Below are 461,373 nucleotides of genomic sequence, written 5' to 3'. Positions count from 1 at the left end.
GTGCGCCACCGTGATCTTGGAGTACGGCACCGAAGAGCAGAAGGTCGAGCATCTCACCGCCATGATGAAGGGCGAGGAGATCTGGATGCAGATGCTCTCCGAGCCCGGCGGTGGGTCCGATGTGGCCGGCGCCACGACCACCGCAACGCGCGACGGAGACATGTGGGTCGTCAACGGGTCCAAGATCTGGACGACCGGCGCGTGGTGGGCCGACTGGGCTCTCGCCCTGGTTCGTACGAACTGGGACGCGCCGAAGCACCGTGGCCTCTCGGTCTTCCTGATCAAGCTTCATCAGCCGGGCATCGAGATCAACCGGATCGAGATGCTCAACGGTGCCAAGGAGTTCTGTCAGGAATTCATGACGGACCTGCACATCCCTGACACGGACCGGGTCGGCGAAGTCGATGGCGGCTGGACTGTCGGCAGCAGGTGGATGTTCCACGAGAAGAGCCTGGCGATCTCGCGGAACTTCATCCGTCCTGGCGGTAGCCGCAACACGGCGACGACGGCCACCGGCAACCCCGGTATCTCGGCTGCCCGCGCTGCCGGGCGCCTGGAGGACCCAGTGACCCGGCAGCTCATCGGTGAGGGTCACGCGCTGAACCTGGCTGGCAAGGAGGCCTCTGCCCGGATCGGCCGCGCAATCGGCAACAAGCACTTCAGCGATCAGGCCGCCGGTTTGGGCCGGGTGCTCAGCGGTGTCATCTCTACTCATCTCGCCACCATCAACTTCAAACTTGCCGGTTCAACCGGTGTGGTCTGGGACGAGGAAGACCAGGATCTGGGCGATCTCGGCATCGGGTTCCTGATGCGCCAGACCTCACAGATCGGTGGCGGTACGACGGAGATGTCGCGCAACGTCGTTAGCGAGCGTTTTCTTGGGATGCCCGCCGAAGCCAGACGGGACCGCGACATCGCCTTCCGTGAGGTGCCGCGCAGCGCCAGCGCCCGCAAGTAGCTGGATCAGATTCGCCTGTTTGCATCCGGCCAGTACTTGGCGCGGATGACACCCTTACGCAGCTTGCCGTTGGGGTCGCGCTCGAGGGATTCGACGAAGTCGACTCCTTTGGGACATTTGAAGCGGGCAACTCTGGCTTGACAGAACTCGATCAGCTCGGTCTCGAGGTCCGCGGTTCCATCGGAGCCGCGGACTTCGACTACCGCGCGCACCTCTTCACCCCATTCCGCGTTCGGGATTCCGATCACGGCAACGTCGGAAACCGCCGCGTGCTGTAGGAGGATCGCTTCGATCTCGGCGGGGTAGATGTTGACACCACCGGAGTTGATGGTGTTGGCCTGTCGATCGCACAAGAACAGATAGCCGTCATCGTCGAGATAGCCGATATCCCCGACGGTGAACATGCCTGCGCGACGAGATGATTGCGTCTTGTCCGAGTCGTTGTGGTATTCGAAGTCCCAGAGAGTCGGGGTCAGGTAGACGAGCCCTTGTTCTCCAATGGGGCGTTCGTTGCCGTCCTCCCCGATGATCTTTATCTTCACACCAGGACTGGGCCGGCCAACGGTGCCGGGTTTGCGCAGCCATTCCTCGGACGTCACCGTCGTGCCGGCGCCCTCGGTCGCCGAATAGCTCTCGGTGACGATTGGCCCCCACCAGTCGATGATCCGCCGCTTTACGTCCACCGGGCATGGGGCGCCGGCGTGGTTGACGGCGCGCAGCGACGACACATCAGCTGTTCGGCGGACCTCTTCGGGCAGCGCAAGCAGGCGATGCAACATGGTCGGGACGACGGTGGCATCGGTTACCCCGTACCGCTCGACCAGTTGGAGGAACTCCTCCGGCGTCCACTTGTCCATCACCACGACCACGCCCCCGCTGTCCAAGGCGGTCGTGACGCCCGCGATCGGCAGTGCGTGATAGAACGGCCCGGAACTCAGAAAGACCTTGTCGGTGACCGACGCCGGCTGATTCGATGCTCTGCCGATCGCGCCTATGCCACTGGTAAGCGTCAGTTGGTCAGACGCATCAGCCCGAAATGACTTGCGCACACCCTTCGGCCGCCCGGTTGTGCCTGAGGTGAAGAACATGATCTGGCCCGCTGACCGGTCCGGCAAATTCTCGGCCGACTGATCCTCAAGCAGTTCGGTACGGAGTCGCAACCCAGCAGCCTCGTCCACGGCGAAGACGGCTCGGCGGTCGATGTTCGCAGCCGCCGCCGCGTTCACAGCCGCCGCCGCGAACCGGCTCTCGGTGAAGATGACCTTGGCCTTCGAATCGCTGAGGATATAGCTCATCTCGCTGGGATTCAGATGCCAGTTGACCGCAACGAAGAACAGACCAGCCTGGATCGCTGCTCCGTAGCATTCGAGAAACTCCCTCCGGTTGGACAAGATCACGGCAACAGTGTCACCGGGAACCAGTCCGAGGTCGCGGAGTCCTCGGGACGTCTGATTCATCTTCGCGAGCAGGTCGCCGGCTGACCCGGCCGTTCCTGCGGCGTCGATCCAGACTTCCCGATCGGGATATGCGGCCGCGAGCGAGAAGAATCCACCGGCTTCCATCAAGGCTCCTGTCCGAGAGGGGCGGCTGCAGAGTTACACCGCTGCGCTCATCATTGCGAAAGACTCGGGCAGAAGGCGAGTCTGAGTTTCCGGAACTTCATTCTTGCCTAACGGAAGCGGACTCCGCTACGGTGAGGTCGAGGTGCGGTTCGCCCTTGTGATCGAAGATCCGGTGAAAAAGGGAGCTGTTCGCATGGCGTGGGATTTCACTACCGATCCAGAGTTTCAGAAGAAGCTCGATTGGGCAGACCAGTTCGTTCGAGAGAATGTAGAACCCCTCGATCTGCTCTATCCGAAGCTGGCTTTCTCGCCACTGGAGGAACCGCTTCGTAGCCTCGTCAATCAGCTCAAGGACGAGGTCCGCGCCCAGGATCTGTGGGCGGCGCACCTGGATCACGACTTGGGCGGTAAGGGCTACGGCCAACTCAAACTCGCGCTGCTCAACGAGATCCTCGGCCGATCGGGGTGGGCGCCGATCGTGTTCGGCTGCGCCGCGCCCGATACCGGAAATGCCGAGATCATTGCCGCGTATGGCACCGCCGAGCAGAAGGAGCGCTACCTCAAGCCGTTGCTCGAAGGCGAGTGCTTCTCGTCCTACTCGATGACCGAGCCCCAAGGCGGCTCGGACCCCAAGCAGTTCAAGTGCCGAGCGGAGCGCGACGGTGACGAGTGGGTCATCAACGGCGACAAGTTCTTCTCGTCGAACCTGCGGACTGCGCAATTCGCGATCGTCATGGCCGTGACGAACCCCGAGGTGTCGCCGTACCGGGGCATGTCGATGTTCCTGGTACCAACGGACACCCCGGGGATCAACGTGCTCCATCACCTCGGCCTCGGCAATGAGGATTGGCACGAAGGCAGTCACGCGCACGTCCGGTACGAGAACGTCCGGGTTCCGCTGGACAGTCTGCTCGGTGGCGAGGGCCAAGCCTTCGAGGTGGCACAGCGCAGGCTCGGCGGCGGGCGCATCCACCATGCCATGCGATCCATCGCCGGCGCCAAGAAGATGTTCGCGATGATGTGCGAGCGGGCGCTGTCGCGCGAGACCCAGGGATCGCTCTTGGCCGACAAGCAGTCGATCCAGATGTGGATCGCGGACTCCTGGATTCAGATCGAGCAGTTCCGGTTGCTGGTCATGTACACGGCCTGGCAGATCGACAACTCCTCGACTGCGCAGGTCCGCCAGTACGTAGCGGCAACCAAGGTGCTCGCGGCCGAAATCCTCACCGACATCTCGATGAAGACCGCTCACATTCACGGTGCCCTCGGCGTCTCTAACGCGATGTCACTCGGTGGCGGCGGCGCAACCATGGGTCTGGTCGACGGCCCGACCGAAGTCCACAAGTTCACGATCGCCAGGCAGGTCCTGAGGCAATACCAACCACACAAGGACGGTTGGCCGTCGCAGTTCAAGCCGCGCCGGCTGGTGAATGCTCGGCATCGCTTTGAAGAAATGGTCAACGAGCGCTTCGATGATCCCGAGACTCGTACTGCGTTCACGCCGATGCTGCAGCGGTCAGAGGTGCCCGATGATGTGCTTGCCGAGATGGAGGTTTACCTCGACAACATCCTCGGGGCGAACCTCTAAGCCACAATTCGTTCGGCGCAGTAGTGCCGTTGGTGGGCGCAGTAGTGCCGTTGGTGGGCGCAGTAGTGCCGTTGGTGGGCGCTGACATGTCGTCGATGAGGCCTGCAGCGAAGTTGCCCGATACGTTGCGGGCCGCGGTAGCGGCGGAGTTTCTGCGCGCCCGCCGGCCACCATTCGAGATCCCGATCGTGGTCGCATCCAACGGACTGCTCGTGGTGTTGTTCTGGTTCAGCCGGTTCCATTCGATCATGTTCACGCTGCACGGCGGACTGGCTTTTCCGATTGCGCTGGGCAGCTGGATGTATTCCGACGTGCCTGCGACGAACGTGCTGGGCGCGGACGCTCGCCGCGTGCTGGCGGCACTCGATGACATGCCAACGCTGCAACGAATGCTTGCGGCAAAGGCCGCCCTGCTGTGGTTGATGATCGCACCCGGATGCGTCGCACTTGCTGTGATCATCGGTGCCGTCTATGCCCGTCCGATGTCGGCGCTCTGGACCGTGATCGTCATTGCGATCGTCCCGTTGGGTGCTCTGTCGGTCTCTGATTGGGTTGGCATCATCTGGCCTTACCCGCCGCTCAGCCTGCGCACGCGATGGCGGCACCGTCGTGAGATTCGGACTCAACTGCGGTGGCTACTGCTGATCTTCGCACCCTACGCAGTGGTTCCTGCGGTGTTCGTCGCGGTTGCGTTGCCGGCTCTCGGGTGGTGGCGCCACGAGACTGGCGGCGAGGTCAGCCGAATACCGGACGCGCTCTTCGGGCAACTGACCGTAATCTCGGCCGTTACCTCGTTGGTCGTGTTCTTCGCCGGACGGAGCGCCAGCCGCTGGCTGTTGGGTCGACGGCGTTCGCAGCTACGCGCCTTCTTGTCTCAAGCCTCCGAAGACTGAGGCCGACGGACAGTCCTAGTATCGGAGGGTTTGCATGACCGAACACCACAGTGCCGCGTTACACCACAGTGTCGCGTCGGATCTCGCAGGCCGAGCGCTGTCGAGCGACACCGTCGGCATGCTGGAGGGGTTGACGACGACCCGAGCTATCAGGCGTTATCACGACGAACCAGTGCCACCCGAAGTGCTGCGCGACATCTTGTTTGCCGCGACCCGAGCGCCCAGCGGGTCAAATCGACAGCCGTTCCGATTCCTCGTCCTGACTGACGGCCCTAAGGCGATCGAGGCAAAGCGGCTGGTCCAGAGCAGCGCCCAACGGATCTGGGGCAGCAAGAGCGAGCACGATGGTTACACGGTCGGCTCGGGGGCGCGTGACGATTCGCCCAAGGCCCGGATGGATCGAACGATGCGCGAGCATGTCGCCAACCTCGACCGGGTTCCGGCGTTGATTTTTCCGTGCTTGGTCCGCTACCGCGAGCCAGTGGTTACCGAGGGCGCGTCGATCTACCCCGCCTGCCAGAACCTGCTGCTGGCCGCCCGCGCACTCGGGTACGGCGGGGTCATGGCGGGCTGGCATTGGAGTGTCGACGCCGAGTTGAGAGAGTTGCTCGAGATCCCGACCGAGGGCGTTGCAATCTCGGCGACCATCACGCTCGGCCGTCCCGTCGGTAGCCAAGGACCGGTTCGCCGCCGTCCAATGTCTGAGCTCGTGTATGGGGAAACTTGGAACTCGCCGGCCCCTTTCGCCGTCGACCCGCCTGGCACGCGGTTCACGGCCGCCGGGCCGCCCAAGCCGAGGGCCACAACGTGACGGTCGGGCTAGGACTGGACTTCGCCGGTGGCAGCCGAGTCGGGATAGGGCTCGACGAAATTGCTAGAAGCGAATTCCGCGAGTCCACTGAAGAGTTCGGTCGGAGGCGCATCGGTATAAGGGTGTTGTGCTTGCGAGCGCATGATTCCTTCGCGCTGGCGTAACCCGAACATGCTCTCGCGGCGACCCGAATAGGACGCGGGTTGCTGCAGCATCCATAAGATCCCCTCCGCCGCGACCGATGACGGCTCCCAGTTCGCACGGTCGGTGCCGGGAGTGTTCGCCACGAAACCTTCGGAGGCAACGGGGATATCGATGCGGAAGCAGTTTACGGCGATACCGTATTCCTGAACCTGCTTCGCGACATCGATCGTCAGACGTTCCAGCCCCACCTTGGAAATCCCGTACGACATCAAGGAAGGGTGGGGATACAGCGCGGCCACCGATGAGACATTGACGATCGAGCCGATCCGGCGGGCCCTCATCCCTGGCATCACGGTGCGGGTCGCGATCAAAGGTGCACGCAGATTGACCTCCATGATGAGGTCGTGGCGGTGCAGCGGAATGTCCAGGTCGCCGACGAAGGTGATCGCGGCGTTGTTGATGAGGATATCGACTCGGCCGTAAACCTCCTCCGCCCGGCGCACCATGGCGACGACCTCATCTTCCTTCGCCAAGTTAGTCGGAATCGCAATCGCGTCACCACCCGCGGCGCGAACCAGCTCCAGAGTCCGATCGAGGGTTCCGGGCGTTCGTTGCGGCTGATCTGCCGTGGAACGGGCGGCGCACGCGACCGCGCAGCCCGCCTCACCCAACGCCACGGCCACCGCCGCGCCCACGCCCCGGCTCGCGCCGGTCACCAGCGCGACTTTGCCCTGTAATTCCATGTGCGATCCTCTCCGAGGGGTACTGCTCCGAGAACGGTATACCGCCAGGTCGCCATGACCACCTCGCTGTATACGAACCCGCATACTAAGTCGCGCAGCATGGCCCTGTTGGAAAGCGGTATACCGCCAGGTCGCCATGACCACCTCGCTGTATACGAACCCCGCATACGAACCCCGCATACGAACCCGGGCCGCAACGCGTAGGCAATCCGGTCGAGCCATTTCCTCAGGATCGCTCCCCTATTGTATTTATTGGCGACACTCTACGACGAGTGGCGTTTGGTGGGTATTGGGCGTGCTGCGCGCATACGCGGATGATGACCCATTCGATTAATTTGATAAAAACATCAAGCGTCGATTGGGCACGATTCAACACCATTTCCACCCACGTAACACCTTCTTCGAAATGACGCCGGCGCATTTAGTGCCGGGCCATTTACTATCTCTGACCATGCTCGGTCGATCGCCCACATACCGCCCAATATCCCAGCAACTGGTTCATATACGGCGTCGAATTAGCATATTGCCTATCGATGGTTGAACGCGCTACAGTCCGCTTGCCGACTCGGCTCATTGTCGATCCGAATCCGCGTTCTACGGGGGAACGTCGTGTATTTGTGGTGCGCTTTTCGTTCTCCCTAAAAACATTTGCTGAGCAGGCAGATGACCATTCACGGGGAGGAATCGGGCGAATGCGTAGACGACAGCCGCGGCCATTAACAGGCCGCCATCAGGCTATTCCGCCAGGCAACGAAGGGACCTCGCGCAGGTCGCCTGCAGCCGTTAAGGCGAAAAATCGGGGGCATAAGGCATTGGCGTCTTTGGCGGTCATCGTCACGGCGTCATTCGTCTTGCTCGGCTTGCCCGGCGCCGCGAACGCCACTCTCAAGGTGCTCACGCCCAATCCTGCTGCACCGGTGACCTTCGTCGGGCATGGCGGATATTCGGCGGACGGCCTTGGCCAGGAAGGCGTTGGCGGTTTCGTCCGCGCTGACGTTCCGGCAGGTTCAAAGGTCGTCAATGCCTATCTCTACGGAACCTACAACGGCACCGACCTAAATCTCGCGGTCGAGGATCGCACGATCGACTTCGACGGTACGACAGTTGTGCTCGACACCCTGACCAACTCAGAGCTGGGCGATTCAGGCTTGGTCACCGCGCGGACGGACGTGACCGCGCAGGTCGCAGCCAAGGTCGGCACCGGCGGCGCAATCACTAACTTCGCAGTCAATACCGATCCGTCCGATCTCGATGGGGTCGCTCTCGTCGTGGTTTATTCAAATCCCACGAAGCCCTTGGTGACAATCGCGATCCTCGATGGCGGTTCGAAGCAGGCTGGTGACCAGGTCACGTTGAACTTCGCGTCCGCGGTGAACACAGCTACGCCAGGTTTTGCGGCGCAGCTTTCGCTGGGCAGTGGCTTCAGCTACCAGAACGGGCTCGCCGGACACGCCTGTGGCGGTACTCAGTACTCCACGGTGACGGTGAACTCGAGCCTGCTGACCAGTTGTGCGGGTAACTTCGACGATGGCCTCGGCGCGAACGGCTCGCTCATCACCGTAGGCGGGGTCGGAGACAGCCTGGATAACCCGACCGACCCAACAGCAACCGACTCGGGCACGGATGACGAGCTGTACAACCTCACCCCGTTCATCCACACCGGCGACACCTCGCTGGTCTTCCAGACCGCCAACCCCTCCACCGATGACAACCTGTTCCTCGCTGTCGTGGAGATTACGGCTGATGCCACGGTCACGACCGAGAACTGCACGAACGGGATCGATGACGACGGTGACGGCCTGATCGATGCGGCCGATCCTGATTGCAATCACCCGCCGGCAGCAAACGCCCAGTCGGTGACGACGGTTCAGGACACCGCCAAGGCGATCACCTTGACCGGAGCCGACCTTGATGGTGACGCCCTGACGTATGCAACGGCGAGCACGCCGACGCACGGCACTTTGTCGGGAAGTGGCGCGAACCTGACGTACACGCCGGCAGCCGGCTACAGCGGCCCGGATAGTTTTACCTTCACTACCAGTGACGGTAAGGCGACGTCGACACCGGCGACAGTCAGCATCAGGGTGACTCCGGTGGTCGCTCCGGTCAACAACCCGCCGGTCGCCAGCCCACAGTCGGTGACCACGGCTCAAGACACCGCCAAGGCCATCACGCTCGCAGCCAGCGACGCCGATGGTGACGCGTTGACCTACGCCGCAACCACACCAGCACACGGCACCCTCTCGGGCAGTGGCGCGAACCTGACGTACACACCCGCAGCCGGCTACAGCGGACCGGACAGTTTCACCTTCACCGCCAACGACGGTAAAGACACCTCCGCCCCCGCGACCGTAACCATCACAGTTACCCCGACGGTGGTCGTGCCGGTCAACAACCCGCCGGTCGCCAGCCCACAATCGGTGACCACGGCTCAAGACACCGCCAAGGCCATCACGCTCGCAGCCAGCGACGCCGATGGTGACGCGTTGACCTACGCCGCAACCACACCAGCACACGGCACCCTCTCGGGCAGTGGCGCGAACCTGACGTACACACCCGCGGCCGGCTACAGCGGACCGGACAGTTTCACCTTCACCGCCAACGACGGTAAAGACACCTCCGCGCCGGCAACCGTCACCATCACGGTCACCCCGGCCGTCGTGGTTCCTCCGACGTGTGCGACCAACGCGCCGGTGTTGGACAAGTCCGTTTCGGCCGACATCACAAAGGCATCGTCGCAACTGGTGGCACCCAAGTTGACGACAGCGGGAGCGGACGAATTGCTGGTTGCGTTCGTCGAAGCCGATGGGCCGCGTTCTGCGACCCAGCGGGCGACGAGCGTCACCGGCGGCGGATTGACGTGGTCGCTGGCCACCCGATCCAACTCGACCTGGGGTACGACCGAGGTTTGGCAAGCGCATGCCACCTCGACGGTGACCAACGCGGTGGTCACCGCGAAACTCGCCAACTCCGGGTTCGACGGTTCGATCACGGTCGCTGCGTTCAAGGGCGCGGCAGCGCACCTTGGTGCGGCCGCGGGCGGGGCCGGCCTGACCGGTTCACCTAACGCAACGGTGAAGCCGCTGGGCTGCAACTCCCTCGTCTGGGCGGCCGGCCACGACTGGTCGACGGCCAAGACTCCGGTGGCGGCCGCTGGGCAGTCTCTGGTGCACGCGTTCGTTGACAAGCGGGTCCATGACTCGTTCTGGACGCAGAAGGTCACAGCAGCAACGGACTCCAGCCACACGCCGGTCGTCGTCAAGACCACCGGACCGGTTGTCGACCGTTGGACGATGGCCGCAGTCGAGATTCCGTCGGCTGGGTAGCGGCACAGCTAGGCACACCTAGCGCCAGGCACGGGGCCCCGCGATCACCGAGTGGTGATCGTGGGGCCTCTGGCCTGCCGGCTAGAACGTCGTCCGAATCACGATGCCGTCGCCTGGCGGCGCCGGCGCAGGAACTCCTGCTCGGAGGCGTTGGTGGTCAGTGCGAGAGCGGCATCGAAGGCAGCCGTCGCCTCATCGTTCCTGTCCAATCGAAGGAGCAAATCAGCTCGGGTGGCGTGGAAAAGGTAATAGCCATCGAGCTTGAGGCCGTCCAGCGCGGCGAGGGCAACGGTCGGGCCTTCGACTTCGGCGAGCGCGATGCTGCGGTTCAACGCAACCACGTCCGTCGGTGAATACCGCAGCAGCTGGTCATAGAGTCTCAGGATCTGAGGCCAATCGGTCGCGGCAGCAGACGTAGCTGACGTATGGACGGCGTTGATAGCAGCCTGAACCTGATACGGCCCCGGCTGATTTCGTCTCAGGCACGCCCGCACGAGCGAGTGCCCTTCGGCGATCAACGCCTGATCCCATCTCGACCGGTCCTGCTCGCTCAACTGGACCAGCAGGCCGTCCGCCCCGGTCCGGGCGGCGCGCCGTGCGTCGGTTAGCAGCAGCAGGGCGAGCAAGCCAACGGCCTCCGGCTCGTCCGGCATCAGCAGTACCAGCACGCGGCTAAGGCGAATCGCCTCCGAAGATAGATCCTCGCGGACGAGCGAGGCGCCACTCGAGGCGGTATATCCCTCGTTGAACACGAGGTAAATGACGGCCAGGACCCCTCGCAGTCGATCAGGTAACTCGGCCTCGCTCGGGATCCGGTACGGGATGCCCGCCGCGGCGATCTTGCGTTTGGCCCGCACGATTCGCTGCGCCATGGTCGCCTCTGGGACCAGGAACGCACGGGCGATCTCCGGCGTCTGGAGGCCGCCCAACAACCGAAGTGTCAACGCCACCTGGGCATTGCGGGCAAGCGCTGGATGGCAGCACGTGAAGATGAGGCGCAGCCGGTCGTCGTTCACGACGTCGTCCCGGTCAGCCTCGGACGGGGAGTCGTCGCGCAGTAGCAGTGCCTGATTGTGGTGTTCATCGCGAGAGCCCTCCCGACGCAAAAAGTCAATGGCCCGATTGCGGGCGGTGGTGGTGATCCATGCCCCCGGATTCGGCGGTAGGCCCGTTGAGGGCCAACGCTCGACGGCGATCAGGAAGGCACTCTGAACCGCTTCCTCGGCGAGGTTGATGTCGCCGAGAAAGCGGATCAGCGTAGCCAGGCATCGGCCGTATTCCTCACGGAATACCTTTTCGATGTCAAAGCTTTCAGCACCAGCTGTCATCAGGTCAGGCCGGGGCGTCCTCTTGGAAAGGACGAACCTCGACTGGTCCCTGGCAAGCGGCGGAGGCCTTGCCGGCCAGCGCAATCGCCGCGTCGAGGTCTGGAGCCTTGATGACCCAGAAACCACCAATGTGCTCTTTGGCTTCCGCGAACGGGCCGTCGGTGGTCAGGACTTCACCGTTCTCGTTACGAACGACCGTTGCGGTTTCAGGCTCGTACAGCCCGCCACCGAAGATCCAGATATCGTCGGCTTGCAATTGCTGGTTGAACGCCTCGACGTCGGCGTACATGGTCTCCATCGTCTCGGGCGCCGGTGGTTCTTGGCCTTCGACGTAATGGACCGATAACAGGTACTGCTTCATGGCTGTCTCCTTATGTGATGTGTGGACTCCGCCTCTACGTCGGAGCTTTGCTTGCAGGGCGCGTTTTTGTGCTTTCGTTGCCTACTCTGCCAAACCGTCAGCGCTCGTTTGCACTTTTGCGAAACGACGGGATCAGGACGGCGGCTACGGCGACGTGGATGAAGATCAGTGAGGTACGGGTTCCGGCGGTGGCGTGCTCGAGAAAGATCGGCACGATGGACAGTGCAAGAACGCCGACGGCTAGCCCGGTCCAGATGCGGATTGCCCGGGCGCTGAACCGTTCCAGAACGGCCAGCGCGGCCCAGCCAAGCCCGGCGCAGAACAGCGTGAAGCCGATGACGGTCGGCAAGCCGATCACCACCGAGCCCTGCGAGTCGGTGAGCTTGAAGTCGACGCCCGCAGCCTTGGCGACCCCCCATACCGCGCTGGTGGCGACGGCAGCGCAACCGAGGGCATAGGCACGGGCTAGGCGGCGAGTCTTGGGCGACTGGACCGACGCGGCGGAAGGGACAGAAGACGGCGGGACAGAAGACGGCGGGACAGAAGAGGAAGGGCCAAACGTGGTGCCGTGTTCGGTGGCGGTCATGGTGAATGCTCCTTCGTGAGTTCGGGTGAGGTTTGGTGGGCCTCTAACACGGCTACGAAGGCACCCCACCGAAATCGACACTTGCCGGTGAACAGATTTTTCCGAGAGGGCCGCAAGCGAGGCATTGCCCGTCGGCACGCGAAATGTTGGACTGGTTCTTTCCAAACCGCCCGCGCAAAATATCGCGGATTGAGGAGCCGTCATGACGACAGAAACAGCGGAGCAGCCCCAGTCGGACGCCACCGTCTGGCACGTCATGATGTCTTTGGACGGCTATATCGCGGCTCGAGGCGACTCGATGGACTGGGTGGCCGCGCACGGCCCCGCCGGACCCATGGTTGACGAGATCCGCGACACGACAGGCGCCGTCCTGGCCGGTCGGCGCTGGCACGACATCGCGACGCAACGCTTCAACGGCCGAGCCGGCATCTACGGTGGTAAGTGGAGCGGCCCGGTCTTCGTACTCACGCATACCGCGCCGAGCGATCCTCCCGACAAAGAAATAAGGTTCCTGTCCGGCCCGATCGAAGATGTCGTCCACACGGCACGTGAGGCGGCCGGCGGGCGCCGACTGGGAATCTTCGGTGCCGACGTCGCCCGACAGGCCTTGGCTGCCGGGCTGCTCGACGAGATCGCGGTGCACCTGGCGCCCGTGCTGCTGGGCGGCGGAATACGGCTGTACGGCGGTCACGGTGAGATGACCGTCCCGCTCCGGCGAATCGAGGCGACCTTGTCGCCCCAGCTGACCGATCTTCGCTTTCGAGTACTGCGCTAACGCAGCACATGACGGCCCCGTTGCGGGTGAGACGGTCTCAGTCCACGCGTGACCCTTCCTAGGAGGACACTCCGGGACGCTGGCTGTTTAGCGCGCTCCATGGCTGTTTAAGGCCCGAAGCGTCGACCTCCACCGTGCTCTAATTGTGGCAATTGTTCAACCCGACATTTTGGTGTCGCGTCGCTGCACAGTTTGCCCCGACCCAGTAGTGTCGGGTCTGCGATCTTCGTAATCGCCTGTATCGGGGAGACAGCCCCCGCAGCGATCACCAGCCAGCCCTCGAAAAAGCCCGAGGCGGACCTGAGTACGTAGCGAGATGACAGCGCCTCGCCAAGCTGGTTCTGACGACACCACGCCGCGTTTTCCAAACGTATCGCGGCACGTCGCCTCGACAGCTACCCGAAAGCACAGAGAAGGAACCTGTCATGCCTCCACGCCGAAAAGCTGACCAGAGCGCTCCCCGGCCCACCAGCCCGACCGGGACGGCCGAACACAACCTGACCCTGAATGACAGTCGCGCCCAATCCGGCGATTACTTGACCACCGCACAAGGCCTGCGCCTGCCCGACACCGATCACTCGCTCAAGGCCGGCGATCGTGGCCCGACCTTGTTGGAGGATTTCCATCTTCGGGAGAAGATCACCCACTTCGACCACGAGCGGATCCCCGAGCGGGTCGTACATGCGCGCGGTGCGGCGGCACACGGCGTCTTCGAGTCCTACGGGACGGCATCGTCAGTAACCAAAGCGGGCTTCCTGGCCCGGGGCGCCAAGACTGACGTCTTCGTCCGGTTCTCAACCGTTGCCGGCTCACGGGGTTCGGCCGACACGGTGCGCGATGTGCGTGGCTTTGCAGTGAAGTTCTACACCGACGAAGGCGTCTTTGACCTGGTCGGCAACAACATGCCGGTCTTCTTCATCCAGGACGGCATCAAGTTTCCTGATGTCATTCACGCGGCCAAGCCTCAGCCCGACCGTGAGATCCCGCAGGCGCAGACTGCCCATGACACGTTCTGGGACTTCGTCTCCCTGCATACCGAAGCGACTCACCATGTCATGTGGGCGATGAGCGATCGTGGCATCCCGCGTTCCTATCGCACGATGGAGGGTTTTGGCGTACACACCTTCCGTCTCGTGAACGCCACGGGCGAGACCAGTCTGGTGAAGTTCCACTGGAAGCCCGTCGCCGGCGTTCATTCGCTGGTCTGGGAAGAAGCCCAGATCGCCGCCGGGATCGACCCGGACTATCACCGCCGCGACCTGGCCGACGGCATCGAGAACGGCGCGTTCTTCGAATACGAGCTGGGCGTCCAAATCATGCCGGACGACGGAACCGATTCGTTCGAGGGCATCGACCTGTTGGATCCGACGAAACTCGTTCCCGAGGAACTCGCACCGGTGCAACTTATCGGCAAGCTCACCCTCAACCGCAATCCCACGAACTACTTTGCCGAAACGGAGCAGGTGGCATTCCATACCGGCCACCTGGTGCCAGGTATCGAAGTCACCAACGACCCGCTGATGCAGGCCCGACTTTTCTCCTACCTTGACACCCAGATCACTCGCCTCGGCGGCCCGAACTTCGCGCAGCTACCCATCAACAGGCCACACTGTCCGGTCAATGACATGTTGCGCGACGGCATGCACCAGACCGCCATTCACACCGGTCTTGCCCCGTATCACCCCAACAGCGTCGACAACGATCAGCCACTGCTGGCCGGAGAATCCGAGCAGGGATATGTGCAGACCCCGCGACCGATCGAGGGGGCAGCGGTCCGAGCCAACCCGGTATCCTTCGACGACCACTTTTCCCAGGCGACGCTGTTCTTTCGCAGTTTGACGGCAGTCGAACAGGCACACGTCGTGGCCGCATTCACGTTCGAGCTGGGTAAGTGCTACGAGCAGGTGATCAAGGAGCGCGAACTCCAGGTCCTGGCAAACGTGGACGCGGACCTTTGCGCTGAGGTTGCGGCTGGGCTCGGATTGCCTGCGCCAACAGGCACCCCCACCACCGACGTGACGCCATCGGCCGCGTTTACCCAAATCGTCCTCGAGCCTGGGCCGATCGCAGGCCGGAATATCGGAGTCATCGCCGACACAGGCTCTGACCTCGACGGCATCGACAAGCTTCGCCGCGCCGCCAAGAAGCTCGGGGCGACGGTCCACGTGATCGCGCCCGTCGGAGGTGTGCTCTCGGACGGCACGAATACCGAAACTGTCGATCGGACGTTCTTGACCACTCGCTCGATCGAGTTCGACGCCATCGTCGTGGCGGACGGGACCGCGCCCGTCACCGACATCAAACTGGTGCTCCTACTGCAAGAGGCATACCGGCATTGCAAGGCGCTCGCCGCGTGGGGTGCTGGCAGTCAGGTCTTGAGCGCTTGCGCGATCCCACTGGATGCTCCAGGGGTGCTCAGTGCAAAGTCCGTCGCCAAGACGTTCAACGACGATCTTTTCGCAGCCATGGGCCTACACCGTGCCTGGGACCGGGCCGACCTCGTGATGGCGTCGGCGGTTCCGCCGGCAGTCTGATCGCCCTACTGGACGCTCCCGATCACCGCCCGGACGTGCAGCCCGCTAGCCGATTGCTGCTGCGGGTTCGCTCGTCCGGGCGGTAACCGGCAAGCCGAGGAAGCGTCGCGCGTTGTCGCCCATGAAATCGCGGGCTCGGTCTTCTTCCATGCCTTCGGCGTACTTGTAGTAGTCCTTCGGCTCGGCAAGCCCCTCCGGATGCGGGTAGTCCGAGCCGAACATGACCTTGTCCCAGCCGAGAGCGTCCACCACGTCTTCCACCGAGCCTTCCCAGAACGGGCTGACCCAGCAGTTGCGCCGCATGACCTCGACCGGGTGCTCGGCGAAGGCCTGTGGCATCTTGTCGTGCGCAGCAGCAAGGTCATGCAGCAGCGGACGAATCCAGGCGCTGCCGTTCTCGATGCTGGCCACCCGCAGCTTCGGGAACCGGCTGAAGGTGCCGTGGCAGATGAGGCTGGTGACCATGTCAGCGATCTCGCGGTGGCCCAGGGCTACCCACTTGAAAGGGCTGACCTCCTGGAAGTTGTTCGTCTTCGACGGCTCCCACTTCGTGACGTAGTCACTGAGCGGTGGCTGGCTGCCGTGCAGCACGACCGGCATGTTCGCCTGCTGGACGTCATTCCAGAACGGGTCGAACTCCGGCAGTGCAGGTGAACGCCAGCCATGCAGGCCCTTCGCCGGCGCTGGCTTCATCAACACAACCTTGGCGCCGTTCTCGATGACCCAGGCCAGCTCGCGGCGCGCGGCGTCCACCTCGGCGCAGGTGATCACGGGTGTCATGAACAGCCGATCCTGATGGACGAATCCCCACTGCTCTAGCATCCAACGGTTGAGCGCATGGATCACTGCCACGACCAGTTCCGGATCCTCGGCGGCCGAATGCTCGACCAGGTTGGCCAGCGTCGGATAGATCAGCGTCGCCTGCACGCCCTGCTCGTCCAAGGATTCGATCCGAGCGGCCGGCTCGCGAAAGGCTGGGACTGCATCCATCCCGTGGCCGCTCATCTGCCGCAGGGTCTTGCCCTCTGGATTGTTGCCCGAGTAGAACGCCTCGTGAGCGCCCGGGGCGGCCACCCGGTCAAACGTCGGGTTCGGGATGTACTCGGTGATCTTGCCGAGGATGGCGATGCGGGTGTGCCGGCCGACCTGAACGAATTGCACGGCACTCTTGTACTCATCGGGTAAGTACCGCGTCAGGGCGTCAGCAGCCTCGTACATGTGCTGATCGGCGTCAAAGATCGGTGCGTCCATGAACAGGCTCATGCGTTTACCTCCGGTGTGCTCCAGGTCACTCTTGGCGAGCAACGTAAAGCGGGCAGTGCGCACTGTCAAGGCTGGTAGACCTCGTTGTGACTAGCTGGTGCTCGGAGGCGTCCACTCCAGCGGCAGACTCTTCAGTGCAAACATGCCCATCGTGTTGTAACGAAGGCCGTCACGATCTGCCGGCGGCAATGAGTAGTCCGGTACGCGGTCCAACCAGACCTTGATCGCGATAGCAAGTTCCTGCCGGGCAAGGTGGGAACCGACGCACCGGTGCAGGCCGCCGCCGAAGGCCGTGTGCGGATTCTGCTCCCGATGGAAATCGACCTCCATCGAGTGCTCGAAAAGCTCGGAATCGCGGTTGGCCAGGGTGTGGAGCTGCATGATCTCGTCGCCACGCTTCATCTGTACACCGCCGAGCACCGTGTCCTCACGCACTGTGCGCGGCGGATTCACCCAGGCATGCCAGCGAAGCAGCTCCTCCACCGCCTGCGGAATCAGCGCGGGGTCATCGATCAATTCCTGCTTCTTGTCGGGGTGTTCGGCAAGGTAGCGGAATGAATGGGACAAGCCCGAGCTGACCGTGTCCAGGCCGGCGATGAACAAGAGCCACGCCATGTCCTGGATGTCGTCATCCGGCACCGGCGTTCCGTCGTCGAAGCTGATCGCGGCGAGCTTGGAAATAAGGCCTTCGTCGGGGTTGCGACGCTTCTCGCCGATCATCTCGAGATTCATGGCCTCGATCTTCTTGCCTGCGGCCGCCCGTGCCTCGAAGTCCAGATTGTGGAAGAACGTGTCCTCCCACTCCAGGAACTGAGCTTTACGCTCCATCGGATAGCCCATCAAGGCCATGAATACGGTCGCGGGCAGCACGGCTGCGAAGTCATGGGCGAAGTCGCAGCGTCCGTTGGCGATCACCTTGTCCAGCAGCTCGTTGGCAGTCTCGCGGATACCGCTTTCCAGGCGACGCATCTGTGAAGGCGAGAACAACGGGGTCAACAACAACCGGTACTTGCGGTTGTCCGGCGGGTCGAGCTCGAGTGGGATCATCCGCCGCGGCATCGCCTTGGCCGCACCGCCGTAGCCCATGGTCGTGGTGAAGAAGTCACCGTCTTGAAGGGTGCGGCGGATGTCGTCCGGCCTGGTCACGTACCAGACACCCTTACCCGGTCCGTTGAAGGACACCGGGCTGAAAAAGATTGGCGGTGCTTCGGCACGCACCTTTTCATAGGTGCCGAACGGGTCCGAGTCGAAACCATCCGCATAAACCTGATCGAACGTGTAGACGAGCTCAGGCGGGACGTGATCGGGAATCGGTGCAATTTCGGGAGCAGGCATAGCAGACATCAGCATTGACCTCTTTGCTCGCGACGGCAGGTAGCCATACGCTAGCCGCCTGAGACGCGTCTGTCACGCATTCTCAGAGTCGAAACTTTTTGATCAAGAATCGCGCCGGATTTCGCTTTTGACACAGATTTGGCAAGGCAATGCGAACCGATGCACGTCCGGCGGTCCGCATTCCGTCGCATTGAAGACTTAGCCGGATCGGCCATCAGTGGTTATTCGAGAACCTATACGGAGCTTGGATCTTAGAGTAGTTTAGTGAATTGAGATTCAGACACCGGACAAAGACTGAATCAGTCGTATAACGACCCGCGATAATCCGAACAGGGAGGCGCACCCGATGAGCGACGAACCACCCATCGACCGCATCTACACCTTCGACCGCCACGGGCAGGAATACCGCGTGCGCTTCGAGGAGCTTGCTGCGGATATGCAGTCCAAATGTCCGGTGGCGTGGAACGAGACCTACGGCGGTCACTGGTTTGCGGCCGGGAACAAAGAACTCTTCGATATCGCCCGCAGTGCGGACAAGGTCTCCAACGATCTGGACGTACACAACCAGCGGCGCGGCTACAAGGGCATCAGCATCCCCTCGATCGATTCGGGCACGATGGAGGCCTCCTTTCTGACCTTGGATCCGCCCGAGCAGCGGCACTATCGCCAGTCTCTGAATGCGTATCTCTCCCCTGCAGCCGTGAACCGGTGGCGCCCGGTCACCCAGGAGATCACCCGAGCCGCACTGAACGAGGTGATCGAAACTGGCTCCATCGACTTCGTCGACGATCTCGCCAACATCGTGCCGGCAGTGCTGACCCTGGCGATGATGGGTCTGCCGCTGGCGGACTGGGAAGTGTACTGCGAGCCTGCGCACGCACAGGTGTACACCAAGCCCGATTCACCCGATATGCCAAGGGTTATCGAGACTATCTGGGAGATGATGGGGCGCCTGCATGCAGCGGTCGTGGCCACCCGGACGAATCCGAAACCAGGTCTGATCGACGGGCTGGTCAAGGCAACGATCAACGGTCGTAAACCGTCGGACGCTGAGATCACTTCGCAGCTGGGCCTGCTGATCGGCGGTGGCTTCGACACCACGACCGCGCTGACCGCGCACAGCTTGGAGTGGCTTTCCGAGCATCCGGACCAGCGCGAGCGCTTGTCACGCGAGCGCGAGACCCTGCTGGACTCGGCGACGGAGGAGTTTCTGCGCTTCTACACCCCGGCGCCCGGCGACGGACGGACGATCAGCCAGGACTGCACGATGGCGGGTGTGGACTTCAAGGAGGGTCAGCGGCTGTGGTTGTCCTGGGCGATGGCCAACCGTGATCCGAGTGTGTTCCCCAACCCGAACGAGATCATCCCCGACCGTAAGAACAATCGGCACTCCAGCTTCGGCCTCGGCATCCACCGCTGCATAGGTTCGAACGTCGCGCGAATGACCTTCAAGTCCATGATCACCGCCGTGCTCGACCGGATGCCTGACTTCGTCTGCGACCCTGCGGGCGCGGTGCACTACGACACCGTGGGCGTGATCAACGGGATGAAGAAACTTCCGGCCACCTTCACCCCCGGCCCGCGCATCGGTGCCGGACTCGAGGAGACACTGGCCACGCTGCAGAAGCTCTGCGACGAGCAGCAGCTCGCCGAGCCGGTCACGGTGCGCCAAGAGACTGCGCAAGTCGGCTAGCGGGAGGCGAACCGGGGTCGACAGGGAGCGGGACGAAGATGGATTCCGACATGGCTTTGGACATCGAGACCAACGCGCGCGACGACCGCAAGTCAGCCGCGCTGGCCGCTCAGCGGGTGAGAGCCCGAGACGGGGCTCGGGTTGTCGCCGAGTTCGGTCTGGCCCGTGAGGTACTGCGCAGTTCGCCGAACATGGTCCAAGCTGGGCTCGGACACGACGACACGGCGAACGGCGATCCCCAATTCGCCTCGGTCTTCTTCCTCGACGGCGAACCTCATCGGCGTAGACGCACCGCCATCGCCCGGTTCTTCACCCCGAAGGCGATCAGCACACGGCACCGGATCGTCATGGAGGAGACCACAGACCGACTCCTGGCCGAGTTGCAGGCGGCGGGCCATGGTCAGTTGGACGTGATCACCTTCGAGTTGGCGGTGGCCGTTGCCGCCGAGATCGTTGGGCTCAACGACAGTGCCATCGGCCCCCTGTCGCGGCGCATCTCCGCTGCCATGTTCGGTACCCGGCTGCCTGGCATGAACCGGTTCGTCCGCCCGTTCGGAACTGCATGGGCAGCCGCCCACGTCGGTCGGTTCTTCCTTCGCGATGTTCGTCCCGCCATTGCAAGCCGGCGCGCTCAACCACGCGAGGACGTCATCTCACACCTGATCGAGGAGGGTTACCCGGACAAGGCGATCCTGATGGAGTGCCTTACTTATGCCGGTGCCGGTATGGTCACCACCCGCGAATTCATCGTCATGGCCGCCTGGCACCTGTTCGACAACGACCCGCTTCGGCAACGATTTGTTGCCGGCGACGAGCAGACCCAATTCGCCATCCTCGAAGAGCTTCTGAGGCTGGAACCCGTCGCCTCGATGCTGTACCGGCAGGCCGACGCCGACACCACGCTCTCGTCCTGCACGGTCGCCGATGGCGAACTCGTCGCACTCAACCTGCGGGAGTCCAATCTCGACCCCGCGGCTGTTGGCGAATGCCCTTATGCAATCGACCCCGACCGCGCAGCGAAAGCGGGGATCGTCGGGGCGTTCCTCAGCTTCGGCGATGGCAGCCACCGCTGCCCCGGGGCCCAGGTCGCGCTGACCGAGACGCGGGTATTTCTAGACCGGCTCATGCGGGTCCCAGGCATTCGATTGGAGAACCAGCCGCGAATGACGTGGAATCCGTCGCTGGAAAGCTACGAACTGCGTCGTGCCCGGATCCGCTGCGATCGCAGGCAGTCTTAGCTGCTCGTGCCGTTCCGCTCGTCCACCATGTAGTGCGCGTACCAGTCAGGCCAGTCCGGGTCCTCCTTCCCGGTCTCTTCCTCGTGTTTGCCGTGGGCCGCTGCCGCTCGGCGCAGCGCGCCGGCCAGGTCCGCGGCGGAGTCGTAAGCCGGTGCCGCGGCGACCCGGCCCGGTAGTCGGGAGGTGACCTCCTGAATGAACCAGGTGTTGCCGTCAGGGTCGCTGAACGACAGCCACGAGCCATAGCTCTGCCGATCCGAGGACGGCCCCGACACCCGCCCGGTCGTGCCGGCGTGATGGAACACTCCGCCTGCGTCGTGGAAAACCTCACCAACGTCCACGCCTTGGCCGACGAGCTCGGTCCGGGCGGCTTCGATGTCGTCCACCACCAACTGCAGACCGTCCACCGAGCCTGGGGTGGCCGAGGTCAGGCCGGTGCCGAAGATGACCGAGCACGGGGAGCCCGGCGGCGTCAGCTGCACTACCCGGAAGTCCGGACCGGTGACAAAGTCGGCGTCCTCCCGCCACCGGAGTGCGGTGTAAAAGTTCTTCGCTCTGTCTACGTCTGACACTGGCAACACCACAACTTCGAGCTTCATATCCATGCCTATGCTCCTCTGATTGTGTTGCAGGTGGCCCCGGTCAAGGCCACCTGCGCTGTGCATCCATATTCGCGCGGCCCATTCCCGAAGTCCACCTCGCGCTTCTAGGTTGCTAGCATGCTTGCGTGGGCGACGAGGACGTCAAACAGTTCAACGTGTATCTGCCGATCGTGCTGATAAAGCAGGTCAAGCACCATGCCATCGAAGAGGGTATGTCTCTGTCCGCCCTCGTCACTAACGCGCTGCGGACCTATCTAGACCGTCCAAATCACGACCATCCCAGCCCCGACCAACCAAACCCCGATCATCCCAACCGCGACCTTCCCAACCGCGAAGGCGCATACCGGCATAGACGATCTGAGAAGGAGAGCTGACTTTCCCGCAAAGCACCAGTCCGGATAAGGAGAAACCTGATGGCAGACGATGACCCCGCCGAGCCGGAAAGCACGGCGGTGCGAGTCGCGCTGTGGCGGGCGATGCACACCCTCGTCGACCCACCACCACACGTACTCGAAGACGAGATCGGCCTGAGGCTGGCAGCCCCTGACAGCGACTGGCGTTCCCGCCCGGACATGGACGCGGCTGGCACCAGTGGGTTCCGGGCGGCCATCGTGGCCAGGGCTCGCTTCATCGAGGATCTGGTGGTCGAGCAGGCCGATCGCGATGTCGCGCAGTACGTAATTCTGGGCTCTGGCCTGGACACCTTCGCCCAACGCCGGCCAGAAATCGCCAGCCGCCTAAGAGTATTCGAGATTGACCAGCCCGGCCCTCAAGCCTGGAAGCGGCACCGTCTGCTCGAGCTCGGCTACGGCATCCCTGAATGGCTGCGTTTCGTCCCGGTCGACTTCGAGGGCGGTGGGTCTTGGTGGCAGCAATTGGCCGCCGCCGGCTTTGACGCTGGCCGACCCGCGGTCGTCGCCTCGACCGGCGTCACCATGTACCTCACCAGGGAGGCCACCGCAGCCACTCTGCACCAGCTCGCTGAGCTCGCTCCGGGTTCGACCTTGGCGATGACCTTCTTGTTGCCGACCGATCTCATCGACGATGCCGACCGGTCCGGGCTCCAGGAGTCCCAGAAAGGCGCCCGCGCGGCGGGGACCCCATTCGTCAGCTTCTATACCCCCCAGGACATGCTTGCACTCGCTCGCGATGCCGGCTTCCGCAATGTCGAACACGTCTCCGGAATTACCATCGCTGAGCGCTATTTTGCCGACCGGACCGATGGCCTGCGACCATCAAGCGGAGAAGACTTTTTGATCGCCACGACCTGACCCAGTCTTCGAACAGCGGCCGTTGGTCAGTTGCAGGTTTTGTACGCACGTTTACCGCACATGTTCACGAGGGGGTTCGGATGGCCAGGCTTGTCTTCAAAGACGAACTGCTGGACTCACAACTGCTGCGGGCCGTCGGGACTGCGGCCTACGGCGGCGCCGACATCGGCGAGTGCCTGCAGACGGCGCGCGAGATCAGCGAAGGTGACCTCGATTCCTGGCATGACGGCTGGCAGCGGTTGGCTCAGCGCGTACACGAACTCGCGCAAGAAGAGGAACGCGCCGGGCGGCGGGTGAGCGCTTGCGGCGCTTATCTGCGAGCGTGCACTTACTACCGCACGTCCGGGGTGATGCTGCTCGGCACTCCGGTCGACCCGCGCCTGACGCAGTCAAATCTCTTGCAGACAGAGGCATTTCGTTCTGCGACGCGGTTGATGGATGCGCCGGTCGAAACGATTGCGATCCCCTATCGGGACACCACGCTGCCCGGTTACTTCCTCAAACCCGACGAGACGCCGGACCCGCGGCCCACCGTAATCCTTACCGGTGGCTATGACGGCACCTGCGAGGAGCTGTATTTCTTCAATGGCGCCGCTGCGCTGACCCGCGGCTACAACGTCCTTGCCTTTGATGGCCCGGGCCAAGGCGGCGCTCTCCTGCACCAGGGCCTGACGATGCGTCCGGACTGGGAGTCCGTAGTCGCCCCGGTGGTGGACTACGCCACGTCCCGGGCCGATGTCGACCCCAATCGGTTGGCGCTCATCGGGCTGAGCCTCGGCGCCCATCTCGCCCCGCGGGCGGCTGCAAGCGAACACCGGCTCGCCGCGCTGATCGCCGACTGCGGATCCTTCGATCTGCAGGCCGGCTTCCTGGCAAGGCTGCCACCGCCACTCGCCACTCGCTACAAGGCAGGTAAGCGGTCGGCTCGGGTGCTGATCGGCCTCATCCTGCGGATCGTCGCCCGCAAACCTACCGCCGGGTGGGCGCTTCGCCGCGGCCAACTCGTGCACGGCGACCGCAGCCCGATTGGCTATCTCGATGCCTTGGCCGCCTACAACCTCGCCGGCCACGCCGAACAGATCACCTGCCCCACCTGGGTCTGCAACGCCGAAGATGACGACATCGGCGCCAGCGCCCCGGAACTCGTCGCATCGCTGAACTGCGAAAGCGAGTTCGTCCATTTCACTACTGCAGAAGGAGCAGGTGATCACTGCGAGCAGGGTGCCCGTACCCTCTATCACGCGCGATCATTCGCCTGGCTCGATAATCACCTGCGTCCGTAGCCGAATCGAGACCGGCGAAAGCCTCTAACCGCGAGGGAGGGACTGGCGTCATGAGCGTGTGGGCGGCGCTGGGGTGGGGCGCGTTCTCGTCGGCGTCCCTGTACATCGGCCAGGCCCTGGCAGGTCCAATGCGGCACTCCTATCGTGCGACTGGTGAAGTGATGGGCTTCGGCGCCGGGACGATGATCAGCGCCGTGGCGTACGAGCTGATCCCCGAGTCGACCCTGAAGCATGGCCTCGGTATCGGTGTCGGATTCGCACTCGGCGCCCTCACCTACTTCATCGCGGACCGGTTGGTCGACACGAACGGCGGCGCGGATCGCCAGTCAGTCGACCCAGCGAGTCCGAGCAGCTCGGGTGCAGCGATGTTCCTAGGTGCGCTGCTCGACGGCATCCCCGAGGCATTCGTTCTCGGAATCACCCTCGAGCTCGGCGGTGGGATCAGTGTCGCGTTCGTCGCGGCCGTGTTCGTCTCCAATATTCCACAGGGGATCGCGGGCACGACAAGCCTGAAAGACACCGGTTACACCGATCGGCGGATCACCTGGATGTGGACGGCACTCACGGCTGCGTGCGCGTTGATCGCAGCATCGGGTTACTTACTCGCTCACTCCGCACACGTGCAGGGGCTCTACTCACAGGCATTCGCCGCCGGTGCCGTGCTGACCATGTTGGCCAACTCGATGATGCCCGAGGCGTTCGAGCACGGCGGCAAGCGGGTCGGCCTCTACACGGTATTCGGCTACCTCGTCGCGGCGGCGCTGAGCATCGTCAGCTGAGCCGTGCAGTCAGGCAGCCGCAGCCAGGCAACCGCAATCAGGCAATGGGCCCAGCCGGCCCACCCGGCCCGTCGGCCGGAGATCGACGGAGCAGGACGATCGAAGCGACCAGTACCCAGATCACGAACAGAGCGAACGGAAAGAACAGCGTGCCGAGCAACTGAAGCACGGCGACCACGAAGCCCGCGATTGCCAACCAGCTCGGTAGTGTCCCGTCCTGATACGCGAGATAGGACGCAGTCCCGGTGAACGCTCCGGCCGCCAGTGCACCCGAAAGCAGCAAGATCGCGAACCCGACATTGTCGAGTTCAGCGGAGAATCCCCCTGGCTGGACGGCCAGATCGCCGAACTGTTTGCCACCGGCGATCGCGACTCGAATCGAGGCCGAGACAATCCCGAGGCCGGCGAACATCGTGCCAAAGGCAATCGGCAGTAAGCCCCGTGACGCGAAGCGCTGGCCTAGATCGACGACGAACCAGACGAACGCCAGGCAGCCCAACACCATCAGATACGCGCCGATGATCGCCGCCGTACGATGGCTGCTATCGGTCCACCACTGATCCCACTTCTGGGTGTTCTTATTGCTATCGGGCGTAGTGAAGATAAGAAACCCAACTACGAATAGCACGACGAAAACAATGCCCATCCATGGCCCGACACGTTTCGATGATTCAACCGCTCGTCCTGCGCTCATGGCCCCGTCCCCCTAAAGGCATACAGCGACGATGCAAATGAGCAGAGCGTGGCACAGCGAAGGAGCAAGGTCAAGAGTCCAGCCCGTATGCTACATCGATCCGAGTATGCCAGCCGTCGATCGGTGTCGTCAGGCGAAACGGCTGGCCAGGGCTTGCAGCGTCGAGGTTATGCCAACTGCGTTTTTGCTAGGTAGGCCCATCAGCTCCAGCACCTTGGGGGCTTTGGCCGTGCTGTAGTCAAACGTCTCCGTAACCTGGGTGACGCCCGGCTCGCTCTCGCTCAACTCCCAGCGCCACCGATGGCCCATCGGGTGCTGCCATTCGATGAGTTGGTTGTCGGCAAAGGCCGTGACCGTTGACGTGATCTTGTAAGGAAAACCGTACTGCTTCATCGCGACGGTGAACTTCGCGCCCTCACTCAGTCGCTCGGGTCCGGACACGGGACTTTGCCGCAACGTACCCGACCCATCCAGTTCAGGGTGCCGGTGCGGATTGGCAATCAGCGCGAACACGTCCGCGGCAGGCGCCGGTACCACCACTTGACGGCTGACCATCCGTTCGCCTGCGTCTACCTTTGAAACCACTGGGGCTGTCATGCCTATGACCATAACCCGGTGAGGGCGTGGCCCCATGAAGTGACCGTTTCGGCGTCCGGGGTGTTGCTGGCCAACAGGATGATCCCGTCGATACCAGCCTCGAGCCGCTCCCCCACAGCCGTCAGGAGCTCGTCCACGCTCGAGGGCGGTTGGACAACGCAGGTCGCAACGATGTCGGCCCGGTTGCGACCCACGGTCGAACAGTGATCATCCAATACACTCAGCTTGTGACGGATCTGCTCCGCGGTGCCGGATACGTTGCACGCATCGGCGTAGCGCGCGACAGTCCGTAAGGTCCGCTTCTCTCCGCCGCCTGCGACCAAGATCGGCAGTCTGGCCTGGACGGGCCGCGGTGCCGCGATGGCATCAGTAATCGAGAAATACTTTCCAGAGAAAGAAGCAACTGGCTCGGTCAGCAGCAATCGACAGATTTGCACGGCCTCTTCGAGGCGGTCCTGACGCTCCGTCATAGAGGGAAAGTCAAGTCCGTAAGCGGTGTGCTCGCCCGCGTCCCAAGCGGCGCCCATACCGAGCACCGCGCGGCCACCGGAGACGATGTCCAATGTCGTGACGGCCTTGGCCAACAAGGACGGCTGGCGAAAGGTCACCGGCGAGACCAACGCACCGACGCTCACCTTGTTGGTAGCGACGGCGAGTCCACCCAACACTGTGTAAGCCTCAAGCATGGGCGAGTTCGGGCCTCCGCCGATAGCGCCCTGCAGCATATGGTCCGGAACCCAGATGGAGTCGAACCCACTGGCGTCCGCCGCCTGCGCGACAGAGACGAGGTGTGAGAACAGCTCATGAGAGCCAAGGTCATAGCTGACGCTGGCGAAGTGTAGTCCGAGGCGAAGCATGTTTTCTCCTGACGGCGCGCACGATTTACCACTGTGATCATCTGAACCTTAGATCAGCACGCCCGGACGTGAGTTCGAGCCTCAGCCTCAGCCCTGGGCGCGAATACGGATCGGCTGGAACGTGACGACAACGCGTTCTTCGGCAGCTTGCTCAGCCATTGATTCGAGGGTCTGCCCATACATAGCGATGAGCTTCGCCATGAAGGTGCGCTCGGCATCGTCATACGCGATCTCAACGTTTGCCCTTACCTCAAGGGTGTGAAACGGGTTGGTCGGGGAAAGGGAAAAGATCGTCGCGAGCGGCCGGGCGACAAGGTTGCGATACTTCACGCGGTTCGTGGACAGTGACGTACGAAGCAATCCGTCGTCATCCAGAAGCATCCAGACCGCTGTGGTCTGAATGCTGCCGTCGTCGTTGATCGTGGACAGGGCAACAGTCGTCGAGGTGACAAGATCGCGGTGACTTTCCGGAATGATGTTGGTTGCCATGCGTTTCATCCTTTCAGGTTCGGCTTTGCAGGATCGGCTTTGCAGGATCGGCTTTGCAGGATCGGCTTTGTAGCATCGGCTTTGCGCGCCAACCTCGGCGCAACGGGTCGCGCCTCACGTGTCGGCGCTCTCGACGAATTCCAGGGCGGTGCCCAACCTCCACTCCGCGGGACGGAGCAGCCGCTTCGGTTCGCCCGGCTGAGCCGCAGGTAGGTAGGTACAACGAATGCCGGCGACGGCCAGTCGCTCTTCCAGGGCATCGAGGTCGCGGACGGCAATCCGGCTGCTGAACGGTCCAGGGCCCCATTGGTCGAGAAAATCGGCTTCAGCGCTGCCAAAAGCGGGTTCGACGAGCTCGAGCGCGGCACTACGCGGGTAAGGAAAGGCGAATCGTGCCCGCCTCGTCCCGTCCGGGGCTGTCGCGTCGCTGCTCGGACGCCACCCGAGGTTGGCATCGAGGGTGTGCAATGCCGCATTCACATCAGGCAACACGATCGTGCGGGCGACAACGTTGACCGGCAGCCCGCGTGCCGGCAGCGGCGGAACGAATTCGGCATCGAGGGCGGGCATTAGCAAGGGCTCGTGCGGTATGACTTCTAGATGCAGACCAGCATCAGCGCTTGGGTCATAGAGCTCACCGCCGGAGGGCGAGAACCCAACCCAAAGGCGCGGAAAGGGGAAGATCCCGTCCGGCTGATCCAGACGGAACTTCGCACCCGCCGCGGCCAGACGGGCAGCGACAGCGTCCAGATCCGTGGTCGAGAGCACCGTCGAGTGAGTTCGCGAGGGCCGTGTGCCCTGTGCTGCGGCGATTTCGGGGATGAATGCATAACCCACGCCACGCTCAGCTGGTGCGGGCGCCTTGAAGGGAACACCCAGTACCTCCAGGGCAGTTGGCGCCGCCCTGCGGTCTGCCTGCACTCTCGCAAACGTCCACTTGGCACCAAGAGCCGGGGATTCCACAGTCCATTGCGGCCGCTGATCGGGCAGCAGCCACTCTTGCTGGCACTGCCGCAGCGCGGCGTCGTGATCGGGTACGACTGCGTCACCGCTGACCAGCAACTCGAACATGGCTTGCGCTCCTTGAGGTCACGAACGTCCTTCTGATCCTGCATCGTCTCACCTCTGGACTACCCAGCACCGATCGTGGAACCATTCGCCGATGGACAACAACAAGAACACTCAGGCTGGTCAGCAAGCCGCCACCGCACCATGAGCAGGCTCATCAATTCCGCTATCGCCTGCAGCAGCCTCGAAAGGAGTCTCGAGTTCTATCGCGATGGGATCGGGCTGGTCGTCATCTCGAATAACGAATTCCAATCACCGTTTGCCCCCTTGATGGGAGTAACCGATGGCCATCGGCAGCGCCAAGCTCACCTTGCCGACCCACAAGATATCGGCGTGACCCTCGTCGAACTTGTGGAATTCAGGGCGACCTCGGACGAGCCCGTACCGGTCGGCCCACCCTTCCGAGGCCCGTTCTTGCTCGGTTTTCAATGCAACTATGACGAAGTGGTCGCACGGCTGCGGGCGCTGGGCTATGACGACATCCGCGAGTCCACTCTCGAAGGCGGAGCCTCGCTCGACACCGAGGCTCAGAAGATCGGTTTCCTCAAGGATCCGGACGGCACGGTCGTCGAGCTTGTGTCGCAGACCTTTCCCGCCGCATCGATTCGCCTACGCCAGCAGGGATTCGTCCAAGAGCTCAAACCGTGGCCGTAGGCCACGCCGAACAGCACACTAGCTTCCTCATTCTCGGATGCAATGCTTGAGCGCACGGGGAACGGCGGAGTAACCCGCCTTTCCTCGACGGACGATCAAAGCGCCCTGCAGCAACTGAAGATGGCTATACCGAGCGCCAACGACGACGATCAAGGCCAGCAACTCCGGATCCAAAGCTAGGGCCAGCATCACCGGATCGGCCAGGAGCATCGGGCACGTCAGCATGACGATCGCGGCCGAGCCCCACAGCAGCCAGACGTAAACCGGGTGTCCAGCACAGGACCTGAGCAACCATTTGCGCATGCAGATCGGTACTGGCCACAGCCGCCGGACGACCCCGCCGATAGCAGCTGCAAATGCGTTCGTTTTATCCACGACTGCACCGAACACTCTGACGTCGCGTGAGGGTCAAGCGATCACGGCAACCAGGGTCGTGAAGCCGGTCGTCACGGTGTTCCGCAAGATGTCACGCCTGAGGGGTGTCAGCTCACCTATCGATGGAGGACACCATGCCCAGTGCGAATCGAATGTCGACCCCGGTCGAGGTCGACGAGGAACAAATCGAGGGTCGCTACGCCCCTCTCGACAACTACACGGTCAGCTTCGAGACCTTCAAGCAGGACGTCGACCCGGCGCCCTACTTCGTCGGGCTGCCTGAGGATCGATGCCAGTGTGTGCACTGGGGCGTGGTGACCGAGGGCCAGGTCACGTTCCGCTGGCACGATCACGAGGAGACCTACGTGGCCGGCGACGCCTACTACGCTCCGCCCGGGCACCTGCCACTTCTTACCGCCGGCACCAGCATCGTGGAGTTCAGCCCGACAGCCGAGCTGGAGGCGACGATGTCTGTCGTGCAGCGCAACCTGGCCGGAGCAGGAGCCCAGGCATGAGCGCCGCAGCGAAGACCGCGAGCGCCAGCCCGGTGCTCGTGCGCCCGGACAGCAGCGTGGCGGTCGCGAACCTGATCCGGTTCCTGGAGACGGGGACGATTCCCGACGGGCTGTTCGCGCCCGACCTCTTCGCCGATCTTTCTTTGCCGCATTGGCGAATCCAGACCGCGACCGCCGAAGACATCATCGCCGAGCGGGTCGCCGGTCACCCGTTCCCCGGGCAAGTGCGGGTGGAAAGGGTGGAGCAGACCGAGCACGGATTCACCATCGAATTCGAGGAACGCTGGAGCAACGAGGGCCAGCGGTGGTACTGCCGAGAAATGATCCGCGCCGATCTGGTCGGCGACACCATCGTCGAGCTGTCGATCTTCTGCACCGGTGACTGGGACGAGGCGAAACAACGCGAACATGCCGCCGCCGTCCACCTCATTCGTCCCTGAATCGGTGCTGAAAGCCACCGAGAACCCTAAGATGAGGTGTGGTGACGCACCCGTCCAGTGTGCGTGATCTCCTCGACCAGGCCGATGTCGAACGCGCGGCCGGTCGGGGGGATACGGCGGCACGCCTGTACGACGCCGCTGCGACGCGCTGCCGCAGCGCGGACGACCTCGACGGCTGGACTCGGGCGGTGCTCGGCGCGGCCTCGGTCTACCTGTTCGGCGCCGAGCCCGGCAAGCTGCCGGCTCAGCTGTATGACGTGCTCGTCCGGACGACCGACGACGCCACCCGCGCTCGGCTCGGGGCGGCGCTCGCTCGTTGCTGGGCCTACGCCGGGCACTCCAGCCGCGCCGTCCAATTCGCTGACGAGGCGCTGGAGCGTGCACAACGCGCGGACTCCCCCGAGTTGCTGGCCGACTGCCTCGACGCCGCACTCGCCGCGCGGTGGGGCCCTGATGACCTCGGCGTCCGGCGCACCCTCACCGTTCGGCTCGACGACGTCGCCGCGCACGTGCTCGATCCCGAAGCTCGGCTGCGGGCGCATCTGTGGGGCCTGCAGGTTGCCTGCGAGACGCTCGACCTCCAGGCGATCCACCGGCAGATGCGCGCCCTGGAACGCCTCGGCGAAGAATCACCGCGAGCCCTGTTCTTTGCCGCGTCGCGGCGACTGATGCTGGACCTGCTGCGAGGTCGCACCGACACGACGGCACACCTCGTCAGCATCGCTTCGGCGGCGGCCGATCAGGCGTCCCTCGCCGACGCCTGGATGGTGCTCAAAGCCATGGCGTTCTACTCCGCGGCCCAGTCCGGCGATATGACTGTCTGCGCCGACGGTGCAGCAGAGGTCGAGGCGTTCGCGCTCGCAGAGGGCGCGACCGCGATCTGTGCCGAGGCAGCGTTCTTGTGGACGTGCGCGGGCGAACCAGAACGCGCCCGTGCGCTCGTGCACACCTTTCACAGCCCGGTACTCGACGAGCTTCCCCGAGACGTGAATTGGTTGTTGACGCTGCAATGCATTCTCGAAGCGGCACTGTTCGTCGCCGACCGCGAGGTGATTGCCAACGCGGCCCGATTGCTCATGCCGTATGAAGACCGAGCGGTGATCAATGCCGGCGCGGTGATGTTTCACGGCGTCACCGATGACACCCTGGCCCGCGCCGCGGCGTTTCTGGGCGATCCCGACACTGCGACGCGGCTGCGCACCCGCGCGCTGGCGACGTATGAGCGTCTGGGCGCGCAGTGGTGGCGACAGCGGCTGGCGCGGTGGGAGCCGACAGCTGCCAATCCTGGTAACGCTGCTTCGCGAGTGGATGAGCGTCCGGCCCACCTGCACCCGATACCAGGAGGACTCTGGCTAATCGGACGAGACAGCGTCGCGGTTCCCCTGCGAGCCCTACGCGGCTTCAGCTACCTTCGCGAGCTGTTGCGCCGGCCCGGCCAGCCTGTCACGGCGCTCGAGCTGGTCGGAGCAGGCACCGGCGTCGTGGTCGAATCCGGCCTCGGCGAGCTACTCGACAAGCAGGCGCTCGCCGAATATCGCCAGCGGCTCGAAGATCTCGACCGCGAACTCGCCGAAGCCGAAGAATGGGCCGACGTCGGGCGTCTCGAACTGAGGCGCGCCGAACGCGACGCACTCCTGAACGAGCTTGCCCGAGCGGCCGGCCTGAACGGACGGAGCCGAACGGCCGGCTCCAGCAACGAACGTGCTCGCATCGCAGTACAAAAGGCCATCAGCGCAGCGACCGAGCGCATCGCTACTGTCGATGCGCCACTCGGCCAGCACCTGCGGATCAGCGTCCAAACTGGCTTGAGCTGTAGCTACGCGCCCACTGCCAAGGACTCTGTCGACTGGATGTTGGACTGACTCACGGCTTCCGTCCATAAAAACCAGCGAATTGTGTAACGCTCGGCATCGATACGGTGCCGAGCGTTACACGATTCGGTGATGACGGGCTGGTCCGGGTCGCGAATTGACTGATCAGCGGGCCTCTAGGTAAATGCGGGCGAAGTGCAGGTAGTTGCCGGTCACGGCGTTGGAAAGGCGGTCGGCGTCGTTGTCGCGCCGGTAATCGTTGAGCGGCTCTTCCCAGATCGAGCGGCCGACGGCGAAGCCGACGAAGCCTTCGACGGGTGCAGCGACCTGCAACCAATGGTCGAGGGTGGCTTGCGGCGCATCGCGGCCGAGGATGATGCAGTCGGCCGCACGCCCACCGGTTTTCGCGGCCTCGACCACCTGGCGGGCGGCAGAGGCTGTCTCCAGGCCTTCAATTTTCCACAGCGTCGGTTCTACGCCGGCCTGCTGATTAGCCGTGATGACTCGCACCACCAGGTCTGGTCGCAGGTCGCGGTCATAACCTTCCTGACCGCCTGCTTGACTCAGTTGCCCATCGGTCGGTGGCACCAGCAATTCGTATAAGAACGCCCGGTCGAGGCTGTGCAACAGCTCGGACAGTTCGGCCAGGGCGTGCAGTTGGTCCGGGGTGTCTCGTGGGTCGTCATCCGGGTTCATCCGCACGAGAACCTTGACGTAGCTGGGATCGAACTCGGCGATGTGCGCTGCGGTCTCCGCCCCATATTCCAGCGAGAACAGCCGCTGCCCGCTCTTCTCTACGGGCATCGCCAGCGCCAGCCCATCGCTGTGCGCTTGGCGCAGTACGGCCGAACCCAGTTCCTCGTCGACCAGAACGCCCGCTTGGCCAGCGCCGAGTTGGGCGCTGGCCGCGTGCAGTCCGCTGTAGATCAGCCGCTTCGCGCTGCTCATCTGTTCCCGCTGCTCAGAGGTGGCCCGCGCCTCCTCGACGCCGAACTGACGGGCGAAGGAATCGCGGTGGTCCATCGCCAGGATCAGCAGCGGGTTGTCAGCGCTCGGCTTTGTCATACGTCCCATTCTTATCCGTCTCTGTCTCCTGTACGCAGCTGCGGGTCAGCCGGTCGATAACGCCCTCTTCGTCAGCCGGCACCACGACGATCCGCAGGCCAGTTGCGGCGAGGTCCGCGACCGCGTCTGCTGTGCGGTGCGGCTTCGCAGCCGACCGCAGCGGCAGCAACGCCGCGCAGATTCGTGCCCGCACGCCTTCGGCATGTTCACCAATTCCGCCGGTGAATACGAGTGAATCCCACTGTTCGAGGTGGGTAGCGCAGCCGGCGATCATTGCTGCGATGCTGGCGACGAAGATCTCCAACGCCAGAACCGCATTGGCGTCACCTGAGGCGCCCGCAGCTAGCAAGTCACGGACATCGTGACGCCCATCGGCGATGCCGGCTAGGCCTGAGCGATGGTCGAACACCTCACGCAGGCCATCGACGGAGTAGCCGTGTTGCTGAATGAGATAGAGGACGATTTCAGGATCGAGGTCACCCGTTCTGGTGGCCGATACGGTTCCGCCGGTCGGGGTCAGGGACATGGTGGTGTGCCGCGATTTCCCGTCGGCTACGGCAGTGACGCTGCAGCCGCTGCCGAGGTGGGCGATCACGGCGCCACCCAGGTCTGGGCGGGCGTGCAGCACGGATTGGACGGACAGGCCATGAAATCCGTAGCGGCGCACACCGAAGTTGGCGAGCTCTTCGGGCACTGGCAGGCGGCGAGACACATCGGGCAGGTCGTGATGAAAGCCGGTGTCGAAACAGGCGATGTGTTCAGCCGTTGGCCATGTGCGGCGGGCATGCGCAATGGCTTCGAGGTCGCCGGGCAGGTGCAACGGCGCAAGGGGGATGGCGTCATGCAGGTCATTCAGTAGCGAATCGTCAATTACCGTAGGCTGATAGTGCTTCGGGCCACCATGTACCACTCGATGGCCTACCGCGTCCGGTTCCAGGCCTCGGCTGCGTAGTTCGGCGGCGATCGCGGCGATCGCTTCGGTGATTCCACCGGTGAAGGCGCGCTGTTCTTCTGCCTGATCCACCGAGACAGTCAGGTTGGCCTGATCGGTGGCGAGACGTTCGACACCGATCGACAGGACGAGCCCGGCGTCGAAGACCGCGGCTTTCAAAGAGGAAGAACCGGGATTGAGCGTCAGCACGGTCGTACTGCTCACGACGGCCACGTCCAGGTCGCGACCTCGGGCATGTCTTCGAGGTGCTCGCGGACATAGTCGTAGTGTCGACTCAGCTGAGCCTGGCAATAATCGGCGAGTTCGGTGCCATGTTCTGGTGCGCGTCGCGATCGGCGCAATGCCTCGAGAACCAGGTGATAACGGCTCATCCGGTTCAGGACGACCATGTCGAACGGGGTGGTCGTGGTGCCCTGCTCGGAGAATCCCCTTACATGGAAGCGGCTTGCGTTCGCACGTCCGTGCAGCAGCTCATGAACTGCGCGCGGGTAACCGTGAAAGGCGAACACCACATCTGTTTCGGCCGTGAACAGCTGCTCAAACTTCTCGTCGGTGAAGCCGTGTGGATGTTCGGATTGGGGCAGTAACGCCATGAGGTCAACGACATTGACGACCCGGACCCGAAGGTAGGGCAGGTGCTCGCGCAGCAGGGCGGCGGCGGCGAGCGTCTCCAGCGTGGGGACGTCCCCGGCCGCCGCCAGGACGACATCTGGCTCATCCGGATGGCCAGCTACGTCGGTCTCGGTGCCGGCCCAGTCCCACACCGACGCGCCTGCCGCGCAATGTGCTTCGGCATCGACCATGTCGAGGTACTGCAGGTGCGCTTGTTTGTCCACGACGATCAGGTTGACGTGATCGCGACTCTGCAAGCAGTGCCGGGCGATCGACAGCGTCGTGTTGGCGTCCGGCGGCAGCCAGATCCGCACCACGTCCTTCGACAACGGTATTGCGGTGTCGATCAGGCCCGGGCCCTGATGCGAGAAACCGTTATGGTCGTTGCGCCAACAGGTGGAGGTGAGCAGCACGTTCAGCGAGGCCACCGGCGCTCGCCACTCCAGCTCGGCAGCGTGCTGCAACCACTTCGTGTGTTGTACGAGCATGGACGCCGACACCATCGCGAACGCTTCGTAGCTGGCGAACAACCCGTGTCGTCCAGATAGCAGATAGCCTTCCAGCCAGCCCTGGCACAGATGCTCAGATAGCACCTCCATCACCCGTCCGTCGGGTGAGAGATGGTCGTCGGTGTCGAGCACCGGCGCCTGCAGGCATCGGTCGGTGAACTCGAACACCGCCTGCAGCCGATTGCTCGCGGTCTCGTCCGGGCAGAAGAGGCGGAACGTCCCTCCGCCGTCGTCGTTGCCCTCGCTCGACCGGGCGTAGACGTCGCGCAACAGTTGCCCGAGCGGCTCGGTGTTCTCATGCGCCAGCATGCCCGGCCGTTCAACGGCGCAGGCGTAGCTCGCGAGCTCGGGCACGTCCAGCGTCTTGAGCAGCCGACCACCGTTGGCGTACGGCGATGCCGACATGCGCTTGTCGCCCTCAGGGGCCAGTGCTGCAAGCTCCGGCACCAGGCGCCCGTCCTCGTCGAACAGCTCGTCCGGGCGATAGCTTCGCATCCACTCCTCGAGCAGGCGCAGATGGTCTGGATTTTCTCGCACACCTGACAACGGCACCTGGTGCGCGCGGAATGTGCCTTCAACCTGCACGCCGTCCACAACGTCCGGGCCAGTCCAGCCCTTGGGCGTTCGCAGGATGATCGCCGGCCAACGTGGCGTCGATGTCGCTGTTCCGCCGCGAGCTGCTTCTTGGATGGACCGAATCTGTGCGTTGGCGTTGAACAGGGCCTGATGCAGGTCAGCGAACACGGTGGCCGGGTCGTCACCGGCGACGACGACCGGGGCCCAGCCCTGAGATGCGAGCAGACCGATCACGTCGGCGTCGGCGGCTCGCCCAAGCACGGTCGGGCCGGAGATCTTGTAACCATTGAGATGCAGGATCGGCAACACGGCCCCGTCGCGACGGGCGTTGAGGAAGGCCGGGATCTTCCACGATGCCGCCAGCGGCCCGGTTTCGGCCTCACCGTCGCCTACGACGCATGCAACCAGCAGGTCAGGGTGGTCAAACGCCGCCCCCGCAGCGTGCGCCAGGGCGTAACCCAGCTCGCCGCCCTCATGGATGCTGCCCGGCGTCTGGACGCTGACATGGCTGGGGATGCCACCCGGGGTGGAGAACTGCCGGACCAAGCGGACGAGGCCTTCGGCGTCCCTCGACACCGCCGGGTAGACCTCGCTGTAAGTGCCTTCCAGGTAGGTGTTGGCCACCAGCGCCGGACCACCGTGGCCAGGGCCGGTGACATAAATACAATCAGTGTCCGTCGCCCTGATCAGCCTGTTCATCAAGGTGTAGATCATCGACAGGCCAGGGCTGGTGCCCCAATGACCCAACAATCGCGGCTTGATGTCTGCCACCGTCAACGGCGCGCGCAGCAACGGATTTGACCCGAGGTAGATCTGGGCGACGGTCAGGTAATTCGCCGCAGCCCACCACCTCAGATCGAGGTCACGGTCTGTCTCGCTATAGGAAACGCTGTGGGAACCATTGTAGGAAACGGTGCCTGCCATTGGCTGCCTCCCGGGGGGATTCGACGTACCGGCACTGTCCACCATGCCCGTTCGTGCGACATCTATGTCGTGTCGCACGTGAACGGCTGGTGAACTCCGCCAATCCCCGCCGGGCCGGTCACCGCGGCGGTTACCGCCGGCGAGCTTCTACGCGATGTAGAGCAGCCTCTTGTTGACGAACTCGTCCATGCCGAGCGGCCCAAGCTCGCGACCGAAGCCGGATCGCTTGACGCCGCCGAACGGAATCTCCGCGCCCTCGCCCGCGGTCGAGTTTACGTTGGACATACCTACTTCGAGCCGGTTAGCGATCTTCTCCGCCCGGGCGGCATCAGCGCTGAATACCGAGCCGCCGAGCCCGTACTGGGTGTCGTTCGCCAACGCGAGAGCCTCCTCGTCCGATTCGACTTTGTAGACCACAGCAACGGGGCCGAACAGCTCTTCGCGGTAGGCGCGCATCTCTTTGGTGACACCGGTCAGCACGGCCGGGGAGTAGAACGCGGCTGGCCCCTCACCGAGCACACCCCCGGCATGCAGCGTTGCGCCTTTGTTGACCGCGTCGTCAACCTGGGCGGCAAGCGCCTCGGCGGCCGCCCGGGACGACATGGGTGAGAACTCGCCGGTCGCCTGCGCCTTCTCGGTCAGCTTGGCGACAAAGTCGTCGTACAGCCCGTCCATGACAATCATTCGCTTGTTGGAGTTGCAGGCCTGGCCGGTGTTGTACATCCGGAAGTCCCACGCTTTGCCGACAACGTCATCGAGATCGTCGGCGTCGAGCACGACCATCGGGTCCGAGCCGCCCAGTTCGAGCACGCACTTCTTGAGGTTCTTGCCCGCCAGCGCCGCCACGACCGCGCCAGCCCGCTCGGAACCGGTGAGCGAGACACCGTGAACTCGGGGATCAGCAATGATCGTCTCGATCTGGGCGTGCGAGGCGAACACGTTCTGATAGACACCCGCAGGCACACCCGCGTCGACCATGATCTTCTCGACGGCAAGCGCTGAGCGTGGGACGGATTCGGCGTGCTTGAGGATGATGGTGTTGCCCAGCATCAAGTTGGGCGCCGCAAAGCGGGCGATCTGGTAGTACGGAAAGTTCCACGGCATGATCCCCAGCAGCGGACCGATCGGCAACTTTTGGACGACGGCCTTGCCGCCGGAGAACGTCTTGATCGGTTGGTCGGCGGCCAGCGTCGGCCCCTCGGTCGCGAAGTAATCGAAGATCGACTGGCAGAACTCAGCCTCCTCGACGCCCTCCGGTGCGGGCTTACCCATCTCCTGCATCGCAATCTTGGCAAGCTCGTCGGCGCGCTCGGCGAACAACGCCGCGACCTTCTTCACGACCTCCGCACGCTCGCCGATGGGCACGTCCTTCCAGCTGGCGTACGCCGTCGCTGAAGCCGCGAGAACCTGCTCGATCTCGGCGTCCGTGGCGTGGTCGAATGACTCGACAACGTCGCCGGTTGCCGGATCGGTCACCTGGTAAGTGGGGCTGCTCACGAATCCGCTCCTTCAATGAGTCGAGGCTGGACGGGCACTTGAGAGAATATGCCCTGCGTGTACGACACTACGGCGGGAGTTGCTCCAAAGCACGGGCAGATCCTGGGCCGCTATTGCGTCGCGGTTCCGCGGGGAAGGTCGGGAGAAGGTCTGCGGAAGCCGAGCCGGTGACGATTGGCGCATGGACGAAAACCAAGAGGTGGCCCGCCGCACGCGCCGCGTCCGGGCACGCGACATCGAACTGTTCACGGAGATCACCGGCGATCGAAACCCGTTGCACTACGACGCGGAGCTGGCGGCTCGGAGCCGTTTCGGCGGTATCGTCGTCCAGGGCGGCGTAACCAGTGGGCTACTCAATGCTGTGGTCGCTGAGGATCTGCCAGGCCCTGGCAGCGTTTTCCTCAATGTCAATTGGAACTTCCGGGCGGGCGTTCGCCCCGGCGACGTGCTGACCGCCGAGGTTCGGGTGATCGGTCGACACGAGACGAAACCGGTCACCACGCTCGCGACCACGGTGACAAATCAGGACGGGCTCACCGTGCTGGACGGTACGGCGGTTGTCTGGCGCGATGCCGTCGTCGCCTCAGCAACCCGCTGATCTACCTGCGCCACCGACGCCTCGTGCCTCGTGCCCCGTGTCTCAGGACGCGGCAAGTGCTCGGCATCGTTCGGCGTCAAGGGGTTGGCCGGCAGCATGAAAGAGCTCCGCAGCGGCGCGTTGTAGCTGCAGAGCGGCGGGCAGGTCGTGCACCGCTGTGGCGAGGTGTGCCTTGGTTTCCAGGATCGCGGCCTGCCAGGCGGTTCCTTCCCACATTCGCGCCGACGCCTCCGCGCTCCTGAGGTGGCGTTCGGCCTCGTCGAGGTCGCCGACCGCGGCGCAGGCACGGGCCGCTGGCAGAGCCAGCATGATCTCGCAGAACGGGCACTGATCATTGATGCCCAGAGCCGCCTCAGCGTGGTCGACCAGGGCCCTGGCTGCCGCAGGGCTTTCGGCGGCGACAATCATCGTTCCGTAGATACGTTGCAGCAGGTGCTGCGCGACGCTGGTGAACCGGGCCAGCGGCAAGGCACGGCGGAGCAGGGTCATAGCTTCCGAACGGTCCCCAAGCGCGAGCTTCACCTCGGCGTGCCGTTGCAGGCTGTGCGCTTCGCCGGCCGGCGAGCCGATGTCGCGATGCAGATCGGCCGCCTCGTGCAATTCGATGTCGGCGACGCTGAGATCACCCATGAGCAGAGCGGCTTCTCCACGTAGTGCGATGGCGAAGGCGACTGCGCGCAAGACTCCAGAACGCTCCGCGGTGGCTTTGAGCGCGTCAGCGAGTTTGATGACCTCGCGGTACGGGGTGGGGCCGTAGAGCAGGAATTCCGCAACGCAGAGGTGTGAGTCAAAGATCCCGGCCGCAAGTGACGGCCGGCCTGCTCCCGCTCTGAGTTCGGCGGCGAGGCGCTCGAACCATTCCCCTCTGTTGTGTGCGACGAGCCCCTGCAGCCCGATCAGATTGAACGTCTGCCATTCGTCGGTGCCGCCAAGCGTCAGGCGTTTGCGGGCCTCGGTGGCGACTTCGTCGGCAAGGTCAAGGTCGCCGCGCAGCACCGCGATGGTTCCGCGCGCGAGTAGCAATTCGGTGTCGCCTTCGGAGCCGTCGGGAACCAGCCCGTCCAGAGCTATCGTCGCGGTGTCCAAATCGCCGCCGAAGGTCGCTGCCCGTGCCAGTCGAGCGCGCAATCGCAACCGCGCGGTCGCGTCGGTGGTGATTGCCAGCGCGTCCCGGTAGGCGTCGACCGCTCCGGCATCGGCGCTGGCCACGAGCAGATCAGCCCGGAGTGAAAGCAGCCGGGCCAGGTCAGGACCGGTGGCTCGTGATCGAATGTTCTCGAGGGTGGTGAGCGCCTCCTGATTGGCACCCAGCGCTGCCGAGGTCTCAGCACCCCGCAGCATCCACGGCACCGCTGCGTCGTAATCTCCCGCTTGCACAAGGTGATGAGCGATCCGGCTGGGCGAGCGGTTCAGCTGCTGCAACGCGGTTGCTGCCTGCCGGTGCAACTTCCGGGCTTGGGCGGGCGCGAGCTCGCCAAGCAGGGTTTCCCTAAGAATGCTATGGCGAAACTCGTAACCGGTGTCAGTTCTGATGAGCAGACCCTGACTCAGTGCACTGTCGAGGAGGTCGTAGGCCTCGCTCTCCCCCAAGCCCGCGGTTGCAAGAAACTCGTCGGTGTCAAAGCTGAGTCCGAGAATGGCGGCGGCGGCGCAACGTTGCACCTGCTCGTTCGTAAGCGTCGGTGCCGGGGCCCGCCCCGCGGCGATGGCAGCGGACTGCTCGCGGGACTGGGTGCGGGTGAGTTCCACGACCGAGAACGGGAGGCCGCCGGAGGCAGCCCACACAGCGTTCACCACGTCATTCGTGCTGGCGGGTGACGTCTGCCGGATGAGAATTTCGACGTCGTCGTAGGTCAGTGTCTGGAGGTCGTGCGTAGCCGCTGCCGTGTGGCTGTCAAGGCTTTGTCGCACCTGGACGAACTCGGCGGGAACCGAGGGACGGTGCGCGAGGACCAGCAGCACTCGCTCTGAGAAGCTGCTTCGTGCCAGGTAGTGGATCAGGCGCAGGCTCGCGGGATCGAGATGATGTGCATCGTCGATGACCAACATTGCTCCGGAGCCGGCAGCGGCCAGGCGGAGCAATTCAGCGGCTGCGACGAACAGTCGCTGGTGCCCGCTCTGGGCAGTCCAGGCGATCTCGCGTCCGGACAGTCCGTTCTCGATTTCACTTTTGAGTGTGTCGTCCAGGCCGTCGAGCAGCGTCGGATGACGCCGGCACAGATCCCCGAACGCCTCGAGCACAGGCGCGTAAGGCCAGGTCCCTTCGGTATGTGCTGCCACTCCGCTGCCGATGCGCCAACCTCGTTCGGCAACGGTGTGCTCGAGCCAGGCCAGCACAGCTGTCTTGCCTACGCCGGGGGCGCCCGACAGAAACAGCGTGCGCCCGGTTGCTGAGGCGGCAACGTCGACCACGGTGTTCAGGAAAGCTCGCGTCTGCTCCCTGCCGACAAGTACCGGCGCCGGGAACGATCTATTGCGACTCGAGGATGCCGCGCGGCCATTGGTGAGGTGGGATGGTTCGCCGACGGCGGCACGCTGTTCTGAGGCATCGGGGTCAGGCGTCGCGATCCGACCGTCCGCGCTGGCGAGCGCGTTTCTGACCCGGGCGCGTACTTGAACGGCTGCGGCGCTGGGCGACACGCCAAGCTCGGCCCGGAGAGCTCGCTCGAGCCGTTCGAACTGCCGCAAGGCCGAGCGGTGATCGCCGCTGCGCTCCATCTCGGCGATCAATCTCAGATGAGCTTCTTCATCCGTTGGATCGACCGTCGTGAGCGTTGCCCAGCGACCGCTCAGTCGGAGTAGGTCCAGATACAAGAGGTGCAGGCGCTCTCGGTCCTCGTACGTCCACTCGTCGTACCTGTCCTGCGGCAGAAGCTCCCCGGTGTACTGGTCGGCTGCGGCTCCTGCGGCGGCCGGATCACGCGCCGTCAGCGCGACCTGGGCCCGGGCCTCGAAGTCCGAAACGTCGACACGAACGATGCGTTCAGGAAAGAACGCGACGGTTTCTCCCACTAGCACTAGCGACTGCGGATCGTTCAGTGTCCGCCGAGCGAAGTGCGCGGCCTTGTGTAACCGCGGCGCTGCCTCGTCGACTCCCAGCTCCGGCCAGAGGCGGTCCATGACCTGTTCGCGGTGCAACGTATGGCGAGGCGCCAGGGCTAGCACCTTGACGAGCGCGGCCGCCTGGCGCCGCGACCATTCGCGCTCGTCCAGACGTAAGCCATCCACGGTGACGGCGAATCCGCCCAACATGGTGACCGACACGTCCATCGACTTTGCCGCCTTTCGGGTCTCAATAATAATGGACCTTCATGCCCTGATTGGCCCGCGATTTACCGCAGTTCAATCACGAGGCTGCCGATTCAGCCCATGAGAGGGCTTCGACCTCGTCGGTCATGGCTGATGACAGGCTGCGCACCAAGGATCGGACGCGCGGAAGATCCCATTCGTAGGACGCGATCTCGTCGCTGATCTGAAGCATCGGCATCGACAGTTTGTCCCGCATTGCCTGGTAGTTCGAGAGGGACTCGCGCATCTCGACGCTGCCGAGCGGTGCGGCGATAAGTGCTTGCGCCAACAAGGTCGCGTCCCGTAGCGCCCCAGTCATGCCATGGGTGCTCATTGGGTCGAGCCAGTGCCCGGCGTCGCCTACCAGCGCCCACCCGGATCCGTTCGCCTGCCGTAGATATCCCGCCGGTAAGCCGCGCACGAAACGCAATGGTTCGACTTGCGTTGCGGCGGCGAGGCGAGGGTGTAGCCCTGCTGCCGCTGCCAACCGGTCGAAGGTCGCGGGCACGCTACCGCTGTCTCGGACGGCGCTGTCGAGGTCGCTGGGACGAGCGCCCACGAACACGCAGGTGAGACCGCCATTGGTGGGGATGACGCCGGCAGTCAGCCTTGGCCGGTAAACCCATTCGTAGCCGGCTGTGGGCAGACCCGACCAATACCCATACACAAACGAACTGGCATAGCGACCAGTTGCAACCGGTGCTGCCGCGACGTGAGCGGCGACGGTCGAGTTGCGACCATCGGCACCGATCACGATTGGTGCCTGCGCGACCCACGACGTCGGTCGGCGGCGATCCTTGACGATCACGCCGGCAACATTGCCTGCAGCGTCTCGGTGCAATCCGATCACCGATGAACCCCAGTGGAAAGTCGCACCGGCGCGGGTGGCGTGATCGACGAGCAGTGGGTCCAGCACTGTGCGTCGGGGGGCGAGGAGGGACTCAACACCGTGGGACGGTTTGATCGACACGGCGATCGTGTCCTCGGCGTAGTGGAAGATGGTTCGCTGCACACGCGGGGTCGCTGCTTCATACAACGCTTCGCGTAATCCCCATCGTTGAAGTTGCAGCACGCCCGCACGCATCAGGGCATGGGTTGACACGGTGTCACTTCCCGGCCGCGAGCGATCAAGGCACAGGACTCGCAGCCCAGCGCGGGCAAGCAGCATGGCGGTCGAGGCGCCGGCGACGCGGGCACCGACGATGATCACGTCCCACTCGCGGTTCATGACGCCTCCCGTAGCGCCTGCGAGGAACCCAGGACGTCGTTGAGCAGGTGATCGACGACCAGTCTCGCGTCGTGGCCGACGCCATCGATGAACGAGGAATTGCGTCGGGTCTGCCACGCCATCCCGACGACGGCGAGGCCGGTGACCGGGGTGCGGCCAGCGATGTGCCTTATCTCGCCGGCCGCATCCAGAACGGGTAGCTGCAACCAGTCATACCGACGCCGGTATCCGGTCGCCCAGATCACCGTGTAGACAGCATGGGAACCCACCACCAGACGACGAGGCGATGGTTTGACGGCCGGGGGCGTCGCGGCTGGGTGATGAGCGGGTTCGAGTTCGGTCTCCAGACCCGCCCGCACGGCGAACTGATCGATGCGCTGTAGGAGTCGGTGCAGTTTTGCGTCGGCAGCAGCACGGTTTTCGACCAGATCATCGCGCAGCATCAACGCACCGTCGGCATATCCCTCGACGGTGCCGACGATATCGATACCGCGCGTCGCTAGCGATGCTAGGTCGACGTTGCGGCCCGACTCGTCGCCAATGAGTTGCAGGGACCGCTCCGGTGGCCGGGCACCGTAGCTGAGATCGGCCGGCTGCGCCAGGAGATGCATCGAGTCGAGCCACCACATGATGTCTAGCCCCCGGTACCGCCGGGGCATTCTGGTGTGGCGACCCGCCGCGAGCACGACGTCGCGACCCGCGGCACGAAGCTCGTCGGCTAGCTGCACGCCGGTCGCCGACGCACCCACTACCAGCACCCGACCGTCCGGGACGTCGGCCGGATTGCGATAGCGGTCAGGGGTGATCTGCCGTACCGAGCTGTCCAGCTCGGCTGCGTAACCGGGAACCTTCGGTTCGGCGGCATGGCCCGTCGCCACGACAACGGCCTCGGCGCGCCAGGTAGCGGTATCGGTCTCTACCAGGAAGCCCTCGGAGCAGCTGCGCACCGAGCGCACCTCCGTACCTGTCACGACGGGCGCACCGAACGAGTCGGCGTAGGAATCCAGCAGGGTGACCACCGACTCTGCCGACATGAAACCGGTCGGCTGCGTGCCGCGATAAGACCACTGCGGCAGCCGGGTCATCCAATTCGGAGTGAGCAGCCGCAATGAGTCCCAGCGCTGGGATCGCCAGCTCTCCGCGACCCGTCCCCGTTCGAGAAGGACGTGGTCAACCGATGCGGCAGCGAGCAACCTGCTCACCGCCAGCCCGGCCTGGCCGGCGCCGATGATGACGACAGAAGTGCGGTACATGGGATTACCTTCTGGTTGGGTGCGCTCAGGCCGCGGACGGTGTGGTCACGTCGACGACTACGTCGGTGCCGTTTACCAATACGTCGTAGACAGCGGAGCGTCGACGAGACTGTTCGACAATGCCGGCGAGTACTTCGGGTGTCGCATCGCCCTCGATCTCGAAGTGGACCCGAAGCTGGCGATAACCATTGCGAACCTCATCGGACAGGCCAAGGATGCCGAGCAGATCGATATCTCCCTCGACCGTTGAGGTAACGCTGTGCAGCGTGATGCCGCGGGCGGCAGCGATGTTGCCGATGCCGGAGGTGAGGCAGGCAGCAATCGCGTGCAAGAGTGCCTCGACAGCGGTTGCTCCGTTGCCGGTTCCGACCAAGACCGCGGGGTGGTCAGCATCGAAGACGAAAGGCTCGGTGCGACTGACGTCCTCCTGCCCGGCCCCATAGAACCCCTGAATCATGGTGCGGCTTTGGGTTCCGCTGATCCATTGATTCCTGGCCCGAAACTGAAATTGTGCGATCTCGGGTTGCCCCTTGACGGCATCGAGGGTGGCGAACAACGCGGCTACGTCGACGCCATTGTTCGGGCGTCCGGTTTGGGTGCTGGTCATGCTGATCTCCTTGATCGATTGGTGTGGTCGAGCGTTGATTGGTTGCCGTCCGATTGCTCGATTTGTGATCGCTTGTCTGGACGACGGGAACGACGCTAAGCACGACGCCTTCCCTGGACCTTCCCTCGCCGGAGACGTCGCGGAAGCCGTCGTGAGGAGCGTGGAGAAGGGCCGGGGAAGGCCAGGCATCGATGCTGGCTGCATGACTGAATCACTAATCAACCACGCATCAAGCCGAATCCGGCACTACGACCAAATCGGCGTTCTACTCGGAGTTTGGGCCCATCCCGACGACGAGGCCTACCTGAGCGCCGGCCTGATGGCCCAGGTCCGTGAGGCCGGCCATCGGGTCGTCGTGGCGACAGCCACCAAGGGCGAACTGGGCACCCAAGACCCAGAGTCGTTCCCGCCCGAGCGACTCGCAGCGATCCGCGAACGCGAGATTGCGGCGAGTCTTGCCAGCTTGGCGGTCAGCGAACATCACTGGCTGAGCCATCACGACGGCGCGCTCGCTGACGTGCCAGCAGCTCGCGGCGTCCGGCAGGTGCGCCGACTTATCGAGCAGGTCCAACCGGACACGATCGTCACCTTCGGACCTGACGGACTGACCGGGCATTCCGACCACAAGGCGATATCCCGCTGGGTCACCTCCGCATGGGCGCAAACCGGGCGGCGGGCTCGACTCTGGTACGCCACCCTCACCCCCGAGTTCCACCAGGAATGGTCGGAGGTCAACGACGCAGTCGGATTCTGGATGGACGGGGCCTGCCCGCCCTCAGATCGGGCCTCTGACGCCGCCTTCGCCGTCCATTGCGACCAGCCGACCCTCGACCGGAAATATGCGGCTCTGCAAGCACATGCGTCGCAGACCGCGAGCTTGATCGACTACCTCGGGCCCGATCAGTACCGACGTTGGTGGGCGACCGAGACCTTCATCGACGCCCGCCAACGTGTCACCGCCGCGGCTGCCGCCTGAGGATGACCAGCCACGCCACCCGGAAAGCCAGCTATTCCAGAGGAAATCGTTATGTTGAACCATCACTACGTCCAGGCCGCCCTTGCGGCCGATAGGCAAGCCACGTTACGGGCCGAAGCTCGTGCGGCTTCCCTGGCCGGGCAGGCCCGCCGTGACCGACGGGCGGCCAGAATCATGCGGGCCGCGTTTCGAGGAACCGAGTCGATTGACCTCGCCGCTTCGGCGCACGATGTGTTTGATCTGCTCGTCGACCTCGACCGTCTGCCGGTATGGAACGCCCACATCCATCACGTCATCGAGCGTGCCGAGCACCCACTCTGCGTCGGCAACGAGTGGGTGATCCAGATGCGAGCGATGGGACGACGGTGGCCGGCGCGGTCGCAGGCCACGGTAGTCGACCCCGTCGCGCTGAGGTTCGAGCACCGATCACGAACCGACGACGGGAATCCCTCGTACGCCGACTGGGTCTGGCAGGTCGTCAGCCGAGGCTGCGGCTCCACGTTGACCGTGACCTGGGCGGCCTATCCCCGGTCGTTCTGGCGACAGCTGCTGTTCGCACGCGTCCGGCGACCGGTGCTCGCGAACGAGGTACGCGCGTCTCTTACTCAGATCGACGCTGCGCTGGGTGCCGAGCCCGTCTCCGCGATCGGCACCGTGATCGGCCCACTCCAGGAAAGCGTAGGGATGATCAGCGAGTGCCAGCCGGCGACGCCACCGGCGATCACGACACTCACCCGCCCTTCCGGTTTGCCAGGTATCACTGGAGATTCATCGGGATCCCGGCCTCGATTGATCAGCTCGATCTTCTCCCGATGAGACACGAGTTCGATCTCGTAGTGGTCGTTGACCGCGGCCGTGAGCTCATCCTCCAGAGACTGCTTCGTCCAGCCCTCGAGCGAGAAGGCCCGTACGTGCTTGGGCGACAGCACCACGACCGGGGCCCCGGAGTCAGGTGACGGCCCGATTCTGTTGCCCCGCACGTAGTCCATACAACGCTGCAGGATCAGCAGTACCTCGCTCGCCCGCTGCGGTACCTGGTGGTAGTTGACCGGCATCGTGCCGACCGCGGGAAACAAGGTCAGCGTGCTGGCGCCGAGCGGTTGACCATGGGTCACCGACAGCGGCTCCCACGGGCTTTCTTCCTCGAATTCGGCGAACACCATCGACAGCCGCCCGGGCATGCCGTGCTGCACGTCGAACAGGCGCGGCGGTCGGGCATCGAGGGTGTTCATCATGACGAGCCGGACGGCACGCCCGATTGTGGCGTTCGCGCGCGTGGTGAGGCTCAGCATCTCGTGCGATGAGTTGATGCCCAGCTCGTGCCTGATCGCGCCGTTGACCACGAACAGCGGCGCTGCTGGGCTATTGGTGAACATGGCGGCGCCGCCCGCGGTGGCGATCGCTTCTAGCCCCGCCAGTACAACGGAAAAGTAGCTCGGATCGCAGCCCGCCAGCACCGCGTTCGCCGCGATCTGGGCATAGCTCGGCGCCGGCTGCGCCTCCCGTCCGATGAACGCCTCGCCGGTGCCGATCAACGGCCCCACAGTGTCGGGGTCTCGGCCGTCGAGCATCTTGGCCACCCGATCCGGTGTGGGCGGGATGACCGGCAACCCATCGCCCCAGCCACGGGCGAGTATTTCTTCCCACGTCTCGACAATGTCTTGACCGGACGATTTCAGCCGGGTGACACCGTCCGGGTTCAGTCCCGAAAGTTCGAGTGAGCTCACCCGATGGGCCGGGTCAACGCCGCAATGATGTCGTCGAACGTCGTCTCGGCCAGTGCCACGATCGCGTCGTCGTCCATGTCGTCGATGTAGTGCGGCAGCGTCAGAATGCGCAGTTGGGGGTAGCCCTTTGTTCGTGCGGTCGTTCGGGCCACGCCCACCAGGTCCTCGCTGATCAGGGTCACCGTTGGCACCCCGTTACTCTCCAGCTCCAGCGCGTCCATCACAGCCCACGGCGCGCAACCGCCGCACGCGCCGAAGCCGACCAGCGCCCAGTCGACGCTGCGATTGAACTCCTGCCAGGCCTGCAGCACGCGCCCGGTGCGAGGGTGGGTGCCGTCGATCCGTGCCACGCCGGCAACCTTGAACCGATTCTTCAGCAACCCCTCGAACGCCAGCGTGAAGCGGTCGTAGTTGAACCAGAACTCGCGCAGACCTACGACCAGACCGTCGGGGCTGGCTGGCCGCTCGATCAGCGAGCGCTCACTCGTGTGCTGTTTCGTCACCGGGGGGACGACCAGAAGACCTGTAGCCATGACACGCCTCGCTCACTCGGATGGGTTCCACCGCCGAGCCTAAGTCAGCCGCGAGCGTCTCGTCGAGTATCTGCGGGCTGCCGTTCGTGTTCATTCGTCACACCTGACGGGGGCCGGTGAGCTGGCGCGAGCGTTCCTCGGCCGGCACTTTTGGCGTTCGACCCGCTGCGATGGCTGAGGCAGGGCTCGGACTGGACGGTAGGCCGGACGATCACCTCGTTCACTCAGACGTCGGCCGCGTTGGTGAACGCAGAGCCGGGACCGAATGCTTCGGGTGCCTTGGTCCGCTGATCCGAGGCGGCGAGCGCGTCCAGCTGTTGCGCGGTTGATTTGCTTTTCGAATGCCGTGGTCGATAGGGAGCACGTGATCAGAACTGCACCACCCTCGACTCCCTCTCCACAAGGGCTAACTCCTCGAGCACTCGTCGGCGGTATATGCGACGCCATCTGGGCAACTGTGAGCGCCGCGCCCTGGCTTGGAGTCGTGATCGGGTTGCTGATCCTCACGAACGTCACCCGCGTTGTGCGCACAGCGATACATTCGGGTCCCAAGGATCCAATCCGCAGGTTCTCCCGCGCCGATAAGGCCGTAATCCTGTCCCGCGCGGGATATCGATGCGAGCACCACATATGGCTCACCGGCCGTTGCAAAGCCACCGAGCGGCTCGAGGCCGACCACGTACACCCGCATAGTCGTGGTGGATGGACTCGCATCTCAAACGGCCAGATTCTATGCAAGCGTCACAACCAGACTAAGCGCGCTGCTATCCCCTACAACTTTCAGCTCCGAGCACTGGAGAAACGGCGCCTCCAATACTTCCCCGCCGGCACGCCTTCAACAATCACGCGACGACCGAACCGGGGAAAGCCACAATCTGGACGATCCCAATCGGATAAGACCCTCGACAGTGATCGCTAGAAAGTTGCAAGCCGCGCGGAACGACCCGAATGGATAAGAACGAAGCTTCGCGGCACACGCCAAAGGACTTCGAGCTATGCGACGGCCGCAGCGAAGGAGGCGAATAGATCGCCCGGCAGTGGTGTTTGTAGTTTCCACGTTACGGCCATCGGCTTCTCCCCCTCGTGCCCAACGTAGGTGGCCGGTCCCAGGAACCAAAAGGCACGCTCGTCCGCCCGTGCACGCGCAAAGAGCAGGATCGATCGGCTCATCGCCAAATGGTTCTGATAACGGCGACCAGTCGGACTGTCCGCTCGCGTACCCGACTGACTCTCCCAGTGGATCAGTTCGGGCGTTATCGCGTAGTCGCGGTAGCGGGTCGTTGGGGAGAAATCGCCGCTCGTCTTGTCAAGCGTAAAGGCCAAGAGGTCGGCACCCGACACCTTCGAGTCGTAGACGCCCTCGCGCCATTGCGGCGTCTTGGCGCCTGATCCCTCGCCAGCCGCGGCTAGGATCTCGATACGCGTGTATTTCGCGTGCAGCTGAAGCGGAATCCCCGAAACGGCATCGCCATGCATGTGGTCGACACCAGTGCGCAGAACGTCGAGTAAGTCGAGCGACTCAGCGACGATTTGCGGATGCGACCACACCAGATCGACAGCATCCTGCAGGGACCCCTGCCTCCCGATGACCGAGTCAGCCAGGTTTGCCACCAACATCCTCGCCAATCGGCGCTCCACCTCGGTCATCGACTCCACGGCCGGGGCATCAGAGGACTGCAGAAAATTCGAGTAGACACCGATCCGTTGTTCATCATCGACGTGTTGCATTCGCCCGATCCCGCGCCGCAGTGCGACCTCGTGCTCACCGGACGCGGCCACGACGACCCCGGCGGCCTCCTGCAGATCAGACCAGCCGCGGTTACCGGTGTAGACGTCGCCGACGTCGAGGCCGGTCTCGGCAAGGTAGTCGGCAAGGCTGACACGTCCGCGAACGGTCGACAGGGCGCGTAGCTCGGCGACCTTAGCCGGCCATCGGGATGGGATTGCTTCTTGGATGCTGCGAAGCACGATCTCCGATGCGACGCGGTCCAGTTCCATGTGACAACCCGCCGGAAGGAACGGAAACCCGGATTCGACTGCGCGCTCCAGATCTTTGCGGGTGCCCCCGAGTAGTGCGCGGTACCGCAAATCGAATCTGAACTCTTGCCGGTGAGTGCCGACGAAGTCGAGAACCGTACAGACGGTTTTGTTGTATGCGGTCCGCAGACCACGCCCTAGTTGCTGGAGAAACAGTGTCGAGCTCTCCGTTGGCCGCAGCATCAGCACTACGTCAACGGCAGGAACGTCAACGCCTTCGTTGAAGAGATCGACAGAGAACACGACCTGGATCCGTCCGTCTGCTAGCCCGCGTAACGCATCGCGGCGCTCGCCGGCCGGCGTATCGCCCGACACGGCGACGGCAGCCACTCCGAACGCCACGAACTGTCGAGCCATGAACTCCGCATGGGCGACGCTCACGCAGAACCCGAGGCAACGCATAGTTGAGATCTCGTCGACATGGTCGTTCACCTGCTGATACACCAAACGAGCCCACGCGTCATTGGCGGTGTAGACATTGCTGAGAGCCGACACGTCATAGCCCTGGCCGCGCCGCCAGGGAACTGCTTTCAGGTCGATCCCGTCGTGGATTCCGTAGTAAGCGAAAGGCGTGAGTCGATGTTGTTCGATCGCGTCCCATAATCGGAGCTCCGCGGCGATCCGGTCATCGAACCAGTGCAGGATCGGCAAGCCGTCGGCACGCTCCGGGGTTGCGGTCAGGCCAAGTAACTCTCGCGGCGACAGGTGCTCAAGTAACGCTTGGTAGGAGGGGGCGGCAGCGTGATGAAACTCGTCGATAATGACGACGTCGAAATGGTCTGCATCGAGATGCTCCAGGTTTGCCGCGTTGAGGCTCTGAACGGACGCGAAGACGTGATCGAACGTTTCCGGACTTGATCCGCCGACCCATTTCTCTCCGAACGTGTAATCGCGCATCGCGTGCCTGAACGTGGCTCGGCTCTGATCGAGGATCTCCTCACGATGCGCGACGAACAGCAACCTCGCCCTAGGCAGGGTGCTACGAAGTCGGGCGTAGTCGATCGCAGCCATGACGGTCTTGCCCGTCCCGGTCGCTGACACCAGCAGATTGCGATGCCGGCCTTGCGCACGTGACACTGCGATTAGTTCGAGCAATCGTTCCTGGAACGGCTCGAGCCGTATCTCTAACGGACTGAATGCCTGCGACCCGGGATCGTCAGATCGCTTCTCCCGCTCAAGGGCGAGTCGGAACTCTGCCGCGTCGTACGGCTCGAAATCGCTACTTTGCCAGTAGCTCTCGAACACTGCCTCAATCTTGTCGATCACGTCCGGATTGCGGGCTCCGGATACTCGAACGTTCCATTCCATGCCGGCTATCTGCGCTGAATGGGTCAGGTTGGAGGAGCCCACGTAGGCGGTACTGAACGCCGACCGGCGGTGAAAAACCCAGGCCTTTGCGTGCAGGCGGGTGGTCGACAGGTCGTAGGAGATCCTGACCTCCGCCCCGAGATCGCTCAAAAGGTCGAGCGCCTTCCCTTCTGTTGAACCGGTGTAGGTGGTAGTCAGGACGCGCAGTCGCCGGCCCCGATTACAGTGTTCGCGCAACGCATCCGCCAGCGGAAGCAGCCCGCTGCGTCGCACAAAGGCCATCACAACGTCGATGGTGTCCGAGGACTCGATTTCGGCGAGAATTTGCCGCCCCACCCGGGGCTCCCCTGGCGCGTTCGTCAACAACGTTGTGTCCAACAGCGGAATCAACGGTCCCAACGGCATGCGCACCGATCCGTCGGGACGCCAATCGCCGATACCGTATAACGCTTCGCCCGTTGCGAGTGGAGCTCCTTCAGCCGCGTTGCTTTGGGGAATGCTTGTCCCGACCTCACTCAGCAGGCGCCGAACCACGTCGACGCCAACCGCAACCCGATCAGCGTCCGGGACCGAGTCCAGAGCTCGACGGAGCAGCCGTGCGAGGTGCTGGGCAATCCGATCCGAGGCATCCGCCGACCGCAAGCGGCGCCGGTCGATCAGCCGACCGTCGATGCGGGTGAGTCGTTCGTCCAGGGCGGCATCAAGGATGGTCTCGTACAACCCCGGGCTAAGTTCATCGGTCACGACCAGAGTGTGCCGTACGTCCCGTCTGTGACTATCTCGCACGGCCGAGGAAGAACCGGACTTGTTTCCAAACGTGGCAGCCTTTGAACTTAGAGCGAACTAGCCAAAAACGATCTCAGCCTTGTTGTTCTAGCCAGGTCTCCCAGTCCGGGCCACGCAGCAGCGCGTCCGGTCCAGGCAGCATCGACCCATTCGCCATGCTGCTCGGTGCCGCCACAGCCTCGACCGTGACGTCGGATCCGGCACGAGAGACCAGTCGACGAGCCTGGTCGACGAGTTGCTCCTGGCGCGGGCCTGCCAGCTCCACGTCACCCTGGGCGGCTCCGGTCGCGAGGTCGAGAAGCAGCCCGACGATCTCAGCGGTTGCAACTGGTTGCGTCGTTACGTCGATGATCTGAGCGACGCCGTCCTTCGTGCCCCAACCGAGCATCTGGCCTGCGAACTCGTGGAATTGCGTCGCTCGCAACACAACAACGCCTGGCGCGGCAGCCCGGGCGGCACGCTCCTGGGCGAGCTTCGCGACGTAGTAGCCGTAGTCAGGAGTGCGGTCGACACCAACGATCGAGAGCACCACGGTACGAGGTACGCCGGCAGCGGTAGCGGCGCGCCCGAGGTTGCCAGCGACGGTAGTGAAGAAGTCGGTCGCCTCTGTCTCGTCCAGCGATGGGCTCTGGGTGACGTCGACAACCGTGTCGACACCGGCGAGTGCCTCGTCGAGATTGCCCGGCACCAGCAGGTCAAACCCCGTTTGCCGGGCGATCTCGACGACCTCATGACCTTCTTTGCGCGCGAGCGCGGTGAGTTGGGAGCCGATCAGGCCGGTCGAGCCAGCGATAGCGATTTTCACGGTGTCCTCCAAGTGCCCATTGAACGCGGATAATTGATATCCGCGATTGAAGCATAAACGCGGACACTTGTCATCCGACTTCCACGTTAGGATCGGCGACATGAAGATGTCAGGCGGCGTGGAATGGGCTGTGCACTGTTGCGTCGTTCTCAGCCAGGCCAGCGAACCGGTGTCCGCGCAACGACTCGCAGAGTTCCATGGCATCTCGCGGACGTACCTGGCCAAGCATTTGCAGCAGCTCTCTCGCGCGGGCCTCGTCCACACAGTGGAGGGTCGCATCGGCGGTTACACGCTGACGCGCCCGCCTGACGAGGTGACCGTGCTCGACATCGTGCTTGCCATCGAGGGCCCGGCGCCCGCCTTTCGCTGCACCGAGATTCGCCAGAACGGGCCGCTGCCGGCCACCGGCGAAGCCTGCACCCGGCCCTGCGGCGTTGCCCGGGTGATGAAGCAAGCCGAACAGGCGTGGCGAGATTCCCTCGCAGGCGTCACCATCGCCGACCTCGCAGGCATCGTTGAGTCCGACACAGGACCCGGAACGTTCCCCGCGCTGCGCAACTGGCTCGCCGGCGAACCCGCAATCACCGACTAGCGACGGTGGATGTCCTTTGCGGACAGCGTAGTTCGCCGAAGTCTGTCAGCCGGTCGCCTGGAGGTCTGCACGGGCGAGGCAGATGTGCGCAAGGTCGTCGAGGGGCACGACGAGGACGCGAGCCAGTGCTGCAATGGTGGTAAATGCCGGGGTTGGCATCCGGCCGGTCTCGATCTTGCGCAGAGTCTCCGGTGAGATCGCCGCCGCCTGCGCCACCTCGACCAGCGTGCGTTCGCCTCGAGCTTGACGCAGATACGCACCCAGGCGCTGACCGACCACAAGTTGGGCGGGAGTGAGTGGGAGACGCACCATTCGGCCAGCCTACCTGGAGTCGGTATGAAAATACCGGCCTATCGAACTATGGTGGTATTTTCATACCGGTCATGGCAGCGGGTGGGAAGGTATTCCTGTGCTGGAACTGAAGACACCTCGAGAGATCGAAGCGATGCGGGTCACCGGCGTATTCATCGCCGAACTGCTCGACGACCTCGCCCGCCGGGCCAGGCCTGGAGTGAACCTACTCGACCTCGAACACCGCGCCCGCCGGCTGATCGCCCAGCGTGGCGCGCAGTCGTGCTACTGGGATTACGCGCCGTCATTCGGGCGAGGCCCGTTCCGTAACGTTATCTGCCTGTCGGTCAACGATGCAGTGCTGCATGGGCTGCCGCACGACTATGTGCTGCGTGACGCAGACCTACTGAGCATGGATATCGCTGTGTCGATTGATGGGTGGGCCGCCGATTCAGCGCGGAGTTTGATCGTAGGTACCGCGCGAGCTGAGGACGAGCACCTCATCGAAGCCACCGAACGTGCCTTAGCAGCGGGGATTGCCGCTGCGTTGCCCGGTAACCGGCTGGGCGATATCTCCGCGGCGATCGGCGCCGTTGCCGCCGATTACGGGTACCTAGTCAACGCCGAGTTCGGTGGCCACGGAATCGGGCGCACGATGCACGAAGACCCACACGTTTCCAATGTGGGACGGGCGGGACGTGGTCTCAAGTTGCAGCCGGGATTGACAATTGCGATCGAGCCTTGGTTCGCCCGCAGCACCGACAGAATCATCTACGACGATGACGGGTGGACCATCCGCTCCGCCGACGGATCTCGTACCGCTCACAGCGAGCACACCATCGCCATCACCGACGGCGCGCCACTCGTATTGACGCGTTCGGAACACGCGGCGGTATCCGCCGAATCAGCCGCCAATCACAGTGATTCGGTCGACCGAGACTAGCGCTCCGACTTGGTTCATGATCCGGGCCGCCGCGATGCCGGACACTAGTTAGGGTGAGACCGATGGAGACGGACTATGCGCCGCGTGACGCTGTGCGCGTGCATCGCGCGGCGGTTCCGTTGCTCGGCCTCACGGTCGGCTTCGTCCTCGCCGACTCGGCGATCGTCACGTTGGCCCTGCCCGAGATCTTGCGACGACTCGGCGGAACCGTCGGCCAGGTCGCGTGGGTGCTGATCGCGTTCAACCTCGTCCTCGCGCTGGTGGTCGTCCCCGCCGCCTGGGTCTGCACGCGAAGGGCCCCAACCCCACTCTGCGCGGCAGGTATCGCGGTGTTCGCCGCAGCCTCGGTCGCATGTGCGTCGGCCGGATCGATGGAGGTGCTGATCGGGGCTCGCTGCGTGCAGGCGCTCGGCGGAGCCTTCGCGCTCGTTGGCTGCCTTGAGCTTCTGGTGGCGGCAACGGATGAGCGCCGCGGGGTTGCCCGCTGGATCGCGGCCGGCGTCGTCGGAACTGCAGCGGGCCCGGTTGCCGGCGGCCTGCTCACCGAGGCCATTTCCTGGCAGGCGATCTTCGTCGTGCAGGTGCCGGTCGCGGTTCTTGCCGTCCCGGCCGCGCTGAGCATTCGCAGTGAAACCGTCCCGCGATCGGTGATGCATCGCCCGGCGATCGCGCCGAACGTTGCGCTCCTCCTGCTCTCAGCGGCACTGACCGCAACACTCTTCCTGCTGGTGTTGCTGTTGGTCGACGGGTGGCGCCGCTCGCCGGCGATCGCCGCCCTCACCGTTTCAGTGGTCCCAATCGCGGCTTTCGTTGCCACTCCGCTGGCGCGACGGGCTCGTGCCGGTCCGCAAGCGGAGACAGTCGCGGGTTGCCTGCTCGTCGCGGGCGGCCTGGCTGCGCTGGCGTTGCCACCGTCGGCCAATCTTGCCTGGACGATCGCCCCACAGGCTCTCATCGGGTTCGGCCTCGGCCTGACTGTGGACCGTTTGACCCTCGAGGCCTTGCGCGACCGGTTGCCGCGCGCGCTGCACGGCGGCTGGACGATCAGTGCTCGCCACGCCGGCGTCGTGCTCGGGCTGGCGATACTTACCCCTGTGTTCACTGCCGATCTGCGCGACGCCCAGGTGCCGGCCCAGGAGGCCATCACCTCGCTCGTGCTGGATGCCCCGCTGAAGACCCAAGACAAGATCGCGCTTGCCCAGTCGCTCGGCGATCAGCTGACGGCAGAACGCGGCCGGGTGCCCGACTTGCACCCCGCCTTCGCCAAGCTGGAGGTGGCACCGCAGGAGCGTCCCGCGGCGGAGCAACTCGAGCGCGACCTGAACGGTCAGATCCAACGCGCTGCGACCCGAGCGTTTCGGAACTCGTTCTTGATCGCAGCCGTGCTCGCACTGTTGGCCCTCGTGCCGATGATCCCGTTACGCCGTCGGAGAATCACATGACGCCCGCGGTGAACCTGCGCGCGGCTGCCCTCCCCCTCGCCGCGGTGGTCCTCGTCAGCGGTGTCCTCGGCGTGCAGCTGGCCAACGGCGGCGGTGACTTCGCTCCGACAAGGGCTGCCTCGCCGTGTGCCCCGCGGACTGTTACGCCGGTCTCCACCGGCATCGACGCACTCGGCGAACGGCTCGTGCTGCTCGGCCTTGACGGCGCCGCGTGCCGCCTCGGCGTGACCCGCGAGGCGCTCACGCTCCAGCTCGCCGAGCAGAAGACTCCGCCGACCGATGCTCAAGTGGACGCGTTGCGGGCAGGCCTGCTCGAAGCGGTGGATCGCATGAAGGCAGATAACACGCTGCCCCCCGCGTCCGACCTGACCGACGAAGCGCTCGACAGCACGGACCTGAACCCGATCATCAAGGCCACCATCCGCGCTCTGCCCCCTGCGGTGATCAACAGCGTCCTCAAGACCGACGACGTCCTGCGGCGCACAATCAACAACCTCGACCTACGCAAACTGCTCGCCAACCTGAACGACTCGGACGACCTCACCCGTCAGCTCAACGCCGCTGTCACCGCGGCCGTCAAGAGCTCGATCGAGGCGCGCCTGCGTGGGTTGCCCTGATCCCGCGGCATCGTGCGGTTTACCCGACAGCTACAACAGGCCGAGGCTTACCAGGACGGCGCCACCGACAACGCCGGCGCCGGTCATGACACCCGCCTTACCGAGATGCGCCCCGTCAAGCGGACCGACCGGTAGCAGCGTCGAGGCGGACATGATCAACGCCGCCACCGCCCACGACTGGGTGATCGGGGTGTGCAGCCACGCCGATTCGATGAACAGGACGAGGCTGAGCACCGCCATCGTGAGCGGGGCGGCCATCCGCAGAGCACGTTCGTTCCGCTCGGGGCCGTCCGGCTTCACGTCGCGAATCACCGGCAACGGCGCCCACGGCAGCCCTAGCGCGCCGGTCACCAGCCCGAACCCGATGCCAGGCAGCCAGGACGACTGCTTCACCGACACGCCCCGAACCCGGGCTACGGCGTAGCGGGCGGCCGTCGCCGCGCAAGCCAGAACGAGCACGCCGGCCAGGTAAGCGACGGTCTCGGTCGACCCGCTGGCGTGCCTGAGGTCGGCAAGCAGGAAGGTGACGACGGTCGCGGCTAGAGCCCACACCGCACTGGGGTTCCGGGCCAGCAGCCTGACCGACGCAAGCCGGTCGGACAGCGGGTCGAGCCACTTCTCGGCCCAGCCGGACCCGCCACGTCCCGATGCCTTCGTCAGCCCGAACCCGAGAACGACGGCCGCAAGCAGGCCGACCGAGGCGAGGGGCGCAGGTCGCGGTAGCTGCGCGAGACTCCAGTTGGGTGGCAGTGGTTCGGACAGGTCGAGCGCGGTCCGGTACACCGATGCGTCAATGGTCATCTGCTGGCGGCGGTCCTTCAGCGACGAGTCGAGGGTGTAGGCCTTGGCCAGCGCCCCCTGTGAAGCAAGTAGAGCCGTCGGGCCACGATGTGACTCCGCGACTCCGAGGTCGAACCAGCCAAGCGCGTAGCTCGCATTTGCGCCGACGGCTTGGCGCGATGCTGCAACGGCGAGATGACTGTGGTGCGCTCGGGTCAGTTCCACCGCGAGATCGTTGGCGGCCGGGAACGCGCCGGGATCATTCGCCAAGGCCTTCTGGTCGTCGCTGGTGGCATCGGCGATATCACCAGCGCGGTCTGCGATGAAGCCTGCGGTCATGAGAAAAACAGGGTCGGCCGGGTCCGAGGCGAGCGCCCTGTTTTCCAGCGCGGCTGCGGTCGACGTCTGGCCAAGTCCGAGATAGGCCAGGGCGGCATTGTTGTTCAAGACCTCCGGCCTTACGCCCGAGCCTCGCTCGACTTGTGCGGTCCAGCTCAGCGCGGTCGTGTAGTCCTCGACGGCTGCCCGCAACTGGCCGGCGCCGCGTTCGTAATCGGCCAATTGTTCACAGGCGAAGTAGGACACCGACGCAAACGCGACGGCGTCGTCCGCCCCGGTTGGCTGCGAGTTTTGGAAGGCGAATCCCTTTGTCGCCAACGCATCAAGTGGCCTCAGCACCTGCACGCCTTCGGTGGCGCGTCCGGCCGCGAGAAGGTCGGCACCACGGTCCAGCATGGCCTGGTCGACAGCCAGATCGTCGCCCGGCAGTGCGAGGCGCGATACCCGTGCGGCGATGGCGAATTGGGCGGCAGCGTCGTCATATCGACGCATGAGGTAGTCGATCTCGCCGACGCGAAGTGCGGGCGTTGCGTTCTTGTTGCCGGCGGCGGCCTCCCATCGCATTGCGACTGTTCGCGCGCCGACAAGGTTCCCTGACCACCGATACAGGTTCTGGGTGTCATCAGCGATCTGGTCAGCCGTGAAGGAGGCGCGATCCACAGGTTGGCCGGCCTCGGTCCGGGCGACCTGGAGCAATGATCCAGACGTGATGCAGCCGCCGACACCGAGGGAGGTGTTGAATTCCGCCGGCCAGCCCACTAGTGCCTGCGCACCCTGTCCGGTCGCGATCAGGTCCCGCCGCGCTGTCCACGACGCGCAATCCGGCTGTGTCGTGACGTTCACATCCGGCCGATACAACGGCAGGAACGACAGGTCCTGCACCGAGCCACCGGCGCCGCCGCCGCTGACAAGTTCGCTGTTCAGGCCCGTGACTCGGCCGTTTTCGTACGACAGCGGCAGGCTGGCGTCATCAAGCCAACCGACGGACTCCCCTACCGGAGAAGGGATGAACGCGTCGCTGTCGGGGTAGGCGTCCTTTCCGAGCCTGTCGAGGCGAAGTGCTGCGGCCTGGGCCGCACCGAAGTCGTGGGCCGCCTCGTCCGCGGTGATCAGCAATTCGAGCGACGTGTACGGCGCCGCTCCGGATTGGGCGTACGGCTGCACGACCCGAGCTGCCTCGCTTGGCTCGCCCAGCCCGATGAGCGCGCGTGAGACACCGACGGCGGCATCGCGCAGGTCGCCCAGGGCGGCGACGCGGTTGTAGGCGGTGACGGCTGAATCGAGATCTTGCCGTGCGGTAAAGGGTTCGCTGGTGAGTAGATGCGTTCCGGCGTGCAGGTAGCTGTCCGCTAGCCCGGCCGCAATACCGGCATCGTTCGGGTAGGTCGTGCTGAGCTCGCTGAAAGTCCTGGTCGCCACCCGGCCGTTCAGCACATCTTGCGCGCTCAGACCCGTCGCTCCGAGCGCGGCGGGCTGAAGGCGCAGCTGCGCCTGACCGAGCAGCCAGCCCGGCGTCGGATCGTGCGGGCAGGCCGCCTCGGTGCGCGTCGCTTCCTGATTGACCGTCGTGGCCCGGCTCAGGGGGTCCGACGAAACGAGGAGGAGTAGATCCAGTTGTGGTGCGCAGGCACCTGTCTCGCGGGCCCGATCGAGCACTCCGTAGGCGGCGGCCGCAGCGTTGAGACTGACGAACAAGTCCGGCCCCTTCGGAAAGGTGCTGCTTGGCTGAGCACTCAGCACGGTCAGCGCGGCGCCCAACGCCGTAGCGCTGGCAGCGAACTGCGCTGGCGGCGCAGCGTCGAGAACACCTTCGAGCTGCGGATACCGGTACGGATACTGGGGATACAAATACGGGTAGTCGGGGTGATCAGCCTCCCCGATGGCGCTGCTCGGCAGGTCGCGGCTGGACCGAAGCGCGGCCATGAAAGCCGAGGTTTCAACACCGAAAGCGGCTTGGACGTACGGCAGGACATCCTCGGTGGTGCGAATCTTCGCGCCGGCTGGCAACCCGACCGGCACGTCGCGAACCGTCGAGATGTCGGCGCTTCCGGAGGTGTTGACCTCAGGCTGGACGGACGTCGGCATCCGGGGAAGGCCGTGAGCCGTGACCTCCGACAGCGGGGCGAACCCCAGCATCAGGATCAGCCCGACGGCGACGAGGGCGAGCAGTCCGATGCCCACCCGCGACGGCGGGCTGGTTTCGAGCTGCGGACCGGTTTCGGGCGGCGGGCCGGGTTCGGGCGGCGGGCCCGGTTCGGACGGCGGGCCCGGTTCGGACGGCGGGCTGGGGCCATCGTCATGTGCTGACGTTGGCGCACCTGTCATCGTCGGCTCCCCTGTTCAAACCAAGGCTAGCAATGCCTCCCCGGCCCCGTCGCCGGCATTGTGCGGCCCGAAGTTTCGGTTGGCGGCCGATCAACCGAAACTTCGGGCCGCACAATGCGGTTGGCAGCGCGAGCGATCGTCATGCGTCGGCGACCTTGCGCATGAGGGCGATGAACTGGGTCCGCTCGGCCCGACTGAGCGGCGCCAAGAGACTCACCTGGGCCTCGGCCACGACCGGCTCGAGTTCGTCCAGCCTTCGGATTCCGCGCCGAGTCATGGAGATGACGTTGCGTCGCCGGTCTGACGAATCTGCCGTCCGTTCGACGTACCCGTCGTCGGCCAGCTCGTTCACCGCCGCGACCACGTCGCTGCGATCAATGCCAGTCGCCCGGCCGAGTTCGGCCTGACTCGTCGGGCCGTGCTGCTCGATAGCCGCCAGCAGCCGATAGTGGTAGCCGCGCGAGCCCGCTTGTGCGAAGCCATCAGCCAGCAACCGATGCGCGCGCAGGTACAGCTGGTTGATCAGCCAGGTGGGCTTGTCGTCGAGTCGGTTCGGCACCTTCGAATCATACTGCGAAATTCATTGGTCCGTCCAACGAGTCGGGTATATCGTTGGCAGCACCAACGATAATTGGAGGAACAAGATGATCACCTTCGGACCTGAATTGATCGGCCGAACCGAGAAAACCCTCGGTGCGCTGCTCCGGCGCAACCTCGCCGACACCGGGCTCGACGAGCAGCAGTACGTCACCCTCAAGGTCGCAAGCACCCTCACCACGTCGGAAGACCTGACCGAAGCCGTGCGCGGACGAGCGCACTTCGCGGACGCCGCGCAGATCGTCACGGGCTTGACCGACGAAGGGCTGCTGAGCGACGGACGGCTCTCGCCAGCGGGCTCGACGCTGCTCGACCAGATTCTGGCCAGCGCAGCCGCTCAGTCTCAAACGATCTGGACTGAAATACCCGAGGCCGACGTCGCTGCCACTGCGCGGGTGCTGAACACGCTTTTGGCCCGCGCCGAGGCGGTATTGGCTCACTAGCAGCAACGCACCTGGCAGTGTCTACGGATAGCGACTCGCGAGTTAGGGACGTACTGCCCTTACAGACCTACCGGCGGTGGCATAGCGTGGAAGGCGTGATATTTCGTAATGAGGATTCGTGACCCAACAGCGGTCGCCCGTGACCGATCCAGCCAGCAAATACGGGCCGACCGACATCCTCGGCGGATGTGAGTTCAGTGATTGCACGAGCAGGGCACGCTCGGCCTGCCCTAGCTGCAACGGGGAATTTTGCCGAACGCACCTCCCCCATGACGTGCACGACAAGCAGCGAGCCCGGCGGTAACGGCGAAAAGGTCCCGCGGGAGCTGGCGGGATTCGGTTCGACGGCTTACTGACCTCTGCTGATGGGGTCGACGCCGGCGAACCGTAGAAAGTCGCTGATCTGGTAGTCGCTGCCGGTGGCGCCGAGGGTCGGCTGCCAGCGGGGTCGTGCGTTGAGGTAGCTGGCCGGGTCGGCGCGGAGTAGGCCCAGGAACACTTCGGCGACGATACGACCGCCGACTGGCCCTAGGTACTGGCCGTCGTTGACGAGCTGGGCCTCGCGCAGGACGTACAGCCAGAGCGGCGTCGTAGCGTTGAGCCCGTGCCCGAAGCCTGCCAGGTCGGCGAAGTCTGCCCGGTCAAGGACCGGTACCCGCATGCGCCGGGCGACCGACTGCCCGGACGGCAGCGACCAGGTCAGGTGGCGCAGCAGGGTTCGCTGGGGCAGCGCGATCGGGCCTGGATCGCCCGGTATGTGGGCAATCGCGCTCGTCGGCAGTGCGAACAGCGGCGTCGACAGCACGGTGTCGATCACCTTGTTCGGCTTGGTCTGCGCGCTGAACGCGCCGCCGAAATCGAAGAAGGTCTGCCAGCCGATAAACCGGCGAGCCGAACGGAACCCGCCGCGCAGGTCTCCCGGGTCGGCCGCCGGGTTGTGTCCGTCCGGGACCTGCACGTGGGAGTCGAAGATGAGCCCGAAGAACGGGGCGCCGTTGTCGCCGGCGAGGTTGGCACGGTAAGACGGACGAATCATGCTGTGACCGAAGCGGTACGCCGCACCCGAGAACTCGACCGGGATGTACGGGTGCGTGCCCGGGTGATAGAACTGCGGCCCGTTGCGCAGGATGTCATCGACGAGCGGTTGGCCGACGAAGTTGGGCAGTACCCGATTGACGACGAGCCATTGGTAGTGCCAGGTCGTCAGCTGGCGGGCACGCGTGAAGGTATCGATCGGTTCGTCGCCGGCCAGCGCAGCCGTATCGACGGCGTTGTTGTGAAATCTTAAGAAGGCCGCGTGCAGGCCCGAGATGATCAGGTTCGAATCGTTTCGAGGGTCACCGATGATCGCCGAATGATCGGGTCTGCGCGGCAGGTCTTCGAACTGGCCGCCGGATTCCAGCAGGAACTTGATCGGCATCGCCGGGTCATAAAGTTCGGATTGGGTAACCGGTCCCCCGCCGTAGACCGAATCCAGATCAAACCGGGCCGATCGTGAGTTCGGCGAGCTGGACGGGTCGGTGGTCACGCCAAGCTTCGACGAGGCGTCAAAGGTGATGTCGTGATCGATGAACTGGCCGACGAACGTCATGCCGGCGGTGTCGTGAACGTTGTTGCGATTGATCAAGCTCAGCGCCGGATCGGTGATCAAGGTGACCGGACCGCCTCCGGGCCCGTACAGATTGTCCTTCGCGTCGAGCATCCCGCCCGGCTCGGCGACGGCGAGCAGCGCCCTACGCAGTTGCGCCGTGTTGTCAGCGAACGGCGGCAGATCGAAGAGACGACCGAAATTCACCGCTGGCGTGTAACCAACCGCCCCCATCGGACAGCCCGCACCTGCGTGAAGCGGCGCAGCGGCTGCCGACCCGGCCCTGGCGGTGCCGGCCAGGCCAGCGAACGCGGCCACTCCAAGCCCGGTTACCCCCGCCTGCAGGATCCGGCGACGGGTGGGGTCGACAGGCTCGGCGGCGGCATCTGACGGGCCGGCGTGGGCTGCGGGGCTGCGCGAGCGCTTCATGGGACCTGCTCTCCAGGGGATAGCCCCTGATCAGCTTCGTTGAGTGCTATGGGTTGGCGGTCTGGCGGCCGTCCGTACTCGGGATAGGAGGGTGGGCACGCTTCGCTAATACATCCGCCGAACCACGGCATCAGGCCTACCAAGAAGATTCCTTGAGATCTAATCATTAGAGATCTAACATCAGCTCATGAAGATCAGCCTGAGCATCACGAACTTCTCCTGGCCGATCCCGGCGTCTCGGATCGCCGAACGCCTTGCCGCCACGGCGCGGACCGCGGAAGAAGCCGGTCTGGACACTGTCTGGGTCGCCGATCACCTGATCCAGGCGGACCCGTCCGCCCAGCCGGACGACCCGATGCTGGAGGCATACACCACACTCGGATTCCTGGCCGGTCAAACCCGAACGATCCGACTCGGCACGATGGTGAGCGGCGCGACGTTCCGCCCGCCCGCGCTGCTGATCAAGGCCGTCACCACCCTCGATGTGCTTTCCGGCGGTCGCGCCTGGCTCGGCATCGGTGCCGGTTATGCGGGCCTCGAGACCCAGGCGATGGGTCTCGACGAACCGGACTTGACGCGGCGATTCGACACGCTGACCGACACGATCGAGATCGCAGGCCGCATGTGGGGCGGCGATCAGTCAGCCTTCCATGGTCGAATACACACCCTCGAACGACCGATCGGCAGCCCGCTGCCGGTGAGCCAGCCTCGGCCACGGCTGCTGATCGGCGGCACCGGCGAGCGTCGCACACTGCGCCTCGTCGCCGAACACGCCGATGCGTGCAACCTGTTCGACATCCCCGACGGCGGCGTCAGGGTCCGCCGACAGTTGGCCGTCCTCGCCCAGCATTGCGCTGACGTCGGGCGCCCGGTCGATGAGATCGAGAAGACGATCAGCACAGCATTGACAGCTGACGAACCGATATCTCGGTTCGTCGATCGTTGCGGTGCGCTCGGAGAATCTGGTATCGATCACGTCGTGGTGATCACCCGCGGCACCCCGTGGGCGGACGAGAGCCTGGCGACGCTCGGCGCCGCGGCTACCCAACTGCGGGCGGCCTGAATGGAGGTCATCGGCATTCCCGCTCCGCCAGGCCCGCCAACGAAGATGCCGATCGGCGTGCTGATCGCGCGGCTTGGCAAGACTCTCGACCGCGCGTTCGACGATGCGCTGGCCGCTGCAGGCGGAACCCGACCCACCTGGCTGATCCTGCTTGCCGTCAAGGCCGGCGCGGGCGCCACCCAAGCCTCGCTTGCTCGCCACGTGGGCATCTCGGGACCGACGCTGATCCATCACCTCGACCGGCTGGAGGCAACCGGATTAGTCGCCCGCACCCGGGACCCGGCGAATCGTCGTCCCTTCACCATCAGTCTCACCCCAGCGGGAGATGAGATGTTTCTGCGGCTGCGCGAGGCCGCCGTGGCCTTCGACCTACGCTTGCGCAAGGGCATTTCCGATCGCCGGATCGACGAGCTGCGCCGGCTGGCGACTGAACTGAGCGACAACGTCCTCACATTAGACACGTTTGCCCTGTCAGCGAAAGGAGAAACCACATGACAGTCCAGCTCAACCACACCATCGTGCACGTCCGCGACAAGACGATCTCGGCTCCCTTCTATACCGAAATCCTCGGCATCCCCGATGCGCAGCCGTACGGGCACTTCATGGTTGTCGCGTTACCGAACGGCGTCTCACTTGACTTTCTCGACGTGCGTACCGACATCTCAAGGCAGCATTACGCTTTTCTCGTCGACGACTCCGAGTTCGACGCGATCTTCAGCCGCATCAAGGAACGCGGGTTGGACTACTGGGCCGACCCAGGGCACCAGCGACCCCGCGCGCTCAATCACAATGACGGCGGACGAGGCGTCTACTGGTCCGACCCGGACGAGCACAGCCTCGAGATCATCACCCGGCCATACGGCAGCAACTGAAACACGGGCGGCTGAAACACCGTCCTACGACTTTGAAGTCCGAGGGTGGACGAGCCCGGATTGGTATGCGAACACGACAAGTTGCGCGCGGTCACGCGCGCCGAGTTTGGTCATGGCCCGGCTGACGTGGGTTTTCGCGGTGGTTGGGCTGATGACCATGTCGGCGGCGATCTCGTCGTTGCTGAGCCCGTGCGCCACCTGGGCGACGACCTCGCGTTCGCGGTTGGTGAGAATCTCCAGGCCACCCGCGGTCTGCGCGTCCGGTGGCCGGGCGACGAACTCGCCGATCAGTGCACGGGTGACCGCCGGAGACAGGAGTGCAGCACCGTCCGCGACGACCCGGAGCGCCTGCAGCAACTCCTCCGGTTTGCTGTCCTTCAGGACGAAACCGCTCGCACCCGCGCGCAACGCCTGGAACACGTACTCGTCGAGACCGTAATTGGTCAGGATGACGACCCGGGCTGCGGTGAGCCGCTCGTCCCCCGCGATCCGGCGGGTCGCCTCGATGCCGTCCAGGACGGGCATCTGAACGTCCATCAGGACGATGTCTGGCCGTAGCGCGGTGGCCAGTTCTACCCCGGCCTGCCCGTCCGCGGCTTCTCCGACGACTTCGATGTCCTCTTCAGAATCCAGTAGCGCTCGGATGCCGCTTCGGATCAGCGGCTGGTCGTCGACGAGGAGAGTCCTGATCACGGCGCCGTCTGCAGTGGAAGCTCGGCGCGGACGGTGAAGCCGCCGCCCGAACGCGGTTCGGCGCGAACCGTGCCGCCGAGCTCGGCGACCCGTTCGCGCATGCCGATCAAACCCAGGCCGTGGGAGTCCTGGACGGCGGCGGAACCGACACCGTCGTCGTCTACTTGTACGGCAAGCGCCGTCGTCCCATACTGGAGAGCGACGACGGCCGACGCATCCCCGGCGTGCCGGCCGACATTGTTCAACGCCTCCTGCACGATCCGAAACGCCGCCTTGCCGATCGCGGGCGGGACGTTACAGGGCTTGCCAGTGATAGACAGGGTGGTTGGCACGCCGGCGGACCGAGCCCGGTCGACCAGCGCGGGCAGGCGTTCGAGACCCATCTCCACATCGTCGTCGGCACGGAGCATGCCGAGTGTCGCCCGCAGTTCGCGTGAGGCCTCGGTGCTCGCCTCCTGAATCGCCAGCAATGCGGGCGGAATCTCCTCGCCGCGCTTGTGCGCCAGATGCACCTCGACACCGGCCTGGACCGTGATCACCGAGATGCTGTGGGTCAGCGAGTCGTGTAGTTCGCGCGCGATCCGCAGACGTTCTTCGACGGCGCGGCGGCGGGCCACCTCGTCCCGGGTGCGCTCGGCCTCCTCAGCACGTTGTTCGACTTCTTGCAGGTGCAGCTGCCACATCCGGAACACGCCGATGCCGACGCCTGCGGAGAGCAGCCAGCCGGTGGCGTAGAACCGCCGCCAACCCTTATCGGTACGCATGCCACTGAGCCTAAACGTCTATCGGCCGATGCGCGTACGCCCAGTGAAGACAACAGCAACTACTCCCTGGGGAGTAGTTGGTACAACCCGCTGCTTCCCGGCTCGCAGCGGGAAAACGGGCCGCCAGCAGGACGACCCGAGCGCGCTGTTCGCGAAGAGTTGAGCCCATGTTCAACGCAAGCTGTCCAGTTAGAAACGGAGAATGCCCATGACCGCTATCGACATCGCACGTGCGCCCGTCGTGCGTCGCAGTATGCGCCCGGCGCTGACCCTTTTGATCATCGCCGGCGCTCAACTCATGATCGTGCTCGACACCACCATCGTGAACATCGCCCTGCCGCACATGGGCGAGTACTTCCACAAGAACCAGACCGACATGACGTGGGCCATCAACGCCTACACGTTGGCGTTCGGCGGTTTGCTGCTGCTCGGCGGACGGGTCGGCGACATGCTCGGCAGGCGAAGGATGTTCGTCGTCGGACTGGGCCTGTTCTCGTTGGGCAGCCTGCTCGGCGGCCTGGCGACCACGTTCCCGTTACTGCTCGGTGGCCGCGCCATCCAGGGCATCGGCGCCGCGATCGCGTCCCCCACGGCCTTATCGCTCATCACTGTGTCATTCCCGGAAGGCAAAGAGCGCAATCGCGCGTTCGCCGTGTATGCCGCGGTGTCTGGTGCTGGTGGTGCGCTCGGCCTGCTGCTGGGCGGCATCTTGACCGAGTACGCGACGTGGCGATGGGTGCTGTTCGTGAACGTGCCGATCGGCGCGCTGGTCATCATCGGCGCGCTTCGGTACCTGCACGAGAGCGAGCGGCTCAAGGGCGGCTTCGACTTTCTGGGCGCAGCCGTCTCTGTCGGTGGCATGGTGTCGCTGGTCTACGCGTTCATCCACGCGGCCCGTGACGGCTGGAACAATCCGGAGACGTACGTGCTGTTCCCGTTGGCGATCCTGCTGCTAGCAGCGTTCGTGCTCATCGAAGCCTTCGTCGCCGAGCATCCGATGATGCCGATTCGGCTGCTGCGCAACCGTAATCGCGCTGGGGCGTACCTGATCATGCTGATGGTCGGTGCAGGGCTGTTCGGCATGTTCTACTTCTTGACCTTCTTCTTCCAGCAGGTCATGGGGTATAGCGCGCTCAAGTCCGGTGTCGCGTACCTGCCGTTCCCGTTCGTGATCGCGATCGGTTCGCAGGTCGTGGCGCGGCTGCTCCCCCGGGTCGGGCCGAAGGTGATCATCGCAGCCGGCAGCACGCTGATGACCCTGTCGATGCTGTGGCTGTCTCGGGTCGATCCCGGCAGCACCTACTTGGGTAGGTTGCTGCCCGGCATAGTCGTGCTCGCACTCGCCCTGAGCATGCTCTTCGTACCGTTGACGACCACCGCGCTTTCGAACGTGGTCGACACCGACGCCGGTATCGCGTCAGCGTTGCTCAACGTCGGCCAACAAATCGGCGGCTCGATCGGACTGTCCGTGCTGGCCACGGTGTTCGCGACGGCCTCACGCAACACGGCCAAGACCCAAGTCGGCGATCTCGCCGGAAACCCGACGGCGCTCCAGCACCTGCAGCAGCTGAACGTCGAGCACGCCGGTGGGCCGAAGGCGCCTCCCGCCGCCTGGCAGGACTCGACTGCGGTGCACGCGCTGCAGTCGGTCCAATCGCACGGCTCGGCCATGGGGTTCCTGGCAGCGGCGGTGTTCGGCGCGGTCGCGGTCGCGGTGGCGCTCTTGATGATCAAGGTCCCTAGGGGCGGTCAGCCGAAGCAGGAACCGGTCACCGAAGCGCTGGCCGAGCCGATCGCCTCGGCAGCGTAGCGATGCGACGCGGACGGGCCACGGTGGACGATGGCCCGCCCGCGTCCCATCCTTCGGCCTTGATCATCCGTGGGCGTAGTTTGGAGGTGTGACCCGTCTTGGCTACCAGATTCCCAACTTCACCTACCCCGGAGTCGCTCCCGAGCGGCTGTTCGCCACCGTCCGACAGCAAGCGGTCGAAGCTGAAGCGTCGGGCTTCGACACCGTCCTCGTGATGGACCACTTCTACCAACTGGGCGGCCTTGGCCGACCTGAGCAAGAAATGATCGAGTGCTACACACTGCTCTCGGCGCTGGCCCAGCACACCAGTCGGGTGCGGCTGTCTTCACTCGTCACCGGCAACACCTACCGGCAGCCGACCCTGCTTGCGAAGACAGTGACGGCTCTCGACGTCGTCTCCGGCGGGCGCGCTCAGCTCGGCATCGGGGCGGGCTGGTTCGAGCTGGAGCACCACTCGCTCGGTTTTGAGTTCGGCACATTCACCGATCGCTTCGAGCGGCTCGAGGAGTCGCTGCAGATCGTGCTGCCGATGCTGCGCGGGGAGCAGCCGACGCTGGCCGGCAAGTGGTACCAGGTGAACGCGGCGATGAACCATCCCGCACCGCTGAGCCGCATCCCGGTGATGATCGGTGGCGCCGGTGAACGCAAGACACTGCGGATGGCCGCGCAGTACGCCGACGAATCCAACTTGATCTGCGGAGTGAACGAGATCCCGCGCAAGCTGGAGGTGCTGGCCGAGCACTGCGCGAATCTCGGCCGCGATCGTTCGGAGATCACCGTCTCGTACCAGACGAGCGCGTGCATCGCACCAACCCACGAGCAGGCGATCGCGGAATTCGAGGCTTACCTCGCACGCCAGCCCGAAGCCGAGGCGCGACGGGCCACCGCGATCGTCGGCAGCCCGGACGAGGTCGCTGAGCGATACGCGCGGCTGCTCGACACCGGTATCGACGGGATCACCGTCAACGCCCCACCCAATGGCCACATCGAAGGGCGGGTTAGCTTGCTGGGCGAGACGCTCGCACCGCTGTTCACCCGCTGACGTCGACCGATCTCGTCAGCCAGTCGTCGAAGAAGCTCGCGACGAGCTGCGCTTTCTCGTGCGGCAGCGCGTGTCCGGCACCGTCGATGACGGCGTAGGTCGCGTGCGGATAGTCCGGCAGCAGCTCAGCGGAACTGACGTAGCCGGCGGCGGAATCCTGCCGCCCGGTAAGGATCAACGCGGGATGTTGGTACAAAGCATCGTCCTCCGGTCGGCTGCGGAATGCCCAGTTGCCGAAGATCCGCGCTAACCCGGTCTCGTCAGCCAGCGCGACCGCCGGAACGACCGCATCGAGGTAGCGCTGCGCCGTCGCTTGCGTCCGTACGACGAAGTAGTCGTTGAAACCATCGACCGTCTCGGCGGGCAGTACGTCGTAGGCCGCCGGCTCGGTGTAAACCACTTCGTGCGCGGGCACCTCTCCGGAGGATTCCCCAACCGGGCAGACGATTGCCAGTCCGACCGCCTGATCGCGTCGGTTGGCCACGATGGCGCGCGCCAGATACCCACCGTACGAATGACCAACCACCAGGAACGGTTCTTCGAACGCGACGCGGTCGACCAGGCCGAGGAGGAGGCTCACAACGTCGTCATTGCTGGTCAGCCCTTCGCCCGCGGGCGTAAGGCCCATGCCGGGTAGGTCGGGGTAGACGCGGCGATACCCGTCGCGGTGGGCAAAGATCGGCTCCAGCCAGGCCTCGATCTCGCGATGATCGACGCCTGCCCCGTGCAGTGCGAAAACGGGTCTGCCCCGGCCGTGTTCGACGTAGTGCACCTCGTGATCGTCAACGATTACCTGCATAGCTGCACGCTACGACCCCGGTCTGACAAGACGCGGTTTCTATCGCCGCCCTCGTAGCTTTCTTGGTCAAGCGCGCGTCAGCCCGTCGTCCAGGGTCGTAGCTTCTCTGGGTTGCGCATTACCCAGATGTGCTTGATCTGGTCACCGACGACGTCGAACCCGAACACCGTCACCGTAACGCCGTCCTGCTGAGCCACCAGCCCGGGCTGGCCGTTGACCGTCCGCTCGAGCACGGTCATGTTGCCCGTCGCCCGGTTCGCGAGTTCGACCCAGGCACGCGCGATCTGCTCGCCGCCTTCAATGGGATGCAGGAACGTCAGGGCGAGGCCCCCACCGTCGGCGGTGGCTACCGCGTCCGGGTCGAGCAAGCCGATGAGCGCCGTGATGTCTTTTGCCTGCCAGGCCTGCTTGAAGGTGCGGACGATGTCGGCCTGCTGCGAAGTCGGAGTCACCGGAGCCGGCACATCACGCAGCCGCCGCCGGGCCGAACTGGCGAGCTGGCGACAAGCCGCCGGAGTACGGCCGACGATCTCGGCCACTTCAGTGAACGTGTACCGAAAGACATCGTGCAGGATGAACGCCACCCGCTCGGCCGGTGTCATCGATTCGAGGACGATGAGAAAGGCCAGGTTTACCGACTCGTCAAGGGTGACCCGGTCGGCCGGATCGATGGTGCGGTCCGACCGCTGACCGTCGATCCACTCTGTGCGATCGGGTATGGGCTCAGGGATCCAGTCCCCGACGTAGCGTTCCCGCCGCACTCGGGCCGAACCGAGCAGGTTGAGGCAGATGCGGCTGGCGACGGTCGTCAGCCACGCGCCGGGAGACTCTATCGCCGCCTGCTGCGGGCCAGACATGGCGTACCAGCGGACGTAGGTCTCCTGCACGACGTCCTCAGCCTCCGCCAGTGAACCGAGCAGCCGGTAGGCGACATTGATCAGCTGCTGCCGCTCGCTCATCACCGCGTCCAAGTCGTCTGCATGTACGTCGTCTGCGTGTGGCCCGTCTCCTGACTCGGATCGGATGCTCATCGCCTCGCCGGCCTCCCTCCCACGCAGCTGCTTTCACCTTTACGACACGACAGCCCACCAAAGTGTGAGGTGACCTGCCAACCTCACATTGCGCTCGGCTGTCTTGTCGAACTACTGGGACGAGCCAGCTGCGCCTCATTAACCCGCCATCGACGATCAGCCTAGGAGGCTGCAATGACAACCGAAATAATCACAACCCAGATGCCGACAAACTCGTTTGCCGCACCTGCGACGGCAGAAAGCCTGGAGCGGGCGGCCTCGGCGCTGACCGCGCACGGCTTCTCCGTCGAAATCCTCGACGACGCCGCAGCGGCACGCACCCGTATGAAGGATCTGCTACCTGAGGGCGCCAGCGTGTTCACCGGGGCCAGCGAGACCCTTCGCCTTTCCGGTATCGAGGAGGACATCAACAACAGCGGCCAGTACGACGCCCTCAGACCCCGTGGGCTGGCGATGGACCGAGTCACCCAGATGGACGAGATCCGACGAATGCTCGCCAGCCCTGACGTCATCGTGGGCAGCGTCGCGGCAGCCACTGAAACCGGCTCACTTGTCGCTGCGTCGGCCAGCGGGAGCCAACTGACCGGGTACGCCGGCGGCGCCGCGCTCGCGATCTGGGTCGTGGGCGCGCAGAAAGTCGTACCCGACCTGAGCACCGCGCTGCGCCGCGTCGAAGACCATGCCCTGCCGTTGGAAAGCGAGCGAGCCCTGCAGGCTTACGGCGTGCCCAGCGCGGTCAACCGCCTGCTCATCCTCAACGCCGAGCCGCACCCAGGCCGGGGCATCGTTCTGCTGCTCCGCGAAGCCATCGGATTCTGAAGCTCCAAGAGCAATCCGCCAGCTGTCATGGCCAAAGCGCGTAACAGCCACGCCAAAGGTGAGAGTTTGGTTTCATATTGAGGTGAGCAGAACTTCCGGGTTGCCGATCCGCCGTGTCAGTCGGGCTCGCGACGCCGAGATCGAGGACACGCAGTGGCCATCAGCATTGCCCTGCGTACGCCAGATCCTCGATACAGGTCTCGACCTCGCACCGCTGACAATTCTTGTCGGCGAAAACGGTTCCGGTAAGTCGACGCTGATTGAAGGCATCGCTCAGGCGTACGGACTTTCGCCAGAAGGTGGATCGACCGGTGCACGGCACAGCAGCAGGAACACCGAGTCGTCGTTGTGGCGCAGTCTAGAACTCACGCGAGGAATCGGCTCATCGCGATGGGGTTTCTTTCTGCGCGCCGAGACGATGCACGGCTTCTACAGCTACCTCGAACAGAACCCGGGCAGGTCCCCGGAACCGGTGTTTCACGAGATGTCACATGGTGAATCGTTTCTCGATGTCCTGGCCAACCGATTCAACGATCCCGGCCTCTACGTGCTTGATGAACCCGAATCAGCACTCTCATTCACCGGGTCACTGGCGCTGGTTGGCCTGCTGCATCGCATCGCAACCGAAGGGCGCCGGCAGGCCATCGTCGCCACCCACTCGCCGATCATCGCCGCCACCCCGGGCGCGCGAATCCTTGAGATTGGCGAGTGGGGAATGCGAGACACGGAATGGAAAGATCTGGAACTCATCCAGAACTGGAAGGGATTTCTCGAAGCGCCGGACCGGTACCTGCGTTACGTCCTGGAATGATCAAGTTCCTGTTGACGGAACTCCATTGCCAACGGTCTGGATCAGGCCTAGCGTGTCGGTTTGGGACTGCACAGATGCAGCCGCCGAAGCCTCCGCTTCGTTCGGCAAACTCGCTCCGGAGCGGCGTACGCATTCGGGGGGACCGTTGTGAGAGCACTGAAGGTTGTTGCCGTCGTCCTGTTTCTCTTCCTGGGCCTGGTGGTCACCGCTGAAACGGCAGGCGCCTCGCCAGCCCATAGGTCACCTGGCTACACGTGCACGGGCGGCAATATCGGTGCGGGCAGCTATAGCTCAATCCTCGTAAAAGGTTCATGTTTCATGCCAGCCGGCACCATCCGAGTGCGGGGAAACGTCACTATCGCAGCCGGCGCGCTGCTCGATGCGGGCACGCCTGGCGACCCGGCCGGCCCGAATCCCCTGCTCTCAGCGACGTTGCTGGTCGGCGGCAATGTGACCGTCGGTAAGGGCGGTGTGCTCATACTCGGCTGCTCACCGGACAGCGCTTGTCAGACGGCCGTGAATTATGACCGCATCGCGGGCAACCTGACCGGTTTCGGCGCTCTCGGCGTCGTGGTCCACTCGATCTCCATCGGAGGCAACGTCACCCTGATCGGCGGGGGCGGCGGCACCGCGGGACCGCCCGCGTCAGGCGCCTGTTTCGGCGCCCCGACACCCGAGCCGTGGGCATCGGCCCCCTCGCTCGGCGGCAGCATGACCCCGGTCTACAGCGACTTCGAGGACTCCAGCATCGGTGGCAACTTCATCATTGCCGGCCGGCAGTCATGCTTCACCGGAACGTTCCGCAACCAGATCGGCGGCAGCGCCACCTTCGTCGGCAACACTATGGGCGACCCCGACGCGATGGAGGTCACCAGCAACGTTATCGGCGGCAACCTGACGTGCGCGTCCAACCTGCCGGCCGTCCAGTTCGGCGATGCCGGCGGCAGCCCGAACAACGTGGGCGGTCGCGCAACCGGCGAATGCGGTTTCAACGTCGTGCTGCCCAAGACGCCACCGGAAGGCGCGCCTGGAGCCACGGTCAATGCCCATATCGCAGTGCGGAAATCGAGCCTGCACACCTTCATCGGATCGCACGTTCAGACGTCACCGGGCCAGACCCAGACAGTGGGAACATCTGCCTCAGGCGAGACGCTGCTGGCCAGTTTCAATGACATCGTTCTTGCCGGCCGGGGCCTGACCGGGACAGCAACCGTCGACCCGAGCAACCCACCACCGGCGTCCGGCGAGATTGTGCTGACAACCGTGCACAAGGACGGTTCACAATCGTTCTTGGCAGCTGACGCGTGCACCTGCACGTTCCAGGGTAAGACGGGTCCGGTCACCATCGAGGCTTACGGCACGGCCTCCGCACGTGGCCTCACTCAAGGCACGTTCGTCATCAGAAGCGCCGGTGGCGACCTCGCCACGCTGGCAGGCTATGGGACTTTCACCAGCGCCCATCAGCCCGAAGGCAAGCTGCTGCTCGTCGAGCACCTCAGACTCGGCTAACCCGCACCAGGCGATATTCTCGGTATCGGAGTGCAGGCTGGGCGATGATCGGAAGGTTCGACTGGTGGCCACAAGTGGCGAGATCGTGCGCAAAGCATTCGATGATTGGACGGACGGGACGGCATACGTCAGCAGCATCTTCGCCCCTGACATGACATGGGAGATCGTCGGCCACTCGGACGCTTCAGGGAGGTATGCGACCGCCCAAGAGTTTCAGGAGAAAGTGCTGATCCCCTTCGGCCAAAGGTTCAAACCCGATCAGCCGTTCCGCCCGGTCACCATTCGAGGTTTCTTCGTCGACGCCGATTCGGTCATCGTCATCTGGGATGGCGAGGGGACGACGGTGGCAGACACGACCTATCGCAACACCTACGCATGGATCATGACCCTCCGCGATGGCCAGGTCGTCGACGGAATCGCCTTTTACGACAGCATCTCCTTCAACGAACTCTGGAAGATCCAGCCCCGAGCCTCCTGACGCCCGTCTCCGAAGCCCCGATCCGGGACGGTCGCATCGACACCAGGGTCCGCGCCTCACCCTGATTGGGCGAGGCGGCGAGACCAGGTGAGCCATAGCGTCCTGGGATGGCCGAAAGTGTCGTGACGAAACGCCCAAACCTACCTCGCCCCATGATCTGGAGCACCGGAGGTTGTGGGTCGCATGGTGGGTAATCAAGCCACCATGGCTCCGATTGAGTTCGAGCACGTGACGAAGCGCTACGGAAGCCGTACGGTGCTCAATGATCTGAGCTTTACGGTGCCGCACGGGTCGGTGGTGGGCTTGCTCGGCCCGAACGGGGCTGGCAAATCGACCGCTATGCGGGTGTTGTTGGGTCTGCAACGGCCGGAGGGTGGCACGACGCGAATTCTCGGGCATGCCCCGGGTAGTCGTGGGTTCCGGAGCGCTGTTCGGCAGGTTGGGGCGATCATCGAGGCCCCGCCGCTGTATAAGAACGCCTCGCCCTACGTGAACTTGGCCATTCGGGTCGCGGCGCTGGGGCAGGTCGTCAACGACGCCCGCATCCGCTCGTTGATCGAACAGGTTGGGCTCGGTCAGCGAGCCGACGATGCGGTGGGTCGGTTCTCGTTGGGTATGCGTCAGCGGGTCGGGCTAGCGCTCGCGCTGGTAGGCGACCCCAGCATTGCAGTCTTGGACGAGCCGACCAATGGCCTTGATCCAGAGGGATCAGTGGAAATCCGGAATCTGGTCAAGGGCTTGCCTGCACAGGGCACCACGACGCTGATCTGCACCCACCGCCTCGACGAGATCGAAAAGACGTGCGACTACGTCGTCGTCCTACGCGAGGGTCACCTGATCACCGAGGGCTCGTTAGCCGACGTCATCGCGATGGCCGGCAGCCGAGGACATACCGTGCAGGTACGGCCTGACGAGATCGAACGAGCCGTGCAGATCATCGCTACCCTCGGCGTGGGCGAGGTGTCGGTAGCCGACGGCGACATAGTCACCCAGCGGCAACTCGACGATCCGTCACGGATCACGTATGCGCTGGGCATCCAAGGAATCAACCTTCGCGGGCTGCAGACCTCACACGCGAGCCTGGAGGACGCGTTCCTCGAAATCACCCGGACGGAGTCAGCCTGATGCTGCGCGCCGAGGTCGCCAAAGCCCGCTACCTACCGCTGCCCCGCTGGACGGTCGTGATCGTGATGGCCGCGGCCGTGATCACCGGTGCGGCGCTGATCGTGTTCCACCCGCGCAACCCAGATAACTACCTCGACATCAGCTCAACCGCGCTGCAACAGGTCCTCGACATCGCCGCGATGGTGTTCGGCGTATGGGTAGCGGCCCTGGAATTCGGTTCTGGAACGCTGCAGCGCACCCTGACCGCGGAGCCTGATCGCAACCGAGTGCTCAGCTCCAAGATCAGCGTGGTGCTCATCGGCGCCGCGATCGTCGCGGCCGCGGCCGCCGCAACGGTCGGTGGGCTCACCCACCTCGCCGTCATCCGCGCGGACGCACCAGTCGCAGCAAGCGCCCTCGCCAGGGCCGTATTCGCCGTCGTCCCAGACGCTGTCTTCGCCGCGGCAATCGGGTTCGGATTCGGCCTGCTGGCCCGCTCGATGGGCGGCGGGATCACGTTCTCGTTGGCGTTCCTTTACGTCATTTCTGGCGTGCTGTCGTTCGTCCCTGGCTTGAAGAGTCTTGCTTACGGGCAGGCCAGCACCGACCTCGTCAGCGGCATCGCCGACCGTGGCAACACCGTTCACAACGCCGGCATCGCCCTGCTCACCCTGCTCGTCTGGACAATCATCATCGTCATACCGGGGTGGCTGCTCTTTCTGCGCGCCGACCAAAAATAACAACCAGCACAGCGCGACTACGACCGCGCCACCACCCGCATTCGCATCCGTAAGTGGTGCCTAGGCGAGTACCCGAAGGCACCTAGATTGAACGAGGAATACTCGCTACTTTTGGCGGATGTTGATCGGTAGACGCAGTGAGTGCCGGCAGCTACACGAACTTCTCCGCAATGTCCGACAGGGCACCAGCGAAACACTGGTGGTACTGGGCGAACCCGGGATCGGCAAGTCCGCCTTGCTGGAGGACCTGATCGAGCACGCACCCGACTTCCGCGTCGTGCGTGCGGCTGGTGCGCAGGCCGAAGCCGAACTGGCGTTCGCGGGACTACACCAGCTATGCAAGCCATCGCTGGACCGCCTCGACCGCATTCCGGCGCCGCATCGGGATGCACTGGGCACGGTGTTCGGCCTGCAGGCCGGTGGCCCGCCGGACGCGTTCTTCATCGGCCTGGCCGTGCTGAGCCTGCTCGCCGAGGTTTCCGCCGAACGCCCGCTTCTCTGCGTCATCGACGACGCGCAATGGCTCGATCGCGCGTCCGCCGAGACATTATCGTTCGTCGCGCGTCGGCTGGGCGCAGAATCCATTGCCCTCGTCTTCGCGCTGCGCGAGGTTGTCGACGGCGCGCCACTTTCCGGGCCGGCGCAGCTGGTAGTGCACGGGCTGCAAGCTGACGAGGCCCGCGAGTTGCTTGTCGCAGCGATCCCCGGGCCGCTGGACGAGCAGGTGCGAGACCGCATCATCGCCGAGACTCGGGGCAACCCGCTCGCCCTGCTGGAGCTACCCCAAGGGCTTAGCGCCGCAGAGCTCGCGGGCGGCTTCGGCCTCCCTGATACGCAGGAACTCTCCGACCGGATCGAAGACAGCTTCCAGCGCCGGCTCGCGCCGCTGCCGAGCCACGCACGCCAGCTGCTCCTAGTGGCCGCGGTCGACCCGACCGGAGACCCGCTGCTGATCGGCCGGGCGGCTACCCGTCTCGGCCTCGAGGTCGATCCAGCCGAGCTGGACGAGTTCGCGGGCTTGCTCAAATGGGGAAGGACCGTAGTTTTCCGACACCCACTGGCCCGTTCTGCCGTCTACCGGGCGGCGTCGTCGAAGGAGCGTCGGGAGGCGCATCGGGCACTCGCAGAAGTCACCGATCCGGCGTCCGACGTTGATCGCCGTGCCTGGCACCTGGCCCAGGCCGCCAGCGGGCCGGACGATTACGTCGCAGATGAGCTGGAGCGCTCCGCGGGTCGGGCCCGCAGCCGCGGCGGACTCGCCGCCGCTGCGGCGTTCCTCGAGCGCGCCGCCCTACTGACGCCGGACCCGACGCAACGGGCGGGGCGGGCGCTGGCCGCCGCGGGCACGAAGTTTCAGGCCGGAGACTTCGATGCGACCCGAGAGCTGCTGGCCATGGCGGCGGCGGGGCCGCTGGAGGAGCTGGATCAGGCCCGAGTTGACCTCATGCACGGTCAGTTGGCCTGGGTCACCAACCGGGGCGGTAACGCTCCCCTGCTCCTGGTTCAGGCCGCCGAGCGGCTGGCGCCGGTAGCACCTGACCTGTCGCGCGCGACCTATCTGGATTCCCTTTCTGCAGCGATGTTCGCCGGCCTCCTGGCAAGTCCGGGCGGTACCGTGCTGGAGGTCGCTCGCGCGGCCGATGCGGCTCCGCGGCCGACGGACACCCCGCGCACACCCGATCTGCTGCTGGCGGGATTGGTCGCGAACTTCAACGACGGCTATGGCGCGGCGGTGCCCTTCCTTCGTCGGGCGCTCGCCGCCTTTGGCAGCGGCATGTCGCGAGAGGACGAGCTGCGCTGGCTGTGGCTGACAACCGAGGCGGCGCTGCACCTGTGGGATGACGAGCGTTGGAACGTGCTTTCCGACCGCTACGTCCACCTCGCGCGCACGACGGGCGCCCTGACAGAGCTTCCCCTCGCACTCAGTACCCGGGCCATCATGCTGATGTTCACGGGTGACCTCACGACCGCGACCTTGCTCATCGATGAGCAATCGGCGGTGACAGAAGCGACTGGCGGCAACCTGGCGCCGTACAGCGCCATGGCGGTTGCCGCGCTGTCCGGCCGGCACGAGGAAGCATCCGCCCTGATCGAGGCCACCGCCCGCGAGGTGAGCGCACGCGGGGAAGGCATCGGAATAGCCGTAGCTCACTGGGCAAATGCCTTGTTACACAACGGTCTGGGCAAGTATCCGGAGGCGATGGATGCGGCTCAGCAGGCTCTTCGTCACCAGCAATACCCGGACGTGCGTTATCCGGGCGTGGCGCACTGGTCGGCGGCCGAACTGATCGAGGCGGCGGCGCTCAGTGGGGCGATGGAGACGGCAACGGAAGCTTTCGAGTGGATAGCCGCGATGACCAGCGCCAGCCGCACCGGGTGGGCGATGGCGCTCGAGGCACGCTCGCGCGCCCTGATCAGTAGCCCTGATCGCGCCGAACCGCACTTCCGTGAGGCGATCGACCGGCTCAGCGACACCCGGCTTCGTACCGAATTGGCCCGGACCCGGCTGCTTTACGGCGAATGGTTGCGCCGCCGGGGTCGGCGCATCGATGCTCGTGAACAGTTGCGGGTAGCTCACGAGATGCTAGTTGCGATCGGAGCCGATGCATTCGCTGAACGTGCGCGTCGTGAGCTAGTGGCCACCGGTGAGAAGGCCCGCAAGAGGACCGTGACTACCAAGATCCAGCTCACCGGACGAGAGGCCCAGGTCGCCCGCCTTGCGTCCGATGGCCTATCTAATCCCGAGATCGGCACCCGCCTGTTGGTGAGTCCGCGCACCGTCGAATACCACCTGGGCAACGTCTTCCTCAAGCTCGGCATTAACTCACGCCACGAACTGGACCGGGTCCTCGCCGGGGGCGGCCCGTTGGTGTGACGGTTGGTCGACAACGGCGGAGGGCCGCGACTGACTGGAAGGGGCGGACTTAGGTTGGCGAGTGATCTTGCGCTCCGATCGCGGTCTTGCCGGTGTTGTTTGTCCTGGTGTCCTCCACGGGCGGCAACGCGCTCCCGCAGGTAGCGATCGCAAAAGGTACGCAGGCATGCGAGGGTCGGGACATCGCCCCATCCAAAGCCACATCGTCGTCTGATGGCGCACCAGAGCGGCAAACCCGCCGAATTCGATTGCGCGGGTGGGCCTGACGCACGAAACTTGGCGTAGTCCGCGGAGCACGAGGAGAACCGATGAAGTCCATTGCAGAGTTCGCGATTCGTCGACGTTGGTTTGTGATCGTTGGCTGGCTCGTGCTGACTATCGCCTCTCAGGTGATCGCCGGCGCGTTGGGGGGCGCGGCCTACAAGGACACATTCAGCCTTCCGCACACCGAGACGGCCGCCGTGGCCACCCTCCTCAAGGGCGCTGGACTGGACAACCAGAACGGCGCCCAAGGCACCGTCGTCATCAAGAACACCGATAACTCCGCGTTCACCGAGTCTCCGCCGCAGCTGGAGGCCGCCCTGGTCAAGCTATGCACCGCCGGCGATCGCGTGGTGCTCATCTCCACCCCGTGGCAGACAATCGACTGCGCTAACGGCGCCACCGTGACGACGGGAAATCCGAAGCTGCTCAACAGCGCGCGCGGGTCGGACACTGCGTTGATCTCGATCACCTGGCAGGCCGGTCACTTCGATCCTGCCCAGTTCAAGCACGTGTATGACTCGCTCAAGTCGCTTCAGAGTTCGTCGCTTCAGGTTGAGTTCACTGGCGATGCGTTCAACGGCATCGGCCAGAGCCAGGGATCGGGGAGCTCAATCTTCATCGGATTCCTGGCCGCGCTGATCATCCTCGCCCTGGTCTTCCGCACCGTGGCGGCGACCGCCCTGCCGCTGGCCAGCGCCGCCGTCGCCCTCATCAGCGGGCTGGGACTCATCGTCATCCTCAGCCACATCATCAACGTCTCGAACATCACGCCGTATCTGGCTGAGCTAATGGTGATCGGCGTCGGCGTCGACTACGCCCTGTTCATCGTCACCCGACATCGTCGAAATCTGCGGCGGGGTATGCCGATGGCCGAGTCGGTCGTGTCAGCGCTCAACACCTCGGGGCGCGCGGTGCTCTTCGCCGGCACCACCGTCTGCATCGCCATCCTGGGCCTCATCGCGCTCGGCGTGAGCTTCTTCAACGGCATGGCGGTCGCGACCGCACTCGCGGTCGGCCTGACCATGGCGGCCTCACTTACCTTGCTGCCGGCGCTGCTCAGTTTGTTTGGGTCCAAGGTGCTGCCACGTAAGCAGCGAGCCGCTGTCCGCGCCGGTGAGTTCATCACCGACGAGCCGGTCGGCTGGTGGGCCCGTTGGTCGAAGTTCATCGCCCGTCGCCGTATCCCCGTCGCGATCGGGTCGGCGGCCATCATGATCGCCCTGGCGATCCCGTTCTTCGCCTTGCAACTCGGGGCAAGCGACCAGGGCAGCGATCCGACCGGCTCCACGACCCGGGTCGGCTACGACCTCATCAGCTCACAGTTCGGCGTCGGTTACAACTCGACCCTGGAAGCGGTTGTGCACGGTCCGGGCGCTTCCGACCCGGAGTACCTACAGAGGGTGAGCCAGACGCTGGCCAGCACGCCGGGCGTCGACCCGACGAGTGTGAGCACGATAAAACTCAATGACAACATCGCGTTCGTGACGTTCAAGACGACCACCTCGCCGCAATCAGAGGAGACCTACAAGCTGGTCCGCCATCTGCGCAATGACGTCCTCCCACCGCTGTATGAGGGCACGCAGAACCACATCTACACCTACGGCGGCACCGCGATTAACGTCGACTTTGCCAAGGTGCTGGGCCGAAAGATGCCCTTGTTCATCGGCGTCGTCGTGGCTTTGTCGTTCCTCCTCTTGTTGATCGCCTTCCGCAGCATCCTCGTACCGCTAACCGCGGCCGTCATGAACCTGCTGGCCGTCGCCGCCACCTTCGGGTTGGTCGTCGCGATCTTCCAATACGGGTGGGGATCGGATCTCATGGGCGCAGGCCCCGGCGGGCCGATCGACGCCTGGATACCGGTCATGCTCTTCGCGATCCTGTTCGGCCTATCCATGGACTACCAGGTGTTCCTCGTCAGTCGAATGCACGAGGAGTGGGTCCACACAAAGGACAACGAGCAGGCCGTCACCGTCGGTCAGGCAGAGACTGGCGGCATCATCACCGCGGCCGCCCTCATCATGATCGCTGTGTTCCTCGGCTTCCTAGTCAGCCCCGGTCGGCCAATCAAGATCTTCGGCTTCGGGCTGGCCGCGGCCGTCTTCCTCGACGCGTTCATCCTCCGCACCATGCTCGTGCCCTCGCTGATGCACATGTTCGGCCGGGCGAACTGGTACTTCCCCCGGTGGCTGGACCGCATCACCCCGCGGCTGTCCGTCGAACCGCCGGAGGAGTCGCGCCCTGCCGGATCCCCAGAGGCTCCCCCGCCACCTCACGAATACGCCGGCACCTAGGCCCCCAGCCCGCGGAGGCCGCAAGTAGTGCACACGTTCCGTCTGGGTTCAGTTGCGGGGCCCGCGGCGGACTCTAGACCGTGGGCGGTTTGCGGCGATGTGCCGCGACGAGTGCTGTCGCGCCCAGCGCGATCTAGACCTGGCCTCGCCAGGCACCGGTCAATCCGGATGATCAAACCGACAAGGAGAGGCGTGGCAAACCGGCCAGGGCGACTATGAGGGCGACTATGAGGCAGTGTCTGTCATCGCGATCGCCGTCTTCGCGGCAGCCGTGCTGTCGTACGTCGTGTTCTCAGAGGTGCTGGAGCGTGTTCACATCACCGCGCCGATCGTGTTCGTCATCGTCGGCGTCGTTCTCGGCGGCCTGCTCGTGCACCGGCCGAATCCAGACATCGTTCGCGGACTCGCCGAGCTGACGTTGGCGCTGTTGCTGTTCCATGACGCCGCGCAGGTTCAGCCCCGCGATTTGCGCGGCGATGTCGGCGTTTGTGCGCGGCTGCTTCTTGTCGCGTTGCCACTGACCATTGCTGCCGGGTTCGTTGTGGCGCGGGTGTTGTTCGCGGGAACAAGCGCGTGGCTGGCTTTGCTACTCGCGGCTGCCCTCGCGCCGACCGATGCCGGCCTCGGTGCAGCGACCGTGCTCAACCCTGTGGTGCCCGTCCGGGTACGGCGGATACTCAATGTGGAAAGCGGTCTGAACGACGGATTGGCCACTCCGATCGTGCTCTTCGCGCTAGCGGCGAGCTCGGGAGGGATGAAGCACGACCTGGGGACTGCACTGAGTGAGCTAGCGGTCGGTGCGCTCGTGGGTGTCGGCGTCGGGGTCCTCGCCGGGTACGCGCTGTCGTGGGCGAGGAACGCCGGCTTCGTGCAGAGTGGCCTGCTTCCGGTAGGCACCCTCGCCGTACCGCTGCTGTGCTACTACGGGGCCGTCGCCGTGCACGGCAACGGATTCGTTGCGGCCTTCGTTGCGGGCGTAGCGTTCGCGCCGTCCTTGGGCCGTCGCTTCGTCGCGACGACGAACCAGGAGTCCCTGCAAGTGACAGCATGGGTAGGCACCTTGCTCGAGTACGCCGTCTGGTGCCTGTTCGGGGTCATCCTCGTGGCGCACTTCGGCGAGTTCGCTACTTGGCCGGGTGTGCTGTTCGCGCTGCTGTCCCTGACCGTCGTCCGGATGGTCCCGGTCGCGTTTGTCCTGCTTGGTACCGGGTTCGCCCAACCCACCCGATGGTTCATCGGCTGGTTCGGTCCCCGCGGGCTGGCGTCGGTCGTGTTCGCGCTGATTGCGTTGGAGGAGTACCCGGACAACGGTCACGTTGCCCAGGTAATCGGCACGATCGCCCTCACCGTCATGCTGAGTGTCGTCCTGCACGGCGTCACCGCGGACGTCGGGGCCGCCCGCTACGGCGCGTGGGTCACGCGGACCCATTCCAGTGCCGAACTTGGCGCGGCAACCGCCCCTATAGCAGGGCGCGGGGCGCGACGACGGGGCACGGTCAAGGAGTAAACGTGCCATACCCGAGCACTGCGCTGCGAGCAATCCGATTGCGCGCGTCAGGAACCTCAGCGAGGCTCGAGCGATGGAGTTCTTCTGTTATCACCGCGATCGACCTGGATCGACGCCGCTGCGGAACCAGATGGTGGAGCAGCACTGGTCGTATATGGATCAGTTCGCCGCGACGATGATCGCCCGCGGCCCAACCTTTACCAGCGACGGAACTCTGACCGGCAGCGTGCATATCCTCGATCTGCCAGATCCCACCGCGGCCCGCACCTTCGCCTTTGAGGAGCCCGGTTATCAAGCAGGTGCCTACCGCGACGTACTGCTGCGACGGTGGCACAACTCCCTGGGTCGCACGATGTGGGACTTCAGGGGCGGCCGGGCTGACAACAACCGCTACCTCGTCCTCGGGTTCACCTTGGAGCCAGCGGCGGACGCAACCGCAGTGCCGTTCCGCGACGGACTGATCGCGTGTGGGCCGCTGTTGTCCGATGACGGTTCCTTGGTGCTCGGGGCGGCTGTGCTGCTGGAGGCGCCCGGCGCAGACGGCGCGCGGGAAGTCCTTTCCGCTGATCGATACGCCGGAATCGAGGTGCATCAGTGGCAGTTCGGCGGGCGACCGACTGAGACAGACGGCTGATCATGCCGCCGTGAGTGTTATGCCCGAATCGCAGGTGATCGGCCGTCGCCGGCAGCGATCGCTCATGACATGATGCCGCGATGCCCGAACCACGACGCCTATCGGAGGCTCTGTTCGCGAGCGCCGTACTGCTGTTCGGTCTCGCGCTGCTCGCCATCACCATCCCCGCGCTGAACTACGGTCACGCAGCGAGCAAGACGGGCTTCCGGCTCACCGCCGACCAGATGCAAGTCGTGCTTCCTGCCAGACAGCAATACGGCATTTATGTCGAGGACACCGACAACAGCGGCTACGCCGAGAGTTGCACGATCACCGACGCCGACGGACAGCAGGTCCGTCTGCACGATCCCTGGTGGACCGTATCGCGTTCGGCCAACAGGACACTCGACATCGTTTTCAACACAGGCTCAGGAAAACTGAGCATCGCCTGCTCGATCTCTGCTGAACGCGTCACTATCCGGCCAGTGCCGAACCTTAAGGCCGTGCTCGCGGGAATCGCGATCAGCGGTCTTCTCGGGTGTGCAGGAACAGCTCTGATGATCGCGCGGCACCGCACCCGCCGGTCACACCTGTCACCCCCGACGTACGGAAGCCAAAACCACAACGGCTTTCCGAGCGCCACCACGAACCCGCAGTAGCCGATGCATTGGACCTGCTCATTTGTCTGGCACCGGGGTCGCGCCGCACCATCCGCACATGGCCGCGTTGCGGGTGCACGTTTAGCGGTCTTGGCCTTCATCGCGCTGTGGCGGCGGCCTGAACACGCCTTTCGTCCTTCTGGACATGAAAATTCTCAAAGTCGTTTCGCGCTCGATTCCGGGTTCGGAGCCGGCGACGACCGCGTGCGCCTTTCCGCGCAGCGGAATTCGTTGCCGACCTGTCCCGGGAACTAGCCGCCGCCTAGCCGCGTTCGTTGCCCGCGTAGCCGGAATAACGAAAACTCGCGTCGTGCGCAGTCGACTCGCGGTTTCTCGCGCATCGAGCCAGCTCTAACCCACGAAATATCGCACTGGGTGCTACCCCATTGGACAAATACCAAGCTAGCCGCCCACGTCGGCACACAGCACTAGCACGGACATCCGCTCATGCCGCTGACGTGATCCTTTTGCGAGACTCATCTGTCGACGAGCGGTTACCGGGTCTCGATAACTAGAGCACGAGCCGGTCGATCTCGTCCTCTAGCCGGAGTCGTATGCAAGGTGGGTCTAGCGCGCTGCTTCGCTGGGAGGATCGGGTTTGGGGGCGGGGCTGGGGGCGATAAGCAGGCTCAGAACCGTCGGCGGGACGCCTTCGTCCACTGAGCCTCCAAACAGGCGGTGTACGGCCTCGCGCAGCCGGCGGAGGGTGGCGAGCGGGCTACGGTCGGTGTCCTCCGGGCTGGCTGGACCTGTTGGTGGGAGCCCGAGTGGATCATCATCAGGGTTGAGGATCCGCAGGAAGGACGCCGTCTCACCGTCCGGGCCGAAGGATCCGTAGAGCCGCTCGGCGAGATCATGCAATGAGACATTCTCTTCAGTCGTGAACTCGGGATCGTCGTCCGCGCCACCGGTTACGTTCAGGACGACCTGGGCGTTGCCGTCCTCCCCGGCGATCCGGAACAGCTCATCGATTGCCTCCCGCAGCGAGAGCTCAGTGTCCGAGTCGAGGCCTGACCGGTCAAGGGCGACCCGGGGTAGGACGCTGAGAATCGTCAGTCGCTGACCATCCTCGCCGAGCCAGTTGTGCCACCTGGACATCGTCTTCCTCTCTCCGAGGTTGATCGTTCACGCTGGTGGTTGTTGGCGCCCAGAGATGCGCCACTGCCCCGCTATTTCTTGGCGAATATCTCGTAGATTCCGTACGCTACGCCCGCCGCTACGATCAGACCGCAAAACCCGGCCGCGACCAGAGCCGCCATGTTGCGGCGGACCGGCTCACCGGCGGCTGAGCCCTCGTCAATAGCGTGCACGTAGCCCGATTTTGACAACGCGAGCATCCCGACGGAGTAGACGGTGACCAAACCAGCACCAGCGATGATGCTGATCAACAGGATCTTTCCCATCGACCCCCAGTCGACGTACGAACCCGTCGCAAGTACGGTCATCAGACGCCCGCCCCGGCAACCACGGACTCATGGGCGGCGCCCCCGCCCTCATCCCAAGCATCGTTGACGTTGCCCGCGTTGACTGGACTCTTGCGGGAGAGCAGGTAGATCCCGCCGCAGTAGGCCGCTAGCAAGATCGACATGATGATCACTCCCAGGTCGCCGCCTATCCCGTTGACAACGGCGTATGTGAGCGCACCGACGCCTGCCGCAGCTGGCAGGGTCACCACCCACGTTATGACCATTCGCCCGAAGACGACCCAGCGGACCGGCTGAGCCCGGCCCAGCCCTGCGCCGACCACCGAGCCCGAGCAGACCTGTGTCGTGGACAGCGGAATACCAAAGTGCGAGGACGAGAGAATGACGGCCGCCGAGGTCGCCTCGGCAGCGAAACCTTGGGGGGATTCGATCTCGATCAGGCCCTTGCCTAGGGTACGGATAATGCGCCAACCACCGATGTAGGTGCCTAGCGAGATCGCCAGCGCGCAGGTAATTATCACCCAGTCAGGGGTGGACGCCGATTTGTCGATCGTCCCGTTCGCGACCAGCGCCAGGGTCAGGATGCCCATCGTCTTCTGGGCATCGTTGGTGCCGTGGGCGAGTGAGACGAGAGTGGCCGTACCGACCTGCCCCCAGCGAAAGCCCGTCGTGCGAACACCGTCATGGGCCTTGGTGGTCAGCCGGTAGGCTAGCCAGGTCGCTGCGGCGGCGACGATCCCGGCGATGACCGGCGCGAAGATCGCCGGGATGAACACCTTCGAGGCGACCCCTTGCCAGATCACTGCGCTGGACCCGGCATGCACCATGGTTGCGCCGATCACGCCACCAATAAGGGCATGCGACGAACTCGACGGGATTCCGAAGTACCAGGTCGTCACGTTCCAGGCCACCCCGCCAGCCAGCCCAGCGAATACCACCTCGATCGTCACATCGGGTTGGTGCACAATCCCCGACGCGATGGTGGCCGCAACCTCCAGCGAGAGAAAAGCACCCACCAAGTTGGCGGCCGCAGAAATGGCGACAGCGACCTTCGGCTTCAACGCCCCGGTCGCGATCGAGGTAGCCATGGCGTTCGCCGAGTCGTGAAAGCCATTCGTGAAGTCGAAGCTCAACCCGACGATGACCACCATCACCAAGATGAAACTATTCGAATCGTTCACGTACCTGTCCTATCAGAGCCTCGCACCACTGCCACCCCTTCGGACAGAGCGTTCAATCAGACGTAACCACCCGTACACCGTCACCCCGCCGAACTAGCCGCAGACCCAAAACTTGATGCCATCCTTCCTGCCAGTTCTCGCCAACGGGATCCACCGACAAACGTGCTTATTCCTGGCTGGGCTGTATGACGGTCGGGTGCTGGGTGTGGGGCCGGGACAGCACTTCTGCGCTCGCCTGACAGCGCGGCCGCTGAGGCCCGCGGCACGATGTCCCCGCGAGTGACCGCCGGCCCCGCCGACGTCAGCCGACGTCGACGTAGATGACTTCGATGGCATTGTTGCCGTAACCGAGCCGGTTCCACGGTGGAACGTCCGGTTGGACGTTGCCGGCAGCGTCGGTCGCCCGGGCGCGAAGTGTGTGCCTCCCGACCGCGGTCGCGTCCCAGTCGTAGGACCAGTCCTGCCACTGGTACGGGCCGCGGGGCGGCTGGAGCTGCGCCTCGTTCCAGTCGCCCTCGCCGGTGAGGCTGACCTCCACCCGGGTCACCGGCCCGGTTCCGGACCACGCCTTGCCACGCACGATGCAGGCGCCGGCGCGGATGATCGACCCGGCCCCGGGTTCGGTGATCCGCGCGCGCACCCTCATGTGAGCGACCGTCTCCGGAGGCCGGTCGGCCCATTGGTACATGTAGTGCCCAGTCTGGAACTCGCCAGAGAACGGCTCGGTCAGGACGTCGATCCGCTTGAGCCATTTCACCGAGGCGACGCCGTAGTAGTGCGGGACGACGATCCGGAAGGGTGCGCCGTGGTCGGGGCCCAGCTGTTCGCCGTTCATCTCATAGGCGAGCAGGATCTCGGCGCCCGGATCGGTTACGTGCGCCAGCGGAAGCGAACGGACGAAGATCACGTCGGTCCGGCTGGTCTCCGGCAGGACTGGGGTCAGGTGGTACGCGCCGTGGTCGGCGCCCTCGAACCGGACTTCGACGCCGTCCGCTGACGGACGCGCCTGAGCCAGGACCTCGTGCAGAAGTACACCGCCCCACCGCGCGGTGGATACTGCGTAGTCACCCCACGGCTCGCCCGTGGGCAGTGGACGCATCGCCAGGCGCCCGTTGCCGGCGCATTCGAGCGTGACGACACGCTGGACCTTCGGCATGGCCCGGAGGTCGTCGACCGTCAGTCTCAGCGGACGCTCCACCGCGCCGCCGACCTCGACGACCCCGTCGTGCTCGGGCACGACGAAGTTGCTCCGCACGTAGTGCATCCCCGTGGGCGTGAGCTCACCGTCCAGTGCCTCCGGTGGCGCTTCGGCGTTGTACGGCGCCGGGTTGATCATCTGCAGTGCCGCGCGTCGCCGTTGAAGATCGTCCAGGGTCGTCACGTTCGTGCCTCTCGTCGTCAGGTGTCGCGTGCCTTGTCGCCTGTCGGAGATCGTTGCCCGTCCTCGGGGTAGACCGCGCTTGTCGGCCAGCTCAGGACTACCCCGAGCATCGCCGACACGCGGTCCGCGGTCCTCATCCACAATGAATGATTGGAAACTCCGGTCACAGCACATCCGTCGCGCCGTCGCGCGCCTATGTTGAGTGCGGCGATGAGAAGGGTTCTAGAGTCGTTGTCGGCGGGCTCGGGATGTGGCTTTTCCGAAGAACCGATGTCCGGGGTTTGGTCGGTAGCGCTGGATTGCAGAGTCGTCCCCGAGTGCCCAACCGGGTCCGCCGCCTCGCCTCGTTCTGGTCGCCGAGCATCGTGCGTCGACGACGTTGGAGAGGCGTCGTTTCAGTGCGCGCATCGCCATCATTGAGGGCGCGGCTTGACAGTGGCGATCAGTGCCCGGGCCTGCTGGGCTGAGAGGAATTGCTTTGCGCCACCGGGTAAAAGCTCCAGCAACAGGCGGTGCAGCCGATTGACCGTCTGGGTGCGAGCCTGACCGAGCTCGTCACGACGGTGATGGTGAGCAGGGAGGGCGCACCGCTACTTCGAGCACGACAAACCCGTTTCCAGCCTCTCCCTGCGCGTTGTTCGAGGAGGACGCATGCCATGTGAGAGCCACACCAATGACGCCAGCGGGCAGCCGCGATTGGCGAGCGTCTCAGAGCCGGCTCAAGGAGCCGGGTCAAGCTCCGGGAAGGTCCAGGACGAGTTGAGGATCTCGGGACGTGGTTTGTACATCCGGACCGTGTAGTTCCAGCCGTCTTCGAGGGGTAGCGGGTTCACGTCGCGGCTGTTGCCCCCGAAGGTGACCGTGATCGAGCCATCCGGGTTCTTGGTCCCCGAGACGCTGTTGACGCTGTAGGCGTCGAGGTCGTTCTTGTGCAGGAACCCATCCGCGCCGTAGACCGTGATGGACCAGAACGCGTCGACGGGGACGTCCTTCGCGGTGATGGTGTATCTCCCGACCGGGAGTTTCGGTTCGTGGCTCTCGTAGAACGCCTCCTGTTCGGGCAGGCCGCCCCAACCCGCAGCGGTTCCGAGTAGGTGGGTGTGCGGCTCGACGTCGTCCTTCTTGCCAAACATGCCGTGAGTGCCATGGAAGCCTTGCGACGCCTCGGCCAGGACGGACGTCCGGATGGCGGTGAACGACTGCTCGTCGTAGTCGGGAAGCGTCAAGGGCTCGCTAGCAATGGCCTTAAGGACGAAGCCGTCCTGAATCTCGTGGACCTGGCCGACGTCGTAGGGATCCGTCGCGTCAACCAGCACCCGAGCGGCCAGCAGCACATACGGGGTGTCGAACTCGCCAACAGTCAAGGAGTGCTCGCCCGGCTCGGCAAAGACACGGTTGATGTAGTGGTCTTGGTTGACGACCATCACCGTCAGATACCGGCCCCCCGCGTCAGGGACAGTCACCGCCGCGCCGTCGGAGATATTCACCACCGCGAAGCTGTACAAGGTGTCGCGGTTCATCCGGATGACGGTCTGCTCATCGAGCGATGCCGGCTCCCGATTGTGCTTCCAGCGGTTCAGCCCGCCAGCCTGCGCCTGGATGCCAACGAGCATCCGGTTCGTCTCGGCCCGCACGAAGTTGTCCATGTTGACGAGTTCACCAGTCACGGTGCCAATCCTGAGCCCATAACAGCCGTGCCTCGTCATTCCACCAGGGTGAACGGCATCCGGTCATGCCGCGATGACGCTCGTTCACTGGTACTGATCTGCCGATGAGCGCGTGCGGCATGCGACGCGGGAGCGATGTGGGTGGCCGACTAGTCGCCGGGGTGCCAACGAGTGGTGTCGCGGCTCTCGTATGTCCTTGACGCCGTCTGCAACACGGTCGCGCAGTCCACGACCAATCCGCGCTTGTCGGTCCACGGGCTCAGTGTCAGGCGTGCCTCAGTTACGGTGCCGATTGGAACTCCGTCACGTTCGAACCGATCCCGCAACCAGCGGCTGGTTTCTTCCGCGATTTCGAGCGAGGGCGAAAGGGCGCGGCCCGAAACGGTGGACGTTCCGTCTAGGAGGTCGACCGTTATGACCGAGCCTGCGAGTTGCCGTAGCTGTCCGAGATCGCCGTACAGCCTCCATCCGCAAGCAATCTGGGTAGGTGTATTCGCCAGATCCCTCAGCAGCCCACGACGCATGGTTGGACGATAGCGAGATCACGCGTGACGCACGCTCATGCCGCCGACACTGATCGCAGGAATGTCCGACTGACGGTTCGCATCCCCAATGCGTCCGCTATGAGGCCGGGATCGCTCGTCCGATCGCCTCGGCAGGCGGGAACTCCTTCGGCGGCACGTCGGTGACCCACCAGTATTCGAGTCCCGACAGCCGCCCCTCATCCACGATCAGAATTACGCCCCCGCGATAGCCGTCGCCCTCAACGTCGGCCTCAACGGGTACCCGGCCTGGGACGACCGCCGTCGGCAGGGATCGATCGACGACTAGTTCAACGACCAGACCGACGTTAGCCGCCGAGACAGTCTTTGCCTGCGCACGAAGCTCGTCCGCGCCGCCGAACTCGGCTGCGAGCAGTGCGTCTAGGGCCGAGCGCTCCCGATGAGAAAGAGCACGTGTCACGGCTTACATCTTGCCCCAAACGCACTCACATGCCGCCGTCAATGCGCGGTCACGCAGATGAGCGCGAGATCGAAGCGAGCCCTGATAACTTCTGCACGCAACAAGTTCCAGCCGTCGAGTGGAAGGCGTGTGGCGTTGGGAATCCTTGTCATCCTTGCCCTCGTCCTCCTCGTCTTCCTGACCGTCATCCCGCTCTACAACCGCCGCACGGATAGAGTCGCCAAGCTGCTGCCGAGTGGCGCATGGGGGCACGCATGCGTCGACCCGATCGAGCCTCGCCGATGGCGTGTCATCGTCGTGGACTCGAACGGAATCAGAATCCTGGGACGGAGAGGTCAGTCCATTCGAGGTTGGGGGTGGGCGCAAATCGAGTCCGCGACGCCGGGTCCGGTGACAACGACTGGTGCCTTGATGGGGCACACGGGATTGGTGCTCGGTCTTGCGGACGGCTCCACCGTAGGCGCGCTCCTGCCCTCTCGAAGCACGTTTCGGTACCCGCCGGAGGTTCTCAGCGAAGCGCTCAGGGAGATTCGTCGCCGGCAGCCCCATTCAAGCTGACGGCCCATCCGCAATTGCCGCTGACGTGATCGTTTCCCACACACTGCCCTGTCGAATTACGGACGCCGCGCGGCTACGTGTTCGATGGCCAGGCCGGGCGCGGCCCAAGGTCGCGGAGAAGATCGGTCAACCGCATATCGGCGTCGGCAAGGACGTCATCTTGGTCGCGACCCCACCGGCCCTCGATCTCGTCCAGGAGCCCACCAGTGACATCGAGACCGTCGAATCGGTAGAGCGCCATGAGGTCGAGTTCCCGCAGAACAGCACTCGTGGAAATTCGTCCTGCATTCCACGACGTGAGGATCCGCCGCACGTCAAGCCGAGCAGCGTCTTCCCGATCCGGCCTGGTGAATCGCAGCTCGTCGATGAACCGTTCCCATAGTGCCTCCAGAGTCCACGGTTCGTCGGTCGGCGCGCCGCCAAGCTCGCGCAGCGCAGGCGTGTCGCGATCATCTGCCAACCACCAAGCGGCGACGGCAGGCAGATCCGACACGCGGATGGTCCCGGTGACGAGGCCAGCCGAGACCTCTTGAGGCGATAGCCCATCGGCAACCTCGCTCCGCCAGTCTGCTGTTGCCATCCGACGATCATCCACGAGGAACGAACGCACGCACATGCCGCGATGAGTAGGGGCGGAGGGTTACCCTTTGCCCCGTCGTTCCAGTAGAGCGCTTCGTAACTGGGGCTCAGTCCGTGCAGATTTCGTCGTTTGGGGAATCGAAATCGCCGATGCACGCTTGATTGGTGGAGCGCCCGGGATGCGGCAGGGCTTTTGAACAACAACGGGGAGTCGGCAGGCCCCGTCGATGGTGCTCGGACCAATGCCGACGGTACGCATCAAAGTCCGCCTGGCTGGCGCGGAATCAGAAGGACGAGTACCTGACCATCGACGAATTGGAGGCCTGGTTGAACAGCGCCGTGGACTGGTGAGATAGACCCACTCGGCGGCAGGCGCGTGCACGCGAAGCGGCACGCAACCCGGCATGTCCGGTCGAGTTGGTGTGCAACAGGTTGGCGTTAATCACTCGACGAGGCGGCTGGTTTGATCGCGATCAGCTTCGGGCTCGGCGGCACAATTCGACAGAGGTCGTAACGCGGGTACGCGCTCAACTGGCAGAATGTCGGCAAGTGGAGATCCTTCTGCTCAAGTTGTTCTGCGCTCCTGCGCTCGTGGTTGCGGCAACGGTGGCTGGTCGCCGCTGGGGCGCGAGCGTCACCGGCCTCTTGGTCTCGTTGCCCATAGTTGCGGGGCCGATCCTGTTCGTCACCTATCTCCAGCACGGCTCGGCCTTTGCGTCGCGAGCGGCTGGGGCATCGCTGCTCGGGTTGGTCTCGCTGGCCTTGTTCGCGGCCGCTTTCGCATGGTCGTCGCGGCGGCTTGGCTGGCTGCCGACGGTGGCAACTTGCTGGCTGGCAACCCTTTGTGCTGACTTCGGCCTGTCGAGGTTGCACGTCACTGCCGCGCTCGCTCTCGTCTTGACTGTCATAGCGACCCTCGTCGCGCTGGGGTCGATGCCACGTTCTGCGGTTGCCATTGATCCGCTGGCCGCACCTCGGTGGGCTTGGTGGGACCTACCAGGACGAGCTGTCGCCACAGGTTTGCTGGTCCTGACCATCACCTCCGCCGCAGGCACTCTTGGCCCGGACCTGACCGGCGTGCTGGCACCATTCCCGATCGCTACCAGCGTGGTGGCTGCCTTCGTGCTTGCCCAACGAGGTGCGACGACGGCCGCGGCGACCTTGTCGGGAGCGCTCACCGGGCTGTTCGGTTTCGCCGCCTTCTTCTTTTGCGTTGCGATGCTGGTTAACCAGCTGGGCGGCGCCGCGTTCGTCGTGGCTCTCGGCGCCACCGTTGCCGTTCAAGTGCTCGCTGCGCATGCACGCAGATGGCAACAGCGAGCAAAGCCTGCAACACGCGTGGGACCAGTAACGACCCGTGTGCCCGACCAGTAGTCGTCGCCGACGGCCAATCCCGATTCAAGCAAGAACCCAAGGTGGTTACGGAGCCTCACGTGATCATCGACAACGACCGCATCTCGACATGTGCGGATGAACTATTGAGCACGATCGAGCGCCCCGTTCTGACTCCGGTCTGGCTAGGGCTATTCGTCGTTTCCGATCGCGATCTCGTTGCCGACGGGCGCTTTGACGGCGGCAGTTGCGGATGTTGGGTCGTCGGCCTCGCAAGCTTCGATCCTTGTGTTCGGGCCGCGTTCGCGCGCCCTCACCGCGAGCGACCCCGACGATGTGCCTCGCTTGAGCAGCGACTCGCGGGCGGTCGGGACAGCGAGGGCCCCGTCAGGAAACCGAAAGTCGAGCTCTCACTCATTGCATGACATCTAGGCCATTGCGTGCAACGCGTCATAGCGGCGCCTGTACTCGGCTTTGGTGGTCGGGGTGACATCGACATCCGTCGCCAATGCGCGCAACGCGCCGACGGTCGCATCCTCCCTCGAGATGTGCTTAAAGGGGTCCCAGTCGAAGAACCGGATGGCGTTCTCATGGGTGATCATGTTGATCTCCGCGTCCGTACACTTCGCACCGATGAGCTCACCCATCAACTTTTCAGGTGAGAGCGGCCAAGTCGAGTCCGAGTGTGGGTAGTCGCACTCCCACGCGATGGTCTCCACACCGATCCGGTGACGCGAATCCAGCCCACTCGGCTCAGTGATGTAGCAGGCCAGGAAGTTTTTCTTCCACACATCGGTTGCAGTCATGCCAGGAGGCAGGCAGTCCAACCCGGTCCAAGACTGGTTCTCGAGGTGACGCTCGATGCGGTCCAACAGGAAGGACGCCCAACCGACACCGCCCTCGCTCATGGCGATCCGCAGATCCGGGAACTTTTTGATCACACCGCCAAGAAGGATGTCATTCACCGCGATCATCGACACGGTGGTGGATAACACGATGAGATCATCGATTCGCGCTGACTCAGGTCGCTTGATGAGTCCGAAGCCCCCACCGATGTGGAAACAGGCGACCATGTTCGTGTCGACTATCGCCTTGAGCATCGAGTCCCAGTAGCCCGAGGCGTAGTCAGGCAGGCCGACGCCATAGGGAGTTTCGGGAAGAGTGATCGCCCGGCAGCCCATCTTGCCAAGCCGGTAGACCTCTTTAGTCGCCTGTTCCATATCGAAGGTCGGCACCACGCCCATTGGGATGAATCTGCCCGGGTAGGCATTACAGATGTCGCCGACGTAGTAGTCGTTGTAGGCCCTAATTGCGGTGTTGACTAGATTGCGGTCAGGCATCCGCGCGAGGTGGCTGGCGGCAAAGCCGGCAAAGGTCGGAAACTCGAGCTGGGTGAGTAGGCCATTGGCGTTCATGTCACGAACGCGCTCATTCCAGTCGTAGGTACCTGGGCGCATCTCGGCGTGGGAGGTGGGGTCGAAGCCCCATTCTTCCTTTTCCAGCCCCATCACAGCTGAGAGTCCAACGGTACCGATAGCGCTGCCTTGGAACACCCAGGCATCCATATCCGGGTTGGCCGGGTCCACCCCCAGCTTGGGGGCCTGGTCTTTCAGGTGCTCCGGAAAGTACTTAAAGGTGTCGGCTGGTTCGATGGCATGGTCGTCAATACTCACCATGATCATGTCTTCAATGTTCATTAGGATCTCCTCTTCGGCTGCTCGCGACGGATCGCTGACAACGCCTCTGCGGCCGGCGACTTGAAATCAATATGCGTAAGAACTTTTGACTTTCTGAACTGCCAACGACTGTCAATCGGACTAGGGAGTTCAGCTGTTCGCTGCGGTAGCGGTCGATCTGGATAAAACTCGCGGAAGTCGCCTTCGCCCCCACCGAGTCGCGGCGTTGACCGTATCCTTGAACGCAAGCCACACCGCACGTGAGCGTCGCCGACCGCCCACTCCAAGAGGGTTCGACTGCCAAGGCGGCCCAGCCCCGGACCAACCCTGCCAATGCTCCCGGTGGGACTCATCGCAATTCCCTCGTCCAGTCGCGCGTGAAGGCGGTACGGTCCGTTCTTCCCGGACTGTACTTGTTGCGAACGGCGGCGTCTAGTTCGACTTACAAAAAAATGAGGCTGGATTCATTCGGGAATACGAGCAGCCGCAGGCGGCCATTCGAGCCGCTTATCCCTTGGCCGGTCGAACAGGTCGATTGCCGCTGCCGGCCTTGACCTTCGAGAGCCGGCATCGGCGCTCAGCGTCGCAGTCGGATGAAGTCCTCTTTTGGGTCGAAGCGTCCGCCGGCCGCGGTCACCGCCACGCTCGTCGGCGCCATCACCGGCGTTCGCGAGCAGATCGCCGCCCTCGATGCCAGACCGAGACCCAGCTTACCGCTCACCCCGACGCAGCCGTCTTCACCTCGCTCCCCCGGTCGGGCACCGTCCGAGCCGCCCGCATCCTCGCCGAGATCGGCGACGCCCGAGGTGTTACCCCACCCCCCGAAGCACTCACCCGCCTCGCCGGAGCCGCCCCCTCCACCAGGCGATCCGGCAAGGTCAAAATCGTCGCCTTCCGCTGGGCCGTCGACAGACAACTCCGCGGCGCCGTCATCGACTTCGCCGGCAACTCCCACCACGCCAACCCTTTGGCGGCCGACCTCTACGCCAAAGCCAGAGCCCTAGGGCACGACCACCCCGCGCCGTCCGCAACCTCGCCCGCCTGGCTTAACGTCATCTGGCGCCGCTGGCAAGACGGCACGCCCTAGGACCCGGGAACACGACGCCCTGCGAAGGGTCCTCTCACACGCAGCGGCTTGACACAGGGCTACTGATGCCGCGTTAGGGTGCGCTTCGATCCGTGGACGCCTGGGCCGAACCATGTTTCAGGGCGCTGAGGCGCACCTCATTCTGTTAGGACGAGGTCAGCGGGTGTATTCCGGGACTTAACTCGGTATATGCCTAATCGTGCTAGTCGCCGCACCTGGGTCTGCCGCTACTGCCGGGAACTGTGTGAGCACCACACAGGCCGTAGAACGTGTGAACCGTGCGCACCCGGGTGCAAGCTGGACGCCCGGCTACTAATACTGGGCAAAGTGCGCAGGGTGTCGCCATGAACCGCGACACTCAGCCGGCCGCAATTGTCGACGGCTCGAGGCAAGCAGCCGATCGCGTCTCTGACCGACTTGCGCGCGATGCCGCTGAGCGTCGATCCGAACGCGATCTCGCCCTCGCACGGGAACAGCAGGTGGACCTTCGCGCAGCAGAGGCCCTTCTCCACGCCCGCCTACATGGCCCAGAGGACGTCGACGGCGTGGACCGGCCGTGCTGGGGTGAGTTCGTGGAAAGTCGGCTGACTGGGGAAGAACAACACCGGCGCGGCAACTCGGTCTGACAGCTCGGCGGCTAGCAGCGATAGCGTCGCTCCGGTGCAATAACCCCATACCGCGATTCGTTTTGCGTCGACGAAAGCCGATCGGTGCCCGAGACACTCTTCTGCCGCCGTCCGTGCGCGGCCACCGTCCCAAGATGACGTAAGGTGATCAACCCGGCGAGATCGGTTCGCCGCGACGATGATCGCCCGCGGCCCGACCTTTACCAGCGACGGAACTCTGACCGGCAGCGTGCGCCCGGCGCAGACGGCGCGCGGGAAGTCCTTTCCGCTGATCGATACGCCGGAATCGAGGTGCATCAGTGGCGGTTCGGCGGCCGACCGGACTGAGACGGGCCGCTGATCATGCCGCCGTGAGTGTTATGCGCGAATCGCAGGTGATCCAAGGTCTGTCGCGGTCGAGCCGAATGGCAGGGTCGGTCATCAGATCGGGCACACTGATCTCCGCCAGAGCTGTGTTCGATCGTAGAGAATGCTTGGGTCGTAGTCGCACGAAACCGCGATCATCCGGCACCAGTAACGACCTGAGCGCTGACGACCCGGCGTCAAGCTGCTGACCTTTCCCACCGCTGCTCCCTGAGGGCTAGGCGTGAGTCACATGATGGGCTATCGTCCGGGTCGTGCCGCGGCTGATTGAGCGCATGGCCCTTTCCGTGGTCGCCGCGGCGACCTTGGTGGCCTTGGCCGCGCCTCCGGCCGGAGCGGTCGCAGTTCCGACGCCTCCCGGTGCGTCACCGCGCCCAGCCGCCCCGACGCAGATGACGATGTCGGGCACCGGTAACGGTCAAGGCGTCGTCGGTTTCATCGCAAATGCCACCAACCCGTTCGACCCGGTGACCGAGGGTTACCCGCCCTCGAATCCGACAACCGGTTTCACGCCGAAGAACGAAGGCTTCGCCGGGATCATCTTCGGCACCGCGACCGACGGAAGTAACACCCAACTCAAGCTGTACTGCTTCGACATCAACACCGACACCTACCCGGGGATCAACTACGCACTCGGCACATGGGATTCATCCAACGTGCCCAACGTCAACTATGTGGCGCAAGTCCTGGACAACTACTACCCGAAGACGGACGAACCGGCCGCTCTGACCAACCTGAACCAGAAGGCCGCGGCCGTACAGGCTGCGATCTGGTTCTTCTCGGACCGCTACGCGCTCAACACGTCCGATCCGTTGCACGCAACCGTCGCCGCGATCGTGGCCGCGGTGATCGCCAAGGGCCCCGCGCTACCACCGGCCCCGCCATCGGTGAACATCACTCCGGGCACGCTGAGCGGGACCGGGGCGGTGCTCGGTCCGTTCACCGTGACCGCCACCGGACCTGCGACCTCGGCGAGCGTGACCGCGGTCGGCGCGGACATGTTCAGCAATGCCGCGGGGACAATCCCGATAGCTCCGGGTACGACTGTGCCGTCTGGCACCCAGATCTGGCTGAGACAGACCGGGCAGGGTGCTGCGGTGCTGCAGGCGACGGCCAGGGCCACCGTTCCGCAGAACAATGTCTATCTCTACGACGGCACGAACTCGGGCGTCCACGATGCGCAGCGCCTCATTCTGGCGCAGGATGCCACACTGACTACGACGGTGAGTGCGAAGGCGCTGTTCACCGAGACCGGTTCGCTCATTGTGCGGAAGACAATCGCCGGGCCCGCGGCCGGCAAGCAGGGCGCGGTCACGATCAATGTGCGCTGTGGCGGCGTGCTGGTCGGTGATCCGTTCGACATTCCGGCCGGATCAACCGGTACGACCTCGAAGCGCTACGACAACATCCCGGTCGGCACGAGGTGCACGGTCACCGAGATCCACGACGGTCACACCAGCACGGTGACGGTCGATGTCGTCGGCTCCGGCGCCAGTACCACGATCACCGCCCAGGCACAGACGGTCAACATCAGCGACACGTACAGTTTCGTCGAACCAAGCGTCCTGGTGGTGAGAAAGTCGATCCAAGGCCCGGGCGCCGGCCAGCAGGGCCAGGTCGTGATCCAGCCGACCTGTAACGGACAGGTTCTTGATCCGTTCACGATCCCGGTCGGCGCGACCGGGGAACCGTCCAAGTCCTACGAGGTTGCTCCGGGCAGCGTCTGCACGATCGTAGAAACCACCGACGGACATACCGGCACGGTGACGGTCACGGTGGTCGGCAGCGGCCAGACGGTGACCGTGCCGGGCGGAGGCAGTGTCGATGCGGTCATCACCGACACATATCAGCTCGTGCCGGGCTCGCTGACGGTGACCAAGACCATCGCCGGGGCCGCAGCGGGGCAGCAGGGGCCGATCACGATCAGGGTGAGCTGCAACGTGAACGGCACCGACACGCCGCTGCCGGACTTCACCATCCCGGCTGGGGCCGCTGCCGGTTCGACGTCGATGACTTATCCCGGCATCCCGGCCGGGTCGTTCTGCATTGCCACCGAGACCGCGACGGGTGATACCAGTTCGGTGACGACGACGATCACCGGCGACAACGGGCTCCCGGTGAAGATCCCGGCGGCCGGCTCCGCCGCCAGGCAGATCACCGACACCTACGACTTCCTGCCCGGGGAATTGATCGTGCGGAAGTCGATCACGGGGGGCGATCGCCTGCAGGGCCCGATCACTGTCCACCCGGTCTGCAACGGCACCGCCCTGCCGGACTTCACCATCCCGGCCGGCGCCGCCGACGGAATCAGCGAGAAGACGTATGACAACATCCCGACCCCGGCGACCTGCACGATCACCGAAACCGCCAACGGCGCGAACGCGGCGGTTAGCGTCGATGTGACCGGAGGCGGAACGGTGAGCGTGCCCGCCGGCGGCAAGGTGACCTCCACGGTGACGGACACCTTCACGCAAAACCCCGGCTCGCTCGTCGTGAGCAAGACCATCAACGGCCCCGGCGCCGGGCAGCAGGGACCGATCACGATCACCGTGACCTGCGTGCATGACGGGACCACGACCACGCTGACTCCCGTCCTCAACATCCCGGCCGGCGCGACGAGCGTCCCGCCGCACACCTACACCGATATTCCCGCCGGGTCCGTGTGCACGGTGATCGAGGACCCGGACGGCCACACCGCCAGCGTGACTTTGGTCAAGGACGGCAGCGGGCAGCAGATCACGATCCCGCCCGGGGGCAGGGCAACCGCCGAGCTCACTGACACCTATGAAACCGGTTCGCTCGTCGTCAACAAGACGATCACCGGCGACGCAGCCGGCTCCCAGGGTCAGGTCACCATCCATACCGTGTGCAACGGCACGCCGCTGACGCCTGATCTCGTCGTCCCGGCCGGGTCGGACCCAGGAACCTATTCGCAGCCCTATCCGAACGTGATCGCCGGCGCGACCTGCACCGTCACCGAGACCGCGGACGGCAGCTCCAGCACAGTGACCGTCACCACGACGATCACCGGGTCGCCCGTCACGATCGACGCCGACGGAACCGGCGCGGTCGCCGTGTCCGACACCTACACCTTCGTCCCCGGGTCGCTGACCGTGACCAAGACCATCGCCGGACCGGCGGCGGGCCAGCAGGGGCCAGTAACGATCCACATCGACTGCGGCGCCGATGTCCTCGTCACCGACATGAACATCCCAGCGGGCGCCACCTCTGCACCGCCGCAGACGTTCAACGACCTCCCCGCCGGCACATCCTGCACCGTCACCGAGACAGCCGACGGCTCCACCAGCACGGTCGGTGTCACCGTCGACGGCAGCCCGCAGACCGTCAACGTTCCGGCAGGGGGCACCGCAACTGCCGATATCACCGACACCTACGCCCCGGCGCCCGGTTCGCTCACCGTAAGCAAGACGATCGACGGGCAGGCGGCAGGCAGCCAGGGTGAGATCACGATCCACGCGGTGTGCGACGGCACGGCGTTGACGCCGGACATCGTGATCGACGCAGCAACCGCGGCCGGCAAGACATCGCACACCTACGAAGACGTGCCCGCGGGTGCCGCGTGCACGGTGACCGAGACCGTGGACGGATCAACGAGCACCGTCGCTGTCAGCGTCGCGGGCAGCCCGCAAGATGCAACCGTCCCGGCCGGCGGCGTCGCCACCGTTGATCTGTTCGACACCTACACGTTCGTGCCCGGTTCGCTGACCGTGACCAAGACCATCAGCGGCGCGTCAGCGGGCGGCCAGGGTCCGATCACGATTGGTGTCAACTGCGAGGGCCTGCCGCTGCCCGAGTTCACGATCCCCGCCGGCGCGACCGGACCGCAGTCACACACATACCCCGACATCCCGGCCGGACTGACCTGCACCGTCACTGAGGAGGCCGACGGCAGTTCGAGCAGCATCGGCGTAGTCACCACCGGCAGCCCACAGGACGTGAAGATCGGCGCGAATGCCGACGCGAGCGCCGATCTCACCAACACCTACGGGCCGGTGCCCGGGTCCCTCGAGCTGCACAAGACGATCAACGGACCGTCGGCCGGCAGCCAGGGCCCGATCACCATTTCCGTCACCTGCGGCAACGCGACACTGCCGACCTGGACGATCCCCGCCGAGACTGCCGCGACCACGCTGACGCACACCTATACCGACATTGCAGCCGAGTCGGCATGCACCGTTACCGAGACCTCGGACGGGGCCACCACCACCGTCATCGCTACCGTCACCGGCGCTGACCAGACGGTCACGGTGCCCGCGGGCATCACTGCCGTGCTCGGCATCACCGACACGTTCTCCCCGGCGCCCGGTGCCCTGATAATTGTGAAGACACTCACCGGCGAAGGCGCCGGGCAGCAGGACTCCATCGGCATCCTGGTCCTCTGCGATGGAGGAATCCAAGCCTTCGCCCTGGTGATCCCCGCCGGTCATCCGGCCGGTCCGGTACCGCAAGTCCTCAACGACGTCGGCGGCGGCTCAACCTGCCTGATCGCCGAGGTGATCGACGGACACACCAGCGACATCACCGTCCAAGCAACCGGCGCACGTCAGAGCGTGACGGTACCCGCCGACGGCATCGCGAATGTCGACATGACCGACCAGTTCAACGTCGCCGCGCTGACCGCCACCTCGCCACCGCCCGAGCCGGTCACGCTCGCCGCCACCGGCCCGCGCGCGCCGATCGCGCCGCTGATCGGTCTAGCGCTGGCAACGATCCTCGCCGGCGCCGCCATCACGACCGCGCCGCGACGCCGAGACACCTAACAGCCCGCATCCCCTCGTGATCAACCTCTGAGCCGGTCGCTTCGACCCACCCCGCACGGCGATTGCCTGCGTTCGCGTCGGCTCTGGATCGAGCGAAGCCACGACCCTGTCAGCGAGCTATTGCCAAGCATCTCGGTGGTCGTGGTTGAGCCGATGAAACAGGCATCGGATCACAAGCGACCGGAGTCATAGCCGCGCACCACTCGAAAGCGCACTCACCTGCCACTGACGTGACCGTTTCGCGACGCACTGATCTGCCGATGTGCGTGACCTTGCGAGCGCTGGGCTTAGCATCATGGTGTGGGTTTCGGACGCGGCAAGACCGAGCACAGCGGTGCGCGGGATATGGCCCGCAAGGGCGGACATTGGGGCACCACGGAAGAGGCTAAATCGTGGGCCTCACGTGCCCGGCGTCGGTTCGAGCGACGCGACCTGAACCACGCGCGGGCGGATGCTGACCACGAGTCAGGCTTGCCCGACCAGCCTTAAGTCCCCGTCCGCCCCACATCCTCATCTGCCGCGTTGAGCGAACCCGGGCCGATGTCACCGCCGATGACGGACGAGCGAACCGTCGCGTCACCGCGCGCGATGCCCACTCGATCGCCTGGGTGGCGGCGCTCGGGGCCCGGGTGCAAAGCTCATCTGGAGGCGGCTGCTCCGGCCGGCTCAAGCTAGCACCGCCAACCCGATCTGAGGACTCATATGGCCAAGTCCCTGTCCAAGGCTGGGAAGTCGAAGCAGCCCAGCAGTCCCACCACCTCCACACTCAAGAAGTTGGTGTGGCTTGAGGAGCCGGCGGAGCATGACTACCCCTCGGCCGCCTCCTTCTTGAGCCTGGTGGCCCAAGGCGATGAGGTCGAGGCCCTGACCGCGTTGCTGTCGCAGGCGCCGACGGTGCGTCAGGCGGCGAAGGACATCCTGCGGGCGGCGGGGTTGCCGCTGCTTGCCGTTGATGATCCGGAGGTGGCCAAGGACCTGACCCGGGTGGCTGACGGGGTCGCGTTGTCACCGGTCCTGCTTGTGCGTGGCGACATCGACACCGGCCGGAAACTGGTAGTCGCCGATGGCTATCACCGCGTCTGTGCCGCCTACCACCTCGACGAGGACAGCGCGATCCCGTGCCGGATCGTCGGCCTGCCCGCGATGACTGCCTGAGAAACCACACGAAGGAACCCGATTAACTCGGCTCCCGGAACCGTGGCCTGATTCGCAACGCGCCTGCGTGTGTTCGGCGCGAGCTGAGTGGTCTCGCCGAGCTCACAAAATCTGGCGTCGGGCAGATCAATGATCGACTCGCTCACGGCTTCCTATCCGGCAGTCGTGTTCAGGGCCGCCACAATTTCATCGATCGCCGCCTGCTCGGCCGGGCTCACGTCCTGGCCGTGCTCGCGGTGGGCCGCCGCGACTTTGTGCGTCAAGTTGACGATGAACTTGCGGTACTCCTCCACCTCACCTGGCGTGGCCTTGCGCTCAAGCACCTCGACCGATTCGCGCACGTGCTGCAGTCCGTGCTGCTTGAGTTCGTCCGGGGAGTGAAAGTGGGTGTGATCCCGTTCAGGTTTCGCCGATACGATCTCATCGAGCAGCTCGCTTTGACCGTGCTGCTGGCGCGCCTCCGTGTAAGCCTTGGCCATAGCGATGGTCTCGCGGAACATACCGCCGCGTTGGGCGGTGACCACGATCATGGCGGCGCTCGGAGGGGCCTCCAGGATGATCTGCCACTCCTCGGGCGAGAAATCGGACTTCATCGTCATCGCCGCTCCAATCGTCTTTGCACCAGCGACTCTCCTTGCATCTAGCGTAGCGACGGGTATCGCACGCCGCTGGAATGCGGGCATCTGCCCCGCCGTGGTGAGCGCGATCTGAGAGCGGACCGCGCCGGCTGGCGGAGGCGCGGTGGATGGGACCGAGTCAGGCACCCTCCTAGGTCCAGGGCAAGATCGACTGGGCCGCGAGCAATCCATCCAGGTCGAGATCGAGCCTGGAGCCACGTGCCGGCTCGAGCTAGGGCCTCGGTGGTTCCTTCCGTTCGGTCTGCTGTCGGTGTTTCGGCCGAGGCGATATGTTCGTCTCAGGGAGGCTGAGGTCGAGCAGGTGGCCTGAGCTTCGCGGATGGCAGCACTCAACGGGTTCGGAGTTGCGGCGATGAGCGAGGGAACGCTGGTCTCGTACCGGGCGCTGGCGAAGGGCACGCCGATGCTGAATGAGGCAGGTGACTCCTTCAGCACGGTCGAGCACGTCCTACAGGTGTCGGAACTGGACTTGTTTGACGGCATTGTCGTCAAGACCCGGCACGGTCTGAGGTTCGTGGATCGAAACGCGATCAGTTCGATCACGACGACCCAGGTGCGCTGCGACCTGAGCGCTGACGACGTGGAGAACCTCCCGCGCCCCGATGGCGACGAGGTCTACACAACCGACCCCGGCCAGGATGTCGGTGAAGGTCTCACCGCCCGCCTCGGGCAGATGTTTCGCAGAGCGCACTGGACTCAGAAGGACCAGTAGGCAGACTGGCGAACCATCCGCTCATGCCGCGATGACGCTCGTCGCCAAGGCCCAGACGCTAGGCCCTGAGTCTGACTCCGAGAACAGGTCGGAGTAGGTCCCGAACGGTGTCGTGGTAGTTCATTGTGGGAGTCCACACGAAGGTCCGCTTGCCGCCGGTCGCGGTCGTGAGGCTGAGCCAGCCGAAGCCGGCGCTGTTTCGTAGAGCACCTCCCGGATCTCACGTGTCGGTATGAAGCTTGCATCCGGTTGGGTCGTTAGCAGCGCAGGCCGTGAAAGCGCGCGCAGCTCGACGAGTCGGAGCTCTTGGTTTTCTTCCAACGGTGTGCGGCGGCCGTAGGTCAACACAGTCGGAGTCAGCCGGAACAAGGGTCTCGCGAAGTCGAGGACGTGACCGTGGATAAGCAGCAGACCGTCTTCATACACGACTATGTCGAAGGGGCGCGCAGACCACGCGTTCCACACGACTCCGACAAGACGCGGGCCGGGTAAGCCGTCGTCAAGATCATCTCCAACCTTCACACACGCATCCTGCTCTGTCTTGGCCCATGCACACTCATTTGCCGCGGACAGCGCGCAGAACTGCCGATGCCGGTCTAACGCGTTCGTTAGTGTGCTGTTAGGTTTTGGGTATGAGAGAGCGTTCGTTGTGTGCGCGGATCATCGGCGCGGCCTATCTGGGTGTGGTCGCGGTCGCGGCTGGCGTTGCGATCGGTGGTTCTGACGATCGAGCTTTTCTCATGTTGATCATTTTGACGTTGCCGTTCGGGTACTTCGTCAATGTCGCGTCGTTCATTTTTGGAACGTCGCTGGAGTTTATTGCTCCGTGGCGCGGCGTTCAGGCGGCGATCGTGATCGGTGGATACATCGCCGCCGCCGCGATCAATCTGGCGATCCTTCGTTCCGCGTCGCGAAGTTGTCGTTTGCGCCGTTTTGGCCTGCGGGCCAGCTGAAGGCGCTTCACCCGGACATGCCGCCATCACTGCGGTCACTCAGATGAGCGGGAGAGCGCCGGTCACGCCGGCGTGGGAGAGGCGATTAGCGGGATGAAGATGCTCGACCAGATTCTGCCCCAAAAATTAGCCAACACAGCGTCAACATGACGGCGGAGCTGCGTGACTTGAACCCAGAAAGCCCACGTCGCCCGCCTGTCGGGCACCTCGGGTTTGAGAATGGTTGCCCGCGGAGGGGCGCTGGAGATCCTTACGGCGTTGTGCATCCTCTGCATTCCGTTGTTGCGTCTCATGCCGCACGCGGTCTGGTGGTACTGGGCAGGCACCTTCGCCGGGCTTGGAGGGGCCGCGCTGATCTGCGGCGTCGTGCTCGGTTTTGTCGGCTACGGAAAACTCGGGAAGGAACGCGCGCTGGGCTATTCCACATCGCCGCAAGACGCGCGCAAGGACCCTTCGCTATTTCTGCTTCACCCCGTCACGCTTGAGGTCATGCTTCGGCCCAACGAACCTCGCCCTGAGCGCATGGGCAAAGACATCAACGTGCGCGAGCTCCTCTTCTAGGCGATCCTCAACCCGATGATCGGTGGTGGGACTCGTCGCCGGGTATTTAGACAGTCGCAGTGGCTCCAGCGAGCTAGCGGTGACGCTTATTGAACATCCGCATCTGCCGCGTTGAGGCGCTCGGCTAGGAACGGCTCCATGTTTGGGTCGACCCGCCGTTCGGCGGCCGAGGCTATGCCCCAAGGTGGTAGAAATTCGTGACGACGCCTCGAAGGTCAGCGCCAAACTTCTGGTTTAGTCGCTGTCGCGTGATGCCCAATGCCGCGGTCGTCTGGGGGCGCGTTGGTCATCCAACGCATCTGGAGCAAGCTCTGGGGTCCAGGATCGAAACGGCCCTTGGACGAGAGCTGATAGTCCGGGTTGGCCAACGAAAGATCCAGGACAATGAGATCGTCCGGCGCAGTTGGCCAGAAAGTTGACCAAACGACGCGCCGTCACTCTGCGGGAGCGGTTCGGAATCGGTCCGCCGTTTCGCAGCGACAACGGCCCACGGGGTGCCATCGTTCCGGTCCCCCGGTGCGGCGCTCACTCGATGTGCAGGTCGAGGCCCCGCTGCTCAACGGTGCCGCGCGCCAACGGCCAAACCTTCGTCAGCGCTTTGTAGCTTGCGTCCAGGCCGGGAATCTTCGCGAAGACGCCCTGCGGACCGCGGACCATCCGTCCGGTGCTCACGTCGTACTTCGCCTTGTGCCACGGACACACCAGGCAGCCGTCCGTGTCGATGCTGCCGCCAGCGAGGTCAGCGCGCAGGTGGCGGCACCTGCGACCGACTGCAAAGTAGGTGCCGTTGTTGCCTAGGGCGTATTTACCAGCGGCGGTAACGGTTCCTTCGGGAACATCCGCGGCAGGCACGGTCTGGCTCATGAGGACTCCTCCGGGAAGAGGCTATTCATACCCAGCATCAAGCTACTCCCGCGGCAGCACATCGCGGGACTTGTCGGGCCGGCGTGACATGCTTCGGCCTGCCGAACCCCGCATCGTTGCTGAGGGGAGCTGCTTCACTGCGGTCATCAAGTCAGCCGATCCGCGTGAGCCTCATGAACGACCCGGCGAGCACGACAGTGTTGGATGCGTCGCTCGTCTTCTGTGCCCATTCGAGTTCTGTGCCCATTCGAGGCCGAACGTGCGTTTGCCGCGGCGTACTCAGCTTCGGTCACCGCCTCGTGGAAGTCAGTCGTGCCGATTGTGGTCGTGGTGTGCGACATCAGCGTGGTCGAGGTGGCGCCGTGCCAGTGCCGCTCGTTGGGCGCGATCCATATTGGGTCGCCGGCACGTACCCTCTGTGCGCCGCGCAGGGGTCGACTGCCACGGAACTCGCCTTCGCTGCGCTCCACCAAGTCCTTAGTCCGTTGCATGGCGATGTGGACCGGCGACGCCTGGACCGCTCAAACGACCAGCCCCAGCCGTAGGTACACGAGCTGGCCCGACATCGCGGATCACGCGGCAGGTTGCCCGATCCGATTGCGGAAGATCGGCAACCGCTCGGGTGCATTTACTGATGACACGAAGCTGCCTGGACGTGATGCTGATTGTCATGCGCGTTCCTGACGAGTCGTCGGGTCGAGCGTCCTCGCGGCACACCGTGCTCACCTAGCCGGACACCCTGTCGATCAGCGCTGGTGCCGTAGCGCCGAGTTGGCAGCGGAGACAACTACAGGAGGACACCATGACCAACGCCAATCCCGCATCCTTGCCGGCTCTCGGCATCTGCCTGGAGGAATATCAGTATCCCTATCCAGTTCAGTTTCTTCCCATCACCAATGACCTGCAGCCATTGAAGATGGCGTACATGGATATCCCGCCGGACAAGGAGCCGAACGGCAAGACGGTCTTACTCCTCCATGGCAAGGCTTTCGGCGGCTACTACTTCCACAATGTGATCGAGGCGTTGAGGGGATCCGGGTACCGCGTGGTAGCGCCGGACCAGATTGGCTGGGGGAAGTCGGCGAAGCCGGACATTCACTACAGCTTCCAGCTGCTGGCTGCCAACACCGCGGCCCTGCTGGACCACCTGGGAGTGGGGAAGATCGCTGTCCTGGGTCATTCCACCGGCGGCATGACCGCCGTGCGCTTCGCCCTCATGTACCCGGACCGCGTCACACACCTGGTCCTCGAAGATCCGCTCGGCCTGGCTGACTACCGGATCGGCATTCCCCCGCAATCCGAGGAGACCCTGTATCAGCACGAAGTCACCTGGACTGACCCGGCCATGATTTACGCCTATGTCGCCGGGTACTTCGTCCACCCCGAACCCAAGGTGTACGAACCGCTCGCCGAGGTCTTGGTGCGGGTCACCTTGAGCCCGGACTATCCACGGTGGGCCCGTGCTGCAGCACTCACCTTCCAGATGATCTACCAGCAACCCGTCCGCCACGAGTATCAGCTGCTCGCCCCTCCGACGCTGCTCATCGTCGGGGCAGAGGATCACGTCGTCCCACTCGGCCAGTACGCCACACCCGAAGACGCCGCCAGCCTCGGCGACTTCAAATCTCTCACCGAACAAGCCGCGCGTGACATACCCCGCGCCGAACGGGTAGTCATACCCGACTGCGGCCACATCCCACACCTGGAGGCTCCCGACCAATTCTTCGCCGAGTTCCTGCCGTTCCTCGCAACCTGACACCGAGTCACGCTTTTGAGCAACCCGAAGCACTGATCCGTGAGTTTCACAATTGATCGAACTGCTACGAAAGGATAGAGATCGATGTCCACCTCCCCAGAGGTAGCCGCAAGCAGCGCGGGTTCAGCCCAGATCGGTCCGCCTCCGTATTACCACCGGTCGGACTGCCACATCTGCCGGAAGCAGGACGGCCTCAAAACTGGGTCACCGCTCCTGGACGCTCCTATCCCCGGTGGCTACATCGTCGAAGGTAAGCACTTCCTCGTCGAGCACGCCCCGCTGCAGGAGTCCAGCGCCGGAACGGTCATCGTCGTGGCTCGGCGGCATCTGCTGGACTTCGGTGACATGGAGCCCGCCGAGAGTGCCGAATTCGTTTCCCTTCTCCATCGTCTCGTTCCCGCGGTCGAGGTTGCCACCGGAGTCGAGCGCGTCTACTACCTGGCGCTGATGGAGCGATCGGCCCACTTCCATCTCTGGCTCGTGCCCAAGAAGAACGAGGGCGAACTTCAAGGAGTGGCCTACCTGGCACAGCAGCCCCCTCTGACGGCAACGGAAAGCTCGGCAGAAGCGATGGTGCGCGAGGTCCGAGCTCTACTCGAACAATCCTGAGGACGGCGACGCGAAAAGAGCTCCGCGTCCGCGCCGACCGGCTCCGGACCAGAGTCGGTACTCCGTAGGTACCGAAGTTTCCTGACCAGTTTTCCCGAGCTCCTGCCGTTCCCTGCAACCTGACACCGAGTACCTCCGGTGGGCGGGTTGCTCGACCATCCGCCTGTCAGCGCTGCAATCGCCGGCATACGCGCTACCCCTCACGTCCAGGCGCAGCCCAGCCTGAAAATTTATGACCTCGATCATTGGAGATTTTGATGGCAATTCATACCCAGCTGAGTCCCGAGGAAGCCGCCGACCGCCTCGCTATCCGCGAGCTGTTCGACGCTTACGCACACTGCGCCGACCGGCGCGACGCAGAAGGACAGAAGGCGCTATTCACCGTCGACACCCGTTTCGCGGTGTACATGAATGGCCCCGGCACAGAGCCGAGCTACGTCCTCCAAGAACGGGAGGCTCTCTCGCCCGTCTTCGAAGACCTCAATCGCTATCAGGCCACAATGCACTTCAACGGGCAGAGCACAATCGAACTCGACGGCGACCGAGCCACCGGCGAGAGCTACACCATCGCCCACCACCTGTTTACTCAAGACGGATCTCGCATGATGATGGTCGCTTGGCTCCGTTATCTCGACGATTTCGTCAAGATCGACGGCGCCTGGTACTTCGCCGCGCGTGAACTCATCCTCGAATGGAGCGAAACGCGCGAATTAGGTACCGACACGGTTTGACGAGCCGAGAAGCAATCTCCCCTGCTTTGACTGACTGAACTTGTCGCGCGCACCATTGCGCCGGGGTGTTTCGTCAGGCGACGCCGCCTAACCCCTCGATGGCCAGTCGAAGTGCGTGCAGGGTTTGCAGTGCGGCCCGCACAAGCTCTCGGTCCACCGTCTGCTGCGCCGTGTCTTGCACGGCCTGCTCGGGAAGATCATCAGTCACCACCTCGCGGCGGTACCTCGCCGAGCGCCATTCGTCGACGACGAGGTTCCTGGCCACCGCGTACAGCCAGCTTCGCTGCCCCCGCGGTTCGAGTACGGTCGTGCTGCGCCATGCCCGGAGCAGCGTCTCCTGCACGATGTCCTGCGCCCTGGCCCTGTCACCGTTGGTCAGTCCAACGACATATGACAGCAACGGCTGCGCGTGTGCATCGTGCAGCGCACGCGCCAGCACGGAATTCCTCTTTGATCGCATGGAAGAACCGCGCCGATCAGGCCCGAAGGACTTTTAGAATTAGGGGCGATCGGATTCGGTGTCCGGCGCAGCCTTCACCACAGGGGCAGCGAGTTCGCCACCTAGTCGCGGACCGGTCGAATTTTTCGTTCCCAACCTCTTGGCACTCTCCGGTGGCGAGTGCTAAAAAAGTGGTGTGCACGGTGACCGCCCCCAGGGTGGTGGGCGGGCAACGCAAGGAGGTGAGTGCCGTGCTTCGCTTTGACCCGTTCCGAGATGTTGACCGGATGACAGAGCAACTGCTGGGCGTTCCTTCAGGTTCGAGCCGGGCGCCGCGGTTCATGCCGATGGACCTTTACCGTGCAGGCGATCACTATGTGCTGCACGCCGATCTGCCCGGCGTGGACCCCGGGTCGGTCGACCTCGACGTCGAGAACGGCACGCTGACCTTGCGAGCCGAACGCAGCGGCCGTACCGAAGGGGACGTTCAGTGGATCAGCAGCGAACGGTTCACGGGTAAGTACATGCGGCAGTTGGCTTTAGGCGACGGGATCGACACGGACAAGATCGCGGCGACGTATTCCAACGGTGTGCTGACCGTGACGATCCCGGTGGCCGAGCGCGCGAAATCTCGTCGCATCTCTGTCGAGTCCCACGACGATACGACATCTGTCGAGTCCCACGATCACAAGACGTTGGCCGGCTAGCCAGGCAACAGCCATGAGCGCTCCCAATCTCTACCGGCCAGCACATGGTTACGCCGATCTCGTAGAGCGGATGTTCCATGAATTTGAGGATCAACACCAGCTAGTCGTCATCCGCAAAATCGTGGCCGAGTGTCAGTCCGACCTCATGGGCGAAGCCGGTTCACCCGCGCTCCCGGAGCTGCTGGAAAGGCTGGCTCGGCAACGACTCAGCAACCTACCCAGGACCCGAGATCGATAGACCGAGTAGTCGCTCCTGGTCGGCACGGAAGGCCCGTGCCGACCAGGAGGATCTGTCCCGCTCTGCTAGCCGCTGCGGCCTAGCGTTCCAGGGGGCGGCACGGCCGCAAGGCAAGCAGTCATACCGGCATCAGCCCGGTGGGGCATTTCGAGGACGCCGGTTTCCACGACGTCGTAGGCGATATCGATCAGCTTCAGGTGCTCCTGGCTTGGTGGAGCAGAGATTCAACGCGCCCAGCGAATCGCGTCGCCGATCGATCCGGCGTCGTGACCGACTTATCGCTTGATGATGTTGTGTACCTCGACGACCTCTGGCTCGCCTGGGTCTATACCGAGTTCAGCGAGGATCGGGGCGAGGCGCTCGCCGAATGCTGCCATCTGCTCTGGCGAGTCCCAGACCTGACTGACCCGATGTTTGTCGCCCGACCCGAAGCAGATCTCGAACTCGAGTCCGTCAGCGGGTAGGACGCGTTCTTCGTATAGCCGACGCACAGCGTTGTCGTACTGCTCCGCCGTCAGCGACGGGGGAGCGAACCGAATAAGTGTGCTCACGGCTATCCTCCATGTTGGGGTCGTGCCGCCATGTTGGGGTCGTGCTCAACATACGCGCTTCCGTCGGCACGGCAACGGTTCTTGGCGCCATTTCTCGGGGCCTTTGGGAGCAATTAAGACAAGACGTCGGCTATTGAATGCCCTCCCGCGAACATCCGGTCATGTCGCGATCTCCGCGACTGGATCTGCCGATATGCGCGGCCAACCGCGCCGGCAGGGCGCCGTTGGAGCACAGCTACTTCCTCGCCGCCCCTATCTATTCGCCTTGCTTGGGAACAGACTGCGACCCAGTGGCGGCATCGCGCTGTCCGAAGGCCGGCGTCCGGGTGCATCGAAGCCGCGTAGAGGAGAGCACATGAGAATTACATCCGCGAGCCTTCTGCGCTTGGCGGGCGTGTCTGCTGTGTTGGGGGGTTTGTGCTACGTCTTTGTCGGCATCTTCCATCCGGCAAATGTTCCGGCATCGGTGACTACGACTCGTTGGGAAGCGGTCCATATCGTTGCGTGTGCCATGTGCTTCTTCGCGCTACTTGGCTTGGCGGGTATATACGCGCGGCAGGCCGTGAAGTCCGGCTGGCTGGGACTCGCGGGATATGTCTTGTTGAGCCTCTGGCTGGTGCTCATCACGGGCTTCAGCTTTGTCGAGGCTTTCATCTTGCCGCATCTGACGAAAGCCGCGCCGACGCTTGCCGACGGTTGGATGAAGATGTTCAACGGCGGCACCAGCCAGATCGACCTCGGTGTCCTCCCGACGTTGTGGACGCTGTGCGGACCCCTATACATCGGCGGCGGTGTCCTGTTTGGCATCGCCACGTTCCGAGCCCGTATCTTGCCGCGAGGCGCAGCGGTGCTGCTCGTCCTCGGCACGGCGCTAGCTCCTGTCGGTGCGTTGCTCTCCCTTGCGGCGCAGCCGAAAACTGCCATCCCAACAGGACTGGCCATTGCGTGGTTGGGTTACGCGCTGATGACCGAGCGGCAAGAGCCGGCCGTAGCGCGTATTGAGCAACCGATCGCGGCAGCCCTATGAGCCGTGAGGCCGAGTGGCCACATCGACGGATCGCGCTCGCGGCGGGAATCGCTTACGTGCTGACCTTCGTCTCGATACCGACCCTTGCTCTATACACATCCGTGAAGGGCGCGAACTACATTCTCGGCTCCGGCTCCGACACGGCCGCGATCGTCGGGGCACTCCTAGAGATCGTTGTAGCGCTCGCAGGAATCGCCACCGCCGTCATCCTGTTTCCGATGCTCAGGAAACAGAACGAGACCTTCGCGCTCGGTCTCGTCGCCGCCCGCATCCTCGAATCCGGCACCATCTTCGTCGGCGTCGCCTTCATCCTGTCGATCGTGACTCTCCGGCAGGACGGCGCCGGAGCTGGTGCGCTGATTACCAGCCACACGCTCGTCACGCTTTACGATCGCATCTTCCTACTCGGACAAAGCTTCATGCCAGCAATCTGCGATCTGCTCCTGGGATACATGCTGTATCGGTCGCGGCTGGTGCCGCGACGTTTGTCGATCATCGGTTTGGTCGGGGCGCCCCTTCTCGTTGTTGGCTATCTCGCCATCCTGTTCGGCGGGATCGAACAGCACGGCGCTCTTGCCGGTCTGTCCGCCCTTCTTGTCGCCGTTTTCGAGTTCTCCCTCGGCATCTGGCTGATCGTCAAAGGATTCAACCCGGAGGCTGTCGCCGACCTTGAACGCAACGCTCGCCACATCGAGACGGTCAACGCCTGACCGGCGACACAAAGGCGATGAGATCCGACCAGGCAGCCACCCGGGGTCAGCTTCTTATCGTGACGGTGGTGTCGGTGGTGGCCCATTGGTAGAGCCAGGTCATGGCGGCAAGCGGGAGGTGGACGCAGCCGTGGGATCCGTTGGCCTGGTACTGCGGGCCGCCGTAGGGGAAGGTCTGCCATGCGGCGTCGTGGAAGCCGAAGTCGCCATTAAATGGCACCCAGTACCGGACGAAGTCGCTGTATCCGGGGCCGACGAGGTAGCGGTTCGTTTGTTTGTCTTGAACATGCCAGGTGCCAAGCGGGGTACCGTCCCCGACGTTTTCGGCCCCGGTGGTGACCAAAGTCGAATACACCTGCGTCGTGGCCTCGCACATCCAGGCGCGTTGTGCGACGACGCTGACCAGGACCAATCTGGGTTGCTGGTTTGTCGCACAGGGGGTGGTGTCGGCAGCAAGATTGAGGACGGGTGCGGCGAGGTGCTGGTTCGGGTCTGGGGATGCGGGCACGGACCGTGCGAGCGGTGTCGGTTCAGCCGAGCGCAGGGTAGGTGCTTCAGGGGATGCTGCTCTCAGGCTCAGCGCTGCGAAGACCGTAGCCACGATCAGCACAGGCAATGCGTATGCGCGCCATCCGTACCGAGTAGTGAAGGAACGCAACCGGCCCGCGAACTGGAAGTCGCGAATCGTTCTGAGTTCCTCCTGTTCGCTCTGACGCCACCACGCCTGACCAGTGCCGGGGACCGAGCGCAGGAGATCGCGGACGCCACCATCGCCCGCCTTCGGCCATTGGACCTCGACGGGTTGGTGCTCTACGACATCGATGACGAAACCACGCGGAACCCGACGGAGCGCCCGTTTCCGTTCATGCCGACCCTCGACCCGGCCGCGTTTCTCGCCGACAACCTCGCGAGCTGGGCCTCCCCGGTCATCGTCTACCGCGCCGTAGGCAAGTACCCCCGCGCGGAACTACGGAGATGGCTCGCGGAGCAGGACGCTTCGCGCGTGATGCCGGTACTCGTTGGAACCGCGAGCAACAGCATCCGGCCTGAGACGTCGCTGCCGCAGGCCCAAGCGCTCAGCCGGGAAGCAAACCCAGCGTTGGTTCTGGGCGGTGTAGCGATCCCCGAACGACACAGTCGACGTGATGACGAACATCTGCGGCTTCTGGCCAAGCAAGAGGCGGGTTCGCGTTTCTTCGTGACCCAGGTCGTCTACGACGTCAACGCGGCAAAGAACCTGGTCTCGGACTACTACTACGCATGCGCCACACGCGGAACCGCTGCCGCCCCTATCGTGTTCACGTTCTCGGTGTGCGGCTCAATGCGGACGTTCGAGTTCCTCCGTTGGTTGGGCGTCGCCGTCCCACGCTGGATCGAGAATGACCTCAGGCATGCCACAGACACACTGGAAGCGTCATACCAGTTGGCCCTCGCCACGGCGATCGACCTCATCGGCTACTGTCGCAACCTCGGCATTCCCTTCGGCATCAACGTCGAGAGCGTCTCGATCAGGCGGTCGAGATCGAGATGGCGGTCCGCCTCGCAGAACAACTCGGGGCCCAAGCTTCGACCAGCGCGGCAATCACCCTGATCGGGTGAGAATGCGTGTGGCTGACGTTGGGATGGTGGTTGTATGTCGACACCAAAGCCGGTCACCCGGTCAATCGTTCAGCAGCAGGCCAACCTTCGTGACGGTCTTCCGTTCGTTGACACGCAAGACTTCGAGGACGCCAATCGTGGTCTGGTGGCACCGATCGAAGGGCCGGTTACCGGCGAAGACGGCAGGGTGTTGTGGGACAACTCGACGTATTCATTCCTGGCGGGCGACGCGCCGGACAGTGTGAACCCGAGCCTGTGGCGGCAGTCGTCGCTAGTGGCAGTGGGTGGGTTGTTCGAGGTTGTCGAGGGGATATATCAGGTTCGCGGTATGGACCTGTCCAACACATCGTTCATCGAGGGCGACGAAGGTGTAGTCGTTATCGACACGCTGCTTACGAAAGAGACCGGATCAGCAGCGCTGGCCCTCTACCGCAAACATCGTGGTAACCGACCGGTCAAAGCGATCGTCTACACCCACTCGCACGTCGACCACTTCGGGGGCGTGAGAGGTTACGTCACCCAGGAAGAGGTCGACGCCGGACAGGTACCAATCTTCGCCCCGGACGGTTTCGTCGAACATGCGATCTCGGAGAACGTCTATGCCGGCACGGCGATGAGCCGCCGATCTGCGTACATGTACGGCGCCGCTCTCGCTCGCGGCCCTCAAGGCCAGGTCGGTGCCGGACTGGGCCAGACCGTCTCGACCGGCAGCGTGACCCTGATCGCCCCGACTCACCTCATCTCGACAACGGGTCACGAGGAGATCGTCGATGGCGTGCGCATGATGTTCCAGATGGCACCGGACACCGAAGCGCCGTCGGAGATGCTGATCTACCTGCCCGACCATAAAGCCTTGTGCACGGCCGAGGACGCCACCCACAACTTGCACAACCTGCTCACGCTGCGCGGCGCGGTGGTTCGGGACCCGCACGTCTGGTCGCAGTACCTCACTGAGACGATCGACCTGTTCGGCGCGGAGGTCGAGGTGGCCTTCGCCTCGCATCACTGGCCCACCTGGGACAACGAGCGGGTCGTGCGGTTCCTGTCCATCCAGCGTGACCTGTACGGCTACCTGCATGACCAGACGTTGCGCCTGGTGAACAAGGGACTGGTGGGGCCCGAAATCGCCGAAGCGATCCTGCTGCCCCCAGCATTGGAGAACGCCTGGCATACCCGGGGTTATTACGGCTCGGTCAGCCACAACGTCAAGGCAATCTATCAGCGTTACCTTGGCTGGTTTGACGGCAACCCGGCTCACCTGTGGGAGCACGTCCCGGTCGAGAAGGCCAAGCGTTATGTCGAGTTCATGGGTGGTGCGGATGCCGTCGTGGACAAGGCCCGCGCTTCGTTCGACGCGGGTGATTACCGGTGGGTCGCCGAGGTCGTCAATCACGTCGTGTTCGCCCAGCCCGATCACGCCGCCGCCCGAGAGCTGCTCGCCGACACCTACGAACAGCTGGGCTACGGCGCGGAGAACGGCACCTGGCGCGATTTCTACCTCTCCGGTGCCACCGAGCTACGCGATGGCCAGTTCGGTTCGCCGACCGACGCTGCCGCTCCCGACCTCATCGCCCAACTCACCCCGGCCATGCTGTTCGACGCCATCGCCATACAGGTCAATGGGCCCAAGTCCTGGGACGAGAACCTGAGCATCGACGTGATCCTCACCGACACCGACGAGCGATACCGGCTGCGCCTGTCCAACGGCGTTCTCACTTACAGCGGCCATCCGCAGAAAGGCGATGCTGAGGCCACGCTGACGACTACCAAACGAGCGCTGCCCGCCCTTGCCCTCGGCGGACTATCCGCAGACGGCCTCACCAAGGCCGGCATCGAACTCAGTGGCGACGCCTCCGTGCTCGCTCGGCTCTCCGCAGTCCTAGACCCCGGCGACAAGAACTTCGCGATCGTCACGCCGTAGAGCTCCGTCCGCCCGCGATACCGCCATCCAGCAAGACAAGACGTGCCCCGGTCCGTGGTGACGGACCCGACGGACCGGGACAGTGTGCACCGGCGTCAGCAGGTTGCCTTTGAGGCGTCCTCGATCAGATCGGCAACGATTCTCGGGTGACTGATCATCGCCACGTGGGACGAGGTCGGGATTTCGACGACCTTGCGTGCCTTCGCGCGGTCGTACATGAAGCGTTCGCACTCGGGCGGGATCGCCTTATCGCGGCCGGCGACCAGCCCCCAGGACGGGATGGTCTTCCACGCGGCGGCCTGGGTCGGGTAGATGAACGAGTCCGCGTCGAACGGTCGTTGGGTGGCCTGCAGGACGCGGAAGGTTGCTGTCGGGATGTCGGCGGCGAAAGCGGCTTGGCCATCCTTGCTCAGGTATAGGTCCGTTCCGGTGGTGCCGTCTGGCTTGGTGTACGGGACCGGAACGGTCACCGGTTGGACCTCGCTACCGGGGAACTTGGTGATGAGCTCTCCCTGCGTCTCGCCCACATCGGGCACGAACGCTGCGATGTAGACCAGCGCCTTGACGTTGCTCTTTCCGGCGGCCGCGTTGGTGACGACGGTTCCGCCCATCGAGTGTGCGACGAGCACGACCGATCCGGTGATGGAGTCCAGCAGGCTCGCGATGTAGGGCGCGTCGGTCGGGATGCCTCGCAAGGGGTTCGATCCGCAGATCGTGGCGTATCCCTTGTCCTGCAACTCCGCGACGGTGGCATTCCAGCACGATGAATCGGCATAACCACCGTGCACCAAGACGATCGTGGGCTTCATCTTCGACCTCCCTTGTCTATTCCTTTCGTGGCCGCTGCCGCGGCCGAGCTGCATTGGTTTACTTGATCGCCTGCGGATTGATCGGAGAGCCGACGGCCTTACTGATGTTCAATGGTGGTGCGACAAACATGAACTCATAGACGCTATCGGCCGCACAGTCCTCTGCGAGAGTTTCGAGGTCGAACATCTCTCCGATAGTGATTCCGGCATTTACCGTCATAATGGCGTGCAACGGCTGCCACATCTCGGGCAGCGTCTCATTCGGCTGCACCTCGAACCAGCTCGTATCTGTAGCCACAGCGGCGACGTCCAGAGGGCAGAAAAAGTCAGCCGCAGTAACCCCGAGACCCGGAGCGTTCCCGCCGGCGTACTCGTCGCCCCAGCTGCCGCGCTCGCGCACGAAGGCGAGCCGCCCCGATCGCACAAGCACGACGTCACCAGCTCCAATCTCGACGGCTTGACTTTTTGCACATCCCGCGAGGTCTTCGTCGGTGATGGATTCACTGATGTCGAGCCACTGCTTGCCCTTGTACCGCGCGATGTCTAATAGGACACCGCGAGTCACGACCTTGTCCTTCATCGCGGTGATTGAGTTCTTCTGAGCTCCACCACTATCGACCGAGTCTGTGCCGTAGCCGTTGTACATCTTCTCGTCCATGAACACATGTGACAGGGCATCCCACTGGGTCGCGCACTGCAGAATCATGTACACCGCATCATCGGTATAGCCAAGCGGCGACATCCCTGATTGCGCTCCGGATGCGATGTCCCCGCCATCTTGAAGCATGACGTGTGCGGGATTGATCCGACCAAGCGCACCTGTCATCGGACCATCGGCATCGAATGGCAGAGAGAGCGAAAAGACCTCGCCCCGGCGTACCAGCTTCGCGGCGGATGCCACCTTCTCCGGGGTTACCAAATTGAAGGTGCCGACCTCGTCGTCTGGACCCCACCTGTCCCAGTTCCGGTATTGGGTGCACATTTCTCTGACTTTCGCCAGCGAGTACCTCGGCGTGCTCGTTTCTTGGTCCTGCGTCATTGCTTCTCCCTCGAAACTGCTCCTTCTTGCGACCGTTGGCGACGGCCCTGGGGGGTGCTTGACCGGTGTCAGGTCAAGTGTCACCCGATCTTGAAGCAGACCCAAGGGCGCGAGGCAATCAACCCTGGGACTGTGGGCTGCATCTTGGTCATCGAGCTACCCCCCGGACCCACCGCGGGCGGCCCGTCAGATTTCTGACACGCGGCTCGCGCGCCGTGGGGTTGATGGGGTCCGCTAGCGTTGCGTAGGTGGATTTGATCCGTCATATCGAGGCCCGTGGAAGTGAGTTCCTGATCTTTGCGCTGACTCCACCACGCCTGGCCACGGACGCTGAGCGAGTGCAACAGATCGCGGATGCGACCAAGCAACGTCTCGGCACACTCGGTCTCGACGGTTTGATCCTTTATGACATCGACGATGAGTCAGCCCGCAACCCAGATGAACGACCGTTCCCGTTCACACCCACGATTGACCCCGCCGACTACCTCGCCAACCACATGGCAATCTGGCCGACGCCGGTCATCGTCTACCGAGCGGTGGGAAAGTATCCGACCTCGCAGTTGCGTGCCTGGCTCTCGGCTCAGGATCCGTCGCGGGTGATGACGGTCTTGGTAGGGGCCTCAACGACAACCGCAGCGCTAGGCACCTCCCTCGCGGACGCGCAGGCGATGCGTAAGGAGGTCAACTCGGGGCTATCGTCCGGTGCGGTAGCTATTCCCGAGCGTCACAGCAGGCGCGGCGACGAACACCTGCGGCTACTGGCTAAGCAAGGCGCTGGCTCGAGCTTCTTCGTCACCCAGGTCGTCTACGACGTCAATGCGGCAAAGAACCTGATCTCGGACTACCACTACGAATGTCAAACGCGCGGAACCCCACCTATCCCCGTCGTCTTCACGTTCTCCGTTTGCGGGTCAATGAAGACCCTCGACTTTCTACGCTGGCTCGGTGTTGACGTACCGCGATGGATCGAGAACGACCTCAAACACGCGACCGACACTCTGCAAGCCTCCTATCAACAGGCTCTCGCCACGGCCACCGAGCTGATCGGCTTCTGCCGGGCACTCGGCGTGCCCTTCGGGATCAACGTCGAAAGCGTCTCGATCCGCCGAGTCGAGATCGAGGCATCCGTGCGACTCGCAGCCGAACTACGAACACGTCTACACACCTAAACGGGCGCAGCCGTTTGGTCTCAAGCCGATGCCGCGATCCGCGCAGGTCACGCCCGATGAGTGCCACGACATCCGGCACGGTGTGACGAGGCAGCCGTTTCAGCGTCGCACAGGTGTCATTCCCTCGGCCCGGGCAACCGCATCGGGCACGATCATTCTGGTTACCTGGCCGCTGTGCTTGTCGACCAGGCGTGGACCATTGGCTGCCGGTGCCTCGTCCCGCTGGCCGCCGCTGGTGTCGAGCACGACTAGAAGGTATGACGTCGCGTCCTCTCGTGACCGTCTGCGGTCGACGCGAAGCTGCGCAGAGTCCAGCGTCGCTTCGACGGCTGGGATTGCTTCGTCGAGGGTCACGTCAGCCACCTTCCATATCCGACAAGGGTAAACGCTCATCGCTCAGACGAAATATCTCGACCGGCACATCGTGGATGCTTCTCATTCACCTGTATAGCGATATTCCGGCTGCCACGGATCGTCTGAGTGAACGACCTCCCAGTAGCGCTCAGCGATGCGCTCTGGGGTGAAGGCGGTATCGGCCACGATCTGCCCTGCGATCGTGAGCGTTCCAACGCGGATGCCGTCCTGCGCCAAATCGGCCCCCAGCATCGTCGCGGCCGACCGGAGCGCGGCTTTGCCGAGCGAAACGGTGGCCAGGGCCGGGATCGGGATATCGGCGAATCCGCCGCCCGTAACCAGGATGGTGCCGAAACCAGCAGCTCGCATCGCCGGCGCAGCGACCTGTGCGACAACGATCGCGCCGATGACATCAACCGCATAGGCCGTCTGGAGGTGGGCCACGCTCGAGGTCAGGAGCTGGTCGGGAGCCCCCATGACCGCGTTGTAGACGATCACGCCTGGCGCGCCGTTGCCGCGATAGACGGCACCCAATCGTGCGCCCAGTTCTTCGGGGTCGCTGGCATCGGCGGCGATCGTGTTGATGTCGGCACCCGTGTCCGCCAGATCGCTGGCAAGCCGATCGAGACCGTCGGTGCTTCGGGCGACCAAGGTGATTCGGTAACCGCCCTGGGCGAAACGACGAGCCACTGCGGCCCCGAGGCCGGGCCCGGCGCCGACCAGTAGCAGGTGGCGGCTGTCGATCCCGCTTTCTTGACCGTCGCGCTGCGCTGTGCCTGTCATGGATTGCTCCTCACTCGTGGAGGTGGCTTTATGACATTCCAGCCGACAGCCTAGACGCCGATCGGTGTGGCCCATCCCGGCCGTTTGATGAGGCAGAACGGATGACCGGCGGGATCGGCGAACACATCCTCGCCGTCCAGTTTGGTCGCCCCGAGGGCCAGTACGTGTGGCACGGCCTCGAGGACGTTCTCAACCATCACATCGAGGTGAATCTGCTGTGGGACCTCCGACGACGGCCATGTCGGCCGACGGTGATTGGGCGCAAGCTGGAATGCCAAGCCCGATGATGTGTCGTTGCCGGCCACGACGACGAAGTCCTCACTGTCATAGGTGATCGGGTTGCCAAGCAGCGCAGAGTAAAACAGCGCGAGCGCCTTGGGGTCGGGGCAATCGAAGATGACGTGGTGCAACCGTCCGAGCATAGGACGATCCTCCCACTACTCGCGCCGCATGCCACCTGGAAACGTCGTACGACGATGAGCCAGAGTTCGGACGGGATGAGAATGCTGCCGCCGTCATCTCGAGGCCTCGCTGGGTAGCCCAGCGCGCCGTTGCTGCCCGACCTGTTCGGCCATGGCTGCGCGGTCACGTTGGCGTTCGAGCTTTCGTGAGACCGGCAGCACGAGGAGCACGACGATCACAACGGCCCATGCCAGTAGTCGGAGCAAATCGCCGCCGACGCCGTGCCCGTCGAAGTACAGGATGCTGCGCTCCGCGTTGGTCGTCTCCGCGCCGACCCAGAAATGGTTGAGGAAGCGCCAGAACGGCGGAAGCATCGTGGCCGTGTAGGTGGCGCCGAGGCTAGGAATGTTGAGGAAGACGAAGACGGCGAGCGACACGAAGAGCGCGGTCGGGCCGATGACCACCTGAAACAGCCTGGTGATAAGGCCAATCACGAACGTATAGAGTGCGCCGACGCCGATGAAGGCGAGGATCGTGCCGAACGAACCGGTATACGTGCCGAAGCCGAGACCACCGATCAAATACGCGAGCATCGGCACCAGGACGGAGACCGCGACGATTATTGGATAGCGGCGACGGGGCGTGAGCGCTGGAGCCACCGTGAAGAGCAGGGTGACGGCGAGATAGCCACAGATCGTGCAGACGATCATGAACAGGAATATGCCGATCCCGATCTCATCGCCAGGTGGCAGCGGGCGGACGTCACGGACGACGAGTTGCGATCCTGTTGCCGTAGTGACGGATCGAGCCAGGGTTTCAGCTGCTGTCGCTACGAGTCGGCCGCCGGCGCTGGCGACGATAATGGTCGCCGGTTGCTGCGGGTTGACGGTAGGAACGAAGGCCGCGTCGAGATCGCGCTGGCGGACGTCGCGCGCTGCGTCTGGCACCGTGGCCACCGGGCTGATGTCGAAGGCCGAGCCGGCGACCTGCTCGAGGCGGGCGCGGAGCTGAGCAGTCTGGGTGGCTGGCCCGACGACACCCACCTTGATGCCGTTGGGATGCGGCTTGTGGTACGTGCCGATGATGCAAACCGCGAACATGATCACGAAGAAGATTGGAATCAGCATCGCTTGCAGGGCGAGCTGCGTTTGGACTCGTTGTTCGTCCTGCGCTGGGGCTCCGGGTTGAGCATCGCTCGTCATGTCACGCCCGCTACGCACGAATGCGAATGTCGCCGTCGACCTCTTGCAACTCATAGACGGTCAAGGGCCGCCTCGCCGGGCCAACGATCACGGCACCCGTCGCGATATCGAACCGCGAGCCGTGGCATTGGCACATCACCGTCGTCCCGCTGAGCAATCCGGCCGAGAGCGGGCATGATTCGTCGGCGCAGGTGCACAGGTCGTCGAATGCATAGAGCTGCCCGTCGACACGAGCGATTGAGACCCGGAGCTTTCTATCGGCCAAGTAGTAAGGAACGACGAAGTTATCGGCAATCGCATCGCTCGGAAGCAGCGTGCGGAACGGATGGGCTGCGAGCTCGGTCATCGAATACTCCCTGTCATCAGTTGGGGGTAACTGTCATCGAGTAGTGGTCATCAATAGGGATAGTCGGGGATCACGTCGGCCTTCTTCGCGTCAAGCCGTAGCTCGCCTGATGCGCCCGCGGGCACCGCCGGGCGATGGGGCATGACCGGCGCGATCCGCAGGTAGCCAGAGCCCAACGGGGGTCGAGGGTCCACTTCTCCCTTATTCGGCCAGAGCGACATTGCCCGCTCGGCCAACGCAGTGATCGTCAGTGACGGGTTCACACCGGTGTTGGCCGGCATCACGCTGCCATCAATGACGTGAAGGCCCGGCTGGCCGAATACGCGCTGGTACGGGTCGACGGCGCCAGTCTCGCTGCTGTCCCCGATTGGGATTCCACCGGTGAAGTGGGCCGAGGCGGTGCGGTTGATGACCTCGAACGGCAGCGCTCCCTCGTGGCCGTCCATCTTCGCGGCCATCCGGTCGACGAACTGCTCGACAATCGGGATGTGGACTGAAGGAGGCACGCCGGTGTGCCGGCTCCGCAGCAGACCGTCGTGCCAGTACAGCTCAACGGATGTGTCGGTCGTCTGCGAGCAGAGCATGATGACCGTGCGCTCGGCCCAATCGCGCGCGTCGTCGAAGCTGAGCACCTCGGTCGGGTGTTCGATCAGCTGCTTGACCCACGCCGCGGTCGTATGCTTCTGCGGGCCACTCTGATGGTAGGTGACCAAGAACGCGAACAGGTCATTTCCGACGCCCCAGTAGACAGGCTCGATGCTCGTCACCGGATCAGGCCAGACGCCGGAAGTGATCGATACCGACCCTGGCGTGAGCCGGATCTTGTCCGGATCACGCTCCCACTCGCCATGCGATCGCGTGATCGCGAGTAGCTGTTCGGAGTTCGTCCGTGCTCGTCGCCCGAGCTCGCTCGAGAGTCCGGTCAGCCGGCCCGCGTGCTGCATGTGCAGCAGTAGCTTGGCGGAGCCGTACGCGTGGGCGGCGACGATCACCTGCTCAGCTGTGTACATGTGGTGGTGAACGTGCGTTGCTCGCTGCGCCCAACCTGGGTGCCGCGCGCGCACCTCGAAGCCGCCGCCGTCAAGCGGGGCGAGGTCGTACACCTCGTGTAATTCGTGGACTTCGGCGCCGATTTTCTCCGCCAGATAAAGGTAATTCGTCGTCAGTTTGTTCTTCGCGTTGTGACCACAACCGATATTGCATTTGCCGCACGAGATGCAGCCGGTGCGCCGCGGTCCCACGCCGCCGAAGTACGGGTCGGCGGCCTCCACACCGGGGCTTCCGAAATAGACACCGACCGGGGCGCTGTTGAACGTTTCCGCTCGATCGAAGTCAGCCGCAACCTCGCGCATGACACGATCAACGTCGGTAGGCAGGTACGGGTATCGAACGACGCCGAGCATCCGGGTTGCCTGGTCGATATGCGGTGCCAGCTCGTCCGCCCAGTCCGTGATGCCCGCCCACTCGGGCGCGTCGAAGAACTGTTTCGGCGGGACGTACAGGGTGTTGGCGTAGACGTGGGACCCACCGCCGACGCCCGCCCCGCAGAGCACGAGAACGTCGTCCAGATACTCGACTCTCTGGATCCCGTACAACTCAGCCGCGGGAAACCATAGAAATCCTGGCAAATGCCACTGGCTCTTGGGAATGTCGTCGTCCTTCCAGCGCTTGCCGGACTCCATGACCCCAACTCGGTAACCCTTTTCCGCCGCACGGAGCGCAGCGACGCTTCCGCCGAATCCCGAGCCGATGATGACCACGTCGTAGTCGAAGCTCGCCATTGCCCTCTCTCCTGTAGTTGTCGGCGTCCGCATCGCGAGCGGCCGCCGCGACCCAGCTGAATAGAACTGAGCTGAATAGGACCGAGCTGAAATAGCTGGCCAAGCTCTCCGCCAAGCCTCGCCAGGTTGGGCTATCTCTCGCGCCAGTAAGGGCCCTGGGCAGCACACTGGAAAAACCGAAGCACTATCTTCACGCGCGTCGGGCTACGATCGGGCCAAATGGTGGCCGATCCGGTTTCGGGGCCGGGGAGCTTGTACGGGCGTGGTTCCGAGTGCTCCCAGCTCGATGACATGGTCGCCGCGCTACGCGCCGGCGAGAGTCGCACCCTGCTGATTCACGGCGAGGCCGGGATCGGAAAGACAGCGCTTTTGGACTATGTCGTGGTGGCGGCCACAGACCTGCGGCTCCTGCACGCTGCGGGTGTTGAGTCAGAGATGGAGTTGCCGTTCGCTTCCTTGCACCAACTCTGTTCGTCACTGCTGGACACCGTGGAGCTACTCCCCCCGCCACAGCGCGACGCGCTCGAGGTCGCGTTCGGCCGGACCGCCGGGCCCGCGCCGGATCGATTCCTGGTCGGGCTGGCTGTTCTGACGCTGCTGTCGAAGGCTGCCGAGGAGCGCCCTGTTCTCTGTGTCGTCGACGATGCGCAATGGCTGGATGAGGTGTCGTCGAAGACTCTGGCGTTCGTTGCGCGGCGACTATTGGCAGAGCCGGTCGGAGTTCTGCTTGCCGCACGCGAGCCCATCGCAGATCTTCGGGGGCTGCCCGGGCTGGAGGTTCTCGGGCTCCGGGACGGCGACGCCCGCGCGCTGCTGCGTTCGGCCGTCATGTTTCCCCTCGACGAGCGCGTCCGCGATCGCATCGTTGTCGAAACGCGAGGCAATCCGCTCGCATTGCTCGAGTTGCCCCGCGGATTGACTGCTGAGCAGCTTGCCGGCGGTTTCGGACTCCTCGACGCCCCGGTGCAAGCGTTACCGACTCGGCTGAAGAAGAGCTTTCGCCGGCGGGTCGAAGGCATTCCGGCTGCAGCGCGTCTGCTGCTACTGGTCGCGGCCGCTGAGCCGGTCGGTGACCCGGTCCTCGTCCGGCGCGCAGCCGAGCGGCTCGGGATAGACATCGCCGCAGCGCAACCGATAGACGGGTTGCTCACGATCGAGGAGTCCGTGACGTTTCGGCACTCGCTGGTTCGCTCCGCGGTCTACCGGTCTGCGCCGGCGGATCAACGCCGAAGCGTCCACCTCGCGCTGGCGCAAGTGACCGATCGGGACGTCGATCCAGACCGTCGGGCATGGCATCTGGCTGCCGCCGCCCAAGCACCGGACGAGGCGGTGGCTCGGGAGCTGGAACGCTGCGCAGGTCGCGCACGAGCACGCGGCGGAGTCGCCGCCGCGGCCGCCTTCCTGCAGCGCGCCCTCGGGCTGACCCCCGACCCGGGTCGGCGAACGGAGCGCGCCCTCGCCGCGGCCGAATCAAGCTTTCAGGCGGGATGGCTGGAAACCACACAGCGGCTGCTGGCGGTGGCGGAGTCTTACCCGCTCGACGGGTTTCAGGCCGCACGAGCAGCGCTGGTGCACGGCCACATCGCGCTGGTGCTCAACTACGGCAAGGACGCTCCGCTGCTCTTGCTGACGGCTGCGAGACAACTCGAAGCCTTTGACCTCGAGCTCGCTCGAGAGGCCTATCTGACTGCCTACGCTTCTGCGATGTCCGCCGCGCACCTCGGGCAGCCAGGCGTGTTTCTCGACATCTGCCGATCCGCCGAGAAGCTTCCTCCCCCAGCGGGCGGTCCGGACGGCAAAAGCCTGCTGCTGGAAGGCCTTGCGAGGGTACACACCGCCGGACGTGCCGCGGCGATACCGATCTTGCAGCGGGCGGCGAAAGCCCTGGCGCAGCTGCCCGACGAGGACGTGCTGCGGTGGGGGTGGATAGCCCCGATGGCCAGCCAGACGGCGTGGGACCCCGACGCCGCGACCGAAGCCTTCGAGCGCCACGCCGAGATCGTGCGAGCCGCCGGTGCGCTCGCGGAGCTGCCCGTCTATCTCAGCTCCGTGGCGCTGGACAACGCGTGGAATGGAGACCTGTCCGGTGCCGGCCTTCTGATCGCGGAGAGCGACACCGTGGCGGCGGTTACCGGCAGCCAGCTCCCTCCGTTCGCCACTCTCAGGCTCCTATCGATGGGAGGCAAAGAAGCCGAAGCGTCGGCGCTGATCGCGGCGACGATCGCACAGGCCTCCGAACAGGGACAGGGCCTGGCGGTGCGGGTGGCTCAGTGGACGGCCGCCGTCCTCTACAACGGCATCGGTCATTTCGACCAGGCGGCGGCGGCGGCGCGTGAGGTGACCGCGAACGACATCGATCCCTATCCACAGATGTGGGCGCTGCCCGAGCTCGTTGAGGCGGCAGCCCGAATCGGCGAGCACGATCTTGCACGCAACGCGCTGCAACGACTGGCCGACATGACCCGACCGGCAGGCACCGACTGGGCACTTGGCACCGAGGCACGCTCGCGGGCTTTGCTGAGTCACGGCAAAGACGCAGAGCTCCTTTATCGCGAGGCAATCGAGCGATTCGGCCGAACCAACCTGCGTCCCGAGCTCGCCCGCGGGCATTTGCTCTACGGGGAGTGGCTGCGTCGTGAAGGGCGTCGCAGCGACGCGCGCGATCAGCTTCGCACGGCTCATCACATGTTCGCCGCCATCGGAATGGAGGCGTTCGCCGAGCGCAGCCGCCGCGAGCTGGTCGCGACGGGCGAGACGATCCGAAAGCGAAACGCGGAGACGCACGACGAGCTCACCCCGCAGGAGGAGCAGATTGCCCGACTTGCGCGCGACGGGCTCTCGAACCCCGAGATCGCCGCGCAGCTGTTCCTGAGCTCCCGGACGGTCGAATGGCATCTCCGCAAGGTGTACGCGAAGCTCGGAATCAGCTCGCGTCGAGAGCTATGGGCCACATCGCCGCAGTCAGTGCGTTCTTAGCCGGAGTCGACGGCGCCTGCCTCGGCCACGACTAGTGACCGGCCCGCGTCGGCTCACGCGTGACCCGGGTGCCGACCAGGATTCGCGCGGGTGCGATCAACGGCGCAGGCGGCAATCGTGACATACAGCCAAGGTCCCGAACCGAGGAGTCACCTCATGGATGGGAGAAACTCAAGGCGGGCGCTTGTGGCCCTCGCCTGCGCGGCTCTGACCGCGCTAACCCTTTCGGTCTCAGGCACGCGCGCCGCTGCCAACAGCTTGGGTATCCCTTCGCGCACCGGCGCCGATCCGGTCGTCGCCACCCAACCAGGTTTCGTTCGCGGCACAGCCGTTACCGGGGGGTACGCCTTCCGCGGGCTGCCCTATGCCGCTCCCCCGATCGGTAACCTGCGCTGGCGCCCACCGCAACCCGCAACGTCATGGCGCGGGGTCCGCGACGCGACGCAATACGCGCCCAGCTGCCCGCAGAAGCCGAGCCTGTTCAAGCCGCCTGGCCCGCAGTCCGAGAACTGCCTGTACCTGAACGTCTCCGCCCCGACGTTGCGCCACGACGCGAAGCGGCCAGTGCTGGTATGGATCCACGGCGGCGGCTTCACCCAGGACGGCGCCCTCAACTACGACGCCACCAAGCTGGCCGCCAACGGCGTCGTGGTCGTCACAATCAACTACCGGCTTGGCGTGTTTGGCTTCCTTGCGCACCCGGCGCTCGCTTCGCGGCCGGGCGGTTCGGCCGGCAACTACGGCTTGATGGATCAGCAAGCGGCACTGCGGTGGGTCAAGAACAACATCGCACGCTTCGGCGGCGACCCACACAACGTGACGATCGCAGGCCAGTCGGCCGGTGGGGTGTCGGTTCTCGCCCAGCTCGTGTCAGCAGGCGCGCGGGGGCTGTTCCAACGGGCGATCGTGGAAAGCGGCGCGTTCGCACTGAACCAGGTGCCGCTCGCCAGCGCCGAAGCTTTCGGTACGACGTTCGCGAACCAGGTCAACTGCCCGGATCAGACGGCGCAGTGTTTGCGCCACGTGCCGGCCGACACCCTCGTCGGCACCTTCCCGGACGCTGCCATCCCGGGCGTCGTCGATGGCAAGGTCCTCACGGAATCGATCGGAACTGCGCTGGCTGCTGGGCATTTCGCCCGGGTGCCGATCCTCAACGGCGTCAACCACAACGAAGAACTCATCTTCGTCGCCGGACTGCACCTGGGCGTAAGCGGCGGAATGTTCGTACCGGCACCCGAACCGACTCCTGAGACTTACGAGAGCGTGATCGCATCGGTGCTTGGCGTGTCAGCGTCCAGGGCGGCGGCGGTCGCAGCCGAGTACCCGGTCACCGCGTACCCGGCGCCGGTCGTGGCTCTCAGCACGGTTGTCTCGGACGCGAACTTTGCATGCCCGGCGCTCCAGGTGGATCACGTGGTGTCCAATCGCGTGCCCACGTTCGCCTACGAGTTCGATGACGACACCGCGCCGCAACTGTTCGCCGGGCCCAAGTTCCCGCCGGTCGCAACGCATTCATCCGAGATCCAATACCTGTTCGATCAGCCGAACGCGCCGTTCGCAACCCCGCTGAACGCCCATCAAGAGGTGCTCGCAGCGAGCATGCGCGCGGCTTGGGCGAAGTTCGCGGCGGTTGGAAATCCGTCGACGGCAGCGGTGCGCTGGCCGGCATTCAACACGCGGTCGAAGGTGCTGTCGCTGGTGCAGCCGCAACCTCAACTCGAGCGCAACTTCGCGTCAATACATCACTGCGGATTCTGGGCGGCCGGATGAACCCGCGATCCGGTGGCCGCTTTTACAGCCTGTCGTTACCACTGATCTCCACTGTCGGAAGGAGGAGGCATGTCAACCATCCATTTGACGCAAACCACCGCCCTCACCCCCAAGCAGTACATCGCCGGCCTCACCGATTTCGGGCCGGGTCGTTCGAAGATGTTTCCCCGCAGCGCTGACAGCGACCTGAAGGTTCACCATGTCGGACAAGGCGAAGCCGACGTCACGGAAGGGTCAGGTGGCGTCTGGGAGCGTCTGCAGTACGACTGGTCCAATCCCGACCGCGTCGTTCTCACGACCACCGATTCGAACGTGTGGGGCAGTGGGTCCGGCTACACCTACACCTTTACGCCCTCGCCCGATGGGGCGACCGAGGTGAACGTTGTCATTGTCCGTAACGGCAAGAATCTCAAGGGTCGGGTACTCGCGCTCGTTGTCGGAAGCGTCGGCCGGGGCGTCCTCAAGAAGGCGTTCGTCAATAGCGTAAAGGCGATCGAAGCACGCAACAATGTGACGACCGGTCGATCACAAACAGGCGGGACGGACCTGCCGTCATGAGCGCAAACAATCAGATCGGTAAGGAGCGGCCATGAGCACCTCGCTGACCACACCAATCAAGCCCCAGTTCCGGATGGTCGACGGAGTACGGATCCGGTACGCCGAGGGCGGCGGTCCGCACGAACCGGTGATATTGCTGACCTGCCCTTGGCCCGAGAGCATTTATGCATTCACCCGGATGTGGAACACGCTCGCCGAGCACGCCCGCTTGTTTGCTGTTGATCTCCCGGGCTTCGGCGCCTCGGACCGTCGAGATGATCTGATGTCCCCACGAGCGATGGGAGGGTTTCTCGCACAACTTATTGCCGAAACTGAGCTTGGGACCCCTCACATCGTCGCGCCGGACGTCGGCACCTCCGCCGCCCTGTTCGCGGCGGCAGCACACCCCGAGCGGATCGCAAGTGTGGTCGTCGGCTCCGGCGGAGCCGCGGTTCCGCTCGATCTCGGCGAGCCGCTCCGGTCCCGGGTGCTCGATCCCGACCTCGACAAATATCGCCAGCTGGACTCTCGCGCGAGCATCAACACCTCCCTTGACACCATCGCGGGCGGTATACCGGACGAGATCCGCGCGGACTACCTCGCCTGCTATGACGGCGACCGGTACGTCGAATCGATGCGCTACGTCCGCAAGTATCCAGAGGAGCTGCCAGCGCTCGCCGAATTGCTACCGAGCATCACAACTCCGGTCACGATCGTGAACGGCGGCCACGACCGCGTGGTACCGGTCTCCAACGCGGAGTTTCTCCACGAGCGGCTGCGCAATAGCCGCCTCAAGATCCTCGACACCGGCCACTTCGCTTGGGAGGAAGCCCCGGCCGATTACGCCGCAGCGATCCTGGACTCAATTGGCGGCCCGGGGCGGTGAGAGTCCGTCCGTAGATCAGATACCCGGAGATCCATATGATGTCGGACGTATCAGAAGCAGGTCGCACGTACGACACGCTCAGGGTGAACAGCGAACGAGGAGTGCTGTTAACGGAAATCGCGGCACCGCCGATGAACCTGCTGGGGCCTGAACTGGTTCGCGACCTCGTCTCGCTCCTCCAACTCGCAGAGGCAGACGACTCTGTGAAGGTCGTCGTCTTCAAGAGTGCCGACCCTGACTACTTCATCTCGCACGTCGACCTGACTCGGATCGCTGAATATCGGGCCGAGGCGGCAAGATTGACCGGCGAGGCGTCGATCGCCACCCTCTTCCGTCACATCAGCGCGAGTCCGCTGGTCACGATCGCACAGATCGAGGGACGCGTCCGTGGTGCCGGCAGCGAATTCGTCCTGGCCTGCGACATGCGTTTCGCTGCGCGGGAAAGGGCGATCTTCGCTCAGTTCGAGCCTGCGTTCGGGCAGATCCCGGGCGGTGGCGCGGCCCAGTACCTCACTCGGCTCATGGGTCGCGCGCGAGCGCTCGAGGTGATGTTGAGCGCGGACGACTACGACGCGGACCTCGCCGAGCGGTATGGCTGGATCAATCGTGCGCTGCCTGCAGACGCGTTGGATGATTTCGTCCGAGCACTTGCCCATCGGATTGCAGCATTCCCAACCGCCGGGCACACCGTGGTGAAGCAGCGCGTCAACGAGATTTCGCTTGCCCCGCTCGAAGACTTCCGGCGGGACTCCGACCTGTTTCGTGACGCCGTAGGTAGCGCCGAGACGCAGCGCTTGATCCAAAGCGCTATGAAACATGGCCTTCAAACCCGGGAGGCGGAATTGGACCTGGCAGCATTGCTAGCTGAGGCGACGCTCGGCGAGGCGAGGTAGGGCCTCAGGCGTCCTGGCATCATTGTCGCTATGACCGAGTCCGACGCGGTGGTGGGAGCAGGCACGTTGCAGGGCACGGCGAGCGATGTCGTCCGGTTTCCCCATCGGTGGACAGCAGAGGGCGTCACCGTGCAGACGTCGTTCACCGGGGCACACCTGTTGCATCTGGCAGTTGCCGGTTGCGTGCTGAACGACGTTTTTCGAGAGGCCGACCGACTAGGCATCATCGTTCATGGTGTGCGTGTAACTGCTTCCGGCGACTTCAACACCGAGACCTGGCAGTCGAAGGGAATCGGTTACCTGGTCGATGTCGACAGTCCAGCATCGGTCGACGAAATCGAGACGTTGCTGGCAGTCGTGGACGATGTTGCTGAGATACCGAAATCGATTCGGGCCGGAGCCCCTGTGCAGCGCACGCGCGCCTAGCCGCTCAGGCCGCCGCACGGGTGCATCCCGAAGCGGAACCTATCCCAACTGGTCGCGGCGGCGTCTCAGGTAGGCGGTTTCGGCTGTGTTTCCCGCGAGAACGATGGCTTTGTCGTACGCGGCGCGCGATGGCTCAGTGTTGCCCAATCGCCGCAGCAGATCGGCACGGGTTGCGTGGTAGGCGTGATAGTCGGCCAGCGCCTCACCAAGACGGTCGACGGCTGCCAGTGCCACCTCCGGGCCGTCAAGCTCGGCGACCGCAATGGCTCGGTTGAGAGCAATGATCGGCGACGGGTCGAGGCGGACGAGTTGGTCGTAGAGGGCGACGACCTGCGACCAATCGGTGTCGCGTACATCGCGGGCGTCGGTGTGCACGGCGTTGATCGCGGCGAGGATCTGGTAACGACCCGGGGGCACGCCAGCGGCGGCAGCAACGAGGCGCTCCCGCACCAGCCGATGACCCTCGGCGACCAGCGCCGCGTCCCAGGCTCCGCGGTCCTGCTCGTCAAGGGCGACCAGTTCACCCGTCGCCGAAACCCGGGCCGGGCGGCGGGCCTCGGTGAGCAGCATCAGCGCCAACAACCCGGCCACCTCCCCGTCCTCAGGCATGAGGGCTCGGATCAGGCGAGTCAGCCGGATCGCCTCGCCAGTCAGAGCGGGACGAACTGGATCGGTGTCGGGGCCGCTCGCCAGGTAACCCTCGTTGAAGACCAGGAAGAGAACGGCGAGAACGCCGGAGACGCGTGTTGGGAGATCTTCGGCTGACGGCACCCGGTAAGGGATGCGGGCCGCCTTGATCTTGGCCTTTGCGCGAGTGATCCGCTGGCCCATCGCGCTTTCCTGCACCAGGAAGGCCCGGGCGATCTCTGGCACGGTCAGACCGCCGACCATGCGCAGCGTCAGCGCGATGCGGGTTTCGATCGCGAGGGCAGGGTGACAGCAGGTGAAGATCAACCGGAGCCGCTCGTCATCGATGGCACTGGCAGCGCCAGCAACACCGTAGGACTCGGACGCGTCCTCGTACAACATCTGAGCCTCCTGCTGCTTGTCGCCGCGCTTGCTTTCGCGCCGGATCCGGTCGATGGCTTTGCGATTGGCCGTGGTGGTCAACCACGCGCCGGGGTTGGGCGGTACGCCGTCGCCAGGCCACCGCTCAACAGCGGTCGCGAATGCCTCGGCCGCAGCATCTTCAGCGATGTCGAGGTCACCGAAACGCCTGGCCAGGGTGGCGACCACCCGGGCCCACTCCTCGTGGTGGGCCAGGGTGATCGCCTCCCGGACATCGACCACCCTCACAGGAATGGCCGCACCTCGATCTTGCGGTTGCAGGCCTTCGAGCCCTCGGTTGCGAGCTTGAGCGCGATGTCAAGGTCGGGCGCCTCGATGATCCAGAAGCCGGCGAGGTACTCCTTCGACTCCAGGAAGGGCCCGTCGGTCAACACCGCTTCCCCACTGCGGTTGTCGATAACCGTGGCAGCGATCGGTGCCCCGAGGCCGCCGGCGAACACCCAGTAACCTTCGGCCTGCAGCCGCTCGTTGAATACGTCGATGGCGGCCTCTTCGTCGGGATTCGCCAAGCCGGGGGTCTGGTCGTGGATCACGGAAACGAGGTACTGCATATCGGATCATCTCCTTTGGTGGGGCGCCGCCCCTCGTGGGCGGCCGCTCACCCCTACTACGAACGTCTCTGTCCCGATCCGACACAGACTTCCAGGTATTTTCAAGAATCTCTGTTCACCGCGCTAAACGGCCTGCGGCCTTCAGCCGGGCAGATCCTCCGGACGCTTCGCCGCGAGCTCGCCGTGCATCAGCCCGGTCGACTGGCCCACCTCGATGAGGTAACCATCAGGGTCGCGGATGTAGCAGCGAATTTCAGCTCCGCGATCGATCGGCGGCGTCACGAACTCTGCGCCCTTGGCCTTCCATTCCTGATAGCTGGCGTGGATGTCGGCGACGCGCAGGTTGAGAAAGATTGACGTGGTGTCACCCGGTTCGTAGTCGACCACCGTGATGCCTGGCTTGTCCGGGGTCGGCGGTCCCCCGGGGTTCATGATGATCCACGAATTGGCCAGCTTGACCATGCAGGGGTTCTCTTCCAGGACGACGGTGCCACCCAAAACGCGCGAGTAGAAGTCCCGCGACCGCGCGACCTTCCGGACGGTGATGAACAACGTAACCAGAAAGCCTTCGGTGGGCGCGGGAAGGTTGGCGTAGTCGATGCGAGGCGCGGATTCGGTCATGGCTGCTCCACTTCAGGGTTGTGCGGACGAAGGGCTCATCGAGAGCCGGTCCTTTTCACCAATCAGTGTGAACCAATCCTGCGGTAGCACCAGGGCCCGTCGGACACGCTTCATCAGCTGTGGTGCACCACTGGGCCGCGATGATTCGCGGCCGACATGCTGCTACCGAATGACCTTGTAGTCGACGAGCAGCGAACCGCTGGGTGAAGTCACGCTTCGGATCAATTCGAGCCGAACGGGCGGCAGTCCCTCGAAGAGCCTTCGTCCACTGCCTGCGATCGCCGGCGCGATGACAACCCTGAGTTCGTCCACGACATTTGCACCAAGCAGCGCCTGAGTGACTGAGATGCTGGCGTGGATGCCGATGTCACCTCCGGTCTGCTCCTTCAAATCCTTGACGAAGTCGATCAGTTCGCCGCTGACCGCAATCGCATTACCCCATTCCCGCTCGAGCGGTGTAGACGTTGCGACGTATTTCGCGACCCCGTTGATGAACGTCGCGAAGGGCTCGATCTCGCTGGCCGGCCAGAATTCAGCCCACTCGTCGTAGCTGCGACGGCCGAGGATCACCGCGTCCTGCGTCGCAATGACGGCGCCAAGGTTGGACTCCATCACGTCGTCCCATGAAGTCAGGAACGCATCGGGGTTCTCGGCGACGCCGTCGAGGGATAACAGTTCGTAAGCGATGACCTTGCGCATGCACAACACCTCCGGTTCAACCTGAACGCTAATGCGTCGATGATCCGCAGCCCGAATCCGGTCGAGGCACCTGCCTGGTAACCGGGCTCCTCACAGGCGAAGGCTCTACTACGAGCACCAAGGATGGGGCACGTACACAAGTGATCAACCCTGGGACAGGATCACGTAAGCAGAGCATGGCTGGGAGTGACCGTGAGTGTGTGCCCAACGCGGCAAAGTCTGGCCTCCGTCGGACCGTAATTCGGACTATAGATTCTCCCGCGGTATGACCGTCAAGACGCGCACCAGGTGCTCGCGGAACTCTGCCATGAAGTCGCGCAGGAATGTCGCCATTGATTCGTTGCGGACTTCGCCGTCCAGGCTAAACACCTCGGGCGAGTACTGAACATAGGCCTCGGGAGCGGTCAACTGCCGGGCGTTGCAGAAGCTGAGAACCCCCCGGAGGCTCTGCTGCGCGACGGCGGTTCCGATCTGGCCGATCGAGGCCCCGATGACCGCGGCCGGGACATGGTGGAAGGAGTTCTTGCCCCACGGCCGTGACGCCCAGTCGATGGCGTTCTTCAATGCGCCAGGTATCGACCGGTTGTATTCGGGCGTGACGAACAGCAGCGCGTCTGACTGCCCGATCTTCTCCTTCAGCGCCGTCGCCTCGGGTGGATAGCTCTCGTCGTAGTCGGGGCTGTAAAGCGGCAGATTCCCGATCGGAATCTCAGTGAATTCGAGGTCGGGAGGCGCGAGCCGGATCAGTGCCTTGGAGAGCACCCGGTTGATGGACGTACTGGACAGGCTGCCGACGAAGTAGCCGACCTGATACGTAGTCATGGAGCTCTCCTTCTCTGGAGATGTCAGTTCATTTCTCTCGGTCACGCAAACACAGATTGACCAACGCGCCACCGCTGTTGCCCGGGTTGATGTCTGCGCTGGTCTGCAGGCGATCGGTCAGCGTCGCTCCAAGCGAATCGGCCGAGGCCGGCTCGGTGACCATGCGACCCGTCGCCGAGATGATGCCATTCGTGACGCTGCTGGCCAGCCCCGTCGAACACGACACCGGAGCCAAGGGAGGTGCCGGCGCTGATGAGGACAACCGAGGGCAGCACGGTTCGGATGGTCGTCACGAATTCGGCCTGGAGAACGTTGCTGCCCGGGCCACAGTTCGACGAGAAGTGCGGTTCATGGTCCTGATCCTCGAACTCAGTCGCCCACGGCGTCGTGGACCTCGCGTAGTGAACTGCGCGGTATTGGTGGCTCTGCGGGATCAATCGGACGGCCCATCGGTGCCTACTTTGACTCTATCGAGGCGGGCGCACCGGCTCTGGCAGGCTGGGACGATGACCGAAGAGTTCCGGGCGGAGCCGTTCAGCATCGAGGTGAGCGACGAGGCTCTTGCCGACCTACGTCGCCGCATCGAAACCACCCGATGGCCCGAGGCGTCGCCCGATGCACCGTGGAAGCAGGGCACGGATCTCGTGTATCTCCGCGCGCTTCTCGCGTACTGGGCGGATGGCTTCGACTGGCGAGCGCAGCAAGACTCGTTGAACACCTTCCACCATTTCCGGGCTGAGCTCGACGGCGTCCGTATCCACTTCGTGCACGAGCGAGCACGCAGCGGCGACGGGATCCCGCTGATCCTGACGAACGGATGGCCGAGCTGTTTCGCCGAGTTCCTGCCACTCGTCGGACCACTGACCGATCCAGCAGCCCACGGCTTGGACGGGCCGGCCTTCGACGTCGTGATCCCCTCCCTGCCCGGATACGGCTTCTCGGAGCGCCCGGCACGAGTCGGCGTGACTAGCCGGGACACAGCCCGGCTGTGGCATCGGCTGATGCAGGGGCTCGGCTACTCTCGCTACGGCGCACACGGAAGCGACTGGGGCTCTTCCGTGACGACGTTCATGGCGCTGGACGACCCGGAACCCCTGCTCGGCATCCACCTGTCCAACCTGGACCTCGCCCCGTACACCGGACCCGGGTCGCGTCCGCTATCGGACGCCGAATGCGCCTACCGCGCGCAGTACGACCGCTGGCGCGAGGATGACCGCGGCTACGGCACGGTCCAGTCCACCCGGCCGCAGACGGTCGGCTACGGGCTGAATGACTCACCCGCCGGGCTGGCCGCCTGGATCCTGGAGAAGTGGCGGGCATGGTCTGACTCCGGCGGCGACATCGAAGCCACGTTCTCCCGCGACTTCCTCCTCACGATCGTCACGCTGTACTGGGTCACCCAGACGATCACCTCCTCGATGCGGGAGTATGTGGACAACCGGTGGCTGGCCGCAGAACTCCGCCCGAGCGACCTGGTCACAGTGCCAACCGCCGTAGCGGTCTTCGCGCACCAGTTCATCGACGATGGCACTCCGCCGCGCGAATGGGCCGAGCGCCTCTACGAAATCCGCCGCTGGACCCCGATGCCGAGAGGCGGGCATTTCCCGTCCGTCGAGGAGCCCGAATTGCTCAGCCGCGACCTCGCTGCCTTCTTCAACGAGTTAGCCGCCGACTAGCTCGATCGTGGGCGCTCAGACACCGTCACGAGATCGGTATCCGCCGCGGTCGAGTTCCGACGCAGGGATCCGTTAGGCCCGAGTCCAAACCGATCCGCTTATGCCGCTGACGTGATCGTTTCCGACGCACTGATCTGCCGATCTCCGGACGATGTTCACCCTAGTCGGACGAGGTGAGCCGTCCCGGCTACCGGACATCCTCGACCTATGAGGTCAGTCGAAGAGGTTCAGAAACCGCGGTCGATCGGCGACGCAGAATTGCCGCCTCGGTTGAGTGGGGTGCGCTGGGATGGGGAGTTGCCTGTCCGGGACGACATTGGGATTGTGTTCGACGAGCTGGACTACCAATTGGCGTGTCAGGCCTACCTATGGGCGCTGCCGTTGGTGTCCTACGCGCAGTGGAAGACCCAGCATTACGACGTCTTCGGCGCGACAAGTTCGGACCTGGTGTTGTACTCCAGCTACCGCGACCGACTCGGGCTGATCACCGCCAACGCAACCACCCCGTACATCCTGAATTTCTTCGATCTGGCCGAGACCGGCCCGCTGGTCATCGAGCTACCACCCGGCCCGACCGCGGGCGGGCTGTCAGATTTCTGGCAGCGCGAGTTCGCCGTCATAGGTGAGATGGGCCCAGACCAAGGCCACGGCGGTAAACACTTGATCGTGCCACCCGGGCACGACGCGCCGGAGGGCCACAGCGGGTACTTCGTGCAGCAAGCGAGCGGGATGAACATCATGTTCGGGTTCCGCACGCTGGACCCTGACCCGCAGCGCTCCCGGGCGCTCGTCGATGCCGTGAAGGTCTACCCCTACGCCGAACGCGACAACCCAACCCGGACCCGGATCGTCTCCCCGGACGGGAAACCCTGGACCGGTGACCAGCCGAGAGGCTTGGAGTACTGGGTCCGGCTACACGACATTTACCAACGCGAAATCGTAGACGAACGCGACCGCTTCTACCTGGCCATGCTCAAGCAACTGGGCATCGAGAAAGACAAACCCTTCGCCCCCGACGAGCGCCTCACGACGATCCTGACCCAGGGCGCCACGGCAGGTGAGCTGATGGCGCAGGCCAACACCTTCGCCAAACGATTCACCGACGCCCGATGGTGGCCCGACCGCAATTGGTTCCTCGCCATCGACCTGGACAACCCAGCACAACGCGCGACCCACCACGACGAGCTGCTCGAACGCGCCTCATGGTTCTACGAGGCCGTGAGCTTCTCGGCGGCCATGAAGAGCCAAACGCCGGGCCTGGGCCAGGCCTACCTCGGCGGCTACACCGACGCCGACGGCAACTGGCTCGACGGCGGCCGCGACTACACGATCCACATCCCGGCGAACCCACCGGCCAAACTGTTCTGGTCGTTCACCGTCTACGACGTCTGGACCCGATGCCTGATCGACAACGACCAGCTGCGCGGCGACCGAGGCTCCCGCGACCAAGACCTGCGCCACAACGACGACGGCTCAGTCGACCTCTACTTCGGACCGGGCTCGGCAGCCGGACAGGAGTCCAACTGGATCCAAACCATCCCCGGCAAGCACTGGTTCAGCTACTTCCGCTTCTACGGCCCGCTGGAGTCCTACTTCGACCGGTCCTGGAAACTCGGCGACATCACCACCGCCCACAGCTGACATCCGCTCACGCCGCTGACGTGATCGTTTCCCAGACACTGATCTGCCGATGTGCGTTCATGCGGATCTATCGGGAAGGGCAGCCCGCAAGGGCGTTCTCAACGCGAAGCCCCATGTCCATCCGGCGGACCAGCACAACCATGTCCGAGCGCTCATCCGCCGCCAAGGGCTGGTCAGAATCACTCAGATCGTCGGCCAACCACTCAAAGTGCAAGGCCGAGTTCTCCAGCGTCGATGAAGTCGCTGACAAGCCTCAAAGCTTGTTCGGTTGTCCGGTCGCTCACCCGAATAAGCAAGCCGCGCAGGACTCCGGAAATCTCGTCGAAGTCTGACTGATTCACGCTCGCATCCTCGCACGCTGCCGTCCGACGACTATCCGCTCAGGCCGCGTTGAGGCACGTTTCCATTCGTACTGTCATGCCGATCTGAGGAACTGTTGCCGTCCGCATGACCTGAGGTGCCGGTTGACGGGGGCGACTACTGATCTGGCGCGAGCGAGCGTTGCCAGATACCTTGCCGAACCACGACCGCGATGTCAGGGAACAGCGCCTCTATCTGAGACGCCAAACCAGGGTCAGGCGGAGACAAAGAGATCACGATCTGGGACACAGACCGCTCCTCGACGATGGCCGTAGTGGACCCAACGCCCGGGACTAGGCGAGATAGGCGCAGTCGTCTGCGCACCTCCTCCACCTCGGATCGGCCCTCGAACCGGATCTCGTCCACGGTTCGATTATGAATGACTCAGACCGTCCGCTCATGCCGCCGACAGTGCCGCGTCGAGACGTCCGCCACTCCCGAGATCCGGTCGTCGGCATCGAGACAGCTACTTGCGCTCGGAATCCCTGATTTCGGCCTTGCCGTCAACGATGGAGAACTGGTAGCTGGATCGTCAGCGCGGCATCTTGCGCTGCATTGCTCGCAGCAGTGCTATCGCTTCGGCATCGGGCACGCCGGTGGTGATCGGCCAGTCAAGCCCAGAGCCAACGACATCGCTGGCAAACACAATCTCGGTCGCGAGGAGGACCCGTTGCCAGTCCTCCCGGCTCAGCGGCACGCCTTCCTTCAACGCCTCTCGCAACGTCATGACGTCGCGGCTCAGGCCTTCCAAGCCTTGGAATCCCATTGCGAGGGCGAGTTGCTCTGTCGGCTTCGCGGGTCCGCCCCACTCAAGCAGCGCGGCACGAAGCATGAACCGTTCTTGATCGGAAAGCTCAACGAGCACCAAGTCGGTGGGTTCCACGAGCCAGATCCTTCCAGATCTCCAACATCCGCATCTGCCGCAGACGTGATCGTTTGCGACGCACTCATCTGCCGATGTGCGTGTGCATTGAGCACTCGGAGTGGCAATCACGCAGCTAAATTGCTCGCATGACCACCGACGCGGTGCACGAGGACTATGAGGCTGCCGAACGCGAGTTCTTGCAGGCGATCCGTGATCAGAGAGATTGGGCGGATCTTCGGCTGCGGGCTGCGGAGCTAGCCGAGAAGGCGCGTGTCTGGAATGGGGCCGAGCATGCTGCTTGGCGTGAAGCGACGGACGAGAATAGCCGTGGCTCGCTCGCCGTGTCGACCGATGCAACGGAAATGCTCGAAGCTGTTTGGCGCGACGTGGCGCTCGCCTTCGAGGGGAAGCCAGCGACCGGATATTGATCACGAACGCACTCATCTGCCGCCGATGGTGCGCGGTCGTTCCGAGCCGAGGATACTGATTTACCAACCCATATCACGCGCAACCGCTTTACGACTCGCGTCGATTTCGTCTTGGTCAACGTCAGCAACGTCCGACTCCTCTAGCCGGGACAGCAGATCCGCAAGGGCCTGTTTCTCGGCAGGGTGTGTGATCGGGACGGCGTTGAGGTCGACCGTCATGAGCCAATCGAATAGGACAACCGCGTCAGCTCGCCAAATGCTGATCGTTGTCTGTGGGACCGAGGTCATGGACCGTATCGTGCCGCATAACGCACTCACATGCCGCTGACGTGATCGTTCCGACGCACTCATCTGCCGAGATGCGGTCGTTGTCGATGATCACGTGAGGCTCCGTAACCACCTTGGGTTCTTGCTTGAATCGGGATTGGCCGTCGGCGACGACTACTGGTCGGGCACACGGGTCGTTACTGGTCCCACGCGTGTTTCAGGCTTTGCTCGCTGTTGCCATCTGCGTGCATGCGCAGCGAGCACTTGAACGGCAACGGTGGCGCCGAGAGCCACGACGAACGCGGCGCCGCCCAGCGGGTTAACCAGCATCGCAACGCAAAAGAAGAAGGCGGCGAAACCGAACAGCCCGGTGAGCGCTCCCGACAAGGTCGCCGCGGCCGTCGTCGCACCTCGTTGGGCAAGCACGAAGGCAGCCACCACGCTGGTAGCGATCGGGAATGGTGCCAGCACGCCGGTCAGGTCCGGGCCAAGAGTGCCTGCGGCGGAGGTGATGGTCAGGACCAGCAAACCTGTGGCGACAGCTCGTCCTGGTAGGTCCCACCAAGCCCACCGAGGTGCGGCCAGCGGATCAATGGCAACCGCAGAACGTGGCATCGACCCCAGCGCGACGAGGGTCGCTATGACAGTCAAGACGAGAGCGAGCGCGGCAGTGACGTGCAACCTCGACAGGCCGAAGTCAGCACAAAGGGTTGCCAGCCAGCAAGTTGCCACCGTCGGCAGCCAGCCAAGCCGCCGCGACGACCATGCGAAAGCGGCCGCGAACAAGGCCAGCGAGACCAACCCGAGCAGCGATGCCCCAGCCGCTCGCGACGCAAAGGCCGAGCCGTGCTGGAGATAGGTGACGAACAGGATCGGCCCCGCAACTATGGGCAACGAGACCAAGAGGCCGGTGACGCTCGCGCCCCAGCGGCGACCAGCCACCGTTGCCGCAACCACGAGCGCAGGAGCGCAGAACAACTTGAGCAGAAGGATCTCCACTTGCCGACATTCTGCCAGTTGAGCGCGTACCCGCGTTACGACCTCTGTCGAATTGTGCCGCCGAGCCCGAAGCTGATCGCGATCAAACCAGCCGCCTCGTCGAGTGATTAACGCCAACCTGTTGCACACCAACTCGACCGGACATGCCGGGTTGCGTGCCGCTTCGCGTGCACGCGCCTGCCGCCGAGTGGGTCTATCTCACCAGTCCACGGCGCTGTTCAACCAGGCCTCCAATTCGTCGATGGTCAGGTACTCGTCCTTCTGATTCCGCGCCAGCCAGGCGGACTTTGATGCGTACCGTCGGCATTGGTCCGAGCACCATCGACGGGGCCTGCCGACTCCCCGTTGTTGTTCAAAAGCCCTGCCGCATCCCGGGCACTCCACCAATCAAGCGTGCATCGGCGATTTCGATTCCCCAAACGACGAAATCTGCACGGACTAAGCCCCAGTTACGAAGCGCTCTACTGGAACGACGGGGCAAAGGGTAACCCCCCGCCCCTACTCATCGCGTCATGAGCGCGCGTTGCTAGCGCTTCCGATACTCGGTGTAGTCCTCGAACTCCCAGTAGCCAATGCGGGCGATTTTCTCGGCTAGTTCGGTCCAACTGTCTCCGTCGAGGCGTCGGAGTCGGTCTCGAACGAACTCCTCAATTTGATCGACTTGGATGGCCGCCGCGAACAGGAAGTGACGGCCGATGACCACACTGTCTCGTTCAACGAGGGCGGCGAGGCCGTCTGGCGTGCAAACCGTCACCTGGAAGGTCTCGGGGCTTGGCACTCCGATTGGCCCGGCGGCGAAGACCATGACGGTCGACATCCTGTCGGCCGCCGCCAGGCCTCCAGGTTCGAGGTCTGGCCACTCGAAATATGTGACCTCCGCGCGCATCTGACCAACCTACTGTTGTCCGCGTGCATGGACATGTCCGGACATCAAGCGAGCACAACGCGGCACGACCGGACGTTTCGGGCTACGTCGCGTCAGTTCTCAACTGGCGCGGCGGTGCGTCGAGTTTGAAGGACGGGCAGCCGCCTGCGTTGCACTCTTCGTCGGGATCGGCCGGGTCGTGCTCGAACTCGTAGTGAAAGCAGACGTAGTGCATCCCCTCGAACACGTCGTATCGGTCCGCGTTGACCCTGACCGGCCGCCCACAACGCTTGCAGGGCGGCGCTTCGCTCGCAGTTGGCACCCCCTCATCTTGCCGGGACGACAGTCGCTATGTCGCGCTCATCGGTAGATCAGTGCGTCGGAAACGATCACGTCAGCGGCATGACCGGATGTCGTTCACCCTGGTGGGATGACGGGACCCGGCTGTCATGGGCTCAAGATTGGCACCGTGACTGGTGAACTCGTCAACATGGACAACTTCGTGCGGGCCGAGACGAACCGGATGCTCGTTGGCATCCAGGCGCAGGCTGGCGGGCTGAACCGCTGGAAGCACAATCGGGAGCCGGCATCGCTCGATGAGCAGACCGTCATCCGGATGAACCGCGACACCTTGTACAGCTTCGCGGTGGTGAATATCTCCGACGGCGCGGCGGTGACTGTCCCTGACGCGGGGGGCCGGTATCTGACGGTGATGGTCGTCAACCAAGACCACTACATCAACCGTGTCTTTGCCGAGCCGGGCGAGCACTCCTTGACTGTTGGCGAGTTCGACACCCCGTATGTGCTGCTGGCCGCTCGGGTGCTGGTTGACGCGACGGATCCCTACGACGTCGGCCAGGTCCACGAGATTCAGGACGGCTTCGTCCTTAAGGCCATTGCTAGCGAGCCCTTGACGCTTCCCGACTACGACGAGGAGTCGTTCACCGCCATCCGGACGTCCGTCCTGGCCGAGGCGTCGCAAGGCTTCCATGGCACTCACGGCATGTTTGGCAAGAAGGACGACGTCGAGCCGCACACCCACCTACTCGGAACCGCTGCGGGTTGGGGCGGCCTGCCCGAACAGGAGGCGTTCTACGAGAGCCACGAACCGAAACTCCCGGTCGGGAGATACACCATCACCGCGAAGGACGTCCCCGTCGACGCGTTCTGGTCCATCACGGTCTACGGCGCGGATGGGTTCCTGCACAAGAACGACCTCGACGCCTACAGCGTCAACAGCGTCTCGGGGACCAAGAACCCGGATGGCTCGATCACGGTCACCTTCGGGGGCAACAGCCGCGACGTGAACCCGCTACCCCTCGAAGACGGCTGGAACTACACGGTCCGGATGTACAAACCACGTCCCGAGATCCTCAACTCGTCCTGGACCTTCCCGGAGCTTGATCCCGCCCCTTGAGGCTCCGAACATCCGCACATCGGCAGATCAGTGCGTCGGAAACGATCAGGTCAGCGGCATGACCGGATGTTGGGACGGCAGGGCTGACGGCCCAGAACGCACCTCGGGGTCCCGCCCATTACCGCGCGCTCGACCCTGCTGCCGGATCGAGCATGCCATATGACACCAGTGCCGTCATCCGCTATTCGGCAGATGAGGTCGTTTCATGGGTGTGGTCCGGCGTGGTGGTGAATGCTTAGCGGGTATGACGGCTTTCAGCACTGAGGTGCTTCCACCGGTCCGGTTCGATGGGCTGCGGCTCGCGCTTGCCGCCTACTTGGCGCGCTACAAGGGCCAGTCGCGGACGCACACCGAGTCCGATCTGCGGTGCTACCTGAACTGGTGCTCCGAGCATGGGCTTGACCCGCTGACAGCAACCCGGCCGCACATCGAGCTGTACGTGCGGTGGATGCAGGAACAGCGACGCTTCGCAGCAAGCACCGTGTCGCGCCGGATGGCGGTGGTCGCCGGATTTTACCGAACCTGCGTCATCGACGGGGTGCTGCCACATTCACCGGCCGAATACGTCCGCCGCCCGAATGTGCCCGCACAGTCACCGACCCTCGGGCTGAGCCATCTGCAGTTCGAAGCGATGCTGAGCGCCGCCCGCCGGTCAGGCAATCAATTCGATTTCGCGTTGGTCTGTCTGCTGGGTCTGCTCGGACTGCGGATCTTCGAAACGACTGGCTTGGACATCGCCGACCTGGGCGAAGAGCACGGCCATCGGGTGCTGCGCGTGCTGGGCAAAGGCGGAAAGATCGTCCTCGTGCCGCTACCCCCGGCCGTCGGCCGAGCTGTCGACCGCGCCATCGCCGAACGGACAACCGGCCCGATCCTGCTCAACCGGCACGGCACCCGGATGGACCGCCACGCCGCCACCCGCCGGCTACGTCATCTCCAGGCCAGCGCCGGGGTCCGGATCGCACGCATGCACCCACACATGCTGCGCCACACCTTCGTCACCACCATGCTCGACGCTGGCGTCGACCTGCGCGACACCCAGATCGCAGCCCGCCACGCCGACCCCCGAACGACCATGCGTTACGACCGTGCCCGAACCAACCTCGACCGCCACCCCAACTACATCCTCGCCGCCTACATGTCCTCCGGAACCTGACGATCACGCACTCATCTGCCGATGAGCGCGCGCCGCCTGGACAGACGTCTAGTCTCGGTGGCGTGCTTCACGAGCTATGGGATGGAGAGGGCGAGGACGGCCCAACATTCTGTACGGCGGGGCCGGGCGGCGATGGTGCACGTAGCATGCTCGGCCCCACCGCGCGCATCGTTTGGACTGTCGAGGCAGCCAGCTACTTCGAGGCCATGACGCTGTACTACGCCCACATGGGCTGGGGCGAGTACACGACGGAGCACGAGTGGGATCGGCGGAGTTACGCCGAGAACGGCCTTGAATAGGCATCCGGTGACCTCCGCATCAGTACACGCTCATGCCGCTGACGTGATCGTTTCCGACGCAGTGATCTGTCGAATAGAGGATGCCCCGGCAGGCCGCCGGCACGCTGACATACTGGCGAGGTGTCCTTCTCATGGCCGTGGCGTCGCGACAGCGGGTTCCTTGCGCGGGAGTGGGACATGCTGACCGACACCGTCGTCGCAGCCGCGAACGTCAGCCCGAACCCGTTCAAGACAGCCATGACGCGATGGAACGCACGGGAGCCGATGAACGAGGCCTACGTGGCGGCTGCTGCGTTGGTCACGCTTCACATGACGGTTGAGGACCAACTCGGTCACCTTCCATCCATCGAGGAGATCCCCGGCTTGGTGGCACGAGTTTGGCCACACTGGCGAACGATCGTCTCGTATGACGACCTGTTGCTCACTAAGATCCTCACCTTGGCGTTCGGCCTCTTGGACAACGAAGGCGACGTCAAGCAAGTGGCGATAACAGTGGGGTCGGTGGTTGCAGTCGCGAGCTTGCTAGAGACGCCGGAGCGGGCCACGGCGACCATGAGGCGCCTGGGTCCCGAAGTGAAGTCCACAGTTGCGGACATTGCTAGTGAACAGGCGCGGTCGGCGTAGAAGTATGCCCCGACCGTCCGCTCATGCGACTGCCAGTGCGCGAACTGCCGATGTGTGCGCACGGCGCCCGGTGATTCTGTCCATCCGCTGCCATCGTGCAACACTGTCGCCGACGATTCCATCCTGGGGGATGCTGTGTTAGACACGAGGCTAGTGCGCGTTATGCCGCGATTTGGTTCCCGCTCGTGGTGGGTTCGGGTTTTCCGTGACGCCCTGGTGGCAGGGTTCATCGTTGGTTATGCGTTCAGGACACAGCCAGCGCAGCTTCATGTTTCTGACCGGGTCGGTGTCGCGTTGGCCGTCCTCGCTGGCGCCGTCATCGGACTGGCCTGGGTCGCGTTCTGGCAACAAGATCTCGTCGATCGCCTCTGCGGTCCCGCGGTGGGCGTCCTGGCGACTGCGCTGCTGTTGCTGCTGCCATTTGGCGAGGCGAGACTTAGCGTTCTGGGTTTCGGCCTGACATTAGGAATTGTCGCCGGCGCCATCTTGACGGACGCCGCGAGCCGCGGAAGAGCCACCGCCGCGTAGGTCTGATCCTCTCAAGAGCAGCGTCCGTCCAGTATCCGGCCAACGTCCAGACAGGCCGATGTGCGAAAACGATGGTCGAGCCTGTGCAAGGATCGTCGTGGAGGATCGAGCGGGGCAGGGAGGACGCGTGGACCAGCCAGTCGATCGCGACGTATTAGAGCAACTGGTTGGCGTCATTGCTTGGGAGCTTGACGCCCAGGCTGGCCTACATCGACCGGCCGCACCCTTGCCAACAGCGGACCAGCAATCTGGGGCTCCGTCGAAGTCCGCGAACCGAGGAAGCCCGTTGGCGCACGCGGCTGAAACGTCCGGGCCGGTTTCTGGCAGTCTGGCGTCATGCTCACTGCACTGATCCCACAGGTGTTCTATACCGATCTGAGCGTCGGGTTGGATCTGTTCGTCGATGGCATAGGCATGCAGGTGCTGCACCAGGAAGGCGACCTCGTGGTGGCCGGACGCGATCAGATCAAGGTGTATCTCGTGGCCGACGCCACGCGCGCCGCGCAGGATCGGCCTGAGCTGGCGATCGAAACGGACACGCTTGACGCCGACTACGCAGATATCGCCGCACGCAGACCCGATCTCCTCCATCCCAATCTTCGGCAGCCCAAACTGCAGCCCTGGGGGCCGCGCGAGTTTGCTCTGCTCGACGCATCCACGGTTTGCATCGTGTTTCGGCAATGGAACTAATGGATGTCCGCACGTACGCGCGAATGTCAGCGCGCGCCAGCGTCATTCCCTTTCGACGCAACGAGATTCCGCCTCGGGTTCGGTCTACGTGGCGGCGATGAGCGGTCGCACGTCGTTCCAGAACCGCTCGAGCTGCTGCAGCTCGTTAGCAACCGGCCAGATGAAGACACGTTGCACACCCGCTTTCGCGAACGCGTCTAGCTTCTCGGCAAAGAGTTCAGGCGGGCCGATCGGAAGGCGCTCGCGGAGCATCTCCTCGGGTCGGTGCACGGTGGGAACTACCCGTTCTTTGAGGATCCGGTCGGCCTCGCTGCGATCGTCGGTGATGTAATACCACATCGTTGCAAGGGCGTTCGGGAACGTATCGGGAGCTTTACCGTGATCTGCGAGCGTCAGGCGAAGCGCTCGCCACGCTTCGCCGAAGAGCTGCGGCGTCGTGTTGTAGGCCGATGCCAGCCAGCCGTCGGCAAGACGGGCCACGCGACGCAGCCCCGCGGCTGAGCCCCAGCTTCCCACCCAGATAGGTGGTCCGTTCGGCTGTGCCGGCGGAGGTTCCAGGGATAGGCCCTCGGTCGAGTAGAAGCGGCCGGCGAACGGCTCACCGCCAGGCCGCCACAGCGCGCGGAGGGCCCCGATCGCCTCGTCGAACCGTTGCCATCGTTCGGAGAAGTCGAGACCAACGGCCGCGTAGTCCTCGGACGAGGAACCCGGACCTAGGGCCACGAGCAGCCGCCCACCCGAAAGACGATCGATCGCGCCCAACGTCTTGGCGACCGGTACCGGCCCACGCACTACCGCGAGCGAGACCGTCGTGGCAAGCGTCATCTTCTCTGATTGGTCCATCACCGCGGCAAGCGCGACCGGCCCATCAAGCCAGGGCACGGCGAAAACCATGTGATCGTTTACCGCCAGGGTGCCGAAGCCGAGTTGGGCCGCGGTCCTGGTGTAGGCGGTCAGATGAGCAAGGGTGTACGGATGGCCCCCGAAGTCCATCAACGGCAGATGAGCCCCGAATTCGATAGCGAATCCCCCCTAAACCTCGCGAAATCATAACCGCGGGCCGCAACCCAAGACTTGGCGATGACGCATCAGACAGTAGCCCGGTCGTTGGGCACCGGGCCACTGGTTACCGCCTCACCCTGGAGCTTGTTCCCGTTTGCGATTATGGCGTTTCTGAATTGTGCTAGTTGTCCCAGAGATACTCCTGGTACTTGCAGCCTGCGATCGCCTCGGTTTGGTCAAAATTCGCCGGAGGACCAACCGGATGCGCCATCGCTGAACGACACACGGCCTCTGGGTCGCCGCGCCCGCTGCCGTACAGCTCATCGCGCATGACGGCCTCGCCGTAGCGAAATGACGGATTGTGGTGTTCTGAAGGTCCGCCGGAAAGCAAGTGCCAACCGACTATGGAGGAAATGACCAGAGCGGCGACCAACGCCGCCACCGCGACCATGAAGAACCATCGACGACGCCGAGCAAACTGGCCACGCCCGTCCGCTCGACTCGTCATCAGCGGAGATTACCTTCCTGCTGTTGGTGGCGGGGCCGTCGCGGGCAAACGAACGCGACATATTCGGTTGCCGGGACGTGCCTGCGCTGAGACCCTCGCGCTATGTCATCCAGCACGGCAGGCACACCGTTCGATGAATTTCTGGCGACCGCAGAGGCGGTGGCCCGCGCACGGCCTGAGGTCGACCTCGAGATGGCTCGCGAGGTATTCCTCGAGGCAGCCACCATGCTCCACAACGGCCTCGCCCTTGATGGCCTGGACGAACACGATACGAGCGCCGTTGTCGCGGGTCTGTGCGTCGATCTCGTTGCTAGGGACCCAGGCGCCGCGGTTCGAGCCCGATCCCAGGCAACGTTGGATACTCCGGGAGATCTGCACGACCCCGAGGGTGCGTCCGCGGCATACCTCATGGCGGCCTCGATCCTGCAGCTTTGAAAGGGGCCGCCACGAACGCCAATGAGCGATTGTTGAACCTTCCGCGCTTCGCTGGTACATTAGTCAAGTAATGAACCAGTTGACCGGATCGAACCGGCCAAACCTTTCGGGAGGCGTTTCGTGCTTGACGATGGAGCGCCGATCTTTTCCCAGATCGCTGAGCGGCTGGCCGACGAGATCGCCGAAGGCACTCTTGCAGAAGGTGACCAGGTGCCCTCCACCAACGAGCTCGCTGCGTTCTACCGGATCAACCCGGCGACGGCGGCCAAGGGCATCAGCGTGCTCACTGACGACGGGCTGGTGGAAAAGCGCCGCGGTATCGGGATGTTCGTCGCCGTCGGTGCCCGGGCGCGGCTGATCGAGGTGCGGCGCCAGCGTTTCGCCAAGCGCTACGTCGAGCCGATGGTCCTCGAAGCCACCCGGCTCGGAATCGACGCGGACGCGCTGATCTCGATGGTCCGGGAATCTGAACATCTACAAGAACATGTACAGGGAGGTCTCAAGATATGACGCCGATGATCTCGGTGACCGGCCTGACCCGCCGATACCGCGACCACCTCGCGCTTGATGACGTGACGGTCGATATCAACGGCCCGTGCATCACGGGTCTGCTAGGCCGCAACGGCGCTGGCAAGAGCACGCTGATGCGCATCATCGCCAATCAGGAGTTCGCCTCGGCCGGATCCGTCCAGGTTCTCGGCGCCTCACCGGTTGAAAACGATGCGATTCTGCGTCGGATGGTGCTGGTGCGTGAAGACCAGGATTTTCCCGATTTCAAAGTGCATCACGCACTGCGAGCAGCGTCGTGGTTCCACCCCAACTGGAACGCCGACCTAGCTGACACGCTGCTGCACGACTTCGAGCTGCCGACCAACCGAGCGATCAAGAAACTCTCTCGAGGCATGCGCTCGGCGCTCGGCATCGTGATTGGCCTGGCAGCACAAGCCGAAATCACGCTGTTCGACGAACCCTATGCGGGACTGGACGCGGTCGCCCGGCAGCTTTTTTACGACCGGCTGCTCAGCAGCTACGCCGATCATCCGTCCACCATTATCTTGTCCACCCATCTGATCGATGAGGTCGCCGATCTGCTGGAGCAGGTGGTGATGATCGACCACGGCCGAATCGTGCTGGACGCCAGTGCCGACGAAGTTCGTGGCAGCGCGACAACAGTGAGTGGCCCCGTCGCCGCGGTGGAGCAATTCGTTGCCGGGCGCCTCACCTGGGACCGACGGCGGATTGCTTCGCAGGAATCGGTTGTCGTCGCCGGCGTTCTCGAAGACGTCGACTGGGTACGAGCCCGGGAACTGCATCTCAATCTGGAATCCCTGTCCCTGCAACAAGTAATGATCCACGCCGCCGGCCCGGTCGGCGGCGAGCTCCCGGAGAAGGCGAACGCATGAGCACCTACATCAACGTGGCCCGCTACCACCTCGTCCAGCGCTTCAATTACTTCATCCTGCCGTGGGCGATCTTGGCATTCGTGTTCGGCGTCGACGTGGTCATCTTGGCGCTCACGCCGGCCGGCGACAGCTCTCATCGTTATGTCGGCGGCTTGGCCTCGATCTTCGTCATCGCGTTCGTCCTCGGCACGCAGAGTGTCGCCCGATCCCTACCCTTCGGGCTCGCCCTCGGTCTAAGCCGCCGCTCCTACTACCTCGGGACGGCACTGCTCGCCGCCGCCTTCGCCGCAATCGTGGCGTCGGTGGTCACGGTGGGCCAGGCGATCGAGCGAGCTACCGGCGGCTGGGGTCTGTCGATGGGCTTCTTCCGAGTCCCCTACATCCTCGACGGGCGTTGGTATCTCACCTGGCCGACGGCCTTCGTCGCTCTCACGCTGCTGTTCGTCTACGGCATGTGGTTCGGTCTGGTCTACCGCCGTTGGAACCTCGTTGGCCTCGCGAGCTTCCTCGCCGCCCAGATCACGGTGCTGCTCATCGCGGCGCTCGCGGCGACCTGGGCCCACGGCTGGCACGACGTCGGCCACTTCTTCACCGAACTCAGCGCCGCAGGGCTGACCGCCGTGCTCGCCGCGATCACAGTCGCGCTCCTCGCAGGCGGCTTCACCACCATGCGACGGATCACCGTCTGAGGGCTGGAAACAGCAGTTGCGAGAAGGGGATCTGAGCGATCAGGCCGCTGTCGCGGCGATCGCCGGTTCGATGGCGGGTTGGGTCGTCGAGTGACGGTCCAGGTGCTTCACGACGTACGCCGCATCACGCGCCACACCCCACAGCGAAGCCGACGCCAGGGCGTATTGGAATTCGAGGCCGATGAAGTACAGCCCGGCCACCTCGGACGAAACGCCACGCGCGTGCACGGGCGAGCCGTGCTCATCGAGCGCTGGGCCGAGATCGATCCACGGGAAGTCGTGCCGGTAACCGGTGCACCAGATCACGTTGGTGACGTCGAGAACCTGACCGTCGTCGAGCTGCGGCAAACCGTCATGGATGCCGACGACCCGACCGACTCGCTGCACGCCAGCACGAGTCAGCCACTTCGGCTTGACCCGGATCAACGGCGTTGCCTTGCCGCGCAGCTTTGGCGCAGCCCGGCGGCCCACCGGCGTGCGCAGTGACAGCACATCACGCTGCACGAACCGCACGGCACGGGCCACAAACGTCCGTGGGAACCACTTGTCGATGTCGGCCGGAAGATGCGGAACCGCGGGACCGGCCAACCAGGTCGGATGCGTCGGCGCAACGTCGAGACTGATATCCGCACCGGAGTTACCGCCACCGACCAAGAGCACCCCGCCGGGCTGCAGCTGGGATGGATTGCGATACGCCGCCGAATGCAGCTGAACGATGTGCTTGTCGAGCTGATCAGCGAAGGACGGCACCTTCGGGTCCCGATAGGAACCGGTTGCGACGATGACATTCGTCGCGGTGAGGTCGCCGCCCGTCGTGGCGATCACGAACCGATCACCCGACTTGCTCAGCCCAGTCACGCTGACGTTGTTTCGCACCGGTAGCTGGTGGTGTGCGACATATGCCTCCAGATAATCGGCCATCTCGTCCTTGTTCGGCGCCATGCCTCGTTGCGCGGTGAAGCGAAGTCCGGGTAGCCCGCAGTCACGCCCTGGCGTGAACAGTCGCAGCGAGTCCCAGCGGTTGCGCCAGGCGTCGCCGACGCGAGGCTGCGCATCGAGGACGACGAAGTCGCGGCCACGCTGATTCAATTCGTAGGCGGCGACAAGGCCCGCCTGGCCTCCCCCGATGATGACCGTCTCGAAGTATTCGGTGTTGTCCATTTCTAATCCTCCCCATTGGTGTTCGTGCGTTGGTGAGGACGTTAGAAGCTACCCGGGCGCGCGGGCATCCGAAGAAATACCCATTCGCGATCAGACCAGGTCGTGCTGGAAAGCAAAGGCCGTCGCCGCCGAACGGGATCCGACGTCGAGCTTGCTGAAAATATTGCTCACATGCCGATGCACGGTTTTCTCGCTGAGGAATAGCTCATCGGCGATCAAGCGGTTCGACTTGCCGGCAGCGACAAGGCGCAGCACCTCGATCTCACGCGGCGAAAGGCCGCCCGATGTCGTTGCTGCCGGCCGCATCGACAACCTCATCACCCGCGCGAGGTCGGGTTCGGCGCCCAGTTCCTGAAAGATCCACCGCGCGGCGTCGAATTCCATCTCGGCAGTGTCCTCGTCTCCGAGCGCGCGGCACGCCTCGCCGATCAGGACCCGGACCCGCGCGCCATGGAACGGCGCGTCGAGCTCTTGCCAATACATCCAGGCTGAACGAAGGCAGGTCAAAGCCGCCCGCGCGTCACCCTCGGCCAACGTCACCGCGCCATCGGCAAAACGCGAATCAGCATGCATCAGCGGCACATCGATCTGCGCCGCGATGGTGGCAAGTTCGTCGGCGGCCGTGCGCGCGGTCAGCACCTGGTCGGTGGCGAGGGCGACCTCGACCAATGGGCCGAGCAGACGTGCGCGCGCGACCAAATCCGTCGTCTCGTCTAGCGCACGACGGATGGCGGCCGTCGCCGATCCGGCATGCCCCTGTGCGAGTCGCAAAAGGCCGAGCCCCGGTTGGGTCTCGCGGCCGTACGTGCTGGCCTGCTTGTACGCGGACTCCGCCTCGGCGTACTGGCCACGCAACCGGTACAACTCGCCCAGCCGGTAATGAGCATTGCCGACCGCCGGTCCTGGATCTGCGGCCAGCCAGTTGCGGGCGCGCTCGGCTTCGTCGTGAGCCTCCGGCCAGGCACCGTGCAACGTCAATATCTCGGCGCGATGCACCAGGCAGTTGCCGCGGTATGGGATCAGGCCAGGCTGACCGTCACACCAGCGGGTCAGTGCAGCCGTCCATTCCTGCGCGCGGCGCACCTCGAGGACTTGCTGACACGACTCGATTGCGGCGCAGTATGCGAGACCGGAGACCAGCGGCGACACAGCGTCGTTGCTGACCGCGACCATCACCTCGTCGAACAGCAGCAAACCTTCACGAGCTCGCCCTAGCTGGATCAGGCATTGGGCACGGCCCATTCGGCTCAACGTCATACCGTTGACGTCGCGCAGGCGGTCTGCCTGTCGCTGGGACTCTTCGAACATGTCGGCCGCTGCCGCGTAATCTCCGGCGAACATCCGGCCCGCCGCCAGCTGGCCAAGAATGAACCAGCGGGCCGCAGAGTCCAGATCATATTGATCGCAAAGGGCCTGGGCGCGGGTCAACCATCCGCTACCGAGCGCGACCTCCCCTCGGGTGAGCAGCACGAAAGAGCACCACGCCGCGGCCAGCGCCGCATTCTCGACATCGCCGATATCGAGATAGGCGGTGTGAGCGCGCCCCCAAGCCTCAGTGGACTCATCCGACCTGCCGATGCAGTGCGCAGCGACGGCGAGCTGCTCGAGCTGTTGCGAGCCCAGCGACTGATCAACATCGGCGGCAGTCAAATGCTCGTAGGCCTCACGCCAGTCGTGCCGAGCATAGGCATCGCCTGCCAGCTCTAGCTTGTCCACACGGTAAGTATCGCCCCTTACCGCAACCGCGTTGGCAGCCAATCGTGTCGCCGCGATCGCACGATTGCCCGAGAAGTCTGGGCCGAAGCCAGATCTCGCTAGCGCGGCGACGCCCGCGTGGTCGGCGTGGTCGTCGTGGTCGGCGTGGTCGGCGCAGTCGACTGGCCTGCGGCCGGCACGCCGCGAACCCGGTTCCACCACAGCGATAACCCGATCGCGAGCACAACGAGCAGCGCTCCGATACCGGCGAATGTGTCGGCGATATCGACACGTTTGTGGGCGACCGTTACGGTACTGGGCAAATCCTTCAGCGCGCCCTGCAACTGGCCGGCGTCCACCGCCCGGTAGTAGTGCCCGCCGGTGGTGGCGGCCACCTGTCGCAGCGCATTCTCATCGATGATCAGCGGATTGCGCCCTTCACGACCCCCGAAACCGCCACCAACGCCGCCTCCGAAACCCCCGCCGAAACCGCCACTGGCGATCTGCGAGCTGTCGCAGATCATTGGCGAGGGCGTGGTGGTACCGAAGCCGATCGTGTACACCCGTATCCGGCGGGCGGCAGCCTGCTGCGCCGCGGTCGCCGGTTCAACGCCTTGGGTATTGGCCCCGTCCGTCAGGACGACAATGGTGGCCGCCGCGTACCCCGACCCCGGGTCGGCGGCAACCTTCGCGCCGGTCGGAGCTACCGACGGGTCGATCTCGGCGATCGAATCGATCGAGGTCAGGATCGCCTCGCCGATGGCGGTGCCGCGCGAAGTCGTCAGATTCTTCATCGCATCCAGCAGCTTGCTGGTATCAGTGGTGGGCGGCACAAGCTCAGCGGCAACGGCGGCGAACGCGACCAACCCCATACGCGTGCCGTGCGGCTGTTGCCGAATGAAGTCGCTCGCGGCCTTCTGCGCGGCCACCAGCCGGTTCGGCGATACATCCGTCGAGCACATCGATCCGGAGACGTCGAGAGCGAGCATGACGGTCGTCGAGCTGGTCGAAACGGCCTCGGTCTTCTGCGGACGGGCCGCGCCGACACCGAGCACGACGAGACCGAGAACGAGCAGCGCGGTCGGAATGCGGCGGCGCCACAGTGTCCGCCCGGGCAGCGCACTGCGCACCAACACCGCCGAGGTCACCCGCACGGCCGAACGCCGCCGTCGCCGTCGCGACCACCAGGCGACGCCGAGGACGAGCGGAATCGCGGCCAGCGACAGCAATGCCCACGGCCATTCGAGCGACATCAGACGATCCTTCCCGTACGCAGGACGGTGAGGATCGCGCCGCCGGCCAGCAGGACGATCGCGAACCCGCTGAACGCTCCGGCCAGCGGCAACGGCTCCTGGTGGGTCGTCAGCCGCAGATTGATGCTCGAGGCGATTCCGTCCAGCTGCGAGGTATCCGATGCCGGGTGGTAGGAGCCACCAGTCGTTTTGGCAATGCGTGTCAGGGTGTCTTCGTCCAGCGCGGTCTGGATTCGGTAGCCGTCGACCTCGACCGTCGTCCCGGCCGTGGTCCCGACGCCCACGGTCTCGATGTGCACACCGGCGGTTTGCGCTGCCGTTGCCGCCGCCACGGTGGCATCCCCATTGCCTTCGTCCCCGCCGTCGGAGAACAACACGATCGTCGCCGAACCCCAATAGCCCAAGTCAGGCACGGTGCCGTCCTTACCGATCGCGACCGGCTTACCCGTGATGGCGGACAGCGAGGTGAGGATGGCGGACGCCAGCGAGGTACCGCCTGACACTTTCAGGCGATCGATCGCGGCTGCGGCTTGGGCGTGGTCGGCGCTGGGTTGGTTGGTGGTCAGTGCACCGCTCTGGAAGGCCACGACGCCGATGTCGACGCTGCTCGGCTGGGCCTGGACGAAAGCGGCCGCTGCCTTCTTGGCGGCCTCCAGCCGGCTCGGAGCGACGTCGGTGGCGGACATGCTGTTCGACACGTCCATCGCGATGATCACGGTGCCCGCGGCGCGCGACACCGGGACCGACGCCGCCGGACCGGCCATGGCCACCGCGAGCACACCGACGCCGGCGATGCTGAGCCACAGCCCGAGCGCCAACCGAGCCCGGCGGGTGTCAGCGGCCACGCCTGCAGCCGACAGGGCCGTTCGCCGACGGCGGGAAGACACGACGGTGCCTGCGATCAGCACGGCCACGACCAACGCACCGAGGACGAGCCACCAGGGCGACGCAATACTCATGGCCGCCGCCCGCGGGTACTCATGGCCGCCGCCCGCGGGTACTCATGGCCGCCGCCCGCGGGTACTCATGGCCGCCGCCATCGGGTGCTCGCGACGACCTCGACGAGCGTGTCGACCACGTCGCGATCGGTGCTGACGCGATGCTGGGGGACGTTCGCCCGGCGCAGCCGCTGGCCCAGCACGGCGTCGCGCTCGTCGACGCCGGCCGCGAACCGGGCGCGGAACAATGGATCGCTGGAATCGACGAGCAGCTGCTCGCCCGTCTCGGCGTCCTCGACGACTATCAGGCCGGCGTCGGGCAGCTCATCGTCGGTCGAGTCCATCACTCGCAGGACCACGACGTCGTGTCGCTGCACCAGTCTCAACAACTGCCGATCCCAGTCGCCGGTGCCGATCAGGTCGGAAATCACGATGACCAGCGACCGGCGGCGGGCGATCGTGGCCGTCGAGTCGAGCATCGCCGCGAAGTCGGTCGTGCTGGCCACCGGAGCGGTCACGCTGGCCCGATCGAGCTCATAGCCGATACGCAACGCGTGGCCACGTCCGGTTCCCGGCGGCACGATCCGAGCCGTCGCCCCGTCGTGCAGCAGTGCGCCCACCCGGTTGCCGCCACGGCCGAACAGCCTTGCCAGGACCATGGCCAACTCGACCAGTACGTCGTCCTTGCCCCGACCAGGTGCGCCAGCCGACATCGAGGCCGACCGGTCGAGCACCAGCCATACGGTCAGGTCACGATCCTCGGTGAACTGTCGCACCTGCGGGTTGTTCAGGCGGGCGGTGGCGTTCCAGTCGATGTAGCGGGCGTCATCGGTCTCGACGTACTCACGCAAGCCGGCCAGGTCCATCCCGGAGCCGCGGTAGGGCGTGCGGTACGCGCCCTGGATCCGTCCGTCGACGCGTCGAAGCACGCGCCACTCCAGCTGGCGCAGCAAGCGGTCGGGGGCGGTTGTCATATCAGCGGCCCTGCAGGACAACCTCGGGCATCCGGACGGCCTGCAGCACTGCGGTGATGATCGTGTCGGGATCGACGTCGTCGGCCAGCGCCTCATAGGAGAGCACGAGGCGATGACGCAGCACGTCCAGCGCGAGTTCGGCAACGTCCTGGGGCAGTACGTAGTCACGTCCCCGCAGGAATGCCAGCGCCCGCCCACCCAGCACGAGCGCGATCGAGGCCCGCGGGCTCGCCCCGTAGGTGACGTAGCGGTCCAGGTGACCGAGTTCGGCGGTGCCTCGCGCCCTCGTGGCCGTGACCAGGCGGACCGCATAGTTCACCACCGCCGGGTCGGCGTAGACCTGCGCGACCTGGCCCTGCATGCGTACGAGGTCCTCGGGCAGCAGGATCGGCTGCGGGCCCGGACCGGGATGTAAGGCCCGCTCGACGATCGCGTGCTCCTCCGGCACCGAGGGGTAGCGGACGATCACCTTGAGCATGAAGCGGTCGACCTGGGCTTCCGGCAACGGGTAGGTGCCCTCGGACTCGATCGGGTTTTGCGTCGCCATCACCAGGAAGGGATTCGGCACTTGGAAGGTCTCGCGCCCGATCGTCACCTGGCGCTCCTGCATGACCTCCAACAGCGCGCTCTGCACCTTCGCCGGTGCCCGGTTGATCTCGTCGGCCAGCAGCAGATTCGTGAAGACAGGACCTCGCGCCGTCTCGAACTCACCAGTGTGCTGGCGGTAGACGCGGGTGCCGGTCAGGTCCGCCGGCACCAGGTCGGGCGTGAACTGGATGCGCTGGAACTGGCCGCCGATCGCCGCCGCCAGCGACTTCACGGCCAGCGTCTTGGCCAGGCCCGGGACACCCTCGACGAGCAGATGACCGCCAGACAGCAGCCCGATAGCCATCCGCTCCAGCAGGACGTCCTGCCCGACGATGGTGCGTTTGACCTCGAACAGCACTTGCTCGAGAGGATTCGCGGCGCCGGTCGTCATAGGTCATCCTCCGTGGTGGGCGGTAGCTGATCGGGCGAAACACTCATATTTGCGGCCCGTTTCCCGGGCCATTGCCGCCGCCACCGATGGCGGTGCCGATCGGGACGGCGAAGGCGATTCCGGCGAACGCGTCGTCGTGACCGGGGTCGGCAATGGAGACGACGATGCCGACGACGTTGCCCTTGCTGTCGAGTAACGGGCCACCGGAACTGCCCGGGTTCACCGATGCGTCGAACTGGATCAGTCCGCTGAACTGGCCGTTGTTGGTGTCTGCTGTGCGGTTCAGCCCCGACACGACCCCTGAGGTGACGCTGTAGGTCAGCCCGAGCGGGTTGCCGATCGCGACTACGTCCGCGCCCACCGCTGCATTGCCGCCGATCGTGGCCGGAACGACAGGTTGCGGCAGGGTCGCCGGCGTCAGCATCGCAACGTCAGTGGCTTTGTCGGCCGAGGCCACGGTTGCCGCGGATTTGGTGCCGTCAGAAAAGGTGATGCTGATTGCGCTTCCGTCGGCGATGACATGATTCGCGGTCAGCACCGCACCGGTCGCGGTGGCAATCACGCCTGTACCCAAGGCGCCTTTCGCAGTCCGCACGACTGCCACCGACGGCCCGACGTGCTGGTATATGTCGCTCACGGTCGGGCTCGCGCTGCTGCTCGGGCTGGCACTCGGCGATGCGGACGGCGCGCTCCCAGCCTTCGGGTCGGAATCTCCCCTGAAGACGAGCAGCGCGATCACTACGATCAGCACGACGATTACGGCGCCACACCCGATCAGCAGGGCGGGGGTGCTGCGCAACCGCGACTCCGCTCGGGTGTCGGGGCCGGGAGCCATGGCAACAGGGTACGAGCCACCCCTGTGTGGCGCCTGGGTGTCGGCTAGCTGGGCCGGACGCAGGCTACCTGCGACCCCACTTGAGCCGAGTGAATACCGCCAAAGGATTCGCGAGCTCCTTCGCCGTCATCCGGTTCACCTTGTATTTGTTCGCTACCGCGTCCGACAGGCTCGCAGGCACCCGAGTCTGGAACGGTTTAACCGGCAACGAGATGTTTCGAGGAATCTCGATTTCTCCCCTGAACGCTTTCTCGAGATCCTCGTCGGTCCACGAGACGGACTTCCACTCGCCGAGACCCTCCTGGTGTTCTTTGCGCGGCTGCAGCGCCTGTTTGAGTAGGCCGACGAGCAGCTCGGTCACCTTGGTCGCGTCATGTTCGGACCGAAATTCCGCCTGTCCGTAAAGCGGCAACAGCTGGTTCGCCGCGGCGAGGACCATCTCGTTCTTGTAGTTGGTCAGCTGCGATTCCCAGCTGTCTCGCCAGAGGTTCGTCGGAAGGGGCGCCTGAGTGCTCACCCAGTCGCGCAGGTTCACAAAGTCAGCGTTATGGACCTCATCGCAAACGATGTAGTGGCCGAGCGAGGCGACCAGGTATTCGAACACGAGCCAGCCCCGAGTCAAATAGTCCGGCGAAGCAAGTACGACCACGTTCCTGATGATCTCGCGCATCGAGTCAAGAATGAGCTGAAATTGCGCCTCCTCCGTCGTAGTCCGGGGCACTTGCGGAAAGGACGTGTAGTCGTAGATGAGCCAGCAGTCACTCAATTCACTCAAGCGCCGAAGTTGCTGCCCGCTCGGGTCTGGGTGGTCGTCGGATTCCCACCGATGGGACACGAACAGCACGGGGTGTCCGAATCGGCTGGCACGCAAGGCGGCAATCTGCTGACGCTGTTCATCGCTCGCCTCGGCCAGAGCCTGCTCCAAGCCCGCTATTTCGTCGGCGTGCACGATAGGAGACGGGCCGATCGACCGCACGGCAACCGATTGTCGCGTCCATCCGGACGTGATCACCAGATAGTCGCCGTCGGTCGAGATCTCGAGCTCGCCGTGATCGCTTTCCAACCAGGTGCCGGCCAGTCGCTCGTGCGCAAGTTTCAACCGGACGGGCCGACGGAAAGCGGAACGGGGCACGTCGACGTACTCGGTGTGGTAGATGACGGGGCCCGGGGAATTGAGTTTGGACAGCGTCCGCTCGGCGCGCAGCAACGGCGCCACCCGTTTGCGACGGTTCGCGAATTCCTTGGCGCCGACACGGTATTCGCCATAGCTGAGGCCGTCGACATCCTGGCACCGCGGAAATACCGTCCAGGAACGGACATCGTCGATGTGGACGAGCTGCACGCAGTCCCAGTCGAGCGGTTCGTGGGTTCGCGAGCCGAACAGGTCGTCCAGCTTCCTCAGTCCGGTCGCGGCCAACGCGATAAGGGGGGCGACTCCGGCGGCCGGTCCGAGGCTGAGTAAGTCACGCCAATCTTCGTCTTCGTCGTCATCTAAGGACATCCGTCCCCCTCGCATCGCCTCGGACCAGGACCCAAGCAAACGTCGCAGGCCAGCAAACGTCGTACGCCGATTCGGCGCTCGCCAGTGCTCGCGGATTGAGGTCTATCTTGGAGTTCGTGGCCGACCCGGACGACTGCCCGTTCTGCGCGATCGTATCCGGCCGAGAACCAGCTCGCATCGTCTATACAGACAACGACGCCGTTGCCTTCTTGCCGCTCAACCCCGCCGCCAGGGGGCATTGCTTGGTCGTACCTCGCGTGCACATAGCGGACTTTTTCGCCCTCGACGGACCCGCCGCTGGTCGCCTATCGACAGCGGTGCTCGAAGTGGCCAAGGCGGTGGAGTTGGCCCTGAACCCCGAGGGAATGAACCTCATTGCCTCGGCAGGTGCCGCTGCTCAGCAGACGATCTTTCACCTGCACGTGCATGTGCTTCCGCGAATGACCAGCGATCGGATCGGCGACATCTGGCCGAGTGCCGAGGCCGCCTCAGCGAAAGACGCCGATGACATCCAAGCACTCATCGCAGCGGCCGTTCGTTCTCGGTCGAGAAACATCGGATCTACACCGCCGTCGCAACCAGCACAATGATGCAGGCAGCTAGGAGCATGCCGTAAAGCACCGCAATCGGGGCCGACCAGACGACACCTGCTCGCCGATTGCCGTTCTCGTCCAGATGGCTGCGAACGAAAGGCACGCGGGCGCGGTAAGGCGCGACGTTCAGCGAGTACAGCACCAGGTCTGAACTGCGCGGCCGGGCGACAGCGTCAGCCCAGAGGTGGCGAAACAGACGCTCCTGCCGAAGGAACCACGCGTCCAGACCAGCGAATCCGGCGACGATTGCCATGCCCAGCAAAGCTACTGACCATTGCCGGTGCGCCGCCGAATAGCCGAGGAGTGCAGCCGCGACGGTCAGACACCAGCCCTTGATCAAGAACTGATTGCCCGCGAGACGCGAAACAACGCCCTGAATCAGACCCAGATATGTTCGGTCGTTCTCGTCAAAGTCTGGCGCCTCGAGCCCCATTCGCTTAGCGCCGCACCTGAAATCGCAGGTGCGTCGCGGCGGGGGTCACCATCACGTCGGTGCGTTCGAGGCCGATCCCCGAGTCGAGCGCCCCGAACAGCGGCGTGCCGGCACCGAGCAAGACCGGAACCACGTGCACGCGGAACTCATCGACCAAGCCGAGCGGAAGCGCCTGCTGCATGACCGTCGCGCCATGAAGGCCGACGGCCTTGTCTCCCGCCGCGCTCTTGGCCTGCTCAATCGCGCTGGCAACGCCATCGGTGACGAAGGTGAATACCGCCGGGTACGACGTCGTCGGCTCGTGGTGGGTGACGACGAAACATGGAACGTCGCCGACCGGGCCGGCATCGCCCCAACCGCCGTCACCCTCGTTCTTGTCAAAGGACGTGCGACCCATCACGACCGCGCCGAGACCATCGAGCGACTCCTGCAGTAAGGCTCGGTCCTCATCGGTCGCGGCGGCGAACATCCAGTCGTGCAACATTTCGGCGCCGTCGCCGAACGGGTTCTGTCTGCTGTCATTCGGGCCTGTCACGTACCCGTCGAGCGAGCTGGACATATCGCAGACCACGAGCGCCATGACTGCTTCCTCCCCTTCGCGGCCACACCGTGCCGGCTCAACCGATTTCAGAGCGCTTTTAGTACTCGCCCTTGATCACGAAGAAGGAGCCGCGGATCGTGCCGGCCAGCTTCGACTTCTGTCGCGCGAACTTGAAGCGAGCGGCGAGCTCCTCGGGAACCTCCATGCCCTCTGACAGTTTGAACCCGACCGCGCGCTTCGTCCCGTCCTCCACGCCGTACATCACGTTGATCGACAGGCCGGACTCGTAGAACACGTAAGCCATCCGGATCCCGTCGACCTCGAAGGCCGTCGCCTCGAGAGGGCGGGCTGAGATCACGATGTCGCGTTCCTCTTTAAGGATGCGGCTCACCCAGTCGACCGTCTCCGTCGCTTCGCTCGCTGGGCTGACGGTGAAGGCATGCCCGTATTTGTTCTTGTAATAGCGCGCCTCATTGGCTCTCAGCCCGGCGAGAGCCTGCGCGACCGGGGACGAGTCCAGCCCGACGGTGGAAACCTTCTCGAAGTCGATGACCTGGGGCATGCCTACCTCCTGACGATGGTTCTGTCAGACGAACGGTAGCGGGTCAGACACGGCGATCGCTGCCGGCGGGACCGACCGGTCGGTCATCCTCAGGCGGGCCAGGGCGATGCCAGCACCCTCTCGACCATGCTGGTACGGCGGAAATCGGGAACGAAGTGCTCGAGAACGTCAGCGTTGACGGTGCCGTACGTCGTCTCCGGCCGATTCTTGAGTCCCTCGTAAAACATCTGCAAAAACTCGTTCTTGAAGTCACCGCGCGGGTGCGCTGCGATGATCTCATCAATCAACGCAGGATCGAGCCTGTCGAGTCCCAGTCCGATGGCGTCGGTGAGAACACCGAGATTCGTGGCTGCGATCTCCGGACCCATTCGCCCCGGGATGCCGGGTGTGGTGTGAAGTGCTATCGCATTCCAGACGACATCGACGGCTCGTGAGGAGAATCCGCGCTCGACGAGGAACGCTCGAGCATGATCGGCGCCGTCGATCTCGAATCGCTGTACAGCCTCCGAGAACGGGCTCAGCAGCCCTAAATCGTGGAACAGCGCGGCAACATAGAGCAGCTCAGGGTCAGGATCGAGACCCAACATCCGGGCACGAATCGAGCTGAACAGGAACACGCGGCGTGAGTGGTGGAACAGGAGTGGGTTCGTCGCTTCCCTGATGTAACGGGTTGCCTCGACGACAGTCGAAGTCTCGGGGATCTCGACTCCCGCGATAATCTCAGACATGCAATGCTCACTTTCGAGTCTCGACAGCGTGGCGGCGGACGACTCGTCCGAGTTCCACGGTGCCAGCGGGCGCGCTGCCTGCGCCGCCTCGGCTAGGCCATGAACCACCCAGATCCAGACAACCGAGATCCAGACAGTGCGGAGTCCCGCAGCGCGTTAAGTGTGAACGGCCATTTGGTCGTAGTCCTCGTCTATGACGGTGTCAAGCTCCTCGACGTTGCCGGCCCGGCCGATGTCTTCGCAGAGGCGAACCGGCTCGGTGCGGAATATCGCGTTGCCTTGGTGTCACCCACTGGCTCCGCTGTCACCACGTCGATCGGCATCCGGATCGGGGTTGACGGCGGCCCCGACTTCCAACCGGCGCCCGACACCTTTCTCATCGCAGGCGCTGACAGTTATCCGCGCAGCGCCGTGCCACGAGATCTGGTTAATGCCGCTGAGGCTATCTCGGCCGGCGCGAAACGAGTCGCGTCCATCTGCACCGGAGCATTCATCCTCGCCGCGGCCGGGCTGCTGGACGGTAAACGCGCTACGACACATTGGAAGGTCGCTCACACGCTCGCCTCGCGGTACCCGAAGACTCACGTCCAGCCGGACGCGATCTATGTCCGCGATGGCACTACCTACACGTCGGCGGGGGTGAGCGCCGGCATCGATCTCGCGTTGGCTCTTGTCGAGGAGGACCACGGGCCCGACCTCACTCGTGAGGTTGCGCGAGCGCTCGTCGTCTACCTCCAGCGGGCCGGTGGCCAGTCACAGTTCTCCGCACCCTTGCAGGGTTCACCACCCCGTACGCCGGCGTTACGAAGCATCGTCGATCTCGTCACGGCAGACCCGTCGGCGAGCTATTCCCTTACACAGCTTGCAGATCACTTGAATCTGAGCCCGCGACATCTCACCCGTCTGTTCCGCGAGGAACTGTCGACGACACCGGCCAGGTATGTCGAAACGATCCGTTTGGACATCGCCAAGGCGTTTCTGGATCAGGGTTACACCGCGACGCAGGCTGCCGATCGTGCAGGCTTTCCGAGTTACGAGAGCCTGCGCAGGGTCTTTGCCCGCGAACTGGAGATGTCACCCGCTGCCTACCAGCGGCGGTTCCGCACTGCGCGCCGGAGCGAGACTGCGTGACGGCCCGCGACTCGATCGTGGACCAGATAGTCCGACCGCAGACTGTCCGCATTCGGGTGGTTCGTGGCCGGATGGGTGCTGCATCAAAAGCCCGAGGGGGCCAGACTTGGTTAGACAGCGCCTGAGCCGGAGCTCTGTGGGTCCGGCGAGTATCCGGCGGCTGCGACGAGGGCAATTGGAGGATCGAAGATGGACGGTGAGCCGACGGCCACGAACACAACACCTACGATGTTGGCACTTCGGGCGCATGAGCGCGGCGGGGCCGAGAACCTGGTGTACGAAGAGGCTCCAACGCCGGTTCCGGGCCCAGACGAAATCTGCGTCGCGGTGCGGGCAGCGGCAATCACGTTCGCCGAACTGACCTGGCCGGACACCTGGGAAAGGGATGGCGCCGATCGGACGCCGATAATTCCATCGCATGAATTCGCAGGCGTGGTCTCCGTAGTTGGCGCGGGGGTAGCCGATGTGGCTGTGGGCGACTCGGTCTTCGGGCTCGCGCCGTTCGACCACGATGGGGCGGCGGCGGAGTTTGTGGTCGTCCCGGCGTCGTGCGTCGCGCGAAAGGAGGCCACCGTCTCCGACGTCGACGCCGCCGCTGCCGTCCTTCCCGCGCTGACTGCCTGGGAAGCCTTACGCGATCACGCGAATCTGGCTGCCGGTCAGCGTGTCCTGATCAGGGGCGGAACGGGCGCGGTCGGTGCCTTCTTAACCCAATCCGCACACCGAAGCGGCGCCGAGGTCACAGTGACGGTGACCTCCGACTCGGCTGAGGCTCGCGCGAAGAGTCTCGGCGCCGACCATGTCGTGGTCACCAATCCTGTCGTCAGCGATTCCAAGGCGGAGGCACCAGAACTGAAAGGGTTCGACCTCGCCATCGACGCGGTTGGCGGCGATGTGCCGGAATGGATGTATGCCGCCGTCAGCCCGGGCGGTCAACTCATCGTCCTCCAGGAGCCTCCGAGCCAGGAGCTGGCTGACAAGTACAGCGTGCGCGCGACCTTTTTCGTTGTCAGCACACGTCGCGACAGGCTCGAGGAACTGGCTGCGTTGATCGCCGCCGGCCAAGTCGAGGTGGCAATCGCTCAGACGTTTCCGCTAGCTGCCGGTAAGGCCGCCTACGAGAGCGGGTCCTTGCCGAAGCCTGGACCTGGCAAGACGGTCATCCTCGTCCCCTAGTTCGCCCCAGTTCGCGAAGGCTAAGCTACTTGCGTACGCAAGTAGATGGGCCGCCGGCCGGCGGCGTGGACCTGGAGAAGTGCCGTGACCGTTCCCGAATCAGCTGAGGCCGCTGGATCGTTCGCGCTCGGTCGGTGGCAGGTCAACCGGGTGGGGTACGGCGCGATGCAGTTGGCGGGAGACAACGTCTTCGGACCGCCGCGTGACCGCGATGAAGCGCTGCGCGTGCTCCGCGCCGCAGTCGATAGCGGGATAAACCACATCGACACCGCGGAGTATTACGGACCGGGGGTGGTGAATGAGCTGATCCGCGAAGCCCTTTACCCGTATCCGGACGACTTGGCGATTGTGAGCAAAGTGGCCGCCCGGCGCGATGATCGCGGTGCCGTCCTGCCTTACGACGACCCGGATCAGCTGCGCGCCGGCATCGAAGAGAACCTGAGCACGCTCGGCCTCGACCGGTTGGCCGCGGTTAACCTTCGGCTGATGGATGACTCGTCACCAGGCGCACGGTTCGACGCCCAACTCGCTTCGCTCGCCTCGGCACGCGACGAGGGTCTGATCGACGGCATCGGCCTCAGCAACATCACGCGTGACCACCTGGTGAGGGCGGCCGCCCAGACCGAGATCGTCTGTGTGCAGAACCTGTTCAACCTCGCCGACCAGCGCTCGCTCGACGTGCTGGAGGAATGCCGATCACGAGACATCGCGTTCGTGCCGTTCTGCCCGCTCGGTTGGCCCCGGGGGGTACAGAACGCGATCCTGACCAGTCCCACGCTCACCGAACTCGGCACCCGATTCGATGCAACACCGGCCCAGATCGCGCTCGCCTGGCTGTTGGACCTCGCGCCGAACATCCTGCTCATACCCGGCACCCGGACCCGAGTACATCTGGCAGAAAACATTCACGCTGCAACCGTGCGGCTCGACGACGCGGCCCGCGCGGAACTGGTGCGGCACTTCCCGACTAGCCGGGCTGGCTAGCCGCCGGCCCAAGCTCCGCGTCCCGCGTTGGATGCCCGACTGGGGCCGAGGGAACAAGGGGATGTGCAAGGGATCCTTTGGCCTATATGCTTGCACAAGCAAGGAAGGTCGTTCGCAGAGTAGTCTCACGCCAGCCCGACTCCGAGGTGGGAGAAGTGCTGAAGAGCAAAGAAGAAGCATTCGACGGTGGCGCCGACCTCACCACCCTGGTGACGGGTCAGCACGTACCGCGACTCGTCTCGCGGGACAATTCGGGCGCCCGGGGTCTGCTCGGCCGCAAAGATCTCCTTCAGCTGCTCGACCGAGCTGTAGCGAAGCGCGTGACCATCATTTCGGCGCCTCCCGGAAGCGGAAAGACCTCGCTGTTGCGCGCGTGGGCTCGCCGCTCCACCGAGGTCCGTCGGGTCGCGTTCGTGTCCGTCGAGCGCGACCAACCCAACGAGCAGCGGTTCTGGTGCGCCGTTCTCGAGGCGATCCGCAATCCCGCACGCTCGATTGATTCTGAGTCGTCACTTGCCCCGACCATCGCGCTCGACCTCGACCAGGTGGTCGAGACCGTCCTGTCAGAGGTTGCCGAGCAAGCAGAACCGATCGTGCTCATTGTCGACGATCTTCATGAGCTGAGGTCTGCTACCGCACTCAAGCAGCTCGAGAATTTTCTCGCGGTTCTGCCGGATTCCGCCCGCGTGGTGCTGTCCTCTCGGCGGGATCCGTCGATAAGACTGCACCAGCTCAGGCTCGCCGACGACATCGCTGAGATCCGGGCCAACGATCTGCAGTTCACCGAGCGCGAGACCCGCGAACTTCTCACTGGATCCGCAATCGATCTCTCGCGCGCCGGCGTGGCCGCGCTGCATCAGCGCACCGAAGGTTGGGCGGCCGGCCTGCGACTGGCGGTGATCTCGCTCAACGGTCATCCCGACCCCGAGCGTTTCGTGGCGGAGTTCTCGGGCACCAACAGGGCCATCGGGGAATATCTGATGGCCGAGATGCTCGAACGCCACTCGAACGAGGTTCAGCGGATGCTGCTGCGAACATCGCTTGTCGACCGGATGAACGGTGAACTCGCCGACCTGCTGACCGGCCGCTCGGGCTCAGAGCGGCTGCTGCTTGCACTGGAGGAAGCGAACGCGTTCGTCGTCTCGCTCGACCCGCAGCGCACCTGGTTTCGGTATCACCAGCTGCTAGCCGATTTCCTGCGCCTGGAACTGCGCCGGACGTTGGCCGACGAGGTTCCCGACCTGCACCGCCGCGCCGCGCGCTGGTTCGTCGATCGCGGGGACGTGGTCGCGGCCGTGCGGCACACGGTCGCCGCCGGTGACTGGCCCGACGCCGCTCGGCTGGTCGCAGACCACTCGTTCAGATGGGTACTGGAGGGGCAAGCCGGCACGATTCGCGCGGTTCTTCACGAGTTTCCTGAGGGTGCATCGGTCGATCATCCTGACCTGGCGCTGGCTCACGCGGCGGCCGAGCTCAACCAGGGGCGGACGGACGAGGCGGCGGCTCAGCTGGCGCTGGCCGAGTCCCACGTCCAAAGCGCTTCCCCGGCTCGCCAGCGCCGCCTCGCGGTGGCAATCGCGTCCCTGCGATTGGCGCTGGCCCGGCGTAGCGGCCAGTTCAGCGAGGTGATCGAGCAGGTGAAACTGCTCGACGCTTCGATTGCAGACGGGGCGAGCGAACCGATCCAGATGGAGAGTGAGCTGCGAGGAGTGGCGCTGCTGAATCTTGGGATCGTCGAGACCTGGTCTGGGCGACTGGTTGACGCCGAGCGGCACCTCTCGGAGGGAGCCGCGCTCGCGCAGCGGATCGGCAGACCCTACCTAGAGGTCGCATGCCGCGCCCATCAAGGCTTTCCGTCAACGAAGATCTCAGTCGCGGCAGCGCGCGAACGCGGCCGTCAGGCGGTGGCCCTGGCCGAACGCTATGGCTTGGACGATCGGCCGATACTCGCGCCGGCGCTCGGCGCGGTCGGCGGCATGGCGATTTGGATGGGCGAACTCGACGAGGGCGAACGCTGGCTACGCCGCGCCTGGGAGGTCGCTTCGGTACAGATTGACCCGGCCGTCGCAGTACTTCTGCACTTGGCGACGGGCATGTTGCACGCGGGTCGCGGGCAGCATCAACCGGCCTCCGAGGCGTTCGCGGCGGCAGCGCAGGCACAATCGTTGCTAACCGGAGCGCATGCCCTCGCGCCCCGGATCGCCGGCTGGCTCGCGGCCACCCAGGCTCGCCTTGGAATGCTGGACAAGGCGCGGGCAACACTGACCGAATTCTCCACCGAACCGGGGCGGATGGGTGCCATCTTCAATGCGCGTGCCGTAATCAGCATGGAGGAAGGCGATCCCCAGTCGGCCTTGGAGGTTCTCAGAGATCTCCGGCACAGCAAGCCCCCGGTCGAAGCGTTCACACTCGTGGAAGCACATCTGCTCGCCGGCACCGCGTACCTGCGCCTGGGCGATCGAAGAGCCGCCGCTGGCGCAGCTGAAGCAGCGCTCGCCGTCGCCGAGCCGGACCGGTTGATGTTCCCGTTCGCCATGGCTGACACCGCGGAGTTGCTGGATGCGCTCCCACTTCACGAGACGGCCCACGGTGCCCTCCGCACGGACATCGTCGACCTGCTGCGGGGCGCGCCGGCTCCGAGCACCGACCAGGAGGAGCCACCCCCGCATTCGGACGAGCTCAGCCCGAGCGAGCTGCGCGTGTTGGGGTATCTGCCGACAAACCTGACGCGGCCGGAGATCGCGCAAGCGCTGCATGTCTCGATCAACACGGTGAACACTCATATCCGCAACGTCTACGCCAAGCTCGGGGCACGCGATCGCTCGGCCGCCGTTCAGCGCGCACGCCAGCTGCGGCTCCTCTCAAACCGGCTCTCGCCGACATCGCCGAAATAGTCCGAGTGCCGGCGTCTGGAAATTCACCAGATTCCGGCGTCGCCAGCTCACTTGGTCCGGCAGCAGGATCATCGCGTGGCCGCACCGCCGGGCTTGTATACGATCCGGATACGGGGTCAGCTCGGAGCTACCGCTCTGTCAGCCTTCCCCACGATGGTGTCTGAGCTAAAAGGCAGCGAGACCGTCCTCACCGGCCCTCTTGCAGATCGCTCCGCAGTATTCGGCGTCCTCGCGCAGATCGAAGCGCTCGGCCTCGAGCTTCTCGAGCTGCGCCAGATCGCCTGACGCGGGGAACCTGTCGCCTGCGGGGGAATCACCATCATCCGGCGAGGACAGCTCACCTGGATCACGTCAATTCTCTGCTCATGAGCAAAGAACAGCAGCAACAGCTGGACGCCATCCTCCGCCAGGGTGGGCTCGACACCAGCGCGGACGTCCCCACACTGCGGGCAGCGTTCAGCGAACTCATGGCTCGGGTGCCGGTGGCGCCTGACATTCAGCAGAGCCCGGTTGAGATCGGAGGTGTCGCTGGCCTCGAGGTCACAACCCCAGACACCCAGGCCGAGCAGGTGATCCTGTATTTCCACGGGGGTGTCTATGTCATCGGCTATGCGGCGGCAACGGTGCCCCTGGTTGGTGAGCTAGTTCGAAGAACCAGCACCAGGGCCATCACGCTCGACTACCGACTCGCTCCCGAACACCCGTATCCGGCTGCGGTCGAGGACGCGCGGGCCGCCTACGAAGGACTACTCGCTCAGGGCATTGCGCCCAGTGACATTGCCCTCGCGGGCGAGTCAGCAGGAGGCGGCCTCGCGGTGGCCCTCCTTCTCGCATTACGGGAAGCCGGAGTGCCGCTGCCGTCCTGCGCGTACTTGATGTCGCCCTACGTAGACCTGACGCTGTCCGGCGAGACACTCTCCTCGAAGCAGGCCCTCGACCCAATTCTCACTCCCGAAGGGCTGCGTGCTCGGGTGCCGGATTATGTGGGCCGCGCCGATGCCTCCGACCCGTACATCAGCCCGATCTTCGGCGATTTAAAGGAATTGCCGCCACTTCTCATCCAAGTGGGGTCCCACGAGGTGCTCCTGAGCGATGCTGTCCGGCTCGCCGAACGGGCAGCCAGCTCCGATGTCGCTGTCACACTCGAGGTGACTCCCGGCGTCCCGCATGTCTTCCAGGCGTATGCGGCTCTCCTCGATGAGGCAGCAGCGGCGCTGGATCGGGCGTCGGACTTTGTGAAGGCGCAGCTCGCTCGCCAGCCGAGCCACGCTCAAACGGTCTGACTCGGCAAGCCAGTCCCACAAGATTCCGGCGCGATTCCAGAGTGGGCGCGTCCCATTATTGAGGAGAGTCACATGACTGCTGTCAGTCGAGACACGGCCGCTACCGCGGCTCTGCCCGACTACGCGCCGGTGCCACCATCGGCGTTCGGGCCCCCGTTGAACGATCAGGGCTATCACGTCGGCCGCGTCGAGCGGAACCTGTTCTGGGTCACCGACGGTACGTATCAGTCGGCGTTCCTACTCACCGATGACGGAGTCGTGTTGTTCGACGCTCCCCCGACGATCGGTCACAACCTGCGCCGAGCGGTCGACGAAATGGCAGCAGCCGAAGGCGCGACGAACATCGTGACGCACCTGGTCTACTCACACCACCACGCCGATCACGCCGGCGCGGCAAACCTCTTTGGTGACAACGTGATTCGGATCGGGCATGAGGACACTCGGCGGCTGCTGCTTCGCGACAACGACCCGACCCGGCCGGCGCCGGATGTCACGTTCCGGGAGAACTACACACTGCAGGTCGGCGGTGAGCGGGTCGAGTTGGGGTTCCACGGCCCCAACCACTCACCAGACAACATCTTCATGCACTTTCCCGACCACGATGCGCTCATGCTCGTCGACATCGTCAACGCCGGCTGGGTGCCGATCTTCAACCTGAATCTGAGCGAGGACGTCCCCGGCTACCTCGATGCGCCTGGCCAGGCTCTGGCTTACCCGTGGAAGCACTACATCGGCGGCCACCTCGGCCGCCTTGGCACCCGAGCCGACATCGAGCTGCACCAGCACTACATCGCTGACATCGTCGAGAACTCGAAGGACGCGCTCGGCAAGGTCGACCCGACTCCGTACTTCGTGAAATACGGACCGAACGTATGGGCGGCGGTGAAGGGATATCTCGGTGAGGTAACTGAAATCGCCACCAAACCGGTCGTTGCGAAGTACACCGGCGTACTGGCCTCCGCTGACGTCGAGGAGTTCACCTACAGCACCACGTTCATGATCATGCAGTCGTTGCGCCTCGACCTCGGCGCGGGCTCGCAGGTGCACCCATGACCCGCATCGGCGTCATCCTCGGAAGCACCCGTCCCGGTCGTCGAGGCGAGCCGGTCGCTCGCTGGGTGATGGACGAGGCGGGTCGGCGCAGCGACGCCGAATTCGAGCTGGTTGACCTGGCTGATTACCCGCTTCCACATCTGGACGAGCCGCTGCCGCCGAGCATGGGGCAATACCAGAACGCGCACACCCAGGAATGGGCAGCGACCATCAGCCGCTTCGACGGGTTCGTGTTCATCACCCCCGAGTACAACCACTCGACGTCTGGCGTCTTGAAGAACGCGATCGACTTCCTTTATGCCGAGTGGAACAACAAGGCGATGGGCGTTGTCTCCTATGGCGCCGTTGGCGGCGCCCGGGCGGCCGAACATCTCCGGTTGGTCGCCGGCGAAGTGCAGATGGCCGACGTTCGTACCAACGTCGCGCTCTCGTTGTTCAGCGACTTTGAAAACTTCACCGACCTCAAGCCCGGCGCGCACCAGGCCCAGGTGCTCGACACGCTTTTCAGCGAGGTCATTGCCTGGAGCCAGGCGCTGGCTCCAATGCGGCACGTCACGCAAGCCGCCTAACCAAGACAGCCGCCTAACCGAGACAAGCCGCGTGCTCAAGACAACGCCGCTGGGAAAGGGAGTGCTTGATCATGGCCTCAGACGCTGACATTGCGGCCCACAACGCGCCAGAGGGCGACGAGAACCGACACGAGCCGTTCGGGGAGACGATCGAAGTACTGCCCAGCCGCCGATGGTGGGCCCTGGCGGTGATCGCGATCGCGCAACTGATGGTGGTGCTCGATGGCACTGTTGTGACGATCGCGTTGCCCTCCGCGCAACGCGACCTGAATATCTCCAACGCTGATCGGCAATGGGTGATCACCGCCTATACCCTCGCGTTCGGTGGTCTGCTGCTTCTGGGCGGACGCATCGCGGACTACCAGGGCCGGAAGAGGATTTTCCTGGTTGGCCTGCTTGGGTTCGCTGCCGCGTCGGCTCTGGGCGGTGCGGCGCAGAACGGCGCAACGCTCTTCGGCGCCCGGGCCATCCAGGGTGGGTTCGCGGCCCTACTGGCGCCCGCCGCCCTGTCGCTGATCACGGTGACCTTCACCGAGGTCAAGGAGCGTTCTCGGGCGTTCGCCGTCTATGGCGCCATCTCCGGAGGCGGCGCCGCGATAGGTTTGATCTTGGGCGGCGCGCTGACCCAATATGCCTCGTGGCGCTGGTGTCTGCTGATCAACGTGCCGATCGCGATTGTGGCCTTCATCGCCGGCACGATCTTGGTCCCTGAGAGCAAAGCGCGCAGCGGCAGCTCATATGACATTCCGGGCGCGATCCTCGGCACCGCCGGACTGGTCATCCTGGTCTACGGGTTCACCGAAGCGGCCAAGACCGGGGTCGGCTGGCTTTCGGTCGAGGTCATCGGCTGCCTTGTGGCCGCGGGCATCTTGCTCGTCGCGTTCGTCCTCGTCGAGCTGCGTTCGGCCAGCCCGCTGTTACCAATGCGGGTAGTGCTCGAACGCAATCGCGGCGGGTCGTATCTCGCCTCGCTGCTGGTCTTCGCCGGGCTGTTCGCGATGTTCCTGTTCCTCAGTTACTACTTCCAGTACAACCTCGGCTACAGCGCACTCAAGTCGGGCGTGGCCTTCCTGCCTTTCAGCGCGGGCATCATCATCACCTCTGGCGTCGTGTCGCCTCTGCTCCCGCGCACCGGACCCAAACCATTGATGTTGATCGGTCTAGCCCTGGTCACGGCCGGACTCGCCTCGTTCGCGTTCATCACTGACACCAGCAGCTGGGTCACCCGGGTCCTGCCAGGAGAGTTACTGATGAGCGTCGGCCTTGCGCTGGTGTTGGTTCCGCTCTCGAGCCTCGCGCTCACCGGGGTGAATGCCGACGACGCGGGTGTCGCAAGCGCGGTGCTCAACTCGACCCAGCAAGTCGGCGGGTCCCTGGGTACGGCATTGTTGAACACGTTCTTTGCCAGTGCGGTGTCGTCCTACGTCGTATCCCATCACCTTTCAGCGTCTGGGTTCAATCCGCTCGCCGCGATCCACGGCTACCACGTCGCGTTCTGGATCGGGGTCGGACTGATCGCCGCCGCCTTCGTGGCCGTGCTGGTTTTGGTCAATGCCGGCAAGGGCAACGTCTCCACGCAGCCTGCTGCGCCAGCCGATGGATAGGAGCTGACGGCGCTCTACCTCACCGCCGCCCGCCGAATGACGATTGTGTCTCGGGTGTAGGGAATCAGCCGCGGCCGAGCTGCGGGTCGCTGCTCAACGGACGTCCAGTCTCCAGCCGACCGGCGAGCTGATAGGCGAAGTCCGGATCGGCCGATGTAGTGAGGGTCAGGTCGTACCAACCGCCAGTGTGGTCGGTGTCGACCACGTACGTGCTGGGCCGGCCATCGACCGCGACGGTGCGCGTTTTGCCGTACGAGTCGGCGACGCGGACGTTCACCCGACCGGGTCGGTGACCGGTCAGTCGCAGGGTCACCGCCAGGGTCGACGGTCCGTGCGGGGCGATCTCGACCTCGAGCGTCAGGGCCGGCGTGCCGGCGTAGCGCCGGTAGAAGCCATTGGGGCCATGCAGGGTGAGGTCATAGTGGCCCGGATTCGGCAAGTCCACCGCGATGTTGTGGTGCGCCCCAATCGTGTAGGTGAACGGCGCACCGGGAATCGTCTGCGAGCGGGCCTGCAGCTGCGCGCCGAGACGGCCGCCATTGCGCAGCCCGAGGCGCAACTGGGAACCGACAACCGAGAAATCCACGGCCAGCTGGTAGCCGAGCGCGCGGGAGGGCCGCGCGCCCGTCTCCTGCGGTGGCAGTGCGCCCAGGGCCGGGGGTACCGGGTGATAGGTCGGGTCGGCGGTGCCGGTCGGCTTGTAGGCGGAGGTGTCCGGCAGTTTGGGCACCTTGGTGGCCGAACGTCCGAAGTCGAATGCCGAGGTGAGGTCGCCGGAAACGGCCCGCCGCCACGGCGTGATGTTCGGCTCATGCACCCCATGACGGGCCTCGATGAAGCGGATCAGTGAGGTGTGGTCGAACGTCTCCGAGCAGACCCAACCGCCGGTGCTCCACGGCGACACGACCAGCATTGGAACCCGGACGCCGAGGCCGTACGGGCCGACCACGCCGTTGGTGCCGCCCGGTGTGCCGGCGGTGCCGTTGAACAACTCATGTGCCGTCGACACCGTCGACTGCCCGGCCAGTCCCCCGACGTTTGGGTACGGCGGCACCAGGTGATCGAAGAACCCGTCGTTCTCGTCGAAGGTGATGAGCAGTGCGGTCTTGCTCCAGACCTCGGGGTTGCTGGTGAGCGCGTTCAGCACCTGAGCGGTGTACCAAGCGCCGTAGCCGGCAGGCCAGGCCGGGTGCTCGGTGTAGGCCTCGGGAGCGACGATCCACGAGACGCTCGGCAGCTTGCCGCTCTTGACGTCGGCGGTGAGGATGTCGAAGAAGCCGTCGCCGTCGTTGACGTCGGTTCCGGTGCGCGCGCGCTGGGCAAGCGGGCTGCTGGCCGGGGCGTTCTGGTACTGGTGGAAGTACAGCAACGAATTGTCGCCGTAGTTTCCGATGTAGGGATCACCAGTCCAACCCCAGAAGCCGGGGGCGGTGAGGCCCGCACCCTGGTCCTGGTAGACCTTCCAGCTGACTCCAGCCTTCTGCAGTCGCTCGGGGTATGTCGTCCAGTCGTAGCCGATCTCGTCGTTGGCGATGACCGGGCCGCCGCCCTTGCCGTCGTTGCCGACCCAGCCCGTCCACATGTAGTAGCGGTTCGGGTCGGTCGGGCCGAGCAGCGAGCAGTGGTAGGCGTCGCAGATGGTGAACGTATCGGCCAACGCATAGTGAAACGGCAGATCCTTGCGTTCCAGGTGCGCCATCGCCGTGGTCGTCTTGTTCGGGATCCACTGGTCGTAGTTGCCGCCGTTGAACGCCGCATGAGTGGGTGTCCAGTTGTGGTCGAGGTCCTCGATGAAGGTCAGGGCCAGGTTGTCGACGTTGGGTCGAAAGGGCAACGTCTCGGTGCTGCCGTCGGACTGGTGCCAGACGCTCTTGCCGCTGGGCAGCAGGGCCGGGTGCGGGTCGCTGAAGCCGCGGACGCCGCGCATCGTGCCGAAGTAGTGGTCGAAGCTGCGGTTCTCCTGCATGAGGATGACGATGTGCTCGACGTCGCGGATAGTGCCAGTGGCGCGGTTGGCGGGGATGGCCGCCGCACGGGCGATGCTGTCGGAGAACATCGTGCCAGCGATCGTGGCGGCCGCGGTACCGCCGGCCAATTGCAGGAATCGGCGCCGATCAACCGTTGCCATGGGACCACAACCTTCGCGCGTTGGGGATGTTGCGTCCAACCCTCGCCCATTGGCGGCGAATTCCGGGCAAACGAAAGTCGACGATCAGCCGAAGCGTGGTGGTGTGCCGGGTGATCCGGTGCCCGGTTTGATCGGGTGGAGGGGCACACAGAGTGCCTGGATATTCTCTGCTCAATGTGAGCAGGGCTCTGCGCGTATCGTGCAGGAATGCGTCAGGAAGACCGTCTGGGACTGATTCTGCAGCAGCTGAACCAACACGGCTCGGTGAGCGTTGTCGGCATTGCCGATGAGCTGAACGTCTCGGCCGCCTCGGTGCGACGAGACCTGCACCTGCTCGAGCAGCAGAAGTTGCTCACCCGCACTCACGGTGGCGCGGTTGCGTCTGGCGTTCTTTACGAATTGCCAATGCGGTATCGCGGCGGTCAGCAATACGACGCCAAGCGCGCCATCGCCCAGCGAGTAGGCGAGCTGTTGCCGGCTGAGACGGCCTCTGTCGGTCTCAACGGCGGCTCGACGACGACCGAGGTGGCTCGAGTGCTCGCCTCGCGCGCCGGCCTGCGGATCGTCACCAATGCGCTGAACATCGCCGCTGAGCTGGCGGTTCGTGCCAACATCGAGCTGGTGGTCTGTGGCGGTAGCGCGCGGGCTGAGTCTTACGAGCTCGTGGGCCCGCTGGCTGACGGGGTGCTTGCCAACATCAACCTCGATATCGCAGTGATTGGTGTCGACGGCGTCAGCCCGTCGGCCGGGTTCACCACGCACCACGAGGTGGAGGCGCACACGAATCGCGCCATTGTGGCTGCTGCTGAGCGCGTAATCGTAGTCGCCGACAGCAGCAAACTCGGCAAGCGCGGGTTTGCCCGCATCTGCGAGATCGGCTCGGTCTCGGCCTTGGTGACCGACTCCGACGCCGACCCGACCCTGCTCCGTGAGCTCGAACGCCAAGGCCTCGTCGTCCATGTAGTCGAGCTCGGTGGCTAATATCGATCAGAATCAATCACGATATGTGCTCGCTTATGGACAGTTTGCGCTAAACCGGGAATGATCGTCGCATGGACATTTCGGCGGCCCGGGTCCTTGTCGCCGGTGACGCCAATCCCGATCTCGTGCTCCGCGGTGACGTCCGCCCCCGATTCGGGCAGGCCGAGCAGCTTCTCGCCGACGCGTCGATTCTGATCGGCGGCTCGGCTGCGATCACGGGCCACGGCTTTGCTCGGCTCGGCCGGCCCGTGAGCATCGTCGCCGCCATCGGGCGGGATCTGTACGGCGCGCAGGTCTGCGACGAGCTCGCCCGCGCCGGCGTCGATGTGCGACCCATCATCGAGCGGACCGGCGTCGCGACCGGGCTTACGGTGGTGCTCTCTGATGGTGGCGACCGCGCGATCCTCACGTACCCCGGGGCTATGCCGACCTTGACTGCGGCCGAGGTCGCCGCCGTCGCGGCTGATCTTTCCGACCTTGCCCACGTCCACTTCGCGTCCTATTTCTTGATGCCGTCACTCGCGGCCGAACTGCCAAATCTGCTCGCCGCGCTGCGCAAACGGGGCCTCACTACCTCACTCGACACGAACGCCGACCCGGCCAACGAATGGGTTGGCCTAGCGACTGCACTCCCTCACCTGGACGTACTTCTGCCCAACCGATCCGAGGTGAGCGCACTCGGCGGTGACCGCAATCCGCACGTCGCAGCGGCCCGGCTAGCAGCCAGCGGGCCACTGGTCGTCGTGAAAAACGGTGCGGACGGCGCGACTGCGGTTGATCGCGCCGGCAATACCACTGTGGTGTCCGCCATGCCAGTCACAACGGTCGACACCACCGGAGCTGGCGACACCTTCGACGCCGCGTTCCTCGACGGTTGGCTGAACGGTCTGTCGTTACCCGAATGCCTCGAACGTGCCGCGCTCGCCGGGGCATTCTGCGTCGCGGCCGTAGGTGGCACCGCCGGACAGCCGACCCGCGACGACCTGATTCCCGACAAAATCCCGAGGGAGCACAGATGAATCCCAATGCTGTCAGGCCGACGTCGCACGCCGCTGACGAGATCCGCCGCCAGCCCACGGCATGGACGAACGCCCTGCGCATGCTCCCGGATGTCCTCGCGCAACTGCCTGCTCCCGGCGAACGGGTGGCGGTAATCGGCTGCGGCACATCGTGGTTCATGGCCAAGGCATACGCGGCGTTACGCGAGGCGAGCCGTGCTGGCGAGACGGATGCCTTCGCCGCCAGCCGGTTCCCTGTCTCGCGCCGCTACGACCGCATCGTCGCGATCTCGCGGTCAGGCACCACGACCGAGGTCATTCGCGCGATGGCAGCCAGCACCGTACCGGTCACGGCGATAACGGCGGTCGCGGCAACCCCGATCGCTGAGCGCGCGGAGCAGGCCATCCTGCTCGACTTCGCCGACGAGGAATCGGTCGTCCAGACCCTCTTCGCCACCACAGCACTGATGCTGCTGCGTGGCTCGCTCGGCGAGCCACTCGAGGAGGTCATCGCTCAAGCCATCGCCGTGCTCGACAACGCTGGCGAGCTTCCCGGCGCGGCAAGCTCCCAGTTCAGTTTCGTCGGCTCTGGCTGGGCATACGGGATCGCACTGGAGGCTGCACTGAAACTGCGAGAGTCCGCTCAGCTGTGGACCGAGGCCTACCCGCAGCTGGAATACCGCCACGGGCCGATCGCGATTGCCGAGCCGACACGCTCGGTTTGGGTGTTCGGATCCGCAGAGCCGGGACTGGCCGATGACGTTTCGGCTACTGGTGCGACGTTCATCGACGATGACCTTGACCCGATAGCCGACCTGGTCCGTGCCCAACTCCTGGCCGTACGGCGCGCTGAACAGGATGGTCTCGATCCCGACCGACCGCGCCACCTGACTCGCTCAGTGGTGCTCCCCGACCTGTCGTGATCCTGTGCCTGTGCCCCAGCCCGGCCATCGACATCACGTATCACCTGCAACGGCTGGTGCCTGGAACCACCAATCGAGTGCAGTCGGTGGCTCGACGCCCAGGCGGCAAAGCGGTGAACGTCGCTCGGCTACTGCACGACCTCGGCGCGCCGGTGTCAGTGCTGGCACCCATTGGTGGTCCGGCCGGCAAGGAGTTCGCAGAGCAGCTGGCAGCGCTTGGCGTCCCTGCCGAACTGCTTGCCGATGAAGCAGATACCCGAACGACGGTCACGGTGGTCGACGACACCGGCGATGCGACGGTGCTTACCGAGCCAGTGCCGGACGCCGACTGGGGCAAACTGGCGCGCCGCGCAGAATCTCTCATGCAACAGGCCGATGTCCTCGTGGTAAGCGGGCGACTGCCTGAGGGGCCGGCCGCGCAGGCGTTGAGCGGCGTGGTCCGAAACGCGAGGCAGGCCCACACGGTCACGGTGGTCGACACCAGTGGGCCGGCCTTGGTCGACCTTTTACGCGCCAAACCTACGATCGTGAAGCCGAACGCGGACGAGCTGGCCGAATTGACGCAGGACGCGGACATTCAACGGTCGGCCCGGGCAATCGCGGCGGATTATGAGACCATCGTCGTCGTATCGCTCGGCGCACAGGGGGTATTCGCTGCTTCGCCAACCGGCGACTGGTGGGCTCGTCCGGCTCGGCCTCTGCAGGGCAATCCAACGGGTGCCGGCGATGCCCTGGTCGCCGGGCTCGCCAGCGGGCTCTGCGGCCTCGACCCCCTCACCAGGGCGCTGCGCAGCGCCAACGGCTTTGCCGCACTGCTGCGCGATGCGGTGGGCCTCGCGTCCGCTGCCGTATTGCACCCGCATGCCGGCGAGGCCGACGCGACGCGTCTGGCAGAGCTTCGCGCCGGGGTCGTCGTCGAGCATGCGGAGGCAGCGCGATGACAGTCGCATCAACTTCAGAGATCGTCACCTTGGCGAAGGCACAGCGTCGAGCAGCAGGTGCTTTCAACGTCGTCACGCTCGAGCACGCCGAGGCGATCCTCGCGGCGGCCGAGGACGTCGGCACCGCAGTCATCCTGCAGATCAGCGAGAATGCGGTGCTATTTCATGGTGGGCGGCTGCGGCCGCTCGCGGTCGGGTGTGCGGAGCTCGCCCGCGCGGCGTCAATCCCGGTCGGGCTGCATCTTGATCACGTGACCGACCCCAGCCTTGCCGGCGAAGCGGCTGCTGCCGGGTTCAGTTCGCTGATGTATGACGCCGGCGCGTTGCCCTACGCTGATAACGTCGCTGCAACCGCCCGGGAGGCCAGGCGCGCGCACGCTGCCGGGCTCTGGATCGAAGCCGAGCTCGGTTACGTCGGCGGTAAGGCGGACGCCGCGCATAACGCACACTCGCCCGGCGTGCGTACCGACCCGGCTGAAGCCGCAGAATTCGTTGCCGCCACCGGGGTAGACGCCCTCGCCGTGGCAGTTGGCAGTGAGCACGCAATGACGGCACGAACCGCGCGTCTCGACATCGACCTGATCTACCGGCTGCGCGATGTTCTCGCGATTCCCCTGGTACTGCATGGATCTTCCGGCGTACCGCACGATGAACTGCAGTCCGCGGTTCGGGCAGGGATCGCAAAAGTCAACGTGGGAACCGCACTCGGTCAAGCTATGACCGGGGCTGTCCGGGCCGCACTCACGGCCGACGCCGGGCTGGTCGACCCTCGCGGATATCTGAACCTGGGCCGCGCGGCGATGACCGACGCCGTCAGCCAGGTCCTCACCGTGCTGGCCTGAGCGCCCCGGCTGATCATGCTGAGTTGAGCGTCCACCGAGCGACCTTGCTCTCCAGCCTGCCAACCAGGCGAATTGCGGGATAGGTAAAGACCACGTAGACGCCGATGAGAACCGTGGCTATTGCGCCTACCCGACCGGTGCGGCTGATTTGCAGTGTTCCCTCGTACAGGATTTCCGGTGCACCAAGCGCGGAAGCCAAGGTTGCAAGCTTCAGCAAGCCGATGAACGAGTTGATCAACGCGGGCAAAGCCACGACCGCAGCCTGCGGAAAGACGATGATCCGGAAGGTCGTGAGCCGGCCGAAGCCGATGCTCGTGCCCGCTTCTTCTTGCATGCCGGCCACCGTGATGATCCCAGAACGGAAGTATTCGGCGATGAAACCTGCCTCGGTCATTCCCAGCCCGACGATGGCCGCCAGCTTCGACGGCAGGTTGATGTTGACCTCGGGCAGGCCGAAATAGATCAGATACAGAAACACCAACTGCGGCAGCGCGCGAGACACTGCGACGTACACAGTGACGATAGCCGCGACGAGCGGACCGCCCAGATGGCGCAGCACCGCGAGCAACACACCGAGCACCACGGCGAACAGCCACGATCCCACCGTGAGCTCGAGAGTGACGATGCCGGCCTTGAGCAAGGCTGCGAGATCCATGTCAGTTCTCCTCACCGCGTTGCGCCAGCAGCGACGGTTGCATTGCCGGCCCGCCAGCCACGACCGCCGAACGCAGCGGCACTCTCGGTCGCCGCCAGCTCACCCGATCCCCAGTGAACCGTTGCAGCAGCCAAGCCAGGCCCATAACCGGTAAGGACACCCCTAGGTACACGACCGCCAGCAGGATGTAGACCTTCAGCGGCTCGAACGTTTCCGACACCAGCGTGGTCGCAGCCAGGGTCACCTCGGGCAGGGCGACGATCGATGCCAGCGACGTGTCCTTCAGCGTGAACACGAAACTGTTGACACTGACCGGGATCAGGGCCGGAACGCTGACCGGGATCACCACCCGAATGATGATCTGCGTCCAGCTCAAACCAAGGCTGCGGGCCGCCTCCCACTGCCCAGCCGGCATCGCCCGGAAGATTCCTCGATACACCTCGGCCGTATACCCCGACTCGATCAGTACCAGGATGAAGAAGACCATCCAGAAGGTGGAGATGTTCCACCGGACCAGCTCTGCTCCCAAACCGTAGTTGACGGAAACCAGCGCGGGGAGCAGCGGAATGCTGCGCATGATGTCGATGTAGAAGCGCGCCAGTCGTGCTACCGCCTTCACCTCTGAGAACGTGGCCGCGGCAACCACCAGCGACCAGACGATCCCGACAGCCGTGACGATCGCAGTGAGCTCGAGGGTAATCTTCAGCGCGCCGAGCAGGGTGGTGAACCACGACCACTGCATCAGTGATCTCCCGACGGAGCAGCCTGTTCTGGCGTGAGGTGGTAGGCAGTGAGGCTGCCGATCAGCGAACGCGCCGCGTCCGTCTTCGGCGCCCGGACCAACTCTGCCGGGGTGGCTTCTTCAACGATCTGGCCCTCGTCCACAACGATGACCCGACTAGCCACCTTGACCGCGAAACCCAGCTCGTGGGTCACGAGAATCATCGTCATGCCGTCCTGCGCAAGCTGGACGAGCAGATCGAGAACGCCGCTCACCATCTCGGGGTCAAGCGCCGATGTCGGCTCGTCGAGCAGCAGCAATTCGGGTTGCATCGCAAGGGCTCGCGCGATTGCGACACGCTGTTTCTGCCCACCTGACAACCTGCCGGGCTTAACCTTCTCGAACTCGGAAAGTCCAACCCTGGCCAGTAGCTCACGGGCTCTGGCCTGCGCCACCTTACGGTCCACGCCAAGCGCGTGACGCGGTCCAGCCGCCACATTCTGCAACGCCGTCATGTGCGGAAAGAGCTCGAAGTGCTGAAACACCATCCCGATGCGACGCCGGTGCTTGCAGAATTCCCGTCGCGCGCGGTAGCCACCGAATAAACCTCGGCGCTGCGGCCAATGGGCGACCGGTCGACCGCCGAAGGCGAGCTCGCCTTCGGTCGGTTCGACCAGCACGTTCAAGCAACGCAACAAGGTGCTCTTGCCCGATCCGCTTCGCCCAATCACACAGACGATCTCGCCACGTTTGACCTCGAGTGTGGCACCCTGCAGCACCTGAATCGAACCGTACGTCTTGCCGATACCAGTCGCACTGATTACGGGGGCTTGCACTGCCGACGTTGTCACGACGACCTCCTCGGACTAATCATCAGTAGCGGTGACGGTATTGCCATCGAGCACACCTGACCTCGCCGGAAAGGTTCAGCAGCCCTGCGCAGGCAGCTTCAGCTCAGGAGCAAGGTTTGGCAGCGTAGCACTGCCGGTTCCGACCGCCTTGGCGACTTCCTGTGCGGTCATCGTCTTCAGCTGCCCGGAATCTGCGTACTTCTGCACGTAATCGTCGTAGGCCTGTGCCAACGACTTGTTGTCACATGCCACGGTGTTGTACGACACGTTCGTGATGGTGTTGGCGGGCAGGCCGTAGTCACCGGCGACCAGTGGATGCACGGCGAATCCGGTCTTGCCCTGCAAAGGCGGGATGACCGCAGCGGCCGTACCGTTGACCAGCCCGTCGGTCTGATGGTTCAAGAACGCAGTTGCAGCCGACGGGTCGTCCGGGTACAGCTTGACCTTGATTCCGGACGCTTTCTGCAGATATGGCGCCCAGACCTCGCCCGCAACCGCGGCGACCGTGTGGCCCTTCATCGAGTCCGGGCCACTCCAATCGAAGCTGCTCTGCGTGAACATCACGACGGTGTCACCCAAGAAGGGCAAGGTGTAGTACATCTTCTTGGATCGGTCAGCAGTGTAGAAGAGGTAGGTGGCCATGTCGGCCTTCTTCTGCTCCACCGCGAGAATCGAGGAGGCGAACGTGGTCTTGTACGGGGTGACCTTCAGTCCCTGGGATTGTGCGAAGCCATTGATCAGCGTGCCGTCCACGCCGCCCAGCGAACCGTCAGGCTCAATGGTCAGATAGGGCGGGTTGCTTCCGTACACCGCGACGGTGAGCGTTCCGTTGCTGGTCAGGGAGAAATTCGCCTTGCTTGCGCTCGCCGAACCACCGGATGCGGACGCAGAACTGCCTCCCGATGCCTTGTCACCAGAGCTACTGCAACCAGCCAGGACCAATGCCAGGCTGGTCACCGCGCCGATGAGTATGCCTAAGCGCGCACTTCTTGCTTTGCGACTGCGCATGTGCGGTGCCCCCTTCTGGAGCGTGGGTTGTGTTGATTGAGTTGTGCCCGTCGGTCACGGTCGTTGTGAACCGAGGTTGTCCTTGACGGCTGCAGCTGATCGCCGCATCCGCTGGTGCATTCCTGACATCGCCGGCGGCAGTTTGAGGATGGCCTTGGGTAACTTGGCGACGACGGTGTAGGTCGTGTCGACGGCATTGGCGACTGGAGTTAGGGCTGTCTGCGAAACAAGCTGATAGGCGTCCATGATCGAGAGACCAGTCAGTTCCGCGGTCCAATTGACGAGTTCGGTGTGCGCGATCCGCAAGGCGTCCTCGAGTGGTCGTGCGGACCCAGTCGTCATCAGGTACTGGTCATCTTCGAGCCGTGGCCATCCAATGGTCTGCCCGCGGACGACGTCGACGATCAGGACGGTGTCCATCGCGCATTCGACGGCTACTCCGCAGGCCTCGCCTTCGCCCTGGCGCGCGTGGCCATCACCGAAGCTGAACAGTGCCCCCTCGACGTTGACCGGCAGATAGCAGGTCGTACCCGCTCGCATCTCGGGCGTGTCCATGTTGCCGCCCCAGTCCCCCGGGGCCAAGCTCGATCGCACCTCACCGAGCGCGGGAGCAACGCCCACCGTTCCATGCATCGGGTCGAGAGGAAGGTCTGCTGTGTACGGCGAGTCGAGGGCCGAATAGCGGACCAACCGTTCCGCCCGGTCGATCTCGTAATACCAGGTCAGCTCGGGTAGTGCGCTCTGCAAGCCGGCCGTAAGGTGTGTGGTCGTCAGCGCGCCGAAGAACGGCACGGTTGCGCTCACGCCCCAACTGTTGCGCGGCTCGATGGTGACGAAGTGGATGGCCAGGGCGTCCCCCGGCTTGGCTCCGTCGATGAAGAACGGTCCGGTTTGCGGGTTGAGCATTCTCGGGTCGCAGTTTTCGCTGACCCGATCCGCGCTGGACTGGATCCGGCCGACGAAGCAGTCCCAGGTCCACGTCGATAAGACCGACCCCGCCGCGAGCGACGCCACCGGCTCAGCGCCACCGAACACATAGCTGAGCGAAGACGGCGGAGCCTCCGGGTCGTGCAGGTATGGCGTAATCACTTGCGCGGGCTGGCTCATTCGGGGGCTCCTCCTTCTGCGTCATCGAGTAGCGACTCTGTCGTTTCAGTCATCCATGGCGCGAAGCGCCGGAAAGACCTCCTTGCTGTACAGGTCGAGGAATCGCTTCTGGTCGGGGCCAGGCGCGTGAAAGACGAGATGCCGGAAGCCCATCGCTACGTAGCGGCTGATGGCCTCGACATGGTCGTCGGGATTGGCTGACACAATCCACCGGCTCGCGGCCCGCTCAACGGGCAACGCATCGGCCAGCCGCTCCATCTCAACCGGGTCCTCGACGTCGACCTTCTCCTCTTGGGACAACGCCAGCGCCCCCCAGTAGCGGGTATCGTCGCGCGCGCGGTCAACGTCGGTATCGAAAGACACCTTCATTTCGATCATCAGATCGAGATCGTCACGTGACCGGCCGACCTTCGCAGCGCCCTCGGCGAGCGCCGGAAGCAGCGTCTCGGTGTAGAGAGCAGCGGGCTTGCCGCTAGTACAGATGAATCCGTCCGCCACCCGACCGGTGAGCCTGGTCGCGGCTGGTCCCGACGCTGCGATGTAGATCGGAACACGCTGCTCGGGCCGGTCATAGATTGTTGCCCGCTCAGTTGAGTAATACGTCCCGTCGTAGGTGACTCGCTCGTCGGTCCACAGCAGCGAGATCAATTCGACCGCTTCCTTCAGCCGGGCGAATCGCTCCTTGGGTTCGGGCCAGACAAGACCGAGCGGCACCTCGTTCATCGACTCCCCCGAGCCCACGCCCAAGACAATTCGTCCGGGGGCGAGACAGCCGAGCGTGGCGAACGCTTGCGCCACGATGGCCGGGTGATAACGAAAGGACGGCGTGAGGACGCTGGTGCCGAGGATGACACGCTCAGTCCTTGCGGCGGCAGCGCCCAACCAGGGCAGCGCGGCGGGCGCGTGCCCGCCATTGTGACGCCACGGCTGGAGGTGGTCACTGATGAACACCGAGTCGAAATCGCAGCGTTCAGCCTGGACAGCGAAATCCAGCAGGTCGGTTGGCGAGAACTGTTCGGCCGATGCCTTGTATCCGAGTTTGAGTGCCATCTGAGGGTCAGTCCTCCACTTGGTGGAACGTCGCACTCAGCGCACCAACCGCAACATTGGTCCCCAAGACCGCCGCCAGTTCGCTGAATCCCTCGCGGATACGCCCGACCACGACGCAGTATTCGCGGCCAGCGGCTGAACGACTCTCGGCGGTCCCGAAGCTGAGCATCACCTCGCCTGGCCACTGCCGGATGGCGACCATTCCCGGGTAGAGCGAACACCCCAGGATCTCAGATGGCTCCAGCCAATCACCCGCAATCGGGAGGACGACCTCCATTGCCGTTCCGGACCATACACTCGGCACGAGTTGCACCGGGTCTGACGGCAAGGCAGCGATGAAACGTTCTACCGAGCGCGGCGATTTATCCGACCACAGGTCTATCCGCGCGCTAACGTCGCCAACTCTGATCTCGATGGCCATCGGCTAGCTCTCCTTCGACATGCTGTAGGCGACCTCGCCCGTATAGGGCATTGCCGCCAGCACCTGCAGATACTCGGCGAGACCGGTGTCGACGGTGGCGAGGTGAACGGCGACCGCGCCGATCCGGTGCTCGTCACGAGCCTGCGACTCGCCGTAGGCGAGTGCGATCTCGCCCCAAGCAGGTCGCATCGCGATTACGCCAGCTGAATACATGGAGATGGGGCGATGACGGATTGGCTCGGTGTTGACGAGTTTCTCGTCCTTGAGATAGCCGCACTCACCGCTCCAGTGCACCTGACGGCAGGTGCCCGCTATGGGCAGCGCATTCCAGAACTGGTCAGCAAACTCATGAGCGTCGTCGTGAAGCAGCGCAGACGCCTCGACATCGCCTACTCGAACGGTGAATCTCCGCGTCACGTCCTGGTCATCCTTTCGGGGAAAGTTGGAATGGCGTCTGACCGGTCGTCGCACAACTGGAAAGGGCGGCGAAGAGTTCGTCGACGTTGCCGACGATCTCGCCGATCGGCGTGACGGCCTTCGGGCCCTCAGGCCACCGGTGCTCCGATTGCCCATAGGAGATCAACAGTTCGGGATTCGGCGCGAACGGGTCTGTGAGACGTAGCGCCAGCGTGCCGGGGTAGAGCGTGATGGCCGGATACTCATGCTCTGCCACCTCGGCGAACGGATCCGTCGGCAGCGTGATGAAGCATGCCGAGCCACTCCACTTACAGTGCGTCAGGTCGCCCGCGACCGGCAGGCCGCGAGTGAGCACCGCGATCGCGTTCGGCGAGAACTCGGTCCAGAGCCGAACGGGGCCGCTGGCCTGACCGATGGTCAGTTGCAGATCCATCAAAATCCTTTCATAGCTGGGCACAGGCGGATCGGATTCGTCATGCGCCGTCGACCAATTGCGGGACAACTTCGGACATGAACATCTCCATTTGCCTCATCGCAGCGGCGCCATCCGGGGCGTAAAAGATCGCACAGACCTCGGTGACGCCGGCCTCGACGTATCGGCGCAGCACGCCGCCGACGTGGTCAGGGTCGCCAACCACGCTCATATCAACGACATTCGAGGCTGTCGCGTCTGATTGTGCGGGGCGATCGGCGGGCAGCGATTCGGCCAGATTCTTCGCGGCTTCGTCGGCTGATGACGCAATCGAGATGTAGAACTGCCGGGTGATTGCAGGATCCGTCACCGAGGATCCAGCCTGGGTCAACAGCTCTCGCAGCTGATCGCGCTTGGCGCTCACGGCTTCTGCCGACATCACGGTGTCGATCCACCCATTGCCGTACTTGGCGATACGCTCAAGTACCGCATCGGCACTTCCGGCCAGGTAGATTGGCAACGGACTCTGCAGCGGCTTGGGAAACTGCTCGACGGCCTCGAACTTCACGTACTCACCATCGAAGCTCGCCGTACGTTCTTCGCTCCACAGCAGACGCAACGCGGCGAGGTACTCGTCGAGCATCCGGCCGCGATTCGGGCTGGCCAGGTCGCCGCGCAGCCGGCGGAACTCCTCCGCGCTGCCGCCCAGTCCGACTCCGAGGGTCACCCGACCATTCGACAAATGATCGAGGGTGGCGAATTGCCGAGCCAACAGCAACGGCTCGTGCAGCGGCAGCACGACCGTGCTCGGTACGAAGCGAACGGCTGCGGTGCGCGCGGCCAGGAACGCAATCGTCGCAATCGGGTCGTAGTACGACGGGGGCGCATCGAACGCTCGCGTCACGCTGACATCGGTCGACAGAAACTCGTTGAGCCAGAGCGAGTGATAGTCGAGTTCCTCCGCAGCCTGAGCGACGTCGGCGAGCCAGGTCGTGTCGACCGCGCCGACGGGATGCAGGCGCCCCTCACGACAGTTCGGCAGCCCGGTACTCACCTGCAACGCCATCACCATCTCCTCGTCCTTACTGCCGTGCGATGCCCATAACAACCACCACGCAAGAGGGAACGCCGTTACGCGCCGTCAGCTGGACGGCGCCACGGTTCTCACGCCCGAGGGCGATCGTTGTTCGCGGAACATGTTGAGTTTGATTTTAAGGAGTATTTATTAACGCTTCTGGATTTGTCAACGGTCTCATGTAACAGCCGTATTGCAAGGTCTCAAGCAGATCGGTAACAGGGATGTCCGAAGACCGTTGCCCATCAGTTCGTGGCCGTTACCTTGTTCAGGTTTGCCGGGCTGTCGGGGTCGATACCCCGACGCCGGCAGAGCATCAGGGCAAGCTGTTGGCCGCGCACGGTTGCCTCGATCGCTCGGCACAAGTCGGCCGCGGCAGAACTCGTGACCACGTCCCGATCTTCGCGCCCTTGGCTAAGTTCACCGAGTTCACCCAGCACGGCAAACGGCTGTCGGAGTTGAGTGAGGCGCCGTTGCAGCTCCCGAAGGTCTCCGTCCTGCCCACCGGCCAGCAATACCGGCACCGTCCCGCTCGCAGCCGTCGCGATCGGGCCGTGCTGGTAGTCGGCCGCCGAGTAGCCATGGGCCAGACTGCCTGTGGTTTCTTGAAGCTTCAGGGCGGTCTCCAGCGCGGCCGGGAACGTCGGACCTCGTCCGATCACCGCCATCCGCGTCACGTCGGCAAGGCGGTCCGCGGCGGCGGAGACCGATCCGCTATCTCGCAGGATCGTCGCGATCACGGCCGGTAATGCTGCCGTTTCGGAACGAACCGAGCCCGCATCGATCCGCGCCGCGGTGCCCCGTTCGGCTGTTACATCGGTTGGGACATCGGTTGGGACATCGGTTATGAGATCGGTTATGACATCGGCCAAGAGCACCAGCGTCAGCATTTGAGCCGTGACCGTCTTCGTCGCCGGGATTGCACGTTCTTGACCGACGCGCAGATCGAAGATCCCGTCCACCGCGTCGGCCAGCGGCGCGGCCGGGTCATTGGTCACACCCAGTGCAGGTACGCCATCGGCTCGGAAGCGCTGGCTCACCGTAGCGATTTCGGGCGTACGTCCTGACTGCGAAAGGGCAACCAGGAGGAACCCACGAAAGCGCTCGTAGCTGCCGCCGTACCGCGTGGCAATGCTGGGGGCGACGAGTGTCGTCGGGAGGCCGGTCAGCAACTCCACCGCGTAACGACCCAGTAGCGCCGCATTGTCCGAAGAGCCCCGCGCGAGAAACGCTATTCCCCGTAGCTCATCCGGCGCGATCGTCTCGACAAGACCAGCGAGGTCCGCGCGACGGTCGAGAAGTCCTTGCAGCGCAGCAGGCTGCTCGGCCATCTCGGCTTCCATGAGACCACCGAGCTTGCGACCCACGGGCGCTGTATTCACAACAGTTCCCCATTCAGTTGCAGCTCACTCACCGTCGGATCGGACGCCATCGCTGCCAGTGTGATGGCTCCGTGCAAGGACGCATCGACGGTGAAATGTGCTGCGCACAGCTCGGGCGGATAAGGCACGGCATTAGCCAGATAAGCCGCCAAGACTGGCAGCATCACATCGGCCTGTGCCAGGCCGCCGCCGATCGCGATCCGCTCAGGGTCGAGTAGCACCGCGATATCTACAAGCGCCTTCCCAAGGACCGACAACATCTGATGAATCACCTGCTGGCTCACTGGGTCTTGCTGCGCAAAGGCGAGGCGGGCATCCACCGGCCGACCCAGAATCGAACTGATGCGATCACCGAGCGCCTTGCCGCTCACGAAGTCCTCCATCGGGGCGTCGAGAGTGTCGCCCCGCACGTCAAGGCGATCGGAGAGCTTGAGATAGCCAATCTCGCCGGCCGCGCCGTGCGCGCCTTCTAGTATGCGGCCACCGAAGGCGAATGTCGCCGCCAGTCCGGTGCCGATGTTGACGTAGACGGCCGGGTCGGCGCCCCGCAGAACTCCGCGGTGCAGCTCGGCGATCGCACCTGCCCGAACGTCGTTGAAGAGCGGCACCGACTCCGTGGGCAAGCGCTGCTCAAACGTCTCGGCCAGGGCGATCTGCTCCCAGCCCGGAAGGTTTGGCGAATAGTGCACCCGCCCGTCGGTAACGACGCCAGGTACGACGACCGCGTGGCGCACCACAGTGTGACCGTGGCGAGCCAGTGTCTGATCAATAATGCCCTGGGCGACGGCGATTATCCGATCGATCGTCTCGGCCGGCCCCCGCTCTGCCTGGGTGGCTATTCTGACTCGTTCAAGCACGAGCCCGTCTAAAGTCGCTGACGCAATCTCCACATTTGTGCCGCCGATATCCACTCCTAGAACGGCGACTGGCGGCGTCAAGCGAGATCCGTAGCAGGTGTCGTGCACATATTCAGGAGTATTTATAAATGGGTGTTGGTCTGTCAAGCTCCGAATAGACCCAGCACGCCGTAAGCTCTTTTCAGCTCGCACGACTACTCGACGACAGGACCGCCACACATGTCGCGTAACAACGCTTTGCAGCCTGCTCAGGCGCCGTCGGTACTACGGGACACCAACCGGCGATTGCTGTTGCACACGTTGTTCCAGCACGGCCCAACCACCCGTCCTGATCTTGCCCGGCGAATCGGGTTGTCCCAACCAACCGTGTTTGCAGTGCTGGACGATCTGGCTCGCGCGGGGTTGGTGCGCACCTTCCCGACGCGCGGTTCGCGGGCGGGACGTCCTGCCCTTACCTATGAGGCCAATCCCGCCGCCGGCACGGTCACGTGCGTGGATGTGGGGCGAGACTGGATCCGCGTGCTGGTGACCGACCTGGCGGCGGCCGAGCTGCAGCGGATGGACGTACCAAACACCGCTCGGACGGGGCGCGGCCTGGTCTCACTCATCGCACGGTCGGTTCACCAGACCGTTGAGGCTGCCGGCCTGCGTCCGGACGAGGTCACCCACACGGTGGTCGGCTCACCTGGTGTGTTCAATCCGCACGAGAACCGTCTGACCTACGCGGGCAATCTGCCCGGCTGGGGCAAGCCGGGCATCGTAGAGGCGCTCGCTGAGAGCATCGGCACCGAGATCACCATCGAGAACGACGCCAACCTCGCCGCCGTCGGCGAGTACACCTACGGCGCCGGCAAGGATTCGGATCCGCTCATCTACCTGACGATCGGCAGTGGCGTCGGGCTTGGCATCGTGCTCCAAGGTGAGATCTTCCGTGGCTACACCGGGGCCGCCGGCGAGTTGGGCTATCTACCCATCGGCCAGGTCAACACGCCCGGGGAGATCCGACGGGGCATCCTCGAGGAATCGGTCGCGGCCGATGCGGTGGTCAGCGAGGCTCGGTCCCGCGGGCTGGGTGAAGACTTCCACGCCGCCGATGTCTTCGCGAGCGCGCGGGCGGGCGACAAGGTAGCGCGACAGATTCTGCGGACCGAAGCCCGCAATCTGGCCTACGCGATCGCCAGCATTACCGCCCTGCTGGACCCGCAACTCATCATTCTGGGCGGTGGCATCGGTCAGAACCTCGACATGCTCAGGCGCGATATCGACCGCACTCTGGAGAAGATCACCCCGCTGCGCTGCCGAGTCGAAAGTGGCCGATTCGGCGGCGACGCAGTACTGCGAGGCGCGATGGCCATCGGCGTCGAAAAGGCGCAAGACGTCGTATTTGCCAGGCAATTGGACGATCTCCCCCGAAGCTGAGGGAGATCGTCCGCGCCGGGTCAGAGTCCGGTGAACACCGACTTGGTCTCGAGGAAGTTCTCCAGGCCTTCGGGGCCGAGTTCGCGTCCCCAGCCAGACTGCTTGTATCCGCCCGTCGGCATGGTGACGTCCGACAGACCGTGAACGTTGATTCCTACGCGTCCAGCCTTGATGGCCCGCGCGACGCGGTGGGCCTTGCTGACGTCCTTCGTCCAGATGCTGGCTGCCAAGCCGTAGATGCTGTCGTTGGCCCGGGCGGCGATCTCGTCGATGTCGTCGTAGGACATCGCGGCAACGACCGGACCGAAGATCTCCTCCTGCACCGCACGCATGGTCGGATTCGCGTTGACAAGGACGGTCGGTTCCACAAAGTAGCCTCGGTCGCGCGTCTGGCCGCCGGTCCGCACCGTGGCGCCTTCGGCGACGCCGGACTCGATGTAGCCGAGCACACGCTCGCGCTGCTTCGCCGAGATCAGCGGGCCCATCTGCACATCCGCGTCTGTGGCGTAGCCGACCCGCATGCCCTTGGCGATGTCGGCGATCCCGTCGACCACCTCTTCATAGCGGTCCTGCTGAACGAACAGCCGTGAGCCTGCCGTGCAGACCTGACCGGAGTTGGAGAAGATCGCCGCAGCGGCGCCCGGAATCGCGGCAGACATGTCAGCGTCGTCGAAGATCACCACCGGCGACTTGCCCCCGAGCTCGAGAGTCACCTTCTTGAGATTGCCGGCTGCCGCGTGGATGATCTCACGACCGACCTCCGTCGATCCCGTGAACGCGACCTTGTCGACGCCATCGTGGGCGGTGAGGGCTGCGCCGGTTTCGTGACCGTAGCCGGTGAGAACGTTCACCACACCGGCCGGCACACCAGCCTCCATGCACAGCTGGCCGAGCCAGAGGGCGGTGAGCGGGGTCTCTTCGGCCGGCTTGAGAATGCAGGCGCATCCTGCGGTGAGCGCAGGCGCAACCTTCCAGGCCGCCATCAGCAGCGGGAAGTTCCACGGCACGATCAGCGCCGCGACGCCGACCGGGTCCTTGAGTGTGTACGCGTGGAAGGGGCGTCCGCCCGACACCAACTCCAGGCTGCGACCGCCGATCTTGTCGACCCAGCCGGCGTAGTAGCGGAAAACCCGAGTAACTGTGCTCACGCCGCCGCGAGCGGAGGCCAGCGGCATGCCGTTGTCACGGCTCTCGAGCCGGGCAAGCCCCTCGATGTTCTGTTCGATCAGGTCGGCAATCTTCCAGATGATCTCGGCACGTTGGGGAGCGGGAATCCCCATCCAGCGGTCGGTGTCGAATGCTTCGCGCGCTGCAGCAACAGCCGCGTCGACATCTTCCTTTTGTGCTCGCGGTACCTGGGCAACCAACTCCTCGGTGCCCGGGTCAAGTACATCGATCAGCTGACCGGATTGAGCTTGCACCCACTCGCCGCCAATGAGCATTGGCCAAGTAGTTGCCGTGACGAACGGACCGTCCAGAGCCGGGAGTTGTTGGGTGAGGGTCATGCGCTGCCTCCAGATTGAGCATCGCGCCGAGGCGACCTGGCTAGATGTTTTTATCGCGGCATGGCGAGGAACTCGCGCCGCCACAACGACGCTACACGAGACAGCTTGACCGCAAAAGACTTTTAATAAAGACTCCTTGCTAAGTTCGTCAGCTGTTCCCCGACGAGCCCTGAAGACGCCCCAGTCGGCAGTTGTCTACTCGAAGAAGGACGGTCTGTGGTCAGTTCAGACTCCCTGCCGCACCACACCCAGCCGCATGGGCCTGCACCGCGTTGGGCCGACGTTGAACACGACGTGGTCGTCATCGGTGGCGGCAACGCGGCCATCGTCAGCGCCATAGCGGCGGAAGAACGCGGCCTGCGCGTCCTGGTGCTGGAGCGCGCGCCACGGCGCATGCGTGGCGGCAATACCCGCCACACCCGTAACATCCGATGCGTTCATGCCGCCGATGACTACAACAGCGGCGAATACAGCTACGACGAGCTATGGCGAGACCTGTGCAGCGTCGGTGAGGGACCAAGCAACGAAGAGATAGCTAGTCTGACGGTGCAGGAATCCGAATCGATGCCGTCGTGGATGTATAGCCACGGAGCCCGATGGCAGCAACCGCTGGCCGGCACCCTGCACCTCGGCCGCACCAATCGGTTCTTCCTGGGCGGCGGAAAGGCATTGCTGAACTCCTATTACCGCTACGCCGCTACGCGAGCGGGCATCGAGGTCAGCTACGACACCAAGGTCGAAGACTTGGTGTTCGACGGAGATCGGTGCACCGCGGTCGTCGCTGAGCATGCAGGGCGTCGGGTTGAGATTCGAGCCCGAGCGGTGATCTGTGCCTGCGGCGGCTTCGAGGCCAACCTCGACTGGTTACGTCAGTATTGGGGCGACGCCGTCGACAACTACATCATCCGCGGTACGCCATTCAACGATGGGCATATCCTCGCTCGATTGTTCGACGCGGGTGCCGCGAGGGCCGGCCAAGAACGCGGTTTTCATGCCATTGCGCTCGACGCCCGGGCCCCTCGCTTCGACGGCGGCATCGCGACCCGACTCGATACGGTTCCCTTCGGAGTAACGCTGAACATGCATGGCCAGCGGTTCTATGACGAAGGTGAAGAAATCTGGCCGAAACGGTATGCCATCTGGGGTCAGTTGATCGCCAAGCAACCTGGGCAGATCGCGTATGCGATCTGGGATCAGAAGGTCAACCACCAGTTCCTACCGCCGTTGTATGGCGTCACCACCGGCCACTCGGTCGCTGACGTGGCAGCCCAGCTTGGCCTCGACGGCCCGACGGCCCAGGCCACTGTGGACACCTATAACGCAGCGGTCGTAGCCGGAACATTCAACCCGACGATCCTGGACGACTGTCGAACCGTCGGTCTCAGCCCGGCGAAATCGCACTGGGCGCAACGCGTGGACACCACGCCGTACTACGGCATCGCGATGCGCCCCGGTATCACCTTTACCTACATGGGCGTCGAAGTCGGTACGGACAGTCGGGTACGACGAGAGGACGGCACCGCGTTCGAGAACGTATTTGCCGCTGGCGAGATCATGTCCGGAAATATCCTCAGCACCGGCTATCTGGCGGGCTTCGGGATGACCATCGGCAGTGTGTGGGGTCGCCGCGCCGGCAATGAGGTGGCGACATATGCCGGGCGCTGAAGCCACACCGCCACTCGACCCGGGGGGCCGGACATCGCTGGATCTGCTGGTGTCCGAAGCCACCCGGCAGCTGACGGTGTGCAATGCATGCCGGTATTGCGAGGGCCTGTGTGCGGTGTTCCCTGCGTTGGAACGTCGGCGCGTACTTGAGGGATCGGACATCAGCCAGCTGGCCAATCTCTGCCACGACTGTCGAGCTTGCTTCGACGCCTGTATGTATGACGCGCCGCACGAGTTCGCGATCGATGTTCCGAAGGCCCTGGCGGCGGTCCGCGTTCTGGATTACGACCGCTACGTATGGCCGACCCGGGTACCGCGCCTGCTACGGGGTTGGACCGGCCTCGTCCTCGCGGCCGTCGGCTCGGCGCTGTTACTACTAGCGGTCGCGGTGGCCTACTCGGGCTGGCCGGCGCTGGTCACCGCCCACCCCGCAGCTGCCTCGCCGTACGACCTGGTGCCCTACCCCGCGCTGCTCGCGATCATGCTCGCCGCCGGTGTGTATGCGGTCGCGGTCATGTTCGTGGCTGGCCGCCGTTTCTGGAGCGAGGTGAATACCGGAAAGCCGCCAATTTCTGCCCGAGCGGTGGGCCAGGCGATCTGGTACGCCGCGACCTTGCGTTACCTGCGTGGGGGCGGCGTCGACTGTTACTACCCCGAGGACGACAAGCCTTCCCCGGTCCGACGCTGGTTGCACAGCTTGCTCGCGTACGGCTTCGCTTTGTGCCTCGTCTCGACGATTGCTGCCGGGATCGAGCAGGACATTCTCGGGATCGACCCTCCGTACAGTTGGCTCTCCGTTCCGGTGCTCGCCGGAACCATCGGCGGCTTCGGACTCGTGCTCGGCGGGGGCGGGTTGATCTACCTCAAGTCGAAGTCGTCGACCGTCACGAGCGTTGCCGCCATGACGGTGAAGGACTATGGCTTGCTCGCCGCGCTCACCTTTCTCGGCGCGTCGGGGCTAGCAACCCTATTCACCCGCGAGACGTCCGCCTACGGGATCGTGCTGCTCATCCATCTGGCGGCCGTGATCCAGGCCTTCGCCATGGCGCCGTACAGCAAATTCATCCACGTCATCTTCCGCTTCGAGGCGCTCGTGCGCGACAACGTCGAGCGATCCAGTAACGCGAAATGACGCGGGCACAATACCGAGCCACAACAGCAGCATGCGAAGTAACGACCCGAGATGCGCAGGTCCTGCCATGACAGAAACGACTCAGCGGCCCAGCCTCCCCGCAATCGAAACCGGCACGCTGATCGCGGGCGTCTGGCACCGTGGCGAGACCTTCGCGGTCGATGACCCTTTCACCGGCGAGACGATCGCACAATTTCCCGCGGTGACGCCGGAGCTACTCGATCGTGCCGTCGAGGTTGCCGCGGCCGCCGACTCGATTCCGCCGGCAACCAGGTCGGACATACTGCGTCGGGCAGCAGACCTGCTGGAGGAGCGGCGAGCGGACTTCGTCGTACTGCTCGGTCTCGAGGTGGGCTTCCCCCCGAGCGACAGCCACAAAGAGATCGACCGCTCGCAGGTCACGTTGCGGCTGTGCGCCGAGGAGGCTCTGAGGCTCACCGGTGAGCCGGTGGCGTTCGGCAGCAGCCCCGGACACGAGTCAAGGATCGGAGCGACCCGCCGGTTCCCGCTCGGGGTGGTGTGTGCGATCACGCCCTTCAACTCGCCCTTGAACGTGGTGATCCACAAGATCGGGCCAGCTCTGGCAGGTGGCAACGCGGTCGTACTCAAGCCGTCGCCGCTTGCCCCGATGACACCGGCGTTGCTCGCTCAGACCTTGCTCGATGCGGGCCTTCCACCGGCGTTACTGGCAGTCGTCAATGGAGCTGACGACTCGGCCGGCCGAGCCTTGCTCGCTGACCCGCGTATCGCCTTCTATGCCTTCACCGGCAGCACGGCCGTCGGCCGACTGGTCGCTGCCGGCGCGGGAATCCGCCGCAGTCAACTGGAACTGGGCAGTATCGCGAGCACCATCGTGTGCGAGTCCGCCGATCTGTCCAAGGCACTTCCGAAAATCGCAACAGCCGCGTTTCGCAAGGCTGGCCAGGTCTGCACCTCCACCCAGCGGCTCTACGTCCATCGCTCCCGGTACGAAGAAACCGTCGGCGGCCTGGTCGAACTCGCCAACTCGATCGTGTCAGGTGATCCTTTCGACCCGTCGGTTACGCTCGGACCACTCATCACTACGGCGGCAACTGACCGGGTCATGAAGTCGATCGAGGACGCGATCGGCTCTGGCGGACAACTGCTGGCCGGGGGCCAGCGCGAAGGATCGGTCATACGACCAACGGTGCTTGCCGATGTGACACCGAATCAGTCAGCCCTGTGCGCAGAGATGTTCGGGCCTGTCGTTTCGGCCATCCCGTTCGACGATCTCGAGGACGCCGTCGCCGGCGCGAACGCCACCGACTTCGGGCTGTCCTGCGGAGTCTTCGCAGAAGATCTCGGCTCGGTCAGGGCGGCGATGGACTCGCTGCGATTTGGAGCCGTGCACCTGAACGAAGCGTCGAGTGCCCGGGCCGACGAGATGCCGTTCGGCGGAGTGAAGGCGAGTGGACGAGGCTTCGAGGGGCCGCGTTGGGCAATCCGAGAAATGACCGAGGAACGCCTGCACACCTGGACGCCCTGAACTGTTCGTCAGCTGGTACCAACCTTGGTTCCGCATACTGGGTCAAGGCCTTGAACCGGCACGAACTTGTTGCCGGATAGCTTGACATAGAAGGCACATTGCTTGGCTGGGGAGTAATCGCCGAAATCGGTCGGGGTAGCTAACAGGCCTTCGGCATCGAAGTTGTTGACCTTCCGCAGCGCGGTGATGAAGCTCTGCGGCGTGAGGTTGTCTCCGGCCGCGGTCACGCCGGCAGCAAAGGCCAGCATTGCCTCGTAAGCGGTGGATTCCGCAAAGCCGGGTCCGTCGTTCTCACCCACTGCTTTGAACCGTGCTTGCAGCTTCTGGGTGGCTGGCGTGTTGAGTTCGACCGGTGCAAGCGAGTTGGAGAAGTAGAAGCCCTGTGCTGCCTGAACTGCCGCCGAGGACTTCAGCAGGTCGCCGCCGTAACCCGTTGGCAAGAGAATCGCCTTGGTGGTGGCGCCAACTGTCCGCAGTGCGCCGGCGAGAGCGAATCCCGTGCTGGGCACTGTTGAGAAGAAGATCGAGTCCACGCCCGCGGCTTTCATTCTCAGCGCGATCGGAGCCACGTCCGTGCTTCCGAAGGAGATCTGGGCGACGTATCCGGCCTTCAGGCCCTGGTGTGCGCAGGACTGCGGGAATGCCGCCGCCGACTTGGCCGCGCTTGGCGATTCTTGGTATCCGACAGCCCCGCATACGGTGCCCCCGATAACCTTGACTGCGTTGCCGCCGGTGGTGAAGACGTCAGCATTGTTGTTGACCCCGCTGGCGGTGAACATGTTGGTGTTCTTAGGATCAGTCCACTCCGGGCCGTCAAAGCCTGTGCCCACTACGGGGACACCCTCCTTCAGCAGATACGGCTCGGCACCGAAGAAGAAGGCCGACGCGCTTATGACCGCGAAGACTTTGTCATTCTGAACTAACTTTTGCGCGGCAGTCAGCGCGCCGGCTGGGGTGGATTGCGAATCGGCCAGGACGTACTCGATCTTGTGGCCGTTCACGCCGCCTTCGGAATTTACAGCATTAACGTACGCCTTCAGACCGACCTCGGTCGTCGTCGATCCGGAGGCCGCAGAACCGCTCGCATCATTGATAACGCCGACCTTGAGAGTGGCGGCCGATCCCGCGGTACTGCTACCGCTGGATGACGATGCACCGGACGGTCCGCTCGGACTCGCGCTCTTCGAGGAGCTGCAAGCCGTCAAGGCCACCACACCTATGGTTACGCCGACAGCAATCTTGTGGAGCTTCACGGGAGTACCTCACTATCTAGTGACGGACATGGAGTACGGGCGAACTGCGCGGTAAGCGATGGTGGCGGTCAGCGCCAAGGCGTGAGCACGGAAGTCTCCAATCCGGTCAGGATTTGGTCACCGCCGCATCGCCTAGCAAGGACGAGAGTTCGAGGTAGGCGAGGCGATTTGGCTTGGTCGAGCGGGTTGGCGCGCCGGTAGTCGGTGCACAGGTTTGCGCAACGTAACGACGGCGCCTGCAGTACGTCAATGGATGTTTCCACTTTGTGACATAGCAGGTTCGGCAGAACGAGCAGTGGTTCAGTCCCAGAAATTGAGTCTGAGACAGAGCGGGTGACTGCTCGCGTACCAGTTGACTGAGTCTTGCCTCACTCTGCCGAGTGTGCTCTCATTGAAGCGTCACGGTTTTACACAGGGGCATACCCGCGCTCCCTTGTGCTCGAAGTCGCGCGGGTAAGCACGGTTGGGCATCGTGGAAAAATGAGCATCCTCCGTGCGCTCAAGACGGACTGTAAAACTTCTGCATTCGACTGAATCTTGCCTCAGTTGCGTCAGCGTGATGTGATTGCGACGGAGTACTCGCCAACCGCTGATGATTCGTTACCAACGCTGCAAGATCGGCGCAAAGGAGATCCGAATGTCCAGCAGTACCGGCCTTGACCCCCTGTTCGATCCCGTTGTCGTCCAAGACCCATACGACTATTACCGGGAACTCCGGGAGAATGACCCCGTTCATGAGATCGAGGGAACGGGTACGTATCTTGTGACCCGCGCCGACCTGATCTATGACATCGTGGCTCGACCAGCTGTGTTTTCCAGCGACACTGGCGTCTTCCTACATAAGGGAGAGTGGGCTCATCCCGGTCTGCGAGCGCCAGTCTCTGGCGATGCACCGGAAGGCAAGGGCGTACTGGCAACTGCAGACCCGCCCGACCACGGTCGCCAGCGGAAGATCGTCAGCCGCAAGCTGTCAACGAGCAACATGCAGGCGATGGAGCCTGAGTTTCGCGCGTTGGTCGAGGAGGCGATGGCCAGTGCATCGCCCGATGAGCCGTTCGAGTGGATGGGCCGAGTCGCGGAACCATTGCCGATGGTCATGGTCGCGCGCATCCTAGGGCTGCCCGACGAGGTCGCGCCTGCTTTGAAGAGTGCTGGGTACAACTCTGTCGAGCGCATCAGCGGCTTCGTATCCGAAGAGCGCATCATGCAATTCGATCGCGAGATGCCTCTCAACATGGCCGAGGTCGTCAACGCCTACGCGACGGCGAGACAGGACCCCCGCGCTTACTCGGGCTCGATGATCGGGATGACAGCTCAAGCCGTAGCCGAGGGCAACCTGGACGATCAGGAGGCCTTCGGTATCTTCGGGATCCTCATTGCCGCCGGCGGTGAATCGACGACCAGCCTGACTGGCACCGGCGTCCGGATACTTGCCGAGAAGCCCGAGCTACAAGCGCAGCTTCGAGAACACCCCGAACTCATTCCGGCCTTCGTCGAAGAGGCCTGCCGGGTGGACGCCCCGTTCCGGGGCCACTACCGGGTGCTGACAGAGGATGCCAACCTCGCAGGTCGCTCGCTGCCTGCCGGATCGAGACTCGTGTTGATGTGGCCAGCGGCGAACAGAGACGAAAGTATCTATGAGGAGCCGGATGAAGTCCGACTCGACCGAACGAATCGATATCACGTGGGATTCGGCTGGGGCATTCATCTCTGCGTCGGTGCCCCACTTGCGCGGGTCGAGGCGAGAGTCGCGATCGAGACCCTGCTCGCGAAAACCCGGTCATTTCACATTGCCCCGGCAGGGATTCCGCTTCAGTACCACCTGAGTCTCATGGTCCGTCGCCTGGTGACACTACCGCTGTTGCTTGATCTGAAGACCTGAGGTCCTGGCGGGTCGAGGTGATCGACCCGTTTCGCAGGGTCCGCATCCCATGGGGCTCGACGCACTTCGGGCCGCACAAACGGAAAGCAGGTGTGTGCAGTGGCGGATAACAGGGCAGTGGCATACGTGGAACCGGGCAGCGTGGAGATCCATGACATCCCGTTCCCGACACTCGAGCTTCAGGACGGCCCGGGCGTCAACCCCGCCAACGTAGGGAGAAAGTGCAATCACGGCGTGATCCTCCGGGTGCTCTCTACCAACATCTGTGGCAGTGACCAACACATGGTGCGCGGCCGCACGACCGCGCCTCGAGGCCTCGTACTGGGCCACGAGATCCTCGGCGAGGTCATTGAGCGCGGGCCAGATGTCGAATTCATCGCACTAGGCGATGTCTGTTCCGTGCCTTTCAATATTGCCTGCGGTAGGTGCCGGAACTGCAAGGAGGGCAAGACCGGCGTTTGTCTCAACGTGAATCCCGATCGGCCAGGCTCAGCGTATGGCTATGTAGATATGGGCGGCTGGGTCGGAGGTCAGGCAGAATACGTGATGGTGCCCTACGCAGACTTCAATCTGCTGCGGTTCCCTGACCGCGAGCAAGCGATGGAGAAGATCCTGGATCTGACCATGCTGTCCGATATCTTTCCGACTGGCTTTCATGGAGCCGTGACGGCGGGAGTGAAGCCCGGCTCAACGGTCTACGTAGCCGGCGCCGGCCCAGTCGGACTCGCAGCCGCTGTTGGCGCCCAACTGCTTGGCGCGGCTGTTGTCATTGTTGGCGATCTGAACGAGAACCGGCTTGCGCAAGCTCGCACCTTCGGCTGCGAGACGGTCAACGTCGGTCTGGGCAGTCCACAAGATCAGATCGAGGACTTGCTTGGCGTTCCAGAAGTTGATGCGGGCATCGACGCCGTCGGCTTCGAAGCGCATGGCCACGGCGATCACGCCGCAGTCGAGGCACCAGCCACCGTGCTCAACTCTTTGATGAGTCTGACAGCCGCCGGCGGGAGCATCGGTGTTCCTGGCCTATATGTAACTGCCGACCCGGGCGGCATTGACGAGGCTGCGAGGACCGGCTCCCTTTCCCTGCGACTAGGAACAGGTTGGGCCAAGTCCCTGTCCTTTGCGACCGGCCAGTGCCCAGTGATGAGATATAACCATGGCCTGATGATGGCGATATTGCATGGCCGAGTCGCTATCGCCGATGCAGTCGGTGCCACGGTCATCTCGCTCGACGACGCACCCCGCGGCTACCGAGAATTCGATGGAGGGGCGGCCCGTAAGTACGTGATCGACCCGCACGGCGTCATCAAGTAGTGATGGGTGATGGGACGCTGAGGTATGAGCCGTTCCGTCCAGTTTTACTCCATGAAATCAGGAGCCCGGTTGACCGAGAATCTTCGAATAGCGTCCGCCCAGGAGCCATTCTGAGACGTAGAGGTTCCCATCGGCGTCGACAGCGACAGAGTGCGGGGAGTTGAACGGCTGGTGATCATCGGGCACCGCAGCCACCGCATGGCCCTCGTCAGACAGTGCATTCGGCCAACCCGGTCGCTCAGGCCAGCCGAGCGGCGCTGTTGTGCTCGTCGGCCCTCCTATGTAACCCAGGAGAGTGTCGTGGGCATCCACGAGGGCCAACCGCCCGTACAGCTCGGCGACGACCAGCGTCTCGCCCCACTTGGCGAACCCGCTAGGGCTGGATAGGAATTCGTCACCAAAGCTACGCACGTATCGACCCTCCAAGTTGTAGACCTGGACCCGGCGATTCTCCCGGTCAGCGATGTATAGCTCTGCATCACTATCTGGGCGACGCATGATGAAGACGGCGTGTGGGCACGCGAATCGGCCCGCTCCCTCCTCGCCGGTGAGCGTCATCAAGTGACTGCCATTTCTATCAAACCGATGGACCAGACTCGACCCGTAGCCGTCAGCAACCCAGATGTCACCGCCCCCTCCCAATCGCTGCTCGTCAACCGCCGTTCCACATGGGCAGTACTCGCCCATCGGTCCAGCCGGGACGGATGCGTGGGTGGGCGGAAGCGGTAGCTCCAGCTGTATCTCACCGCTCAAGGACATCTTCACGACGCGAGGGTTGCGCGCCTCGCGGTAGATGCCGCCGCCGAACATCGGCCGCCAGACTGCCTCACCTTCGCCTTCGGTGGAAGCGAACACGAACCCCGGATCAGCGATCCAAAGATAGTCATCGCCATCGTCTCGGACGAGCGTGATGCCGTGGCCCTCGGTGAGATCCGAGCGGACTATTCGCTGAACCCGGCCATCGAGGCCGAAGGCTACTAGTTGCCCGGCGTGAAACCCGATTATTTCCCCATCCGCAGTGACTGCGAGGCCGCTGTGAGCCCAAGCCGCACGGACGCCCGGGATCGTTGTCAGATCCGCCCACGGAGTCACAGGGTGGGTGTGGAGAGAGTTACTCGGTAGGTCGTTGTCTGACACGGACACCTCTCAGGCTGACGGACGATCAAGGAAGTTGACTTCGGTTGCCGATCTCCCATGCACCGAGGACGTTGCTAAGGGAGATGAACTGAGCTGAGACTCAGTGTGATGATGTGCCTTACTAGCGCGTTGAGGCAATCGAATCATAGGGCATTACTTCGCGCCTCGCGATCGATCACGGCGGCGCTTCGGATCGTCGAGGATTTTCGCTACAATGAGGCGCTAGCCAACTGAGCGATGGTTCAGTTGCCGGAGTAGCAACGCAGGCTGAGGAGCTACCGATGTCCGACGATCAGAAGGCCGACCGTCAATTCCATTTTGACCGCCACGCGTCTGACTACCGTCTTCATTTCGAGGAGATCGCCGGGGAGATGCAATCCAAGTGTCCGGTGGCGTGGTCTGACACCTACGGCGGACACTGGGTAGCGGCCGGTCATCAGGAATTATTTGATATCGCGCGCGAGTCCGAGTTTCTCTCCAACGACCATGACGTGTACAACAAGCGTCGCGGTTACCAGGGTATCGGCATTCCGGGGCAACCCGGATCAACGCAGACGGCGGGCTTCCTTGAGATGGACCCTCCCGGCCAGCGGCAATATCGGCAGACCCTGAACGCCTATCTCTCGCCGGCCGCGGTAGCACGGTGGACTCCGTTCGTGGTCGAGCTAACACGCGCCACTATCGACGAGAAGATCGAATCCGGCCAGCTTGATTTCGTTGACGATCTTGCCAATATCGTGCCCGCGGTGTTGACGCTGGCCATGATGGGCCTCCCCCTGGCCGACTGGCCCATTTACTGCGAACCGGCGCACGCCGGCGTCTATACCAAACCGGACTCACCAGACATGCCACGTGTACTGGCCCAGAGCATGGAGATGTACCGACGGCTGTATGCATCCCTGGCTGAAGTTCGTCAGAACCCGCGACCCGGACTCATCGATGCCCTGGTCAACGCGACCATCGAGGGGCAGACTCCGCCGGACGAAGAACTAGCAAACGTATTGGGCCTGCTGATCGGCGGCGGGTTCGATACCACGACGGCGTTGACTGCCCACTCGTTGGAGTACCTGTCCGAACACCCGGAGGACCGCGAGCGGCTCTCACGCGAACGAGAAACCCTCCTTGACTCCGCGACGGAGGAGTTTCTGCGGTTCTACACGCCCGCTCCCGGCGACGGGCGCACCTTCAGCGCGGATTGCGATATCGCCGGCACCGAGTTCGGCGAGGGCGAGCGACTTTGGCTGTCGTGGGCGATGGCCAACCGCGACCCCAAGGTCTTCCCGGAGCCGAACACGATCGAACTCGATCGCAAGAACAACCGACACGCAAGCTTCGGTCTCGGCATCCACCGATGCATCGGATCGAACATGGCCCGGATGACGTTCAAGCAGATGCTGACTGCTGTGCTCGACCGCATGCCCGACTTCGTCTGTGATCCGGCCGGCGCAGTGCACTATGACACGGTCGGCATCATCAATGGAATGAAGCACCTTCCGGCCACCTTCACGCCCGGACCGCGCCTCGGAGCCAGCTTCGACGAGACCCTCGTACTCTTGCAGAAGGCGTGCGATGAGCAGCGGCTGGCCGAACCGGTAACCGTTCGCCGGCAAGCCGCCCGCATCGGCGCCTGATATCACCGTCCGCAGGACGTTACGGGCGCGTCCGCCTGGCTGTCCCCGTCGGCCTGGCGGTGGGCGTCGGCCTGGCGGTGGGCGTCGGCCTGGCGGTGGGCTTCCGCCTCGCGGGGGGCGTCCTTATGGCGGCACGAATCATCTCGAGCAGATCTTCAGTCGGAAAGCCATCGGAATCCGACCCGCCCTGGGCGGTCATCGAATGGTGCGCAACGACCATTGCCGAAAGCATCCGCGACATCCAGACGGGATCGCCCTCCCGAACTGATCCGTCAGCTTGGCCGCGTTTCACCGCATCGGCGTACATCGCAATGCCTGAATGATAGGCGTCCATATACTCAGCAAAATCGGGAATCACCTCTAGCCCGGTCGAGTAAACGCGCATTGTCAGGCGACCATATGCCGGGTACTTGTGGAAGAAGGCCATGTAGGCGCCGGTCATGCTGAGGAGCTGCTCTTCGCCCGTATCATCTTCGCGCAGTGAGGATTCGATGGCTTCGGTCAACTCTGGTATGCGTCGTTGCATCACGCCTGCGAGCAGTTCGGCCTTGCTCGTGTAGTACGTGTAGACGGCGCCAACCGAGAAGTCACTGCGTGCCGCCACCTGGTCCAGGTTCGTCCCCTGATAGCCCTGGTTGCCGAACAACTCCTCGGCTGCGTCGAGCACCTGGTCGCGTCCCATCTGCAGGCGCTCCAGCCGCCGCTGGTCTCGCAGTCGCAGCGGCGGTTCCGTCGCCTTTGCGGTTGGTTCGACGGCAGGTCTGACGGACTTCACACTCTTGGCGGAGGCACGTTTGACATGCTTAGCTTGGGTGGCATTGTTCCCGGAGCTTCTCGGCGACATCGCGGCCATCGACATGGCGCAATCCTACAGATCAACCCGCTCTGAACTGAGCAGGGTTCGCTCTTCGGTCGACTGAGCGGGCGTTCACCGCACACCGCGCTGTGTAGCGCCCGGAGACGTGCATGACACTTGCCGACCTAACGATGCAGGCTAACCGGAATGCTTATCCGCGCTTCACTAGGCATGATAACTACATGCCCTTGCGCTGTCTCATCGTCGACGACAACCCTCAATTCGCCAGCACGGCACGGCGCCTGCTGGAGAGTGAGGGACTGATTGTGCTTGCGATGGTGTCGACCGGCGCCGAGGCGATCGATCTCGTGCGCGAACTCAAACCAGATGTGGTGCTGCTGGATATCGACCTCGGCACTGAAAGCGGCTTCGACGTAGCAACACAACTCGACAACTACGACTTTCGTCCGGCGCCGGAGATAATCTTGGTGTCGGCACACGACGAAGAGGATTTCGCTGATCTGATTGCCGAGAGCGCGGCGGTGGGATTCTTGGCGAAGTCGGCGCTGTCCGCGCGGGGAATCCGCCAGCTCATCAACGCCAACGGCGAGCGCCACCAGGGGTGACCGAGCGCACTCACTTACGGCCAGCGCCGCGGTGGAAGACGTGATGTCCCGCAGTCTTGTCGGTTCGCGTCGGGAGCGCGGGTACCACGCGGGTGGCGAGTAGGCCGGTGAGCGCAAACGAAGCGGCAACGAACATCGCGATAACCGTGCCATGGGTATCGCTGCCGCCCGACAGAACGAGCGTCGCTGAGAGGATCGCGACGCCCAAGGCGCTCCCGCATTGCCGGGTCGCGGTGAGCAGGGCGCTGGCGGTGCCCTCCGATTGCTCGGCGACGACCCCGTGAGTGCCCGCCAAAGTCGCTGCGACCATGCTGATCCGCGCAGCAACACCCATCAACAGCAATGTAAACAGCAACGCGATGATCGACCCAGAAGCATCGGCCAACGCTCCCCCGATCAGAGACACCAGCGCGATCAGCATAGCTACGCCGAGGCTTCGGCGCGGGCCCAGGTTGGGCACAAGCTTGGAGGCGGGGCCGGACAGGAGGAACGCACCAGCGGCCTGCGGCACGAAACACAGCCCGGTCAACAACGGCGATAGGTGCCGACCATCCTGTAGATAGAGCGTTACAAGAAGTACCTGCCCTGCGTTGAAGGCACCAACGGCGATCAGACACAAGTTCGCGCCAAGGATGCCCCGATCCGTCAGCATCGCAAGGTTCAGCAACGGCGCCTTGGTAGTGCGTTCCCGCATCGCAAAGGTGGCGAGTAATACAAGCGCAACGACTGCTAACAACGCAGGTTGAGTAGCGCTGAGCGTGTCGCCTGCCCGCGCCACGGCTAACACGAGCAACGCCACGCCTGCGGTCACCGTGACCGCCCCTGGCACGTCGAGTCGACCATCGCGTACTGGCGGGTCGGCGGGCAACAGGCGGTAAGACGCCACCAACAGGAACACACCGACCGGCACGTTCACGAAGAAGACCAGGCGCCAATCCGCCTCGACCAGGGCGCCCCCCAACACAGCACCGGCAGCGAAGCCGGTCGAGACGACGGCGCCATAGATGCCAAGGGCGCGACTGCGCTCGCGCTCGTTCGGCCAGCTAGTCACGAGCAGCGACAACGCAGCGGGTGCCACGATGGCGGCCCCGACACCCTGCACGATTCGGGAGGCAATCAGTAACGTCGGCTCCACGGCCAGGCCGCCGGCGACGCTGGCCAGGACGAAGACGATCAAGCCTGCGCGGAGCAGCCGTACCCGCCCGAACAAGTCCGCGAGGCGGCCGCCGAGCAGTAGAAAGCCCCCGAATGCAACCGCGTAGCCGCTGACCACCCACTGCAGGGTGGTCGTCGCAACGTCCAGTCCGCTCTGAATCGAAGGCAGCGCGACATTCACGATCGTGAAGTCCAGCACCACCATGAATTGGGCCAGCGCGAGCACGATCAGCAGCGCTTTGCCAGGACGAGCAACCCCACGTGCCGCTGGCAGCAACATCGGGGAGGCGACTTGCGACTCGGACATCAGGCTCCTTCGCGGATGAACTGTGGGCACGGATCAGCGACACGCGGGCAACGCCGAGAGGGCTGCCTGCAGGTGACCTCGCTCAACCCTCCCGCGCGGGGTTCCTGATGTCGACGCCACCAGCATCAGTCTCGAACTCCGGCAGGCTGGACTTGAGGATTACCGCTAGCGGCAATGTGTCTTCAGCCGCACACGACCACCAATCATGCGACCCCCAGGGCGCGGTGGGCCAGTCGCCAGCGGGGGTAGCGCTGTCCTGCGATCGGCGGGTAGCACCAGCCTCACTCGAAGATGCTCGTTGGCAAGGGCGACTGAAGTCCCGATCCGAGCCACGCTCGAGATTGACACATTGACGCCTCAGCTTAGGAGTAGCCGTGGACGGGCAAATCGGAATTCTCAATGATCGACCGCCGTCGCTGCGCTCAGAACCGCTTATAGATGGGAGGCACGGAGTCCCACGACGGGTCCTGGTCTTCGGTGCGGTGGCGGCGGCGATCGTTGTTCTCGATCAGAGTTTGAAGTGGTGGGCCTGGCGAAACGTCGCTGCCGCACACATCAACTACGGTGGCGACAACCTCGTACCAGCTACCGTCGGATCGTGGTATGGCCGCCCCGTAACGGGCGCACTGCTCGACCTGTTTGATTTCGGACTGCTATTCACGCTCGCAGCACTGCTGCTTCGGCGCCGGCGTTCGGGCCCCGTGCTGATCTCAGCAACCGCGATCATCTCCGGCTGGAGCAGCAATCTGCTTGATCGATTGTTCATGCATTACTGGACCGCTCCAGGGAGTGTCCGTGGGGTGGTCGACTTCATTCCCATTGGCCAGCGGGTCTACAACGTCGCTGACCTGTTCATCATCGCAGCGACGCCCAGCTTCGTCCTCGCTCTGTTCGTACCAGCCTTGCGAAGGTTGATCATCAAGCGCCCGAGCCTCAACGCACACTCCACGCCGAGGCCGAGGCCTCGGCGTACTCCCAGAGTCCAGACAGCGGTATGGGCGCTGGGCACCGGCTGCCTGCTGACGGCGATCGTCGGAGTTGGCGCAGCGACCTTCGGCGGCGCGACCGCGCCGATTGCCTCTGCCGGTGCGGGCTATCAACGCACTGTTATCGCGCGCCACAGTATCTCCCACGAACTCCCCTGAGCGCAGCGGATAAACCTGCGCTGAGCTCTCCTACCAGCTAGCAGGTAATCCCAGGTGACGCCAGCAAGACTCGAAGATGGGCGCCGGCACCGGAGACTTCTTCACAACACGAGGCCAGGCTTGATCGTGACGAGCCGGCAACGGCGATAGGGCATTGCATGCTTCGCCTAAGGCAGAACGGGCACGACCCGTCACCTGAACAAACTAATCGGACGAGCTTTGCCTATCGCGCCAGGACGATCCTCGCGCGGCGCGGCATTCGAAGAAGGAGACAGGATGACAACGACATTGATCCCAACCACAGCATTGGGACGCACCGGAATGGACATTACGAGAGTGGGCTTTGGAGCCTGGGCGCTCGGAGGCGGTGACTGGGCCTTCAGCTGGGGCCCTCAGGACGATGACGAAGCGGTCGGCGCCATAAGGTATGCGCTCAGTACGGGCATCAACTGGATTGACACGGCAGCCGTGTACGGGCTCGGTCATTCAGAGGAAGTTGTCGCCCGTGCCCTGCGAGACATTCCCCTGGGTGAACGTCCCTACGTGTTCACGAAGGGCGGATTGGTATGGGACGACGCCGATCGAACTGCGGAACCCCGGCGGGTAGGTGACCCCAAATCGCTTCGCCGCGAATTGGAGATGTCGTTGAGGCGACTTGAGGTTGAGCAGATCGACCTGTACCAGATGCATTGGCCTTCGGAGGACGGCACCAAGCTCGAGGACTATTGGCAGGTGCTGCTGGACTTCAAGCAAGAAGGGAAGGTGCGCGCGGTAGGCCTATCGAACCACAGCGTCAAGCAGCTTGAGCGTGCCGAAATTCTTGGCCACGTGGACACGCTGCAACCACAGTTCTCCGCCATCCATCGAGACGCTGCCAGCGACCTGCTGCCCTGGAGCTCCGACCACGCTACGGGTGTAATCGTCTACAGCCCCATGATGTCGGGCCTGCTCACCGGGAGCTTCACCAAGGAACGCGTTGAAGGCCTGCCTCGAGATGACTGGCGCCGTACCAGCCCCGACTTCACCACCAATCTGGCAGCGAACCTCACCGTTGCGCAAGCGCTCGAGGCCGTCGCTGACCGTCACGGAGTTTCGACGCCAGCCGCCGCAGTTGCCTGGGTCTTGTTATTCGAAGGCGTAAGCGGTGCAATCGTGGGCGCACGTGGCCCCGCGCAGGTTGAGGGCTGGCTTCCCGGTGCACAGATCACACTTACCGAGCGAGACATCAATGATATTGCAACGGCAGTCGAAACGAGTGGCGCGGGTGAGGGCCCATCCCACCCAAATCGGCCAAAGCATCCGCTCGGTTGATGGGCTGCCCTCAGCCCATCCGAGGCCGATCTCGACGCCGGCCCGCGCCGGGGCGGCATAGACTTCGCATTGTGGGATAAGGAGCCAGCCATGGACAGGACCAATCCCTTTGATCCACTGGCACGCGCGGACCGGCGCCACGACGCCACCGCGCCACCAACTCCGAGTGGATCGTCCAAAACTCCTCCACAACGTCCCCGCTTCAGAGTGGGCGGCGCCTGGATTCTGTTCGCGCTCGCGCTGCTGGCCATCAACCTGTACGTCGGTTCACGGGCGACGGAGCCGGCGGCGCGGGTGCGCGTCCCGTACAGCCCATTCTTCCTCCAACAGGTGACCGCGGGTCACGTGAAGGAAATTACATCCAAGGGGACATCGATCCAGGGCACGTTCACTCAGGCGGAGTCCTACGCCGGCTCGAAGCCGACGACAAACTTTCAGACCGAGATACCTACGTTTGCCGACAACAATGCGCTGTCCAGCCTGCTCCAGAGCAAGGGCGTGGTGGTCAACGCCCAACCACTGGACACCGGGGCGCCGTGGTGGCAGAGCCTGTTGCTTGGTTTCGGACCGACAATACTGTTCTTGTTGCTGCTGTTCTGGGTGATGCGACGCGCAGGGAACATGCAGAACGTGCTCGGCTCGTTCGGCCGATCACGCGCGCGCCGATATCAGCCCTCCGGGGATCGCATCACCTTCGCCGACGTGGCGGGGATCGATGAGGCAAAGGCCGAACTGACGGAAGTCGTCGACTTCCTCCGTCATCCCGACAAGTACCGAAAGCTCGGCGGCCGGATCCCGCACGGCGTCTTGCTCTCCGGGCCACCCGGTACCGGTAAGACGCTGCTCGCCCGAGCGGTGGCCGGCGAAGCGAACGTCCCGTTCTTCTCGATGGCGGCATCGGAGTTCGTCGAGGCCATCGTCGGCGTGGGCGCCTCACGGGTGCGCGATCTCTTCGCACAAGCGAAGGAGGCCGGCCCGGCGATCGTTTTCATCGACGAGCTCGACGCTATCGGCCGCTCACGCACGTCCGGAGTCGCCGGGTTCAGCGGCGGAAACGACGAGCGGGAGCAGACACTGAACCAGATCCTGACCGAGATGGACGGGTTCGACTCCGCGACGAGCGTGATCGTCATCGCGGCAACCAACCGGCCCGACGTCCTGGACCAGGCGTTGCTTCGCCCCGGTCGATTCGACCGCAGGGTCGCGGTGCAACCGCCTGACCGTGCTGGCCGCGAGGCGATCCTCAAAGTGCACGCGCGGGCTGTGCCCGTGGGGCCCGATGTCGACCTCGGCCGGATCGCGGCGACGACTCCGGGCATGGTCGGGGCAGATCTCGCGAATCTGGTGAACGAGGCTGCTCTGCTGGCGGCCCGTCGAAACCACGAGGTCGTCGACGAAGCCGACTTCACCGACGCATTGGAGCGGATCGTGCTGGGCGCCGAGCGGCAGGTGATGATGAGTGCAGCCGATCGGCGCCGGACCGCCTACCACGAGGCCGGGCACGCGATCGTGGGAATGCTCACGGACGGCGCCGATCCGGTACGCAAGGTGTCCATCATTCCCCGCGGAATGGCGCTCGGCGTTACGTTCGCAGCCCCGGAAAGCGACCGCTTCAACTATCGCGAGCCCGAGGTCGAAGCGAAGATCAAAGTGGCCCTCGGTGGCCGCGCCGCCGAGCAGGTGGTCTTCGGCGAGACCAGCACAGGCGCTGAGTCAGACATACAACAGCTCACCGACATCGCCCGCCAGATGGTGGGTCGCTGGGGCATGAGCTCAGCCATCGGACCCGTCGCCGTACTCCCGCGCGACGGCACTGGCCCGCTCCTTCCCGGTGCCGGCGAGGTGTCACCCGATACCCAAAAGCTGCTCGACGGGGAGGTGCGCCGCATCGTCGACGAATCACATCAACAAGTCGTTGCGCTCCTCGGCCACAACCGGGCGAAGCTCGATGCCCTTGCGACAGCATTGCTTGAACACGAAACCCTGGACGAGGAAGCTGCCTACGCAGCCGCCGGTGTGCCGCGCTGCGAGGCTGCCACCACCACCTCGCGCGCAAGCGCAACTCGATCAGGAGCTGGTCTCTAGTACATACGAGTCACGTGGCGTTTCGGCTTGTTGAGCAATAAGGAAGCGCTGACAAGGAGGCGCTGTGAGCACCGGAACAGGCTGGCAGCAGCCAAGGAGATGGCGACGTCTTGGCAACCCGATGCGGACGAAGCAACGGATGCGGCTCCCCGCTCACCGACCGTGCCAGAAAAGACGTCAATTCATGATGACTACTGGGCAGGATGCTTAGCGCCTTATACGATCGCTGCTATTGGCGGTTGCGCGCTCAGCGGAGGAGGCGCTGCCATGGACTCGCGGCAAGGGCATACCTGGCTCGAACATTGGCGCCCAATCGCTATAAATCTCGTAGCTGCCCCCCTTGAGCGGTGATGTTGTTCCGGCGCGGGCTCAGATGGCGTCAACGTTGGGTTTTCACGTCATCTTGGCGTGCCTTGGGATCGCCTTACCAACGTTCGTGCTTCTTGCTGAGTACATCGGTCTGCGTCATTCCAACGAGGTCGCCATGACCCTGGCGCGTCGCTGGTCGCAAGCGATGGGTGTGCTGGTGGCTGTTGGCGCCGTGACCGGGACGGTGTTGTCGTTCGAGATCGGCCTGCTGTGGCCGGGGCTGATGCGCCGATACGGCGCAGTGCTCGCGTTGCTGTACACGTTGCAAACCCAGCGCGTGCTGGTTCATACCGGTGAGCCCGCGACCCCGGCCGCGACGATGCCGGACCGCAACGGTCCCCGGCAAATGGCTAGACGCGCCAGTGGTATCCGATGGCGAAGTCGACCGCGACCGCATAGGTGATGTACATCAACCACGCGCCGGTGACGATACGGAACAGGCCGAGCGCTCGCTCGGCAAGGCTCACCCCTACCGTCGCGATGAATTCACTGAGATAGACGGCAAACAGTCCGACGAACACCAGCCCCACCGGCCAGTCGTGCACCTTGAAGAAGACGGTGGCGCCCATCGCCGAGATCACCATGTACGCCACCGACATCCCCGCGTTCGGGCGCGGGTCGTTGCCGCGATAACGGTTCCAGCCGATCGCAAACCAGTGGATCCCGTACGCCGAAAACGCGAGCGCGGCCATGTAGAGGGGCGGCTGATTGGTGAACACCTGGAGCCAGCTCAGTCCGATGAACAGGATGATGCCGGCGACGAATTGGCAGAAGCCCGGCATCCAGATGCCCCAGACGCCGAGCGAGCGGTCAACCCGTTCGTCGCGAGCGGGCCAGCCCAGCAATTCCTGTGGACCCCAGATCAGATAGCCGGTGCCCAGGCCGAAGAAGCCGAGAGCAAGAGGGGGATATGCCGAACTGGCTAAGGTAACGTCCATCTCGCACCTTTCCTTCCGCGGCCAGCAGAAACGCGGTAGTAGTGTGTCTGCGTGGCCGTCCGAACATGCTTATCTGCAGCGATTCGCAGTCTTATTGATGCCGAGGGCGATCGACGCTGGTTCGTGCTGGGGCTTCTGAACACCGCTGGCGCGGGCCCGGACACTCTCGTCGGTGCAATATCCGGTGCCGTCGCGTTTGAGGCATAGCAGGCCGAGCAGGCAACCGGAATCGCCGACGACAGCCAGCCGCCGACGTCCTGTGCGCAACAGGCTTGAGGTAGTGGCTTCCAGCGGCTCCGCCGGTCCCACCGTTCTACCGACGAGCGTGCCCAGTTGGGTCGCCGTTGTCTCGGGCGAGCGAACATCAGCCAGGTCCGCTCGCTCGATCGTCGTGATGAGCCGTCCGTCCAAGGCAATGACCAGCGCCAGGTGGACGTGATCATCGTCGAACAGGGCGCTGATCTCCGCCAGCTGCGAATCGCTCCGATGCGTCTTTGGGCAGGTGAGCATCGCGTCGACAACGCGATCTCCCACCGGGCACGCCGAGGCGGGCCCGACCGAACTTTTCACTTTGCAGTTCCCGTGGTGCGCGCCGGCGTCACCTCGACGACGAGATGCTTCGTGACCGGTTGCTCGCTCTGGGTGCTGAAGTCGGCAATCCCGCACAGGACATTCAGCTCCGGCATGTAGCCGGCAGTGCATCCGGGAGGTAGTTCGTAGCCGACCGCGCGGTAGCCGTAGACAGCGCGTTCTGAGCCGTCCTTCGAGAAGCTCTTCACATCGACGAGGTCGAACTCGCCGAGGCCCCGCTCACTCATGTCGTTCCGGTTCATGAAGATCACGGTGCGCAGGCCCCTCAGCCCGCGGTACCGGTCGTCGTTGGAGTAGATCGTTGTATTGAATTGGTCGTGCGAACGAACTGTCGTCAGCAGCAGTCGCCCGGCGCCGGGGTCGACGTCGTCGGGCAGCGGAGCGTGCGAGAACTCGGCACGGCTCGAAGCAGTCTGAAAGACACGGTCGCGGGCAGGCTGCGCGAGCCTGAACCCGTGCGGGTGGCGGGCGCGGCGGTTGAAATCCTCGAACCCGACCAGCGCGCGCGACATCACATCGCGGATGCGGTCGTAGTCCTCGGCGTAGTCCCGCCAGGGTGTTCTGCTGTCTGGAAGCGTCGCCTGGGCCATCCCGACGAGGATGGCGCACTCGGAGCGAAGCTGCTCCGACACGGGCTCTTTCATGCCGTGCGAGATGTGCACCATCGACATGGAGTCCTCGACCGTGACGCCTTGCTCGCCGCTGACCTGACGATCTTTCTCCGTCCGTCCAAGACACGGCAGTATCAGCGCGCGTCGACCGTGCACGATGTGGCTACGGTTCAGCTTGGTACTCACCTGAACGGTCAGCTCACAGTTGCGCAAGCCCGCGAAGGTGTATGCCTGATCGGGCGTTGCCAGTGCGAAGTTGCCGCCCAGAGCAACGAAGACCTTCACCTCGCGACGCTGCATTCCCACGATCGCGTCGACCGTGCCCAACCCGTGCTCGAGCGGCGGGTCGAAGCCGCACACGTCGCCGAGCCGCTGCAGGAAGTCCTTCGTGGGACGGTGGTTGATGCCGCAGGTGCGGTTGCCCTGGACATTGCTGTGGCCACGGACCGGGCACGGGCCCGCCCCCTCCCGCCCGATGTTGCCGCGTAGCAGCAGCAGGTTGACGATCTCGCGCACGGTATCGACGCCATGCTCGTGCTGAGTGAGCCCCAGACACCAGGCAATGATCACCCGCTGCGACGCCAGGTAGGACGCGGCGAGCTTACGGATGTCGTCCTCGGTAATCCCCGAGCCGGCCACCAGGTCAGACCAGGCCGTTGACGCCACCAGTTGCCGGTACTCATCGAATCCCTGCGTGTTGTAGTCGATGAACTCGCGGTCGAGCACGCCGGGATCCTTGTCCGCAGCCTCGAAGACCGCTTTCGCGACGCCACGCAGCAGAGCCAGGTCACCGCCGATCCGGACCTGGACATTCATCGTGCCGATCCGGGTGGCGTGGAACGTGGCCATGTCGACGAACTCATGAGGAACGATCGTGCGCCGGGAGCCCGCTTCCACAAGCGGATTGATATGGACCAGCTGCGCCCCGCGCCGCTCGGCCTCAGCCAACCAGGTGAGCATTCTCGGCGCGTTCGAGGCTGCGTTGTCACCCATCACCCAGATCGCGTCCGCCGCCTCCCAATCGTGCAGATCGACGGTGCCCTTGCCGGTGCCGATGGCGGCCGTCAAAGCTCTGCCGCTCGCCTCATGGCACATGTTCGAACAATCCGGCAGGTTGTTGGTGCCGAACTCCCGCACCCACAACTGATAGAGAAAGGTCGCCTCGTTACTCAGCCGGCCCGACGTATAGAACGCAGCCTGATTCGGGTTCTGCAACCCGCGCAGAGTGTCACCGACCAGCGCGAACGCCTCGTCCCACGAAATCGGTTCGTACTTGTCGCTTGCCGGGTCATAGCTCAGCGGTTCGGCCAGCCGGCCCACTGCCTCCAGGTCGTAATCGGTCCAACCAGCCAGCTCGGTGACGGTGCGCGCGGCAAAGAAATCGCGATCGGCCTTGGCAGGTGCCATCTCCCACGTGCTGTGCTTGACACCGTTCTCGCACAGGTCAAGCCGCAGGCCATCCGGGTCGTCCGGCCACGCGCAACCCGGGCAGTCGAAGCCGCCGTCCTGGTGATTCATCACGAACAGCGCGCGAAAACCCTCCAGCGGTTCACCAGCGCGTTCGAGTACCTTGCCAACGCTTCTGGCCGCTCCCCATCCGGCCGCGGGATGGTGATACTCGTGACGTGAGTACTTCCCGGTTGGTGCCGGGCCCCGGCCAAGTGCCGGCTGACCCGGCACGGACCCCAGCATCCCCTTTTCGGCGTCAGCGTTCCCGTCGATGTGCGCCATCAGCAAGTTCCTCTCATCTCTTAGCGGAGGCACCGTCCAGCGATCGATCTTGGCGACGCAAGCCCGCCGGACGACGCAGCAAGGCTTTGTTCACTGCGCGTCACGAGGATCCGGCATTTGAGCCCAAACGAGATTGGCCAACGCGGGGGACGAGCAACGTCATTGTGGCGGTCGGACAACCCGCTGGCGATCACACCGCCGGACGACTCATCGGCAACGAGCCGAGCTGTCAGAGGCACCTCCCTGGAAGCAGGTACTTCGGTGACGTTACACCGCGATCCGCCGTCATCGAAGGGTGATCTCGGATGGTGGCTAGTCCTAGTGAGCCGGACTGGTCCGGTTCGCACGGCCGAGCGCCAGGCGGGCGGCGCTGATGTCCTGGCGGCCGTATCCGGCGGTTACGGCGGTGTGCCACTGACTGGACAACGCGGCCAGTAGCGGCAGGCTGTCACCGTGCGCGGCACCGATGGCGAGGTCGACGTCCTTGAGTGCCCACTCGAGCGGAAACTCGGGGGCGAAGTCGCCCCGGTCCATCTTGTGTAACTTCGCGTCGACGATCGGGGCGTCCAGCGGTCCGCCCTCGATGACCTCCGCAAGCTGCTGGTGGTCGATACCGAGGCGATCAGCCAGCTCCATCGTCTCCGCTACACCCTCGATCAGTATGGACAGGTAAGCGTTGACGATAATCTTCAACTGGCTGCCTGTGCCGACGTCGCCGAGCCAGACCGTCTTGCGGCCGATGACGTCGAACACCGGTGCCAACTGACCAGCGGCCGCGGGAGGTCCCGAAGCCAGGACGAGTAGCTGACCTTGCTCCGCCGGTTGCTTGCTGCCCGACACCGGAGCATCTACGAACGTAACGTCCGGACGACGCACGGCCAGCCGATCCCTGATGCGCAAAGTGGCCTCCACGCCGATCGTGCCCATCTGCGCCCAGACGCATCCGTCCGCGAACGTGTCGGCCACACCGGCGTCGAAGATCACCGACTCCACTACGTCGGCGGTGGGCAGCATGGTGATCACCACACCAGCGCCCTTGATCGCCTCCCGCGCCGACGCGGCGACGACGGCACCGGCATCGGCGAGCGGGCTGGTCGCTTCCGATGATCGGTCCCACACAGTGGTGGTCAGTCCCGCGGCAACGAGGTTGCGGGTCATCGCCGAACCCATGATGCCAGCACCGAGCACGGCTACCGCCGGGGGTACGTGATTCCGATTCGCTGTTTGCATGATTGCTCCTTTGTGGTGTGCCGTGATCGCGGCGGTGAGCCGGCCGAATCGTCGATTCCAGCATCGGCCGGGTCGCTGTTGGCCGCATCGCAGCCAGCCCGAAGCCGGAGGTACCGCTAGCCGGGGGATCCAAACGGCCAGCGCCAAAACCATTACGCCCTCGAAGTCAGCTGGACTCAGTCCGATCGGTCAGCCCGGCTGCGGGAGTGTGGCCGGCAGCGTGGTCCAGTTCGGCACGCCGAGACCGCTTGCCAGGTCGTAGCCGGCGGAGGCCTGGCAGCACCCGACGCCGGCGAGGTCGTTGTTGCCTGTCGTTACGTCGTAGAAGGATCCCGGTTGTGATGCGGCCTTGTAGAACCATCCGTTCGCCAACCCGATTCGGGGTCGGCCCGCGGCGCGCTCAGAGGCGTCGACCAGTGCTGTGGCCGCGGCAATGAATGGCGTGGAGCCGCTCGTTCCGCCGACTGGTACCACGGTGGAATCGATAACGTCCGGCCAGCCCGGCACGATGTCAGCGAGCGCGCTCACATCAGGGACAGCGCGGTGATTCTGCGGGATAGCGCCGTTCTGGTACGTGGGCCGAGGCTCGCGGCGGCTCAGTGCACCGCCGCCTGCGGCACTCTGGCCATACACCGAATCGTTCCACACAGTCTCGGAGACGCGGGTATTACCGGTGCCGAGGGTGAGACGCGTGCCACCCACGGCGGTGACGAAGGGCGACACCGCCGGATAGGACAATGTCGTCCCGCTGACGCTCGGGCCACAGGCGGTCGACCCGGAGTCACCAGCCGCCACGAACGAGGACACACCGTTGAGTGCTGCCATAGCCAGAACGGCATCGACGACCGAAGTGAAGGCAGGATCGGCTGTGTTCTCATCGATCGCGCATCCGCCATAGGAGAGCGAGATGACGTCCGGCAGGCCACCAGGGCCGCCCAACGCCCGACTGAATCCGTCCAGGATGCCGCCCCCTGCGGATGTGCTCTGGACGAGCCGCACCTGCGCGTCGGGAGCCACTGCGGCGGCGGTCTGCAGGTCGAGAGATGTCTCAGGGTCGGCGTTCCCGATCACCGTTGCGACACCGTCGCCCTGCATCTGCTCAACCTGCGGCGCGGAGTAGCCGAAGCATTGCCCCGCCAGTTGGAGGTCGCTCGGCAGCCAGCCGCCCCCTAGGTCAAGCACCGTTATCACCGGTGTGCCCGACGCGTGAGCGCGCAGTGTGTCGACGCCGTATGCGGTCTGGGTCTGCTGCTCGGTGTAAATCTCGCCCTGCTGTATCGGGGGTGCCGAGCAGCCGGCGTTGATCGGGGTGCCGCTGTTGGTCGGCCACGGCTCAGCCGTGGTGTTCGCCTCCGCCGCCGCCGGACCGTTGCCACTGGGCGGGCGGCGTCCCTCCGCGGTCGGGACGTAGACCTCAGCAGTTTGCAACAGCAGCTGGGTACCCGAGGGTTGCAGCGGAGCCGGCGTTCGGGACGGGAGGGTGTAGGTGATGAACGGATTCGACGCGGGGGCAGCCTGCGAGGTGAGCGGAGTTCCCAACGCCGCCTGCCATTGCTGAGCCGATCCGGTTACCCGAGCGAACAACCGAGTTGGGTCGGCCGAGAATTGGAGTCCAAGGGTGTCAACCGATTTGGCGATGGTGTTGATCTGCGCGTCGGTGGCGCCGAACTGACCGGCAGCCGTCGCCAGCGAACTGAAGCGCCGGTAGTCCGATAATCCCGGTGTCGCCACCTTGGCTGCCGCGCCGCTCAGCCCCGCCATGGAGGCGGGTAACGACAGGTAGAAGGTGACTCCGCCGGCCGTCGGAGTTGGGAGGAACACTGGTGGCTTGTGGCCTGTCGAGGAGCATCCGCTGACCAATACCGATACAGCCAGGATCGCCGCTGTCGTAAGGGCAACTGGCATAGGGAGCGCCGCCTTCATCCGGGCGTGACCAGAAGCGGACCGCGCCCGGCCGGAGGTCGAGCTCGGCACAGCTGGAACTTCGATCATCTTCCCTCAAGTCCTTCGAATCCGTGCTTACTCAACATCCCACCGGTTGTCCGACCCTCCCAGGTACATCCGCGCATGTCTTCGCGGCTGGCACCCAACCCCACTAACCGCCAGCAGGAATCCGGCCTGACCCTGGTTGTGCGAATCGCTCCTAGGCGGCTATCCGGGCCCCGGTTAGCGGTACCGCCGGTTTCCGCCTAGCGGCAATGCGTGACCGGAGGTCTCGACACCATGCTGGAGTGGCCGACCTGGTCTCCTCGCGAGGCGCTGGGATGCGCCACAACAGGAATGAGGCGGTGCGCACGTCCCGCGCTCAAGCCGCATTGGGCCCAGTCCTCAGCGCGGCCATCACGGCAAGAACCCTCGAAGCGATCAGGGTGATCGCGCCGGAAGGAGACCTGTGCCGACCTGGACTGCTGGCCAGCGCGAGATGTTCAGCGTTGACCATGCTCAGCTAACCGGCGAGACCGGAGATTGGCCAGCCGTGGTAAGCAACAACACTGCTCAGATCGCCGCGCCGTCAGAGGGCCCGTCCGTTATTGATGATCACAGCTCCCCGGGTCCGACAGTCAGTCCGCGATGGCGCCTCGCAGCCGCGGTAGCGACGCTCGTGCTACTGGCTGCGGCGACCGTCAGCGCAGTGAACGTCGACGGCGATACCGGTGGCGATCTGCTCGCATTTGGTCGCCTGATCGGTCGAGACCTGCTCCGATTGCGATGGCAGTTCGCGGCTGTCCTGATCATGCTGGCCGGGTTGCACTATGTTGCTGCAGCAATCGCAGCACGCGCAGCCTCCGGCGCCCGGCTACCGCTGGGTGAAGCGGTACTCGTCCAATTCGCTGCCTCAGCCGCGGATCGGTTGACCCCGGGTGGCCTCGGCGGGGCAGCAGTCAATGCTCGATACTTCACCCGCCGGGGCCTGACATTTCCCGCTGCGCTGGGCGCTGTGGTGTCACTGCACATACTGGGGCCAATCACCGATATCGCGTTGCTGGCGTTCCTCGTTCTTGCCGGGCGCTGGGTCGGTCTCAATGGCGGAGCCCACGAGTTCCAGGCACTGACCACCAAGATCGCCAACATGATCGCACCACTGCGCTCACCCTGGTCGTGGCTCGCAATCGCGATACTGTTGGCAACAGCGGTCCTCCTCCGTCGCCTGCGCACGTCCCGGCCCGGACGTGACTGGACGACATTCTGGTCCCCGCTCCGGGACCTGTCGCGGCACCTCGTCAGGTTGGCGACCCTCGCATGCGCCTCCGGGGCAACGACGCTGATCCTCGCCTTCGCCTTCGCGGCCAGCGTTGCGTTGGTTCCGGGCCCACGGCCCGTCGCTGCCCTCGGCGCGCTGCTGATCGCCTTCATGTTGGGTACCGCCGCTGGGACGGCCCTGCCCATACCTGCAGGTGTCGGTACCACCGAAGCTGCGCTGATCGCGGTACTCGTCGGCATGCACGTGCCCTCGGCCCTCGCCGTACAACAGGTACTCGTCTTTCGGGTAGTCACCTTCTGGCTGCCTGCAGCCGTCGGCGTCTTCGCCACCCATCACTTACGTCGACGTGCAGCACTCTAAGCCGATGCAACTGCGAAACCAATTCAGGGCCGGCGCCATCTCCGCTCCACCCGCAGCTCTCGGGGCACAGGTCCAGAGCCTGGACAAACCGTGACCGAGATGATCTGCGGCAGGTCCCGTTTACTGTTGCACGACCTGGGAGTTCGGGTCACTGCCGATACCGCAACGAGCGGGGCCGAACGAGCGTCGAAGCGCGCACCGAGCCTCAGTAGAGCGCCTTCGACGCGAGCTCGGCCCCCTCGGCCATCGCGCGAAGCTTGGCCCACGTGATCAAGAAGCGCCGAGCCTTCGCCAGGCTTCAGGCAAAGAGGATCCGGGACTGTCCGATCCCGTGGCGCGCACAGTGGGCCGCTCAGGGCGCCTTCGAGCGGTGCCCGACAGACTCGTCGAGGACCCCGTGCGGCCGGCGCCGCAGGCGGGCGGCACAGAGCGTCTTGTTCGACGCGCGATGGAGCTCGAGGCGTATCCGGTGATCGTGATGGATGGCGGCTAGCGGGAATGGACTGCTGGCGCTAGCTGCGAAGACACCTCACATCGACAGGCCGAAAATTACTGCATCCCCTTGACGATGCAAGGGGATATGAGCGCATAGCTCACAGAGGTGGGGGTAGCTCGGATGTCATCTGCTACGCAAATTCACCCGGCAGCGTCGGCCGACAGGCGGTGGCTGGTCCTGGTCGTGGTCGCGCTCGCCCAGCTGATGGTGGTCCTGGATTCCACTATTGTGAACATCGCGCTGCCCTCAGCGCAGCGAGCGCTGACCTTCTCTAACGGTGACCGGCAGTGGGTGGTGACGGCCTACGCGCTGGCCTTCGGCAGCCTGCTGCTACCGGGCGGCCGGATTGGCGACATGTTCAGCCGAAAGTGGGTCTTCGTCACGGGTCTGGCCGGTTTCGCGATGTCCTCAGCCCTCGGGGGCGCGTCGGTCTCGTTTGCGATGCTGATTGCAGCCCGGACATTGCAGGGCGCGTTCGGCGCCCTCCTCGCGCCAGCCGCTCTCGGCACTCTGGTGAGCACCTTCACCAACCCGCGTGAGCGAGGGCGGGCCTTCGGTGTCTTCGGCTCGGTGGCCGCCGGCGGCGGAGCGGTGGGCCTGATCCTTGGTGGGCTCCTGACCCAGTATCTGTCCTGGCGCTACACCTTGTACGTCAACCTGGTGTTCGCCGCGATCGCCGTGGCCGGTGCCCTGGCCTTCATAAGGAGCCGCTCGCCGGCCATCCGACCGCGCATGGACTGGCCCGGTAGCATGCTCGCCTCGACCGGCCTGTTCCTTGTCGTATTCGGCTTCTCTCGTGCGGAGACTGCCGGGTGGGCGGCACCGCTGACCATTGGCAGCCTCGTCGCTGGCCCGCTGCTGCTCGCCGCGTTCGTGCTTGCCGAGCGGCGTTCCCCCCACCCGCTGCTGCCACTGCGCGTGATACTCGACCGAACCCGGGGCGGGTCCTATGTCGCGGTCTTCCTAGCGGGAATCGCACTCTTCGGTGTCTTTCTGTTCCTGACCTACTACATGCAATCGGTCAAGGGATACAGCCCGCTGACCACCGGGCTGCTGTTCCTGCCGATGGTGGGTTGCATTCTCATCAGCTCTAACCTCTCCAGCATCGTGGGCCTGCCCAGAGTTGGGCCGCGGGTCCTGATGGCCTCGGGCATGCTGCTCGGTGCCGGTGCCCTGGCGTACCTGAGCAAGCTCACCGTGACTTCCACCTACCAAACCAGCGTCTTGCCCGCCCTGCTTGTCTTGGGCCTGGGCTTCGGCATGATCCTTTCGCCGGCCATCAACACCGCCACCGCAGGCGTTCGGCGTGAGGACTCGGGCGTGGCCTCGGCGCTGGTCAACACGATGCAGCAGGTCGGCGGATCGATCGGGGTCTCGGCGCTGAGCACGGTGGCGCTGACCACGACGGCCAGCTACCAAGCCGCCCACCACAGCGGCGCGCTGGCGACGGCGATCGCGGTCACCCGTGGCTACACCACGGCCTTCACCGTGGCCGCCGTGGTGCTCGGCCTAGGAGTGATCCTCGCGGTCGTCATGGTGCCCTCCCGCCGCCGGCTCGCCGAGCTCAGGACCGCCGACCACACTTCCCCGGCAACGGCGCCACCGCCAGCGGCGGAGGCGATCCCCGTCGCCGTCTGCGGCTGCTCGCCGGTGGTGAATCCCGATCCCGGCGTAGCCGTCTCGGTGGGCCGCGTCTCCGCACCGACTAGTTCATGACGAGCTGGTATGGCGTTGCGGAAATGCGTTGTCCAATGTGTCGTGGCAGCCAGCCGGTGTTGAGATCGAGACCTCGTTGCCGACACCTCACCTGGTGACGGCGCAGGCTGCACGAGTTATGTGAGTTCGCCGGTGAGGAATTGGGCGTGACCGAGCCCGAATGACCAGTCTTCGCTCGTGTTCGCCACGATGGAGACGATGAGATCTTCTGGGCTCAGGCCGATGGCGTCGTGGAGCCGATCGGCCAGTGCCTGGTAGAGCGCTTCCTTCTGGTCGCGGTCGCGGCCTTGTTCAGTTAGCTGGATGACCATCGCCTCAGGGCTGCGTTGATAGCCGAGTCCGGTACTGCCCAAGCTCATGCGGCCCGGTTTGTGTTCTGTGATGATGATGTAGCGGTCGTCCTCGGGCGCCGCGAAGACGTCCCGCTCGACGCCATAGACCACGTCGGCAAGGATGGCGAGTTGGGCGTCGGAGCGGCCCTCGATGAGGTCGATGTGGACCAGCGGCATGTCAGATCTCCTTATTCGGGTTTGTGACGCTTTGGCTTGGGTTGCCAATTGCGACGCGGGCGCCGCTCCACGTCCTTCAGCGCCCGCTCGAGCGGGAAGTCGGGTGCAAAGAGGCTGCGCAAGCTCCATGGTGTCGCCCACACCTCGATGAAACTGGACATGTCGTCGGCGAGAGCGGCGGCGGCGTCAACCAATCAGAGGATACGATTCGGCTAGCGCGCGTCCAGGAACCTCAGTACCGCCAGCACCCGTCGATGACCGGCTTCGCTCTCGGGAAGGTCAAGCTTGGTGAGGATGCTCCGGACGTGTTTCTCCACGGTGCCTTCGGAGACGAAGATCTCTGCGGCGATGCCGGCATTCGATCTGCCCTCGGCCATCAAGCCCAGCACCTCACGCTCGCGTGGCGACAACACGTCCAGCGGATCACGCCGCCGGCGCGCCTTCACGAGTTCCTGAACCAGGGACGGATCGACCACCGAGGCGCCGGCGGCGATCCGCTGGACCGTGTCGATGAACTGCGCTACGTCCGTGACTCGACTCTTCAACAGATAACCGAGTCGCTCCCCACCAGCAAGCAGCTCCATCGCCTCGTCGACCTCAACATGCGCAGACAACACAATGATCGCCGTGTCTGGCAGCTCGTTGCGGATCACCCGCGCAGCGTCCAAACCCTCGGTTCCGTGCCCTGGCGGCATCCGAATATCGACAATCGCCACCTCAGGCCTGGCCGATCGAACCATCGCAAGCAGCTCCACCGCGTTTCCGGCCTGCCCGACCACCTCAAAGCCGGAATGGCCGAGCAGGCTGGCCACGCCCTCACGCAACAGCACGTCATCATCGGCAACCACGACTCGAGTCGACATCTCACGAGTATCAACCAATTCAGCCACCGCTGCTGGAATGGGCATGGCCACCGCCTCCTGAAGCAAATGCAACTTGTCCAACACAAATCCGTTAGATCCGACTGTGGCAAATGTGAGCCGCCGAGTCGTCCTGGCCAGCATCCGTCGTCGTTACCTGCTAGCCGGAAGGGATCGAACGCGCCATCGCGTCGAGCATGCAGTGCCGGTCTGGTCTCGATACCAGCTAGCAGGTACTCCCACCCCGATGCCAGCAACACTCGAAACATGGCCGCTCGCACTGGCGACTTCTCCACAGCATCACGACAGGCTTGACGGTGAAGAACCCACAATCGCAATTGAGGAACTGGAGGGCAGCCGTGATCGACATCGTTGACGCGCTAGACCTGCTGAAGAGTTGCGTCCGCGACCGCGGAGCCGACTACCGCGCGCGGCCGAGACGTGGCCAACGTGGTTCACGTCGCGCTCGTTACTACGAGTGCCGTCCGGGATCCAACAGCATCGTGGGGCTGGCACTGATCAAGGCAGACGTGTCGGCTGCGACGGCGACACTTCTCACGAACTGCTCTGTCGGTGAAGCGATCGCGTCCGGTTCCGCCCCCAAGGAATTCACGTTGGGTGCCGTTGTGACACTGCGTGCAGCGCAGACCATGGAACGGCGCGGGCATGACTGGGGATCATGTCTGCAGGCGGGCGTCCAAGCAGCCGCAAGATTCATCGAACTGATTCCGGACAGCGCTCTTTGATTCAGCAGACTCAGAGTTCCGAGGTCGACCAGTCGACTCTTTTAGCGGGCACCGCGGGTGTGCCTACGTCGATCTGGATGTCCTCGCGGGATGTGAGCACGATCGAGGCCGGGTTCCCGCCGTAACGGACGCCGTTGACGAACACCGTGAGCGGGCCCTTGGCAGGCCCTACTTGCCCAGTGCTTAGTGGCTGTTGCCAGATCGCGAAGAACTGCCCCAGGGTGTAATCCTTGGTCGTGGGCGACTCCACATGGATGACGCCGTCCTGTGCGTGCACGTGCAGCCAGTAGTAGCAGCGACTAGCGGTGTCGAACACCCCGCTGGGGGTTTGTTCAGCAACTGGCGTGACAATCCCAATGCCCGCTGGCAGCGGTCGTAGCGACCCGTTGACGTAGACCGTCAGGTGGCTATGTATGTGATAGGCGACCTGCTCGTTGGCATCACATTGGATGCCCTGAATTGTCTGACCATCTGCTGCTGTGCTCGCTGGTGCGAGCAGCTGGCCCTCTTCCAGGACGATGCCCTCCGGCCCTGGGGGACCGGTGAGGACAGCGGTCGCGGCGTCGGTCGATCCTTGCGCTGGCCCGTGGCCAGAACCGGACCTTACGGCGGCCGCGATACCCCCCGCAGCTGCCGCGACGACAGCTACTGCCACCAAGGAGATTATGGCGCGCCGGCGCCGCTCGGCCCGTCGCTGAGCAGCACGGAATGTCGCGGAGCGCTCCCTTGCTGATCGGCGGGGAGGAGGTTCGTTCGATCGCGAGGTCTTAGGCATTTCGGTCCTCAAATATCGATAAAGCGTGACCCTCTGTCATAGAACAGCATCGATCGGCGCTTGGGTCAATTGGCTGGGAAGGCCACGGTCCGTAGGCACGTCCAGGTCAGCTTCGATGTCTTGCAGGCTGCGGTCCCTGGTCTCGGGAACCTGTCGCTGGAAGTAAGTCAGCGCGACAAGGGACAGCCCGGCGAAGAGAAAGAATGTTCCGGCGTTACCGATGGCGCTCAGCAGACTCAGGAACGAGATGGTCACAACGAAGTTCGCGCCCCAGTTCGCCATCGTCGCCACGCTCATCGCCTGCCCACGGATTCGTACCGGGTAGATTTCGCTGATCAGCAGCCAGAACACCGGGCCGAGCCCGATAGCGAAGGACCCGGTGTAGACAAGCAAGCCGGCAATGGCGAAGTAGGCCGCGCCGCCATGCAATTGGCTGCCCCCGATGGCGAAGGTCAGAGCGACCACGACCATCCCGGCGGCCATCCCCGCAGTGCCGCCCAGCAGCAGCGGTCGCCGCCCAACCCGATCCAGGAGCCGAATCGCGACGATGGTCATCCCAACGTTGACTGCGCCGTTGACGACGTTGGCCAGCAGCGCGGCCGAGTTGCCCAGGCCGGCGGAGGACAACAGGGTAGGCGCGTAGTAAATGATGGTGTTTATCCCGGTGATCTGCTGGAACACCGCTAGCGAAACACCGATGATCATGACGTGACGCAACGCCGGGTTGAGGCTTTCACGCAAGCTGGATTTCCGTGTCGACAGTTGGCGTACCTGCGCGATCTCGGCCTCGACATCGCTGTTGTTCCGGATCCGGTGCAGCACGCTGCGCGCCTCGTCCTCTCGGCCTCGGGCAACCAACCAGTGCGGGCTCTCGTGCTGGAATAGCATGCCTACGAACATCAACAGCGCGGGTATCGCGGCCAGCCCAAACATCAGTCGCCAATTCTGCGAGGACGCCAAACCATAGTCGACAAGGTAGGAAACGAGAATGCCCGAGGTGATGGCCAGCTGGTTGAAACTGACCAAAGCGCCACGCATCCGCGGCGGGACCGTCTCGCCGATGTAGAGCGGCACGACCATTGACGCCGAGCCGACCGCCAGCCCGATGATGACCCGAGCAGCCACGAGGACTCCGTACGTCGGCGAGAAGGCAGCGAGCATAACCCCAGCGATGAACAGCGCCGCGGTGCCCAACACGGTAGGTCGCCGTCCCACTCTGTCGGCGATCCTCCCCGCGATCAGAGCGCCGATCAGCGCGCCGATCAGCAGCACGCTGGTCAACAGCTCCTTGTCAAAGGACGTCAGGCCATGGAAATCCCGACCAATGAACAGCAAAGCTCCAGAGATGACGCCCGTGTCGTAGCCGAACAGCAAACCGCCAAGGGCGGTAATAGCAGCGCCAAATAGGACGTGGCGGCGGACGGATCCTGACGACAGCCGGGCTTCACGCGTCGACTCCGCGGTCCCGGTCATTGCTGTCATAGCTTTCTCCTGTCGGCGATTCGCTTTGCTGCGCAGGCTGAAGGACCGCGCAGCTTCAATCGTCGCCGCCAGCAGGCGCCCTGTCTTCACAGCCAACGGGTCTCGCTGGCTGAAGCTAACGGGAGTCGCAACATCCAGCTAGCAAAACCCCTACGGCTCAGCTCGGCGTCTCAGTAGGCATACAGAAACTTCAAAGGAACGGGTAGCACGCTCAAGGTGCTGTTTATCCAGAGGAGCTTCACCCATGAATGATTACGAACAAACTAACCACGATGAGAACATTGGGGATGGCCCCCGATCGAAGCCGACATCCCAGACGCCGCCAGCCGGAACTTCCGGCAATTCCGGTCCCGGCCCTGCCTGGCCCGCTCCAGCAACGTTTTGGCCTGACGCAGCGGAGACGTCGGGAAGCGTCAAGCAACCGCGCCAGCGTGGAGTACGGCGATTGCTGTCCAACAAAGCAACGTGGATCACGGCTGCTGCGGTAGCTTGTGCCGCGATCGGGCTTTCGGTCGCTGCTGCCACGTCAAACTCGACAACGTCCGCACAGCCCGCATCAGGCAGCAGCGTCGCCAGCGGACCATCGGCCGGCGCCGCGGGTGCTCCCGGCCGCCTCGGCGCGGGCTCCAACGCCCGCTCTGGACCAGCCTCAGGCGGAGCATCCGGCACCGTCAACAGCGTGTCAACGACGAGCTTCACAATGACGACGCCAGCGGGTCAGAAGGTCACCGTGAATGAGGCGCCGGCGACGACATTTGAGAACGGGACAAGCCCAACGTCGGCCAGTGCAATCGCCACCGGCAAGTCTGTGCTCGTCCTCGGCACGACCAGCGGAACGACCATTATGGCCACCGAGGTCAGCGTTCAGCCTACGGACAGCGGCGGATCTGCGGCTTCCTTGGCGGCAGGCGTGATCCCCTTCCAGCAAGGCTCACCGACGACAGCCAAACAGATCGGTCAGATCCCTGCGAACTACACTGAGGGGTCCGGGACGATCGTCAGCGGAACGACGGCGAACAAAGCGACCGAAGCCGCGCTGGGCGCCTACCCGGGTGGTGTTGTCGACCGGGTGGTCCAATTGAGCAACGGTGAGTACGAGGTCCACTACATCGGCGTCAACTGGCCGCATCACATCTTCGTCAGCCAGGACTTCCAAGTCCTCGGCGCCGATTAGCATGCAGTCCCGACGGCTGCGCAGTCCCGACGGCTGCGCAGTCCCGACGGCTGCGCAGTCCCGACGGCTGCGCACTCCTGACCACATGGACGATCCAAAGTGATCAGGCCGCGAGCGTGATGTTGCGCGCGTAGATCTCGACCGGGTCGCCGGTGAGTCCGCGCAGGACCAGCCGGCAGGAAAAGTAATCCCGGTTGATGCTCTCGGGCCGCAGGGCGTCCACTGGTGCGCGGCGGTTGAGGACTTCGACAGTGCGGGGGCTGATGCCGCCCAGCGCGAGGCGGCGACCATCGGATAGCTCCAGCGCGATGCCATGCGGAGCTTTCGAGACAACCACGATGTGTCCGACGCGGCCAGCCAAGTAGCGGGCGAGCTCCTTCTCGAGGCGAATGAATTCCTCTCGAGCTACCGCCTCCAAATGCGCGTCGAACTCACCGAACTCGCGCACGCGGAACGCATGCGCGATCGGTCCACGTGCTCTGTGGCGCGCCTGCCGGCGTTTTGCTGCTCGCGTGACGATGGTTGCGGTAACACCCAGTGTCAATAGGACACATACGGCGATGAGCATTCGAGGTCTCCTTCCCGTTGCTGTTCGCTTCTACGGCTCAGTGTCAGGGCGGCATGGACCCGCAGGTCCACGCGCGGGATCCTTCGCACTCAAGCCTGCGGCCAAGCCTGCCGCCAAGCCTCGGAAACGTCGCCCGTGCGAGCAACCGTTCCCGTATCCGGCTGGCAATAGCGACGCCGTGCCCGCTACCCGGTATCGACTCGCTGCGCACCACATCCCTCTTGATCCCTCTTGCCCGGGCTCGGGCCGGTCACTTCCCGTTAGCTGGTAGTCCGAGACTCCTGCGGGCCCGACGCTGACCTGGATGCTCGCTTCGCAGACATCCGCGGGTGCAGTCGACGATGCTCAATCTGCAGTTTTCTATCCGTCGTTTCATCGTCGCTCGGAGCGTGATCATCATGACGCTTACCACTCAGGCCGAGGCGCTGTTCGTCTCCAGCCTGCAGCCATCGGACCAACCAACGATCGAGCAGATCACTGCCGCGATCGAGCTCAGCCTGCAGACGCACGGGGGCGTGTCGGGATGCGTCGATGTCTTCGCGGCTCAATACGGCGCACATCCCGATGAAGCTGCCGACCGGATGCGGTGGGCGCTTTCGCTCGCAACCGTGTCGATCGAGAACGTCGGCCGGTCCGGACGCTGGCAGAACACCCGTGCGACATCAAACGGCTCGAACCAATGGGCTGCTGCGAGTTCCCGGGCGGCATGACGACCGAGCTGCCAATGACAGACAACTACGCGCCCGCTCGCTGAGAGCAGCAAGGAGCGAACATCAATGCCGAACAGATCCGTTTCCATCGCCGATCCCGACGTTCTCATCGTCGGCGGAGGCGTTGGCGGCGTGGCCGCAGCGCTGGCAGCATGCCGGGCTGGGCAAACCACGATCCTCACCGAGGAAACCGACTGGATCGGCGGTCAGCTGACTGCACAGGCAGTGCCGCCAGACGAGCACCCTTGGGTCGAGCAGTTCGGCGTGACCGCCTCCTATCGCGCGTTGAGAGAGGGCATCCGCAGCTACTACCGGCAGTGGTACCCGTTGCGTTCGGAGGCACTGGCCACCAGCGAACTGAACCCGGGAGCAGGACGAGTCAGCAAGCTCTGCCACGAACCGCGGGTCGCGCTGGCGGTGCTGCATGCAATGCTCGCCCCTTACGAGTCGGACGGCAGGTTGCAGGTGTTGACCGAACACCGAGCGCTGGCCGCGAATGTCGACGGCGATCGCGTGACGGCTGTGACGGTGCAGGATCTGCGCTCCGGAAACACCATCGACATCGCCGCCAGCTATGTGCTGGACGCGACCGAGACCGGTGACCTGCTCGCCTTGACTGGAGCGGAATTCTCACTGGGTGCCGACGCGCGTTCGGAGCACGACGAGCCACATGCACCGGACGTGGCAAATCCCCTTGATCAGCAAGGCATTACCGTGTGCTTCGCAATCTCGCACCATCAGGGAGAAGACCACACTGGTGACGCCCCGGCCGGGTACGGCTTCTGGCGGTCCTATCAGCCCAACTTCTGGCCGGGTCCGTTGCTGGGTTTCGCGGCCCCGGACCCACGAAGTCTCGAGCCCGTCGACCGCACATTTGCGCCGAACCCGATCGAGGATCCGCTGGCCGTAATGGCCGATCAGAGCACTGACGCCGGAGACAAGGAGCTGTGGACGTTCCGCCGAGTGCTCGCACGTGCACTGCACCGACCCGGTTCGTTCGCCTCCGACATCACGCTCGTCAACTGGCCACTCAATGACTACTGGCGCAAGCCGCTGATCGGCGGCGGCGAGGAGACGTCAAGGCAAGCATTGACCGAGGCACGCCAGCTGTCGTTGTCCCTGCTGTACTGGTTGCAAACGGAGGCGCCGCGTGCCGATGGGGGCACTGGCTTTCCGGGCTTACGGATCCGCCCGGACGTGACGGGAACCGCTGATGGCCTTGCGAAGTCGCCATACGTACGGGAATCACGACGCGCCAAGACCGTTACGACGATCACCGAGCATGACGTCGCGATAGCTCTCGTCGGCCCCCACGGCGGCACCCGATACAGCGACTCGGTAGGCGTGGGTGGGTACCGGATTGATCTGCACCCTTCAACCGGCGGCAGCAACTACATCGACATCGGGTCGGTTCCGTTTGAGATTCCGCTGGGCGCGCTGATCCCCCTGCGGGTCCGCAATCTGCTGCCGGCGGGAAAGAACATCGGAACCACGCACATCACCAATGGTTGCTACCGGCTGCACCCCGTGGAGTGGAACATCGGCGAGGTGGCCGGCGCGCTGGCCGCGCACTGCCTTGACCGGGCGCTCGATCCACAGCAGGTCCAGGCCGAGAAGAAGCACTTCGACGAATTCGCGCGAATGCTCGATCACGCCGGGATCCAACGCCACTGGCCGGATATCCGCGGCTACTGACCGCTCACTCACGGCAAGAAACATAGGAGTTCAGGACATGGGTAATCCTCGGATCCGCGTCGGCATCGACGTCGGCGGCACATTCACCGACGCGGTGGCGATCGACGCAGAGACAATGCAACTCGTCGGACAAGCGAAAGTGCCGACGAGCCATCAGCACGAAGACGGCGTTGCGCACGGAATCGTCGAAGCTCTGGAGCAATTGCTCAGCGACGTCCACGCGAATCCGGAAGACGTTGCATTTCTGGCGCATGGCACGACGCAGGCAACGAATGCCTTGCTCGAAGGAGATGTCTCACCCGTCGGCCTAATAGGTATCGGATCAGGCCCGGCAGCCACCGTGACCAGGCATCTTGCCTCCCTCCGTAAGCTGCAGCTGACGCCTGGCAAGTTCCTGCCGGTGACCTATGCACATGTCATCGATCCCACAGACGGTGTCGCGGTGAAGGCTGCCCTGGAGCAACTGCACCGGGGCGGTGCAGAGGTAGTTGTCGCGACGGAGCCCTTCAGCGTGGACATGTCCGACGGCGAGGACGAGGTTCTCGCCATCGCGCGTGAGAACGGCGTACCGGCCGCCGGGGCGCACGAGATCACCTCGCTGTACGGCTTACGCAAACGCACCCGGACCGCCGTGATCAACGCCGCGATCCTTCCCAAGATGCTCGCTACCGCTGACCTCGTGGATTCGAGCATCGCCAAGGCCGGAATCACCGCACCGTTGATGGTCATGCGGTGCGACGGTGGCGTCATGTCGCTGGACGAAATGCGCCGCCGACCCCTGCTCACGGTGCTGTCGGGACCGGCGGCCGGAGTTGCCGGAGCGCTGATGCAAGAACGGGTCAGCGAGGGGATCTTCCTCGAAACCGGCGGGACATCAACCGACATCAGCGTCATCCACCGGGGCAAAGTGGCCATCCGGTATGCGACGATTCTCGGCGAGCAGAGTTACCTGTCCGCGCTGGACGTACGCACCGTTGGCATCGGCGGCGGCTCGATGATCCGACTGGGCGACCATGCAGTCACTACCGTCGGCCCCCGCAGCGCCCATATCGCGGGACTGCCGTACGCGTGCTTCGCCGATCCGCAGGATCTGCAGAACGCCACCATCGCCACTATCCGGCCGATGGCCGATGATCCTGATGACTACGCAGTAATCGATTCATCCGGCGGGCGGTTCGCGATCACCATGACGTGCGCGGCCAACGCGCTCGGGCTGGTCCCTGAGAATGACTTCGCCCATACGGATCCGCAGTCAGCACAACTCGCGCTGGCCCCACTGGCACAGCTGCTCGGCACGGACGTAGCTGGCACCGCGACGATGGTGCTTGACAGCGGTATCCAGCAGGTTCGGGCGGTCGTGGACCGAATGGTGCGGGACTACCGCCTCGAGCAGAACACGATCCGCCTGGTCGGCGGGGGTGGTGGTGCCGCGTCCGTGACGCCGCACCTGTCACACGCCATGGCCCTGCCGGGCGTCATAGCCGATCACAACGAAGTCATCAGCCCGATCGGCGTCGCACTCGCTCTGGTTCGCGAACAGATCGAACGCATCATTCCCGGCGCAGGACCCGAGCAGATACTTGCAGTCCGCAACGAGGCTGCACTGGCCGTCTTGGCCGAGGGCGCGGCACCCGAGGCGATCGAGGTCGATGTGACTGTCGATCCGCAGACCAACACCGTTCGCGCTGTGGCCACCGGTGCATCGGAGCTGCGCACCCACGATCGCTCGGAACATCTCGGAGACGACGAACTGCGAGCAATAGCAGCTGAAAGCCTGCGGGCCGGCGCCGGCGCCCTCGACGTGTTGGCCCACACTGCTGCCTACACGGTGTTCGGCGTGGACCGGCCGCGACGCTTCCGCAGGCCGCGCCATGCCATCCGAGTCCTGGACTCCGACGGAGTGATCCGGCTTCTGTCTCGCGACGCTCGAGTAGAGATCACCAATGTTTCCGGTGCTATCGAGACATTACGTGGCCTGGTGCACACGACCACAACCTACGGCGACGGCGGAGTACGGGCACCGGCGGTACATCTGCTGCTCGGAGCACGCATTGCCGATCTGAGCGGGGTTCTGGACGCCGAATCGCTGCTGGCGTTGGCTCAAAGCGAGCTGAGCAGCCTTCCCGCCGATGAGACCGTCATCGTCATCGTTGAGCCACGCTCATGATCACCGCCGGCACAACCCACCTCGGCAGTATCGACGACCACAGCCGGCGGCGACTGTTGCGCAACTGCAGCGATCTCGCGCAGAGTTCCGACACCGACCTGGCAGCAGACTTCCTTGCCGAGCAGCCGACCCACGCCGGACGCGACGCCGATCTCATTCGAAGTTGGGCCGCAAGGGCAACGCGATTCGGCGCGAGGCTGGAACTCGACAGCAATCAGGGCCAACGTTTGCGCCTTATCGAGCGGGTCGATGGTCTCGACCAGATGCTGCTGGCCCAGTTCTCCTCCCGCCCGGTACCGACGGTGGAGCTCTACACCGATACCGTCGCGCTTGCCGAGGAGTTGACGGCAGCGCTCGGCTGGCGCTGCTGGTTTCCCGAGGGCATCGTGCGGGCTGCCGCCGAGGCCCACGAGGCAGCGCACTGGCATCTGCAACATCATCAGGCCAAACGCGAACTCAAACGCGCGCTCGATGCGAGCGCCGCCCACATCGGGCGACGCAAACTGCTGGCACACGTCGTCGGAGCCGACGAACTGGCCGCTCATTCCTACGCCCAACAGGTTGTTCGCCTGGGTAGAAGTCCGTTGTTGCTCAGCGCCGCGCTCGGACTCGCGGCCGACTTGATCCGATCGAACTGAGGCCCGCCATGGGAATTGTCATCCTGCTCATCATGCTGGCTGGAGTCGCGCTGATCCTGACCAAGACCGTGCCCACCGCGTTCACGCTCGTGCTCGTGGCGGTGGTTATTGCAGTCGTCGTCGGGGCGCCACTCAAGGGTGCGAACAGCATTACCGACACTGTGCTGCAGGCGGGGTCTTTTTCCCTCGCCTCGACCATGATTGCGATTCTGCTCGGCTCCTGGCTGGGGAGGATTCTCGACGAGACCGGCATCGCCGGCACGCTGGTCCGCAAGATCGTCGAATTCAGTGGCGATCGGCCGACCGTGGTCGCGATCGGCGTTCTCGGTGTGTCGACCCTCGTGGGAACCGTCACCGGTTCTGCGCCAGCGGCGGTACTTGCTGGAATCATTGGCATTCCGGCGATGATCGCGGTCGGAGTCCCCAAGGTCACCGCGGCGGGAACCATCCTGATGGGCATCGCAGCAGGGTTGCCTTTCGAGTTGCCAAGCTGGCAGTTCTTCTCGACCGCGTTGTCGCTTCCGATCCCGACGGTGCGCAGTTTCATGATCAAACTCTTCCCGATTGCCCTTGTACTGGCGATAGCGTTCGTGATCATCGAGACGCGCCGGCAGGGAGCGGTCCACGCCTGGTCGTTACGTCCGGCCTCAAGCGCAGCGAAACGCTCCTCACTACGATCGCGGCGCCTCGGTGACGCGCCGTGGTATTCGCTGCTCACGCCTCTCGTCCCGATCGTGCTTGCGCTCGGGTTCAGCCTGGCAATCATTCCTTCGCTACTCGCCGGCGTGTTGTACGCACTGGTCACGACGACGCGTCCGCGGGATATGAACACCAGGCTGCTCAGGACGCTGTACGGCTCGTTCCAGACGGCGGCGGCGCCGATCACACTGTTCATCGCCATCGGGATCTTGCTGGCTTCGGTCAAGCTGCCGAAGGCCGTCAGCGCGCTCGAACCGCTGGCTAAGGAGATCAGCCCGCACAACCCTCTGTTGTTCGTGGTCATCTTCACCATCCTGACTCCGTTCTGCCTCTATCGCGGACCGCTGAACATCTACGGTCTGGGCGCGGGCATCGCGGGAGTGCTCATCGCGGCGGGGATCTACCCGGCTGTGGCCGTGCTCGGCCTGACTGCCACCTACAACCAGGTATTCGGCGTATCGGACCCGACAAGCACCCAGACCGTGTGGAGTGCCCAATACGCCGGCGTGAGCCCACAAGCCGTGATGGTTCGAACGCTTCCATACGTGTGGTGCGTCGCGTTCGCCGGTATGGCAGTGACAGCGATCAATTACCTCTGACGAGCCAGGTCCCCATGCCGTACGGCAGTCGTACTCGGAGTCGGGCGTTTACGGGATCAGACCGAGGATCTGCCCGATGGCGCGCGCCGAGAACTCCGGCTTGGCCAGGAACCCGATTGCCGGGCTCTCGGCGATCAGCTCTACGTAGTCCGTCTCGGCGGCGGTCGACATCATGATCACCTCGGCGTCGCCCACCATGTCGTCGTCGGCCAGAATCCGAGCGAGGTCAAAGCCGCTTTCGTCCCCAAGACCGATGTCGACGAGAATGACGTTCGGCCTGAGCGCCCGGGCCTGCCGCACCGCTGCGGCGCTATTCGAGGCCACGCCCACAACCTCGACACCCTCTCGTTGCAGAAGCACGGTCGCCCCGTTCAGGAACGCGTCGTTGTCATCTACCAGCAGGCAGCGCCAGGTCATCCAATTATCGTGGCAGCGATCGAGGGCCGCCGCCTTGCAGCTAGCCGGAATTCAGCCTGCGCGCCACCCGGCGGGACGCCGGGCGGTCACAGCGGTACCTGCGGCGAGCCACCCCAGTGAGTGTCATAGTTGAGTGTCATAGTGAGGACGGCCCCGACGAGGAAGCCGGTCAGCGCGCACCTGTCAAGGCGATGAGCAGCGGCACCAACGGACCATGACGCGGATCGCCACCGAAAATCTGCCGGGACGCTGACAACTCGGCGGGCGCATGCGGGTCGTTCAGGATTTCGGTGCTCATGGCGTCTCCTCAGCAGCGCTTGCAACGCTCTCGTGCTTCAGGATCACGCGGCCAGCAGCCAGCTGTCGTCAGGGCCAGTACCCCGACGCGCTGCCTGTAGTCCGCCATGCCGAGTACCTGTTAGCTGGAAATCAGCTGGAAATCATCAGCTGGAGAATTAGCTGAGCACGAGCTGCCGCTACTCCCCCGGCGAGAAGGAACTGGCTTGGTCCTACAGGGGGATCTCGATTAGCAAGGTGGTACCGCCACCGGCGGGGCTCGTCAATTGCAGGTTTCCGCCGACGGCTTGGATCCGGTCGCTGAGCCCGACCAGACCAGCTCCCCGGCGGAGGTCAGCTCCCCCGATCCCGTCATCTCGGATCACCAACCGCAACGTCGCGTCCTGGATGTGCAGCTCGACGTTCACCACCGAGGCCCGGGCATGTTTGGCTGCGTTGGTCAAGGCCTCAGACACAACGTAATAGGCTGCGACCTCGACCGACTCAGGCAGCCGCCGCTTTGCCTGCAGATCCAGCTCAACCGGCAGCGCCGAACGCCGGCACAACGCCCGCAACGCCGGGCCGAGGCCGCCCTCGGACAAAATCGCCGGGTGAATACCGTGCGCGATCTCCCGCACCTCGTCGAACACGCCCGACAGGCCCTCACTCAGGTGCGACAACACATCGTTCAGGTCACCCAACTGTTTGGGTACCGTCGCTTGCGCCATCCGCAAGTCCAACCCAAGAGAAACCAGTCGCTGCTGGATCCCGTCATGCAGATCGCGCTCGATCCGCCGGCGCGTCTCATCCGCGGCCGCCACAATCCGTGCCCGCGACGCCATCAACTCCGCTCGACTCTCGGCATTCGCAATCGCCATCGCCACCAACTCGGTGAAATTCGCTAGCCGAGTCTCGGTGGCAGCCGGCAACAATTGGCCCGGTCGCGAGTAAGTCGCCATTACCCCCCACAGACGGCCCTCGACAATGATCGGCGCCCCGACACCGGCCCCGACTCCAGCCTCGCGGCCGACGTCAGTGAGCTGCCCGGAGGTATCGACGTAGGCGTCAATACGTCCACTATGTCCGGTCACGAAGACTAGCGTGGCGAGGTCCTCTCCGCCAAGGCTCCACCGACGGCCAACGAGCATGTGTTGTGCGGTTTGGCCCCAGCCGGCGACGACCGTCACTGTCCCGTCGGGGGCGTAACGGCCTAGGCCCGCGAACTCGACGGACATCAGCCGACCGGCTTCGGCTATGACAGCCGCGAACACCTCCTCCGGCGGCACCCCCTGAGCGACCAAAGTCGCGACCCGCCGCAAAGCGGCCTGCTCCTCTGCCAGCTCGCGCAACTCTTCGCCGGTGACCGGTGTTTGCCGTTCGTCCACGATCCCGGGTTGCCTCCGGCATTGGGCCACGGCTCTCTGTCAGCGTGACGACGCGAGTTTCCACAGCCATCCTCGCACCTGAAGATCCTTGGTCTCAAGATGCCCACGCGATGGGATTCGCGATGTTATCCGCGATGGGATTGCCGCCAGCCTGACATCGATCGCATGGGTGTTAGGGCGACTTCCAGTTAGTGGGTACCAGCGACGGCGGCTGGCTGGGATGACCTGGGCGTCCGCATTTGCGATGTTCAAGTTGGCGCATTGTGTCGGACACAGCGGAGGACGGTCGAGAAGATTCATGCAGGTTCACAGGGCGTCACTTGCGCCGATCTCCTCCAACGCCTGGCTTCGCAATCTTGCTGCGCCGGTCCGAGACTTCCTGCGCACCGAAACACTGGGTGCGGTGGTGCTCGTCGCGGCCACCGCGCTGGCGCTGGCGTGGGTTTCGATAGACAGCTCGTCCTACGACACAGTGTGGACGATGCAGATCAGCGTCCGCGTCGGCGGCGCCGGAGTCACTCAGAATCTGCAGCAGTGGGTCAACGGCGGCCTGATGACCTTCTTCTTCCTCGTTGTGGGCGTCGAGGCGCGACGTGAGTTCGACCTCGGCGACCTTCGTGACCGGCGACGCCTCGCGCTGCCTGCAGCTGCAGCACTCGGCGGGATGCTGGTCCCGATCGCGATCTACCTGCTGCTCAACGCGGGGCAGCCATCGGCCCGTGGTTGGGGGACGGCGATGTCGACCGACACGGCGTTCTCCTTGGGAATCCTCGCGTTGGTCGGGCGTAAGTTCCCGTCGAGTCTGCGCACGTTCATCCTCACGATTGCGGTCGCCGACGATCTGGTGGCCTTCGCCGTGCTTGCTACGGCCTACACGAAAACGCTGCGGCTCGCGGCGCTGCTCGCAGGACTCGGTGTCCTCGTGCTCGTATTTGTCGCCCGATCAAGGGGAATCCGCAACGGCTTCGTCTACACCATCCTCGGGCTTGCGGCGTGGATCGCAATGCAGAAGTCAGGCGTGACCCCTGTCCTGGTTGGCGTAGTAATGGGCTTGGCCGCGATGGCCTATCCGGCCGCACGTGTTGATCTCGAACGGGCCAGCGACCAGTTCCGGGTGTTCCGCGAGCAGCCCACCTCGGAATACGCGCACACGGCGAGAGAGGGCGTGCGCACTGCTATTTCACCGAACGAGCGTCTGCAGCAGATGTACCACCCACTCAGCAGCTACGTGATTGTCCCGGTCTTCGCGCTTGCCAACGCTGGGATCCCGATCGACGGTCAGTTCCTTTCCCACGCATTCACCTCACCAATCACGCTCGGCATCGTGCTCGGCTACGTCGTCGGCAAGCCGGTTGGCGTCGCGCTGAGCACCTGGCTGGTAACCCGCCTCAGTCACGGTCGGGTACGGCCGCCCGTCGGATGGGGATCCGTCCTCGCGGGGGGCGCGTCCGCGGCGATCGGCTTCACCGTCTCACTGCTGATCGCGACGCTCGCGTTCGACGGCGTGGATCTGCAAGAGGCCAAGCTCGGCATACTCAGCGCCGGGGTATTCGCGTTTGCCCTTACCTGGGTGGTGCTTCGAGCGATGACAATGCTCCCTGAGCGATTGCAGCTGCGGGCAGTGATGGGCAGTTCGCAGACCCTCGTTGACCTGGCCGTAGCGGTCGATGCACGCGATCACGTGCGCGGCCCCGACGACGCACCCGTCACGCTCGTCGAGTATGGCGACTTTGAGTGTGCGTACTGCGGACAAGCCGAACCGGTCGTCCGAGGTCTGCTCGCCGACTTCGGCGATCTGCGGTATGTGTGGCGACACCTGCCGCTCAACGACGTCCACCCACATGCCCAGCTCGCCGCCGAGGCGGCCGAATTCGCCGCCAAGCACGGGAAGTTCTGGGAGATGCACGACCTGCTGATCGCTCATCAGCAGGAACTTGAGGCGCGGGACCTGCTGCATTACGCAGCCGAGCTCGGCCTCGATGTCGAGCGACTCCGTGAGGTGCTCCGCAAGCGAACGCTGGCGCCCCGCGTCCAGAAGGACATCGATTCCGCCGATCTCAGTGGCGTATCCGGTACTCCGACCTTTTTCGTCAACGGGCGCCGGCACTACGGCGCCTACGACATCGCTACCCTGTCCGCCGAAGTTCGCGCAGCCCAGGCACGTGCCGCAGTCGCCACCCCGGCTACCGTTCCTCGCCGACGGCAACAGCCCTGGTCTCACCCCCGTGCGCGATCGGGAGCATCGTCGCGAGCCAGCGCCAGCAGTTCGGCTGCGCTTACGGCAGATTCGACCACGTCGAGCCCGGATTCATGATGCGGGTTCACCAGCTCCTCGATCTGTGAGGCCCTCGACTGCTTACCCCTGGTTCGGGATCCGATGTCGGATTACCGTTGCCCTGTGGACAAGCTGATGCGGCGTCTGCTCGACGCCTCACTTCAGCGGCGATCGGCGCGCTGGCGGAGGGCGAACTGGGCTGTGGCGGTCGTCGGCCCCGCGCTCATCGCCGTTGCTCTGGTGCCGATCCGATCGTCGAACGGCTTGGCCAGCGTGCTGTTGTGCACGCTGCTGCTCGTCGTGGTCACGGCAGCTATCGGCGGGGTGGCACCAGCTCTCACTGCCGCTGTAATCGGGTTCGGAGCGGGCGACTTCTTCTTCACACCCCCTTACGACAGCTTGGGTATCCACCCCTCGGCCGACTGGGTGGCGCTGACCGCCTTCGTAGTCGTCGGCGCGATCGTAGGAACCGCGACGGGAGTGTTGATCGACCAACTGGCCAGCCTCGCCAACGAACAAGCCGCGCTGCGCCGGGTCGCGACGCTCGTGGCACGAGCCGCCCCGCCGGACGAGCTGCTCGCCGCCGTCTGCCAGGTTGTCGGTGAACTCCTCGCCGTCGACACCACCACGATGCACCGCTACGGCGGCGATGACGCGATCACCGTCGTCGCCAACTGGGACAAGACCGGCCACCGCACACCTCTTGGAACCAGCTACTTGCTCGGCGGCCACAACATCAGCACACTCGTCGCCCAGACCGGCGGTCCCGCCCGGATAGACGACTACACCCATAGCTCCGGCCCTCTCGCCGCCAGGGCACGGGAGACAGGCTCCCGCTCAGGGGTCGGAACGCCGGTAACGGTCGAAGGCCGGCTGTGGGGGGTCATGATCGTGGGATCGACCCGCGAGCCATTGCCCGCCGATACCGAAGCGCGCCTGGCTGATTTCACCGACCTCGTGGCAACCGCGATCGCGAACGCCGAGAGCCGAGCCGAGCTGGCCGCCTCCCGGGCCCGCGTCCTCGCCTCGGCCGACGAAGCCCGCCGACGCATCGAGCGCAACCTGCACGATGGCGCACAGCAGCGTCTCGTCTCCCTCGGCCTCGAACTCCGCCTGGCCCAGAACATGACACCCGCCGAACTACCGGAACTCAATGCGCGCTTAGCCGGTGCTGCCAACAGCGTGACCGACATCGGGGACGAACTACGCGAGATCTCCCGAGGCGTCCACCCTGAGGTCCTCTCCAAAGGAGGAATCGGCCCGGCCATCAAGATGCTCGCCCGCCGCTCCGCGATACCGGTCGAACTCGACGTACGCGCCAGCCAACGATTGCCCGACTGGCTCGAAGTCGCCGCGTACTACGTCGTATCAGAGGCCCTCACCAACGCAGCCAAACACTCTCAAGCATCGCTGGTACACATCAGCTTCGAAACGAAAGACGCCGTCGTCCAACTCTCAGTCCGCGACGATGGCATCGGCGGAGCAGACCCCACCCAGGGCTCCGGACTAATCGGCCTCCGCGACCGGGTGGAAGCATTCGGCGGAAAGATCGAGATCGCCAGCACCGCCGCAATCGGAACCCGCCTGCAGGTCAGCATCCCGATCCAGCGTCACTGATCGTCCGCACGATCCGACCATCCGCATGCGATCTCATGCTTACGCCATCGAGGGATATTCGGATTGAGTGATCTCGTCGCGCGGGCTGAGGTCAAAGAGCTCGCGCAGCGCTTCGAGATGGACAGAGCCGTTCGCGTCCGTGGCCAGATCTCGGGCGCGGACGGTCAGCCCGTGCAGAACCTTGCGCAGGGTGCGGTGCACCGTCGCGGACGCCTCCGTCCGTTGCACGTCGTTCAGGCCAGGGAGCCGGTCTTGGAGCCGTTCCAACTCTGCGTCAGCGAGCCGTCTGATCTGGAGGTGCATCGCAGCGATGAGGGGTTCAGCCGACGCCTGTTCCTGCTGGTTCAGGTACACCGACTTGGCCTCGGCGACCAGTGCCCGCACCTGAGGAACCTGCTCGGGTAGCGCCGCACCGGCGAGGTGTCGGCCGAGCCCCTGCAGGTCGACCAGTCTTACCCCGGCGAGGCCGCCGACGGTGGGGTCGACGTTGGGTGGCAGGCCCAGATCCAGGACGAACCTCCGGCGGCCGACTGAGCCGTGCAACTGCTCGGCCAGGTGCTCGGGGTGCAGGACAGGTTTGGCGGAACCGCTGGCGCAGATCAAGATGTCGGCCAGCGCCATCGCCACTGCGACCTCGGCGCCGAGCGCGGGCGTGCCATGGACGACCGCACTCAGATCAGTAACTCGTGCCGGATCGCGCCCAGCGATGGTCAGCCGGCCGACGCCGGCCTCACGCAGCAGCCTGGCCGCGAGCTTGCCCATGCTGCCGGTCCCTACGACGACGGCATGACGGTCGCTCAGCGGGCCGAGGTGCTCAGCGGCCAAACCGACACCAGCTCGCGCGAGCGAAATGCCCGCAGTGCTGATCGTCGTCTCTGTCCGGGCCTGTTTGCTTACCCGTAGCGCGGCGTCGATCAAGCCGAGGATGGCGGGACCGGCGGTTCCTGCTCCGGCAGCCGCACGGGCCGCCGTCTTGATCTGGGCGACGATCTGTTGCTCACCGATCGCCATCGATTCCAGCCCACACGCGACTGAGAACAAATGCTCGGCCGCGTCGCCGGCGACTCGCACGTCGATCACTTTCATCAGCTCGGCCGGGTCGAACTGCCCGCGGGCGGCCAGCAGGTTGCCGACGACACCTATTGCTTCTGAGATGTCACCGTCCGTGGCTACGTACACCTCAACCCGATTGCAGGTGGCGAGCACGGCTACCTCGTCAATAGGCGGTTCGGCGTGCAACCGTGCTGAGACGTGGCCCAGATCGGCCGAAGGCACGGCAAGCCGTTCGAGCACCTCGATCGGAGCCGATCGATGGGACACGCTCAGGCTTACGATCCTCATCACGTTGACCATTCGTTCTGGAATTGCGCTAGATCAGGAGTGTCCGGCTCGCACGAACGCCAGCCTCGACCCGCTCGCCGAGGTCCTTGTCGACGTTGTTCCAGTATTCAAAGGCGCGCACCAGCACCGCTTCGGAAACCCCATCGAGAAGATGTCCGACGATGTTGTTGACCAGATGCTCACGTTCGGCATCGCCCATCACGTCGCGGACCAGTGTGCCGGCCTGACCCCAATCGTCGTCCTCGGCATGCAACGTCTGAGCCGCTCGAACCATGCTCCCGTCGGCGTACCAGCCGGTCGGCTCGCCGATTCCCTCACTCTCAGCCCGTGGGCCGCCCTTGGAGTTCGGCGCGTAGACCGGGTCAGACACCAAGTTGTAGCGCATCGCCCCGTCCTTGCTGTAGCTGTGTACTGGCGAGACGGGCGCGTTGACCGGCAACTGGTTGTAATTCGTACCGATCCGGGCGCGGTGGGCGTCCGGGTAGGCGAACATCCGGCCCAGCAGCATCTTGTCTGGGCTCGGGCCGATACCGCGCACGAGGTTGCTCGGCTCCACGGCCAGTTGTTCGATCTGCGAGTGGTAGTCGGTGGGGTTGCGGTCCAAGGTCATCCGTCCGACCTCGACCAGCGGGTAGTCGGCATGCGGCCACACCTTCGTCATGTCGAACGGGTTGAACCGGTAGTTCGCGGCGTCCTCGAACGGCATGATCTGCACCTTGAGAGTCCAGCTGGGGAACTCACGCCGCCCGATCGCCTCGAACAGATCGCGAGTGTGAAAATCGCCGTCAGCTGAGGCGAGCGCATCGGCTTCAGCCTGCGTGAGGCATTGGACGCCTTGGTCGCTGATGAAGTGGTACTTCACCCAGAACCGCTCGGCCTGCACGTTGGCCCACATGTAGGTATGCGAGCTGTAGCCGTTCATGTGCCGCCAGGTGCGCGGGATACCGCGATCGCCCATCAACCAGGTCACCTGATGGGCGGACTCGGGCGAGAGCGTCCAAAAATCCCACTGCATCTCGTGATCGCGAAGGTTGTTGTCGGCACGACGTTTCTGCGACCGGATGAAATGCTGGAACTTCATCGGATCCCGGAGAAAGAACACTGGCGTGTTGTTACCGACCATGTCGTAGTTGCCTTCGGTCGTATAGAACTTGATCGCGAAACCTCGCGGGTCGCGCCAGGTGTCCGGGCTGCCACGTTCTCCGGCCACGGTGGAGAACCTTGCGACCAAGTCGGTCGTGATCCCGGGCTGGAACAGCGCAGCCTCGGTGTAGACGCTCACGTCGTTAGTGACCTCGAACCGCCCGAAGGCGCCGCTGCCTTTGGCGTGCGGCTGCCGCTCGGGAACCCGCTCGCGATTGAACTGGGCCATCTGTTCGATGGCGTAGTGATCATGTAGCAGGATCGGGCCGTCCCGGCCGACCGTGAGCGAATGCTCATCGCTTTGAACGGGAATTCCGGCATCCGTTGTTGTCGGCCTGGGTCGTGTGCTCGTCATATTGGGCTTCTCCTCAATCGATGGGACCGAGATCTACTGGGCAGTGGAGAACTGGGCGGATGCGCGAGGTCCAGCTCGATCCTGCGATACATCAACGATTCCGCGCAGGCAATGCGCGGGCATCGTTGCTAGCAGGCGTTGAAACCTCCGGCTAGCAGGAATTCCGAAGCAGCCCGCTGAGCCGGAGCTGTGGCGTCGGGCGTGACGTCGGGCGTGACGTCGGGCGTGAGAAGGTGGCCGCCGTCCAGCCGAATGATGTGCTCCGTGGACGACAGATCCGCCTGGTTGCGATCGTGGATCGCCGCGACGATGGTCGTGTCGGGCAGGGCAGAACGCAGGTTCGCAAGTACGCGGCGAGCGGTCGCGGTGTCGAGGCCTTCGGTCGGCTCGTCCAGCAGGAGCAGCCGGGGCCGGCGAAGGTAGCCCTGGGCAACGGCCAGCCGCCTGCGCTGACCACCGGACAGGTACTCCCCGCCCGGGCCGACGGCGGTCAATAGCTGGACGGAATCCGCGAGTGCGACGACCCGCAATGCGTCCGCCAATTCATCCGGCGTGGCGCTCGGACGGGCCAGGCGGAGGTTGTCCGCCACGGTTCCGCTGAGAATGCTGCTGTCCTGCTCGATCAGGGTGATGCTGGCTACCCGCTGCTCGTAGTCGACCGCGTAGGGGTCCAGACCGCCGATCCGAACCCGGCCCGTTGCGCTCGGGAACTCACCGGCCATGACGGCGAGCAGCGTCGATTTGCCAGCTCCAGACGGGCCGGTGAGCACGACGAACCCACCGGCGGGGATCTCCAACCGCGCGACGTCGACAACGTCTGCACCGCCGTACCCCGCTGAGACACCTGACAGCACAACGTCCCCGCGTCCTCGGCCAGGTGACGGGCCTGAGCTCGTGCCGCCCGGCGACGGGTCGTCGGACGAGCCGCGCAGGCCGAATCCGGTCAGTTCCCGCAGGCGACGCCAAGCTGTGCGCGTTTGGGCAAGCGCCTCACCCGCCGAGCTGAGACCCTTTGCCGCTTCGAAGAGTGCCATGGCGACGAACACTGCGAGGGCGAGGATCGCCGGGTCCAGCGTGTGGCCGAGAAAGCCGGATCCGCTGGCGAGAATTATCGCGACGGTGATGCACGCACCAGCGGCGATGATCGCCTCCCCTGCAGCCTCACGGCCCGACAGGCGCTTACGAGTCGCAGCGAGCACATCAAAGCGCGCACGCAAATCGTCTGCGGCCAGACTGCCAGCTCCGAAGCTGGCCAGCTCCGGGCGGCCATCGAGCGTCTCTACCAGCCGAGAACGCGCGGCGGATCGCTCCGTCGTCAGGTGCTCGGCAAGCTGCCTGCTACCGCGGCTCAGGATCAGGTCGAAGATCAAGACAGCAAGCAGCACGAGTCCGGCGATAAGGCCGAAAAACGGGCGCACAAGCGTCAGCACGGCCAGGCCACCGGCGGCCACCACGCTGCAGACCGCACCCGGCAGTACGACACCGAGGACGGCGCGATCGAGGGTGTCAACGTCGGCCTGAACCCGGTCCAGCAGATCACCGCTGCGCAGGGCGCGCAACCGACCGATCGGCAAGCGGGTCGCCGAGGCGAATACCCTTCCGCGAATGTAGGCAAGCAGATCGAGCGTCGAGCGGTGGGTCGAGAGCCGCTCTCCGTAGCGGCCAGCAGTGCGCGCCAAGGCCAGGGCTTCGACTCCCGCGCTCGGGTACAGCCACGAGAAGCCTGACGTGTTCGAGAGCCCGGTCTGGGCGCATCGCACGATGAACCAGCCAGCCAGGCCCATCAAGCCGGCCGAGGCCGAGGCCGCGACGATGGCGAACAACAATCCCAGCGCCAGCTGCCGACCGGGACGGGCCATCGGCGTCGGGACGGCCAACTCAGCCATGGAGCTTGCCGTCCTCGAGTTCGACGATGTGATCGGTCATCGCGAGTACCTGGTCGGAATGGCTCGCGACGAGCGCCGTCCTGCCGTGGAGCAGCCGTTCGAGCGGTTCCAGCAAGGATTCTTCGGTCTCGCGGTCGAGGTGGGCGGTGGGTTCATCGACGATGAGCAGAGCTGCGCTGCTGAGAAAGGCCCGCGCGATCGCCAGTCGCTGGGCCTCGCCACCGGACAGACCCCAGCCGCGCTCACCGAGAATCGTGTCGAGGCCCTCCGGCAGCCGACGCAACACCGCAGAGAGCTGGGCCGACTCGATCGCCGCCCACATCTGTTTCGGCGACAGGTCGGGCTGCCCAAGCGCCAGGTTCTCCGCCACAGAACCTGCGAACAGGTAGGGCTGCTGCCCGATCAGCAAGGCACGGTTGCTATTGACGGCGCTCCGCCCGTCGAGCCGCGCAGTGCCTTCCGTCGGCAACTGCCAACCGCCGGCGACCCGGAGCAGGGTGGACTTGCCGGACCCGGACGCGCCAGCCACACCGAGCACCCGGCCCGGCCGGAGATACAGATCGACATCACGCAAAGCTGGCCTCGCCCGACCCGCGAACCGAACCGTGACGCCCTCGAGCTGCACTGCGGGCGACGGTCGCGTCCACACTGACGGCGCTGCTGATGGCGCTTCTTTCGATGCGCCCTGCACCCGCACTACTTTCGTCAACGGTTGCAACACTTCCGCGGCAGCGATGGCCTCCTGCCCCTGGTGGTATGCGGCGGCATATCGCCGTAGCGGCAAGAAGAACTCTGGAGCGAGCAATAGGACGAAGACCGCTGACCGTGCATCGATATGCGCCGGCAGCAGGGGTACGTGCACGTAGCCGAGCAGGGTCGCGCCGGTGTACATCGCCACCACTCCGATGGCGAAGGTAGCGACCCATTCCAGCGCCGTCGAGGCGAGGAACGCCACCCGCAACACCGCAGCCGTCCGTCGTGACAGCTCGTTGGCAGCCCGCTCGACGGCGCGGCGCTCGTGGCGGATGGCACCGAGCGCCCGCAACGTGCTCGTCGCCTGCAGCCGCTCGAGCACCCGGTTCGACAGCTCGCCGATCTGGGTCAGCTGTCTCCGGCTCAGCTCCGCCGCGCCGAGCCCGGTGACCGCCATGTTCAGCGGCACGATCGGCATCGACACCAACAGCAGCAGGCCGACGACCCAACTCGCCGGGAACACCGCAGCCAGAATTGCGACCGGAACAACACAGGCCGCGAAGGCCGCGCGTCCGTAGCCGCGGAAGTATTCCTCCAGCTGGGGCAGGTGTTCCGCGACCGCCGCTGCGCCCCGGCCGGTGCTGACCGAGATGCGCGCGGGGTCGGCCAGCACGAGCGAATCGATCAGTTCGGCCCGCACCGCGGACTCGACGTGAGTGGCGCCGAGCGCCGCGAGTCGGTTCGCGGCGAAACCAGCGGAGGCGGCCACGAGGCCTCCGATCACAACACCGTCGATCGAGCCGGTGAGGTCACCGGCGCCGCGATCGCCGATCGCCGCGACGCTGAGCGCCGCGATGTTCCAGCAGGCCAGGATGGTGCCGAGCGCCGCGGCCAGATCACACACCCCCGCTGACAGAAAGAACCGGCTGCCGGGTCGACGACTGGCGATCAGCCAGTCGCGAGCCGCCCGTGAGCGGGCTCGGGCCGGCACCTCGGGCTTCGACGGCGCATCAGTCTTGGCAGGAGCCGCGATCGGCTGCCCTCCGCTGGCGATACCGCGCGAGGCGGTCGCCGTGTCGATGCTCATCGTTGCGATCGCCGCGTCGTGAACCAGGTAGTGATGACGGTGGTCAACATCAGGCCGATCAGCAAGGGATCGAACCAGACGCCCCGTTCGCTGAAGTCATTCTCGGCGGCCAGAATCGCTGCCGCCCACACCGGCAGTAGGACCACGAAGACGAGAACCCGAGCCCACAACGGCCATTTCCGATCGACCATCTCAGTAACTTCCCTTCAACTCGAGAGCTGACGGCGTCTGCGTTGGCGCGGCTGGCTCTCCGGTACGCGGCACCGCTTCGGTTGCCGATCGGCTCCGGAAGACCCAGTGAGAATAGATTCCGTAGGCGACCGTCCCGGGGCCGATGAGACCGATCATGGCGGTGAGGAACACCAGCGTCGACCGGCTTGCCGCCGCCGAATACACCGTGACTGACGGGGGAACCAGCTGCGGGTAGTACAGACTGACCAGCGCGACCAGCCCACCGGTCTGTGCCGCGGCTGCGGCGAAGAAGCCCACCTGGCGCGGACCGCGCCCGGCGCGACGGTAGACCGTCCAGAACCCCCCGGCCGCAAGCAGTACGCCGTAACCGAAGGGCAGCCACCGATCGACACCGGCGAGCGATAGCCGCGCACTGGTGGCGACCGGCAGGAGCACGGCGCAGAGCAGCGAGGCCACAGCGGCTGCAACCGTCAGCCGACGCAGCACCCGGCGGGGCATGCCGCTGGCGTCCCAGCCCAGCTTTGCCTGTAGCTGCGTGGCGCCGGCCCACGCATAGAGCAGGACGGTCGCGCAGCCGGTAAGTAGCGCATAGCCATGGCCGAGGAAGTCCCAGGTCCCGCCGGCGAAGCGGTGGTCGATCACTGGTAGCCCGCAGAGCAGGCCGCCGAACAGCAGCCCCTGGGCAAAGGCCGCGACCAGCGAACCGACGCCGAAGAGCCGGCCCCAGATCCGGTTGAAACCACGGCGTTGCAAGGTCATCTCCAGGGCGAAGCCGCGAAAGATGAGCCCGAAGAGCATGAGGCAAATGGGCAGATAGAGGCCGGGCAACGCGGTCGCATACGCCTCGGGGAACCCGGCCATCAGCCCGATTGCCAGCAGGATGATCCAGGACTCGTTTCCATCCCACACGTTGCCGACGAGCTCGACCCTGGCACGGTTGCGAACCGGGTTGCGCTGCAGCAAGGTGAGCGCACCGATCCCGAGGTCGTAGCCATCAATGACGACATACACGAGCAGCGCCAGCAGCAAGATCAGCATCCAGAAGAAGGTCATCGAGGCTCACCCACTCCGGCGAGGACGAGGGCTGCCGGCGATGACGGCTCGGTACGGTCCGGCTGCGTATCGTGTGCCGAAGACTCGTCCGGTGGCGTTAGCTCTGCGGGGCCGGTGCGCACTTCACGGACCACATGACGCACCCAGGCGGTAAACAATCCGAGGTAGATGAGCCAAAACGCGACCAGGGTTGCAATCACCTCGCCGGTGCTCAGTGAAGATGCCGAATTCGACACCAGCAGTTTTCCGTTGACCAGCCATGGTTGGCGACCGCTCTCGGACACCACCCAGCCGGCGATCGTGGCGAAGACCCCAACCGGAAGCGTCCAGAGGACGAGCCGCAGGAACCACCGCTCGGAATAGAGACGCCGTCTCATTCGCATGATGAGCCCGACGAATGCGACGCTGAACATACCCCAAGCAGCGAAGATCATGACCTTGAAACCGTAGAACGTTGCCCAGACGGACGGTTGCAGCGATGGGGGAAACGACTTCAGACCCGGTACGGGAGTGGTGCCCGAGAAATTGTGAAAGACGAAGACGCTCGCGGCGTGCGGAATGCTGAGCGTGAACCTATCGCGCTGTTTCGGCTGATCCGGTATGACGATCAAGTTCCACCCGGTGTTGCCGTTGTTGAAGTTGCCTTCGGCCGCCGTTACCTTGGCTGGCTGGTAGACGGCGCTGACGTAGGTTGCCGTGCTGTCCCCGACGTAAAGCTGAATTGGCAACAGCAGCGCCGCGGCCAACAGACCGATCGACATCGTCTTGCGCGCGAATGGCAGCGCGCGATGCTTGAGCAGGTAGTAGGCGCCAATGGCGGCGACGAACCAGGAAGCCGAGATCAAGACAGCCAGAACCATGTGCGGCAGCCGCCAGACGAACGCTGGGTTGAAGATCACGTGGTACCAGCTGGTCGGCTGGAATTGACCGTTCACCTCCTTGTAGCCGGTCGGCGTCTGCATCCAGGAGTTGGCCGCCAGGATCCACGTCGTGGACAGCAGCGCTCCCAGCGCGACCAAGCAGGTTGCGATCAACGTGACCCTGCGACTGACCCGCCCTTCGCCGTAAAGCACTATCCCGATGAAACCAGCTTCGAGGAAGAACGCGGTCAGCGCCTCGAGACAGATGATCGGACCCAGAATCGGACCGACCGCCCAAGCGTAGGCGCCCCAGTTGAGCCCCAACTCGAAGGTCAAAACGATCCCGGCCACGATGCCCAGCGCGAAGCCGACCGCGAAGATCTTGCGCCAGAAGCGATACATCTGCAGGTACAGCGGGTTATTGGTCTTGCAGTAACACGCGTAACAGATGACCAGGAAGATTGACAGCCCGACCGACAACGCCGGAAAGGTCATGTGGAAGGCCGCGGTCGTGGCGAACTGCCAACGAGAGAGGCTGATGAGACCTGCCGATGCCATTTAGTTGACTCCTAACCGGTGTTGACGGTGCGCCTAGCTGGGCGCCATTTCGCTGATGACGGCGCGGACGGCGCCCACGATGGCCACGGCGATGAGGACGACGAAGACGAACATCACGTCTCGTGCCGAGGCGTACTGCGTTGCGATGCCGAGGCCGACGACTGGTACGGACAGGCCGATGTAGGCGCCCAGGAAGTATCCGGACAGCACCTCGGCCCGCGACTGCGCCGGGGCGGTCGCCCCGGCGGCGATCAAGGCGCCCCGGAACACAAGCCCGGCGCCAGCACCTGCGAACACGCCGCCGACGACAAACATCGCCAGGCTCGGCAGCCACATTCCCCCGACCAGCAGGGCCAGTCCGGGGATCAGTACGTACCCGCTCACGCGCAGCATGAGCCTCAATTCGGCGCGAATGAAGGCGATCTGCGTTACGGCGCCGGCCGCAAACGCAGCGAAGGCAACCGCCCCGGCCACGGCGTAGGAGCTCTCGTGCAGGGTCTCGGCTAGGAAGCTCGGCGCGAGGGAGTTGAAGACCCCGTAGACGGCGAACGCGGCGGCACCGGCTGAGGTCGCGGCGAAGAACCCGCGGCGCGCGTGGCGCGGCACAGCGATCCGCTGTGGGTGCCACGACGGCTTCGGCTCGGGCCGCTGGGTCGTCTCGGGCGAGACGATGATCAGGGCGGCGAGAACCACCAGCGTCAGTCCGAACACGATGTAAGGCAGCCGCAATGGCTGGGGGGCGTACTGCGCGAGCAACCCGGCCACCAGTGGCCCCAGTCCGATGCCGCCGAGGTTCGCGACGGTCGCGACCACCTGTGCCCGTCGGGGTGACCGTGGCCGGTCCGCGCCGAGGGTCCCCACATGCAGTTCAGCCAGGTACGCAGTTGCGGTCGCCGTCGTCAGACCGACGGACACTCCGCAGATGACTCGCGCGACTAACAGACCTGCCAGGCTCGGAACGAACAGGAAGACCAACGCGCTCAGTACATTTATCAGCAGCGCCGGCACGAACACCCGCTTGCGTCCAAGCCAGTCAGAGACGTGACCGCCAAGGAAAAGGCTGACGATGACGCCCACCGCGTAAACGGCGTACACCACGGTCACCATGAAGGTCGAGAAATGGTCGCGCCGCTGATACAGCACGTAGAGCGGGGTCGGTACCGCGGAGAAGCCCATACTGATCATGAACGCAACCGTCGCCGTCCAGAACCCGAACGAGTGGCGCCGACTGACCGCGGTCGTCGAAGGCGCTCCCTCGCTGACGGCACCGCCCGCCCCAGCGGTGGTGGCAATGGTCATGACTTGGCTCTCCCTGTCGCAGCGTTTGGCACCGATCACGCTTCCCGATCAGGGCAACACGTGTCTTCAAAGCCAGCACCAGTCCAGACGTGAGGCCAGCCAGGCTTGAGAATTCCGGTTAGCCGCTTGAGAAATTCCGGTTAGCAGCAATGTCCGCCTTCGAGTCGAGCGGACAAGCTTCAGCTGCTCGCTGCAGAGTCACCGGCAACCGCGCCTGCCCTTAGGTCTTGGGTGAGACCGCCGTGCTCGCGTCGTCCAGCGGGATCTCGATCAGTAGCGCGGTTCCGACCCCTACCGGGCTGGTGACCTGCAAGGAGCCGCCGAGTGCCTCAATGCGATCACGGAGTCCGATTAGCCCGGACCCCTGGCTGAGATCCGCTCCGCCGACCCCGTCGTCGCGGATTACCAGGTGCAGGTATGCGTCTTCGGTGTTGAGTTCGACGTTCACCACCGATGCCTGCGCGTGCTTGGCCGCATTGGACAATGCCTCTGAGACCACGTAGTAAGCGGCGACCTCGACTGGCTCCAGTAGCGGTCGCTCGGCGTGTACGTCCAGCTCCACCGGCAATACCGAACGTCGGCACAGCGCCCGGAGCGCCCGATGGAGACCGCCTTCGGACAGAATTGCCGGGTGAATGCCGTGGGAAATCTCGCGCAGCTCGTCAAACACGCTCCCCAGCTCCTGGGCAACCTGGGATAACGCGCCCTCGAGCTCGCCGAGCTGCGGGGGCACCGTCGCCTGCGCCATACGTAGTTCCAGTCCGAGCGAAACGAGTCGCTGCTGGATACCGTCGTGCAAATCACGCTCAATGCGCCTGCGTGTCTCATCTGCGGCGGCGACGATCCTGGCGCGCGAGGCCATGAGTTCGGCGCGGCTCTCCGCGTTCGCGATCGCCGTCGCCACCAGCTCGGTAAATGAGGCTAGCCGCTCTTCGGTGTCCGCTGGGAGCAGGTGGTCGCGGTCCGAGTAGCTGGCGATCATGCCCCAAACTCGGCCTTCGACAATGACCGGCGTCCCGACTCCTGAGCCGAAACCTTGCTCTCGGGCCGTCACACCAAGGGGCCCGGAAGCTTCTGCGTAACCATCGATCCGGGCCGCGTGACCGGTTTTGTAGATCGACGTGACAACGTTTCTTCCCTCGAGTGGCCAGCGGCTACCAACTGGAAAGTGGTTCTCTATATGGCCCGACGTGGCCATCACCGTGCCCGTACCGTCGGCTTCGAAGCGAGCCAAACTCGCGAAGGTAACAGGCAGAAGTCGCATGACTTCTCCGACGACCGCCGCGAACACTTCCTCCGGGGGTACTGCACGCGCCACCAGCGTCGCCACCCGCCGCAGCGCGGCCTGTTCATCGACCAGCCTCGCCAGCTCAGCGCGGCTGTCAGCATTGGCGATCGCCGTCGCCACCAGCTCGGTGAATGTCTCCAGCCGGGCCTCGATGTTCACTGGCAGCGGTTGACCCAGGGCCGCGAAGGTGGCCATCACCCCCCACAAACGGCCCTCGACGATGACCGGCGTGCCGACGCCCGCACCGATTCCGGCCTGGCTGCCGGTGTCGGTAAGCTGCCCAGAGGTATCGGTGTACGTGTCGATCCGGGCGGCACGACCGGTCTCGAATACAAGCGTGGCGACGTCGTTTCCCCCGAGATTCCAGCGGCGACCGACCGGAATGTGTTGGCCCTTCCTACCCCAGGCGGCGACGAGGGTAATAGCTCCGCCGCGCTCGTAGCGGCCCAGTCCCGCGAACTCCAGGCGCAGCAGTCTGCACGCTTCCTCAATGACGGCGGCGAATACGTCCTGTGGCGGCACCCCTCGTGCAACCAGGGAGGTGACCCGGCGTAGCGCTGCCTGTTCCTCGGCAAGGCGCGCGAGACCGGCTCGACCTTCGGCGTTCGCGATCGCCGTCGCGACAAGCTCGGTGAAGGCCGTCAGACGCGATTCGGTGGCCTGCGGGAAGCGCGGGTCGGTCTGCTTCGCGTGAACAAACAGAGCCCCCCACAGTCGCCCCTCGACAACGATCGGACTGCCCACCGAGGACCCGATCCCGAGCTCGTCTCGGACGAAAGCAGCGATACTGCCGGCGACGCCGCGGTAGTCATCGATCCGTACAGCTCGACGCGTCAGAAAGATCTCCGACGCGATATCGCCGCCGTCGAGCGGCCACGGACCCGGAACGAGCGGGTGCGAGCCGTCGCGCTCGGCCTCGGGCGGCCAGGTAGCCAATACGGTCACCGTGTCATCGCTGTCGAAGCGTGCCATCCCGGCGAGATACGTGCCGAGCAGCAGCCCGAGCTCTTCGGTGACCACCGCGAACACCTCTTCCGGCCGCACCCCACGCGCCACCAGCGTCGCGACCCTGCGTAACGCTGCCTGCTCGTCGGCCAGCCGGGACAGTTGGGCGCGGCTCTCTGCGTTCGCGACGGCCGTCGCCATGAGCTCGGCGAAATTGGACAGGCGCGCGTCGATGCCGGTCGGCACCTGCTGACCCGTGGAGGGGTAGGCGGCCAACACTCCCCAGAGCCGGCCGTCAACCAGGAGTGGGACCCCCACACCCGAGCCGACAGCGTCCCCGAGTGTCAACTGGCTGCCAACAGCGGGCGCGAACCCGCCTGCGCCGTTCCACGAGGCCACGATGGTCACCGTGCCATCGGACACCGTGGCATCGGACACCGTGCCATCGGACTCGTAGCGACCCAAGGTCGCGCAATCGAAGGCGAGCAACCGGCCGGCGTCTGCTATGACCGACGCGAACAACTCTTCGGGCGGCATCCCACGCGCCACCAGCGTCGCCGCCTGGCGCAGCACCACTTGCTCATCGCCTAGTACACGCAACTCGTCATGGCTCAACGACGTCGCCATCCCCTCAGGATCACAGACCGCCCCCGGCGCACTGTCCGACGGCAAGGTGCCAGCACGGGGGTGCGAGCTTGCACTGCCCATCTTCGCGCCGATACACCCGCGCGCTCAAGGCCAACCTTTGCCAAATACCGCTCAAACAGCGAACAAATACCGCACAAATACCTCCACGGGGATTGGCGTCTGGTCCTCGTGCCCGGGCTGAACGTGTAGATGTCACGCTAGCGACATGGATATCCCCTCTCCGATGGACCTCAGCGGACGCGTTGCCATCGTTACCGGCGCCGGAAGTCCGGCTGGAATCGGCTTCGCCACCGCCGAGCTACTCGGCCAGCTCGGCGCCTCGCTCGTCCTCGCCGCCACGACCGAGCGCGTCCACGACCGGGTCGCGGACCTGGCAAACCACCAAGTACCGGTGAGCGGTCTTGTGGGTGACCTCAGCCGTCCGGCGGCCGCGACAGCATTGGTCGAGCACGCCCTGCAGCGCTTCGGGCGCCTGGACATCCTGGTGAACAATGCCGGCATGATCTCGCAGTCGGATCCGGACTTCCAGGACGGAAGCATCGATTCGATAGATCTGAACTCGTGGCACGCATCTCTCGCTCGCAATCTGGACACTGCGTTTCTTGTGAGCAAATCAGCGCTACCCGCCATGCGCGAGCAGGGGTGGGGACGAATCGTCATGATCTCCAGCGTTACCGGGCCAGTCATGGCCATGCGAGCCGATGTCAGCTACGCAACGGCAAAAGCAGGCATGATCGGTTTGACCCGGGCACTTGCCGTGGACCTGGCCGAGCACAACATCACGGTCAACGCCGTTGCACCCGGGTGGATCGCGACGGCATCTCAAACGGTTCACGAACAAGCGCAAGGATTGAGCACTCCGAGCGGCCGCAGCGCCAGGCCGGGAGAGGTTGCATTCGTTGCGGCCTCCCTCTGCTGTCCCGGAGCGTCCTATCTAACTGGACAATGCATAGTAGTCGACGGCGGAAATTCGATCGCCGAGGAGCGTTCCAGCTGACCGAAGCTCAAAGCCCCGGCGGTCGAGTCCAGCCTCTCGGCCGCAATCGGAATACAGCTAGCGGGCATTGCAACGGTTTGGCTAGCCGGAGACGCCGATGAGCGCTGGCCACGATGACGACGGACCCCCGTCGGGTAACGATTGGAATGGCCGATCCGGCCAAGCCGGGTGTGCGACCGGACGGACGCGCTAGACCGTTCCCGCACGGTCACAAGCAGCCGTGCATCATTGCTCCATAAGGAGATTGGCATGACGACCGTGCAAGTCCCCACCCGCGCGCCGGACCAGCCGTGCGTCGACTGCCTCGACCTTTCGGTGTCGTCGGGAGGTAGCAGGCCGTCCGTACCCCGTGGAGTGGCGTTCTGGCTGGTGGCGTTGATATTGGTCGTCACGATGCTGGGCACCACGCTGCCGACCCCGCTGTACGTCATCTACCAGTCTCAGTGGCACTTCTCCGCAGCCATCGTCACGGTGACATTCGCCGTCTACGCCGCGGCGGTCATGGCCACTCTGCTGCTAGCGGGGCGTTCCTCGGACCAAGCGGGACGCAAGCCGGTGCTCGCAGTGGCTCTCGCGGCAAGCGCAATAAGCACCGTCGTGTTCATCTTGGCTCCTGACGTCGGCGCGCTCATCGCCGCGCGAATCGTGTCTGGGCTGTCAGCTGGCCTCATGACCGGAACGGCAACTGCCACCCTCACCGAGCTTGTCCCGGCCTCGCGCGGCCGCCGGGCATCGCTGGCAGCGACGGCAGCCAACATGGGCGGCCTCGGCCTCGGCCCACTCTTCGCTGGGCTGTTCGCCCAGTACGCGCCACACCCCACGGTCCTCGTATTCGAGGTGTACCTCGCGGTGCTGGCAGGCGCCGCCGTCTGCCTGTTCCTGGTACCCGAGACAGTTCGTTCGCGGCGCCGCCCCACCTTCCGCTTCGTCGGCCTGGGTTTACCCGAGCAGGGGCGAGGCGAGTTCGTCGCAGCCGGCGTGGCCGCGTTCGCTGCCTTCTCCCTGCTCGGTCTGTTCTTCGCTCTTGCGCCGACATTTCTCGGCAACGTATTGCACGAGAGCAGCCATGCAGTCCAGGGCGCCGTCGTGTTCCTGCTGATGGCGGTGGGAACCGTCACTCAGCTCCTGCTGTCCCGATTCAGCAGCCGCCGGGTCATGCTGGCCGGACTCGGACTTTTCCTGGTCGCACTGGCCCTGATCGTCGCAGCCCTCTCCCAGGCCACGCTGGCCCTGTTTCTGGTCGGGACGGTCGTGGGAGGAACTGCCGTCGGCGCCGTCTTCATGGGCAGCCTTGCCACCGCGAACCGCCTGTCCCCGCCCGAACGGCGTGGTCAGGCCATCTCCACCTACTTCATGGCGTGCTACAGCGGCCTGATCATTCCCGTGGTCGGCGTCGGGGTAGCTTCCGGCTTCATCGGGGACTTCCGAGCGGTGCTAGGGTTCTCCATCCTGGTCGCTGCCCTGTCGATGTTCTCCCTCGCCAGCATCCGGAAGTCGCTGTGAAATTGCCCGTGAATGTCGCTGTGAAATTGCCTATGAAATTCCGCTGCGGTCAACTCCCCTGCGCGATCAGCACGCCACGACCTGCAAAGAATCGATCGAACAGGTCGAGCGGCATCTTGACCACCCTGCGAGTAATACTGGTATGTCCAGAGGGGTTGTGAAAACTAATCGTCCCCGGCGCAGCGCTATAGGCGAGTACGAGATGACCCCCGCGCACTAATGGACGGACTCCGCCAGCGGCGTGTCGAATCGCCGAATGCACCGAGACCATCGCGAGATCACCACGACCTAAATCGCCGATCAACGACTTCAGCGACAGGTCAGTGTCGACCCTGGCGGAGAGATTCCACCTCGCGGCGAGGTATTCGACGAACGGGCCATAAACGAGCCCGCGCACTCCCCCAGGACGCAACGTATATCCGCCGAATTGCAGAACATCGTTGGCCAAAGTCACCGTGCCCGGACTCTGGCCAACGTGTTCGGTCAGGATGCTCTTGAGGCACGCCATGCCACAGACTCGCCAGCTCCAGAATTCGTATTCCTCCGCTGTGCGCGCGCCCGAGTTCTGCCAAGCCGGATCGTCTCGAGCACGAACGTCACCGCGCAAGATCGCCGGGATGAGCGTCGCCGTTTCCCACTGGGAAAAGTACGTCGGCACCGCGCCCCGCCGACGCGGCTGTAGAGGCCAGTTTAGCGACGTCACGCTGTCAGTCAGTTCGACGCCGGGCCGCTCGATGATTGAAGTGGAACCAGGTGATCCTGCCGTCAGCATCGCGGTAAAAGCGGCCGACGTTCTCGTCGGAGAGCGGATCGGCTGCCACCGTGTCCGGGCCGACCGGAATGAAGCGACGACCGATGGACGACGGGGACGGGGGATCCATGTTGTCCAACCAGTCGATCGTCGAGCGACTGTCGATTCGGAGCTCGTCACCCTGGCGATGGATCTCGACAACCCCGCCGTAGAGGTCGTACGTTCCAACGGCTTCGTCGAGAGCGCCAAATGCCGCCGGCTCGAGCGCAGGCTCCACCAGACCGAAATAATGCTGGTAGGCCCAGCGGGTGATCCGCTTCCCGAGGGTATGACCGGGATTTTGCAGGTTGGTGAATACGCCAACCGCGAACTGCCGATCCGGCAACATCGACAGATCTACCGGCTGACCGTTTGCGCTGCCACCGTGCCCAGCGATCCGTTCACCGCCACGGCTACCGAGCATGAAGGTCAGGCCCATACCGCCAGCAAGACCGTGCGGGTCACCGTTGCGCGAGCCCGGCATCCCCGGTTGCCGCATGAGCTCGATTGTGGCGTCGGACAGTACTGGCTGCGCGCCCTTCAACGTTCCAAGGTGAAATCGCGCATAACGCAGTAGATCCTTCATGTTCATCATGGTCGTTCCCACCGGCGAGGAGGAACGTTCCATGGCCCACGGTCGGGCGACCTGAAGGCCCGATCTGCCCATCGCGTGACCAACAGAGAACCGCTGAAGCACCACGTCATGCGCGAAGTAGCACGCGTGCTTGATCCCCAGGGGTGCGAGGATCTCCCGTTGCATGACGGTCTCGTAGGGCTCCCCGTGCAGGACCTCCAGAATGCGTCCAAGCGGGTAGAAGGCGGCGTTGCTATACGACCACATAGTGCCGAATGGCGTAACTTGCCTCAGCTTTCGAAGCCGGCCCACCATCGTGGCGAGGGCATCGTCGCCAAGGCCCGCAGCCTCGAAGATGTCGCCCTCCCAGCCGCTGGTGTGCGTCATCAGATGTCGAACCGTGACCCGGTCAGAGATTTCCTCATCGGCAACGGCGAAATCGGGTAGGTAGCTACGTACCCTTTCGTCCAGGTCGATGCGACCCTGATCGACCTCGCGCATGATAGCCGTGCCCGTCAAGGTCTTGGTGATCGAACCAAGCTGGAAGACGGTATCACCGTTGACCGATAGCGGATTCTCAATACTTGTCACACCGAAGCCACCGATCGCGACATCATCGCCGTGGGCGATGCCGACCGCGACCCCCGGTATCTGAAGCTCGGTCATCTGCTCGTGTACGTAGTCGACCAGAGCCGGATCCAGCGGCGCCGTTGCCTCGCTCATATCCACCACGCTCATGCTGCTGCACCCTTCGTCAGATCCGACTCGTCCTGCCACACTTTGCCGTACACCCGCAGCCAGTTCTCGCCCAAGATTGCGCGCACGTCCGAGGCGGCGAACCCCCGTTCGAGTAGCCGTTCGGTCAACCGCGGGAATCCACTCGCATCGCCGATACCTTGCGGGTACGGCCAAGGCGGCGGTGGATAGTTGTCCGGGTGCCAGGTTCCGGACGCGATGTGCTCGTCGTATTGGGCCCGGGTGCCGTTCCAGTAGTCCAGACCCAGCGCCACGTGTTCAAGTCCAACCAGCGCACCGATGTAAACCATGTGATCGATGTACTCATCCAGAGTTGGGCTTCCTGCGGCCGATACGAACGAAGGCCAGCCGTTGATGCCGATGACCCCGCCAGATCCGGCGATTGCTCGAATGACATCGTCGGTGAGATTGCGCTGATTCTGGTGCACGGCCGCCGCATTCGAGTGCGAGGCGATTACCGGCGAGGTCGACAAATCGACTGCCTGTCGCGCGGACTTCATGCCTGTGTGAGAAATGTCGACGACGATCCCTACCCGGTTCAGTTCACCAATCACCCGCCTGCCCAACACACTCAAGCCGGCATCGTTAGGTTCCTCGCAGCCATCGCATACCGGCCCGCGGCGGTTGTAGGCCAATTGGACGATCCGCACACCGAGTCGCCAGTAGGCTTCGATCAGTGCTGGTTCATAGGCAATCGGCTCAGTTCCCTGGAACTGCAGCACTACCGCGAGCTGTCCTGCTGCCTTGGCAGCGCGGATGTCGGAGACTGAGGTCGCCAGGCGCAGCCGGCTATCGCTGTGAATGAAGCGGTAGGTATCCGCGATGTCATACAAGGCACCCTCGGGAGCCTGCGAAGCACCGATCGATACCACACAGGAGGTCGCCCCACCCGCCAGCCACGTCTCGAGGTTTGCTCGCCAATGCGGACCCGGACACGTCCCGTCGACAACGATTGCCTTTTCGTGCATGCCGATCTCGAAAGTGCTGGCTTCGGTCGTACTCGTACTCATGGTGTGCGTTCTCCGATCAGGGATTCATCCAGCAGATGGCACCGAGCCATGCCTGCCTCGGTCGCGACCCGGTGCGGGATCACGGTGTCACAGATATCGCCTATCCGTTCAGGGCAACGGGGGTGGAAGGAGCAGCCGCCGGGCGGTGTCTCGGGGCTGGGGAGTTCGCCCGTCAATACGATTCGCTGGCGCTGCCCGCTCGCCTGAACCGAAGGCACCGCAGACGCCAGCGCGCGCGTGTACGGGTGCTGAGGCTGGGCCAAGAGCGGGCCGCTCCTGCCCTCCTCCAACATCTCGCCGAGGTAGAGGACAGAAACCCGATCACAGAAGAACCGCACAACGGCCAGGTCATGGCTGACGAACAAGAACGCGGTGCCGTACTCCTGCTGGAGGCTCTTGAGAAGGTTCAGTACCTGCGCTTGCACTGAGATGTCCAACGCCGAAACCGGCTCGTCTGCCACAATCAGTCGTGGTCGCACCGATACGGCCCGCGCGATTGCGGCTCGTTGACGCTGGCCTCCAGAAAGCTGATGCGGGTAGAGGTCAGCGTGGCGCTCGGACAGACCAACCCGTTCCAGCAGCTCGATGATCGCACCCCGGCTTGCGTCGCCTCCGTGGGTGCGCAGTGGCTCGGCAACGATATCTCGGATGCGCAGGCGCGGATTCATCGATGCGCGACTGTCCTGGAACACCATCTGAATGTCGCGACCGACGAGCCGCCGTGCAGAACCCCGCACGCTGTCCAGGTGTTTTCCGTCAAAACTCACCCGGCCGTCGGTAGCGCGCTCGAGGCCGACAACAATCCTGGCCAGCGTTGATTTACCGCTTCCACTCTCGCCGATGAGGCCAACAGCTTCGCCGTCATGGATGTCCAGATCGACGTGCCTGAGTGCGTGCAGCAACCCGCCGCCCCGAACTGAGAACGCCTTCGACACGTCCTGCAAGCGGAGCAGTGCCTCACTCATCGATCCACCTCCATCGTGCTCTGGCCAGGACCAAGTTCATCTACGCGCAAGCAGGCTGCTGAGCGATCGACCGAGAGCAATGAGAGGTTCGGCCGGATCTCCCGGCAGCGCTGCTGAACGTGCTTGCAGCGATCTGCGAATCGACACCCCTGGCTCACCCCACCGACCGCGGGTACCACTCCCTCGATCGTCGCGAGCCGGCCGGTGCCCGACTCCAAGCTCGTCAGGCAATCGACGAGCGCGCGGGTGTACGGGTGCCTGGCCTCCTCGAGGACCGCGGCGGCCCCACCCTCTTCGATGATTTGTCCCGCGTACATCACACAAACCCGCGAGCAGTACTGAGAAACGAGGCCGAGGTCATGCGTGATCAGCAACATCGCTAGATTTTCCTCTGCTACCAACGTCGCCAGCAGTTCCATGATCTGAGCCTGCACGGTGCTGTCCAGAGCCGTAGTCGGCTCGTCAGCAATCAGTAGCCGCGGGTGACACGAGATCGCCATTGCGATCAGCGCGCGCTGGCGCATGCCGCCGCTGAGTTCGAACGGGTAGGACTGCGCTACACGACGCGGCGCGGAAATTCCCACTCGATCGAGAAGTTCCAACACTCGCGCCTTGCGTTGCGCTCTGCTCAGATCGAGGTGCGTGCGCATCACGTCTTCGATCTGAGAACCGATTCGCATGACCGGATTGAGCGCAGTCAGCGGATCTTGGGAAACCATCGCGATCGCTCCACCACGTAGCTCTCGTGTCGAACCTTGCCTAGCCAGGTCGTACTCACGATCTTCGAACCGCAGGGCACCCGAGGAACCGATGCCGTCGGGCAGGAGCCCGAGAAGGGAGTAAGCGGTAAGCGTCTTACCGCAGCCGCTTTCGCCGACGAGACCAACCATCTCACCAGCGCCAACTTCCAGATCCACAGCATCGACGGCGCGACCCACCCGGTGGACTGTGACAGCGAGATCTGTGACCTCCAGCAACGAGGCCATCAGCGCACCGTCAAAGGATCTGCCGCATCGCGCAAGGCGTCGCCAATGAGCAGCAGCGACATGATGATGACAGCAACGGCTATGCCTGGTGCGATTGTCAAGCGCGGTACTTCCAATATCTGAGTCTGCCCACTCGCGATCATGTTTCCGAGTGAGGGTGTCGGCGCCTGCACGCCCAGTCCGACGTAGCTCAGCCCAGCCTCACCGAGAATGGCATAGGCGAAAACCATGGTCGTCTGGACGGTGATGGCGCCGAGCAGGTTTGGCAACACGTGCCTTATGACGATGCGGCCCGGATGTACGCCGGTTACCTGTGCGCTCTCGATGAAGCCCTCCTGCCTGACGCGAAGGACAGCACTTCGCAATACCCGGGCTGTGAATGGGATGAAGCCGAGCACGAGGGCGATCACCGTTCCCTTCGCGCCGACGCCGATCGCTGTGATGAGGGCGAGCGAAAGCACTAGCGTCGGAAAGGCCAAACCCACGTCGATAAGCCGGGATAGCACCAGATCGACGGGGCCTCGTAGATAGCCCGAAATCAACGCCAGCAGCAGCCCAACCAGCGTGGAAACCACCGCCACAATTGCGCCTATGGTCATTGACGAGCGAATTCCCAAGAGCAACCGACTCAGCTCGTCCCGCCCGAAACCGTCCGTGCCCAGCAGATGCTGACGTGATGGTGGCTTGAGGATGTCTTCGAGATGTTGCGTATAGGGGCTTTCAGGCAGCCACCATTGCGAGGTCAGAGCAATGATGATGTAACAGAGAACGATCACGCTCGCAATGCAGACGATCCAATCGCCCGCGATGCGCCGCAAAACGCCAGCTCGTGGCGGCGTAACCGTGTTCGGATCAGCCATTGCGACCTCGCCGAACACGCGGATCGATCAAGCTGTACGCGCCGTCAACAAGGAGGTTGACGAGGACGAAGATCACGACCGTGACAAGAACCCCTCCTTGGACGAGAGGGTAGTCGCGTGCAATGACGGCAGTGATCAGTAGTCGTCCCATCCCGGGAATTGCAAAGACCGTCTCGATCAGCATTGCGCCACCGAGGAGGTAGCCGACCTGAAGACCGACGACCGTTATCGTCGGTAACAGGGCGTTGCGAAGTGCGTAGCCGAAGAACACCCGCCATTCCGAGATGCCGTGTGCTCGCGCCGTCCGGATGTACTCCTCCTGGATGGCTTCGATCATGCCAACCCGATTCACCTCGAATACGAGAGCCAACTGCCCGGCAGCGAGCGCGACCGACGGCAGTATCAGATGGCTGAAGTGCGGCCACAGGCCCGCGGACAGGGGCTCGAAGCCGTATACCGGCAGAACGGAATGGAACGCCAGGATCAGCAATATCGCGAGCCAAAAGCTCGGTACCGCAATGCCCGCCAGCACCAGCATCCGGGCGACCCGGTCGGTGACCCTGCCGCGCCAACGCGCCGAGATCGCACTTACCGGGATCGCGATCACCAGAGACTCGATCAGTGCCAAGAATGACAACTCAGCGGTAACACCGAGCCGCTGCCGGATCAACGAGGTGACCGGTTCGGTGAGCATGATGGATTGCCCGAGGTCGCCGTGTAGCGCTCCGCGCAGCCATGACACGTACTGCACGAACAGCGGTCGGTCCAGGCCAAGTTGTTGGTGCAGTTCCTGAACGGCCTGTGGACTTGCTTGCGCACCCAGCGCAGCGCGCGCCGGATCGCCAGGTACCACGTGAACCATCAGGAAAACCGCGATCGTCGCGCCGAGAATTACCAGGAGGGTCTGTGCGATCTTTGCCAGCAATCGCGAACCGCGAATGAGTAGCGTTCTATTCGGCAATCCCAGGCCAAAAAACTGCCTGGGTCGGACGTCAGGAGAACCAGCAGACATCTATGGGCCAACCTCCGCCGATCGTCGACTTGTAACCTTGCACCTTCGTCGACAAGCCAGCGAGTACCTGTGGGAAGCACAGGAACGCGTAGTACGCCTGCTCGGCCGCGCGCTGGCCGGCTTCCTGATAGATCTCAGCGCGCTTGGACGGATCGGTTGTCTCCCGGCCGGCCGTGATCAGCTTGGTCATCTGGGGGTCGACCGCGTTCGTGGAGTTACTGGTGGTGCCATCTTCTGGGCCGTAGAGATTCGTCAGAACCTCGTCGGGATCGACGCTGCCGTTCCACTGGCTGTTTCCGATCGTGTAGGTGCGCTGGTCATAGAAGAGCGTCGCGAAACTCGTGAAGTCGGTCGTGCGGAGATTCGTCTTGACACCGATGCTCGTCAGCGCTTGCTGAATCACCTCGGCCTCCGCCGCAAAAGGCACATCGGTGAACGAGTTGAACGTGATCGTCCCGCTCGTGTCGTAGCCACTCGATGCAAGCGAGGCCTTCGCCGCATTGACGTCGTATTTCTGGGCGGCGACGGTGTCCAGCGACTGGTAGTAGCTGTTGAAGCCGGGAGCAAACGGCCCATGGCCCACCTCTGCTGTGCCGTGATAGATGGCATTGACGAGACCACTACGGTCGATCGCCTGCGAGAAGGCTTGCCGAACCTCGAGCTTGTCAAAGGGTGCAACCTTTTGATTGAACGAGAGGTAGTCGACAAACGTATCGTTCGCGGCGTCAACCCGGACCTGCGAATTTCCCTTCAGCGACGCAATCGAGTCGGGTCCGATCCGCACGAAGTCCATTTCTCCGGACAGCAGTGCCTCCAGCGATGTCGGCGCCGACGGGATGATCTTGATGGCGATCTGATCGAAGTAGTTCGTATCAGCCCAGTAGCCGTCGAAGCGGTCGAGCTGTATGCCCTCACCCTTCTTGTACGAGATGAACTTGTACCCGCCGGTGCCGATCGAAGCCTTGAATGGATCGCTCGCCGCATACTTCGCGACTGCAGTTGGCGACTGAATGGGCATCTTCGCCCGTCGTATCTGGCCGAGAAACGCTGCATACGGCCTGGTGAGATTGATTTCGAGCTGGTACGGGCCGAGCACCTTGACGCTGTCGATGACCGCGATCCGCCGAGGTGACTTGGTGCTTGGCGACTGAATCCGGTCGAAGTTCGCCTTGACTGCGGCGGCGTCGAGCTTGGTGCCGTCGTGGAAGGTCACACCCTGGCGCAGCGTGAATACGTAGCGCGTCGGACTGGGCGTCTCGATCGTCTCGGCCAGCTCACCCACGACCTTGTTGTTCTGATCCACATTGGTCAAACCGTTATACGCGAGGTATGCAACGCGCTCGGTCCCGGTCGAGCTACCGACCCGCGCCATGTCGTATGCATAAGGAAAGGGCTCTTCCGGTATCGCCGCATTGAGTACCCCGCCTCGTTTCGGCTTACCCACGGCGACGCTGCTGCTGGGGTTGGACGCGGTTCCCGATCCGCCGCCGCACGCCGCCAGCGTGAGCAAGCCGAGGCCGCCCGCTGCGCCGGCGAGGAATCCGCGCCGGCTCGGACTGATCAGGCCCAGCTTCGCCAAACGACTATTCGTATCGCTCATCGGTCCCACACCCATCTGCTTCAATACGCCATGTAAGGTCTCGCATGTAACATAGTACAGACCACTTGATGGATACAACCTTCTTGTCTATGAGGGTTTGAGATACGCGCATCGGCCTCAGTTAGTCCCTAGCACCGACGATGCGCAACGACCGGAGAGCCGCCGTTGTGAATAGCTCATCCCTGCTGCCCCACCTCAGCAGTGCCGATGTCCACAGACTTGTGCCTTATTCAGCAGCAGTATCGGACTTGGAGGCTGCGTTCGCGCGACTTTCGGACTACACCCAATACCCGCGGCAGCGTGTTGATCTGGCCGGGGGCACGCTTCTGACAATGCCTGCCTTCGGACCGGAGGGGCTCGGCGTCAAGCTTTTGACGCTGAACCCCGGCAACCCGCAACATGGCATTCCGATGATCAACGGGGCGTACATCCTGTTTGCCCCGCACACCTTGATCGCCGAAGCCACCGTGGATGGCGCAACTTTGACTGCGTTGCGAACGGCTGCGGTTTCCGCGGTAGCTACCCGGCACCTGGCCCGTCGCGACTCCCGCGAGCTGCTCGTCTTCGGCGCAGGTGCGCAGGCGGCGGCACACATCGCGGCCATGCGGGCGGTCCGACCGATCGACCACGTCACGATCGTCGGCACGGGTAGCCGCCGTACCTATGCGCTGCAGGAATCAGTCCAGGCCTCGGGACTCGAGTGTGATCTCGGAAAGCCCGACGACGTCGCCGGTGCCGATATCGTTTGCACCTGCACGACAAGCAATACACCGCTCTTCGACTCAGCACTCCTTGCGCCCGGAACGCATGTAAACGCCATAGGAACCTTTCAACGCGACGCCCGCGAACTGGACGCCGAGATCTTCGACTCAGCTCAGGCTGTGGTCGAGACCAGGACGGCGGCTCTTGCTGAGGCAGGCGACATCGTCATGGCGATCTCCGAGGGTTGCCTGGCGGAGTCGGATCTGGTCGAGCTACGCGATGTCGTGTGCGGACAGTTCGTTCGCGATATCGCCAGGCCTTCGACGGTCTTCAAATCGGTCGGACTCGCACTGGAGGATCTTGTGGTGGCCCGCATCGCCGTTGAAGGAGCTAATCAACCCGAGGAGGCCGAGCTTGACGCTGCAGAGGCACTCGCGTGAACGGGGAATCTCAGCGCACGGAGGGGTCGGTCTCCGCGCGTCCCGCCCAGGCCCCACGCGTGTGATCAAGATGATGACGAACGAGCGTCTCCGCACGGCGGGCATTGCGGGCGCGCAGCGCGTCGAGTATTACCCGGTGCTCAGCGGCGGACTCAGCAAGCATGCCGGAGTCGGCGAGCCGGCGCAGACCCGTCAGCCTGGTCTGGTCGCGCAACTGGCCGACCAATCGCACCAGACGACCATTGCCGCTGAGGCTGAGCATCGACAAGTGAAAGCTTCGGTCTTCACTGAGGAAACGCGCGAGATCGTTGCGCGCCGCCGCCCGCTCGATCGACACCACACTGGCTTCGAGACTGTCCAGGTCGGCGTCCGTCGCCTTCGCGACAACCAGTCGTACCGCCGGAACCTCGAGCATCTTGCGCAGTTCGGTGATCTCATCGAGATCGTCGTCGGCAACCGTGAGGATTCGAAACCCGCGATTGCGCACCGGCTCGACCAGGCCGTCATTGGCGAGGTCGAGCATCGCTTCGCGTACCGGCGTTGCCGAAACGCCGAGCCGGAGACTCAGCGTAGTCGCGGAGTACACGTTGCCGGGCACGAGTTCGCCACCGACAATGCTCGCTCGGATGACCTCTTTGGCTTGCTCACGGAGGTTCAGCTGATTCAGAGTTCGCACGACGGATCTCCTCGCGTCATCTACTTACAACGACTCGATAGTATGTCACATACAACATATGCAGAGGGAAAATGAATCCGAAACAACTCCAGATAAGCGTCACTGAGTATCACACCGCTGGTGAGCCATTTCGAATCGTGACCGGTGGCCATGCTCCGATCCCAGGGCAGACGATCCTCGACAAACGCCGGTTCGTCCAGCAACGACTAGATCACGTCCGTCAACTGGTGATCAACGAGCCCCGCGGCCACGCAGACATGTATGGCTGCTTCCTGACCGAGCCGGAAGCACCGGGTGCTCCATTCGGCACTTTGTTCTTCCACAACGAGGGATATAGCACTGCATGCGGCCACGGCACGATTGCCCTTGCTACCTGGGCGATCGAGCACGGCATAGTCGACGTCGACGAAGCGGACAGCGAGGTCACGATCGCGATCGACGTCCCCTCAGGACGTGTCCACGCGGTGGCAGAACTGGACCAGGGCCGAGTGACTCAGGTGCGTTTCCGGAATGTGCCGGCGTTTGTCTATGCCGAGGCGGTGCCAGTCGCCACGAATCTGGGCGACGTCTCAGTCGATATCGGATTCGGTGGCGCCTTTTACGCCATGCTCGATGTGACCGAACTCCCGACCGCCGTTGAGCCTGGCCGACTGCCCGAGATCATCGAACTCGGCCGCTCGATCAAGGCAAGCGTGATGAGCAGCCTTCTGGTACAGCACCCGGAGCAGCCGGAACTGCGCGACATCTACGGCGTGATCTTCTATCAGCAGGAGCCCGACTCCGAAGGTCGACTGTGCCAGCGCAACGTCACCATTTTTGCCGACGGCGAGGTCGACCGTTCGCCGTGCGGCAGCGGGACGTCAACCCGGGTGGCGCATCTCAATCTGCGGGGCCAGTTGAAGTCGGGCGAGCAGTTGGTCCACCGGAGCATCATCGATACCGAGTTCATCGCGACGCCGATCGGCGCTGTCACTGTCGCCGGCCGTGATGCGGTGCTGACTGAAGTAGTCGGCAGTGCGCACTTGACCGGCATCCATCACCTGATTCTGCAGCCGGGTGACCCCCTGGGCACCGGGTTCATCCTGCGATGATCAATCATCAGACACCGCAGCAGGAACGGCTGCTCTGGGAGCAACACTGCTGTCTGCCGTTGACCAGCACCGCGGAGGTCACCGGACTGAACAGATACAGCCGCCGCGGCGGTGCCTACGTGTCGGTCAACGTGGGATACGCGCCGCATTCACAGGCCGACTCCCTCGGCCTTCTCGAGTACTTCCGCGCTCGCATCGAGGCCGACAGTCACCTCGCGCTGGCTGCAACCGTGTCCGATATCGATGCCGCACACCGAGCAGGACGCACGGTCGTGGCGTTCGACCTGGAGGACTCCGGACCGCTGGAGGGCGACCTGGACATGGTCCAGCGGTTTTACGACCTCGGCGTCAGATCGCTCTTGCCGACCTACAACCTTCGTAACCGTGCGGGATCGGGCTGCCTGGACGTCGTCGACGAGGGATTGACCCGATACGGTCGGGACTTGGTAGCCCGGCTGAACGAGGTCGGCATGTTCGTCGATGGGTCGCACTGCAGTGCACGAACCGGGCTCGACCTCAGCGCCGTGTCGACCAGTCCGATGATCTACTCCCACTCCGGGTTGCGCGCCGTCTGGGACCATCCGCGCAACATCACCGATGATCAGGCACTGGCATGCGCACAGACCGGTGGCGTTATCGGACTGGCCGGCGTCGGCATCTTCCTCGGTCCGAACACGGCGACTCTCGACGCTTTGATCGCCCAGATCGAGCATGCCGTCGAGCTCGTGGGCATCGACCACGTCGGGCTGGGTTCGGATTACTGCTTCGACGGTGACGACTTCAACGACGAGGTTGCCAGGAACCCTGAGCTCTTCCCGGAGGCGTACACGCGTTGGGGGCCGTTACGATTCATCGAGCCGGAGGGGCTCCTTGAACTCGAAGAGTGTCTGGTCGCACGCGGCTACCCCGACGAGGCGGTGACAGCGATCTTCGGGGGCAACTTTCGCCGAGTCGCCGAGACCGTCTGGGCAGCGAGCGCCTGAGCTCACGACCGCTGAGCCGCCGGTCCGCCTGCAGTGCCAAGGTCCGGAGCGCTACGCGGTGAGCAGCATCGCGCCGGCGAACGGCCCGACGGCATTGGTCCAGACCGCGACCTCGGCGCCGGGCACCTGCCGATCACCGCAGTCGCCACGGATCTGACGGACCGACTCGATGCAGAAGTTGGCCCCGTGCCGCCGGCCGACGTTGCAGGCACCGCCGTCGGTGTTGAGCGGCAGCGTTCCGCCGAGTCGGGTGTTTCCTGCCTCGACGAACGGCCCCGACTCCCCCATGCCGCAGAAGCCGAGCGCCTCCAACCACTGCATGGTGATGATGCTGAACCCGTCGTAAAGCTGCGCGCAGTCGACATCGGCCGGCGTCAGGTCCGTCCGTGACCACAGCAGGTCCGAGCAGTGTTTCGGCGAGGTCGTCGCGAAGTCGTCGAGCTGATAGAAGTTCAGGTCGCGCAACGATGACAGCGCGCCCGCCTCGACGACTACCGGCTTGTGTTGCCAGTCCCGAGCCCGCTCGACCGTCGTGAAGATGACCGCGGACGATGAGTCCACCGGGTAATCGCAGTCGAAGATCCGAACCGGCTTGCTGACGAAGCGCGAGGCCAGGTAGTCCTCGACCGTCAGCGGATCGCGGAACAGGGCGTCGTCATTGAGGCTCGCGTGGTAACGCTGCGTCGAGGCGTTGATGGCGAACTGCTCCTCGGTCGTGCCGAACTTCGCCATGTGAGCCGTCATCTCGAATCCGGCGATCATCGCCGCCGCGGCGTCGGCCCCGAACGGACTGGTGAATTGGGCGTCGCCGCCCACCGTCGTGGGCATGGTGACAGCGCCGCGGTCGCGGTCGGTCTGCCCCGGCATCTGGCGGATGAGACGCACGGCCACCACCGTGTGCGCCATCCCGGACGCGACCGCCATGTAGGCGTTCATCGCGGGCTCGACGAACGCCGGGCCAACGTTGGAGGTGAAGAAATGGCTCAACGGAGACAGGCCGAGCAGGTGACCGATCTGCATGGCCTCGCCGCCCATGGTCGTGACGCCATCGATGTCGGCCGGTGTCATGCCGGCATCGGCCATCGCCGCGGTGACGGACTGGCGCACCATCTCGTCGTTGGTGAGGTCGAGCCGGCGGCCGGTCTGGGAGTACCCGACTCCGACAATGGCAACCCGGTTGAGACTGTTCGGCATCTAACGTCCTCCTCAGGAAGCGGTTGCGGTGGGGCGGAACAGCGGCAGCGTGAGTCCGGGCGCCACCTCGCGGAACGTGACCTCGACTGGTAACCCGACGTAGACGTCGTCGGCGGCGATGTCGACGAGGTTCGACACGAGCGTGAGATTCGGCTGTTCGATCAGCTCGATCACCGCAAGGATGTAACCGAGGTGCTGCTGGAAGTACGGGTGAAAGGGCTGTAGCGGCTGGGTGAAAGTGGCCACGACGCCTCGTCCCGACACCTCGACCGGCGCCAACTCGGTCGACAGGCAGAACCGGCACACGATCCGGGGCCAGTGGATGTAGTGACCGTTGTTACAGCGCTGGATCAGCAGCTTGTGCGCGTCCACGCCGTCCCAGAAGAACTGGGTCAGCGCGTCAGGTTGAGGCCTCGGTGGATAGAGCACGTCGGAGTCTGTGGCCATCTCGGTTGCCCTTCATCGCCGGTGACGTCGCCCGCAGCAACGAACCAGAGGCACTGGATCGCGGGCGAACCGAAGGTGGACGGCGCGGTGCCGGAGATCGCGGCGGGCGCCGAGCGGACTATACGCAGCTACGCGGGGGTAATGCCAGAGTGACGCTAGTGAAACTTGTATCTGTAGACCTAGGCCACAGGCGCTGATACGTTCGGTCGAGTCGCGCAGCGGTGCGCGAGAGGAGCGGGTGCGCCGATGACGGCTCTGAACGGTATACGGGTCTTGGATCTCACCTGGGGCATTGCCGGTCCAGCAGGTGTCCTGCTACTGGCCGAGCACGGGGCCGATGTCATCAAGGTCGAGCCGCCCGGCGGCGATCCGTATCGTGCTTATCCCGGCTATCGGGTTTGGAATCGCAGCCGTCGCTCGGTCGCCCTCGATCTGAAAAGTGCCGACGGTCTGGCGAGTTTCCGACAACTACTGGCTACCGCTGACGTTGTCGTCGAGAGCTTCAGCCCCGGGGTGATGGCCCGTCTGGGACTGGACTACGAGTCGCTGGCCGCGGACTTCCCACACCTCATCTACTGCTCCGTGCCGGCTTATCCGTCAGACAGCCGAGCCGCCGACCGTCCCGGTTGGGACGCGCTTGTCCAGGCCCGCTCGGGCATGCAGTACGAGCAGCAGGCCTGGCGTCCCGGTCCGGCATTCCTGGCCAACCCGCTACCCAGCATCGCCGCCCTCTACATGGTGCCGATCGCGATTCTGGCTGCCTTGCATGCTCGCAACGAGACCGGGCGCGGCCAGCGGGTGGAAACCTCGCTGTATCAGGGGGTGCTGTCGTTCACGACGATGCTGTGGGCCGACGTTGAGCACGATCAGGACGTCTATCAGTCGCTGATGACCAAGACCTACCCGCCGGGCGTGCACCAGCCCGAGGTGATCATGACCGCCGACGGCTGGATTCAATCGGTAGCCGGCGCGACCCAGAAGCGTGGCACCACCATCCACGATGTCTTCGACCTGCCGGCCGGGCTGCCTCCGCAACAGGTCTATCCGGAGTTGGCCCGCATCTACCGTGATCGCAAGCGTGAAGAGCTGCTGGAACTGCTGCACGAGAATCTTTTCCAGACCGCCGAGCTCCAACCGACCCGCGATGCTTTCAAGCACCCACAGGTCGTGTTCAACGGAATGGCCGTGACCGTCGACGATCCCGAGGTCGGGCCGACGATCCAGGCCGGCATGCCGTTCAAGCTCGAGCGCAATCCCGCCGTGACGCCGACGCCACGTCCTGCGGTCGGTCAGCACACCGCTGAGGTCATGGCCGAGGTCACGGCCGAGGCCCGCCGCGCGCCGACGGTCGCTCCGAAAACCCCTGGCCGAGATATTCGATACCCGTTGGACGGTATTCGAGTACTCGACTTTGGACGTGCGTTCGCGGGCCCGTTCGGCCCGATGCTCATGGCCGGCCTCGGTGCCGACGTGATCAAGGTGGCCACCACCCAGAGCGATCCGGGCCAGATGATGCTTTACACCAGTACGGTTCTGCTCGGTTGCGAACAGGGCAAACGTTCCCTGCTGGTGGACCTCAAGACCGACGAGGGCGTCGAGATCGTGCACCGGCTGGTCGCAGAGTCCGATGTCGTGCACCACAACATGGTCAAGGGCGTGGCCGGCCGACTGGGCATCGACTACGAGAGCCTGCGCAAGGTCAAGCCGGACCTCATCTACTGCAACACCTACATGTACGGCCCCGAAGGTCCGCTCTCACACCTGGGCGGCAACGACTCACTGTCGCAAGCACTCACCGGGTGGGAGTGGGATCAGGGGCCGGCTGAAGAAGGCAACACGCCGCTGTATTACCGTTTTGGTCATACCGACACGACGAATGCGATGGCATCGGTGGTTGCTGTGCTGATGGCGCTGGCCCACCGCGACGCGACCGGCGAAGGTCAAGAGGTCTGGACCTCCCTCTTGGACGCGGCACTGTATGCGAAGTCCGACGTCTACCTCACCCAGGACGGCGAAGCGTCGAACCCACCCGCTATGAACAAGAGCCAGACTGGCCTCGGGGCGCTCTATCGACTGTATGAAACCGCCGATGGTTGGCTACAGCTCGCTGCCGTCAAAGAGGCGCACTGGACGAGCCTGTGCACTGCCGTTGGTCATCCGGAGCTGATCAGCGATTCCCGTTTCGCTACCGCGGATTTGCGCAATTCCCACCGTTACGAACTCGAGGCCTTTCTCGAGCCGGTGTTCACCACCCAGACAGCCCTGCAGTGGCGGCGGAGGCTGGACGCGGCCGGTGTTCCGGCAGAGGTCTCGATCAACAGTTTCGACGGGCGCAGCGTGCTCAATGACGAGGAGAACCTTCGGCTCGGTCTCGTATCGGAAACGCAGCATGCCGCCGCCGGACGGCTTCGCCAGGTCGGCAACCTGATGCGGTTCAGCGACACCCCGAGCACGGTCCTGCGGCCCCCGTTCGTGCGCGGCGAGCACACGCTCGAGATCATCCGCTGGCTCGGCTATGAGGACGCCGCGATCGAGGACTACCTGAAGCGCGGCATCATCGCCGAGGGCTGAGCCGAAAAGTTACGCGACGGCTCCGACCTCTCGAAGTTCGCTTATCTGATCAATGGTGAAGCCCGCAGCAATGAGAATTTCGTCGGTGTGCTCGCCGAAGTCGGGCGCTCGGGCCGGCGACGACGGCGTCTGGTCAAACATGATCGGCGGTGCGATGAACGACATCGGGCCAGCCGGGTATTCGGCTTCAGCGACCATCCCGTTCGCGAGGGCTTGCGCGTCGGTGAAGATCTCGTCCGCGTTTTGCACGGGAGCCCAGACCCCCCGCAGAGTGAGCAGTATCTGACACCACTCTCCGTACGTCGTGGTGGCAAAGACCTCGTCCACGATCGCCGTCAGCGCCTCACTGTTCGCAATTCGGCTCGCCGTGTCGGCGAAGCGAGCGTCGTCGACCAGCTCCGGCCGCCCAACGTGCTGGCAAAAATCGACGAACTCGTTCTGAAAGTCCCCTAGCAGACAGAGGTTGATGAATCGGTTGTCGCTCGTGCGGTAGGTCCCAGAGGACCACTGGATGGATGATCTGCGATGGGGTCTGGAGAAGATCTGCTGATCTAGCGAGAGCTTGCTGCTGATGATCGCCGGAGCATTGACCCAAATCGCCGTTCCCAGAAGGGAGGAATCAACGACCGGCGCCCTGCCCGTCCGTTCTCGCTGAAGTAAGGCGGTGCTGATCCCTCCGGCGAGGACGAGACCCGAGGTGCCGTCGCCGTGGCCGACCGGCGCGAGCGGCCAGTCGGCTTCGGTGAGGGACATGCCGGTGGTAGCAAGTGAACCGCGATTCCAGTAGGACGCTCCGTCATAGCCGCCTCGGTGAGCTTCGGGGCCCAAGGGCCCAGCGCCCGTTCCTTTGGCGTAGATCAGGTTCGGGTTGATCGCACGCAGATCGTCCACGTCGAATCCTAATTTTTGCCGTGTGGCAGGAAGGAAACTCGTCAAGAAGACGTCGGCGTCCACCACGAGCCTGCGAAGAACCTCGCGACCAGCCTCTTCAACCAGGTTGATGGCGATACTGCGCTTGCCTCGGTTGTAGTGGTTGAACATCCAACTCGACCCACCGGGCTCGACGCTTCCGCCGGCGAATGACCGCATTGGATCAGGATTGGCCGCGTTCTCGATGTGAATGACGTCCGCGCCCCAACCGGCGAGAACTGCAGCCGCTGCAGGACAAAACGCCCACATCGTAAGGTCAAGCACTTTGATCCCATCTAGTGGCTTCATCGACAAGTGGACCCCTTCGATCGAGATGACGCCGGTCGAGAACGGCATACGCACGCGGCCACAGTCTCAGTCGTGGCCTGACAGGCGTACACGAGCACCGATCCGAAACATAACCGTTCTGTTTCGGTCTAGTGACAATATTGCACGGAGGGGCCTATCGTACAACTTATTCAATCTTGCGCTTGCCCTTAGCCGTCAACCGGTATGGAGGTGCAGTGGTCCTTCACGACGCCCGGTCCTCTCGATCGCGGATCGGCTGATCGAACTATCCGCATTGCCCCAAACCACCACCGTCTCGTCTAGCGACGGCGTGCTGCCTACGTATCAGCCCGAAGGGGCCCAACAGGAGGTTTCTCGATGCGAAGAAACAGGTTCATGGTCTTGATGATCGCGACTGCGGCAGTGGCCAGCGTTACCACGGCGTGTGGTTCATCGAGCAATAGCCCGAACGGGGGCGCAGCGACGGCGTCGTCGGCAGGCGCGACGGCGGGCACGATCAAGGTCGGCGTCGTCAACGACAACACCGGCGCGGCAGCATCGGCGTTCACGACGACCGAGACCGGCATCAAGGCGTACGTCAACTGGGTCAACGCGGCAGGCGGTGTCAACGGCCAGAAGATCGAATACGTCATGGCTGACGCAACATCCACGCCCGCTGGCGCCTTGACGGCGGCCAAGAATCTCGTCCAAAACGACAAGGTGTTTGCCGTTATCGCCATGTCTTCTACGTTCTTCGGTGCTGAGCCCTACCTGCTCAAAGAGGGTGTTCCCGGCGTTGGCCGGTTCGACGGTCCCGAGTTCGCCGACCCGAAGAACACGAATCTTTTTGCGGCTGACGGTGTAGTCGACTACAACTCCGTCTATGCCACGGGCGGGGAGTACTTCAAGGCCCGAGGCGTTACCTCCTGTGCCGCCTTGGGCTATTCAGACTCGCCTAGCGCAAGCAAATCAGCCACCACCACGTTAGCGTCGTGCAAGGCGGCTGGACTGAAAAGCGGCTATGTGGATCAAGTGCCCTTCGGAAGCACTGATACAGCGCCGATCGCACTAGGGATGAAAAGCGCCGGGGTTGACGGTGCATGGCTTGCGGTCGTCCCCAATACTGGATTCGCGTTGGCGGCGTCGTTGCGCCAGGTGGGCGTCAATCTCAAGTCCCTGCTCTTCGGCAGTGGCTACGGCGGCGATCTGCTAGCCTCTCCCGCCGCCGTCACCGCGGCACAGGGCTTCGAGTTCTCCAGCAACGGCCAAGCAGCTGAGATGAATACCCCCGCGACCCAGCAGATGGGGAAGAACCTGGCCGCCGTTGGCTACACCGGGGTGCCCACCTATGCGATCCAATCCGCTTACCACGCCATGTCCGCCTTCGTCGCCGGGCTGAAGGCAGCGGGACCGAATCCCAGCCGCGCGAGCTACATCACCGCGTTGCGCGGGGTGAAGGACTTCGACTCCGACGGGTTGATGGCACCACTGAAGATCGACTTCAGCAGTTACTCCCCGGCGGAGACTTGCCTCTGGACTGCTCAACTTGAGGGCAAGAAGTTCATCCCGATCCCCACAGTCTGCGGCCAGAAAATCGCTGGCGCGACTTCCTAGCCAGCACGTCGCTAGCGCCGGGTCACATAGGCTGCCCGGCGCTAGCGAACGTCACGTTCGGCGGCCGACGGCAGCCGCGCCAGATGGCAGACCGTTAGCCCTCGATGATCCCCTCGGAACGCAAGAGGGGCGTGAGCTGCTCGAGGCTGTATTCCCGAACACTGCGTAACGTCGACGCCACCAGAGCGGCGTCTCGGGCCAAGAACGCCTGAAGCGTCCGCTCGGCAGCCTCCTTGACCATGGGGGCTAATGACGGGATGAGTTCGTAAATGGTGTCCGGGCTGTGTCTGCGAAGCCGGCGGAAGAAACCTGCCAGCCGCGCGTCCAGGCCCGCAGTGACGATCAATTCTTGAAAGTCGTCGTAAGCATGGAAAAGGTGAACCGGATCAGCCGCGGCTTGGACCTCGCGATTGGCTACCTCCAGCAAGAGCATGTCTTCAGGCGTCGCACGCTTCACAGCATGCTCGGCGGCGAACGTTTCCATCACGGAGAACAAGTCGTTGGAGTCACGGGCCGAGCGCTCCGTTATCGGTACCACGAACGCCCCGCGGTTCGACTCGATCCGTACCCGCCCCTCGTGTTGCAGCACCAGCAAGGCCTCTCGGACTGGGATTCTTGTCATTCCCAATACCCGCGCAACTTGATCCGCGGGCACGTGCGAACCCGGAGGCAGAACGTGGGTGAAGATGAGTCGTCGGAGGTAGGCCGCCGCACGCTCGGTGCTGGCGCCCGGCGACTCATGTCGGAGCGGCTTCAGCAAGCCGTCGGCGAGCCTCTCGGACATGAGTCTCGAGGCATCCAATTCCTCGGTGGGCACCCGCCTTACTATACGGAACCCGCAACGATGGAATCCTCAACGGCCACCTCGAGCCGAACGTCGGCGAACAGGGCACGGCGAACAGCGCAGGCCCGGTCCGGACTAGTAGCCTCAATTCGTCTCGAACCGTCTACCCCAAACCTGAACCTCGGAGGGTCGCTGTGAACTCGCGTGCACCGAAGCGCCTCGCGGCCCAAGCCGGGAATACCTCGAATGCGCCAAGCGTCCGCTTGCCCAAGCCGCGCAGGGACGAGGTCGCAGGAAGTAATGCTGAACAGGCTGCGACGTATCTTCGACGGCTGATCTTCTCGCAGGTATTGCCGGCCGGGTCGCGAGTTCCACAGGACGCGGTGGCCACGGCGCTGGGCATGACGAAAATCCCGGTCCGAGAGGCGCTGCTGGCACTCGAGCAGGACGGGCGCGTCCGGATCGAGCCCAACCGGGGCGCGTTCGTCGTCGCCGTGACCGAGCAATCAGCGCGGGACACGACTGATTTGCTGTGCGCGATGGAGAGTTTCGCGGCTCAACGGGCCGTGGAACGTTGGACCCCGGAGATGACGCTCAGACTTCAGCAGGCGAATCGCGAGGTCCAAGACGCTACAGACCTCGTCCAGCTCTACCACGCATTCGAAGACTTCCAGGATCTGCTGGTCACCTCCGCGCTGGATGACCGGCTCGCCGCCACCTTCAGCCGACTTCGGCGTACTAGTCCCGACACCATCTACGAGCACGACCCCACTCTGGCCGCGGTCGTCAAGAAGACCTCGAACGGAGTCTATCGAGCGATCAAGGCCGGCGATGCCGAGTCGGTCGCGAAGATCCTGCGAACCGGCCACCAGACGATTCTGAATCGGCTTGCGCCCTTGCTCCGCAGCGAAGGAATCATCAACGGCTAAGCCCCAGGGTGCAGCGCAGGAGGCTCAACAACCGTGAGGAACCGGCCGGTTGGCTGAGTCCGGCTACACCACCACGAGTCCGGGTGGGCCGAATACCCCGAGTCACAATAGGGATTGTTTCAATCTAGTGACAAACTCGATCGAGCTAGATAGAGTACATCTTATTCAATCTGAGTTTTGTTCCTCAGGTCTACCGGGAGTTCGCTTCGGACGGCGGTTAGAAGACCGGGACGAACAGCTATTTACAACCACCAGAAAGCTCATCGGTGGCCGAGCGGAAGGACGTGCGATGACCGTCGACCAAGAACAGGCTGTGCGGCCCGTAATTCCCCTGCCCGATGCGCTGACCTCGCCCTTCTGGGACGGTGCCCGCAGCCACGCCTTGGTGATCCAACGGTGCAACAACTGCCAGCGGTACCAGCACATGCCCGAACCCGTTTGCGCAAACTGCCTTTCCTTCGACCTCGGCTACGCGCAGGTCTCCGGCATGGGCACCGTGTACAGCTACGAGATCGCGATGCAGGCGTTCCACCCGTGGTTTGCTGACAAGCTGCCCTTTGCGATCGCCGTGGTGGAACTCCAGGAGCAACCGAACCTCAAAATGATCAGCAATCTGGTCGAATCCCCGCTCGACAGCATCTCGGTCGGCGATCACGTCGAGGTGACCTTTACCCAGCTCGACGACAACTTCGTTCTGCCGGTGTTCCGCCCTTCGGCCGCATCCCGCACTTAACTTCGCGCAGCCACGGAGTGACGGAGTCCCCCTGTACGACAGCACCGACAGACAGGAAGCGATATGGCTAAGAAGCAGCGCGTGGCAATCGTCGGTGTTGGCTATTCGACGGTCGGGCGGGACACCGGATTATCGCTGGACGAGTTGACGGCCCAAGCCTCCATAGCGGCAATGCAGGACGCCGGCGTGAGCCCGAAGGACATCGACGGCGTTGCTGTGCACAGCCTGCCCCACCAATACGTAAGCGCCACCCACACGGCCGCGATGCTAGGCATCCCAGACCTAGCCTTCTACTCCAGTTCCATCGACGGTGCTGCCTACTCCGTCGCCGCCATGCACGGCCTCGCGGCGGTCGCGTCCGGGAGTTCAGAGGTATGCCTGACGATCCGGACCGTTCACCGCGCCGGCGCCGCTGGCGGGACCTCGATGCTCGGTGCGGACCCAACGGAGGGTGTGGCTGGCTCCATGCAGTTCGGTATGCCGTTCGGATCGTTTACCGGTTCCCAGTGGGCGCCCCTTTACATGCAACGGCATATGGCCATGTACGGCACGAAGGAAGAGGATTTCGGTGCCTTCGCCGTTGCCCAACGTGAGTTCGCGGTCCGCAACCCGTCGGAGTCATTCTTCCGCGACGAACTCACCATCGACGACTACCTGAACTCTCGTTACATCAGCAAGCCCATGCATCTGCTCGACTGTGACTATCCGGTAGACGCGGGCTCGGCGTTGATCTTCACGACCGAGGAACGCGCGCGCGACCTGAAACAGAAAGCGGTCTTCTTCGACGCGTGGGCCAGCGGCACCACGAGGGAGGCTGACTTCAGCCTGGTCGAGGACATGACGCACTCCTCGCCTTGGATGGCTGCCCGGCGGATGTGGTCACAGACCGACCTCAAGCCCTCCGACGTCGGCACGGCTGGCCTCTATGACGGATTCACGTTCATCGCGATGCAGTGGCTAGAGGCATTGGGCTTTTGCGGAGAAGGTGAAAGCGGGCCGTACGTGCGCGAAGGCAACACCCGTATCGGCGGGGTGTTACCCACAAACACTGACGGCGGCGCCTGCAACGTCGGCCGCCGGCACGGGGCCAACTTCTTCATCGAGGTGACACGCCAACTACGCGGCACCGCGGGAGATCACGCATTGCCGACGAAGCCAGAGGTGGGCGTCGTCTCCAACGCCGTCGGCGGCTTCGCGTTTTCCGCGCTGTTGACCGCCGAGTAAAGGCTGTTCTCTGGAGGGTTGGCGATGAAAGCACTGTCCGGAATCCGCGTCATCGACCTGACGATGTGGGCGTTCGTCCCATCGGCTGGATGCGTACTCGCGCAATGGGGCGCCGATGTCATCAAGGTCGAGAATCCCCATGCCTGCGACCCCATGCGAACATTCGCCACCGGATCGCTCGAACCCGGCGGGGCGCACCCCTGGTTCAAGCACTACAACCGCGGCAAGCGGGGAATCGCCATCGACCTGTCCACCGATGCCGGACGCGAAATCCTTTATCAGCTTGTGCGGGATGCGGATGTCTTTCTCACCAGCTACCTGCCCGCGACCCGTCGAAAGCTCAAGATCGACCTCGAAGACATCCGGTCGGTAAACCCGCGAATCATCTACGCTCGCGGTTCCGGTCAAGGTCCACGAGGGCCAGAAGCCGAGCGGAGCGCTTACGGGTCCACCTCCTTCTTCGCCCGCGGCTCACTGACGTATAGCGGGATGACCGCCGCAGGCGCCGAGCGGCCTTTCACCGGTCCGGGGCACGACGACGCGATGGCCGGGCACACCTTGGCGGGTGGCATCTGCGCCGGGCTCCTGCAGCGAGAACGCACCGGTGTCGCGCCATTGATCGACGGCACGCTGCTAGGAACCGCAATCTGGTTCAACGGCCACGAGATCATCCGCGCCAAGACAGAGGAAGACACTTCCGGGGCTGCGATGGCGTCGATCCAGCAATCAGCAGGACAGCGCGCCTACCGAACGAGGGATGGGCGATTCCTGCTCCTCTGCTTTCTCGGCGACCTGGACGAGGACTGGTTCGATCTCTACGAACACCTCGGTAAGGCAGAGCTCGCAGCAGACCCGCGATTCTCAACCGCAGCTAGCCGCCTGACGAACAACCTCGAAATGGTGCGCGAGCTGGACGAACTTTTCGCCACGCGCGATTACGGCACTTGGAAGCAGATCCTCTTGACGACCAAGGGGGTATGGGCACCCGTTCAACAGCCCATCGAAACCTACGACGATCCCCAGACGATCGCGAACGGGTTCATCCGCGAGGTCGATTACCCCGACGGGCCGTTGGCCCTGCCTTCACCGGCAATTCTGTTCGACGAAGACCCAGGCGACCCATCGCGGGCGCCGGACTTCGGCGAACATACCGATGACGTTCTCGCGGAAGCAGGCTTTACAGCCAGTGCAATCGCCCAGTACCGCGAATCAGGCGTCGTCCTCTGACGGCGTGGCCGACAGCAGACCGCCACAGCTGCTGAGCTACCTCGTCAGACCTAGCCGCTCGCCCCGGCCAGGTGGCCCTCGCCGGGCGCCTCGAACGGGATAGCAGACCTGATCAGGTCAATGACCGCCGTGGGGTCATCCGACATCGGTACGTGGCCGCAGCCGGGTAGTTCTGCTACCCGGGTTTGAGACGGGAGCCGGTCAAGGTGGCGCGCTTGCCGGGCGAGCAGTACGAGATCCCGGGAGCCGAAGGCAACTGTGACCGGCGCGTCAATGGCCGGACCACCTCGATAGCGCTGGTTGGCCGTGGCGGACAGGGTGGCGTCGAAGCCAGAGCTGGTGGCCAAAGTCAGGATGGTCGCGCGGGCCTGCTCGGCAGTCAGTCGAGTGGGCCGACCGTGCGTCTGGCCGAGTACCAGCAGGCGGCCCAGCCGGTAGTTCACCAGCTGCGCCAACAGACCGCCAGCGTGCCGGGCCAGCCAGCTCGAGGCCCGCAGGCTCAGTTGCGCGTACCGCGGGGCACTGTCGCGCCACAGACCTGCTGGGGAGAGCAGCATCAGCGAGGCCACCGACCGGATGCGGGCGAGTTCCAGGGCTACCCATCCGCCCAGCGAGTTGCCGACAACATACGGGTCGATGATGCCGAGGTCGTCGAGAAGCTTCGCGACACTCACCGCCATCGTGGCCGGGAGTGGCTCGACGTCGTCCGGGAAGGGCGCAGAGCGTCCATGGCCCGGTAGGTCGATGGCGATCACCTCGAACTGAGCACTAAGTGCGGGCACGACCGGATCCCAGACCCGTCCAGACATTCCGATCCCGTGCAATAGAACCAGGGGCGCGCCAGTGCCTGATCGCTCGAACGCCAGTTGACTCATCTCATCCTCCAGCTGCATATGCGACGCCACCGAGGTGTCGCTCTTGCCGGTATGACGAGGTAGGCATGCGTATGCGTGACATCACGGCCCGGCAGACCGGCGATGTCACAACCCGCGAGGCTGACTCGTCCTAAGTCTGGTAAGCAACTCAAGAGCACGAAAGAAGGCACTCAGATGCGGGTAGCAGTAGCCGGCGGGACCGGTTTGGTCGGACGGTACGTCGAATCGGCGCTGTCAGATGCAGGGCACGTCCCGATCACGTTGGCCCGAGCAACAGGCTTTGACATCACCACCGGCGATGGACTGAACGCGGCCCTGGTCGGCGCCCAGGCAGTGATCGACGTCAGCAACGTGACAACCAGGAAGAAGGATGAATCAATCGCGTTCTTCGAGGCGGGAACGAGGAACCTGCTCGACGCCGGCGAGCGGGCTGGCGTACAGCACCACATCATTCTCTCGATCGCCGGCGTCGACCGGGTCGATTTCGGGTACTACTTCGGCAAGCGACGTCAAGAGGAGCTGGCACTGGCCAGCGGCCGACCTGTGAGCATCCTGCGCGCAACGCAATTTTACGAGTTTGCCGGCCAACTTCTCGATCGCGCCAGGGGCCCGATCGCAATGGTGCCTCGGATGCTGACCGCGCCGGTAGCCGCCCGTGAGGTTGCCGATGCGCTGGTCGCGCTCCTCGACCAGGAGCCGCTTGGCCTGGCTGCCGAATTCGGTGGGCCGCAAGAGCGTGAACTCACCGATCTCGCTCGCGCGGTCCTGACCGCACGACGGAGCAAGAAACTGTTGTTTCGAGTGCGAGTCCCCGGGCCTGCCGGAAAAGCCATGACCGGCGGAGCGTTGCTACCGATCGGCAGCGGGCCGCGCGGACAGCAAACTTTCGACAACTGGCTCGCCTCATCGGCGTTGGTCGCTTGATGACAGCCGATCGGACGGCCGAGCTCGCGCAGGCATATGAGCTTGCTCGACCCCGGCTGACTCGGGTGGCCTACGCAGTCCTCGGCAGCACCAGCGACGCCGAGGACGTCGTATCCGACGGGTGGTTGCGGCTCATCACAGCCGATGCCCGCGACCGGATCCTCGACATTGAAGCGTGGGCCACGGTAACTGTCGCGCGGCTCGCGTTGGATCTCCTGAAATCAGCGAGGGCGCGCCGCGAGCGTTATGTAGGGCCGTGGCTACCCGAACCGATCGTCGACACCGTGGCTGACCCGGCCGACCGGGTGACACTCGACGAGTCGGTGAGCTACGCCCTGATGGTGGTGCTCGAAACCCTCACCCCTGCCGAACGAACCACCTGGGTACTGCATGATCTGTTCGGAATGCCGTTCGACGAGGTCGCCAACATCGTGGGACGGACTCCGGCGGCAGTCCGCCAACTCGCCGCGAGGGCACGTCAACACGTGTCTGACAATGCGCCCCGAATTGCGGTTACCGCATCCGAACACGACGCCGCGGTCGCTGCGTTCATCAGTGCGAGTGCCGGCGGCGACCTGGCCGGTCTCCTACGCGTCCTCGATCCAGAGGTCGTCCTCACCAGCGACAGCGGTGGCCAGGTGAACGCGGCCCGACGGCCGGTCTTCGGCGCTGATCGAGTCGGTCGTTTCATCCTCGGCATCGCCGACAACGTGGCCGAAGGTCAGCATCTGGAACCCGTCTCAGTGAACGGCGCAACCGGCCTCGCGCTCTACGACGGCGACGAAATCTCCATCGTCGTCTCGTTCACAGTGCGCGACGCCAGGATCGTTCGCGTCGACTTCGTCCTGGCGCCCGACAAGCTCCCTCACGATCCGATCAGCTAGCCGCTGAAACATTCTAGGGCCACCATGGTGAGTGCGAGGACGTTGCTAATCAGCGTCCAGGCGAGCAGGAGGCGACCAAGACCATGCCAGACGAGTCCTACGACCGTGACCACGAAGCGCCGACGGTCACCCACAACACCGAGATCAACACCGCAGCCTCGGAAGCCGAGCTGTGCGGGATGACGCACCTACCCACCGGGCGCTTGTGCCTGTTGCCCAAACACCACGCCGGTGGCTGCGACTTCCGCACCGAAGACGACGTCGACGATGCAATCTCACGCAGATGAGCTGATAGGTGATCGCGGTCGGCACATCCGGATGGAGCTATGACCACTGGACTCCCCAGCTCTACCCACCCGATCTGCCCGTCCGAGACCGCCTGGCCCGATATGCCGCCAGTTTCTGCACCGTCGAGCTGAACAGCAGCTTCTATCGCTGGCCCCGCGACGCCGCGTTCGGCAGCTGGCACGACCGATTGCCGGCAGGCTTCGCGCTGTCGGTGAAGGCTCCCCGCGGATTGACCCACGCCAAAAAGCTCTACGAGCCAGAGGCGTGGGTGGAACGTATCTCGCGGGCCTGGCACGAACTGGGTGCCACACGTGCTGTATTGCTCGTCCAGTTACCCCCGACCCTCGCCCGCGATGACGCGCGTTTGGACTACTTTCTGCGACGCGTACCTGACTGGCTCCGCATCGCGGTCGAATTCCGCCATCGGAGCTGGAACCATGAGGACGTTTTCCACCTACTCGAGCGGCACAACACCGCCTACTGCGTGATGAGCGGCGCTGCTCTCCCCTGCATCCTTCGAGTGACCACCAACTTCGTTTACGTACGTCTGCACGGCCCGGATGAGCACTACCTATATGGCGGTTCCTACTGCGATGCCGATTTGGCGTGGTGGCGCGACCGGCTCCGGGAGTGGGAGTCGACGGGCAAGGACGTATATGCCTATTTCAACAACGACGGCAACGCAAACGCCGTGCGTAATGCCCTACGATTGAACGAGATGCTCGGTTGACGGTAGAAGCCCAACACGGAGCTACGCCGTACGCGCTGCGCGAGGCCAACGGGCTGTTCCTACGTTATGACGGGAAGCATCATGAGCGATGACGCGTTCGGATCCATCATGGCCGCCCTGGACAGCCGACTCATCGTCGTGACCACCGCGGTTGATGGCGAGAGGGCGGGATGTCTGGTCGGGTTCCACGCTCAATCCAGCATCGACCCGGAGCGCTACTGCGTGTGGCTTTCCAAGGCCAACCACACCTATCGGGTGGCGTTGCGTTCCACCCACGTTGCACTCCATTTTCTTGCAGCCGATGACATAGCTCTCGCCGAGACATTCGGTACTCAGAGTGGGGACGACACCGACAAGTTCGCAGGCTTGCAAGTCCAAACCGGCCCGGGCGGCGTACCAGTCATAGACGGGTTCCCGAATTGGCTGGTCGCCAAACGTATTGCGTTGCTAGACGAAGGCGGCGATCACGTATGTATCGTCACCGAACCCGTGAGAGCTCACTCCAGCGGAGCCTTCCACCCATTGCTGTTCTCCCAAACAACACACCTCACGCCCGGGCACGGGAACGACGAGCGCAACAGCCCACCCACCGAACGGGCTGCGCGCGCCGAATAAGCATGGGCAGGGCTCACAACGTCCAGCTGCCTCTCAAGAATTGCCATGATCAGCCTGGCGGTTCGTTCTCGGCGTTCTTCTGCGCCTGATCCTCACCGGTGGCATGTTCGGTGTCGGTCGGGTCCTTCAACGTTTCGCTCGCTCCGTCATCCGGATCGGCCGATTCGAATTCCGATTGCGATCGGCCGGGGTTTCCCTGCCGAATTTCGTCGGGGTCGTGCTTGTTGTCGTCGCCGTAAGTGACTTCATCGATCGGAATGCTCATGCTGTCTCCGAAGACCGCTCGAGGCCTCGCGGGCTCGAGTACTGCTCGGCGTTGGCTTCACCGTGCCGTGAACACTACAGCTGGGTCAGCACCTGGCGTTTGTGCACCCTCACGTTCGTCTTTACAGTTGAGGCCTGCGCCAACAATCGGGGAGGAATGTCATGCGGTCGATGTGGAAGGGCACGGTTTCGTTCGGCCTCGTCAGCATTCCGGTGAAGCTGTATGCAGCCACGGAGCAACACGACGTGGCTTTCCGCCAAGTGCGCCACAGCGATGGTTCGCGGATCCGCTACAAGCGAGTCGCCGAGGCGGACGGCGAAGAAGTGGCCTACGCAGACATCTCCAAGGGATACGAGCTACCGGACGGCCAGATCATCGTCATCGACGAGCAGGATCTTGCTGATCTACCGCTACCGACCAAGCGGACCGTAGACGTTCTGGAATTCGTGCCGCTGTCGGAGGTCGACCCGATCTACTTCAACAAATCTTATTACCTGGAGCCGGAGAAGAACGGTCTCAAGCCCTACGCCCTCTTGCGCGATGCGTTGGCGAACAGCCAGATGGTCGCAGTGGTAAAGGTGGCGATCTCCAACCGCGAACAGCTGGCGACGTTACGGGTGAAGGACAACGTCCTCGTGCTCGCCACCATGATGTGGCCCGACGAGATCCGGACGCCTGATTTCGCTTTCCTCAAGGAAGACATCCCGGTGCGCCCCCAAGAGCTGGCTATGGCTGACTCACTGATTCAAAGCATGGCGACGAGCTTCGATCCCACCGAGTTCCACGATGAGTTCCAGGCGGCGCTTGGCGCCATGCTGGCCGCGAAGACCGACGGCGTCGCGGTCGCTGGACCAGCGCCGGTCGTAGCGAGCAGTGGAAACGTCGTCGACCTGATGGCATCGCTTCAAGCGTCCATCGACAAGGCGCGCGCCGAGAAGGCCGGCTCTCAGCCAGGCTCAGCGTCGGGCTCAGAATCAGGCTCAGCGCTGGCGAAGGCAACCAAGTCGGCTGCGAAGAAGCCGCCAGCCAAGAAGGCGCCGGCGAAACGAGCACGAAAGAGCGCCTGATCCAGCTACCTCCAGAACTTGTCGTACTCCAGTGTGATACTTGGAGAACTACGACGGTGTAATTCGGAGGTACGACATGTTCATGGTTCTCGAAGGCCCGGATATTTGTACGAACGAGGCCTGCGCGCGCCGCTACAACGCCGAGCTGTCGGGCTGGGGCGGCACTTGCGACGCGTGCACGTCACTGTCCGACGACCACTTCAGAGGCCTGCACGCTGAGCCGGTAGCAGACTGCCACGACTGCTTCTAGCGGCCGCGCCCTGAAAGGGGGGCGGCTGACCGTGGCCCATCCGCGGTGAGGAATCTCCGAACCCTCCCCGCCGCGGCTGGGCCCCGCAACTACCTGAGTTCGAAACGGTCCAGGTTCATGACTTTGTCCCACGCGCTCACGAAATCGGTTACAAACTCTGCTTTTGCGTCGGCCTCGGCGTAGACCTCGGCCAGCGCCCGCAATTGCGAGCTCGACCCGAAAACGAGGTCGACCGCGGTGGCGGTCCACTTGAGATCGCCGGTCGCACGGTCGCGACCCTCGTACTCGTTCTCGTTCGAAGACACCTTCCACTCAGTACTCATGTCAAGAAGATTGATGAAGAAGTCATTGGTGAGCCTCTGCGGCTGCTTGGTGAAGACGCCGAGCTGGGATTGCCCGACGTTGGCGTCCAATGCCCGTAGGCCACCTATCAGGACCGTCATCTCGGGCGCGGTCAGAGTCAACAAGTTGGCTCGATCCACCAGTAACGTCTCCGGCGACAACTTCTCCCCGGCGCGGACGTAATTCCGGAACCCATCGGCTCGCGGTTCGAGCACGGCGAATGAGTCGGTGTCAGTCTGATCCTGCGAGGCATCCGTGCGTCCGGGAGCAAACGGAACCGCGATGTCATGCCCGGCGTTCTTCGCCGCCTGCTCGACCGCTGCACACCCGCCCAACACGATGATGTCGGCCAGCGAGACCTTCGTCCCGCCAGATTGGGACTGATTGAAGTCCTGCTGGATCTGTCCGAGGGTTTCCAGCACGGCCGTCAGTTTGGCTGGCTCGTTGACCTCCCAGTCCTTCTGCGGCGCGAGCCGCAAGCGAGCGCCGTTCGCGCCGCCACGCTTGTCTGTGCCCCGGAAGCTGGCCGCTGCCGCCCAGGCCGTGGCGACGAGCTGTGAGATCGACAGTCCCGAATCGAGGAGCTTCTGCTTGAGCGCGGCGATGTCACTCGCGCCGATCAGCTCATGATCGACAGCGGGAACAGGATCCTGCCATAGCTGCGGCTCGGGCACCCACGGGCCGAGGTAGCGCGACCGAGGCCCCATGTCGCGATGCAACAGCTTGAACCACGCCCTCGCGAACGCATCGGCGAATTGGTCCGGATTCTCCAAGAAGCGTCGCGCGATCGGCTCGTACACCGGGTCGACTCGCAGCGCCACGTCGGTCGTCAACATCGTCGGCTTCCGGGTATCGCTGGGATCCTGCGGGCCCGGAATAACACCTTCGGCATCCTTGGCCTGCCATTGCCACGCCCCGGCAGGACTCTTCGTCAGCTCCCATTCGTATTTGAACAGGTTCTCAAAGAACTGGTTCGACCACCTGGTGGGAGTCGACGTCCACACCACCTCAATCCCGCTCGTGATCGCGTCGGCGCCCTTACCGGTGCCGTAGGTGTTGGTCCAACCCAGCCCTTGCTGCTCCAGCGGCGCACCTTCCGGCTCGGCACCGACGTAGTCGCCCGACGCTGCGCCGTGGGTCTTGCCGAAGCTATGCCCGCCGGCGATGAGCGCGAGGGTCTCCTCGTCGTTCATCGCCATCCGAGCAAAGGTCTCTCGGATATCGCGGGCCGCCTTGAGTGGATCCGGCTCGCCATTGGGACCCTCGGGGTTGACGTAAATCAAGCCCATCTGCACAGCGCCTAGCTGATCCGAGAGTTGGCGATCACCGCTGTAGCGTTCGTCGCCGAGCCAGGTGTCCTCGGGGCCCCAGAAGATCTCTTCGGGCTCCCAGACATCCGGCCGTCCGAAGCCGAAGCCGAACGTCTTGAAGCCCATCGAGTCCATCGCACAGTTGCCCGCGAAAACCAACAGATCGGCCCACGAGATCTTCTTGCCGTACTTCTGCTTGACCGGCCACAGCAATCGGCGTGCCTTGTCCAGATTGGCGTTGTCGGGCCAGCTGTTCAGCGGGGCGAACCGCTGCGCACCCTGACCGCCACCACCGCGCCCATCGGCGATGCGATACGTGCCCGCCGCGTGCCAGCTCATTCTTATGAACAGCGGACCGTAGTGGCCGTAGTCAGCTGGCCACCAGTCCTGAGACGTCGTCATCACCTCGATGACGTCCTGCTTCAATGCCTCAACGTCAAGACCCTGAAACGCCTTGGCATAGTCGAAGTCCTCGCCCCGCGGATTCCCCCGGGGCGAATGCTGGTTCAACACCTGCAGATCTGGCTGATTCGGCCACCAGTCTTGATTGGTCCGGGGCCGGGTCGCCTTCACTGTCGGCGCAGAAATAACCGGATTTTCGCTCTCGCTGCGATCTTGCTCAGACACGTCCTGCATCTCCCGTCTCAAAGTTGGCCTTCACAGCCATTAGCCACTGACCTCGGCACACTGAGAACATCGACCCCAATAGATGACTTCAGCTTCATCGATCTGGTAACCAGAATCGTCGGCCGCCGTCAAGCAGGGGATTTCGCCGACCGCACAGTCAACATCAGCAATCGCACCGCACGACCGGCAAACGACGTGGTGATGGTTGTCGCCGATCCGTCCCTCGTAGCGCGCAACCGCCCCCATCGGCTGAAACCGCCGCACCAAACCAGCAACTGTCAGTGCGTCCAGCACGTCATAGACCGCCTGATGGGAGACCTGACCCAGGCTGCGACGCGTAGCCCGGATAATCGAGTCGGTATCGGCGTGCGGCCGCTCATGCACGGCCTCCAGCACGGCCACCCGCGGACGCGTCACGCGCAAGCCGGCCTGTCGCAAAATGTCCTCGAAGCCTGACGCCTTCGGCACCCCCCGAGTGTCCTGCACATATTGGAGCAAATCAAGAACCAGACATCAGCCCTCAATGGCCGGGCGGCATAATCGAACACATGGACGATTCGCGGACCACCGAGTGGCTGCCGAACATTTGCCCGAGCGGCCACCGACTTACTCGCGGGTCTTATCTCGTGGGGTGGCAGCCGTGCAGCTGCACGCCCGATCGCGACGGGCACCGAACTGTTACTTGCCGGGAATGCGGCGCGACGTGGACGCGTCCCCCACACACCGATGACGAGCAGGATCACACCCGCTGGAAATGATTCACCGCCGATACTGCATTGCGTTTCGTCACTCGATCGTCGGGATCGAATCGTCGCTCACCATCCTCGCGGGATGATGCGCACCCCGTAACGCTCGCAGCAGGATGTGAGCAACCCCGAGACGCGGCAGACACCTTGCGAAGTCGCGCGAGCTAGCCACCTGCAAAGGAAGGACCGTTCCATGGTTGACGAACAAGCACAGCCGTTGCTCGATGTTCTCACTGCGATGACCGCTGAGGGCATCGTCGAAACGGACTTGGATGCGGCGACGCAGGTCGTGGTGCGATTCGCAGCGCTCGTCGCGCTGGACGCGGCGCCGGCGTCGTACCTCTTCCATTTCGGCGCTGGCGCCGAAGCGGGCCTCACCCTAGAGGATGCTCGCCAGGTGCTGATCGCGATTGCGCCTCTCGTCGGCACCGCGCGGGTTGTCTCGGCAGCGTCCAAGATCACCCGCGCTCTCGGCCTGGCGATCGCGCTCACCGATGACATCGGCGAGTGAGGGCAAGCCGACGATATCCAGGTGGCACATTCTCCTTTGGCAGTAGGCATGCAGGCCGAACTACGCGTGGGCACTCTGCAAGGTGCTGACGACAAACAAGCTGATCTGCTCAGCTAACGCTTGACCGAGGGCGGCGGCGACATTCGGGTGCCGATGGACTCGATCGAGCATCACTTGACGGGCAGGTCCGCCAAGCGGACAGCGGCGGCAGCAACCGTGGCAACAGCCAGCAGGACCATCAGGAATCGGGCCGGGTAGTACCTGAAGGACGAGGTGACGCCGGCGAAGAACAGGCCAACTGCCAGCAGGATTGTCGTGACCACATAGTCGTTGGCGTTGGCGGCGGCCTCTTTGCTGGCTTGGGTCGCCACCTCGGCCTTTACGACCGTAGCCCGGTAATCGGCGAACTGCGCGTCCATGTACGCGGTGTCCTGAAAGAGATTGGTTGGTGTCTGCCCGGCGCGGACCTGCGCCTCCCACTTCTGCAGCACTGGAAGGAAATCAGGACGGACGAGCGATGTGCGGTAGAACTTGAGCAGCGGTTCATTGTGTGCCTGGGCAGCTTGCGCGTATTGCACGAGCAAGCTGCTGTCGTAGGCCACCTTCTGCGAGGCGAGACCGAACAGGCGGGATCCTTCGACCCGCTGGTCCGACGATAGCTGGGCCAGGTCGTCCTGCTGTCCGTTCCACCGCGACGCCTGATATCCACACCACGCCGTACCCACCGTGGTGATCCCCAGCAACAACACGACAACGATTTCCAGCAGCCGTTCGCGACGTGAAATCCGAATGCCTGCCGATTGGCGACCACTACCGGAAAGCGTCATGCCTCCCGGCCCGCCGCCGGCGCATCACCGACCGGCGACTGATTGCCCTCATACGCCGTCGTGGCTTCGTCCTGTGCCGCGATCCCGATCGTCGTACCTGCGGGTCCTTGCCGCAAAGCGACCTGCAACGCGTTGGCACGCTGCACCAGGTCACGCCACAGGTCCGTCTCCCGGTAACGCCATGCGGCGTCGTTGGTAGACGAAAGATGCGTCTCCAGGTCGGCGTCGTTCAAGGCCCGGCTCATCCGGGTGGCTGCCTCCGCCTTTTCCCTCTCCAGCTCGTATCCGGCCCGAACCGTGGCCTGAATGACCTCACCGGTGCGGCCTAGATCGATGGCTCCCAGCACGACCGCGGTCACGTTGATCCCGTCGTCGCGTAGGGCCTTGGCGACTGCGGCGGATACTCGCTCCTGGCAGACTGCCCGGTCGGCACCGAGCAGACTGCTCACGCCAATGCCGACATCGCCCAGCGCTGCGGTGACCGCCCGGCTGCTCTCGTCACGGACGATCCCAAAAAGGCCATCTGGACCGAATCGTTCATGTACCAGGCGCAGTTGTTCGGGTATCAACTGGAAGCGGACCGTCATCGACAGCGTCACCGCCGCCCGGTCTCCTAGCGTCAGCAGCATCGGCGGCCCAGACTGCTCCAAGCGGGTATCCGGGTTTTCGCCCGTCCCGGCCCGATAGGCGAACTCGACCGAGGGGTATTCCTCGACCATCCGCCGTCGCAGCGCAGGTACGAAATGCGGTCCCGGGAGCAAGGTTGTGTTCGTGGCCCTACCCTTGACCATCAGCAAGCCCAGGCTGCCCGACGGCACCCGCACCAACGATTCAGCGATGATCACCCACGCCAACAACCCGACCACCGGCACCACCAAGACCGCCACGATGATCCACCCGACAGTGCTCATCAGGTCATTCCCCTCGCGAAAATCCGGTTACCGTCGACATTTCGGCTCGACGATGCGGCGGTGACTGCCGACGGGACGCCGACAGTCACCGCATTGTCTCCGTTCAAATCTGCGGGTGCATCATCAACAAAGGATGAGAGACACTGCAACCCCAGTAGGCCTGACGAACGTCGTCGAATCGATGGCTGCCGCTGCCGCGGTTATCGGATTTGCCCAGTTAGTTATTGCGAGACAGCAGGGCAAGCAGCTTGAGTAGGGAAATGTAAAGCCAGATCAGCGTGACCATGAGGCCGAAGGCGAGATACCACTCCAGATCCTTGGGCGCCCCCGCCTGAACGCCGCCCTCGATGGTGCCGAAGTCGAGCACCAGGCTCATTGCCGCAAGCACGATCGCAATCAGCGTCACGACCAGACCAATGCTGCGGAAGCTCTCGCTGTACAGCCAGTCCCAGTTGAATATCGACAGGACGAACACGAATAGGTAGAGCAGTCCGAGGCCCCCCATGCCTGCGATGACGGCGAACGCGAGCTTCTGCGTCGGCTTCACAATGCGGGTGGCGTACAGCACGAGCGAGACGACGAAGACGCATCCAGTCGACAGGACCGCGGCGCCGACGATCCCGTCGGTCTGCGCATCGAACGCCGCGGAGATCGCGCCGAGACAGAAACCCTCACATACCGCGTAGAGCACGCCGAGTACCGCCGCCCGCCGAGGCTGGACGGCGATGAAGATCCCGAGTAACAACGCGCCGAAGCTCGCCAGCCAGAAACCACCTGGGATCGTGACCGTTGTGTTCGCATAGCCGCTACCGATGTCATTCGCGATGGGCGTGGTGGCCGAGGACCAGCCCCATGCGCCACCGCCGACGAGAACGGCGAGCAGCACCAGCGTCTTTATGCTCACGCCGGCCACTGTCATCGAACGCGAAGCCGATGAGCTCAGTTGCGTCTCGACGAACTTCTCGTTCAGCGCGGGATTGCCCGAGCCGACTCGCGGCGATGTCCTGACCTGTGTCACGGCTCCCCCAAACGCTCACTGCCTATCAGCCTGTGGATGCTCTCACAGTGTTGCCGCTGCGAACAGATCGAATGAACGTGAGAATCCGCCGAACGCGCCTAATGAAAGCGGTGAATGAGCCAGTCATGGATCGCGTCGAGGTCCTCGTCATCGAGCGGTTATGCGGTCGCAGCAACCATCCCCGGACTATTCGTAACAAGAGACCCATACGTCATTCGGGAGAACCGCACCCCACCGACGCCGCGGAGTCAGGCCTGGCAGGAGATGGGGCTGACGAGGGCTGTCGTTGGTCACACCTGGACTGCCGGAGGAGGACGACGGCGACCGCCGGTGGTACACAGAATGTTCCTACTGTAACCACGATTGCCGAATGAGGTCGAGTGCCCGCATCACCAACGTTCCGTCCCGAATCGACCGCCGCATCGGTGCGGCCGTCGTCGCCGCGGATGATGGTGCTGACGCTGGCCTTTTGCGGTGTTGTGGTCGCGATAATGCAAACGTTGATCGCACCTTTGCTGCCGTCGCTGCCCCACCTGGCGCACACCGACCTATCAACCGCAAGCTGGATGGTGACCGCCACCCTGATCACCGGCTGCGTGGCGAACCCGGTGTTCGGCCGGATCGGCGACATGTACGGCAAGCGCCGAATGATCCTGGTCTCGCTGGCTTCTATGACGGTTGGTTCGGTCATCTGCGGAATGACCTCGGACATCGGCCTGCTGATCACCGGGCGTGCCTTCCAAGGCGCGGCGTTGGCGTTGATCCCACTGGGTATCAGCATTTTGCGCGACGAGCTGCCGCCTGAGCGGGTGCCCTCCGCCGTCGCGGTCGTGAGCGGAACCCTCGGCACCGGCGCTGCGATCGGCTTCCCGGTGGCAGCCGTGCTCGTCGAGTACTCGAACTGGCACACGATGTTCTGGGTGGCAGCGGCAGTCGGTGTCATCGACGTCCTGCTGGTCCTGCGATACGTCCCGGAGTCTTCCAACCGGACCTCTGGCCGGTTCGACATCACCGGGGCCGTCGGTCTGAGCATCGCCTTGGTGAGTCTGCTGGTCGGCGTGGAGAAGGGCTCTGGTTGGGGCTGGACGTCACCGAGAACGCTCTTCTGTTTCGCGCTTGCGGTAGTTGTCAGCTTGGCTTGGGGCGGCTGGGAGATGCGGGCCCGTTCCCCGCTGGTCGACCTGCGCATCTCGTCCCAAGCGGCGGTGCTCCTGACGAATCTGGCCGCGCTGTTGATCGGGTTCAGCTTCTACGCCAACTCGCTCTCGACGGCACAGCTCGTCCAGGAGCCGGCGTCAACCGGCTACGGCCTGGCCCAGTCGATCGTGGTTGCCGGATTGTGCATCCTGCCTGCCGGCTTGTTCCAGGCCGGTTTCGCGCCCGTGATCGCCAGGATGGCTCGAACCCACGGACCAAAAGTGCCGCTCGGGCTGGGCACGCTCATCATGGCTGCCGGCTACGTCTACCGGATCGCGTTCAGCCATGACCTCGTGAACATCATCGTTGGAACCACGATCGTGGGCGCCGGGACTGCGTTGGCTTATTCGACCCTGGCACTGATGATCATGCGCGCCGTGCCGATGAGCGAGACCGGGGCGGCGAACGGGCTGAATACCCTGATGCGCTCGATCGGCCAGTCGATCTGTAGCGCGGTGGTGGCGTCGATCCTCGCCTCGGTAACGATCATTCTGACCAACGGCGGCAGCGCACCGTCGTTGTGGGCCTATCAGCTCATCTTCGTGTTGGCCGGGGTCGCCGCGCTCGGTGCGTTCGGTCTGATCGTGGGGATACCGGGTCGCCGCGCCGACGAACGGATCGCCCGCGCCGCGGAGCGGATCATGACGGAGGAGTCCATTGCCGGGCACGGTCCCGGCCCGTCATCAACGGCGGCCGTTCCGGTCGACCAGCTGGGAAACTGACGATGGTGCCCAGCGGCTCCCGAGCGAGCGATCCGTACCGCCTGCAGCGTTTCCTCGATGCCCAAGATCGTAATGCGACCTTCGAGCGTGCCGTCCAAGAGTTGCAGGCAGGGCTCAAGACGAGTCACTGGATGTGGTTCGTCTTCCCCCAGATCGCCGGGCTCGGATACAGCGCCATGTCGCGGGAGTACGCGATCTCGTCGCTGGCCGAAGCGCGCGCCTACCTCGAGCACCCCGTACTAGCGGCGCGCCTGCTCGAGTGCGCTCAGATCGTCGCGTCGACGCAAGCGCGATCGGCGGCCGAGATCTTCGGCGAGGTCGACGCTCAAAAGCTGCACTCCTCGATGACGCTCTTCAGCCAGGCCGCCGACCCGACCCAAGAGGTATTCGGGCAAGTACTCGACCGCTACTTCGCCGGATCCCACGACGGGCGCACCGACGAGATGCTCGACCAGCTCGGGACCTGATCCGCTGCTCATCCCTGACGCTCTTGGCGAGCCCTCGGAACGCGGCTTAAGACGGGGTTTACGATCGCAAGGGTGGGGACGCCGACCGCGCCAGTGGGGGGTGCCGGCACAACCGGTACCAACAGGCTTCGGGTCGAGATCGTAGAGTCGAAGCTCTTTCGTCCTGCCGCTCGAGACGGCTTGGTCGAACGCCCTGCGTTGGCTGATTCGCTCTGGCACAGCCGCGGGGTGCCGCTGGTTGTGGTGCGCGCTCCGGCTGGCTACGGCAAGTCGACGTTGCTCGCACAGTGGGCTGAGCGGGACCCGCGGCCGGCTGCCTGGCTGTCGCTGGACACGCATGACAATGATGCCTCGGTTTTTCTGACGCACCTAGCGGTGGCTCTGGACCGGGTCGCACCGCTTGGGCCGTCGGTATTCGAGACGCTGGCGGAACCGGGCGTGTCAATTCCGGCGACGGTTGTTCCGCGTTTGGGCTCGGCCATAAGCAAGTTGCCCCAGCCAATTCTGCTAATACTCGACGACGTACATGCACTCGACGACGGTGAAGCGCTGGACGCGCTCGTGTCGTTGATCTCGTATCTGAGGCTCGGTTCGCAGTTAGCCGTGGCCGGGCGCGCTGTGCCACAGCTGCCGCTCGCTCGGCTGCGGGCGGAGGGTCGTGTGCTTGAGTTGGGCGCCGAGGACTTGGCCTTCGATACCGATGGCAGCCGTCAACTGCTCCATGCTGCGGGCGTTGATCTGTCTCTCACAGAGCTGAAACGGCTGCATCAGCGCACCGAGGGCTGGGCCGCTGGGCTTTACCTTGCAGCGCTTTCCATCAAGCGTCGCGGCCACGCTGAGGTTGCCTCGGCGGTTGGGCCTACAGATGACAGCCTGATCATGGACTATGTCGCAAGTGAACTGCTGGCGCCCCAGTCTCCGCGGGACGTCACCTTTCTGATTCGGACATCGGTGCTCGACCGGCTGTCCGGACCGCTTTGCGACGCGGTGCTCGAGGAGGACGGGTCAGCCTCTCGGCTCGAACAACTTACGCGAGCGAATTTGTTCCTGCTCCCCCTGGACAATCGGCGGGGCTGGTACCGCTACCACGCGCTCTTTCGAGATGTCCTCCGCGCCGAGCTCGATCGCACCTCCCCTGATCTTGCTTGGGTATTGCTGCAGCGCGCTGCAGGCTGGTGCGAGGAGCGTGGCATGGTCGAGGCGGCTGTCGACTACGCCATCGCCGCGCATGATGTGCCACGGGCCCGGCGTTTGATCTGCCAGACGGTTGACGTGATGTATGCCGCCGGGCGGGTCCCGACTTTGATCGGATGGTTCGACTGGCTCGATAACGTCGGCGCACTCGCACAGGATCCGACCGCGGCAGCGCAAGCGGCTGTCGTGTACGGGCTGACCGGCCGGCCCGCGTCTGCGGATTACTGGCGAGAACTCGCCGAACGCGCGGCCGACCCACTGACGATCGAGTACCGGCTCTGGATGTCGGGGATGCGCGCATACATGTGCGGCGATGGCCCAGAACGCATGCTGGTTGACGCGCAACAGAACGCCGAGCACGCGCGGCAGGTCAGTGGCGCCATCGGACGCCAGTACCCGGCAGCGCTGCTTCTGCAAGGCATCGCTCACCTGCTACTGGGCGAGCGGGAGGCGGCGGCGGAATGCTTCACGGATGCCAGTGAGCTGGGCTTGCGGGTAAGCGCATTTGCTGCGGTGATCTGCGCAAACAGCAATCGAGCATTGCTTGCAATCGAAGCGTCTGACTGGGACCGCGGCGCGGATCTGATCGGCGTCGAACTCGAGCGACTTGACCGCTTGCGGCTCGGCTCGCTGCTACCAAGCATTCTGGTGTTCGCGGTCGCGGCCCGCACCGCAGCTCACGCCGGCGACAGGCACCATGCGAGAGCTCACCTTGCCCACGCCAATCGCCTTCGTCCGCTGCTATCGCACGCCTTGCCTTGGTTCGCGGTACAGACGCTCCTCGAACTCGCCGAGGCGTCGCTATCACTGGACGATGGGCCGGCCGCCAGCACCATGCTGAATGAGATCGACTTGGTACTACATCGACGTCCACGACTCGGCAGCCTCGTGCCCAGGGTAGAACACCTGCGCGCTCAGCTGAACGGGCAACCGATGCACACCGTCGGGGCATCGACGCTGACGGCAGCCGAATTACGCACCCTTCCGCTGCTGTCCACCCACCTGACTTTGTCTCAGGTAGCGGCCCGACTCAACCTGTCTCGTAGCACTATCAAGACTCACGTTGAGTCCATTTACCGCAAGCTCGGCGCTCACTCACGTGCTGAAGCTGTGACCCGCGCGCAAGAACTTGGGCTGATCGGCGAGTAGGGAAAAGGGAATCAACATGCCTAGGATTCCGCTAGACATACCAGAGTTCGCCACTAGGAGATGATGACGCCATGACCAGCTCGTTCGCTGTTACCTGGGACTACCGGTGCCCGTTCGCCCGCAACGCCCACGAACACCTGCTTACCGGCCTGGCCGCCGGTGCCGACTGGGACGTCACGTTCCTGCCGTTCTCCCTCGGCCAGGTTCACGTCGAGGAGGGCCAGCCTTCCGTTTGGGAGAAGCCCGAGCAGGATGGCGGCATCATCGCCTTACAAGCCGGCGTGGTCGTCCGCGACGAGTACCCGGATGTGTTTGCCGCAGTCCATCGGGCGCTGTTCGCCGCCCGACACGACGACGCCCTCAAGCTTGACGATGCAGACGTAGTCCGGACGGTGCTGCGCGAGCAGGGTGTCGACGACCAGGTCGTCTTCGACCGGATCGAGTCAGGTGACGCGCTCGGTCGGGTTCAGTTCGAGCACGAGCAGTACGCCGCCTCGCACAGCGTCTGGGGTGTGCCGACGTTCATCGTCGACGACCAAGCAGTCTTCGTGCGCTTGATGCATCGATCCCCAGGCGGCGCCGACCCGAATGAATCGATCCGCACCATCGACCGCGTCGTCGACCTTCTCGGTTGGCCCGACCTCAACGAGTTCAAGCACACGTCCATCCCCCGCTGACCCAGAAACGCGGTGGTCAAGGCAAAGGTGGGCTGTCGCGCTCGTTCTCGGGCAACAGTGGCCACCAGAGGATCGCGAACGCACCGACTGCCAGGCTGCCGGCAGCGAAGCCGAATGCAGCGATGACGCTGGTGACTTGGGCCAGGCCGCCCCAGGCGAGTGCCCCGATACCCTGACCCCCCAGCCGGACGCTTTGAAAGACGCTGATCGTCCGGGCCCGGGCCGCGTCAGGGGCCGCGACTTGGATACTTGCGCCGAGCCGGGTTTGCACAACGAGCCAGCTGATTCCGAAGCCGAACAGGGCGGCGCCTGCAGCCGCCGGATCATCGGTCAGTCCCAGCAGCGCCAACATCGCGGCGGTAGCTAGGTTGCCGACCAGCAGCGTTGTTCCGGCCGCGCAGAACTGGTCGATGACAGGCAGCACGATGACGCCGAAGATCGAGCCGATGCCAACGGCCGCCAGGAGCAATCCATATCCGGTTGCTCCTACGTCCAAACGCCTGGAGGCCAACGCCGGCAGCAGTGCCCACACAGCGCTACACGGGACGGTCACGACGAAGCTGTGCAGCAAGATGCGTCGCAGTGGTATCGATCTGCGGATAAGGGCAAGCCCTTCGGTCACGGCGCGCTGGAAAGTACCGGTGAAGCGGACTTGCGAAGGCTCGGGGATCTTCGCGAAAACCAGGACGAGCGCAAACACCACGTATGAGCATGCGTCCAGGACGAAGACGCCGGACGGCCCGGTGATGGCGACGATCAATCCACCAATCGGTGGGCCGATCACCCGCGCGATGTTCAGATTCACCTGAGCCATCGCCACAGCCGAGGAGAATTGGGACACCGGGACGATCTGCGGCATCAATGACTGAAAAGTGATGACCGAGACCGCGGATCCGAGGCCGAGCAAGACGGTGTAGACCAACAGCGCCACCGGACCGAGCTGGCCCGCAAGGCTCTCTACCGCCAGCGCCGTGGCAATGACTGCCTGCGCAACTTGCGAAAGAAGTAACAACCGCCGCCGGTCGAGGAGATCAGCCAGCGCGCCAGCAGGTACCGCCAGCACCAACATCGGCAACCGGCCTGCTGCCACGATCATCGCGGCCAGCAAGACGGCGTCGGGATGGTTGACGATTACCCACTGGGCGCCGACCGTCTGCATCCAATTGCCGAGATCACCGGCGAACTCCGCGAGCCAGAGCGCCCGAAATAGCGGAATCGCCAGGGCAGTAAAGGCTCCCGCGCGTGACCTGGGCAGGTCGGCCGGCGTGGCGGCAGTCATTAGCCGTTGGCGGCAGCAGCCATCTCCACGTTGGCTTCGCGGCGAAGGATGTCATCGACGATTGCGTTGGCAATGCCGAGCGTCTGCGCACCACGTGAGTCCCAGGTTGCACCACCGTTGTGCGGCGTCAGCACGACGTTGTCCATCTTTCGGAGCGCCTCAGGGATGTAGGCGTCGAACACCAGCGGCGGCTCGTTCCAGAACACGTCGAGGCCCGCACCGGCGATCGTGCCGTCTTGCAACGCTCGGATCATCGCGCCCTCGTCGATCAGCCGGCCCCGGCCGACATTGATGAAGTAGGCGGTTGGCTTCATCAAGGCGAATTCGCGTTCGCCCATCAGCTTCAAATTGGCGTCTTCGAAGTTCGCGAGCATGCACACGTAGTCGCCGCGCGAGATCAGTTCGTCAGTGTCCTGCACCCACTCCACACCGAGTTCGGCCTCTTCCTCGGCAGATAGTCGCGTTCTCTTGGTGTAGAGCACGGTCATGTCCAGAGCCCGAAGCTTCTTGGCAGCCTGTCTGGCAACTCGTCCCAGACCGTAGAGCGAAACTGTCTTGCCCGTGCAGCCCTGCCCCATCAAAGCCATCGTCATTTCTTGGAAGTAACCCGTTCCACGGCAGTACTTGTCCGCCTCGACCACGCGATACGCCAGGTTGAGCAAGAGTGCAACCATGAGGTCGGCGGTCGCTCGTGGGTTCAGGCCATAGCCGTTCATGCTGTAGCCGCCACCCTCAGGCGCCTCAGGGCTCTTCGCTTCCAAAAGGCTTATCCCGGCCGCCTCGCAGGCAGCCAGATCATGAACGTCATCTCGAGCGTGCGCGACGCCGAATCCCTTCAGCGTCGGGTTGGCGGCAACCATGGATGCCGTGATCGGCGTCGAGTGCATGCAGAAGATGTAGTCCGACCGGCGAGCAGCACTCTCCAACTCCCCCACGCTGATCTCCCGGTGGTCGAACGGAAACACCTCGACCTCGGCAACCTCCCGCATTCGCGCGAGAGCCACCTCGGGAACGGGTTGACACACAAAGACCTTCTCGGTCACTACGTACTCCTATCTGATTTCGCCCATAGAGACGTCCGAGTGGACGCCGGGTGTGTTCGTGTGGTTGTGCAGGATCTGGGAAGCCGGTGTTGAACTACGTGCTCGCGACGGTCCGCTCGGCTCCGGCAGCAGCGTGACCGATGCCGTCCGTCACCAGATTCGCGCCGATCGTCAGCAGCACGATCGCCATGATCGGCAGCAGCACGCTCAACGGCGCCGTGGTCAGCCCGTTCTGATTCTCCTGGGTCATCAGGCCCCAATCAGCAGTCGGTGGCCCGACACCGAGCCCGAGATAGTCCAGGCCGGCGATCAGACCGATGGAGTGCGTCAGGCGGAGTCCGAACTCGACCGTCAGCGGCGCGGCGATGTTCGGCAGAATTTCACTCGTCAATATTCTGCGGGTGGGCGTGCCAGTCCCCTGCGCATACTTGACGAAGTCCGTCTCCCGAACCTGGATCGTGGAAGACCGCACAATCCGCGCGGTGTACGGCATGTAGGTGAGGCCGACAACACAAACCAGCACCCAGCCGTGCGGTCCGATCACCGTTATGACCAACAAGGCAAGGACGATTCCTGGAAACGCCAGCAGGAGGTCGACGACCCGCATCACGATGTCGTCGGCAGCCCGCATCGAGTAGCCGGCGAACAGCCCGAGCGCCGTGCCGCAGCCGACACCCAGCAGCGTGCCGAGTACGCCGATGAGCAGGATGTTTCGGCCGCCATTGAGAAATCGGCTCAGCACATCGCGGCCCAGGTAGTCAGCACCGAAGCGCGCCGTCGCCGACGGACCGCTGAACGGCGCACCAACGAACGCCGTCGGGCTGTGCGGCGCGAAGAGCGGACCGAAGATTGCCACCGCGACCACCAGGCCGACGATGACCAAGCCGAATCGAGTCCGCTTGAGACCGAGTGATTGGACGAGGAATCCGCGGTGTCTGGTCAACTCCACCGGTTGCACGGGAACCGATGTCAGCATCGCATCGTGCGATGCATCAGCGATGGTCATCGCGGGTCCTTTCTGCAGCTACCGGCCACGTGCTCGCTCAGGCGCCTCATGCGCGTGCTCGCAGCCGAGGAGTGACCAGCACTACGGCCAGATCAGCGAGCAGGTTGATGAGGACGCAGGCCAGTGCGAGGAGCACCACGATCGTTTGGACCACCGGCACATCGCGTTGGCTTACCGCTTGGATCAGCGCGTACCCGATACCGGGGTATGAAAACACTGTCTCTACCACGACAATCCCGCCGGAAAGGAAGAGCAACGTGAGGGCTAATCCCTGAATCATCGGAGCGAGCACGTTTCGCAGGGCGTGGCGGAAGATGACCTGCCGCTCCGGCAGGCCCTTCAGACGTGCCATCATGACGTAGTCGCTCTGCAGCACGTCGATCATGCTTGCCCTGACCATCCGCAGCGGATAAGGGATCGTGGCCAGCACGACCGTGATGGTCGGCAGAACCGTGAGCTTCAGTTGCGACCAGATCGAGGCGTCCGGGTTCAGAACGCTGGCCGCGGGAAACCAGTGAAAGACGTTGGTGGCCAACAGATAGATAACCAGGACGCCGATGGCGAAGCTGGGTATCGCGCTCAAACAAAGTGTGAGCACCGAGATCACGTTGTCGGCAGCGCGGCCGTTGCGCACTGCGCTGTAGGCGCCGATGACGATGGCCAGCGGCGTCGTAACAAGCATCGTGAACAGCGTCAGCACGGCGGTGTTCACCAGGTGTGTCTTCACAATGGTCGAGACGTTCAGGCTCGACACCAGCGAGGTCCCCCAGCTACCGGAGAAGAGCCCGCTGACCCAATGCCAGTATTGGTACGCAACAGATCGATCGAGTCCAAGTTGCTTGGTCAGGATCTGCAGCTGCTCCGGCGTGCTGTCGTGGCCCAGGAGCTCGACGGCGGCATTGCCCGGTAGCAGATGGATAGCGACGAAGACGAGGACCGATATGAGCCAGACCGTGACCAGGCCGGTCGCAAGCCGCTTGAGGACCATCGTGCGGATCATCGTTGCTCCTCGGCCGAGCTCTGTGGCGGCCTGGTGTCAGACATCGAGGTATTCAAGAAGGTGATCCCTACTTGTAGGAGACCAGGCGATAGCGCCAGGCCCCTAAACTCCACCCGTTCGAATTGAATGGTTGGAAACCGGTGAGCTTCGGGCTATAAGCGTCCACATTCTGCTTGAAACTGTGAATGATATCTGGGCCACTGTCGTAGAATCGCTTGAGCAGTTCCCCTGCGAGTTCATTCTGCTTAGTCACGTCAGTTTGCCTGAGCAATTGGTTGTAAATAGCCACGCCGCCGGCATCGTCCCAATGGCTGTCGTTCAGTCCACCGCCGGCGAGGAAGCGGCCTGAATAGCCGGTTCCGATAATGCCCGCTGCCCAGTACCCGTTCGTGAGAGGCCAGTTGCCGAAGTTCGCGTCGTAGGCGGTCGGGGTGATGTCGTTGATCTTCACCGTCACACCGGCTGCAGCGGCCTGCTGCGCAAAGACTTGGGCCGAGTTGACGAGGTCACCGTTCTCGGGTGCTGTGGTGAACGTGACGGTGAGGCCCTCGTGACCCGCCGCCTTCAAAAGGCTCTTTGCCTGGTCGATGTCCTGATGGCGTTGCGGCAAGGACGGATACCCCGGGTCTGCCGGGTCCGGCATGTCGTTGCCGATACTCGCGTAGCCGCTGTACGCCTGCTTGACCATCGCGTCTCGATCGACCATGAGCCGGAACGCCTGCCGAACGCGCACATCGTTGAAGGGCGCCTGATCAACCCGCATCGTGATCGGCTGATAGAACCCAGACTTGGTGATCATCTGTTCGAGGTGAGCGCTCGACAGCTGACTCAACAGCGATGGATCTATGCCATCAAGGGCCTGGATCTGACCCGATAGGACAGCGGCAGTGCGTGAGGTGTTGTCAGCGAAGTCGATGATCTGGACCTCATCAAGGTACGGCTGGCCCTCGATCCAGTAATTCGGATTGCGGACGAAGACGCTGCGCGATCCGGGTGTGAAGCTCTTGAACATGAAGGGGCCGGTGCCGACTGGCTTCTGGGGATCGAAGCCCTTCGGCAGGATGCTGGTTGATGCTGAGCCCCAGCGCTGGGCGAAGAGTGCGTCCGGCGACTTCAGTGTGAACTGCACCGTCTGTGCGTCCAGCGCCTTCATTCCAGCCGGATCCACAGCGGAGAAACTCGTGTGAGCCTTTCCGAGGTGGTTGGGATCGAGAATCCGCTGCATCGAGAAGATGAGGTCTTCGGCCGACAGCGTCTTGCCGTTGTGGAATTCGATACCCTTCTTAAGCCGCACTGTAGCCACGGTGGCGGCAGCGTTGAGTTCGATCGATTCCGCCAGGGCATACTCCTGGTGGTATGGCAACGTCCCTTCGAGATAGGTCAGGCTGTCGTAGAGGTTCTGGCAACGCTGCTGGTCCATGTCAGTACTGCTCTGGTGCGCGTCAAGGGTGTCCTTGCTGCTGCCCAGACTGCCAACAATGAGCGTGCCTCCCCGCTTGGGAGCGCCCGCCAGCCCACTCGAGCTCGACGAAGTCGAAGGAGTGCCGCCCGATGATTTTCCGCCGCACGCTGCGAGCGTCAAAACGCTGAGGGCACCGATCCCGCCAGCCAGAAACGTTCGCCGATCCAAAGAATGAGACACCGATTTGCCTTTCAGATGACGCGCGAATGGATCCGCGAGTGGTGATCGAAGTATTTAGACAGATATTAGAAATTCGCTATTTCGCGAGGGTGTGCCAAACGTAAACGATCCGTTACGTCCACAGGGGATTCGTACTTGAGTTTGTTTGTTTTGGGCGCGATGAAATTGCGAGCTGTGAGTACCGCCTGCAAATATTTCTTTCTTGATTAACCTCGCTGATAACGCTGCACTCCGAGGTAGGTGAATACGACGACTAGACCTCCCGTCCACAGCACATAGTGCTCGAACGGTGTGCGCAGCGGGCCGCCGACTGCGAGCGACCGAGAGAGGTCCACGGCCGATGTCACCGGATTGATGGTTGCGAACACGCGGATCCAGCTCGGCAGACTTGACACCGGCGCAAAGCCCGAGCTACCGAAGACAAGTGGCAGAACTGGCGTTATCAACAGGGTTTGCGCTGTTTCCGGATCGGAGGCGATCAAACCGACCCACGCCGAGAAGGTTGTCACCGCCAGGCCGAAAATCACGATCACAGCCACCGCGCCCACGGCCCGCAGCGGCCCCTCACGGAACTCGAATCCAACGATCGTGGTCGCTACGATCACGAGCACTACGGTCTGTAGACCTATCCTCGCTGTGTCACTGAGTGTTCTACCGATCAACACTGCCGATCGAGCAATCGGAAGCGAGCGAAACCGGTCGTTCATGCCGGAATCCGCATCATAGGAGACGGAAACTCCGGTACGCATTGCCGTGACCATAACCGCCTGGATCAGGACGCCCGGTATGACGAATTCCCGGTACGACAGCCCTGGAACCTTAGCGACATTGTTGAAGACATAGGCGAACATCATCATGTTGGTGAGCGGCTGCACCACTGATAGCAACAACAGCTGTCGATTGCGATAGAACTTCAGCGAGTTCCGGTAGGCCAACGTGGCGATGTTGCTCATCGTGGTGCCCAGGCTCAGCTTTGGCACGTTCGGAACGGGCGGATTGAGTATCGCCGTACCTACGCCGCCATCGAGCACCCGGCTCGTGACCTCGCCCGTCATGCGTGACTCGTCAATGCCGCGAAGACCTCATCAAGCGAGGCCCGGCGCAGCTGGATGTCTTCAAGTCTCAGGCCCGATGAGTCGAGCAGCCTGACCGCATCCACCACAGACAACGAGCCTGCTGGCACCCGCACCACGGCCTGCGTCATCAGGTCCTGGATTTGTCTGGGCGCGAGCGACTCGACCTTCGCGCCGACGCGCTCGGTCAGTTCTGCCACTGCCCTGGCAACCGTGTTTGCCTGATACGCGCTCAGTTCAAGGACGTCACCGCCCAGATCGGCCTTGAGCTCGGCTGGAGTTCCTTGGGCTACAGCGCGTCCACGATCGATCACGGTCACATTGTCGGCAAGGCGATCGGCTTCTTCGAGGTACTGCGTGGTGAGGACGATTGTGGTTCCGGCATCCTTCAGGCTGCGCACGACCGTCCAGAGCTCCTCTCGACTCGGCGGGTCAAGCCCGGTCGTCGGTTCGTCCAAGAAGAGCACCTCGGGCGAGAGGACGAGACTTGCGGCGAGGTCCAGCCGCCGACGCATGCCGCCCGAGTAGGTCCGGACCAGCCGATTCGCGGCTGCGGTGAGCGAAAACCGTTCCAACAGCTGATCGGCACGCTGTTTGGCCGCGACTCGTCCCAACCGGTAGAGGCGCCCGATCATCACCAGGTTCTGCCGGCCAGACAGGTCGCCGTCTACCGCCGCGTATTGACCGGTCAACGCGATCACGGACCGCACGCTGTGGGGTGCGCTTGCCACGTTGTATCCGCCGACAATCGCCTTGCCCGAGTCTGCGGTGTCGAGCGTGGTAAGGATCCGGATCGTCGTCGTCTTACCGGCGCCATTTGGCCCGAGAACTGCTCCAACCGTGCCGGCCGGTACAACGAGATCAAGGCCATCGAGGGCTCGGAAGGCGCCGAAGGACTTGTACATGCCTTCGACGAGTACGCCGCGATCCACTAGCAACCGCCCAACTGGCGCGGCGGCATCACGATGCAAGCCTTGTGGATGCGCACCAGATCGATCACAGCTCGCGTCGGACTGGCGGCGTTCTCGAGCCGACAGAACGGCCTTCTAGCCATGCGATCTCCCGAACAAGAGTTGGGCGGCGAAACTAGGGTGCGCGGCCCTCAGAGGTGAGAATGGATTGTGCATAGTTTACTCGGACTGAGACTGCCCTTGATCAGGCGATACCGCAAGAGACGAAACAAACTGCTTACAAAGCGCTGACTCCGGTTATACGTATACGGGTTGCCGTAAGAGGATTCAGAGTCAGACGGACGCTGACTCCAGGTCGGCCGCACCCCGCGATTCAGCTTCAGCCAGATCACTCTTGAGTAAATTCAGGATCGGCTGGCAGTGCTCGCGCAGAACCCTCGCAGCCTCTTCGGCGTCGCCCGCGCGCGCAGCCTCGACCAACGCCGAGTGCTCGTGCTCGGACTGAGGACGCCGGCCGGCTATCCGCCGACTGTCCAGCGGGACGTGCAAGGCACTGAGGGTCAGTAACTCGGTCAGCAAGGTTATGGCGCGCTGCCGGCCAGAGGGCCTTGCCAGCGTCAGGTGCAGCTCGCGATTCAGCAGTGGATACCGGTTGCCGGCCCGCAGCATCTTGTGGCAGATCGCGTCAGCCTCCTTCAGGGAATTCTCGTCCATGAGGGGTACCGAGTGAAGGAGGTTGTCCGACTCGACGACGATGATCAGTTCCTGCATTTCGATGCATTCCTGCACCGTCAGCTTGCGGACCACGACACCGCGATGCTCGTCGATCTGGACCAGACCTTCGGTTGCCAGCGACCGGAACGCCTCGCGAACCGGGGTCGTAGACAGACCCAGTTCGGCAGCGATGTCGACCTGCCGCAACCGGCCGCCTACCGGTACCACGCCCGTGATGATGCGCTCCCGCAAGACATCTGCCACCCAGGACTGAGCAGTACGGGAGGACGGCGCGTAGTTGTATCTAGCATCTGAGGCGTTAACGGCGCACTCTCCTCTCCCCTGAGCTGGCTGCGGTCGCTGGGTGTCGACCCATTGTGCATCATCAACTGTCGCTGCGCCATGGACGCGCGGGGCTCCGGCTAGCCTGAAATGAGACGAACGTGTTAACGATCGGGCGCCGTTGTAAGGCATATGTTTCAGCGCTTGCCCTCGCAGCGTCGAGTAGGGAAAGCTCCGTGCTGAGAACTATGCACAATCCACAGTCGAGCTACAACTGATCCTAGGAGCAACTCGTGGCACCCACGGTATTCGTCGTCCAGCCGATCCCAGAGCCGGCGTTGGAGGCGCTGCGCACGGTCGCTGACGTCGAGGTATATCCCTACTCCGACCGGATGGTGACCACCGATGAGCTGACCGCTGTGGCCCAACGATGTGAGTACATCTTCGCGATGCACGAGACGATGATTCCGGCCGAGGTATTCGGCAGCTCGTCGATCTTGAAGGGGATCATCGTTGGGGGCCGTGAAGTTGCGGACATGATTGACGTCGGCGCCTGTGAGCGGGCTGGGGTCACGTTGATCCACACCGCGCCGGACAGCCACGGCGCCAGCCGCAAAGGCAACGCGAAGGCGACGGCCGATCTGACGCTCGCTCTGCTGCTTAGCGTGGCATACAGGGTCGCCGAGGCGGACCGCTACACCAGAGCCGGCGGCTTTCGCCAGGAAATGACGATGGACCTGATGGGGCTGGGATGTACCGACAAGGTGGCCGGAATCGTCGGCATGGGTCGGGTCGCTCGCGAGCTCGTGCCACGCCTCAAGGCTGTGGACATGCACGTCATCTATACCAAGCGGACGCGGCTGAGTGCGGACGAGGAACGAGAATTGGGGATTGAATGGGTGCCCGAGCTGCCCGTGCTCCTCGAGCGCAGTGATTACGTCACGATGCTTGCCAACTACAACGAGTCGACCCACATGTTGATGGGGGCCAAGGAATTCGCCCTGATGAAGCCCAGCGCATATTTCATCAATCCCGGCCGCGGCCGACTCGTTGACGAGCCGGCCATGATCGCTGCCCTGCAGGACGGAACCATCGCCGGAGCTGGTCTCGACGTCTTCTGGGCCGAGCCTCCGGTCACCCACGATCCGTTCGTGCCGACAGCGCTTCGCAAGCTCGACAATGTCGTGCTGACCCCCCACAACGGTGGCGCAACCTGGGACTCGCGGACCCGCCAGACTCTCGGCATGGCAGACTCGCTGGCCGCACACCTCACGGCACTCGCATGACTGCGGCAGTGGTTGGGGGGCAGCTGTCAGACCACCCGCTCACATGGGGACTCATCGGGACCCAAGGCTACGCGGAGAAAACCTGCGTGCCGGCGTTCGCTGCGAACGAGGGCACCGAGTTGGTGGCTGTGGCGAGTAGTTCGGCCGAACGGGCTGTCGAGTTCGCCGACGCCCACGCGATCCCACGGGCCTACGCTGCTGTGTCGGACCTCTGCGCAGATCCCGACATCGCCGCGATCTGGATCGCCTCAGGCAGCTATCTTCATTTCGAACATGCGAGCTCGGCGATCGCTGCGGGTAAGCACGTGCTCCTGGAGAAGCCACTTGCGTTGACCTCGAGCGAGGCGTGGCAACTCGTAAAGCTCGCCGCGCAAGCAGACGTGATCCTGGCGACCGGCTATCAGGCTCGTTACGTCCCATGCCATCAGCGCATGCAGCAACTGATCGCCGATGGTGAAATCGGGCAGGTGGTCACAGCCCGTTCGCTGTACGGCATGAGGCGGGTGGGCGCACCTCGTACCTGGCGCGGTGAACAACGTAAGGCACGGTGGGGCGTGCTCGCCGACATCGGGACGCACCACATCGACTTGATGCGCATGCTGATCGGCGAGATATCCGAAGCCGTCGGGTACTCAGAACGCCAACGTGGCTACGAAACCGAAGACTTGGCCGTCGCATCGTTCCGATTCGGCAACGGCGCGCTCGGGTCGATGACAGTCACCGGCAATTACTACCGACCGACCACAATCATGGAGGTGGTCGGCACCGAAGGTGCGGTGATCGCTACCGATACCTCGCCGTCTGGTCAAGGGACGGCCGTGCTCGTCCGCGCGGACGGTTCTCGCACCGACATTACCGGCGAGACGCCGTTGTCGGCTGTTGAGCAGCTGCGCACAGTCACTCGCGTGATCGGCGGCGCCGACCTTGCCTACGCGACCGGCGAGGACGGCGCTCGCAATCTAGACATTCTCGAGATGATCGCACCCTGACGCCGCGAGCAGTGCCGCTGCCTCGCACACCGCTTCGGTGACGAGCTCAGGTCGGCACGCCAGTACGCGTAGTGCGCCAACAGCGACCACTCTGGCCGAGGTAACCGAGCGCGATCTCGCGGAGCTTCGGCCCGCGGTCTGACCGTCCTGAACCACTGAAGTGCCTCCCACAAAGGCGAAGACCAGTTCCGTCAGCATCTGTGCCGAGCAGGTAGGCGCGAAGACGCCGCTCGCAACACCGGCGGCGATGTACTCGCCATAGGCGGCTCGCAGCTTGTCACGGGCCGCCCGAAACTCGGCAAACCGCTCGCTACGCAGCTCTGGCAACTGGTAGAGCCCGCTCGTGTTGAACGCATCCCGTCGAGACGTCGCCGCGTCGAAATAGCTTTGCGCATAAAGCTGGATGTGCGGTGGCTGGACCGATCGCTGCAGCACCTCCGCAAAGGCGAGAGCGTGCTTGAAGGCGTCCGTCAGCAATCCAGCGAGGATATCTTCCTTACAACTGAAGTGATAGTAGAGCGACGCCTGCCTTACCCCGACCATGCGAGCGATGGCCCGCGTCGAGGTCGCGGCGTAGCCGTAATCGGTGAACAGCCGCCCTGCTGCGCCCAGTATCTCTCCTCGGAGCGAAGCACCAGTTCGACAATGTGCCGTCAGTTGCTGGCTGTTTGCGGTCGAAAGGATCACAAGATCAAGATACCTCGACTAGCAACCTCCAGCACCCGAGTTTTCCCTTTCGGTGCCGATCTGACCACGACACGGCTGATTTTCTGTCGGTCAATCGACAGGTCGCAAAGATCACCCGACGTTCTCCCATCTCGCAAAGGCGTTTCGGGCTTGACGTTCACATGCGGTTAACTCAAGTGACATTGGTAGTAACACGATTCTCGTACGCTCAAAGCTGTTTACCTGCCAGCGGGAGATGAGACAGATGGATCGACAGACCGCGACGCTGACTCGCAATGATGAATTGTTGAGCATCGAGTCCCTGACTGTGCGGGTGCCAGGCCCGACCGGCTACGACATCGTCCGGGACGTGTCACTGAGCCTTAGGCCAGGTGACGTCCTCGGGCTCGTTGGGGAGTCCGGTTCCGGCAAGACCACGCTTGCGCTTGCTTTGTTGGGTTTTGCCCGGCCCGGGACAGAGATAACGGGATCGGTTCGAATCGGCGGCACCGATATCATCGCCGCAAGCGATACCGAGCGCAGGCGAGCTCGGGGCCGATTGGTTTCTTACGTTCCACAGGATCCAGCCACGGCACTCAACCCGGCGATGCGGATCGGCGCCCAGCTCGACGAGATGTTGGCCGTGAGCCGCCGGGAGCGCCGCCAGCTGGATAGATCGCGGATCAGTGAGCTGCTCACGAAGGTGCAGTTACCGACATCCGAGGAGTTTCTGCGGCGTTACCCGCATCAACTTTCCGGCGGCCAGCTCCAGCGCGTGAGTATCGCGATGGCTGTGCTGAACAAACCTCGGTTGATCGTCTTCGACGAGCCGACCACCGGGCTCGATGTCACGACCCAGAGCCGCGTGTTGGACACCATCCGCGACCTGATCAGCTCGGAGGATGCTGCGGCGATCTACGTCACGCACGATCTGACGGTGGTCGGATCGATTGCCAACCGGGTCGGGGTGATGTATTCGGGAATGCTGGTCGAAGAAGCGCGGACCGAGGCGGTACTTTCCCACTCTGCTCATCCGTACTCGCGGCGCCTTGTGCTCGCGACACCTAGCTCTCGCCAGCGACGCGAGCTGGTCGGCATTCCGGGCACGCCGTTGAGCCCGAAACACCGAGCTGACGGTTGCCCGTTTGCACCGAGGTGCACGTACGTCGAGCAGCAGTGCTTGGATTCCATCCCGGCCTTGGTGTCTACCGGAGTCGACCATCGCTCGCGTTGTCGCCGAGCCGAGTTTGTCCAAGGCCATGCCGAAGGTGCTCGGCCGTCATCGGCGCTGTCAGGCCGCTCAATCTGGCAGGAGCGCCGGCGCGAAGATCGTCTGAATGAGATCGCTCCGCTGATGTCCGTCTCGGGTGTCACGGCCTCGTATGGCACTCATACCGTGCTGCACGACGTGAGCCTGTCAATCGGTGAGGGCGAATGTCTCGCCCTGGTCGGTGAATCTGGCAGCGGCAAGACCACCCTGGCCAGGTGCGTGAGCGGAATTCACAACGACACGATCGATGGCACCCTGGAATTTCGCGGCAAGCCATTGGACTGGCGGGCCAAGCATCGCCGTCCGGCTGAGTTGCGGGAGATCCAGTACATCTTCCAAAACCCGCACGCCTCGCTGAACCCACGGCACACCATCGGCCGAATCGTCGCGCAACCGCTGAAGACGTTCGACCTCGGTGGTCCATCCGGTGATCGACGCAGCCGGGTACGCCAGCTGCTCGAGCGAGTTGCGCTACCGCCTGACTACGAACACCGTTACCCCAGCCAGCTGAGTGGGGGTGAGCGGCAGCGCGTCGCTATTGCCCGCGCGTTGGCCGCCCAACCTCGGCTGCTGGTGTGCGATGAGATCACGTCCTCGCTGGACGTCTCGATCCAGGCGTCCATCCTGGAGCTACTTGGTCAGCTCCGGCAGGACACCAACCTGACGTTGCTGTTCATCACCCATCACCTCGGGTTGGTCAGGGCGATTGCCGATCAGATCGTGATTCTCAACCGGGGTGTGGTGGTCGAGCATGGCGCGGCTGCAGCGATCCTCGACGCTCCAGCCGATCCGTACACGGTCGAGTTGCTGGCGAACACCCCGGTGATGACATCAGCCCGGGCAGTCAGCTAGCCGATGGTGCGATTCGGCTAGCCGACTGGCTGGTCTGCTATCGCTTGGTGGCCCGGACGATCCTCAGCTGGTAGGGCATTTCGACCAGCTGATCGGGGCCCACCGCTATTTCGTCGACAAGCTTGTGAGCTTCGATCAGCACTCGCTCCTTGGCCTGTGCAGATGCAGTCGCCACCCAGCTCCAGGTCGATGTCAGCGTCAGAAAGTCCGCTCGATCCAGCCACTCCGAGTTTGGGATATGCGTCTGGGTTTCACGTTCGAACAGTTCAACCATCAACGGTTCCGGCGGCAGCGCCAGGGATGCCTGTGATACGCCGAGAACCCGCTGATGCAGCACGTCCTCCCAGTTCGCTTCGGGAGGATTCACGTTCGTCATGATCGCCACGACGCCGCCCGGTCGCAACACTCTGGCGATCTCGATATCGGCTGTGGGCCGATTGAACCAGTGAAACGCCTGACCAACGAACACAGCGTCGAACGAACGCGACTCTGTGGGTATCTGCTCGGCGAAACCGTGGTCCACCGTCACGGTCGGCAAGGCCTCCGCCAGCACTCCAGCCATCTGTTCGTCCGGCTCGAGCGCCATGATCGCAAATCCTCGTCCGAGCAACTTTCTGGTCAGCAGGCCGGTGCCGGCACCGAGATCCAACGCGCGATTCACCACGACCCCGTCGAGGGCCCAGTCAACTGCGGCATCGGGGTAGCCCGGCCGGATACGATCGTAGATCTCAGCCTTTGTACCGAATGAAAGTGCCATTTCTTCTTGGGGAGCTTCAGTCATTGCGGAAGCGTACCGCCGCATTATTACCTTTAACTACATGTGGATACTCCGATTTCTGGGGGTTTCATATGACGCCCTGACGGTCCGGCACGACGTGCGCACCCCGATCCTTCACGTGCAGATTCGGCCCTGGTTGCGTACGGATGCAACGGCCCTCATACCCTCATAGCAGGGTGAACGACCGCTTCATTGCGCCGCGAAGGAGAAGACGTGACCACCGATCAGGATGCGCACTCACAAAACCGCGTCGTCGTAGGAGTCGACGGATCTGAGGCCAGCAAGCACGCCCTTCAGTGGGCGCGGTTCATCGCCCAGGCTGCTGGGAGCAGCGTTGAGGTGGTTGCGGCCTGGGAGCCCTTCACCGCCGCCGGATGGCTCGGCGCCGGCGGGGTGGCCATGCCGTCCGATTGGGATCCGGCACACGACGCGGAGCAGATCTTGACCTCGACGATCAATGAGGTCTTCGGCGAGGATCGTCCTGCCGGATTCCAGCTCACCGTGCGGGAGGGCAACGCTGCGCAGGTTCTCCTGGACATCAGCAAGGGCGCGCGGATGCTCATCGTGGGAAGCCGCGGCCACGGCGGATTCAGCGGTCTGCTTCTGGGCTCGGTAAGCGCCGCCTGCGCCGAACATGCCACCTGCCCGGTACTCGTCTTGCACGGCGATACACCCCCGCCCAGCTAGCACCCAGCCGTCTTCGCGGGTGGTGGCTCCTCTGGCCAACGCACGGAGCGCATACCCGCTGACCGGTAGCGGGGTTGGCTGCCTGCCGGGCAGACCAGAGAGCGCCGATGCGACACCGTGGGCATAGCGCGACAGGGTGCAACGATCATAAGGGCAAACCTGGGAGGCAGCGATGTCTGCGAGTGAACAGAATCCGGCGGGCGTGGCGGTACCGGACACCGAGCTCGCCCGCGATGCCACAGCGCTGGTCCGCGATGCCAGCACGGAAGTCATCTACCACCACTCGCGTCGGGTGTTCTGGTTTGGCAGCCTGCAGGGCCGAAACCGGGGCCTTAGCTTCGACCCAGAACTGCTGTACCTCGGAGCAATGTTCCATGACCTCGGCCTGAACGAGCAGTTCCGCCATAGCGGGCGGCGCTTCGAAGTCGACAGCGCGGACGAGGCGCGACGTTTCCTTCAGAGCCGAGGCGTCCCCGAGGACAGCATTCGCAGGGTCTGGACAGCGATCGCCTTGCACACCACGCCAGGAATCCCGGAGTTCATGGAACCCGAAGTCGCGCTGGTCACCGCGGGCGTGGAATATGACGTACTCGGCGTCGGATATCACGACATCAGCGACGCGGACCGCGCCCAGATTATCGCGCTACACCCCCGCCCTGACTTCAAGCGCCGCATCCTGCAGGCGTTCACCGAAGGCATCGCGCCCAAGCCGGAGACGACCTTTGGCAACGTCAAGGCCGATGTTCTTGAGCGATTCGTCCCCGGCTACCGACGCGTCAACTTCGTCGACATTATCGAGAGCTCGGACTGGCCCGAGTAGCCACGCCAAACCTCAGACACGGAAACAGAGCAGAACATGACGGAAACCAATGCACCGCAACCAACATCGGCCGCGACGACGGTCGCACAAGTCATGCGGCCACCGGTGATCACGATAGAACCCAATGCGCATGTGGGGGCAGCCGCCTACTTGATGAAGCACGCCGGGGCAACAGCGCTCGTTGTCGTCGATGACGAGAAGTCCAAGCGACCATTAGGCATCGTCACCGAAACCGATATCGTCCGCATGGTGGCAGATGGCCAGGACGTAGATGAAGTTCGTATCCGTGACCTGATGACCAAGAGTCTGACCGTACGCCGCGAGACGACCAACCTCGGCGACGCGGCCCGGACGATGATGGATGGCCGCTTCCGTCACTTGCCCATCGTCGAAGACGGGACAGTGGTGGGAATGGTCGAGATTGGAGATGTTCTCGCCGCACTCGTCGGCACCTCGAAATCATGACGGAGACCAGTCCAGTTCACGTCATATCTCGCAGCCAATCGCTTGCCTATCTATGCGATCACGCTTGCTTGATCAGGATGCATCGCTTGAGATCGAGGGCACACAGTGTCTGACGAGGCCTTGCGCAACCTGATCTTCGGCTGCGGCGCATCAGGATCGGGAGATCGCGCACCCCGATGACTGACCTGCTGTCCTCGTCGGAAGGTTCATCGGTCGGAGTCGGCGCCAGTGGACAATCAGGAGATCCGCCTGCACCCATGTTCGAGGCTTCTCGGTTTTGCTACCGACGGGCGTGTGAGTAGTGAGCTGATCTTCGCGATGGGGCACTGTGGCGCCACTCATCGGCAACGGACCATCGACTTCGGCTTCCGTGTGGGTGACGGATTACGGTTCCACAGTGATTCGAGGCCATCACTGGTTAAAAGTATGTGTGGTGTGCCATGCTCCGCCGGTGACCACACCTCCCGTCCCGCCAGCTGGCTGGTATCCATCCGACGCGCCTGGTACCGACCGGTGGTGGGACGGGCAGCGATGGACGAGCAACACGCAACCGTCAGTTCCACCGATGATGCTTCCACCCATCGTCCCCTCCACTCCAGGCGTGCCTATCCCCCAGCCGCCGGGGCGCAAACGGAAGCTCTGGCCGTGGTTGACCGCGGCGGCGGTGGCCGTGATCGTCGTGATCGCGGTGGTCTCAGCAGCCGCAAGTTCGAACGACAATAAGGCGTCCGTGAAAGCCAGCGACACCACGGCCCAACCGTCGGTACCCACGCTGACTGCTCCAGTCGTGGCAGACACCCCCACGCCCGAGGACAGCAGCACGCCCCCGGCTGGTCCGCAAACGGTCGCCGTTGGTGCGTCGATCGACATCACGCAGGGCGACTCCAGCACTAATACAGCTACATACACCGTCTACAGCGTGAAGACGAGCGCCCAAGCCAACGATGACTACAGCCACCCGGAGCACGGGCAGTATGTCGTCGTTGACGTCGGTATCAAAGGGACCGCCGGGTCGGTCGACTACAACCCATTCGATTTCAGCCTTCAGACAGCCGACACGCGAGTCTGGCAACCCACATTCGGACCCTTCGACCCCGCTTTCAACTCCGGCACCGTGATCGCTGGGCAAGCCGTCCGCGGCAACATGGTCTTCGATATCCCTGTCGGTGGGCACGGCAAGATTCAGCTCGACGGCGGAAGCAACGGCGTGATCTGCACCTGGCAGTACTGACGAGTTCGCGGCGAGTGGATCACGGGATCACGCCGCAGCTATTCGGCGAAGTTCAGTAAGATTCGCCGTTTGATAACCACGTTGAAATCGAATCGCCGCAGGGCAGCCTCTAGGGAACTTCGCTGCCACGCATTGAACACGACGCACGTTGGTTCCCCCGTGGGCACGTCAAGAAAGAGCACCGTGTTCTGCCAGGGTGGGACAAGGCAATGATTTACCCTCACCGTGGACGCACGATGCACCAGATGAGCCGCCCGCTCGCCGGATAGCGTCGAGTTACCCAGGTCGAGGCATATCTCCCGTGCGGCAATCGTCAGTCGGCCCATTCGTGTCATTCCGACGCCCGCGTGGGACGGCCGCCCAGCGAAGATCACCGGATCGGCACCGCTCATGTTCGTCGGCCTCCGTGTGTCCAATGCCTGTTGATCGTTACATTGCCTAGTAGCGGCCGAATCGTAGCTTCCCGTGGACTCACCCTAACCAGCATCAGCGCGACCGCGTCCACCCACGAGGCGACTTGTAGACCCGGTAGTAGGCGACGAGGTACTGGATCAGAAACGCGAAGCCGACGAGCGCTATCAGCAAGCACACCGCGTCCACTGCACCCTTCGCGCGAAGATCCGGACCGGGCCTCGTCGCAAGTACGACGATGATCAGCATGAGCCCCATCAACGCCGGACGAAAGGCCATCATCGCTACCCGTATTTGGGCGCGGCGTACCTCGGCCTGGTCGGTCTCAGTCGACGTCGCGACAGATTCTGGTGCGGGCTGCCACACAATGGTTCGGTTGCGGCGTCGCAGAGTGCGCCGCACAAATCCCGCAACGATGAAGAGCACACCACCCGCGACGAGACTGCCGATATAAAGGGCAGCATCCCCCGCCGACGCGAGCATCACGGCAACTGTCAACGCGTAAGCCCATGGAAGAAGCTAGCAGCGCCAACGTCGTTGCGCCCCTGGTGCCGTGCGGAGCAATTTATTCTCGTCATATGCGGTCGCGGATGTCGCAGTGTGAACGGATCGTACGTGCGAGGAGAGCGTCACGATGAGCCTGTGAACCCTCTCGTCCGTAGAAAGTCACGGCCGTACGTCTCTGCTCGCACGTGCCCGCACTGCTTTTCGTCCCTGCGGGGACGTGAACCACAAGCAGACGATAGCAAGCAGGGCGATCCCACCTAGGACATGCGCGAATATGCTTCCGTCAAATAGAAACAGCAAGGCCAGCAGTACGCCGAAGGTGCACAGAACAGCGAACTCTGAGGGCCAACCGGGGAGGTTTCTTACGCTCCCCGCTACCGGGACTCCTGCGTCAGCGAGCGCCAAGAGAACCTTCTTCTTTTCGTTGAGCGTCCAGAAATACCCAACTCGGCCGTCCAGCAGTTCAACCCCGATCCCGCTGCGATTTACGAATCCAGCAAGTTCGTACGCGATGCGCACTTCCGATACAGAGCAAGAAAGAAAAGGCTTTGCAGGATGCGCTCTGCTCGTAAATACGACGCGCGTTCCGTCTACCGTCAGGACTCCCTTTGGCAGTCGTGTGCTGCGCCATCCCTCCCTCGTTGGAACGCTAATCCCACCCGAGAACGATGCAATGACCACAACTACCCCCAACCAATAGCGGTCACAGGACTGTAGCGCCTAGGGTTTTTGAACAACGCCAGCGGACCCGTGTAGTCGGGTGGTGATCACTTCCAGCGCTTGCGATCAGCGCCCCGTAGGTAAGCGGAGGCGGAATATCAGATCGGTACCGCACTTCGTGCCATGATCGGGTGGCGTCGCGGCAGCGGTATGACGCAGCTGGTTGCGTATCACGAAGTGGTGGATGCCATTTGTTGTACCGTGCGCCAGGCCAAGCCGGCGATCCGGTCCCGCGAGGGTCGCCCAATCGTTGAGACCGGCCGCAGCGGTGGGAACGGCCGAGAGGGCGCCAGGTGCGACGAGCCAGTCGGCAGTCGTTCGATGCAGCGAGGTCAGGCCAGTGCTCAGGACCGCGATCTATAACCTTCCGCCGCGAAGGGTCGAGCGCCGAACGAGCTCTCGCCCGTCCACAGGTTTCATGGCAAAGTGACCTGGTTGCCCCTGAGAGCCTGTTGACGATAGGAGTCCGATCGCGATGGTCGATTACGACGAAGCACTGCTGGACCAAAATCGGCAGCTGACCGAACTGGTCGACGGGGCCGATTGGTCCGCGCAGGTGCCGACCTGCCCCGGATGGTCGGTGCTGCAGCTTCTCCGACACGTCGGCCGGGGCGATCGCTGGGCCGCGCAGATCATCACCGACCGTGCCGGAGCAGACCTGGATCCGCGGCAGGTGTCCGACGGCAGGCCGCCGGAGGACCCGGATGGCGCGATGAAGTGGTTGCTCGAGAGCCCGAGGCGGGTCGTCGATGCCGTGGCCGAAGCGGGGCCCGAGACCGCGGTGGCGACCTTTCTCGGGCCGCGTCCGGCCAAGTGGTGGGTGCGTCGCCGACTGCACGAGGCGACTGTCCACCGCTTCGACGCTGCGCTCGCGCTCGGCGCCGACTACGAGCTTTCGCCTGAGCTCGCCGCCGATGGAATCGCTGAGTGGCTCGAACTCGTTGCGGCGCGCGAGTCACAGGCCTTGTCCGCCGGGCAGACGCTGTCGCTGCGGGCAACGGACGACGGAGGGGCCGGGGTATGGACCGTGAGCGGGGCCAACAGCGGCTGGACGCGGGAGCCCGACGATTCGGGCGCCGTCGTGTCCGGGTCGACGGCCGAGCTGTTTCTCGCTCTCGTGCGGCGTCGCTCGACGGACGAGGCGCGGTTGACCGTTTCGGGTGAGGCTCCAGTGTGGGACGCGTGGTTGGCTGCGACCCCGTTCTGATTACGCCCAGCCATCGAGCACCGCATTCAGAGGATCGGCCCGGGGATCCCCCGGCCGAAGGATTCGTCAGTCATTGGCGATTGTGCGGTTTCGCTGTTCAACTCCCATCGGCCCGTATGGGTAGTCGGTGACGCGGGGTTCGCTGGCAGCGTCTAGGACGGCCGTGTCGTCTGCATTGAGGTGTAGCCCGACGGCCCGCAGGTTCGTTTCAAGCTGTGTCGCGGTCCGCGCTCCGAGAATTGTCGATGTCACCCCCGGCCGGTCATGGACCCAAGTGAGAGCGACCTCGGCCATCGAAATCCCGCGCTCAGCTGCGATGCGTTGCACCGCTTCGATGACGTTCCAGGTCTGCTCGGTTCCCCGGCGATCCCAGGCCTCCATGCCGCGGCTGGGGTCGTCCCCAAGCCGGGTCGATCCGCTCGGGTGTTCACCGCGCTGGTATTTGCCGGTAAGCCAGCCCCCACCCAGCGGGCTCCATGGCAGCAACCCGAGTCCGGCATCCAACGCAGCCGGCACGATCTCCCACTCGATCTCGCGCACGAGCAAGCTGTACTGCGGCTGCAACGTGATCGGCTCTGCCAGACCAAGCTCGCGGGCCATCGACACGGCCTTGGTGAGCTGCCACCCGATGAAGTTCGACAGGCCGTAGTAGCGAATCTTGCCCGCCCGGATGAACCCGTCCATCGTGCGTAGTGTCTCCTCCAACGGCGTCAGCGGATCGAACGCGTGCGCCTGATACAGGTCAACGGAGTCAAGACCTAGCCGCGCGAGCGATGCATCAAGCGCGCGCGTCAAATGACGCGCCGACAGCCCGCTTCCGTTTGGGTCATCGGAGACACTGAAACGGCCTTTTGTCGCCAGGACAACCGACTCGGTTACATCGGGCGGACGAGACGCGAACCACCGGCCAATGATGTGTTCCGACGCACCGGCGGCATAGACGTCGGCGGTATCAACGAAGGTGCCTCCGGCTTCGACAAAACGATCAAGCTGCGAGTGTGAGACTTCCTCGTCGGCCTCGGCCCCAAAGGTCATCGTGCCCAGACCATAGGACGACACAGAACACCCGCTTCGCCCTAGTGGCCGGTAATCCATACCGTCCAACATACGACGTTTCTGCCTCACGACAAGGGGACTTCTCGGGTATTGCGGTGGTGGTTCATCGCTCGGCGCGGCCACGAATCACACGTCGAACACCCCACACCACCGCGCCCAGCAGAAGCACGCCAGCTCCGGCAATGATCGAGGTGACCGGAAGACTGAAGGCCAGTATGAGGCAGCCGAGCAGGCCGAGCACCGGCAACCATCGAGGCGGACGGCGCTCCTCGCGAGTCAACGTCATCGCCGAGGCGTTGGCGATCGCATAGTAGGCGAGCACGCCGAAGGACGAGAACCCGATTGCGCCGCGTAGATCAACCGTCGAGACAAGGATGACGACGACCGCCCCGACCGCCAACTCCGCCCGGTGGGGCACACCGTAACGCGGATGCACTGCCGCCAGCCCACTGGGCAGATGCCGGTCGCGGGCCATCGCCAAGGTCGTGCGTGAGACACCGAGAATCAGAGCCAGCAGCGAGCCGAGTGCTGCTATTGCCCCGCCGACCTGCACGACGGGAGCAAGCGCGTGCAGCCGCCCACTCTCAACCGCGGCGCGCAACGGCGCAGTGGTCGCGGCGAGACCACCCGCTCCGGCGGCCAGTAGCGCCGAGATCGCGACGGCTGCGTAGACAACCAGCGTGATGAGCAGGGCGATCGCGACCGCGCGGGGAATGGTGCGGGCGGGCTCGCGTACCTCTTCGCCGAGGGTGGCGATGCGGGCGTAGCCAGCGAAGGCAAAGAACAGCAGTCCTCCGGCTTGGAGCACTCCGCGCACGCCGGTGCCGGGAAACGGCGTGAGGTGGTGGACGTTCGCGTGGCCGCCGGCGAGGCTGGCGATGACAACGAACGCCAGGGTGAGCAACGTCAACCCGACGATGAGGCGGGTCAGCCACGCCGACTTCTGCACTCCCCGGTAGTTGACCGCGGTCAACGCGACCACGGCCAGCACACCGACGACACGGATGTGGGCAGGTGCGGCGTAGGCGGCGAAGGTCAAGGCCATGGCCGCGCAGCTGGCGGTCTTGCCTACGACAAACGACCACCCGGCTTGATAGCCCCAGAAGTCACCGAGCCGTCGACGGCCATACACGTAGGTGCCGCCGGACTCCGGGTACAGCGCGGCCAGCCGGGCCGAGGACGTCGCATTGCAGTACGCCACGATCGCAGCAACAGCCAGGCCGATCAACAAACCTGACCCTGCGACCTTGGCCGCCGGCGCGAAGGCCGCGAACACCCCGGCGCCGATCATCGACCCCAGGCCGATCACCACGGCATCGGCGACCCCGAGATGCCGCGCCAACCGGGGCGATGACGCGGTCACGGCTGCCCCCTGTTGAGCTCGAACCTTAATTGAGCGACAGCGAATCGTTACTACCTTCAGGCCACCGGCTGGGGTGGTCTGTGAACGATCGACCGCAGTGTGACTGGATCGGCCTGGAGATGCAGTGCGATCAATCGCTCTACCAACTGGTTGATGGCACGCTCTTCATCCGTTGGTGACAGCATTGGCTAAGCGTCACACCAAGGAGTTCAATTCTGCGTGAACACGAGGCGAACAAAGCTTGACGCATGGCGCTGTCGTCGAGAGGTCGCGTCCCATAGACGCGAGCGAAACGCTGGATCCGCAACCAACAGAGAGGACGAGCTCGTGAGTATGGCCTATCTCGCACAGCCGGAGCAACAGCAACAGTTGGAGTGGCTCGATGGCGGCACGCTCGCCATTCTGCTCGACAGCGCAGCAAGTAACGGACAACTCATGATCGGGCGCTTCGATGTCAGCGAAGGTGAGGCACCGCCCTATCACCAGCACACTAACGAGGACGAAGTGTTCATGCTGATCAAGGGCACCGCGCTGGTCTGGTTCGACGACCAGCAAAGCGAGCTGGCCGAAGGCGGAATCGTCTTCCTTCCCAAGAACATTCCACACGCGTACCGGATCACATCGAAAAGGGCCGACCTCTTGATGATCAACACGCCCGCAGGCATCGAAGGCATGTTCCGCGAGACCGGCCGCGACAAATCCACTCCGCGGCCTGCTGGTTTCCAGGTGACGCCCCAACCCGCGATCTCCGCCAAGTATGGCAACATTATTGTTGGTCCCCCGCGCTGAGTACACGGACCTTGCGGACAATCAGGCCCGACAAGTCGCGCGGATGATGGGCATAAGCAGCCGGTTGTCCATTCAGCGTCGACGCTGTCAGAGCCGATACCTTCTCCCCGAGATCACTACCAGAGAGGCACAACCGTGGAGCTCACCTCGCACCTCTCACCGACCGACCGCGAGCGAGTCGAAGCCCGCTTACGTCATAACCTCATAGCCTGGTTGACCACGGTGCGCCCGGACGGCCAGCCGGTCAGTGTCCCCGTCTGGTTTCTGCTGCGCGAGGACGAGACGATCCTGATCTACAGCCAGCCGGGGACGGGGAAACGACGCAACATCAAAGACAATCCGAAGGTGAGCCTGACGCTCGACTCAACTGATATCGGCCGCAACGTCGTGCGCATCGAGGGCATCATCCGGCCGGCGAACGACCTTGCGCCAGCGAACGAACAGGTGGCGTACCTAGCCAAGTACGCCGAGCGCATCGAAGCCCTGTTCGGCACCCCCGAAGGGTTCGCCGAGCTCTTCTCCATCGCCCTGATCGTCACACCGACAAAGCTGCGCAGCTGACGATTGCTTCAAGATGAACACGCCGGGGCCGCAGTCACCAGCGTCCCCGGTGCACGACTTCGTCGAAGGGGCGACGATCGGGCCTGGCGATCGGTGTCAGCGGCCGGTCAGCGGGGTAGCCGACGCCGAGCATGAAGGCCACGATGTGGCTGTCGGGAACAGCGAGAATCGCGCGAGCTCGGTCTTGATCGCCGACCGAGGAATGACCAGTACCGATGCCGAGGTCGGCGGCGGCCAGGGCCATGGCGTACGTGGCTTGGCCGAGGTCGTAGAGGTCGACGACACGCGTGCGGTCATCCGGCGGAACCGGTAGGACCATGGCAATCGCTGCCGGGGCATCGGCGATATGGCGTGCCCCCCGCCAGACGGTGGCCAGTTCGGCGAGTTGCGCCCGATCGGTCACGATGACGAAGTCCCAGTGCTGGCGGTTGGAGGCTGACGGTGCGCGCCACGCCGCCTCGACGATACGGTCCAAGTCCGGCAAGGCAATGGGCTCGGGACGATAGCTGCGGACGTTGCGGCGGGCACGAATTGCGTCCCAGGTTTGCAAGGGTGGTCTCCTGTCGTCGTTGTTCGTTGTGTTACAACTGAATTCTCGGGCCCAGCGTTCTTCTCGACACCGTTAGCTGTCGCGCAGTAGTCGATACAACACCCGCACGCCGAACTGCAGTGCGTCGATCGGGACGCGTTCGTCCACTCCGTGGAACAGCGCGGTGAAATCCAGCTCCGCGGGCAGCTTCAGTGGTGCGAACCCGAAGTTGCGAATCCCCAGCCGCGCGAAGGACTTCGCATCGGTGCCCGCTGAGAGCATGTACGGCAACAATCGGGCCCCAGGGTCTTCGGCCGCGATCGCCAGAGTCATGGCTTCGACTAGCGCCCCGTCGAAGGTGGTCTGCACCGGCGGCAGGCTGTCCCACTCGAGCTTCACCTCCGGTCCGAGGATGCGCGCTAGATCAGCCTCGAACGCCGCCTCTCGACCGGGCAGCATCCGCCCGTCCACGGTCGCAGTCGCAACGCCGGGGACGACATTGGCCTTGTAGCCTGCGGAGAACATGGTGACGTTGGCCGTGTCTCGCAGCGTTGCACCGATCAAGCGCGACAGGTTTCCCAGTCGGGCCACCGCCCCTTCCGGGTCGTTCTCGTCGAAAGGAACGCCGGTCAAGTCGCCTACGCCCTGCAGGAACTCTCGGACCGGCGCGGACAGAATCAGCGGGAAGCGGTGCTGCTCCAGGCGGGTGATCGCGGCCGCGAGCTTGGCGACCGGGTTGTCCGTGTGAAGCATCGATCCGTGCCCGGCCGTGCCCTCGACCTTCAACCTCAGCCACATCACGCCTTTCTCGGCCGTCTCGACCAGATAGGCCCGGGCGTCATCGGCGACGGTGATCGAAAAGCCGCCGACTTCACTGATCGCCTCGCGCGCCCCCTCGAAGAGTTCCGGGTGGTGGTCGACCAGCCAGTGGGCGCCGTAGAAGCCGCCGGCCTCCTCGTCGGAGACGAACGCAAAGATCAAATCCCGTGCCGGCACCACGCCGTCGCGTTTGAAGGCCCGGGCGACGGCCAGGGTCATGGCGAGCATGTCCTTCATATCGACCGCGCCCCGACCCCACACGTAGCCATCGCGGACTTCGCCGGAGAACGGGTGCACGGCCCACTCCGCCGCGTCGGCCGGCACCACATCCAGGTGGCCGTGCACCAGTAACGCCCCGCGGGTGGAGTCCGCCCCCGGTAAACGGGCGATCACATTGCCGCGACCCGGCGCGCCGGACTCCACGTAGGTCACCTCGTAGCCGACCTCGGTGAGTTTCTCGGCCACGTACTCGGCCGCGGCACGTTCCTTCCCCAACGTGGTGGGATTGCCGACGTTCGTGGTGTCGATTCCGATCAGCTCACTGGCCAGCGCGACGACCTCGCCAACCGCAGCGTCGACGCCGGCAGGCTGAGTATTGCGGTCAGTAGGCAGCGAGGTCATGGGGCGGCAAGGTCACCGGGGACCTTCGCGGCTTGAAAGGTCGCGGTACGGCGCAGCCGGAATCCAAGTGACTCGTACAGTCTGATCGCGTTGAGATTGTCAGCGACAGCATGCAGGAACGGCGTCTCACCGCGCTCACGGATTCCGTGCGCGACGGCGTGGACGAGCCGGGTGGCGAGCCCCTCACCACGGTAAGCGGCATCGGTACAGACCGCGCTGATCTCCGTCCAGCCAGGCGGGTGCAGCCGTTCGCCGGCCATCGCCACCAACTCACCGCGGCGCCGGATGCCGAGGTAGGTGCCCAGTTCGATGGTGCGGGGCAGGAACGGGCCGGGCTTGGTCCGCTCGATCAACGCCAGCATCTCGGGCACGTCGGCCGCCGTAAGTCGTACGGCTTCGGAATCCGGTGCGGCGGCGATACCGTCGTCGACCAACTGAACGCCAGCCCCCTGTATGACGACGTCCCAACCGACCGGCGGCGGCGCAAAAACCCCGCCGAGCGGAACCATCGCGCCGGGCCCGACCAGAGCTAGGGCGTCGGCCCAGTCTTGGGCGTCGGGGTACGGCGGCAGCGCCATGAACGGGGACACATCGACCGGGTAACGCAACACGTTGCCGCACCGCTCGGCGAAATGAGCGTGTGGCCCGGTCAGCGATGCGTACGCGGGGTTGTCAAGGGGGTGTAGCCCGGATCCCGGGCTCGCCGCAGACTCCAGGGCCGCATCGGCGCCTGCACTCCGGCCTGATCCGGTATCCGGGGTTTCAATGGTTGTCATGGGTTGACCTCGATCACGATCTTTCCGGTCGGCAACGGCATGGTCAGCGCGCGGGCTTGGTTAGCTCTGTCTGAAATGCGCACTCCCGGGGCAACGGATTGAGCCTGCCTAGTATTTCGCTACACATACCGAAAACGCTCACCGCGGGCCGTTCACGTTGCGGGTTCAAATCGGTAGCCGAAGCCGCGCACGGTGACGATCTGTGGCGCGGCCGGCCCAAGCTTTACCCGGACTCGCCGCACGTGGACATCGACCGTGCGCCCGATGCCCGGATCCCGGTAGCCCCACGCCTGTTCAAGCAGCTGTCTCCGACTGAAAACCTGACGCGGACTCTGCATGAATGCCTTCAATAGAAGGAATTCTTGGTGAGTGAGGTCAATCGTGCGACCTGCCAGCCGGACCCGCATCTCGTCGAGATCCATCTGGAGTGAGTCCGCCGCCAGGCAGCCTGCCGAGCGAACTGTCGGTGGCCCTGGCAGCACAAGCGATACGTAGGGCCGCTGCTCCGACGCAGAGAACTCTTGCGCGGCTAGCACTTGCGATTCGGCGATCTCGCTCAGCCAACGCGGATCGACCGTGCCGGGTACCGCGATTACCAAAAGCGTTACAACGCCCGGGTCGACCGGATCGCGACTGCCAAAGCGTGCCTCGCCGCGTCGCTCGCGCGGGTCGAGTATGCCGGTCACGACTTCTGCAACCTTGGATGAGCGAACCCCAATCGCGACTGACGGGCGGTCGGGCCTTCTAGAAGAGATTGGCATAGAAGAGATTGATGTAGAAGAGATTGGTTCGGTAGTCATGCGACGGGCTCCTGTACATGTTGACCGCGCCATACCGCAGCTGGCCTGCTGAGGCTTTCGCTTCACGAGCAGAACGTCACGTTGCTCGGATTGCTCTCCGGCGAGGACAGGTCGGGAAAGCGTCGGTCTAGGGGTGCTGGCAAAGAACGACTGTTCAAGCCGTACAGACCGAGCTGCAGGCGCGCATCAGATCCAGGTGCTGGCACGTGATCAAAGCTGCCGTCTTCACAACTTCAGACTTGCCCATCCAGACGATCGAGGCAACCTTCTCTACTAATTTAGTAGGCAATGTCACAACACATCTGAGGCGTCGTCGGCTGTCGCGAGCAGGACGACCGAACCATCGAGACTCAGCCTCACTACGGGTCACCAAGTAGCGAGGGCTGCGGCAAGTACGGCGATGAGGCGGGGCAGTGCATCTGGCTGCCCGGCGCTACGGGTCGGGTTGATCTCGCCGATGGACAGAGCCAGCCAACGGGGATCTGTCACGGCTACCCGCAGAGCCTCGCCGAGCTGGACGAGCGTCGGGCCGGTATTGCGTCCGTTCGTACTCTCGGCCAACGGGGCGTCCACGAAATCCAGCACGTCAACGTCGATATGGACGGCGAACGGGCTGGGCGGCAGTGCTTCGAGAGCAGCGCGGGTGGCGGCCGCAGGGTCAGCGATCAGGTCGCTTTGAGAGGTGACGTGAAGGTTGAGCTCTGCGGCCCGGGCGCGCTCGAAATCGGTTGCCTCGGATGGGTCTATACCGAGCATCGCCAGCCGGTGAGCATGCAGCAACGGACGCCGCCGAAACGCTCCGGCCAGCGCGTCGTCACTACCGGGCAGGTCGAGCGCGTGCGCGACACCCATCCAGTCCAGCGCGCCCTCGATCGTGCTCAGCGGCGTGTTCATATCGAAGTGGCGGTCGATGTAAAGCAGACCGCAATCCGGTCCGAACAAGGTATCGAGCCCTGCCATCACTCCCAAGGCGATCGTGCAATTGCCGCCAACTACGAGCAATCTGCGATCTTCACGCAGCAAGTCCGGAACCAGGTCACCCAGCTCGCGAACCGACAACGCGACCTGGTCCACGTTCTGCGCGAACGGCTTGTGCGGGTCCGGCGCCCAGACCTGCTCTGTCAGATCTCCCGCGTCCTCGATCGCCCATCCGGCGGCACCCAAAGCACCGACTAGGCCGGCGTCACGCAGGGCCCGCGGAGCCAGCTCCTGACCGGCTGCGTAGCTAGCCGCGCTGCTCGGTACGCCCACGATTGATAGAACAGGCATACCTTGGCAGTTTACTGAGCGACGCAGCGGAGCACAGAATGCGCGCGTTCTTGAAGTGGTTCGACTCGGGAGATCAGGTAGCGTCGCGTTCATGCGTTCGACGCTCGACGTCTACGTGCGGATGCGAGACGGCGTCGGCATCCCGGTTGACATCTACTTTCCCGAAGGACCGGGGCCCTTTCCGACGGTGCTCATTCGCACGCCCTATGTGAAGTCGGCACCCGACCTGCAGCCGCCAAGCCCGCCTCCCCCGTGGCTCGGGCTGACGCCTGAGGGACGGTCGAGCTCTGCGATCCTGCGGCTCACCCGAGCGCTGCCCGCGCTCAATGTGTTGCCGCTCGTCGAAGCGGGCTACGCGGTCGTGATGGGCGACAGCCGAGGCACCGGCTATGCCGAGGGGATCTATGACTACTACAACGTCAACGGTGGTCCATTCGATGGATACGACACCATCGAATGGTTGGCGGAGCAGGAATGGTGCGACGGCAACGTGGGGATATTCGGCGTCTCGGGCAGCGGCGTGCTCGCGCTCGCGGCCGCAGTCACGGCGCCACCGCATCTGAAAGCGGTCGTCGCCATGGCGCACGCGGTGGATTTCTACCACGATCAGTGGTTTCCGGGCGGTGTCTATCGTTTCGAGGATCGAGTTCGTTGGGTGCTCGCGATGCAGGGCCCACTCGGCCCTCTTGACCCAGGCGCGCCCAGTGCACCTGCCTACGAAGCGAAGCGGCGCGTGTTCGCTGCCCGGTACACCCGTTTCTTCAACCGGATGCGTGCTGGCCACAGCATGATCGACCTCGGATGGGCAACCACGAGCACGCAACATCACGACTTCGACGACTACTGGCGCGACTACGATTTCTCCGATCGGCTGGCCAACATCACAGCGCCGACACTGACCGCAGGCGTGATCTTCGACCACTTCATTTCCGGTGCTACCCGTCTGTTCGGCGGCCTTCGGGTTCCTCGGCGAATGGTTCTGGTGCCAGGCATGCTCGACGTTGATGGTGCGGTCGGCGACGCAGATCTGCCGGCCCTTCAGCTTCGTTGGTTCGATCGCTACCTCAAGGGTCTCAGCAACGACGTCGACCAAGAGGCTGCGGTTCGCCTCCACCTCACCGGGTCTGGGTCCGTTGTTGAGTCGAATTCCTGGCCGCCGGAAGAGGCCGAAGCCTGGGTGCTGCACTTGGTTGCCAATCCGGACGGTGAGCACGCGCTGGCGGCGCAGCCTCAGTCCGCTGGCCTGCTCGATCTGATGCACGATCCAGAGTCGCCGAATCATTCGCCGCTGGACACCGCGGATCAGCGTCCCTTCGATGCCGGCGCGCTCGTGTTCACAACCTCGCCGCTCGTCGAGCGGGTCATCGTCGCTGGCGAACCGCTGCTGAGCCTCAGTGTCGATCCACTGACCGCGGATATCGATCTGGCCGTTCGGCTGAGCGACGTTCAACCGGACGGCTCGTCACGGCTACTGGGCACCGGTCAGCTGCGAGTCCGCGCTGACGACGCCGCGCGGGTCATCGAACTCCCAATGTTGCCGGTCGCGTTCGACATCGCTGCCGGCCACCGCATCAGACTCGCGATCGCCGCGAGCGACTACCCGTTCCTCGCAATCCGTTCCAACCCTTCGCAGCTCTGGCTCCGGTTCGGCTCCGGTGTCGAAACCATTTCACTTCCCACGATTCGCACCGCCGACCGATTCGCGTAACGACCGCCGTAGGCAAATCGCGTCCGTTGGCCAGCACCGCCCACCAAGATCAACTATCGGCGGCACAGCTGAGTATCGTCCCCGGCCGATAACGCGAACCCTCCCACCGCGACGGTCGCCTTAGCGTCAGCGCCCCGAGCCTGCGACACGCCGCAGCTGTGTGACCCAGGTCATGACACGACCTCTTCGGCGGGCAATTGTCACCATTTGACCGAGCGATCTTCGCTGAATCAAGTCCAAAAATCACCGCCCGTACCGGACCGATCACTATGCGTAGATCGGCCGAGCGCCTGCGCGGTTCATGACCTCGGCGGCGTGCGCACGGTAGCCGGATTCTGTCTGATTCTTCCCATACGGTCCGTCCTGGTTCGGCCAAGGCGGCCGACCATTCGAGAAGGGGCTCAGATGAGTCTTGCAAGGGCAACGAAGGCCAAGCTTGCTGTGTTCGGTGTGGCTGCGGCCTTGGTTACGGGGCTAGCCGCGGTCGCAAGCGGCGCGACCGGCGCGTACTTCAGCGATAGCAAGGCCGGCAACATCACCGGCACCGTCGGTTCAATCAAGGTCAACCTATCCGGAGGCGCGGGAAGCGATGCGTCGACGTTCAGCTTCGACCGGCTCTTGCCGGGCACCCCGCAGACGATCAAGGTGACCTTCCAGAACACCGGCAACAGCCCCGAGGACGTCTACCTGACGTTCCCGAACAAGACCTCGTTGTCCGCACTCAACAGCCTCGGCACCTTCGGCAGCGCGCATGTCGCCAACGCCGCCGGGACTGAGGTGTTCGGCTCGAACAACCTCAACGACAACACCGTGTCCTGCCCGCCCGGATCGACCAGTGTCGCCCACCCAATTCCTTGTGACGCGCTGCCCACCCAACTTCTCGTCGCGTCCAACGTCGCACCCGGCGACTCCGGCCAGGCCAGCTTCACCTTCGGTTACGCCAGCAAGCTGTCCACCCAGAGCCCGGCCGGAGGTGGCGTCTGGAACACGTACCCCGTCTCGGGCCAGGTGACCACCGATGCCGCGGACGGCTCAGGCTCGGGCCTGCCGATCGCGATCGTCGCCACTCAGATCGGCCAGACCCCGTAGTGCCGTGCGTGCGGAGACCCGGGTTGCCGGGTCTCCGCACGCAGCCCTCACTCACTCACCCACACGTACCTCGCACCAGCACCTCGCACACGTAAAGGCATTCCGATGACGCGTAACGCCGTCAGGGCCACCCTTGCAGCAACTGGACTTCTCGCCGTCCTGCTTCCGCTGCTGCTCTTGGCCGTCGGCGCACTGCCCTATCGGGTCTACGTCATCCACACCGGATCGATGACGCCGACCATCCCGTCACGAAGCGCCGTCATCGTCAAGGTCGGCGAATACCGGATCGGGAACGTCACCACCTTTACCAACAACGGCGAAGTAATCACCCACCGACTCATCGGCCGCAACAACGACGGCACCTACAACACCAAAGGGGACGCGAACGAAACCGCGGACCCGTGGACCGTGCCGCCAGACCACATCATCGGCACCGTCATCGCCGCGCCCCGCGGTCTGGGCTACTGGCTCACGTACTTCCGTCACCCTGTCGGCGAGGCCGTCGTTCTCCTCTGCGTGGTCTGTATTGGGCTGCTGCAGTCCATCGCTGCTGATCTTTCCGGCAGCGATGACCCAACGCCGCGCTCTCGCGCAGGGCGTCACCGCCTCGCTCACGGCCCGGTCTAGCCGTTGTAATCAGCCAAACACCAAGTCCATCCGCTGAAGACGTTGCAGAGCTAGAAACTCGCGGATTGCTTGAGGGCCGGGCTGCCCTTGATCTGACGAGCCTCGTCTGGCGTAGCAGGTTCGCGCCCATAGCGTCGGGCCAGCGCCACCAAGCGGTCGACGAGCTCAGCATTGGTCGGCGCCGTGTCACCGTAGTGATAGTCGCCCAAGCCGATTCGCACATCCCCACCTGCGGCCAGACCCATTTCGGCGAGCGCGAATCCCTCGCAACCTTGAACGACCGGCATCCAGCGCAGGGTCTTGTCGGTGAACAGCTCTTGACTCAGAGCATGCATGCCACGAAATCTGGTCGTGAGGGCGGTGCCACCGAAGAAGAACAGCTTGAGATTCACGACGTCTTCTGGGACGAGGCCCATATCGATCATGTTCCGCAGGTTGAGCACGCTCATGGTGTCGGGCGCGGCAAATGACTTGTGCAGCCCGTATTCGTCGCAGAACCGTGCCAGCCAGACATGGTCGTAGCCGTTGTTGATTTGGTGGCCGCGATTGAGCATCCACCCTTCGATGCCATCAGGGCCGGCCGGCAGTCCGCTGACCGATAACGCGTTGAAATCGTAGAAGGCTCCGAGGTCTATCGGGCCCACCTCGAAGCGCAGACCGCTCTTTACGCCAGCAACGAAGTGGCGAAACCGCACGCTCGCCGGCGAGCAGACCTCGTAATAACCGTCGACCACCGGCACGATGTCACCGTAGGTCGGGTAGGCCATCAGCGGTGTGTCTTCGGTGATGGCTCGCTGGCAGGCCAGATTGAGCTCGATGTCGCTGCTCATCGCGGCGGTAACCGGATCCCGGGCGTGGAAATGGATCACAGCCGCGCCAGCGTCAAGGCATTGCTTCGCGTCCTTGGCGATCTCGGCCGGAGTGTAGGGAATGTGCGGGTTCGAAGCTCGGACTTGATTCTCGTTCACTGCGACTTCGATGATGACCTTGTCTTCTATAGGCATATCCCAGCCCCTAAGGTTCGACGAGTCTTGCCTAGCCTCACGGTACGCAGACACTGGCTCAAGAAACAGCCCTGCGGCGCGAGCGGTATCGGGCGAGATCAGATGAGGGAGAAGCCACCGTCAGCGACGACGATCTGCCCAGTGACCCATCGGCCCTCGTCCGAGCCCAGAAAGTGCACGACGTCGGCCACCTCTTCGACTGTCGCTACCCGCCCGAGCGGCGTCTTCTTTCCAATAGCTGCCCGAAAACCCTCGAGTTCTGGGGCCATCACGTTCTCGGTACCAATGTAGCCAGCCGAGACACCGTTCACCGTGATCCCGCGGGGTGCCAAGTCCACGGCGAGATACCGCACGCAGATTTCCAGGACGGCCTTCGCCGCCGCCATCGGAAAGTAGTTCGAGCCACGACTGACGTGGAACAGCCGTTGCGTGGCCAGGCTCAGGGTGCAAACCACCCGGCCGCCATCGTCTGGAAAGAACTCTTGAGTCTCACGGACCAGCTCGAGCAGAGCCTGCGGACCAACCGCCATGACCCGGGCGAAATCGGCCTCAGACACATCAAGCGGTTTGGCGTTGGTGAGGACGAATGCGTTGTGAACAAGGACATCGAGGCGGCCGCTCGCTTTCACCGCGTCGATCACCACTGCTCGGCCGGCAGGTTCGGACAGATCACCCCTGGCGAGGATCACAGTGGCGCCGCGCTCTTCGGCCTCACGGGCCACCGAATCGGCCGCGTCCTGGTTGGTAGCGAAGTTGATGATCAACGTGGTCTGCGGCCGGGCGTAGCGCAACGCGATCGCACGACCCCAGCCCCGCGACCCGCCGGTAACCAGCACGGTCCGCACTCGAACGTTCTCGCCATCCTCATGTGCCGTCACCACAACATCATTACATGCGGATATCCCGCAAGAAGTCAGTAGAACGACGGATGCGCCGGACCGGCCACCAGCCAGACGATGAGCGTGTTCAACCCGGTTGCAACCTGCGATCGCGTTCGCACTCTTCGATTGGAGCAGATGATGGGCAAGACCAAGGACATCCGGCAGGCGGTCGAGGCAGAGCTCATGTTCGATCCGCTGGTCGAGGACCGGGCTATCACGGTGGAGAACGCCGGCGGGCAAGTCGCCTTGAACGGAACCGTACCCAGCTACCCGCAGTACCTCGAAGCGGCCGCCGCGGCGCAGCGGATCAACGGCGTGACCAAAGTGCACAACCACCTCGAGGTCTGGCTGCCCGACAGCGACTACCGCGATGACGCCATGCTGACAACGGCCGCCAACAACGCCCTGGCACTCGCAGTCAACGTGCCGGTCGGAGTGGAAGCACACGCCAACGACGGCAACATCACGTTGACCGGCACCGTCTCGCACGGCACCGAACGCACGGCGGCCGCTGCAGCAGTCACGTATCTGTACGGCGTCCGCAACATCAAGAACAACATCGAGGTATGGAACGCCGCGGAGCCGGCCGCGGTTCTCAGTCGCGTCCAGGGTGCCCTCGATCGCAACGCATTGATTCTCGACGACAGCGATGTCGTCGTCGACACCGATGCGCACACCGTGAACTTGCGCGGCCATGTCCGCACCTGGGCTGAACATGATGCCGTCATCGACGCCGCCTGGCGATCGGACGGCGTCTACGACGTCCACGATGACCTGGTCATTACCGGCTGACGCGCTACTCCATTACAACACTCCACTAGAACACTCCATTAGAACAAGGAAGAAGGCTCCATCGTGAAGAAGCTCTCCGAACAGCTCAGCGCGCTTGCCGACCGGGCAAAGAAGACCGAAGATACCGTCGCCGCGGCCCGCGATAAGGACCGGCAGAAGCTCGAAGCACAGCGCGCCGTGATCAAAGCTTCAGCCAACGAACACGCCGAATCCGCGAAAGCGGACGTCGCCTCGGCCAAGACCAAAGCCGACGCCAAGGGCGATGCCGCCCGCACGGCAATCGACTCGCGATTCGCGACGATGCGCGACCACGCCGAGCAGCGTCGTGCTGAGCATGACGCGAAAAAGGCCGCTCACCACGCTGATATCGCCGAAGAAGACGCCTGCGACGCCGTCGATCTGGCGATGTACACCCTCGATCAGGCCGAATACGCAATCATCGACGCCGCAATCGCGCGCGCGGACGCCGACGACGCCGCCGTGGCCACCCCCTAGGCCGAGTAGCGGACAGGGATTTCACCCGGCGGCGGCAGGAGGAATTCAGCAGGCGGCAGGCGGCTGGAGAAACTCAACTGGCGGCGGCAGCGGAAACGCGGAGATCCTTCCGCGAGGTGATACCCAGCTTGCCGAACACGTTGCCCAAGTGCCACTCGACCGTCCGGGGGCTGATGTAAAGCTTGCTGCTGATCTCTTGGTTGGTGTGGCCGTCGCCGGCCAGGCGCGCGACCTGCATTTCCTGGGCGGTGAGCTCGGCGAAACGGTCACGTTTACGGGTTCGAACGGTCTCGCCGAGCGCGGCCAGCTCCCGTTGGGCGCGTTCGGCGAAGCCGTCCACCCCCATCTCGCTCAGCATGTTGTGCGCGGCTCGCAGATGCTCGCGTGCCCCGATACGACTGCCGCTTCGCCGAAGCCATTCCCCGTACAGCAGCTCAGCCCGGGCCAGGTCCACGCGCATGCGGGTACGGCCAAGGCGCTCGATGGCCTCTCGGTAGAGCAGGTCAGCGGTCTCTGCGTCACTGATTAGGGCCCGCGAGCGAGCCTCGATGCCCCGGCCCCAGTCCGTACCGACTATCCCGGCCGTCTCGGCCAGGCTGTCGACGGCCGCTGTCGCGCGCTCGAGCTGCCCCGTTCGCGCCGCGGCCTCGACCAGCTCGACGAGCGACCACATCGCTGGCCCCATGTCACTCGGATGGGCAGCACCCTGCTCGGCGGCGGCCAGTGCCTTGGCGTAGTTCCGACGGCCGTTGTGCAGAACCGAGCTGGCCCAGTTCGCAACTGCGATGCCGATCCCCTCGCCCCGCATGGAGGCTTCGTCGATTGTCACGGCTGCCAGCGCAGAGCCCGGCACCTCGTTACCGCGATAGGCCGCCACCGCAAGCTTCCCGTACGGGGTGAGCGCAAACCCGGTAGCGCCGACGACTACCTCGGCCTCGTCGACGAGCGCAGAGGCGCCAGCCAGATCACCACCTCGCAGCAGCGCGTAGGCGCGCTGCGTGAGAGCCAGCGGAAGCTCGATCAGGGCGCCGCTGTCCCGGGTGAGCTGCACGTGTCGATCGGAGAGCCTGTACAACCGCGTGTCATCCCACACGCTGATGGCCGCCACCGACGCCAGCCACAGCCATCGCAGCTCTTCCTCGAACGCGGGCAGGCCGTCGAGTCCGGCGAGCGCCCGCTGCAGCACCGGGACGGCAGCCGCGTAGCCATCGGTGAAACTGACCGCCAAACCGTCCAACAAAAGTTCCTGCGGCCGGAGGGGGCGGTCCGGCCTCGGCGCCGCGCGCACCGCCTCGGCGACATCGCGCGTGCTGCCGCCGGGGACAGCCAGCCGACCGGCGAACATCGCCGCGTTCATGGCCTCCCGGTAGGTGGAGCAGCCAAGGTCCACATCGACGCGCTCGAGCCGTCGGGCTGCCCGGAGCAGAAGGGGAGCGGCGTTGTTCCCCCGCAAGGGGAGGAACGCCAGCTGCGCGCGCAGCACGTCGACCCGGGCATGGCCCAGCTCGTTCAGCGTTGCCGCCTCGGCGAGTGCAATCATGGCCTGGGCGCTGTCGAAAGACCCGGCCTGGAGGTGCGCCTCTGCCGCGGCGAGTGCTCGCTCACCGCGACGCACCGGATCGGGAGTCAGCGCCGCGGCCTGCTGCAGGAACGACGCTGCCGCTGCCAGGCCGCCACGTGCCTGGGCACGCCCGGCCGAACTCCACAGCTGCTCGGCGATGGCTTCGTCCGGGCCCTCCGCGGCATTGGCGCGGTGCCAGGCCCGCCGGTCCGGATCGACGACCGGGTCGGTGGCGTTGGCGAGGGCATCGTGCACCGCCCGACGATCTTCGCCAGACGCGGCTCGGTAGATGGCCGAGCGAACAAGCGGGTGACGAAACCGCACCGGGGACGAGAACTCGACGAGACCGGCGTACTCCGTGGCAGAGAGAGCACCGGTCGGCATTTCTTCGAAGCCCGCTGCTCGCCACAACAGGGCCAAGTCTCCGGTGGGCTCGGCCGCCGCGGTCAGCAACAGGCGCTGGGTCGCCTTCGGCAACAGCTGGAACTGCTGCAAGAACTCCTCCTCGATCCGCCTGGCGATCGGCCCACCGGTGGACGTTGCGAAGCCTCCGGCAAGCTGGCCCGGGCGTGCACTCGCCGCGAGCTGGAGCAACGCCAACGGATTGCCCGCTGACTCAGCGACCATGCGGTCCTTGACATCCTGGTCCAACGGGGCCGGAATCACGGCGGACAGCAGTGCGCGAGCGTCGCGACCAGGCAGGGGCGAAACTGTCAGATCTGGCAGACCGTCCAGCTCGGTGGCGTGCCGCCTAACCGCAAATACCATCGCCACCCGCTCAGCTATCAGACGACGGGCCACGAACCCCAAGGTTTGAAGGGAGGATCGGTCCAGCCACTGCGCGTCGTCGATGAGACACATCAGCGGTAGGTCATCGGCCGCCTCTGCGAACAGGCTCAGTACTCCAAGACCGATCTTGAAGCGGTCGGGCGCATCGCCCTCAGCCATGCCGAACGCCACCTGCAGGCCTTCACGCAAGGGGACCGCTAGCTGCCCCAGATGGCTCAGCAAAGGACCGCACAGCTGATGCAGCCCCGAGTAGGCGAAGTCCATCTCTGCCTCGACGCCGCACGCGCGACGAACCTGAAACTCTGACGCTCGCTCAGCCACGTACTCCAGCAGCCTCGTCTTGCCTATCCCCGGGTCGCCACGCACGACGACGACGGCGCTGGTACCACTCCGCGCTCGGTCCAGGACGTTGTCCAAGGCGGTGCGCTCCCGCTGCCGACCACGCAAGGGAGTGTGCGGATTGCCGTCGTCCATTGTCATCGTGGGCTCGCTCGCCTGGGCGTTTCAGGTCGGGTAGTGGGCACGGCGCCTGAGCACCTGAGAATACGTCACGCGGGGCGGTCCAGGCCGATTTTGGTCGACCAGACCAGGTGCCCCGGGGTCCGAACCACCTTCTGGAGCCCCGGGGGTGACCCCGTGGCCACCACCGGTCCGGTCAGAGCGCGTCCGGAGCAAGAGTGAGACCCGTACCGCCAAGGCCGTGGCCCGGTCGAATGGCTGGGGGCCTATCTTTCCCACCTGTTACAAGGACTCCAGATGACTACAGTCGCTGCCACCGCCACGATCCAGCCGCATGTTCCCTGGCGTACTTCGAGCCAACGCCATCCGGGGCTGGGTGACACGCTCCTCGCGCTCGTTGGCACTGCACCAGACACCGCCGCCGCGCTCGACCAGACGATCAGGCTATTGATGCGGGACGGGTGGCTGGCCGGTGCCGAGTGGTGGGCCGACGAGCACGTTGGGCGGCCTACGCGCCGGCGGTCGTGGGGCGATAGGGCTGGTGCGGGCGGGTCGCCCCTCCCCCTCGGCGCAGCTGGGACGCTGATCCTCCTCGACCCGACTACCGACGAGGTCGAAGCCGCCCTCGCCCGCCTCGTTCCTTTGTTGCACCACCGCTGGATGGGCGAGCAGCTCGCCGCGAAAGCGTCGCGGCTGGCACGCGAAAACGAAGCGTTGGACGACCTGACAGCGCTGGTCGCACACGATGTCCGTGCCAGCCTGCTCACGGCACTTCTGGACGAGGAACCAGAGCAGACGCTGATCCGCGGGCTTGCGCTCGTCGACTCCATCTTGGAGCTTGCCCGCAATGTCGGGCCGGACCGTACGGCTCGGGCCAGGGACTGCGTTGAGCAGGCAGTCGCCGACCTGGGCGATGTCGAGGCGCAGGTGATCTCCGATGTGCCAAGTGCCCTGCGGGTACCCGCGGCTCTCCAGTTGGTGCTGCGAATGCTACTGACGAACTCCGTCGCAGCTGGCAGCCGACAGATTCACGTCTGGGTGTTGGGCGACCCGTACGTAGGCATCGTGGTTGACGATGACGGGGTCGGCCTTGCGGCCGTGGCCGAGTACGGGACGGGAAGCCGAATCGGACTCGACCTGTGTCGACGCCTCGTCGACCGCATGGGCGCGACGCTGCAGCTCGAACCCCGAACGGTCCGCGGGACCCGTGCCACCGTGCTGCTGGACGAGGTGCCTCGATGACCCGCGTCCTGCTCGTCGACGATCACCAGCTGTTCGCGTCAGGTCTGCGGGCACGGCTTGAGCTCGAGGACGGCATCACCGCTATCGCCGATGCGGAGACTGGCGAGGACGCGGTTCGCAAGGCGCGCGCCAACCAACCCGACGTTGTCCTGCTGGACCTGGTGCTGCCGCACTGCAGCGGCTACGACGTCATCCCGCAGGTTCTGGATGCAGCCCCGAAGACTCGGGTGCTGGTCGTCTCTTCACAGACTCAACCATCTTGTGTACGACGTGCGATCACGGCAGGGGCCAGCGGCTACGTCTGCAAGCGGGCCTGTTTTGCCCATCTCGTCGAGGCGATCCGCCGAGTCGCAGCCGGCGACCGCTACGTGGAGCCTGAGCTAGGTGCACGGCTGATCGTTGCCGACGATGTGCCGGCGCTGTCGCGAATCTCCGACCGGGAACGCGACGTCCTGCATCTGCTGGCGCTGGGATACACGACGCAAGAGATCGGTGCGAAGCTTTACATCTCTTCGCGGACAGTCGACACGCACCGGGCGCAAATCATGCACAAGTTGCAGTTTCACACCCGCGCCGAACTCGTTCTGTTCGCGCTCGCTGCGGGCGTTATCGGAGGGTCGTGAAGAACGCCGCAAATGCTTCGGGCCGGACGGCGCCCCTGACTGAAGCAGGACTGAACGGGCCGTCCCATCGCTCATCCAAGACGGATGAGTTGCCCGCGGCGATCGCCAAATAGCCTGGCTTCAAATGGGTATCACCTGTCACGAGCGAAGGGTCCGCCATGAGTGAGGTGACGCAGGAGCAACTCGAGGACATCGAGGCTCTGTTCGTCCAGTCGGCTGGAAGTCTGTCCAGCGATGGCGAAAAGACGATAACTCTGCACGGCCTATCGCCGTCGACGATTTATTTCGCCGATCGTCCGCAACGCGAAGTTGGCCACATATCCACCCGGCGGTTCATCGAACTGTGGGGTCAGGGTGAGGATAGCTTCGCGATCGATCCGCCCAACGCCGTCGTGTCATTCGCCGAACCCCGCGACCGCATGCCCGAGGAAGTCGTCGTCACCATTCGCGACCCACATATGGACGGTGATTCCCTCACCTACCAGGTGACCGTGCTCGAGGGGACGCTGCCGGTAACAACCGGCCCTTGTGCACTGTTCGTCGACCCGTTCGGTCGACCGCTCTCGCCGGTCTCGGCTGCCGGAATGCACCGCCGCGCCCGCCGTCGGGCGCGCCGCTAACGAGGTGTTCGGGCTGTGACAGTCAGCAGTCCGTTGGCTCATCCATTCGGGATGATTCCGCACCTGCTGAGATCGGCAAAGCTCATAGACCGGGCTACCAGCATGCGGGCGTACGGGGAGCCAGCCGTAACGATCCAGCTCGAGGCAGTCGCGAGTACGCGCGAGATTGAACGCAGGGGTAGCCATGACAGCTCTTGAGGACCACTCGACAGCAACGGCCGAGATCGAGGGACGTGCCATCGAGAAGCTGATCGAACGTCTACGGCATGATTTCCCGATGATTCCGCTGGTAAACGTCGTCCTGGCCATCGAGGTCGAATACCAGCGCTACGACGAGTGTCGTATCCGCGAATTCATCCCGATCCTCGTTGAACGTTCCGTTCGCGAGGAGCTGACTCGGGAGCTTTCCCGTCCATGACGGATCGGCGTTCGAAGTATCGACCAGACACGATCGCGATCTCGCCCGACGCGATGCAATGAGGTAGCTGGCACGCAGACGAACAAGTACATCCCTTGCGGAGACTCTCATCCACCGCCAATGAAGACGGCGTCGCTTGTCCTAGATATGTTTCGCAGGGAGCGCCTCGGTAGACATCGCGGAAGGATGGCCAATGTCGGACACCCCCGTACTCCTTGCTGAGCAGGACTACCCGCTTCTCAACTTGTTTTGGACGATGCTCCTGTTCTTCGCCTGGATCATCTGGTTCTTTCTCCTCTTTCGCGTCATCGCCGATGTTTTCGACAGCGACGACCTCAGCGGCTGGGGCAAGGCCGGCTGGACCGTAGAGGCGATTGTCGTGCCCTTCTTCGGAGTCTTCATATACCTGATCTTTCGGGGCAAGGGAATGCCAGAACGAGGACGGCGGCACACAAGCCGGGAAAGGGAGGCGATGCAGCCATACATCCAGTGAGTCACGCTGGGTGGCCCGGCCCCTGATCGGTGAGCACTTCGTTGAGCCCGGGCCATTGATTTGATCGGAACCTCGTCGGCCGTCCACGGTGCGGACATTCCGACGGGTTCTCCGAGGTAGAGGAGCTGTTGATGGGCGCCCGAACCTACGAAGTCAGGGTCCGAGGCCCCATTCCCCCTGACCTGTTGGCCGAACTTGGCGTAATACGCCTCATGGAAGAACCGGCTCAGACGGTGCTGGAGACCGAACCCATCGATCAGGCAAGTTTGCACGCCCTGCTCGAACGCCTACGCTGGTTCAGCCTAGAGCTCCTCGAATTACGGCGGACATCAGAACCTGGCGAGTCGGCGGCGGCCGAGATTGACGATGAAAATCATGACCGCTGAGGGAGGTGAGCAGGCGAGCATGTTCTGCTATGAGTTGCGGTTGCGATCGACCCTCGGCCCGGCGCTGCTGTCATCGTTTCCTTATATCAGGGAGGGCTTTCCCATTCGCAGGGAGACTCTCTTCCGGTTTCAGACACGCAGCGAGCGGACCCTCGACGAGGTACTTTCGCTGCTGGCAGACCGCGGAGTGACCGTCGAGGCCATCCGTGTCATGGACGGTCTTCCGGAGGCGGGAACGGATCAATAACCCGCCCCATGCCGCTTGACAGCTGCCACCAAAAGCCATATATAGGTCAATTCGGATCGGCCTTTTCGGTGGAGGCCCGAAGTGGATCACGGCACTAATGTCGACCATGCCGCTTGATATCGGCTATCAGGCAGCGACGTCGTAACGGGGGCAACAAGTACCGAGCGGGCATCGATCAAGCCCGCTCGGCTGAATCATGCTGGGGGGTCACATGTCCGCCACAAGTCTCCCCACACCTGGTACTGGAGCCGGGCCGAGCGAAGTAAATCCCTTGATGGATGAACCCTTTCTGCGGTTCACGCTTGAGCCAGCTCCATTGCCACGCGGAGCTGTCATTCGCACAGACCTCCTTGATCGCCTTTCCTGCAGCGTCCGCGACAAGCCGTTGACCTTGATCAGCGCGCCCGCCGGCGCCGGCAAAACGGTGCTGGCCGCGTCATGGGCTGACACCCAATCCGGACAGTGGGCGCCGGTATGGCTCACGATCGATGATGTCTGCGACCAACCCAATCTGTTCTGGCTCTATCTGGTCGAAGCTCTCACTCGGGCCGGCGTTCCCCTTCCGAACGTCGAGAGACCAGAAGCCGGGAAGCCGATTCCTGCTTCGTTCCTGACGTGGCTCTCTGCCGCCCTCAGCGATCTTGCGCACCCGGTGGTTGTGATCCTCGACGGGTCAGACCGCGGACTGAACCCGGATACGACGTCGGGGCTGGAGTTCCTGATCCGGCATGCGTCTTCGGGCCTTCGCCTGGTCATGTGTGGTCGTTCTGACCCATTGCTTCCACTTCACCGCTACCGGCTCACAGAGCAGATGTCCGAGCTCAGAATGGATGACCTGGCGTTCACGACCGCCGAGGCTCAACAGCTGTTCGCCAACCTCACGCTGCCAGTGCCGGATGAGATCGCAATAGCCTTGAACGAACTGACCAAAGGTTGGGTGGCGGGACTTCGACTCGCTGCCATGTCGCTCGAACAGGGCGCTGATGCCGAGCATCTGGTCGACTCGCTCGTCCATGAGGATGCAAGCGTCGCAGAATATCTGACGGCGGAGGTGCTGGAAGGTCAACCTGAGGACGTGCGCGAGTTTCTGCTTCGCACCAGCGTCGCAGACGAACTCTGGCCCGAGTTGGGTGACTACCTCACCGGCCGTAATGACGGACAGCGCACTCTGGCCAATCTCATCCACGCCAACGCCTTCGTGTCCGCCCCTAGTCACCCGGCCGGCCCCTACCGCGTCCATCCGTTGTTTCGCGAGCTGTTGAAAGTACGGTTGCGCTACGAGTCGCCATCCGAGATCCGGGAATTACAGCGCAGGTGCGCGAATTGGCTCGCCGAAGCAGGCAGGTTCCTAGCCGCCGTTGAATGCGCTACGGCGGCCGGTGACCCGGAGTGCGCCGCATCCATCGTGATCGAATCATTCGCGGTTGGTTCACTGCTCGCACACGACAGCAGTCCCTACGCTCACTTTGTCGACTCTCTGGCAGACGACGTGCCTGGAGTGCCAGCCGCTTTGCTTCGAGCAACCAGGACGTTGCGCAGTGGCGGTACGGTCGCCGCGGCGGACACGGACAGGCTTGCCGAAAGTGCCACGCAGGTTGGCAATAGCTTGGCAGTGCGGGCGTCCGCCGCGATCATCTACGCACAAGTATGCGCAAGCGGCGTGGTCGACTACGAAAGCGCGCTCGCGGCTGCCGACCGGGCCGAGTCGCTGCTCGCCCAACTGCGGGCTGCGCAGCGAGAAGTGCCACCCGAACTTCAGGCGATCGTGCAGCTCGCCCGCGCGCACGGCTTGCTCATGGGTCCCGACGGTCCAAACTCGGCCTTGGAAGCCTCCCAGAAAGCGCACACTGCGAGTGTCGCTGCAGGTGCGAATCGGGTACGGCGGCAGTCGCTGGCCGCGATGGCACTGATCGAAGCGCTTGACGGGCACTACCGTCGGGCGTGCGAGCTCGGTGACAATGCCGAGGCATTGAGTGACAGCTGCGGTGTACCGGTGAACGAGCGACCGGCCGCAGCTCCGCTCGCGCTCGGCTGGGCCAACTGCGAACGCTTCCATCGTTCGGAGGCTCGGCGCTGGGCATTACGTGCGGAAGATGGTATGGACGATGGGACCGGACCGCTTGTGCGGCCGTTACTTGCGGTGGTGAATTCGCGACTGCTCAGGTCGCGCCAGGAACTCGATTCGGCCGACGACGCCCTCGAGCCGTTCTTGCCGCCCGACGACTCGCCCGCATGGGTCCACGAACAGGTCCTTCTCGAAACTGCCGAGGTGCACCTGGCTCGATCGCAACCGGGGCAAGCTGTCGTAGTCGTTGATACATTGCCCGATCCGCACTCGCCACGCGCCGAACTCATCCGAAGTCGCGCTGCTGGCCAAGGCGCTCATTCGCAGTTCGCGATCCGAGATGTCGCCGAGGACAGAGCTGCGCCGGTCGACGTTCGAGTGGACGCGTGGATCGACCGGGCGTGCGGGCACCTCGAATCCGGAGGCACTGGAATCGATTCGGCTGCGGTGTCTGCGGTGTCTGCGGCCTTGAAGTTGGCCCAACCGGAACGGATACGGCGACCCTTCATAGACTCGAATCCGCAACTACGACGACTGTTGCGCGCCGATCTGAAAGACGTGGACATGAGCTGGCTCCGTCCGCCACAGACGTCGATGTCGACCGTCATGCAGCTGCCGCCACGCACCGATCGGGAGAGCAGCCCGGTGACTCCCCCGCAGGCCGGTCCAGTGCTCGTCGAGCCACTCAGTGTGCGCGAGACGGAGGTGCTGGTTCACCTCGCCCAGCTACTGTCGACCGAAGAGATCGCAGCAGCGATGTTCGTCTCCGTCAACACCGTCCGAACACATGTCCGCAGCATCCTGCGAAAGCTTGCGGTCGGTCGGCGAAACGATGCGGTCCGACGCGGGCGAGAACTGTCGCTCATCTGACAGCCGACCGCGAAGCCCATTGGGTCGGCCCGCCACCAATCGGTGCCTGACCGGTGCCTGACCGGTGCCTGACCGTGGCAGCGATCAGCTGTGTCAGCTGTCGTCGTGTTCTTCGAGGGCTGCCGCAAGGTCGTAATCGAGGGCGTCCGCGACATCCGGCGCAACCGAAACGATCCGCCCCAACCCTGCGATCGGTGCGATCGCCACCAGCGCGTCCGTTATCTCCTCATTCGTGGCGCCTGCTGCGACCGCTCGAGTAGTAGCCCAGCCCACGCAGGCCGTGGACGTGTCCTGAGAGATCAGTACTGCGAGTTGAAGCAACGCCGTTGTTTTGCCGTCAAGCACACCCGTGCGTGCCGCTCCGAAACCCACGAGAGAGGCATGCTGGGCGAGGGCATCGTCGAAGATCGCGAGCCTCCGCAGTGTTTCCTGGTGCTCCATTTGTCGACAGGCCCTCCGCTAGCCGCTATTGCTTCATTGGACTCGATCGGAGCGCAACCGTCATCGCACGGATCGGCTGAAAGGTGGGTCGATAGCGTCGATGATCATCAATTCGCGAGCGCGCTCGACGGCCTGGCTTCGGGTGGAGGCCCCGAGCTTGCGGTAGATCGACAGGGCGTGGGATTTGACGGTGTGGATCGAAACGACCAACTCCGCTGCAATTTCGACGAAGGACAGATGCGTCGTGAGTAGCGGCAGCATGCGAAGCTCGGCGGCGGTCAGGGTGGAGGCTCCAGGGGCGCTTGTGCTCTGCTCCTTCGACAGCTGCCCGCGTAGTGCATCGGCTTCTCGGCTCAGGTTGCCCAAATTGGGCCGCCGCCGGAGAAGCTCGTCGATCTCGCGCATCAGCGTCCTGGCCCCTGGCAGATCGGAAACGGCCAAGTGCACGCGAGCCAACGCAAGACGTGCCTGGACAGCGAGGTGCGGGAGCGAGAAGGTGAGCGCTGATCTGGTCCGCTGAGCGCTGACGAGCTCCCGATCCGCGGCGGTGATGTCACCCCGGTGCAGCGCCGTCTGCGCCAGTACCGCGCAGACCAGGGCCGAGGTGTAACTCTCCTCGATACCGGCGTCGGACAGGATCGCACGCGCAACGGCCGCAAGCTCGCCTGCCCTCGCCCAGTCGCGCTGGGAGATCGCGATCAACGACTGTTGGCAGATCGCCAAGGCCCGCATCTCATGCGCACTGACGTCCTCGGCGACGGTCGCCGCATCGTCGAACGCCGCTTGAGCGCCGTCTTCGTCGCCACCCATCAGGCGCGCAAGGCCCTGCATGACCACGGCTGCCGGCATCACGAAGTTACTGGCCGCGAAACCGGTCACAGCCTCGTTCGCGTCGGCACGCATCCGTTCGACGCCGCTCCGGCATCGCATCGCCCTGAGAAGCGCAGCGGAGGCCTTGAGCGCCGGGCCATCGGCCGCGGCGGTTCCGTCCGCCTGCGAGCGATCGAGAAGGGCGGCCCAGCGGTCGGCGTCGGCGGGAGGTCCGGCCGTGACGAAGTTGAGCGCGGCCCCGGCCGCCAGCATGGGGTGTCCTTCGATCCCGTCGCGTTTATCCAACCATCGAAACCATCGATTGGCGGCGAGGCTGCCGTGTTGCAGTTCATAGGCCCGCCAATGCTGCTCGACGAGTGCGGCGCCCGCAGCTACGTCCTCGGCCGCGAGGGCGTACTCCACGGCCTCGTTCGGTAGGCCGTTGGCTGCGCACCATTCGCTCGCCCGAAGCCGCAAGGTCGGAACCGACCGGGGCTCGTTGCGTTCCAGGTCGGCTAGCAGCATGTCGCGGAACAGGTGGTGGTAGCGGTACCAATATCCCCTTCGATCAAGGGGTACAAGTAGCAGATTGGACGCGGCCAGAGCCGCAAGTGATTGGGCAGACCCGGAAATACCCAGGGTCGCATCGCATAGTGGCCCGCACATGCTTTGCAGCACCGACGCCTGGGTGAGAAACGTCCGTTCGGTGGGGGTGATCCGCGACAGGAACTCTGACTCCAGATATTCGCTGACCAACCGGTCGTCGCCGCCGAACGAGGTTGCCGCGGTGGCGAGCGAACCACCTTCGCGCAAGCACAAAGCAGCCAGGTACAGACCCGCGGCCCACCCTTCGGTCCGTTGATGCAGTTCGTAGACGTCGGCCTCACTCAGCATCAGGCCTGCGTAGCGCAACAGCGCCGCGGCATCGTCGGGGCTCAACGACAACTCGAGTGGGCGGATCTCCGTGACGCGTCCCCCAGCACGAAGACGCGGCAGCCGCAATGGTGGCTCGGCCCGGCCCGCTACGACCAGCCGCGATCCCTGCGGAACATGCTCGGCCAGTAGAGACACCGCGGCCCTGCTCTGACGATTGCGAAGTATGTGTACGTCATCGAGCACCAGGACGACCGGGGACGTCATCGACGCAAAGGCCGATACAACCCGCGGCAAGACTGAACCGGGCACTGAGCTAACCGAGGACCTGGCGGCATCGAACACCCGGCCACCGATCGGCTCGACCTCATCAAGTGCCTCAGCGATGCAGGCCAGTAATACCTTCGGATCATTGTCCGATTCATCCAGCGATACCCACGTAAAAGATTGGCGTCCCTCTGCTGCCCACTGCGCCAACAGCGTGGTCTTGCCGTAGCCCGCAGGCGCGGCGACCGATACGATCGGCACCGAATCACTGGCAACGAGCTTGTCAATCAACGATGAACGCCGGACCGTACCGGGCCGCACTCGTGGCGGCAGAATTTTCGAGGCCGTGCGGTGCTTCGTCGGTCTGGCTTGAGGCCTTACGAGAGGTCGGGGCCGACCGCTCAGCCAGAGATCGATATCATCCATCGCGGTAGTCCCTCACAAGCCAGATATTGCCTCCGCCGCCCCGCTGGTCTTGCTGCTGTCGACCTATCTGCCCTCGCGTCCATCACCAGGCTTTAGCTTCACTAGATATGCCTCATATCATATGCATAGCTTGATCGAAAAGATACTCGCGCCGCGCGATCGATCGAACCAGAACTCAGTCACCTGAGCGATCTCAGATTCATTCGTCTTGGGTGATGGGGAAAGGTGCGAGTGAGCCTACTTTCGAGCAGCACCATCCCCCCGGGAGACGGAGGACGCATGACAACTCGCGATCGGGTTTTGACAGAACTCATCGTGGGGCCAGGGAGGACCGCGAGTCTTCTGAGGCGTGAGACTCGCTGGACAGGCAGCGGTGACCTTGCCCGGCTGGCCGCCAGCACGCCGGATTTGGACAATGCAGCCCACGCGTTGCTGGCGCGCGGTCGAGACGAGCTCGCGGAAATGCAGGAGCTGCTATGGGCCGACGATAGATTCGCGGTTCTCGTGATATTGCAAGGGATGGACGCGGCCGGCAAGGGCTCGACGATCAAGCGCATCACACTAGGCGTCGATCCCCACGGTGTTCAGGTCGTCTCCTTCAAGCAGCCGTCGCTCGGGGAACACAATCAGAGTTTTCTGCGACGCATCTCAGAGGCGGAGCCGCCGCGAGGCGTGATGGCGATCTTAAACCGCTCGCATTACGAAGACGTCGTCACGGCACGTGTACATCCGCAATGGCTGGACTCCCAAGGGGTAGCGAAGAACGACCGAGGATCTGCGTTTTGGGCCGCACGATACGAGGACATCAATGCCTTCGAGCGGCATTTGGACCGCAACGGAACCAAGGTCGTCAAACTCTTTCTCCATATTTCCCCGGCTGAGCAGAAGCGTCGCTTTATCGAACGCGTCGGCGATCTGGACAAGCCCTGGAAGTTCTCTGCCGCCCATGTCCGGGAGCGTCGCAATTGGGACCAATACCTGGAAGCGTATGAGGATGCGATCACCGCAACATCGACGGATTGGGCGCCGTGGTTCGTTATTCCGGCGGACAACCCGCACCTGACGGAAGCATTTGCGTCATCGATAGTCGTCAACGAAATGCGATCGCTTGCCCTGCGCCGGCCGACGGTATCTGAGGCAGAACGCCGTGCGCGCGATGAAGCACTCCGAGAGCTGGCCGGGTGACTTGTGGTTGCCGCTTCGGCGCCCGGCTGAGCGCAATCATCCTCAACGGATGACGCGCGGGGCTGGGCCCGCCTGTCAACCTTTGGTCGCGCCTTGGCCGGATATGTAATCCTGGGAGGCTGTGGAGGAATCGTGATACTCGCGTCGTCGGATTTCCCGCTGCTGGATGCCTTCTGGTCGATGTTGATTTTCTTCCTGTGGATCCTGTGGTTCGTCCTGCTGTTCCAGATCATTCTCGACATCTTCCGCAGCGACGACCTAAGTGGCTGGGGCAAGGCGGGCTGGATGATCTTCGTCATCATATTGCCGTTCCTCGGCGTATTCGTATACGTCGTCGCGCGTGGCAAGAAGATGACTGGGCACCGCGTTCAGGACGCGCAGCGACAGGATCAGGCATTTCGGCAGTACGTCCAGGAGACCGCGGGATCTTCGGCCAGTAGCGCCGACGAGCTCGCGAAGCTCGCCCAGTTGCGCGATCAGGGTGTGCTCACCGAGCAGGAATTCGCGGCGGAGAAGGCCAAGCTGCTGTCCTGAACGCGCGCCACAGACGAGCCGCGACCGCTTTGGGGCTGTTGACGGCAGTCGCCCTCGGGAGGTGGCGTGCCACACATCAAGGTTGCACAGTACGTGCCGGGTCTTGCGCTCCTGCGGGGGTACGAGCGTAGGTCGCTTCGCGCTGATTTGATCGCCGGATTGGTGCTGGCAACCCTTCTCGTACCGCAGGGCATGGCCTACGCCGAACTGGCTGGCCTGCCCGCCGTGACAGGGCTTTACACCACTATCGCCTGCCTGATCGGTTATGCACTGTTGGGGCCCTCGCGCATTCTCGTGCTCGGGCCGGATTCGTCAGTGTCGCCGATGATCTTCGCCGCACTCACGCCGCTTGTCGCGGTATCGGAGGATCCGGCGAAGGCGATCGCGCTCGCCGGCATGCTGGCGCTGCTCGTCGGCGCCGTGGAGATCGCACTTGGTGTGGTGCGGCTGGGGTTCGTTGCCGATCTTCTTTCCAAGGAGGTAAAGGTCGGCTACATCAACGGTCTTGCCGTCGTCATCGTCGTTGGACAACTACCGAAGCTGTGCGGCTTCTCGACCGACGCCGACGGAGTCATCGACGAGGTCCGCAAGTTCTTCGAGCACCTCGACGAAGCCAGTGCGACGACGCTACTCGTAGGTCTGGCCTGCATCGCCCTGCTATTCGTGCTTCCCCTGCTGACGCGACGGATTCCAGCGATCCTGGTGGTAATAGTGGCGGCAACGGGGTTGTCAGCGCTGCTTGACTTCGCCGCGCACGGCGTCTCGACCGTGGGGAGCCTGCCGCAAGGATTGCCCAAGCCCAGCTTGCCATGGACGAGTATCAGCGACGTCGGACCGCTGTTGATCGCCGCCGTGGGCATCACTCTCGTCTCTCTCACGGACACGATCGCGACGTCGGCAAGTTTCGCCGCAAGATACGGCGACAGAGTGGACCCGAACCAGGAGATGATCGGGGTGGGTTGCTCGAATGTCGCAGCGTCATTCTTCCAGGGATTTGCTATTTCCAGCAGCGCGTCGCGTACCGCGGTAGCGGAGCAGGCGGGCGCGAAGACCCAGGTCACGGGTGTCGTCGGCGCCGGGGCCGTTGTGCTGCTGTTGGTTTTCCTGAACTCATTGCTGGCCGATCTACCGCAGACCACCCTCGCGGCAGTGGTCATTGTGGCGGCGGTATCGCTGGTAGATATCGGAAGTCTGCGGCACTACTGGCGGGTTCGCCGCTCGGCCCTCTTCGTCTCGCTTGCCGCCTCTGCTGGTGTGATCATCTTCGGAGTGCTGCCCGGCATACTGTTGGCGATTGGCCTGTCCATCCTGTTGTTCTTCCGCAGCAACTGGTGGCCCCGTGGTGAGCTTCTGTGGCGACGACCAAACGGCACCTGGCACGCTGCAAACGGTGTAGCGGAGAGCCAAGAGCTACCCGCCATCGTGGTCTTCCGCTGGGAGGCACCGCTCTTCTTTGCCAACGCAGGGATCTTCGCCAACCAGGTCAAACAGCTCGCCGATGACAAATCGGCTCGGTGGGTGGTTCTGCAGTGTGAAGCAATTACGGACATCGACGTGACGGCAGCGGACGCGCTTCAGCAGCTCGACCAGGAACTCGATGAGAAAGGCGTGCATCTGGCCTTCGTGGAATTACGGACCCGGCTCCAGCAGCAGATCGAGCGATACGGCCTTTACTCGACGCTGGAGCGCACCCACTTCTATTCATCGATCGACGATGCGCTCGCCGACATCGGGACGACGAATCGCGGCGCCTGAGATGTTCGTGGTCAACGGGGAGGTAGTTTCATCATGACTGGAGGAGCCGCCGTAGACGCGCGGAGCGAAGGTTGGCTGGCGTTCGCCGCGATTGCGCTGATCACCACAGGTGTCATGCGGTTCTTCGATGCCGCTTGGGCATTCCGCTACGACGGGGCGCTTCCCGACCAGCTGGAAGGTGCGGTTTTCGGACACCGTCTAACGACGTACGGCTGGGTCTATCTCATCGTCGCGTTCCTGCTGATCGTCTGTGGGCTCAGCGTAGGCACCGGGTCGCAGATCGCCAGATGGGCGGGCGTCGCAGCTGGCGCAATCACCTGTATCTCAGCGATCTGGCTGATGCCCTACTACCCGGTGTGGTCATTGACCTACATCTTGTTGGGGGTGGCTGTGATTTATGCGCTCACAGCGCACGGAGACCGCTCCGAAGACGTATAGCTCGACCGGTTCAAGCACATTGATGGGTTATCTCGATGGAATCATTCGCTCGGGATGATTCGCGGCCCGTTGCGTATGCGGAAGATCGCTACAGACATGACAGGCAGTTCGTTATGCGGTCGGGTACGCAGCTGCCGGTACGCGGCGCGCCGGAGGTCATTCATATGGCGAAGAAGAAGAAGGCCCTGACCAAGAAGAAGGACACAGCCGGGCGATCAAGCGGCGAGTTGGTCGAGGTTTTACCCGTCGGTGTATCTGGCGACGAGCCGCAGAAGATGAAACGCAAACCCTACGAGCGTGAGATGCGCAAACTGCATGGTGAACTCGTTGCCATGCAGGAGTGGGTGAAGTCGAGCGGCGCCAAGATCTGCATCGTGTTCGAGGGCCGGGACACCGCAGGCAAGGGGGGCACGATCAAGCGGATCACCGAACGCGTCAGTCCTCGGGTCTTTCGAGTTGTTGCGTTGTCTGCGCCGACCGAACGCGAGAAGTCGCAGATGTATGTGCAGCGCTACGTCACGCACTTTCCTGCCGCCGGCGAGGTCGTGATCTTCGATCGCAGCTGGTACAACCGCGCGGGCGTGGAGCGGGTAATGGGTTTTTGCACGCGGAAGGAGTCAGATCGCTTCCTCGCGCTGGTGCCAGCAGTCGAACAATCGATGGTGGAGTCGGGCATCCTGCTGATCAAGTACTGGCTGGAGGTGAGCCCGGACGAGCAGACCCGCAGGCTGCGCAGCCGGATCGATGACCCGCGCAAAATCTGGAAACTATCCGACCTTGACCTCAAGTCCTACGCCCGGTGGTACGACTACTCGCGGGCCCGCGATGCGATGCTGCTCAGCACCGACAGCGAGTGGGCGCCGTGGCACATCGCAAACACCGACAACAAGCGGCGCGGCCGGCTCAACATCATCAGCCACCTCTTGAGCCAAGTCCCGTACAAACCTTTGGAGCACAGCGACATCAATCTGCCCAAACGCCAGTCCCCACACGGCTACCAAGAGCCGGATCTGCCGCTGCACCTGATCCCTACGCCGTTCTGACTGGACCGAACGTCGTCCAAGAAAAGGGGCGCGGAGATGACAAGCAAGGGCATTCCAATTGCCTACTCTGCACTGAAAAATGGAACACCGGTCGTCTCGGCGTCCGGGCGTGAATTCGGTACGGTCGAACACGTCCTCGAGATACCCGAGCAAGACCTCTTCGACGGGATCGTGGTCTCCACAGCGGATGGCCTCAGATTTGTCGACCGCGATCAGATCGATCAGATCACCACCGAGTGCGTCACGTGCTTGCTCACCGACGAGCAGGCCGCAACTCTGAGCCCGCCCGAGGCAGCGCCTGCGTTCACCGTCGATCCGTTGCAGTACGGCAGCAACTCGCTTCACGACCGTTTCGGACGCATGTTCAAGCGCCCTCATTGGAGCCGTGAGAAATAGCGCTAAGTAGAGGCGCCCAGCGCGACTGGCCCGGCGGCGGGGAGCGCCACGCGATGAGGTTGTTACCAAAAGCGCCGAGCTCCGTCCAGGCGGTCATCCGATCGGGATGATGACGGGTGGGCTGCAAGGGGCCACGCTGGTGTCTTGCTGCCAATCGCGCCGTGGCTTGGCGAAATCAGCTGACCGGTGAGGGTCCCATGGATGACTATCCACTCATTGCAGATCACGGCTTGATCGGTGATCTTCAGACTGCCGCGCTCGTCACCACCGACGGGTCGATCGACTGGTTCTGCGCTCCGCGCTTCGATTCGCCCAGTGTGTTCGGGGCGCTGTTGGATAGCCGTCGTGGCGGTCACCTACGCATCAGACCGGCATCGGACGCGTTTGACACGAAGCAGATGTACTTTCCGGACACCGCCATTCTCATCACGCGATTCCTCAGCGAGGCCGGGGTTGGCGAGGTCTATGACTTCATGCCGATCAGCGGAAAAGTGCCGACAGACCGCCATCGCCTGGTAAGGATGGTGCGCTGCGTGCGGGGCGAGATGGCCTTCGAGATCGACATCGCGCCGCGCTTCGACTACGGCCGAGCGCCTCATGAGGCCGAGGTGTCCGCGAGCGGTGCAGTATTCCGCAGCGCCGGCGGATCGATGACGGTCCACATCGTTCGCGAGCCCGGCGATGAACGACTCGCACAGGTGCCGCGGGACAACGGCGGCGATCTGCACCTGTCGCTGACTCTGCGTGCGGGACAGACCAGGGGCATGGTTCTGGAAACGGGTACCAGCGAGCCCCCGCGCGAGGTCCGGGTGGCAGAGGCGCAGCAACTGTTCGATGAGACGGCGGGATTCTGGAAGGCTTGGGTCGCGCGCGGCACCTACCCCGGGCGCTGGCGAGAGCCACTGCAACGCTCTGCGATCACGCTGAAGCTGATGACGTATGCGCCTACCGGTGGCATTGTTGCCGCACCCACGGCTGGCCTTCCGGAGCAGGTTGGTGGCGAACGCAACTGGGATTACCGCTACACCTGGGTGCGAGATGCCTCGTTTTCGGTCTATGCCCTCATGGCGTTGGGGTACACCGAGGAAGCCGCCGACTTCTGCCGTTGGCTGCTGGCAAGGGTTCAAGCGCAGGCCGGCGACGCCTCCCCGCTCAACCTCATGTACCGGGTCGACGGGTCCACCGATCTCACGGAGTCAGTTCTTGACCACTGGGAGGGTTACCGAGGCTCATACCCCGTTCGGATCGGTAACGGGGCCGCCGAGCAGTTGCAGCTCGACATTCACGGCGAGGCGCTCGACAGCGTCTACTACGCAGACCAACGCGGGCTTCAGGTGAGCCGGGTCGGGTGGGACGCGATGGTGAAGATCCTGGAGTGGCTCGCGGATCATTGGGACCAGCCCGAGGCCGGGATCTGGGAGACGCGGGGTGGGCCCAAGGATTTCACCTACGGGCGGGTGATGAGTTGGGTTGCCTTCGATCGGGCGATCAGGCTCGCAACGGCGCACGGGCGACCTGCCCCACTGGAACGGTGGATCGCTGAACGCGACGCGATCTACCTGCAGGTGATGGACAAAGGCTGGAGCGCCGACCGGGAGGCCTTCGTACAGCACTACGGTGACACGGTTCTGGACTCGTCCCTGCTACGGATGTCGACCGTCGGGTTCATCGCCCCGCGGGATCCGATGTGGTTGAGCACCCTGCGCGCGATGGATTCGGAGTTGGTGACCGACAGCCTGGTATATCGCTACGACCCGGGCGCCTCTCCGGACGGTCTGCAAGGTTCGGAGGGCACTTTCTCCCTTTGCACATTCATGTATGTCGATGCTCTGGCACGCGCCGGCAGAGTGGGCGAAGCCCAATTGACATTCGAAAAGATGCTGACCTACGCCAACCATCTCGGCCTGTTTGCCGAGGAGATCGGCGCGACCGGCGAGCAACTCGGGAACTTTCCGCAGGCCTTCACCCACTTGGCGCTGATCAACTCCGCGATCACGCTTGACGCGCACCTGAATCGGAACGAAGCCACCGTGACGAGCGAATTGTTCCTCCCGACGCACCCAGCAGCCGGTCACACCACAACGACCCCCGACGCCTTCTTATCCGCTTAGGGTCGCTCGCGGCTCAGCGGCTCACTTGATCGGTACCGAGGACGCTCCGACGACCGCGTCATCAAGGCTGTCGAGCAGCCGACCCAGTGCACCGACGAGCTGGTCGCGCTCGCGCCGCAAGGCCAATACCTGCTGCTCGGCCGCGGCTACCCGGAAATCGGCAGCCCGCTCCCCCGAGCCGATGATCTGCTGAGCCTGCCACTGGGCCTGCCTCAGTACCGCACGAGCCTCCGCAAGCATCTCGGTACGTAACGCCACGGCGTCAGCGCGTGCCGCCGCACGCACATCGTCAGCCTCTTCGGCCGCTAGCTGCAGAATGGCCCGTACCCGATTCGATGCCCATTCCGGAATTGGCAATTCCGCTGAATCCGATCCGGATAGCTTGAGCGCGTCAAGCTCAGCTCGACACGTCGCTAGTTGACCTGCAAGTTCGGCGAACTCGTGAAGCACCGCCTGGCAGGAGCCCCGGGCCGCCCGCAGCTCGCCCTCGACCCACGCGACATAGTTGTCGACCTCGATGGTGCTGTACCCGTGCCGCCTGGGCCGGAATACCGGGCTCATCTCCAGCGTGACGTCCAAATCACCGTCGAGCTTCGGTAACGGGGTAAGGACCATACTCGCGGGCCAGCTCAGATCCGCTTCTGGTGCGGGTTCGCTGACGACGCTGGCCAGTCTCGGTTTGCTCATATCGCTCGGCCCCACTCTCCGCCGCTGAGCCCGCTCGGCCATACAGTTCAGGCCGGCAGCAGGGGTCACGAGATCGAGTGCCTGCCATCTCCCGGCCCCCAACACATGATTAGTCGGCGACGACCATGGTCACATCATCCGATGCGGATGACGGGCGCCCGCACCCGACGACACCGCAAGGATTCACCCTTCCCGGACGACTCGGGATACGAACTTGAGGCCTAACCTGGGCTCATGACGAGGATCTGGCAACTGGAGTTGCTGGGGTATTCGCAGTGAGCTAAGGCCAAAATGGCGGCTGCAACCGGCATGCCTGCCGATGTTGTGGCCGGTTCGCCCAGGGTTCGTCCCGACCGGATGCGTGGGCCACGATCTGGTCGGGGTTGATGACAGTGCAAGTTAGGGAGGTATCGACATGCTAGGTAGACGACGTCGTCCACTTCTGCGTGGGGCCGCGATGGCTGGTGGTGCGGCACTTGCCTACCACGCGGGCAGCAAGAAGGGCCAGCAACAGACGGATCAGGAATATGCCCAGGACCAGCAATACGCTGCGCCCCCTCCGGCACCCGCAGGCCCGCCTCCGGACATGATGCAAACGCTGCAGCAGCTTGGGAAGTTGCACGAGCAGGGCGTTCTAACTGACGAGGAATTCGCCTCCCAAAAGGCGAAGGTCCTGGGAAACTGAGGAGGCGACACAATGGAGGAATTCGGTCCGGTACAGATCATGGTGGTTGGATTCGAACACCCGAAGTTCGAGGGTGAAGTCCTGCCGGAGCTGAGGCGCCTGAAGGACTTGGGCATGATTCGCCTCGTGGATCTAATGGTGGTGTCCAAGGGCACAGCCGATGACGTGACTGCCGTCGAGCTGTCTGACCTGACCTCGGAAGAGTCCTCAGAATTCGGGGCTCTCGTTGGCGCACTGATCGGCCTCGGTGCCGATGGGCTCGAAGGCGCAGAAGAAGGCGCGATCGTCGGTGCGGAGAGCGGTGGTTCGTTGATAGGCGACGAAGGCTTGTGGTCGATCGCCGATGAAATACCGGCCGGAACCACTGCGGCGGTGGCGCTCATCGAACACCGCTGGGCGATCCCGCTGCGAGACGCGATCCGGCGCGCCGGCGGGGTACCGATTGTGGACAGCTGGATTCACCCAGAGGACCTCGTGCTGTACGGAGCCGTGGCTGCGCAGGCGGGGTAGGCGCGGCATGACGGAGAACGCGGGCTCGATGCCAGCGGGCGCCAGCGCCGAAGAAGCCTTGCGGCACGAGGCCGCCGGACGGTTGGTCTCGATCTTCGAGGACTTCCAGGACCCTACGCAGGAATGGAGACGGCTTTTCTCAGAGCTGCTAGGGACGTTCTTCCTCATCCTCGTCGCTGCCGGCGGCGGGATGATGGGGCAGGCATTCCCGAACACGATCAGCCGGACGGCGGCAGTCGTCGCGCCGGGATTGATGGTTCTGGCGATCATCCTTTTCATGGGCAAAGTGTCCGGCGCCCACCTGAACCCCGCCGTCAGCATCGCCTTCGCATTGCGCGGTGACTTTCCGTGGCCGAGGGTCCCCGGTTACATCGTGGTCCAGCTGATCGGTGCGTCGCTGGCCGCCTGGTTTCTGCAGGCTGTGGTGCACGTTTCAGCGTCTTTCGGATCGAACTATCCGGCGGCCTCTGCGTCGTCCTCCGACGCGTTCCTGATGGAGACGGTGCTCACGCTTGGCCTGGTCAGCGTCATTCTCGGCACCGCGTCCGGAGCACAAAACCTCGGTGTTTTCGGCGCATTGGGCGTCGGTGGGTACATCGCGCTGGCCGGCCTGTGGGGCAGCCCGATTTCAGGGACGTCGATGAACCCGGCACGCACCTTCGGCCCTGACCTGGTCAGCGTCAACTTCGGCTCCTACTGGGTGTACGTCGTCGGACCACTTCTCGGGGCGGTTATCGCCGTCGGGTTCGCCTTCGTCCTGCGCGGTCGAGGCGGTGGCTTGGCTGGATCCGCCGCGGCACAGGGCGCGCTCTTCACTGAAGCCGAGAACCCCCGTCAGCGCTGAACATTCGGGGCAGCATGGGCCAATGACGCGACGACGGCTTCGGCTGGGCCATATTTCGGTACGCGCCACGGCGTTCAAAACAGCCGCCCGACGCGGGTTTGAGTCATAGTGGACGGCGTGGTAGACGCCTCTGCTCTCGATGTCACGATCGTGGTCGTCGTCGTTGCCCTTCGAGTCATTGTCCCGCTGCTCATTCCGCGGTTCCCGCTACCGGCGATCCTGGCTGCCCTGGTCATCGATGGCGTTGACCAGACGGTGTTCCAATCGTGGCTGTCGGCGTCCACCTGGGCTCAACTCGAGAACGGTTACCAGGGCTACGACAAGGCCTTAGATGTCTTCTACCTGACCATTGCGTACACCGCGACGATGCGGAACTGGAAGAACCCCAGCGCGTTGCGTTGGGCTCAGTTCTTGTGGTTGTACCGGCTCGTCGGCGTGACGACATTCGAGATCCTGCACAACGCGTCCGCTCCAGAATCCTGGCGCTGGTTGCTGCTGGTATTCCCGAACACCTTCGAGTATTTCTTCATTGCCTACGAGGCGATCCGGTTGCGTTGGGATCCGCGACGGTTGAGTCCACGCAGCATCGCCGCGCTCGTGGCGTTCATCTGGATCTTCATCAAGCTCCCGCAAGAATGGTGGATTCACGTCGCGCGCCTGGACTTCACTGATTTCGCCAGCGAGCACGGTTGGGTGGTGCCGACGATCGTCATCCTGGTCATCGTCGTGGTGGCGGTCGGATGGTGGGCTATCAAGTACCGCCTGCCTCCTGCGGACTGGGCACCCAAGGTGACGGCTGACGCGTTGCCGGCCGATCTCGGGACTGACGCCCAGCGTGGGGCTTATCGCGCCCAGCATTGGCGACTTTTCGACTGGAACCTGGTCGAAAAGGTTGTGCTGGTCAGCCTGGTCTGCGAGATCTTCGCGCAGATCCTGCCGGGTTCGACGGCCACCTTGGCCCAGGTCAGCTCAGCCGTCGCCATCCTGGTGATCATCAGCTCGGCCGTCGGGCTCGCGTTCGTCCGCCGCGGGCGTTCGATTGAGAACGCGGCCGCACAGTTCATCAGCCTTTGCCTGCTCAACGCCGCGATCCTCGGCGGGATGAGGTTGCTGTCCTCCCGGTTCGAGCTCGACCATGCCTTGTTCTTCATACTGCTCGTCTCGCTCATCGTCTTCCTCTACGACCGCTACTGCCCGATCCGGGAAGAAACCCTGCAGGTGGAAGCGAGCCTGGTTCCGGCCACGACGTGACCGGCAGCGATCCCGCCCGAACGGACCCGCTCAGACCGGACGTCGTTCGTTGGTGGGGCCATTCGATGGCGAGCATCGAATTGTCAGGCACTCAACTCGTGACCGACCCGTTGCTGCGTCGGTGGATCGGGCCCTTGCGTTGGTACGGCCCCTTACCGCCTAGGGCGAATCCTCGACCGGTCGACGCCGTGCTCGTATCTCACCTGCATCGCGACCACCTTGACCTCCCGAGCCTGGCCAGCTTCGACGCCGGCACCACCTTCGTCGTGCCGCTAGGAGCTGGCAGGCTCGTGGCCGCCGCGGTTCGCGGCACCGTGGTCGAGATGGCAGCCGGCGACACGCTGACGATCGGCTCGGTCACCGTTCGAGCCGTCCCCGCCCAGCATCCGGCGAGTCGGGACGCACTGCGGCACCGTCTTCGAGCTCAACCGATCGGCTACCTCCTCTCGGCTGACCGGACCGTCTACTTCGCCGGAGACACTGCACGCTTCGACTCGATGTCGCATCTGCACGAGACGGCTATCGACCTCGCGCTGATCCCCGTTGGCGGTTGGGGTTTGACCCACGGCCCAGGCCACATGGATGCGGCCGAAGCGACGGAGGCGCTGCGCCTGATCAAACCTCGCCTGGCCGTCCCTATCCACTGGGGCTCGTTGCGAGTCCCACTACTGTGGCGAACCCGCGCACACCTCTATACCGAACCTGGGCCGCAGCTGGCTCGCTCTGCGCCTTCGATTCCCGATACCACGGTGATCCTCGCCGATCACGGAACGCCGATACCGCTGTAGGCACCTTCGCTGGTGTCAACCTCGCAACGGTTCACAGCAGCTCGTCTCGGCCGGATAGGCCCGGCCGAGACGAGATGCCTAGTACTCAGCTGTGTTTAGCCGAGGTCGACCTTCACCCCGGGAACGGTCTTGCCGCAGATGACCGGCACCGGAACGAACTTGTCTCCTTCGAGCTTGGCCGCGAATACGCAGCCGCTGTCGGGGCTGTAGTTGGTGAAGTCCACTGATCCCGGAGCCAGCAGGCCGTCGGAGTCGAAGTTGTGGATGCCGCGCATAGCGGCCATGAAGGATTGCTGCGTGGGGTTCGAGCCTGCCGCCTTCAGGCCGGCTGCGACGGCCGCCATCGAGATGTAGGACTCCTGCTCGGCGAACGTCGGCGTGTTGGTGACGCCGGCGAGTGCGAGATTCGCCTTCATCTTCTCGGTAGCCGGCGTGTTCGACTCGATCGGCTGGCCGACGGACGAGAAAGCGTAACCCTGCCCAGCCTGGACCGCAGCGGACGAAGACAGCAGGTCACCGCCGTAGCCCGTAGAGATCAACGCGGCTTTCAGTGTCACACCGAGCTGCTTCAGGTTAGCCAACAAGGCAAACGCCGTATTGGGAACCACCGGCAGATCGATGCCGTCGACGCCGGCGTTCTTCATCGCGATCGCGATGGCACCAACGTCTGTACTGCCGACCGGGACGTGCGCGTTGAGGTAGCCATCCTTGAGTCCGGCAGCGACACAGGACTTCTCCGCGCCGGTGGCACCCGGGCCCGAGGTCGCGTTGCCGTAGCCGACTGCGCCGCAGGTGGTCACACCCTGCGCCTTCAGATACAGACCGGTCGCGGAGTTCACCTTGCTGTAGTCATTGACTCCGGTGCTGGCGAACATGTTCGAGTTAGCGGGCTTTCCCCACTCTGGTCCATCGAAAGCGCCACCGACAACGGGGATTCCCTGCTTGAGCAAGTACGGTTCAGCCCCGAAGAAGACCGCCGAGTTGGCGACTATTGCGAAGACCTTGTCGTTCTGGACGAGCTTTTGTGCAGCGGTCAGGGCGCCCGGAACTGTTGAAGCGGTATCTCCCATCACGTAGGACAACTTGATGCCGTTGATGCCGCCAGCGGCGTTTACGCCATCGACGTAAGCCGCCGCGCCCTTCTCTGCTGTGACAAAGCCGGAGGAGAACGCTCCAGTCAGGTCGGACACAACCCCGATCTTCAAGGTGGTTACGCCGGATGATCCGCCGCCACCGGCCGGCGAGGCACCGCCAGAAGATGAGCTCGAGGTCTTGCTTGAGGAACTGCAGGCTGCGACCAGCGTGACCACGGCGGTCACGATAATCGCTGTCGTTAGTGCTTTCCTACGCATGGGCAATGCCCTCCTGAGGACGCGGCAACGACGAACCGGATCACTGCGACGGGAGTCGATATCGGTACCGTTGAAACAACCGCTGTACATACCGAATGTGATACCGGTTACATCTCGAATGTTTGCCAAACTAAGCTTTCTGACGAACGACTGTCAATCGTCGGACATACGACCGTTACCTACTCGCAACGTTCACATGCAAGCGGGGACAAGCGCGGGCTGTCCGACAATTCCAAAGCTGTTTGACAGGACCCTCGATTGCGGGGTGTCCGTGATCTACGTTGAGGCCATGCCCGCAGACATGACCCCCTTCCAGGTCGATATCGCGCAGTCCGAACTCGATGACCTCTCTCGCCGGCTGGATGCAACCCGCTGGCCCGACGAAATCGATGGCTCGGGCTGGGACCTTGGCATTCCGCTCGGCTACGTCCGCGAGGTCGTCGACTACTGGCGTCACAGCTACGACTGGCGGGCGCAGGAGGCCCGCATGAATGCCTTTGATCATTTCCGCACCGAGATCGACGGCCAGCAGGTGCATTTCATTCATGCCCGATCCGCCGAGCCCAGCGCGATTCCGATCATTCTGAGCCACGGCTGGCCCGGGTCGTTCGTGGAATTCCTTGGCATCATCGGGCCGCTGACCGATCCGGCCGCGTACGGTGGCGATCCCGCGGACGCGTTTCACGTCGTCGTCCCGTCACTTCCCGGCTATGGGTTCTCCGGCCCGACTCACGAGCGGGGCTGGACCATTCACCGGATCGCCAATGCTTTCGCCACCCTGATGGCCGACCTCGGCTACACCCGTTATGGTGCCCAGGGCGGTGATTGGGGTTCGTTCATCTCTCGCGAACTCGGCATCATCGACCCCCGGGTCTTGGGCGTGCACCTGAACCTCATCTCGGCCAGCGCAGCGCCCGGCAGCGCAGACTGGGCAACCTTGACCGATGACGAGCGGGCCCGGATCGAGAGTCGGGCCGACATCAGGGCGACCGGTATGGGCTACTCGGCGATTCAGGGCACCCGTCCTCAGACTCTGGCTTACGGGTTGACAGATTCGCCAGCCGGCCAGCTGGCCTGGATCTTGGAGAAGTTCTACGCCTGGACCGATTCTGAAAACAGTCCCGAGGACGCCATCGATCGCGACACGTTGCTGACCAACGTGATGATCTATTGGCTTACAGCCACCGCGGGGTCCTCGGCCCGGCTATATGCCGAGTCACTGAAAGGCATTTCGCGAACGCTGGTGAGCTCGGATGCGCCCACCGGCGTCGCGGTCTTCCCGAAGGAGCTGACCGTCCCGATCCGCCGGATCGCCGAGCGCACCAACAACATCACCCGCTGGACGGAGTTCGAGCACGGGGGGCACTTCGCCGCGTTGGAACAACCCGGACCCTTGGTGGACGATATCCGCGCGTTCTTCCGCGACCTCAGATGACCGGGCTACGTTCGGCCGCCCTCACCAACGTGCGGTCAGGCTGGCAGTTGGTTGGTCAGGGCAGGGATGTCCGCGAGAAAGCGCATCGCGTCGTTGAGGTGGGTGCACGACACCGCACCGGTGCTGAGGACGCGCACGGTCTCGCGTAGGTCAGCGACCGGCTGTCCCAGAATCAACTGCACGCTGTCGGCGGCGAACGGACAGTCGGTCGGAAACGGCAACGCTCGGGGTTCGGCGTCGATAGCGAGAATGCTCTGGCTCTCGGCATCGAGCGTGGCGGTCACGGCGTATTCGTGCACGACCCGGGCCGTCCCGTTCGGATCACACGTCGTGTCGCGGAACATCGCGTCGACCAACAGCCGATCGCCCTCGTACCAGACGTCGAGCCGTCGGATTCGCCGGCTCTGACCGGCGACCAGCGTGGGCATATCGTGCCAGCCGAGCGGATCGTCGCTGGTCAGATCGGGCGCGGTCGGCGGCTCGGCCTCGAAGGGCAGCGGCACGCCCGCCGAGGCAAGGCCGAACGCCAGGCCCGAGGTACGCCAGCCGGCGCAAACGTCCGCGCGCGGCCCGGCGCCGCGTCCGGGCGGTGGCGGCAACGGAGGCAGACCGAGCACGACCCGGTCCCGGATCGCCCCGTAACCGGACGGCGATGGTGCCCCGGACAGGTCGTCCACGAGCAGGCCGAGCAGCGACCCGGACAACGACCCGAGCAGGTCCTTCGCCCCAGAACGGAAGCCGAACCCGACGCGCAGACCAATCAAGGCCTGGCCGGACGGGCTGGCCGGCTCGTGCTCCACCTCGTCGATGAGCCCACGCTCGTCCACACCGACCTTCAAATCGGCCGCGCCGGTGACGGCCCCTGAGCCGACATCGTCGGTGACAACATCGCGGGCCGCCCCGGCGATGCGCATGACGCCGAAGACGCCGGGCTGCTGCGAACGGGTCGCGTCGAGATGGCTGGTCCGCCGGACCGATCGCGGACGGCGCACGGGTGCCGGCTCGATCACCGGCCCCGGAAGTGTTTCGGTATAGCTCGGTGTCGTCACGGGATCGAAGGCCACGACCGCATGCTAGCCGCGCGGCCGACTATTTGCGCACTAACGGCCGCGAGCGACACATTCTCGCGGCGTCGATAAGCGCTACACCAGCGCTCCGCCGGGATAACCTGCCATCGTTGCCTTCGCATCGCTCATGAACAAGCGGAAGGACCGAGTTTCGACATGGTGACAGCAGACCAGGACTCGCCGGGCGCGGCGGTCCTCGCGTCGATCCCAGTCGCGGTCGTTGGCTCTGAGCGACGCCCGGGCCGAATCTTTGCCAGTGACGTCGCCGAGCCCCGAGCCCGCCGCGCCACCGACGTGATCTCGCTCGTCAGCTCTCTCGTCGGCCTGTTGTTGCTCGGGGCCGTTGCGGTCCCCGAGCCCGGCGTCGAGCGCTCGTTCGAGGCCTTCGTCCAGGCCATACCGGGTGGTTTGGATCCGATTTGGCGCTTCTTGACGGCGCTCCTGATGCTCTTTGCCCTCTCAGCACTCGGCATTGCGCTGGGCCGCAAACGCTGGGGCGCTGCCCGCGACATCGTCTTCGCGGCCGTGGTCGCCTTCCTCGTCACTGCCATTACCGCCCGACGAGTCACGGGCGACTGGCCAAACGTGTGGCATTCGGTCAGCGCACAAGGCACGCCGCACTTTCCCCCGATGGCGATTGCCGTCCCGGCCGCTGCAGTCTTCGCGATTTCTCCACATCTCATCCGGCCGCTGCGCAGGCTCGGCCGCTGGCTGATCGGGTGCGCCTGCATCGGCGTGATCGCTCATCAGGCCGCGACTCCGTTGGGCATGACAGCGGCCGTTCTCGTCGCGGGAGCGTCCGCGTCGATCGTGCACTTGATCTTCGGCTCGTCGACTGGGCGGCCCAGCCTGGACGACGTTGCATCGGTGCTGACGCGACTCGGTATCAACGCGCATGAGCTCGGCATTGCCCGCCGCCAGCCGACCGGAACGTTCGCCGTCGATGCCGTCAACGATGCAGGCGAGTCGCTGATGATCAAAGTCTATGGGCGCGACGCGCACGACACCCAGATACTGATCACCCTTTGGCGGGCGGTCTGGTACCGCGAGGCCGGTTCGCCAACTTCGTTCGGACGATTGCAACAGGCTGAGCACGAAGCACTGCTGACGTTGTTGGCCGGGCAAGCGGGTGTGCGCACACCGAAGGTCGTCACGGCGAGTATTACCCCTGAGAAGGACGTGGCGATCGTCCTCACGAAGGTGGGCCAATCCCTGAGTGAAGTGCCTGCCGGCTGGAGCTCTGAAATAGTCGCGAAGGCGTGGCAGAGCATGGGATTGCTGCACGCCAACGGGATTGTGCACGGCCAACTCGACGACGAACACCTGATCATCGACGGCGGGGCGGTCGGGGTCAGCGATCTGAGTGGCGCGACGTTGACGCCGCGGGCGGAGCAACTTCGCGCGGACGAGGCCCAGTTGCTGGTCGCGTCTGCGTTGGCGCTCGATGGCGAAACCGCCCTCGACAAAGCCGTGGAGGCGCTGGGCCCCGAGCGATTCGCGTTGGTGTTGCCTTTCCTGCAAGTCACGGCCATCACGCCGCACCAGCGTCGACAGGTCAAGGCGAGCAAGTTCGACCTGGACAAGTTCCGTACCGAGGCAGCTGAACGAGCCGGCGTGGTCTCGCCCAGCCTGCAGAAGATGCGGCGCGTCACCGTCAGCTCCGCGCTGCAGATGGCGTTGCTCGTCGTGGCTTTCTTCGCGCTGGCCTCGGGCATCGGCGGCCTCGATCTAAACCTGCTGGCCGATCAGCTGCGCAACGCCACCTGGTGGCTCGTCGTCGCCGGACTGATCCTGGCTCAGACGCCCCGGGTATCGAGCGCAGTCTCGGTGCTCGGGGCGTCTCCGGTCCTCATCGGGCTCGGGCCGGTCTACGCGTTGCAGCTTGCGACGTCCTATATCGCGCTGGCGATACCAAGTAGCGCCGCACGCATCGCGATCAACGTGCGCTTCTTCCAGCGCCGCGGGCTGCCGGCTGGTACGGCACTGGCGATTGGTGGGCTGGACGCCGCAGGGCAATACCTCGTCCAGTTCCTGCTGCTCTTTGGCATCCTGGCGCTTACGCCGCTGACGCTGCACCTCAGCTTGGACAGCAGCTCACCCAGCAACTTGTTGTGGCTGATCCTCATCGTCGCGATCGCGGCTGCGATATCGATCGTGGTGGTGTTCATCGTGCCGCGCTGGCGGAAATTCGTCGTGGGCTGGATCGTGCGTCTCGTCCACGACGCCGCCGAGGCCGCCCGAGGACTGCGCTCGCCGCGCCGGCTGTCGATGCTTATCGGCGGCAACCTCGCCACCGAGATCCTGTTCGCGTTCGCGTTACAGACGATGGTTCGCGCGTTCGGCTACCAGGTGGGCTTGACGGAACTCATCTTGATCAACGTGAGCGTCTCGCTGCTATCGAGCTTCCTCCCGATCCCGGGAGGTATCGGCGTCGTCGAGGGTGGCTTGACGCTGGGCCTCGTCAGCGCGGGCGTGCCCGAAGAGGCTGCCTTTGCAGCCGTGATCCTCTACCGGATGGGCACGTTCTACCTACCGCCCATATGGGGCTTTTTCGCGTTGCGTTGGCTTGAGCGCAACAAACAGCTTTGACCAAGGTCGGAACCACGGCCGTCACCAAGTCAGCCGAGCCCGATCGCGTGGCCGAACCAGTCGAAAACCCCAACTTTGGCGGTGCTGAACGGTGTGGTCAGCTGTTGAGTTCGATCGTCGCGGTCCCTGGAGCGAGCTTGCGGCCTTCGCCGTCTTCTGTCCACAGCTCGACATCGAGCTGCCGCCCGCTCGGCTCGTCGCGTACCGCGGTCACGACGCCGTGACCGGTCACGGTCATGCCCTTGGTGTTCGGTGCCCGGAACTGCACGCCGATCCTGATGATCCGGCCTTCGTCCCTGAGCCAGCCGCGCAGCATGTTATGCAGATAGGAGAACTGGAGGCGGCCCATGCCGAACGCGGTGGGGTAACCGGCCGCGCGTCCGGCCTCGTCATCCATATGGATCGGCACGAACTCGTCATTGACCGCCGCGAACCGATTCCAGTTATGGAACCCTGTCGTGCGGGTGAAGGTCGGAAGCGTGTCTCCGACCCTGGCAGTGCGAGCGGTTTCGCTTGTCGTCATAGGGTTCAACATTCCTTTGCAATATCGGCAACCCAGCCATTGCCAGACCCGGCAACGCGAATCGACTGTGGTGTCGCACTACTTTCCAGCATTGTTCGTCTGTCGCGAGACGTGTGCGGCCTCCCGTCGGACCGTAACCGGCGCGGCGAGTCCTTGCTGATCACATGCGATCTGCAATGCTTCCAGGGTCTCGTCCAGTCCCGCTCCCAATCGCTGGCTGGGCGTGAAGGTCGCAGGTAGATGCTTCATCCCGTTGATCACTCCGACCGTGTCGTAGTGAATGGCACCGGACGGGTCGCAGACGAAATCGGGCATACGGTCGAGTGTGGCGGTCAGCATCGTCTTGAAGGTCATCCGCGCGACGTTTGATCCGATACACCGGTGAATACCTAGGCCAAAGCTGGCGTGCCGGTTGTTCGATCGGTCCAAGATGATGTCATTCGGCTCGGGGAACACGGCGGGATCGCGGTTCGCCATCGCCCAGGACAACCAGAGACGTTCGCCTTCCTTGAACGGCACGCCAGCCATTTCACAGTCCTGACTGATGGTCCGTCCGTCACCGGGGGCCGGGGTGTAGAACCGCAGGAATTCCTCCGTTGCCGAGTCCAGCAGGCTTTCCCGCTCGATCGACAATCGTTCACGCTGGTCGGGATGCTCTCCGAGCCACTCCAACGCGTGAGCCGTGAGCGCGGTGGTGGTGTCGAACCCGCCGCCAATAATCAGTCCCAACTGACCGGCCAACTGCTCGTCCGAGGGTTTGCCTCCGTCGATGGTCGCGTTGACGAGCGCGTCAATCAAACCGGGACGCGGGTGGATACGGGCATCCTTGACCGCCGCCAGCAGCCGTCGATTGGTCTCCAGGCTCGCCTCGATCACGCGAGGCATCTCGGGCGAATCCGGTTTGGTGTAGACGCCGGCGTGAGCGGGCTCGCAGTAGATTGTCCAGTCTTTGAGTGGCAGGCCCATCATGGCCAGGGTCAACACGGCGGGCACGACGTTTGCGAGATCGTCGACGAAATCGATGGAGCCGCTCTCGATTCTCTCGTCGATCGCCGCGCGGGTCACCTCGGCGACCACCGGTTGCCACCGTGCCACCGCGGCCGGAGACAGGTACGGGTTGAGGGCTTGCCGGTAGTGGCGCTGAGCGGGCGGATCCATCGCCAGAAAGCTCGGTTCTACATCGGCTTGGATCGGCGGAATGCTGTTGCCCTTGTAGCCTCGGCGTTCGTTTCGTCGGTCAAGGTCGTTGGAGACTTTGTCAGCGCTGCGGGCGATTTCGAACACCTCGCGATTGCCGGCCGCGAACCAATGACCGCCATAGGTGTCGTTCCAGGCAACCGGGCATCTCGTCTGCATATCGGCCGCGAGCTGCTCGAACTCGAGTCGATATTCCGACCCGTGTCGGTCAAAGGTGTACTCACGGGCGCTCGCGCGTTCATCCAAACTCATCGGAACCACCTCGCAGTAGTGTCGTCCGCGGCTCAGGCAAATACTAGCTGTGTTTAGCAAAGTAACTCTAGGTTCAGAAATCTAGCTGATGATTTTGCACGACGTAGCGGTTGTTAGAAGCAAATGCCGACCGGAGCTCGCGAGATCGAGAATCAGATCATTCCAGCTCGTGATTGTCTCCGACCGGCAAGTCACTCGATCGCTGGGCGTATTCATCGAGACGCGGCGCAGAGCCTGGCGGAAGGGCCGGGTGAACTGCATAACGGACCGGATGCCCGACCATCAGATATCCCTCGGGCCCGACGGTCAGCACTCCCCTTTTGCGGAAATGATCGTGCTGGAGCATCTCGGAGCGGGTCAGCACGGGTGCGATGGGAACACCCATCGCGCCGAGGTTACGTAGCAGTTCGTCCCGGGTATGGCGGGCGATCTGGGCCGTAAGGTCGGCTCGCAACGGCGTTGCTTGTGCTTCGCGATCCCGCATGGTCAGGCCCACATGCTGCTGCAGCCCCAGCCCAGAACACAGCGCGTCCCAAAAGTGATTCTCGCTGAACACACCGAGCACGACCCAGTGATCATCTGCTGTGGCAAACAGTCCCATTGCCGGAGCTTCACCAGTAACCCCGTCTTGTGATGTCGTTGGCCGCCGGTCATCGACCGGGCCGAGCGGCGCCACCCAAGTGGCGAGCAGATCAGCCATCGAAACGTCGATGTGCTCACCTTCGCCGGTGCGCCGGGCGCAGAGCACAGCAGCGAGTATTGCGAAGGCCGCCACGAGGCCGGAACCCTGATCGCCGACCAGTAGGCCTGCAGGCACTGGCGGTTGCCCGTCGATCATGCTCATTGCACCCGCGTAGGCCTGGTAGTTCGCATCATGCCCGGTGACAGCGGCTAACGGGCCGCCTTGACCGAAGCCGGTGATGGAACAGACCACGAGCTCGGGCTTGATCGGGTGCAGGCGCTCGAAGTCGACGCCAAGCTTTGCCGCGACCCCGGGCCGGTAGTTCTCCACTAGCACTTCCACGTCGGCGAGAAGGTCCAGCAACGTGGCGTAGTCATCGGAGTTCTTCAGATCGAGCACGAGACTTCGCTTGCGGCCGTTGAAGTTCGCGAACCGGTCGGCGAGCGGTCGCATGCGATCGCCACCGGGAGGCTCGATCTTTATGACCTCTGCGCCGAGGTCGGCCAGCAACTGCGTCGCATAATGCCCTGGTTGCCAAAGGGAAAGGTCGAGAACGCGCAGCCCGTTCAGCAGTTGATTCGGTGACCTGGCCACAGCTCACCCACCGAGCAGGCGGACGACGTGCTGGCGATGACGGCTCACGCCGTCGAACAATACCGAGTCTCGGCGAGCTCACCCACAAACTGGACTTCGGGAACTCACCTGATGTACGTCTGAAGTTAGAGCGCTATTCACCACAGAACTGGTTGGCTCGGGCTACCGCGGCCGCGTGCGCGGCTCCGTACCTGGATCTGTGTTGACCTGAGCGGTCGAAGGGTCATTGTGTGCAGGGCGGAAGAGGTGGGTCACGTGGTCAGTGCGGAGCGGCGGCGGTTGGATGAGGCGGACCAGGACGGCATCGGCTGGCGCCGATGGGGCCCTTACCTGAGCGAGCGCCAGTGGGGGACGGTCCGCGAGGACTACAGCGCGGGCGGCGACGCCTGGTCGGCATTCACTCACGACCAAGCCCGTTCGCGGGCGTACCGGTGGGGCGAGGACGGGCTTGCCGGGTTCAGCGACGACAGGCAGCAGCTGTGCCTCGCCTTGGCGCTATGGAACGGGCAGGACCCGATCCTGAAGGAACGGCTATTCGGCTTGACGAACGCGGAGGGCAACCACGGCGAGGACGTCAAGGAGTACTACTACTATCGCGACGCGACGCCGACGTCGTCGTATCTCCGGATGCTTTACAAATATCCGCAGGCGTCGTTCCCGTACGAGGATCTGGTTGCGACCAACCGGGCGCGCAGCAAGACCGATCCCGAGTACGAGCTCATCGATACCGGGGTTTTCGCCGATGATCGCTATTTCGACGTTGATGTGGAGTACGCCAAGGCCAGTCCGGAAGACATCCTCATGCAGGTCACCGTGCACAATCGCGGACCGGACGAAGCCGAGATACATGTGCTGCCCTCGGTGTGGTTCCGACACACCTGGTCATGGGCGGGCGGGGTAGACAAGCCCGGGCTGGAGAGCGTCGACGGATCGGCAGGCGCCTCAGCGGTACGCCTTGAACACCGCGAGCTTGGTATGCGCTGGTTTTACGGAGACCAGGTGGTGCCGGTGCTGGTGACCGACAACGAAAGCAATAACGAGCGCCTGTTCGGTTCGGCCAATGAAACGCCCTACGTCAAGGACGGGATTGATCGAGCGGTCGTGCATGGCGAGGCAGCGGCGCTCGACCCGAGCGGCACCGGGACCAAGGCCGCGCTGCACTACCGCTCAACGGTGCCAGCGGGCGGCAGTGTCATCATTCGGATGCGGCTGACCGATGACGATTGGGCACAGGCGGCACAGGCCGGCCGCGACGCCGGGCCGTTCGTGGATTTCGACGCGGTGATGAGTACCCGCCGCGCGGAAGCCGATGAATTCTGGGCCGAGGTGGTGCCCGCTGATGTCGGCGACGACGAGCGGGCGGTGGCCCGGCAGGCGTTTGCCGGCATGCTGTGGTCCAAGCAGTACTACGCCCTCGATGTGGAGCGCTGGGTGGCTGAGCACGGCGCGGATCCGCTCGGCGCCGCCAGTGGGCTGCGCAACCATGACTGGCGGCACCTGATCGCCGAGGACATCATCTCGATGCCTGACAAGTGGGAGTACCCCTGGTTCGCCGCGTGGGACTTGGCCTTTCACGCGGTGACATTCGCGGCGTTCGACGTGGGGTTCGCCAAACATCAGCTCGAACTCCTCCTCGACCGCCGGTACTTGCATCCGAACGGCCAGCTGCCGGCCTACGAGTGGAATTTCAGCGACGTGAATCCCCCGGTGCACGCGTGGGCTACCTATTTCGTGTACGAGCTTGACAAGGCGAAGTCGGGCGTCGGAGACCGTGTGTTTCTGGAGCGGGCCTTCCAGAGGTTGATCCGGAACTTCGGGTGGTGGCTCAACCGAAAAGATGCCGACGACCGCAACGTGTTCCAGGGCGGGTTTCTCGGATTGGACAACATAGGCGTGTTCGATCGGAGCGCGCCGCTGCCGACCGGGGGGCGGCTCGATCAGGCAGACGGCACGGCGTGGATGGCTTTGTATTGTCAGAATCTCTTTCAGATCGCTGTCGAACTGGCCCGCGAGAACCCGGTCTACCTCGAACATGCGCAGATGCTCTTGGAGAATTTCGCGTGGATCGCCGCGGCGATGAATCACGTCGGCCCTGACGGCGCCAGCATGTGGGACGAAGAGGACGGATTCTTCTACGACGTGCTGCGCCGGCCAGACGGCAGCTCGGTTCCGCTCAAGGTCCGCTCGATCGTCGGCCTGATGCCGCTGGCGGCCGCGACCGTTGTGCCGGCCAGTGTCCGCTCCGAGTTTCCTGGGCTGGTCCGGCAGTCGGTCGACTTCCTCGCTCGGCACCCCGCGGTGGCAGTCGCGTTGTGGGGCCACGGTCGGCAGGCGACGGCAGAGGGCCCCGCGCTGTTTGCGCTGTTTGACGAACCGCGACTGCGCCGAATCCTGGCGCGCATGCTCGACGAGCAGGAGTTCCTCGGACCCTTCGGCATCCGATCGGTGTCTCGATGGCATGCCGAGCATCCCTACGTGATGGACGTCGACGGGCAGGAATATCGGGTCGGTTACCTGCCGGCAGAGTCAGACACCGGCATGTTCGGCGGCAACTCCAACTGGCGCGGGCCGGTGTGGTTCCCCATCAACCTGATGCTTGTCCGGGCGCTGCTCAACCTGCATGTTTTCTTCGGGGACGACTTCATGGTCGAATGCCCGACCGGCTCGGGACGGCAGATGAACCTGTATCAGGTGGCCAACGAGATCGGTGACCGCCTGATGGCTACGTTCCTGAAGGACGAAACCGGTCACCGGCCGGTGCACGGCGGGCAGCCGATCATGCAGTCCGACCCGCACTGGAACGACCTCATCCTGTTCTACGAGTACCTGCACGGCGACAACGGCGCCGGTATCGGCGCTAGTCACCAAACCGGCTGGACGGGGACCGTAGGCCTGGTGCCACTGTTGTTCCGCGGCAACATCGCCGAATGGCTGCGCACCCACGACCGGCCGGCACCTGCGACCGCGACGACCGGTCCCGTCCGATGAACGCCTGGCCGCAACGACCCGTCATCTACGAGGTCAACACCGCAGTCTGGCTCGACGAGCTTTCCCGGCGGGCCGGCCGGACGCTGACCCTTGCCGACGTCAGCGCAGACGACTGGGCGGCAGTTACCCCCGAAGGCGTCAATGCCGTCTGGCTGATGGGCGTGTGGGAACGCAGCCCAGCCGGACTCGCGTTGGCGACGGCTAACGACGAGTTGATGAAGTCCTTTCGAGACGCACTGCCCGATCTGAAGCCGGAAGACGTGCTCGGATCGCCTTACTGCGTGCATCGATACGTGGTCGATGCGGCGTTCGGGGGCCCGGACGGGCTGAGCACCGCACGCGAAAGCCTGGCGGCCCGCGGCGCCCGTCTCGTCCTGGACTACGTACCCAACCATGTCGCCCCCGATCACCCGTGGACGCTCGCTAGGCCAGAGGCGTTCGTGCAAGGCGGCCCGCAGGACCTCGACCGCGACCCGGCCGGCTGGATCGCGGTCGGTGACCACGTCCTGGCGCACGGTCGTGACCCCTACTTCCCGCCTTGGCCGGACGTCGTGCAACTCAACGCGTTCGCATCGGCGATGCGGGCCGCGACGAGCGAGACTCTGAACACCATCGCCGATCAGTGCGACGGCATCCGCTGTGACATGGCGATGCTGATGATCAACCACGTCTTCGCAAGGACGTGGGGCAGCGTCGGACCCGAGCCGGCGGAAGAGTTCTGGCCGACGATCATTGCCGATCTACGTATTCGGCACCCCGAGACGGTGCTGATCGCCGAGGCGTATTGGGACCTGGAGTCGGAGCTCCAGCAGCACGGTTTCGACTTCTGCTACGACAAACGCCTCTACGACCGCGTGCTCGATGGGGACGCATCGGGCGTCCAGCAACATCTCAGCGCCGACCTCAGTTATCAGTCCCGGTTGCTGCGCTTCCTCGAGAACCATGACGAGCCGCGCGTAGCTAGCCGCGTGCCTCTCGACGCGGAGCGAGCGGCCGCCGTCGCAGTCGCGACACTGCCCGGGGCGACGTTATGGCACGAAGGGCAGTTCGAAGGCCGCCGCGTCCGCCCGCCAGTCTTCCTGTCACGCAGACCGGACGAGCCAATCGACAATGATCTGGCCGACTGGTACCGACGGTTGCTGATCACTGTCGCTGACCGGAACGTGAGGTCCGGCGATTGGCTCCTGCTCACGGCAACGGGCTGGCCCGACAACCAATCCTGCCGCAACCTGCTCGCCTGGTGCTGGGGCAGCGACGATGCCCGGCATGTCATCGTGGTCAACCTGTCCGATCAGCCTTCCCAGGGCCGGGTTCGACTGCCGTGGCCCGATCTGCCCGGCACGAGCCACCGCCTGACCGACCTGCTGCGAGATGCCGAGTTCGACCGGGACGGCTCCGAACTGGCCGACCCTGGCCTCTACGTCGCCCTCGAGCCCTGGCAATCTCACCTACTCGAAGTTCGCTGATACCGGCCAAAACAGCCGACGGCGGCGGTGATTGGTCGTGTTCATCCGCGAAGGATGATCCCTGACCGGTTGAAACTCGCGACGATCCCTTCAGTTGATCTTCAATGGTGCAGGTAGCGCAAGGGAAGGCGGCGCACGATGGTCAAAGGAGAGGGCTGGCGGATCTTTGCCGGCACGATGATAGGGATCGCCGGAATAATGCGCTTGTTCGACGCGATCTGGGCTTTCCGGTACGACGGGGTGCTACCCAGCAACCTCGAAGGCGCGATCTTCGGCCATAGCCTCAACACCTACGGCTGGGTCTACCTGATCGTCGCCATCGTCTTGGGAATCGGTTCCGTGGCGATCTTCATGGGCTCCGCAGTCGGGCGCTGGATCGGGGTCATCGCGGCCGCGCTGCTGGCCATCAGCGCAGTGTGGTGGATGCCCTACTACCCCGTGTGGTCTCTGACCTACGTCTTCATCGCCCTGCTCGTCGTGTACGCGCTCGTCGTTTACGGCGGACGGGAAGCCGTCGAATCTCAGCACGCTGTCTAGGAGACGAATTACAGACCAGCCGCGAGCTAGCGGCCGCAAACTCAGCTGATGCGGCGATACCTGATGTGGGTGGTCAGCGGCGAGTGCAAAACCTCGGCAGGCTCGAAGCCGAAATCCTCGATCCCGTCGAAGATGCGCTCCCCCGAACCGAGCAGGACAGGAGCGATGTCGAGGGTGAGCTCGTCGATCACCCCAGCTAGCAGCGCCTGCCGGACGGTCGAGGCCCCGCCGGAGATGTCCACGCCGCTTTCCCCGGCCGTCTCACGTGCCGCGGAGTAGGCCGCATCGAACCCTTCGGTCACGAAGTGGAATGTGGTCCCCCCGTCCATCTGGATCGGATCGCGACCGTGATGGGTCAGCACGAACACTGGCGCGTGATACGGCGGCTCGGGGCCCCACCAGCCGGTCCAGTCCTCTTCCCAGTCCCCGCGGATGGGGCCGAACATGTTCCGCCCCATCACATACGCGCCCCGGGGGCGCATGAGCCACTCGGTCGCGATCTCGTCGGCCTCCGTCGCCCGCGAGTCGCCCAGGTGCCAACCATGCAGCTCCCCGCCGCGCTTGCCCAGCGGGTTGTCCAGGCTCTGGTCCGGCCCGGCGACGAAGCCGTCCAGCGAGATCGACATGTGACAGGTGGTGTCTGACACGATGGGCTCCCCCAAGTAGTTGCGACCCGCAAGCGAACATGTGCACGATAACAATGCGGTCGACCATTCATGGCCGAGCTGGCTGCATCCGAACCAGGCCCACACAGCGCCGTTCTCGGGGACTTCGCACGTCGAGTCGCGTTGTAGGTTCGCCCTTAGACTTGCGCATCACGAGACGGGGATTTGTTCTCACTGATCTCGGCAAGCCGATCGAGGGTGCGTTCCATGCCGGCGCGAAGGTCGGTACGGCGGTCTTTGAGGCCGTAGAGGGTGTCGATGATGAACCAGCCGATGATGGTCAGTTCTTTGGTCACGGCGTAGGACTCGGTTATCCGAGTGCCGGTGCCCTCTGGCTGGAAGCGGTAGCGCCACTCGACGGTTCCGGCGAACGCCTCGGTGCGTGCGAACGCGAATTCCTGGCCGGGATCGGCTGTCACGACGATGGGCTTGTTGGGCCAGTTCGGGCCCCGTCCGGCGTGGTTGATTGCTTTGAATCGGGCACCGACCTTGGGGCCGGTAGCGCCGTTGATCCATGCGCAGGAGACGATCTCGGGTGACGTTTCGGGCTGGCGGGTGACATCAGAGACGATGTTGTAGAGGTCATCGGGGGATGCCTCGATGTAGCGGCTGACGCTGTCGGTGGTGAGTTCCTGACGCATGATGACCTCACGCGGCCGCGTGGGTGACGACGCTGGAAAAGACATCGTGCATCTGGGTGACGATCAGGTCTGGTTGTCCGGCCAGTCCGACCTGCGCGACCGCCGGCATGATGCGGGTCTGCACGAAATTCATGAATTGCTCCTCGGAATCCCAGATATCGAGCATTCGCAGGATGTCGCCTTCAAAGGAGGCGACGTGAAAGGTCATCCCGGCTGGAACGTCCACGTCCCAGGCGACGATCTCGCGGATCTGGTCGTACTGGGCTGGGGTAACTGCATCCCACCGCTGCATGATGACTACGGACATTGTGCTGCCTCCTTCAGTGGATGTGCTGAGTGGATGGTGCTGGTTTTGTATCGACGGTTTGGTCGGGCAAAGCGCAACGCGATCAGACTGGTGGCGTCTTTCGGCGCGTGCGCGACGGATCACCAGTCTGGGGTCGCCGCTGCACATCATTGAGGAACATCTCGACGGTTCGGTCGGCCAGACGAACCCAGCGGGTGCCGCCTGGGTCGTTTGCGACCTGTTGGTGAGCCAGGCCCGTGACAATCGCGGTGAACATGTCGATGTCGGTCGGGTCGTGGACGCCGGCGCGCCTGGTCAGATCACTGCCCAACTCGTAGAACTCCATCGCCACAGCGAGCGATTCGGGTGAGGGCTCGAAGCCGGGGATTGTTCGCTGCAGCAGCAGTTGGTGTCGCACTACGTCGTCGCTGGAGAACTGCACGCACTCACCGACGAATTGCGTCAACGCCTCGTGTGGGTCGCCCGGGTAGTCGTGGCGAACACGGTCGAGGAACTGCCGCCACCCGTCGGCGAACATCGCGTCGTACAGATCGAGTTTCGAGTCGAAGTAGACGTACAAGGACGGCTGGCGCAGACCAACGGCGTCGGCGAGGTCGCGCAACGAGATGGCCGCGAGCCCGTCGCGGCGGGCCAGCGTCCAAGCCGCATCAAGGATCACCGCCAGCTTCGCCCCGCGGCGTTGTTGGCGGCGGTCAGGTGCTGGTGTCGTCACTGGACCACCTCCTCGTGTACACCTATCACGTATAGGAATACTATCGCTGATAGGTAGCGGACTGTCAAGTACTCGGCTGCTGGGCGCGTTCAAGCCGCGCCACTGGAAATCGAGCGCGCTAGCCGCTGTGGGCACCGGCGCAGACCGGGCAGTATGTGTCCATGATCTTTGGTGCCCATCTGGTGCTGTATAGCGAGGACGCGGACGCTGATCGTCGGTTTCTCGCGGAGGTCCTAGGACTGCGATCGATTGACGCTGGCCAGGGCTGGTTGGTCTTCGAAATGCCGCCGGCCGAAGCTGCGGTGCATCCGGCCGAGACACCGGGAGCCGAACTGTACCTAATGTGCGACGACCTCACCGTTGAAGTCGAGTCGCTCGCCGCGCGTGGCGTTTCCTGTCCACCGGTCGAGGAAGCACGGTGGGGATCGATCACCAAGATCGCCCTGCCTGGCGGCGGCACCATCGGTCTCTATCAGCCGAAGCATCCCCTGGCACTTAGTCGCCGACGGTGACACCGCGGCGGACCGGGCCAACCGTCAGACTCCGCGCCCGCCAAGCCATCGATAAGCACGCGGTATCTGTCGCTATGCGCGCGCGTCCCAACGGCGGACTCGAGCCATGCGCAGATCAACTGGGCGGCTGACTCGACGAACGGGGCGATGATCGTGGCGTCGCAATGTGCGATGGGTGTCGTATTTGGCGGCGGCCGATCGTGGACCTAGGTAGGGGTTGCGAACCGGGCAATCCCATAGGCTCGCAAGCCCGTCAGGAGACGGACGAGAAGGGGACACGATGAGCAACATGAGGGTGTTGGTATCCGGCGCGAGCATCGCGGGCCCTGCATTGGCCCACTGGCTGCATCGACGGGGTGCCGAGGTGACCGTGGTCGAGCAGTCGCCCAGGCTGCGCCCGGGTGGTCAGGCTGTGGACGCTCGCGGGGTGGCGAAGGAGGTCATCCGGCGGATGGGGCTCGATGCCGCGGTTCGGGCGGCGTGCACCGACACCGCTGGCGCGTACACCGTGGACTCGGACGGAAATGTCTTGGAGACCTACCGCGCGGAAGATCACGACGGCGACGGGTACATCTCGGAGATCGAGGTCCTGCGCGGAGACTTCTCCCAGGTGCTGTACGACGACACCCGCGACAACGTCGAGTACGTCTTCGGCGACCGGATCGCCGAGCTAATCCAGAACGCGGACGGGGTCGACGTGACCTTCACCAGCGGTGACCGGCGGCGCTTCGAGCTCGCGATCGGCACCGACGGGTTGCACTCAGCCCTGCGGGCGATGGTCTTCGGGCCGCGCGAGCAGTTCGTCCGTCATCTCGGGCTGGTGCTGGCTTTCTACAGCGTGCCCAACGAGTTCGGGCTGGACCGCTGGATGATCGACTATCAGGAGGCGGGACGCTCCGCCGGGCTGCGGCCCATCCAGGACGCCAGCCGGGCGATCGCCATGTTGTCCTTCCCTGCGCCCGACTTCGACATCGACTACCGCGACCTCGAGGCGCAGAAGCGGTTGCTGCGCGAGCAGATGGCCGGCTTCGGATGGTTGACGCCGAGCATCCTCGCGCACCTGGACGACACCCCGGACTTCTACCTCGACCAGGTCGCCCAGGTGGTGATGGACCGCTGGTCCAGTGGACGAGTGGGGCTCCTCGGAGACGCTGCTTTCAGCGCCTCGCCGATGTCCGGCGCCGGCACCGGATTGGCGCTGGTCGGTGCCTACCTGCTGGCCGGGGAGCTCGCGGCCGCCGACTGGGACCCTGCGGTCGGATTCGCCCGCTACGAGGAGCAGATGCGCTCCTACGTCGAGGCCAACCAGGAAATCGGCCGGATGCACGTGCAGATGCTCACCGCCCCCGACCCGGCCACCGAGCCGGGCCCGGAGCCCGACATGGCGGCCATGACCGCCCTGATCGACCGTGCGGTCAACGGCCCCGACCTGCCTGACTACGAAGGCGTGCCCGACTGCGGTACGACCGCCGGTCCGTTAACCACCCCGCCCGCACATTCGTAGGCCTGCGCAGAGAAGGCGTCATGTTTGTCGGCGTTCGTGTCGCGTGACGTCCGAGCGTTGGCTTGGGGTCATAATCGGCTCGTTCCGGACGCACCCGGCACGGGATCAATGCGGTCGGTCGGCGCTCGCGTCGCGAAGGTAGCTCGGGAGGCTGCGATGTTGCTGGCCCAGGTGTACGCGCCAGTCGATCAAGCCCTCGTCATCGCCAATCTGCTCGCTGAGCAGGAACCGGTGCGGCGTGTGACGCGGTTGGGTCGCACGCTCGACGCTCGATACGAACTGATCACCGCAGAGATGGCCTCCCACGGTGCGGATGGCGTGATCCGTTCACTCGAGCGCGCTGGCGTCGCCGGCAAAGACATCGCCATTCAAGTGGTCACATCGTTTAGTCCGGTCGAAACGGAACGGAAAGGATCGTGGTACGGCGCGGATCCCGAGGACTTCGTGTGGTCCCAGCTCCTCATTGAAGCGCACCGGACCGCCCGGTTGTTCGCACGCAATCTGACGCTCATGGCGGTCGCAGGCGTGCTCGCCGCATTCGGGGTCATCGGGCTCAACGCGATTCTCATCGTGGGGGCGATGGCCGTCAGTCCCGACCTGTTACCCATCTGCGGGGCCTGCGTTGGGCTTGTGGGCAGACGGTTGCATCTGTTTTGGCGCGCTCTGGCAACCCTCGCCGTCGGCCTGGCGCTCGCCGCACTCGCCGCCGCCATACTCGTGCTGCTGCTACGCGCGACCGGCAAGTTTGAGCCACACGACATCGGCGACGGCGGACTCGGCGCGCTGACTACGGTGAATTACGCAACCCTCGGAATCGCGCTGTCGGCCGGCGTGGCGGCGATTTTGTCGTTCGAGACCAACGCGAGCGCGGCGGTCGGTGTCGCTATCTCCGTCACGACGATTCCTGCGGCCGCATACATTGGCGTGGCGATCGCCGCGGGCAGCGGCAACGACTCGCGCGCTCTGAGCGCGTTCGACCTACTGCTGGTCAACGTCGTCCTTCTCCTCGTCGCCGGCAGCACAACACTGCTCATCCAACGCCACGTGCGCGGACGCAGCTCGAACCGACGGGCGGCATCCGCGAAGTCTGAATGAGCGACCCTCAGCGTCCTCGACGGCCAGCCCTTGCCGCGAAGTCGTCAAGCGCGTAAAGCACCTCGCGCGATTGCCACATCCGGTTACGTGCGAAGCCGGTGAACTCATCGAGGATGTCCGCCTCCACGAGTGGCGTTACAGCGCGCGGCGCGTTCTGAGGGGTGACGCCCAATTCGCGCGCCACCGTCGGCGTATCGATGACCGGTTGGCGAAGGAGAAGATCGGCCAGCTGCCACGCCGTCGATCCTCGCCGGGCCTTGATCTTGTCCTCCCAACCTTGCCGGATCGTCCTGAGATCGAGCACGAGCTGGCGTCCGTTGGCCGCTGCCTCGAACGACGCGTTCGCCAGCTTCTCGACAATCACTGCCGGATCACCAGCTCGGTAGGCAGTAAGTGCGTCGAAGTACCCATTGGTATCGGTCAGCAGGCCAGCCGAAACAGGCACGGTCACATTCCTCGTCAGTCCGTGACCGCGCAGCATGGCGTGGATGAGGGCCCGGCCGGTGCGACCGTTGCCGTCCGGGAAGGGATGGATGGTCTCGAACTGAGCATGAGCGATCGCCGTCTGGCTTAGCAACGGCAGGTCTGCACGCCGGGTGAACTTGACCAGGTCAGCCATCAAGGCAGGCACATGGTCGTGATGAGGCGGAATGAACGCCGCCCCGTGCGGGCCGTATGAATCGCCACCGATCCATACCTGTTCATCACGCCATTGCCCAGTGATCTCAGGCCGTACGCCCGCAAGCAGCGCCGAATGCATCGCCAGCACGGCGTCTTCGTCGAGGCGGTCGGCAAGATCGAGTGCGGCGACCATGGCGGCGACGTTACCGACGATCTCTGTCGCGTTGCGTTTGTCCTTGCTGCCGAGTTCGGCCAACGCGATCGATTTTGCACCCGATGTCAGGTTCTCGATTTCGGAGGATGATGCAGACTCGGAGCGCAACAGTACGGATGCGAATGGAGCCACCTCGGCACCCAATTCCGCATCGAACCGGGCGATCTCGACGGAGGCATCTTCGGCTAGCGTGGCGACCTCAGCTGGTAGCAGGATCGCCCGCCCAGCAATCTCGGGTACGACAGCTGCCCGATACGGTCCGTGGTGCCGCTGCCGGATGCGAGCGGATACCAGATCCGGCGAGATCTTCGATCGCCAGGCGCGCTCCTCCGCAGCGATAGCGGGCCAGAAAGGTGAAACCATGAGGTAATCATACGCTCAGAAACGAGCTAAATGAAACTATGGCCTCATCTTAATCCGACTACGGGCATCCAATGAAGGCCGTGTCTTGGCGGTGCGATCCGCGAATCGCGGGGTGGATGCCCTTAGCCGCTCGGACGAGGGTTTCCGTGGGCTGTTTCGTCAGGCGACGCCGCCTAACCCCTCGATGGCCAGTCGAAGTGCGTGCAGGGCGTAGTGGGTGCGGGATTTGATGGTGCCGGGTGGCACGCCGAGGGTGTCCGCGGCCTCGCGTACGGAGGCGCCGCGGAAGTAACACTCAAACAGCGTCTGCCGGTGTTCGACCGACAGGGTTTGTAGTGCGGCCCGCACAAGCTCTCGGTCCACCGTCTGCTGCGCCGTGTCTTGCACGGCCTGCTCGGGAAGATCATCAGTCACCACCTCGCGGCGGTACCTCGCCGAGCGCCATTCGTCGACGACGAGGTTCCTGGCCACCGCGTACAGCCAGCTTCGCTGCCCCCGCGGTTCGAGTACGGTCGTGCTGCGCCACGCCCGGAGCAGCGTCTCCTGCACGATGTCCTGCGCCCTGGCCCTGTCACCGTTGGTCAGTCCAACGACATATGACAGCAACGGCTGCGCGTGCGCATCGTGCAGAGCACGCGCCAGCACGGAATTCCTCTTTGATCGCATGGAAGAACCGCGCTTCCCAGCTCGGCTGACGACCCCACGGCGTACGTTCGAACACGGGCTGGGCCGAGAGGTTTCAGGCTCGCGAGGCGGTCTTGCGTCCATGCAAGTAGTCCATCATCACAAAGACGGCCGGTCTTCCGTAGTTCCTACCGGTCTTGAACGGACGATCACGTAGTCAGATACGCGCCCGCGCACTCTCAGACATCCGCTCAGAGCTGAGGATCGTCGGCGTCTGCAGCATTTGCAGCACTCGGCCTGCAATGGGCCTGGAAGATCGATCGGCGACGGCCGGCAGGTGCCAGCAAGGTGCCCTAGGCGCTGAGCGGTCCAAGAATCTTGGCGACCTCGGTCATGCCGTAGCGGTCGCGCAGGTCGTCTAGGAGTTGGCCGGGCGTGAGCGGAGGCGTCCTCGTACGCCCCGACATTTCGCTGAGCGCTCGTAGGCCGGCAGACGGGTGGGCGGCGACGGTGTTAGCGGCGAATTGGACCGGGCTCACGATCTGGATCTGGGCCTCCACGAGATCTGGGGCGGTCGCGAAGCCGGCGCGCGAGTCGTCGGTGACGATCACGTCGGCCTTCCCGACGATCGCGGCGTAGACGACGTGCGCGTCGTCGAGATCAGCCAGCTCGTAGTGGTAGGTGCGATCCTTGGGCGCCTCGACCTTCGCTCCTGGGAACGCCTTTGCCATCTGCTCGAAGAGGCGCTGTCGGTAGACGGCCCTATCGGGCCGGCCACGCTTAGCGTCGAGCCGTGCAAGCACATAGTCGAGTTCGAACAGGATTCCGGTACCCCAGAGTGGGGCGTAGGCGTGTTCGGCGGCCAACTGGAGAAGGAAATCGCGTTGCCGTCCCGGCACCAGCGCGCAGGTGTCGAGGACGGCGCGGTACACGCCAGCGAGTCTGTCAGACCGCCGGCGTGATGATCAGCGAGCCTTGCGCGCTTCGGCGAGCAGCGCGGCGGTGTCGTCTGGCTCGACGTTGTCGTAGGCGGCCGAGGAATCGGTGATGAACCGGTTCCGGCGGGCGCGCAGCTCTTCGCGGTAGGCGAGGACGTCGGCCAGCAACAGTTTGCGGCGCTCAGCGCCCGGGACGTGGGCGGTCAGCTCGCCGTCGTCAATCAGGCGGACGACGGTCGGGCGCGACAGCCCTAGAATGTCAGCCGCCTGCTGGGTGCTGATCTCCTGGTCGCGGGTCAAGATGCTGATCGACTGGCCCTTGCTCAGGGCCTGGACGACTTGCTTGAGGAGGGCGTGCACTTGCTCAGTCAGCTCAACCCTGTCGTGCTCCTCCACCCCGGAGAGGTAGAACGACGATGTGAGAACCGTGCCGTGCCGTGCCTCATGAGCTTCGATGAAACTGAGGACCTGCGCTAGCTCATCGGCATCGGCTGGTACCGGGCTGACGACGTCGGGTGCGGGGGTGCTCATCGCGGTCTCCTTCGCTGATAACAACACCATCATCATATCTGAGTTACGAAAGTTACGAAAGGTCTGACGTCGAGCTGCGGCCCGGCGTGCCAAGAGCTGGGATATTCCCGCGCTCGACGTGATCAAGGTAACCGGAGGCAGGCTCCGTTTGTCCTATACGGTTGAGTTCGTTCAAAGCCGAGCGGCCAAGGTGCTGTGCCGGCACGTACAGACTGCACATGCGTAGAGGAAAACGATGCACCCGTTGACGTTCAAGGGTCCGTTGGCTGGCCGGTACCCCGCTGTTGCGGCCATGGTCTTGCTGGCACTGATTCCGTTCCTGGCTCTCTCCGCGGCGCTCCAGCCGCTCACCCCGATCATCTCCGAGCAGCTGCATATGAGTGCACAGGCGTTCAGCCTGAGTTCGGGGCTGGGCAACGCGGCCTATGCCTTGGGCACGGTGCTCGCGGTTCAGTTCGCCCAGCACTTGCCGCAGCGTCGGATGCTGCTCGTCTACGCCGTGGTGCTCGTTATCGGCTCGGTTCTCGCCGCGTCGGCACAGAACGCCAGCATGTACTTCACGGGCCACATCCTGCAGGGCATCGCCACGAGCATGCTGCTCATCGCAGCAGTGCCGCCGCTGGCGATCGGATTCCCGCAGGAGAGGCTCCGCACCACGGCCGTGATCATGAACATGTGCATCTTCGGCGCAGTGGCGCTCGGCCCGTTCATCGGAGGGTTGCAGGCGGGGTCGAACTCGTGGCGTCCGCTGTTCTGGATCGTCGCCGGAATCTCCGCCTTGGCCCTGCTCTTCGCAGTGCTGACCTTCGACGACGCACCCCCGGTCAACCCGGACTCACCACTTGACCTCCCCGCGATCGCCCTCGCTGCGATCGGGTGCGTGGCGGCATTCGTCGGCACCGCGGAACTGACGAGTCATGCCTTCCTGAGCGTCAACGTGCTCGTCCCGCTGCTCGGTGGGCTCGCTCTCATCCTCGCGCTGATCATCTATCAGTTCCGGGCAAAAGAACCGCTGCTCCAGGTGCGCACCATGCTCACCAGCTCGATCCCGGTTGCGGGCATCGTTGTTGCCCTCTTCGCGGCGGCGGCGTCGGTCTCCGTCACCGTGCTCACCGCAGCCACGCTCGCCGAGCGCTACAGCCCTGTGCATGTCGGTCTGCTATTCCTGCCTGAACTGGCAGGGGCGGTGCTCTCGGCGATCCTCTTCGGTGCAGTGATCACCCGGCGGGAGCTGCACTACCTGCCATTGGTAGGCATGTTCTTCCTCGCCGTCGGCATCGTGGTCTTCCGGATCGAGGTGCCGGCCAGCCAGCCGCTCGCCCTGATCGGCTCGGCCGTCACCGGGCTCGGGCTCGGCGCCACCGTCGCGCCAGCGCTCTTCGTCGCCGGCTTCTCGTTGCCCGCCGCCAGCCTGCAGCGCGTCTTCGCCATCGTCGAGCTGCTGCGGGCAGTAGCCGCGTTCATGATCGCGCCGATCTTCGTCCACTTCGCAGCAACCGCTTCGGGCGGTCTCAACGCCGGCACCGAAACCGCGCTGTGGGTTGGGCTGGGCCTCGCGATCGTCGGCGCCGGGCTGGGCGTGGCCGTGTACGCACTCTCTGGAGCTCGACCGAAAGCACCGAACATCGAGGGCTTCCTTGCGGGTCCGGACCCGGCCTGGCCATCACCACCGCTATTCGCCAAACTCCGGCCTACAGAAATCGTTGAGAATCCGCCCGTCCTTGAGCCGGTGAGCTGACATGAGCGCAACAGTGGTTTTCGCATACGACGGTTCCGACCTTGCAGCGTTCGCGATCGAGCACGCGGCAACTCAGCTCGCGACTCCGCGCGACGCGCTGGTGGTCTGCGTCTGGCAGCCGGCCGATGTCGGCTTCACACCGATCGGGGGCCAGCACTTCGACGCCGACCGGGCGACAGAAGTGCACGCGGCCGCTGAAGCGACCGCGGCGCACGGAGCTGAGTTGGCAACGAAGGCGGGCTTCTCCGCGCGTGGCCTGGCGGTGCAGGGATCCCCCATCTGGCAGGGAATCATCACCGCTGCTGAGGACGCAGGGGCGGAGCTGATCGTGCTGGGCGCGCACCGCCACGGCCCGGTCGGACGTCTACTCGGACACGTGACCCCAGCAGTCCTAGCCCATTTCTCATCGAGTGTGCTTGTCGTGCACCAACCCAGTTAGGCGCGAGCGACCAATCCTTCGCAGTCTTCTACTGGCCGAGGCGGTCGGAAAATCGTACGAACAGATGGCACCACGCACTCTCCAGCGCGCGCGTTATCGTCTTGCGGGTTCGTCGGTGACTACAACGCCTTGGGCGAACAGATCATCGACCGTTGCTGGCGGTACGCCGATATCGAGAAGCACCTGACGGCTGTGTTGGCCGGTCGTTGGCGGTGGCGCGGCGAGCCGAACACCAAGATCGCCAAAGGACCAATACGCCCCAGGTTGTTCGAACGATCCATAATTCGGATGTTCATACTTGACCGACCAGCCGTTTTCACTGTTCCGGGAATCGTCGAAAAATTCCTCCCGTTGGTCCAGGGCAACTAACGCTGTTGGCACTCCCATCTCTGAGAGCACCTTTTCCATCTCGGCAGCTTCGCGTTGCAGAAAAGCTTCAGGTAGCTCGTCGTCGCGATCAACACCGGCGGCGATGCGCAACTCTCGCATCGAAGAATTGATGTCTGCACCCACTGCGATCCAGCCGCCGATGCATTCGTAGATGCGGTAGCCCGGAGAAATCCCAGTTTGGTATGAGTCGAGAGTCGGACCCTCGGAGATCGGCCCATCAGCCAACAACAGGCGGTCCGTTGTGTTCGTGGCAGCGCCAAGCAGCGATGCTGACACTTGCGAGCCGAGTCCGGTTGCCGTACGCCGGTATAAACCAAGAAGCGTCGCGACGAGCGAGCTGAACGCGCATTGGAAATCCATGTAGCCCCACGGGTACCAGATCGGTTGGTTGCCCTGACCCGCCCCCTCCCACATCCACCCCGATGCGGCTGCGCCGCTGAAGTCCACTCCGGGCCAATCTGACATCGGCCCGTCCGGGCCATAGGTGCTCACATGGCAGAACACAGCATCCGGATTGATCGCGCGAATGCTGTCAGCATCGAGAGCCAGTTTGGCTGCAGCCGGTCGCCGGAGATTGTGGTGGACGACATCGGCCCAGCGCACCAATGACTCCAAGACAGGACGCGACCGGGGGTCCCGAAGATCGAGAGCAAGAGAACGCTTGTTTCGCTGGCAACCAACGAAGGTCATGTCATTTCCGCGCATCCGGTCGCCAGTTATCGGCTCGACCTTGATGACATCCGCACCCATGTCTGCGAGACACTGGGGGCCGAACGGACCAGCCAGAAACATTCCGAAATCGAGTACCCGCAGTCCCTCTAATGGGTATCGTCGCTCAGACACACCGTCGAGCACAGGCGCAGCGCATGGGTGCGCCGACGATTCGAAGCGGGCGTCCAGAGTCGGGTCCAGGACGGGCGCGCCGCTTGTGACTCTGCTGCGTGGCTCAGTCCGAAAGGGCGGTCCCGGCTGGATCGTATTACCGAATTCTGGATCCACGACCTGCGACGAGTACCCATTAGTAACTACCTGTGGGTAACGCAGGCATTCCCCTGGCCGGAGCACCTGCATGCATTGCTCCTCCGCCTCCCCGAAAAGACGAACCCACTCCGATGCCGGCTTGGTCAACAACGCGCGACTCGTATCGTCCGGATCCTCGAACACGCCCGGAGGATCAAGCCGAGCCAGCGCCTCCCTCATCGCGGGGATGTCCGCTGTGCCTTGGACGATGTATTCGCCATCTCCACAAAGCCGCGCCAAGCTGTGCTGTAGAGGTCGCAGCAGGCCGGGGCCCAGTTGCTGGACAGGTCGTTCCGCCCTGTTCCACAGCATCGTCATGTTCGCCCAAAATCCTTGAGCCAAACTAGTGCGGACTACACCGCCACTCCCGGTCTGCAGTCGTAGGTTCAGCCTTGCCAGGATGCCGGCGGCCAGCAGATGCGCTGCGTTCCAACTCGGCAACGCGTACCGCGAATACGCCGGGCCGCCCCGGTAGCTTGTAACCTCATCCATAAGCCCCAACCTTGCTTGCACGAGCAGGTCATCGTTGTAGCCGTCCGCCTCGGCGTGACCGGCCGGAAAACCCGTCACGGTCGCGACGACAAGCCGCGGGTACCTACGAGTCAATGCCGCGTCATCCATCGCGAGGTCTTGGGCACGCTTCGGACCGAAGTCATTGATGAAGACATCAGCATCGGCAAGCAGGGAGAGCAGACGCTCACGACCGAACGGATCGTCAAGGTCGATGACCACGCCTCGCTTACTCCGATTCCACGAGGCAAATCCGGACGGATTCAAGCGCCGGGTCCGATCACCCTCGGGCGGCTCAACCTTGATGACGTCTGCTCCGGCTTCGGCTAGAAGTCGGCTTGCCATCGGGCCCGCTATGGCCTGGCTGGCATCGACGATTCGAACTCCGTCGAGGATTCCCTCTTCCATGCGGGCTCCTTCTTGTTTCCTGCCGCACCCAATACAGGATTGCCCAGGCCGCCGATCGACACGAGTCTCACTTGATTTCTAACTCAGCTGATCTCGATGGCAACGATCTGCACCATCGACTCTGGTCTCGGACGAGTTACTGCCCGCCGTCTCATCGACCCTAAGCGTGCACCCCAGTGCTCGGGTTTACATCACTGTGTGAACTAGGTCAATTCTCTAGCGAGATTTGCTACTCTCCCATGGTGCGCGGTTCACCCCGACACCCGGCGCACTGCCACTGTGCCTGCAAGGATTCAAAATGAAGTTCGTCAGCCTTAGCGGAAGCATCGGATCCGGAAAGTCAACCGTCGCCGCCCTTCTGAGCAAGAGGGGGGCGGCGATCATCGACGTGGACCGTCTGTCTCGGCAGCTACAGCGACCCGGCCTGCCGTTGTTTGATGCGCTTAGATCGCGTTGGGGTGATGCCATCCTGGCAGCCGACGGCTGCCTCGATCGAGAGGCGCTTGGACGGATCGTCTTCACAGATTTAGGCCAGCTGGCAGAGCTGACGAAACTGATCGGGCCGGCCACTGACGCCGAAATTATTCGACAGGCATCGGCTCATGTGAATACCGACAGGGTTGTTGTGCTGGAATCAGCCTTGAGTACCCGGGCAATGTATGGAACGACCGGTCTCGTTGTCGTCGCCGCCCCGGAATCGGTGACGATTGCCCGGCTGGTGGAGCAACGCGGAATGACCGAGCAGGACGCACGAGCGCGCTCGGCCGCGCAGGCGCGATTGCCTGAACGCCTGCACAACTCAGACTTCGTGGTCGAAAACACTGGCGATCTTGAGGAACTGGAACGCCAAGTCGAGCTGCTGTGGCTTTGGATCCGTACTACGCCCGACGCCGTTGCTCGACCGGAGCGCGACATTCGACAGTGAGGTGGCCACTGCCTCAGCGTCGCTCCGATTCTCTCATCTGGCCGAGGCTTTCGAAAGTGGCACTTGCAAGAACACTCCTCCGTCGATACGGTCCTAGAGGTCCTCCTGAGCACACGCCGCTGTGTTGCTGGCGCAGATGGAGAGACGCGTTCCACTGCGAGATCGCCCGTGCCCGTCACTCCGCCAGGGGCGGTAAACGCCAGATTGTCCGAAGAATCTGCGTCTCCTGGTCAAGGAATAGTTACAACCATTGAAAGGATCTAACTATATCGCTACGCTCCCGTCACCAGGGCGAAACGCCGCGAGCGACTCCACGCGGAAACGTTCGCAACCGCCGGTCCTAATCTAGGGAGTACCGTTGACTGCACAGAAAAGGCTCCGAAAGCGCGTCATCCTCTTTGCGTCGCTACCGATTGCCATAGCGATGGTCGCTGGGTGCAGTAGCAGCGGCGGTGCAAACGCTGGTGGCCAGGCTGCCGCTCCGACCGAGGTCTCAGCATCGAACCTTACGAAGGCACCGCTTGTAGTTGGTTCAGTGAGCAGTGACACCGGGATCACCGGGACGGGTAACGCGGTCTCGGTGACCTTGCGAAGCTGGCAGAACTACGTCAACGCCAACGGCGGCATAAATGGACACCCGGTAAAGGTCATCACCAAGGACGACGCTGGCGACCCAGCCAAGTCCATCACCGCGGTCAAGTCGCTCGTCACCGATGATCACATCATCGCGCTTCTTAACTATTCGGCATTTGGCGATTCCTGGGGGCCGTACCTAGCCCAGCAGAAAGTGCCCGTGATCGACGCGAACGCGTCCAACGGGTTTCACTATGCCAAGGACGCAAACTTCTTCCCAAGCGGAACGACCGTGTTGTCGATCGTGTGGGGACAGACCTACGCCGCGAAGGTTGCCGGCGCAAAGTCGTTCGGTGAGTTTTACTGTGCAGAGCAAGCTGCATGCGCACAGGCCGTGCCCCTAGTTAAGGGTTACGCGGCCCAGAACGGCCTCAAATTCACCACTTCGGAAGCGTTCTCGGCCTCAGCGCCCGACTACACCGCCCAATGTCTTGCGATGAAGAATTCCAAGGCCGAAGCCGTCGAACTCGGCGGCAGCGGAACACGAATCATCGATTCCTGCGGTAAACAAGGCTACAAACCGACGTGGATCGTGTCCTCAGGTTCCTTCAATAGCGCCATGCGCGACGACACTAACTTCGACGGCACCGCAGGAAACATCGGCAGCTTCCCGTGGTTTCTCGACGTACCCGAGACACAAGAATTCCGAACCGCAATGAAGCAATATCTCCCTGACTTCTCTCAGATCAACAGCCTTGCGGCGATGAGTGGGATGTGGGAAGCCGCAAAGGTATTCCAGAAGGCCGCGGCGAATGTCTCGGACGCCCCCACCAGCGCCGAGATCTACACTGGTCTCTACACCTTCAAGGGCGAGACACTGGGCGGCATCGCGCCGCCTCTTACGTACGTTCAGGGAAAACCCAGCGTCGTCCCTTGCTTCTTCCTCATTGGTGTTAAGGACAAAGCCTTCGTTTCCAGCACCGGGCTGAAGACCTCCTGCCAGGATGACAAAGGCGCCGCCGGCGGAAGCTGACGCGTCGCTCGAATAAATTCTGTCGGATGGGCCACTTGAAAACGTGGCCCATCCGACAAATTTAGCTGGTCGAGGCCGGTGCCGGAGAATCGAGAGCCAGGCTGGGGCGATGCAAAGATGGGGATCCGCGTCAGTCGAGCTAAAAGCGCACTTCCATCGATTCCGGACGCTGAAGCCGAAATGTTACGCACAATTATCTAACGGATCCCCTCTGACGTGGCCTTGAGGCCTGTCAGGTTTAGGCAACCCACAACCCTAGGAGAAGGCAATAATGGCGCGGTCGGTGGAAGTCACGGTTGACGTATCAAGTGCCGTTGATCTGGGCGAGGTATTGCACACGAAAGCAACAGTTACCTACCCGGATCCGCAAGACCTGCAAGCCAGGCCGATCGTGTGTTTTGGGTTCCCAGGCGGCGGCTACAGTCGCGGCTATTTCACCTTCGATATGCCTGGCTCGTCAGTTGGCGGCCAGGCGGGTTGGCACGCCGATCGCGGTTGGGTGTTCGTGTCATGTGACCATGTCTATGTCGGTGAAAGCGATTATCCCTCCGAACCTGGCCTGCTGACGCTCGAGAACCTCGCAGCCGCGAACGCGGCCGCGGTCGAATGGGTCTCGTCCAAACTCCGTGACGGGTCGCTAACGGGCGACCTCCCGCCGATACCTGATTTCACCAGGATCGGCATCGGCCAGTCGATGGGCGGTTGTCTGACGATTGTTCAACAAGGCCAGCACGCGACCTATGACGGCATCGGCATACTCGGGTACAGCGCGCACCACACGGTTCTTGCGATGCCGCCTGGAGGGCCTGAAGCCGCCGCACCATGGGTCCCACGCGGCTCGACATCAGTTCGTGTCCTCCGCTCGCCGCAGACTTCCACCAACCCTGATTTCCGCGCACGGGAAGACGGATTACCCATCAGCACTTGGGGATTCCACCATGACGACGAACCGGCCGACATCGTTGGCGAAGATATGACTGACTACCCAACTCGCCACGGTAAGAAACTGCCATGGGCAAGCGCAACGACTCCTCCTATAGCCACCACCATGATGTCGCCCGGCGTGGTAGCACCTGAGGCGGCGGCGATTACGGCGCCCGTGCTGGTGGCTGTAGGCGAGCGCGACGTATGCCCCGCGCCGAAATTCGAGCCCTTAAGCTATCAGAGTTCGTCGGACATCACCGTTTATGTGTGTCCGCAGATGTCTCACATGCATAATTTTGCAAGCACGCGCACCCTCTTCTGGACCCGGATCGAATCGTGGGCCACCGGTGTAGCGGCCGCCAAGGCGCAACGCTAATCATTGATACGCCGAGTAGCGCGTAATCGTGCTCCCTACTCGGCGCATCAGAAACTCCCGTACAACTATGGCGAAGCCCAGCCCAGTAAGGCTCGCAATCTGTTACGGCTGGCCCGGACGTAGTTCGACGAACAGGCCCTCGGCGTCGCAAAGCAGATCGCCAGCAGGGTTAAGAATCCGCCCAGACGCCCAACGCTTTCGGCCTTCGACTCGGTCAAGGCGCACATCAAAACTCAGATCGACGCCTATCGGCGTGATCTTTCTGTAGTTGACCGTTAGATAGGCAGTTCGTGCTCGACCAGAGAATCGGGTATTGACCAATCTTCCGAGTAAGTCGTCGAAGATTAGAGGCACCGTTCCACCGTGGGCAGCTCCGTTGCCGCCCAAATGGAAGGACTGAAAGTGGACCCGACCGCGTAATTCGTTCTCAGTTTCACTCGTCACGATCGCTGGCGGCAGCAGCGTGCTGCCCCGTCCCGGCAAATCACCACGCCGACCAGCCCACCGCTCCCATTCGGACACGCCCCACTGTGCGAGTTTCTCTGACACAGCGTTGAGCTGTGCGATGAGATCGACGATCTCCGCACGTGGGGGTGTCGCCTCTACCACTCGATCCTGGAGCAAGCGCAATGCCTCCAAGAGGGCGGCATACTCCTCGCCCCCGGGACGATCCCCCGGTGCCTGAACTTTCCACGGATCCCGACTCTGCAAAGGGTCCTCTACCGGCTCAACAGACATGTGCGGTCAACCCCCGAACGCAAAGTCGCGGATCAACTCAACGAGTCGCGCGGGCTGGTCGCTCTGCACCGAGTGCCCCGCACCCTCGACAACCTCGACTCGGCCGGCCGGCAGGCGACCTCGGTATTCCGCAACATCTTCAACGCTGACAAAAGCGCTGTCACCGCCTCTGACCAGCATGGTCGGGATGGCCAGGGAACCTAACTCGTCCCAGAGCGGAAGAAAATCGGACCTCACCTCGTCACTGCCGAGACGGTCATAACGCCAAGTCCAACGGCCATCCGCTGTCTGCCGCGTGTTGTTGACGACGCCTCGCCGCACCGCGGACTCGGGTCGACGGGGTGATGCTGCGATCGCGCGCGCGACCATCTCATCGAGGCTATCGAACTCCCGACTGCCCTGGATCAAGGCTGTCGTACCACGCTGCTCGGTAGACATCGTGCTTGTCTGGCGTTCTACGCCCGGCGTGACGTCGACAATCACCGCGCGTCGTACCAGTTCGGGATGATGGCAGGCCAGGCTTATCGTTGTCAGGCCGCCCAAGGACATACCGACAACCGCCGAGGCTTGCGGCGCTAGTTGCTCCACAGCGGTCGCAACGGCGGCGGCATTTCGGGGTGGCCAGTAATCACGATCGGCACGCCACGAAGAATGACCGTGACCCGGCAGGTCAATGGCGATCGCTGGTCGTCCCAGCCCGAGTGCGACAAGGTCCCAGGTGTGCGCATTCTGTCCGCCCCCATGCAAAAATACGAGCTCCGGGCTAGCGCTGCCCCAAACGAGGACGCTTAGCGCCTGATCTCCACCAACCGCGATCGAGCGACGTTCAACTACCGGCAATGCCTGATCAGATAAGCCCATCTCCTCGGCCACCTGCGCGAGCGACGCGAACTCATCGGCTGCTTCAATGTCTATCTGGCCTGTCATGAAACCTCCAAGATATCTGCCGATTTAACGGTCCGCGTCATCGCAGAATGCACCGGCCGCCGTCCAACATGAGGGTAGCGCCGGTCAGATAGCGCAGATCGGTCGCAAGGGACAACACCGTCGGAGCGATGTCAGACTCGGGATCGCCCATCCGCCCAAGCGGAATCTGACGGATTATCGCCTCCCACCGCTTCGGTGCCTCCTCCTTGAACCGCAGGGCACCTACCGATGCAGCGGCAGGACAGATCACGTTCACTGTGATGTCGTAGCGACCCCACTCACGTGCGGCGTGCTTCGTAAGGCCGCGGATCGCCTCCTTGGACGAGCCGTAAGCCACGAATCCAGGGTCACCCATAACCCCGGTCGACGAACCCATATTGACGATCGTGCCGCCATGCTCACGCATATGGGGAAAGCAGGCCTGCATCCCATACAGACTCGCCAACACCCCGCCCCTATAGGCGGCCAGCATGCGATCATCGTCGACTTCCTCGACCTTCACCTGGCCGCCCTGACCGCCACCCTGAGCGTTGTTCACCAAGATATCCGGTGGGCCTAAGCGCTCGACCGCCTGGCTCACCATCGCATTCACCTGGTCACGATGATTGACATCGCACTCGATGGCAACGCCCTTACCGCCTTTTGCAACTATCTCTTCGACGACCGAAGTCACCTTCGCAAGCGTGCGACCCGAGGCAACCACGGCCGCACCCTCGGCCGCCAGCGACAAGGCAATGCCCCTACCGATCCCCTGTCCGGATCCGGTAACCAGCGCTACCTTGCCTGCTAACCGCTGCATGCGTGTACCCCTTTACGTCAATGCCGATAGGCGATTCTTAGTACCTCAAAGTAGGATTGAGCTGGACGACCGCTGCTATTCCGTGCGCAGCACCAGCCCCTGTGCGTTGAAGAAGAACCCGCCCGGCGTCAACATCGCGATCTTGGCTCCCGGCACTTGCCGCTGCCCCGCCTCGCCCCGCAGCTGCACTGTGGCCTCTCGAATGTGGCCCGAGCCCTGGGTGCCGCCCTCGGACAGAGCGCCACCGTGAGTGTTAACGGGAATGCGTCCGTCGATCATGATTCGATTGGTGGCCGCGTCCCAATTGCTCTCGATGAAGTCTGCGGCTTCACCCGGTTTGCACCACCCGAGATTCTCGAACCAGGAGAGTTCGATAAAGCTGAAACCATCGTACGGATAGTAGAGATCAACATCAGGAATCCAGATGTCGCTCTTCTCCCGGAGCTCCTTGACCACAACGTGGTGACCGTTCCGATGCAGGCCGGTCGTCTGGTCCTCTTGCGGGTGCTCGGTCAACCCGGTCGTCGCCGCGTGAATCAGTACCGGCTTCTTTGCCAAGTCCTTGGCTCGCTCCGCGGTCGTGACGATGAAGGCGTCCGCCCCATCGACTGGCACGTCCATATCCAGCAGAGACAGTGGCCACCGAATCATGCGGGCATTGAGGTAGTCCTCCAGCGTCAACGGGCTGCGCATCGCGGCTAGGGGGTTGTTGATAGCGTTCGTTCGGTTGTTGACTGCGATGTAGCCAAGCGTCTCGCGCTTGGCATTGTATTCATGGAAGTAGCGGCTTGCCCACGCTGTGTAACCAACGGAACCCTCGACGGTCTCCGGGTCGTGTCGCCAAGACCGCGGCGCCGGCTCACCACCGTAACCCATGTTGCGACGAATTGGATCGCCTGCCGCTGAGCGCGAGATAGCTGGCGATCGATACACGCCGTGATAGACCAAGACGGTGTCTGCTGAGCCCGCGTAGACCGCGTTCATAGCGTCAACCAAGGAGAAAACCAAAGGCGGTCCCTGATTGACGTAGAAGGTCACATCGGTGAGCCCGAGCATGGACGACACCGTTGCGGCGTTGGGGAGCGTTCCGCAAATGCCATCGATATCCTGCTTGTTGAGTCCCGCGTCACGGATTGCCTGGATGCACGCGTCGGCCACGAGTTCGTTTCTGGAGCGCCCACCCGAATCGCGCGAGAATCCCGTCGACCCGATGCCCACGATCGCGATCTGATCTTTGATTGGATTGCGTGCCATCAGTGTCGAACCACCCTTGCTGTCAGCGGCGAGACGGCGGCCGCCACCTCGCGCGGCGTGCCACGCCCGATCATGGCTGCACCTTCTTGAAGACGGGGAAGGGCTGCCCGTATCGCTCGATCCAGGCGAGTTCCACCGAATCGCCGATCGCGATATCGCCTTGTTGGACATCGATGATTGTGCTCGTGTAGCGCAGCCCCTCCTGCTCCTCCAACTCGACGGTCGCCACTGGGTGCGGTGTCGAGTAGTCCACATCTGGGGCTGGCGGACCTTGGTACAGCCAGATCAACAGATGCACACGCCCGACCCCGCGAACCTCGGTTGGTTCCACGTTGAAGGACCAACAGTTGGGACACACCGGCCGCTGCACACCCTGCCAGTATCCGCAGTCGGAGCACTTAGGCAGCAGCAGTCGCTTTTCTGTCCATCCACGATAGAAAGCCTTGTTGTCGTGGTTGATCAGAACGTTCGGGAATCGATCCAACAGCTCGGTATCGCTAAGTGTCATTACGCTCCTCCGTTTCGTCTCGGACGCGACGCTAGGGCCTTCGCGCTTATATGACAATCATTTTGCGAAAACGTCTGAAGGATCACTTTCACTACTCTCCGCATGGTCAGGAAGCCGCGACGCCGTCAGCGAGAAACTCCAGCAGGCTAGCCAATATCTCTCCTTGGGCGCCCCAGAGCAGCTCGTCTGAGTGGACTCGAAAGAACGGCTGAGGCTTTGATTGCCGGTGGCTCATGTCTTGTGCTGCGATGGCCGGCCGAAGCGCATAGCCTGCAGGGAACGCCACGTCCTCGAAATAGCTGCCCTCAGACATGAAAGCCGAAAGTGGTTCGATCGCCTCGGCGGCAACCTCCCGCCGATCAGGCATGAGTTCTAAACCATCGACGAGACCGACGAACACTCGGACCAGATGGCCAGAACTGATGGGCCCGTAGGAATCCAGTTCGCCTAGCATTGAAATCCGTTCGGGCGCGATGCCAAGCTCCTCGGATGTCTCCCGAACGGCTGCGTCCTGTGCACTGGCGTCTACCGTCGCGGACACCCCACCGCCGGGAAACACCCAGTCGCCACGGTGGTGTGACAGATGAGAGGCGCGCTTGGTAACAATGACAGCGGCTTCTCCGTTGAGATCAACCACTGGCACCAACATTGCAGCCGGCTTCACCGTGGTGCCCTCGAGGGATTTGAGATAGGTACGAGTACGCGGCTTCGGTAGGTCGGCACAACGCCGAGCCACATAGTCGACAGTGAAGACTCGCTGTGTCCCGGTCAGCCTTCGCCAGTGGGGCAGGCCGACCTGTGGAACCGCGGAACCGGCTGGGCCCATGGACACGTTCATCGTCGCTGATTCGGGCGCCGCTCGTTGTTCGCTCATGAATGACCCGTCCTGATAGCGCCGCAGTTGCTTCGAGACCGCCCCCAAGGCGCGTCCTGGGCCATCCGAAGACCGACACGACATACAGCCGAGGCGCTGGTCGTGAACGAGCGAAGTGGCCGAGGAGACATATAGTTATATTGACTACAGGTTAGCAGGCCAGGTAGACACAGGGCATGCCGAATCAGATTCCGCTCGTCGATTGCCTCTCGCTCGAGCCCACTCCGCACCTGACGGCCAACCAATGTGTGAACTGCCAGGCGCGGTACTTCAATCGCCGAAATGCCTGCGCATCATGCTTCGGAACCGATTTCGAAAAGGCAACGGTTGACTCCGAAGGTGAGATCAGGGCTTTCACTATCGTCGCCATGGGTCCGCCAGGTGTAGCTACGCCGTTTGTTGCGGCCGTCGTCGACTGCGGGGGTACCAGTGTCCAGGCGAATGTCATCAATTGCCCGCCCGACCCAGGTCATGTCTCGCTGGGCATGAAGGTCCGTCTTGCCACCTATTCCGTCGGGGTTGACAGCAAGGGCGTCGAGGCCGTCGGCTTCGGCTACGAGCCGCTGAAGGAGAAGGAAATATCTGATGAGTGAAGACGTCTGGATTCTGGGGATCCACATGATCAAGTTCGGCAAATATCCAGACGCGGATCCAGTTGATCTTGCTGCGCAGGCCAGCATCAACGCCTTGGCGGACGGGGGCGTGACCATGAGGGATATCGGCGTGCTTGCGGCCGGAAACATCATGGGCAACCCAACCGGGATCGCCCAGGCCCTGCAGAAGCAGATCGGCCAAACTGGGATCCCTGCCTACAACGTTGCCAACGCCTGCGCTACAGGCGCCACCGCTCTTCGTACCGTGATCATGGCGATCAAAGCTGGCGAGACAGAGATGGGTCTCGCGGTAGGCACGGAGAAGCTGTCGGGTGCCGGGTTGCTGGGGGCGACACCGTCCCGGGACGCCGATGTCTGGGAGCCGAAGGGTCGGTACGGCGCCGTCGCACCCACCGAGGGACGTATGGGCACCACGGGCATGCCTGGGGTCTTTGCACAAATTGGGATGGAGTATCTCCACCGCTACGGATCAGTCGATTTCGAGCTCTTTGCCCGTATCAGTGAGAAGAACCATGCTCACTCAACCCTCAATCCCCTCGCCACGTACCAGAAGCGGTTCTCACTCGAGCAGATCATGAATGAAGTCATGGTGGCATACCCGAATACCCGACCGATGTGCTCGGCTAACTGCGACGGTGCCGCAGCGGCGGTCGTCGTGAGCGACGCGAAACTGAAGACCCTCTCGCTCGAGCAGCGGCGCCGCGCCGTCAAGATTTCGGCATCGCTGCTCACGACCGACCCTTACGAGGAGGGTTGCCAGATCCTACCGAATGTAAACACGTTGACCAGGGCGGCCGCGAAGTCCGCCTACGAGCAAGCGGGTGTCGGACCAACAGACCTCGACCTGGTCGAGTTGCACGATTGCTTTGCTACCGCCGAACTCGTTCACTACGACAACCTCGGGCTTTGCGATGAGGGAGGTGCCGTCGATTTCTTTAATTCCGGCGCGACGTGGCGAGACGGCAGCACTCCGGTGAACGTCTCTGGCGGCCTGCAGTCCAAGGGACACCCTGTCTCGGCGACCGGCATCGCCAACGTGTGGGAGGTGTGTCATCACCTCCGCGGTGAGGCAGGAGACCGCCAAATCGCGGGTGCGCAGGTTGGCCTCGCCCATGTCATCGGTATCGGATCCGCCTGTGGCATTCACATATTGGAGAAGGCGGTCGTCAACTAGCGCTTACCGTCCGCCTTTCATGCCGTTCGATCAGTTGCGACCGGGCATGCTCAGTCGCACGGGCACCCTGGCATCGTCTGCCAATCGAGACGCGCAATCGCCGATCTCTCGCTCGCGCTCCGGTATCATCGGAGTGAATGTCCAACGGTAAAAGGAGCTATATGAGCGACTTCGGCGCGAACTACACGGGTCGCCCCAACGGCGCGGTGCGAGTGCCGAAGACCGCCGAGATCGTAGCTTCGGTGCTTCGTTCGCAGATAATCAGGGGCGAAGTTCCCGAAGGACACATGCTGCCCTCCGAGTCAGCCTTGGTCGCCCAGTTCGGCGTCTCACGTCCCTCTGTCCGGGAGGCGCTTCGGGTACTCGAGTCTGAAGAACTCGTCTCAATCCAGCGCGGTACGCGTGGTGGAGCCAAGGTGAGAAAGCCTGAGATGGACCTTGCCTCCCGCTACCTGGGTAGGGTGATGCAATTCGAAGGCGTGACGATCGCCGATGTCTGGCAGGCACGCACGCTCATTGAACCAGTAGCAGTTCATCTGCTCACTGAACGCAAAGATCGGCACGCGGCTGTAAAGACCCTCGAGGCGACGCTCAATCTCACGATCGAGTTTGCAGACGACGTGCGCCTCTATTCGTCTCTCTCGACCAAGTTCCACGAACTGATCGTTTCATCATGCGGCAACGATACTTTGGCCATATTGTGGGCCTCCTTGAAAGAGGTACTGCACGGCGGAACGCTTGATATGTCCCTCGACGATGATCGACTAAGCCGTCATCAGAAGATCATCGTCGGCACTCGCTCGGAGCTGCTGAGGTTGATCGACGCTGGCGACGCGGAAGTCGCCGAGACGTACTGGGCAGAGCAGATGGACGTCGTTTACCGGCGATTGATCACTACCAAGGAAGGCCGAAAGTCCCTCGTCGAGGTAATCGAATAGCTGATCGCACCGACAAGCAGACCGGTCGTACCAAACCTGATGCTGGCGATGGGTTCCTAGGCCGACGCGGCGAAAACTGATGTCGTTAGATTATTTACAGCACGGCCGTTGTGCGCCTAACATCTGCGGAGACCCAACACCGAAGACGTGATTGGAGGACGCCTCGGAAATGCGGTCCTCCGCGCACCATACGATCGCGAGGTTGTGACCATGGCCAAGACCGTATTCGAAGATCTGACCGTCCTTGAGTTCCGCGCCGGGTCCTCGTCGGCCGCGTTGGCGGGCGTACTGCTCGCCGACAACGGAGCTCGTGTCATTCTCGTAGAGCCACCGGAGGGTGATTCCCAGCGACGGCGGAACCAGTCTGGCTTCCTGGTCTTCAACCGGGGCAAAGAGAGCTTGGTGGCAGATCTCCACACGCCGCAGGGTCAGGAACTCGCGCGTGAATGGGCGAGCAGGTGCGACATAGTCATCGAGGGATTTGGCGCTCAGACTGCCGCCCGGTTCGGAATTGGTTACGAAGCGCTCTCGAGCGCCAACCCTGGCCTTATCTATTGCTCCATCAAGGGTTTCGGATCGTCCGGCGGGTACGCCAGCATTCCGGCGTATGAGCATGTCGTCCAGGCCAAGGCGGGCTACTTCACCCTCGGTCAAGGAGGAATGTTCGGATACCGCGAGGGTCCGATATTCGGAAACGCCACTTTCGCGGGGACCGGTGCAGGCATGCTGGCTGCCTCTGGAATCGCCGCGGCCATCGCAGTACGTGAGCGGACCGGTCGGGGACAGTTTCTCGAAACCACCCTCGTTCAGGGGCTCTCCGCGACCGACTACTTCGGCACAGCCCACTGGCAGTGGGATCGCAAGCTGATATCAGCGCCCGTCCCAAAGACAGAGCCGAGCGAATCGGCCCAGAAGTCAGCCTCGGTTCGCGCTAGCCGATATTCCTTTATGCCCTGCACGAAAGATGGACGATGGGTCTACTTCACAGCCATGCTCCCCCATCAGTTGTCCGCGATCCTGCGCGCGCTGTCCATCGCCGACCTTCTCGACGATCCCCGGTACGCCGACGCACCCCAGTTTGGAACAGCGGAGGATGCGCAGGCGCTAGAAGACCACATCTGGGAACGGTTCCGCACGAAGACGTTCGAGGAATGGGATCCGCTCCTGCGCGCGGAGAGCGACGTGGCGTACGAACTCGCTCGTACGAGCGAGGAGGGGCTCGACCACCCACAAGTCCGCCACAACGGTGAGGTCATCGTCGTAGACGATGAGGATCACGGTCCAATCGAGCAGGTGGGGCCGCTGGTTACTTTCGGCCGGACACCATCGCGGGTTAAACGATCGGCGCCGAGGCACGGGCAGCACGGCGACATTCCCACTGCGGTTGCGCGTGACAAATGGGTCGACGCCTCAACTGGCACTTCTGCCACCCCGGCGCACCCGTTCTCCGGTATCACGATTCTCGAGTTCGGATATTTCTACGCGATGCCGTTCGGGGTAACACTCGCGGCGTCCCTTGGTGCGCGGGTAATCAAGATTGAGGATCACCGTGGTGATCCCATGCGGGTTTCCTTCGGTGCGCCGGAGACCGGCGGCGTCAAGACGATGGAAGGTAAAGAGAGCATCTCCGTCGATCTGCATAGCCCAGCAGGTCGCCGCATCGTTCAAGAGCTTGCCGCGAAGGCTGACGTATTCGTAAACGGCTTCCGCCCGGGCGTGGCCGAACGTCAGGAACTTAGCTACGACGTGTTGAAGCAACTCAACCCAGAGATCATCTATCTGCATGCTGCCGGCTACGGTGTCGACGGCCCCTACGCCGATAGGCCCATCTATGCCCAGTGCGCCTCTTCGGTCGCTGGGTCGGTCAATCGCCAGGCAAGCGCCTGGATGGATCCCACGCTGATCGAAGGGTTTGCGGTTCCGGAGCTACAGGCAGTCATCTTGCCGCGGCTGCGCGGCCAGACCGACGGCGACTCGAACGCGGCGCTGGCCGTGTTCACGGCGATATCGCTTGCGCTTTGCCACAAGGCGAGAACCGGTGAGGGTCAATTCCTGTCGACCAGCATGATTGGCGGCAATATGTGGGCTTATGCAGATGACTGCGTTCGCTTCGCGGGCAAGAAGCCGTTTCCGCCCACCGACCCCGATTTCTACGGCCTCTCGGCCCTGTACCGGCTATATGAGACCGCCGCTGGCTGGGTCTTCCTTGCCGTCACGACCGACGCCGAATGGAACGCGCTGACCGAAGCGATCGGCCACGCCGAGCTAACCAGCGACGAGCGGTTCAGCACTCCGGGGGGCCGAGCCGAGCATGAATCCGAGCTCGTGAAGATACTCCAGCGATACTTCGCCGATGGCCGAGCGGCACAGTTCGAAGCCACTCTCGTTCCAATCGGTGTCGCCTGCGTGCAGGTTTTTGAAGGGACGAACTCCGAGTTCACCAACACCGATACCGTGCTTCGCGAGACAGACCTCGTCACTGACGTTGAGCACCCGTTATTCGGTAAAATGCGCCGACACGGCCTGCCAATACAGTTTTCCGAGACTCCCGGGCGGATCGCTGCTGGCTCGCTGGTTGGCCAGCACACCCACTCTATTCTGGCCGAGCTTGGCTACGCTGACAGCGACATCGATGCTCTTTATGCGGCGAAAACCGTGCATAGCGCGACCTATTCATGACACGTGGCAGACCAGGCCAGGGGCTCGCGATCTAGGTACGGGCTGGCGCTCAGCTCATAACATCGACGACGGTCTTCGCGCCATGGCGTCGAACCACGCGCGGTCGAACCTCAGACAACGCGAACCTCCACAGGTTCTGGGCTTCGGTGGCTTTGCCTTCTTCAATCAGCGTGAATAGATCCTTCGAATACTTCTGCCTGAGCTCGACCGAAGCCATTGACACAGAAGTCCCGACTGAATCGAGAATCTCGCTGGAAAGGACTTGACGCAAGGTCGCCCATAGCAGCGCGAGCGTTCGGTTGCCGCTCAGATCCACGAGCGCTTCATGCAGAAGGATAGTCCTCGCAAAGTAGACCTGCGGATCGTCAAGCGCGTCCAGTTCCTCTTGCAGGATCCGCCGCAGCTCAAGCACCGCTTTATCGCGGCCGGGCTGTTCAGCCAGGATTCGCGCAGCGATCGGTTCGATCCAGATACGGGCCTCATACACATCCGCAAGGGTCACCCCTCTGGATTGCATTATGAGGCCGACGTAGTTCGCCGCGACCGAGATGTGCGGCCGCGATGCTCGAGCGCCGCCCCTCGCCCCTCGACGCACGACGATGATGTTCTCCGACTCGAGCACCCGCAGGGCCTCTCGCAGAGACGGTCTGGATACACCAAACCTCTGCATCAGCTCGATCTCTGATGGCAGCGCCTCGCCCTCCGCAATCTCGCCGCGAACGATCTGGCGACGAAGGGTGGCTGCCACGACCTCGGCGGTCTTCGGAGCGCGAACCGGTTGGATCGTTGGTTGTCTTACCGCGCTCATATGGCGACGTCCCTACCCAACTAGATTTAATCTCTACACGTATGAGCTCTGAGTACATCGTATAGAGCTTGTTTCGGTGGAGACTACATGGTAACGGATCCCGGGAAGCCGTCTGCTATCCGAGGCGGCGCCGCTGCCGGCGCCGGGAGCCTTCGTGCCTGAATCGAGAGTCTTCTACTCCGAAGCCTCGCCGATCGGGCTCAGAACGACGCTTATCGAGCCAGACAGCGGCACATCGGTTGCCTCCCAGTCACTGCCATCGGACGCGCGCACCAATAGGTGATCCGGTCGCTTAGCGTCCCAGCTCGCGCGTACCGCTGTTAGCGGCGGGATCATGAAGTAGCAGCCGCTGATCATCGGCTTTCCGTCAAGGACCCACATCTCGAAGCTGGGATCACCCAACACCTCTTCTTCTTCGTCAAGAAACGTCGGAGCACCAACAGGTCCGGTCATAATCACGCCTCCAATTACTGATTCCTTGGCTGGCTAACAGCCAGTCAATCCGCGGGTGCGAGCCGTTCGTCCATGGAAGGCCGACTTTCACGACCGAGGACAATCTGAGGCTATCCCATGGCGATGATTGATATAACTAAATCCGCACCAACCGTGCGTCGGCTTCACGGACTTCGCTCCGCTGGGAACGAAGCCGACATTGAGGACTGTGTCCTGGCGTGGGACGATCACGTCGGGCGCAAGGCGCAGCCTCGTCCGCATCGATAGCTTGCGCAGGGCTGGTCGACACATAAGGCGTTATCGAGCACTGGCCAACTGGCGGGTGAGTAACTCCTGCGAAAACGACGCCAGATGCACGCCGGATTTGTCATGCATCGTCCCCGAGACGAGACTTCGCGACGATGCCATTGACCGCAGGATCGTATCGACATGTATCCAAGCGTCAGCCCGGGCAGCACGGTGAAACCACATCGCATGGTCCAGGCTCGTCATCATGATCCGTTGCTCGCCGGAGCTTAACTCTGTACGGAGGTAATGGCCTGCGGCCGCACCCGTTCTTGCATCGGACATGTAAGCAAGGACGCAGGCATGCAGTGACCGATCGCGAGGAAGCGCTGATCGTGATCGCAGCCATGCGTGGACACGGTCAGCTGGACCGGCGCGGCCTCCGACACCACCCGGTTCACTGCTTTCGACGAGTTGGATCGCGTCGCTGAAGCCCCTACCCGCTGTCGTGGGTGCGTCAAGATCATCCGGCGGCGGCTCCCTCATCGCCGACGGCGACTGGAAGTCGACGCCTCCTTCGTCCGTATGGAAAGCGGCCTGCATAGTAAAAATCTCTCGTCCCCCTTGGTGAGCAGCGACGTGACGGCTGGAGAATGATCGACCGTCGCGAGTGGGGGTTACCGTGAGCAATATGTCTTCGTCGAAACGACCCTCGCGCAAGAAGGACGCATGAAGGGAGTGCACAAACCGATCCTCATCGACCGTGTACGACGCGGCGCGAAGGGCCTGCGCCATTACCTGACCGCCAAAGACATTGTTTCTGCCATGCAACCTCGGGCTGGAGGCCCGGTAGGTGAACGCACCTACGGTATGGAGATCAAGCACCTTGATGAGATGTGCCGTGTCATCAACCTGAAAGTGGCCTGCGCTCATGCGGCGACGTTCGCCAGGTCGTCGATCAGGCCGCGGAGCATCTCGCTGCGCAGTCGATAGAAGTGACGCCGTCCTTCCTTACGCGCGCTGATGCAACCGGCATTTATCAAAAGCTTTGTATGGTAGGTGATCGTCGATCTGGGGAGCCCGAGCGTGCTCTCGATGGCGCTGTATGCCAGCTCGTCGGTGCTAGCCACTTGACACAATATGTTCCACCGCACCTCGTCCCCAAGCGCCCGAAATATCTCGTGCGGCTGGACCTCGCGAGAGTGCGAGACATGCCGATCGAGATCGATATCAACTGTCACGTGGACCTCAGTTCACTCTGAAGGGTTTCGGGATGAGCGAGTTCGCGCCTACTGGCCCTTAGCGCTCGGCAGGCCGGAACATCGGCAGCGTCACCGTCTCGGACTGGATCTCGAAGGTCACCTCCACCGGCATATCGCATGCGAGGGTGTCAAACGCGCAATCGACTACCCCTGCAAACATCGAATAGCCCTCGTCGAGCTGCACGATCGCCATTACGGACGGAACCGGGAAGTCGGCGAACGGCGCTCGATGGATCACGGTGTAGGAGTACAACGTGCCGCGGCCGGCACCGGCAACCCAACGCACATCAGGCGACAGACAATGAATACATGCCACTTCGAGCGGGAACTGCGCGTTGCCGCAAGCACCGCAACGAGCGTAGAGAAGCTGACCTGAACGTGCGGCTTGCCAGAATTCAATCGACAGCGGCGTCGGATCCGGAAGAGGTCGACGGGTCGGCGCGTTCATCGAGCCCGTCCCAAGATGCACATCTCCACGTGGTGGGCGCCCGGTACAGAATTGGTGCAAACCGCGACCTCCGCGCCGGCGACCTGACGTGAGCCCTGATCCTGGCGCAATTGACGTACGCCTTCCACTACCTTTGCGGTCAACTGTGCAGTGCTGGCCCACATGTGCGAGAGGGTTCCTCCATCTACATTCGCCGGCAGTCTGCCATCCCGGGCCAGAGTGTTGCCTTCCACAAACGCGCCGCCTTCACCCTCGTCGCAAAATCCGAGAGCCTCGATCCACCTGATTACTTCGAAGGCCGTTGGGTCGTAGAGCGAGACGACGTCGACGTCAGCGGGCGTGACACCTGCCTGCCCAAAAGCCGTCCGCATTCGCTTGGCGCCCAGCATCCCCTCGTCGGAATTGAGGGATGGGTAGTGATGTGGGCCCTGAGAGATCTCCATCGCGCCGGCGAGAACCGAGACCGGCGGATGCCGCAATGACCTGGCCCGCTCCGCCGTCGTCACAACAAAGGCAGCGGCACCTTGGCCGACTAAGCAGCACTCAAGCAGATGCAGCGGTTCAGCTATCCACCTCGATGCCAATACGTCCTCAACGGTGTATGGCCCCCGCCCGTACATTGTGGCCTCTGGATTAGCGTGCCCGTGGTTGCGGATCGTGGCAGCGACGTGGGCGAGCTGCTCAGGCGTCGTTCCGTAGTCGTGCATGTGCCGCTGTGCGTTCAGCGCAAATCGCCACATCACACCGCCGCCAAAAGGATGATTGAATTCATACTGGGCGTAGCTATCGGACCTGGAGCCCAAGAAATCCGCGCCCGCGACCCGCGCGCCTCCCGCTAGGCCACCGGCTACGACGACTGTCTCGCATAAACCAGCTCGGATAGCCGCCGTCGCATTGAGCAGTCCACGGATGCCCACGGCATCAAGACCACCATCGATGACCCAGTTTAAGGTGACACCGAGTTGCCGAGCCCAGTTTGACGATCCACCGCCTGGTGATTGACCCGGACCGTTCCAGGCGATACATGCACCGTTAACCTCCGACTTGTCCAGACCAGCATCCTCGAGGGCCTCGACAACCGAGCGAAGCGTAATGCCCATCGAAGTCTCGTCGGGCAGGTAACGTGCAGCCTCCGGGATCGAAACTCCGACGATGGCGGGCGGTTCAACGGTATCTGTTGTCATGCCGTACGCGGTAACCATGAAATCGACGTCTCCTGATTTCCTGCTGATTCGAAAACGATTTCCAACCGTGGTGACCGCCACATCATATAGTTAGAGGATTCATATTTACTAGGGGAAGAGGGCTTAGACCTCGGCAACTCTATCTACGGGAGTCAGTCTCACAATGTATGAGCTCGCAGAATTCCGATGGCACACTGATGTCCTTCCGGCCGAAGACGACTACGACCTCCAGGGCCACCTGAATCACGTATCGACCTTTCGGATAATGACAACCCTGAAGACCGGCTACCTCCGAGAGGTACTAGACGGCGCCTGGCACCGCCAGGTCGCAGAGCGTACCCACGTCTGGGTTGTCGGTGAGGTCCACGTCCGGTACGCCAGCGAGGGCATGCCTGGCGAGCGGTTCGTCGGGCACACGCGTGTCCCTTACCGATCCGGAAGAGCCGTGGTCATCGAGTCGTTGCTTACAGTGGCGGGTACTGAACGCCTGATTGCCCACGCCTGGACGGTTCAACTTGTCAGCCGGAGTGGCCGGGCTGAATCCTGGCCACCCGAGTTCTTGGACGCGATCCAGACGTTCGAAGGTCGCCCCATCGCGAACTTCGCAGGCAAGCCGCGAGCGGCCTTCGGAGCCCTTTCGCCGTATAACCCGACCTAGCAGGGGCCGACTTCGCAAGACGAACTCGCAAGGCGAAGCACGTGCACGGCGCTCACAAGGACGTGCGTCGTTTCAGTAGCCGAGAAATGTGGCAGGCCGCCGCTCGTTAAACGCCTGATGCCCCTCGTGGTAGTCGTGACTTTGCTGGGCAACGCCAAGCGCATGCATCTCGACCATCATCGCGACCGTCGGGTCGTCAATGCTCTGACTCAGCAAAATCTGGCGGCGAGCGAGGCCCAGCTGGAGGGTCGGCAGACTTGCGATCTTCGTCGCCAACTCGACGGTCGCCGCATCCAGATCCTCATCCTCGACCACCTGACCAACGAGGCCGATTTGCGCAGCGCGATCGGCTGAAACCCGCTCAGCGGTGTAGACCATCCGGAAGGTGCTCTCCAGACCAATCAGGCGCGGAAGGAGGTAACTCGTGCCCGCTTCGAATGCAAGGCCTCGCTCAGCGAAGATCGCGCAAAAGACAGCGGAACGCGCGGCGATCCGGATGTCGGCTGCACAGGCCAGCGAGAGACCCCCGCCTACGGCCAGTCCGTTTACCGCGGCGATGATCGGCTTGTGGAGGCTGAGCAGCGTCCGAAGTACTACGTTCCAGTCGCCGAGGGGGTTCATCGCGGCGTTGCGCGGGGGGCGCGGGGGCGTTTCGCCCGCAGCACCCCCGGCCTGGCGCCGAGCAAGCTCTTTCAGGTCAGCACCAACGCAGAACCCTCGTCCAGCGCCTGTCAGAACGATACAACGCACCGAATCATCATTGTCGGCCGTTTCTAGAGCCGTGATCAATGATTTAGCTGAAAGTGAGTCCAACGCGTTCAGTGCTTCGGGCCGATTCAACCTCAGGACGACGACACCGACCTCTGGACGTTCGACCATAAGTACTGGGTTTGTAGCCATATGTACTCCGTTTCGATTGGGCGGCTAGCTCTGGCTCCTGGTTCATCGAGCTCGCCGGAAGCCCCTTTGCATGAGGGCTTGTACGACACTCGTCGGTTCGGCCGGTCCCTCGCGCGGGAGGCTGGGCCCCATGCCCAGGGGCTGCGCTCCGCCGGTGAGAACTATAGAGCCGACTATCACGGTGTAGTGAAAACTATTGAAAGGATGTAACTATATCGCTACGCTCCCGTCATCAGGGCGAACGGAATCCGTGTGAGAATTCCGCCGACCGTTCGCGGGGTCGCTGTCTGAGTCTAGGGAGAACCGTTGTCAGCACAGAGAAAGCTCCGAAAGCGCCTCATCGCCGTAGGCGCGGTGGCCATCGCCACCGCGATGGTGGCTGGGTGTAGTAGCAGTGGCAGCGGTACCGACGCCGGCCAGGCCGCGGCGCCAACCGAGGTATCAGCCTCAAACCTCACCAAAGCGCCGCTCGTTGTTGGCTCGATCAGTAGCGATACCGGCATCAGCGGCACCGGCAACGCCATTCCGCTGACCCTTCGAAACTGGCAGAACTACGTCAATGCCAATGGCGGTGTGAACGGACATCCAGTCAAGGTGATCTCCAAAGACGATGCGGGCGATCCGGCAAAGTCCATCACCGCCGTGAAATCTCTCGTCGGTGACGATCACATCATCGCGCTTCTCAATTTCTCGAATCTTGGTGACTCGTGGGGTTCGTACGTCGCGCAGCAGAAGGTCCCTGTTCTCGACGCGAGTGCCTCCATTGGGTTTCATTACGCAAAGGACGCCAACTTCTTCCCAACCGGCACCACGGTGCTATCCGTCGTGTGGGGTCAGACCTACGCGGCCAAGGTCGCCGGTGCGAAGTCGTTCGGCGAGTTCTACTGCGCTGAACAAGCGGCCTGCGCCCAAGCTGTACCGCTCGTCAAGGGCTACGCCACCCAGAACGGACTGACCTTCGCAACTGCGGAAGCGTTCTCGGCTTCGGCCCCCGACTACACCGCCCAATGCTTGGCGATGAAGAACGCCAAGGCTGACGCGGTCGAACTGGCCGGCAGCGGCACGCGGATTGTGGATGCCTGCGCTAAACAGGGCTACAAACCGATCTGGATCGTCTCCTCAGGTTCCTTCAACAGCGCAATGCGTGAGAATGCGAATTTCGATGGCACCGCCGGCAACATCGGCAGCTTTCCGTGGTTTCTCGACGTGCCGGCGACGCAGGAGTTTCGTACCGCGATGAAGCAGTACCTTCCTGACTTCAACGGGATTGACAGCCTTGCCGATATGAGCGGTATCTGGGAAGCAGCCAAGGTGTTCCAGAAGGCAGCTGCGAACGTCTCCGACACTCCCACCAGTTCGGATATTTATACCGGTCTCTATAGCTTCAAGGGCGAAACCCTAGGCGGGCTCGCACCGCCGTTGACCTACGTCCAGGGCAAACCGAGTGTCGTGCCGTGCTTCTTCCTCATCGGTGTCAAGGACAAGGCCTTCGTCTCTAGTACCGGCCTCAAGACATCCTGTCAGGACGATAAAGGCGCAAGCGGCGCTAGCTGATTCGAGTCAGGTCCAATGACACGGCCGGGCCACCCGATTTGGGTGGCCCGGCCGTGTCATTGAGTACGCCGGATCGCGTCGCTCACGCGCTGGTGTCTATTCAACCAACGCTGCGACCCGCTCCAGCTGCCGGATCGAGCGGCACTCGTAGACGCCATCGCAATAGGGCGCGTACCGGGAGATAACCGAATCACCCGTATCCCAATACGCTTTCTGTTCCGGATTAAGCCAGAGGATCTTATCGACGCGCTTGCTGATCGCCCGCAGAGCGTCGAGGCCCAGCGGCCGGTAGTTTGAGCGAGCGTCGCCGAGAATTAGCACTGTAGTTCGTCTGGAGAGCCGCTGACCCCAACGGTCGGCGAATGCGCTGAACACCTGGCCGTAGTCGGTATGGCCGTCGCCGGCGATCAGTGCAGCTTGCTCGCGGATCCGTATAAGGGCTTCTCCGACCGTACGACTGTGCTTTAGGTGCTCGGTGACCTCATCGACACCGTCGATGAACATGAAACTGCGTACATGCGCGGCATCGCCACTTACTGCGGTTACGAATTGCAGGGTAAAGCTCGCGAAGGCCGACACCGATCCAGAGATGTCGGCGAGTACCACGATCTGCGGCTTATGCGGTTTCAGCGCCTTGGTGACCAGCTCGAGCGGCACTCCCCCCGTGGTCAGCGAGGCACGCATCGTGGCAGGCATATTGAGAGCACCGCCGCGCCTCGAGCGGTCCTGGAGAGCCAATTTGGCTGCGAGTTTGCGCGCCAACGGCGCAATCGCTCGCTCCATCGCCTTGAGCTGCGCAGCATTGGCATGCATGAACTCGATATCTGCAGGCACTGGAATCCGAAGCGTCTGTGCAACTGCGTCCGGCCCCCGATCCGTCACAAGCCGTCGCCGGATATCTGCCTCTACCTCGCTGGTGAAGGATCGGATGCGGGCAGCGATCTGGATGGACCACAATTCATCACGCAAAGCGGTGAATTCTGCGGAGATACTCGATGGCGGATCCTCCTCACGGAGCCGACCGATCAGCCCATCAAGGTCGAAGGCCTTTAGCGTGCGGTAGGAATACAGCAGCACACCAGCTGGGCGTCCAGGCTGCATGTCCGCATATCGCTGTACGCCTTCAACGGCGATGAGCCGCAGTAGCGGAGTCGCGTCAGTCAGTAACGCGCGAAACAGCAGTTCCGATATTTCGTCATCGCTGCGCGAACTGAGTGCCCCACCACCAAAGCCGCTTGTTGCATCGCCCGAACCGCGGCGAGCCACAACCGGGTCAGGGGAATCTGCCAAGTCCGAGATCGGACGACGCAAGGCGAAGTATGCGTCGAAGACAACGTCGAAAGTTGGCACGTGCATCGCGTCTTTTACCAGAGTGCTCGCCAGAGCGGAGCGTAACTCCGCTCGATCGAGTAGATTCACGGCGCAAGCGGCGAGTCCAGCATCGACGGCTTCGCTCGTTGATACTGGTACTCCGGCAAGCCGGAGCTGATCGACGAGCCCTGCGAGCAAGTCGATCACGCTACCTCAGCACTTTGTCGAGAGCAGTGAGAGCAACCGTGAAGTCCGAATTATGCTTGAGCAGTATGTTCAGGCTGGCTCGGAAATCTGCTCGCTCTAGACCGTCGCCGCCGAGCAACGCGAGTGATCGGGCCCAGTCCAAGGTCTCCGATATCGAGGGATTCTTCTTCAGGTCCAGGGTCCGTAGCAAGCCGACGAACTCCGCTATCTGACGTGCCAAGACGTCGGACAACTCAGGCACGCGTCTCTGAATGATCTCCCGCTCGCGCTCGGCTGACGGGTAATCAAGATGCAGATACAGACATCGCCGCTTTAGCGCCTCTGATAATTCGCGCGTGTCGTTCGAGGTGAGAAACACCGCAGGTATGTGCTTCGCTGTCACGGTTCCCATCTCCGGAACTGAGAGCTGAAATTCGGACAAGACCTCCAGGAGCATGGCCTCAGTCTCGATCTCGACGCGGTCGATCTCGTCAATGAGTAAAACCACCGGCTCTGCGGCCCGCAGTGATTCGAGTACCGGACGGGACAGCAAGAACTCGTCGGTGAAGATATCGCCCTCGAGGTCGTGCCAATCCCTGGGCCGGTCGTCGGATATGACAGATTGGGCCTGGATCCGGAGCAGCTGCTTCTTGTAGTTCCACTCGTACAGAATCTTCGACTCGTCGAGTCCCTCGTAACATTGCAGGCGGATCAGGCGGCGCCCAGTCATCGCCGCGAACGACTTGGCGAGCTCCGTTTTGCCAGTGCCGGCCGGACCCTCTACCAGCAACGGCTTCCGCAAGCGCTCAGCCAAGTAGGTTACGGATGCGGTGGTTTCGTCTGCGAGATAGCCAGTCGATCCCAAGCCAGCGTGGACGGCGGTTACCGAGGACAGTACGTCCACGTCAGACGCCAAGTCGTTGTAACAGGGCCTCGTTGTGTGCCGTAGGTGTGCCGAACAGCAGCAGGTCACTCTTGGCCCGCTTGTAGAACAGCTGTGCTGAATGCTCCCACGTGAAGCCGATGCCACCGTGCACCATGATGTTGTTCCTGGCGACATCGAAGTAGGCTTCCGAGCAGTAGCTCTTCGATAGCGATGCCGCTGCAGGGAAGTCCTCTGGTTGGTTTACCGCCGACCATAGGGCGAAATATGCGGCCGATCTCGCGAGCTCTACTTTGATGAGCATATCGGCGCAGCGGTGTTTGACGGCTTGGAAGGATCCGATCGCTCGGCCAAATTGAAACCGCGTTTGAGCATATGCCACAGCGGTTTCGAGGACGTATTGCATTCCCCCGACCTGTTCCATGGCCAACGCAACTGCGGCGACATCGAGAACATAGGGAATCGCGCTGGCAGCATCGGCCGCGTTGCCGATCCTAGTCGCAGGTACTTGGGCGAGATCGATTCGCGCCTGCTTTCGCGTCGCGTCCATCGTGATCAGCGGAGTGCGGGTGAGGCCCTCGGCGTCGGCAGCCACCTCGAATAGGCCAACGCCATCGGTGGTACCCGCGACGACAATGATCGCATCAGCCTGAAAGCCATCGATCACGAAGTCCTTCGTTCCCGAGAGCAGCCAGCGACCGCCATCACGGACCGCAGTGGTGGAGAGCTGGGAAAGGTCCAGGCCTCCGATCGCTTCCTCGATGGCCAAGGCCATGACGCACGTTCCGTCAGCAATCCTGGGTAAGTGTCTTAACTTCGCCTCTTCGTCTCTGCTGGCCACGAGGACACCGGCGGCAAGCACGGCCGTTGACAGCAACGGCGCCGAGAGCAGCGAGCGTCCGGCCTCCTCCACCGCAATCCCCAGCTCAATGAAGGAAGCACCTGATCCGCCGTACTCCTCCGCAATGGCCAGGCCTTGAATGCCCATAGTTGCCAACTGGCTCCATACCTCGGGGTCGTAGCCGAGAGGGGTTTCAGATAGCCTTCTAAGGTCAGCCTCGCCCGCTTTGTCATCGAGAAACTCGCGCAGACTCGCGCGCAGAGCAATCTGCTCCTCAGTGAGAACTAAGGTCATATTCCGTCACCTCTCCAGTTCGCCTTCGCTGATGTCCATCAAGTCGCGCGTGCTTCTACATCATTCCGACCGAAGGTGGTAGCGGAGCGGAGCCGGCGAACGCCGCCTCGAGTGACGCGAAGTCCCATCGATTGCCGTGGTTGTGCAATGTCTGATGAACGGTCCAAGGCTGGTATATGCCGACCTCGTCCCCGAAGACCCCGAGAACCTGTCCCGTTAGGGAACAGGACGGGCCGGCCAGATAGGCCACAACGGGCGCGAGATTCTCCGGATGCCACTTGTCGAATGCGGTTGGATCGTCCGGAGGCTTCATAATCTCGACAAGCCTGTCAGTCGACGACGTCAACTGCGTACGCGCTGTCGGGGCGACGGAATTCGCGCGACAACCATAGCGCTGCATTTCTTTCGCGGCCACGAGGGTGAACGTAGCAATGCCCGACTTTGCCGCAGCGTAGTTGGACTGCCCGACGCTAGCGTGCAGACCGGACCCCGACGACATATTTATGACGGAGCCTGAAACGGGCGCGTTCGCCTTGCGTTGTTGACGCCAGTAGGCAGCAGAACGCTGCGTAGTGAGAAAGGTGCCTCGAAGATGTACGGCGCTTATCGCGTCCCATTCGTCAACGGTCATGTTCGCGAGCATGCGATCGCGCAGGATACCGGCGTTGTTTACCAGAACGTCCAGCCCGCCGAATCTCTCGATCGCGCTGTCGACCAATCGATGCGCTCCGTTCACCTCGCTCACACTGTCCGTGTTCGCAAAGGCGTCGCCACCAGCGTCGCGAATCTCCTGCGCCACTTGCTCGGCTTTCGACCCCGCATCGGTCGACGCTAAGTCGTTGACCACGACGCGAGCTCCAAGCGCGGCCATGTACAGCGCACACTCCCGCCCGATACCGCCCCCTGCACCGGTGATGATCGCTACCTTGCCGTCCAAGCTATTCAAGTACTGTCTCCTTCGATTGCCGACGTCCCACTACGGCATTGCTTGGGCTTAGCTTCCAGTCCATTTCGGTGCGCGCTTCTCGGCAAAGGCCAACGGGCCCTCCCTTGCGTCATCGGAGTTGAACACCCTTTCCCAGACGTACTCCTCGACGCGGCGGGCCTCGGCCACGCCGTAGTGGCGCCAGAATTGCACCATTGATTTCGACCCTTGCACAGACAATGGCGCGTTCGAAGCAATCATCGAAGCGATCTCGATTGCCCGACTGAGTAACTCTTCTGCCGGCACTAGTTGCTGGACGAAACCAAGCTGGTAGGCCCGTTCGGCCGGCATGCGATCACAGGTCAGGAGCAGGTACATGGCCTCGTTGATCGGCATAACTCGAGCGAGGTGCTGGACGGCGATGCCAGCCATGATGCCGCGCTTGGCCTCGAAGACTCCAAAGTAAGCCTCGGGTGTGGCAATCCGGATATCGCAGTCGATCGCCATCTCCATTCCACCAGCTACACACAGTCCATTGATGGCTGCGATGACCGGTTTCGGACACGAACCGAACGGGAATGTGGGGATAGCGTCGACGCCATAAGCGCGAGACGCGCCCAGGGCACGCAAGGCCTCGCTCTGCTCAGCAAGGGTGAGCTCACCCCGCTCGAATTTGGCCTCTATTTCGGCGGACGCGGCGTTCCGTTCGGCCATCGCTTTCAGGTCAGCACCCGCGGAAAAGGCCCGCCCGGTGCCGGTGAGGATGGCGACCCGCATCTGTGGGTCACGGGCGAAGTCAGCTACCGCATCGGCGAGCAGGCTTTGCATGCCTGTCGTCAATGCGTTTAGCGCTTCCGGGCGATTGAACTGCCAGACAACATAATGCTCGTCTGGCACCTTCTTGATCAACAGATCAGACATGGCTCACTCCTGCAGTTGGACGTCGAGACGCCGCCACGTCGGCGGCGATAGCAGTGCTGCTGAAACTCCTACGGGGCGAACGCCACGATCTATCGACCGGTACGCAGCTCTCGGAAAGGGATGTCGCGGTCGACCTGCGGTTCCTTCGGCAAACCAAGTACGCGCTCGCCTAGAATGTTCTTCATGATGTCGGCTGTGCCGCCAGCTATGGAGTTCCCTGGAGCTGCGAGCACGGCATGAGCAAGCCGCTCCGACTCGTCATCGCCTTCTTCCCACGCCTGACCTCGCGGCCCGGCGATCTCGATCGCGACGTCCGCAGCGAGGCGGGCGAGCTCGGTGCCCGCGAGCTTGGCAATCGAGCCCTCGGGTCCTGGAGCCTTGCCTGCTTTGACGTCGGCGCGAATACGGTCAGACAGCAGTTCGAGTACCCGCGTAGCGGCGTACACACCAGCGAGCTGCTGACGTACAGCAGGATCGTCAAGCTTGTTACCCCTGCGTGCCACCTCCACGACACGCTCGAACTCGCCGCCACCAAGTCGTCGGCCAAGTCCGCCCCCGCCCGCGCCGATCGAGACGCGCTCGTTCATCAGCGTGCCAATGGCCGCGCGCCAGCCTTCGTTCTCGGTTCCAACGAGACTCTCCATCGGAACTCGGACGTCATCAAAAAAGACCTCGTTGAAGCCGGCGGCGCCAGTCATCTGGCGAAGCGGCCGGACCTCAACGCCCGGGCTGCGCATGTCCAGGACGAACATCGAAATGCCCCGATGCTTCGGCACGTCGGGATTCGTACGCGCCACGAGGAGGCCGAAGTCGGAATGCTGCGCCCCAGACGTCCAGACCTTCTGTCCGTTGACGACCCACTCATCACCGTCGCTAACGGCCCGAGTCTGCAGACTAGCTACGTCGGATCCGGCGCCGGGCTCGGAGAAGAGCTGACACCAGATCTCATCGCCACGAAGCATTCGCGGGATGTGCCTCAACCGCTGCGATTCCGTGCCGAACTCCAGCAAGGTCGGCGCGCACATGCCGAGTGTGATGACCAGCCCGCCGGTGGGAAAGCTGTATCCAACGGACTCTTCGTTGAAAACGCGCTGATGCTCCATCGTCAGACCTTGACCCCCGTAGACCTTTGGCCAACTGATGCCTGCATATCCGCCGTCGAACAGAACTGCCTGACTCGCCTTGGCCAGGTCGATTGCGAACGCGGTCTCCCCTCCGTCAGCATCGTTTACGTCATCGAGGGATCTCAAGTTTCCGGCCAACCAGGTGCGGCATTCGAGCCGGTACTTAGCCAGCTCGGCAGTTTCGACGATCGAATCGGTCAATGCCGATGTGACGCTGCTCATATGTAGTCCCTTTCGTCCCCGCGGGCCCGGCAAGCCTCCGGGTGGCGGGACTGATAGTACAAACCTCTAGCTCTATTAACCAAGTCCGTGGCCGCCAGTGGGCGTGGTTGACACTTCACTCGGGACGGCCGCGCCTGTCAAGAGACCACCGTTGACAAGCCTCTGCAACGACGGGGTTTCCGGCTCGTTCCGAGGACGCTGATACCCTAGTAGCCAGTATTTAGGCGAGTTTTGCGGGGTCCGAGCATCCTCCTCGACAGTCGTGGCCACTGCGTCAGGCTCACCAGGTGCCGTCGTGCCGCAGGCGTGCCCGATGGCACACGGGGAGAGGTGGGCGAATATAGGTAATCTTTTTACGGTATAGGTTTCGCTGGTCGGTGCGACGTGCCTATCATTGCCCTACCCGATGTCTGAACTGAGCGCCCATCTGGCGCTCGGCACTCTCCGGTGCGGTTGATTTCCGCCCGATCACGCCAGGTTGGAGAATCACATGGATCTTGACCTCACGGATGAGCAGAAGTCCTTGCAGGAAACGCTTCGACGCTTTCTTGAGACCGAGGCGCCACTGGCCAGGATTCGCGAGCAGTCTGACTTTGCCGACGGGTACCAGCAGAAGTACTGGCAGCAATTAGCGGAGTTCGGACTGACCTCGATGCTTGTACCAGCCGAGCTGGGAGGCGGCAGCCTCACCGATGCTCCGATTGAGGATCTGTCCATAATGGCTGAAGAAATCGGTCGTGCCGTCGCCGCAGGACCGTTCGTCCCCTGCAACGTCGTGGCCGCAGCCTTGTCCAACGCGGACCAGCCGGGTCGGTTCACCGATGTTGTGGCCGGCCTGGTTGGAGGTGAGTTGACCGCAGCCTGGGCAGTCGCAGAGCCGCTCTCGTGGGACGGACGGAACTGTCGTACCCGCGTCACGGAAGCCAACGGCAACCTCATGCTAAATGGAGGCAAGATATTGGTGGAGGGCCTGCCTACTGCCGACCATTTTCTTGTCGTCGCCCAGGCACCTGACGGGTTGGTGCAGGTGCTTGTGCCGGCAGGCGCGCCGGGTGTAATGGCACAACACCAGAACTCGCTCGACCTTGTGCGCAGGTTCGGCTCGGTCGAGTTCACTGACGTGGCGATCCCCGCCGACGCGATCGTATCGTCTGCGTCTACCTCCGCCGCTGACATCGAACGCCAGTTGCAGATAGCGATTGCACTGCAGTGTGCGGAGACCGTGGGAGCAGTGGACCGCGTCTTCGACATGACACTCGAGTACGTGCAGACCCGAGTCGCGTTCGGCCGCCCGATCGGCTCCTATCAAGCACTCAAGCATCGACTTGCCGACCACAAGATGTGGCTCGAGGCAAGCTTCGGCCTGGCCGCGGGTCTGGCGCAGAGCATTGCGGCAAAGGAAGCGATCACATCCGAGCTGGCCAGCGTCGCGAAGGTGCACATCGACCAGCACGCGGTAGAGACGATCCAAGACTGCGTGCAAATGTTTGGCGGCATCGGCCTGACCTGGGAACACGATATCCACTTATTTCTCCGTAGGGTTTCGACAAACTACGCCCTGTACGGAACACCTGATGATCACCGCGAGCGGCTCTGCGGGCTCGCAGGCCTCTGAGAATGGGAGTGGCAGATACATGACTGATATGGAAAGCGTGGACGATTTTCGCTTACGGGCCAAAACCTGGCTCGCTGAGAACATGGAGTTAGGTTCCGCCGCTCCGTATCGAGCAAAACTAGATGACTATGCCTGGGCCGACTTTCAGCGGGAATTACAACGTCGGGTGTTCGATGGCGGCTTTGCGGGTATTCGCTACCCGAGCGAGTACGGCGGTCAAGGCCTTACCGAAGAGCACCAAACCGCCTTCACCGAAGCAGCTTCGCCGTACGTCATGCCTGTGCAGTACTCGGTGACCCACGGCATCTTGGGACCGACGCTGCTCGACTTTGGTACTGAAGAGCAGAAGAAGCGCTATCTGCCACCGATGCTCGCAGGCGACATGTGGGTGCAGTTTCTCTCCGAGCCCAGCGGTGGTTCCGACATGGCGGGAGCCATCACCCGGGCCGTCCGTGATGGCGACACCTACGTGATCAACGGTGCCAAAATCTGGAGTACCAGCGCCCACTTCGCTGACTACGCGATGGCATTGTGTCGCACGAATGGAGACGTGCCGAAGCATCGAGGATTGTCGATGATCATCGTACCGATCCGTCACCCAGGCGTCACGGTGATGCCGATCAAGCTCGTAGATGGCACAGCGCACTTCTGTCAGGAATTCTTCGACGACGCAGTCATTCCAGCGGAAAACTTGCTCGGCAGCGAAAATGACGGCTGGACTGTGGCGTCTCGATTGCTGTTTCATGAGCGCAGCATGGTCGGCGGAAATAGCCTCGACGACACACCCCGGGCGAGCCGGACGCAAGAGCGTGAGGACGAGCTCGTCCGCCTGGCCAAGGACCTCGGTAAGACATCAGACCCAACGGTCAGGCAGCGACTCGGCGAAGCCATCGTGCTCGCGCGAGTCGAACGGTATGCCCTCAAGCGCATCGATGGTGGCATTCGGAGCGGCCGTATCCCTGGGCCCGGGGCCTCCATGTTGAAGTTGATGCATGCGGTAATTGAGTATCGACGCAGCGAGCTTGCGTTCGAGATCGCCGGATCAAACATCGCTTCGTGGGCCGACGAGGCGGCGGGAGCCCAAGTCGGAACCCGGTTCTTGGCGGCCCGCACCTCGACGGTGGCTGGCGGAACAAACGAAATGCAGCGGAATCAGATCTCCGAACGCGTCCTGGGTCTGCCGCGAGAGGTCAACCCTGACAAGGACGTCCCCTTCAATCAGACGACCCGCAACACGGTCCGTCCGACGAAGTAGCGCCAAGTCGGCGGCGCGAATCGCTCCGCCGGCCGACGACAAGTAGTGCGAGCCCTGGCAATCCGTTGCCAGTAACCCCCAAATCTGGAGCCCACTTTGACTTCTGTAGATCCAGCGCCAACGAGTCTCTACATAAACGGCGCTTGGCAGGCCGCCAGCACAGGTAAGACCTTCGCTGTCACGGACCCTGCGAGCGGCAAACTGATCGAGCACGTCTCTGATGGCGGAGCGGTAGACGCCGAGGCAGCGATCGCAGCCGCCTCGGCCGCGTTTGCCTCATGGTCAAAGCGCACTGCCTACGAGCGATCCGCTTTCCTCTTCGACGCGTACCAGCTGATGCTCGAGCGTTCGGAGGAACTGGCCAAGCTTATGACGGCCGAGCAGGGCAAACCGATTCGCGCAGCTCGAACCGAGGTGAAATATGCGGCTGACTTCCTCATCTGGTTCGCGGAAGAGGCGAAGCGGGTATATGGCGAAACGATTCCGTCGTCGAGGGCGGACCAACGATTCATTGTGAGTCACTCCCCCGTCGGCGTCGTTGGTGCGATCACCCCCTGGAACTATCCGATCTCTATGATCACGCGCAAGGTGGCCCCAGCGCTGGCCGCCGGATGTACGACCGTGCTCAAGCCGGCCGAGCAGACGCCGCTCACTGCCATCGCGGTGTTCAAGATCTTTGACGAAGTCGGTATCCCAGCTGGCGTTGTCAACCTGGTCACCGCGGACGACCCGCGACCGATCGGCGAGGCCTTCCTCACCAACCGCGCGATTCGAAAGATTACCTTTACCGGTTCCACGGAAGTTGGCAAGCACCTCGCACGTGGGGCGGCCGACCATCTCAAGCGAGTCTCGCTGGAGCTAGGTGGGCATGCACCGTTCATCGTCTTTGAGGATGCTGACCCGGCACATGCGGCTAAGGGAGCCGCGATGATTAAGGTGCTCAACACCGGGCAAGCCTGCATTGTGCCTAACCGAATCTTCGTCCATCGCTCTCTCAAGGATGAGTTCCTTGCCGTTCTTGAAGACCGATTCTCGAAACTGAAGGCAGGCAGCGGCCTCTCCGATGGCGTCAGCATCGGTCCGCTCATTGACGATGCTGCCTTGCGACGGATGGAAAGGCAGGTCGACGATGCCCTGAACAAGGGAGCCAAACTTGTGTCCGGCGGAGCGAGACTTAGCGGAGAAGGTCTGGACGACGGCGCGTTTTTCGCCCCGACAATACTCACCGATGTCACTGCCGACATGGTGATCTACCGCGAAGAGACGTTTGGCCCGATCGCCCCCGTGATTGTCTTCGACGACGAGGACGAAGTCATCCAGATGGCCAATGACACCGACTACGGCCTCGCGTCGTATATCTATACCAACGATCTCGGCCGGGCCTTCCGGGTAGCTGAGGCGCTAAGGTTCGGCATGGTCGGGGTCAACGACATAAATCCGACCTCCGCGGCCGCGCCGTTCGGTGGTGTCAAAGAGAGCGGCCTCGGACGCGAGGGTGCACGTGAAGGCCTACGGGAATACTTGGACACGAAACTCATTGGTCTGTCGATCTGACCGGATGTGCTAACGGCATCGTCCGCCCCTGCAGATGGATACGCAGGGGTGGACGATGCCGTTTCGGTGTTCTCCCGCCAAGCGCAGCCAGACGTGGCGAGATCAACGTAGCGAGATCAACGTGGAGCGAAGCGCAGCATCGTCCACTGATCGGTCACGTCATCAAAGATGGCCTTCACCGGAAGGCCGATCTCAACCGATGTCGAGTCGACCTCGACGACATCGGCAATCATTCGGACACCTTCATCCATCTCGACATGGGCGATGGCGTATGGAGCATCAACTTGATACACCGGCGACGGAGCACGGTATACCACCGTATAGGTGTAGACGGTTCCTAAACCGGACAGCGGATGCCAGGCGTACCCCGTCTGATGACAGGACGCACACAGTTCCTTGGGTATGTGCCTCAGCGTGCCGCACGACGTGCATTTCTGAACCAGTACCTTGCGGTCACGCAGGCCATGCCAGTAGGGCAGCTGCCACTCTGGAACTGATTCGGGCAGTAACTTCTGTCGTTCAGCCATGACCTCTCCTCACACCCTTGCCAACACGGCGGCGTAGGAGCATTGCATCATGCCGCCTACCCCACTTACGTAAGCCAGTTCGGCGCCTTCAACCTGCCGGGATCCACCTGCTTCGTGACGCAATTGCTCGACCACTTCAATCATGCCAAATAGACCACAACTGCCGGCATGGCTGAACGACAGGAAGCCACCCGAGGTGTTGGTAGGGAGTCGTCCACCGATGTTTAACGCACCGCCGGATACGAAGGCGCCGCCCTCACCAGCCTTGCAGAAGCCCGCGTCCTCGAGCCCGAACAGCACCCCGCTCGTGAAGTGATCTGAGATAGCGGCCACCTGAATGTCAGCCGGCGAGACGCCAGCCATCCCGAATGCCGTTTCAGCCGCGATCTTTCCACCGAACGAGGTCAAATCCGGAAGTGCGTTCGGGTCTAAGAACATATGCCCCTCGCCATAACCCAGCAGCGAGATTGGAGCGTGCTTTCCGATACGGCGGACTCGTTCGGTTCGAGCAATGATCATGGCGCCGCCGCCTTGATTGATGGCGCAGCAATCGAGCATTCGGAGCGGGTCGGCGATCATTCGTGAGTTGAGCACATCATCGATTGTGATCTCGCCACGATGACCCTGATATGAAAGCGGATGGAGGGTTGCGCTGCGCCGCTGCGCGACCGCGACTTCAGCTAGCTGCTCAGCCGTCGTACCATATTCGTACATATGCCGACGAGTGAGTGCCGCGTAGTCCGAGACGCGCGTTCCGCCGTACGGATACTCGTACTGTCCGCTGAGCTTCGCCATCGCAGCGACGGCCGAGTCGCGGTCAGAACTTGCATAGCCGGCTGCGACCCCGGCAGCAGCGGTCGCGATCACCACCACCTCTGCGAGGCCCTGGGAAATCGCGTACGCGGCCAGGTTGATACCGGCGGATTGCGCAGCGGCACCAATCGTTGAGGTCGCGTGAAATCTCAGAGGATGACCCAACAGATCCCCCATGACCGCGCCCGGGAGCGAGGCTCGAATGCCGACGCCTTCTGCCGCCGGGCCGATCATGCCGTCTATTTCGCCGGCCGGTATTCCGGCGTCATCGCACGCCTGAAGGACACACTCCCACCAGACCTCCGGTTGCGGCCGATCGCTCAAGTCGCCTTGCTGTGTCTGGTACACACCCGCGACCGCTGCGTCCGAGTAGTTGGACACGCACTTCCTCCAATTAGTTCATTTATTTACCTCTATCTTGAGGACGCAGTGGAGCCCTGTCAACGCTGACCAGATAGAGATGGCCTACGTCACTCGCGATACGTGACGGCACCAGCCCGCTGCGATCGAGATTGACTCGCCCTATCAAGCCGTTTCGACTGCAATTGCAGACGGCTGTGATTGCACATAGTCCGATACGTCGTCGTCGCCGAGGTACGCCTTGCGGACAGCGTCGCTGTTGGAGATCTGTGCAGCGTTGCCCTCCTCGATCAACTGTCCGAAGTCCAAGACGTAGAGGTAGTTGCAGACGCTCAGGACCAAGCTCATGTCGTGCTCCACAAGGAGAATGCCCAATCCGCGCTCCGCCACGGTGCGACAGAGGATCTCGCCGAAGACTGCGGTCTCCGCGCTGTCCAGGCCCGACGATGGTTCATCAAGCAAGAGCATGTCGTATGGGCCGACCAGACACCGGGCCAACTCGACGAGTCGACGCTGACCGGTCGACAAGAGGCCGGCCTGCAACTCAGCGAGGTCACCTAACCCGCAGCGGGAGATTGCTTCTTCCGTCTGTTCGCCCATGAGGATGCGGTCGGAGCGGCGCGCGGCGAGTTGACGAAGCGGGTTCTTCCCGGCCATGGTCGCTTCCACTCCGAGTGCAACGTTCTCTCGGACGGTCAGAGAATCAAACAGCTCCATCTTCTGGAATGTCCGTCCCAGGCCGAGCCTGGCGCGGGCGGGTGAACCGACTGACGTCACGTCCTTGCCGTGTAGGTACACCTTGCCTTCAGACGGACGAACCAAGCCCGAGCAGGCATTGAACGACGTAGTCTTGCCCGCTCCGTTGGGTCCGATGAGCCCGGTGATTCGGCCCGTTGGTGCTTCCAAGTTCAACGAGTTGACGGCCACCGCGCCGCCGTACCGAACGGTGAGGTTCTCGATCTTCAAGCCCGTTCTACCCGGCTTGGGTGCCGCCGACTTCGGCGATTCGACCGCTGAGGCCACCGTGCCTGCGCCAATCAGCCCAGACGCCCTTGTGGCGGCGACTCGCGGTTTCGGTTCGCTGACTTGAAGCGCGGCACCTGCGGCACCCGCGAGCGCAGGCTTTCGGCCACCTAGCCGGTCGACCAAGTGCCTAATCCGGTCCGCGCCGGCTGGTTGGCCCCCCTGGATTGCTATCAGGATCGCGGAGAATCCGAATAGCGCCTGAAAGTAGTAAGTCACGTTGATCCCGCTGAAGAACGTCGGAATGACAGAGAGCCCGATGCCAGCCTGGAACGCGTACCAAGGGACACCACCGCCAACGATCATGAGAAGCACGAACATCGTCAGCGATGTGAAGGACGCGAATGACTGACCGCTGATCTGCAGTGAGAGGCTTGCGGTCAGCGCTCCAGAAATCGCGGCGATGTATGCAGAAAGACAGAAGACCATAACGCGAGTGACGTTGAGGCTCACTCCCATAGTCGAGAGTGCCAGCGGCGAATCGGACATCGCCCGGAGCAGACGGCCTAGCCGCATCCTGGTGATCATGACAACGCCGGCGGCGAAGAATACGACCATGGCCAACACCACGTAGTAGTAGCCCTTGTCGCTATCAAGGCTCAACCAGCTCAGATGGGGGCGCGGTGCGGGTACACCCGACGTAAATCGCGAGAACATAAAGGGTCGGGTATAGAACATCTGTTCCAAGACGATTCCGAATCCGAACGTCGCTAACGCAAGGTACAACCCTGACAGGCGAATCGCCGGTATCGCGATAAATGCACCAACTGGCACGGCGACCAGTCCCGCGACCAAGACGGCCAGTAACCAGGGAAGCCCCGTACCACTCATGAGATGCGAGAACGCGGCGGCACCTACCGCGGCGAAGCCAGCATGCGCCAGCGAGACCTGCCCCGACGTCTTGACGAGCAAGCCCAGCGAAAGGAAGAGCATGGCGCTCGTCAAACCAGCGGTGAAGACTGTCAGCCGCGCGCCGGCGAAGGCTGGCGCGATGACGAGCAGCACGAAGAACAGGCCTCCGCCAATGATTTGAATCCGGGCCGGCGCTCGCCAGGTCGGCTGAGGGCGAGCCTGCGTGACCCGTCGGTCCACGAGCTTGGATTTCGGCATCAGGACCAGTACCAGGAAGAGCGCTATGAACGGGATGCTAGGTGGCAGACCTGCGAGGAAGCCATCTCCGTGGATGTATTTGGTGGTGATCGATGACGCGAGGCCGATCACGAGGCCACCCACATAGGTCATTGGCAAGCTGGAGAACGCGCCAATAGCGGCCGCACCGAAAGCCTGCACGACGAGCAGGGTGAGCAACAGGGCATCAAGCCCAACATTCGGTGCGAGCAACACACCCGAGAGCGACGCGAATGTCGAACCGATGATCCAGGACGCACGACGCACAGCGCGTGGGTTGATCCCCTGCTGGTCGAGGAGCTCTGGATTGTCGACCACCGCTCTCATGGCCGTACCGAGCCTGGTCCGTCGTAGCAGCGTGTAAAGCCCCACGACCGACACGAGTGAGATCCCTATGATGATCAACTGGTCGTACCCGATTGTGAGCTGGCTACCGACCTGAATGGTGTCTTGAGGCAGGAACGTCGGAATCGGTCGCGGCGTGGTTCCGTACTTAGCTGACGCCAAGGCCTGTACCAACAAAACTATGCCGAGCGTTCCGACGATCTTGATCGCAGTTGTACACACAGCGAGTCGTCTAGCGAATTGCTCCATGAGCAAACCGATGATCGGTCCAATCACGAAAACACTTATAAACGCTGCCACTTGCCAGCTCAGACCATGGCTGACCGATATGACGTAGAAGACATATGTTGTCACTGTCGCGATCGCGCCGTGCGCGAAGTTGAACACGCCAGACGTCTTATATGTCAGAACGAGACCTGTCCCCGCCAGACCGTACAAGGCACCTGATGTGAGACCGATGATGAGGAAGGGAAATAGGCTTGACACGTGTTCTCCAGATTCCTGCTAGGAGCGACGGCAGTCGGTGGGTTCGGTTTACGTCGCGGCTACTTCTACGCCCAGGTAACGACTGAAGATGTCCTCACCCTCGAGCTCTGTGGATTTGCCGCTGAACACGATCTCGCCACGAGTGAGAATGTAAGCCGTTTCGGACAACGCGAGTGCCCGGGTTACGTACTGCTCGACAAGCAAGAGCGAGCTTCCGGCCTGGACTATCCCTTTTAGGAATTCGAATATCTGGTCGACAATGACCGGGGCCAGACCCATGGACGCCTCGTCTACCAGCACAAGCTTTGGAGACCGAACATAGGCGCGGACCAGCGCCAGCATTTGCTGCTCACCGCCACTCATGCTTCCAGCCGTCTGGCTCAGGCGTTTGCCGAGAATCGGAAACGCATCTCCCGCGCTTTCGATGCTCTTGCGCTCTTCGCCCTTCCGTGAGTGCAGAATGAGATTTTCCTTCACTGTGAGAGACGGGAAGATCCCGCGACCCTCAGGAATATGGCAAATGCCGAGCTTGGCCCGTTGATACGGACGCCGAGACGTGATGTCAACGTCGTCGAAGAGAATCTTTCCCGAGCGCGGCTTCAAGGTTCCCGAGAGCACCCGTAACAGGGTGGTCTTTCCCGCACCATTCGGGCCGAGGAGGGCGACCACGCTGCTCTCGGGGACGGTCAATGAAACGTCGCGTAGCACAGTCGTGTCGCCGTAACCCGCGACAAGGTTCTTGATTTCGAGCATGGTTCCCTCCAGAAGAGGTGGCTGCGATGGCAGGTGATGAGATGGCTCCGGCGGGTGTCGCTTAATTTGGCACATCATTCAGCGGATGTCTATGAATCCTTCAAATCCGTTTCAAGTCTGTAGCCATCTGATGACGAAGAGCTACCCGATCTGAGGGCCAAAAGCGGCCCGCTGCCCCGTATTCCGGGGCACATGCAATCTCGCAGGCGAACGTTACGGCCCAAGACAGGCAGGCGCTCAGCTGCGTCGTGGCGGCCTGGGTATGGCTTAATTCCAGAACTGATCCCGCAGTGTCAGCCACCATACCGCTAACGGTTTGTACAGTCGACATGTCTCGGGCGGTAGCTGGCGGCTCGAAGCCCTCAGCCCGCGACCCGTGACGTCACCGCAGCTTCGGTTCTACGTGTAATCGGTCGGCGGTGGAACTCCACCGCGCCTTCAGCGGTGTCCAACACTGCATAGGAGATACATCCCTGCTGGCCGCGCTCCCGCGATTGCTCCAACGAACCTGGGTTCACCACCAAGGTGTGTCCGATACGGACCTCCATCGGTATGTGAGTGTGCCCAAGCACCAGGAAGTCGACCCCCAGGGACGACGTACGTTCGAGAACCGAACTGTTCGCGTGGACGTATTGGTTGTGAGGGGCCCACGGACTCCCATGTGCCATCAGCAGCCTCTTACCGTCGATGACCGTCTCGAGGTGAGTTCCGATAGTCCGCACAAAATCAACGTTGGCTGCTTTCACAAACGGTGCGCTCAGCGCGCGCTTTCCGTGTGGCCCGAGCAATACCTCCTCGTGATTGCCGAGGATGTATCGGATCTGGTGTTCCCGGATTAGTTCGATGACCTCGTTGTTGAAGCGGTACTCATACAGCGCGTCGCCTGCCAACAACACCTCGTCAACTTGGTCCGAAAACTCGGCAAGTGTCTCCTTAAGCGTGTCGTACGCGCAGTGCACGTCTGAGATCAGGCCAAGCTTCATAAGGATCGATGCCCTCCGTATGCAGCACTCAACTATCGAGCAGTGCGGTAGCGGTGCCTTCTAGCACGGGGGTTCCGGATTGGTTTGCCGTCAGCAGGTCGATGGAGGCCAAGGTGCCATCCGGTGTGGAGTCCAGGGCAGTTACCTTGCCACTGGTAGTCAGCGTGTCACCCGGCCAGACCTGGCCGCTGAAACGAACACCGAACGTCTTGAGAGTGGCGGTACCGAGCCAATCAGTAAGAAACCTTCCCGTTAGGCCCATGGTCAGCATGCCATGGGCGAAGATTCCGGGAAATCCCATCGCTTTGGCATACGGCTCGTCCGAGTGAAGCGGGTTGTAGTCGCCGGAGGCGCCGGCGTACATCACCACCTGTGTCCGAGTCAGGTTGTCGACGACGACGAGTCGTCGCGTCTCACCTACGCGCAGCTCGACCTTCGACCCGGCGGTCACGAAGCCGTCTCTCCCGGAGTGCGTTCCGTCCGCACGCCGACTGAACGTGCCGTCACGACCAGCTCGTCCTGGCTGTCAAAATAGTCCACGATCCGCTCGCTGAACCGGAGTTTCCCACCTCGCCGGCCGTCCTTCTCCCACGTCTTACCGGACCTGGACTCCGCTCGGAGGACGTCACCTGCACGGATGGGCCGGTGATACGTAAAGTGTTGCTCTGCGTGCAGACCAGTCCCGGTGTCCTCAACCTGCCGCACAACGCCCGTCGCCTCCTTAGCGGAGCCCATCCAAGGCTGATGGAAGTTTGGTCGCAGTGAATAGTCGGGATCAAACTGCGCCGAAGCCATGGTGAAGGTCGGCGGCGCGATCACGTCCTGACCGGCCGACAGGTTGACGTAGGCGGGGTTATTGTCGCCGATTGCTCTGGCGAACATCATGATGTGACCGGCTTCTACCAGAAACCGCTGGGCTCCCATTTGATTCTCCCTCTATGAGCGGGCACGTCGCGTGGTTCGCGGCGGCACCCGCAGTGTGGCATGGCCGCGATCACTGACAGCCATCGTGTCATTGATCTCGCAAAATGATTTACATATAGGAACGGATAGACGTAGGGTTGTCCAAAGGCCTGACCCAGGAACAGCTTTGCCGTGGACGGTCACTGCATGCTCGTTGACGGCCACCGAACCAGACGCCGCTCGCGAGCCTGCCTGCGAGAGAGACGTTCGCCAAGCAGTAGCACAAGACCACCACAAGACCACATCGCATATGGCCCACAACGATGACGATCTACAGCGCGCAATTGACAGAAGTCTTCTACGGTTTAAGTATGAGGGCACGCATTGCGAGCTACACGGTCGAAGGAGATGACAACGATGCAGCAGAAAATCTGGGCGAACTCCGGCGACTCGCACTTCCTGGAGCCAGCAAATCTATTTGACGAGCGGCTGCCGAAGAACCTAGCTGAGCGCATGCCACGCGCGGTTAAGAGCGAGTCGGGTGACTCAGAGACGGTCTACATCGATGGCCAGGTGATTCATCGCAAACTGCCCCGACCGCTCAGGGACGGCGAGCACGCCGGAGAGACGATCAACACCCTGTCCTCCCGGCCGCCAGGTTCCGGCGACACTCGGGAGCGGTTGAAGGACCTCGATCAAGAGGGCATCTGGGGAGAGGTCGTATTCCCCTCTCTTGGTATGTGGGCGAACATGATCAAGGACCCAGCTCTAATCCGCGAGGGTGCCAAGGCACTCAATGATTGGGCGCTCGAAGAGATCCAGGATGTCTCGCCGAATCGCCTCGTCGCCACCGCGATGCTTCCCTTGGCCGACATCGGTGATGCGGTGGCTGAAGTCCATCGGGCGGCGGCGATGAATCTGCGCGCCGCGTATCTGCCGACAGTCCCGCCGCACGGCCAGCCGAGTTACAACCACGATGTCTGGGAACCTTTGTGGGCGGCGCTGGAGGAGACCGGCATGATCCTTACGATCCACATCGGAACGGACGGTGAGACGGTCATGTACCACGGTCCCGGTGGGGCCGTATTGAACTACGTAGACACGACCTATGGCGGTCAGCGCGCCACTACCCAGTTGATCGCCGGCGGCGCGTTGGATCGGCATCCCGATCTTAAGGTGCTCATCTCCGAAGGCGGGGCCGCTTGGGCACCGTTCCTCGGCGACCGGATGAACGAGGGCTATCGCCAACATGGAATGTTCGTTCGACCCAAACTCTCGCTCCTGCCGAAGGAATACATCTACCGGCAGGTCTACGTTTCGTTCCAACATGACGAGACCGCGGTCGATGCTGTCACTTCAATGGGATATCAAAACGTGATGTTCGGAAGTGATTACCCTCATCTGGAAGGTACCTACGGCCATACCCAGAAGACGCTCGGCGAGTTGTTCAATGGCGTCGATGAGCAGGTTCGGCATCGCATCACAGTGGGGGCATTTCTTGACCTTTTCCCACACGTCGGCGAACCTCCGGGCAACCAGAAAGACCTGGTTGACGCGTAATCGTCTCAACAGGTCATGCCACATGGTGAGCTTGCCGGGCGCGTAGCGCTGGTCACTGGTGCCGGTCGAGGAATCGGCCGTGCGCACGTGATCGCGCTCGCCCGGGCCGGCGCCAAGGTCGTCGTAAATGACGTTGGCAAAGACGTCGACGGCTCGGGCGCTACCGCGACCGTGGCTGAAGATGTCGTCAAGGACATCAACGATGCGGGCGGCACCGCGGTGGCTGACTATTCAGATATCTCGTCGTTCTCGGGTGCGGCGCAGGCAGTGGCCACCGCTGTGACTACGTTTGGCCAGATCGACATCGTAGTGAACAACGCCGGCATAGTTGGTGGAGGTCTGCTCCCGGACATAGAAGAGACCTTCCTGCACAAGATGTTCGATGTGCATTTAGTCGGCACGCTTGGAACTATGCGAGCCGCCCTGCCGCATATGTGCGAACGAGGCTGGGGACGCATCGTCAATACAGTGTCGGAGGTCGCCCTCACGCCCACTGGCGGCGGCCCCCTTTACGGTGCTGCCAAGGCTGCCGTGTGGTCGGCCACTCTCGCGGCCGCCGCCGAATACTCGGGGTCTGGAATCACGGTCAACGGTCTTTCCCCAGGTGCCAGAACACGGATGTCCGCTGAGACCATCGATAAATCGTCATCATCGAAGCTGCTCGACCTTGATCCCGCTCATGTCGCCGCCGCCCTCGGCTACCTGGTTTCAGACGAGGCTGCCGACATCTCAGGGCACATCATTCACGTCGCTGGCATCCATATCCGTGAATATCTGCCGGTCCGAAGAACCGCCGACACCGACTTAGTCCGACGCCTGAATGCGGCGCTGAAGACTGCCTGATGCGCCGCTCAGAATCATGTCCTGAGGACCGGTCACAGGTCGAAGCGCCGCCCGACAGAATCGTAAGACGTACTCGCATGCCTCGCCTGCGGTAAAGGCGGACCGGCCATCACGACATCTGCGGATGGTCTCAACGCAAATCGCGTAGATAGTGGCGGCATCGGGTTCAGGGCTGGTTCCCTGCAGACTCCCCTGGGCGTGACCTCGCTCCAGAGCCTCCAAGAGCGGGGCGGTCATGACCGCTACGCAATAGTCGTGCGCTGGACCTGGTCCGATACGTGATGCCGGCGAGGCGTCAACCATCACGATTCGCCGCGCCTTGCGCGGGTCACATGCGAGGCCAACGAGCTCTCGCACCCACGCTTCGACCGCATTCCACGGCAAGGTCGCGGCAGTCATATGCTTGCGAATGCGCACGGCGGCGCGCTCGGAGTCGCGGCGCTGGACGGCCGCGACAAGGTCGACCTTCGAGTCGAAGTGCCGGTAGAACGCTCGCGTCGCCAAGCCGGCCTCCGCAAGGATCTCGTTTAGCCTCACATCGCGGAGGTCATCGCGTTTCATCACTACTTCGGCAGCACGCAGCAGCATCTGCACTTCGGTCGCAGGATCATATTGACGTCGACGCCCGCTGTGGCGTGCGTTCACCCCTCGGCCTGGGGCGGAACGGCAAGTATCGCCGTCTGACGGCGCACGCTCTCAGGCGCGAGGCTCGAACTACGCTTCCCTCTCGCAGCACCTATCCGACCGCGTACTGCAATGTACATAATCATTACTCTAAAGCCTGCATGCGCTAAGCACGAGTTCTCTCCCACAATCTGGCGGCGATCACGCAAAGACCGCGAAGCCTGCTCGCATACTGCGACTAGCGTGGAGCGAGCCGTTCCGATTCCGCCATATCTTTGCTATCTTTCCAAGGGTTCCGCAAACCTCGCAGCTGGTCGTCAGACTCAAGCGATCAGCTGGGCTCTTGGTTGTCGAAAGGTAACGAACTCATGGCAATTGGAACTCCCTTGGACGGTAAGGTCGCGGTCGTCACAGGGGCTGGTGCAGGTATCGGTAAGGGCAGCGCGCGGGTACTCGGCAGGCAGGGGGCGAGCGTACTGGTAGCCGACATCGACGGTCGGCGCGCTACGGACGCCGCAGCCGATCTCGCATCAAGCGGAATCGAAGCGACCCCTTTCACGGTAGACGTATCGGACGAGGCGGGAATGCAAGCGCTGATGGCCGCAGCGGTGGAACGCCATGGCCGCTTGGACATCCTGCACAACAACGCCGCGCTTACATCCGCCGACCACGTTGCCCGAGATTTGGACGTTGCGCGAATGGACGTCGATGTCTGGGATCGAACGATGATCGTCAATCTGCGCGGAACCATGCTGGGCTGCAAGCATGCCGTGCCCCATATGCTGGCGGGCGGTGGCGGATCCATCATCAACACTTCTTCTGGCTCCGCATTCCGCGGCGATATAGGCAGGACCGCCTACGGCACATCAAAGGCGGCGATCATCGCGCTCTCCAAATACGTTGCCGCTCAATACGGTCCAGACGGCATACGGTGCAATGTCATCGTGCCGCGAGCGGTTTCGCCCGAGAGCCGTCCATCCGGCCTTCCGGAAGAAGTCAGAGAGCGCATGGCGTTGCTGAACCTGGACCCTTTGGCTCGGAAAGGTACGCCAGAGGATGTCGGACGGGCTGTTGCCTTCCTAGCCAGCGACGAAGCCAGTTGGGTCACTGGGGACGTGCTCTACGTCGATGGAGGCGCTCAGGCGATCGCGCCGTGGTGGGCCGCATCGCGGCATGCCTACGAGGAGGAACGATGAGGGTCCACTCCGGAGCGCTGTTTTACGGGACATACGAATGAATCTCGTCCTTACCGGCGAGCCTCCGGACGTCGCCATTACAGCCAGAGACGCGGACGCTCTGGTCCACTTCTACGGGCAGGTTCTTCGCCTACCGCTCAACAAAATGCTTGACTGGCCGAACCACCATGCCAAGGTTTGGTTTTTCTCAGTTGGAAAGGGCCACCTGAAGATCGTTCACTTCGATGACGTACCGACCCTTGCGAATCCCTCGGGAGGAAATCGCGCTGCCAGTGGGTTCCGGTACGTGACGATCCACGTGTCCGACGTCGACGAGGCACTGCGTGGTATCGAGGAGGCAGGCGGCAGGGTTCAGCGCGCACCACAGACGCACGGCGACTCACGGGTGGCCTTCCTCGAGGACCCCGAGGGAAACACGATAGAGCTCGTGGCACGAAGCATCGTCAACTCACCCGGCCGTCGGTAGTTGGTCAACTCCAACCAATGACCACGACATTTCCATCGCAGCCTATTCATCGACACCAGTTGGGAGAACAGCATGGAGCAGAAGGTCTGGGCAAACTCCGGCGATTCACACTTCCTTGAGCCGGACGACATTTTTCAGCAGACACTGCCTCCCGCTCTGGCCGAGCGAATGCCCCGTTCGGTGAAGAGCGCGGACGGAAGCATGGAGACCGTATACATCGATGGTCAGGTTCTCGAAAGAAAGCTCCCCCGCCCAGTACGGGAAGGTGAGTTCAAAGGGCTGACAATCGGCGCCCTTGGCAGTCGGCCACCAGGGGCGGGAAACACGCACGAACGACTCAAGGATCTCGACGAAGAGGGCATCTGGGGCGAGGTCGTGTTTCCCTCGGTCGGCATGTGGGCAACCATGATCAAGGACCCGGAACTAGTCCGAGCGGGAGCATCAGCCCTCAACGATTGGGCGCTTGCAGAGATACAGGACGTGGCGCCCGGTCGTCTGATCCCGACCGCGACCCTTCCCTTGCTCAACGTCGAGGATGCGGTCGCTGAGGCTTACCGATCGAAGTCTCGCGGCTTCTATGCCGTGTTCATGCCGACAGTTCCGCCGCACGGTCAGCCGACCTACAACCACGACTACTGGGAGCCGTTGTGGGCGGCGCTCGAAGAGACCGGTCTCGTCTTCGCAATACATATTGGGTCCGGTGGTGAAACCGTGGTGTTTCGCGGCCCCGGCGGAGCCGTTCTCAACTACGTGGATACGACCTATGGTGGGCAACGTGCAACGACACAGTTGATCGCCGGTGGCGCCCTGGACCGCCATCCAGACCTGAAGGTCTTGATCTCCGAAGGTGGTGCCGCTTGGGCGCCCTTTCTCGGGGACCGCATGAATGAGGGCTATCGGCAACATGGAATGTTCGTTCGACCCAAACTTTCGATGATGCCGAAGGAATACATCTATCGGCAGGTGTATGTCTCCTTCCAGCACGACGAGACCGCGGTAGATGCTGTCGCTTCGATGGGGTACCAGAATGTCCTGTTCGGCAGCGACTATCCCCACCTCGAGGGAACGTACGGTCACACTCAGAAGACCCTCCATGAGCTTTTCCACGGCGTGGACGAGAAGGTTCGACACCGCATCACAGTCGGTGCGTTCCTCGATCTCTTCCCCCACGTGGGCGAACCGCCTGGAAACGTCAAGGCGATAGGTTAGCGTGACCGGAGCCGCCCCGGGGTTCGCTGAAGAACACCTGTATCAACGGCTCGGCATTGTCTCGCGAGCGCTCGACGAGTCATCCGGTGAAACCTACCTGCCCATCAATGATGGCCTCCGCTCTGGCGGTCTGCTTCGAGCTGCGCCTCTAGGACTGGCGTTCGAACACTCCTTTGCTACCTATGCCTTTGACACGATCCTCGCCGTGCCAACCGAGATCTCTCTGCACATTCGCGACAACGGACTCGGTGTCGAGCTGGCGCGATCCGAGACGCGCATCGTGCGGCTCGGCCGGAGCCAGGTGGTGACAGAGGGAGAGATCCGGGATGCCCATAGGCCAAAAAGGCTCATAGCATTCGGGACGATTACCTGGGCCGTGACTGGCGACGCGGTGGCCGGCGGACCGAGCGTCGGCACGCCTGACCTGCCGACGGATGACGCCTTTTCCGCACAGCCTTCAGTTGCCGTCCTAGACGCTGTCGGCATCGAGCATCTTCCTGATGGCTGTCAGATCGCACAGGTGACACCGGCAATCGCCGGTCCTGGCGGCATTCTGCACGCGGGCGTATCGCAGCTCCTCTGCGAGGAGGAAGCGCTGCTGGTCGGTAGAAAGGCCTGGAGCGATAGACACGTATCAGTCGCCGATTGCACGTATAACTCTCTGTCAGCCGGAAAGGTCGGCCCGTTCGTGGCGCAGTGTGAGGTGATGGCGCGCGACGGCAGCAGTATCGATTGCCGCGTGTCGGTCCGGGACCGCGGCAACGCCAATCGACCAGTTTGCTACTCAATCATCCGTGTTTGCAAGGTCTAGCGGTCGGCCCCACACCGCGTGTGAGCTAATCTTCACCGCGCATTCGGCGCAATCGACGGCTGGTTCCAGCGATCCACGCGTCGTAGTCGTTCGCCTTGCGGATGAACGACTCGCCGACGCGTGAGTGCGGCAACACCAGAAACTGACCCGCAGCCATAGCTTTCAAGGTCAGCTCAGCACACTCCTCGGGTTCAACAACATCGCCGATGTTGGCAGTCACCGAATCATCGCGGCGCCGCGATGACGATTCGTCATCCTCGTTACGCCCCAGCATCCCGGTGTTGACAGCATTCGGACACAAGCAGGTGATAACGATACCGAGATGGCCATAATTCAGCGCGAGCCATTCTGCGAACCCAAGCGCACCGTGCTTGGTCAGTGTGTAGCCCATACCGGATGGTCCGGTTATCAATGCTGCGGACGAGATCGTCTGCGTGATGTACCCAACCCCTCGTGCCACCATGCCAGGCACGACTGCCTGGGCCGCCCACACGTGCGCTAGCAGATTGACATCGACGATCCGCCCTATCTGATCCCGACGCGAGGCCAACCCGTCGCCGAGATCAGAGAACCCGGCGTTCGAGCAGAAGGCGTGCACTGGACCGAACGCAAGCTCAGCCTGCAGGACGAGTGCGTTGATTGAATCGGGATCTCCGACGTCGCACACAACCGCCAGACCACCTATACGTTCGGCGACTTTGACCGCTCGAGCCTCATGCACATCAGCAACCACCACCCGGGCGCCCACCCCAGCCAGGGCCTCCGCCAGCGCTCGACCGATGCCATGGCCGCCGCCTGTCACGATCGCACAGCGATCAGTCATATCTAACTGGTCCATGTGTCTGACCCCTGCTTTCAGTTGCCGTTTGTCGAATTCTCAACTCATCTGCCGATAGTTGCCGCCGTCTACACGGACAAGCACTCCGGTGACAAAGCCTGACGCGGCGTCGCTGGCAAGCCAGAGCGCGGGTCCGACAAAGTCCGAAGCTTCGCCGGCCCTGCCGAGTGGAACCCGCGCGGTATGAGCAATTCTCTCGGCGGACCAAGCCTCGGCGATGTCAGTGAGCACCGCCCCAGGGAGCAGACCGTTGCACCGCACGGTTGGTCCGAATGCCTCGGAGAGTCCGATCGTCAGCGCATTCAGTCCGGCTTTGGCACAGGAATAGACAAGTTCGTCGGCGCCTGGTCTCAACGAGCCGATCGTGCTGACGTTGATGATGCTGCCGCCGCCGGACTTGGCCATCCGGGTACCAACAAGTGTGCCAAGACGGAATGGACCCTTCAGGTTCACCGAACTGACCTTGTCGTAGTATTCCTCGGTTATCGACGCCAGATCAGGGTAGAGCGGAGACATACCCGCGTTGTTGACGAGCACGTCGCAGCGGCCGAAGGTATCGTAGATGCGCTCGACCAAAGCGGTGCATTCGTCCCATCTACCGACGTGACACGATATGCCGAGGGTCCGCTGACCGGTCGATTCAGCGATCTCGGCAGCTACCTGTTGACACGCAGTCAGCTTCCGGCTGGCGATGACGACGTCTGCGCCTGCAGCCGCAAAGCCAGCTGCAATGGCACGCCCGATGCCCCGACTTCCGCCCGTGATCAAAGCAACTTTCCCGGTCAGATCGAACATCTCCGAAGACGCGCTCACCGGACGGTCCCTGGGCGTCGGCGACGCAGATTCTGCGCGGCCAATCCGTCCTCAAGAAGCGCAAGCGCGAAGTCGACGTAATTTGCCGCGTCACCCGGTCCGCCTTCGTCTATCCAGCGCTGCCAGGCGAACGCTGCCGCCGCCCGAGACGCCGCAAATACGATACCGGGACGTGGGTCCGTGACGGGATCCAGGCCCATCCGCTTTGCCAACTCGACAATTACTCGATCCTCATCGGGTGCGATGCTCGCCGCGCGGCCACGAAGCTGAGCAGTTTCGCGGAGAAGCCGGCCAACGGTCAATATCCGCGGCCGGTCCGCCTCAGCGACAGTCGAGGTCGCGACGTAGGCAGCTCGCAACGCGGTCACCGGACCTTCTGACGATGGTCTGGCACGAAACGCCGCTAGCAGCCGTTCATCGAGATGGCTCTGGAACTGCAGAAGGAGATCATCCTTGCTGATGAAATATCGAAAGAATGTGCGTTGCGAGATTCCAGCACCGGCGGCAATGTCGTCCACCGTTACTTCGGAAAAGCCTCGCTCTGCGAACAGGGTCAGGGCGACTTTCGTGATCTCGGCAATCGCCGTCGCCCGTCTCCGGTCGGCTAACCGGGAACGTAGTGTGCCGGTCAACTCGACAGCATCTGCAGACTCGAGTTCGCCCTTGTCGACGCTGGCCATCAGATCCGCTCGCCACGTGCGAACGCCGCGGCGCCCCTGAAGAGCCTCGGCACAATGGTCGTCATGGAGTTGGAGACATCCGGCACGCCACCCGCTCGTGCCCGTGCATAGTGTCCCTCGAGTATGACTCCGAGTTTGAACAAGGCCAGTGCCTGGTAGTACGCGATGGCGGCGAGGTCGCGGCCAGTCCGCTCGGCGTAACGCCAGGCCATCTCGCCGCGTGTCGGATAGTGCTCGACCCCGCCCGCGGGTGGGCCTAGGATCGGTTCCTCACCGGGCTCGGTCCAACGGGCCAGCAAGTGCCCAATGTCGAGTAGTGGGTCACCGATTGTCCCGGTGTCCCAATCGATGATTGCTGACAACCTCGCCGGCAGGTCGGGAGCGACCATAACGTTGAATGGGCTGTAATCACCGTGCAAAATTGCGGCTGGGCTCATCGACGGGCGGTTGCCCTCCAACCAGCCACAGAGAAACTCGACCTCCGGCAGTTCCCGGCTCCGGTATTCCTCGAGTTGTCCAAGCCAGCGGGTGACCTGGCGTTCCAAGAAGCCGTGCGGTTTGCCCAGCTCTCCGAGGCCAGCCTTCTGCCAATCCACTCCAGACAGCTCCACGAGCCCGTCCACATAGGCCATTGCCATATCCCACCTGGCCGCGGGATCTATGGTGAAGGGTGGCTCCAAGCCGGCTCCCGGCGTGAAACCAACGACCTTGTCCATGATCATGAACGTCACGCCCAGAATCGATGGATCCTCACATAGCACCCTCGGAGCGGGATGTGGAACGTCGGTTCCCTCAAGTGCCGTGAGAATCCGCCATTCGCGCAAAGTGTCCGACGCGGTGGAATGAGTCTTCACGGTCGGCGGGCGGCGAAGCACCCACTGATGTTCGCCGCGCTTCAGGAAATAGAGCGCATTCGCCGTCCCGCTACCCATCCCGATACGTTCGACCGACACTGGTTCACCCGCAGCAGGCAGCTGATCGGCGATCCATGTATCGAGCGCCACGGCATCCAAGTCCTCGCCGTCGGTCACGAGATCGTCTCGTAGGCTTCGCGGCCTAAGCGCTCGACGAGCTCAGCCAGTTCCGGGTCGGCCGCCAACACTGCGGCGTACTTCTTTTTTGCGGCCTCTCGTTGGTGTGGGATGAACTGAGTGGGCCAGTCCCCCTCGTGCGGCTCATAGCCCTTCAGCACGTTGCGGGCGACGGTCACTTGATGCACCTCATTAGGACCGTCCATGATGAACTGCGTCGGTACGGAAGCCCACATATCCTGTAACGGAGTCAGGTGTGTCACGCCAAGGGAGCCGAAGACGTGGATTGCGCGGAAGACTATATCCCGCTGGATCTTCGCACAGGTGTACTTACAGGCGGCGATCTGCGTTCGCGCCGCGCGAGTGCTGGAGTTGTCGATCGTCCAAGCAGTCCAGAGGACCAGGAGTCGCAGCATGTTCAGTTCGGCGTACGAATCAGCGATCGCCTCTTGAACCATCTGATGATCGGAAATCGTTTTGCCATGTGAGGTCCGCGACAGCGCCCGTTCGCACATCATGTCGAACGCCTTTCGACAGGCCGAAACCGTACGCATCGCATGATGAATACGGCCGCCGCCCAAACGGTGCTGAGCCAATGTCCTGCCGCCCCCTTCCGGCCCCAGTAGGTGGTCCAGTGGAACGCGGACATTGTTGTAGCGGGCATGATCGTGATCGCCCGCTCCGCTCAACCACTCAACGCCGGGCGTTCCTTGCTCGACGACAAAGATCCCGTTCTGACACATCACCAGCAGTATGTCGGCGGCCTTACCAAAGCTCGTGAACCATTTCTCACCGTTTATCAGCCAATGGTCACCGTCGCGTACGGCTGCGGTTCGAAACAGCGACGGATCAGAACCACCCTGCGGTTCGGTCATTGAGAAGGCCGACCACAGTTCCTGCTCCATCAATGGGTAGAGCCAGCGCGCCTTCTGCTCGGGTGTGCCGTAGGCAGCGAGTATCTCCATGTTGCCCGTGTCCGGACCCTGGGTGCCGAAGATTACCGGCGCGGACCCATGCGCGCCGAGGACCTCGTTCAGAAGTGCCAACTTGAGTTGTCCGTAGCCAGGACCGCCCAGCTCTTCATCGAGGAAGAGGGCCCACAATCCCTCTTGCTTAACACGCTGTTTGAGCGGAGCGACCAACGCCTTCATCTTCGGGTCGCGTGACTTTGCCGCCCCCGGAAACAAGAGATCGAGTGGATCGATCTCCTCGCGACAGAACTCCTCGACCCAATCGAGCTTCTCCTGAAATTCCGGCTCAGTCTGGAAGTCCCATGCCATGAATGTCCACTCCTCAGTCGCGCGACGCTTAATTCTCCGTTACGGCAGACACTAGCAGAGATGGCAGTCACTGTCACGAACGGTTTTCATCCTATCCTGCCGGGCAATCTGTGGCCCGGGCTCACATCAGGTCGGGTGGCACCGGCAGATGACCGAACGATCAGTCGTTCCAGAAATGACCAACCTCAGCTGCGGTGCGTATACCCTGGGCCAGCCCCGTATCTACTGCGCCGAACGCATTCGCCGCACTCATCATGTCGCCACCAAAGGATCTCCTGGAATCCGCATCAGGACGAATCGTCAGCAGCTCAGAGCCTTCGACCGCTTCGTACTCTGCCGGCGGAGCCTCGGTCATCAACACAAAGAGAATTCTGTCGTGGCCCGCGGCGAGGTCCAGGAACGTCGTCGATAGGCACCCACCATCGACGTAACGGTGACCTCGAATAGTGATCGGCGGGTAGACCGCGGGCACGGCAACCGCTGCTGCTACGCCACGCACAAGGTCATCGGCAAGCTTGTGATCAAGCGCGACGAATTCCGCGGTATCGATGTCGACAGTGGTGCACACATAGTTTGGTGGCCATGCTTCGCCGTTCAAGTATCGGAAAGTCCGCAAGAATTCGTCCTCGGACATCGTCTTTGCTGCCCCTGCCACATCTGAAATACGCTGGCGGGAGGATTTCTCCGTTCGGCCTCGTGCGTGGCCGTCGTCGTAGAGGTCGCGCACTGTTTTGCTCTGCTCTGCATCGAAATTCAGAACTGCGGTCGGGCCGCCGGATTCGTAGCGTCTTTGCGAGACCCGATATCGCTCGACCTGTTTCGTGAGGTCTTGGCCCAGTGCGACCTGGACGCCGACGCCGGCACCAGCGGATGTACCGACAATCAGATCGGCCGAGCTCAGATCAACACCCGCCTGCGCCCAACTCGAAATTAGCGCAGTTTGCCAAGCGGTTCCTACAGACCCGCCGCCACCCAGTACAACAGCCTTGCTCATAGGTCCTCCTCCATCGCCCGTGCGTTACACGAGGAACGCCATAGGTTCTGCCTTGTCAGCTATGTCCAGCACCGGCAGGGTTCTTGAACAACTCACGGTCCATGACCATGCTGGCCGAGACCGATCCACCGTCGACAGGAAGATCGATGCCTGTGACATACGAACTGCGATCAGATGCCAAGTACAGAGCTGCCTCTGCGATCTCTTCCGGCCTGCCGTAGCGGGCTATCGCTATCTTCGGGGCTGGTAGATCCTGATCGCTGTGGCGCAGCATGGGAGTGTCGATCGCACCGGGTTGAATACAGTTCACTCGAATATGAAAGGCTCCGAACTCTGCCGAGGCCGCTTTGGTCAGGCCGCGCAGCCCCCATTTCGCTGCCCCATAAAGCGCCCTGCCTCCGGAGCCTCTCATAGCGGCTCCTGAGCCGATGTTCACGATCGAACCGCCGCCGACCCGCTGCATCGATTCGAGTACCGCAAGGATCCCGAGATACGGCCCCACCAGGTTCACGGCGAGCACTCGGTCGAATTCGGCTCGGGTGCTGTCTTCAATCAGCTTGTGGTGGACGATGGCAGCGTTGTTGACGAGAATGCTCGGATCCCCAAAGGTCTTTATCGCTAGCGCGACCGTCTCGGCCCATCCCGCCTCATCCGAGGCATCGAGATGGGTGAAGATGGCGTTGGGGCCGATCTCGTCGGCCACCGATTTACCAAGCGCATCCTGGATGTCTGCCACCACGACCGCTGCGCCTTCGCTGGCGAAGAGCTTCGCCTCCGCTGCGCCCTGGCCGGAGGCCGCCCCCGTGATGATCGCCACTCTGCCGTCAAGTATTCCCACGATGGACCTCCGGACTCAGGACGCGCCGCAACCTGCGACGTCGATGTGCCTAACTGCGCTGCGGGCTCAGCTCGAAGAGAGCGCCCTGTGTCTTGCTCGGGTCAATCAGGAGCGAATCTCCAAATCGCGTGACACCAACCCGGAGAGATTCGAGATAATCCCTTGCTCGCTCGATATGGATGACCGGCATTGATACACAGAAAATGCGTTCCCCGTGAGCAGCTATGTGATACGCCAACGGGGCCGCCACTTCCCCGTTAAGAACGCTTACGAACTCGACCTCGTGGTCAGCGAAGGCGACCGAGTGGCCGATCACCCCTTGGTCCGGGTGTGTTCGCAATTCGACGTCACGGCCCGTCAGGGCCGCTACGTCCAGCGCTGACGCGGCGGAGTCGCCGGCCGCGACGCGCATGGTCGCCTTACCCGAGAGGCCGAGTGGGTGTTCATCGAGCCAACGTGTCGGCTGCCAGCCAACGGCTTCCCTTGGATCACCATCGAAGTGATGTGGCGTCAGCTCCAGGCAAAGCCCATGGAGATCCTTCGGATGCGTGAACACGTAGCTAGCTGAGCGATCGGTGACCCGAATACCCCGCTCGCTCAGGGTCTCGATAGCCGAATCCAGGCTGTCTATTGTCCACTCGATCGAGTGCCAGCCTGGCTGATGGCGGTCAACCCAGCCGCCAATCGCGGTCGACGGATCCGATCCCGCGAAGAGCTCGAAGGCACCGGAACCGACGACGAAGAGCGAGTTCTCGCCACCGAATTCACGCTCCTGCCATTCGCGAAACACCTCCGCGGCGAAGATGTTGCGATACGCAGCCATAGCAGCGTGGTAGTCCGAGGCGAAATGATTGAAGTGACCGAGACGTTCGACTGTAAGCGTGGTCCGCAAGCGCGAAAACCCCTCTCAACTGATGAGATCTGCGCCGAGTTTGGAGTGGCGAAGTTCTCCGCTAACAAGATTGCTGCTGGCACGGCCGCGACGAGCCCCACTCTGCGCGTATCTGGCTTTAAAAGCTATAGCGCTATGCGACGACTCAATATGAGCTTCACGACATCTTCTGGTGCGGTAAGCCTGACCGAGCACTCCGTTGCCAGGCGACATTTCGCTTCTAGCTACGGCTGACTTCGGCCAATCTCTTCCAATGGTGCCACGTGGATAGTAGCTTTAAACTATTGCGCGGTATCTACCTCAACGCATCCACACACATCGCATCCATACACAGCGCATCCACACACCTCGACCCCGCCCGATTGCGGGTTCGTACGTTCCGGCAGGAGTAACGACATGAATACGCTCAGCGGGCGCGTGGCGATTGTGACGGGCGCGGGTCGTGGCGTCGGACGCGAAGAAGCGCTGTTCTTGGCGGCAGAAGGAGCAAGCGTCGTTGTCAACGATCTGGGTGGTGGTGGCGACGGCCAAGGTGCTGACACCACACCGGCCGAAGAGGTCGCCGCAGATATCGTCGCAAAGGGCGGTTCGGCCGTTGCCAATGCCGACGATGTTGCTGATGCCGGCGGCGCCCAGCGCATCATCGACACCGCAATCGAGGCCTTCGGGGGACTGGACATTCTGGTGAACAACGCGGGGATTCTTCGCGACCGGATGCTGGTGAACATGAGTGAAGATGACTGGGATTCGATCATGAGGGTTCACCTGCGCGGGCACTTTCTGATGACACGCGCAGCCGCCCGCTATTGGCGCGGCGAGGCGAAGTCTGAACGCAAACGCCAGGCGGCCGTCATCAATACTTCATCGACCTCGGGTCTGTTCGGCAACGTGGGACAGACGAACTATGGCGCCGCAAAGAGCGGCATCGCCAGCTTTAGCTCGATAGCCCACTCCGAGCTTCAGCCTTACGGTGTTCGGGTAAACGCAATCGCGCCCGCCGCTAGGACACGATTGACCCTTTCCAGTCCAGGAGCGTCCGAGAGGTACGAGAATCGGCGCGCGCAGGCAGACGAATTCGATCAGGACGATCCGTCAAACATCGCGCCCTTCGTGGCCTACCTCGCCACGCCAGAGTGCCCCATCGGCGGCCGGTCGTTCTTCGTACGCGGCGGTGCCGTCTATCTCTTTCAGCCGTGGGCTATCGTCGACTCGATCGTGGCTGATCATCAATGGACGGTTGAGGAACTACAGAAGACCGCCGCCCATTTCGCCGACGTCGAGTTTGCGCTGAACAAGCCGTACTGACGGCGAGATGCCGTTTCCGAAGCGCTCGCGGTCGTCGGAATGTCGGCCCTGGCCCTCGCTAGAACCGGTTACCGCTCGTGGACTGCGTAGGTCAGGCGGGTCACCTGCTGGGTCCTAGTGGTCCCCGAGCTGGGCTGGATTGCGGCACGACTGTTGCCTTTCGGTGGCGGTGGGTGTTCACGACGCGATCGCGAAGGTGGGAGACTCCCATCGGCTGCCGTCAGCGCGGATAACGAGGCCCTGATATCCGTTGAGGGTGGTTATCCAGTCCGGCGCCTGATCGCCCATGGCAAAGGCTGCGGTGGCGTACGCGTCGGCGTACGCGAGGTCCTTCCCGACGATGGTGACGCTGGCGAGCGTGGAAACGCTCGTGTGGTCGCGGGGGTTGACGATATGGGCACCTCGTTCGGCGTTGCCAGAGGTCGCAACCGCGAGGTCGGCTCCGACGACGACGGCGGCTAGCTGGCCGGTGCGAAGGGGATCTGTGATTCCGACGCGCCACGGTTCGCCGCCATTTGCCGTCCCGGTGCAGTGCACGTCGCCACCGCCGTTGACGCAGTGGTTGCGCGAGCCGGCTCGGCTGAGCAGGTCGCTGGTGTGTTGGATGGCCCATCCTTTGACCAGCCCGGATGGGTCGAGTCGGCCGCTGGCGTAGGCGGAGAAGTAGCCGTCGGTCTCGACGTCGAGTTCTACGCAGCGGGCCAGGATCTCCCCTACCTCAGGCGCGCAATCGGTGACCTCGAGTTCGCCTCGGGCGAGACGGCTGATCTGGCTGTCGGGTTTGTAGGTGGAGAACGTTTCATCAACCCAATGCAGCCATTCGATGGCGTTGTCGACGGCGGTTGGGTCACATCCGGGCGCGCGGACATCGAAGGAGAAGACGGTTCCCATGCAGTGTTCGATCCGCCTGCCTGTCCATGGCCATGAGGTCAGGTTGATGCTGGTCGCGGTGTGCCGGGTCATTTGATGCCAGCCTGATCCAGCGCGCTTTGGAGCGATTGCAGGTAGCCCTCGCTGGTGTAGGTCGCGCCGGAGATGGTGTCGATGTTGCTGCTTTGGGCGCTGAGCGTCTCCTGCAGTAACAGGGGCGCGGCTTGGCTGTTGATGTCGGCCGAGCGCCCGTCGTCGCTGGTGAGCTGCAGGAATGAGACGTTGGTGATCTTGCTGCCGTTCACGGTCACCGCGACCTGGACCGTCCCGTACCGGGTGTCTACTGCCGAGCCGTTATAGGTTTTCGCCGTCGTGGCTGGTGTCGACGCAGCCGGCGCCGGTGCTGTGGTCGAAGAACTTGGGTTCGGTCCACTGCCGGCGCTCGTCGTTGGGGCCTGACTAGCACCTGACCCGCTCGACGAGTCGCCGAGCGCAGCGGACGGCAGGGCCGCTCCGACTGTGACGTGAGTATGGGATTTGAAGCTCAGGAGCGCGACCAGCCCGAGGATCGTGCTCACGACGGAGAAGATGACTCGTTTCATGGGTTGCCTTTAGAAGCTGAAGGATTCGTGGTGGATGCGTCGGCGCGGCACGCCCGCTTTCATGAGTGCCCGGCGGGTGGTGGCCATCATCGTTTCTGGTCCGCAGAGGTACACGTCGTGGTCGCGCAGATCCGGCACGAGGTGGCTCAGTCGATCAGGCGATAGTTGGTCGCGACGGTTTGAACCGGACGGGCCCATCAGGTAGTGCACGCGAGAGCCACGGTGGTTGGCGATTGCTTCGATCTCGCCACGCAGGACGAGGTCCTGTTCGGTTCGGGCTCGGTAGAGCAGCGTGATGTCGCCCGGCCGTCCGGGCAGCGACTCGAACAATGCGCGCAACGGTGTGATCCCGACACCGCCGGCGATCAGCAGTACCTTGCGCCGGCGGCGCCGGTCGGCGGTCAGGCCGCCGTAGGGTCCTTCGGCGAACACGCGAGTACCCGGGGCAAGCGTCAACAGCGATCGACTGTGGTCGCCTCCCACCTTGACCGTGACCCGAAGCAGGTCCGGTCGCGGTGCGGCCGATAGCGAATAGGGATTCGCCGCCCACCACAGCTCGCGGGTGAGAAACCGCCAGCGAAAGAACTGGCCCGACTCTGCCCGTAACCGTGCGATCGAAGGGCCGGTGACGTAGACGGAGACGGTGTCGGCGTTTTCGCGGGTCACACCGGCCACGCGCATCGGGTACTTCACCGCTCCGTAGACCGGCACGAGCAACCGGTACCAGACCAGCAGCGCGCCCACCACGAGATACATCGCTGACCAGAGCCAGCGCGCAGGGGCGTTGCTGATGAAGTCGGCGCCGGTCGAGAACTGGTGGCTGAAGATCAGCGCGATCGCGAGGTAGGTATACAGGTGGATGAAGTGCCAGGTCTCGTAGCGCAGCTTGCGCCGGGCCGCCCTGGCTGAGCTCACCCCGACCGCGATCAGCAGACCGAGGCCGACCGTGGCCATCAGCACGTCGGGGTAGCTCGTGATGAGCGTGCTCGTCTGGTGAACGACGTTCGTGTGGGCGGTGACCGAGTAGCCCCAGATGATTAAGAGCGTGTGTGCGACCGACAGGCAGACGGTGTACCGGCCGCCCATCGCGTGCCAGCGGGCCAACCGGTCCGCCCCGACACCGCGATCCAAAGCCGGTACCCGCGCCATCAGCGCGAGGAGGACGACGATGGCGTAGCCCGCCCACAGGCCGGTCAATCGGCCGGCGTTGGTCAGCCAGTCGCCGAGACCGTGGATGGCGAAGGTGTCGTGCCACCACAGAAAGGTCACCGCCGCAGCACCGACCGCAATCAGCGTCAGAGCAACCTCGGGTGCGACGTGCGGTGGCGGCGCGGCGCGCGTGCTCGCGGGCGTTGCGCGGGTCGGTGCGGTCACGGTCACCAGGCCCGTCCTCTCATCCCGGGCGGTCGTTCGTTACCGCCAGAAACAACTGTGGCCGGTGTTGCTCTGCGAATGCTCTGCGGATGCTGTGCCCGAACTAGTCATGCGAACTTCCCCCGCGCAGTTTGAGGTCAGCAGCTGAGCTGGCTCAGAGGAAACCCAGAGGTGAATTCTGCACTTGGTGGGTCATGCTGGTCGCGTGAGCGAACCCGCATCGCCCCTGCTGGGCGCCGACGGCGAGACCTTGCGCGCCCTGATCGTCGAAGACGAACCCAACCTGGCTGACGTCCTGGTCCGGATGTTGACCTTCGACGGCTGGTCCGCGGTCCAAGCCCGCACCGGCGCCACCGCGCTGACGCGGGCCCGTGAGTTCAAACCGGACGTTGTCGTGCTGGACGTGATGCTTCCCGACGCGAGCGGACTTGACGTCCTGCGGCAGTTGCGTGAGCACAATCCGGCTGTCTGCGTTCTCTTTCTCACCGCGAAGGACTCCCTGGAGGACCGGATCGCCGGGATCACCGCCGGCGGGGATGACTATGTGACAAAGCCGTTCAGCTTCCAGGAAGTTTCCGCGCGACTGCGCGGGCTGGTCCGGCGCGCGGGACTTGCCCGACCGACGGAGGGCGGCGGTCTGGTCGTCGGCGATCTGCGGATGGACGAGGACGCGCACGAGGTCCGGCGCGGCGAGAAAGTCATCGACCTGACGGCGACGGAGTTCGAGCTACTGCGGTTCCTGATGCGTAACCCGCGCGTCGTGCTGTCGAAAGCGCAGATCCTCGACCGGGTCTGGAGCTATGACTTCGGCGGCGGCGGCCATGTCGTCGAGCTCTACATCAGCTACCTCCGCAAGAAACTCGACAACGGCGGACCGCCAATCATTCACACGGTCCGAGGCATCGGATACGTCCTCAAGCCGGCCACGTGACCGAGCCGACTGACCGGGTTCGCCGAGGGATCAGCGGGCGGATACATCGGTTGAGTCTGCGCAGCCGACTGACCGCGGTTCTGGTCGCCCTGCTGCTGTTCAGTTGCGCGGTGTTGACGGTAGTGACGTCGCTGGCATTGCATGCTTACCTCGTCAACCGCCTCGATCAACAACTCGTGCTGGCTGGCGACCGTTACGCTGTCTCCCTCGAGCACCCCAACGACCACGACGCCGACAACGACTTCAGCGCGGTGGTGGGCCAGGCGAGCGGCACGCTCGGTGCGCGGATCGCTGGCGGCGTCGTCACGGACGCCGGCATCGTCACCGACGAATCAACCACCCGTACCGTGTCGTCCGCCGACCGCGCCGTCCTCAGCCATCTGACTGTCGGCGGCCCACGCGACGTGCATCTGCCCGACTTGGGCGAGTACCGGGTGATCGTGACCGCAGGCCGCGACAACGACCTGCAGATCACCGGCCTGCCCAAACGTGGCGTCGATGACACGATCGCCCGTCTCACTCTCATCGAGACGGTCGTCTTTGTCATCGCGGTGGCGCTGACCGCGGTCGCGGGCGCTCTCTGCGTCAAGCTGACGCTTCGGCCTCTGGATCGGGTGTCCCGCACTGCCCGCAAGGTGACCGACCTGCCCCTGGGCAGCGGACACGTCCAGCTTCCGTCCCCTCTGGTGAACACCGCCCCCGGCACCGAAGTCGGGCAGGTCACCGACGCCGTCAACAGCATGCTCGAACACGTAGAATCGGCTTTTACCGAAAGGCAGAACTCCGAGACCCTGCTGAGGCAGTTCGTCGCCGACGCCAGTCACGAACTCAGAACACCGGTTGCCGTGATCCGCAGCCACGCCGAATATGCCCAGCTGACCGGCCGAGATCTCGGGCCCGACGTCGAGGAGGCCCTCGGGCGGATCAGCGCCGAGTCGATCCGCATGGGCGCACTCGTCGACGATCTGCTGCTGCTAGCCCGGCTCGACTCGGGTCGCCCCCTCCAGCACGCACCGGTCGACCTCACTCGAATCGTGCTCGACGCGGCCCTCGACGCCCAAGCCCTCGACCCACAGCATCACTGGCAGCTCGACCTGCCAGAGCGCGAGATCATCGTCAGCGGTGATGAGAACTCGCTACGGCAAGTCGCCGTAAACCTGCTCGGTAACGTCATCGAGCACACCCCATCCGGTACCGAAGCCACCGTCACTCTGCGCGCAGGCGAACACGACGTCACGCTCGTCGTCGCCGACAACGGAGCGGGCATACCCCCCGCGTTCCTCCCCCACATCTTCGAACGATTCGCCCGCGCCGACAGCGCCCGCGAACACACCAGCGGCGAAAGTGGCCTGGGGCTCGCCATCGTCGAGGCCATCGTCCAAGCCCACGGCGGCGCCGTCACCGCGACGAGCGAACCCGGCGCGACCGCCTTCACCCTGCGGCTGCCGCGAGCGGCAGACACCAAGAGCAGCTAGCGCGACGTCGAACGGGCGTAGCGGCCGATCGTCGGCGGGTCACCCCAGTGCGTTTCCGAAGGCTGAACCGATCGCGTACGTGACGGCGAGACCGAGAACGCCGCCGATCACGAGGCGTAGTACCGCCCGGCGTACGTTTGCGCTGCCCAAACGGGCAGAAACCGCGCCCGTGATTGCCAACGCGATGAGCACGGCGATGAAGGTGACGGGTACCCGCCAAGCCTGCGTCGGCAGCAAGATGGCAATCAGGGGCAGCGCCGCACCGATGGTGAATGAGATTGCGGATGCGCCGGCCGCCTGGATCGGGTTCGGCATGTCGTGCGGGTCGATATGTAGCTCGGCGTCGAGATGCGCGGCCAGCGGATCATTCGCGGTGAGCTCGGCCGCGACCTGTTCCGCGGTCCGCGCCGAGAGGCCTTTGGCTTCATAGATCGCGATGAGCTCGGCGAACTCCTCGTCCGGCATTGTCGCCAACTCGCGCTTTTCCTGTCTCAGTTCGGCCGTCTCGGCGTCGCGCTGGCTATTCACGGAGACGTACTCCCCCAGCGACATGGAGACTGCCCCAGCGACCAGACCGGCGAGCCCGGCGGTGAAGATCGGTCCGCGCGAAGTGGTCGCCCCCGCTACGCCGACAACAATGCCTGCCACGGACACGATGCCGTCGTTGGCTCCGAGCACGCCAGCGCGCAGCCAGTTCAGCCGCCCGGCCATCCCCGAGGCGTGCGGCTCGTCGGCATGAGTGGCCGCGCCCGACTCAGCGGCAGCGACCTGCTCCGCAGTGGGCATCTCTGCCTCGTCTGCCATACGCCGCCTCCTCGATCGTCGTGATCGGTCACGTACCCGAGGAGAACGACGAGCAGGTGGCGAGCGGCTATCAGGGCCGACCACGACCCGACCTCGGCGACCTCATCCACCGTATCGACTCGCGCCGCCGGGAGCCAGGTCGTCGAAGTCAGTCTGACGATGCGGACCTTGTGAATCGATCGAATCAGAGCTGAGGATCGACGGGTTCCACGTACGTCGTGTGGCCCGGTCGGCTAATCACATCTGTTCGTCTGCGGCTCATCATGAGGACGAGGCCAAGCAACAACCCGGCAGCGCCGACGATCATCAGAATTACTCCTACCGTTCCCAAGTCGATTCCGTTGACCTGGGAAGTGACGGCGAACTTGAGGATCGCGCCGACCGCGATCAGCAGAAAGCTGGCACCAAATGTCATGATCGAGTTCCAGTTCTTCACGAACTGATCGCCTGTTTCGATCAGCCGGCCCACCGAGAGGTGGTGCCTCGCCCGCGCGCAGCTGTGTCGGCTGCCGTTGGCAACGACAACATAACAGCAACAACACAGGATGTCGGTGAATGCCACGAATTTCGCCTAAAACCCCCGGCTCGACAGTGAGCTGAGCGACCTTGCCGGGGCTCACACCTCCGCGGGCTTGCGCTGTTGCGCTTGTTAAGGGATCCTCACCAATGTCATTAGGTGAGGCTTACCTTTGGAGAGTTCGTGGACCTGTCGAAGACGCTTCTACTCGGTTTCATCGCCGGGGTAACGATTCTCATTGGCATGCCGGTTGGCCGGCTCCGCAGGCCGCTTCCCGGTGTGCGGGCCTTTCTCAACGCAACCGCCGTCGGTGTCTTGTTGTTCTTGGTTTGGGACGTGTTTTCCGCCGCGTGGGAGCCAATTGATTCTGCTCTGGTCGCGACTCACGAACACACCGGCGGCCTCGGGCCGGTCCTTGGCTACGGTGCATTGTTCGCCGGCGGCCTTGCCGTAGGCCTGCTGAGCTTGGTTGCCTACGACCGCTACATCGCGGCTCAGTCCGCCAAAGCTCATGCCGTCGGGCCAGGCGCGATGTCTGTGCACGAGAGGCCCGTTCGTCGGCCGCGCGGAGTGGCGACCTGGTCAGCGGCACGCCGCCTCTCACTTCTGATCGCGGTTGGTATCGGGCTGCACAACTTCGCTGAGGGCCTGGCCATTGGGCAGTCCGCAGCGAGTAACGAAATCGGGCTCGCCACCATGCTCGTGATCGGCTTCGCGCTGCACAATGCAACGGAAGGGTTCGGGATCGTAGCGCCGCTCGCCGCGGACACCGACTCGAGTGGCTCCGTCCGCCGGCCCTCATGGGGTTTCCTGTTGAGCATGGCGGCCATCGGCGGCGGCCCGACCTTCATCGGCACCTGGATCGGGCACGGCTTCACCAGCGAAGCTGTCTCCGTCGTGTTCTTGACCTTGGCCGCCGGGTCGATCATCTACGTCGTCGCGCAGTTGCTGGGTATCGCGGCCCGGGCCAAGCGACCCGACCTGCTCGCGTACGGCCTGCTGCTAGGGATGCTCGCCGGGTTCGCCACAGACGCCATCGTCACCGCCGCCGGCGTGTAGTCACGCGTCGCGGCGGCGAACCGTGATGACTGCGATGGCGACCAAAACAGCTGCGATAGCAACGAAGATTCCGCTTTCGATCCACTGGAATGTCCAGTAACGGTTCGCCGGCTGGTAGGTCTGGCTGAAGTGGTAGCCGTTGCGTTGCAGGCAGGCGGTCATCTCGGCTCGGCTCTGTACCGCGATGCAGTCCCGCGGTACCGGGATCGGGCCGCTGACCACAGACCCGTTGTGTAGTAGGTCGCCGTGCAATGACCAGGCGCCGCGAGGTTGATCGCCGTTGACCACGGCTGGGTCGATGGTCGTGACAGCCTTGGCGTAGTGCTGCCTGAGGTAATTCTCGATCAGAAAGCGCACCGCGACGAAGCCGACGACGGTGGTGACGATCGCAGGCAGGACTCGCCGCCACAACACGCCGGCGAGCAAGCCCAGAGCGGCTGCGAAAAGCGTGTACGAGGCCGGCATCAGACCCTGTATGTCGAACTGCAGCGGGTCGAATCGATTTTGGTGATAGGAGTTCTGCGTTCCCGACCACCACGTCACCATGCCGCTCAGCGCCGCTCCGACCAGCAGGGAGGACGACAGAAGGGTGAGCACCTTCGCCCACATCCAGCGACGACGGGTGACCGATTGAGTCCAGACGAGCAGGTTCGTTCCGGCGTCGTATTCACGACCAACGGAGGTCGCTCCCCAAAACACACCGATCAAGACGGGTATGGCGACAGTCAGGTTGACGAGGTCGATGACGGCGCCGTCGCCCTGGAAGAGGTTCAGGCCGCTGCAGTCAGTGCCGACCTTGCCGCACTCGGACAGCGCAGTGCGGTAGTCGTGGGCCATCGTGACGCCGGTGACCCATAGCAACACTCCGAATATCGCCAACAGACCGGCAGCCAAAGCTCCCGACACGCGGTGCTGGCGCCACAGCAACCAGGTCATGACACCACCGCCACGCCGAGGTGGTCGGCCGAGGATCGGTCCGAGCCGAGATAGGCGAGCACGATGTCTTCCAGATTCAGCGGTTCGACCTGCCATCCCGGGTCGTGCACCGGCCCGTTCAGCCGTACCCACAAGGTAGTTTGGCGGGCTGTCTGCTCTCTTCGCAGCACTATGTGCTCGCGCTCGATCATCGAGGTGTCGCGACGAGACGCCGTCAGGACGCGATGAGAGGACAGCACCTCATCGATATCGGCGGCCAGCATCGTGTGGGCTGCAGCGAGCACGACGAGGTGATCGCAGACCCGTTCGAGATCGGCCACCGAATGGCTGGAAAGCATAAGGGTGAGATCGCCCTCGGCGACTGCCTCGACGACGCTCGACAGAAACTCTCGCCGAGCCAGTGGGTCGAGCGCGGCGACCGGCTCATCAAGCAGCAGTACACGGGGGCGTTTTGCCAGACATAGCGCGAGCGCGACCTGTGCCCGCTGACCGCCTGACAAGGTCGCGACGCGTTGTTCAAGCGGAATCTGCAGCGCCCTCAGGCGATCCCGGGCGGCATGATCGTCCCACCGCGGGTTCATCGCAGCACCCATCCGCAAGTGGTCCTCGGAATTCCATCGCCGGTAGAGCGGTATCTCCTGGGCCAGGAACCCGACATCACTGAGAAACTCCTCGGTGTCAGCTGGGCCGCGCCCGGCGACCTCGGCTGACCCGACGCTGGGCGTGGAGAGCCCGGCGAGCAGCCGTAACAGGGTCGTCTTGCCCGCGCCATTTGCCCCGACGAGGCCGCAGACACGACCCTCGGGGATGGCGAACGTGCAATCCTGTAGGGCCCATTTGTTTCCGTAGCGCCGTCCCACACCGTGCGTGACGATCGCCTCCATCGGCCTGGTCGCCGCCGTCGCCGTCATGCGCTCGCCTCGTCCACGACAACCGCCAATGCCGAGCGCATCATGCTCTCGATATCGACGTCCCCCATTCCGGCAGCACGCGCCTTGGACACCCACGCGGCCAAACTGCGGGCCAGCAGTGCATGGGTACCGGGTGGCGGACCATCCGGACGCCGGAGCACAAACGTGCCGATGCCCTGACGGCCCTCGACCAGGCCGTCTCGTTCGAGCTCCCGGTACGCCTTCAGCACCGTATTCGGGTTGATCGCCAGCGAACCGACGACCTCCTTGACCGTCGGAAGACGATCGCCGTGCCGTAGCACACCGGTCAGCAGTGCTTGGCGAACCTGCTCGACGATCTGAACGTAGGGCGGGATATTCGACTTGGCCGATAGTCGCAACGTAAGCATGACGACACTCCTCTAGTTATCTAGGAGGGTAGATAACTAGAGAACTTCGGTCAAGGGCCATCGCTGGCGTCCGCGCGCGGCGTTGCCACCTGCCCTCGCCGTTCTCTCAGGATCGACAACTACTATTTCGAAAGTAGTAGTAACGAGGTCGGATCGCGACGGAGTGAACGAATACTTGATGACCGTTTCCGCTCGCGGAAAAGGTCAATTGGAAAGGCAGCCATGATCGAAGTCCGAAATTTGACCAAGCGCTACGGCGAGAAGGTGGCGGTCAAGGACCTCACCTTCACGGTGCAGCCCGGCATTGTCACCGGATTCCTCGGACCCAACGGCGCCGGAAAGTCCACGACCATGCGGATGATTGCTGGCCTCGACGCGCCGACTGCCGGCTCGGTATCGGTCAACGGCGGCCGTTATCGCGACGCCAGCGCACCAATGGCTGAGCTCGGTATCTTGCTCGAAGCACGAGCGGTGCACACCAGTCGCTCGGCGTACAACCATCTGTTGGCGCTCGCCCAGACCAACGGCATCCCGAAACGGCGGGTCGCAGAGGTCATCGACCTGGTCGGCCTCAGCGAGGTGTCCAAGAAGCGTGTGGGCGGATTCTCGCTCGGCATGGGACAGCGTCTCGGCGTGGCCTCCGCATTGCTCGGTGATCCACAGACGGTGATCCTGGACGAGCCGGTCAACGGCCTGGACCCGGAAGGCATTCTCTGGGTCCGTAACCTGCTGAAAGCCCTGGCGTCCGAAGGCCGAACGGTATTCGTGTCATCGCATCTGATGAGCGAGATGGCGCTTACTGCACAGCGCCTGATTGTCGTCGGCCGCGGCCAGCTGATCGCGGACACGACGGTGGCTGAGTTTGTCGCACAAGCATCTGGAAACGTCGTCTCCGTGCGTACTCCGCAGGCAACCGAGTTCCAGCGACTGCTGGTGAGCCCGGACGTCGGCGTGGTCCAGATCGCACCAGGGCAGATTGAGGTTCACGGGCTGAGCGCTGAGCAGGTCGGCGACATCGCCTGGGAAAACCACATCCGCGTCCACGAGCTCGCCACCCAGCAGGCGTCATTGGAAGAAGCGTTCATGGAACTCACGCGCAGCGCCGTGGAATATCACGCCCACGCCACACCGACGCCAACCGCAGCCGAAGATCGGGCCATCCCCACGGGCGAGCTCCGATGACGACGACCGTCTCATCTGGCGCCGCGACTCGACCCACGTTCTCGGGCATGAAGGTCACTCAGGCCCGGGTCATCCGATCGGAGTGGACGAAGTTTCGTTCGCTGCGGTCCACTAAAATCATCCTTTTGGTATCCATCGTGCTGACCATCGGGGTAAGCGCGCTGATTTGTGCCGTCACTGCCGCTCACTGGACACAGCTTGACCCTGGCGACCGTGCAAGTTTCAACGCCGTAGTCAGCAGTCTGAACGGGGTGCTGATCTCCCAACTCGCGGTCGGCGTCCTGGGTGTCCTGCTCATCAGTGGCGAGTATGCGACGGGAATGATCCGCGCGTCGCTCACCGCTACGCCCAAACGACTACCGGTCTTGTGGGCCAAGATCGCCGTCTTCGCCGGGGTCGTCGGCGCGGCGTCTGTGCTTCCGACGTTCGTCTCGTTTTTTGTGGGGCAAGCACTGCTGACCGGGCACAACCTGCGCGTCGGAATCTCAAGCCCGGGCGCGCTCCGCATGGTCATCGCGGCAGGGATTTACCTGCTGTTGGTGGGGATCATCGGCATGGCGCTCGGCTGCCTGCTCCGCAATACCGCTGCCGGCATATCCAGCTTGGTCGCACTGTTCTTTGTCATTCCGCCCATCCTCGGACTGCTGCCCAAGAGCTGGTCGAACAACATCGGTCCGTACCTACCGAACAATGCAGGCGAGGCGTTCTGGGGGCATCCCGACACCACCCACCTCTCACCGTGGGCCGGCCTAGCGGTGCTATGCGCTTGGACGGCGGTCGCGATCGTTCTCGCCGCCGTGCGACTCACCCGCTTCGACGCCTAGCTCCCGGTAACCAACTGTTCACTTTCCCGTCAGAAATATGCAGGTTCATCTCGAGACGTACTACTACAACATTGGTAGGAGTCGCCGTCGAAGGAGGAACCCATGCGTTCTCGTACGATCGCCGTCGCGGTTAGCTGTGGTCTCGCACTCTCCGCTGTCGGAATCAGTGCAACTGCCACCGCAAAGCCCGCGCCGCCCGCCAAGCACGTCTTGCTGTTGTCGGTGGATGGTTTACACGCCACCGATCTTGCGTGGTACGTCCACGCTCACCCCCAGTCGGCTCTCGCTTCGCTAGTCGAACGCGGAATCGACTACACCGCAGCACAGACGACGCTTCCCTCGGACTCGTTCCCGGGCATGATCGCCCAACTGACCGGCGGCGGGCCCGGTACATCAGGTGTGTACTACGACGACACCTACAACCACACGCTGCTGGCGCCCGGCACGACCGACTGCACGAGCGCGACACCCGGCACCGAAGTGCCCTGGACCGAAGCAGCCGATCGATCCCATGATCCGATCACGCTCGACGCCGGCCAGAAATTGACGGATCCGGCGCTCACCGCATTGCCAACGAACACCAAGGCGCAGACGCTCGCCGATGCTCCGGCAATCACCAAAGCCATCTTGAAGATGACGCCAACTCCGCAAACGCTGCTGGATCCGGCATCGCTTCCAATCGACCCGGCCACTTGCCTCCCGGTCTATCCGAGCGACTACCTCCGAGTGAATACCGTCTTCGAGGTGGCGCACGCCAAGGGCTTGCGGACGGCTTGGTCGGACAAGCACCCAGCGTATGAGATTCTCAACGGTCCGTCCGGAACTGGGATCGATGACCTTTTCACTCCCGAGATCAACAGTGTTGCCGACGCAACCGGTGACGACTGGACCACCGACAATGCATTGACGCAGGAATATGACAGCACCAAAGTGGCGGCCGTCCTCAACGAAATCGGCGGTCTGGATCACTCGGGCGCCAAGCACGTCGGTGTGCCGGCCATCTTTGGCATGAACTTCCAAACCGTCTCCACAGCTGAGAAGTTACCGAGCTCGGACGGCTTGACCGGAGGCTACAAACCAGACGGCACACCTGGGCCCCTACTGTCCAACGCGCTGAACTACATCAACACGCAGGTTGGCGCCATGCAGTCACAGATTCACAGCCAGGGCCTCGATCGCAACACGACCGTGATTCTCTCGGCCAAGCATGGCCAATCTCCGATCGACCCCACCACACTCCGGCGGGTCGATGACGGGGCCATCGTCGATGCAGTCAATGCGGCCTGGTTGGTCCAGCACCCGAAGTCGTCCACGCCACTCGTGGCATTCTCGGTCGACGACGACGCCATGCTGTGGTGGCTGTCCGATCACAGTCCGGCTGCGCTCGCCTTCGCCAAACAGTTCCTGCTCAGCCACTCGGCACCGGCCAACCTGATCAACGATCCGAAGGGCACCTTCTCGGCAACGGTGAAGTCGTCTGGGCTGCGGACCGTCTTCACCGGACGAGCCGCCGACGATTACTACCAGGCGCCAGCCGGCGATACGCACGCACCCGATCTCGTAGGGGTCGTGCAACCAGGCGTCGTGTACACCGGCGGCGTCTCAAAGATCGCCGAACATGGCGGCGGTACCGCAGACGATCGAAACATCGCTCTGGTGGTCGCTGGAGCAGGAGTGCAACATCAGAACACCGTCCACGCACCGGTCCTGACGACGCAGATCGCTCCGACGATCTTGAACCTGTTGGGGCTCGACCCCAAGTCCCTACAGGCGGTGCACATCGAGCACACCCAGTCGCTCCCCCTGCATTAAGGGTGAACCTCGTCGGGATGGCGGTGACGATGAGCCGCGTCGCTGAACGCCGCAGTGATCTGACTCGCTCGTACTGAGTCTGAGGTTGCGTTGACCGCCCCGGCCTCTGGCTCATTTATTGCGACGAGGTGAGCGCGTACCTTCTCAGCCTGCGCGACAAAGGGTTGGTAGTGCGTCGGAACCGGGGCGGCGAGCGGAACGGGTCGGGCCGCATCGGCCACTGAGGTGGTGCGTGCGGCGCGACTTCCTGCATTGCTTGCCGCGGAGACCAGCGGCACCGCGGGAAGGTACGCAGAGAGGTCGGGTAGATCGGTCCGAGGCTCGGCCAAGCTCGCCACGTCGTGAAAC

The 461,373-nt window shown here is 63.6% G+C and carries 434 protein-coding genes and 4 pseudogenes (2 of these 438 only partly in view); 209 read left to right on the top strand and 229 right to left on the bottom strand.

What is annotated here, in order from left to right:
- Positions 1-958, top strand: partial view of an acyl-CoA dehydrogenase family protein gene (locus tag ACSMXN_RS08010; protein WP_022911322.1) — the 3' portion only. Its footprint begins 314 nt before the window's first position; 958 of the gene's 1,272 nt are visible here — the last part of the coding sequence; the start codon falls outside the window, past its left edge; the stop codon is at positions 956-958.
- A gap of 5 nt (positions 959-963) precedes the next feature.
- Here the strand turns inward: ACSMXN_RS08010 and ACSMXN_RS08005 are convergent, their stop codons facing one another.
- Positions 964-2,520 (bottom strand): AMP-binding protein, encoded by a 1,557-nt coding sequence (locus ACSMXN_RS08005; RefSeq protein WP_022911321.1) that lies wholly within the window; start codon positions 2,518-2,520, stop codon positions 964-966.
- Positions 2,521-2,713: 193 nt separating this feature from the next.
- Between ACSMXN_RS08005 and ACSMXN_RS08000 the strand changes: the two genes are divergently transcribed.
- Genes ACSMXN_RS08000 through ACSMXN_RS07990 form a run of 3 tightly spaced genes read left to right on the top strand, consistent with a single transcriptional unit; the run spans position 2,714 to position 5,812 of the window.
- The gene (locus ACSMXN_RS08000) at positions 2,714-4,108 is read left to right on the top strand and encodes an acyl-CoA dehydrogenase family protein (RefSeq protein ID WP_081648954.1); all 1,395 of its coding nucleotides are present in this window, start codon (positions 2,714-2,716) and stop codon (positions 4,106-4,108) included.
- Between the two features lie 32 nt (positions 4,109-4,140).
- The gene (locus ACSMXN_RS07995) at positions 4,141-5,001 is read left to right on the top strand and encodes a hypothetical protein (RefSeq protein ID WP_155958199.1); all 861 of its coding nucleotides are present in this window, start codon (positions 4,141-4,143) and stop codon (positions 4,999-5,001) included.
- A 34-nt stretch (positions 5,002-5,035) separates the two neighbouring features.
- Positions 5,036-5,812: a nitroreductase family protein gene (locus ACSMXN_RS07990; RefSeq protein ID WP_022911318.1), complete on the top strand. Its 777-nt coding sequence runs from the start codon at positions 5,036-5,038 to the stop codon at positions 5,810-5,812.
- 8 nt (positions 5,813-5,820) lie between these two features.
- Here the strand turns inward: ACSMXN_RS07990 and ACSMXN_RS07985 are convergent, their stop codons facing one another.
- The gene (locus tag ACSMXN_RS07985; RefSeq protein ID WP_022911317.1) at positions 5,821-6,699 is read right to left on the bottom strand and encodes an SDR family NAD(P)-dependent oxidoreductase; all 879 of its coding nucleotides are present in this window, start codon (positions 6,697-6,699) and stop codon (positions 5,821-5,823) included.
- A gap of 812 nt (positions 6,700-7,511) precedes the next feature.
- Here ACSMXN_RS07985 and ACSMXN_RS07980 point away from each other — a divergent pair.
- Entirely contained in the window at positions 7,512-10,025 is a 2,514-nt protein-coding gene (locus ACSMXN_RS07980; protein ID WP_196811112.1) for an Ig-like domain-containing protein, read from the top strand.
- A gap of 98 nt (positions 10,026-10,123) precedes the next feature.
- Here the strand turns inward: ACSMXN_RS07980 and ACSMXN_RS07975 are convergent, their stop codons facing one another.
- The 3 genes from ACSMXN_RS07975 to ACSMXN_RS07965 form a co-directional block, all read right to left on the bottom strand.
- A complete protein-coding gene (locus ACSMXN_RS07975; RefSeq protein WP_022911315.1) occupies positions 10,124-11,353 on the bottom strand; it encodes an RNA polymerase sigma factor in 1,230 nt (409 codons plus the stop codon).
- Between the two features lie 4 nt (positions 11,354-11,357).
- Positions 11,358-11,714: a YciI family protein gene (locus ACSMXN_RS07970; protein WP_022911314.1), complete on the bottom strand. Its 357-nt coding sequence runs from the start codon at positions 11,712-11,714 to the stop codon at positions 11,358-11,360.
- A 97-nt stretch (positions 11,715-11,811) separates the two neighbouring features.
- Positions 11,812-12,300, bottom strand: coding sequence for a DUF6069 family protein (locus ACSMXN_RS07965; protein ID WP_022911313.1), 489 nt, complete (start codon positions 12,298-12,300; stop codon positions 11,812-11,814).
- Between the two features lie 202 nt (positions 12,301-12,502).
- On the opposite strand from ACSMXN_RS07965, the gene ACSMXN_RS07960 reads away from it, so the two are divergent.
- Positions 12,503-13,075, top strand: a complete 573-nt coding sequence (locus tag ACSMXN_RS07960) for a dihydrofolate reductase family protein (protein WP_022911312.1) — start codon at positions 12,503-12,505, stop codon at positions 13,073-13,075.
- Between the two features lie 425 nt (positions 13,076-13,500).
- Entirely contained in the window at positions 13,501-15,609 is a 2,109-nt protein-coding gene (locus tag ACSMXN_RS07955) for a catalase (RefSeq protein WP_022911311.1), read from the top strand.
- Positions 15,610-15,654: 45 nt separating this feature from the next.
- Here the strand turns inward: ACSMXN_RS07955 and ACSMXN_RS07950 are convergent, their stop codons facing one another.
- Entirely contained in the window at positions 15,655-16,872 is a 1,218-nt protein-coding gene (locus ACSMXN_RS07950) for an amidohydrolase family protein (RefSeq protein WP_022911310.1), read from the bottom strand.
- A gap of 90 nt (positions 16,873-16,962) precedes the next feature.
- Positions 16,963-18,216 (bottom strand): cytochrome P450, encoded by a 1,254-nt coding sequence (locus ACSMXN_RS07945; RefSeq protein WP_455407730.1) that lies wholly within the window; start codon positions 18,214-18,216, stop codon positions 16,963-16,965.
- A gap of 337 nt (positions 18,217-18,553) precedes the next feature.
- Between ACSMXN_RS07945 and ACSMXN_RS07940 the strand changes: the two genes are divergently transcribed.
- The gene (locus tag ACSMXN_RS07940) at positions 18,554-19,900 is read left to right on the top strand and encodes a cytochrome P450 (RefSeq protein ID WP_022911308.1); all 1,347 of its coding nucleotides are present in this window, start codon (positions 18,554-18,556) and stop codon (positions 19,898-19,900) included.
- A 38-nt stretch (positions 19,901-19,938) separates the two neighbouring features.
- On the top strand, positions 19,939-21,138 hold the full coding sequence (locus ACSMXN_RS07935; RefSeq protein WP_022911307.1) for a cytochrome P450: 1,200 nt from the start codon (positions 19,939-19,941) through the stop codon (positions 21,136-21,138).
- On the opposite strand, the gene ACSMXN_RS07930 is transcribed toward ACSMXN_RS07935, so the two are convergent.
- Positions 21,135-21,743, bottom strand: a complete 609-nt coding sequence (locus ACSMXN_RS07930; protein ID WP_022911306.1) for a VOC family protein — start codon at positions 21,741-21,743, stop codon at positions 21,135-21,137. The genes ACSMXN_RS07935 and ACSMXN_RS07930 overlap by 4 nt on opposite strands.
- Positions 21,744-21,865: 122 nt before the next feature.
- Here ACSMXN_RS07930 and ACSMXN_RS07925 point away from each other — a divergent pair.
- The 4 genes and pseudogenes from ACSMXN_RS07925 to ACSMXN_RS07910 form a co-directional block, all read left to right on the top strand.
- Positions 21,866-22,018, top strand: a pseudogene (locus ACSMXN_RS07925) (ribbon-helix-helix domain-containing protein); the annotation flags it as partial.
- Positions 22,019-22,153: 135 nt separating this feature from the next.
- Positions 22,154-23,011: a class I SAM-dependent methyltransferase gene (locus ACSMXN_RS07920; protein WP_022911304.1), complete on the top strand. Its 858-nt coding sequence runs from the start codon at positions 22,154-22,156 to the stop codon at positions 23,009-23,011.
- 80 nt (positions 23,012-23,091) lie between these two features.
- Positions 23,092-24,294 carry an alpha/beta fold hydrolase gene (locus tag ACSMXN_RS07915; protein ID WP_022911303.1) on the top strand — a complete coding sequence of 401 codons (1,203 nt, stop codon included), beginning with the start codon at positions 23,092-23,094 and terminating at the stop codon, positions 24,292-24,294.
- 50 nt (positions 24,295-24,344) lie between these two features.
- Entirely contained in the window at positions 24,345-25,073 is a 729-nt protein-coding gene (locus ACSMXN_RS07910) for a ZIP family zinc transporter (RefSeq protein WP_022911302.1), read from the top strand.
- Positions 25,074-25,110: 37 nt separating this feature from the next.
- Here ACSMXN_RS07910 and ACSMXN_RS07905 read toward each other — a convergent pair whose 3' ends face one another.
- The 5 genes from ACSMXN_RS07905 to ACSMXN_RS07885 form a co-directional block, all read right to left on the bottom strand.
- Complete coding sequence (locus ACSMXN_RS07905) at positions 25,111-25,767, bottom strand: hypothetical protein (RefSeq protein WP_155958198.1); 657 nt, start codon at positions 25,765-25,767, stop codon at positions 25,111-25,113.
- A gap of 129 nt (positions 25,768-25,896) precedes the next feature.
- On the bottom strand, positions 25,897-26,364 hold the full coding sequence (locus ACSMXN_RS07900) for an SRPBCC family protein (RefSeq protein WP_027138931.1): 468 nt from the start codon (positions 26,362-26,364) through the stop codon (positions 25,897-25,899).
- 2 nt (positions 26,365-26,366) lie between these two features.
- On the bottom strand, positions 26,367-27,221 hold the full coding sequence (locus tag ACSMXN_RS07895; protein WP_022911299.1) for a TIGR03560 family F420-dependent LLM class oxidoreductase: 855 nt from the start codon (positions 27,219-27,221) through the stop codon (positions 26,367-26,369).
- 87 nt (positions 27,222-27,308) lie between these two features.
- The gene (locus tag ACSMXN_RS07890; protein ID WP_022911298.1) at positions 27,309-27,710 is read right to left on the bottom strand and encodes a TIGR03618 family F420-dependent PPOX class oxidoreductase; all 402 of its coding nucleotides are present in this window, start codon (positions 27,708-27,710) and stop codon (positions 27,309-27,311) included.
- A 114-nt stretch (positions 27,711-27,824) separates the two neighbouring features.
- Positions 27,825-28,781: a glyoxalase gene (locus ACSMXN_RS07885; protein ID WP_022911297.1), complete on the bottom strand. Its 957-nt coding sequence runs from the start codon at positions 28,779-28,781 to the stop codon at positions 27,825-27,827.
- 141 nt (positions 28,782-28,922) lie between these two features.
- Here ACSMXN_RS07885 and ACSMXN_RS07880 point away from each other — a divergent pair, with 141 nt between their 5' ends.
- Complete coding sequence (locus ACSMXN_RS07880; protein WP_155958197.1) at positions 28,923-29,432, top strand: VOC family protein; 510 nt, start codon at positions 28,923-28,925, stop codon at positions 29,430-29,432.
- Between the two features lie 27 nt (positions 29,433-29,459).
- Here the strand turns inward: ACSMXN_RS07880 and ACSMXN_RS07875 are convergent, their stop codons facing one another.
- Positions 29,460-29,807 carry a hypothetical protein gene (locus ACSMXN_RS07875; protein WP_155958196.1) on the bottom strand — a complete coding sequence of 116 codons (348 nt, stop codon included), beginning with the start codon at positions 29,805-29,807 and terminating at the stop codon, positions 29,460-29,462.
- A 134-nt stretch (positions 29,808-29,941) separates the two neighbouring features.
- Here ACSMXN_RS07875 and ACSMXN_RS07870 point away from each other — a divergent pair, with 134 nt between their 5' ends.
- Genes ACSMXN_RS07870 through ACSMXN_RS07860 form a run of 3 tightly spaced genes read left to right on the top strand, consistent with a single transcriptional unit; the run spans position 29,942 to position 32,624 of the window.
- On the top strand, positions 29,942-30,322 hold the full coding sequence (locus tag ACSMXN_RS07870) for a hypothetical protein (protein WP_022911294.1): 381 nt from the start codon (positions 29,942-29,944) through the stop codon (positions 30,320-30,322).
- Positions 30,319-30,762, top strand: coding sequence for a hypothetical protein (locus ACSMXN_RS07865; protein WP_022911293.1), 444 nt, complete (start codon positions 30,319-30,321; stop codon positions 30,760-30,762). Before ACSMXN_RS07870 ends, ACSMXN_RS07865 begins: the two co-directional genes overlap by 4 nt.
- A gap of 41 nt (positions 30,763-30,803) precedes the next feature.
- Positions 30,804-32,624 carry a hypothetical protein gene (locus ACSMXN_RS07860; protein ID WP_155958195.1) on the top strand — a complete coding sequence of 607 codons (1,821 nt, stop codon included), beginning with the start codon at positions 30,804-30,806 and terminating at the stop codon, positions 32,622-32,624.
- 114 nt (positions 32,625-32,738) lie between these two features.
- Here ACSMXN_RS07860 and ACSMXN_RS07855 read toward each other — a convergent pair whose 3' ends face one another.
- The 4 genes from ACSMXN_RS07855 to ACSMXN_RS07840 form a co-directional block, all read right to left on the bottom strand.
- Positions 32,739-33,638, bottom strand: a complete 900-nt coding sequence (locus ACSMXN_RS07855; RefSeq protein ID WP_022911291.1) for a 2-deoxy-5-keto-D-gluconate 6-phosphate aldolase domain-containing protein — start codon at positions 33,636-33,638, stop codon at positions 32,739-32,741.
- Positions 33,619-34,794: an acetate and sugar kinases/Hsc70/actin family protein gene (locus ACSMXN_RS07850; protein ID WP_196811111.1), complete on the bottom strand. Its 1,176-nt coding sequence runs from the start codon at positions 34,792-34,794 to the stop codon at positions 33,619-33,621. The genes ACSMXN_RS07855 and ACSMXN_RS07850 overlap by 20 nt, the downstream gene beginning before the upstream one ends.
- The gene (locus ACSMXN_RS07845) at positions 34,791-37,211 is read right to left on the bottom strand and encodes a phosphoketolase family protein (protein WP_022911289.1); all 2,421 of its coding nucleotides are present in this window, start codon (positions 37,209-37,211) and stop codon (positions 34,791-34,793) included. The genes ACSMXN_RS07850 and ACSMXN_RS07845 overlap by 4 nt, the downstream gene beginning before the upstream one ends.
- A gap of 147 nt (positions 37,212-37,358) precedes the next feature.
- Positions 37,359-38,708 (bottom strand): NAD-dependent succinate-semialdehyde dehydrogenase, encoded by a 1,350-nt coding sequence (locus ACSMXN_RS07840; RefSeq protein WP_022911288.1) that lies wholly within the window; start codon positions 38,706-38,708, stop codon positions 37,359-37,361.
- Between the two features lie 181 nt (positions 38,709-38,889).
- Here ACSMXN_RS07840 and ACSMXN_RS07835 point away from each other — a divergent pair, with 181 nt between their 5' ends.
- Positions 38,890-39,306, top strand: coding sequence for a MaoC family dehydratase (locus tag ACSMXN_RS07835; RefSeq protein WP_022911287.1), 417 nt, complete (start codon positions 38,890-38,892; stop codon positions 39,304-39,306).
- 42 nt (positions 39,307-39,348) lie between these two features.
- Here the strand turns inward: ACSMXN_RS07835 and ACSMXN_RS07830 are convergent, their stop codons facing one another.
- From ACSMXN_RS07830 to ACSMXN_RS07815, 4 genes are all read right to left on the bottom strand, one after another.
- Entirely contained in the window at positions 39,349-42,576 is a 3,228-nt protein-coding gene (locus tag ACSMXN_RS07830; RefSeq protein WP_022911286.1) for an AAA family ATPase, read from the bottom strand.
- Between the two features lie 76 nt (positions 42,577-42,652).
- Entirely contained in the window at positions 42,653-43,822 is a 1,170-nt protein-coding gene (locus tag ACSMXN_RS07825; protein WP_022911285.1) for an NAD(P)/FAD-dependent oxidoreductase, read from the bottom strand.
- The gene (locus ACSMXN_RS07820) at positions 43,819-45,075 is read right to left on the bottom strand and encodes an NAD(P)-binding domain-containing protein (protein ID WP_022911284.1); all 1,257 of its coding nucleotides are present in this window, start codon (positions 45,073-45,075) and stop codon (positions 43,819-43,821) included. The genes ACSMXN_RS07825 and ACSMXN_RS07820 overlap by 4 nt, the downstream gene beginning before the upstream one ends.
- A gap of 25 nt (positions 45,076-45,100) precedes the next feature.
- Complete coding sequence (locus ACSMXN_RS07815) at positions 45,101-45,682, bottom strand: OsmC family protein (RefSeq protein WP_022911283.1); 582 nt, start codon at positions 45,680-45,682, stop codon at positions 45,101-45,103.
- Positions 45,683-45,884: 202 nt separating this feature from the next.
- On the opposite strand from ACSMXN_RS07815, the gene ACSMXN_RS07810 reads away from it, so the two are divergent.
- Both ACSMXN_RS07810 and ACSMXN_RS07805 read left to right on the top strand, forming a co-directional pair.
- Positions 45,885-46,658 carry a PIG-L family deacetylase gene (locus ACSMXN_RS07810; protein WP_196811110.1) on the top strand — a complete coding sequence of 258 codons (774 nt, stop codon included), beginning with the start codon at positions 45,885-45,887 and terminating at the stop codon, positions 46,656-46,658.
- 51 nt (positions 46,659-46,709) lie between these two features.
- Positions 46,710-47,219 (top strand): annotated as a pseudogene (locus ACSMXN_RS07805) (SRPBCC family protein); the annotation flags it as partial.
- Between the two features lie 44 nt (positions 47,220-47,263).
- Here ACSMXN_RS07805 and ACSMXN_RS07800 read toward each other — a convergent pair.
- Complete coding sequence (locus ACSMXN_RS07800; RefSeq protein WP_022911280.1) at positions 47,264-48,385, bottom strand: hypothetical protein; 1,122 nt, start codon at positions 48,383-48,385, stop codon at positions 47,264-47,266.
- Positions 48,382-48,918 (bottom strand): UGSC family (seleno)protein, encoded by a 537-nt coding sequence (locus tag ACSMXN_RS07795; protein ID WP_022911279.1) that lies wholly within the window; start codon positions 48,916-48,918, stop codon positions 48,382-48,384. Before ACSMXN_RS07795 ends, ACSMXN_RS07800 begins: the two co-directional genes overlap by 4 nt.
- A 265-nt stretch (positions 48,919-49,183) precedes the next feature.
- On the opposite strand from ACSMXN_RS07795, the gene ACSMXN_RS07790 reads away from it, so the two are divergent.
- The gene (locus ACSMXN_RS07790; protein ID WP_155958193.1) at positions 49,184-49,837 is read left to right on the top strand and encodes an HNH endonuclease signature motif containing protein; all 654 of its coding nucleotides are present in this window, start codon (positions 49,184-49,186) and stop codon (positions 49,835-49,837) included.
- Between the two features lie 74 nt (positions 49,838-49,911).
- On the opposite strand, the gene ACSMXN_RS07785 is transcribed toward ACSMXN_RS07790, so the two are convergent.
- Positions 49,912-53,013, bottom strand: a complete 3,102-nt coding sequence (locus tag ACSMXN_RS07785; protein ID WP_027138928.1) for a DUF3427 domain-containing protein — start codon at positions 53,011-53,013, stop codon at positions 49,912-49,914.
- A 109-nt stretch (positions 53,014-53,122) separates the two neighbouring features.
- Positions 53,123-53,854 (bottom strand): NAD-dependent epimerase/dehydratase family protein, encoded by a 732-nt coding sequence (locus ACSMXN_RS07780; protein ID WP_027138927.1) that lies wholly within the window; start codon positions 53,852-53,854, stop codon positions 53,123-53,125.
- A gap of 100 nt (positions 53,855-53,954) precedes the next feature.
- On the opposite strand from ACSMXN_RS07780, the gene ACSMXN_RS07775 reads away from it, so the two are divergent.
- Positions 53,955-54,446, top strand: a complete 492-nt coding sequence (locus ACSMXN_RS07775) for an RrF2 family transcriptional regulator (RefSeq protein ID WP_022911274.1) — start codon at positions 53,955-53,957, stop codon at positions 54,444-54,446.
- Positions 54,447-54,491: 45 nt separating this feature from the next.
- On the opposite strand, the gene ACSMXN_RS07770 is transcribed toward ACSMXN_RS07775, so the two are convergent.
- Positions 54,492-54,758 (bottom strand): helix-turn-helix domain-containing protein, encoded by a 267-nt coding sequence (locus ACSMXN_RS07770; RefSeq protein WP_022911273.1) that lies wholly within the window; start codon positions 54,756-54,758, stop codon positions 54,492-54,494.
- 97 nt (positions 54,759-54,855) lie between these two features.
- Here ACSMXN_RS07770 and map point away from each other — a divergent pair, with 97 nt between their 5' ends.
- The 3 genes from map (at position 54,856) to ACSMXN_RS07755 (ending at position 57,739) form a co-directional block, all read left to right on the top strand.
- A complete protein-coding gene (gene map, locus ACSMXN_RS07765; protein WP_022911272.1) occupies positions 54,856-55,680 on the top strand; it encodes a type I methionyl aminopeptidase in 825 nt (274 codons plus the stop codon).
- Positions 55,681-55,742: 62 nt separating this feature from the next.
- Entirely contained in the window at positions 55,743-57,122 is a 1,380-nt protein-coding gene (locus tag ACSMXN_RS07760) for an MFS transporter (protein WP_022911271.1), read from the top strand.
- Positions 57,119-57,739, top strand: coding sequence for a hypothetical protein (locus ACSMXN_RS07755; RefSeq protein ID WP_022911270.1), 621 nt, complete (start codon positions 57,119-57,121; stop codon positions 57,737-57,739). Before ACSMXN_RS07760 ends, ACSMXN_RS07755 begins: the two co-directional genes overlap by 4 nt.
- A 30-nt stretch (positions 57,740-57,769) precedes the next feature.
- Here ACSMXN_RS07755 and ACSMXN_RS07750 read toward each other — a convergent pair whose 3' ends face one another.
- Complete coding sequence (locus tag ACSMXN_RS07750; protein ID WP_022911269.1) at positions 57,770-61,183, bottom strand: hypothetical protein; 3,414 nt, start codon at positions 61,181-61,183, stop codon at positions 57,770-57,772.
- Between the two features lie 139 nt (positions 61,184-61,322).
- On the bottom strand, positions 61,323-61,742 hold the full coding sequence (locus ACSMXN_RS07745) for a MarR family transcriptional regulator (protein WP_022911268.1): 420 nt from the start codon (positions 61,740-61,742) through the stop codon (positions 61,323-61,325).
- Between the two features lie 85 nt (positions 61,743-61,827).
- Here ACSMXN_RS07745 and ACSMXN_RS07740 point away from each other — a divergent pair, with 85 nt between their 5' ends.
- Positions 61,828-62,223 (top strand): hypothetical protein, encoded by a 396-nt coding sequence (locus tag ACSMXN_RS07740; RefSeq protein WP_022911267.1) that lies wholly within the window; start codon positions 61,828-61,830, stop codon positions 62,221-62,223.
- Between the two features lie 349 nt (positions 62,224-62,572).
- On the opposite strand, the gene ACSMXN_RS07735 is transcribed toward ACSMXN_RS07740, so the two are convergent.
- The gene (locus ACSMXN_RS07735; protein WP_022911266.1) at positions 62,573-64,240 is read right to left on the bottom strand and encodes a peroxidase family protein; all 1,668 of its coding nucleotides are present in this window, start codon (positions 64,238-64,240) and stop codon (positions 62,573-62,575) included.
- A gap of 187 nt (positions 64,241-64,427) precedes the next feature.
- Between ACSMXN_RS07735 and ACSMXN_RS07730 the strand changes: the two genes are divergently transcribed.
- Genes ACSMXN_RS07730 through ACSMXN_RS07720 form a run of 3 tightly spaced genes read left to right on the top strand, consistent with a single transcriptional unit; the run spans position 64,428 to position 66,175 of the window.
- Positions 64,428-65,303 carry a TIGR03560 family F420-dependent LLM class oxidoreductase gene (locus ACSMXN_RS07730; protein ID WP_022911265.1) on the top strand — a complete coding sequence of 292 codons (876 nt, stop codon included), beginning with the start codon at positions 64,428-64,430 and terminating at the stop codon, positions 65,301-65,303.
- Positions 65,304-65,798: a MarR family winged helix-turn-helix transcriptional regulator gene (locus ACSMXN_RS07725; protein WP_022911264.1), complete on the top strand. Its 495-nt coding sequence runs from the start codon at positions 65,304-65,306 to the stop codon at positions 65,796-65,798. It begins immediately after the preceding gene.
- Positions 65,795-66,175 (top strand): VOC family protein, encoded by a 381-nt coding sequence (locus ACSMXN_RS07720; RefSeq protein ID WP_022911263.1) that lies wholly within the window; start codon positions 65,795-65,797, stop codon positions 66,173-66,175. The genes ACSMXN_RS07725 and ACSMXN_RS07720 overlap by 4 nt, the downstream gene beginning before the upstream one ends.
- A 24-nt stretch (positions 66,176-66,199) precedes the next feature.
- On the opposite strand, the gene ACSMXN_RS07715 is transcribed toward ACSMXN_RS07720, so the two are convergent.
- Both ACSMXN_RS07715 and ACSMXN_RS07710 read right to left on the bottom strand, forming a co-directional pair.
- Entirely contained in the window at positions 66,200-66,868 is a 669-nt protein-coding gene (locus ACSMXN_RS07715; protein ID WP_022911262.1) for a response regulator transcription factor, read from the bottom strand.
- Positions 66,865-67,632, bottom strand: a complete 768-nt coding sequence (locus tag ACSMXN_RS07710; protein WP_051148715.1) for a sensor histidine kinase — start codon at positions 67,630-67,632, stop codon at positions 66,865-66,867. Before ACSMXN_RS07710 ends, ACSMXN_RS07715 begins: the two co-directional genes overlap by 4 nt.
- Positions 67,633-67,840: 208 nt before the next feature.
- Between ACSMXN_RS07710 and ACSMXN_RS07705 the strand changes: the two genes are divergently transcribed.
- Together ACSMXN_RS07705 and ACSMXN_RS07700 are read left to right on the top strand one after the other, a co-directional pair.
- Positions 67,841-69,442: an MFS transporter gene (locus ACSMXN_RS07705; protein ID WP_196811109.1), complete on the top strand. Its 1,602-nt coding sequence runs from the start codon at positions 67,841-67,843 to the stop codon at positions 69,440-69,442.
- An 88-nt stretch (positions 69,443-69,530) separates the two neighbouring features.
- The gene (locus tag ACSMXN_RS07700) at positions 69,531-70,484 is read left to right on the top strand and encodes an LLM class F420-dependent oxidoreductase (RefSeq protein ID WP_022911260.1); all 954 of its coding nucleotides are present in this window, start codon (positions 69,531-69,533) and stop codon (positions 70,482-70,484) included.
- Here ACSMXN_RS07700 and ACSMXN_RS07695 read toward each other — a convergent pair.
- Together ACSMXN_RS07695 and sigJ (ACSMXN_RS07690) are read right to left on the bottom strand one after the other, a co-directional pair.
- Entirely contained in the window at positions 70,474-71,283 is an 810-nt protein-coding gene (locus ACSMXN_RS07695) for an alpha/beta fold hydrolase (RefSeq protein ID WP_022911259.1), read from the bottom strand. The two genes, ACSMXN_RS07700 and ACSMXN_RS07695, sit on opposite strands and share 11 nt — an antisense overlap.
- 77 nt (positions 71,284-71,360) lie before the next feature.
- Positions 71,361-72,314, bottom strand: coding sequence for an RNA polymerase sigma factor SigJ (gene sigJ / locus ACSMXN_RS07690; RefSeq protein ID WP_022911258.1), 954 nt, complete (start codon positions 72,312-72,314; stop codon positions 71,361-71,363).
- 174 nt (positions 72,315-72,488) lie between these two features.
- Here sigJ (ACSMXN_RS07690) and ACSMXN_RS07685 point away from each other — a divergent pair, with 174 nt between their 5' ends.
- From ACSMXN_RS07685 to ACSMXN_RS07635, 11 genes are all read left to right on the top strand, one after another.
- Positions 72,489-73,133, top strand: a complete 645-nt coding sequence (locus ACSMXN_RS07685) for an LUD domain-containing protein (protein ID WP_022911257.1) — start codon at positions 72,489-72,491, stop codon at positions 73,131-73,133.
- 82 nt (positions 73,134-73,215) lie between these two features.
- Positions 73,216-73,944 carry an AAA family ATPase gene (locus ACSMXN_RS07680; RefSeq protein ID WP_022911256.1) on the top strand — a complete coding sequence of 243 codons (729 nt, stop codon included), beginning with the start codon at positions 73,216-73,218 and terminating at the stop codon, positions 73,942-73,944.
- Positions 73,945-74,091: 147 nt separating this feature from the next.
- A complete protein-coding gene (locus tag ACSMXN_RS07675) occupies positions 74,092-75,453 on the top strand; it encodes a DUF3224 domain-containing protein (protein ID WP_155958192.1) in 1,362 nt (453 codons plus the stop codon).
- A gap of 64 nt (positions 75,454-75,517) precedes the next feature.
- Entirely contained in the window at positions 75,518-75,931 is a 414-nt protein-coding gene (locus ACSMXN_RS07670; RefSeq protein ID WP_022911253.1) for a nuclear transport factor 2 family protein, read from the top strand.
- A gap of 204 nt (positions 75,932-76,135) precedes the next feature.
- Positions 76,136-77,056 carry an ABC transporter ATP-binding protein gene (locus ACSMXN_RS07665; RefSeq protein ID WP_022911252.1) on the top strand — a complete coding sequence of 307 codons (921 nt, stop codon included), beginning with the start codon at positions 76,136-76,138 and terminating at the stop codon, positions 77,054-77,056.
- The gene (locus tag ACSMXN_RS07660; protein ID WP_022911251.1) at positions 77,056-77,775 is read left to right on the top strand and encodes an ABC transporter permease; all 720 of its coding nucleotides are present in this window, start codon (positions 77,056-77,058) and stop codon (positions 77,773-77,775) included. The genes ACSMXN_RS07665 and ACSMXN_RS07660 overlap by 1 nt, the downstream gene beginning before the upstream one ends.
- A gap of 118 nt (positions 77,776-77,893) precedes the next feature.
- A complete protein-coding gene (locus ACSMXN_RS07655; protein WP_022911250.1) occupies positions 77,894-80,650 on the top strand; it encodes a helix-turn-helix transcriptional regulator in 2,757 nt (918 codons plus the stop codon).
- 308 nt (positions 80,651-80,958) lie between these two features.
- Positions 80,959-83,205: an efflux RND transporter permease subunit gene (locus ACSMXN_RS07650; protein ID WP_022911249.1), complete on the top strand. Its 2,247-nt coding sequence runs from the start codon at positions 80,959-80,961 to the stop codon at positions 83,203-83,205.
- 235 nt (positions 83,206-83,440) lie between these two features.
- Positions 83,441-84,712: a cation:proton antiporter domain-containing protein gene (locus ACSMXN_RS07645; RefSeq protein ID WP_022911248.1), complete on the top strand. Its 1,272-nt coding sequence runs from the start codon at positions 83,441-83,443 to the stop codon at positions 84,710-84,712.
- Between the two features lie 73 nt (positions 84,713-84,785).
- Positions 84,786-85,346, top strand: coding sequence for a YciI family protein (locus tag ACSMXN_RS07640; protein WP_022911247.1), 561 nt, complete (start codon positions 84,786-84,788; stop codon positions 85,344-85,346).
- Positions 85,347-85,426: 80 nt separating this feature from the next.
- Positions 85,427-85,984, top strand: a complete 558-nt coding sequence (locus ACSMXN_RS07635) for a hypothetical protein (protein WP_022911246.1) — start codon at positions 85,427-85,429, stop codon at positions 85,982-85,984.
- Between the two features lie 567 nt (positions 85,985-86,551).
- Here the strand turns inward: ACSMXN_RS07635 and ACSMXN_RS07630 are convergent.
- The 7 genes from ACSMXN_RS07630 to ACSMXN_RS07600 all read right to left on the bottom strand — a co-directional run bounded on the left by ACSMXN_RS07630 (position 86,552) and on the right by ACSMXN_RS07600 (position 92,600).
- Positions 86,552-87,082 carry a hypothetical protein gene (locus tag ACSMXN_RS07630; protein ID WP_022911245.1) on the bottom strand — a complete coding sequence of 177 codons (531 nt, stop codon included), beginning with the start codon at positions 87,080-87,082 and terminating at the stop codon, positions 86,552-86,554.
- Between the two features lie 71 nt (positions 87,083-87,153).
- On the bottom strand, positions 87,154-87,429 hold the full coding sequence (locus ACSMXN_RS07625) for a hypothetical protein (RefSeq protein ID WP_022911244.1): 276 nt from the start codon (positions 87,427-87,429) through the stop codon (positions 87,154-87,156).
- Positions 87,429-88,559, bottom strand: coding sequence for an inorganic phosphate transporter (locus tag ACSMXN_RS07620; protein WP_035942300.1), 1,131 nt, complete (start codon positions 88,557-88,559; stop codon positions 87,429-87,431). The genes ACSMXN_RS07625 and ACSMXN_RS07620 overlap by 1 nt, the downstream gene beginning before the upstream one ends.
- 331 nt (positions 88,560-88,890) lie before the next feature.
- Complete coding sequence (locus tag ACSMXN_RS07615; protein ID WP_455407729.1) at positions 88,891-89,970, bottom strand: sulfite oxidase; 1,080 nt, start codon at positions 89,968-89,970, stop codon at positions 88,891-88,893.
- Positions 89,971-90,689: 719 nt separating this feature from the next.
- Entirely contained in the window at positions 90,690-91,637 is a 948-nt protein-coding gene (locus tag ACSMXN_RS07610) for a DUF1214 domain-containing protein (RefSeq protein ID WP_455407728.1), read from the bottom strand.
- A gap of 149 nt (positions 91,638-91,786) precedes the next feature.
- On the bottom strand, positions 91,787-92,161 hold the full coding sequence (locus ACSMXN_RS07605) for a hypothetical protein (protein WP_022916117.1): 375 nt from the start codon (positions 92,159-92,161) through the stop codon (positions 91,787-91,789).
- A gap of 97 nt (positions 92,162-92,258) precedes the next feature.
- A complete protein-coding gene (locus ACSMXN_RS07600) occupies positions 92,259-92,600 on the bottom strand; it encodes a hypothetical protein (protein ID WP_022916118.1) in 342 nt (113 codons plus the stop codon).
- Between the two features lie 129 nt (positions 92,601-92,729).
- On the opposite strand from ACSMXN_RS07600, the gene ACSMXN_RS07595 reads away from it, so the two are divergent.
- The gene (locus tag ACSMXN_RS07595) at positions 92,730-93,158 is read left to right on the top strand and encodes a hypothetical protein (protein WP_022916119.1); all 429 of its coding nucleotides are present in this window, start codon (positions 92,730-92,732) and stop codon (positions 93,156-93,158) included.
- Positions 93,159-93,231: 73 nt separating this feature from the next.
- Here the strand turns inward: ACSMXN_RS07595 and ACSMXN_RS07590 are convergent, their stop codons facing one another.
- A complete protein-coding gene (locus tag ACSMXN_RS07590; protein ID WP_155958625.1) occupies positions 93,232-93,738 on the bottom strand; it encodes a hypothetical protein in 507 nt (168 codons plus the stop codon).
- 548 nt (positions 93,739-94,286) lie between these two features.
- Here ACSMXN_RS07590 and ACSMXN_RS07585 point away from each other — a divergent pair.
- The gene (locus ACSMXN_RS07585; RefSeq protein ID WP_455407727.1) at positions 94,287-95,111 is read left to right on the top strand and encodes a hypothetical protein; all 825 of its coding nucleotides are present in this window, start codon (positions 94,287-94,289) and stop codon (positions 95,109-95,111) included.
- A gap of 386 nt (positions 95,112-95,497) precedes the next feature.
- On the opposite strand, the gene ACSMXN_RS07580 is transcribed toward ACSMXN_RS07585, so the two are convergent.
- Positions 95,498-96,766, bottom strand: coding sequence for an amidohydrolase family protein (locus ACSMXN_RS07580; protein ID WP_022915917.1), 1,269 nt, complete (start codon positions 96,764-96,766; stop codon positions 95,498-95,500).
- A gap of 493 nt (positions 96,767-97,259) precedes the next feature.
- Between ACSMXN_RS07580 and ACSMXN_RS07575 the strand changes: the two genes are divergently transcribed.
- Complete coding sequence (locus tag ACSMXN_RS07575) at positions 97,260-97,832, top strand: transposase (RefSeq protein WP_455407726.1); 573 nt, start codon at positions 97,260-97,262, stop codon at positions 97,830-97,832.
- A 518-nt stretch (positions 97,833-98,350) separates the two neighbouring features.
- Here ACSMXN_RS07575 and ACSMXN_RS07570 read toward each other — a convergent pair.
- Complete coding sequence (locus ACSMXN_RS07570; RefSeq protein WP_035945010.1) at positions 98,351-98,755, bottom strand: dienelactone hydrolase family protein; 405 nt, start codon at positions 98,753-98,755, stop codon at positions 98,351-98,353.
- A gap of 320 nt (positions 98,756-99,075) precedes the next feature.
- Between ACSMXN_RS07570 and ACSMXN_RS07565 the strand changes: the two genes are divergently transcribed.
- On the top strand, positions 99,076-103,602 hold the full coding sequence (locus tag ACSMXN_RS07565) for a thioester domain-containing protein (protein WP_022915922.1): 4,527 nt from the start codon (positions 99,076-99,078) through the stop codon (positions 103,600-103,602).
- 702 nt (positions 103,603-104,304) lie between these two features.
- A complete protein-coding gene (locus ACSMXN_RS07560; RefSeq protein ID WP_022915924.1) occupies positions 104,305-104,757 on the top strand; it encodes a hypothetical protein in 453 nt (150 codons plus the stop codon).
- Positions 104,758-104,909: 152 nt separating this feature from the next.
- On the opposite strand, the gene ACSMXN_RS07555 is transcribed toward ACSMXN_RS07560, so the two are convergent.
- The gene (locus ACSMXN_RS07555; protein WP_155958600.1) at positions 104,910-105,356 is read right to left on the bottom strand and encodes a hypothetical protein; all 447 of its coding nucleotides are present in this window, start codon (positions 105,354-105,356) and stop codon (positions 104,910-104,912) included.
- A gap of 358 nt (positions 105,357-105,714) precedes the next feature.
- Here ACSMXN_RS07555 and ACSMXN_RS07550 point away from each other — a divergent pair, with 358 nt between their 5' ends.
- Positions 105,715-106,107: a hypothetical protein gene (locus ACSMXN_RS07550; protein WP_022915926.1), complete on the top strand. Its 393-nt coding sequence runs from the start codon at positions 105,715-105,717 to the stop codon at positions 106,105-106,107.
- Between the two features lie 120 nt (positions 106,108-106,227).
- Here ACSMXN_RS07550 and ACSMXN_RS07545 read toward each other — a convergent pair whose 3' ends face one another.
- Positions 106,228-106,629 carry a hypothetical protein gene (locus tag ACSMXN_RS07545; RefSeq protein ID WP_022915927.1) on the bottom strand — a complete coding sequence of 134 codons (402 nt, stop codon included), beginning with the start codon at positions 106,627-106,629 and terminating at the stop codon, positions 106,228-106,230.
- A gap of 110 nt (positions 106,630-106,739) precedes the next feature.
- Here ACSMXN_RS07545 and ACSMXN_RS07540 point away from each other — a divergent pair, with 110 nt between their 5' ends.
- A complete protein-coding gene (locus tag ACSMXN_RS07540; protein WP_022915928.1) occupies positions 106,740-107,060 on the top strand; it encodes an SCO4225 family membrane protein in 321 nt (106 codons plus the stop codon).
- 219 nt (positions 107,061-107,279) lie between these two features.
- The gene (locus ACSMXN_RS07535) at positions 107,280-107,621 is read left to right on the top strand and encodes a hypothetical protein (RefSeq protein WP_022915929.1); all 342 of its coding nucleotides are present in this window, start codon (positions 107,280-107,282) and stop codon (positions 107,619-107,621) included.
- A 525-nt stretch (positions 107,622-108,146) separates the two neighbouring features.
- Here ACSMXN_RS07535 and ACSMXN_RS07530 read toward each other — a convergent pair.
- On the bottom strand, positions 108,147-108,485 hold the full coding sequence (locus ACSMXN_RS07530; RefSeq protein WP_022915930.1) for a Rieske (2Fe-2S) protein: 339 nt from the start codon (positions 108,483-108,485) through the stop codon (positions 108,147-108,149).
- An 802-nt stretch (positions 108,486-109,287) separates the two neighbouring features.
- Between ACSMXN_RS07530 and ACSMXN_RS07525 the strand changes: the two genes are divergently transcribed.
- The 3 genes from ACSMXN_RS07525 (at position 109,288) to ACSMXN_RS07515 (ending at position 111,581) form a co-directional block, all read left to right on the top strand.
- Positions 109,288-110,241, top strand: a complete 954-nt coding sequence (locus tag ACSMXN_RS07525) for an alpha/beta hydrolase (RefSeq protein WP_022915933.1) — start codon at positions 109,288-109,290, stop codon at positions 110,239-110,241.
- Positions 110,242-110,325: 84 nt separating this feature from the next.
- Positions 110,326-110,850: a hypothetical protein gene (locus ACSMXN_RS07520; protein WP_022915934.1), complete on the top strand. Its 525-nt coding sequence runs from the start codon at positions 110,326-110,328 to the stop codon at positions 110,848-110,850.
- Between the two features lie 257 nt (positions 110,851-111,107).
- The gene (locus ACSMXN_RS07515) at positions 111,108-111,581 is read left to right on the top strand and encodes a nuclear transport factor 2 family protein (RefSeq protein WP_022915935.1); all 474 of its coding nucleotides are present in this window, start codon (positions 111,108-111,110) and stop codon (positions 111,579-111,581) included.
- Between the two features lie 73 nt (positions 111,582-111,654).
- Here the strand turns inward: ACSMXN_RS07515 and ACSMXN_RS07510 are convergent, their stop codons facing one another.
- Positions 111,655-112,041 (bottom strand): sigma factor, encoded by a 387-nt coding sequence (locus tag ACSMXN_RS07510; protein ID WP_455407725.1) that lies wholly within the window; start codon positions 112,039-112,041, stop codon positions 111,655-111,657.
- Between the two features lie 230 nt (positions 112,042-112,271).
- Here ACSMXN_RS07510 and ACSMXN_RS07505 point away from each other — a divergent pair, with 230 nt between their 5' ends.
- Both ACSMXN_RS07505 and ACSMXN_RS07500 read left to right on the top strand, forming a co-directional pair.
- On the top strand, positions 112,272-112,727 hold the full coding sequence (locus ACSMXN_RS07505; RefSeq protein WP_027140098.1) for an Hsp20/alpha crystallin family protein: 456 nt from the start codon (positions 112,272-112,274) through the stop codon (positions 112,725-112,727).
- 13 nt (positions 112,728-112,740) lie between these two features.
- Positions 112,741-112,965 (top strand): hypothetical protein, encoded by a 225-nt coding sequence (locus ACSMXN_RS07500; protein WP_022916123.1) that lies wholly within the window; start codon positions 112,741-112,743, stop codon positions 112,963-112,965.
- Positions 112,966-113,240: 275 nt separating this feature from the next.
- On the opposite strand, the gene ACSMXN_RS07495 is transcribed toward ACSMXN_RS07500, so the two are convergent.
- Complete coding sequence (locus tag ACSMXN_RS07495) at positions 113,241-113,516, bottom strand: hypothetical protein (protein WP_155958626.1); 276 nt, start codon at positions 113,514-113,516, stop codon at positions 113,241-113,243.
- A gap of 355 nt (positions 113,517-113,871) precedes the next feature.
- On the opposite strand from ACSMXN_RS07495, the gene ACSMXN_RS07490 reads away from it, so the two are divergent.
- A complete protein-coding gene (locus tag ACSMXN_RS07490; RefSeq protein WP_455407724.1) occupies positions 113,872-114,543 on the top strand; it encodes a hypothetical protein in 672 nt (223 codons plus the stop codon).
- The gene (locus ACSMXN_RS07485) at positions 114,540-115,253 is read left to right on the top strand and encodes a DUF4386 domain-containing protein (protein WP_455407723.1); all 714 of its coding nucleotides are present in this window, start codon (positions 114,540-114,542) and stop codon (positions 115,251-115,253) included. The genes ACSMXN_RS07490 and ACSMXN_RS07485 overlap by 4 nt, the downstream gene beginning before the upstream one ends.
- A 46-nt stretch (positions 115,254-115,299) precedes the next feature.
- Here ACSMXN_RS07485 and ACSMXN_RS07480 read toward each other — a convergent pair whose 3' ends face one another.
- Positions 115,300-115,863 (bottom strand): L,D-transpeptidase, encoded by a 564-nt coding sequence (locus tag ACSMXN_RS07480; RefSeq protein WP_455407722.1) that lies wholly within the window; start codon positions 115,861-115,863, stop codon positions 115,300-115,302.
- 177 nt (positions 115,864-116,040) lie between these two features.
- Here ACSMXN_RS07480 and ACSMXN_RS07475 point away from each other — a divergent pair, with 177 nt between their 5' ends.
- Together ACSMXN_RS07475 and ACSMXN_RS07470 are read left to right on the top strand one after the other, a co-directional pair.
- The gene (locus ACSMXN_RS07475; protein ID WP_196811461.1) at positions 116,041-116,844 is read left to right on the top strand and encodes a methylenetetrahydrofolate reductase; all 804 of its coding nucleotides are present in this window, start codon (positions 116,041-116,043) and stop codon (positions 116,842-116,844) included.
- A gap of 42 nt (positions 116,845-116,886) precedes the next feature.
- Complete coding sequence (locus tag ACSMXN_RS07470; protein ID WP_022915681.1) at positions 116,887-118,773, top strand: alkyl sulfatase dimerization domain-containing protein; 1,887 nt, start codon at positions 116,887-116,889, stop codon at positions 118,771-118,773.
- A gap of 95 nt (positions 118,774-118,868) precedes the next feature.
- Here ACSMXN_RS07470 and ACSMXN_RS07465 read toward each other — a convergent pair whose 3' ends face one another.
- Both ACSMXN_RS07465 and ACSMXN_RS07460 read right to left on the bottom strand, forming a co-directional pair.
- On the bottom strand, positions 118,869-119,582 hold the full coding sequence (locus tag ACSMXN_RS07465; protein WP_196811460.1) for an alpha/beta hydrolase: 714 nt from the start codon (positions 119,580-119,582) through the stop codon (positions 118,869-118,871).
- 58 nt (positions 119,583-119,640) lie between these two features.
- Positions 119,641-120,621 (bottom strand): cyclase family protein, encoded by a 981-nt coding sequence (locus ACSMXN_RS07460; protein ID WP_022915680.1) that lies wholly within the window; start codon positions 120,619-120,621, stop codon positions 119,641-119,643.
- Between the two features lie 248 nt (positions 120,622-120,869).
- On the opposite strand from ACSMXN_RS07460, the gene ACSMXN_RS07455 reads away from it, so the two are divergent.
- Positions 120,870-121,790 (top strand): methylenetetrahydrofolate reductase, encoded by a 921-nt coding sequence (locus ACSMXN_RS07455; protein ID WP_022915679.1) that lies wholly within the window; start codon positions 120,870-120,872, stop codon positions 121,788-121,790.
- Positions 121,791-121,889: 99 nt separating this feature from the next.
- Here the strand turns inward: ACSMXN_RS07455 and ACSMXN_RS07450 are convergent, their stop codons facing one another.
- The 6 genes from ACSMXN_RS07450 to ACSMXN_RS07425 all read right to left on the bottom strand — a co-directional run bounded on the left by ACSMXN_RS07450 (position 121,890) and on the right by ACSMXN_RS07425 (position 126,658).
- Entirely contained in the window at positions 121,890-122,144 is a 255-nt protein-coding gene (locus tag ACSMXN_RS07450) for a hypothetical protein (protein ID WP_155958572.1), read from the bottom strand.
- A gap of 81 nt (positions 122,145-122,225) precedes the next feature.
- Positions 122,226-122,927, bottom strand: a complete 702-nt coding sequence (locus ACSMXN_RS07445) for an SDR family NAD(P)-dependent oxidoreductase (protein ID WP_022915677.1) — start codon at positions 122,925-122,927, stop codon at positions 122,226-122,228.
- Between the two features lie 50 nt (positions 122,928-122,977).
- A complete protein-coding gene (locus ACSMXN_RS07440; RefSeq protein ID WP_022915676.1) occupies positions 122,978-123,349 on the bottom strand; it encodes a VOC family protein in 372 nt (123 codons plus the stop codon).
- A gap of 93 nt (positions 123,350-123,442) precedes the next feature.
- Positions 123,443-124,531, bottom strand: coding sequence for a DUF3533 domain-containing protein (locus ACSMXN_RS07435; RefSeq protein ID WP_022915675.1), 1,089 nt, complete (start codon positions 124,529-124,531; stop codon positions 123,443-123,445).
- 10 nt (positions 124,532-124,541) lie between these two features.
- Positions 124,542-124,877, bottom strand: a complete 336-nt coding sequence (locus ACSMXN_RS07430) for a Rieske (2Fe-2S) protein (RefSeq protein WP_022915674.1) — start codon at positions 124,875-124,877, stop codon at positions 124,542-124,544.
- A gap of 50 nt (positions 124,878-124,927) precedes the next feature.
- On the bottom strand, positions 124,928-126,658 hold the full coding sequence (locus ACSMXN_RS07425; protein WP_022915673.1) for a GMC family oxidoreductase: 1,731 nt from the start codon (positions 126,656-126,658) through the stop codon (positions 124,928-124,930).
- A 219-nt stretch (positions 126,659-126,877) separates the two neighbouring features.
- On the opposite strand from ACSMXN_RS07425, the gene ACSMXN_RS07420 reads away from it, so the two are divergent.
- From ACSMXN_RS07420 to ACSMXN_RS07395, 6 genes are all read left to right on the top strand, one after another.
- Positions 126,878-129,634: a LuxR family transcriptional regulator gene (locus tag ACSMXN_RS07420; protein ID WP_022915672.1), complete on the top strand. Its 2,757-nt coding sequence runs from the start codon at positions 126,878-126,880 to the stop codon at positions 129,632-129,634.
- A gap of 156 nt (positions 129,635-129,790) precedes the next feature.
- The gene (locus ACSMXN_RS07415) at positions 129,791-131,404 is read left to right on the top strand and encodes a carboxylesterase family protein (RefSeq protein WP_081649374.1); all 1,614 of its coding nucleotides are present in this window, start codon (positions 129,791-129,793) and stop codon (positions 131,402-131,404) included.
- 69 nt (positions 131,405-131,473) lie between these two features.
- Complete coding sequence (locus ACSMXN_RS07410) at positions 131,474-131,962, top strand: hypothetical protein (RefSeq protein ID WP_022915670.1); 489 nt, start codon at positions 131,474-131,476, stop codon at positions 131,960-131,962.
- 31 nt (positions 131,963-131,993) lie between these two features.
- Positions 131,994-132,827, top strand: a complete 834-nt coding sequence (locus ACSMXN_RS07405) for an alpha/beta fold hydrolase (protein WP_022915669.1) — start codon at positions 131,994-131,996, stop codon at positions 132,825-132,827.
- 35 nt (positions 132,828-132,862) lie between these two features.
- On the top strand, positions 132,863-133,720 hold the full coding sequence (locus ACSMXN_RS07400) for an enoyl-CoA hydratase/isomerase family protein (protein ID WP_022915668.1): 858 nt from the start codon (positions 132,863-132,865) through the stop codon (positions 133,718-133,720).
- A gap of 30 nt (positions 133,721-133,750) precedes the next feature.
- The gene (locus tag ACSMXN_RS07395) at positions 133,751-134,146 is read left to right on the top strand and encodes an OsmC family protein (RefSeq protein ID WP_022915667.1); all 396 of its coding nucleotides are present in this window, start codon (positions 133,751-133,753) and stop codon (positions 134,144-134,146) included.
- A gap of 39 nt (positions 134,147-134,185) precedes the next feature.
- Here ACSMXN_RS07395 and ACSMXN_RS07390 read toward each other — a convergent pair whose 3' ends face one another.
- The 6 genes and pseudogenes from ACSMXN_RS07390 to ACSMXN_RS07365 all read right to left on the bottom strand — a co-directional run.
- On the bottom strand, positions 134,186-135,436 hold the full coding sequence (locus ACSMXN_RS07390) for a DUF6596 domain-containing protein (RefSeq protein WP_027140020.1): 1,251 nt from the start codon (positions 135,434-135,436) through the stop codon (positions 134,186-134,188).
- A gap of 2 nt (positions 135,437-135,438) precedes the next feature.
- Positions 135,439-135,765: a YciI family protein gene (locus ACSMXN_RS07385; protein WP_022915665.1), complete on the bottom strand. Its 327-nt coding sequence runs from the start codon at positions 135,763-135,765 to the stop codon at positions 135,439-135,441.
- A gap of 141 nt (positions 135,766-135,906) precedes the next feature.
- Positions 135,907-136,386 carry a VOC family protein gene (locus tag ACSMXN_RS07380; RefSeq protein WP_022915664.1) on the bottom strand — a complete coding sequence of 160 codons (480 nt, stop codon included), beginning with the start codon at positions 136,384-136,386 and terminating at the stop codon, positions 135,907-135,909.
- Between the two features lie 162 nt (positions 136,387-136,548).
- A complete protein-coding gene (locus ACSMXN_RS07375) occupies positions 136,549-137,085 on the bottom strand; it encodes a dihydrofolate reductase family protein (protein ID WP_027140019.1) in 537 nt (178 codons plus the stop codon).
- A 246-nt stretch (positions 137,086-137,331) separates the two neighbouring features.
- Positions 137,332-137,907, bottom strand: coding sequence for an NADPH-dependent FMN reductase (locus tag ACSMXN_RS07370; protein ID WP_022915662.1), 576 nt, complete (start codon positions 137,905-137,907; stop codon positions 137,332-137,334).
- A 52-nt stretch (positions 137,908-137,959) separates the two neighbouring features.
- Positions 137,960-138,118, bottom strand: a pseudogene (locus ACSMXN_RS07365) (signal protein PDZ); the annotation flags it as partial.
- Here ACSMXN_RS07365 and ACSMXN_RS07360 point away from each other — a divergent pair.
- Together ACSMXN_RS07360 and ACSMXN_RS07355 are read left to right on the top strand one after the other, a co-directional pair.
- Positions 138,069-139,583 carry an alpha/beta fold hydrolase gene (locus ACSMXN_RS07360; RefSeq protein WP_022915660.1) on the top strand — a complete coding sequence of 505 codons (1,515 nt, stop codon included), beginning with the start codon at positions 138,069-138,071 and terminating at the stop codon, positions 139,581-139,583. The pseudogene ACSMXN_RS07365 and the gene ACSMXN_RS07360 overlap by 50 nt on opposite strands.
- Before the next feature lie 207 nt (positions 139,584-139,790).
- On the top strand, positions 139,791-141,224 hold the full coding sequence (locus ACSMXN_RS07355) for a DUF1254 domain-containing protein (protein ID WP_022915659.1): 1,434 nt from the start codon (positions 139,791-139,793) through the stop codon (positions 141,222-141,224).
- Positions 141,225-141,427: 203 nt separating this feature from the next.
- On the opposite strand, the gene ACSMXN_RS07350 is transcribed toward ACSMXN_RS07355, so the two are convergent.
- The 3 genes from ACSMXN_RS07350 to ACSMXN_RS07340 form a co-directional block, all read right to left on the bottom strand.
- Positions 141,428-141,565, bottom strand: a complete 138-nt coding sequence (locus ACSMXN_RS07350) for a hypothetical protein (RefSeq protein ID WP_022915657.1) — start codon at positions 141,563-141,565, stop codon at positions 141,428-141,430.
- A 136-nt stretch (positions 141,566-141,701) separates the two neighbouring features.
- Entirely contained in the window at positions 141,702-141,950 is a 249-nt protein-coding gene (locus ACSMXN_RS07345) for a hypothetical protein (protein WP_022915656.1), read from the bottom strand.
- Positions 141,951-142,116: 166 nt separating this feature from the next.
- The gene (locus tag ACSMXN_RS07340; protein ID WP_022915655.1) at positions 142,117-142,467 is read right to left on the bottom strand and encodes a hypothetical protein; all 351 of its coding nucleotides are present in this window, start codon (positions 142,465-142,467) and stop codon (positions 142,117-142,119) included.
- 128 nt (positions 142,468-142,595) lie between these two features.
- Between ACSMXN_RS07340 and ACSMXN_RS07335 the strand changes: the two genes are divergently transcribed.
- Positions 142,596-142,877 (top strand): hypothetical protein, encoded by a 282-nt coding sequence (locus tag ACSMXN_RS07335; protein WP_022915654.1) that lies wholly within the window; start codon positions 142,596-142,598, stop codon positions 142,875-142,877.
- Positions 142,878-142,937: 60 nt separating this feature from the next.
- Here ACSMXN_RS07335 and ACSMXN_RS07330 read toward each other — a convergent pair whose 3' ends face one another.
- The 4 genes from ACSMXN_RS07330 to ACSMXN_RS07315 form a co-directional block, all read right to left on the bottom strand.
- Positions 142,938-143,165: a hypothetical protein gene (locus ACSMXN_RS07330; protein ID WP_022915653.1), complete on the bottom strand. Its 228-nt coding sequence runs from the start codon at positions 143,163-143,165 to the stop codon at positions 142,938-142,940.
- Positions 143,166-143,318: 153 nt separating this feature from the next.
- Complete coding sequence (locus ACSMXN_RS07325; protein WP_455407721.1) at positions 143,319-144,143, bottom strand: hypothetical protein; 825 nt, start codon at positions 144,141-144,143, stop codon at positions 143,319-143,321.
- A 526-nt stretch (positions 144,144-144,669) separates the two neighbouring features.
- Entirely contained in the window at positions 144,670-145,029 is a 360-nt protein-coding gene (locus ACSMXN_RS07320) for an Imm8 family immunity protein (protein WP_455407720.1), read from the bottom strand.
- Between the two features lie 82 nt (positions 145,030-145,111).
- Entirely contained in the window at positions 145,112-145,330 is a 219-nt protein-coding gene (locus tag ACSMXN_RS07315; RefSeq protein WP_455407616.1) for a hypothetical protein, read from the bottom strand.
- Between the two features lie 147 nt (positions 145,331-145,477).
- Here ACSMXN_RS07315 and ACSMXN_RS07310 point away from each other — a divergent pair, with 147 nt between their 5' ends.
- The 6 genes from ACSMXN_RS07310 (at position 145,478) to ACSMXN_RS07285 (ending at position 149,722) form a co-directional block, all read left to right on the top strand.
- Positions 145,478-146,425: a DUF1214 domain-containing protein gene (locus tag ACSMXN_RS07310; RefSeq protein ID WP_455407719.1), complete on the top strand. Its 948-nt coding sequence runs from the start codon at positions 145,478-145,480 to the stop codon at positions 146,423-146,425.
- Between the two features lie 244 nt (positions 146,426-146,669).
- A complete protein-coding gene (locus ACSMXN_RS07305) occupies positions 146,670-147,581 on the top strand; it encodes a tyrosine-type recombinase/integrase (protein ID WP_022914022.1) in 912 nt (303 codons plus the stop codon).
- Between the two features lie 62 nt (positions 147,582-147,643).
- Positions 147,644-147,880: a hypothetical protein gene (locus ACSMXN_RS07300; protein ID WP_022914023.1), complete on the top strand. Its 237-nt coding sequence runs from the start codon at positions 147,644-147,646 to the stop codon at positions 147,878-147,880.
- Positions 147,881-148,000: 120 nt separating this feature from the next.
- Complete coding sequence (locus ACSMXN_RS07295) at positions 148,001-148,504, top strand: hypothetical protein (RefSeq protein WP_155958430.1); 504 nt, start codon at positions 148,001-148,003, stop codon at positions 148,502-148,504.
- A gap of 162 nt (positions 148,505-148,666) precedes the next feature.
- Positions 148,667-149,032 carry a hypothetical protein gene (locus tag ACSMXN_RS07290; RefSeq protein WP_155958431.1) on the top strand — a complete coding sequence of 122 codons (366 nt, stop codon included), beginning with the start codon at positions 148,667-148,669 and terminating at the stop codon, positions 149,030-149,032.
- Between the two features lie 336 nt (positions 149,033-149,368).
- Positions 149,369-149,722, top strand: coding sequence for a hypothetical protein (locus ACSMXN_RS07285; RefSeq protein WP_022914026.1), 354 nt, complete (start codon positions 149,369-149,371; stop codon positions 149,720-149,722).
- An 84-nt stretch (positions 149,723-149,806) separates the two neighbouring features.
- Here ACSMXN_RS07285 and ACSMXN_RS07280 read toward each other — a convergent pair whose 3' ends face one another.
- Together ACSMXN_RS07280 and ACSMXN_RS07275 are read right to left on the bottom strand one after the other, a co-directional pair.
- Positions 149,807-150,715: an LLM class flavin-dependent oxidoreductase gene (locus tag ACSMXN_RS07280; RefSeq protein ID WP_051148933.1), complete on the bottom strand. Its 909-nt coding sequence runs from the start codon at positions 150,713-150,715 to the stop codon at positions 149,807-149,809.
- 190 nt (positions 150,716-150,905) lie between these two features.
- The gene (locus ACSMXN_RS07275; RefSeq protein ID WP_155958432.1) at positions 150,906-151,232 is read right to left on the bottom strand and encodes a hypothetical protein; all 327 of its coding nucleotides are present in this window, start codon (positions 151,230-151,232) and stop codon (positions 150,906-150,908) included.
- Positions 151,233-151,334: 102 nt separating this feature from the next.
- Here ACSMXN_RS07275 and ACSMXN_RS07270 point away from each other — a divergent pair, with 102 nt between their 5' ends.
- The 4 genes from ACSMXN_RS07270 (at position 151,335) to ACSMXN_RS07255 (ending at position 153,759) form a co-directional block, all read left to right on the top strand.
- Positions 151,335-151,667, top strand: a complete 333-nt coding sequence (locus ACSMXN_RS07270; RefSeq protein ID WP_022914029.1) for a hypothetical protein — start codon at positions 151,335-151,337, stop codon at positions 151,665-151,667.
- A 120-nt stretch (positions 151,668-151,787) separates the two neighbouring features.
- Positions 151,788-152,177 (top strand): GntR family transcriptional regulator, encoded by a 390-nt coding sequence (locus ACSMXN_RS07265; protein ID WP_022914030.1) that lies wholly within the window; start codon positions 151,788-151,790, stop codon positions 152,175-152,177.
- The gene (locus tag ACSMXN_RS07260) at positions 152,174-153,070 is read left to right on the top strand and encodes an ABC transporter ATP-binding protein (protein WP_022914031.1); all 897 of its coding nucleotides are present in this window, start codon (positions 152,174-152,176) and stop codon (positions 153,068-153,070) included. Before ACSMXN_RS07265 ends, ACSMXN_RS07260 begins: the two co-directional genes overlap by 4 nt.
- Positions 153,067-153,759: a hypothetical protein gene (locus tag ACSMXN_RS07255; RefSeq protein ID WP_022914032.1), complete on the top strand. Its 693-nt coding sequence runs from the start codon at positions 153,067-153,069 to the stop codon at positions 153,757-153,759. Before ACSMXN_RS07260 ends, ACSMXN_RS07255 begins: the two co-directional genes overlap by 4 nt.
- 39 nt (positions 153,760-153,798) lie before the next feature.
- On the opposite strand, the gene ACSMXN_RS07250 is transcribed toward ACSMXN_RS07255, so the two are convergent.
- The 8 genes from ACSMXN_RS07250 to ACSMXN_RS07215 all read right to left on the bottom strand — a co-directional run bounded on the left by ACSMXN_RS07250 (position 153,799) and on the right by ACSMXN_RS07215 (position 163,095).
- Entirely contained in the window at positions 153,799-154,920 is a 1,122-nt protein-coding gene (locus tag ACSMXN_RS07250) for a flavin-containing monooxygenase (protein ID WP_022914033.1), read from the bottom strand.
- Between the two features lie 90 nt (positions 154,921-155,010).
- The gene (locus ACSMXN_RS07245; RefSeq protein ID WP_035944123.1) at positions 155,011-156,636 is read right to left on the bottom strand and encodes a helix-turn-helix transcriptional regulator; all 1,626 of its coding nucleotides are present in this window, start codon (positions 156,634-156,636) and stop codon (positions 155,011-155,013) included.
- Between the two features lie 98 nt (positions 156,637-156,734).
- Complete coding sequence (locus tag ACSMXN_RS07240; protein WP_022914035.1) at positions 156,735-157,868, bottom strand: VWA domain-containing protein; 1,134 nt, start codon at positions 157,866-157,868, stop codon at positions 156,735-156,737.
- Positions 157,868-158,827, bottom strand: a complete 960-nt coding sequence (locus ACSMXN_RS07235; RefSeq protein WP_022914036.1) for a VWA domain-containing protein — start codon at positions 158,825-158,827, stop codon at positions 157,868-157,870. Before ACSMXN_RS07235 ends, ACSMXN_RS07240 begins: the two co-directional genes overlap by 1 nt.
- A gap of 65 nt (positions 158,828-158,892) precedes the next feature.
- A complete protein-coding gene (locus tag ACSMXN_RS07230) occupies positions 158,893-159,780 on the bottom strand; it encodes a DUF58 domain-containing protein (protein WP_022914037.1) in 888 nt (295 codons plus the stop codon).
- Between the two features lies 1 nt (position 159,781).
- Positions 159,782-160,759, bottom strand: a complete 978-nt coding sequence (locus tag ACSMXN_RS07225) for an AAA family ATPase (RefSeq protein ID WP_022914038.1) — start codon at positions 160,757-160,759, stop codon at positions 159,782-159,784.
- 43 nt (positions 160,760-160,802) lie between these two features.
- On the bottom strand, positions 160,803-161,594 hold the full coding sequence (locus tag ACSMXN_RS07220) for a S1C family serine protease (RefSeq protein ID WP_022914039.1): 792 nt from the start codon (positions 161,592-161,594) through the stop codon (positions 160,803-160,805).
- 64 nt (positions 161,595-161,658) lie between these two features.
- Positions 161,659-163,095 (bottom strand): hypothetical protein, encoded by a 1,437-nt coding sequence (locus tag ACSMXN_RS07215; RefSeq protein ID WP_022914040.1) that lies wholly within the window; start codon positions 163,093-163,095, stop codon positions 161,659-161,661.
- Between the two features lie 116 nt (positions 163,096-163,211).
- Between ACSMXN_RS07215 and ACSMXN_RS07210 the strand changes: the two genes are divergently transcribed.
- Entirely contained in the window at positions 163,212-163,685 is a 474-nt protein-coding gene (locus ACSMXN_RS07210) for an HIT family protein (protein WP_022914041.1), read from the top strand.
- Here ACSMXN_RS07210 and ACSMXN_RS07205 read toward each other — a convergent pair.
- From ACSMXN_RS07205 to ACSMXN_RS07190, 4 genes are all read right to left on the bottom strand, one after another.
- Positions 163,657-164,121, bottom strand: a complete 465-nt coding sequence (locus ACSMXN_RS07205; protein ID WP_022914042.1) for a hypothetical protein — start codon at positions 164,119-164,121, stop codon at positions 163,657-163,659. The two genes, ACSMXN_RS07210 and ACSMXN_RS07205, sit on opposite strands and share 29 nt — an antisense overlap.
- Positions 164,122-164,125: 4 nt before the next feature.
- A complete protein-coding gene (locus ACSMXN_RS07200) occupies positions 164,126-164,701 on the bottom strand; it encodes a dihydrofolate reductase family protein (RefSeq protein ID WP_022914043.1) in 576 nt (191 codons plus the stop codon).
- Positions 164,702-164,759: 58 nt separating this feature from the next.
- Positions 164,760-165,224, bottom strand: a complete 465-nt coding sequence (locus tag ACSMXN_RS07195; protein WP_022914044.1) for a hypothetical protein — start codon at positions 165,222-165,224, stop codon at positions 164,760-164,762.
- Positions 165,225-165,313: 89 nt separating this feature from the next.
- On the bottom strand, positions 165,314-165,952 hold the full coding sequence (locus ACSMXN_RS07190) for an HD domain-containing protein (RefSeq protein ID WP_027139615.1): 639 nt from the start codon (positions 165,950-165,952) through the stop codon (positions 165,314-165,316).
- A 99-nt stretch (positions 165,953-166,051) separates the two neighbouring features.
- Here ACSMXN_RS07190 and ACSMXN_RS07185 point away from each other — a divergent pair, with 99 nt between their 5' ends.
- The 9 genes from ACSMXN_RS07185 (at position 166,052) to ACSMXN_RS07145 (ending at position 176,646) form a co-directional block, all read left to right on the top strand.
- Positions 166,052-167,083 (top strand): GlxA family transcriptional regulator, encoded by a 1,032-nt coding sequence (locus ACSMXN_RS07185; protein ID WP_051148934.1) that lies wholly within the window; start codon positions 166,052-166,054, stop codon positions 167,081-167,083.
- Positions 167,084-167,272: 189 nt separating this feature from the next.
- Positions 167,273-168,259, top strand: a complete 987-nt coding sequence (locus ACSMXN_RS07180) for an NADP-dependent oxidoreductase (protein WP_022914047.1) — start codon at positions 167,273-167,275, stop codon at positions 168,257-168,259.
- An 84-nt stretch (positions 168,260-168,343) separates the two neighbouring features.
- Positions 168,344-169,243 carry an oxidoreductase gene (locus ACSMXN_RS07175; protein ID WP_455407718.1) on the top strand — a complete coding sequence of 300 codons (900 nt, stop codon included), beginning with the start codon at positions 168,344-168,346 and terminating at the stop codon, positions 169,241-169,243.
- A gap of 155 nt (positions 169,244-169,398) precedes the next feature.
- Positions 169,399-172,137, top strand: a complete 2,739-nt coding sequence (locus ACSMXN_RS07170; protein ID WP_196811333.1) for a LuxR C-terminal-related transcriptional regulator — start codon at positions 169,399-169,401, stop codon at positions 172,135-172,137.
- A 75-nt stretch (positions 172,138-172,212) separates the two neighbouring features.
- Entirely contained in the window at positions 172,213-172,422 is a 210-nt protein-coding gene (locus ACSMXN_RS07165; protein ID WP_022914050.1) for a hypothetical protein, read from the top strand.
- 80 nt (positions 172,423-172,502) lie between these two features.
- Entirely contained in the window at positions 172,503-173,420 is a 918-nt protein-coding gene (locus ACSMXN_RS07160; protein WP_022914051.1) for an alpha/beta hydrolase, read from the top strand.
- Positions 173,421-173,492: 72 nt separating this feature from the next.
- Complete coding sequence (locus tag ACSMXN_RS07155; RefSeq protein ID WP_022914052.1) at positions 173,493-174,473, top strand: MBL fold metallo-hydrolase; 981 nt, start codon at positions 173,493-173,495, stop codon at positions 174,471-174,473.
- Positions 174,470-175,042 (top strand): NAD(P)H-dependent oxidoreductase, encoded by a 573-nt coding sequence (locus tag ACSMXN_RS07150; protein ID WP_022914053.1) that lies wholly within the window; start codon positions 174,470-174,472, stop codon positions 175,040-175,042. Before ACSMXN_RS07155 ends, ACSMXN_RS07150 begins: the two co-directional genes overlap by 4 nt.
- Positions 175,043-175,113: 71 nt before the next feature.
- On the top strand, positions 175,114-176,646 hold the full coding sequence (locus ACSMXN_RS07145) for an MFS transporter (protein WP_022914054.1): 1,533 nt from the start codon (positions 175,114-175,116) through the stop codon (positions 176,644-176,646).
- Between the two features lie 64 nt (positions 176,647-176,710).
- Here ACSMXN_RS07145 and ACSMXN_RS07140 read toward each other — a convergent pair whose 3' ends face one another.
- Positions 176,711-178,774 (bottom strand): phosphocholine-specific phospholipase C, encoded by a 2,064-nt coding sequence (locus tag ACSMXN_RS07140; protein ID WP_022914055.1) that lies wholly within the window; start codon positions 178,772-178,774, stop codon positions 176,711-176,713.
- A 207-nt stretch (positions 178,775-178,981) separates the two neighbouring features.
- Between ACSMXN_RS07140 and ACSMXN_RS07135 the strand changes: the two genes are divergently transcribed.
- From ACSMXN_RS07135 to ACSMXN_RS07115, 5 genes are all read left to right on the top strand, one after another.
- On the top strand, positions 178,982-179,755 hold the full coding sequence (locus ACSMXN_RS07135; RefSeq protein WP_022914056.1) for a DeoR/GlpR family DNA-binding transcription regulator: 774 nt from the start codon (positions 178,982-178,984) through the stop codon (positions 179,753-179,755).
- Between the two features lie 71 nt (positions 179,756-179,826).
- Entirely contained in the window at positions 179,827-180,774 is a 948-nt protein-coding gene (locus ACSMXN_RS07130) for a carbohydrate kinase family protein (RefSeq protein WP_022914057.1), read from the top strand.
- On the top strand, positions 180,771-181,676 hold the full coding sequence (locus tag ACSMXN_RS07125; protein ID WP_022914058.1) for a sugar isomerase: 906 nt from the start codon (positions 180,771-180,773) through the stop codon (positions 181,674-181,676). Before ACSMXN_RS07130 ends, ACSMXN_RS07125 begins: the two co-directional genes overlap by 4 nt.
- Positions 181,673-182,617 (top strand): PfkB family carbohydrate kinase, encoded by a 945-nt coding sequence (locus tag ACSMXN_RS07120; RefSeq protein ID WP_022914059.1) that lies wholly within the window; start codon positions 181,673-181,675, stop codon positions 182,615-182,617. The genes ACSMXN_RS07125 and ACSMXN_RS07120 overlap by 4 nt, the downstream gene beginning before the upstream one ends.
- Positions 182,614-183,459, top strand: a complete 846-nt coding sequence (locus ACSMXN_RS07115; protein ID WP_022914060.1) for a class II fructose-bisphosphate aldolase — start codon at positions 182,614-182,616, stop codon at positions 183,457-183,459. The genes ACSMXN_RS07120 and ACSMXN_RS07115 overlap by 4 nt, the downstream gene beginning before the upstream one ends.
- 13 nt (positions 183,460-183,472) lie before the next feature.
- On the opposite strand, the gene ACSMXN_RS07110 is transcribed toward ACSMXN_RS07115, so the two are convergent.
- The 12 genes from ACSMXN_RS07110 to ACSMXN_RS07055 form a co-directional block, all read right to left on the bottom strand.
- Positions 183,473-184,114 carry an ABC transporter permease subunit gene (locus tag ACSMXN_RS07110; protein ID WP_022914061.1) on the bottom strand — a complete coding sequence of 214 codons (642 nt, stop codon included), beginning with the start codon at positions 184,112-184,114 and terminating at the stop codon, positions 183,473-183,475.
- 1 nt (position 184,115) lies between these two features.
- The gene (locus tag ACSMXN_RS07105; RefSeq protein WP_022914062.1) at positions 184,116-184,856 is read right to left on the bottom strand and encodes an amino acid ABC transporter permease; all 741 of its coding nucleotides are present in this window, start codon (positions 184,854-184,856) and stop codon (positions 184,116-184,118) included.
- Entirely contained in the window at positions 184,856-185,686 is an 831-nt protein-coding gene (locus ACSMXN_RS07100; RefSeq protein WP_022914063.1) for an ATP-binding cassette domain-containing protein, read from the bottom strand. The genes ACSMXN_RS07105 and ACSMXN_RS07100 overlap by 1 nt, the downstream gene beginning before the upstream one ends.
- A 75-nt stretch (positions 185,687-185,761) precedes the next feature.
- Positions 185,762-186,643 (bottom strand): transporter substrate-binding domain-containing protein, encoded by an 882-nt coding sequence (locus ACSMXN_RS07095; protein WP_022914064.1) that lies wholly within the window; start codon positions 186,641-186,643, stop codon positions 185,762-185,764.
- Positions 186,644-186,748: 105 nt separating this feature from the next.
- Positions 186,749-187,801 (bottom strand): acetamidase/formamidase family protein, encoded by a 1,053-nt coding sequence (locus tag ACSMXN_RS07090; protein ID WP_022914065.1) that lies wholly within the window; start codon positions 187,799-187,801, stop codon positions 186,749-186,751.
- 45 nt (positions 187,802-187,846) lie between these two features.
- Positions 187,847-188,851 (bottom strand): glucose-6-phosphate dehydrogenase (coenzyme-F420), encoded by a 1,005-nt coding sequence (gene fgd / locus ACSMXN_RS07085; RefSeq protein WP_022914066.1) that lies wholly within the window; start codon positions 188,849-188,851, stop codon positions 187,847-187,849.
- A 7-nt stretch (positions 188,852-188,858) separates the two neighbouring features.
- Positions 188,859-189,272 carry a hypothetical protein gene (locus ACSMXN_RS07080; protein ID WP_022914067.1) on the bottom strand — a complete coding sequence of 138 codons (414 nt, stop codon included), beginning with the start codon at positions 189,270-189,272 and terminating at the stop codon, positions 188,859-188,861.
- 3 nt (positions 189,273-189,275) lie between these two features.
- Positions 189,276-189,689 (bottom strand): hypothetical protein, encoded by a 414-nt coding sequence (locus tag ACSMXN_RS07075; protein ID WP_022914068.1) that lies wholly within the window; start codon positions 189,687-189,689, stop codon positions 189,276-189,278.
- Between the two features lie 7 nt (positions 189,690-189,696).
- A complete protein-coding gene (locus tag ACSMXN_RS07070; protein WP_022914069.1) occupies positions 189,697-190,122 on the bottom strand; it encodes a DUF3830 family protein in 426 nt (141 codons plus the stop codon).
- A 40-nt stretch (positions 190,123-190,162) separates the two neighbouring features.
- Positions 190,163-191,167, bottom strand: a complete 1,005-nt coding sequence (locus ACSMXN_RS07065) for a TIGR03619 family F420-dependent LLM class oxidoreductase (RefSeq protein ID WP_196811335.1) — start codon at positions 191,165-191,167, stop codon at positions 190,163-190,165.
- A 254-nt stretch (positions 191,168-191,421) separates the two neighbouring features.
- Entirely contained in the window at positions 191,422-192,558 is a 1,137-nt protein-coding gene (locus ACSMXN_RS07060) for an SIS domain-containing protein (RefSeq protein WP_155958433.1), read from the bottom strand.
- Entirely contained in the window at positions 192,555-193,496 is a 942-nt protein-coding gene (locus ACSMXN_RS07055) for an ROK family protein (RefSeq protein WP_027139619.1), read from the bottom strand. Before ACSMXN_RS07055 ends, ACSMXN_RS07060 begins: the two co-directional genes overlap by 4 nt.
- Positions 193,497-193,634: 138 nt before the next feature.
- Between ACSMXN_RS07055 and ACSMXN_RS07050 the strand changes: the two genes are divergently transcribed.
- Entirely contained in the window at positions 193,635-194,834 is a 1,200-nt protein-coding gene (locus ACSMXN_RS07050) for an ROK family transcriptional regulator (protein WP_022914073.1), read from the top strand.
- 20 nt (positions 194,835-194,854) lie between these two features.
- Here ACSMXN_RS07050 and ACSMXN_RS07045 read toward each other — a convergent pair whose 3' ends face one another.
- A complete protein-coding gene (locus ACSMXN_RS07045) occupies positions 194,855-196,339 on the bottom strand; it encodes an aldehyde dehydrogenase family protein (protein WP_022914074.1) in 1,485 nt (494 codons plus the stop codon).
- 234 nt (positions 196,340-196,573) lie between these two features.
- Here ACSMXN_RS07045 and tcuA point away from each other — a divergent pair, with 234 nt between their 5' ends.
- From tcuA to ACSMXN_RS07030, 3 genes are all read left to right on the top strand, one after another.
- On the top strand, positions 196,574-198,004 hold the full coding sequence (tcuA, locus tag ACSMXN_RS07040; RefSeq protein WP_051148944.1) for an FAD-dependent tricarballylate dehydrogenase TcuA: 1,431 nt from the start codon (positions 196,574-196,576) through the stop codon (positions 198,002-198,004).
- Positions 197,991-199,136, top strand: coding sequence for a tricarballylate utilization 4Fe-4S protein TcuB (tcuB, locus tag ACSMXN_RS07035; RefSeq protein WP_022914076.1), 1,146 nt, complete (start codon positions 197,991-197,993; stop codon positions 199,134-199,136). The genes tcuA and tcuB overlap by 14 nt, the downstream gene beginning before the upstream one ends.
- Before the next feature lie 67 nt (positions 199,137-199,203).
- Entirely contained in the window at positions 199,204-200,643 is a 1,440-nt protein-coding gene (locus ACSMXN_RS07030) for an aldehyde dehydrogenase family protein (RefSeq protein WP_022914077.1), read from the top strand.
- Between the two features lie 8 nt (positions 200,644-200,651).
- On the opposite strand, the gene ACSMXN_RS07025 is transcribed toward ACSMXN_RS07030, so the two are convergent.
- Positions 200,652-201,896, bottom strand: coding sequence for an ABC transporter substrate-binding protein (locus ACSMXN_RS07025; protein ID WP_022914078.1), 1,245 nt, complete (start codon positions 201,894-201,896; stop codon positions 200,652-200,654).
- Between the two features lie 637 nt (positions 201,897-202,533).
- On the opposite strand from ACSMXN_RS07025, the gene ACSMXN_RS07020 reads away from it, so the two are divergent.
- Both ACSMXN_RS07020 and fdhA read left to right on the top strand, forming a co-directional pair.
- Positions 202,534-203,778: a cytochrome P450 gene (locus ACSMXN_RS07020; RefSeq protein ID WP_035944137.1), complete on the top strand. Its 1,245-nt coding sequence runs from the start codon at positions 202,534-202,536 to the stop codon at positions 203,776-203,778.
- 99 nt (positions 203,779-203,877) lie between these two features.
- Entirely contained in the window at positions 203,878-205,092 is a 1,215-nt protein-coding gene (gene fdhA, locus ACSMXN_RS07015) for a formaldehyde dehydrogenase, glutathione-independent (RefSeq protein ID WP_027139625.1), read from the top strand.
- 57 nt (positions 205,093-205,149) lie between these two features.
- On the opposite strand, the gene ACSMXN_RS07010 is transcribed toward fdhA, so the two are convergent.
- Positions 205,150-206,184, bottom strand: a complete 1,035-nt coding sequence (locus ACSMXN_RS07010) for a hypothetical protein (protein WP_022914081.1) — start codon at positions 206,182-206,184, stop codon at positions 205,150-205,152.
- A 326-nt stretch (positions 206,185-206,510) separates the two neighbouring features.
- Here ACSMXN_RS07010 and ACSMXN_RS07005 point away from each other — a divergent pair, with 326 nt between their 5' ends.
- Positions 206,511-207,860, top strand: a complete 1,350-nt coding sequence (locus ACSMXN_RS07005) for a cytochrome P450 (RefSeq protein ID WP_022914082.1) — start codon at positions 206,511-206,513, stop codon at positions 207,858-207,860.
- Between the two features lie 19 nt (positions 207,861-207,879).
- Here ACSMXN_RS07005 and ACSMXN_RS07000 read toward each other — a convergent pair whose 3' ends face one another.
- The gene (locus tag ACSMXN_RS07000; RefSeq protein ID WP_022914083.1) at positions 207,880-208,719 is read right to left on the bottom strand and encodes a TetR/AcrR family transcriptional regulator; all 840 of its coding nucleotides are present in this window, start codon (positions 208,717-208,719) and stop codon (positions 207,880-207,882) included.
- A 107-nt stretch (positions 208,720-208,826) separates the two neighbouring features.
- Here ACSMXN_RS07000 and ACSMXN_RS06995 point away from each other — a divergent pair, with 107 nt between their 5' ends.
- Positions 208,827-209,282: a LytR/AlgR family response regulator transcription factor gene (locus ACSMXN_RS06995; protein WP_455407717.1), complete on the top strand. Its 456-nt coding sequence runs from the start codon at positions 208,827-208,829 to the stop codon at positions 209,280-209,282.
- 10 nt (positions 209,283-209,292) lie between these two features.
- Here the strand turns inward: ACSMXN_RS06995 and ACSMXN_RS06990 are convergent, their stop codons facing one another.
- Positions 209,293-210,744, bottom strand: a complete 1,452-nt coding sequence (locus ACSMXN_RS06990) for an MFS transporter (RefSeq protein WP_022914085.1) — start codon at positions 210,742-210,744, stop codon at positions 209,293-209,295.
- A gap of 374 nt (positions 210,745-211,118) precedes the next feature.
- Between ACSMXN_RS06990 and ACSMXN_RS06985 the strand changes: the two genes are divergently transcribed.
- The 4 genes from ACSMXN_RS06985 to ACSMXN_RS06970 all read left to right on the top strand — a co-directional run bounded on the left by ACSMXN_RS06985 (position 211,119) and on the right by ACSMXN_RS06970 (position 216,057).
- Positions 211,119-211,889 carry a signal peptidase II gene (locus tag ACSMXN_RS06985; RefSeq protein WP_022914086.1) on the top strand — a complete coding sequence of 257 codons (771 nt, stop codon included), beginning with the start codon at positions 211,119-211,121 and terminating at the stop codon, positions 211,887-211,889.
- A gap of 276 nt (positions 211,890-212,165) precedes the next feature.
- Positions 212,166-213,200, top strand: coding sequence for an aldo/keto reductase (locus tag ACSMXN_RS06980; RefSeq protein WP_035944114.1), 1,035 nt, complete (start codon positions 212,166-212,168; stop codon positions 213,198-213,200).
- Positions 213,201-213,290: 90 nt separating this feature from the next.
- On the top strand, positions 213,291-215,285 hold the full coding sequence (gene ftsH / locus ACSMXN_RS06975; RefSeq protein WP_081649191.1) for an ATP-dependent zinc metalloprotease FtsH: 1,995 nt from the start codon (positions 213,291-213,293) through the stop codon (positions 215,283-215,285).
- A 340-nt stretch (positions 215,286-215,625) separates the two neighbouring features.
- Positions 215,626-216,057, top strand: a complete 432-nt coding sequence (locus tag ACSMXN_RS06970) for a cytochrome ubiquinol oxidase subunit I (RefSeq protein ID WP_155958434.1) — start codon at positions 215,626-215,628, stop codon at positions 216,055-216,057.
- On the opposite strand, the gene ACSMXN_RS06965 is transcribed toward ACSMXN_RS06970, so the two are convergent.
- The 5 genes from ACSMXN_RS06965 to ACSMXN_RS06945 all read right to left on the bottom strand — a co-directional run bounded on the left by ACSMXN_RS06965 (position 216,005) and on the right by ACSMXN_RS06945 (position 222,660).
- The gene (locus tag ACSMXN_RS06965) at positions 216,005-216,592 is read right to left on the bottom strand and encodes a hypothetical protein (protein ID WP_022914090.1); all 588 of its coding nucleotides are present in this window, start codon (positions 216,590-216,592) and stop codon (positions 216,005-216,007) included. The genes ACSMXN_RS06970 and ACSMXN_RS06965 overlap by 53 nt on opposite strands.
- A gap of 69 nt (positions 216,593-216,661) precedes the next feature.
- Positions 216,662-217,126, bottom strand: a complete 465-nt coding sequence (locus ACSMXN_RS06960) for a CBS domain-containing protein (RefSeq protein ID WP_155958435.1) — start codon at positions 217,124-217,126, stop codon at positions 216,662-216,664.
- A gap of 32 nt (positions 217,127-217,158) precedes the next feature.
- Positions 217,159-219,525, bottom strand: a complete 2,367-nt coding sequence (locus ACSMXN_RS06955; RefSeq protein ID WP_455407716.1) for an FdhF/YdeP family oxidoreductase — start codon at positions 219,523-219,525, stop codon at positions 217,159-217,161.
- Positions 219,526-219,843: 318 nt separating this feature from the next.
- Positions 219,844-220,755 (bottom strand): NAD(P)-dependent oxidoreductase, encoded by a 912-nt coding sequence (locus tag ACSMXN_RS06950; RefSeq protein ID WP_196811336.1) that lies wholly within the window; start codon positions 220,753-220,755, stop codon positions 219,844-219,846.
- A gap of 189 nt (positions 220,756-220,944) precedes the next feature.
- Entirely contained in the window at positions 220,945-222,660 is a 1,716-nt protein-coding gene (locus ACSMXN_RS06945; RefSeq protein WP_455407715.1) for a S53 family peptidase, read from the bottom strand.
- Positions 222,661-223,147: 487 nt separating this feature from the next.
- On the opposite strand from ACSMXN_RS06945, the gene ACSMXN_RS06940 reads away from it, so the two are divergent.
- Positions 223,148-224,317, top strand: coding sequence for a lysylphosphatidylglycerol synthase domain-containing protein (locus tag ACSMXN_RS06940; RefSeq protein ID WP_022914095.1), 1,170 nt, complete (start codon positions 223,148-223,150; stop codon positions 224,315-224,317).
- Between the two features lie 616 nt (positions 224,318-224,933).
- A complete protein-coding gene (locus ACSMXN_RS06935; RefSeq protein WP_022914097.1) occupies positions 224,934-226,529 on the top strand; it encodes an MFS transporter in 1,596 nt (531 codons plus the stop codon).
- 116 nt (positions 226,530-226,645) lie between these two features.
- On the opposite strand, the gene ACSMXN_RS06930 is transcribed toward ACSMXN_RS06935, so the two are convergent.
- Positions 226,646-227,038 (bottom strand): tautomerase family protein, encoded by a 393-nt coding sequence (locus tag ACSMXN_RS06930; protein WP_022914098.1) that lies wholly within the window; start codon positions 227,036-227,038, stop codon positions 226,646-226,648.
- A gap of 212 nt (positions 227,039-227,250) precedes the next feature.
- Entirely contained in the window at positions 227,251-227,946 is a 696-nt protein-coding gene (locus ACSMXN_RS06925; protein WP_455407714.1) for a response regulator, read from the bottom strand.
- A gap of 311 nt (positions 227,947-228,257) precedes the next feature.
- Between ACSMXN_RS06925 and ACSMXN_RS06920 the strand changes: the two genes are divergently transcribed.
- A complete protein-coding gene (locus ACSMXN_RS06920) occupies positions 228,258-228,644 on the top strand; it encodes a hypothetical protein (RefSeq protein WP_022914101.1) in 387 nt (128 codons plus the stop codon).
- A 10-nt stretch (positions 228,645-228,654) separates the two neighbouring features.
- On the opposite strand, the gene ACSMXN_RS06915 is transcribed toward ACSMXN_RS06920, so the two are convergent.
- The 3 genes from ACSMXN_RS06915 to ACSMXN_RS06905 form a co-directional block, all read right to left on the bottom strand.
- Complete coding sequence (locus tag ACSMXN_RS06915; protein ID WP_022914102.1) at positions 228,655-229,299, bottom strand: hypothetical protein; 645 nt, start codon at positions 229,297-229,299, stop codon at positions 228,655-228,657.
- A 156-nt stretch (positions 229,300-229,455) separates the two neighbouring features.
- Complete coding sequence (locus tag ACSMXN_RS06910; protein WP_022914103.1) at positions 229,456-230,991, bottom strand: sugar porter family MFS transporter; 1,536 nt, start codon at positions 230,989-230,991, stop codon at positions 229,456-229,458.
- A 162-nt stretch (positions 230,992-231,153) separates the two neighbouring features.
- Entirely contained in the window at positions 231,154-231,600 is a 447-nt protein-coding gene (locus ACSMXN_RS06905; RefSeq protein WP_022914104.1) for a hypothetical protein, read from the bottom strand.
- Position 231,601: 1 nt separating this feature from the next.
- Here ACSMXN_RS06905 and ACSMXN_RS06900 point away from each other — a divergent pair, with 1 nt between their 5' ends.
- The gene (locus ACSMXN_RS06900) at positions 231,602-232,075 is read left to right on the top strand and encodes a hypothetical protein (RefSeq protein WP_022914105.1); all 474 of its coding nucleotides are present in this window, start codon (positions 231,602-231,604) and stop codon (positions 232,073-232,075) included.
- A 103-nt stretch (positions 232,076-232,178) separates the two neighbouring features.
- Here ACSMXN_RS06900 and ACSMXN_RS06895 read toward each other — a convergent pair whose 3' ends face one another.
- A complete protein-coding gene (locus ACSMXN_RS06895; protein ID WP_155958436.1) occupies positions 232,179-232,643 on the bottom strand; it encodes a hypothetical protein in 465 nt (154 codons plus the stop codon).
- 398 nt (positions 232,644-233,041) lie between these two features.
- Between ACSMXN_RS06895 and ACSMXN_RS06890 the strand changes: the two genes are divergently transcribed.
- The 5 genes from ACSMXN_RS06890 to ACSMXN_RS06870 all read left to right on the top strand — a co-directional run bounded on the left by ACSMXN_RS06890 (position 233,042) and on the right by ACSMXN_RS06870 (position 239,151).
- Positions 233,042-233,353 (top strand): hypothetical protein, encoded by a 312-nt coding sequence (locus ACSMXN_RS06890; RefSeq protein ID WP_196811337.1) that lies wholly within the window; start codon positions 233,042-233,044, stop codon positions 233,351-233,353.
- Between the two features lie 66 nt (positions 233,354-233,419).
- Positions 233,420-235,048: an FAD-dependent oxidoreductase gene (locus tag ACSMXN_RS06885; RefSeq protein WP_022914108.1), complete on the top strand. Its 1,629-nt coding sequence runs from the start codon at positions 233,420-233,422 to the stop codon at positions 235,046-235,048.
- Between the two features lie 37 nt (positions 235,049-235,085).
- Positions 235,086-237,215 (top strand): hydantoinase/oxoprolinase family protein, encoded by a 2,130-nt coding sequence (locus ACSMXN_RS06880; protein ID WP_022914109.1) that lies wholly within the window; start codon positions 235,086-235,088, stop codon positions 237,213-237,215.
- The gene (locus ACSMXN_RS06875) at positions 237,212-237,853 is read left to right on the top strand and encodes a hypothetical protein (RefSeq protein ID WP_022914110.1); all 642 of its coding nucleotides are present in this window, start codon (positions 237,212-237,214) and stop codon (positions 237,851-237,853) included. Before ACSMXN_RS06880 ends, ACSMXN_RS06875 begins: the two co-directional genes overlap by 4 nt.
- Before the next feature lie 8 nt (positions 237,854-237,861).
- The gene (locus ACSMXN_RS06870) at positions 237,862-239,151 is read left to right on the top strand and encodes a TRAP transporter large permease subunit (RefSeq protein WP_022914111.1); all 1,290 of its coding nucleotides are present in this window, start codon (positions 237,862-237,864) and stop codon (positions 239,149-239,151) included.
- Positions 239,152-239,199: 48 nt separating this feature from the next.
- On the opposite strand, the gene ACSMXN_RS06865 is transcribed toward ACSMXN_RS06870, so the two are convergent.
- From ACSMXN_RS06865 to ACSMXN_RS06855, 3 genes are all read right to left on the bottom strand, one after another.
- Positions 239,200-239,568, bottom strand: a complete 369-nt coding sequence (locus tag ACSMXN_RS06865; protein ID WP_022914112.1) for a response regulator — start codon at positions 239,566-239,568, stop codon at positions 239,200-239,202.
- Between the two features lie 169 nt (positions 239,569-239,737).
- Entirely contained in the window at positions 239,738-239,866 is a 129-nt protein-coding gene (locus ACSMXN_RS06860) for a hypothetical protein (RefSeq protein WP_022914113.1), read from the bottom strand.
- Between the two features lie 211 nt (positions 239,867-240,077).
- The gene (locus ACSMXN_RS06855; protein ID WP_051148936.1) at positions 240,078-241,229 is read right to left on the bottom strand and encodes a GAF domain-containing sensor histidine kinase; all 1,152 of its coding nucleotides are present in this window, start codon (positions 241,227-241,229) and stop codon (positions 240,078-240,080) included.
- A 298-nt stretch (positions 241,230-241,527) separates the two neighbouring features.
- Between ACSMXN_RS06855 and nhaA the strand changes: the two genes are divergently transcribed.
- Positions 241,528-243,543: a Na+/H+ antiporter NhaA gene (nhaA, locus tag ACSMXN_RS06850; protein ID WP_022914114.1), complete on the top strand. Its 2,016-nt coding sequence runs from the start codon at positions 241,528-241,530 to the stop codon at positions 243,541-243,543.
- Between the two features lie 84 nt (positions 243,544-243,627).
- Positions 243,628-245,121 (top strand): sensor histidine kinase, encoded by a 1,494-nt coding sequence (locus tag ACSMXN_RS06845; RefSeq protein WP_022914115.1) that lies wholly within the window; start codon positions 243,628-243,630, stop codon positions 245,119-245,121.
- Positions 245,122-245,160: 39 nt separating this feature from the next.
- Here the strand turns inward: ACSMXN_RS06845 and hemA are convergent, their stop codons facing one another.
- From hemA to ACSMXN_RS06800, 9 genes are all read right to left on the bottom strand, one after another.
- On the bottom strand, positions 245,161-246,462 hold the full coding sequence (gene hemA, locus ACSMXN_RS06840) for a glutamyl-tRNA reductase (RefSeq protein ID WP_196811338.1): 1,302 nt from the start codon (positions 246,460-246,462) through the stop codon (positions 245,161-245,163).
- Positions 246,463-246,490: 28 nt separating this feature from the next.
- Complete coding sequence (locus tag ACSMXN_RS06835) at positions 246,491-247,960, bottom strand: catalase (RefSeq protein ID WP_022914117.1); 1,470 nt, start codon at positions 247,958-247,960, stop codon at positions 246,491-246,493.
- A gap of 128 nt (positions 247,961-248,088) precedes the next feature.
- Entirely contained in the window at positions 248,089-249,846 is a 1,758-nt protein-coding gene (cydC, locus tag ACSMXN_RS06830; RefSeq protein ID WP_022914118.1) for a thiol reductant ABC exporter subunit CydC, read from the bottom strand.
- Positions 249,839-251,626, bottom strand: a complete 1,788-nt coding sequence (locus ACSMXN_RS06825) for an ATP-binding cassette domain-containing protein (protein WP_022914119.1) — start codon at positions 251,624-251,626, stop codon at positions 249,839-249,841. Before ACSMXN_RS06825 ends, cydC begins: the two co-directional genes overlap by 8 nt.
- Positions 251,623-251,817, bottom strand: a complete 195-nt coding sequence (locus ACSMXN_RS06820) for a hypothetical protein (RefSeq protein WP_022914120.1) — start codon at positions 251,815-251,817, stop codon at positions 251,623-251,625. Before ACSMXN_RS06820 ends, ACSMXN_RS06825 begins: the two co-directional genes overlap by 4 nt.
- A gap of 1 nt (position 251,818) precedes the next feature.
- Positions 251,819-252,871 carry a cytochrome d ubiquinol oxidase subunit II gene (locus ACSMXN_RS06815; RefSeq protein ID WP_022914121.1) on the bottom strand — a complete coding sequence of 351 codons (1,053 nt, stop codon included), beginning with the start codon at positions 252,869-252,871 and terminating at the stop codon, positions 251,819-251,821.
- Positions 252,868-254,289: a cytochrome ubiquinol oxidase subunit I gene (locus ACSMXN_RS06810; RefSeq protein ID WP_022914122.1), complete on the bottom strand. Its 1,422-nt coding sequence runs from the start codon at positions 254,287-254,289 to the stop codon at positions 252,868-252,870. Before ACSMXN_RS06810 ends, ACSMXN_RS06815 begins: the two co-directional genes overlap by 4 nt.
- Before the next feature lie 33 nt (positions 254,290-254,322).
- Positions 254,323-255,588: an MFS transporter gene (locus ACSMXN_RS06805; protein ID WP_022914123.1), complete on the bottom strand. Its 1,266-nt coding sequence runs from the start codon at positions 255,586-255,588 to the stop codon at positions 254,323-254,325.
- Between the two features lie 220 nt (positions 255,589-255,808).
- A complete protein-coding gene (locus tag ACSMXN_RS06800) occupies positions 255,809-258,448 on the bottom strand; it encodes a GAF domain-containing sensor histidine kinase (RefSeq protein ID WP_022914124.1) in 2,640 nt (879 codons plus the stop codon).
- Positions 258,449-258,674: 226 nt separating this feature from the next.
- On the opposite strand from ACSMXN_RS06800, the gene ACSMXN_RS06795 reads away from it, so the two are divergent.
- Both ACSMXN_RS06795 and ACSMXN_RS06790 read left to right on the top strand, forming a co-directional pair.
- Complete coding sequence (locus ACSMXN_RS06795; RefSeq protein ID WP_027139634.1) at positions 258,675-259,466, top strand: SDR family oxidoreductase; 792 nt, start codon at positions 258,675-258,677, stop codon at positions 259,464-259,466.
- 249 nt (positions 259,467-259,715) lie between these two features.
- A complete protein-coding gene (locus tag ACSMXN_RS06790) occupies positions 259,716-260,969 on the top strand; it encodes an MFS transporter (RefSeq protein WP_081649193.1) in 1,254 nt (417 codons plus the stop codon).
- Positions 260,970-261,018: 49 nt separating this feature from the next.
- Here the strand turns inward: ACSMXN_RS06790 and ACSMXN_RS06785 are convergent, their stop codons facing one another.
- Genes ACSMXN_RS06785 through ACSMXN_RS06750 form a run of 8 tightly spaced genes read right to left on the bottom strand, consistent with a single transcriptional unit; the run spans position 261,019 to position 269,522 of the window.
- Positions 261,019-261,627: a hypothetical protein gene (locus ACSMXN_RS06785; RefSeq protein ID WP_022914127.1), complete on the bottom strand. Its 609-nt coding sequence runs from the start codon at positions 261,625-261,627 to the stop codon at positions 261,019-261,021.
- Positions 261,628-261,676: 49 nt separating this feature from the next.
- Positions 261,677-263,071 carry a serine hydrolase domain-containing protein gene (locus ACSMXN_RS06780; RefSeq protein WP_022914128.1) on the bottom strand — a complete coding sequence of 465 codons (1,395 nt, stop codon included), beginning with the start codon at positions 263,069-263,071 and terminating at the stop codon, positions 261,677-261,679.
- Positions 263,068-264,099, bottom strand: coding sequence for a membrane dipeptidase (locus tag ACSMXN_RS06775; RefSeq protein ID WP_022914129.1), 1,032 nt, complete (start codon positions 264,097-264,099; stop codon positions 263,068-263,070). The genes ACSMXN_RS06780 and ACSMXN_RS06775 overlap by 4 nt, the downstream gene beginning before the upstream one ends.
- Positions 264,096-265,064, bottom strand: a complete 969-nt coding sequence (locus tag ACSMXN_RS06770) for an ABC transporter ATP-binding protein (RefSeq protein WP_022914130.1) — start codon at positions 265,062-265,064, stop codon at positions 264,096-264,098. Before ACSMXN_RS06770 ends, ACSMXN_RS06775 begins: the two co-directional genes overlap by 4 nt.
- The gene (locus ACSMXN_RS06765; protein ID WP_022914131.1) at positions 265,061-266,050 is read right to left on the bottom strand and encodes an ABC transporter ATP-binding protein; all 990 of its coding nucleotides are present in this window, start codon (positions 266,048-266,050) and stop codon (positions 265,061-265,063) included. The genes ACSMXN_RS06770 and ACSMXN_RS06765 overlap by 4 nt, the downstream gene beginning before the upstream one ends.
- The gene (locus ACSMXN_RS06760) at positions 266,050-266,910 is read right to left on the bottom strand and encodes an ABC transporter permease (protein ID WP_027139636.1); all 861 of its coding nucleotides are present in this window, start codon (positions 266,908-266,910) and stop codon (positions 266,050-266,052) included. Before ACSMXN_RS06760 ends, ACSMXN_RS06765 begins: the two co-directional genes overlap by 1 nt.
- Entirely contained in the window at positions 266,903-267,922 is a 1,020-nt protein-coding gene (locus tag ACSMXN_RS06755) for an ABC transporter permease (protein WP_022914133.1), read from the bottom strand. Before ACSMXN_RS06755 ends, ACSMXN_RS06760 begins: the two co-directional genes overlap by 8 nt.
- Positions 267,903-269,522, bottom strand: a complete 1,620-nt coding sequence (locus tag ACSMXN_RS06750; RefSeq protein WP_022914134.1) for an ABC transporter substrate-binding protein — start codon at positions 269,520-269,522, stop codon at positions 267,903-267,905. The genes ACSMXN_RS06755 and ACSMXN_RS06750 overlap by 20 nt, the downstream gene beginning before the upstream one ends.
- Before the next feature lie 167 nt (positions 269,523-269,689).
- On the opposite strand from ACSMXN_RS06750, the gene ACSMXN_RS06745 reads away from it, so the two are divergent.
- Entirely contained in the window at positions 269,690-270,664 is a 975-nt protein-coding gene (locus ACSMXN_RS06745; protein WP_196811339.1) for a hypothetical protein, read from the top strand.
- A gap of 10 nt (positions 270,665-270,674) precedes the next feature.
- On the opposite strand, the gene ACSMXN_RS06740 is transcribed toward ACSMXN_RS06745, so the two are convergent.
- Positions 270,675-271,340, bottom strand: coding sequence for a GntR family transcriptional regulator (locus ACSMXN_RS06740; protein ID WP_022914136.1), 666 nt, complete (start codon positions 271,338-271,340; stop codon positions 270,675-270,677).
- 71 nt (positions 271,341-271,411) lie between these two features.
- Here ACSMXN_RS06740 and ACSMXN_RS06735 point away from each other — a divergent pair, with 71 nt between their 5' ends.
- Together ACSMXN_RS06735 and ACSMXN_RS06730 are read left to right on the top strand one after the other, a co-directional pair.
- Positions 271,412-272,431, top strand: a complete 1,020-nt coding sequence (locus ACSMXN_RS06735; protein ID WP_022914137.1) for a proline racemase family protein — start codon at positions 271,412-271,414, stop codon at positions 272,429-272,431.
- Positions 272,428-273,414, top strand: coding sequence for a membrane dipeptidase (locus ACSMXN_RS06730; RefSeq protein WP_022914138.1), 987 nt, complete (start codon positions 272,428-272,430; stop codon positions 273,412-273,414). The genes ACSMXN_RS06735 and ACSMXN_RS06730 overlap by 4 nt, the downstream gene beginning before the upstream one ends.
- Positions 273,415-273,465: 51 nt before the next feature.
- Here the strand turns inward: ACSMXN_RS06730 and ACSMXN_RS06725 are convergent, their stop codons facing one another.
- Together ACSMXN_RS06725 and ACSMXN_RS06720 are read right to left on the bottom strand one after the other, a co-directional pair.
- A complete protein-coding gene (locus tag ACSMXN_RS06725; protein WP_455407713.1) occupies positions 273,466-274,497 on the bottom strand; it encodes a thiolase family protein in 1,032 nt (343 codons plus the stop codon).
- Between the two features lie 123 nt (positions 274,498-274,620).
- Complete coding sequence (locus tag ACSMXN_RS06720) at positions 274,621-275,055, bottom strand: OB-fold domain-containing protein (protein WP_022914140.1); 435 nt, start codon at positions 275,053-275,055, stop codon at positions 274,621-274,623.
- A gap of 246 nt (positions 275,056-275,301) precedes the next feature.
- Here ACSMXN_RS06720 and ACSMXN_RS06715 point away from each other — a divergent pair, with 246 nt between their 5' ends.
- Positions 275,302-277,626, top strand: coding sequence for a CoA transferase (locus ACSMXN_RS06715; RefSeq protein ID WP_022914142.1), 2,325 nt, complete (start codon positions 275,302-275,304; stop codon positions 277,624-277,626).
- Between the two features lie 9 nt (positions 277,627-277,635).
- Here the strand turns inward: ACSMXN_RS06715 and ACSMXN_RS06710 are convergent, their stop codons facing one another.
- A complete protein-coding gene (locus ACSMXN_RS06710) occupies positions 277,636-278,844 on the bottom strand; it encodes a CoA transferase (protein ID WP_035944166.1) in 1,209 nt (402 codons plus the stop codon).
- Positions 278,845-279,201: 357 nt separating this feature from the next.
- Between ACSMXN_RS06710 and ACSMXN_RS06705 the strand changes: the two genes are divergently transcribed.
- Positions 279,202-280,437, top strand: a complete 1,236-nt coding sequence (locus ACSMXN_RS06705; protein ID WP_022914144.1) for an ABC transporter substrate-binding protein — start codon at positions 279,202-279,204, stop codon at positions 280,435-280,437.
- A gap of 94 nt (positions 280,438-280,531) precedes the next feature.
- On the opposite strand, the gene ACSMXN_RS06700 is transcribed toward ACSMXN_RS06705, so the two are convergent.
- Entirely contained in the window at positions 280,532-281,254 is a 723-nt protein-coding gene (locus ACSMXN_RS06700; protein ID WP_022914145.1) for a GntR family transcriptional regulator, read from the bottom strand.
- 161 nt (positions 281,255-281,415) lie between these two features.
- Between ACSMXN_RS06700 and ACSMXN_RS06695 the strand changes: the two genes are divergently transcribed.
- The 4 genes from ACSMXN_RS06695 to ACSMXN_RS06680 all read left to right on the top strand — a co-directional run bounded on the left by ACSMXN_RS06695 (position 281,416) and on the right by ACSMXN_RS06680 (position 285,334).
- Positions 281,416-282,150 carry a GntR family transcriptional regulator gene (locus tag ACSMXN_RS06695; RefSeq protein WP_022914146.1) on the top strand — a complete coding sequence of 245 codons (735 nt, stop codon included), beginning with the start codon at positions 281,416-281,418 and terminating at the stop codon, positions 282,148-282,150.
- A 289-nt stretch (positions 282,151-282,439) separates the two neighbouring features.
- Positions 282,440-282,883: an OB-fold domain-containing protein gene (locus ACSMXN_RS06690; protein WP_022914147.1), complete on the top strand. Its 444-nt coding sequence runs from the start codon at positions 282,440-282,442 to the stop codon at positions 282,881-282,883.
- Between the two features lie 63 nt (positions 282,884-282,946).
- Complete coding sequence (locus tag ACSMXN_RS06685; protein WP_022914148.1) at positions 282,947-284,107, top strand: thiolase family protein; 1,161 nt, start codon at positions 282,947-282,949, stop codon at positions 284,105-284,107.
- A gap of 24 nt (positions 284,108-284,131) precedes the next feature.
- Positions 284,132-285,334, top strand: a complete 1,203-nt coding sequence (locus ACSMXN_RS06680) for a CoA transferase (RefSeq protein ID WP_022914149.1) — start codon at positions 284,132-284,134, stop codon at positions 285,332-285,334.
- 50 nt (positions 285,335-285,384) lie between these two features.
- Here ACSMXN_RS06680 and ACSMXN_RS06675 read toward each other — a convergent pair whose 3' ends face one another.
- Positions 285,385-286,209: an alpha/beta fold hydrolase gene (locus ACSMXN_RS06675; protein WP_196811340.1), complete on the bottom strand. Its 825-nt coding sequence runs from the start codon at positions 286,207-286,209 to the stop codon at positions 285,385-285,387.
- A 174-nt stretch (positions 286,210-286,383) separates the two neighbouring features.
- Between ACSMXN_RS06675 and ACSMXN_RS06670 the strand changes: the two genes are divergently transcribed.
- The 5 genes from ACSMXN_RS06670 (at position 286,384) to ACSMXN_RS06650 (ending at position 289,650) form a co-directional block, all read left to right on the top strand.
- Complete coding sequence (locus ACSMXN_RS06670; protein ID WP_022914151.1) at positions 286,384-287,133, top strand: NAD(P)H-binding protein; 750 nt, start codon at positions 286,384-286,386, stop codon at positions 287,131-287,133.
- Positions 287,133-288,017, top strand: a complete 885-nt coding sequence (gene sigJ / locus ACSMXN_RS06665) for an RNA polymerase sigma factor SigJ (protein WP_022914152.1) — start codon at positions 287,133-287,135, stop codon at positions 288,015-288,017. The genes ACSMXN_RS06670 and sigJ (ACSMXN_RS06665) overlap by 1 nt, the downstream gene beginning before the upstream one ends.
- 83 nt (positions 288,018-288,100) lie before the next feature.
- Entirely contained in the window at positions 288,101-288,304 is a 204-nt protein-coding gene (locus ACSMXN_RS06660) for a hypothetical protein (RefSeq protein ID WP_022914153.1), read from the top strand.
- A gap of 8 nt (positions 288,305-288,312) precedes the next feature.
- Positions 288,313-289,035: a DUF72 domain-containing protein gene (locus tag ACSMXN_RS06655; protein WP_022914154.1), complete on the top strand. Its 723-nt coding sequence runs from the start codon at positions 288,313-288,315 to the stop codon at positions 289,033-289,035.
- 81 nt (positions 289,036-289,116) lie between these two features.
- Positions 289,117-289,650, top strand: coding sequence for a flavin reductase family protein (locus tag ACSMXN_RS06650; RefSeq protein WP_035944170.1), 534 nt, complete (start codon positions 289,117-289,119; stop codon positions 289,648-289,650).
- A gap of 49 nt (positions 289,651-289,699) precedes the next feature.
- Here the strand turns inward: ACSMXN_RS06650 and ACSMXN_RS06645 are convergent, their stop codons facing one another.
- Complete coding sequence (locus tag ACSMXN_RS06645) at positions 289,700-289,915, bottom strand: hypothetical protein (protein WP_022914156.1); 216 nt, start codon at positions 289,913-289,915, stop codon at positions 289,700-289,702.
- A gap of 161 nt (positions 289,916-290,076) precedes the next feature.
- On the opposite strand from ACSMXN_RS06645, the gene ku reads away from it, so the two are divergent.
- Entirely contained in the window at positions 290,077-290,982 is a 906-nt protein-coding gene (ku, locus tag ACSMXN_RS06640; RefSeq protein ID WP_022914157.1) for a non-homologous end joining protein Ku, read from the top strand.
- 76 nt (positions 290,983-291,058) lie between these two features.
- Positions 291,059-291,232 carry a hypothetical protein gene (locus ACSMXN_RS06635; RefSeq protein ID WP_155958438.1) on the top strand — a complete coding sequence of 58 codons (174 nt, stop codon included), beginning with the start codon at positions 291,059-291,061 and terminating at the stop codon, positions 291,230-291,232.
- Positions 291,233-291,321: 89 nt separating this feature from the next.
- On the opposite strand, the gene katG is transcribed toward ACSMXN_RS06635, so the two are convergent.
- Together katG and ACSMXN_RS06625 are read right to left on the bottom strand one after the other, a co-directional pair.
- The gene (gene katG, locus ACSMXN_RS06630; protein ID WP_455407712.1) at positions 291,322-293,511 is read right to left on the bottom strand and encodes a catalase/peroxidase HPI; all 2,190 of its coding nucleotides are present in this window, start codon (positions 293,509-293,511) and stop codon (positions 291,322-291,324) included.
- A gap of 39 nt (positions 293,512-293,550) precedes the next feature.
- Positions 293,551-293,979, bottom strand: a complete 429-nt coding sequence (locus ACSMXN_RS06625; protein ID WP_022914160.1) for a Fur family transcriptional regulator — start codon at positions 293,977-293,979, stop codon at positions 293,551-293,553.
- Between the two features lie 471 nt (positions 293,980-294,450).
- Between ACSMXN_RS06625 and ACSMXN_RS06620 the strand changes: the two genes are divergently transcribed.
- Positions 294,451-294,768, top strand: coding sequence for a carboxymuconolactone decarboxylase family protein (locus tag ACSMXN_RS06620; protein WP_022914161.1), 318 nt, complete (start codon positions 294,451-294,453; stop codon positions 294,766-294,768).
- Positions 294,769-294,938: 170 nt separating this feature from the next.
- Here the strand turns inward: ACSMXN_RS06620 and ACSMXN_RS06615 are convergent, their stop codons facing one another.
- From ACSMXN_RS06615 to ACSMXN_RS06605, 3 genes are all read right to left on the bottom strand, one after another.
- Positions 294,939-295,595, bottom strand: a complete 657-nt coding sequence (locus ACSMXN_RS06615) for a hypothetical protein (protein ID WP_022914163.1) — start codon at positions 295,593-295,595, stop codon at positions 294,939-294,941.
- Complete coding sequence (locus ACSMXN_RS06610) at positions 295,592-296,506, bottom strand: SPFH domain-containing protein (RefSeq protein WP_022914164.1); 915 nt, start codon at positions 296,504-296,506, stop codon at positions 295,592-295,594. The genes ACSMXN_RS06615 and ACSMXN_RS06610 overlap by 4 nt, the downstream gene beginning before the upstream one ends.
- A 217-nt stretch (positions 296,507-296,723) precedes the next feature.
- Positions 296,724-297,524, bottom strand: a complete 801-nt coding sequence (locus ACSMXN_RS06605) for a Bax inhibitor-1/YccA family protein (protein WP_022914165.1) — start codon at positions 297,522-297,524, stop codon at positions 296,724-296,726.
- A gap of 380 nt (positions 297,525-297,904) precedes the next feature.
- Here ACSMXN_RS06605 and ACSMXN_RS06600 point away from each other — a divergent pair, with 380 nt between their 5' ends.
- From ACSMXN_RS06600 to ACSMXN_RS06585, 4 genes are all read left to right on the top strand, one after another.
- Positions 297,905-299,443: an MFS transporter gene (locus tag ACSMXN_RS06600; protein ID WP_022914166.1), complete on the top strand. Its 1,539-nt coding sequence runs from the start codon at positions 297,905-297,907 to the stop codon at positions 299,441-299,443.
- 2 nt (positions 299,444-299,445) lie between these two features.
- Entirely contained in the window at positions 299,446-299,910 is a 465-nt protein-coding gene (locus ACSMXN_RS06595; RefSeq protein ID WP_022914167.1) for a DUF1810 domain-containing protein, read from the top strand.
- A gap of 72 nt (positions 299,911-299,982) precedes the next feature.
- Positions 299,983-302,253 carry a LuxR C-terminal-related transcriptional regulator gene (locus tag ACSMXN_RS06590; RefSeq protein WP_155958439.1) on the top strand — a complete coding sequence of 757 codons (2,271 nt, stop codon included), beginning with the start codon at positions 299,983-299,985 and terminating at the stop codon, positions 302,251-302,253.
- 71 nt (positions 302,254-302,324) lie between these two features.
- Positions 302,325-302,930, top strand: a complete 606-nt coding sequence (locus ACSMXN_RS06585) for a DsbA family protein (RefSeq protein ID WP_022914169.1) — start codon at positions 302,325-302,327, stop codon at positions 302,928-302,930.
- Positions 302,931-302,946: 16 nt separating this feature from the next.
- Here ACSMXN_RS06585 and ACSMXN_RS06580 read toward each other — a convergent pair whose 3' ends face one another.
- The 8 genes from ACSMXN_RS06580 to ACSMXN_RS06545 form a co-directional block, all read right to left on the bottom strand.
- On the bottom strand, positions 302,947-304,209 hold the full coding sequence (locus ACSMXN_RS06580; protein WP_022914170.1) for an MFS transporter: 1,263 nt from the start codon (positions 304,207-304,209) through the stop codon (positions 302,947-302,949).
- Positions 304,209-305,252, bottom strand: a complete 1,044-nt coding sequence (locus ACSMXN_RS06575) for an NAD(P)-dependent oxidoreductase (RefSeq protein ID WP_022914171.1) — start codon at positions 305,250-305,252, stop codon at positions 304,209-304,211. The genes ACSMXN_RS06580 and ACSMXN_RS06575 overlap by 1 nt, the downstream gene beginning before the upstream one ends.
- Before the next feature lie 94 nt (positions 305,253-305,346).
- Positions 305,347-306,258 (bottom strand): ABC transporter permease, encoded by a 912-nt coding sequence (locus tag ACSMXN_RS06570; RefSeq protein WP_022914172.1) that lies wholly within the window; start codon positions 306,256-306,258, stop codon positions 305,347-305,349.
- Positions 306,259-306,304: 46 nt separating this feature from the next.
- Positions 306,305-307,258, bottom strand: a complete 954-nt coding sequence (locus ACSMXN_RS06565; RefSeq protein WP_081649197.1) for an ABC transporter permease — start codon at positions 307,256-307,258, stop codon at positions 306,305-306,307.
- Between the two features lie 67 nt (positions 307,259-307,325).
- Positions 307,326-308,900, bottom strand: a complete 1,575-nt coding sequence (locus tag ACSMXN_RS06560; protein ID WP_027139649.1) for an ABC transporter substrate-binding protein — start codon at positions 308,898-308,900, stop codon at positions 307,326-307,328.
- 206 nt (positions 308,901-309,106) lie between these two features.
- On the bottom strand, positions 309,107-309,955 hold the full coding sequence (locus ACSMXN_RS06555; RefSeq protein WP_027139650.1) for an ABC transporter permease: 849 nt from the start codon (positions 309,953-309,955) through the stop codon (positions 309,107-309,109).
- Entirely contained in the window at positions 309,952-310,905 is a 954-nt protein-coding gene (locus tag ACSMXN_RS06550; protein ID WP_196811341.1) for an ATP-binding cassette domain-containing protein, read from the bottom strand. The genes ACSMXN_RS06555 and ACSMXN_RS06550 overlap by 4 nt, the downstream gene beginning before the upstream one ends.
- A 312-nt stretch (positions 310,906-311,217) precedes the next feature.
- Entirely contained in the window at positions 311,218-311,862 is a 645-nt protein-coding gene (locus ACSMXN_RS06545; protein ID WP_022914176.1) for a GntR family transcriptional regulator, read from the bottom strand.
- 311 nt (positions 311,863-312,173) lie between these two features.
- Here ACSMXN_RS06545 and ACSMXN_RS06540 point away from each other — a divergent pair, with 311 nt between their 5' ends.
- Both ACSMXN_RS06540 and ACSMXN_RS06535 read left to right on the top strand, forming a co-directional pair.
- Positions 312,174-313,166: an NAD(P)-dependent oxidoreductase gene (locus ACSMXN_RS06540; protein ID WP_022914177.1), complete on the top strand. Its 993-nt coding sequence runs from the start codon at positions 312,174-312,176 to the stop codon at positions 313,164-313,166.
- Complete coding sequence (locus ACSMXN_RS06535) at positions 313,163-314,155, top strand: Gfo/Idh/MocA family protein (protein WP_022914178.1); 993 nt, start codon at positions 313,163-313,165, stop codon at positions 314,153-314,155. Before ACSMXN_RS06540 ends, ACSMXN_RS06535 begins: the two co-directional genes overlap by 4 nt.
- Here the strand turns inward: ACSMXN_RS06535 and ACSMXN_RS06530 are convergent.
- On the bottom strand, positions 314,126-314,842 hold the full coding sequence (locus tag ACSMXN_RS06530) for a TetR/AcrR family transcriptional regulator (protein WP_022914179.1): 717 nt from the start codon (positions 314,840-314,842) through the stop codon (positions 314,126-314,128). The genes ACSMXN_RS06535 and ACSMXN_RS06530 overlap by 30 nt on opposite strands.
- A gap of 244 nt (positions 314,843-315,086) precedes the next feature.
- On the opposite strand from ACSMXN_RS06530, the gene ACSMXN_RS06525 reads away from it, so the two are divergent.
- A complete protein-coding gene (locus tag ACSMXN_RS06525; protein WP_022914180.1) occupies positions 315,087-316,943 on the top strand; it encodes an ABC transporter ATP-binding protein in 1,857 nt (618 codons plus the stop codon).
- A 37-nt stretch (positions 316,944-316,980) separates the two neighbouring features.
- Here the strand turns inward: ACSMXN_RS06525 and ACSMXN_RS06520 are convergent, their stop codons facing one another.
- Positions 316,981-317,724: a class I SAM-dependent methyltransferase gene (locus tag ACSMXN_RS06520; protein ID WP_196811342.1), complete on the bottom strand. Its 744-nt coding sequence runs from the start codon at positions 317,722-317,724 to the stop codon at positions 316,981-316,983.
- Between the two features lie 210 nt (positions 317,725-317,934).
- Here ACSMXN_RS06520 and ACSMXN_RS06515 point away from each other — a divergent pair, with 210 nt between their 5' ends.
- The 4 genes from ACSMXN_RS06515 to ACSMXN_RS06500 all read left to right on the top strand — a co-directional run bounded on the left by ACSMXN_RS06515 (position 317,935) and on the right by ACSMXN_RS06500 (position 320,924).
- Entirely contained in the window at positions 317,935-318,408 is a 474-nt protein-coding gene (locus ACSMXN_RS06515; RefSeq protein ID WP_022914182.1) for a universal stress protein, read from the top strand.
- Positions 318,409-318,580: 172 nt separating this feature from the next.
- Entirely contained in the window at positions 318,581-319,228 is a 648-nt protein-coding gene (locus tag ACSMXN_RS06510) for an HD domain-containing protein (RefSeq protein ID WP_022914183.1), read from the top strand.
- A gap of 36 nt (positions 319,229-319,264) precedes the next feature.
- Positions 319,265-319,693 (top strand): CBS domain-containing protein, encoded by a 429-nt coding sequence (locus ACSMXN_RS06505; RefSeq protein WP_081649199.1) that lies wholly within the window; start codon positions 319,265-319,267, stop codon positions 319,691-319,693.
- A gap of 451 nt (positions 319,694-320,144) precedes the next feature.
- Positions 320,145-320,924 carry a DUF4352 domain-containing protein gene (locus ACSMXN_RS06500; RefSeq protein ID WP_196811343.1) on the top strand — a complete coding sequence of 260 codons (780 nt, stop codon included), beginning with the start codon at positions 320,145-320,147 and terminating at the stop codon, positions 320,922-320,924.
- Positions 320,925-320,962: 38 nt separating this feature from the next.
- Here ACSMXN_RS06500 and ACSMXN_RS06495 read toward each other — a convergent pair whose 3' ends face one another.
- Complete coding sequence (locus ACSMXN_RS06495) at positions 320,963-321,316, bottom strand: hypothetical protein (protein ID WP_022914186.1); 354 nt, start codon at positions 321,314-321,316, stop codon at positions 320,963-320,965.
- A gap of 94 nt (positions 321,317-321,410) precedes the next feature.
- Positions 321,411-321,833 (bottom strand): hypothetical protein, encoded by a 423-nt coding sequence (locus ACSMXN_RS06490; RefSeq protein WP_155958440.1) that lies wholly within the window; start codon positions 321,831-321,833, stop codon positions 321,411-321,413.
- A gap of 1,204 nt (positions 321,834-323,037) precedes the next feature.
- Here ACSMXN_RS06490 and ACSMXN_RS06485 point away from each other — a divergent pair.
- Positions 323,038-323,769: a maleylpyruvate isomerase family mycothiol-dependent enzyme gene (locus ACSMXN_RS06485; RefSeq protein ID WP_022914190.1), complete on the top strand. Its 732-nt coding sequence runs from the start codon at positions 323,038-323,040 to the stop codon at positions 323,767-323,769.
- Between the two features lie 66 nt (positions 323,770-323,835).
- Here ACSMXN_RS06485 and ACSMXN_RS06480 read toward each other — a convergent pair whose 3' ends face one another.
- Positions 323,836-324,864: an aldo/keto reductase gene (locus ACSMXN_RS06480; protein WP_022914191.1), complete on the bottom strand. Its 1,029-nt coding sequence runs from the start codon at positions 324,862-324,864 to the stop codon at positions 323,836-323,838.
- A 64-nt stretch (positions 324,865-324,928) separates the two neighbouring features.
- Complete coding sequence (locus ACSMXN_RS06475; protein ID WP_022914192.1) at positions 324,929-326,188, bottom strand: APC family permease; 1,260 nt, start codon at positions 326,186-326,188, stop codon at positions 324,929-324,931.
- 327 nt (positions 326,189-326,515) lie between these two features.
- On the opposite strand from ACSMXN_RS06475, the gene ACSMXN_RS06470 reads away from it, so the two are divergent.
- Positions 326,516-326,977, top strand: coding sequence for a cupin domain-containing protein (locus ACSMXN_RS06470; RefSeq protein ID WP_022914194.1), 462 nt, complete (start codon positions 326,516-326,518; stop codon positions 326,975-326,977).
- A 135-nt stretch (positions 326,978-327,112) separates the two neighbouring features.
- Positions 327,113-327,538, top strand: coding sequence for a TIGR03667 family PPOX class F420-dependent oxidoreductase (locus tag ACSMXN_RS06465; protein WP_022914195.1), 426 nt, complete (start codon positions 327,113-327,115; stop codon positions 327,536-327,538).
- A gap of 34 nt (positions 327,539-327,572) precedes the next feature.
- Here ACSMXN_RS06465 and ACSMXN_RS06460 read toward each other — a convergent pair whose 3' ends face one another.
- The 5 genes from ACSMXN_RS06460 to ACSMXN_RS06440 form a co-directional block, all read right to left on the bottom strand.
- Positions 327,573-328,088, bottom strand: coding sequence for a nitroreductase family protein (locus ACSMXN_RS06460; RefSeq protein WP_022914196.1), 516 nt, complete (start codon positions 328,086-328,088; stop codon positions 327,573-327,575).
- A 72-nt stretch (positions 328,089-328,160) separates the two neighbouring features.
- Positions 328,161-329,507 carry a M20/M25/M40 family metallo-hydrolase gene (locus ACSMXN_RS06455; RefSeq protein ID WP_022914197.1) on the bottom strand — a complete coding sequence of 449 codons (1,347 nt, stop codon included), beginning with the start codon at positions 329,505-329,507 and terminating at the stop codon, positions 328,161-328,163.
- Positions 329,504-330,283 carry a GNAT family N-acetyltransferase gene (locus ACSMXN_RS06450; RefSeq protein ID WP_022914198.1) on the bottom strand — a complete coding sequence of 260 codons (780 nt, stop codon included), beginning with the start codon at positions 330,281-330,283 and terminating at the stop codon, positions 329,504-329,506. The genes ACSMXN_RS06455 and ACSMXN_RS06450 overlap by 4 nt, the downstream gene beginning before the upstream one ends.
- Positions 330,284-330,435: 152 nt before the next feature.
- Positions 330,436-330,969, bottom strand: coding sequence for a winged helix-turn-helix domain-containing protein (locus tag ACSMXN_RS06445; protein WP_022914199.1), 534 nt, complete (start codon positions 330,967-330,969; stop codon positions 330,436-330,438).
- Positions 330,970-331,449: 480 nt separating this feature from the next.
- The gene (locus tag ACSMXN_RS06440; protein ID WP_022914200.1) at positions 331,450-332,352 is read right to left on the bottom strand and encodes an arginase family protein; all 903 of its coding nucleotides are present in this window, start codon (positions 332,350-332,352) and stop codon (positions 331,450-331,452) included.
- A gap of 91 nt (positions 332,353-332,443) precedes the next feature.
- Here ACSMXN_RS06440 and ACSMXN_RS06435 point away from each other — a divergent pair, with 91 nt between their 5' ends.
- The 3 genes from ACSMXN_RS06435 (at position 332,444) to ACSMXN_RS06425 (ending at position 335,776) form a co-directional block, all read left to right on the top strand.
- Positions 332,444-334,060, top strand: coding sequence for a CocE/NonD family hydrolase (locus tag ACSMXN_RS06435; RefSeq protein ID WP_022914201.1), 1,617 nt, complete (start codon positions 332,444-332,446; stop codon positions 334,058-334,060).
- A gap of 405 nt (positions 334,061-334,465) precedes the next feature.
- A complete protein-coding gene (locus ACSMXN_RS06430) occupies positions 334,466-335,149 on the top strand; it encodes a hypothetical protein (protein WP_022914202.1) in 684 nt (227 codons plus the stop codon).
- Between the two features lie 105 nt (positions 335,150-335,254).
- Positions 335,255-335,776, top strand: coding sequence for a signal peptidase I (locus tag ACSMXN_RS06425; protein ID WP_022914203.1), 522 nt, complete (start codon positions 335,255-335,257; stop codon positions 335,774-335,776).
- A gap of 50 nt (positions 335,777-335,826) precedes the next feature.
- Here the strand turns inward: ACSMXN_RS06425 and ACSMXN_RS06420 are convergent, their stop codons facing one another.
- Both ACSMXN_RS06420 and ACSMXN_RS06415 read right to left on the bottom strand, forming a co-directional pair.
- Positions 335,827-336,780 (bottom strand): BKACE family enzyme, encoded by a 954-nt coding sequence (locus ACSMXN_RS06420; RefSeq protein WP_022914204.1) that lies wholly within the window; start codon positions 336,778-336,780, stop codon positions 335,827-335,829.
- A 98-nt stretch (positions 336,781-336,878) separates the two neighbouring features.
- Positions 336,879-337,658 (bottom strand): SDR family oxidoreductase, encoded by a 780-nt coding sequence (locus ACSMXN_RS06415; RefSeq protein WP_196811345.1) that lies wholly within the window; start codon positions 337,656-337,658, stop codon positions 336,879-336,881.
- Positions 337,659-337,736: 78 nt separating this feature from the next.
- Between ACSMXN_RS06415 and ACSMXN_RS06410 the strand changes: the two genes are divergently transcribed.
- A complete protein-coding gene (locus ACSMXN_RS06410) occupies positions 337,737-338,453 on the top strand; it encodes a BON domain-containing protein (protein ID WP_081649203.1) in 717 nt (238 codons plus the stop codon).
- 63 nt (positions 338,454-338,516) lie between these two features.
- A complete protein-coding gene (locus tag ACSMXN_RS06405; RefSeq protein ID WP_022914207.1) occupies positions 338,517-338,948 on the top strand; it encodes a hypothetical protein in 432 nt (143 codons plus the stop codon).
- Between the two features lie 73 nt (positions 338,949-339,021).
- On the opposite strand, the gene ACSMXN_RS06400 is transcribed toward ACSMXN_RS06405, so the two are convergent.
- Positions 339,022-341,778, bottom strand: a complete 2,757-nt coding sequence (locus ACSMXN_RS06400; RefSeq protein ID WP_027139657.1) for a LuxR family transcriptional regulator — start codon at positions 341,776-341,778, stop codon at positions 339,022-339,024.
- Between the two features lie 276 nt (positions 341,779-342,054).
- Here ACSMXN_RS06400 and ACSMXN_RS06395 point away from each other — a divergent pair, with 276 nt between their 5' ends.
- From ACSMXN_RS06395 to ACSMXN_RS06360, 8 genes are all read left to right on the top strand, one after another.
- A complete protein-coding gene (locus ACSMXN_RS06395) occupies positions 342,055-342,999 on the top strand; it encodes an ATP-binding protein (protein ID WP_022914209.1) in 945 nt (314 codons plus the stop codon).
- Positions 342,996-343,622, top strand: coding sequence for a response regulator transcription factor (locus ACSMXN_RS06390; RefSeq protein ID WP_022914210.1), 627 nt, complete (start codon positions 342,996-342,998; stop codon positions 343,620-343,622). The genes ACSMXN_RS06395 and ACSMXN_RS06390 overlap by 4 nt, the downstream gene beginning before the upstream one ends.
- Positions 343,623-343,780: 158 nt before the next feature.
- Positions 343,781-344,242: a hypothetical protein gene (locus tag ACSMXN_RS06385; RefSeq protein ID WP_022914212.1), complete on the top strand. Its 462-nt coding sequence runs from the start codon at positions 343,781-343,783 to the stop codon at positions 344,240-344,242.
- A gap of 184 nt (positions 344,243-344,426) precedes the next feature.
- Positions 344,427-344,660 (top strand): three-helix bundle dimerization domain-containing protein, encoded by a 234-nt coding sequence (locus ACSMXN_RS06380; RefSeq protein WP_022914213.1) that lies wholly within the window; start codon positions 344,427-344,429, stop codon positions 344,658-344,660.
- A 193-nt stretch (positions 344,661-344,853) separates the two neighbouring features.
- Positions 344,854-345,153, top strand: a complete 300-nt coding sequence (locus ACSMXN_RS06375) for a PLDc N-terminal domain-containing protein (protein ID WP_022914214.1) — start codon at positions 344,854-344,856, stop codon at positions 345,151-345,153.
- A gap of 131 nt (positions 345,154-345,284) precedes the next feature.
- Positions 345,285-345,539, top strand: a complete 255-nt coding sequence (locus ACSMXN_RS06370; RefSeq protein ID WP_022914215.1) for a hypothetical protein — start codon at positions 345,285-345,287, stop codon at positions 345,537-345,539.
- Positions 345,529-345,786 (top strand): hypothetical protein, encoded by a 258-nt coding sequence (locus ACSMXN_RS06365; protein ID WP_022914216.1) that lies wholly within the window; start codon positions 345,529-345,531, stop codon positions 345,784-345,786. Before ACSMXN_RS06370 ends, ACSMXN_RS06365 begins: the two co-directional genes overlap by 11 nt.
- Positions 345,787-346,060: 274 nt before the next feature.
- A complete protein-coding gene (locus tag ACSMXN_RS06360; RefSeq protein WP_022914217.1) occupies positions 346,061-348,721 on the top strand; it encodes a LuxR C-terminal-related transcriptional regulator in 2,661 nt (886 codons plus the stop codon).
- A gap of 93 nt (positions 348,722-348,814) precedes the next feature.
- On the opposite strand, the gene ACSMXN_RS06355 is transcribed toward ACSMXN_RS06360, so the two are convergent.
- Positions 348,815-349,162, bottom strand: coding sequence for a carboxymuconolactone decarboxylase family protein (locus tag ACSMXN_RS06355; RefSeq protein ID WP_022914218.1), 348 nt, complete (start codon positions 349,160-349,162; stop codon positions 348,815-348,817).
- 60 nt (positions 349,163-349,222) lie between these two features.
- Positions 349,223-351,373, bottom strand: coding sequence for a LuxR C-terminal-related transcriptional regulator (locus tag ACSMXN_RS06350; RefSeq protein ID WP_196811346.1), 2,151 nt, complete (start codon positions 351,371-351,373; stop codon positions 349,223-349,225).
- A gap of 573 nt (positions 351,374-351,946) precedes the next feature.
- On the opposite strand from ACSMXN_RS06350, the gene ACSMXN_RS06345 reads away from it, so the two are divergent.
- From ACSMXN_RS06345 to ACSMXN_RS06315, 7 genes are all read left to right on the top strand, one after another.
- Complete coding sequence (locus ACSMXN_RS06345) at positions 351,947-352,723, top strand: PPK2 family polyphosphate kinase (protein WP_196811347.1); 777 nt, start codon at positions 351,947-351,949, stop codon at positions 352,721-352,723.
- A 132-nt stretch (positions 352,724-352,855) separates the two neighbouring features.
- Positions 352,856-353,257 (top strand): SHOCT domain-containing protein, encoded by a 402-nt coding sequence (locus tag ACSMXN_RS06340; protein WP_022914221.1) that lies wholly within the window; start codon positions 352,856-352,858, stop codon positions 353,255-353,257.
- A 66-nt stretch (positions 353,258-353,323) separates the two neighbouring features.
- Complete coding sequence (locus ACSMXN_RS06335) at positions 353,324-355,012, top strand: SulP family inorganic anion transporter (RefSeq protein WP_022914222.1); 1,689 nt, start codon at positions 353,324-353,326, stop codon at positions 355,010-355,012.
- A 33-nt stretch (positions 355,013-355,045) separates the two neighbouring features.
- Positions 355,046-355,450, top strand: a complete 405-nt coding sequence (locus tag ACSMXN_RS06330; protein WP_022914223.1) for a DUF7144 family membrane protein — start codon at positions 355,046-355,048, stop codon at positions 355,448-355,450.
- A gap of 275 nt (positions 355,451-355,725) precedes the next feature.
- On the top strand, positions 355,726-356,493 hold the full coding sequence (gene ppk2 / locus ACSMXN_RS06325; RefSeq protein ID WP_455407771.1) for a polyphosphate kinase 2: 768 nt from the start codon (positions 355,726-355,728) through the stop codon (positions 356,491-356,493).
- Between the two features lie 36 nt (positions 356,494-356,529).
- Positions 356,530-356,889: a hypothetical protein gene (locus ACSMXN_RS06320; RefSeq protein WP_022914225.1), complete on the top strand. Its 360-nt coding sequence runs from the start codon at positions 356,530-356,532 to the stop codon at positions 356,887-356,889.
- A 197-nt stretch (positions 356,890-357,086) separates the two neighbouring features.
- The gene (locus tag ACSMXN_RS06315) at positions 357,087-359,000 is read left to right on the top strand and encodes a glycoside hydrolase family 15 protein (RefSeq protein ID WP_081649213.1); all 1,914 of its coding nucleotides are present in this window, start codon (positions 357,087-357,089) and stop codon (positions 358,998-359,000) included.
- A gap of 21 nt (positions 359,001-359,021) precedes the next feature.
- On the opposite strand, the gene ACSMXN_RS06310 is transcribed toward ACSMXN_RS06315, so the two are convergent.
- Positions 359,022-359,687, bottom strand: a complete 666-nt coding sequence (locus ACSMXN_RS06310) for a hypothetical protein (protein ID WP_022914227.1) — start codon at positions 359,685-359,687, stop codon at positions 359,022-359,024.
- A gap of 415 nt (positions 359,688-360,102) precedes the next feature.
- On the opposite strand from ACSMXN_RS06310, the gene ACSMXN_RS06305 reads away from it, so the two are divergent.
- The 5 genes from ACSMXN_RS06305 (at position 360,103) to ACSMXN_RS06285 (ending at position 363,765) form a co-directional block, all read left to right on the top strand.
- Positions 360,103-360,372, top strand: a complete 270-nt coding sequence (locus ACSMXN_RS06305) for an SHOCT domain-containing protein (protein ID WP_022914228.1) — start codon at positions 360,103-360,105, stop codon at positions 360,370-360,372.
- Between the two features lie 12 nt (positions 360,373-360,384).
- Entirely contained in the window at positions 360,385-360,882 is a 498-nt protein-coding gene (locus ACSMXN_RS06300; RefSeq protein WP_022914229.1) for a DUF1269 domain-containing protein, read from the top strand.
- A gap of 7 nt (positions 360,883-360,889) precedes the next feature.
- A complete protein-coding gene (locus tag ACSMXN_RS06295) occupies positions 360,890-361,726 on the top strand; it encodes an aquaporin (protein WP_022914230.1) in 837 nt (278 codons plus the stop codon).
- Positions 361,727-361,843: 117 nt separating this feature from the next.
- The gene (locus ACSMXN_RS06290; RefSeq protein ID WP_035944196.1) at positions 361,844-362,977 is read left to right on the top strand and encodes a hypothetical protein; all 1,134 of its coding nucleotides are present in this window, start codon (positions 361,844-361,846) and stop codon (positions 362,975-362,977) included.
- Positions 362,974-363,765: an MBL fold metallo-hydrolase gene (locus ACSMXN_RS06285; protein ID WP_081649206.1), complete on the top strand. Its 792-nt coding sequence runs from the start codon at positions 362,974-362,976 to the stop codon at positions 363,763-363,765. Before ACSMXN_RS06290 ends, ACSMXN_RS06285 begins: the two co-directional genes overlap by 4 nt.
- 95 nt (positions 363,766-363,860) lie before the next feature.
- Here the strand turns inward: ACSMXN_RS06285 and ACSMXN_RS06280 are convergent, their stop codons facing one another.
- Positions 363,861-365,075 (bottom strand): ABC transporter substrate-binding protein, encoded by a 1,215-nt coding sequence (locus ACSMXN_RS06280; RefSeq protein ID WP_455407711.1) that lies wholly within the window; start codon positions 365,073-365,075, stop codon positions 363,861-363,863.
- Positions 365,076-365,406: 331 nt separating this feature from the next.
- Between ACSMXN_RS06280 and ACSMXN_RS06275 the strand changes: the two genes are divergently transcribed.
- The gene (locus tag ACSMXN_RS06275; RefSeq protein ID WP_035944197.1) at positions 365,407-366,552 is read left to right on the top strand and encodes an epoxide hydrolase family protein; all 1,146 of its coding nucleotides are present in this window, start codon (positions 365,407-365,409) and stop codon (positions 366,550-366,552) included.
- A 35-nt stretch (positions 366,553-366,587) separates the two neighbouring features.
- On the opposite strand, the gene ACSMXN_RS06270 is transcribed toward ACSMXN_RS06275, so the two are convergent.
- A complete protein-coding gene (locus ACSMXN_RS06270) occupies positions 366,588-367,616 on the bottom strand; it encodes a DUF2889 domain-containing protein (protein WP_027139666.1) in 1,029 nt (342 codons plus the stop codon).
- A 159-nt stretch (positions 367,617-367,775) separates the two neighbouring features.
- Here ACSMXN_RS06270 and ACSMXN_RS06265 point away from each other — a divergent pair, with 159 nt between their 5' ends.
- Positions 367,776-370,208 carry a lysylphosphatidylglycerol synthetase family protein gene (locus ACSMXN_RS06265; RefSeq protein ID WP_022914234.1) on the top strand — a complete coding sequence of 811 codons (2,433 nt, stop codon included), beginning with the start codon at positions 367,776-367,778 and terminating at the stop codon, positions 370,206-370,208.
- A gap of 97 nt (positions 370,209-370,305) precedes the next feature.
- Here the strand turns inward: ACSMXN_RS06265 and ACSMXN_RS06260 are convergent, their stop codons facing one another.
- From ACSMXN_RS06260 to ACSMXN_RS06250, 3 genes are all read right to left on the bottom strand, one after another.
- Complete coding sequence (locus ACSMXN_RS06260) at positions 370,306-370,731, bottom strand: MaoC/PaaZ C-terminal domain-containing protein (RefSeq protein WP_022914235.1); 426 nt, start codon at positions 370,729-370,731, stop codon at positions 370,306-370,308.
- Between the two features lie 78 nt (positions 370,732-370,809).
- Positions 370,810-372,180 carry a cytochrome P450 gene (locus ACSMXN_RS06255; protein ID WP_027139667.1) on the bottom strand — a complete coding sequence of 457 codons (1,371 nt, stop codon included), beginning with the start codon at positions 372,178-372,180 and terminating at the stop codon, positions 370,810-370,812.
- Positions 372,181-372,337: 157 nt separating this feature from the next.
- On the bottom strand, positions 372,338-373,456 hold the full coding sequence (locus tag ACSMXN_RS06250; protein ID WP_022914237.1) for a CoA transferase: 1,119 nt from the start codon (positions 373,454-373,456) through the stop codon (positions 372,338-372,340).
- A 255-nt stretch (positions 373,457-373,711) separates the two neighbouring features.
- Between ACSMXN_RS06250 and ACSMXN_RS06245 the strand changes: the two genes are divergently transcribed.
- From ACSMXN_RS06245 to ACSMXN_RS06235, 3 genes are all read left to right on the top strand, one after another.
- Positions 373,712-376,444 carry an MGH1-like glycoside hydrolase domain-containing protein gene (locus tag ACSMXN_RS06245; protein WP_051148954.1) on the top strand — a complete coding sequence of 911 codons (2,733 nt, stop codon included), beginning with the start codon at positions 373,712-373,714 and terminating at the stop codon, positions 376,442-376,444.
- The gene (locus ACSMXN_RS06240) at positions 376,441-377,910 is read left to right on the top strand and encodes an alpha-amylase (protein WP_027139668.1); all 1,470 of its coding nucleotides are present in this window, start codon (positions 376,441-376,443) and stop codon (positions 377,908-377,910) included. The genes ACSMXN_RS06245 and ACSMXN_RS06240 overlap by 4 nt, the downstream gene beginning before the upstream one ends.
- Before the next feature lie 138 nt (positions 377,911-378,048).
- A complete protein-coding gene (locus ACSMXN_RS06235; RefSeq protein ID WP_022914240.1) occupies positions 378,049-378,447 on the top strand; it encodes a DUF7144 family membrane protein in 399 nt (132 codons plus the stop codon).
- 41 nt (positions 378,448-378,488) lie between these two features.
- On the opposite strand, the gene ACSMXN_RS06230 is transcribed toward ACSMXN_RS06235, so the two are convergent.
- From ACSMXN_RS06230 to ACSMXN_RS06215, 4 genes are all read right to left on the bottom strand, one after another.
- On the bottom strand, positions 378,489-379,094 hold the full coding sequence (locus ACSMXN_RS06230; protein WP_022916064.1) for a dihydrofolate reductase family protein: 606 nt from the start codon (positions 379,092-379,094) through the stop codon (positions 378,489-378,491).
- Positions 379,095-379,249: 155 nt separating this feature from the next.
- Positions 379,250-379,753 carry an SRPBCC family protein gene (locus ACSMXN_RS06225; protein WP_022916063.1) on the bottom strand — a complete coding sequence of 168 codons (504 nt, stop codon included), beginning with the start codon at positions 379,751-379,753 and terminating at the stop codon, positions 379,250-379,252.
- Positions 379,754-379,760: 7 nt separating this feature from the next.
- A complete protein-coding gene (locus tag ACSMXN_RS06220; protein ID WP_022916062.1) occupies positions 379,761-380,060 on the bottom strand; it encodes a hypothetical protein in 300 nt (99 codons plus the stop codon).
- 82 nt (positions 380,061-380,142) lie between these two features.
- Positions 380,143-380,772 carry a TetR/AcrR family transcriptional regulator gene (locus ACSMXN_RS06215; RefSeq protein ID WP_027140087.1) on the bottom strand — a complete coding sequence of 210 codons (630 nt, stop codon included), beginning with the start codon at positions 380,770-380,772 and terminating at the stop codon, positions 380,143-380,145.
- A 161-nt stretch (positions 380,773-380,933) separates the two neighbouring features.
- On the opposite strand from ACSMXN_RS06215, the gene ACSMXN_RS06210 reads away from it, so the two are divergent.
- The 3 genes from ACSMXN_RS06210 (at position 380,934) to ACSMXN_RS06200 (ending at position 383,883) form a co-directional block, all read left to right on the top strand.
- On the top strand, positions 380,934-381,284 hold the full coding sequence (locus tag ACSMXN_RS06210; RefSeq protein ID WP_022916060.1) for an extradiol dioxygenase: 351 nt from the start codon (positions 380,934-380,936) through the stop codon (positions 381,282-381,284).
- Positions 381,285-381,564: 280 nt separating this feature from the next.
- Positions 381,565-382,788: an FAD-dependent monooxygenase gene (locus ACSMXN_RS06205; protein ID WP_022916059.1), complete on the top strand. Its 1,224-nt coding sequence runs from the start codon at positions 381,565-381,567 to the stop codon at positions 382,786-382,788.
- Between the two features lie 24 nt (positions 382,789-382,812).
- The gene (locus ACSMXN_RS06200) at positions 382,813-383,883 is read left to right on the top strand and encodes a DUF389 domain-containing protein (protein WP_155958619.1); all 1,071 of its coding nucleotides are present in this window, start codon (positions 382,813-382,815) and stop codon (positions 383,881-383,883) included.
- A gap of 7 nt (positions 383,884-383,890) precedes the next feature.
- Here the strand turns inward: ACSMXN_RS06200 and ACSMXN_RS06195 are convergent, their stop codons facing one another.
- From ACSMXN_RS06195 to ACSMXN_RS06180, 4 genes are all read right to left on the bottom strand, one after another.
- Complete coding sequence (locus tag ACSMXN_RS06195; RefSeq protein ID WP_022916057.1) at positions 383,891-385,081, bottom strand: Fic family protein; 1,191 nt, start codon at positions 385,079-385,081, stop codon at positions 383,891-383,893.
- 159 nt (positions 385,082-385,240) lie between these two features.
- Positions 385,241-385,747 carry a sigma-70 family RNA polymerase sigma factor gene (locus ACSMXN_RS06190; RefSeq protein ID WP_455407710.1) on the bottom strand — a complete coding sequence of 169 codons (507 nt, stop codon included), beginning with the start codon at positions 385,745-385,747 and terminating at the stop codon, positions 385,241-385,243.
- A gap of 311 nt (positions 385,748-386,058) precedes the next feature.
- A complete protein-coding gene (locus tag ACSMXN_RS06185; RefSeq protein WP_022916111.1) occupies positions 386,059-386,637 on the bottom strand; it encodes a PIN domain-containing protein in 579 nt (192 codons plus the stop codon).
- A 33-nt stretch (positions 386,638-386,670) separates the two neighbouring features.
- Positions 386,671-387,174: a helix-turn-helix domain-containing protein gene (locus ACSMXN_RS06180; protein WP_027140097.1), complete on the bottom strand. Its 504-nt coding sequence runs from the start codon at positions 387,172-387,174 to the stop codon at positions 386,671-386,673.
- A gap of 292 nt (positions 387,175-387,466) precedes the next feature.
- Between ACSMXN_RS06180 and ACSMXN_RS06175 the strand changes: the two are divergent.
- Positions 387,467-389,351: pseudogene (locus tag ACSMXN_RS06175) on the top strand (MFS transporter).
- A 93-nt stretch (positions 389,352-389,444) separates the two neighbouring features.
- Here ACSMXN_RS06175 and ACSMXN_RS06170 read toward each other — a convergent pair.
- The gene (locus ACSMXN_RS06170; protein WP_022914891.1) at positions 389,445-391,679 is read right to left on the bottom strand and encodes a CoA transferase; all 2,235 of its coding nucleotides are present in this window, start codon (positions 391,677-391,679) and stop codon (positions 389,445-389,447) included.
- A gap of 298 nt (positions 391,680-391,977) precedes the next feature.
- Here ACSMXN_RS06170 and coaE point away from each other — a divergent pair, with 298 nt between their 5' ends.
- From coaE to ACSMXN_RS06155, 3 genes are all read left to right on the top strand, one after another.
- Positions 391,978-392,604, top strand: a complete 627-nt coding sequence (coaE, locus tag ACSMXN_RS06165) for a dephospho-CoA kinase (RefSeq protein ID WP_022914892.1) — start codon at positions 391,978-391,980, stop codon at positions 392,602-392,604.
- A 424-nt stretch (positions 392,605-393,028) separates the two neighbouring features.
- Positions 393,029-394,210, top strand: a complete 1,182-nt coding sequence (locus tag ACSMXN_RS06160; RefSeq protein WP_022914893.1) for an ABC transporter substrate-binding protein — start codon at positions 393,029-393,031, stop codon at positions 394,208-394,210.
- Between the two features lie 271 nt (positions 394,211-394,481).
- The gene (locus ACSMXN_RS06155; RefSeq protein ID WP_022914894.1) at positions 394,482-395,510 is read left to right on the top strand and encodes an alpha/beta hydrolase; all 1,029 of its coding nucleotides are present in this window, start codon (positions 394,482-394,484) and stop codon (positions 395,508-395,510) included.
- Between the two features lie 102 nt (positions 395,511-395,612).
- Here the strand turns inward: ACSMXN_RS06155 and ACSMXN_RS06150 are convergent, their stop codons facing one another.
- The 6 genes from ACSMXN_RS06150 to ACSMXN_RS06125 form a co-directional block, all read right to left on the bottom strand.
- The gene (locus ACSMXN_RS06150; protein ID WP_022914895.1) at positions 395,613-396,248 is read right to left on the bottom strand and encodes a thioesterase; all 636 of its coding nucleotides are present in this window, start codon (positions 396,246-396,248) and stop codon (positions 395,613-395,615) included.
- A gap of 6 nt (positions 396,249-396,254) precedes the next feature.
- Positions 396,255-397,175 (bottom strand): alpha/beta fold hydrolase, encoded by a 921-nt coding sequence (locus ACSMXN_RS06145; RefSeq protein WP_022914896.1) that lies wholly within the window; start codon positions 397,173-397,175, stop codon positions 396,255-396,257.
- Between the two features lie 37 nt (positions 397,176-397,212).
- Positions 397,213-397,974 (bottom strand): SDR family oxidoreductase, encoded by a 762-nt coding sequence (locus ACSMXN_RS06140; protein ID WP_022914897.1) that lies wholly within the window; start codon positions 397,972-397,974, stop codon positions 397,213-397,215.
- Between the two features lie 75 nt (positions 397,975-398,049).
- Entirely contained in the window at positions 398,050-399,228 is a 1,179-nt protein-coding gene (locus ACSMXN_RS06135) for a thiolase family protein (RefSeq protein ID WP_022914898.1), read from the bottom strand.
- Positions 399,229-399,298: 70 nt separating this feature from the next.
- The gene (locus tag ACSMXN_RS06130) at positions 399,299-399,736 is read right to left on the bottom strand and encodes a zinc ribbon domain-containing protein (RefSeq protein ID WP_022914899.1); all 438 of its coding nucleotides are present in this window, start codon (positions 399,734-399,736) and stop codon (positions 399,299-399,301) included.
- 106 nt (positions 399,737-399,842) lie between these two features.
- Positions 399,843-400,610: an NUDIX hydrolase gene (locus ACSMXN_RS06125; RefSeq protein ID WP_022914900.1), complete on the bottom strand. Its 768-nt coding sequence runs from the start codon at positions 400,608-400,610 to the stop codon at positions 399,843-399,845.
- 176 nt (positions 400,611-400,786) lie between these two features.
- Here ACSMXN_RS06125 and ACSMXN_RS06120 point away from each other — a divergent pair, with 176 nt between their 5' ends.
- The 4 genes from ACSMXN_RS06120 (at position 400,787) to ACSMXN_RS06105 (ending at position 406,015) form a co-directional block, all read left to right on the top strand.
- Positions 400,787-401,203, top strand: a complete 417-nt coding sequence (locus ACSMXN_RS06120; RefSeq protein ID WP_022914901.1) for an OB-fold domain-containing protein — start codon at positions 400,787-400,789, stop codon at positions 401,201-401,203.
- Positions 401,196-402,398 carry a thiolase family protein gene (locus ACSMXN_RS06115; protein ID WP_022914902.1) on the top strand — a complete coding sequence of 401 codons (1,203 nt, stop codon included), beginning with the start codon at positions 401,196-401,198 and terminating at the stop codon, positions 402,396-402,398. The genes ACSMXN_RS06120 and ACSMXN_RS06115 overlap by 8 nt, the downstream gene beginning before the upstream one ends.
- Before the next feature lie 161 nt (positions 402,399-402,559).
- A complete protein-coding gene (locus ACSMXN_RS06110; protein WP_022914904.1) occupies positions 402,560-403,336 on the top strand; it encodes a GntR family transcriptional regulator in 777 nt (258 codons plus the stop codon).
- Positions 403,337-403,546: 210 nt separating this feature from the next.
- Positions 403,547-406,015, top strand: coding sequence for a CoA transferase (locus tag ACSMXN_RS06105; protein WP_035944489.1), 2,469 nt, complete (start codon positions 403,547-403,549; stop codon positions 406,013-406,015).
- A 49-nt stretch (positions 406,016-406,064) separates the two neighbouring features.
- Here the strand turns inward: ACSMXN_RS06105 and ACSMXN_RS06100 are convergent, their stop codons facing one another.
- The 6 genes from ACSMXN_RS06100 to ACSMXN_RS06075 all read right to left on the bottom strand — a co-directional run bounded on the left by ACSMXN_RS06100 (position 406,065) and on the right by ACSMXN_RS06075 (position 410,413).
- Positions 406,065-406,823, bottom strand: coding sequence for a GntR family transcriptional regulator (locus ACSMXN_RS06100; RefSeq protein ID WP_022914906.1), 759 nt, complete (start codon positions 406,821-406,823; stop codon positions 406,065-406,067).
- Positions 406,824-406,997: 174 nt separating this feature from the next.
- The gene (locus tag ACSMXN_RS06095; RefSeq protein WP_022914907.1) at positions 406,998-407,276 is read right to left on the bottom strand and encodes a hypothetical protein; all 279 of its coding nucleotides are present in this window, start codon (positions 407,274-407,276) and stop codon (positions 406,998-407,000) included.
- A gap of 297 nt (positions 407,277-407,573) precedes the next feature.
- Entirely contained in the window at positions 407,574-408,434 is an 861-nt protein-coding gene (locus ACSMXN_RS06090) for an acyl-CoA thioesterase domain-containing protein (RefSeq protein WP_022914908.1), read from the bottom strand.
- Positions 408,431-408,742 (bottom strand): metalloregulator ArsR/SmtB family transcription factor, encoded by a 312-nt coding sequence (locus ACSMXN_RS06085; RefSeq protein ID WP_022914909.1) that lies wholly within the window; start codon positions 408,740-408,742, stop codon positions 408,431-408,433. Before ACSMXN_RS06085 ends, ACSMXN_RS06090 begins: the two co-directional genes overlap by 4 nt.
- 58 nt (positions 408,743-408,800) lie before the next feature.
- Entirely contained in the window at positions 408,801-409,211 is a 411-nt protein-coding gene (locus ACSMXN_RS06080; RefSeq protein WP_027139839.1) for an OB-fold domain-containing protein, read from the bottom strand.
- Entirely contained in the window at positions 409,208-410,413 is a 1,206-nt protein-coding gene (locus ACSMXN_RS06075) for a thiolase C-terminal domain-containing protein (RefSeq protein WP_022914911.1), read from the bottom strand. Before ACSMXN_RS06075 ends, ACSMXN_RS06080 begins: the two co-directional genes overlap by 4 nt.
- A gap of 145 nt (positions 410,414-410,558) precedes the next feature.
- On the opposite strand from ACSMXN_RS06075, the gene ACSMXN_RS06070 reads away from it, so the two are divergent.
- Positions 410,559-411,053, top strand: a complete 495-nt coding sequence (locus ACSMXN_RS06070) for a thioesterase family protein (RefSeq protein ID WP_022914912.1) — start codon at positions 410,559-410,561, stop codon at positions 411,051-411,053.
- Positions 411,054-411,125: 72 nt separating this feature from the next.
- On the opposite strand, the gene ACSMXN_RS06065 is transcribed toward ACSMXN_RS06070, so the two are convergent.
- Positions 411,126-411,953 carry an enoyl-CoA hydratase/isomerase family protein gene (locus ACSMXN_RS06065; RefSeq protein WP_081649295.1) on the bottom strand — a complete coding sequence of 276 codons (828 nt, stop codon included), beginning with the start codon at positions 411,951-411,953 and terminating at the stop codon, positions 411,126-411,128.
- 306 nt (positions 411,954-412,259) lie between these two features.
- On the opposite strand from ACSMXN_RS06065, the gene ACSMXN_RS06060 reads away from it, so the two are divergent.
- Positions 412,260-413,507 (top strand): ABC transporter substrate-binding protein, encoded by a 1,248-nt coding sequence (locus ACSMXN_RS06060; RefSeq protein ID WP_022914914.1) that lies wholly within the window; start codon positions 412,260-412,262, stop codon positions 413,505-413,507.
- A 96-nt stretch (positions 413,508-413,603) separates the two neighbouring features.
- On the opposite strand, the gene ACSMXN_RS06055 is transcribed toward ACSMXN_RS06060, so the two are convergent.
- The 6 genes from ACSMXN_RS06055 to ACSMXN_RS06030 form a co-directional block, all read right to left on the bottom strand.
- Positions 413,604-415,025: a VWA domain-containing protein gene (locus ACSMXN_RS06055; protein WP_022914915.1), complete on the bottom strand. Its 1,422-nt coding sequence runs from the start codon at positions 415,023-415,025 to the stop codon at positions 413,604-413,606.
- 1 nt (position 415,026) lies between these two features.
- Positions 415,027-415,908, bottom strand: a complete 882-nt coding sequence (locus tag ACSMXN_RS06050) for an AAA family ATPase (RefSeq protein ID WP_022914916.1) — start codon at positions 415,906-415,908, stop codon at positions 415,027-415,029.
- 1 nt (position 415,909) lies between these two features.
- Positions 415,910-417,022, bottom strand: a complete 1,113-nt coding sequence (locus ACSMXN_RS06045) for an acyl-CoA dehydrogenase family protein (protein ID WP_022914917.1) — start codon at positions 417,020-417,022, stop codon at positions 415,910-415,912.
- A 55-nt stretch (positions 417,023-417,077) separates the two neighbouring features.
- Positions 417,078-417,968 (bottom strand): SDR family NAD(P)-dependent oxidoreductase, encoded by an 891-nt coding sequence (locus ACSMXN_RS06040; protein WP_081649297.1) that lies wholly within the window; start codon positions 417,966-417,968, stop codon positions 417,078-417,080.
- Positions 417,969-418,016: 48 nt separating this feature from the next.
- Positions 418,017-418,868: an enoyl-CoA hydratase-related protein gene (locus tag ACSMXN_RS06035; protein WP_022914919.1), complete on the bottom strand. Its 852-nt coding sequence runs from the start codon at positions 418,866-418,868 to the stop codon at positions 418,017-418,019.
- Positions 418,869-418,957: 89 nt separating this feature from the next.
- Entirely contained in the window at positions 418,958-420,214 is a 1,257-nt protein-coding gene (locus tag ACSMXN_RS06030; protein ID WP_022914920.1) for an acyl-CoA dehydrogenase family protein, read from the bottom strand.
- A 490-nt stretch (positions 420,215-420,704) separates the two neighbouring features.
- Between ACSMXN_RS06030 and ACSMXN_RS06025 the strand changes: the two genes are divergently transcribed.
- The 3 genes from ACSMXN_RS06025 to ACSMXN_RS06015 all read left to right on the top strand — a co-directional run bounded on the left by ACSMXN_RS06025 (position 420,705) and on the right by ACSMXN_RS06015 (position 424,638).
- The gene (locus ACSMXN_RS06025; protein ID WP_027139844.1) at positions 420,705-421,829 is read left to right on the top strand and encodes an acyl-CoA dehydrogenase family protein; all 1,125 of its coding nucleotides are present in this window, start codon (positions 420,705-420,707) and stop codon (positions 421,827-421,829) included.
- Between the two features lie 19 nt (positions 421,830-421,848).
- Positions 421,849-423,084: an acyl-CoA dehydrogenase family protein gene (locus ACSMXN_RS06020; protein ID WP_027139845.1), complete on the top strand. Its 1,236-nt coding sequence runs from the start codon at positions 421,849-421,851 to the stop codon at positions 423,082-423,084.
- A 96-nt stretch (positions 423,085-423,180) separates the two neighbouring features.
- Complete coding sequence (locus tag ACSMXN_RS06015; RefSeq protein ID WP_022914921.1) at positions 423,181-424,638, top strand: NAD-dependent succinate-semialdehyde dehydrogenase; 1,458 nt, start codon at positions 423,181-423,183, stop codon at positions 424,636-424,638.
- Between the two features lie 116 nt (positions 424,639-424,754).
- Here ACSMXN_RS06015 and ACSMXN_RS06010 read toward each other — a convergent pair whose 3' ends face one another.
- The 7 genes from ACSMXN_RS06010 to ACSMXN_RS05980 all read right to left on the bottom strand — a co-directional run bounded on the left by ACSMXN_RS06010 (position 424,755) and on the right by ACSMXN_RS05980 (position 431,980).
- Positions 424,755-425,165: a Zn-ribbon domain-containing OB-fold protein gene (locus ACSMXN_RS06010; protein WP_022914922.1), complete on the bottom strand. Its 411-nt coding sequence runs from the start codon at positions 425,163-425,165 to the stop codon at positions 424,755-424,757.
- A gap of 9 nt (positions 425,166-425,174) precedes the next feature.
- Entirely contained in the window at positions 425,175-426,359 is a 1,185-nt protein-coding gene (locus ACSMXN_RS06005; protein WP_022914923.1) for a thiolase family protein, read from the bottom strand.
- 144 nt (positions 426,360-426,503) lie between these two features.
- The gene (locus ACSMXN_RS06000) at positions 426,504-429,320 is read right to left on the bottom strand and encodes a branched-chain amino acid ABC transporter permease/ATP-binding protein (RefSeq protein ID WP_022914924.1); all 2,817 of its coding nucleotides are present in this window, start codon (positions 429,318-429,320) and stop codon (positions 426,504-426,506) included.
- A gap of 48 nt (positions 429,321-429,368) precedes the next feature.
- Positions 429,369-430,073, bottom strand: a complete 705-nt coding sequence (locus ACSMXN_RS05995; RefSeq protein WP_022914925.1) for a branched-chain amino acid ABC transporter ATP-binding protein — start codon at positions 430,071-430,073, stop codon at positions 429,369-429,371.
- Between the two features lie 362 nt (positions 430,074-430,435).
- Positions 430,436-431,056: a metallophosphoesterase family protein gene (locus ACSMXN_RS05990; RefSeq protein WP_022914926.1), complete on the bottom strand. Its 621-nt coding sequence runs from the start codon at positions 431,054-431,056 to the stop codon at positions 430,436-430,438.
- A 28-nt stretch (positions 431,057-431,084) separates the two neighbouring features.
- A complete protein-coding gene (locus tag ACSMXN_RS05985; RefSeq protein ID WP_022914927.1) occupies positions 431,085-431,507 on the bottom strand; it encodes a MaoC/PaaZ C-terminal domain-containing protein in 423 nt (140 codons plus the stop codon).
- Positions 431,504-431,980 carry an FAS1-like dehydratase domain-containing protein gene (locus tag ACSMXN_RS05980; protein ID WP_022914928.1) on the bottom strand — a complete coding sequence of 159 codons (477 nt, stop codon included), beginning with the start codon at positions 431,978-431,980 and terminating at the stop codon, positions 431,504-431,506. The genes ACSMXN_RS05985 and ACSMXN_RS05980 overlap by 4 nt, the downstream gene beginning before the upstream one ends.
- A 396-nt stretch (positions 431,981-432,376) precedes the next feature.
- On the opposite strand from ACSMXN_RS05980, the gene ACSMXN_RS05975 reads away from it, so the two are divergent.
- Both ACSMXN_RS05975 and ACSMXN_RS05970 read left to right on the top strand, forming a co-directional pair.
- Positions 432,377-433,519 carry an amidohydrolase family protein gene (locus ACSMXN_RS05975; protein WP_035944508.1) on the top strand — a complete coding sequence of 381 codons (1,143 nt, stop codon included), beginning with the start codon at positions 432,377-432,379 and terminating at the stop codon, positions 433,517-433,519.
- A gap of 15 nt (positions 433,520-433,534) precedes the next feature.
- Positions 433,535-434,362, top strand: a complete 828-nt coding sequence (locus ACSMXN_RS05970; RefSeq protein WP_022914930.1) for an SDR family NAD(P)-dependent oxidoreductase — start codon at positions 433,535-433,537, stop codon at positions 434,360-434,362.
- On the opposite strand, the gene ACSMXN_RS05965 is transcribed toward ACSMXN_RS05970, so the two are convergent.
- Positions 434,324-434,950, bottom strand: a complete 627-nt coding sequence (locus ACSMXN_RS05965; RefSeq protein ID WP_455407770.1) for a TetR/AcrR family transcriptional regulator — start codon at positions 434,948-434,950, stop codon at positions 434,324-434,326. The two genes, ACSMXN_RS05970 and ACSMXN_RS05965, sit on opposite strands and share 39 nt — an antisense overlap.
- Before the next feature lie 404 nt (positions 434,951-435,354).
- On the opposite strand from ACSMXN_RS05965, the gene ACSMXN_RS05960 reads away from it, so the two are divergent.
- The 4 genes from ACSMXN_RS05960 (at position 435,355) to ACSMXN_RS05945 (ending at position 438,668) form a co-directional block, all read left to right on the top strand.
- Positions 435,355-436,182, top strand: coding sequence for an SDR family oxidoreductase (locus ACSMXN_RS05960; protein WP_022914932.1), 828 nt, complete (start codon positions 435,355-435,357; stop codon positions 436,180-436,182).
- Positions 436,183-436,219: 37 nt separating this feature from the next.
- The gene (locus ACSMXN_RS05955; RefSeq protein WP_022914933.1) at positions 436,220-436,648 is read left to right on the top strand and encodes a VOC family protein; all 429 of its coding nucleotides are present in this window, start codon (positions 436,220-436,222) and stop codon (positions 436,646-436,648) included.
- Between the two features lie 72 nt (positions 436,649-436,720).
- Positions 436,721-437,857 (top strand): amidohydrolase family protein, encoded by a 1,137-nt coding sequence (locus ACSMXN_RS05950; RefSeq protein WP_022914934.1) that lies wholly within the window; start codon positions 436,721-436,723, stop codon positions 437,855-437,857.
- A 1-nt stretch (position 437,858) separates the two neighbouring features.
- Positions 437,859-438,668 carry a hypothetical protein gene (locus tag ACSMXN_RS05945; RefSeq protein WP_022914935.1) on the top strand — a complete coding sequence of 270 codons (810 nt, stop codon included), beginning with the start codon at positions 437,859-437,861 and terminating at the stop codon, positions 438,666-438,668.
- A gap of 25 nt (positions 438,669-438,693) precedes the next feature.
- Here the strand turns inward: ACSMXN_RS05945 and ACSMXN_RS05940 are convergent, their stop codons facing one another.
- The 8 genes from ACSMXN_RS05940 to ACSMXN_RS05905 all read right to left on the bottom strand — a co-directional run bounded on the left by ACSMXN_RS05940 (position 438,694) and on the right by ACSMXN_RS05905 (position 446,034).
- Complete coding sequence (locus ACSMXN_RS05940; RefSeq protein WP_051149012.1) at positions 438,694-439,491, bottom strand: SDR family oxidoreductase; 798 nt, start codon at positions 439,489-439,491, stop codon at positions 438,694-438,696.
- 54 nt (positions 439,492-439,545) lie between these two features.
- Positions 439,546-440,319: a glucose 1-dehydrogenase gene (locus ACSMXN_RS05935; RefSeq protein ID WP_027139847.1), complete on the bottom strand. Its 774-nt coding sequence runs from the start codon at positions 440,317-440,319 to the stop codon at positions 439,546-439,548.
- Complete coding sequence (locus ACSMXN_RS05930; RefSeq protein ID WP_022914938.1) at positions 440,316-440,999, bottom strand: TetR family transcriptional regulator; 684 nt, start codon at positions 440,997-440,999, stop codon at positions 440,316-440,318. Before ACSMXN_RS05930 ends, ACSMXN_RS05935 begins: the two co-directional genes overlap by 4 nt.
- Positions 440,999-442,030, bottom strand: coding sequence for a phosphotransferase family protein (locus ACSMXN_RS05925; RefSeq protein WP_022914939.1), 1,032 nt, complete (start codon positions 442,028-442,030; stop codon positions 440,999-441,001). The genes ACSMXN_RS05930 and ACSMXN_RS05925 overlap by 1 nt, the downstream gene beginning before the upstream one ends.
- Positions 442,027-443,310, bottom strand: coding sequence for an acyl-CoA dehydrogenase family protein (locus ACSMXN_RS05920; protein ID WP_022914940.1), 1,284 nt, complete (start codon positions 443,308-443,310; stop codon positions 442,027-442,029). The genes ACSMXN_RS05925 and ACSMXN_RS05920 overlap by 4 nt, the downstream gene beginning before the upstream one ends.
- Before the next feature lie 160 nt (positions 443,311-443,470).
- Complete coding sequence (locus ACSMXN_RS05915; RefSeq protein WP_022914941.1) at positions 443,471-444,304, bottom strand: patatin-like phospholipase family protein; 834 nt, start codon at positions 444,302-444,304, stop codon at positions 443,471-443,473.
- A gap of 55 nt (positions 444,305-444,359) precedes the next feature.
- Positions 444,360-445,142, bottom strand: coding sequence for a glucose 1-dehydrogenase (locus tag ACSMXN_RS05910; protein WP_022914942.1), 783 nt, complete (start codon positions 445,140-445,142; stop codon positions 444,360-444,362).
- Between the two features lie 49 nt (positions 445,143-445,191).
- Complete coding sequence (locus ACSMXN_RS05905; RefSeq protein ID WP_155958506.1) at positions 445,192-446,034, bottom strand: VOC family protein; 843 nt, start codon at positions 446,032-446,034, stop codon at positions 445,192-445,194.
- 396 nt (positions 446,035-446,430) lie between these two features.
- Here ACSMXN_RS05905 and ACSMXN_RS05900 point away from each other — a divergent pair, with 396 nt between their 5' ends.
- On the top strand, positions 446,431-447,339 hold the full coding sequence (locus ACSMXN_RS05900; protein ID WP_022914944.1) for an SDR family NAD(P)-dependent oxidoreductase: 909 nt from the start codon (positions 446,431-446,433) through the stop codon (positions 447,337-447,339).
- A 177-nt stretch (positions 447,340-447,516) separates the two neighbouring features.
- Here the strand turns inward: ACSMXN_RS05900 and ACSMXN_RS05895 are convergent, their stop codons facing one another.
- The 3 genes from ACSMXN_RS05895 to ACSMXN_RS05885 are packed head-to-tail and all read right to left on the bottom strand — an operon-like array spanning position 447,517 to position 450,191.
- Complete coding sequence (locus ACSMXN_RS05895; protein ID WP_022914945.1) at positions 447,517-448,302, bottom strand: FAD:protein FMN transferase; 786 nt, start codon at positions 448,300-448,302, stop codon at positions 447,517-447,519.
- Complete coding sequence (locus ACSMXN_RS05890) at positions 448,299-448,811, bottom strand: FMN-binding protein (RefSeq protein WP_022914946.1); 513 nt, start codon at positions 448,809-448,811, stop codon at positions 448,299-448,301. Before ACSMXN_RS05890 ends, ACSMXN_RS05895 begins: the two co-directional genes overlap by 4 nt.
- Positions 448,812-448,820: 9 nt before the next feature.
- Complete coding sequence (locus tag ACSMXN_RS05885; protein ID WP_022914947.1) at positions 448,821-450,191, bottom strand: ferredoxin reductase family protein; 1,371 nt, start codon at positions 450,189-450,191, stop codon at positions 448,821-448,823.
- A gap of 199 nt (positions 450,192-450,390) precedes the next feature.
- On the opposite strand from ACSMXN_RS05885, the gene ACSMXN_RS05880 reads away from it, so the two are divergent.
- Positions 450,391-451,116, top strand: a complete 726-nt coding sequence (locus ACSMXN_RS05880; RefSeq protein ID WP_022914948.1) for a response regulator transcription factor — start codon at positions 450,391-450,393, stop codon at positions 451,114-451,116.
- Positions 451,113-452,591: a sensor histidine kinase gene (locus ACSMXN_RS05875; protein ID WP_022914949.1), complete on the top strand. Its 1,479-nt coding sequence runs from the start codon at positions 451,113-451,115 to the stop codon at positions 452,589-452,591. The genes ACSMXN_RS05880 and ACSMXN_RS05875 overlap by 4 nt, the downstream gene beginning before the upstream one ends.
- A gap of 39 nt (positions 452,592-452,630) precedes the next feature.
- Here the strand turns inward: ACSMXN_RS05875 and ACSMXN_RS05870 are convergent, their stop codons facing one another.
- Both ACSMXN_RS05870 and ACSMXN_RS05865 read right to left on the bottom strand, forming a co-directional pair.
- Positions 452,631-453,395 (bottom strand): VIT1/CCC1 transporter family protein, encoded by a 765-nt coding sequence (locus ACSMXN_RS05870; protein WP_022914950.1) that lies wholly within the window; start codon positions 453,393-453,395, stop codon positions 452,631-452,633.
- A gap of 184 nt (positions 453,396-453,579) precedes the next feature.
- On the bottom strand, positions 453,580-453,957 hold the full coding sequence (locus ACSMXN_RS05865) for a DUF6458 family protein (protein WP_196811406.1): 378 nt from the start codon (positions 453,955-453,957) through the stop codon (positions 453,580-453,582).
- 138 nt (positions 453,958-454,095) lie between these two features.
- Between ACSMXN_RS05865 and ACSMXN_RS05860 the strand changes: the two genes are divergently transcribed.
- Entirely contained in the window at positions 454,096-454,971 is an 876-nt protein-coding gene (locus tag ACSMXN_RS05860; RefSeq protein WP_022914953.1) for a ZIP family metal transporter, read from the top strand.
- Here the strand turns inward: ACSMXN_RS05860 and ACSMXN_RS05855 are convergent, their stop codons facing one another.
- The 3 genes from ACSMXN_RS05855 to ACSMXN_RS05845 are packed head-to-tail and all read right to left on the bottom strand — an operon-like array spanning position 454,972 to position 457,207.
- Positions 454,972-455,907 carry a hypothetical protein gene (locus ACSMXN_RS05855; protein ID WP_022914954.1) on the bottom strand — a complete coding sequence of 312 codons (936 nt, stop codon included), beginning with the start codon at positions 455,905-455,907 and terminating at the stop codon, positions 454,972-454,974.
- Complete coding sequence (locus ACSMXN_RS05850; protein WP_022914955.1) at positions 455,904-456,818, bottom strand: ABC transporter ATP-binding protein; 915 nt, start codon at positions 456,816-456,818, stop codon at positions 455,904-455,906. The genes ACSMXN_RS05855 and ACSMXN_RS05850 overlap by 4 nt, the downstream gene beginning before the upstream one ends.
- Positions 456,815-457,207, bottom strand: coding sequence for a GntR family transcriptional regulator (locus ACSMXN_RS05845; protein ID WP_022914956.1), 393 nt, complete (start codon positions 457,205-457,207; stop codon positions 456,815-456,817). The genes ACSMXN_RS05850 and ACSMXN_RS05845 overlap by 4 nt, the downstream gene beginning before the upstream one ends.
- Positions 457,208-457,429: 222 nt before the next feature.
- Here ACSMXN_RS05845 and ACSMXN_RS05840 point away from each other — a divergent pair, with 222 nt between their 5' ends.
- The 3 genes from ACSMXN_RS05840 (at position 457,430) to ACSMXN_RS05830 (ending at position 461,025) form a co-directional block, all read left to right on the top strand.
- Positions 457,430-458,389, top strand: coding sequence for an ATP-binding cassette domain-containing protein (locus ACSMXN_RS05840; RefSeq protein ID WP_022914957.1), 960 nt, complete (start codon positions 457,430-457,432; stop codon positions 458,387-458,389).
- Positions 458,386-459,213, top strand: a complete 828-nt coding sequence (locus tag ACSMXN_RS05835; RefSeq protein ID WP_022914958.1) for an ABC transporter permease subunit — start codon at positions 458,386-458,388, stop codon at positions 459,211-459,213. Before ACSMXN_RS05840 ends, ACSMXN_RS05835 begins: the two co-directional genes overlap by 4 nt.
- 102 nt (positions 459,214-459,315) lie before the next feature.
- Positions 459,316-461,025, top strand: coding sequence for an alkaline phosphatase family protein (locus ACSMXN_RS05830; RefSeq protein WP_022914959.1), 1,710 nt, complete (start codon positions 459,316-459,318; stop codon positions 461,023-461,025).
- Here ACSMXN_RS05830 and ACSMXN_RS05825 read toward each other — a convergent pair.
- On the bottom strand, positions 461,022-461,373 hold the final stretch of the coding sequence (locus tag ACSMXN_RS05825; RefSeq protein WP_196811407.1) for an alkaline phosphatase family protein. The gene runs 1,292 nt beyond the window's last position; only the last 352 of its 1,644 coding nucleotides appear in the window; its start codon lies off the right edge, out of view; it ends in the stop codon at positions 461,022-461,024. The two genes, ACSMXN_RS05830 and ACSMXN_RS05825, sit on opposite strands and share 4 nt — an antisense overlap.

The sequence above is a fragment of the Parajatrophihabitans canadensis genome (assembly GCF_053764775.1).
The sequence above is the reverse complement of the archived record's forward strand: the minus strand, read 5'-3'. Positions and strand labels throughout refer to the sequence as shown.

Coding starts and splice junctions, on each gene's coding strand:
- ACSMXN_RS08005 (WP_022911321.1), bottom strand. CDS start 2,520: ATGGAAGCCGGTGGATTCTTCTCGCTCGCGGCCGCATATCCCGATCGG.
- ACSMXN_RS08000 (WP_081648954.1), top strand. CDS start 2,714: ATGGCGTGGGATTTCACTACCGATCCAGAGTTTCAGAAGAAGCTCGAT.
- ACSMXN_RS07990 (WP_022911318.1), top strand. CDS start 5,036: ATGACCGAACACCACAGTGCCGCGTTACACCACAGTGTCGCGTCGGAT.
- ACSMXN_RS07985 (WP_022911317.1), bottom strand. CDS start 6,699: ATGGAATTACAGGGCAAAGTCGCGCTGGTGACCGGCGCGAGCCGGGGC.
- ACSMXN_RS07975 (WP_022911315.1), bottom strand. CDS start 11,353: ATGACAGCTGGTGCTGAAAGCTTTGACATCGAAAAGGTATTCCGTGAG.
- ACSMXN_RS07970 (WP_022911314.1), bottom strand. CDS start 11,714: ATGAAGCAGTACCTGTTATCGGTCCATTACGTCGAAGGCCAAGAACCA.
- ACSMXN_RS07965 (WP_022911313.1), bottom strand. CDS start 12,300: ATGACCGCCACCGAACACGGCACCACGTTTGGCCCTTCCTCTTCTGTC.
- ACSMXN_RS07960 (WP_022911312.1), top strand. CDS start 12,503: ATGACGACAGAAACAGCGGAGCAGCCCCAGTCGGACGCCACCGTCTGG.
- ACSMXN_RS07955 (WP_022911311.1), top strand. CDS start 13,501: ATGCCTCCACGCCGAAAAGCTGACCAGAGCGCTCCCCGGCCCACCAGC.
- ACSMXN_RS07950 (WP_022911310.1), bottom strand. CDS start 16,872: ATGAGCCTGTTCATGGACGCACCGATCTTTGACGCCGATCAGCACATG.
- ACSMXN_RS07945 (WP_455407730.1), bottom strand. CDS start 18,216: ATGTCTGCTATGCCTGCTCCCGAAATTGCACCGATTCCCGATCACGTC.
- ACSMXN_RS07940 (WP_022911308.1), top strand. CDS start 18,554: ATGAGCGACGAACCACCCATCGACCGCATCTACACCTTCGACCGCCAC.
- ACSMXN_RS07935 (WP_022911307.1), top strand. CDS start 19,939: ATGGATTCCGACATGGCTTTGGACATCGAGACCAACGCGCGCGACGAC.
- ACSMXN_RS07930 (WP_022911306.1), bottom strand. CDS start 21,743: ATGGATATGAAGCTCGAAGTTGTGGTGTTGCCAGTGTCAGACGTAGAC.
- ACSMXN_RS07920 (WP_022911304.1), top strand. CDS start 22,154: ATGGCAGACGATGACCCCGCCGAGCCGGAAAGCACGGCGGTGCGAGTC.
- ACSMXN_RS07915 (WP_022911303.1), top strand. CDS start 23,092: ATGGCCAGGCTTGTCTTCAAAGACGAACTGCTGGACTCACAACTGCTG.
- ACSMXN_RS07910 (WP_022911302.1), top strand. CDS start 24,345: ATGAGCGTGTGGGCGGCGCTGGGGTGGGGCGCGTTCTCGTCGGCGTCC.
- ACSMXN_RS07905 (WP_155958198.1), bottom strand. CDS start 25,767: ATGAGCGCAGGACGAGCGGTTGAATCATCGAAACGTGTCGGGCCATGG.
- ACSMXN_RS07900 (WP_027138931.1), bottom strand. CDS start 26,364: ATGACAGCCCCAGTGGTTTCAAAGGTAGACGCAGGCGAACGGATGGTC.
- ACSMXN_RS07895 (WP_022911299.1), bottom strand. CDS start 27,221: ATGCTTCGCCTCGGACTACACTTCGCCAGCGTCAGCTATGACCTTGGC.
- ACSMXN_RS07890 (WP_022911298.1), bottom strand. CDS start 27,710: ATGGCAACCAACATCATTCCGGAAAGTCACCGCGATCTTGTCACCTCG.
- ACSMXN_RS07885 (WP_022911297.1), bottom strand. CDS start 28,781: ATGTTCGAGTTGCTGGTCAGCGGTGACGCAGTCGTACCCGATCACGAC.
- ACSMXN_RS07880 (WP_155958197.1), top strand. CDS start 28,923: ATGAGCAGGCTCATCAATTCCGCTATCGCCTGCAGCAGCCTCGAAAGG.
- ACSMXN_RS07870 (WP_022911294.1), top strand. CDS start 29,942: ATGCCCAGTGCGAATCGAATGTCGACCCCGGTCGAGGTCGACGAGGAA.
- ACSMXN_RS07865 (WP_022911293.1), top strand. CDS start 30,319: ATGAGCGCCGCAGCGAAGACCGCGAGCGCCAGCCCGGTGCTCGTGCGC.
- ACSMXN_RS07855 (WP_022911291.1), bottom strand. CDS start 33,638: ATGACAAAGCCGAGCGCTGACAACCCGCTGCTGATCCTGGCGATGGAC.
- ACSMXN_RS07845 (WP_022911289.1), bottom strand. CDS start 37,211: ATGGCAGGCACCGTTTCCTACAATGGTTCCCACAGCGTTTCCTATAGC.
- ACSMXN_RS07835 (WP_022911287.1), top strand. CDS start 38,890: ATGGACGAAAACCAAGAGGTGGCCCGCCGCACGCGCCGCGTCCGGGCA.
- ACSMXN_RS07830 (WP_022911286.1), bottom strand. CDS start 42,576: ATGGACGTGTCGGTCACCATGTTGGGCGGATTCGCCGTCACCGTGGAT.
- ACSMXN_RS07825 (WP_022911285.1), bottom strand. CDS start 43,822: ATGAACCGCGAGTGGGACGTGATCATCGTCGGTGCCCGCGTCGCCGGC.
- ACSMXN_RS07820 (WP_022911284.1), bottom strand. CDS start 45,075: ATGTACCGCACTTCTGTCGTCATCATCGGCGCCGGCCAGGCCGGGCTG.
- ACSMXN_RS07815 (WP_022911283.1), bottom strand. CDS start 45,682: ATGACCAGCACCCAAACCGGACGCCCGAACAATGGCGTCGACGTAGCC.
- ACSMXN_RS07810 (WP_196811110.1), top strand. CDS start 45,885: ATGACTGAATCACTAATCAACCACGCATCAAGCCGAATCCGGCACTAC.
- ACSMXN_RS07795 (WP_022911279.1), bottom strand. CDS start 48,918: ATGGCTACAGGTCTTCTGGTCGTCCCCCCGGTGACGAAACAGCACACG.
- ACSMXN_RS07790 (WP_155958193.1), top strand. CDS start 49,184: ATGCTTCGGGTGCCTTGGTCCGCTGATCCGAGGCGGCGAGCGCGTCCA.
- ACSMXN_RS07775 (WP_022911274.1), top strand. CDS start 53,955: ATGAAGATGTCAGGCGGCGTGGAATGGGCTGTGCACTGTTGCGTCGTT.
- ACSMXN_RS07770 (WP_022911273.1), bottom strand. CDS start 54,758: ATGGTGCGTCTCCCACTCACTCCCGCCCAACTTGTGGTCGGTCAGCGC.
- ACSMXN_RS07760 (WP_022911271.1), top strand. CDS start 55,743: ATGGAGACGGACTATGCGCCGCGTGACGCTGTGCGCGTGCATCGCGCG.
- ACSMXN_RS07755 (WP_022911270.1), top strand. CDS start 57,119: ATGACGCCCGCGGTGAACCTGCGCGCGGCTGCCCTCCCCCTCGCCGCG.
- ACSMXN_RS07750 (WP_022911269.1), bottom strand. CDS start 61,183: ATGACAGGTGCGCCAACGTCAGCACATGACGATGGCCCCAGCCCGCCG.
- ACSMXN_RS07740 (WP_022911267.1), top strand. CDS start 61,828: ATGATCACCTTCGGACCTGAATTGATCGGCCGAACCGAGAAAACCCTC.
- ACSMXN_RS07735 (WP_022911266.1), bottom strand. CDS start 64,240: ATGAAGCGCTCGCGCAGCCCCGCAGCCCACGCCGGCCCGTCAGATGCC.
- ACSMXN_RS07730 (WP_022911265.1), top strand. CDS start 64,428: ATGAAGATCAGCCTGAGCATCACGAACTTCTCCTGGCCGATCCCGGCG.
- ACSMXN_RS07725 (WP_022911264.1), top strand. CDS start 65,304: ATGGAGGTCATCGGCATTCCCGCTCCGCCAGGCCCGCCAACGAAGATG.
- ACSMXN_RS07720 (WP_022911263.1), top strand. CDS start 65,795: ATGACAGTCCAGCTCAACCACACCATCGTGCACGTCCGCGACAAGACG.
- ACSMXN_RS07710 (WP_051148715.1), bottom strand. CDS start 67,632: ATGCGTACCGATAAGGGTTGGCGGCGGTTCTACGCCACCGGCTGGCTG.
- ACSMXN_RS07705 (WP_196811109.1), top strand. CDS start 67,841: ATGACCGCTATCGACATCGCACGTGCGCCCGTCGTGCGTCGCAGTATG.
- ACSMXN_RS07695 (WP_022911259.1), bottom strand. CDS start 71,283: ATGCAGGTAATCGTTGACGATCACGAGGTGCACTACGTCGAACACGGC.
- sigJ (WP_022911258.1), bottom strand. CDS start 72,314: ATGAGCATCCGATCCGAGTCAGGAGACGGGCCACACGCAGACGACGTA.
- ACSMXN_RS07685 (WP_022911257.1), top strand. CDS start 72,489: ATGACAACCGAAATAATCACAACCCAGATGCCGACAAACTCGTTTGCC.
- ACSMXN_RS07665 (WP_022911252.1), top strand. CDS start 76,136: ATGGCTCCGATTGAGTTCGAGCACGTGACGAAGCGCTACGGAAGCCGT.
- ACSMXN_RS07660 (WP_022911251.1), top strand. CDS start 77,056: ATGCTGCGCGCCGAGGTCGCCAAAGCCCGCTACCTACCGCTGCCCCGC.
- ACSMXN_RS07655 (WP_022911250.1), top strand. CDS start 77,894: ATGTTGATCGGTAGACGCAGTGAGTGCCGGCAGCTACACGAACTTCTC.
- ACSMXN_RS07650 (WP_022911249.1), top strand. CDS start 80,959: ATGAAGTCCATTGCAGAGTTCGCGATTCGTCGACGTTGGTTTGTGATC.
- ACSMXN_RS07640 (WP_022911247.1), top strand. CDS start 84,786: ATGGAGTTCTTCTGTTATCACCGCGATCGACCTGGATCGACGCCGCTG.
- ACSMXN_RS07635 (WP_022911246.1), top strand. CDS start 85,427: ATGCCCGAACCACGACGCCTATCGGAGGCTCTGTTCGCGAGCGCCGTA.
- ACSMXN_RS07630 (WP_022911245.1), bottom strand. CDS start 87,082: ATGTCCAGGTGGCACAACTGGCTCGGCGAGGATGGTCAGCGACTGACG.
- ACSMXN_RS07625 (WP_022911244.1), bottom strand. CDS start 87,429: ATGACCGTACTTGCGACGGGTTCGTACGTCGACTGGGGGTCGATGGGA.
- ACSMXN_RS07620 (WP_035942300.1), bottom strand. CDS start 88,559: ATGGTGGTCATCGTCGGGTTGAGCTTCGACTTCACGAATGGCTTTCAC.
- ACSMXN_RS07605 (WP_022916117.1), bottom strand. CDS start 92,161: ATGCGTCGTGGGCTGCTGAGGGATCTGGCGAATACACCTACCCAGATT.
- ACSMXN_RS07590 (WP_155958625.1), bottom strand. CDS start 93,738: ATGGCAACAGCAGACTGGCGGAGCGAGGTTGCCGATGGGCTATCGCCT.
- ACSMXN_RS07580 (WP_022915917.1), bottom strand. CDS start 96,766: ATGAACATTGAAGACATGATCATGGTGAGTATTGACGACCATGCCATC.
- ACSMXN_RS07570 (WP_035945010.1), bottom strand. CDS start 98,755: ATGCACCTCGATTCCGGCGTATCGATCAGCGGAAAGGACTTCCCGCGC.
- ACSMXN_RS07560 (WP_022915924.1), top strand. CDS start 104,305: ATGGCCAAGTCCCTGTCCAAGGCTGGGAAGTCGAAGCAGCCCAGCAGT.
- ACSMXN_RS07555 (WP_155958600.1), bottom strand. CDS start 105,356: ATGACGATGAAGTCCGATTTCTCGCCCGAGGAGTGGCAGATCATCCTG.
- ACSMXN_RS07550 (WP_022915926.1), top strand. CDS start 105,715: ATGGCAGCACTCAACGGGTTCGGAGTTGCGGCGATGAGCGAGGGAACG.
- ACSMXN_RS07540 (WP_022915928.1), top strand. CDS start 106,740: ATGAGAGAGCGTTCGTTGTGTGCGCGGATCATCGGCGCGGCCTATCTG.
- ACSMXN_RS07535 (WP_022915929.1), top strand. CDS start 107,280: ATGGTTGCCCGCGGAGGGGCGCTGGAGATCCTTACGGCGTTGTGCATC.
- ACSMXN_RS07530 (WP_022915930.1), bottom strand. CDS start 108,485: ATGAGCCAGACCGTGCCTGCCGCGGATGTTCCCGAAGGAACCGTTACC.
- ACSMXN_RS07525 (WP_022915933.1), top strand. CDS start 109,288: ATGACCAACGCCAATCCCGCATCCTTGCCGGCTCTCGGCATCTGCCTG.
- ACSMXN_RS07520 (WP_022915934.1), top strand. CDS start 110,326: ATGTCCACCTCCCCAGAGGTAGCCGCAAGCAGCGCGGGTTCAGCCCAG.
- ACSMXN_RS07515 (WP_022915935.1), top strand. CDS start 111,108: ATGGCAATTCATACCCAGCTGAGTCCCGAGGAAGCCGCCGACCGCCTC.
- ACSMXN_RS07510 (WP_455407725.1), bottom strand. CDS start 112,041: ATGCGATCAAAGAGGAATTCCGTGCTGGCGCGTGCGCTGCACGATGCA.
- ACSMXN_RS07500 (WP_022916123.1), top strand. CDS start 112,741: ATGAGCGCTCCCAATCTCTACCGGCCAGCACATGGTTACGCCGATCTC.
- ACSMXN_RS07490 (WP_455407724.1), top strand. CDS start 113,872: ATGAGAATTACATCCGCGAGCCTTCTGCGCTTGGCGGGCGTGTCTGCT.
- ACSMXN_RS07485 (WP_455407723.1), top strand. CDS start 114,540: ATGAGCCGTGAGGCCGAGTGGCCACATCGACGGATCGCGCTCGCGGCG.
- ACSMXN_RS07470 (WP_022915681.1), top strand. CDS start 116,887: ATGTCGACACCAAAGCCGGTCACCCGGTCAATCGTTCAGCAGCAGGCC.
- ACSMXN_RS07465 (WP_196811460.1), bottom strand. CDS start 119,582: ATGAAGCCCACGATCGTCTTGGTGCACGGTGGTTATGCCGATTCATCG.
- ACSMXN_RS07460 (WP_022915680.1), bottom strand. CDS start 120,621: ATGACGCAGGACCAAGAAACGAGCACGCCGAGGTACTCGCTGGCGAAA.
- ACSMXN_RS07445 (WP_022915677.1), bottom strand. CDS start 122,927: ATGACAGGCACAGCGCAGCGCGACGGTCAAGAAAGCGGGATCGACAGC.
- ACSMXN_RS07440 (WP_022915676.1), bottom strand. CDS start 123,349: ATGCTCGGACGGTTGCACCACGTCATCTTCGATTGCCCCGACCCCAAG.
- ACSMXN_RS07435 (WP_022915675.1), bottom strand. CDS start 124,531: ATGACGAGCGATGCTCAACCCGGAGCCCCAGCGCAGGACGAACAACGA.
- ACSMXN_RS07430 (WP_022915674.1), bottom strand. CDS start 124,877: ATGACCGAGCTCGCAGCCCATCCGTTCCGCACGCTGCTTCCGAGCGAT.
- ACSMXN_RS07425 (WP_022915673.1), bottom strand. CDS start 126,658: ATGGCGAGCTTCGACTACGACGTGGTCATCATCGGCTCGGGATTCGGC.
- ACSMXN_RS07420 (WP_022915672.1), top strand. CDS start 126,878: ATGGTGGCCGATCCGGTTTCGGGGCCGGGGAGCTTGTACGGGCGTGGT.
- ACSMXN_RS07415 (WP_081649374.1), top strand. CDS start 129,791: ATGGATGGGAGAAACTCAAGGCGGGCGCTTGTGGCCCTCGCCTGCGCG.
- ACSMXN_RS07410 (WP_022915670.1), top strand. CDS start 131,474: ATGTCAACCATCCATTTGACGCAAACCACCGCCCTCACCCCCAAGCAG.
- ACSMXN_RS07405 (WP_022915669.1), top strand. CDS start 131,994: ATGAGCACCTCGCTGACCACACCAATCAAGCCCCAGTTCCGGATGGTC.
- ACSMXN_RS07400 (WP_022915668.1), top strand. CDS start 132,863: ATGATGTCGGACGTATCAGAAGCAGGTCGCACGTACGACACGCTCAGG.
- ACSMXN_RS07395 (WP_022915667.1), top strand. CDS start 133,751: ATGACCGAGTCCGACGCGGTGGTGGGAGCAGGCACGTTGCAGGGCACG.
- ACSMXN_RS07385 (WP_022915665.1), bottom strand. CDS start 135,765: ATGCAGTACCTCGTTTCCGTGATCCACGACCAGACCCCCGGCTTGGCG.
- ACSMXN_RS07380 (WP_022915664.1), bottom strand. CDS start 136,386: ATGACCGAATCCGCGCCTCGCATCGACTACGCCAACCTTCCCGCGCCC.
- ACSMXN_RS07375 (WP_027140019.1), bottom strand. CDS start 137,085: ATGCGCAAGGTCATCGCTTACGAACTGTTATCCCTCGACGGCGTCGCC.
- ACSMXN_RS07370 (WP_022915662.1), bottom strand. CDS start 137,907: ATGACTACGTATCAGGTCGGCTACTTCGTCGGCAGCCTGTCCAGTACG.
- ACSMXN_RS07360 (WP_022915660.1), top strand. CDS start 138,069: ATGCGACCCGTCGCCGAGATGATGCCATTCGTGACGCTGCTGGCCAGC.
- ACSMXN_RS07355 (WP_022915659.1), top strand. CDS start 139,791: ATGAGGTCAGTCGAAGAGGTTCAGAAACCGCGGTCGATCGGCGACGCA.
- ACSMXN_RS07335 (WP_022915654.1), top strand. CDS start 142,596: ATGACCACCGACGCGGTGCACGAGGACTATGAGGCTGCCGAACGCGAG.
- ACSMXN_RS07330 (WP_022915653.1), bottom strand. CDS start 143,165: ATGACCTCGGTCCCACAGACAACGATCAGCATTTGGCGAGCTGACGCG.
- ACSMXN_RS07320 (WP_455407720.1), bottom strand. CDS start 145,029: ATGCGCGCGGAGGTCACATATTTCGAGTGGCCAGACCTCGAACCTGGA.
- ACSMXN_RS07305 (WP_022914022.1), top strand. CDS start 146,670: ATGACGGCTTTCAGCACTGAGGTGCTTCCACCGGTCCGGTTCGATGGG.
- ACSMXN_RS07290 (WP_155958431.1), top strand. CDS start 148,667: ATGCCGCGATTTGGTTCCCGCTCGTGGTGGGTTCGGGTTTTCCGTGAC.
- ACSMXN_RS07285 (WP_022914026.1), top strand. CDS start 149,369: ATGCTCACTGCACTGATCCCACAGGTGTTCTATACCGATCTGAGCGTC.
- ACSMXN_RS07280 (WP_051148933.1), bottom strand. CDS start 150,715: ATGGACTTCGGGGGCCATCCGTACACCCTTGCTCATCTGACCGCCTAC.
- ACSMXN_RS07275 (WP_155958432.1), bottom strand. CDS start 151,232: ATGACGAGTCGAGCGGACGGGCGTGGCCAGTTTGCTCGGCGTCGTCGA.
- ACSMXN_RS07270 (WP_022914029.1), top strand. CDS start 151,335: ATGTCATCCAGCACGGCAGGCACACCGTTCGATGAATTTCTGGCGACC.
- ACSMXN_RS07260 (WP_022914031.1), top strand. CDS start 152,174: ATGACGCCGATGATCTCGGTGACCGGCCTGACCCGCCGATACCGCGAC.
- ACSMXN_RS07255 (WP_022914032.1), top strand. CDS start 153,067: ATGAGCACCTACATCAACGTGGCCCGCTACCACCTCGTCCAGCGCTTC.
- ACSMXN_RS07250 (WP_022914033.1), bottom strand. CDS start 154,920: ATGGACAACACCGAATACTTCGAGACGGTCATCATCGGGGGAGGCCAG.
- ACSMXN_RS07240 (WP_022914035.1), bottom strand. CDS start 157,868: ATGTCGCTCGAATGGCCGTGGGCATTGCTGTCGCTGGCCGCGATTCCG.
- ACSMXN_RS07235 (WP_022914036.1), bottom strand. CDS start 158,827: ATGAGTATTGCGTCGCCCTGGTGGCTCGTCCTCGGTGCGTTGGTCGTG.
- ACSMXN_RS07230 (WP_022914037.1), bottom strand. CDS start 159,780: ATGACAACCGCCCCCGACCGCTTGCTGCGCCAGCTGGAGTGGCGCGTG.
- ACSMXN_RS07225 (WP_022914038.1), bottom strand. CDS start 160,759: ATGACGACCGGCGCCGCGAATCCTCTCGAGCAAGTGCTGTTCGAGGTC.
- ACSMXN_RS07220 (WP_022914039.1), bottom strand. CDS start 161,594: ATGGCTCCCGGCCCCGACACCCGAGCGGAGTCGCGGTTGCGCAGCACC.
- ACSMXN_RS07215 (WP_022914040.1), bottom strand. CDS start 163,095: ATGTCCTTAGATGACGACGAAGACGAAGATTGGCGTGACTTACTCAGC.
- ACSMXN_RS07205 (WP_022914042.1), bottom strand. CDS start 164,121: ATGGGGCTCGAGGCGCCAGACTTTGACGAGAACGACCGAACATATCTG.
- ACSMXN_RS07200 (WP_022914043.1), bottom strand. CDS start 164,701: ATGGCGCTCGTGGTCTGCGATATGTCCAGCTCGCTCGACGGGTACGTG.
- ACSMXN_RS07195 (WP_022914044.1), bottom strand. CDS start 165,224: ATGCCCCAGGTCATCGACTTCGAGAAGGTTTCCACCGTCGGGCTGGAC.
- ACSMXN_RS07190 (WP_027139615.1), bottom strand. CDS start 165,952: ATGTCTGAGATTATCGCGGGAGTCGAGATCCCCGAGACTTCGACTGTC.
- ACSMXN_RS07185 (WP_051148934.1), top strand. CDS start 166,052: ATGAACCACCCAGATCCAGACAACCGAGATCCAGACAGTGCGGAGTCC.
- ACSMXN_RS07180 (WP_022914047.1), top strand. CDS start 167,273: ATGGACGGTGAGCCGACGGCCACGAACACAACACCTACGATGTTGGCA.
- ACSMXN_RS07160 (WP_022914051.1), top strand. CDS start 172,503: ATGAGCAAAGAACAGCAGCAACAGCTGGACGCCATCCTCCGCCAGGGT.
- ACSMXN_RS07155 (WP_022914052.1), top strand. CDS start 173,493: ATGACTGCTGTCAGTCGAGACACGGCCGCTACCGCGGCTCTGCCCGAC.
- ACSMXN_RS07150 (WP_022914053.1), top strand. CDS start 174,470: ATGACCCGCATCGGCGTCATCCTCGGAAGCACCCGTCCCGGTCGTCGA.
- ACSMXN_RS07145 (WP_022914054.1), top strand. CDS start 175,114: ATGGCCTCAGACGCTGACATTGCGGCCCACAACGCGCCAGAGGGCGAC.
- ACSMXN_RS07140 (WP_022914055.1), bottom strand. CDS start 178,774: ATGGCAACGGTTGATCGGCGCCGATTCCTGCAATTGGCCGGCGGTACC.
- ACSMXN_RS07135 (WP_022914056.1), top strand. CDS start 178,982: ATGCGTCAGGAAGACCGTCTGGGACTGATTCTGCAGCAGCTGAACCAA.
- ACSMXN_RS07130 (WP_022914057.1), top strand. CDS start 179,827: ATGGACATTTCGGCGGCCCGGGTCCTTGTCGCCGGTGACGCCAATCCC.
- ACSMXN_RS07125 (WP_022914058.1), top strand. CDS start 180,771: ATGAATCCCAATGCTGTCAGGCCGACGTCGCACGCCGCTGACGAGATC.
- ACSMXN_RS07115 (WP_022914060.1), top strand. CDS start 182,614: ATGACAGTCGCATCAACTTCAGAGATCGTCACCTTGGCGAAGGCACAG.
- ACSMXN_RS07110 (WP_022914061.1), bottom strand. CDS start 184,114: ATGGATCTCGCAGCCTTGCTCAAGGCCGGCATCGTCACTCTCGAGCTC.
- ACSMXN_RS07105 (WP_022914062.1), bottom strand. CDS start 184,856: ATGCAGTGGTCGTGGTTCACCACCCTGCTCGGCGCGCTGAAGATTACC.
- ACSMXN_RS07090 (WP_022914065.1), bottom strand. CDS start 187,801: ATGAGCCAGCCCGCGCAAGTGATTACGCCATACCTGCACGACCCGGAG.
- fgd (WP_022914066.1), bottom strand. CDS start 188,851: ATGGCACTCAAACTCGGATACAAGGCATCGGCCGAACAGTTCTCGCCA.
- ACSMXN_RS07080 (WP_022914067.1), bottom strand. CDS start 189,272: ATGGCCATCGAGATCAGAGTTGGCGACGTTAGCGCGCGGATAGACCTG.
- ACSMXN_RS07070 (WP_022914069.1), bottom strand. CDS start 190,122: ATGGATCTGCAACTGACCATCGGTCAGGCCAGCGGCCCCGTTCGGCTC.
- ACSMXN_RS07065 (WP_196811335.1), bottom strand. CDS start 191,167: ATGGCGTTGCAGGTGAGTACCGGGCTGCCGAACTGTCGTGAGGGGCGC.
- ACSMXN_RS07050 (WP_022914073.1), top strand. CDS start 193,635: ATGTCGCGTAACAACGCTTTGCAGCCTGCTCAGGCGCCGTCGGTACTA.
- ACSMXN_RS07045 (WP_022914074.1), bottom strand. CDS start 196,339: ATGACCCTCACCCAACAACTCCCGGCTCTGGACGGTCCGTTCGTCACG.
- tcuB (WP_022914076.1), top strand. CDS start 197,991: ATGCCGGGCGCTGAAGCCACACCGCCACTCGACCCGGGGGGCCGGACA.
- ACSMXN_RS07030 (WP_022914077.1), top strand. CDS start 199,204: ATGACAGAAACGACTCAGCGGCCCAGCCTCCCCGCAATCGAAACCGGC.
- ACSMXN_RS07020 (WP_035944137.1), top strand. CDS start 202,534: ATGTCCAGCAGTACCGGCCTTGACCCCCTGTTCGATCCCGTTGTCGTC.
- ACSMXN_RS07005 (WP_022914082.1), top strand. CDS start 206,511: ATGTCCGACGATCAGAAGGCCGACCGTCAATTCCATTTTGACCGCCAC.
- ACSMXN_RS07000 (WP_022914083.1), bottom strand. CDS start 208,719: ATGTCGATGGCCGCGATGTCGCCGAGAAGCTCCGGGAACAATGCCACC.
- ACSMXN_RS06995 (WP_455407717.1), top strand. CDS start 208,827: ATGACACTTGCCGACCTAACGATGCAGGCTAACCGGAATGCTTATCCG.
- ACSMXN_RS06990 (WP_022914085.1), bottom strand. CDS start 210,744: ATGTCCGAGTCGCAAGTCGCCTCCCCGATGTTGCTGCCAGCGGCACGT.
- ACSMXN_RS06980 (WP_035944114.1), top strand. CDS start 212,166: ATGACAACGACATTGATCCCAACCACAGCATTGGGACGCACCGGAATG.
- ftsH (WP_081649191.1), top strand. CDS start 213,291: ATGGACAGGACCAATCCCTTTGATCCACTGGCACGCGCGGACCGGCGC.
- ACSMXN_RS06965 (WP_022914090.1), bottom strand. CDS start 216,592: ATGGACGTTACCTTAGCCAGTTCGGCATATCCCCCTCTTGCTCTCGGC.
- ACSMXN_RS06955 (WP_455407716.1), bottom strand. CDS start 219,525: ATGGCGCACATCGACGGGAACGCTGACGCCGAAAAGGGGATGCTGGGG.
- ACSMXN_RS06950 (WP_196811336.1), bottom strand. CDS start 220,755: ATGCAAACAGCGAATCGGAATCACGTACCCCCGGCGGTAGCCGTGCTC.
- ACSMXN_RS06945 (WP_455407715.1), bottom strand. CDS start 222,660: ATGCCAGTTGCCCTTACGACAGCGGCGATCCTGGCTGTATCGGTATTG.
- ACSMXN_RS06935 (WP_022914097.1), top strand. CDS start 224,934: ATGTCATCTGCTACGCAAATTCACCCGGCAGCGTCGGCCGACAGGCGG.
- ACSMXN_RS06930 (WP_022914098.1), bottom strand. CDS start 227,038: ATGCCGCTGGTCCACATCGACCTCATCGAGGGCCGCTCCGACGCCCAA.
- ACSMXN_RS06925 (WP_455407714.1), bottom strand. CDS start 227,946: ATGCCCATTCCAGCAGCGGTGGCTGAATTGGTTGATACTCGTGAGATG.
- ACSMXN_RS06900 (WP_022914105.1), top strand. CDS start 231,602: ATGACGACGCCAGCGGGTCAGAAGGTCACCGTGAATGAGGCGCCGGCG.
- ACSMXN_RS06895 (WP_155958436.1), bottom strand. CDS start 232,643: ATGCTCATCGCCGTATGTGTCCTATTGACACTGGGTGTTACCGCAACC.
- ACSMXN_RS06890 (WP_196811337.1), top strand. CDS start 233,042: ATGACGCTTACCACTCAGGCCGAGGCGCTGTTCGTCTCCAGCCTGCAG.
- ACSMXN_RS06885 (WP_022914108.1), top strand. CDS start 233,420: ATGCCGAACAGATCCGTTTCCATCGCCGATCCCGACGTTCTCATCGTC.
- ACSMXN_RS06880 (WP_022914109.1), top strand. CDS start 235,086: ATGGGTAATCCTCGGATCCGCGTCGGCATCGACGTCGGCGGCACATTC.
- ACSMXN_RS06875 (WP_022914110.1), top strand. CDS start 237,212: ATGATCACCGCCGGCACAACCCACCTCGGCAGTATCGACGACCACAGC.
- ACSMXN_RS06870 (WP_022914111.1), top strand. CDS start 237,862: ATGGGAATTGTCATCCTGCTCATCATGCTGGCTGGAGTCGCGCTGATC.
- ACSMXN_RS06865 (WP_022914112.1), bottom strand. CDS start 239,568: ATGACCTGGCGCTGCCTGCTGGTAGATGACAACGACGCGTTCCTGAAC.
- ACSMXN_RS06860 (WP_022914113.1), bottom strand. CDS start 239,866: ATGAGCACCGAAATCCTGAACGACCCGCATGCGCCCGCCGAGTTGTCA.
- nhaA (WP_022914114.1), top strand. CDS start 241,528: ATGCAGGTTCACAGGGCGTCACTTGCGCCGATCTCCTCCAACGCCTGG.
- hemA (WP_196811338.1), bottom strand. CDS start 246,462: ATGAGGATCGTAAGCCTGAGCGTGTCCCATCGATCGGCTCCGATCGAG.
- ACSMXN_RS06835 (WP_022914117.1), bottom strand. CDS start 247,960: ATGACGAGCACACGACCCAGGCCGACAACAACGGATGCCGGAATTCCC.
- cydC (WP_022914118.1), bottom strand. CDS start 249,846: ATGGCTGAGTTGGCCGTCCCGACGCCGATGGCCCGTCCCGGTCGGCAG.
- ACSMXN_RS06825 (WP_022914119.1), bottom strand. CDS start 251,626: ATGAGCATCGACACGGCGACCGCCTCGCGCGGTATCGCCAGCGGAGGG.
- ACSMXN_RS06820 (WP_022914120.1), bottom strand. CDS start 251,817: ATGGTCGATCGGAAATGGCCGTTGTGGGCTCGGGTTCTCGTCTTCGTG.
- ACSMXN_RS06815 (WP_022914121.1), bottom strand. CDS start 252,871: ATGACCTTCTTCTGGATGCTGATCTTGCTGCTGGCGCTGCTCGTGTAT.
- ACSMXN_RS06810 (WP_022914122.1), bottom strand. CDS start 254,289: ATGGCATCGGCAGGTCTCATCAGCCTCTCTCGTTGGCAGTTCGCCACG.
- ACSMXN_RS06805 (WP_022914123.1), bottom strand. CDS start 255,588: ATGACCATTGCCACCACCGCTGGGGCGGGCGGTGCCGTCAGCGAGGGA.
- ACSMXN_RS06800 (WP_022914124.1), bottom strand. CDS start 258,448: ATGGCGACGTCGTTGAGCCATGACGAGTTGCGTGTACTAGGCGATGAG.
- ACSMXN_RS06795 (WP_027139634.1), top strand. CDS start 258,675: ATGGATATCCCCTCTCCGATGGACCTCAGCGGACGCGTTGCCATCGTT.
- ACSMXN_RS06790 (WP_081649193.1), top strand. CDS start 259,716: ATGACGACCGTGCAAGTCCCCACCCGCGCGCCGGACCAGCCGTGCGTC.
- ACSMXN_RS06780 (WP_022914128.1), bottom strand. CDS start 263,071: ATGAGCGTGGTGGATATGAGCGAGGCAACGGCGCCGCTGGATCCGGCT.
- ACSMXN_RS06775 (WP_022914129.1), bottom strand. CDS start 264,099: ATGAGTACGAGTACGACCGAAGCCAGCACTTTCGAGATCGGCATGCAC.
- ACSMXN_RS06770 (WP_022914130.1), bottom strand. CDS start 265,064: ATGAGTGAGGCACTGCTCCGCTTGCAGGACGTGTCGAAGGCGTTCTCA.
- ACSMXN_RS06765 (WP_022914131.1), bottom strand. CDS start 266,050: ATGGCCTCGTTGCTGGAGGTCACAGATCTCGCTGTCACAGTCCACCGG.
- ACSMXN_RS06760 (WP_027139636.1), bottom strand. CDS start 266,910: ATGGCTGATCCGAACACGGTTACGCCGCCACGAGCTGGCGTTTTGCGG.
- ACSMXN_RS06755 (WP_022914133.1), bottom strand. CDS start 267,922: ATGTCTGCTGGTTCTCCTGACGTCCGACCCAGGCAGTTTTTTGGCCTG.
- ACSMXN_RS06750 (WP_022914134.1), bottom strand. CDS start 269,522: ATGAGCGATACGAATAGTCGTTTGGCGAAGCTGGGCCTGATCAGTCCG.
- ACSMXN_RS06735 (WP_022914137.1), top strand. CDS start 271,412: ATGAATCCGAAACAACTCCAGATAAGCGTCACTGAGTATCACACCGCT.
- ACSMXN_RS06730 (WP_022914138.1), top strand. CDS start 272,428: ATGATCAATCATCAGACACCGCAGCAGGAACGGCTGCTCTGGGAGCAA.
- ACSMXN_RS06725 (WP_455407713.1), bottom strand. CDS start 274,497: ATGGCCGATGCCGGCATGACACCGGCCGACATCGATGGCGTCACGACC.
- ACSMXN_RS06720 (WP_022914140.1), bottom strand. CDS start 275,055: ATGGCCACAGACTCCGACGTGCTCTATCCACCGAGGCCTCAACCTGAC.
- ACSMXN_RS06715 (WP_022914142.1), top strand. CDS start 275,302: ATGACGGCTCTGAACGGTATACGGGTCTTGGATCTCACCTGGGGCATT.
- ACSMXN_RS06710 (WP_035944166.1), bottom strand. CDS start 278,844: ATGAAGCCACTAGATGGGATCAAAGTGCTTGACCTTACGATGTGGGCG.
- ACSMXN_RS06705 (WP_022914144.1), top strand. CDS start 279,202: ATGCGAAGAAACAGGTTCATGGTCTTGATGATCGCGACTGCGGCAGTG.
- ACSMXN_RS06690 (WP_022914147.1), top strand. CDS start 282,440: ATGACCGTCGACCAAGAACAGGCTGTGCGGCCCGTAATTCCCCTGCCC.
- ACSMXN_RS06685 (WP_022914148.1), top strand. CDS start 282,947: ATGGCTAAGAAGCAGCGCGTGGCAATCGTCGGTGTTGGCTATTCGACG.
- ACSMXN_RS06680 (WP_022914149.1), top strand. CDS start 284,132: ATGAAAGCACTGTCCGGAATCCGCGTCATCGACCTGACGATGTGGGCG.
- ACSMXN_RS06675 (WP_196811340.1), bottom strand. CDS start 286,209: ATGAGTCAACTGGCGTTCGAGCGATCAGGCACTGGCGCGCCCCTGGTT.
- ACSMXN_RS06670 (WP_022914151.1), top strand. CDS start 286,384: ATGCGGGTAGCAGTAGCCGGCGGGACCGGTTTGGTCGGACGGTACGTC.
- sigJ (WP_022914152.1), top strand. CDS start 287,133: ATGACAGCCGATCGGACGGCCGAGCTCGCGCAGGCATATGAGCTTGCT.
- ACSMXN_RS06660 (WP_022914153.1), top strand. CDS start 288,101: ATGCCAGACGAGTCCTACGACCGTGACCACGAAGCGCCGACGGTCACC.
- ACSMXN_RS06650 (WP_035944170.1), top strand. CDS start 289,117: ATGAGCGATGACGCGTTCGGATCCATCATGGCCGCCCTGGACAGCCGA.
- ACSMXN_RS06645 (WP_022914156.1), bottom strand. CDS start 289,915: ATGAGCATTCCGATCGATGAAGTCACTTACGGCGACGACAACAAGCAC.
- ku (WP_022914157.1), top strand. CDS start 290,077: ATGCGGTCGATGTGGAAGGGCACGGTTTCGTTCGGCCTCGTCAGCATT.
- ACSMXN_RS06635 (WP_155958438.1), top strand. CDS start 291,059: ATGTTCATGGTTCTCGAAGGCCCGGATATTTGTACGAACGAGGCCTGC.
- ACSMXN_RS06620 (WP_022914161.1), top strand. CDS start 294,451: ATGGTTGACGAACAAGCACAGCCGTTGCTCGATGTTCTCACTGCGATG.
- ACSMXN_RS06615 (WP_022914163.1), bottom strand. CDS start 295,595: ATGACGCTTTCCGGTAGTGGTCGCCAATCGGCAGGCATTCGGATTTCA.
- ACSMXN_RS06610 (WP_022914164.1), bottom strand. CDS start 296,506: ATGAGCACTGTCGGGTGGATCATCGTGGCGGTCTTGGTGGTGCCGGTG.
- ACSMXN_RS06595 (WP_022914167.1), top strand. CDS start 299,446: ATGGTGCCCAGCGGCTCCCGAGCGAGCGATCCGTACCGCCTGCAGCGT.
- ACSMXN_RS06585 (WP_022914169.1), top strand. CDS start 302,325: ATGACCAGCTCGTTCGCTGTTACCTGGGACTACCGGTGCCCGTTCGCC.
- ACSMXN_RS06580 (WP_022914170.1), bottom strand. CDS start 304,209: ATGACTGCCGCCACGCCGGCCGACCTGCCCAGGTCACGCGCGGGAGCC.
- ACSMXN_RS06570 (WP_022914172.1), bottom strand. CDS start 306,258: ATGACCATCGCTGATGCATCGCACGATGCGATGCTGACATCGGTTCCC.
- ACSMXN_RS06565 (WP_081649197.1), bottom strand. CDS start 307,258: ATGATCCGCACGATGGTCCTCAAGCGGCTTGCGACCGGCCTGGTCACG.
- ACSMXN_RS06555 (WP_027139650.1), bottom strand. CDS start 309,955: ATGACGGGCGAGGTCACGAGCCGGGTGCTCGATGGCGGCGTAGGTACG.
- ACSMXN_RS06535 (WP_022914178.1), top strand. CDS start 313,163: ATGACTGCGGCAGTGGTTGGGGGGCAGCTGTCAGACCACCCGCTCACA.
- ACSMXN_RS06525 (WP_022914180.1), top strand. CDS start 315,087: ATGGATCGACAGACCGCGACGCTGACTCGCAATGATGAATTGTTGAGC.
- ACSMXN_RS06520 (WP_196811342.1), bottom strand. CDS start 317,724: ATGACTGAAGCTCCCCAAGAAGAAATGGCACTTTCATTCGGTACAAAG.
- ACSMXN_RS06510 (WP_022914183.1), top strand. CDS start 318,581: ATGTCTGCGAGTGAACAGAATCCGGCGGGCGTGGCGGTACCGGACACC.
- ACSMXN_RS06505 (WP_081649199.1), top strand. CDS start 319,265: ATGACGGAAACCAATGCACCGCAACCAACATCGGCCGCGACGACGGTC.
- ACSMXN_RS06495 (WP_022914186.1), bottom strand. CDS start 321,316: ATGAGCGGTGCCGATCCGGTGATCTTCGCTGGGCGGCCGTCCCACGCG.
- ACSMXN_RS06485 (WP_022914190.1), top strand. CDS start 323,038: ATGGTCGATTACGACGAAGCACTGCTGGACCAAAATCGGCAGCTGACC.
- ACSMXN_RS06480 (WP_022914191.1), bottom strand. CDS start 324,864: ATGGATTACCGGCCACTAGGGCGAAGCGGGTGTTCTGTGTCGTCCTAT.
- ACSMXN_RS06455 (WP_022914197.1), bottom strand. CDS start 329,507: ATGACCTCGCTGCCTACTGACCGCAATACTCAGCCTGCCGGCGTCGAC.
- ACSMXN_RS06450 (WP_022914198.1), bottom strand. CDS start 330,283: ATGACAACCATTGAAACCCCGGATACCGGATCAGGCCGGAGTGCAGGC.
- ACSMXN_RS06440 (WP_022914200.1), bottom strand. CDS start 332,352: ATGCCTGTTCTATCAATCGTGGGCGTACCGAGCAGCGCGGCTAGCTAC.
- ACSMXN_RS06435 (WP_022914201.1), top strand. CDS start 332,444: ATGCGTTCGACGCTCGACGTCTACGTGCGGATGCGAGACGGCGTCGGC.
- ACSMXN_RS06430 (WP_022914202.1), top strand. CDS start 334,466: ATGAGTCTTGCAAGGGCAACGAAGGCCAAGCTTGCTGTGTTCGGTGTG.
- ACSMXN_RS06425 (WP_022914203.1), top strand. CDS start 335,255: ATGACGCGTAACGCCGTCAGGGCCACCCTTGCAGCAACTGGACTTCTC.
- ACSMXN_RS06420 (WP_022914204.1), bottom strand. CDS start 336,780: ATGCCTATAGAAGACAAGGTCATCATCGAAGTCGCAGTGAACGAGAAT.
- ACSMXN_RS06410 (WP_081649203.1), top strand. CDS start 337,737: ATGAGCGTGTTCAACCCGGTTGCAACCTGCGATCGCGTTCGCACTCTT.
- ACSMXN_RS06400 (WP_027139657.1), bottom strand. CDS start 341,778: ATGACAATGGACGACGGCAATCCGCACACTCCCTTGCGTGGTCGGCAG.
- ACSMXN_RS06395 (WP_022914209.1), top strand. CDS start 342,055: ATGACTACAGTCGCTGCCACCGCCACGATCCAGCCGCATGTTCCCTGG.
- ACSMXN_RS06390 (WP_022914210.1), top strand. CDS start 342,996: ATGACCCGCGTCCTGCTCGTCGACGATCACCAGCTGTTCGCGTCAGGT.
- ACSMXN_RS06385 (WP_022914212.1), top strand. CDS start 343,781: ATGAGTGAGGTGACGCAGGAGCAACTCGAGGACATCGAGGCTCTGTTC.
- ACSMXN_RS06380 (WP_022914213.1), top strand. CDS start 344,427: ATGACAGCTCTTGAGGACCACTCGACAGCAACGGCCGAGATCGAGGGA.
- ACSMXN_RS06375 (WP_022914214.1), top strand. CDS start 344,854: ATGTCGGACACCCCCGTACTCCTTGCTGAGCAGGACTACCCGCTTCTC.
- ACSMXN_RS06370 (WP_022914215.1), top strand. CDS start 345,285: ATGGGCGCCCGAACCTACGAAGTCAGGGTCCGAGGCCCCATTCCCCCT.
- ACSMXN_RS06365 (WP_022914216.1), top strand. CDS start 345,529: ATGACCGCTGAGGGAGGTGAGCAGGCGAGCATGTTCTGCTATGAGTTG.
- ACSMXN_RS06360 (WP_022914217.1), top strand. CDS start 346,061: ATGGATGAACCCTTTCTGCGGTTCACGCTTGAGCCAGCTCCATTGCCA.
- ACSMXN_RS06355 (WP_022914218.1), bottom strand. CDS start 349,162: ATGGAGCACCAGGAAACACTGCGGAGGCTCGCGATCTTCGACGATGCC.
- ACSMXN_RS06330 (WP_022914223.1), top strand. CDS start 355,046: ATGACTGGAGGAGCCGCCGTAGACGCGCGGAGCGAAGGTTGGCTGGCG.
- ppk2 (WP_455407771.1), top strand. CDS start 355,726: ATGAAACGCAAACCCTACGAGCGTGAGATGCGCAAACTGCATGGTGAA.
- ACSMXN_RS06320 (WP_022914225.1), top strand. CDS start 356,530: ATGACAAGCAAGGGCATTCCAATTGCCTACTCTGCACTGAAAAATGGA.
- ACSMXN_RS06315 (WP_081649213.1), top strand. CDS start 357,087: ATGGATGACTATCCACTCATTGCAGATCACGGCTTGATCGGTGATCTT.
- ACSMXN_RS06310 (WP_022914227.1), bottom strand. CDS start 359,687: ATGAGCAAACCGAGACTGGCCAGCGTCGTCAGCGAACCCGCACCAGAA.
- ACSMXN_RS06305 (WP_022914228.1), top strand. CDS start 360,103: ATGCTAGGTAGACGACGTCGTCCACTTCTGCGTGGGGCCGCGATGGCT.
- ACSMXN_RS06300 (WP_022914229.1), top strand. CDS start 360,385: ATGGAGGAATTCGGTCCGGTACAGATCATGGTGGTTGGATTCGAACAC.
- ACSMXN_RS06295 (WP_022914230.1), top strand. CDS start 360,890: ATGACGGAGAACGCGGGCTCGATGCCAGCGGGCGCCAGCGCCGAAGAA.
- ACSMXN_RS06275 (WP_035944197.1), top strand. CDS start 365,407: ATGCCCGCAGACATGACCCCCTTCCAGGTCGATATCGCGCAGTCCGAA.
- ACSMXN_RS06265 (WP_022914234.1), top strand. CDS start 367,776: ATGGTGACAGCAGACCAGGACTCGCCGGGCGCGGCGGTCCTCGCGTCG.
- ACSMXN_RS06260 (WP_022914235.1), bottom strand. CDS start 370,731: ATGACGACAAGCGAAACCGCTCGCACTGCCAGGGTCGGAGACACGCTT.
- ACSMXN_RS06255 (WP_027139667.1), bottom strand. CDS start 372,180: ATGAGTTTGGATGAACGCGCGAGCGCCCGTGAGTACACCTTTGACCGA.
- ACSMXN_RS06240 (WP_027139668.1), top strand. CDS start 376,441: ATGAACGCCTGGCCGCAACGACCCGTCATCTACGAGGTCAACACCGCA.
- ACSMXN_RS06235 (WP_022914240.1), top strand. CDS start 378,049: ATGGTCAAAGGAGAGGGCTGGCGGATCTTTGCCGGCACGATGATAGGG.
- ACSMXN_RS06225 (WP_022916063.1), bottom strand. CDS start 379,753: ATGCGTCAGGAACTCACCACCGACAGCGTCAGCCGCTACATCGAGGCA.
- ACSMXN_RS06220 (WP_022916062.1), bottom strand. CDS start 380,060: ATGTCCGTAGTCATCATGCAGCGGTGGGATGCAGTTACCCCAGCCCAG.
- ACSMXN_RS06210 (WP_022916060.1), top strand. CDS start 380,934: ATGATCTTTGGTGCCCATCTGGTGCTGTATAGCGAGGACGCGGACGCT.
- ACSMXN_RS06205 (WP_022916059.1), top strand. CDS start 381,565: ATGAGCAACATGAGGGTGTTGGTATCCGGCGCGAGCATCGCGGGCCCT.
- ACSMXN_RS06195 (WP_022916057.1), bottom strand. CDS start 385,081: ATGGTTTCACCTTTCTGGCCCGCTATCGCTGCGGAGGAGCGCGCCTGG.
- ACSMXN_RS06190 (WP_455407710.1), bottom strand. CDS start 385,747: ATGCGATCAAAGAGGAATTCCGTGCTGGCGCGTGCTCTGCACGATGCG.
- ACSMXN_RS06180 (WP_027140097.1), bottom strand. CDS start 387,174: ATGAGCACCCCCGCACCCGACGTCGTCAGCCCGGTACCAGCCGATGCC.
- ACSMXN_RS06170 (WP_022914891.1), bottom strand. CDS start 391,679: ATGGAAGAGGGAATCCTCGACGGAGTTCGAATCGTCGATGCCAGCCAG.
- coaE (WP_022914892.1), top strand. CDS start 391,978: ATGAAGTTCGTCAGCCTTAGCGGAAGCATCGGATCCGGAAAGTCAACC.
- ACSMXN_RS06160 (WP_022914893.1), top strand. CDS start 393,029: ATGGTCGCTGGGTGCAGTAGCAGCGGCGGTGCAAACGCTGGTGGCCAG.
- ACSMXN_RS06155 (WP_022914894.1), top strand. CDS start 394,482: ATGGCGCGGTCGGTGGAAGTCACGGTTGACGTATCAAGTGCCGTTGAT.
- ACSMXN_RS06150 (WP_022914895.1), bottom strand. CDS start 396,248: ATGTCTGTTGAGCCGGTAGAGGACCCTTTGCAGAGTCGGGATCCGTGG.
- ACSMXN_RS06145 (WP_022914896.1), bottom strand. CDS start 397,175: ATGACAGGCCAGATAGACATTGAAGCAGCCGATGAGTTCGCGTCGCTC.
- ACSMXN_RS06140 (WP_022914897.1), bottom strand. CDS start 397,974: ATGCAGCGGTTAGCAGGCAAGGTAGCGCTGGTTACCGGATCCGGACAG.
- ACSMXN_RS06135 (WP_022914898.1), bottom strand. CDS start 399,228: ATGGCACGCAATCCAATCAAAGATCAGATCGCGATCGTGGGCATCGGG.
- ACSMXN_RS06130 (WP_022914899.1), bottom strand. CDS start 399,736: ATGACACTTAGCGATACCGAGCTGTTGGATCGATTCCCGAACGTTCTG.
- ACSMXN_RS06125 (WP_022914900.1), bottom strand. CDS start 400,610: ATGAGCGAACAACGAGCGGCGCCCGAATCAGCGACGATGAACGTGTCC.
- ACSMXN_RS06120 (WP_022914901.1), top strand. CDS start 400,787: ATGCCGAATCAGATTCCGCTCGTCGATTGCCTCTCGCTCGAGCCCACT.
- ACSMXN_RS06115 (WP_022914902.1), top strand. CDS start 401,196: ATGAGTGAAGACGTCTGGATTCTGGGGATCCACATGATCAAGTTCGGC.
- ACSMXN_RS06110 (WP_022914904.1), top strand. CDS start 402,560: ATGAGCGACTTCGGCGCGAACTACACGGGTCGCCCCAACGGCGCGGTG.
- ACSMXN_RS06105 (WP_035944489.1), top strand. CDS start 403,547: ATGGCCAAGACCGTATTCGAAGATCTGACCGTCCTTGAGTTCCGCGCC.
- ACSMXN_RS06100 (WP_022914906.1), bottom strand. CDS start 406,823: ATGAGCGCGGTAAGACAACCAACGATCCAACCGGTTCGCGCTCCGAAG.
- ACSMXN_RS06095 (WP_022914907.1), bottom strand. CDS start 407,276: ATGACCGGACCTGTTGGTGCTCCGACGTTTCTTGACGAAGAAGAAGAG.
- ACSMXN_RS06090 (WP_022914908.1), bottom strand. CDS start 408,434: ATGAGCGCAGGCCACTTTCAGGTTGATGACACGGCACATCTCATCAAG.
- ACSMXN_RS06080 (WP_027139839.1), bottom strand. CDS start 409,211: ATGAACGCGCCGACCCGTCGACCTCTTCCGGATCCGACGCCGCTGTCG.
- ACSMXN_RS06075 (WP_022914911.1), bottom strand. CDS start 410,413: ATGGTTACCGCGTACGGCATGACAACAGATACCGTTGAACCGCCCGCC.
- ACSMXN_RS06070 (WP_022914912.1), top strand. CDS start 410,559: ATGTATGAGCTCGCAGAATTCCGATGGCACACTGATGTCCTTCCGGCC.
- ACSMXN_RS06065 (WP_081649295.1), bottom strand. CDS start 411,953: ATGGCTACAAACCCAGTACTTATGGTCGAACGTCCAGAGGTCGGTGTC.
- ACSMXN_RS06045 (WP_022914917.1), bottom strand. CDS start 417,022: ATGACCTTAGTTCTCACTGAGGAGCAGATTGCTCTGCGCGCGAGTCTG.
- ACSMXN_RS06035 (WP_022914919.1), bottom strand. CDS start 418,868: ATGTCTGATCTGTTGATCAAGAAGGTGCCAGACGAGCATTATGTTGTC.
- ACSMXN_RS06030 (WP_022914920.1), bottom strand. CDS start 420,214: ATGAGCAGCGTCACATCGGCATTGACCGATTCGATCGTCGAAACTGCC.
- ACSMXN_RS06025 (WP_027139844.1), top strand. CDS start 420,705: ATGGATCTTGACCTCACGGATGAGCAGAAGTCCTTGCAGGAAACGCTT.
- ACSMXN_RS06020 (WP_027139845.1), top strand. CDS start 421,849: ATGACTGATATGGAAAGCGTGGACGATTTTCGCTTACGGGCCAAAACC.
- ACSMXN_RS06010 (WP_022914922.1), bottom strand. CDS start 425,165: ATGGCTGAACGACAGAAGTTACTGCCCGAATCAGTTCCAGAGTGGCAG.
- ACSMXN_RS05995 (WP_022914925.1), bottom strand. CDS start 430,073: ATGCTCGAAATCAAGAACCTTGTCGCGGGTTACGGCGACACGACTGTG.
- ACSMXN_RS05990 (WP_022914926.1), bottom strand. CDS start 431,056: ATGAAGCTTGGCCTGATCTCAGACGTGCACTGCGCGTACGACACGCTT.
- ACSMXN_RS05980 (WP_022914928.1), bottom strand. CDS start 431,980: ATGGGAGCCCAGCGGTTTCTGGTAGAAGCCGGTCACATCATGATGTTC.
- ACSMXN_RS05975 (WP_035944508.1), top strand. CDS start 432,377: ATGCAGCAGAAAATCTGGGCGAACTCCGGCGACTCGCACTTCCTGGAG.
- ACSMXN_RS05970 (WP_022914930.1), top strand. CDS start 433,535: ATGCCACATGGTGAGCTTGCCGGGCGCGTAGCGCTGGTCACTGGTGCC.
- ACSMXN_RS05965 (WP_455407770.1), bottom strand. CDS start 434,950: ATGCTGCTGCGTGCTGCCGAAGTAGTGATGAAACGCGATGACCTCCGC.
- ACSMXN_RS05960 (WP_022914932.1), top strand. CDS start 435,355: ATGGCAATTGGAACTCCCTTGGACGGTAAGGTCGCGGTCGTCACAGGG.
- ACSMXN_RS05955 (WP_022914933.1), top strand. CDS start 436,220: ATGAATCTCGTCCTTACCGGCGAGCCTCCGGACGTCGCCATTACAGCC.
- ACSMXN_RS05950 (WP_022914934.1), top strand. CDS start 436,721: ATGGAGCAGAAGGTCTGGGCAAACTCCGGCGATTCACACTTCCTTGAG.
- ACSMXN_RS05940 (WP_051149012.1), bottom strand. CDS start 439,491: ATGACTGATCGCTGTGCGATCGTGACAGGCGGCGGCCATGGCATCGGT.
- ACSMXN_RS05930 (WP_022914938.1), bottom strand. CDS start 440,999: ATGGCCAGCGTCGACAAGGGCGAACTCGAGTCTGCAGATGCTGTCGAG.
- ACSMXN_RS05920 (WP_022914940.1), bottom strand. CDS start 443,310: ATGGCATGGGACTTCCAGACTGAGCCGGAATTTCAGGAGAAGCTCGAT.
- ACSMXN_RS05915 (WP_022914941.1), bottom strand. CDS start 444,304: ATGAGCAAGGCTGTTGTACTGGGTGGCGGCGGGTCTGTAGGAACCGCT.
- ACSMXN_RS05900 (WP_022914944.1), top strand. CDS start 446,431: ATGAATACGCTCAGCGGGCGCGTGGCGATTGTGACGGGCGCGGGTCGT.
- ACSMXN_RS05895 (WP_022914945.1), bottom strand. CDS start 448,302: ATGACCCGGCACACCGCGACCAGCATCAACCTGACCTCATGGCCATGG.
- ACSMXN_RS05890 (WP_022914946.1), bottom strand. CDS start 448,811: ATGAAACGAGTCATCTTCTCCGTCGTGAGCACGATCCTCGGGCTGGTC.
- ACSMXN_RS05870 (WP_022914950.1), bottom strand. CDS start 453,395: ATGGCAGACGAGGCAGAGATGCCCACTGCGGAGCAGGTCGCTGCCGCT.
- ACSMXN_RS05855 (WP_022914954.1), bottom strand. CDS start 455,907: ATGACCTGGTTGCTGTGGCGCCAGCACCGCGTGTCGGGAGCTTTGGCT.
- ACSMXN_RS05850 (WP_022914955.1), bottom strand. CDS start 456,818: ATGACGGCGACGGCGGCGACCAGGCCGATGGAGGCGATCGTCACGCAC.
- ACSMXN_RS05845 (WP_022914956.1), bottom strand. CDS start 457,207: ATGCTTACGTTGCGACTATCGGCCAAGTCGAATATCCCGCCCTACGTT.
- ACSMXN_RS05840 (WP_022914957.1), top strand. CDS start 457,430: ATGATCGAAGTCCGAAATTTGACCAAGCGCTACGGCGAGAAGGTGGCG.
- ACSMXN_RS05835 (WP_022914958.1), top strand. CDS start 458,386: ATGACGACGACCGTCTCATCTGGCGCCGCGACTCGACCCACGTTCTCG.
- ACSMXN_RS05830 (WP_022914959.1), top strand. CDS start 459,316: ATGCGTTCTCGTACGATCGCCGTCGCGGTTAGCTGTGGTCTCGCACTC.